At 57.7% G+C, this 461,373-nt stretch carries 321 protein-coding genes, 6 tRNA genes, 2 rRNA genes and 1 pseudogene (1 of these 330 cut by a window edge); 155 read left to right on the top strand and 175 right to left on the bottom strand.

From position 1 onward, the window contains the following. Positions 1 to 275: 275 nt before the first annotated feature. Positions 276 to 1,550 carry an alpha/beta hydrolase family protein gene (locus tag EC9_RS04840; protein WP_145342828.1) on the bottom strand — a complete coding sequence of 425 codons (1,275 nt, stop codon included), beginning with the start codon at positions 1,548 to 1,550 and terminating at the stop codon, positions 276 to 278. A 235-nt stretch (positions 1,551 to 1,785) separates the two neighbouring features. On the opposite strand from EC9_RS04840, the gene EC9_RS04835 reads away from it, so the two are divergent. From EC9_RS04835 to EC9_RS04820, 4 genes are all read left to right on the top strand, one after another. Then, positions 1,786 to 3,129 carry an ATPase, T2SS/T4P/T4SS family gene (locus tag EC9_RS04835; RefSeq protein WP_145342826.1) on the top strand — a complete coding sequence of 448 codons (1,344 nt, stop codon included), beginning with the start codon at positions 1,786 to 1,788 and terminating at the stop codon, positions 3,127 to 3,129. A gap of 311 nt (positions 3,130 to 3,440) precedes the next feature. Beyond that, on the top strand, positions 3,441 to 6,245 hold the full coding sequence (gene gyrA / locus EC9_RS04830; protein ID WP_391556712.1) for a DNA gyrase subunit A: 2,805 nt from the start codon (positions 3,441 to 3,443) through the stop codon (positions 6,243 to 6,245). Between the two features lie 12 nt (positions 6,246 to 6,257). Further along, positions 6,258 to 7,721 (top strand): protoporphyrinogen oxidase, encoded by a 1,464-nt coding sequence (gene hemG, locus EC9_RS04825; protein WP_145342824.1) that lies wholly within the window; start codon positions 6,258 to 6,260, stop codon positions 7,719 to 7,721. A gap of 331 nt (positions 7,722 to 8,052) precedes the next feature. After that, positions 8,053 to 11,073, top strand: a complete 3,021-nt coding sequence (locus EC9_RS04820; RefSeq protein WP_145342822.1) for a zinc-dependent metalloprotease — start codon at positions 8,053 to 8,055, stop codon at positions 11,071 to 11,073. Between the two features lie 434 nt (positions 11,074 to 11,507). On the opposite strand, the gene EC9_RS04815 is transcribed toward EC9_RS04820, so the two are convergent. The 4 genes from EC9_RS04815 to EC9_RS04800 form a co-directional block, all read right to left on the bottom strand. Next, positions 11,508 to 12,548: a transporter family protein gene (locus EC9_RS04815; protein ID WP_145342820.1), complete on the bottom strand. Its 1,041-nt coding sequence runs from the start codon at positions 12,546 to 12,548 to the stop codon at positions 11,508 to 11,510. Positions 12,549 to 12,778: 230 nt separating this feature from the next. Next, positions 12,779 to 14,212, bottom strand: a complete 1,434-nt coding sequence (locus EC9_RS04810) for a phytoene desaturase family protein (RefSeq protein WP_145342818.1) — start codon at positions 14,210 to 14,212, stop codon at positions 12,779 to 12,781. 20 nt (positions 14,213 to 14,232) lie between these two features. Further along, positions 14,233 to 14,949: a hypothetical protein gene (locus EC9_RS04805; protein WP_145342816.1), complete on the bottom strand. Its 717-nt coding sequence runs from the start codon at positions 14,947 to 14,949 to the stop codon at positions 14,233 to 14,235. Continuing rightward, complete coding sequence (locus tag EC9_RS04800; protein WP_145342814.1) at positions 14,946 to 16,259, bottom strand: hypothetical protein; 1,314 nt, start codon at positions 16,257 to 16,259, stop codon at positions 14,946 to 14,948. The genes EC9_RS04805 and EC9_RS04800 overlap by 4 nt, the downstream gene beginning before the upstream one ends. Before the next feature lie 39 nt (positions 16,260 to 16,298). Here EC9_RS04800 and EC9_RS04795 point away from each other — a divergent pair, with 39 nt between their 5' ends. Further along, the gene (locus EC9_RS04795) at positions 16,299 to 17,336 is read left to right on the top strand and encodes an extracellular solute-binding protein (RefSeq protein WP_145342812.1); all 1,038 of its coding nucleotides are present in this window, start codon (positions 16,299 to 16,301) and stop codon (positions 17,334 to 17,336) included. Positions 17,337 to 17,357: 21 nt separating this feature from the next. Here EC9_RS04795 and EC9_RS04790 read toward each other — a convergent pair whose 3' ends face one another. Then, positions 17,358 to 18,653, bottom strand: coding sequence for a peptidylprolyl isomerase (locus tag EC9_RS04790; RefSeq protein WP_218934586.1), 1,296 nt, complete (start codon positions 18,651 to 18,653; stop codon positions 17,358 to 17,360). Positions 18,654 to 18,807: 154 nt separating this feature from the next. On the opposite strand from EC9_RS04790, the gene EC9_RS04785 reads away from it, so the two are divergent. Continuing rightward, the gene (locus EC9_RS04785) at positions 18,808 to 19,455 is read left to right on the top strand and encodes an RsmD family RNA methyltransferase (protein WP_145342808.1); all 648 of its coding nucleotides are present in this window, start codon (positions 18,808 to 18,810) and stop codon (positions 19,453 to 19,455) included. Here EC9_RS04785 and EC9_RS04780 read toward each other — a convergent pair. The 4 genes from EC9_RS04780 to EC9_RS04765 form a co-directional block, all read right to left on the bottom strand. Continuing rightward, positions 19,433 to 21,019 carry a hypothetical protein gene (locus EC9_RS04780; RefSeq protein WP_145342806.1) on the bottom strand — a complete coding sequence of 529 codons (1,587 nt, stop codon included), beginning with the start codon at positions 21,017 to 21,019 and terminating at the stop codon, positions 19,433 to 19,435. The genes EC9_RS04785 and EC9_RS04780 overlap by 23 nt on opposite strands. Before the next feature lie 106 nt (positions 21,020 to 21,125). Beyond that, complete coding sequence (locus EC9_RS04775; RefSeq protein ID WP_145342804.1) at positions 21,126 to 21,890, bottom strand: HisA/HisF-related TIM barrel protein; 765 nt, start codon at positions 21,888 to 21,890, stop codon at positions 21,126 to 21,128. An 18-nt stretch (positions 21,891 to 21,908) separates the two neighbouring features. Beyond that, positions 21,909 to 23,879 (bottom strand): ATP-dependent helicase, encoded by a 1,971-nt coding sequence (locus EC9_RS04770; protein WP_145118426.1) that lies wholly within the window; start codon positions 23,877 to 23,879, stop codon positions 21,909 to 21,911. 308 nt (positions 23,880 to 24,187) lie between these two features. Continuing rightward, positions 24,188 to 26,614, bottom strand: a complete 2,427-nt coding sequence (locus tag EC9_RS04765; protein ID WP_145342802.1) for an ATP-binding protein — start codon at positions 26,612 to 26,614, stop codon at positions 24,188 to 24,190. A 371-nt stretch (positions 26,615 to 26,985) separates the two neighbouring features. Here EC9_RS04765 and EC9_RS04760 point away from each other — a divergent pair, with 371 nt between their 5' ends. After that, positions 26,986 to 27,825, top strand: a complete 840-nt coding sequence (locus EC9_RS04760; RefSeq protein ID WP_145342800.1) for a purine-nucleoside phosphorylase — start codon at positions 26,986 to 26,988, stop codon at positions 27,823 to 27,825. Between the two features lie 192 nt (positions 27,826 to 28,017). Further along, positions 28,018 to 28,881: a purine-nucleoside phosphorylase gene (locus EC9_RS04755; RefSeq protein ID WP_145342798.1), complete on the top strand. Its 864-nt coding sequence runs from the start codon at positions 28,018 to 28,020 to the stop codon at positions 28,879 to 28,881. Positions 28,882 to 29,001: 120 nt separating this feature from the next. Here EC9_RS04755 and EC9_RS04750 read toward each other — a convergent pair whose 3' ends face one another. Both EC9_RS04750 and EC9_RS04745 read right to left on the bottom strand, forming a co-directional pair. Continuing rightward, on the bottom strand, positions 29,002 to 29,313 hold the full coding sequence (locus tag EC9_RS04750) for a hypothetical protein (protein ID WP_145282889.1): 312 nt from the start codon (positions 29,311 to 29,313) through the stop codon (positions 29,002 to 29,004). 1,618 nt (positions 29,314 to 30,931) lie between these two features. Next, positions 30,932 to 33,406, bottom strand: a complete 2,475-nt coding sequence (locus EC9_RS04745; RefSeq protein ID WP_145342796.1) for a DEAD/DEAH box helicase — start codon at positions 33,404 to 33,406, stop codon at positions 30,932 to 30,934. Between the two features lie 96 nt (positions 33,407 to 33,502). On the opposite strand from EC9_RS04745, the gene EC9_RS04740 reads away from it, so the two are divergent. From EC9_RS04740 to EC9_RS04725, 4 genes are all read left to right on the top strand, one after another. After that, on the top strand, positions 33,503 to 33,724 hold the full coding sequence (locus tag EC9_RS04740; protein WP_145342794.1) for a hypothetical protein: 222 nt from the start codon (positions 33,503 to 33,505) through the stop codon (positions 33,722 to 33,724). An 825-nt stretch (positions 33,725 to 34,549) separates the two neighbouring features. Beyond that, entirely contained in the window at positions 34,550 to 36,139 is a 1,590-nt protein-coding gene (locus EC9_RS04735; RefSeq protein WP_246105959.1) for a sialidase family protein, read from the top strand. A 68-nt stretch (positions 36,140 to 36,207) separates the two neighbouring features. After that, positions 36,208 to 37,575: a tripartite tricarboxylate transporter substrate-binding protein gene (locus EC9_RS04730; protein WP_218934585.1), complete on the top strand. Its 1,368-nt coding sequence runs from the start codon at positions 36,208 to 36,210 to the stop codon at positions 37,573 to 37,575. After that, entirely contained in the window at positions 37,569 to 39,128 is a 1,560-nt protein-coding gene (locus tag EC9_RS04725) for a tripartite tricarboxylate transporter permease (protein ID WP_218934584.1), read from the top strand. The genes EC9_RS04730 and EC9_RS04725 overlap by 7 nt, the downstream gene beginning before the upstream one ends. A gap of 286 nt (positions 39,129 to 39,414) precedes the next feature. Here the strand turns inward: EC9_RS04725 and queC are convergent, their stop codons facing one another. The 3 genes from queC to hemB all read right to left on the bottom strand — a co-directional run bounded on the left by queC (position 39,415) and on the right by hemB (position 42,723). Next, positions 39,415 to 40,101 (bottom strand): 7-cyano-7-deazaguanine synthase QueC, encoded by a 687-nt coding sequence (gene queC, locus EC9_RS04720; protein WP_145342788.1) that lies wholly within the window; start codon positions 40,099 to 40,101, stop codon positions 39,415 to 39,417. A 33-nt stretch (positions 40,102 to 40,134) separates the two neighbouring features. Then, positions 40,135 to 41,616, bottom strand: a complete 1,482-nt coding sequence (locus tag EC9_RS04715; RefSeq protein ID WP_145342786.1) for a deoxyribodipyrimidine photolyase — start codon at positions 41,614 to 41,616, stop codon at positions 40,135 to 40,137. 108 nt (positions 41,617 to 41,724) lie between these two features. Continuing rightward, positions 41,725 to 42,723 carry a porphobilinogen synthase gene (gene hemB / locus EC9_RS04710; RefSeq protein WP_145342784.1) on the bottom strand — a complete coding sequence of 333 codons (999 nt, stop codon included), beginning with the start codon at positions 42,721 to 42,723 and terminating at the stop codon, positions 41,725 to 41,727. A 251-nt stretch (positions 42,724 to 42,974) separates the two neighbouring features. Between hemB and EC9_RS04705 the strand changes: the two genes are divergently transcribed. Continuing rightward, positions 42,975 to 43,715 carry a 3-keto-disaccharide hydrolase gene (locus tag EC9_RS04705; protein WP_145118308.1) on the top strand — a complete coding sequence of 247 codons (741 nt, stop codon included), beginning with the start codon at positions 42,975 to 42,977 and terminating at the stop codon, positions 43,713 to 43,715. A gap of 108 nt (positions 43,716 to 43,823) precedes the next feature. Here EC9_RS04705 and EC9_RS04700 read toward each other — a convergent pair whose 3' ends face one another. After that, on the bottom strand, positions 43,824 to 44,786 hold the full coding sequence (locus EC9_RS04700) for a DHH family phosphoesterase (RefSeq protein WP_145342782.1): 963 nt from the start codon (positions 44,784 to 44,786) through the stop codon (positions 43,824 to 43,826). A 509-nt stretch (positions 44,787 to 45,295) separates the two neighbouring features. Continuing rightward, a tRNA-Asp gene (locus tag EC9_RS04695) sits at positions 45,296 to 45,369 on the bottom strand. A gap of 337 nt (positions 45,370 to 45,706) precedes the next feature. Between EC9_RS04695 and EC9_RS26390 the strand changes: the two genes are divergently transcribed. From EC9_RS26390 to EC9_RS04660, 8 genes are all read left to right on the top strand, one after another. Then, positions 45,707 to 45,877, top strand: coding sequence for a hypothetical protein (locus tag EC9_RS26390; RefSeq protein WP_218934583.1), 171 nt, complete (start codon positions 45,707 to 45,709; stop codon positions 45,875 to 45,877). A 112-nt stretch (positions 45,878 to 45,989) separates the two neighbouring features. Continuing rightward, positions 45,990 to 46,976 (top strand): FtsH protease activity modulator HflK, encoded by a 987-nt coding sequence (gene hflK, locus EC9_RS04690; protein WP_145118290.1) that lies wholly within the window; start codon positions 45,990 to 45,992, stop codon positions 46,974 to 46,976. 57 nt (positions 46,977 to 47,033) lie between these two features. After that, positions 47,034 to 48,101, top strand: a complete 1,068-nt coding sequence (hflC, locus tag EC9_RS04685) for a protease modulator HflC (RefSeq protein ID WP_145090303.1) — start codon at positions 47,034 to 47,036, stop codon at positions 48,099 to 48,101. A gap of 87 nt (positions 48,102 to 48,188) precedes the next feature. Next, entirely contained in the window at positions 48,189 to 49,466 is a 1,278-nt protein-coding gene (locus EC9_RS04680) for a BaiN/RdsA family NAD(P)/FAD-dependent oxidoreductase (RefSeq protein WP_145342780.1), read from the top strand. 7 nt (positions 49,467 to 49,473) lie between these two features. Then, the gene (locus tag EC9_RS04675; RefSeq protein ID WP_145342778.1) at positions 49,474 to 51,252 is read left to right on the top strand and encodes an adenylate/guanylate cyclase domain-containing protein; all 1,779 of its coding nucleotides are present in this window, start codon (positions 49,474 to 49,476) and stop codon (positions 51,250 to 51,252) included. Between the two features lie 88 nt (positions 51,253 to 51,340). Continuing rightward, the gene (locus tag EC9_RS04670) at positions 51,341 to 51,871 is read left to right on the top strand and encodes a DinB family protein (protein WP_145118282.1); all 531 of its coding nucleotides are present in this window, start codon (positions 51,341 to 51,343) and stop codon (positions 51,869 to 51,871) included. Between the two features lie 22 nt (positions 51,872 to 51,893). Then, on the top strand, positions 51,894 to 52,676 hold the full coding sequence (locus tag EC9_RS04665) for a class I SAM-dependent methyltransferase (RefSeq protein ID WP_145118280.1): 783 nt from the start codon (positions 51,894 to 51,896) through the stop codon (positions 52,674 to 52,676). A gap of 133 nt (positions 52,677 to 52,809) precedes the next feature. Beyond that, complete coding sequence (locus EC9_RS04660; RefSeq protein ID WP_145342776.1) at positions 52,810 to 54,027, top strand: hypothetical protein; 1,218 nt, start codon at positions 52,810 to 52,812, stop codon at positions 54,025 to 54,027. Between the two features lie 17 nt (positions 54,028 to 54,044). Here EC9_RS04660 and EC9_RS04655 read toward each other — a convergent pair whose 3' ends face one another. Next, positions 54,045 to 54,569: a hypothetical protein gene (locus EC9_RS04655; RefSeq protein ID WP_145342775.1), complete on the bottom strand. Its 525-nt coding sequence runs from the start codon at positions 54,567 to 54,569 to the stop codon at positions 54,045 to 54,047. A 677-nt stretch (positions 54,570 to 55,246) separates the two neighbouring features. Here EC9_RS04655 and EC9_RS04650 point away from each other — a divergent pair. The 3 genes from EC9_RS04650 (at position 55,247) to EC9_RS04640 (ending at position 58,826) form a co-directional block, all read left to right on the top strand. After that, positions 55,247 to 56,803, top strand: a complete 1,557-nt coding sequence (locus EC9_RS04650) for a sigma-70 family RNA polymerase sigma factor (protein ID WP_145342773.1) — start codon at positions 55,247 to 55,249, stop codon at positions 56,801 to 56,803. A 164-nt stretch (positions 56,804 to 56,967) separates the two neighbouring features. Then, a complete protein-coding gene (locus EC9_RS04645; RefSeq protein WP_145342772.1) occupies positions 56,968 to 58,323 on the top strand; it encodes a tetratricopeptide repeat protein in 1,356 nt (451 codons plus the stop codon). Between the two features lie 95 nt (positions 58,324 to 58,418). Then, a complete protein-coding gene (locus EC9_RS04640) occupies positions 58,419 to 58,826 on the top strand; it encodes a P-II family nitrogen regulator (protein ID WP_145282775.1) in 408 nt (135 codons plus the stop codon). A 170-nt stretch (positions 58,827 to 58,996) separates the two neighbouring features. On the opposite strand, the gene EC9_RS04635 is transcribed toward EC9_RS04640, so the two are convergent. From EC9_RS04635 to EC9_RS04625, 3 genes are all read right to left on the bottom strand, one after another. Beyond that, positions 58,997 to 60,010 (bottom strand): hypothetical protein, encoded by a 1,014-nt coding sequence (locus tag EC9_RS04635; RefSeq protein WP_145342770.1) that lies wholly within the window; start codon positions 60,008 to 60,010, stop codon positions 58,997 to 58,999. Positions 60,011 to 60,070: 60 nt separating this feature from the next. Beyond that, positions 60,071 to 62,425 carry a glutamine amidotransferase gene (locus EC9_RS04630; protein ID WP_145342768.1) on the bottom strand — a complete coding sequence of 785 codons (2,355 nt, stop codon included), beginning with the start codon at positions 62,423 to 62,425 and terminating at the stop codon, positions 60,071 to 60,073. A gap of 80 nt (positions 62,426 to 62,505) precedes the next feature. Beyond that, positions 62,506 to 66,357 (bottom strand): hypothetical protein, encoded by a 3,852-nt coding sequence (locus EC9_RS04625; protein WP_145342765.1) that lies wholly within the window; start codon positions 66,355 to 66,357, stop codon positions 62,506 to 62,508. Between the two features lie 365 nt (positions 66,358 to 66,722). Here EC9_RS04625 and EC9_RS04620 point away from each other — a divergent pair, with 365 nt between their 5' ends. Then, positions 66,723 to 68,396, top strand: coding sequence for a sulfatase family protein (locus EC9_RS04620; RefSeq protein WP_218934798.1), 1,674 nt, complete (start codon positions 66,723 to 66,725; stop codon positions 68,394 to 68,396). A 149-nt stretch (positions 68,397 to 68,545) separates the two neighbouring features. On the opposite strand, the gene EC9_RS04615 is transcribed toward EC9_RS04620, so the two are convergent. Further along, positions 68,546 to 68,764, bottom strand: a complete 219-nt coding sequence (locus EC9_RS04615) for a BON domain-containing protein (protein WP_145118264.1) — start codon at positions 68,762 to 68,764, stop codon at positions 68,546 to 68,548. 614 nt (positions 68,765 to 69,378) lie between these two features. Between EC9_RS04615 and EC9_RS04610 the strand changes: the two genes are divergently transcribed. From EC9_RS04610 to EC9_RS04575, 8 genes are all read left to right on the top strand, one after another. After that, entirely contained in the window at positions 69,379 to 70,500 is a 1,122-nt protein-coding gene (locus tag EC9_RS04610) for a FliG C-terminal domain-containing protein (RefSeq protein WP_145342761.1), read from the top strand. 45 nt (positions 70,501 to 70,545) lie between these two features. Then, a complete protein-coding gene (locus EC9_RS04605) occupies positions 70,546 to 71,238 on the top strand; it encodes a FliH/SctL family protein (RefSeq protein ID WP_145342759.1) in 693 nt (230 codons plus the stop codon). Between the two features lie 64 nt (positions 71,239 to 71,302). After that, positions 71,303 to 72,631: a FliI/YscN family ATPase gene (locus EC9_RS04600; RefSeq protein ID WP_145342757.1), complete on the top strand. Its 1,329-nt coding sequence runs from the start codon at positions 71,303 to 71,305 to the stop codon at positions 72,629 to 72,631. An 86-nt stretch (positions 72,632 to 72,717) separates the two neighbouring features. Further along, a complete protein-coding gene (locus EC9_RS04595; protein WP_145342755.1) occupies positions 72,718 to 73,179 on the top strand; it encodes a flagellar export protein FliJ in 462 nt (153 codons plus the stop codon). Between the two features lie 3 nt (positions 73,180 to 73,182). Beyond that, positions 73,183 to 73,827 (top strand): hypothetical protein, encoded by a 645-nt coding sequence (locus EC9_RS04590; RefSeq protein ID WP_145342753.1) that lies wholly within the window; start codon positions 73,183 to 73,185, stop codon positions 73,825 to 73,827. Between the two features lie 65 nt (positions 73,828 to 73,892). Continuing rightward, complete coding sequence (locus EC9_RS04585) at positions 73,893 to 75,524, top strand: flagellar hook-length control protein FliK (protein ID WP_218934582.1); 1,632 nt, start codon at positions 73,893 to 73,895, stop codon at positions 75,522 to 75,524. A gap of 146 nt (positions 75,525 to 75,670) precedes the next feature. Then, the gene (locus tag EC9_RS04580; protein ID WP_145342749.1) at positions 75,671 to 76,108 is read left to right on the top strand and encodes a flagellar hook assembly protein FlgD; all 438 of its coding nucleotides are present in this window, start codon (positions 75,671 to 75,673) and stop codon (positions 76,106 to 76,108) included. A 50-nt stretch (positions 76,109 to 76,158) separates the two neighbouring features. Next, positions 76,159 to 78,594: a flagellar hook-basal body complex protein gene (locus EC9_RS04575; protein ID WP_145342747.1), complete on the top strand. Its 2,436-nt coding sequence runs from the start codon at positions 76,159 to 76,161 to the stop codon at positions 78,592 to 78,594. On the opposite strand, the gene EC9_RS04570 is transcribed toward EC9_RS04575, so the two are convergent. Next, on the bottom strand, positions 78,591 to 80,000 hold the full coding sequence (locus EC9_RS04570) for a sulfatase (RefSeq protein ID WP_145342745.1): 1,410 nt from the start codon (positions 79,998 to 80,000) through the stop codon (positions 78,591 to 78,593). The genes EC9_RS04575 and EC9_RS04570 overlap by 4 nt on opposite strands. Before the next feature lie 188 nt (positions 80,001 to 80,188). Further along, entirely contained in the window at positions 80,189 to 80,542 is a 354-nt protein-coding gene (locus tag EC9_RS04565; RefSeq protein ID WP_145342743.1) for a hypothetical protein, read from the bottom strand. Positions 80,543 to 80,952: 410 nt separating this feature from the next. Here EC9_RS04565 and EC9_RS04560 point away from each other — a divergent pair, with 410 nt between their 5' ends. After that, positions 80,953 to 81,699 carry a spermine/spermidine synthase domain-containing protein gene (locus EC9_RS04560; RefSeq protein WP_145342741.1) on the top strand — a complete coding sequence of 249 codons (747 nt, stop codon included), beginning with the start codon at positions 80,953 to 80,955 and terminating at the stop codon, positions 81,697 to 81,699. On the opposite strand, the gene EC9_RS04555 is transcribed toward EC9_RS04560, so the two are convergent. From EC9_RS04555 to EC9_RS04520, 8 genes are all read right to left on the bottom strand, one after another. Further along, positions 81,696 to 84,155 (bottom strand): glycogen/starch/alpha-glucan phosphorylase, encoded by a 2,460-nt coding sequence (locus EC9_RS04555; RefSeq protein ID WP_145118236.1) that lies wholly within the window; start codon positions 84,153 to 84,155, stop codon positions 81,696 to 81,698. The genes EC9_RS04560 and EC9_RS04555 overlap by 4 nt on opposite strands. A gap of 153 nt (positions 84,156 to 84,308) precedes the next feature. Further along, positions 84,309 to 85,196 carry a DUF58 domain-containing protein gene (locus EC9_RS04550; RefSeq protein ID WP_145342739.1) on the bottom strand — a complete coding sequence of 296 codons (888 nt, stop codon included), beginning with the start codon at positions 85,194 to 85,196 and terminating at the stop codon, positions 84,309 to 84,311. Positions 85,197 to 85,207: 11 nt separating this feature from the next. Beyond that, on the bottom strand, positions 85,208 to 86,257 hold the full coding sequence (locus EC9_RS04545; RefSeq protein ID WP_145090410.1) for an AAA family ATPase: 1,050 nt from the start codon (positions 86,255 to 86,257) through the stop codon (positions 85,208 to 85,210). Further along, positions 86,250 to 88,529: an outer membrane protein assembly factor BamB family protein gene (locus EC9_RS04540; RefSeq protein WP_145342737.1), complete on the bottom strand. Its 2,280-nt coding sequence runs from the start codon at positions 88,527 to 88,529 to the stop codon at positions 86,250 to 86,252. Before EC9_RS04540 ends, EC9_RS04545 begins: the two co-directional genes overlap by 8 nt. Positions 88,530 to 88,549: 20 nt before the next feature. Further along, on the bottom strand, positions 88,550 to 89,005 hold the full coding sequence (locus tag EC9_RS04535) for a DUF420 domain-containing protein (RefSeq protein ID WP_145118228.1): 456 nt from the start codon (positions 89,003 to 89,005) through the stop codon (positions 88,550 to 88,552). After that, complete coding sequence (locus EC9_RS04530) at positions 89,005 to 89,697, bottom strand: SCO family protein (protein WP_145118226.1); 693 nt, start codon at positions 89,695 to 89,697, stop codon at positions 89,005 to 89,007. Before EC9_RS04530 ends, EC9_RS04535 begins: the two co-directional genes overlap by 1 nt. A 192-nt stretch (positions 89,698 to 89,889) precedes the next feature. Continuing rightward, the gene (locus EC9_RS04525) at positions 89,890 to 90,678 is read right to left on the bottom strand and encodes a cupredoxin domain-containing protein (RefSeq protein ID WP_145342733.1); all 789 of its coding nucleotides are present in this window, start codon (positions 90,676 to 90,678) and stop codon (positions 89,890 to 89,892) included. 107 nt (positions 90,679 to 90,785) lie between these two features. Next, positions 90,786 to 91,556 (bottom strand): cupredoxin domain-containing protein, encoded by a 771-nt coding sequence (locus EC9_RS04520; RefSeq protein WP_145282743.1) that lies wholly within the window; start codon positions 91,554 to 91,556, stop codon positions 90,786 to 90,788. 500 nt (positions 91,557 to 92,056) lie between these two features. Between EC9_RS04520 and purD the strand changes: the two genes are divergently transcribed. Next, positions 92,057 to 93,343 (top strand): phosphoribosylamine--glycine ligase, encoded by a 1,287-nt coding sequence (purD, locus tag EC9_RS04515; protein ID WP_145282741.1) that lies wholly within the window; start codon positions 92,057 to 92,059, stop codon positions 93,341 to 93,343. A gap of 517 nt (positions 93,344 to 93,860) precedes the next feature. Here purD and EC9_RS04510 read toward each other — a convergent pair. Both EC9_RS04510 and EC9_RS04505 read right to left on the bottom strand, forming a co-directional pair. Next, positions 93,861 to 95,348 carry a sulfatase gene (locus EC9_RS04510; protein ID WP_145342731.1) on the bottom strand — a complete coding sequence of 496 codons (1,488 nt, stop codon included), beginning with the start codon at positions 95,346 to 95,348 and terminating at the stop codon, positions 93,861 to 93,863. A 70-nt stretch (positions 95,349 to 95,418) separates the two neighbouring features. After that, on the bottom strand, positions 95,419 to 96,966 hold the full coding sequence (locus tag EC9_RS04505; RefSeq protein WP_145342729.1) for a sulfatase family protein: 1,548 nt from the start codon (positions 96,964 to 96,966) through the stop codon (positions 95,419 to 95,421). A gap of 184 nt (positions 96,967 to 97,150) precedes the next feature. Between EC9_RS04505 and EC9_RS04500 the strand changes: the two genes are divergently transcribed. Next, a complete protein-coding gene (locus EC9_RS04500; protein ID WP_145342727.1) occupies positions 97,151 to 98,812 on the top strand; it encodes a CTP synthase in 1,662 nt (553 codons plus the stop codon). Between the two features lie 30 nt (positions 98,813 to 98,842). Then, positions 98,843 to 99,274: a DUF1844 domain-containing protein gene (locus EC9_RS04495; RefSeq protein WP_145342725.1), complete on the top strand. Its 432-nt coding sequence runs from the start codon at positions 98,843 to 98,845 to the stop codon at positions 99,272 to 99,274. Between the two features lie 49 nt (positions 99,275 to 99,323). Here the strand turns inward: EC9_RS04495 and EC9_RS04490 are convergent, their stop codons facing one another. From EC9_RS04490 to EC9_RS04460, 7 genes are all read right to left on the bottom strand, one after another. Further along, positions 99,324 to 100,583, bottom strand: a complete 1,260-nt coding sequence (locus EC9_RS04490; RefSeq protein ID WP_231746007.1) for a TCR/Tet family MFS transporter — start codon at positions 100,581 to 100,583, stop codon at positions 99,324 to 99,326. A 96-nt stretch (positions 100,584 to 100,679) separates the two neighbouring features. Beyond that, positions 100,680 to 103,901, bottom strand: coding sequence for a PAS domain S-box protein (locus EC9_RS04485; protein ID WP_145342723.1), 3,222 nt, complete (start codon positions 103,899 to 103,901; stop codon positions 100,680 to 100,682). Positions 103,902 to 104,113: 212 nt separating this feature from the next. Then, positions 104,114 to 105,229 carry an alkaline phosphatase family protein gene (locus EC9_RS04480; RefSeq protein WP_145342721.1) on the bottom strand — a complete coding sequence of 372 codons (1,116 nt, stop codon included), beginning with the start codon at positions 105,227 to 105,229 and terminating at the stop codon, positions 104,114 to 104,116. Positions 105,230 to 105,283: 54 nt separating this feature from the next. Further along, entirely contained in the window at positions 105,284 to 106,741 is a 1,458-nt protein-coding gene (locus EC9_RS04475; RefSeq protein WP_232530013.1) for a DUF1501 domain-containing protein, read from the bottom strand. Between the two features lie 92 nt (positions 106,742 to 106,833). Beyond that, positions 106,834 to 109,626, bottom strand: a complete 2,793-nt coding sequence (locus EC9_RS04470) for a DUF1553 domain-containing protein (protein ID WP_145342719.1) — start codon at positions 109,624 to 109,626, stop codon at positions 106,834 to 106,836. A gap of 104 nt (positions 109,627 to 109,730) precedes the next feature. After that, on the bottom strand, positions 109,731 to 110,456 hold the full coding sequence (locus EC9_RS04465; RefSeq protein ID WP_145342717.1) for a FadR/GntR family transcriptional regulator: 726 nt from the start codon (positions 110,454 to 110,456) through the stop codon (positions 109,731 to 109,733). A gap of 557 nt (positions 110,457 to 111,013) precedes the next feature. Continuing rightward, the gene (locus EC9_RS04460; protein ID WP_246105958.1) at positions 111,014 to 112,126 is read right to left on the bottom strand and encodes an EAL domain-containing protein; all 1,113 of its coding nucleotides are present in this window, start codon (positions 112,124 to 112,126) and stop codon (positions 111,014 to 111,016) included. Between the two features lie 232 nt (positions 112,127 to 112,358). Between EC9_RS04460 and EC9_RS04455 the strand changes: the two genes are divergently transcribed. The 3 genes from EC9_RS04455 to EC9_RS04445 all read left to right on the top strand — a co-directional run bounded on the left by EC9_RS04455 (position 112,359) and on the right by EC9_RS04445 (position 118,610). Continuing rightward, positions 112,359 to 113,681 (top strand): ATP-binding protein, encoded by a 1,323-nt coding sequence (locus EC9_RS04455; RefSeq protein ID WP_391556711.1) that lies wholly within the window; start codon positions 112,359 to 112,361, stop codon positions 113,679 to 113,681. A 12-nt stretch (positions 113,682 to 113,693) separates the two neighbouring features. After that, positions 113,694 to 116,888, top strand: coding sequence for a protein kinase domain-containing protein (locus EC9_RS04450; RefSeq protein ID WP_145342713.1), 3,195 nt, complete (start codon positions 113,694 to 113,696; stop codon positions 116,886 to 116,888). A 420-nt stretch (positions 116,889 to 117,308) separates the two neighbouring features. Continuing rightward, positions 117,309 to 118,610 (top strand): hypothetical protein, encoded by a 1,302-nt coding sequence (locus EC9_RS04445; protein ID WP_145342711.1) that lies wholly within the window; start codon positions 117,309 to 117,311, stop codon positions 118,608 to 118,610. 31 nt (positions 118,611 to 118,641) lie between these two features. Here EC9_RS04445 and EC9_RS04440 read toward each other — a convergent pair whose 3' ends face one another. The 3 genes from EC9_RS04440 to serC all read right to left on the bottom strand — a co-directional run bounded on the left by EC9_RS04440 (position 118,642) and on the right by serC (position 122,569). Next, a complete protein-coding gene (locus EC9_RS04440; RefSeq protein ID WP_145342709.1) occupies positions 118,642 to 119,250 on the bottom strand; it encodes an RNA polymerase sigma factor in 609 nt (202 codons plus the stop codon). 410 nt (positions 119,251 to 119,660) lie between these two features. Next, positions 119,661 to 121,289: a phosphoglycerate dehydrogenase gene (serA, locus tag EC9_RS04435; RefSeq protein WP_145342707.1), complete on the bottom strand. Its 1,629-nt coding sequence runs from the start codon at positions 121,287 to 121,289 to the stop codon at positions 119,661 to 119,663. Positions 121,290 to 121,456: 167 nt separating this feature from the next. Then, positions 121,457 to 122,569, bottom strand: a complete 1,113-nt coding sequence (gene serC, locus EC9_RS04430) for a 3-phosphoserine/phosphohydroxythreonine transaminase (RefSeq protein WP_145342705.1) — start codon at positions 122,567 to 122,569, stop codon at positions 121,457 to 121,459. A 421-nt stretch (positions 122,570 to 122,990) separates the two neighbouring features. Here serC and EC9_RS04425 point away from each other — a divergent pair, with 421 nt between their 5' ends. The 3 genes from EC9_RS04425 to EC9_RS04415 all read left to right on the top strand — a co-directional run bounded on the left by EC9_RS04425 (position 122,991) and on the right by EC9_RS04415 (position 125,248). After that, positions 122,991 to 123,578, top strand: coding sequence for a hypothetical protein (locus tag EC9_RS04425; protein WP_145342703.1), 588 nt, complete (start codon positions 122,991 to 122,993; stop codon positions 123,576 to 123,578). A 200-nt stretch (positions 123,579 to 123,778) separates the two neighbouring features. Further along, a complete protein-coding gene (rplU, locus tag EC9_RS04420; RefSeq protein WP_145342701.1) occupies positions 123,779 to 124,090 on the top strand; it encodes a 50S ribosomal protein L21 in 312 nt (103 codons plus the stop codon). Between the two features lie 114 nt (positions 124,091 to 124,204). Beyond that, on the top strand, positions 124,205 to 125,248 hold the full coding sequence (locus EC9_RS04415; protein WP_145342699.1) for a serine/threonine protein kinase: 1,044 nt from the start codon (positions 124,205 to 124,207) through the stop codon (positions 125,246 to 125,248). 37 nt (positions 125,249 to 125,285) lie between these two features. Here the strand turns inward: EC9_RS04415 and EC9_RS04410 are convergent, their stop codons facing one another. The 7 genes from EC9_RS04410 to EC9_RS04380 all read right to left on the bottom strand — a co-directional run bounded on the left by EC9_RS04410 (position 125,286) and on the right by EC9_RS04380 (position 133,864). After that, positions 125,286 to 126,062, bottom strand: a complete 777-nt coding sequence (locus EC9_RS04410) for an SDR family NAD(P)-dependent oxidoreductase (protein ID WP_145342698.1) — start codon at positions 126,060 to 126,062, stop codon at positions 125,286 to 125,288. Between the two features lie 71 nt (positions 126,063 to 126,133). Next, entirely contained in the window at positions 126,134 to 127,336 is a 1,203-nt protein-coding gene (locus tag EC9_RS04405) for an HD-GYP domain-containing protein (RefSeq protein WP_145342697.1), read from the bottom strand. 255 nt (positions 127,337 to 127,591) lie between these two features. After that, positions 127,592 to 128,080: an ExbD/TolR family protein gene (locus EC9_RS04400; RefSeq protein WP_145342695.1), complete on the bottom strand. Its 489-nt coding sequence runs from the start codon at positions 128,078 to 128,080 to the stop codon at positions 127,592 to 127,594. Then, entirely contained in the window at positions 128,080 to 128,514 is a 435-nt protein-coding gene (locus EC9_RS04395; RefSeq protein WP_145342693.1) for an ExbD/TolR family protein, read from the bottom strand. Before EC9_RS04395 ends, EC9_RS04400 begins: the two co-directional genes overlap by 1 nt. Positions 128,515 to 128,618: 104 nt before the next feature. Beyond that, complete coding sequence (locus EC9_RS04390; protein ID WP_145342691.1) at positions 128,619 to 129,500, bottom strand: MotA/TolQ/ExbB proton channel family protein; 882 nt, start codon at positions 129,498 to 129,500, stop codon at positions 128,619 to 128,621. Between the two features lie 182 nt (positions 129,501 to 129,682). Then, positions 129,683 to 130,717, bottom strand: coding sequence for a tetratricopeptide repeat protein (locus EC9_RS04385; protein ID WP_145342689.1), 1,035 nt, complete (start codon positions 130,715 to 130,717; stop codon positions 129,683 to 129,685). 96 nt (positions 130,718 to 130,813) lie between these two features. Continuing rightward, positions 130,814 to 133,864 carry a tetratricopeptide repeat protein gene (locus EC9_RS04380; RefSeq protein ID WP_145342687.1) on the bottom strand — a complete coding sequence of 1,017 codons (3,051 nt, stop codon included), beginning with the start codon at positions 133,862 to 133,864 and terminating at the stop codon, positions 130,814 to 130,816. Between the two features lie 280 nt (positions 133,865 to 134,144). Here EC9_RS04380 and EC9_RS04375 point away from each other — a divergent pair, with 280 nt between their 5' ends. From EC9_RS04375 to EC9_RS04320, 12 genes are all read left to right on the top strand, one after another. Then, positions 134,145 to 135,341 carry a hypothetical protein gene (locus EC9_RS04375; RefSeq protein ID WP_145342685.1) on the top strand — a complete coding sequence of 399 codons (1,197 nt, stop codon included), beginning with the start codon at positions 134,145 to 134,147 and terminating at the stop codon, positions 135,339 to 135,341. A gap of 6 nt (positions 135,342 to 135,347) precedes the next feature. Further along, entirely contained in the window at positions 135,348 to 136,715 is a 1,368-nt protein-coding gene (locus tag EC9_RS04370) for a hypothetical protein (RefSeq protein WP_145342683.1), read from the top strand. A 228-nt stretch (positions 136,716 to 136,943) separates the two neighbouring features. Further along, a complete protein-coding gene (mdh, locus tag EC9_RS04365) occupies positions 136,944 to 137,891 on the top strand; it encodes a malate dehydrogenase (RefSeq protein WP_145342681.1) in 948 nt (315 codons plus the stop codon). Between the two features lie 236 nt (positions 137,892 to 138,127). Further along, positions 138,128 to 138,907: an alpha/beta hydrolase gene (locus EC9_RS04360; RefSeq protein ID WP_145342679.1), complete on the top strand. Its 780-nt coding sequence runs from the start codon at positions 138,128 to 138,130 to the stop codon at positions 138,905 to 138,907. 25 nt (positions 138,908 to 138,932) lie between these two features. Further along, complete coding sequence (locus EC9_RS04355) at positions 138,933 to 141,437, top strand: tetratricopeptide repeat protein (protein WP_145342677.1); 2,505 nt, start codon at positions 138,933 to 138,935, stop codon at positions 141,435 to 141,437. 48 nt (positions 141,438 to 141,485) lie between these two features. After that, positions 141,486 to 141,944, top strand: a complete 459-nt coding sequence (gene flgN, locus EC9_RS04350; protein ID WP_145342675.1) for a flagellar export chaperone FlgN — start codon at positions 141,486 to 141,488, stop codon at positions 141,942 to 141,944. Positions 141,945 to 141,982: 38 nt separating this feature from the next. Then, positions 141,983 to 142,387 (top strand): ATP-binding protein, encoded by a 405-nt coding sequence (locus EC9_RS04345; protein ID WP_145342673.1) that lies wholly within the window; start codon positions 141,983 to 141,985, stop codon positions 142,385 to 142,387. 26 nt (positions 142,388 to 142,413) lie between these two features. Next, the gene (locus EC9_RS04340) at positions 142,414 to 142,818 is read left to right on the top strand and encodes a flagellar basal body rod protein FlgB (RefSeq protein WP_145282708.1); all 405 of its coding nucleotides are present in this window, start codon (positions 142,414 to 142,416) and stop codon (positions 142,816 to 142,818) included. Positions 142,819 to 142,839: 21 nt separating this feature from the next. Continuing rightward, a complete protein-coding gene (flgC, locus tag EC9_RS04335; RefSeq protein ID WP_145118160.1) occupies positions 142,840 to 143,262 on the top strand; it encodes a flagellar basal body rod protein FlgC in 423 nt (140 codons plus the stop codon). A gap of 76 nt (positions 143,263 to 143,338) precedes the next feature. Beyond that, a complete protein-coding gene (gene fliE, locus EC9_RS04330; RefSeq protein WP_145342671.1) occupies positions 143,339 to 143,644 on the top strand; it encodes a flagellar hook-basal body complex protein FliE in 306 nt (101 codons plus the stop codon). A 62-nt stretch (positions 143,645 to 143,706) separates the two neighbouring features. Further along, entirely contained in the window at positions 143,707 to 145,368 is a 1,662-nt protein-coding gene (locus EC9_RS04325) for a flagellar M-ring protein FliF C-terminal domain-containing protein (protein WP_145342669.1), read from the top strand. 120 nt (positions 145,369 to 145,488) lie between these two features. Then, positions 145,489 to 149,295: a HEAT repeat domain-containing protein gene (locus EC9_RS04320; RefSeq protein ID WP_246105957.1), complete on the top strand. Its 3,807-nt coding sequence runs from the start codon at positions 145,489 to 145,491 to the stop codon at positions 149,293 to 149,295. Between the two features lie 489 nt (positions 149,296 to 149,784). On the opposite strand, the gene ltrA is transcribed toward EC9_RS04320, so the two are convergent. Both ltrA and EC9_RS04310 read right to left on the bottom strand, forming a co-directional pair. Then, a complete protein-coding gene (gene ltrA / locus EC9_RS04315; protein WP_246105956.1) occupies positions 149,785 to 151,014 on the bottom strand; it encodes a group II intron reverse transcriptase/maturase in 1,230 nt (409 codons plus the stop codon). Positions 151,015 to 151,780: 766 nt separating this feature from the next. Next, positions 151,781 to 151,864 (bottom strand) — tRNA-Leu (locus EC9_RS04310). A 104-nt stretch (positions 151,865 to 151,968) separates the two neighbouring features. Here EC9_RS04310 and bioA point away from each other — a divergent pair. Continuing rightward, entirely contained in the window at positions 151,969 to 153,336 is a 1,368-nt protein-coding gene (bioA, locus tag EC9_RS04305) for an adenosylmethionine--8-amino-7-oxononanoate transaminase (protein WP_145342665.1), read from the top strand. Beyond that, positions 153,337 to 153,891: a sigma-70 family RNA polymerase sigma factor gene (locus EC9_RS04300; RefSeq protein ID WP_145342663.1), complete on the top strand. Its 555-nt coding sequence runs from the start codon at positions 153,337 to 153,339 to the stop codon at positions 153,889 to 153,891. Between the two features lie 149 nt (positions 153,892 to 154,040). On the opposite strand, the gene EC9_RS04295 is transcribed toward EC9_RS04300, so the two are convergent. Further along, the gene (locus tag EC9_RS04295) at positions 154,041 to 154,286 is read right to left on the bottom strand and encodes a hypothetical protein (RefSeq protein WP_145342661.1); all 246 of its coding nucleotides are present in this window, start codon (positions 154,284 to 154,286) and stop codon (positions 154,041 to 154,043) included. A 697-nt stretch (positions 154,287 to 154,983) separates the two neighbouring features. Between EC9_RS04295 and EC9_RS04285 the strand changes: the two genes are divergently transcribed. Together EC9_RS04285 and EC9_RS04280 are read left to right on the top strand one after the other, a co-directional pair. Further along, complete coding sequence (locus EC9_RS04285; RefSeq protein ID WP_246105955.1) at positions 154,984 to 156,381, top strand: c-type cytochrome; 1,398 nt, start codon at positions 154,984 to 154,986, stop codon at positions 156,379 to 156,381. A 339-nt stretch (positions 156,382 to 156,720) separates the two neighbouring features. Then, positions 156,721 to 157,932 carry a carbohydrate porin gene (locus EC9_RS04280; RefSeq protein ID WP_218934581.1) on the top strand — a complete coding sequence of 404 codons (1,212 nt, stop codon included), beginning with the start codon at positions 156,721 to 156,723 and terminating at the stop codon, positions 157,930 to 157,932. A gap of 168 nt (positions 157,933 to 158,100) precedes the next feature. On the opposite strand, the gene EC9_RS04275 is transcribed toward EC9_RS04280, so the two are convergent. Together EC9_RS04275 and EC9_RS04270 are read right to left on the bottom strand one after the other, a co-directional pair. Next, entirely contained in the window at positions 158,101 to 159,123 is a 1,023-nt protein-coding gene (locus EC9_RS04275) for a hypothetical protein (RefSeq protein ID WP_145342655.1), read from the bottom strand. Between the two features lie 47 nt (positions 159,124 to 159,170). Then, positions 159,171 to 160,175 carry a hypothetical protein gene (locus EC9_RS04270; protein WP_145342653.1) on the bottom strand — a complete coding sequence of 335 codons (1,005 nt, stop codon included), beginning with the start codon at positions 160,173 to 160,175 and terminating at the stop codon, positions 159,171 to 159,173. 534 nt (positions 160,176 to 160,709) lie between these two features. Here EC9_RS04270 and thiC point away from each other — a divergent pair. The 3 genes from thiC (at position 160,710) to EC9_RS04255 (ending at position 164,812) form a co-directional block, all read left to right on the top strand. Continuing rightward, complete coding sequence (gene thiC / locus EC9_RS04265) at positions 160,710 to 162,041, top strand: phosphomethylpyrimidine synthase ThiC (protein ID WP_145342652.1); 1,332 nt, start codon at positions 160,710 to 160,712, stop codon at positions 162,039 to 162,041. Positions 162,042 to 162,223: 182 nt separating this feature from the next. Further along, positions 162,224 to 163,576 (top strand): MFS transporter, encoded by a 1,353-nt coding sequence (locus EC9_RS04260; RefSeq protein WP_145342650.1) that lies wholly within the window; start codon positions 162,224 to 162,226, stop codon positions 163,574 to 163,576. A gap of 276 nt (positions 163,577 to 163,852) precedes the next feature. After that, complete coding sequence (locus EC9_RS04255) at positions 163,853 to 164,812, top strand: acyl-CoA desaturase (protein WP_145342648.1); 960 nt, start codon at positions 163,853 to 163,855, stop codon at positions 164,810 to 164,812. A gap of 159 nt (positions 164,813 to 164,971) precedes the next feature. Here the strand turns inward: EC9_RS04255 and EC9_RS04250 are convergent, their stop codons facing one another. From EC9_RS04250 to EC9_RS04240, 3 genes are all read right to left on the bottom strand, one after another. Further along, positions 164,972 to 166,105, bottom strand: coding sequence for a DUF1570 domain-containing protein (locus tag EC9_RS04250; protein ID WP_145342646.1), 1,134 nt, complete (start codon positions 166,103 to 166,105; stop codon positions 164,972 to 164,974). Between the two features lie 52 nt (positions 166,106 to 166,157). Further along, positions 166,158 to 167,735, bottom strand: a complete 1,578-nt coding sequence (locus EC9_RS04245; protein WP_145342644.1) for an ABC transporter permease — start codon at positions 167,733 to 167,735, stop codon at positions 166,158 to 166,160. Between the two features lie 77 nt (positions 167,736 to 167,812). Then, positions 167,813 to 169,150 carry a Gfo/Idh/MocA family protein gene (locus EC9_RS04240; RefSeq protein ID WP_145342642.1) on the bottom strand — a complete coding sequence of 446 codons (1,338 nt, stop codon included), beginning with the start codon at positions 169,148 to 169,150 and terminating at the stop codon, positions 167,813 to 167,815. A gap of 318 nt (positions 169,151 to 169,468) precedes the next feature. Here EC9_RS04240 and EC9_RS04235 point away from each other — a divergent pair, with 318 nt between their 5' ends. Continuing rightward, on the top strand, positions 169,469 to 169,723 hold the full coding sequence (locus EC9_RS04235) for a hypothetical protein (RefSeq protein ID WP_145118120.1): 255 nt from the start codon (positions 169,469 to 169,471) through the stop codon (positions 169,721 to 169,723). A 91-nt stretch (positions 169,724 to 169,814) separates the two neighbouring features. Here the strand turns inward: EC9_RS04235 and EC9_RS04230 are convergent, their stop codons facing one another. The 9 genes from EC9_RS04230 to pyk form a co-directional block, all read right to left on the bottom strand. Continuing rightward, a complete protein-coding gene (locus tag EC9_RS04230) occupies positions 169,815 to 171,410 on the bottom strand; it encodes a hypothetical protein (RefSeq protein ID WP_145342640.1) in 1,596 nt (531 codons plus the stop codon). A gap of 664 nt (positions 171,411 to 172,074) precedes the next feature. Beyond that, on the bottom strand, positions 172,075 to 172,440 hold the full coding sequence (locus EC9_RS04225; RefSeq protein WP_145342638.1) for a hypothetical protein: 366 nt from the start codon (positions 172,438 to 172,440) through the stop codon (positions 172,075 to 172,077). Between the two features lie 105 nt (positions 172,441 to 172,545). Further along, positions 172,546 to 173,235: a dioxygenase family protein gene (locus EC9_RS04220; protein WP_145348998.1), complete on the bottom strand. Its 690-nt coding sequence runs from the start codon at positions 173,233 to 173,235 to the stop codon at positions 172,546 to 172,548. 900 nt (positions 173,236 to 174,135) lie between these two features. Continuing rightward, positions 174,136 to 174,948 carry a 4-hydroxy-tetrahydrodipicolinate reductase gene (dapB, locus tag EC9_RS04215; RefSeq protein WP_145342636.1) on the bottom strand — a complete coding sequence of 271 codons (813 nt, stop codon included), beginning with the start codon at positions 174,946 to 174,948 and terminating at the stop codon, positions 174,136 to 174,138. A 218-nt stretch (positions 174,949 to 175,166) separates the two neighbouring features. Then, positions 175,167 to 175,520 carry a 50S ribosomal protein L19 gene (rplS, locus tag EC9_RS04210; protein WP_145342634.1) on the bottom strand — a complete coding sequence of 118 codons (354 nt, stop codon included), beginning with the start codon at positions 175,518 to 175,520 and terminating at the stop codon, positions 175,167 to 175,169. Positions 175,521 to 175,591: 71 nt separating this feature from the next. Next, positions 175,592 to 176,275 carry a tRNA (guanosine(37)-N1)-methyltransferase TrmD gene (gene trmD / locus EC9_RS04205; protein WP_145118110.1) on the bottom strand — a complete coding sequence of 228 codons (684 nt, stop codon included), beginning with the start codon at positions 176,273 to 176,275 and terminating at the stop codon, positions 175,592 to 175,594. Positions 176,276 to 176,279: 4 nt separating this feature from the next. After that, the gene (gene rpsP / locus EC9_RS04200) at positions 176,280 to 176,669 is read right to left on the bottom strand and encodes a 30S ribosomal protein S16 (protein ID WP_232529999.1); all 390 of its coding nucleotides are present in this window, start codon (positions 176,667 to 176,669) and stop codon (positions 176,280 to 176,282) included. 134 nt (positions 176,670 to 176,803) lie between these two features. After that, positions 176,804 to 178,276, bottom strand: a complete 1,473-nt coding sequence (gene ffh, locus EC9_RS04195; protein WP_145342632.1) for a signal recognition particle protein — start codon at positions 178,274 to 178,276, stop codon at positions 176,804 to 176,806. Between the two features lie 323 nt (positions 178,277 to 178,599). Beyond that, entirely contained in the window at positions 178,600 to 180,135 is a 1,536-nt protein-coding gene (pyk, locus tag EC9_RS04190; protein WP_246105954.1) for a pyruvate kinase, read from the bottom strand. A 408-nt stretch (positions 180,136 to 180,543) separates the two neighbouring features. Here pyk and EC9_RS04185 point away from each other — a divergent pair, with 408 nt between their 5' ends. The 3 genes from EC9_RS04185 (at position 180,544) to EC9_RS04175 (ending at position 185,386) form a co-directional block, all read left to right on the top strand. Next, positions 180,544 to 181,365 (top strand): SDR family NAD(P)-dependent oxidoreductase, encoded by an 822-nt coding sequence (locus tag EC9_RS04185; RefSeq protein ID WP_145342631.1) that lies wholly within the window; start codon positions 180,544 to 180,546, stop codon positions 181,363 to 181,365. Positions 181,366 to 181,688: 323 nt separating this feature from the next. Then, the gene (locus tag EC9_RS04180) at positions 181,689 to 182,360 is read left to right on the top strand and encodes a site-2 protease family protein (protein WP_218934580.1); all 672 of its coding nucleotides are present in this window, start codon (positions 181,689 to 181,691) and stop codon (positions 182,358 to 182,360) included. A gap of 83 nt (positions 182,361 to 182,443) precedes the next feature. Further along, positions 182,444 to 185,386, top strand: a complete 2,943-nt coding sequence (locus EC9_RS04175) for a PVC-type heme-binding CxxCH protein (RefSeq protein WP_218934579.1) — start codon at positions 182,444 to 182,446, stop codon at positions 185,384 to 185,386. A gap of 780 nt (positions 185,387 to 186,166) precedes the next feature. Here EC9_RS04175 and EC9_RS04170 read toward each other — a convergent pair. Continuing rightward, positions 186,167 to 187,072: a hypothetical protein gene (locus EC9_RS04170; protein WP_145342625.1), complete on the bottom strand. Its 906-nt coding sequence runs from the start codon at positions 187,070 to 187,072 to the stop codon at positions 186,167 to 186,169. A gap of 306 nt (positions 187,073 to 187,378) precedes the next feature. Here EC9_RS04170 and EC9_RS04165 point away from each other — a divergent pair, with 306 nt between their 5' ends. Continuing rightward, positions 187,379 to 188,659, top strand: coding sequence for an MFS transporter (locus EC9_RS04165; RefSeq protein ID WP_246105953.1), 1,281 nt, complete (start codon positions 187,379 to 187,381; stop codon positions 188,657 to 188,659). Positions 188,660 to 188,798: 139 nt separating this feature from the next. On the opposite strand, the gene ruvC is transcribed toward EC9_RS04165, so the two are convergent. The 3 genes from ruvC to ispF form a co-directional block, all read right to left on the bottom strand. Next, positions 188,799 to 189,338, bottom strand: a complete 540-nt coding sequence (gene ruvC, locus EC9_RS04160; RefSeq protein ID WP_246105952.1) for a crossover junction endodeoxyribonuclease RuvC — start codon at positions 189,336 to 189,338, stop codon at positions 188,799 to 188,801. Then, complete coding sequence (gene cysS, locus EC9_RS04155) at positions 189,320 to 190,948, bottom strand: cysteine--tRNA ligase (RefSeq protein WP_145342623.1); 1,629 nt, start codon at positions 190,946 to 190,948, stop codon at positions 189,320 to 189,322. Before cysS ends, ruvC begins: the two co-directional genes overlap by 19 nt. Positions 190,949 to 191,121: 173 nt before the next feature. Continuing rightward, on the bottom strand, positions 191,122 to 191,619 hold the full coding sequence (gene ispF / locus EC9_RS04150; RefSeq protein WP_145342621.1) for a 2-C-methyl-D-erythritol 2,4-cyclodiphosphate synthase: 498 nt from the start codon (positions 191,617 to 191,619) through the stop codon (positions 191,122 to 191,124). A 167-nt stretch (positions 191,620 to 191,786) separates the two neighbouring features. Between ispF and EC9_RS04145 the strand changes: the two genes are divergently transcribed. Together EC9_RS04145 and EC9_RS04140 are read left to right on the top strand one after the other, a co-directional pair. Continuing rightward, positions 191,787 to 192,809 (top strand): ABC transporter ATP-binding protein, encoded by a 1,023-nt coding sequence (locus EC9_RS04145; protein WP_145118089.1) that lies wholly within the window; start codon positions 191,787 to 191,789, stop codon positions 192,807 to 192,809. A 72-nt stretch (positions 192,810 to 192,881) separates the two neighbouring features. Beyond that, positions 192,882 to 193,742, top strand: a complete 861-nt coding sequence (locus EC9_RS04140) for an ABC transporter permease (RefSeq protein ID WP_145342619.1) — start codon at positions 192,882 to 192,884, stop codon at positions 193,740 to 193,742. Positions 193,743 to 193,780: 38 nt separating this feature from the next. On the opposite strand, the gene EC9_RS04135 is transcribed toward EC9_RS04140, so the two are convergent. The 4 genes from EC9_RS04135 to larB form a co-directional block, all read right to left on the bottom strand. Beyond that, the gene (locus EC9_RS04135) at positions 193,781 to 194,761 is read right to left on the bottom strand and encodes a DHH family phosphoesterase (RefSeq protein ID WP_145342617.1); all 981 of its coding nucleotides are present in this window, start codon (positions 194,759 to 194,761) and stop codon (positions 193,781 to 193,783) included. A 60-nt stretch (positions 194,762 to 194,821) separates the two neighbouring features. Further along, positions 194,822 to 195,745, bottom strand: coding sequence for a riboflavin biosynthesis protein RibF (gene ribF, locus EC9_RS04130; RefSeq protein ID WP_145342615.1), 924 nt, complete (start codon positions 195,743 to 195,745; stop codon positions 194,822 to 194,824). 124 nt (positions 195,746 to 195,869) lie between these two features. Continuing rightward, the gene (locus EC9_RS04125) at positions 195,870 to 196,733 is read right to left on the bottom strand and encodes an NAD(P)H-hydrate dehydratase (RefSeq protein WP_218934578.1); all 864 of its coding nucleotides are present in this window, start codon (positions 196,731 to 196,733) and stop codon (positions 195,870 to 195,872) included. 1 nt (position 196,734) lies between these two features. Then, positions 196,735 to 197,529, bottom strand: coding sequence for a nickel pincer cofactor biosynthesis protein LarB (gene larB, locus EC9_RS04120; RefSeq protein WP_145342611.1), 795 nt, complete (start codon positions 197,527 to 197,529; stop codon positions 196,735 to 196,737). 225 nt (positions 197,530 to 197,754) lie between these two features. Between larB and EC9_RS04115 the strand changes: the two genes are divergently transcribed. Further along, entirely contained in the window at positions 197,755 to 198,969 is a 1,215-nt protein-coding gene (locus tag EC9_RS04115) for an argininosuccinate synthase (protein ID WP_145342609.1), read from the top strand. 511 nt (positions 198,970 to 199,480) lie between these two features. Next, positions 199,481 to 201,256, top strand: a complete 1,776-nt coding sequence (locus EC9_RS04110; protein ID WP_145342607.1) for a methyl-accepting chemotaxis protein — start codon at positions 199,481 to 199,483, stop codon at positions 201,254 to 201,256. 58 nt (positions 201,257 to 201,314) lie between these two features. Here the strand turns inward: EC9_RS04110 and EC9_RS04105 are convergent. The 6 genes from EC9_RS04105 to EC9_RS04080 form a co-directional block, all read right to left on the bottom strand. Further along, positions 201,315 to 202,447, bottom strand: a protein-coding gene (locus EC9_RS04105; protein ID WP_145348994.1) for an IS630 family transposase whose coding sequence is annotated in 2 segments (ribosomal slippage) — positions 201,315 to 202,012 and positions 202,012 to 202,447 — 1,134 coding nt in all. Because the reading frame shifts where the segments join, the coding sequence is not laid out codon by codon here. A 161-nt stretch (positions 202,448 to 202,608) separates the two neighbouring features. Further along, a complete protein-coding gene (locus tag EC9_RS04100; RefSeq protein WP_145342605.1) occupies positions 202,609 to 203,040 on the bottom strand; it encodes a hypothetical protein in 432 nt (143 codons plus the stop codon). 153 nt (positions 203,041 to 203,193) lie between these two features. Beyond that, the gene (locus EC9_RS04095; RefSeq protein ID WP_246105951.1) at positions 203,194 to 206,559 is read right to left on the bottom strand and encodes a caspase family protein; all 3,366 of its coding nucleotides are present in this window, start codon (positions 206,557 to 206,559) and stop codon (positions 203,194 to 203,196) included. 131 nt (positions 206,560 to 206,690) lie between these two features. After that, on the bottom strand, positions 206,691 to 207,167 hold the full coding sequence (locus EC9_RS04090) for a hypothetical protein (protein ID WP_145342601.1): 477 nt from the start codon (positions 207,165 to 207,167) through the stop codon (positions 206,691 to 206,693). A 136-nt stretch (positions 207,168 to 207,303) separates the two neighbouring features. Next, complete coding sequence (locus EC9_RS04085; protein WP_145342599.1) at positions 207,304 to 208,515, bottom strand: hypothetical protein; 1,212 nt, start codon at positions 208,513 to 208,515, stop codon at positions 207,304 to 207,306. A 121-nt stretch (positions 208,516 to 208,636) separates the two neighbouring features. Beyond that, on the bottom strand, positions 208,637 to 210,367 hold the full coding sequence (locus tag EC9_RS04080) for a c-type cytochrome domain-containing protein (protein WP_246105950.1): 1,731 nt from the start codon (positions 210,365 to 210,367) through the stop codon (positions 208,637 to 208,639). Between the two features lie 412 nt (positions 210,368 to 210,779). Between EC9_RS04080 and EC9_RS04075 the strand changes: the two genes are divergently transcribed. After that, entirely contained in the window at positions 210,780 to 212,114 is a 1,335-nt protein-coding gene (locus EC9_RS04075; RefSeq protein ID WP_145342595.1) for a transporter family protein, read from the top strand. Positions 212,115 to 212,309: 195 nt separating this feature from the next. On the opposite strand, the gene EC9_RS04070 is transcribed toward EC9_RS04075, so the two are convergent. The 3 genes from EC9_RS04070 to EC9_RS04060 are packed head-to-tail and all read right to left on the bottom strand — an operon-like array spanning position 212,310 to position 216,282. Beyond that, entirely contained in the window at positions 212,310 to 213,269 is a 960-nt protein-coding gene (locus tag EC9_RS04070) for a CNNM domain-containing protein (RefSeq protein ID WP_145342593.1), read from the bottom strand. After that, the gene (locus EC9_RS04065; RefSeq protein WP_145342591.1) at positions 213,266 to 214,492 is read right to left on the bottom strand and encodes a CNNM domain-containing protein; all 1,227 of its coding nucleotides are present in this window, start codon (positions 214,490 to 214,492) and stop codon (positions 213,266 to 213,268) included. Before EC9_RS04065 ends, EC9_RS04070 begins: the two co-directional genes overlap by 4 nt. Positions 214,493 to 214,527: 35 nt before the next feature. After that, the gene (locus EC9_RS04060) at positions 214,528 to 216,282 is read right to left on the bottom strand and encodes a hypothetical protein (protein ID WP_145342588.1); all 1,755 of its coding nucleotides are present in this window, start codon (positions 216,280 to 216,282) and stop codon (positions 214,528 to 214,530) included. Between the two features lie 252 nt (positions 216,283 to 216,534). Here EC9_RS04060 and EC9_RS04055 point away from each other — a divergent pair, with 252 nt between their 5' ends. Next, positions 216,535 to 216,723, top strand: coding sequence for a Flp family type IVb pilin (locus tag EC9_RS04055; protein ID WP_246105949.1), 189 nt, complete (start codon positions 216,535 to 216,537; stop codon positions 216,721 to 216,723). A gap of 21 nt (positions 216,724 to 216,744) precedes the next feature. Here the strand turns inward: EC9_RS04055 and EC9_RS04050 are convergent, their stop codons facing one another. Together EC9_RS04050 and EC9_RS04045 are read right to left on the bottom strand one after the other, a co-directional pair. Beyond that, complete coding sequence (locus EC9_RS04050) at positions 216,745 to 217,911, bottom strand: 1-acyl-sn-glycerol-3-phosphate acyltransferase (RefSeq protein ID WP_218934576.1); 1,167 nt, start codon at positions 217,909 to 217,911, stop codon at positions 216,745 to 216,747. Between the two features lie 349 nt (positions 217,912 to 218,260). Continuing rightward, positions 218,261 to 219,955, bottom strand: a complete 1,695-nt coding sequence (locus EC9_RS04045) for a serine/threonine protein kinase (RefSeq protein WP_145342585.1) — start codon at positions 219,953 to 219,955, stop codon at positions 218,261 to 218,263. Positions 219,956 to 220,270: 315 nt separating this feature from the next. Between EC9_RS04045 and EC9_RS04040 the strand changes: the two genes are divergently transcribed. Together EC9_RS04040 and thiO are read left to right on the top strand one after the other, a co-directional pair. Then, positions 220,271 to 220,948, top strand: a complete 678-nt coding sequence (locus tag EC9_RS04040; RefSeq protein WP_145342583.1) for a TIGR04282 family arsenosugar biosynthesis glycosyltransferase — start codon at positions 220,271 to 220,273, stop codon at positions 220,946 to 220,948. Positions 220,949 to 220,952: 4 nt separating this feature from the next. Then, positions 220,953 to 222,074: a glycine oxidase ThiO gene (thiO, locus tag EC9_RS04035; RefSeq protein WP_145342581.1), complete on the top strand. Its 1,122-nt coding sequence runs from the start codon at positions 220,953 to 220,955 to the stop codon at positions 222,072 to 222,074. 53 nt (positions 222,075 to 222,127) lie between these two features. On the opposite strand, the gene EC9_RS04030 is transcribed toward thiO, so the two are convergent. After that, positions 222,128 to 222,619 (bottom strand): hypothetical protein, encoded by a 492-nt coding sequence (locus EC9_RS04030; protein ID WP_145118048.1) that lies wholly within the window; start codon positions 222,617 to 222,619, stop codon positions 222,128 to 222,130. A gap of 506 nt (positions 222,620 to 223,125) precedes the next feature. Here EC9_RS04030 and EC9_RS26385 point away from each other — a divergent pair. From EC9_RS26385 to EC9_RS03970, 12 genes are all read left to right on the top strand, one after another. Next, positions 223,126 to 223,977 (top strand): SGNH/GDSL hydrolase family protein, encoded by an 852-nt coding sequence (locus EC9_RS26385; RefSeq protein WP_218934575.1) that lies wholly within the window; start codon positions 223,126 to 223,128, stop codon positions 223,975 to 223,977. A gap of 141 nt (positions 223,978 to 224,118) precedes the next feature. Then, the gene (locus EC9_RS04020; protein ID WP_145342579.1) at positions 224,119 to 224,334 is read left to right on the top strand and encodes a type II toxin-antitoxin system Phd/YefM family antitoxin; all 216 of its coding nucleotides are present in this window, start codon (positions 224,119 to 224,121) and stop codon (positions 224,332 to 224,334) included. Next, complete coding sequence (locus tag EC9_RS04015; protein WP_145342577.1) at positions 224,331 to 224,717, top strand: type II toxin-antitoxin system VapC family toxin; 387 nt, start codon at positions 224,331 to 224,333, stop codon at positions 224,715 to 224,717. Before EC9_RS04020 ends, EC9_RS04015 begins: the two co-directional genes overlap by 4 nt. Before the next feature lie 292 nt (positions 224,718 to 225,009). Next, entirely contained in the window at positions 225,010 to 225,894 is an 885-nt protein-coding gene (locus tag EC9_RS04010; RefSeq protein WP_145342575.1) for a hypothetical protein, read from the top strand. Between the two features lie 15 nt (positions 225,895 to 225,909). Beyond that, a complete protein-coding gene (locus tag EC9_RS04005) occupies positions 225,910 to 227,634 on the top strand; it encodes an amidohydrolase (RefSeq protein WP_145342573.1) in 1,725 nt (574 codons plus the stop codon). A 186-nt stretch (positions 227,635 to 227,820) separates the two neighbouring features. Beyond that, complete coding sequence (locus EC9_RS04000; protein ID WP_145342571.1) at positions 227,821 to 228,171, top strand: ASCH domain-containing protein; 351 nt, start codon at positions 227,821 to 227,823, stop codon at positions 228,169 to 228,171. Positions 228,172 to 228,280: 109 nt separating this feature from the next. Continuing rightward, a complete protein-coding gene (locus EC9_RS03995) occupies positions 228,281 to 229,444 on the top strand; it encodes an efflux RND transporter periplasmic adaptor subunit (protein WP_218934574.1) in 1,164 nt (387 codons plus the stop codon). A gap of 53 nt (positions 229,445 to 229,497) precedes the next feature. Then, complete coding sequence (locus EC9_RS03990) at positions 229,498 to 232,788, top strand: efflux RND transporter permease subunit (protein WP_145342567.1); 3,291 nt, start codon at positions 229,498 to 229,500, stop codon at positions 232,786 to 232,788. 650 nt (positions 232,789 to 233,438) lie between these two features. Continuing rightward, on the top strand, positions 233,439 to 234,401 hold the full coding sequence (locus EC9_RS03985) for a glycosyltransferase family 2 protein (protein WP_145342565.1): 963 nt from the start codon (positions 233,439 to 233,441) through the stop codon (positions 234,399 to 234,401). A gap of 204 nt (positions 234,402 to 234,605) precedes the next feature. Continuing rightward, entirely contained in the window at positions 234,606 to 235,373 is a 768-nt protein-coding gene (locus EC9_RS03980; RefSeq protein ID WP_145342563.1) for a class I SAM-dependent methyltransferase, read from the top strand. 58 nt (positions 235,374 to 235,431) lie between these two features. After that, a complete protein-coding gene (locus EC9_RS03975; RefSeq protein WP_145342561.1) occupies positions 235,432 to 236,328 on the top strand; it encodes a class I SAM-dependent methyltransferase in 897 nt (298 codons plus the stop codon). Continuing rightward, positions 236,325 to 236,744: a GtrA family protein gene (locus tag EC9_RS03970; RefSeq protein ID WP_145342559.1), complete on the top strand. Its 420-nt coding sequence runs from the start codon at positions 236,325 to 236,327 to the stop codon at positions 236,742 to 236,744. Before EC9_RS03975 ends, EC9_RS03970 begins: the two co-directional genes overlap by 4 nt. A 350-nt stretch (positions 236,745 to 237,094) precedes the next feature. On the opposite strand, the gene EC9_RS03965 is transcribed toward EC9_RS03970, so the two are convergent. Continuing rightward, positions 237,095 to 238,171, bottom strand: coding sequence for a TAXI family TRAP transporter solute-binding subunit (locus tag EC9_RS03965; RefSeq protein ID WP_145342557.1), 1,077 nt, complete (start codon positions 238,169 to 238,171; stop codon positions 237,095 to 237,097). Positions 238,172 to 238,338: 167 nt separating this feature from the next. Between EC9_RS03965 and EC9_RS03960 the strand changes: the two genes are divergently transcribed. The 8 genes from EC9_RS03960 to moaA all read left to right on the top strand — a co-directional run bounded on the left by EC9_RS03960 (position 238,339) and on the right by moaA (position 250,880). After that, entirely contained in the window at positions 238,339 to 239,178 is an 840-nt protein-coding gene (locus tag EC9_RS03960; RefSeq protein WP_145342556.1) for a carbon-nitrogen hydrolase family protein, read from the top strand. Between the two features lie 182 nt (positions 239,179 to 239,360). After that, entirely contained in the window at positions 239,361 to 240,524 is a 1,164-nt protein-coding gene (locus EC9_RS03955; protein ID WP_246105948.1) for a formylglycine-generating enzyme family protein, read from the top strand. Between the two features lie 58 nt (positions 240,525 to 240,582). Next, complete coding sequence (locus tag EC9_RS03950) at positions 240,583 to 241,599, top strand: aspartate-semialdehyde dehydrogenase (RefSeq protein ID WP_145342552.1); 1,017 nt, start codon at positions 240,583 to 240,585, stop codon at positions 241,597 to 241,599. A 28-nt stretch (positions 241,600 to 241,627) separates the two neighbouring features. Next, positions 241,628 to 242,407 (top strand): tRNA pseudouridine(38-40) synthase TruA, encoded by a 780-nt coding sequence (truA, locus tag EC9_RS03945; protein WP_246105947.1) that lies wholly within the window; start codon positions 241,628 to 241,630, stop codon positions 242,405 to 242,407. Between the two features lie 514 nt (positions 242,408 to 242,921). Continuing rightward, complete coding sequence (locus tag EC9_RS03940; RefSeq protein ID WP_246105946.1) at positions 242,922 to 244,463, top strand: outer membrane protein assembly factor BamB family protein; 1,542 nt, start codon at positions 242,922 to 242,924, stop codon at positions 244,461 to 244,463. Positions 244,464 to 244,836: 373 nt separating this feature from the next. Beyond that, a complete protein-coding gene (locus tag EC9_RS03935) occupies positions 244,837 to 247,947 on the top strand; it encodes a PSD1 and planctomycete cytochrome C domain-containing protein (protein WP_246105945.1) in 3,111 nt (1,036 codons plus the stop codon). Between the two features lie 17 nt (positions 247,948 to 247,964). Continuing rightward, positions 247,965 to 249,359, top strand: coding sequence for a DUF1501 domain-containing protein (locus EC9_RS03930; protein WP_145342548.1), 1,395 nt, complete (start codon positions 247,965 to 247,967; stop codon positions 249,357 to 249,359). Positions 249,360 to 249,785: 426 nt separating this feature from the next. Beyond that, positions 249,786 to 250,880: a GTP 3',8-cyclase MoaA gene (gene moaA / locus EC9_RS03925; RefSeq protein WP_145342546.1), complete on the top strand. Its 1,095-nt coding sequence runs from the start codon at positions 249,786 to 249,788 to the stop codon at positions 250,878 to 250,880. Between the two features lie 37 nt (positions 250,881 to 250,917). Here moaA and EC9_RS03920 read toward each other — a convergent pair whose 3' ends face one another. From EC9_RS03920 to EC9_RS03910, 3 genes are all read right to left on the bottom strand, one after another. Continuing rightward, positions 250,918 to 251,745, bottom strand: a complete 828-nt coding sequence (locus EC9_RS03920; protein WP_246105944.1) for a DUF4159 domain-containing protein — start codon at positions 251,743 to 251,745, stop codon at positions 250,918 to 250,920. Further along, the gene (locus EC9_RS03915; protein WP_246105943.1) at positions 251,742 to 254,447 is read right to left on the bottom strand and encodes a tetratricopeptide repeat protein; all 2,706 of its coding nucleotides are present in this window, start codon (positions 254,445 to 254,447) and stop codon (positions 251,742 to 251,744) included. The genes EC9_RS03920 and EC9_RS03915 overlap by 4 nt, the downstream gene beginning before the upstream one ends. A gap of 73 nt (positions 254,448 to 254,520) precedes the next feature. Beyond that, complete coding sequence (locus EC9_RS03910; protein WP_197452986.1) at positions 254,521 to 255,168, bottom strand: glycine zipper domain-containing protein; 648 nt, start codon at positions 255,166 to 255,168, stop codon at positions 254,521 to 254,523. A gap of 389 nt (positions 255,169 to 255,557) precedes the next feature. Between EC9_RS03910 and EC9_RS03905 the strand changes: the two genes are divergently transcribed. Beyond that, positions 255,558 to 256,133, top strand: coding sequence for a hypothetical protein (locus EC9_RS03905; protein WP_145342544.1), 576 nt, complete (start codon positions 255,558 to 255,560; stop codon positions 256,131 to 256,133). On the opposite strand, the gene EC9_RS03900 is transcribed toward EC9_RS03905, so the two are convergent. The 8 genes from EC9_RS03900 to EC9_RS26870 all read right to left on the bottom strand — a co-directional run bounded on the left by EC9_RS03900 (position 256,100) and on the right by EC9_RS26870 (position 268,465). Next, on the bottom strand, positions 256,100 to 256,534 hold the full coding sequence (locus tag EC9_RS03900; RefSeq protein ID WP_145282257.1) for a VanZ family protein: 435 nt from the start codon (positions 256,532 to 256,534) through the stop codon (positions 256,100 to 256,102). The genes EC9_RS03905 and EC9_RS03900 overlap by 34 nt on opposite strands. A 140-nt stretch (positions 256,535 to 256,674) precedes the next feature. Then, entirely contained in the window at positions 256,675 to 260,658 is a 3,984-nt protein-coding gene (locus EC9_RS03895; protein WP_145342542.1) for a cell envelope integrity protein TolA, read from the bottom strand. Between the two features lie 192 nt (positions 260,659 to 260,850). Further along, positions 260,851 to 261,102 (bottom strand): hypothetical protein, encoded by a 252-nt coding sequence (locus tag EC9_RS03890; RefSeq protein ID WP_145342540.1) that lies wholly within the window; start codon positions 261,100 to 261,102, stop codon positions 260,851 to 260,853. Between the two features lie 132 nt (positions 261,103 to 261,234). Further along, entirely contained in the window at positions 261,235 to 262,593 is a 1,359-nt protein-coding gene (locus EC9_RS03885; protein WP_145342538.1) for a Gfo/Idh/MocA family protein, read from the bottom strand. 391 nt (positions 262,594 to 262,984) lie between these two features. Further along, entirely contained in the window at positions 262,985 to 264,538 is a 1,554-nt protein-coding gene (locus tag EC9_RS03880; RefSeq protein ID WP_218934573.1) for a hypothetical protein, read from the bottom strand. Between the two features lie 128 nt (positions 264,539 to 264,666). After that, positions 264,667 to 265,503 (bottom strand): alpha/beta hydrolase family protein, encoded by an 837-nt coding sequence (locus tag EC9_RS03875; protein ID WP_145342536.1) that lies wholly within the window; start codon positions 265,501 to 265,503, stop codon positions 264,667 to 264,669. A gap of 138 nt (positions 265,504 to 265,641) precedes the next feature. After that, positions 265,642 to 266,829, bottom strand: a complete 1,188-nt coding sequence (locus EC9_RS03870; RefSeq protein ID WP_246105942.1) for a sialidase family protein — start codon at positions 266,827 to 266,829, stop codon at positions 265,642 to 265,644. 13 nt (positions 266,830 to 266,842) lie between these two features. Then, positions 266,843 to 268,465, bottom strand: coding sequence for a family 16 glycoside hydrolase (locus EC9_RS26870; protein ID WP_145342534.1), 1,623 nt, complete (start codon positions 268,463 to 268,465; stop codon positions 266,843 to 266,845). Between the two features lie 439 nt (positions 268,466 to 268,904). Between EC9_RS26870 and EC9_RS03860 the strand changes: the two genes are divergently transcribed. Beyond that, positions 268,905 to 272,222, top strand: coding sequence for a LamG domain-containing protein (locus tag EC9_RS03860; RefSeq protein ID WP_145342532.1), 3,318 nt, complete (start codon positions 268,905 to 268,907; stop codon positions 272,220 to 272,222). Positions 272,223 to 272,358: 136 nt separating this feature from the next. Here the strand turns inward: EC9_RS03860 and EC9_RS03855 are convergent, their stop codons facing one another. Continuing rightward, on the bottom strand, positions 272,359 to 273,648 hold the full coding sequence (locus EC9_RS03855; protein WP_145342530.1) for a 3-keto-disaccharide hydrolase: 1,290 nt from the start codon (positions 273,646 to 273,648) through the stop codon (positions 272,359 to 272,361). A 291-nt stretch (positions 273,649 to 273,939) separates the two neighbouring features. Between EC9_RS03855 and EC9_RS03850 the strand changes: the two genes are divergently transcribed. After that, positions 273,940 to 274,161 carry a hypothetical protein gene (locus tag EC9_RS03850; protein ID WP_145342527.1) on the top strand — a complete coding sequence of 74 codons (222 nt, stop codon included), beginning with the start codon at positions 273,940 to 273,942 and terminating at the stop codon, positions 274,159 to 274,161. A gap of 188 nt (positions 274,162 to 274,349) precedes the next feature. Here EC9_RS03850 and tnpA read toward each other — a convergent pair whose 3' ends face one another. The 8 genes from tnpA to EC9_RS03810 form a co-directional block, all read right to left on the bottom strand. Then, positions 274,350 to 274,616: an IS200/IS605 family transposase gene (tnpA, locus tag EC9_RS26865; protein WP_246105941.1), complete on the bottom strand. Its 267-nt coding sequence runs from the start codon at positions 274,614 to 274,616 to the stop codon at positions 274,350 to 274,352. Between the two features lie 534 nt (positions 274,617 to 275,150). Continuing rightward, positions 275,151 to 276,242, bottom strand: a complete 1,092-nt coding sequence (locus EC9_RS03840; RefSeq protein WP_145342525.1) for a dihydrodipicolinate synthase family protein — start codon at positions 276,240 to 276,242, stop codon at positions 275,151 to 275,153. A 4-nt stretch (positions 276,243 to 276,246) separates the two neighbouring features. Beyond that, on the bottom strand, positions 276,247 to 277,272 hold the full coding sequence (locus EC9_RS03835) for an NAD-dependent epimerase/dehydratase family protein (protein WP_246105940.1): 1,026 nt from the start codon (positions 277,270 to 277,272) through the stop codon (positions 276,247 to 276,249). Between the two features lie 416 nt (positions 277,273 to 277,688). Continuing rightward, entirely contained in the window at positions 277,689 to 280,226 is a 2,538-nt protein-coding gene (locus EC9_RS03830) for a DUF7133 domain-containing protein (RefSeq protein WP_145342523.1), read from the bottom strand. A gap of 992 nt (positions 280,227 to 281,218) precedes the next feature. Beyond that, positions 281,219 to 282,277, bottom strand: a complete 1,059-nt coding sequence (locus EC9_RS03825) for a PA0069 family radical SAM protein (protein ID WP_145342521.1) — start codon at positions 282,275 to 282,277, stop codon at positions 281,219 to 281,221. Positions 282,278 to 282,613: 336 nt separating this feature from the next. Further along, complete coding sequence (locus EC9_RS03820) at positions 282,614 to 283,729, bottom strand: WD40 repeat domain-containing protein (RefSeq protein WP_218934572.1); 1,116 nt, start codon at positions 283,727 to 283,729, stop codon at positions 282,614 to 282,616. Between the two features lie 16 nt (positions 283,730 to 283,745). Further along, positions 283,746 to 285,023: a DUF1501 domain-containing protein gene (locus EC9_RS03815; protein WP_145342517.1), complete on the bottom strand. Its 1,278-nt coding sequence runs from the start codon at positions 285,021 to 285,023 to the stop codon at positions 283,746 to 283,748. Between the two features lie 126 nt (positions 285,024 to 285,149). Next, positions 285,150 to 286,727 (bottom strand): DUF1553 domain-containing protein, encoded by a 1,578-nt coding sequence (locus EC9_RS03810; RefSeq protein ID WP_145342515.1) that lies wholly within the window; start codon positions 286,725 to 286,727, stop codon positions 285,150 to 285,152. 481 nt (positions 286,728 to 287,208) lie between these two features. Here EC9_RS03810 and EC9_RS03805 point away from each other — a divergent pair, with 481 nt between their 5' ends. Beyond that, entirely contained in the window at positions 287,209 to 290,469 is a 3,261-nt protein-coding gene (locus tag EC9_RS03805) for a PSD1 and planctomycete cytochrome C domain-containing protein (protein ID WP_218934571.1), read from the top strand. 23 nt (positions 290,470 to 290,492) lie between these two features. Beyond that, the gene (locus EC9_RS03800; RefSeq protein ID WP_145342511.1) at positions 290,493 to 291,968 is read left to right on the top strand and encodes a DUF1501 domain-containing protein; all 1,476 of its coding nucleotides are present in this window, start codon (positions 290,493 to 290,495) and stop codon (positions 291,966 to 291,968) included. A gap of 449 nt (positions 291,969 to 292,417) precedes the next feature. Here the strand turns inward: EC9_RS03800 and EC9_RS27435 are convergent. Further along, positions 292,418 to 292,549 (bottom strand): annotated as a pseudogene (locus EC9_RS27435) (ISAzo13 family transposase); the annotation flags it as partial. Between the two features lie 168 nt (positions 292,550 to 292,717). Here EC9_RS27435 and EC9_RS03795 point away from each other — a divergent pair. The 6 genes from EC9_RS03795 (at position 292,718) to EC9_RS03770 (ending at position 299,618) form a co-directional block, all read left to right on the top strand. Beyond that, complete coding sequence (locus EC9_RS03795) at positions 292,718 to 293,563, top strand: IclR family transcriptional regulator (protein WP_145342509.1); 846 nt, start codon at positions 292,718 to 292,720, stop codon at positions 293,561 to 293,563. A gap of 71 nt (positions 293,564 to 293,634) precedes the next feature. After that, positions 293,635 to 294,648: a DUF1559 domain-containing protein gene (locus EC9_RS03790; RefSeq protein ID WP_145342507.1), complete on the top strand. Its 1,014-nt coding sequence runs from the start codon at positions 293,635 to 293,637 to the stop codon at positions 294,646 to 294,648. A gap of 27 nt (positions 294,649 to 294,675) precedes the next feature. Beyond that, a complete protein-coding gene (locus EC9_RS03785) occupies positions 294,676 to 295,059 on the top strand; it encodes a hypothetical protein (RefSeq protein ID WP_145342505.1) in 384 nt (127 codons plus the stop codon). A gap of 80 nt (positions 295,060 to 295,139) precedes the next feature. Then, a complete protein-coding gene (locus EC9_RS03780; protein ID WP_246105939.1) occupies positions 295,140 to 297,104 on the top strand; it encodes an FAD-dependent oxidoreductase in 1,965 nt (654 codons plus the stop codon). A 413-nt stretch (positions 297,105 to 297,517) separates the two neighbouring features. After that, positions 297,518 to 297,640 (top strand): hypothetical protein, encoded by a 123-nt coding sequence (locus EC9_RS27130; protein WP_261342920.1) that lies wholly within the window; start codon positions 297,518 to 297,520, stop codon positions 297,638 to 297,640. Between the two features lie 142 nt (positions 297,641 to 297,782). Next, on the top strand, positions 297,783 to 299,618 hold the full coding sequence (locus tag EC9_RS03770; RefSeq protein ID WP_145342502.1) for a glycerophosphodiester phosphodiesterase: 1,836 nt from the start codon (positions 297,783 to 297,785) through the stop codon (positions 299,616 to 299,618). A 334-nt stretch (positions 299,619 to 299,952) separates the two neighbouring features. Here the strand turns inward: EC9_RS03770 and EC9_RS03765 are convergent, their stop codons facing one another. Continuing rightward, complete coding sequence (locus EC9_RS03765; protein WP_231745991.1) at positions 299,953 to 302,601, bottom strand: M16 family metallopeptidase; 2,649 nt, start codon at positions 302,599 to 302,601, stop codon at positions 299,953 to 299,955. A 194-nt stretch (positions 302,602 to 302,795) separates the two neighbouring features. Next, on the bottom strand, positions 302,796 to 304,130 hold the full coding sequence (locus tag EC9_RS03760) for an MBL fold metallo-hydrolase RNA specificity domain-containing protein (protein ID WP_145342500.1): 1,335 nt from the start codon (positions 304,128 to 304,130) through the stop codon (positions 302,796 to 302,798). Between the two features lie 509 nt (positions 304,131 to 304,639). On the opposite strand from EC9_RS03760, the gene EC9_RS03755 reads away from it, so the two are divergent. From EC9_RS03755 to prmC, 5 genes are all read left to right on the top strand, one after another. After that, positions 304,640 to 307,423: a 2-oxoglutarate dehydrogenase E1 component gene (locus tag EC9_RS03755; protein ID WP_145342498.1), complete on the top strand. Its 2,784-nt coding sequence runs from the start codon at positions 304,640 to 304,642 to the stop codon at positions 307,421 to 307,423. 165 nt (positions 307,424 to 307,588) lie between these two features. Further along, a complete protein-coding gene (locus EC9_RS03750) occupies positions 307,589 to 309,253 on the top strand; it encodes an SHD1 domain-containing protein (protein WP_145342496.1) in 1,665 nt (554 codons plus the stop codon). Between the two features lie 457 nt (positions 309,254 to 309,710). Then, positions 309,711 to 309,947 carry a 50S ribosomal protein L31 gene (gene rpmE / locus EC9_RS03745; RefSeq protein ID WP_145342494.1) on the top strand — a complete coding sequence of 79 codons (237 nt, stop codon included), beginning with the start codon at positions 309,711 to 309,713 and terminating at the stop codon, positions 309,945 to 309,947. A 135-nt stretch (positions 309,948 to 310,082) separates the two neighbouring features. After that, positions 310,083 to 311,165 (top strand): peptide chain release factor 1, encoded by a 1,083-nt coding sequence (gene prfA, locus EC9_RS03740; RefSeq protein WP_145342492.1) that lies wholly within the window; start codon positions 310,083 to 310,085, stop codon positions 311,163 to 311,165. A 29-nt stretch (positions 311,166 to 311,194) separates the two neighbouring features. Continuing rightward, positions 311,195 to 312,085, top strand: coding sequence for a peptide chain release factor N(5)-glutamine methyltransferase (gene prmC, locus EC9_RS03735; RefSeq protein ID WP_145342490.1), 891 nt, complete (start codon positions 311,195 to 311,197; stop codon positions 312,083 to 312,085). 129 nt (positions 312,086 to 312,214) lie between these two features. On the opposite strand, the gene EC9_RS03730 is transcribed toward prmC, so the two are convergent. Beyond that, positions 312,215 to 312,838 carry a superoxide dismutase gene (locus EC9_RS03730; protein ID WP_145342488.1) on the bottom strand — a complete coding sequence of 208 codons (624 nt, stop codon included), beginning with the start codon at positions 312,836 to 312,838 and terminating at the stop codon, positions 312,215 to 312,217. Between the two features lie 181 nt (positions 312,839 to 313,019). Then, the gene (locus EC9_RS03725; protein WP_218934569.1) at positions 313,020 to 315,236 is read right to left on the bottom strand and encodes a bifunctional diguanylate cyclase/phosphohydrolase; all 2,217 of its coding nucleotides are present in this window, start codon (positions 315,234 to 315,236) and stop codon (positions 313,020 to 313,022) included. A 224-nt stretch (positions 315,237 to 315,460) separates the two neighbouring features. On the opposite strand from EC9_RS03725, the gene EC9_RS03720 reads away from it, so the two are divergent. Continuing rightward, positions 315,461 to 317,047, top strand: a complete 1,587-nt coding sequence (locus EC9_RS03720; RefSeq protein WP_218934568.1) for a hypothetical protein — start codon at positions 315,461 to 315,463, stop codon at positions 317,045 to 317,047. 173 nt (positions 317,048 to 317,220) lie between these two features. Here the strand turns inward: EC9_RS03720 and EC9_RS03715 are convergent, their stop codons facing one another. The 6 genes from EC9_RS03715 to EC9_RS03690 all read right to left on the bottom strand — a co-directional run bounded on the left by EC9_RS03715 (position 317,221) and on the right by EC9_RS03690 (position 323,409). After that, positions 317,221 to 318,006, bottom strand: coding sequence for a hypothetical protein (locus EC9_RS03715; protein WP_145342482.1), 786 nt, complete (start codon positions 318,004 to 318,006; stop codon positions 317,221 to 317,223). A 133-nt stretch (positions 318,007 to 318,139) separates the two neighbouring features. Further along, positions 318,140 to 319,867 carry an arylsulfatase gene (locus EC9_RS03710; RefSeq protein ID WP_145342480.1) on the bottom strand — a complete coding sequence of 576 codons (1,728 nt, stop codon included), beginning with the start codon at positions 319,865 to 319,867 and terminating at the stop codon, positions 318,140 to 318,142. Positions 319,868 to 320,335: 468 nt separating this feature from the next. Beyond that, positions 320,336 to 321,055 (bottom strand): class I SAM-dependent methyltransferase, encoded by a 720-nt coding sequence (locus EC9_RS03705; RefSeq protein WP_218934567.1) that lies wholly within the window; start codon positions 321,053 to 321,055, stop codon positions 320,336 to 320,338. A 66-nt stretch (positions 321,056 to 321,121) separates the two neighbouring features. Continuing rightward, on the bottom strand, positions 321,122 to 321,388 hold the full coding sequence (locus EC9_RS26375; RefSeq protein ID WP_218934566.1) for a hypothetical protein: 267 nt from the start codon (positions 321,386 to 321,388) through the stop codon (positions 321,122 to 321,124). Positions 321,389 to 321,906: 518 nt separating this feature from the next. Beyond that, the gene (locus EC9_RS03700; RefSeq protein ID WP_145342478.1) at positions 321,907 to 322,917 is read right to left on the bottom strand and encodes a right-handed parallel beta-helix repeat-containing protein; all 1,011 of its coding nucleotides are present in this window, start codon (positions 322,915 to 322,917) and stop codon (positions 321,907 to 321,909) included. 273 nt (positions 322,918 to 323,190) lie between these two features. Continuing rightward, positions 323,191 to 323,409 carry a hypothetical protein gene (locus tag EC9_RS03690; protein ID WP_145342474.1) on the bottom strand — a complete coding sequence of 73 codons (219 nt, stop codon included), beginning with the start codon at positions 323,407 to 323,409 and terminating at the stop codon, positions 323,191 to 323,193. 337 nt (positions 323,410 to 323,746) lie between these two features. Between EC9_RS03690 and EC9_RS03685 the strand changes: the two genes are divergently transcribed. Beyond that, the gene (locus tag EC9_RS03685) at positions 323,747 to 324,838 is read left to right on the top strand and encodes an ATP-binding protein (protein WP_145342472.1); all 1,092 of its coding nucleotides are present in this window, start codon (positions 323,747 to 323,749) and stop codon (positions 324,836 to 324,838) included. Between the two features lie 66 nt (positions 324,839 to 324,904). On the opposite strand, the gene EC9_RS03680 is transcribed toward EC9_RS03685, so the two are convergent. After that, positions 324,905 to 325,462 (bottom strand): hypothetical protein, encoded by a 558-nt coding sequence (locus EC9_RS03680; RefSeq protein ID WP_145342470.1) that lies wholly within the window; start codon positions 325,460 to 325,462, stop codon positions 324,905 to 324,907. Between the two features lie 352 nt (positions 325,463 to 325,814). On the opposite strand from EC9_RS03680, the gene EC9_RS03675 reads away from it, so the two are divergent. Next, positions 325,815 to 326,303, top strand: coding sequence for a DUF2062 domain-containing protein (locus tag EC9_RS03675; RefSeq protein WP_218934565.1), 489 nt, complete (start codon positions 325,815 to 325,817; stop codon positions 326,301 to 326,303). Here the strand turns inward: EC9_RS03675 and EC9_RS03670 are convergent. After that, positions 326,264 to 326,542 carry a hypothetical protein gene (locus tag EC9_RS03670; RefSeq protein WP_145342466.1) on the bottom strand — a complete coding sequence of 93 codons (279 nt, stop codon included), beginning with the start codon at positions 326,540 to 326,542 and terminating at the stop codon, positions 326,264 to 326,266. The two genes, EC9_RS03675 and EC9_RS03670, sit on opposite strands and share 40 nt — an antisense overlap. Before the next feature lie 163 nt (positions 326,543 to 326,705). Then, the gene (locus tag EC9_RS03665; RefSeq protein ID WP_145342464.1) at positions 326,706 to 327,314 is read right to left on the bottom strand and encodes a 5-formyltetrahydrofolate cyclo-ligase; all 609 of its coding nucleotides are present in this window, start codon (positions 327,312 to 327,314) and stop codon (positions 326,706 to 326,708) included. Positions 327,315 to 327,521: 207 nt separating this feature from the next. Here EC9_RS03665 and EC9_RS03660 point away from each other — a divergent pair, with 207 nt between their 5' ends. Together EC9_RS03660 and carA are read left to right on the top strand one after the other, a co-directional pair. Then, complete coding sequence (locus tag EC9_RS03660; protein ID WP_145342462.1) at positions 327,522 to 327,809, top strand: hypothetical protein; 288 nt, start codon at positions 327,522 to 327,524, stop codon at positions 327,807 to 327,809. Between the two features lie 94 nt (positions 327,810 to 327,903). Then, positions 327,904 to 329,034, top strand: coding sequence for a glutamine-hydrolyzing carbamoyl-phosphate synthase small subunit (gene carA, locus EC9_RS03655; RefSeq protein WP_145342460.1), 1,131 nt, complete (start codon positions 327,904 to 327,906; stop codon positions 329,032 to 329,034). Here the strand turns inward: carA and EC9_RS03650 are convergent. Further along, positions 329,016 to 329,708, bottom strand: a complete 693-nt coding sequence (locus EC9_RS03650) for a hypothetical protein (RefSeq protein WP_145342458.1) — start codon at positions 329,706 to 329,708, stop codon at positions 329,016 to 329,018. The genes carA and EC9_RS03650 overlap by 19 nt on opposite strands. Before the next feature lie 461 nt (positions 329,709 to 330,169). Between EC9_RS03650 and EC9_RS03645 the strand changes: the two genes are divergently transcribed. Then, positions 330,170 to 330,258 (top strand) — tRNA-Ser (locus EC9_RS03645). A gap of 273 nt (positions 330,259 to 330,531) precedes the next feature. Continuing rightward, positions 330,532 to 331,737: a thioredoxin family protein gene (locus tag EC9_RS03640; RefSeq protein ID WP_145342455.1), complete on the top strand. Its 1,206-nt coding sequence runs from the start codon at positions 330,532 to 330,534 to the stop codon at positions 331,735 to 331,737. A 103-nt stretch (positions 331,738 to 331,840) separates the two neighbouring features. On the opposite strand, the gene EC9_RS03635 is transcribed toward EC9_RS03640, so the two are convergent. Beyond that, the gene (locus tag EC9_RS03635; protein ID WP_145342453.1) at positions 331,841 to 332,119 is read right to left on the bottom strand and encodes a hypothetical protein; all 279 of its coding nucleotides are present in this window, start codon (positions 332,117 to 332,119) and stop codon (positions 331,841 to 331,843) included. Positions 332,120 to 332,712: 593 nt separating this feature from the next. On the opposite strand from EC9_RS03635, the gene EC9_RS03630 reads away from it, so the two are divergent. Further along, positions 332,713 to 343,554, top strand: a complete 10,842-nt coding sequence (locus EC9_RS03630; RefSeq protein WP_145342451.1) for a choice-of-anchor Q domain-containing protein — start codon at positions 332,713 to 332,715, stop codon at positions 343,552 to 343,554. A gap of 668 nt (positions 343,555 to 344,222) precedes the next feature. Here the strand turns inward: EC9_RS03630 and EC9_RS03625 are convergent. From EC9_RS03625 to EC9_RS03605, 5 genes are all read right to left on the bottom strand, one after another. Beyond that, on the bottom strand, positions 344,223 to 344,819 hold the full coding sequence (locus tag EC9_RS03625) for an IS3 family transposase (protein WP_145342449.1): 597 nt from the start codon (positions 344,817 to 344,819) through the stop codon (positions 344,223 to 344,225). Then, on the bottom strand, positions 344,816 to 345,106 hold the full coding sequence (locus EC9_RS27270; protein ID WP_145342447.1) for an IS3 family transposase: 291 nt from the start codon (positions 345,104 to 345,106) through the stop codon (positions 344,816 to 344,818). The genes EC9_RS03625 and EC9_RS27270 overlap by 4 nt, the downstream gene beginning before the upstream one ends. A gap of 5 nt (positions 345,107 to 345,111) precedes the next feature. Next, a complete protein-coding gene (locus tag EC9_RS03615) occupies positions 345,112 to 345,396 on the bottom strand; it encodes a transposase (protein ID WP_218934564.1) in 285 nt (94 codons plus the stop codon). Between the two features lie 277 nt (positions 345,397 to 345,673). Next, positions 345,674 to 345,745 (bottom strand) — tRNA-Gln (locus EC9_RS03610). A 137-nt stretch (positions 345,746 to 345,882) separates the two neighbouring features. Beyond that, a complete protein-coding gene (locus tag EC9_RS03605; protein ID WP_145342443.1) occupies positions 345,883 to 347,805 on the bottom strand; it encodes a TlpA disulfide reductase family protein in 1,923 nt (640 codons plus the stop codon). Positions 347,806 to 348,077: 272 nt separating this feature from the next. On the opposite strand from EC9_RS03605, the gene EC9_RS03600 reads away from it, so the two are divergent. From EC9_RS03600 to EC9_RS03575, 6 genes are all read left to right on the top strand, one after another. Then, a tRNA-Ile gene (locus EC9_RS03600) sits at positions 348,078 to 348,151 on the top strand. Between the two features lie 120 nt (positions 348,152 to 348,271). Then, positions 348,272 to 348,344, top strand: a tRNA-Ala gene (locus EC9_RS03595). A 526-nt stretch (positions 348,345 to 348,870) separates the two neighbouring features. Next, positions 348,871 to 351,722, top strand: a 23S ribosomal RNA gene (locus EC9_RS03590). Positions 351,723 to 351,840: 118 nt separating this feature from the next. Further along, a 5S ribosomal RNA gene (rrf, locus tag EC9_RS03585) occupies positions 351,841 to 351,949 on the top strand. A 438-nt stretch (positions 351,950 to 352,387) separates the two neighbouring features. Further along, positions 352,388 to 353,317, top strand: coding sequence for an SLBB domain-containing protein (locus EC9_RS03580; protein WP_218934563.1), 930 nt, complete (start codon positions 352,388 to 352,390; stop codon positions 353,315 to 353,317). Between the two features lie 4 nt (positions 353,318 to 353,321). Next, positions 353,322 to 354,599 carry a nucleotide pyrophosphatase/phosphodiesterase family protein gene (locus EC9_RS03575; RefSeq protein ID WP_145342439.1) on the top strand — a complete coding sequence of 426 codons (1,278 nt, stop codon included), beginning with the start codon at positions 353,322 to 353,324 and terminating at the stop codon, positions 354,597 to 354,599. A gap of 6 nt (positions 354,600 to 354,605) precedes the next feature. On the opposite strand, the gene EC9_RS03570 is transcribed toward EC9_RS03575, so the two are convergent. Next, the gene (locus EC9_RS03570; protein WP_145342437.1) at positions 354,606 to 355,280 is read right to left on the bottom strand and encodes a CPBP family intramembrane glutamic endopeptidase; all 675 of its coding nucleotides are present in this window, start codon (positions 355,278 to 355,280) and stop codon (positions 354,606 to 354,608) included. Between the two features lie 186 nt (positions 355,281 to 355,466). Between EC9_RS03570 and EC9_RS03565 the strand changes: the two genes are divergently transcribed. Then, positions 355,467 to 357,056 carry a GumC family protein gene (locus EC9_RS03565; RefSeq protein WP_145342435.1) on the top strand — a complete coding sequence of 530 codons (1,590 nt, stop codon included), beginning with the start codon at positions 355,467 to 355,469 and terminating at the stop codon, positions 357,054 to 357,056. A 67-nt stretch (positions 357,057 to 357,123) separates the two neighbouring features. On the opposite strand, the gene EC9_RS03560 is transcribed toward EC9_RS03565, so the two are convergent. From EC9_RS03560 to EC9_RS03535, 6 genes are all read right to left on the bottom strand, one after another. Beyond that, positions 357,124 to 357,561 carry a hypothetical protein gene (locus EC9_RS03560; RefSeq protein WP_145342433.1) on the bottom strand — a complete coding sequence of 146 codons (438 nt, stop codon included), beginning with the start codon at positions 357,559 to 357,561 and terminating at the stop codon, positions 357,124 to 357,126. A 174-nt stretch (positions 357,562 to 357,735) separates the two neighbouring features. Beyond that, entirely contained in the window at positions 357,736 to 358,014 is a 279-nt protein-coding gene (locus tag EC9_RS03555; protein WP_145342431.1) for a Sec-independent protein translocase subunit TatA/TatB, read from the bottom strand. A gap of 118 nt (positions 358,015 to 358,132) precedes the next feature. Then, positions 358,133 to 358,327, bottom strand: a complete 195-nt coding sequence (gene tatA, locus EC9_RS03550) for a twin-arginine translocase TatA/TatE family subunit (protein WP_246105938.1) — start codon at positions 358,325 to 358,327, stop codon at positions 358,133 to 358,135. A gap of 282 nt (positions 358,328 to 358,609) precedes the next feature. Next, positions 358,610 to 359,293 (bottom strand): hypothetical protein, encoded by a 684-nt coding sequence (locus EC9_RS03545; RefSeq protein ID WP_145342429.1) that lies wholly within the window; start codon positions 359,291 to 359,293, stop codon positions 358,610 to 358,612. Positions 359,294 to 359,408: 115 nt separating this feature from the next. Continuing rightward, positions 359,409 to 360,521, bottom strand: a complete 1,113-nt coding sequence (locus EC9_RS03540) for a DUF1559 domain-containing protein (RefSeq protein ID WP_145342427.1) — start codon at positions 360,519 to 360,521, stop codon at positions 359,409 to 359,411. Beyond that, the gene (locus tag EC9_RS03535) at positions 360,518 to 360,718 is read right to left on the bottom strand and encodes a hypothetical protein (RefSeq protein WP_145342425.1); all 201 of its coding nucleotides are present in this window, start codon (positions 360,716 to 360,718) and stop codon (positions 360,518 to 360,520) included. The genes EC9_RS03540 and EC9_RS03535 overlap by 4 nt, the downstream gene beginning before the upstream one ends. A gap of 181 nt (positions 360,719 to 360,899) precedes the next feature. Here EC9_RS03535 and EC9_RS03530 point away from each other — a divergent pair, with 181 nt between their 5' ends. Next, the gene (locus tag EC9_RS03530; RefSeq protein ID WP_145342423.1) at positions 360,900 to 362,048 is read left to right on the top strand and encodes a 6-phosphofructokinase; all 1,149 of its coding nucleotides are present in this window, start codon (positions 360,900 to 360,902) and stop codon (positions 362,046 to 362,048) included. Positions 362,049 to 362,061: 13 nt separating this feature from the next. Here the strand turns inward: EC9_RS03530 and nrdR are convergent, their stop codons facing one another. Further along, a complete protein-coding gene (gene nrdR, locus EC9_RS03525) occupies positions 362,062 to 362,529 on the bottom strand; it encodes a transcriptional regulator NrdR (protein WP_145342421.1) in 468 nt (155 codons plus the stop codon). Positions 362,530 to 362,768: 239 nt separating this feature from the next. Between nrdR and EC9_RS03520 the strand changes: the two genes are divergently transcribed. Next, entirely contained in the window at positions 362,769 to 363,179 is a 411-nt protein-coding gene (locus EC9_RS03520; protein ID WP_145342419.1) for a DUF4339 domain-containing protein, read from the top strand. 84 nt (positions 363,180 to 363,263) lie between these two features. Here EC9_RS03520 and EC9_RS03515 read toward each other — a convergent pair whose 3' ends face one another. The 4 genes from EC9_RS03515 to EC9_RS03500 all read right to left on the bottom strand — a co-directional run bounded on the left by EC9_RS03515 (position 363,264) and on the right by EC9_RS03500 (position 368,630). Beyond that, the gene (locus EC9_RS03515) at positions 363,264 to 364,565 is read right to left on the bottom strand and encodes a hypothetical protein (protein ID WP_145342417.1); all 1,302 of its coding nucleotides are present in this window, start codon (positions 364,563 to 364,565) and stop codon (positions 363,264 to 363,266) included. A gap of 69 nt (positions 364,566 to 364,634) precedes the next feature. Further along, positions 364,635 to 366,230, bottom strand: coding sequence for a pilus assembly protein N-terminal domain-containing protein (locus tag EC9_RS03510; RefSeq protein ID WP_145342415.1), 1,596 nt, complete (start codon positions 366,228 to 366,230; stop codon positions 364,635 to 364,637). Between the two features lie 268 nt (positions 366,231 to 366,498). After that, a complete protein-coding gene (locus tag EC9_RS03505) occupies positions 366,499 to 367,320 on the bottom strand; it encodes a TrmH family RNA methyltransferase (protein WP_145342413.1) in 822 nt (273 codons plus the stop codon). A gap of 284 nt (positions 367,321 to 367,604) precedes the next feature. Next, positions 367,605 to 368,630: an NAD-dependent epimerase/dehydratase family protein gene (locus tag EC9_RS03500; protein ID WP_145342411.1), complete on the bottom strand. Its 1,026-nt coding sequence runs from the start codon at positions 368,628 to 368,630 to the stop codon at positions 367,605 to 367,607. Positions 368,631 to 368,733: 103 nt separating this feature from the next. Between EC9_RS03500 and EC9_RS03495 the strand changes: the two genes are divergently transcribed. From EC9_RS03495 to EC9_RS03460, 8 genes are all read left to right on the top strand, one after another. After that, positions 368,734 to 369,873 (top strand): N-acetyltransferase, encoded by a 1,140-nt coding sequence (locus EC9_RS03495; protein ID WP_145342409.1) that lies wholly within the window; start codon positions 368,734 to 368,736, stop codon positions 369,871 to 369,873. A 106-nt stretch (positions 369,874 to 369,979) separates the two neighbouring features. After that, entirely contained in the window at positions 369,980 to 370,363 is a 384-nt protein-coding gene (gene xseB / locus EC9_RS03490; RefSeq protein ID WP_145342407.1) for an exodeoxyribonuclease VII small subunit, read from the top strand. 185 nt (positions 370,364 to 370,548) lie between these two features. Then, positions 370,549 to 371,448, top strand: coding sequence for a polyprenyl synthetase family protein (locus EC9_RS03485; RefSeq protein WP_145342405.1), 900 nt, complete (start codon positions 370,549 to 370,551; stop codon positions 371,446 to 371,448). A 2-nt stretch (positions 371,449 to 371,450) separates the two neighbouring features. Then, positions 371,451 to 373,334, top strand: a complete 1,884-nt coding sequence (dxs, locus tag EC9_RS03480) for a 1-deoxy-D-xylulose-5-phosphate synthase (protein ID WP_145342402.1) — start codon at positions 371,451 to 371,453, stop codon at positions 373,332 to 373,334. A gap of 804 nt (positions 373,335 to 374,138) precedes the next feature. After that, positions 374,139 to 375,098: a hypothetical protein gene (locus tag EC9_RS03475; protein ID WP_218934562.1), complete on the top strand. Its 960-nt coding sequence runs from the start codon at positions 374,139 to 374,141 to the stop codon at positions 375,096 to 375,098. A 148-nt stretch (positions 375,099 to 375,246) separates the two neighbouring features. After that, positions 375,247 to 375,612 carry a DUF2200 domain-containing protein gene (locus EC9_RS03470; RefSeq protein WP_145342398.1) on the top strand — a complete coding sequence of 122 codons (366 nt, stop codon included), beginning with the start codon at positions 375,247 to 375,249 and terminating at the stop codon, positions 375,610 to 375,612. A 94-nt stretch (positions 375,613 to 375,706) separates the two neighbouring features. After that, the gene (locus tag EC9_RS03465; protein WP_145342396.1) at positions 375,707 to 377,026 is read left to right on the top strand and encodes a right-handed parallel beta-helix repeat-containing protein; all 1,320 of its coding nucleotides are present in this window, start codon (positions 375,707 to 375,709) and stop codon (positions 377,024 to 377,026) included. A 171-nt stretch (positions 377,027 to 377,197) separates the two neighbouring features. After that, positions 377,198 to 378,169: an alpha/beta hydrolase family protein gene (locus tag EC9_RS03460; RefSeq protein WP_246105937.1), complete on the top strand. Its 972-nt coding sequence runs from the start codon at positions 377,198 to 377,200 to the stop codon at positions 378,167 to 378,169. Between the two features lie 72 nt (positions 378,170 to 378,241). Here the strand turns inward: EC9_RS03460 and EC9_RS03455 are convergent, their stop codons facing one another. The 4 genes from EC9_RS03455 to EC9_RS03440 form a co-directional block, all read right to left on the bottom strand. After that, positions 378,242 to 382,429: a c-type cytochrome gene (locus EC9_RS03455; protein WP_145342394.1), complete on the bottom strand. Its 4,188-nt coding sequence runs from the start codon at positions 382,427 to 382,429 to the stop codon at positions 378,242 to 378,244. A 135-nt stretch (positions 382,430 to 382,564) separates the two neighbouring features. Then, a complete protein-coding gene (locus tag EC9_RS03450; RefSeq protein WP_145342392.1) occupies positions 382,565 to 384,016 on the bottom strand; it encodes a RecQ family ATP-dependent DNA helicase in 1,452 nt (483 codons plus the stop codon). A 409-nt stretch (positions 384,017 to 384,425) separates the two neighbouring features. Then, a complete protein-coding gene (serS, locus tag EC9_RS03445) occupies positions 384,426 to 385,700 on the bottom strand; it encodes a serine--tRNA ligase (protein WP_145342390.1) in 1,275 nt (424 codons plus the stop codon). Between the two features lie 126 nt (positions 385,701 to 385,826). Further along, positions 385,827 to 387,197 (bottom strand): dipeptidase, encoded by a 1,371-nt coding sequence (locus EC9_RS03440; protein WP_145342388.1) that lies wholly within the window; start codon positions 387,195 to 387,197, stop codon positions 385,827 to 385,829. A gap of 166 nt (positions 387,198 to 387,363) precedes the next feature. Between EC9_RS03440 and EC9_RS03435 the strand changes: the two genes are divergently transcribed. Both EC9_RS03435 and mtaB read left to right on the top strand, forming a co-directional pair. Then, positions 387,364 to 387,708, top strand: a complete 345-nt coding sequence (locus EC9_RS03435; RefSeq protein WP_145091509.1) for an ATP-dependent Clp protease adaptor ClpS — start codon at positions 387,364 to 387,366, stop codon at positions 387,706 to 387,708. Positions 387,709 to 387,842: 134 nt separating this feature from the next. Next, positions 387,843 to 389,153 (top strand): tRNA (N(6)-L-threonylcarbamoyladenosine(37)-C(2))-methylthiotransferase MtaB, encoded by a 1,311-nt coding sequence (gene mtaB / locus EC9_RS03430; RefSeq protein WP_145342386.1) that lies wholly within the window; start codon positions 387,843 to 387,845, stop codon positions 389,151 to 389,153. A gap of 30 nt (positions 389,154 to 389,183) precedes the next feature. Here mtaB and EC9_RS03425 read toward each other — a convergent pair whose 3' ends face one another. Next, positions 389,184 to 390,101: a DUF1559 domain-containing protein gene (locus EC9_RS03425; protein WP_145348983.1), complete on the bottom strand. Its 918-nt coding sequence runs from the start codon at positions 390,099 to 390,101 to the stop codon at positions 389,184 to 389,186. Between the two features lie 353 nt (positions 390,102 to 390,454). Here EC9_RS03425 and EC9_RS03420 point away from each other — a divergent pair, with 353 nt between their 5' ends. The 4 genes from EC9_RS03420 to EC9_RS03405 all read left to right on the top strand — a co-directional run bounded on the left by EC9_RS03420 (position 390,455) and on the right by EC9_RS03405 (position 395,978). Then, a complete protein-coding gene (locus EC9_RS03420) occupies positions 390,455 to 392,035 on the top strand; it encodes an MraY family glycosyltransferase (protein WP_145342384.1) in 1,581 nt (526 codons plus the stop codon). Positions 392,036 to 392,161: 126 nt separating this feature from the next. Continuing rightward, positions 392,162 to 393,814, top strand: a complete 1,653-nt coding sequence (gene xrtU, locus EC9_RS03415) for an exosortase U (RefSeq protein WP_218934561.1) — start codon at positions 392,162 to 392,164, stop codon at positions 393,812 to 393,814. 5 nt (positions 393,815 to 393,819) lie between these two features. Then, on the top strand, positions 393,820 to 395,325 hold the full coding sequence (locus EC9_RS03410) for a tetratricopeptide repeat protein (protein ID WP_145342380.1): 1,506 nt from the start codon (positions 393,820 to 393,822) through the stop codon (positions 395,323 to 395,325). Between the two features lie 119 nt (positions 395,326 to 395,444). After that, positions 395,445 to 395,978: a peroxiredoxin gene (locus tag EC9_RS03405; protein WP_145342378.1), complete on the top strand. Its 534-nt coding sequence runs from the start codon at positions 395,445 to 395,447 to the stop codon at positions 395,976 to 395,978. A gap of 6 nt (positions 395,979 to 395,984) precedes the next feature. On the opposite strand, the gene EC9_RS03400 is transcribed toward EC9_RS03405, so the two are convergent. After that, positions 395,985 to 397,256: an O-antigen ligase family protein gene (locus tag EC9_RS03400; RefSeq protein ID WP_145342376.1), complete on the bottom strand. Its 1,272-nt coding sequence runs from the start codon at positions 397,254 to 397,256 to the stop codon at positions 395,985 to 395,987. A gap of 11 nt (positions 397,257 to 397,267) precedes the next feature. Continuing rightward, positions 397,268 to 398,953, bottom strand: coding sequence for a GumC family protein (locus EC9_RS03395; RefSeq protein WP_145342374.1), 1,686 nt, complete (start codon positions 398,951 to 398,953; stop codon positions 397,268 to 397,270). 495 nt (positions 398,954 to 399,448) lie between these two features. Here EC9_RS03395 and EC9_RS03390 point away from each other — a divergent pair, with 495 nt between their 5' ends. The 3 genes from EC9_RS03390 to fliM all read left to right on the top strand — a co-directional run bounded on the left by EC9_RS03390 (position 399,449) and on the right by fliM (position 403,078). Further along, positions 399,449 to 400,495 carry a DUF1207 domain-containing protein gene (locus EC9_RS03390; RefSeq protein ID WP_145342372.1) on the top strand — a complete coding sequence of 349 codons (1,047 nt, stop codon included), beginning with the start codon at positions 399,449 to 399,451 and terminating at the stop codon, positions 400,493 to 400,495. Between the two features lie 148 nt (positions 400,496 to 400,643). After that, positions 400,644 to 401,918 (top strand): glutamate-5-semialdehyde dehydrogenase, encoded by a 1,275-nt coding sequence (locus EC9_RS03385; RefSeq protein ID WP_145342370.1) that lies wholly within the window; start codon positions 400,644 to 400,646, stop codon positions 401,916 to 401,918. An 83-nt stretch (positions 401,919 to 402,001) separates the two neighbouring features. Next, on the top strand, positions 402,002 to 403,078 hold the full coding sequence (gene fliM, locus EC9_RS03380; protein WP_145342368.1) for a flagellar motor switch protein FliM: 1,077 nt from the start codon (positions 402,002 to 402,004) through the stop codon (positions 403,076 to 403,078). A 165-nt stretch (positions 403,079 to 403,243) separates the two neighbouring features. Here fliM and EC9_RS03375 read toward each other — a convergent pair whose 3' ends face one another. Beyond that, positions 403,244 to 403,552, bottom strand: coding sequence for an HU family DNA-binding protein (locus tag EC9_RS03375; RefSeq protein WP_145342366.1), 309 nt, complete (start codon positions 403,550 to 403,552; stop codon positions 403,244 to 403,246). A 294-nt stretch (positions 403,553 to 403,846) separates the two neighbouring features. Beyond that, positions 403,847 to 408,544 (bottom strand): Ig-like domain-containing protein, encoded by a 4,698-nt coding sequence (locus EC9_RS03370; protein ID WP_145342364.1) that lies wholly within the window; start codon positions 408,542 to 408,544, stop codon positions 403,847 to 403,849. A gap of 879 nt (positions 408,545 to 409,423) precedes the next feature. Between EC9_RS03370 and EC9_RS03365 the strand changes: the two genes are divergently transcribed. The 4 genes from EC9_RS03365 to EC9_RS03350 all read left to right on the top strand — a co-directional run bounded on the left by EC9_RS03365 (position 409,424) and on the right by EC9_RS03350 (position 416,768). After that, positions 409,424 to 411,457, top strand: a complete 2,034-nt coding sequence (locus EC9_RS03365; RefSeq protein WP_218934560.1) for a M13 family metallopeptidase — start codon at positions 409,424 to 409,426, stop codon at positions 411,455 to 411,457. Positions 411,458 to 411,624: 167 nt separating this feature from the next. After that, complete coding sequence (locus tag EC9_RS03360) at positions 411,625 to 413,817, top strand: DUF1549 domain-containing protein (RefSeq protein WP_145342360.1); 2,193 nt, start codon at positions 411,625 to 411,627, stop codon at positions 413,815 to 413,817. Positions 413,818 to 413,821: 4 nt separating this feature from the next. Beyond that, positions 413,822 to 415,141 carry a DUF1501 domain-containing protein gene (locus tag EC9_RS03355; protein ID WP_145342358.1) on the top strand — a complete coding sequence of 440 codons (1,320 nt, stop codon included), beginning with the start codon at positions 413,822 to 413,824 and terminating at the stop codon, positions 415,139 to 415,141. Between the two features lie 28 nt (positions 415,142 to 415,169). Beyond that, positions 415,170 to 416,768: a PPC domain-containing protein gene (locus EC9_RS03350; RefSeq protein WP_145342356.1), complete on the top strand. Its 1,599-nt coding sequence runs from the start codon at positions 415,170 to 415,172 to the stop codon at positions 416,766 to 416,768. Positions 416,769 to 416,796: 28 nt separating this feature from the next. Here the strand turns inward: EC9_RS03350 and EC9_RS03345 are convergent, their stop codons facing one another. Continuing rightward, positions 416,797 to 417,222 (bottom strand): transthyretin-like family protein, encoded by a 426-nt coding sequence (locus EC9_RS03345; protein ID WP_246105936.1) that lies wholly within the window; start codon positions 417,220 to 417,222, stop codon positions 416,797 to 416,799. 108 nt (positions 417,223 to 417,330) lie between these two features. Continuing rightward, a complete protein-coding gene (locus EC9_RS03340; RefSeq protein ID WP_145342354.1) occupies positions 417,331 to 418,353 on the bottom strand; it encodes a DUF1559 domain-containing protein in 1,023 nt (340 codons plus the stop codon). A gap of 290 nt (positions 418,354 to 418,643) precedes the next feature. Between EC9_RS03340 and EC9_RS03335 the strand changes: the two genes are divergently transcribed. After that, positions 418,644 to 419,177 carry a zinc ribbon domain-containing protein gene (locus tag EC9_RS03335; RefSeq protein WP_145342352.1) on the top strand — a complete coding sequence of 178 codons (534 nt, stop codon included), beginning with the start codon at positions 418,644 to 418,646 and terminating at the stop codon, positions 419,175 to 419,177. Between the two features lie 289 nt (positions 419,178 to 419,466). Here the strand turns inward: EC9_RS03335 and EC9_RS03330 are convergent, their stop codons facing one another. After that, positions 419,467 to 422,916, bottom strand: a complete 3,450-nt coding sequence (locus EC9_RS03330; protein WP_145342350.1) for a DUF4175 family protein — start codon at positions 422,914 to 422,916, stop codon at positions 419,467 to 419,469. Positions 422,917 to 423,183: 267 nt separating this feature from the next. Here EC9_RS03330 and EC9_RS03325 point away from each other — a divergent pair, with 267 nt between their 5' ends. After that, positions 423,184 to 424,245, top strand: coding sequence for a sulfotransferase family protein (locus EC9_RS03325; protein ID WP_145342348.1), 1,062 nt, complete (start codon positions 423,184 to 423,186; stop codon positions 424,243 to 424,245). Positions 424,246 to 425,325: 1,080 nt separating this feature from the next. Here EC9_RS03325 and EC9_RS03320 read toward each other — a convergent pair. Then, entirely contained in the window at positions 425,326 to 426,375 is a 1,050-nt protein-coding gene (locus tag EC9_RS03320; RefSeq protein ID WP_145342346.1) for a 3-deoxy-7-phosphoheptulonate synthase, read from the bottom strand. A 575-nt stretch (positions 426,376 to 426,950) separates the two neighbouring features. Here EC9_RS03320 and EC9_RS03315 point away from each other — a divergent pair. Continuing rightward, a complete protein-coding gene (locus EC9_RS03315; protein WP_145342344.1) occupies positions 426,951 to 428,204 on the top strand; it encodes a hypothetical protein in 1,254 nt (417 codons plus the stop codon). A 39-nt stretch (positions 428,205 to 428,243) separates the two neighbouring features. On the opposite strand, the gene EC9_RS03310 is transcribed toward EC9_RS03315, so the two are convergent. From EC9_RS03310 to EC9_RS03300, 3 genes are all read right to left on the bottom strand, one after another. Continuing rightward, a complete protein-coding gene (locus EC9_RS03310; RefSeq protein WP_145342342.1) occupies positions 428,244 to 429,941 on the bottom strand; it encodes a hypothetical protein in 1,698 nt (565 codons plus the stop codon). Beyond that, positions 429,938 to 430,684 carry an ABC transporter ATP-binding protein gene (locus tag EC9_RS03305; RefSeq protein WP_145342340.1) on the bottom strand — a complete coding sequence of 249 codons (747 nt, stop codon included), beginning with the start codon at positions 430,682 to 430,684 and terminating at the stop codon, positions 429,938 to 429,940. Before EC9_RS03305 ends, EC9_RS03310 begins: the two co-directional genes overlap by 4 nt. Before the next feature lie 291 nt (positions 430,685 to 430,975). Continuing rightward, complete coding sequence (locus EC9_RS03300; protein ID WP_145342338.1) at positions 430,976 to 432,259, bottom strand: Gfo/Idh/MocA family protein; 1,284 nt, start codon at positions 432,257 to 432,259, stop codon at positions 430,976 to 430,978. Between the two features lie 361 nt (positions 432,260 to 432,620). Between EC9_RS03300 and EC9_RS03295 the strand changes: the two genes are divergently transcribed. After that, positions 432,621 to 435,320, top strand: a complete 2,700-nt coding sequence (locus EC9_RS03295) for a SurA N-terminal domain-containing protein (protein ID WP_145342335.1) — start codon at positions 432,621 to 432,623, stop codon at positions 435,318 to 435,320. Positions 435,321 to 435,672: 352 nt separating this feature from the next. On the opposite strand, the gene EC9_RS03290 is transcribed toward EC9_RS03295, so the two are convergent. The 6 genes from EC9_RS03290 to EC9_RS03265 all read right to left on the bottom strand — a co-directional run bounded on the left by EC9_RS03290 (position 435,673) and on the right by EC9_RS03265 (position 443,850). Further along, a complete protein-coding gene (locus tag EC9_RS03290) occupies positions 435,673 to 437,196 on the bottom strand; it encodes a coiled-coil domain-containing protein (protein ID WP_145342333.1) in 1,524 nt (507 codons plus the stop codon). Positions 437,197 to 437,213: 17 nt separating this feature from the next. Beyond that, a complete protein-coding gene (locus tag EC9_RS03285; protein ID WP_145342331.1) occupies positions 437,214 to 438,221 on the bottom strand; it encodes a DUF6384 family protein in 1,008 nt (335 codons plus the stop codon). 18 nt (positions 438,222 to 438,239) lie between these two features. Further along, the gene (locus tag EC9_RS03280) at positions 438,240 to 440,105 is read right to left on the bottom strand and encodes a carbon starvation CstA family protein (protein WP_145117674.1); all 1,866 of its coding nucleotides are present in this window, start codon (positions 440,103 to 440,105) and stop codon (positions 438,240 to 438,242) included. 101 nt (positions 440,106 to 440,206) lie between these two features. Then, on the bottom strand, positions 440,207 to 441,742 hold the full coding sequence (locus tag EC9_RS03275; protein ID WP_145342329.1) for a hypothetical protein: 1,536 nt from the start codon (positions 441,740 to 441,742) through the stop codon (positions 440,207 to 440,209). Between the two features lie 198 nt (positions 441,743 to 441,940). Then, the gene (locus tag EC9_RS03270) at positions 441,941 to 442,885 is read right to left on the bottom strand and encodes a DUF502 domain-containing protein (RefSeq protein WP_246105935.1); all 945 of its coding nucleotides are present in this window, start codon (positions 442,883 to 442,885) and stop codon (positions 441,941 to 441,943) included. Between the two features lie 167 nt (positions 442,886 to 443,052). Continuing rightward, positions 443,053 to 443,850 carry a ComF family protein gene (locus EC9_RS03265; RefSeq protein WP_145342325.1) on the bottom strand — a complete coding sequence of 266 codons (798 nt, stop codon included), beginning with the start codon at positions 443,848 to 443,850 and terminating at the stop codon, positions 443,053 to 443,055. Positions 443,851 to 444,167: 317 nt separating this feature from the next. Between EC9_RS03265 and EC9_RS03260 the strand changes: the two genes are divergently transcribed. Continuing rightward, entirely contained in the window at positions 444,168 to 445,451 is a 1,284-nt protein-coding gene (locus EC9_RS03260; RefSeq protein WP_218934559.1) for an aminotransferase-like domain-containing protein, read from the top strand. A gap of 262 nt (positions 445,452 to 445,713) precedes the next feature. Here EC9_RS03260 and EC9_RS03255 read toward each other — a convergent pair whose 3' ends face one another. From EC9_RS03255 to EC9_RS03220, 8 genes are all read right to left on the bottom strand, one after another. Then, a complete protein-coding gene (locus EC9_RS03255) occupies positions 445,714 to 445,917 on the bottom strand; it encodes a type II toxin-antitoxin system VapC family toxin (RefSeq protein WP_145342321.1) in 204 nt (67 codons plus the stop codon). After that, positions 445,914 to 446,150, bottom strand: coding sequence for a type II toxin-antitoxin system Phd/YefM family antitoxin (locus EC9_RS03250; RefSeq protein ID WP_145342319.1), 237 nt, complete (start codon positions 446,148 to 446,150; stop codon positions 445,914 to 445,916). The genes EC9_RS03255 and EC9_RS03250 overlap by 4 nt, the downstream gene beginning before the upstream one ends. Positions 446,151 to 446,291: 141 nt before the next feature. Further along, entirely contained in the window at positions 446,292 to 447,410 is a 1,119-nt protein-coding gene (locus tag EC9_RS03245; protein ID WP_145342317.1) for a hypothetical protein, read from the bottom strand. 266 nt (positions 447,411 to 447,676) lie between these two features. Then, complete coding sequence (locus EC9_RS03240; protein ID WP_218934558.1) at positions 447,677 to 449,563, bottom strand: tetratricopeptide repeat protein; 1,887 nt, start codon at positions 449,561 to 449,563, stop codon at positions 447,677 to 447,679. 318 nt (positions 449,564 to 449,881) lie between these two features. Beyond that, positions 449,882 to 450,337, bottom strand: a complete 456-nt coding sequence (locus EC9_RS03235; protein ID WP_145342313.1) for a hypothetical protein — start codon at positions 450,335 to 450,337, stop codon at positions 449,882 to 449,884. 133 nt (positions 450,338 to 450,470) lie between these two features. Next, positions 450,471 to 451,487, bottom strand: a complete 1,017-nt coding sequence (locus tag EC9_RS03230; protein WP_145348981.1) for a DUF1559 domain-containing protein — start codon at positions 451,485 to 451,487, stop codon at positions 450,471 to 450,473. Between the two features lie 291 nt (positions 451,488 to 451,778). Beyond that, complete coding sequence (locus tag EC9_RS03225; RefSeq protein ID WP_145342311.1) at positions 451,779 to 454,136, bottom strand: midas domain-containing protein; 2,358 nt, start codon at positions 454,134 to 454,136, stop codon at positions 451,779 to 451,781. A gap of 284 nt (positions 454,137 to 454,420) precedes the next feature. Then, positions 454,421 to 454,876 (bottom strand): low molecular weight protein-tyrosine-phosphatase, encoded by a 456-nt coding sequence (locus tag EC9_RS03220; RefSeq protein WP_246105934.1) that lies wholly within the window; start codon positions 454,874 to 454,876, stop codon positions 454,421 to 454,423. Between the two features lie 406 nt (positions 454,877 to 455,282). Between EC9_RS03220 and EC9_RS03215 the strand changes: the two genes are divergently transcribed. Then, positions 455,283 to 456,239: an MBL fold metallo-hydrolase gene (locus tag EC9_RS03215; RefSeq protein WP_145342309.1), complete on the top strand. Its 957-nt coding sequence runs from the start codon at positions 455,283 to 455,285 to the stop codon at positions 456,237 to 456,239. On the opposite strand, the gene EC9_RS03210 is transcribed toward EC9_RS03215, so the two are convergent. From EC9_RS03210 to EC9_RS03195, 3 genes are all read right to left on the bottom strand, one after another. Further along, on the bottom strand, positions 456,202 to 457,629 hold the full coding sequence (locus EC9_RS03210) for a DUF6513 domain-containing protein (RefSeq protein ID WP_145342308.1): 1,428 nt from the start codon (positions 457,627 to 457,629) through the stop codon (positions 456,202 to 456,204). The genes EC9_RS03215 and EC9_RS03210 overlap by 38 nt on opposite strands. Positions 457,630 to 458,070: 441 nt before the next feature. Then, entirely contained in the window at positions 458,071 to 459,417 is a 1,347-nt protein-coding gene (locus tag EC9_RS03200) for a lipopolysaccharide biosynthesis protein (protein WP_145342306.1), read from the bottom strand. 20 nt (positions 459,418 to 459,437) lie between these two features. After that, positions 459,438 to 461,373 carry the 3' portion of a PVC-type heme-binding CxxCH protein gene (locus EC9_RS03195; protein ID WP_218934557.1) on the bottom strand. It continues 1,004 nt past the right edge of the window, so 1,936 of the gene's 2,940 nt are visible here — the last part of the coding sequence; its start codon lies beyond the right edge, outside the window; it ends in the stop codon at positions 459,438 to 459,440.

Here is a 461,373-nt window from a genome sequence, read left to right as displayed (position 1 = left end):
TTAACGGTTCAGGACAAGGGCGCTATCGGTCGCAGAAGGCGGAACATCGCGCCGACGGCTGGATGCTTATGCAGCGTTTGTCTGTTGGACCGGCCCAAGGAGCAGGTGAAAAGCACCTGGCGACAACGCAAACAGGCAAGCGTCCTCCCACGGCGAAGTGAATCAACACGTCGATGATTCCGGTCATCCACAATGGAGAATCGTAGCTAGCCAGTTGGAAAGGCAACAAACCCGCCGCGCCGCGGCGGGTGAAGCCGATTGAATTCCGCAGCGTTCTAATCTTCGAACTGCACGGCGGTCGTTACCATCGCGTCGCGGTTGTCGGTTAACGACAAGAACCATGTGTTCGCATCGGCGGGTGGTTTGGGAGCGGTGATCGTTGGGCCATCGATCTTGGCGACGACTGTCTGCCAGTCGCGTTTCGCTCGCGGGCCGCTGTCGGTGGTGTAATGCAGACTGGCTGATTTCAGTGGCACCTCGCTGGCGTATTGCAACGTGACGACATCGCCATCGATCTGCGGAGTTCCTGGCACGGGCAATGCCTTTCCGTCACGGCAATACGAATCGATGAACTGGCCGATCTCCCGAGGCTTCCAGCCGGCGGGATGGCTGTGTCCCATTTTCACTTCGATCCGCATCTGCTTGGTCCCAGGGACGACGTCGAAGCTTTTCTGGTAGCTGTCCAGTGGATAGTGGACATCGTTGGTGCCGTTGACGAACAGGATCGGGACGCGGCAATGACGCAACTGGCTGCCCGGATCATAGACCGCGACCCAGTCGTCGCGGCGGTCGCCCAAGCGGTCGATCGACGGCTTCTGCACCGACTCCCCTTCGTGCAAGAAGCCACAGCCGTAGACAGGGACTGCCGCCTTGAAGCGGTCGTCCAGCGAAGCGGCCAGACAGGTCGTGTACCCGCCCCAGCTGATCCCCGTCATTGCGATCCGCTCGGCATCGACGTCCTCGAACGAACGGATCAGCGAATGAGCTCGCAAGACCGAGGCCGCAGCGTGGAAGGGCCAGTCGTCGGAGACCTCGCCGCCGATCGAATCAAACTTTTCGACGTGTCCCTGGTTGGGGCCGCCGTTTTCCAGTCGAGTCCGCGTGTTGGCGGGGTAGCCCTGATTGGCAATCGGAACTCCTGTCTGAGGATTGAACTTGGGAGCGCTGGGGCGGCTGCCGCCAAGATCCATCGCGATCGCCGCGTAGCCTCGCTTGGCCCACAACCAAACCCATTCGGCAAACGCGGTCCCGCCGCCACCATGGATCAGCACCACGGCGGGGTACTTGGCATCGGCAGTCCCTTCGCCAAGGGTGGTTGGCGAGGCGTAGAAGGCGAAAACCTCGGTCGGCTTGCCGCGATAGTCTTCGCCCGCGTAGAGCAACGAGTGAACGGGGCCTGATTGGTCGACCCACCGCATCTCGGGCGTCTGCTTCGCCGAGGCGACCATCGCGGTCAGAGCTTGGGAAACGTCTTCGTCCTTCGCCTCTTGGGCGGTTAGTAGGACGGGGGGGAGCAGCAGAACCAGCATCAACGCGAAGGATCGTTTCATCTTGCCTGTCGGAGGTATAGGGGTAGGGGGAATCGTTGCCAGCGGGGGCGGAGCGGCTATTGTAGCACGGCGGATTTTGCCGATCCGATATTGCAGAGCCACCCCCGCAAGGGGAACTTGCTGTTTGGGCTGCTCTTGTTCGCAGGCTCGATTCGAGCGACAATAGGAATTGCAAGCTTTTCCGGGCTCTGAACCCCTTGAATCCCCCTCACATTCCCACTTTTCTTTGATCTCTATGGCCAAGCAACAAGAAGAACCCCAACTTTGGCAGACCGTAGCACCTTGCGAATTTAAAGGGATTCACGAGGATTCGGGGCTCGCCCAAGGCTTGCTGATCTCGGCGCGCCAGTCGCCAGGTTTTCCCGTTTTGGCGGGGCAATTGGGGCACGCGTTTGCCAATCGAGCGACCCATCTGATGCTCGATTACAACGCTCAAATGGTCAACATGCGTTATCAAATCGATGGCATGTGGGAGCAATTGCCGCCGCTGCCGCGCGACGCGGGGGACGCGATGCTTGTCGCCGCGAAAACGTTGTGCCGGATGAATCCCGCCGATCGCAAGAACGCTCAGCAAGGCAAAACGCTGGCGATCCTGGGGCGCGACAAATACAACGTCAAGATTCAGAGCCAGGGGGTTCCGACGGGCGAGCGGGTGATGCTGACCCTGGACAAGAAGGAAATCCCCTTCAAGACGCTCGACGATCTGGGGATGCGCGACAAGATGCAGGTCCAGCTGAAAGAAGCGCTCAACGATAAAGGGCACATGGTCGTGATCAGTGCTCCCAAGGGGGGCGGTCTGACGACGTCGTGGACGATCGCATTGGAAGCTGCCGATAAATTTGTCAGCGATTTCCAGGCGATCGAGCCGAAGGGGAGCGACGAACCGGACATCATCAACGTCAGCCCGAACTACTTTGGCCCCGACGCCAAAAACGACACAGCTCGCGATGCCGTGCGGGCGCTTTCGCTGCGTGAGCCCGACGTGTTTGTGATGCCAGAGCTGTACGACGAGGAAACGATCAAGCTGCTGCATGGGCAAACCAAGATCGAAAAACAGGTGATCTCGCGGATCGTGGCCAGCGATGCCGTGGAAGCTTGTGCCCGGTTGGTCCACAAATATCGCGGCACCGCCAAGGAGATCGTCGATATGCTGTCGCACGTCACCAACGTGCGACTGGCCCGTCGGTTGTGCGAAACCTGCCGCCAAGGCTTCACTCCGCCGCCGCAATTGCTGCAAAAGCTGGGAATTCCGCAGGGCCGCGTAGCGATGATGTACCAGCCGTTTGTGCCGCCGCCGATCGAACAACAGGTCGATGAGAAGGGGAATCCCGCTCCGCTTCCCCCTTGCCCAAAGTGTGCCAATCGCGGCTATTACGGCCGATTTGGGATTTATGAACTGCTGACCGTCGGCCCAAAACTGAAGGATGCGCTGCTGAAAACCGGCGACGTCAACAAGCTGCGGCAGGTGGCAAAAGCCGAAGGGCATCGCAATCTGCAAGACGAGGGGATCATGGCAGTGGCTCGCGGCACGACGAGCCTCGAGGAGATGCGGCGTATCTTTAGCAGCGGCAACAAATAGATCACGACGCAACTTCTTTATCGCGTAGCACTTACGACTCAACGCGGAAGCTCTTGGCCCGTTGTCAATCAGGCGGAAATCGGTTAGAATTTCCGCCTCGATAGTGTTGCTGATATACCTTGTCCCAACCGCCCGTTTTATGGCGGTAAGCCGAGGTCTTTCTTGGTCTGTTCCATGATCGCTCGCGCCGACGGTGATTCCACCGGATGCGAGAGTTTTGAATCGCCCGATCTGAAGTGCCACCCTAGGCGTTTACCCGGTGATCGGTGCGGACAGCGACAGTGGTGAAAGAGTAATCAAAGGACGCTTCATTGGCTGACGAAGAGAACGGAAACGGTAGCGGCGACGAAAACGAAAACGGCGGCAGTTCATCGATCCCCATCGGAGGTGACAGCGGTGGGCACGGTGCCCTGCGAATGGTCGACCTGCCGATCGAAGATGAGTTGCGGGAGAGCTATCTGACGTACGCGATGAGCGTGATCGTCAGCCGAGCGTTGCCCGACGTTCGCGACGGTTTGAAGCCGAGCCAACGCCGGATCTTGGTCGCGATGAACGATCTGAACCTGGGCCCCCAATCGCGGCGGGTCAAGTGTGCGAAGATCTCCGGTGATACGTCGGGTAACTACCACCCGCACGGTGAAAGCGTGATCTATCCGACTTTGGTTCGGATGGCGCAAGAATGGAACATGCGGCACCTGTTGATCGACAAACAGGGAAACTTCGGCTCGATCGCCGGTCTGCCCGCCGCGGCGATGCGGTATACCGAAGCTCGCTTGAGCGCCGTCGCCGCGATGATGCTGGACGATCTCAAGCTGGACACCGTCGATTACGTTCCGACGTACGATGAGGCTCGCACCGAACCGACGGTTTTGCCCGGCCGGTTCCCCAACCTGCTGGTCAACGGATCCAACGGTATCGCGGTCGGTATGGCGACCAGCATCCCGCCCCACAATCTGAGAGAGATCTGCACGGCGATCATTCAATTGGTCGAAAATCCCGACATTTCGATCGACGAATTGATGGACACCGTCCAGGGCCCCGACTTCCCGACCGGCGGAATCATCTGTGGCCGGGCAGGCATTCGTCGCGGGTATTACACCGGCCGCAGCACCGTGGTCGTTCGCGCTCGCTGCCGCATCGAAACGGAAAAGAAACGCAACCGGATCGTCGTCAACGAGATCCCGTTCCAACAGGCTCGCGACCGCGTGGTCGAAAAGATCGCCGCCCTGGTTACCGGAGATCGCATCAAGGGGATCGCGGGGATCCGCGACGAGAGCGATCTGAAAGAGCCGGTCCGATTGGTGATCGATCTCAAACGCGACGCCGATCCCGATGTTGTCCTGAACCAGCTGTATCAGTTCTCGCCGCTGCAGGACACTTTCTCGATCATCTTGTTGGCGCTGGTCGACGGCAAGCCGCGGGAATTGAACTTGCGGGAGATCCTGCAGGAATTCGTCCGCCATCGCGTGACCGTAATCCGCCGCCGGACTCAGTTCCTGTTGGCTCGAGCGCGTCGCCGCAAGCACTCGGTCGAAGGTCTGTTGTTGGCATTGGCCGACATCGATCAGATCATCCAAATCATTCGCGCCAGCCGCACGCAGCCCGAAGCGAAGATCGGACTGATGGGCGTCGAGTGCCCTGCGTCGCTGATGGCCCGCGCCTTGGGCGACTCCGGATTCAACCAGTTCCAGCAGGAGCGTGGTGTCTCCGATACGTACAGTTTGACAAGCGTTCAAGCTGACGAAATCCTGCGAATGCGGTTGGGCCAGTTGGTCAACCTGGAGCAGGAAAAGCTGGGCGAAGAGCACGCTCAATTGCTGATCGAGATCTCCGGCTACCTCGAGATCCTGGCCGATCAACAGCTGATCTACGACATGATCAAAGAGGATCTCGAAGAGATCATGCGTCGCTTCGGCGACAACCGCCGCACCGAGATCAGCGGCGAAGAGCTGGGCAATATCGACTTGGAAGACCTGATCCGCGAAGAGACGATGGTCGTCACGATCAGCCATCGCGGGTACATCAAACGCGTCGCTTCGAGCACCTACCGGGCGCAGCGTCGCGGCGGCAAGGGACTCAAGGGTGCGGCGACCGAAGAAGAGGATCCGATCGAACACTTGTTCGTCGCCAGCACGCACGCTTATCTGCTGTTCCTGACCACCAAAGGAAAGGTCTACTGGCAGAAGGTTTACGATCTGCCAAACCTCAGCCGCGAGAGCCGCGGGCGCGCGATCGTCAACTTGTTGCAGCTGGCTGAAGACGAAAAGATCGCCGCCTGCCTGCCGGTTCGCGACTTCAATCTGCCCGGGCACTTCGTGTTGATGGCGACTCAGGGCGGATTGGTCAAGAAGACGCCGCTGGAAAACTACAGTCGGCCCAAGCGAGGCGGGATCATCGCGATCAAGTTGCGTGAAGGGGACGAATTGGTCAAAGCTGTGATCATCAAACCCGAAGACGAAGTCGTGCTGTCGACGTCTAAGGGAATGGCGATCCGGTTCTCCGAATCGGACGCTCGCCCGATGGGCCGCAACACGTCGGGCGTGAAGGGAATCAGCCTGGGCAAAGACGATCATTTGGTCGGCTTGGTCGTGGCCGATCCAAACGCCACGCTGCTGACGATCTGCGAACGCGGATACGGAAAGCGAACGCCGTTTGGCCCCAACGGAGACACCGACCCGACCGAAGACGAAACATCGTCGTCGGCGAAGTACCGCGTCCAGAATCGCGGCGGCAAAGGCGTTCGCGACATCAAGACGACCGACCGAAACGGTCAGGTGATCGGCAGCTTGCGAGTCGATGGCGACGAGGAGATCTTGATGATGACCGCGCGGGGCAAGATCCAACGCGTGGCCGCTGAAGAGATCAACGTGATCGGCCGTAACACCCAAGGGGTGCGGATCATGAACCTTGGCGAAGGCGATTCGCTGGCGGCGATCGTTCGCGTTCCGAAGGAAGAGGTTTCCGAAGAGGAAGAGGCTGCCGCGGCAGCTCCCGTCACCGCAGCTGATGCCTCGGCACCGGCTAGCGATGGCGAGGCCGCTCCGGAAGCTGCATCCGACAGCGAAGCGACATCCGACGACACCGCGTCGCCCGATGACGAAAACGGCGCGGAGTAAGGCGAACCTCGATTGCCGGATCAAGCACCTCAACCGACACCTCCCCGCCATGCCCGCGTTGCGGTCATCGGCGGCGGGATCAGTGGCCTCGTCGCCGCTTTCGATCTGCGGCACCGGCATCCCGAATGGGATGTGGTGCTGTACGAAGCGAGCGATCGCGTCGGTGGTGTCATTCGCACGCTCCGGCAGGATGACTTTCTGCTGGAGTTTGGTGCCGATAGCTTTTCAGTCCAGCCTCCCGGTGCGATCCAGTTGTGCCGCGACTTGGGAATCGAAGATCGATTGGTCGATCCGCTGGAAGCCAACCGCCGGGCGTTTATCCTGCACGCCGGCAAGCTGGTTCCGGTCCCCGAGGGCTTTGCGCTGCTGAGGCCGACCGATCTGAAGAAGCTGCTGGCTTCGCCGCTGCTGACAATTCCCGGGCGATTGCGATTGGTTGCCGAGGCGTTCATTCGAGGCAAATCGGATGACTCCGACGAGAGTCTGCAGAGCTTTGCAATCCGACGCTTCGGCCGCGAAGCCTTCGACCGCTTGATCCAACCGCTGGTCGCGGGCATCTATACCGCCGACGCCAGCAAGTTGAGCATGCAGGCGACGATGCCGCAGTTTGTCGCTTTGGAAACCGAACATGGCGGGATGGTCCGCGCGACGCGGGCCCTGCAAAAACAGAGCAAAGACGATGCGGCGCGGTCGGCCAGCGGAGCTCGGTACGCACAGTTCCGCAGCTTGCCCGGTGGGATGGGAGAGCTGTTCGATACATTGGTCGATCGGATCGGCGAATCCAACATCCGCCGCGGGCAACGAATCGCTTCGCTGCAGCGAGAGGGCGACAGTTGGAACATCGAATCGGATCGAGGCGAAGCCACATCTTATGATGCAGTGATCGTCGCCCTGCCCGGCCCGGCTGCTTCGACGCTGCTGAGGCCGCTTGCCGAAGAGGCGGCTGACGAGCTTGCGGAGATTCCGTATGCAAGCTCGGCGCTGGTGCTGTTGGGCGTCGGCAAGGACCAGGTCGCCCATCCGCTGGACGGTTTCGGGATGGTTGTGCCAGCGATCGAGAAGCGGGAGATCATCGCCGCGAGTTTTCTAAATCGCAAGTTCGCCGACCGCGCCCCCGACGACATGCATCTGATTCGAGTCTTCATCGGCGGGGCGATGCAATCGCATCTGTTGGAACGCAGCGACGATGAGTTGATCGAAACCGCACGCCGCGAATTGGCAGCGATGATCGGTCTGCAAGGACCGGCGAAAATCCAGCGGGTCGCCCGCTGGAACAACGCGATGCCGCAATACCATGTCGGCCACTGCGATCGCCGCGATCGCGTCGAGCGGGCGACCGGCCAGTTGCCAGGATTGGAACTGGCTGGCAACGCACTACATGGCGTTGGGATCGCTCACTGCATCCGCACCGCCCGCGCGGCGGCTGACCGGATCGGCAAACATCTGGCGAGCCAACTCGGCGATTCGCCCCTCTAATTGCTTCCCGGCGGGGGGCCGTCTCCGCCTTCTAACGCTGCGGCGACGCGATCTGTCGCGGTCGGATTTTTCGGAAATTTCCGATCAAAGAAGATGCGAGAAAGACGCAAATAGGTTCAATTGGGAAGGATCTCCCGCCTGGATCGGTCGTCCCGCGAGTCGGCAAAGTCGCAATCGCTCGAAACGGGGCGTAGAATAAAAGAAAAGCTGCTTGCCTATCGGTCGGCTCGGAACGACCTGCGGTTATGACGTAAGGTTCCACGTCGCTCCGCAGCGCTTTGAAACCGACGCGCAAACAAGTTTACCCACCTTTGTACGAGGGATTGCATAGATGAAATTTCGGAATCTCCAGTTCGCGCTGCGCCGTAGTGCCAGCTTGGCCCTGTTGCTGTTAGTGCCTGGAGCGGCGTTTGCCGACCTGCCAGCATTCGACAAAGTCTCCGAAGGCTACAAGAAACTGACCTCCTCGGATCAGCAGAGCGATAAGACTCTATTTAATGTCTGGACTCGCGAGAAAGATGGCCAGATGTTGGCCGAATTGCCCAAGGCATTTGCTGGCAAACGCTACTTTATCGCCTTGACCGTCGGCAGCGGCGACCGCTACGCCGGCCTCCAATCGGGCGACATGGTCGTCCAATGGCGTCAGTACGACGAACGATTGGCACTGGTGCTGCCGAACTTGGAATTTACCGCCAAAGGAGAAGCCGAAGCGAGCGCATCGGTCAAGCGACTGTTCACCGATCGCGTCCTGTTGGATGTCCCCGTGCTGGCCAAAGGGCCTTCGGGCGGCCCCGTGATCGATATGGACAGCCTGCTGATCAACAACGCTTCGAACTTTTTTGGCAACCAAGTGCGGATCAGCAAGCCGAAAATTTTCAAGATCGAACAGGCCAAGGTCTTTCCAGAAAACGTCGAACTGGCGTACGAGATCGTCGGCAGCCGCGGACAACTGCAAACGATTCATTATTCGTTCAGCGAAGTCCCTGCGACCAGCAACGGTTTCAAACCGCGGAAGGCAGACGAACGGATTGGCTATTTCACCACCGCCTTCACCGATCTGAGCAAGTACACCGATGATGAGACGCGCGTGCGGTACATCAATCGTTGGCACTTGGAGAAGCGAGATCCCAAGCTGCAGCTGAGCCCACCCAAAAATCCGATCCGGTTTTATGTCGAACATACAGCACCAGTTCGCTACCGTCGTTGGATCAAGCAGGGCGTTGACTATTGGAACAAAGCGTTCGAGAAGGTTGGCATCGTCGATGCGATCGTGATCGAATACCAGGATGCGCAGAGCGGGGCTCATATGGAAAAAGACCCTGAAGACGTGCGATACAATTTCATCCGCTGGCTCAACAATAACGTCGGCACAGCGATTGGCCCCAGCCGCGTTCACCCTGAAACGGGACAGATTCTCGATGCCGACATCATCTTGACCGATGGTTGGATTCGTTATTTCAACTTCAACTATTACGACCTGATGCCTGAACTAGCGATGGAGGGAATGAGCCCCGAAACGCTGGCTTGGCTTGCCAACAACCCCAGCTGGGACCCTCGCGTTCGCTTGGCCCACCCTGCGGAACGATTGACAGTTCGCGAATCGGTCGCCCGTTCGTCCCGTTCGCCGATGGCTGGCCACAGCTTTGCCGCCGCCAATCCTCAATTGATGGGGGACGACGAATACGATGGCCTGTATGGCAACATCAGCCAGAAAAACGGATTGTGCATGGCAGCCAATGGTCGCCGCATGGACCTCGCACTGACTCGCATGAACTGGACCTTGGCATTGTTGGAAGAAGAAAAAGCGGACGCCAACAAGAAGAAAAAGGAAGAGGAAGCGAAAGCGGCTGCTGAGAAGAAAAAGGCGGAAGCTGCGAAAGCGAAAAAGGACGATGCCAAGGATGAAGATAAGAAGTCCGATGAAGCGAAGGACGACAAGAAGGATGATGCTAAGGATGAAGAAGCCGTAGCCAAAACGGACGACAAGAAGGAAGAGAAGAAGGACGACAAGCCGAAAGACCAGTTGCTCGACGGGATTCCGGAGTGGTTTGTTGGACCGTTGTTGGCCGACCTGGTGGCTCACGAAGTCGGCCACACACTGGGCCTTCGCCACAACTTCAAAGCCTCCAGCGTTCATTCCTTGGACGAGATCAATAGCGAAGCGGTCAAGGGGAAAAAGACCTTTACCGGTTCGGTGATGGATTACACGCCGATCAACTTCCGCTTGGAATCGGGAGACGTCCAAGGCGATTACGCGATGATCGAGATCGGTCCCTACGATTATTGGGCCGTCGAATATGGTTACACCTTCACCGACGCCGATCTACCGAAGATCCTGAAGCGTTGCCACGAACCGGAACTGCAGTTTGCAACCGACGAAGACACATCGGGTCCCGACCCGCTGGCGCGTCGATACGACTTCGGTCGCGATCCGTTGGATTACGCCAAGGAGCAGATGAAGCTGGTGCAGTTGTACCGCAGCCGGATCCTGGACAAATTCGTCAAAGACGGAGACAGCTGGGCCAAGGCGCGTCGCGGTTACGAATTGACGCTAAGCAAGCAGACCAGCGCGATCAGCATGATGGCCGGTTGGGTTGGCGGTGCGTTTGTGCATCGCGACAAGAAGGGTGATCCCGAGGATCGCAGCCCGATCGAAGTGGTTCCGGCAGAGCAACAGCGTGCTGCCCTCAACTTTGTCATCGAGACTTCGTTCAACGACGATTCTTATGGACTGACTCCCGAACTGTTGGCTCGAATGAGCGTCGACAAATGGCTCGACGAAGGCTTCAGCCGGGCGATGACCAACGAAGCGACCTGGCCGATCCACGACCGAATCCTCGGTCTGCAAGCCTCGGCGTTGACGATGATCATGAACCCGACGACGTTGCGACGCGTCTACGACAACGAATTCCGATTGCCTGCCGATCAGGACACGTTGACGCTGCCCGAACTGTTGGCCACGATTCGCACGGCCGTTTGGACTGAACTGGGCGAAAAGTGTCCCGCTGATTGCAACTCTCGCAATCCGATGATCTCCAGCTTGCGACGCAACTTGCAACGCGAGCATCTGGATCGTTTGATCGACCTGATGCTGAAGAAGACCGACACCAGTGCGGCCGCGAAACCTATCAGCAACCTGGCGATGATGCAGACGAAAGAGCTGAAGGATGAGATCGACAAATCGTTGGGCAAGTGTGGCGACGACATGGACGCTTACACCAAAGCCCACCTGTCGGAGTGCCAATCGCGGATCGAACAGGCGCTGAACGCTGGATACGTTTTCAACAGCGGCAACCAGCAACAGGGCCCGTTGATGTTCATCCTCTCGGGTGACGAACCATCGGCGGAGTGATCCCGATCGGGAGAATCCCAATCGATCTAGCTGCGGCGCGGTAAGCGTCGCAGCAAAAACAATACGATCGACGGAGTGAGCCTAGGCTCGCTTCGTCGATCGCTACGTTTGGGGGCGATGCAATCGCAGGTCCGCTGCCCTTCAGTCGCTCAAACGAGAACAGCCAAGCAACCGCTCGGTAGTCTTCTCATTTAACCGCAATGCCGTTCAACGAAGCGTAGTAGACGAGGTCACGAGTCCTTCTGCATCAGACCAAATCGCTGGGACTCGTAACCTCGTCCACTACGTCCCGCCGCTAATTCTTTCGACGGTCCAAGGTTCCTTCGTTTGACCGCGTGGACATTGCCCCGCGCTTCTCACTTCCTGCCCGGCTCAATAGCCGCTCGGTTTAACCGAGGGCTGTCTTGTCACGTGCTTAGAGAACTAGGTTATCCCTAAAAGCTCTTCGACCAACTGCTGACGATCGACCAATCGGTTTCCAGTTGGATGCCGTTCAGGTCTTGGTGCAGCATCGGCACAAATTCGACATTCAACAGATGGCCGCGGACCAATGCCGCCGCACCGAGTCCCAGGTTCAGCGTATATCCGCCGCGGAAGCTTTCGACGTTGGTGCTGATCATCGAGTCGGGGCTCATCGGATCGGCGCCGTCGTAGTTGGTCCGCCAGAGATTTTCGACGCGAATGCTGGTCGTGAAGTTATCGGTAATCAACTGGCTGTACCAGTTGTTCAGTCGGAATTCATCGCTGACCGAATATCCGCGATAGTTGCGGCCGATCGGCAGGTCGGTTTGAAACTGCGTACCAAACGAACCGAAATCGAAGTAGTGCTTCCAGGTGATGCCTGGGCGGGCATTAAAGGTTCCCGAACCGAGACGCATCGGATAGGGCATCGGTTGCTCCATCATTCCGCCCGAAGGAATGCTCGTGGTCCGGAAGATATCGCCGGTCGGCAGCGATCCGCCGAGATTCAAGATCACGTCGTCGTTGCTGTCGGTATACAAACCGATCAGTGCCCCGATCGTCGTGTCGCCAAATCCACTGTTATGCGTCGTGAACAGGCTGCCCGGGCCGCCACCGGCGGGATTCATCGGACCGCGGGTGTGGTCCATCGTAATGCTTGGCAGCATGACCATCGCGTAGAGCGTGATATCCTCGGTCATTCCACGCATGATGTGCACCATGTGCATCTCGTGCGTCATGTTATTGGGCGATGCCATGCGATTGGTGACGGGGTTGCTGGTCGCACCGAAATCGATCGCCTCGCTGTCGCTCAATCGCTGGGTGCCGGCGCGGTTGCCGTCCATGTACATGTTCATGTACTTGTATTCGACCATCCACTCGCCGGGAGCGTGCAGATGATCTCCCATCAAACCAGCCGGCGCATGCTTGTCGGCTCGCGACCGATATTCATCGTGCGCACTGGAAACATTTGCTGCCGCTAGCAGCATAAAGAACGTGACATTCAATCGCTTCATTTCAACATCCTTGCTCGCCTACATTTGCGGCCCGCCCCTCACCCTGTCGGAGATCGGAACGTCGGTTGCCGCATCATGAGCGAACGGATTGAAGAAACAAAGGCAAACGATCCAGCATCGGCATAACCGAATCAATCGTCCCAGTTTCCGATCGGCTTCACCATCGACCACGCTCGATCATCTCAAAAGGCGGAGATCGAGTCTTCACCGGTGGCCCATCTTCAGTGAAACTAAGCCGGCGCGGCTTCTTGTTTCATCAGGCGTTGGTCGACGTCGTTGGCAACGATCACGCCGTAGTTGATCGCTCCTAACCAGCCGCTCATGATGATCCCGACGCTGCCGGCGTGGTAGAGTCCGCCGATCTGTTCGGGCAGCTTGCGGCTGACCGCCAGTCCTTCAAACTTGGTGCCAAAGCTGGCGCCGAGTTGGTGTCGAGTGTAGTGGTTGAAAGTCCGCGGCGTGGCGGCTTCAACCCAATCGATCTTCTCGCGCACGTTGGGGACAAACTTGTCCAACGCGGCGACCGTCGTCTCGATCAACTCCTGCTTGCTCGCTTCGTATTGCGTCTCGCTCAGTCCCGACCAATCCTCCCAGCGGGCGTTGGTGCTGCTGACGACCGCATAGCGTCGCTTCCCTTCGGGGCGTGTTCGCGGGTAATAGAAGCTGAACGTGCGGCTGGTGATATCGCGGCTGAGCAACGCTTCGGTGCGGAACAGCGGGGCGGTGCTGGTGAACAACAGATCGCCGCACGATTCATCGATCTCCACACCCGGCTTCATCGCCATGTAGACCTGCGTGCTGCTGTTGTTCAAGCGAACCGCTTCGGCTTCTTCGACAAACGACGGATCAAAATGTTCGCTGCCGACCATGTTGAAGATCGTCGATCGCAGATTGGAATTACTGATCACCGACTTGGTGCGGATCGTTCGGTTGTGCACCTCGACCGATTCGACTTGCCCGTTTTTGACGTTGATCTTATCGACGGGGCAATTGATGCAGATGTCGACGTTGTTCTTTTTCAGCTCCTTCTGCATCCGGCCGATCAGGTCCTCGGTGCCTCCTTCGTAGATGAAGACTCCCTTGGACATGAAGTTCGAAAAGACGATCCCGTAGGTCAGCGCGGGATCTTCCAGCGTCGAACCGTTGGCGTAGGTGATCGGTTCCATCAGCAACCGGATCACATCCTCGCGGCCGGGGAAAAATCGATCGAACAATTGACGGGTGGTCGTCGTTTGATCGTCGTAGAAGTTCATGCTACGCGCGGTGTCGAAGAACCCTTCGACAGCGGACTGTTCGACGGCAAACTGTTCGGTCAGCAGTTTGGTGAAGTCCTTGCGATTGAAGGTCGTCGTCAGCGAGAACATCGGGTTCTCGAAGCGGACGTTTTTCAGTTGGACGATCCGATCGGAGATGTCGTCGTTCCAATACCGCTTGCAGCTCTTGATCATCCCAGCGGGAAAGCCGTGCAGCGAGATATCGAAGATATGCCCTCCGGGACGGCGGAACCAAGTCGCCAGACCGCCCAGTTTGTAATGCTGTTCCAACAGCAGCACGCGATGGCCATGGCGACCGAGGATGTTGGCGGTTGTCAGTCCCGCAAGTCCGCTGCCGATCACGATCACGTCGTATTCATCGGCCGCTTTGGCAAGAAAGTCTTTGGGCATTGGGCTTATAAAATAGGAGGTTAACGTCGATTCTCTTGGACATCAAATGGCAGGCCGGGCAGCGGTTGCAGTTCGGCAAAGAGACCGTCGATGTCGTCGTCGGGAGCCTCTTGGCCAAACAGCATCAGGCCCCCTTCGCCAGCGAACCACTTCTCTTCGATCACGCGCAGGGAACGCCCGGCGGCGACGACCGTCTCGGCTTGAATGCCGCCGCGGATCGTATCGTGCGATCCGCGAAACAGCGTCGCCTGGCGATCGGACAGGGCTGTCGCCATTCGCCACAGATTCCCCTGATTGCGTACCAGTGTAATGATTTTCCAGCGGTTGTCCCGTGGGTCACTGAACAACCGCAGCGTGACCAGCGATTCCCCCCCGGGCAACGGCTGCCCCGAGTACCACGTCGGTTCCGCCGATCCCGCGGCCCAGAGCGTGCTGTAGGCGATCTGGTACGTTTGCAACGCCGGCGTGCGGACCCGGATTTTCCAAGTCAGCGGTTCGTCGGTCGGCACCACCGCCACGACCAGCTTGGATCGATCGGTCTCGTTGAGGTAGCCGACTTCGCTGCGCAGCTGCTTCAGCTGGACCATCGCCTGCCTCAATTTCCAGCTCGTATAAAAATGCGAACCGACCATCGTGACGACCACAACCAACCCCAGCAGCCCGCGCAGACTGAACCGCCAGCCCGCACGCCGCGGCGGCGATGGAAGCTGTCCCGCGTCGTCCGCATGCCGACTCACGGCCGCTCCGCCGCGGCAACACTGACGGTGACCGACGCGCTGCCGCGGTTATCGGCCAGCGAGGCGGGATCGTCGCCGATCCGCAGCAACAACAGGCCATCGAACTCCGCGACAAACATCCCCTCGCGGCCGACGCCGACGATCTGAGGATTTGTCATCCGCGTCGCGTCGGCATCGCTTGTCGGAGCGACAGCCGCCAATAGCATCCCCAACGGATGGCCGCGGTGATACTGGATCGTCACTCCTTGAGGTTCGCATTCCCACGGGCGAGGATCGTCGGCCAAGGTGTAGCGTCCTTCGGCGGTGATCCGAATCGATTGGCCTGTAGCGACGCGAATCCCGCTCGATTGCCAGCCGCGATCGGCCGCGATCTCCAGCTGTTTGGTCTCGACCGACGATTCGGCGGCGGCGGGAAAGTTGGTCAGATCGATCCGGTTCCGCAGCGGATCAAAACCGTAGTCGAGCCCGTCGACAAGCATCCGCCAACGCAGCTGCAATTGAGGCCACTGGTCCTTGAGTTCGCTGTAAAAATTGCGAGTGAACTGCAGCGGAGGTTGGCCCGCCCGATCGGTCGCCGCGATCGCGGCGGTGCGATATTCGGGATACATGTTCAACAGCGTCAGCGCTCCCCAGCTCCAGGCATACGGTTCGACTTGCCGATGGGCTTTGTGGCTGTATCGCATCACCGCATCGATCGGCAACGCTTGGCTCTTGTCGCAAGCCGATTGAATGACTTTTAAACGGCCCCAAAACGGGAACGCCTCCCGCGACTCGGGGATCACCGGCAACGCGATCTCGCCGTCGCTCCAGCGATGCGTCGCCAGCAACTCCGCCATCCCCTCCATGTACCATGCCGGTCCGGCACCGCCGAACAACTGGAACATCAACGCATGCACTCCCTCGTGCAACAGCAGATGCCGGGTGTAGTAGTCCGACGGTTGATCGACAACCCAAACGGAGTTGCCGTATTGATAGCCGTGAGCGAAATCGGGGAGATGATCGGGCAACAGACCACGCTGCTTGAACGCGTCGCGGCTGGTCATCAGATAGGCAGTCACATGCCAGTCGGCGAGCCGATCGGGATCGACGCCAAAAAATTCGCACCACTGCGGGACCGCGGCATCGAAGGCGGCCGGCAATTGATCGAGCGCCGCCGAAGCGGGCAGATCGGTGTGGATCGTGACGTGTCGGCCGCTGAATTGCCGCGTCTGCGCAGCGGCAAAAGGGGCGACGAAAAGGCATAACGCCAGCGCGGCCCCGATTCGCGGCGGCGAGAAACCTGCAACAATGGTTGGATTGTCGAACAACAAAACGATGATTCTCCGTAGCCCTCCATCATAGCTGGATACATGCCCAACACGAAACGCCCTCTCGATTGCTGCCGTTTGATTGCTCCGTTGATTCTGTTGGTCGGCGGCTGTGTGCCGCGTCCCGAAAACGAAGTCGTCGTCTATTCGGCGCTCGACCAAGAGTTTGCCGCGCCGATGTTGAGCAGCTTCGACCGGCATGTCGACAGCAAGATCCAAGTCAACGCGCGGTTCGACATCGAATCGACCAAGACGATTGGGCTGGTCAACCGAATCCTCGGCGAACGCGATCGCCCGGTCTGCGATCTGTTCTGGAACAACGAGATCATCCACACGGTGCGGCTGCAGAAAGCTGGCTTACTGAAAGAGATCGACTGGCCTGTCGATACCGTTTGGCCCGCCGGCTGCATCGCGTCGGATGGCACTTGGTGCGGGTTTGCCGCCCGCGCTCGCGTGCTGATCGTCAACAAAAAACTATTGCCCGATCCGGATCAATGGCCGACAAGCGTCTTGGATCTAGCTGATCCAAAATGGAAAGGGCAGGGGGCGATCGCGCGGCCGCTGTTCGGCACCACGGCCACGCACGCGGCGGTGCTCGAGAATCAGTTAGGTCAGGAAAAGGCGGACGCTCTGTTTCGCGAGATCCAGCAAAACGCCGTCACGCTGTCGGGGAACAAGCAGGTCGCACAAGCGGTCTCGGCCGGGCAAGTCGCTTGGGGGCTGACCGATACCGACGACGCGGTGATCGAACGCGACCTGGGCTTTCCCGTCGCGATCGTCTACCCCGACCAGCAGCCCGATCAGATGGGAACGCTGCGAATTCCCAACACGTTGGCTGTCTTAAAGGACGCACCGCACCCAGTCGCGGCGGAGCAGTTGGCGTTGTTTTTGATGAGCCCCGAGACCGAGAAGCGGCTGGCGATGGGAAACAGTTCCCAGATCCCGTTGTTCCGCAGCGTCAAGGAACAGCCACGGGTGATGCCCGAAGAATCGGTCCGTTGGCTCGACGCCGACTTCGAAGTGGCGGCCGATCGCTGGGAACCGCTCGCCGAGCGGCTCAATGGAATCTTCGTCGATTAGATCGGCGACCGTCGAAGGGGATCAGTAGGGGAGCGTCTCGGGCTTGTACTCGTGGTCCCGCTTCCGAACAACTTCCGCTTCGATGATCGAATCGGGCAATACGACCGGCGCGTCTTTCTCCTTTTCGACCTTGGCGCGATTGAGCGTCGAGATCGCTCCCATCCCGCTTACCACGCGACCAAAGCAGCAGAGTTCTTTGTATTCGGGATTAAAGGGCAACAGAGTGATCAAAAACTGGCTGCTGCCCGTGTTGGGAATGGTGCCCGACGCATCGGGATCGCGTGCGGCATTGGGATTGGGGATCTTGGCCATCACCAACGATCCGCGAAAGATCCCCCGCTCGCCAATCGCTTCATCGGGCAGACGGTAGTCAGCGGTGCCCGATCCATCGCCGTCGCGATCGCCCGTCTGAGCAAACTCATGCTCGACCACTTGGTAGAACGGAACATTGTCGTAGAAGCCATCTTCGACCAACGAAATGAAACTAGCGACCGTGTTGGGAGCTTCGTTTTCAAACAGTTCCACCAACACTTCGCCTCGCGTCGTCTTCAGCAGAACGCGCGGCAGGTCGTCCGCTTTTGCCTCCGCCTCTCGCAACTTCTGTTCCTTCTCCCAACTCTCCTGCAACGGATCGAGAATAAATTTCATCCGTTGCCCAACCTCGGCAAGTCCTTCATCACCGTCGGGAACTTCTTTCAGATGCCCTCTGGCGACTTCAAAGTCTCCCGTCGCCGCCGCGGAGACACCGGCGATCACGTTCAACTGGATATCCTTGACGCCAGCTTCCAGCATCGCCAGCGCACCCTGTTTGAGCCCTTCGTACCAGTCGGTTTGCGCATGGTAGAGGATCGACTGCGCCAAAAATGTTCGCCCGTCGCGATTCTCGTGATCCTCGAAGACCAAGTTGGACGCTGCCAGAAAAGCAGCTTGCATCGCATCGCGAGCCGCCGATTCACGCTCGGCCCAGCGGATCTGTTCGCTGAACTTCACATCGCCGCGGGCGGTGTGAAATTCGTTGACCTCGGTCCACAACGCTTGAGTCGCTTTCCGCCACTCTTCAACCCGTTGGTCAAAGACCGCCTGCGCCTTCTTCGCCGCTTCGGTCTTCCCCCCCGCCGGCTTTTCCTCGCTCGCTGCAGCTTCCTCTACAGCCGGCTTGGGCTCATCGGGCGCCGGCTCTTCCACTGCCGGTTTCGCCTCTTCCGCTGCCGGTTGTTCCGCGGCCGGTTTGGCATCGGCCTCAGACTCTTGCGCATCGGCCACGGTGCCAAAGCAGATCGTCAGCAACAGCGGCGCGGCCAGGTTTCGTAATCCCATTTCAACTCTCATCTTCAAGATCGAATCCACAGCCCTATCCCAGGCTCCCATTGATGGCCACACCACGCGACGTCATGATAGACCGTAGAATCCAGGCTGTACGAACGCAATTGCCTGGGCGGTTCAGTGAAATCCTTGCGAAACGTGACAATTCTTGAAGAAATCAAAACCCTACCAGGCGTCCCAGGCGAAGCGCGGTCTGAAGTCCAAAGCGACCACGCTGCGAGTGATCGGGGGCGATATGCGGGGCCGCAAGGTCCGCTACAACGGCGACCGCAGCACGCGTCCAATGCGAGACTCGGTGCGTGAGAGCCTGTTTAATCTGATCGGCCAACGAATCAAAGGAGCGATCGTATTCGATCCCTTTGGCGGCACCGGCGTGCTAGCGATCGAATCGATCAGCCGCGGGGCCAGCCGCGCCGTGACGATGGAGCAAAACCGCCGAACGCTGGAACAGATCCGCCAAAACGTCGCCGATCTCGACCTCGCCGACCGCATCTCGTTGACCGCGGGAGACGCCTTTCGTGGCCTGGGAGCGTTGATGCACCAAGCGCACGCCGAAGAGCCCGAATCGCCGTGGGTGTTTTTGATGTGCCCGCCGTACGAAATGTTCCAGTCGCGGATCAAAGACCTGAACCGGATGATCTGCTTTGCCGCCGAAGCCCATCCGCACGGCGTACTGGTTGCCGAATGCGACAACTTTTTTGATACCGCCGAACTAACCGCAGCCGAATGGGACGTGCGGAAATACGGAATTACCCAGCTGGCGTTGACCGAACTTAGTTCTGTCCAGCTGCCTTAGTGCGCGAAGCGACGTTGGGTTCGCTGCGGTTGAGCGCCGGAGGAGCACTAGAAAACGGGCCATCGAAGAATGGGCTCGTATTTGTCCCCGGCTTCGCATCGGCCGCGGCGTCGGGATCGACGAAGGCCTGCAGCTTCTTTTCGAGCTCGCGAAGCTTCTCGGCATACTCGAGATTCTTCGAAATCATCGTGTCGTTGACCCCCGCCTTCACCTCATCGATGATCGAAACCAATCGAATCGCATCGGCTTTCTCCTTCTCATCGCTGAGACTGGCGACCAATCCTTTGGCCGCGCTGGCGGCGTCGGTCTTGGCTCGCGTGCCGGTCAATCCGAGATGGAACGATTCGATCGTATCGTTGAGCATCCGACGGGCGAGGATGATCTCGATGGTCTGTGGTTTTGCGGCACCTGGAGCGGTCATGCCCATTCCCATGCCCATCCCCATCTCCATGCCCATATCGGAATAGGCCTCACCGCCTCCCATCCCCATTTCCATGCCCATCCCCATACCAGCCATCGAGGCCTGGGGACGTGGCTTTTCGAGGTCTTCGATCCGCTTCGCCTCTCGTGCGATACTTTCGCTCACCTCCGCTGCCCAACGCTTCAAAACGGTATCCGCTTGTGGCTTGAACTCCTTGGGAATCTGGATATTGGGAGTCGCACGGGCGGCGTAAACGAGGGCCAACTGCGACGAATCCTCCTTGGTTGGAATCTCCATCACCAGCTTGGCCACTTGGTCGACGCGGCGCGGGTTTTTCAGACTGACCAACGTGTTGATCGCCAACATCTGCACCCAGCCGTGAGCGTCCAGATTGCGATCTTTCGGAGCGTCCTGTTGAGCGGTCGCGATCATCAGGTCAGCGACCTTGTCCTGCAATTCCGGCTTCCAACGCTCGGCGTTCAATGAAGCGTGGCGTTGAATACCCTGGATCGCCGCGACTCGCAAACCATCGTCGTACTTGGCGTCTTCGACGATCTCCAACAGCAACGGAAGCGCCGCTTGCATCGGGATCGGTGCCTGTTTTTCCAAGGAGTTCGGTTCACGGTCGTTGAGTTCGCCGATCATAAAGACAGCGTTGATCCGCGCCCCGGGGTAGTAGTTTCCTTGAGCGATCGCTTTGCATTGCTGGAACGACATGATCGACAGGCCGCGCGAGACCTGCGTGTTGCCGCGGCGAGCGGCGTTGTAAATGTCCTTCATCACCTCGGCCCGACGCGGTTGCAGATTCGAAAACTCCGCCGGGTCGGTCATCGATGCAAAGATGTTTTGGTAGATCTTGACGAAGAAGTCCTTCTGCTCGCTCAACTGTGCCGGATCGTTGACGATCTGGCCGCGAATCTGTTTGATCCGATTGACGATCGACTTTTCCGTAAACCAGTTCGGCTGGTACTTCATCACGTCGTATTGAGGCTTTCCAGCTGCCGCTTGGCCCCAAGCCGGCGCGGCGATCGCCCCAAACGCCACTGCAGCGATCAATCCAATAAACCATGCTGCCAACAACTGTCGGGCGCGATGGGAATGCTGGAGACTGGCGGCATGGGTAGCTTCGACGCGATGCGACATCGGAACCTCGAGGGCTGGAGCGATAGGGGCGGCAATCGCCAAGGGATAAGAAGGGATTCGGGACACAAATCCCTATAAACAGACTATCGCCGCAAACTGGCGTGTGTCAACAAGTTCCGCTGCCAAAGGACAACTTCTTTCGCCCACCATGGAGGGCCGTACCGACCAATACGTATCGACAGCCCCCCTCTTTTAGTATCTGGATGTCGGCGAGCGTCCGAATCCCGCCGCCGGAGGTCAATTCCACATGGGGGTGTTTCTCGGCGATAGCCTGGCAAATCGGCAACGTTAGGGTGCCAGAAGCGGCTCCAACAGCAGCCAGATCCAGGGCGATCAGGCGATCGAAACCGCTGTCGATCGCTTCGCTAGCGATCTCGACAGCCGTTTGACTTGCCAAAGCCGGCGATCCCCCCAAAACGACTCCCTCGCGCAGATCGATGCTCAAAACGATCCCATGCCGCCGAGCCGACCACCGCTCGCGCAGCGGCACCAGTTCTTCCAAAGAGGCTATCGATTCGGTCCCGACGACGCGGACGATCCGATCGGACGCGGGCAGTTGCAATTCGACGACGCCGGCGTCGATCCAAATCGGAGCTCCCAAATCAGCCAAGCGATTCAGAAGCTTGTCGTGAGGAGCCCCCGCCGTGATCGCGTCCAGATCGGCGACGTACAACCCGCCGACGCCGGAATCGAGATACATTTGAGCCAACGCGATCGGATCGCCATCATTTGTCGCGGCACAGCAAACCGGCCGATAGCTGTCGCGATTGCCGCGGACCGCATGGACAGCTTTGCCCCCCTTCAGATCAATGACTCCCAAGACCGACGCCAGCGGATCGTCGTCGGTCGATTCTGCGGTGGTGCTGAGCATGGCAAGGGAACCGACGAGCTACTTGCGGTAGCGGTTTGGATTATCGGCTTGGCCGGTAATCTCGTACAGGAACCGGCTGGGCGTCGTCGGCCGGGGCTTACCCCATTTACGACGCGTCAGCGCCAGCGAAAGAGTTAGCTTTTCCTGCGCCCGGGTGATCCCGACGTAGCACAGCCGCCGCTCTTCAGCGATCGCGTCGTCGTCCCCCTTGGTGCTGCGGTGGTGAGGCAGCAGGCCATCCTCCATGCCGACCATATAGACGACAGGGAATTCGAGCCCCTTGGCGGCGTGCATCGTCAGCAACCAGATCGCGTTCTGTTGGGCAGCGCGATCTTTTTCGTTCCCCATCTCGCGTCCCGAAAGAGCGATCTCCGAGAGGAAGTCGGTCAGGCTGGGTTTCTTGGCGCGATCGGCATACGCATCGACAGCGTTGACGACTTCGCCGATCGACGCGATTCTCGCTTCACACTCTTCGGGCTCGTTGTAACGCGTGCGAATCTCGTCCATATAACGCGTTCGCGCGATCAGCGTGTTAACCGCTTCGGTCAGTCCATCGTCGCGGATCCGATTCTGCACATCGACAAGGATGCCACGCAAGTCGTCGATTCCGCGGCGAGCCGCTGGCGGCAGCGTCGATGTGACCGTGTCGTCGCACATCACCTGCCAGATCGGCTGGCCTCGCTTCACCGCGGCGTCCATCAACAACTTGACAGTTCCCTGGCCCAGCCCGCGCGGCGGCGTGTTGGCGACGCGCATCAGCGAGACCTCATCGTCGGGCTGTTCGACCCACTTCAGATACGCCACGACATCGCGGACTTCGCGTCGATCGAAAAACGACTGGCTGCCCATCATCACGTAGGGCAGGGCGGCCTTCCGCAACTCCTGCTCGAACAACCGCGGCTGTTCCTTGGTCCGGAACAGGATCGCAATCTCGCCCGGTTGGTAGTGATTCAATTCGATCAACCGGCCGATCTCGCCGACGACGCGCTGCGATTCTTCGGTCTCGTCTTTGAACTGCGAGATCCGCGGCCGCTGTCCCGCCGGACGTGCCGGCTTCAGCGATTTGTCGTGCCGGACCGTGTTGTACTGGATCAACCGGTTGGCCATTTCGAGGATCGAACCGGTCGAGCGATAATTGTCCTCCAAGCGGACGACGGTCGCATCTTCCCAGTCTTTCTTGAAGTTCAAAATGTGGCGAACGTCGGCTCCACGCCAGCCATAAATCGATTGATCATCGTCCCCCACGACACACAGATTGCGGTGCGCATCGGCGAGCGCTTTGATGATCCGATACTGGCTGCCGTTGGTGTCCTGATACTCATCGACAAGGATGTGATCGAAGCGATCGGCCTCCGATTGGCGAACCTCTTCGTGTTCGGTAAACAGCACCTCGGTGTTCAGCAACAGATCGTCGAAGTCCATCGCGCCGCAGGCCTTCAGCGAATTCTGATACCGCCGATAACCAGCCGCCGCGAGGTGCTCTTTGTCGGTGCGCGCTTCGTTGACCGCCGCGTCGGGATGGATCGAGCCGTTTTTCCATTGGCCGATGATCGACAGCAGATCGCCCGGCTTCAGCGCCGCCGTCGGCAAACGCAATTCGCGAAGCACGCTCCGCGCGATGCTCTCTTGATCCGATCGATCGTAGATCGCGAACTTCTTCGGGTAGCCCAGATTGGTCGCATGTTGCCGCAAGATGCGAACGCATTGCGAGTGGAACGTGCCGATCACCGGCCGCGGCCGATCGTCTTTTTTAGACGGGCGTTTGGAGATCCCCAACAGCTCGGCGATCCGCTCCTGCATCTCGCCCGCCGCTTTGTTGGTGAACGTCACCGCAAGGATCCGATCGGCGGCGGTGCCGTTGCGGATCAGGTTGGCGATACGAAAGGTGACGACGCGCGTCTTCCCCGTACCCGCTCCGGCCAAGACCAGCAGCGGACCAGAGAGCGTATTAACGGCTTCGTGTTGAGCGGGGTTCAGACCATGTGACATAGCTGCCGAATCCTAACGAGCGTCCAAGTTGCAGCAAAGGGGCCGTCGCGCGACAACGGTCCTCTCGACCGCCGAGCGCTGCGGCATTTGGCACCGTAAAAAGCAGGTAACGTTGCACTCGCAGCAAGCCTGCGAATTTGCCCAAGGTCGCCTTTCGCTCCGCGAAAGTGCGGCCCCTGTATGCACCGGACGCGCCTTCCGCGGAGCGAAAGGCGACCATCAGCCGCCACGCGTTAGCAGCCGGTTCGCGAAGCGCTTATTCGGCATCCGCACTTTCGCGGAGCGAAAGGCGACCATCGCGGCGATCCCTAAAACAGCCGCTGGGCGATCCCCACCGAATCGACTTGCCACGGGGTCCACAGCAGCACGGGCGAATCGACTCGCAAATCCCCCTTGCGTGGATTGATCAGCGTCTCGTCCAGCTTCAGGTTATCGATATGAAAGCGTTCGGCCAGTTCATCGATCTCCCGCTTCAAATCCTCTTCCAGGTCAGCCATGTCGTCGTGCAACGCTTGCAACGCCGCTTCGGCACGGTGGACATCCTCCTTCTGCCGCGCGGCCCGATTCCATCCGTTGGCCGCTGTCGAAGCCCGACGGCTGATCTTGTTCCCCATAAATCCGTTTAACAGCGTCGAACCGATCTGGATCATCGATTGCCAAGTCGCCCCTTGCGCTTGCGACGCTTCGCGGGAAACGCGATCCTCGGCGGTCCGGATCTTCTTTTCCAACGATTGCATTTTCGAGGAGAACTTGTCGCGCAGGTTCTCCGTCTCGCGATCCCTCGCCTCGCGAGCCGCTTGTTTGAAGTGCAATCGCGCCTGCACCTCCGTCGACCCCGGCGGCGCCAGTTGATCGACTTCGTCGCATTCGTAGACCGCCAGCGTCTGGTGTCGGTAGAAGTAATCCTTCAGATCGTCCGCCCAGCGTTTGTACGATTTCTCATTCACCAATTCGGTCGGCAGATCGGCAAACGTATACCTTTCGTCCGGTCGATCGCTGAGCTGCAGATCCTGAGGAGCCGGCTTGCTGTCGATCCACAGCGGATCGGGGACGCCAGCGGCGCAAGAGACGATTCGCGACTGGTCCTGCCACAGATCGATCGACCCGCGGCTGCGGACGAAGTGCAGCGAGCCCTTTCCTAAAATCGCCGGCCGGTAGACCAGCGACGCCGATTCGGCCGGGCTTTTCGTCGGACAGACAAATCGCTCTTCGATCCCCGCGGGGACCATCGGCCGCGCACCTTGAGCACTTCCCGTGGCGATCGATTCGGCCGGTTCACCACTTTCGGCCAACTCCTTGGCCGCTTGCTCGCGGCGGTCCTTCATCAACCGAGAGATCTGATCGCGAGCCAACGGGCCCGACAGGAACGACAGCGCCCAACGCGACTGAAAGACGCGCGGCCCATCGTCGTGAACGTTGTTCATCAAGAAGACGCGGCTCCCCAACCCGGCCAGCGTCTGTTCCATCTCTTGGCGATCAAACGGCACGCCGGTCTGCGCCGCGGCTCCTTCGAGTCCCTCGAGCACACGCTGCTTATCGCGTTCAGTTTGCAGCCGCCCCAAGAACCAGGTGCCGATGTTCGATAGCCCTTTGTAGTCGAGGTCGACCGGGTTCTGAGTCGCTAGCGTGACGCCTAGACCAAACGCCCGAGCCTGCTTCAGCAGCGTCAGCATCGGCGCCTTCGATGGCGGTTTAGCGACGGGAGGGAAATAGCCAAAAACCTCATCCATGTAGAACATCGCCCGCAAGCTGCTGGTGCCGCTCTGGGTCCGCATCCAGGCGACCAATTCGTTCAACAGGATCGTGACGAAAAACATCCGCTCGGTATCCGACAGATGGGCGATCGACAGGATCGTCAACCGCGGCTTCCCCTCGTCGGTGTACATCAAACGCTGAATGTCCAACGCTTCGCCTTCCAACCAAGTCGAGAAGGCGGGAGAGGCCAACAGATTGTTCAACCGCATCGACAGCTTGGTTCGATCGGCTGGCGACATGAAGGCATCGAGATTGATCACGCCGACGCGATCAAACGGCGGCGAAGCGATCATGCCGATCAAATCGCCGATGGTTACGTTTTTCCCGGCACGCCAGTTGGTGTCTAAAATCTTCGACAGCAGGATGTGGTCTGGGGAGGAGAGCGGATCGGCATCGACGCCGACCAACGCCAACAGCCCCGACGCCGCGCCGGCGATCCGGTCGCTCATCGCTTCGCTGTCTTCTAGGATTTCGGGGGGCGGCGCGTTGAAGCTCTTTAAGATGGTCAGCGGCAGCCCGATGTTGCTGCCGGGCGTGTAGACGGCGATGTCGACCGAATCTTGAAAACGGCGGATGCGATCGCCATCCTGCCCCCACGACGCCAAACCATCCTGCCACAGCTTCGCCTTGCTGGCAGCCAATTCGTCCAGCGTGATCCCCTTCCGCGAGGCTTCTCCCTGTTCCAACCACGGTTTGTAATCGTCGGGATTGAAGTCGGGGAAGGTCAGCAGCAGGTTCGCCAGGTCTCCCTTGGGATCGACGCAAAGAGCCGGAATGCCGTCGATCGCGGCTTCTTCCAACAGCGACAGACAGAGCCCCGTCTTGCCGCTGCCGGTCATCCCGACGCAGAGGGCGTGGGTGCACAAATCCTTGGCATCGTACATCAGCAGATCGTCGCGATTACGACCGGCTTTCATATCGTACTCGCGGCCCAGATAGAAGGCTCCGAGCTTTTCAAACTGATCGACAGAAGGGATCATGCGAATTCGCTTCTACTTAACGTGCAACAAAAGGGATATTTAAAAGAACGATGGCCGCGAAGGGGTTCGATCTGCCCCAACCTTTTCGGCGTGGCGGTTTACCGCAATGTAGAGACAAGCTGAGTTTAACGGATTTTCGTGCAGTCGGTCGGTGCGGCGTGCCGATCCGCATCGGGTACCGGCGCAGAAAGAAAAGATCCGGTCGAAGTTCTTTTGAAACAGATATCTTCAATCCTATCAAGTCCGTTGCCACGTTGGGGGCGCAGGTTTTATGATGCGACATCACCTCAGCAGCAGCGATCTGTACAAACGATCGAAGCTCCCCCCGAAACCGCGAAGACCGTCGCATCCGCGAGATAAAAGGATTCCGCATGCTCGACCTCTATGACAAAATCGAAGAATCGACAGCAGCGATCAAAGCCGCTTGGGGGACCACTCCGCGGGCCGGGATCATCCTCGGGACAGGCCTGGGTGGACTCGTCGACGAGATCGAGATCGAGGCCTCGTTGGACTATTCGGAGATCCCCCACTTTCCGACTTCGACAGCCACCAGCCATCGCGGGCGGTTGGTCTGCGGGAAACTGCAAGGTGTCCCCGTCGTTGCAATGGAAGGCCGATTCCATATGTACGAGGGCTATCCGTTGAAACAGATCACGCTGCCGGTCCGCGTGATGAAGGCTTTGGGAGCCGAATTGTTGGTCGTTTCGAACGCTTGCGGCGGCCTGAACCCTTATTTCCAATCGGGGGACATCATGGTCATCGAAGACCAGATCAACCTGATGGGTGACAATCCATTGATCGGCATCAACGACGATCGACTCGGGCCACGCTTCCCCGACATGTGCGAACCCTACAGCCAACGGCTGGTCGATACGGCTTTGGAAATCGCCCGCCGCGAGAACATTCGCGCCCACAAAGGCGTCTTTGTCGCCGTCGCCGGACCAAACTTGGAAACCCGAGCCGAATACCGATTCCTGCGGACGATCGGTGCCGATGTCGTTGGCATGAGCACCGTGCCGGAGGTGATCGTGGCGGTCCACTGCGGGCTGAAGGTCGTCGGATTTTCGGTGATCACCGACATGTGCCTGCCCGACGCGCTGCAGCCAGCGGTTGTCGAGGAGATCATCGCGATCGCCAACGCCGCCGAACCGAACCTGCGAACCCTGGTCCGCCAGTCGGTCGCCGATTTCGCCAACGACCGCCTGGCGTAATCCCCACCGCAGATCGGTGTTTCAATTTGAGGTATCAGCCGGCACGCGTTAGCGTCCGGTTACCTTGGACAACGCCTCGCTATCGCGTGCCGGCTAATTTATATAAGCACAAACACTTAACAGCCCACCATGATTAGCCCGGGCTCGATCCCGCCGTTCTGATTTTCGCGGAGCCCTCCACCCAAGAATCGTATGACCAAGCATCCCAACCAACAGTGTCCGGCCGAGCGAGTTTTGCGGACTGCGGAATTCATCGCGTGCAAACTCGCCGAACTACCGCGGGTGGCGATCATCTTGGGCAGCGGGCTCGGAAACCTTGTCGACTACATCGAAGATGCGATCGCCATCGATTACGCCGACATCCCCAACTGGGGACAATCGCGGATCGCGGGGCACAGCGGCCAACTGATCTTCGGCTGGCTCGATTCCCAACCGGTGATCGCGATGTCCGGCCGCTTCCATCGCTACGAGGGTTGGACGACCGAACAGGTCTCGTTCCCGGTCCGCGTCTTGGCCGCGATCGGATCGCACACGCTGATCGTCTCCAATGCCGCCGGCGGGCTGAACCCCAAATATCGCATCGGCGACATCGTGGTGATCCGCGACCACATCGACATGCTGCACGGACACCCGGGGCAACGATTCGATTACGGAATCTATCCTCCGCAAACGCGCAGCGACGCCCCTTTGCGTGGCGCATCCCCCTACGATCAAGCGCTCAGCGAGAAGGCCTTGGAGACGGCGCGGCTGAACGGCTTTCCAGCTCATTCGGGAACCTACCTCGCCACGCTCGGCCCGACTTACGAAACTCGCGCCGAATACCGCTTCATGCGCAAGATCGGAGCCGATGTGGTTGGCATGAGCACCGTCCCGGAAGTCCTGCAGGCTCAGCGGATCGGGATGCGAGTATTGGGCATGTCGATGGTCAGCAACATCGCCCGTCCAGACGCTCCCCAACGCACCGACCACGCCGACGTCCTAGCCGCAGCCCAGATCGCCGAACCAAGAATGCGAGCGATCGTGCGAGAAGCAGTCCAGCGCAGCACCACCAGCTGAACTGGTGAGCTAAAAGCCGCGGATGCGGCGATCGCATAAAGCCTGCGGGCGCAAGCCGCAGGATCCGCCAAGCCAGGTGTCGCCTGCAACAGGTTTCGGCAGGCAACCGGACGTTGCGGGTTACGACCAACCGATCGATTGAAGATGCTGGCGGAACGCGTCTCGATTCATCGACGGGTAAAAGATGATCGGATTCGTCAGGCCTGGCTGGCTATGACGGAAACGGATACCGCGCTTAAAAATCCCAAGGATCGAGGTTTCTTCGAGCCCTTGAAAATTCTCGCGGTCGATTCGGAACGACCGCATGGAGGCACTTAGTGTAAGCGACGACGGCTCGACGGCCAGTTCAACAAACAGCTGAGCGGTGAAGGAACCCGCACGCATCGATCCACGAAATTTCAACGCTTCTGGAGATGGTTCTAAGTTTGTCATTGGGATCTCTGACGAAGGGATTGCAATGAACTCGAATAAAAACACCCCCGCAACGCAAAACCGCCAATTGCGGGGATCAGCATATTACCAAACGAGCGAGCAGTTTTCGACGTTCCAACAGACGAACCTCCGCAAACCAGACCGAGCCGATGAATTGGGGACAGGCACAATTCAAATCGAGCAACAACAAATCGCCGGACCGTTGGCTCTTCGTTCGCGTGTTGTTGGCACGGTCCCCAGGCCAGCACTCCGCTCGCAGGGCTCGCTGCGATTGGCCTGGGCTAGGCAAAGGATCGGAGCTTCACCCCTCGGGCAGGAAGGATGGCAGGTGTGTGCCACTGGCTTGCCAGTGCTCTTCTGACGGAGCCCCAATGTTTGAATAACCGCAAGACGTCGGGAATGCCGTCTGTTTGAACTGCGTTGATTTGCGGAAACGACGCCGCACCGGAAGCCGTTTGGGTAATGCACTCCCCCGGGGCTTCGTTCGAAATGCACTGGCAAGCCAGTGGCACCCGGTCTTCAACAGCCAAGCAAAGGACCGGAGCTTCGCCTCTCGTGCTAGTTGCAAGCCGCAGAGGCGGCGATTGCATAAAGCCTGTGGCGCGAGCCACAGGATCGGGCAAGACGCAATCAATGGAAAGCCCCGGAGGCGGCGACAGGTAACGCTCGCGCCGCAGGCTTTAAGCGGCCGCCGCTGCCGTGGCTACGGAGGTGGTTTGTTCATTGTGAACACGGTCCCCAGGCCAGCACTCCGCTCGCGGGACTCGCTCCGCCGGATCTGGGCTAGGCAAAGGATCGGAGCTTCGCCCCTCGGGCAGGAAGGATGGCAGGTGTGTGCCACTGGCTTGCCAGTGCTCTTCTGACGGAGCCCCAATGTTTGAATAACCGCAAGACGTCGGGAATGCCGTCTGTTTGAACTGCGTTGATTTGCGGAAACGACGCCGCACCGGAAGCCGTTTGGGTAATGCACTCCCCTGGGGCTTCGTTCGAAATGCACTGGCAAGCCAGTGGCACCCAGTCTTCAACAGCCAAGCAAAGGATCGGAGCTTCGTCCCTCGGGCAGGAGAGGCACCGGGTAGCTCGCTCGTGGAGAATGACTCTTATCCAACCAAATGCTCGTCAACGGTTTTCCATTCGCGTAAATTCGCGATATTCGCGGGCAAAAAATAGGCTGAGCCGAGTGCGCAATCCGCGGGTGGGTTAGCCGAGGAATTAGGGACAGGCACAATTCAAATCGAGCAACAACAAATCGCCGGGCCGTTGGCCCTTCCGTTACGTGTTGTTGGTACGGTCCCCAGGCCGACACTCCGCTCGCGGGGCTCGCTCCGCCGGACCTGGGCTAGGCAAAGGACCGAAGCTTCGCCCCTCAGGCAGGAAGGATGGCAGGTGTGTGCCACTGGCTTGCCAGTGCTCTTCTGACGGAGCCCCAATGTTTGAATAACCGCAAGACGTCGGGAATGCCATCTGTTTGAACTGCGTTGATTTGCGGAAACGAAGCCGCACCGGAAGCCGTTTGGGTAATGCACTCCCCTGGGGCTTCGTTCGAAATGCACTGGCAAGCCAGTGGCACCCGGCGTCACCTACGGCCATCACTGACGCAGCTTCCTGAGTTGTGGCTTTAGCCCTTTTCTTTGCGGCGGACGACCGGTGGCAGAAGGTCGTCGCCGGCGGTGGCGTTTTCGATCGCTTCATCGGTGCTCTCGGGATCGACGCGGCGGCAGATCTCGGTCAGTCGGTCGGCGATGTCGTCCAGGATGTCTTCCCAGGTTTCCGGCGTGCTGCCAAGTGGCGGGATCTCGGCCATCTCGTCGATCAACATGATCAAACGCAAGAGGTGTCGGAACAGGATCCCCTCCTGCTTCTGCAGCTTCTTGGCGAGGATGTATTTATTGAAGTCGCCATATTCGAGGACTTCGCCGGCGATCCAAACCGGGTTCACGCGAACATCGTGCACGCCCGGGACGTCGGAATGGAACATCCGGTACAGTTTGTCGCCGAGCGTTAATACGCGGACTGGTGGTTCGTCGTAATACTTCCGCCCACGCGGACCGGCGTCCTCCTCTTCATCATCCCCGCCAACTCCCAGTTCCTCCGCTGTCGCCAGTCCCAGCTTTAACAGTCGCGGATCGAGCACTTCGGTTGCTAGCGGTCCCGGCGGCAGCTCATCTTTGCCTGGCACGCGGACCGATCGAGCGACGTTGCCGGGGATATCCAACACGCTTTCCAACGCCAACAGCTTTTCGTTGGTGTCGGCCTTGAGCATGTGATCGGCCATGTAGACGCCGTACAGCGGATGAATACTCCGCAACCGGACCAACAACTCCAACGTCGGCGTCGGCGTGGCGGTCAGCGGTTTGTAGTTCTCGTAGTCGTAGCCTCGCGCGATCGCCGCTTCATCGGGAGCGTCGTCGTCGGTAGTGGCTGGTTTGGCATCGGGCTCCGGTTTTGGTTCGGATTCCATTTGCTGCAGGATCTCGCCGAACAGCCCCTGCGGTTTGGGAGCCTCCGGTTTTTCGCCCGACTGTTTGTCGCTGGCTTGTTTCTTTGGCGACGCATCGGCGCTTGCGTAAGCTGGCTTGGGATCCAGTTCGATATATTTGGCCGACCACAACACGACCAGCATCCGATTCAGTTGCGTCTGAGCATTCTTGAGCTCTTTGTCGTTCATCAACCGCCGGCCGACAAAATCTCGCAGCGGTTGAATGTCGGACGAATGGCCTAACAGATACGCCATCAGACGCCACGGCATCTGCCCGCGGCTGGCCAGTTTCGCGGGCGCCGCGTTCTGCAGCTGTTCGAACTGAGTGAGGTTCCAATAGGCTTCGTCCTGACGCCGCTTGGGCATCTTCTTCTTCAGCTGTTTCTTGGCTTTCATCAGCCCCGGATCTTTGGTGTCCTCGGGAATCTGATCGTACTTCTCTTTCCACCGCAAGATTTTGACATCGTCTTCGTGAGCCAAGGCGAAGACGTGCCCTTCGGTATCGAATTGCGGACGCCCCGCACGGCCAAAGATCTGGTGAGCCGAACTCGGTTCGACGACTTTCTTCTTCCCCTTGGGACCTTTTAACAGCGACGGCAACACGACCGATCGCGCGGGCAGGTTGATCCCGGCCGAAAGCGTTTCGGTGCAGACGCAAACGCTCAACAGCTTCTTTTGGAACAGCGACTCCACCAAGCGACGGTAGCGCGGCAGGATCCCCGCGTGGTGGATGCCGACGCCTCGCATCAAGATCTGCTTCATCTTCGGGCCGGCTCCCTCGGAGAGATCTTCGGCGTTGAGGATATTGGCCAGTTCGGTCTTCTGCGCCGCGTCGACCAAGCCCTTTCCCTTTAATTGTTCCGCGGTCAGCCAGCAGTGATCGCGATTGAAACAGAAGATCAGCGCTGGCGTCCGCCGCACCTCGGGCGATCCCTCGGTGATCTTCTCGGCAAATTCGCCGATCAATTGATCGTCGACCCACCAGTATTGCAGCGGGATCTTCCGCTCGGTCCCCTGCACCAATCGCAGCCGCCGGTTGTGCGATCGGTACAGCCACGAGACAAACTCGACCGAATTGCCGACGGTGGCACTCAACAGTAGCGTCCGGACATGTTCGGGCAACATCCCGAGAGTCAATTCCCAAACGATGCCGCGCTGCGAGTCGTTGAAGCTGTGGAATTCATCCATCACGACCGAGGTGACGTCGGCAAAATCGAACGCCTCGCGGTTCAGCAATCGGTTCAGCAGGATCTCGGCGACGACGACCAGGATCGGAGCGTCGGGGTTGACGCGGCGGTTGCCGGTGACCAGGCCAACCGATTCGGCGGGATAGCCCCAGCGGACGACCGTCTCCTGCAGCTCGACCAGCTTCTGATCGGTCAACGCGATCAGCGGCGTCGTATAATACATCTGCTTGCCCGTCTTCAGGGCTTCGTAGACGGCCGCCTCGGCGATCAGCGTCTTGCCGGTCCCGGTCGGTGCGGCGACGAGGACCCCCTGGGGCTCGGAGAACCACGCCAGCAAAGCCTCCTCTTGAACGGGGTAGGGTTCGTAGGGGAGCAGTTCCAAATATTCGACCGCTAATTGGTCGCGATCGATTGGTGATTCTTGCATCGTGGGTCTCGTGAGTTGATCTGGGGCACGCGACAGACGATACTGCCACGCATCGAATTTAACCAGTCGTGCGTCGCCGAGAACCGGACGGAACTAATGCAACAGGTCAAGATCTTCAAAAGCATCGAAAGCGAATTGGACCAATTGGAGGTCGAGATCAATCGGTGGATCGCTCGACTGCACAAAAAGGGGGGCAAGGTCGTCAAGCTCGAAGGGAATATCGCCCCCAAGAGCGGTGGTGGCGGCGCAGGACCGATGAGTTCCTTCTCCGCGTCGGACGTGATGGTGATCATTTTATTCGAGATCGATATCGCCTGATTCGACGACAAAATCGAGTCCAGCTGGCCACTTCAGAAGCTGGCTGTAGGAAATTGTTTTTGGGCGACCAATGTGGCATAAGTCTCGATTTTGCAACGCGTTGGGGATTTGATCATGCCAGCCGCTCAGGCGTCGATTCCAAATTCCACTTGCCTTTTTGAGCCCCCCCGCCAATCCTGAATATGTTGGGTCGCGATTTACGCGTCGCGACGATTAACTTCCGAGCAGATCAAGCGGTCCACTCTGGTTGGCCCCGGACCGCTGCTGCCAAACCAGGTTTATCTGAAGGGAGGTGTTCAAGTGGAATATTGCTGTACTTGCCAACGGGGTGGTAACCCGTAGCTCAGCCGGCGGGCTGCCAGCTCAGGCAGCCACCCCACTCGCGAATCACCTTTCGGCTAATAAGCTGATTGTGACTTCGGCAGACAACGGTGTTCGTTATTGAGAACACGAAGAGGTTGACTTCTGTCGAGTCGCATGGTCCTGAGCGAGATAAAACTCCCGCCCGTCAGGTTCACCTTGTGCCTGGCGGGCGGGTTTTCTTTTGCGCCCGCCTCTTCCAATCGATCCAGCCTGCGATCCGTTGGCTTCTGTGTCCGACGAGCCATCAAAAGCAGCTCCCGGCCGTCTAAGTGCTGCGGCGCAACGGCATCCTCTCCGGCGTAGCCACCCCACAGAGGATGCTCGGCTTCCATAGCGAGCCATGCAAGGTCTCGAAATCCCCGTCGGCAGTGGTTATCATCGTCCCTCGCCAGGTTGTATTGTCGAATGTTACCGCCCCTTCCTGCCTTGAATTGCAAAAGCTTCCCCCCGATGAATCATCCAATGACGTTACGCACGCAACGTATGCTCGTGCTCTCGATGCTATTGATGCTCCCCTGCTTCGACAGCCTCGCTTGGGCCGATGAAAGTTTCCTCAAAGCTCCCGCACACGTAGGAGCTCCGTTGCCCAAGGACCACGCGGTCACCAACCGCGCTTTTCAAGGCATTCCCAGTTTGGCCGTGGCGCCGGGCGGGCGGATGTGGGCGAACTGGTATGCCGGGATCACGCCGGGCGAGGACCACAACAACTACGTCGTCGTCAGCACCTCCGGCGATGGCGGAGCGACATGGAAAGAGGTGTTGATCGTCGATCCCGACGGCAGCGGTCCGGTTCGCGCTTACGATCCCGAGCTGTGGATGGCCCCGGACGGTCGGTTGTTTGTGTTCTGGGCGCAAGCGGTTGGCCACGGCGGCAGCATCGCCGGCGTTTGGTGTGTCTCGACCGATCAACCCGATTCCGAAAACCCGACCTGGAGCGAACCGCAGCGGTTGACCGACGGGATCATGATGTGCAAGCCGACGGTGTTGAGTTCGGGCGAGTGGGTGTTGCCGGCATCGACGTGGCGGGAGACCGATGAAAGTGCCCGGATGATCGTTTCGGAAGACCAGGGGAAAACGTGGTCGTTGCGCGGTGCCTGCAATGTGCCGGTGAAAGACCGCCAATTTGATGAGCACATGTTTGTCGAACGCAAAGACGGTTCGCTGTGGATGCTGGTCCGTACCAATTACGGAATCGGGCAATCGGTTTCCAAAGATCGCGGCAAGACCTGGCCCGAACTGACGCCTTCGACGATCCAGCACCCGAGCGCTCGCTTTTTTGTGCGTCGTTTGGCGTCGGGAAATCTGTTGTTAGTAAAACACGGTCCGGTCGACCGGCGGACAGGACGATCGCACTTGATGGCGTTTATCTCCAGCGACGATGGCGCCAGTTGGAGCGGAGGGTTGTTGTTGGATGAGCGCGGTGGCGTCTCGTATCCCGATGGCCAGCAGACCGCCGACGGGATGATCCATATCGTTTACGACTTCAGCCGCACCGATGCACGCCAGATCCTGACGGCTCATTTTCGCGAACAGGATGTCGCTGCCGGACGCGATGTCAGTGGCGACGTTCGCCTGCGGCAAGTCGTCAGCCAAGCCTCCGGCGGGAAAGAGAAACCTCCAGTATCGGTGCGAGCCAATCCCGATGGCGTGCCGTTGAGCAAAAGCAAGAAGGGCCAATTGACTGGTGGATCGTTCACCGCGCAACCGTTTGTTGGCGGCGTCGATCTGTTCACTGATCGCAGCTATACCGCGGCGGAATTGCCAGCCGGTTTGCCAGAGGTCTCTTTCCTGAAGGTGCCGCTGGATGGAGAGAAAACGGTAACTTGTGAGAGTGCGGGAACGGTTTGGTTCCTCACGCCAGCGCCGGATCGCAACAGGGATTCTCAGTCGAAGCGTTTGATCGAACAAGGATTTCGAGTTGTCGCCAATCCCGAAATCCGACTCTTCGATCCTAAATCGCCCGCCAATTTCTGCACGCTGTATCAAAAGGATTGCTCCAAAGGGGAGACGATCGAATTTGGCAAATGGGCGATACCGGTCTTCTATCGCTAGTGGAGACGATGGCGACCGACAGACCTTCCCATTGCAAACTTCCATTTGATTTGCTGTGTAAATCCTCCTTGAAGCATTTGTTTTCGGAACGTGAGACCTTTCGACACGCTCGCGTTTTGTACGCCGCGGTGGTTGCGGTTTCGTGTTTTGTTATAGGCTGTGGCAGCAATCAAGAATTTCCATCGCGACCGCTGACGTTGATCTGCCCTTGGTCGGCTGGAGGTGGCACCGACCGCATCGCGCGGCAGGTGGCGGTGCAGTTGGAAGAAGAGCTGGGTGTTCCGGTGAACGTTGTCAACGCAACCGGTGGTGGCGGCGTGACGGGGCATTCTCGCGGCGCGTTGGCCAGTCCCGATGGATACACGCTAACGCTTGCGACGGTCGAATTAAACATGCTGCATCATCGCGGCTTGAGCGCCATCGGCCCCGATGATTACCAACCGCTGGGATTGCTGAACCGCGATCCGGCGGCGCTGTTCGTTCACAAGCGTTCCGACTGGCACAGCTTGGCCGATGTGGAAGCCGCGTTGGCCGAGAGAGCTGAACCGATGAACGCTTCCGGCACCGCAGCGGGTGGAATTTGGCATGCCGCTCTGATCGGCTGGGTCGCCCAGTGTGGGTTGCCAAGCGAATCGGTGAACTGGATTTCGATCAACGGTGCGGCCCCGTCGCTGCAAGAACTGATGGCGGGCGGCATCGATCTCGTCTGCTGTTCGATCCCCGAAGCCCGCGCGATGCTCGATGCCGGCGAGATCCGCTGTCTCGGACTGATGGCCGACGAGCGATCTCCTGCGGCTCCCGACGTGCCGACGTTTCGCGAGCAGGGAGACGATTGGAGTCTATCCAGTTGGCGCGGCGTGTTGTGTCCACGCGGCGTGCCGCCAGAGCGGGTAGAGGTGCTGGAAGCTGCGGTCGACAGACTCTCTCGCAGTCCAAAATTCGCGGAGTTCATGGACTCTGGCGGGTTTCAGACGTCGATCGCCGACGCGTCGGAATTTACGGAGTTCTTGAGTCGATCGGATCGGCAATTTGCCGAGACGCTCGGCAGCCCCGCGTTTGTCCAATCGCAAACAGCGGTGGTCCGTCCCTATTTCTTTCCGATCTGCTTGGGGATTCTGGGGCTGATCTTTGTCGTTCCGGCTTGCCGCAGCCAAGCCGCGGTTGCAACCGAACCGTCGGTGGCGGAGGAGAGCGACGGCCGGTCGCGTTGGCTTCGCCCGGTCGTTGTGATCTTGGCGGTGATCGCTTTTGTCGCGACCTGTGAAACGATTGGTTATGTGTTGGCGACCGCCGCACTGCTGTGGCTGCTCGCGATCGTCTTTGGTGCGACGCGGCGACAGATCGTCGGAGTCACGCTGTTGGCCGCACCGCTGCTGTATCAATTGTTCGCTCGGACGTTGGGCGTTCCGTTGCCCTGGGGGTGGCTGGGGTGGTAGATATCGGAGCATTCACCGAAGCTGCGACGCAGGTCTTTGCCCGCGGCGATGTCTGGTTGATCGTGATCGCTGCTGCGTTGTACGGCGTGTTTGTCGGTGCAATTCCCGGGCTGACGGCAACGATGGCGGTGGCGTTGTTTGTGCCGATGGCCTATTGGTTGGATCCGATCGCGGCGATTGCGGCGATCATCACGATGGCCGCCTGCGCGATCTTCGCCGGCGATCTTCCGACGGTGCTATTGCGGATTCCCGGCACGCCCGCGTCGGCAGCTTATGTCGACGACGCTTACGCATTTACGCGTCGTGGCGAAGCGCAACGCGTCCTGCGTTTGGGCTTGGTCTGCAGCGTGATCGGCGGAATCTTTGGGGCGATCGCGATGATGATGCTTGGCGGCTGGCTCGCTCAAGCCGCGGGTTGGTTCTCCGTCACCGAGTACTTTTGGTTGTTCCTAATCGGACTGACGTGTGCAGTGATCGTCGCCGAGGGCCCTCGCAGCAAAGCGGTTTTGAGCCTGTTGCTGGGTTTGTTCTTTTCGACGATCGGGCTGAGTGCGGCGCATCAAGAACCTCGCTTCACGCTGGGGATCGCTTCGCTCTATTCCGGGATCTCCTTTATCCCCGCGATGATCGGACTGTTTGGAATGTCCGAAGTGTTGCTGAACCTTGTCGACGGTGCGGCGCCCGCCAAGCCACGTTCGCCGGTCGCGCCGGCGTTACAACGATCCACGCATTCGCTGGCGCTCACTTTGCAAGAAATCGGCGACCGTCTGCGGCGACGCAAAATGTCGACGCTGCGTTCTGGAGGGATTGGCGTTCTGATTGGGATGCTTCCCGGTGCCGGATGTGACATCGCGTCGTGGGTTGCGTTTGCTGCATCGAGGCGGATGCAGCAGAAAGCTCCAACGGTCACTGGCGACGAGGGCGAAGTCGAATCGCAGCGTCGCTCGCTCGATTCGATCGGCGATGCAACGACGGCTAACAACGCCTCGTTGGCGGGCAGCTGGATCCCGGCACTTGTCTTCGGCATCCCGGGTGATTCGATCACCGCGATCGTGATCGGCGTTCTGATGATGAAGAACCTGACTCCTGGGCCTCAAATTTTCGACGAACAATTGCCGCTGGTCTATTCGATCTACCTGCTGTTCATCCTCGCCAATCTGGTCCTGCTGCCTGTCGGTTTGTTGGCGATTCGTGTCAGCGGGACGATCGTGCAGATTCCCAAAGCGGTCCTGTTTCCATTGATCGTCGCCTTTTGTGTGACCGGTTCGTATGCCCTCAACGGCAGCCTGTTCGATGTGTTAACGATGCTGGCGATGGGCATCTTGGGCTTTGTCTTGGTCCGGTTGCAAATGCCAACGGCTCCGGTCGTGCTGGGGATCATCTTGGGCGGGCCGCTGGAAGAACGCTTGGTTCAATCGCTAACCGCAGCCAATGGGAACATCGCCGGCCTCGTCCAACGCCCCCTCTCGATCGCCCTAGCCACGCTGTTTGTCGTTTTAGTTGGCTCGATGCTCGTCGAATCCTTCCGCCGCCGCGATCGTCAAGCGACGTAGATTTTGATTTGCTTCGCTGGTTCACGCCCCCCTTTCAAACTTCGTTAGGAGAGTGAAGTGACAGGACTTCACCCGCCCGGCGAAGCAGGGAGGGTCGGGAAACAAGCGTTTAGCGAGTTTTTCGGGGAGGGCCTACCATGAGGTTGAACCGGCCCGCATTTGCCGTGCCGCCGCTCCCCGAACATCGCTTCGCTTGTTCGACCCTCCCCTGCCAAACTTCGTTTGGGGGAGGGTGAAGTCATCAGTGCTTCACGCGGCGAAGCTGAAGGGAGCGATGAGAGAGCGCTTAGCCAGCGAGGCTGGGGTCGGTGAGGTCGTTTTCGGCAAAACCTTTATTGCGCAGTAGGCAGGCGTCGCAGTGACCGCAGGGCTGGCCGTCGGCGGGATCGTAACAGCTGAGCGTCAGGCCGTAGTCGACGCCTAGCTTAAGTCCCTGGGCGATGATCTCTGCTTTGGTCAAATCGATCAGCGGCGCATGGATCTTGATCGCGTCGTCATCGGATTCGACGCCGACTTTGGTCGCCAAGTTGGCGAGCCGTTGGAACTGTTCGATAAACGCGGGGCGACAATCGGGATAGCCGCTGTAGTCCAATGCGTTAACGCCGATGTAGATGTCGCGGGCGTCGAGTGTTTCGGCCCAGGCAAGGGCCAGCGACAGGAAGACCGTATTGCGAGCGGGGACGTAGGTGACCGGGATCGCATCGTCGATTTGATCGATCGAATCATGTTTGGGGACCGCGATCTCGCTGGTCAGGGCCGATCCGCCGAACTGCCCCAAGTTGATATCGACGACGACATGCTTGGCGACGCCTAGATGATCCGCGACGCGGCGGGCGCAATCGAGTTCGTTTTCGTGACGCTGGCCGTAACGGAAACTGATCGCATGCGGATCGAAGCCATCGCGGCGAGCGATCGCCAGACAGGTGGCGGAATCGAGTCCACCGGACAAGAGGACAACGGCTGGTTTCGTCATTTGCACTGCTTTCTAAAACGCGTCGTGATTCGATCAGCGAGCGGTCGAGGCATCGGCGGCATATCGCTGCAGATACTTTTTCACTTTCAGTTTCCGCGCCGTGTTCTCGCTGCTCATAAAACGTATCTTGCCGAAAACATCCCGTTCTTGCCAGGCGCGGTCGTAACGCCCCAAGACCCAAAAGATGCCCGAATACGAATTCGGATCGCGACCATCGACAGCGTATTTGTTGTTCAATTCAAGCATCACCTGCAACGCGGCCTGCGGCGTGGGGGTCCATTCCAAAATCTTCTTGCCCCACAACATCCGCAGATAATTGTGCATCCGCCCCTCGCGAACCAATTGCCGCTGAGCCGCATTCCAGAGGTCGTCGTGCGTCTTTGCAGCTTCGAAATCTTCTAGCGAGTAGGTGAATTGACGCTCGTCGTCGGCGTGTTCTCCCAGCGTTTGTTGAGCCCAATCGGGGAGCGATTCGTAGCGATCGTAGTCGCGGCGGTGGACGCAAAAGTTGAAACCGACCTCGCGCCATGTGATCAATTCGTCCAGGAAGCTCTCCGCCTCTTCGCTCATTCCCCACCAACCCTCGCGCGATCCGCTCGCCTTCGCAGCCAATCGATCGGGCGACCATTGTTCTCGCTCGACGATGGCGGCAAAGACATCGTGCGTCGAGATCTGGCCAAAGTGCAGGTAGGGCGACAGGCCACTGGACGCGTCGGATTCGGGTTGGTTGCGACCCTCACCGTATCGCGGCAGGCGTTGCGAGATGAATGAATCGAGCGTCGCCGCGGCCGCGTCAGAACCTCCGTCGAACGCGGCCAGTCCGACGTCGTGGTCGATCGGCAGCGCGGACAACTGTTCCGGCGAAGCTTCCAGCAGCGCATCGGTCGCTTCGGGCCAACGCTCAAGAATCGCGTCGGGGATCGGTGGCGGTGGGGACAATCGGAAGCCTTGCAGCGGCGCCAGCTTGGGCATCTCGCTCAAATGCGGCTTCAGATTCTTTTGCAGGAAGCGACGGAAATCGTGCGCTCTGGCAAAGACTTTTTCCGTGGCGCGGATCGGCAGCAGGCCGTTGGAATCGACAGCTTGCATCGCCACCTTGACCTGCCGCGCGACCAACCGCAACATCGCGGGGATGAAGAAGCAGGGAAAGTCATCGGTCACGATCGCACAGGCGTCGCGGGCGAACTGTTGGATCAAACCTCGCCCATCGCCGACGCTTGGTTCGACGTAGGCGTAGTAGCGGAGATTGGAATCGGCCAGGGCCGCGCGGTTGTCGGCCATCCCTTGCAAGACGAAGCGGTGCAACCGGTCGCTGGCCCATGGATAATCGCAACGCAAGGCTTCGAGCACGATCAGCGGCCGGCCGAGTTCTTGAGCGAGAGACGCCGCGTATTGCAGCGAGAAGTTATAGCGAGTCCGCCGGTTGGCGATCATCCAATAGAGGACAAACTGTCCGTCGGGTCGGACTGATTTCGCGCTGAGGTCGCGGATGCGCAGTTCGGGGATGCGAGTCATTCAAGGCTTTCGGGACAAGAGTTAGTCGCCTTTCGCAGCGCGAAAGTGCGTTGGTCGTGCGCACTTTCGCGCTGCGAAAGGCGACCATCTGCTTGCCTCGCTAAACAATCACTGCATCAAGCGGGCGGCGTCGATGGCAAAGTAGGTCAGGATTCCGTCGGCCCCGGCTCGCTTGAAGGCGAGCAAACTTTCGAGGAGGACTTGTTCTCTAGCTAACCAACCGCACTGGATCGCCGCTGATAACATCGCATATTCGCCACTCACCTGATACGCAAACGTCGGGACCGAAAACGTATCCTTGACGCGGTGGACGACATCCAGATAAGGCATTCCCGGTTTGACCATCACCATGTCGGCTCCTTCAGCCAGATCCAACGCGACCTCATGGAGCGCTTCGTCGGTGTTAGCCGGATCCTGTTGGTAGGTCTTCTTATCGCCACCGGCCAGGTTCTTGCCCGAACCGACAGCTTCGCGGAACGGACCGTAAAACGCCGACGCGTATTTGGCGGCGTACGACATGATCTGAGTGTCGTGCAGGTTGGCTTGGTCGAGATGCTTGCGGATCGCGCCGATCCGGCCGTCCATCATGTCGCTCGGCGCGATCACGTCGCAACCGGCTTGAGCCTGCACGATCGCTTGCTGGCACAAGACTTCGATCGTTTCATCGTTGACGACGTAGCCATCTTTCAAAAGCCCATCGTGCCCGTGGCTGCTGTAGGGATCCAGTGCGACGTCGCAGATGATCCCCAACGCATCGCCAACTTTCGCTTTGACAGCGCGGACCGCGCGGCAGACAAGGTTCTCCGGATTGATCGCCTCTTCGGCTCCAGGCGTCTTCTTTTCCGACGGGGTGACGGGGAACAGAGCCATCGCGGGGATGCCCAGTTCGACCGCCTCGGCGGCACGCTGGACCAGCAGATCGATCGACAACCGCTCGACCCCCGGCATCGAAGCGATCGGTTGGCGGACGTTCTCTCCGTCGACAACAAAGACGGGCCAGATCAAATCGTTGGGGGTGAGTCCGTTTTCGCGGACCAATCGTCGCGACCAATCGAATCGGCGGACGCGTCGCATGCGCGTGGTCGGATATTCACCGCGTGGAGACATAATGGTTTCCTATGGCTGCAGTATCAAAGTAGAGTGTTATGGAGGGGGGGCCGATACCGGCCGGATTGCGGAGCGAGCAAAATGAAATCTCGATTTCCCCACTAGCTTGCCCAATCTCCATTGATTGAGTTTCGCGATTCCGCAAGATTGGAACAACGATTGTGTGGGCATCGCCCGCAGCGATCCTTTAAGATGACAGGACAAACTTAATTCGTCGACCGCTGAGTCGGCAACTTTGGAGCGGATCGTTTATGTTTGGCTGGCGATTACTTACGATTGCTGCGATCGCAATCACAAGCTGTCTGCTTCCGCGCCAGTTGAGCAGTGCGGGGACGGGCAGTCGGCCGGCTGAGAACCGGGGCAGCGATCTGCGGATCGCCGCGCCAGACATCAGCTCCGCCGGATGGAAACCGATGGTTGAACTTGTCGGTTTGCTCGGCTGGGTGCCGCGAAACGGAACCGCAACCTACCACAATGACGGTGGGCAGATCGTCGGCCGGTCGGTTGTTGGCAGCCCGACGTCGCTGCTGTGCACCGAAAAGGAATACGCCGATTTCGAACTGACGTTTGAGGTCCTGTTGGACGACAAATTGAACTCGGGCGTCCAGGTCCGTTCGTTCAGCAAGAAGGATGTTAACGGCGGACGCGTTTGCGGGCCGCAGATCGAGATCGAAGCGCTGTCGGACGACCCGAACAATGCTTGCGAATCGGGCTACATCTACAGCGAGGGGACTGGCCGTGGATGGTTGAGCGAAAATCGGATCGTCGACGACGTGATGATCAACGGCCAGTGGAATCGATTTGTAATCCGTGTCGTTGGACCGCGAATTCAGACTTGGGTCAACGGCCGCAAAGTCGAAGATCTGTTGGACGAGAACTCACCCGCAACCGGCTTCATCGGCTTGCAAGTCCACAGCGTTCCCAATGGCACTCCGCCGCTGGAAGTTCGCTGGCGCGACCTGCGAATCCGCGAACTTCCCACCGGCGGCTGATTTTGCGCAGGTGGACACTCGACTCCGCCGAACGCCTTTTTTCAATAGCTTCGTAGACCAACAAACGGTCCACGCCACCAAACCAGCAAGCAACAACTCAACTTCCTCCTAAACAACCGACGTCGTAATTCCCGCGTCTTCGTTGATCTGGCCGATCAATTCGTCCAGCACGCGGGCGGAGTCTTCGTGGGCGACCTGGCAGGTTCCGGCCGCGGTGTGCCCGCCGCCGTTGTACTTCAGGCACAGCTCGCCGACATCGGTGCTGCAGCTGCGGTCGAAGATCGATTTACCGATCGTAAAAACAGTATTCTGCTGCATCTTGCCCCACAGCACGTGCATCGAAATATTGCACTCGGGAAACAGCGAATAGATCGTAAAGCGGTTGGTCGCATAGATCGTCTTTTCATCGCGGAGATCCAAGACGACAAGATTCCCATAGACGGTCGAACATCGTCGGATCTGCTTCTTCGCCAGGTTCTCATGCGCGCGGTAGATCTCGACCCGCTCTTGAACATCGGGCAATTCCAAGATCTGTTCGATCGAATAGTTTTTGCAACAGTCGATCAAATCCATCATCAATTGGTAGTTCGCGATCCGGAAGTCATGAAATCGGCCCAGTCCAGTTCGGGCATCCATCAGGAACGACAGGAGTCCCCAACCACTCGGATTCAAAACCTCTTCGAGATCAAACTTGGCGGAGTCCGCTTTGTCGACCGCTTGCATCATGTCTTCGCCGATTCCGGGAAAGCGTTCCTTGCCGCCGTAATAATCGTAGACGACGCGGGCGGCCGAATCGGCCCCAGGAATCAAGATGTAGTCCTCGCCGTGAGGTTCGTTGTTTCGGATCGCTTCACTGGAGTGGTGATCGAAGCACAGATGGCAACCATTAACGTAGGGAAGGTTCGTCAAAATGTCGTTCTCGGTGACATCGACAACTCCGTCCTGCACGTCTTTGGGATGGACAAATTTAATGTCTCCCAGAATCCCCAACTCTTTGAGCAGGATGGCACATACCAACCCGTCGAAATCGCTGCGTGTCAATAATCGATACTGCTTGGTGCTAGTCGTCATAGTAGAGATGCCCTGTTGGAGTTTTGCTGCGACCGTAGATCTAAACGTCGGGCAACAAATCCGATCGGAGCGAACGGCTCTGCCACCAACAACTTATAGACCGCACGCACACCAAGGCTAACTACACATCGCGACACCGTAACAAGAAACGACGGCTGCTTGACGGTTTTTCCAACTGTGCCGAAAGATCCAAACAAGCGGAGACCACACAGCGGCCCGAAGCGAACAAGCTCCCCCGCCCGTGAAGCCGCGGCAGCGGCGGCTCGCACCTTGCATGAGGGGCGAAGCTCCGATCCATTGCATAGCCCAGGTCACGCGAAACGCGCGGGGCGTTGCCGCCGCGGTTAAACGATGCGATTGCACCACGTGATCGCGTGGACCTGGAGTGGGGCATGCGTTCCGACGGGCCATTCAAACGGAATCATCATCGTTTGGAATGGCCGGGGGAACTGAAACTGCCAGCTTTGGCAGTCGCAGAAGGTGCCGCAAAATCACAGCACGTGAAGAAGCGACGCGGACGGGACTCGAACCCGCAACCTCCGGATCGACAGTCCGGGGCTCTAACCAATTGAGCTACCGCGCCTTGTAAGGCGTTTGGTCCTTGCGTTGATTTAACTCATCGTCACTTGGACGGACGAAGTATAGCCTGCATTTCAAAAAACGAAAATAGTGGGTCGGCAATTTTTTTGGATCGTAGCCATCTTCTCTTACCAACAAAAGCTATGGTTCCTTGGACCACTGCATATACAGCTGGCGGTCCGGCCAGGCGAGAAGCGTTTTCGCCTGGAAAACCCAAGCTTTTGCTGACCGCCGCGGGATGGAATTCGACTCCGCCCCAACCCTGGTAGGCAGATCTTGCGGTTGCCGCAATGGAGAATCAGCCTCCCTTGCGATCCCTGTCGAATCGGAAAGGAACTGCTATGCTCGGTAAACTACTGATCGGATTTAGCTTCAATCAATGGTGGCGAGGTGCGTCGCGCGAACTCGCCGACTATTACAACCAGATGGATACCACGCAGTGGGGCATCATCGCGTCGTTGTTTGTCGTCGCCGGATTTTTGCTGCTGCGAACCTCGGCACTGAAACGCTAGCCGAAATCGCCAAAGTTTTCGCGCCCCGAATCGCTCGCGATTGGGCCTAGATGACGAATGACCGCTGCAAGCGGACATTCAATTGACCACTCGCAAACTGCTGGAATGAGTTGTGCCTCAGAATTTTGATCCCGATGAAATCCGCCAAGCCACCCGCCAAGTCCTCTCCACCGGCATTATCGCGATGGCGGCGATGCTGGTGATCTATGTCGTCTGGAGCGGCGTCTATACGGTTCGCGAATACGAGCGAGCTGTCGTGTTGCGTTTCGGCCGCTACCACAGCGAAGTCGGCCCCGGGCTGCACTTCAAATTGCCCTGGATCGACCGCCGCGTCCTGATCGACACCAGCGAGCGAAGTCTGCGACTCCCTTCGGGAACGCAAGACACCAGCACGCGCGGCCAACAGATGAAGATCAATAAGATGGAAGAGGAGCAATCCTTGATCCTGACCGGCGACCTGTTTGCCGCGGTGGTTGAATGGACCGTCATTTGGCGAGTCACCGACCCGCAAGAGTATGTCTTCAGCATCAACGAACGGCAGGTCGAAGATACGATCCTGGCGGTCGCTCGCAGCACGATGCACCGCGTCGTTGGCGATTATTCAGCCGACGAGATCCTGACCGGCAAGCGGAACGAGATCGCTGCGGCCGCATTGGAAGAGATGACCGAACAATTAGCGGTCTATCAATGTGGCGTTTCGGTTGTCGACCTTCAGCTGCAACGCGTGACGCCGCCCGAACGCGTTCGCCCCGCCTTCGACGACGTCAACGCGTCGATTCAACAGCGCGACCAATTGGTCAACGAGGCGAGGCGCGAGCGGAACAAGATGATTCCGACGGCGATGGCCAACAGCGATAAATTGATTCGCGAAGCGGAGGGTTATGCTGCCCGCCGCCGCGCCGAAGCGGCCGGTGAAATCGCCGCGCTGCTATCGAAATACGAGAGCTATAAAGAAGCTCCTGAAGTGACCCGGCAACGGATGTATCTGGAATCGATGGAACGGGTGCTTTCGACAAGCGGTCCCAAGACGATCCTCGACAGCGACTTAAAAGGTCTGCTGCCCATGCTGAACTTGAACCCCACGGCCACCGCCCCGTAACCCGCCGCGCGTGTCCGACCGGTTCTTAAGTTCTCCTACATAAAGCAGCTACCCACGATGAAACCTGAAACTGTGATCAATCTACTACGTGGACTCGCCGTCCTAGCAATCCTGCTCGTCCTCGCTCCCTTCTTCTGTTTCGTGATCGATGAGCGCGAGATGGGAGTCGTGATGCGATTCGGCAAACCGGCTCGCGAAAAAGTCGAACCGGGCGTCTATTACAAACTGCCGTTTGTCGAAACGGTTCGGCGACTGCCCAAGACGCGTCAGTTCTGGGGAGACAGCCGGCGATTCCTGCTGCCCGATCTGCCGACTCGCGACGACAAGAAGATCGAGTTGATCCCTTGGGCGATGTGGCAGATCGACGATGCCGAGACCGGTCCGACCACATTTGTGCAGCGATTGCGGACGATCGAAAACGCCGAGGAACGGGTGGCACAGATCTGCCGCAGTGCGATCCGCGACGTGATCACGCAATACGATCTGGCCGAACTCGTCCGCAGCACCAACCGCACGTTGACCCTTTCGGGCGATCAACAATTGCTGGACGACGAACTGGCTGAAGTTGGCGAGAGCCAAGCCGAACAGATGCTGGTCGAACTGGAAGAGAAGAGCGAATCGAATTCGAAGGAGATCCTCGCCGGTCGGAGCAAGATCCTCGACCAAATCAAAATCGAAGCCCAACGTCGACTTGCCAGCAAGGATGATCAAGAAGGGATCGGCCGTGGCATCCGCTTGATCGATATCGGGATCTCGCAGATCGCGTTTGTCGACAGCGTCCGAATCAAAACGTTCGACCGTTGGATCGCTGAGCGAGAATCGATCTCGGCGCGGAACGTCAACGAAGGGGAACGTTTGAAGGCAGCGATCATCAACGAAACCAACGCTGAGGTGCAGAGCATCGAGGGCAAGGGACAACAGAAGGCCAGCGAGACCAAAGGGCAGGCCGACGCCGACGTGATCAAAAGTTATGCTGAAGCGATGAACGAAGTGGGCGAATTTTATACGTTCGTCCGCACGCTGGAGGCTTACGAAAAGGCGATCACCAAGGACAGCAGCTTGATCCTGACGACCGACAGCGAGTTTTTCGGACTGCTGAAAAAGCTCGAGCCGCTGAAAAAGTAACTCGCCACGCATCGACAACAAAAACGAAAAAACCCGCATCGGGAACGTCCACGCGACGACCGAGCACGATGGAATGTGACGCCCCGAATGCAGAATGACTTTGACATCGTAGTAATTGGGGCCGGTGCGGCCGGGATGATGGCCGCCGCCGAAGCAGCTCGCCGAGGTCGCAGCGTCTGCGTCTTGGAGAAAGCGAACAAGGCGGGGGTCAAGATCTTGATGTCCGGCGGCACCCGCTGCAACGTGACTCACGATTGCGATGCGGCCGGGATTATGGAAGCCTTCGGCAAGAACGGTCGCTTCCTGCGGCAAGCGCTCGCCGAGCTCTCTCCCACCGACGTCGTTCAAATGTTCCGCGACTTAGGCGTCCCAACCAAAGTCGAGCCCGGCGGCAAGATCTTTCCCGAAAGCGACAGAGCGTTGGATGTCTGCCAAGCGTTGCAGCGCCGGATGACCGAAAGTGGCGCGACGCTGCGATTGGGAGCGGCGGTCCAAAACCTGACTCGCACCGAGACCGGATTCCAAGTCGATCTCGATGGCCAATCGCTGCACTGCCGATCGGTGATCGTGACCGTTGGCGGGATGTCGTATCCAGGCTGCGGCACCGTCGGCGATGGCTACAACTGGCTGCAAAAACTCGGGCACACAATCCTCACGCCCCGTCCTTCGCTGGTCCCGATCGTCGGCGGCAGCGCTTGGACATGGGAGCTGCAAGGGCTGACGCTTCCTGAGGCCCAAGTGACCGTTGGCAAACCGGGCGTTGCGAAGAAAAAGGGCGAACTGGCTCAGCGAACCGGCGGGCTGCTGTTCACTCACTTTGGATTCTCCGGCCCGACGGCGATGGATGTCAGCCGAGCGATCACCGCCGTCGAAGATCTGTCGACGATCGAGCTGCGGATCAACGCGTTGCCCGGCTGGAACGACGATCGGCTGAACAGCTGGTTCGATGCGAAACGGGCGAGCGAACCGAGCCGCCAGCTGGACAAAGCACTCTGCGAAATCCTGCCGCGACGACTGGCGAGCGCCTTGATCGAACAAGCTCAAATCGCGGGAGAGAAACCGCTGGCCGAATTAAGCGGAGCCAACCGGCGACTGCTGGTCGAGGGGATGCTGCGAAATCGGATGCCGATCCAAGGGACGCGGGGCTTCAAAAAGGCGGAGGTGACCGCCGGAGGTGTCTCGTTAAAGGAAGTCGATCCGCGGACGATGCACAGCCGAATCGTCGACGGTTTGTACATTGCCGGAGAAATCCTGGACCTCGACGGTTGGATCGGCGGATATAATTTCCAGTCGGCGTTTAGCACGGGAACGGTTGCCGGTCGCAGCGCCGCCGAGTCGCTTCACGACGCCGACGCGGGAGGTTAGCAAATCGATGTTGGATCTGGTTGTCCAAGGTTCGCGCAACGAAGACCGTTGGCGTCGACCGGTCTCCGACCTCGATGCCAGCCATCCGATCGTGTTGGGTCGCGACGCGGGGACGTGGTCGATTCCCTGGGACGATCGGATCTCGAGGCAACATGTGCGCATGACGCGCGAGGGGAAACAGCTGCGGATTCGCAGGATCGCCGCGGCTCGGAACCCGATCTTTTTTAAGGGCCAGCAGAGCGAAGAGTTCCTGATATCGGTCGGCGAACATTTTGTCGTCGGCGCCACAACGTTCACCCTGGTCGATCGCCCGCAGCTCGATTCGCCCGATCCCGAGGGCGAGCTAACTCAACACGCCTTCGACGCTCAACAATTGCGTCGCAATCCGTTTCGCGATGCTGGCCAACGGATCGAGGTCCTGCGGCGGCTGCCCGAACTGATCTCCGGCAGCAACAGCGATCAAGAGCTCTGGGTTCGCGTGGCGACGGTGCTGCTGCAGGGGATCCCCAGCGCATCGGCGGTCGCCGTCGTCGGGCTCAATCGCAGCGACACTCCAGAAATCAGCGTCCAGCATTTTGATAGCCGCGTGCCGACGTCGCAGGAACGCGCCCCCAGCGCCAGCTTGGTCCGCAAGTCGCTGGAATCGGGGGAGAGCATTTTGCATTTGTGGAACGGCGGCCGGGAGTCGCAGTTCACGCAGCTCGACGGAATCGACTGGGCCTTCTGCGTCCCCGTGATCTCGGGGACCGACGGGCTCGGTTTGTATGTCGCCGGAGCGATGGCGGGACTGTTCAACGGCCCCGCTGGAAACGCTGCGTCGCAAGCTGCCGACGTCTTGCAGGACGATTTAAAGTTCTCCGAATTGGTCGCGACCACGATCGGCAATCTCCGCGACATGCGTGCCCTGCAGCGCCGCCAGGCCGGCTTGCAACAGTTCTTCGCGCCGGTGGTGATGAACGCCTTGGGGAACAAAGAGACCGAAGACGCGCTGGCGCCGCGCGAGACCGAACTGTCGGCACTGTTCTGCGATCTTCGCGGGTTCTCGCGGCAGAGTGAAAAGGCGCAAGGTCGGTTGCTGGAATTGCTGGAACGGGTCAGCGAAGCCCTCGGCGTGATGACGCGGCACATCCTCGATTCGGGCGGCGTGATCGGCGACTTTCACGGCGACGCGGCGATGGGATTTTGGGGCTGGCCGATCGCTCAAGTCGATGCGCCCGGCCGCGCTTGCGCCGCCGCATTGGCGATCCTCGAAGAGTTCACATCAGCCGGCAGCGATGGTCGGCTGGCCGATTTCCGCTGCGGGATCGGGATCTCCAGCGGACGCGCCGTCGCGGGGCGGATCGGGACTGTCGACCAAGTGAAGGTGACAGCGTTTGGCCCGGTCGTGAACCTCTCCAGCCGCTTGGAAGGGATGACGAAACAGTTGTCGGCGGAGATCTTGGTCGACGAAATCACCGCTCGATATGTCCGCGACTTCGTCCCGCCAACGACCTGCCGGATCCGACGACTGGCCCGCGTCCGGCCGGCCGGAATCGAAACGCCACTGGTCGTCAGCCAGATCCTGCCTCCCGAAGGTCCGCTGTGTGGGCTGACCGATGCTGACATCGCTACTTATGAAGAGGCGCTCGACGCGCTGTTGGACAAGCGTTGGGGAGATGCCTTTGAACGCTTGCACGCGGTCCCGGCAGCGGACCGCGCCAAGGACTTCTTAACCGTCTATATCGCCCAACATGGCCGCGTCGCGCCGTCGGACTGGAACGGCGTGATCGACCTGCCGAAGTACTGATGGTGCTATCACTGGCAGGGATTGCCCGTTAGGATTCTGCTTCGCGTCGCGGTTGTTTTTGCGTTGCGTGAATAAGGAATTTTATCGCATGAGCGTTGAGCTAGATATCGAAACGGTCGAGAAGAGCCGAGCGGTGGCATTGGGGCAAATCGAATTTGCTCGCCAGTACACCCTCGAACTGCTCGACAACACGCCGCAAGAATTGTGGTTTCAAATGCCCGCCGGCCTGCCGACTCACGTCGCTTGGCAAGTCGGCCACCTCGCCTATTCGCAGTACGGCCTGCTGGTCTTCCGGCAGCGCGGCCGCGAGCCCGAGGACCTTGAATTGGTCCCCGGCACGTTCCGCAAGAAGTACGGCCGCGGAACGACGCCCGACGCCGATCCGGCTGGCCAGCCGACGCCCGACGAACTGCTGCAACGGCTCAGCACGATCCACCAACGGTCGATCGAGGTTGTGACCGAAAGCTCGCCGCAGCGACTGCTCGAACCGATCGACATGCCCTACGCGGTCTATCCGAACAAACTGGGGGCGATTCTGTTTTGCCCGCTGCACGAACATATCCATGCCGGACAAATCGGTCTGCTGCGGCGGATGCTCGGCCTGAATCCCGTCCGATAACGAAGCGAAAGAAGCAAGCACAGTGGATGTTGTCAACGAAAGTATCTACGACCACCCGAAGTACTACGACCTCGTCTTTGGCGCCGACTGCGCCGCCGAGATGGGCTTCATCCGCGATATCAACGACGTCTATCTGGGCGGCAAGGCGCGGCGGTTGTTCGAACCGGCCTGCGGCACCGGACGATTGCTGTACGGTCTTGCCAAACACGACTTCGAAGTCTCCGGGATCGACCTGAATCCCAAAGCTGTCGAGTTCTGCAACAAACGTTTCGAACGCAAAGGCATGAAACCGACGGCCTGGGTCGCTGACATGAGCGACTTCAAGCCGAAGCGAAAATGGGACCTCGCCTTTAATACGATCAACAGCTTCCGCCACCTGACGACCGCCCAAACCGCTCACGATCACATGCGTTGCATGGCGGCAGGGACGAAAAAGGGAGGCATCTACCTGGTGGGGATCCATCTGACGCCTACGGCGGCGGCCCCCAGCGAAGAGGAGTCGTGGGCGGCGCGGCGTGGACACCTGTCGATCGTGACGCAGATGTGGACCATCGAACGCGCTCCGCGAAAACGGATGGAACGCTTTGGGATCCGATTTGATATCTTCACCCCCAAGGGGCAGAAGCGGATTGCCGACGAATTGCGGCTGCGATCTTATACGCCCAAGCAATTCCAGTCGCTGATCGATACCGAGGGTAGCTGGGAGATCGCCGGGACCTACGACTTCGGCTACGACGTTTCGGAGCCGATCACGGTCGATGCCAGTTGCGAAGACGTCGTCTACGTGCTGCGGAAGCGCGGATGATCGATTCGCGGGCAGAACGATTGCACGTTTCGCTCTGGCGAGCCCCAAGATATTTATGTATCCAGCAATAGCTAGCCATGGTAGACTGGCAGGCTGGACATCCCATGAATTTACGCTTGGCATAGTTGGATAGATGGCGGATCCGACAGTTCTTAACGAATCGGGCCTCGACGCGGCGTCACGCGACTACGTTGCCTGGGTTGCCGACGCGCTGTCGCTGCAGATGCAGACCGATTCGGGTGGCGGCATCGCGCTGCTGCCGCTCGCACCGCCAGCCGACAACGAGCCTCCACCGGCTGCTCCAATCTCGTTTGACACAACCGGCGACCTAGCCAAACTGTGGGACCTTCAGCGACAGTTTGTTGGCGGAGCAACCGAGGCTCAAGCGTCGGGGGAACCGAGCCACGTTCCCGGAATCGCCGCCGTCGTCTTGGAACCTTACAAGATCCGCGACGGCCGCGTGCAATTGGCTGGCTGCACGCTGGAACCGAGACCCTTCCTGCGAATCAGCACCTTGGGTTCGGAGATCGAACATCACTGGTTCGGTCGCGATGGTATCAAGATCGACACCGATCTGTTGAACCGACTGAACCTGGACCGCCTCGATGCCATTCCACCGCGGCTGAAGCCCGGGGATCAATCGACGATGACAGCTTGGATCGATGCCGCCGCCAGCAGTCTAGGAACGACGCAGCGGATCGGCGTCACTGTCGCCTGGTCGCAATGGGTCGCTGGCAAGGTGCGGATCCAATTCGACCAAGGTGCTCAAACATCGCTCGCCTTCCAAGGCTGGGCGATCGAATGGGAGAAGGGACTGCTGCCCCCTCCGATGTTCAAGTGTCCGATCACCGATATCGAATCTTACGACCTCGTCTGCACCGAGGACGGAACGATCACCGCCCGCGAAGGGGTCGGCCGCTGCGAACTGACCCAAAAAGAAGTACTGCGTACGGAGCTGGGGCAATGTGCGATCTCTGGGAAAAATGTCCTCGTCGACATGTTGACCACGTGTCCGATATCTGATGAGCGATTCTTGACCGATCTGGCAAAAAAATGCGAGTGGTGCAAGCGGCTCGTCTCGCCACATGCGATGGATCAAAAGCGTTGCAAGCAATGCTCCGACCCAAAGCAAGACGATGCCTTGGAAACAATCGCCTCTGATTTACAAACGAAGCATCCCGAATTCAGCAAGCTGTCGCACTGGAAGGGATGGGTCTCTCCGGAGCTAGCACTGCTCGTCGGCCGCGGTTGGATTTCCGAGACGCTTGTACTGATCAGCCGCCCCGATCTACAGATCCTCCGCACCGGAACAAGACAGCGTTTTTCTAGGCATTGGCGACTGGACGATTAAACGTCCCCCCTCAGCGATCAAGTGCTCGAGGACTTCTTGCGGATGACAAGAACCAAGGCGACCAGACAGACGGCTGATGCAGCATAGCCGCCAAAGGCCCAATGCTTCCAACTGTCGCGATAAACCTGCACTTGCGCATATCCAGGCATGCGCCGCGTCCCCATTCCTGGCCGTCCATAGTTCAACCAGAACTCTTGCAATTGAGGCGCGGAGTGATTCGCAATCTCCTCGTGCCCGATGGCGATCATCTCATCGCGCGTCGGTGGCTTTTCGATCTGCAACCAGCGGTAGCTCGACCACGCCGACATACCTAGCGAAGCTAGCAAGCAAGCGAAGATGACCGAGAAGAGAAGGCCTTGCCCGCCGGACCACCCCCTGTCAGGAGACGCCTCTTCAGCGAGTTGTGCGGAAGGGAGTTGCTTCAGATCTCGCAGCTTCGGCAGCAGCACCGATTGATTGCAATGAGGACACGAGATCGACTGCCCCGCTTGCGCTGTGGAAATCGGAAAGCTATCGCCACAAGGGCAGGTGAATAAGTGCATAAGTCCGAATTTTCCTGCTAAATATCAAGCTTTGGCATCAAAATTTATCAAGCGAATCGAGTCGAACCTCAAAACGTTAACACTAGACTGTAGGGTGTTTGTGACTAGAATTCGAGTAACCGCTGTCGTGCTCAACAAATCAGAGCGAATCGGGTTGTATCCAATCATCCCGACGCTTCTATCAACGGGCTCGATCGTCCGTACACACTCGTCTGGGATTCGCGAGTATAGGTGCTACGACAGTGGGTGTTAGGGGGTTCTGTGCGTTTTCGGCGAATCGGAAGACTTCATGAAAGTTTGTCGATTTTCACGACGATGCACATCAGCCGCTTGCAAGATTTTTGCACTGTGACTGCGCGATCTTCTGTTCGGAATCATGGGATTACCGGCTTGGGGTCTAGTAAATAAATGGGATGCATCCGCAGCGCCATACAGAGAACCTAAACTTGAATGTTTCTGTTCCGCTTGGCACAGCTTACGCTGCCACATCAAACCGGAAGGTTTGTGCAATTACAAAGTTTTAACAAATGGTTTCGGGGAGCCGAGAACGCGCGTAAGGGTGGTAAAGTTACATGTCGCTGAATATGAATGAGCGACGTGGAGGCAGCTTTATGGAGGCGATGCTGCCCCGCCCGATCCGTGCCACAGCCAGATAATTAGCCCACAGGAGTAAGGACTTGTACGATTCGCTGTTGGACGATTTTGAAGATGATTCCCCACGCGACGACGCCGTGGAGGGGTTTCGTAAAATACCTATCGATGATGAAACCGATGATGATGCTGCATTAGATACCGAACAGGTCGCCGAGGGCGACGTCCAGCTGGAAAGCCCCGACGAACTGTTGGCCGAAGTCGAAAGTGATTCGTGGTCCGATGATCCCGTTCGCATGTACCTCACGCAAATGGGTGAAATCCCGTTGCTGACGCGCCGCGAAGAAATTCTGCTCGCCAAACGAATCGAAGAGACGCGCCGCCGCTTCCGCACCAAGCTGCTCGAATGCGATTACGTGATCCGCAACGCGTTTAAGACGCTACGTCGGGTGAACAACGGGGAACTTCCCTTCGACCGAACCGTGCAAGTCTCGGTAACCGATCGACTGGAAAAAGACCAAATCCTCGGCCGTTTGCCACACAACCTGAAAACACTCGAAGTTCTGCTGAAGCGGAATCAGCGAGATTACCGGACCGCGCTGAGCAAGTCGGAATCGAAGGAGCGCCGCGTCGTCGCTTGGCGTTCGCTCGCCCGTCGCCGTCGACGCGCCGTTCGCTTGGTCGAAGAACTCGGTCTGCGGACTCAGCGAATCGAAACGATGATCGGCACGCTGGAGAAATTCAGCCAACGATTGGACGATCTCAAAGCGGAGATCTCGAAACTCGGTCGCAAGAAAGAGGACCGCGAACTGAAGGATCGCTTGTTGCAAGAGTTCCGCACGATCATGGTCGCCACGCAAGAGACGCCCAAGAGCTTGCGAGAACGCGTCAACATGCTGAAGACCGTTTATTCGGAATACCAGCAGGCCAAGCGTGAACTCAGCGAAGGTAACTTGCGGTTGGTCGTTTCGATCGCCAAGAAGTATCGCAACCGTGGCCTCTCCTTCCTGGATCTGATCCAAGAGGGGAATGCCGGTTTGATGCGTGCTGTCGACAAGTTTGAATATCGCCGCGGTTTTAAGTTCTGCACCTACGCGACCTGGTGGATTCGCCAAGCGATCACCCGCGCCGTTGCCGATCAGAGCCGTACGATCCGAATTCCTGTGCACATGGTCGAAACGATGAGCCGCGTGCGGAACGTCGCTCGCCAATTGTTGCAGGAACTCGGTCGCGAACCAACGATCGAAGAGACAGCGCGTCGCGCCGAGACAACCGTCGAAGAAGCGCGTCGGGTGTTGGCGATGAGCCGCTATCCGATCAGCTTGGATCGTCCGGTTGGCAACAGCGAAGACAGTCAGTTTGGCGACCTGTTGCCCGACGGCACGGCCGAAAGCCCTGCGATCGGTGCAGCTCAAGAGATGCTTCGCGGCCGAATCAATTCGGTCCTGAAGAGCCTCAGCTATCGCGAACGCGAGATCATCAAACTGCGTTACGGCCTTGGCGACGGCTACAGTTACACGCTTGAAGAAGTGGGGCACATCTTCAAGGTAACGCGAGAGCGGATTCGTCAGATCGAAGCCAAAGCGGTTCGCAAGCTGCAGCAACCTAGCCGCAGCCAAGATCTCGTTGGCTTCCTCGACTAGTCCACTGGGTCGACGCCCCGTCCTCGCCATCGACGCGATGACGGCTGCCGACACCAACGACATCAAAATGCCCTCGGTCTCATCCACCGAGGGTTTTTTGTTGCCTTTTGCTTATCGTCATTTGTCTTCTTGAACAGCAAGCGACCACGGGGAAGATTGGGGCCATGCCAACCGTCCAAGAGGTTCTCAACCAAGGCTGGACAATCCAGCAGCAGGGGAACTACGCCGCCGCCGAAAAAGTCTACCGGCACGTCCTACAGCAAGCTCCCGGTTCGGCCGCCGGTTGGTGCTACCTGGGAATTGCGTTGTACGACCAACGCCGCTTCGAAGAATCCGAAGCGGCATACCGCAAGGCGCTGTCGCTACAAAACCACTTCCCGATCGCCTGGAACAATCTCGGCAACACGCTGCGGATGCTGGGGCAGGTCGAACAAGCCGACCAAGCATTCGAAACCTCGCTGCAGCAGGACCCAAAGTATCTCAGCCCGCTCAAGAACCGCGGCACGCTGTGGGTCTGGACCGGGCAGATCGATCGCGGCCTGGCGGCATTCGAAGCAAGCCTCGAGGTCGCTCCGAACGATCCCGAACTGCATCGCAATCTCGGCGTCATCCACCTGCTGAAGGGAGACTTCCGCCGCGGCTGGGACGAATACCGCTGGCGTTGGAAGATGCCCGGCTTCGTTCGCCCCAACGTCTCCCAACCAGTCTGGGATGGCAGCGCCCCGCAAGGCAAAACATTCCTGCTCTATTCGGAACAGGGACTCGGGGACGCGATCCATTTTGTGCGGATGGCGATCGCCCTCAAGGAGCGTGGGGCGCGAACGATCGTTCAGGCGGCTCCCAAGTTGATCCCGCTGCTGAGCACATGCCGCGGCATCGACCAACTGATTCCCGAGGGGATGCTGCCGGGGAACTTCGATTTCCATTGCTCCTTTATCGACGCCGCCGATCGGCTGGGGATCGATGCGGAGTCGATTCCCGATGTCGGCCCCTATCTCGGGCCGTCGGAAAACCTGCAAGCCTACTGGGCAAACTGGCTCGCCCAGATCCCCGGCAAGAAAAAGGTAGGGATCTGTTGGCAGGGGAATCCGCAGCACCAAGCCGACATCTTCCGATCGATTCCGCTGCAAGCCTTTGAACCATTGGCATCGATTCCCGACGTGCAACTCGTCTGCCTGCAGCACGGATTTGGGATCCAGCAGCTTGATCAAGTCGACTTTGCCGACCAAATCGTCCGATTGCCAGCGAACCTCGACCAGTCCAGCGGTGCCTTTATGGATACCGCAGCGATTATGAAAGGCTTAGACCTGGTCGTGACCAGCGACACTTCGGTCGCTCATCTCGCCGGAGCCCTGGGAGTACCAGTCTGGGTCGGACTGCCAAAGGTCCCCGATTGGCGGTGGTTGCTGCAGGGAGAATCGAGCCCCTGGTACCCCTCGATGCGGCTATCCCGACAGCCCGAGATGAAAAATTGGGCTGCCGTGATGGCAGAAATCAAGCTTCACCTAGAACGGTTTTAGCGCAACGACTCGCGAAGGACGCTGAGAATGCAAGCTTTCGCAGCAATACAGAACAAAAAAAGCACTTTCGTCGCAACTGGCACGCCAGTTGCTCAATGCGTCAGGCAAATAAACTCCAGCCCGACAAGCAGGTCGGCTTTAATAACCTTGATAGGAATCGGATGAAAAGAATAGAAGCAATCATCGACGCGGAACACCTCGAAGAGGTTAACGCCGCTTTGGAGGAAATTGGTGTCCACCGGATTCTGGTCACCGAGGTCCGCGGTTTCATCCGCAAGCAGATCCAAGCGTCGGGACTCGACCGCTCGGGAAGCTTCTTCTTTGTACCCAAGTGTAAACTCGACATTTCAGTTGTCGACGCGCATTTACGCCGCGCCGCGCATGCAATCTTTGCAGCATCAAACACGCGTGTGCTGGTCGATGGCAAGCTTTTCCTGGAAGACATGGAGTCTGAGTTCACACCCCAATGGGGCAGTGCTCAACTGAACGGCGTGGCTTCTTAAAGTCTCAGTGGCCTAGCAGGTGTGGCATCGACGCGAGCCCACCTGCTAGCAATTGCCATATCGGCAGGCAGCTGAGCCACCGCCGCCTCGGTCACTTCCTTTGCGGCGATCGTCCAATCTGTCCATAGCACTCGTTGGCCCGGCAACCTCTTTGCCCTCGGCGCTCCCGATCATTCGCGCTGCGATTCGTTCGAGTCCTCCGCTTCGGCGGCGGCGTACAGTTCCGCCAGCTGAAGCATCAAAGGTTCCAGTTGCGCGAAGTACTGATCGGTGGCGAGTTCCGATTTTCGCAGCTTCAATCGATCAATCTCCGCTTCGATCGCCGCCCGTGATTCCCGCTGCGCCGGGGTCAGCACAACCGCCTGGGCCGATTGAAAGATCACCCGCCGCGCGGCAACGCCACCGTCGCGAGCCGCCTTGGTCTGAGGAACCGCGACCGCCGTGGTCCCTTGAAACATCGTCGCCGGCGTTCCCAAGCGATCGCCACTGTCGTCGATCAACGCATGTTCGGTAGCGATTCGGTTCTCCGCTTCATAGAACTTGGCAACCTGATTCGACGCACTCAGGAAGGCCTCCAATAGCGAGACTTCATCGTCATGGTCCAGATCGGCGGCGATGTTCGAAATCGCTTGCGAGAGATAATCGCCGAAGCGAGCGAAGTTCTGCTCCTGCCCACTTTTGGTAGCCGTTACGATCGTCCGTCCCGCGGCCGACAATCGATTGATAAACGGACCGCTCGCCGACGCGCAATTCACCACAACCAAAGGACTCCGCATCGGCTCGATCCAGCCGCTCAACTCCTCCGCCGAAACATCGGGTCCGCGAAGATTAAACTTCGCCGCCTTGCCGTCGAACGTGCCGTGGCCGATCAACACGATCCAAACCGCTTCGGCTTTTAAATCGCTCAGTTCCGCTAATCGCTCGTTCAAGCGATCCTTGTCGCTCGAATCGCTCTGGCCCTCTTCGCGACCTATCTCATGATAGCTCGCCCCGTCCAGCAAACCAGCCGCCGATTTCCAGCGATCGGCCCAAGTCGCAAACGCTGTCTGATACTCTTCACTGCCGCCGGCTCCCACAACGACCAACACCTGCGGCGGAGCAGGGGGAGCGTCGTCGCTGCGGGCGACGCGAACCAACATCAACACCGCAATCAAGCAAGCCAGCGAAGGGATACGACGAATCATAGGTGTCTCTGTCTTGTCGAGTTTCGGGATTTGCGAACCATGCATCCAACGCGTTTTGCTTTAGGGCATCCCATGAAAACGGCGGACGCCCCATTCGCCACACAAACAGGCTAGGGCGAAGATCAAAACCCACGGACCGTGCCACAGCGGAGCGAGATGCCGCCGGGTCAGCGGAATCTTCTTGTTGTGCAAATTCGCAACAAACGAATCGAGGTCGTCCTGCGAAATCACTTCGCCTCCAGTTTGATCGGCGATCTGTTGCAACAAGTCCTTATTGACGGCAAGCCGCTGGAATTCGGCGGTCGCCGTTTCAGTAGTCCAACCGGCCTGCTGGCTGCCGATGTCGCTGCCATCGGGCCCCGTCGCGACAACTTTCACGCGATAGGCTCCATCTTTGCTGGGCCAATAGCTGGCGGTGTAGACTCCGGCGGCTTGGTCGCTGGGCTGCGTCGGCAATTGCATCTCTTCGCCGTCGGGCTGCACCACCGTCAGGGCGACCGAAGCGTTATCCAACGGCAGAAACTCCGGATTGCGAACCGTCACGGCGAGCTCGATCGGCTTGCTGCTGTCCTTGGATTCCTCGAGATCGATCTCGACGGCGCGCGGCACGTCGGCGATCATCCAACGAATCGTCTGCCGCCAGACCTGCTGCAAGTCTTCGTTTTCGCCAGGCTTCCGCCGCATCCCCCATCGCCACAAATCGCCGATCAACAGCGCCCCCGACCTTCCCTTGCCATAGCGCTGGACGACAAGTGCCGGTTGCTGGCGATCGCCCGTTTGGGCAGATGCCAACATCGACGCCCCCGGCTTCACATCGCCGACGCGGTTGAGCGTGCCGAACTCCGGCATCTCGGCCAAGCGTTTCTTTTCAGCGACTTCCGTCTCCCGCAACCTCAGCCACGGTTGCAGCCAACCCTCGCGCGACAGTTCCATCCGGGCGACCGTTCCGCCCGAAGACTCATTGCCGCGAGGCAGATAGACCGGCATCAGATCGGCCAACGGCGTGTGTTCGTAATCACCGCCAGCAAACGATTCCTGGCCGCCGAGCATCAGCAGGCCGCCGCCGCGAGTGCTGACGAATTGCCGCAACATCAGCATCTGATCCTGCGTAAAAAAATCGGCGTCGACGTCGTCCAAGATGATCGCGTGATATCCGAACAACTCCTCGGCTTGGCGCGGAAAACCTTTACTCAGTTGTTCCGCTTCATCGACGCCCAATCGCAACAGCACCGGTTCATCGTACTGCTCGGCACTCTCCTCTTCGTTTTCATCGAACCCCGAAAACAGCGGATTGGAAGAATTGACGCCGCGATCGCGGAAGCTGAACTTGGGCTCTTTGCGAGCGATTCGCAACAGTCCCACCAAGCGGATTTCATCATCCTCCTGCAGTGCCCGCCGCAGGAATTTGAATTCCCAGTTCGGTCGCCCCGCGACGTACAGCACACGATAGGGACCTTGGTCGCGATCGATCGCCAGCAATCGCGAATTGTTCGCGAGCGTCGCTTCCACCTTCGTTTCGCCCTGCGAATAGGCAACCCGTTGCGATTTGGGAAACGTATCGATCGAATAGAACTGCAGTCCCGATTTCTTCGGGCGGAAGCGGAACTCGACGTCGGCGGTCGGCTTCGCCTGCGTCAATTCCACCTCCTGTTCTTCCACCGCAACGCCCTCCGCATCGAGCAAGCGGACGACAACAGTCGACTCTTTTAAACCGGTGGCGGACAGCTTCGCAGTCACCGTCACCGGGGAGGCTTCAAAGTTGGTTTGGGCGGTGCTGACCTGATCGATCTTGAGGTCCGCGATCGCTTGATCGACCGAATCGGTGACCAGATAAAGAGGAAAGCCGAGCGAGGACCAATCGAATCCGGTGTCGGTCAGATCGGTTGCGTTCCCGTCGGTGAACAGCATCAGTCCGGCGACGGGACGATCGCGAAACCGCGCGGCCAACGTCGTTAGCGTGCCCGTCAGCGACGACGATGCGCCATCGAATTCCAGCGTCGATAGATCGTCGACGTTTTGCAAGCTGCGATCGAAAGCATAGCGTCGCACGTCATAATCTTGCGATAGCCGAACCTGCCAATCCGCATCCTGTTTTAAGACCGCGGCCAATCGTTCGCTGCGCGGCTGCGATTGACCGGGGCTGCGGATCTGCATGCTGCGGCTGTTATCGACGACCACGCCGATCAGGTTCGCATGCGGTCGCGGACGCTGACTTTCTAGCATCGGTTGCAAAAGGCATAACGCGAGAGCGGCGATCGCGATCCATTTCAGCAGCCCCGCAAAAATCAGCGGCCCGCGCCGTGACGATCCCCCACGACGCCAATAGGCCCACGCCACGACAATCAGCGACAACAGGCAGATTGCCACGGCGGGAGCTGTCCATTGCGGAGCGGCGATCAGAATCGAATCGAACATAAACAACTTATACTAGCTGGGACACGTCTCGCGACCACGGATTGGATGAACGAAGCAAGCAGGATGGAAATGATTAAAAACTACTTACCGCTGCCTAGCTTCTCGTAATATTTTTCGACCTGATCGGCAAATTCGACGGGGACCGGATCGCGATCGATCGGCACCAATGCGTTGCGATCAGCCGACCGCCGCAGCAGTTCTTCGGCGACGCGTTGCTTGAGTTCTTCCAGCGGACGAGCGATCATTTCGCGAACCAAGTTCCATTGCGGCGACTCGCTGTGCCGCTTCAAATTGATCCGGACCTCGCGAGCCGCTTCGCGAACCTGAGCAACTTGCGATCGCAACTCGGGATCTTCGACCAGCTCTTCAATCTCCCGCAACCGATCGCTCCACTCACGGAAACCTTCACCTGTCAGCGGTGCCGCACCACGTCCTTCCACTGCCTCCGCAAACCCTTCGATTCCACCACCACTTCCCCCACGCCCCGGCTGCGACTGTCCCGGCTGCGACTGTCCCGGCTGCGACTGTCCAGGTTGCGACTGCCCAGGTTGTGATTGACCAGGTTGTGATTGACCAGGTTGTGATTGACCAGGTTGTGACTGCCCAGGTTGTGACTGCCCAGGTTGTGACTGCCCAGGTTGTGACTGCCCAGGTTGTGATTGACCAGGTTGTGATTGACCAGGTTGCGACTGACCAGGTTGCGACTGACCAGGTTGTGATTGACCAGGTTGTGACTGACCAGGTTGTGATTGACCAGGTTGTGATTGACCAGGTTGTGATTGACCAGGTTGCGACTGACCAGGTTGCGACTGACCAGGTTGCGACTGACCAGGTTGCGACTGACCAGGTTGTGATTGACCAGGTTGTGACTGCCCCGGCTCCCCATCTCCCGGCTCCCCATCTCCCGGCTCCCCATCTCCCGGCTCCCCATCTCCCGGCTCCCCATCTCCCGGCCCCCCATCTCCCAACTCCGCTCCACGCGGATCGTTCTCCCGAATTTCATCGCTCAACTGATCCGAGACTTGCTCCAATTCGCCGAGCGCTCGCCGCAAGCTTTCGGTTGGGTCGCCGAGGACGCTTTGAGCGGCTTCGTCGATCTCTTCCCGCAACTCACCGATTCCGGCTTCGGCCGCCGCAGTCGCCTGACTCGCGTCGGGATCGAGTCCCCGTTCGAGCAGCTGGTTGGTCATATCCAACTGCTGATCGACGCGGCGTTGTTGTGTCTTGCGGAACGAGTCGTACAGTTTTTCCGCCAACAGCGGTTCAGAGGTCTCTGCATCGCTGACCGTTCGCTCCATGCGATCTAGCAAATCGGCAAGCTGCTGGCGTTGCTGACCGATCCGATCGCGAATCTGATCGCGATCCTGCGGGCTTCGCAGCGATCCGGGATTCGTCTCCTCCAGCTGTTCTATCTCCTGGCCGATCGCTTGCTGTTGCTCTTGCAACTGTTGAGCCTGTTGTTGCATCTGCTGCATCGATTCGGCGAAATCGCCCGCCGCCTGCTGCCGCACTTCATCCCGCATCTGCTTGAACTCGCGTTCCGCTCGCGTGCCCGCCGTCAACGCCTGCGAGACATCCTGCTGCGCCAACGCTTCGCTCGACTGGCGTACGTTCTCGCGTGTCTCAGCCAGCTGTTCCTGTTGCTCTGCCGTAGCCGGTTGATCCTGCGAGGCATTCATCCGATCAGCCAATTCGTCGGTGTCGCGCAACAGCTCCTGCTGCTCTTCGCGAAGCCGCTTCAATTGCCGTTGAATCTCCTCGCGTTCCTGTTCGGTCTGAGCAGCTTCGAGTGCCGACTGCAATTGCTTCAATTGCTTGTTGAGGTCCTCTTGCCGCTGAGCGAGTTCGCGCAATCGGTTCAACACCTGCCGCATCTCGGTCGCTTGTTGCTCCTCTTCGGAACGGGCCTGCTGTTCGGTTTCGTACCGGTTTTCGTCGTTCTTCAGTTCCAGTTGATCCAACTGTTGTTGGCGTTGCTGTTGCGACGAACTGCTCGATTTCGATTGCGATTGCTGTTGCCGAGAGACTTCGAATTCGCGAGCCCTCAGTTTCAGCAGCCCTTGATAAGCCGCTTGCTCCGATGCTAACGCGGGGGAGAGCAGGGGAGGGGAGTTTGCATCGGCGACCGCCGCCAATTGCGTGACAGCTTTCTGCATGAACGCTTCGGCCGCCTGCACATATTCTTTCGACTGCGGATCGGTCAGCTCCGCCGCCAGCTCCTGCAGTTGTTCGATCGCCGCCTGTTGCGATTCGTGCAGCAACGCGACGTCGTCCGCAAAAGCAGCCGACGGTTCCGCAGCGGTTTCGCGGCGGATCAGGTTCCAAGTTCCGGTGATGATCTGCTTTTGCAATTCCGCCAGTTCGTCGGCTTGTTGCGCGTTGGGACTCGAAGGAGGTGGCTCGCCGCCAGCGGGCGGTTCTCCTTCGCGGAAGATCTCTTCGAAGTGCCGGACTTCGGCGAAGTACATGTCGCTTTCGGATCGCCGCGGCTGACCTGCGGCATCAAAATCCTCGGCCCAAAAATGGTACGACAACAATTGATCGGGTTCGGCAGCGAGAGCTTCGAAGTCGATCATCGGCGACGCTTCACGCTCCTCTTTTCGCTGCGTCGTTTCCCCAAGCACGATCTCGTGCGGCTCCTCCCCCGCCATCGCATAGGCGAGCCCATATCGCAACAGACCGAAGTCGTCGCGAAACCGAGCCCCAACTTGCAGCTCTTCCAACGGCGAGACGCGGACGTCGCGGGCGGCGACCAATTTCATCACCGGCGGTTGATTGGGCTGAACGCGCGCTACCAGTTCGGGCGGATATTTGTTCTCGCGTCCCTCGGCGTCGACCAACTTCAACGTCCAACGGGTCGATTGCTGAAGCGTCACCGTTGCCCGATAGTGCAACGGGTTCTCCGCGTCGGCTGACAATGGCAAGACTTCGCCCTCATCATCGACCAACGTGCAACTAGCGACCGGTTTGTTCAGCTGGCAGATCCAGGTCAGCTGAGTCCCCTCGACGGCGCTGACACGCCGGGTGTCGTCGACTCGCTTTTCCTCGAGTCCCGTGTATTGCGGAAAGACCAGCCGCGCGTCGGATCGCTGCAACTGAGGGTAATCAAAGACGGTGACCCTATATGTCGGCGAAACCTGGCCGTCGTATTGCACTTCGTAAGTCGTCGACTCGACCACTTCGTTCAGGTAGCCACCGAAGACGGGATCACTCAGGTTCCGCGTCATCGCGGACTGCGTCTGCTGGTCACCACGGCGAGCGATCAACTGAACATCGCTGGGCAACATCCCCAGGTCATTGGCTCCGAACCGAGCGGTGACGACGAGGTTGCTGCCACGTTCAATTTCGACATCCCCCGGCTCGACGGTGAGCTGTGCCGACGGCTGCAGTTCCGAGAGCGAGGCCGGATCGGTACCGTGGTGCTTGGCGTTTGCCAGCTGAGAATTCAACCCGATCCCAACCAACAGCAGCAACCCAAACGCCAACGCGTTAACGGACCAGGCAAAACGCGTTGCTATTTGATTGACGGCCAATGTCCACCGATGCGTCGTGCCATGGTGCAGCGTCTCATCGATCACCGCCGTCTGCAGATAGTTCATCGGCGTGTTGATGTCGGCGGGGCGTTGATCGACAGCGGTCAACAAGCGTTGTCGCAGCGTGGGAAAGTGGGCTTCGATCCGTGCGGCAACAGCTTTGGAATCGCGGAACGAACAGAGACTCAAAGCACAGGCTGCGACCAACAGTCCGCCCAGCGTAGCCGCCGCCACGCCAAGAGCAACGTTCGCGGAAAGCTCTCCGCTGCGGACCTGCCACAGCAACGAGAGGGCAACGAAAGCTGTCGCCAGCCAGACCGCTGCTAACAGCCACAGCAACCGCTGACGGCGCAAGCGACTGGCAACCGATTCCAGTAGATCTTTGAGTCGAGCATCCAAATCGCGATCCCTCCATTCCAGCGTGTCACCACGTCAAACGCTCACCACACTCTCTGCGATTGTATCGCGCCGCCGAGCGCCGAACTACGTTGTCGCCCCAATGCGCGAGATGTCGCTGGTCGGGCTGCCGCCGCAGAAACCGCCGCTCTCCCAACGGCAAACGATATCGCCGCAGAGCGAAAGCGATCAGAACGCGCATCGCGGACGTTCCAATCCGAGCGTTTCCCCCCTTCGCAACGCGCACGGTTGCTTTATTTCCCCGCCAGAAGCCACTAGGTTGATTCCTCGCGCCGCCGAACGATTAGACTCGCTTTGGTCGGTTAGAGCTGACTTTGAACTGAATCTCTCCAGGAGTCGTTTTTATGATGCGGACGTTGCTGCTGCTTTTGCTCGTGTCTGTGCCATCGACCGCGATGACCGCGGATCGCCCCAACATCCTGTACATCATGTCGGACGACCACGCCGCGCCCGCGATCTCCGCTTACGGCAGCCGATTAGCCGAGGTTGCCCCGACGCCCAACATCGACCGATTGGCGAAAGAGGGGGCGTTGTTCACCAACGCCTTCTGCACCAATTCGATCTGTTCGCCATCGCGAGCGTGCGTGATGACGGGCCAATACAACCACACCAACGGCGCGTTTGATCTCAGCGGCCGCGTCGCTCCCGGCGAACAGATGCTGGCGATTCAGATGGGCAAGGCGGGTTACCAAACCGCGATGATCGGCAAGTGGCACCTGCACCATGAACCGGCCGACTTCGATTATTACTGCGTGCTGCCCGGCCAGGGGAAATACCACGACCCGGAATTCCTGGTTCGTGGCGACAAGCCGTGGGGAAAAAACAAACTGCAGTTTCCGGGCAAACATTCCAGCGATGCGATCACCGACCTGACGCTCGATTGGTTGAAAGATGGCTGGGATCAAGAGCAGCCATTCTTCTTGATGCATCATTATAAAGCGCCTCACGATTACTTCGAAAACGCCGAGCGTTACGAATCGTATCTGGCCGATGTCCAGATCCCCGAGCCCGACACGCTGTGGCATCGCGATCCCAAGTTTGGATCGCTGGCCACGCGAGGTGCCAACGACGAACTACTGCCTCATATCGGCACGTCGATCGGCGGACGCAACCTGCGGCGATCCTACCTTGGCGATCTACCGTCACTCTATCCGAACGAGTTCCCCAAGAACTTTGATCCCGCCAACTACAGCGACGAAGAAAATACGCGGTTCGCCTACCAGGCCTACCTGAAGAAGTATCTCCGCTGCGTCAAAGGGATCGACGACAATCTGGGCCGGTTACTCCAACATCTGGAACAAACGGGGCAGATCGACAACACGATCATCATCTACACCGGCGACCAGGGTTTTATGCTGGGCGAGCACGACTACCAGGACAAGCGTTGGATGTTCGAAGAATCGCAGCGGATGCCATTCCTGGTCCGCTATCCCAAAAGCATTCCGGCGGGGAAGCGGTACGACACGATCATCGAAAACGTCGACTACGCCCCGACGATGCTGGCGTTGGCCGGCGCCGAGATCCCCGCTTCGGTTCAGGGGCGTTCGTTTAAGTCGCTGCTGGAGACCGGCGACGAACCGGCCGACTGGAAGCAAGCGGCTTATTATCGCTATTGGATGCACATGGCTCACCACGACAATCCGGGGCATTTAGGCATTCGAACCAAGACGCACAAGCTGATCTACTTCTACGGCTGCAATTACGACGGCGGTTATCAAACGCCAGCGGGCTGGGAGCTTTACGATCTGGTAAACGATCCGCAGGAGACACGGAACCTCTACGACGATCCCGACCAAACGGAACGGGTGGCTGAACTGAAAGCCCAACTGGCTCGGCTGCGGCAAAGCGTGGGAGACGACGGCAGCCATCATCCGAAGTGCGAGGCGATCGTGCAGGAGTTCTGGGATTACGACGAAGCCGATCGCGCCAAGGCGAGGAAGATCTCCCACCAATACCTGCAGCGCCGCTTAGCCGAACTGAAGGCGGGCAAACTGAATACGCGAACGTGGCAGGGTGAGTAGACCGCGAGAGAGCGACCTACCGAAGAACCGCAACTCGCTGCAGTCCTGGGAGCCACGTCGTGGAGACGATCGAAGCGTGGCATCGATCCGAATTCGCTGACGATCGTTTCAACGACCGCAGCGACGGCAGGAGGTAGTGTTCGAAGAACCTAGTCGACGTCGACGCGGTTGACGACGGTCCAACCGGGAGCGGTTTGGCGAACGGTCTCTTGAGCGAGCTGCTTGTGATAGAACGAGCGAACGCGGCCGCTGATGCACAAGCATTCACCATCTTCGACGATCTCCAGATCGCGGAGCTCGGTGATTGGGCTTTCGTGCAGACGATTTCGAGCAACAACAGACGATTGCGGTTCGAGCGTGTCAATCATTAGATATCCTTATCGTGGGACGCATGGATAAAAAAGACGTTGGAGAGGAACGTCGTGCTGCAAATCTCATTGCATAACATGCTGTTTCTGCGGGACCATTGGCAAGCAACGATGGATGCAATGGCTGTCCTTGTAAGTTATTGCCGAGCATGTGCAAATGTCAAGTGAGCAGATTGGCAGCTCCCCCGTTTTATAAAGGTTTTGACTCACATGGGGCCCTTTTGTCTCCCCCCACCTTGCAACGCTTTCAGCTCGTCGCCGAGCTGGAATTCTCTGGAACATTTGCTAGCACGAGACCGCGACTCGGCCAGACGACACCAATTGTTATGCTAGCAAAAACTTTCGCATTTTTTTCGATTCGTCGGCCCGGCGCGAGTCAGTTGTGTGAGGGTTTGCCCGATGGCCCTAAATCGCACGGGCAGGGGGCTGGCAAACAGTTCTCCATTGCTCGCGACTGGACTCTGCGTTGATAAAGCTCCGGAGACTGCCCACCCCCAAACCATCCCCAAGCTCCCCAACACTCAAACCCTCCCCGCAACTTCTCTTCCGCCATCGAGCTCGGCTCGCTATAAGCTTTTCTGTGTTTGCTTGTCTATTCATCGGAGGGATTGGTTGTGGATCAGGGTTCGCTTCGTCGCGTCGCTGTCTTGCTGGACAGTCTCGATCAGGTCACGGCGTCCCAGTTGCTGGCCAAGATGCCCCCATCGCGAGCGGCTCAGGTTCGGTACGCAATCTCACAACTGTCCGGAATCGACCCGCTGGAACGGAAGATGGCGATCGCCGACTTCATGCAGAAGTCCCAGAACGCCACGGCTTCGCGGCCTACCCCCGTCGCCCCTGAGCCCACCGCCGCGGCAGTTCCCGCCACTACAACCTCTTCGCCAGCGGAGAACTCCGCCGAAGAAGAAGCCGAATCGCGTGACCCGCTGCACTTCCTGAACGAGATGCCGATCCGTGCGCTCGTCAGCGCCCTGTCGGACGAACACCCGCAAACCGTTGCGATCGTGCTGGCTTCGATGCAACCGTCGGTCGCCGCTCAACTGCTGGCCGACCTGCCGACATCGGTCTGTAAATCTGCGATCCAACGACTGGCCGCGATCACCGAGATCCCCAGCCAAGCGTTGCAGGAGATCAGCGAGCACCTGCAATCGTTGATGAAAAAGGTGACGCCAGCCGAACCGCAAGCGGGCAGCCGCTCGCTCGCCTCGATCCTGACGCACCTGGACCTCGACCAACGCAAACAGATTCTCTCCGAACTGCCCGATCTCGCTGCATCGTTGCCGCCAGAGCCCGTTGCTCCCGTGGATTCGGCGCCGCCAGAGCCACCGCAGCAGCTGGATGAATGGGATTCGGGAGCGATCGAATCGGCAGAGGTCGTCGATGAATTGCACCTAGATCTCGACAGCGAACCGACGCCCATCGATTTTGCCCCGATCGAACGCTTGCCCGCCGATGCGCTCCGCCGCGTGCTGTTGGAGGTCGAGGTCGACACCGCGATCCTGTCGTTGTGCGGGATGGACCCGCGCGTCGTCCAGCGGTTGCTGACGATCCTGCCTCGCAACCAACGCCGCGAGGTGCAAGATCTGATGCGGAAGATCGACAACGTCGAATTGCGTCAGATCGATGCCAGCCAACGCGAACTGTACGACGCGGCGATGCAATTACACGACGCCGGCAAGCTGCCCGAATTGCATCTGCCAGCGTCGGCTCCCTCGCGAATGAGTTTCGCCGCGTAAGCGAAGCGTTTGCCTCCTTTAACCCATTCCATCGAGTAACCGACCGTGTCGACCATTCTGAAATCCAAATCGGGCAAACAGGATCCTGGCTTCTCGGGCGTGGCTGGGTTTAATCTCGACGACTTTGCCAATCGCGCGTCGCAAGAAGTCGCACGGGCTCAACAAACCGCCGCGGCGATCATCAAGCAAGCGCATGCCGACGCCGAAGCGATCCAACAGCAAGCTCGCGAAGCCGGTCGCGAAGAGGGACTGAAAGAGGCCAACGAAGTGATCGACCAGCGGGTCAAAGTCGCTGTCGATTCGGCGGTCCACAGCCGCTTGGCAACGCTCGAATCGGCGATCGATCAGCTGTGGGAAACGGAAAACGATTGGTTGCAACAGTGGCAACAGAACACGCTGGAGATCGCATTTGAAGTCGCACAAAAGCTGACTCGCAATGCGATCAACCAAAACGACGAGATCCTGCTGGGATGGGCCAACGAAGCGCTCGATGCAGTCCGCGGAGCGAGGAAGATCACGCTGGCCGTCCACCCGGAAACGTTAAGCGTCTTGGGGCAACAACTCGATCGCGTCGTCCGCCGCCCCGGCCTGCCTCAGGAAACGCACATCGAACCGGACGAAGCAGTCGAACCGATGGGCGTCGTGGTCCGCCAAGAGGGCGGACACATCGATTTACAACTATCGACACAACTAGAAAAACTCGCCCAACACCTGGGCCTGCAAAGCGAAGAAGAATGAATCGGGCGGAAACCGTCCCCACGCAATCCCTTCCCGGGAAGCGACCGCAGCCAATGGAAAACGCATGAAGAACGCTCCCTTCCCCGAACTGGTGAAAGCCGACGATTACCGCCAGACGATCCGCAATTCGATCGACGGCCGCGTCGTCGGGTCGGTCCATGCGATCGTCGGTAATCGGGTCGAGGTCCGCGGGCTGAGCGTGCCCGTCGGTTCGATCTGCACGATCCACACCCGCAGCGGGCAAAAGGGCGCTGCCAAGGTGATCGGCTTCCGCGACGATTCGCCGATCCTGGCGGTGATGGATGAATTATCAGCTCTCTCGTCGGGCGATCCGGTCGAACTGCAGAGCCACAGCGTGAACCTGCGATTGGGCGAGGGGCTGATCGGCCGCGTCGTCGACGCACTGGGCCGCCCATTGGACGGACGCCCGCTGCCCGCTTCGCTGACGTCCACCTCGATCAACATGGAACCGCCCGCGTCGTTGGATCGACCGCCGATCGAGACCGTCTTCGAAACGGGGATCCGTTCGATCGATGGGCTGCTGACTTGCGGGCTCGGACAACGGCTGGGCATCTTTGCCGGAGCCGGTGGCGGCAAGAGTACCCTGATGGGCATGCTAGCCAAGAACTCCAAAGCCGATGCTGTCGTGATCGGATTGATCGGCGAGCGTGGACGCGAGGTCCGCGAGTTCATCGAGCACACGTTGGGCAAAAAGGGAATGGCTCGCAGCACGCTTGTCGTTTCGACCAACGATCAACCGGCAACGATGCGGATCCAAGCGGCTTGGACCGCGACGGCGATCGCGACAGCGCTTCGCGACCAAGGCAAAAACGTCGTCCTGTTGATGGATTCGATCACCCGTTTTGCAACCGCTCAGCGAGAGATCGGTCTGGCGGTCGGCGAACCTCCCACAACCCGCGGCTATCCGCCGTCGGTCTTCTCGACGCTGCCCAAGTTGGTCGAGCAATCGGGTCGCACCGAGCGTGGTTCGATCACCGCGTTTTACGCCGTCCTGGTCGACGGTGACGACAACAACGAACCGATCAGCGACAACCTGCGTGGATTACTCGACGGCCACTTTTTCCTCAGCCGCAAACTCGGATCCGAAGGGCACTGGCCGGCGATCGACGTCCTGGAGAGCCTCAGCCGTCTGCAGACCAAACTGATCCCGGCCAATTCGCTAGCCGCCGCGACTCAGCTGCGCAAATGGTTGGCCAATTACCGCACCAACGAAGACCTGATCAACATCGGAGCCTATCGCGCGGGGACCAATCCCGAGCTCGACAAGACGATCGAGATGCAGCCGATGTTGAAGCAATTCCTGACGCAAAAATCGAACGAGGTCTCGCCCTTGGCGATCACCATGAAGGCGATGCAAACGCTTGCGGGCTAAATCGCACAGCGTTTCCCAAACGATAACCACAGCTCGGCAACGGATTTGCCGATTCCCAAACCAACGCAAACAAGGATGACCTGGCGATGAAAGGATTCAAATTTCGACTCGCCTCGCTGTTGAACCTGCGTTGCAGCGAGCGCGATGCGGCGCGGCGAGGCGTCGCCGACGCGACTCAGGCGTTGGGAATCCTGGAAACGCAGATCGCCGACAAAAGCAGCGAACTGGAAAATCTGAAGACGCAGCGCGGCACCCATTTAAAGGGGAAGATCAGCGTCGACCAATTGTTGGCTCAGGGACGCCATGAAATTCTCGTCGAGCAAGAAAAAGCTACACTTCAGCAGCAGGTCGGCCAGGTCAACGTCGAATTGCGAAAACGAGAACTGATCCTGCAGACAGCCGATCAAGAAGTCAAACGGATCGAAAAGCTGCGCGATCGCGCGTTGCAGACGTATCGCGACACAGAACAAGCGAGGCTGCAGGCCGAAATGGACGAAGTCGCCGCCGTGCTGCACCAGTCGGCGGAACATAGCTTACGTGGGACTTAATCGATGTTAACCAAAGGAATCGCTGCGTTTTGCGTCGCCACCGTGCTGACTCAGCTGTTGGTCGTCGGGGTTCTTGCGGTCCGCGGCAACCTGAACGCCGCCAGCACCACCAAGATCGTGGGGCTGATGAACGGCATCGACATCTCGGGCGATCGGGTCGCCGATAGCATTCGCGCGGCCAAAACCGAACCGATCCCCAGCTTCGAAGAGGTCTTAGCCGAGCGGGCTCGCGATGGGCTGGAGATGGATCTGCGGCGCCGCGCCCAAGAGAACTATTACAACCAATTGCAGGTGGTTCAGGAGCGGCTGCGATCGAAAGAATCGCGTTTCGACACGCGAAAAGACGCTTTCTACCGCAAATTGGCCGAACTTTCCCAAGGCGTTCAGGACGAAGCGATGCAGTCGCTGCAGTCGACGCTGGAGTCGTTGCCACCGGCGACCAGCAAGGATCAATTGATCCGAATGTTAGATGGGGGTGACCTTAACGACGTCGTTGCAATCGTTAAAGCCATGCAGGCTGACAAACGAAAGAAGATCTTAAGGGAGTTTGTCTCGCCCGAAGAAGCGGACAAACTGCAACAGATCCTGAACCACATCGGTGCAGGCGAACCTGAAAAGACAGTCATCGATAAGGCTCGCGACGAGTAGCGATCTTCTGGCCGGACCCCATGTCCGCCCCGGGGCGAACTCGGGTCGAGTGGGGAGGTTACGCGATGGGCGACTCGATTTCGCTCAACTCGATCAACGCAATTCGCCGAGGCAATAATGCTTCGTTGCAATTGCAGTTGGATCCGACCGACCTGACCAGCGGCTTTGCCCAAATCTTTGAAGCCGCTCCGGCGACGCGCGAGCGGCCGCAGCCCAAGGCCGACGAACCGGCGGCCCCCAAAGCGACAAACAAGCCCGATTCGGAAGATCGCGACGACGATGAGTCGTACGATTCCGCGGCCGTTGGACAAACCGCCGCGACACCGATCGCACAAACATCCGAACCACTGGAAGCTTCGGTCGAAGAACCGATCGCCGCCGAAGCAGGCCTCGCCGATCCGGATCAGCAGCCGGCATCGGCCACGCCCAACGGCGAAGAGCTCGATGCGGAAGCCAACGAAAACGTAGCGGCTGTCGCGCCAACCGACAGCGCCGGCGAGAACGCTGCGGCAACGGAAGCTGATTTGGCCGTCGATGCAAATTCGTCGGACACCGCAGAATCGACGCCGTTGGACACCCCGATCGAGAACGTCGAAGCGACCGAGCAGCCCGAAGCATTCGAGGAATCGCTGGCCGAAACCGACACGACATCCGAACTTGTCGCGGAACCGGTTTCCGATGCGGCCGATCAGCAGGATAGCCAGGTGGTTGCTGTCGCCCCGGTTTCGGAATCCGATCCCAACGTAGAACCAGAGGATCCAGCGATCGCCAAAGCGGCGGCAGAAGAACTGGAACCAGCGATCGCCCGCAGCGACGTGGAGCCGGGATCACAGAAATCGAAACGGCGATTCAGCAAGGATTCAGGCGAAGAACGGATCGTCGGGCTGCCCAACGGAACCCAGCCGCCCGCCGATTCGGTGCAGCCGGCTTCGACTCAGCGACCGGCCGAAGGCACGTCGCCAGCGATCGTCGCGCCGGCCGAACTGGCCGTCGCCGAAGAGCTTCCGGTCGACCTGCCGTCGGTCGACGCAACCGCAGCGCTGTCGCAACCTGTGCCCGAAGCGGAACCGGCCAGCCAGTCGGCTGCCACATCGATTCCCATCGCCGCAGCAAAACAGACCGAAGCCGCCGCTCGGTCGAGCGCGACGCCATTGGCCGACGCCGCACCAACGATCGGTTCGGCAAAGATCGAAACGGCGGGGAATGCAACGACGGCGACAGCCGCCAAAGCCAAGTCGACCGATACGAATCCATTGGACCAAGTCGACCGAGCGAAGTTGCTGCAACGCGTCTCGCGCGCCTTTCAGCAACTGGGGACCGACGGCGGCAGCCTGAAGATCCGCCTGCACCCGCCGCGACTCGGATCGGTTGGGATCGACGTCAACGTCTCCGGACGGAAGATCAACGCGCGGATCGTGACCGAATCGGAAGCCGCCTCGCACGCGTTGCGAGAGAATCTACACGACCTCAAAAACCGGCTGGCCGAACAGGGATTTCAGATCGAATCGATCGAGATCGGCATGGAAAGCGAGATGGGGACGTCGCAAGGCGGCCAACAGGAACAGCGTGAAACGTTCCAAAACTTCGCCGCACCGCCGCGGCCACCGATGCCCGAACCGGTCGCCCCAACCGAACTGCCGCAGGAGATCGGCAGCTCGACAGGATCGTCGACCGAACAGCTGGATCTTGTCGCCTAACGATCTTCGGCTGCCGCGGCCGGAGATCATGCGGTAGCCATTGAGGGTGCGTTGGGGAAGAAACTGCAATGGTGGCCGAAGGGATCGACGGCGTATCATCGCCGGGAACAAATTTTTTATTCTCCAATCGCCCCCAGGAATGTCGGATGTCTCAAATTGCTGCAACAGGTGCTACCTCATCCGCTAGCAGTTCGGCGGACGCTGCCGAGAGTGGACTCAACGACCTGAATCTCGACGACTTCTTGACGCTGCTGATCACCGAAATGCAGAACCAAGATCCGTTGAATCCGATGGAAAACGCGGAAATGCTGCAACAGATCGGTCAGATTCGCGAGATCGGTGCGACCAACGATCTGACCGAAACGCTGGGCAATCTTTCGCTCAGCCAACAGCTGACAACCGCTAGCAACCTGATCGGCCGCGAGGTCTCCGGACTCAGCGACGACGCCGAAGAGATCAGTGGAAAGATCGATCGGGTCTCGGTAGAGACCGATAGTGAGGGCGGAGATTCCCGGAATGTCAAAGTTCACATTGGTGAAAAGACGATACAAGTAGGGAACATCCGGGAGATCGTCGAAGGCTAGCCAGCTAGCATACTCTCCCGCGACGATTTGATCGCAATTAGGGAATGAGCATGGGACTGGCATCTGCACTCAGCACGGCATTGACGGGCCTCAGCGCCGCTGAAACCCAGATCGATGTAATCGGCAACAACTTGGCCAATGCGCAGACGGTTGGGTTTAAAGCCTCGACCGCTGTCTTTGCGACGCAGTTCTTGCAGACCCAATCGCTAGGTGCTGCGCCGACCGCCGAAAACGGCGGTACCAACCCGCGCCAGGTTGGTTTGGGTGTGCAGGTCGCCGAGATCACCCCCGACTTCACCCAAGGGACGATCGAAATCAGCTCGACTCCATCGCACCTGGCCATCCAGGGCGAGGGCTTCTTTATCGTTGAGAGTTCTCAAGGCGAGAATCTGTACACGCGGAATGGAATCTTCAAGCTCAACAGCGAAAACCAGTTAACCACGTCGACGGGCCAGCGTTTGCTTGGGTTTGGTGCCGACGAATCGTTTCGTATTCAAGAGACACAGCTCGAACCGATCACGATTCCGCTGGGCAGTGAATCGGTCGCTCGGGCGACAAACGAAGTCACCTTCGAAGGAACGCTGACGCCCAAGGGGGAGGTCGCAACCGCTGCTGAAGTGATCCAAAGCGCGATCTTGGGGGATGCTGCGGTCCCACGTCCCGACGGCAGCGACATCAACATTGGTACATCACCGGTTCCATCGTCGAATAGTGTCACGACAACGGTCGCCGGAGGTGGCGCGCTAGCTGCGGGCAATTATCAGTATCGGTTCACCTACGTCGACAACGCTGGCCGTGAAACGGTCCCCAGCGCGCCGATCTCGGTCAACGCAGCAACCGGTCAACAGATCACCCTTGGCAGCCTGCCCGCCTCCCCCTCACCAGAATACACTTCGGTGAACATCTACCGTACCGAGGCGGGGGGGAGCGAGTTTTTCCAACTCGACACCGCCGCGACCGCTGGCAGCTACATCGACGACGGCTCCGTCGCCCTTTCGACGACTCCACTGGACACCGACACGCTTAGCGGCAACTACACCTACATGGTGACGTATCACAAAACGGGCTCAACCGAGAGCATTCCGAGCGTTCTGATCGGTCCTCAAAACGTCGTTGATGGCCGGATCACCATCGACAATTTCCCGATCCCACCAACTCCGCCAACCGGAGGTGGTTTCCCTGAATACGATGAAATCCGCATCTATCGCAACCTGGCGAACGACCAGAACAATTTCTATCTGGTCGACACCGTCTCCCCCTACGATACGTATACCGATAGCAAATCCGACGCGGAGATCGCCGATCTGGACATCACGGGGAACAAACTGTTGGATCTCGACGGGCCCACGATCAACAGCAACACGCTGTTGACCAACGTCCTTAAACGGGACGGGCTCAACTATTCACCCGTCTTCACCGTGGGAACAATGTCCTACCAGGGTGAAAAAGGGGATCGCTTGCTGGGAACGAAAGAACTGGAGATCACCGCGACCTCCACGGTGCAAGATCTGATCGATTTTGTCGAATCGGCGTCCGGTATCCAGATCCTGCAGGTCGATTCACAAAACCCGATCCCGGGGTCGGAGAACAATATCCCCGGTGAAACCGGAACCTTGATTCCAGGTGGCTACATCCAGGACGGTGCGATTCGGTTTGTCAGCAACAACGGCGAATTGAATGCTTTGGACATCGATCTAACAGCGTTCCGGATCGAAGACGATCTTGGAAACGTCACCGTTCCCAACCTCGCCTTTGGAACAATTCAAGAAGCGGTAGGAACCAGTGCGGTCGCCGACTTTGTCGTCTACGATTCGCTCGGTAATCCCTTGGACATGCGAGTAACGACTGCGCTGGAAGAACGGACCGACGAACAGACCGTTTATCGTTGGTACGCCGACAGTTCGGAAAACCAGTCGACCACCAGCAACGGGATCTCCGTCGGCACCGGCTTGATTCGATTCGACGGCAACGGCAACTTCATCTCCGCATCGAACACCGAAGTGAATATCAACCGCAGCGGATCGCCTAGTATTTCGCCGCTGCAATTCGAACTCGATTTCACTTCGGTATCCGGCTTGGCCACCGATACGGCCTCGCTCGCCGCGACTCGACAAGACGGTTCGGCTCCCGGTGTATTGACCAGCTACGTTGTCGGTGAAGACGGTATCGTGCGTGGCGTGTTCAGCAACGGTGTGACCCGCGACCTCGGACAGATCCAGCTCGCCCGTTTCGCCAACCCCGCCGGCCTCGACCAACGCGGCCAGAACCTTTACGCCCAAGGCATCAACACCGGCCTGCCGGTTCAAGGTGGTCCCGGCGAAAACGGTATCGGAGCGATCCGCGCCGGTGCGTTGGAATTGTCCAACACCGACATGGGTGCCGACCTGGTCGACCTCGTGCTCGCCGGAACGCAGTACCGGGGCAACACGCGGGTGATCACTTCGACTCAAGAACTGTTGGACGAATTGCTGAACCTGGCGCGTTAACCTTTGACCCGCTGACGCAACTGCTGCAGCATCGCTTCGACCAGCTCGGGATGTTTTTCGGCGATGTTTGTTGTCTCACCATCCTCGCCGCGATGATCGTACAGTTCGACGTAGCCATCGCGATGGAGGATCAAGCGGTGCGTGTCGGTACGAAGCGTTTGAGCCTTGGCGTACGAGACCGCTGGATGCCCGGCGGCATCTGCCGATTGGAGAATCGGCGTCAAGGAAACTCCGTCGACAAAATCGGGCTGCGGCAGACCGCTCAGACTGCACAGAGTCGGAAAGATGTCGACGCTTTCGACGATCGACCGCGTTGCTACGCCTGGATTGGGCAGACCGGGATGGCAGATCACCAACGGCGATCGCAACGACTCTTCAAACAACGCGTGCTTCCCCCAGATCCCGTGCTCTCCCAAATGCCAGCCGTGGTCGCCCCATAACACAATGATCGTGTTGTCCTGTTGTCCCAGCTGATTCAATCGCTCCAAGAGCTTGCCAACCTGAGCGTCGGCGTACGTGACACACGCTGCGTAATGCTTCCGCACGGCGGTCGCAAATTCGGCATCGTGATTCGGATCCTTGCCCCAACGGTTGTATCGCATGAACTCTCCCGATCGGTGCCACGTCGTCTTTCCCGACGGCTTCTCCGGATGAGAAATCGGCGGCAGGGTGAGATCGCGATAGGGCTGCATGTATTTTGCAGGAGCTCCAAACGGCAGATGCGGTCGGATGATACCAACGGCCAAAAAGAAAGGCTGCTCGCCGTCGTCGCCGCTCAATCGATCTAACTGACGCAGCGCTTCGTCGGTGATCAAGCCATCGGGATAGATCGAATCGTCCCCTTCGCTCGATTGAATCAGATCCATCTTGGAAGGGTCGTGACGGATCTCGCCGTGGGCCAAACCATGCATCGCGCCGCGTGGATGCTGCCACGGTCCGGCGGGCAACAGATGGCGATCCCACGAATGCGGCATCTCCAATTTATCCTCCTGGTCCCAATTGGAGCCGCCTCGTCCGCCGGGATGATGCGAGACCTTGCCAACCGAAACCGTCGTGTAGCCGTTTTGCCGAAACCAGGCAGGCATGCTGGCGGAGACCGAGTCGGCATTTTTCGCGATCTGAGCGGCTCGCTTAAACAGTGCCCCGTTGTCGCTGGGACCATAACGCCCGGTCAGCATCGCAAACCGCGACGCTCCGCACGTCGGGGCTTGAACATAATGGCGTTCGAAGATCCGACCGCGAGCCGCCAATGCGTCGATATTCGGCGAGCGAATGTACGACTTCCCAAAGCAGTTCAATTCGGGTCGTAGATCGTCGACACAGATCAATAAAACATTGGGACGCTCGGCAGCCGATGAGACCAACGGTGCCAAGACGAGACAAGCAAACAGGAGCATCAAACGCATCGAAGTGGAAACCTCAAAAGAGAAAACGGATCGCAACGACGATCCGCTATTCTAGTTCAGTCCCATCCCCCCTGCTTGCCGCACCGATTCGAGACTTCGCCGAAACTGCGATTCAACAGCCCATCGACTACCGGATCGCAGTAATCCGTCACGACTCGCAAGCGAAGATAAACGCAACGCATGGCGGTTTATTTGCCGACGCTGACAACCACCGCACCATCGGGCAGGACCATGCCGGGGTACAGATCGCCAAATCGATGTCCACTCGCGGGCGTTGCATTGGTGCTCAACACCCTCGCCGCGTTGACGCGATAGCCGAATGGTGAAGTATTGAGGGCCGGACTTCGCACTCCGACGTGACCGCGAGCGTGCCGGTGGTTGCTGTAATAGTCGCCGTAGGTGTAGTGTCCTGCCGCGCCGCGAGCTCCAGCTTCGGAATGATAGAACATACCATGACCATAGCCTTGCGCCGAAGCGTTCGATGCACCCAACGCAGCAACGCAGGCGAATGCCAAAACGACGACGGTGAGTTTAGTCTTCATCTTTGAATCCTTGGGATTGAGCTGAGCATGTCGCCAGAGCACTCGTCCGCACGAAAGCAACAGCGGGGAATTTTCGGAATGCAGAATCGATAATGCAAAGCGAATGCCAACGCGAGTTTGAGCACAATTTCGGCTGCAAACATCATCGCTTTACCGTTCCGCCGCATGCTCCTTGATCGCCCCGAGCAATCGCTGCTCACCTACCATCTGCAAACCGGTTCCAACCGCCAGCGACTGCCCGATCGCTCGGCAGCGATCCGCTCGCGATCGGCGCCGCTGTCTTCCAACGACGATGCTCGCTACAATCTGGCCATCGGTCCTCATCGAGGCAGCACAGCAGCCATGGGGACAATCTCTCATCGTTTGCATACGTGCTCCGGCCTCTGCCGACACCGACAAGGAATCCGATCGTGGAACGCCCCAACTTTGAAATCTTGGCCTACGAAGATTCGCCGCTGGGGCCGCTCTGCCTGCGTCGCCGCGAACTGCTCTCCCAACCCGGGACGATCGTCACCGAGGTGACGCTGAATCACGAGTTCCTGATGAGCAGTCTGAATACCGATTCGGAGCGTCAGATCTCCAACCGCGCCGTCGAGATCCATGGCGGCCCCAATTTGAAAACCTTGGTCGGCGGACTGGGGCTGGGCTACACAGCACAAGAACTGCTGAAGCATGAGAACGTCGCATCGGTCGACGTGATCGAATACCTTCCGCAAGTTGTCGATTGGCTGCGGCAGGGTTTGGTGCCGCTATCGAGCGAATTAAACGCAGCGGAACAGTTGAAGATCATCGCGGGGGATGTCTATCAGCGGCTGGCGGAATCGCCAACGGATCGATACGACCTGATCGTGATCGATGTCGACCATTCCCCCAGCGATCAACTGGGAGAAGAAGAGAACGGCTTCTACACTCGCGATGGGCTGTTAGCGGCCAAAGCACATCTGGCCGAACATGGCGTGCTGGCTGTCTGGTCGTATGCCCAGAGCAGCCAGTTTTCAGTAGCGCTGCGAGAAACCTTTGAAAGCGTGCATGTCGAACCGGTGAAGACTTTCAACGCTCTGGTTGACCATTGGCAAACCGATTGGCTGTTTTTCGCCACCGACCGACAGCTCGATCCGGCTGAGTTGCCTCAGCCGGAGCAGGATGCGGCAACCTAGCCCAACGGCTTGGCTTGCCAGATCTCGTCGGCGTATTGTTGGATCGTGCGATCGCTCGAGAACCAGCCGCTGTTGGCTGTGTTCAAGATGCTCATCCGGTTCCAACCCTCTTGATCTTGGTACGCCGCATCGACCTTGCGTTGCGTGTCGATGTAATCGCGAAGATCGGCGATCGTCAGCCACGGGTCGTAAGGATTGCGGAGCCCGGCGGTCAAGATGTTAAACGTTCCAGGATTCCCAGCGTCGAACCGACCACCTTCGATCATCGCCATGATCCGTTGGATCTCTTCGTCGCCGGCGATAATCTTGTTGGGATCGTAAGCCTTTTTGGTCTCTGCAACTTCTGCCGCATCGAGTCCGAACAGGAAGAAATTGTCATCGCCCGCCTGTTCGCGAATCTCGATATTCGCACCGTCGAGCGTTCCGATCGTCAGAGCACCGTTCATCATGAACTTCATGTTGCCGGTACCCGACGCCTCTTTACCCGCGGTCGAGATCTGTTCGGACAGTTCAGTCGCCGGGCAGATCACTTCCATCGCTGAAACGCGGTAGTTCGGCAGGAAGACCAGCTTCAACAGGTCGTTCGCTTTTTCATCGGCGTTGATCACGCTAGCGACGTTGTTGATCAAGTTGACGATCATCTTGGCAACGTGATATCCGGGAGCCGCTTTGCCACCGATCAACACGCAACGCGGAACCATCCCCGCGGTGTCGCCACGTTGGATCCGGTCGTACAGATTCAACACGTGCAGCAGATTCAACAGCTGACGCTTGTACTCGTGAATCCGTTTGACCTGCACGTCGAACAACGCAGCTTCTTGGAATTCGATCCCCGTTGTCTGGCGAACGTATTCGATCAAGCGACGCTTGTTTTGCAGTTTGACCTCTGCCCAACGCTTGCGAAACGCAGCGTCTTCGGCAAACGGACGCAGCCGTTCGATCTGGCTCAAATCGGTCTGCCAGCCCTCGCCAATCGTCTCGTTCAACAGATCGCGAAGCCCTGGATTGCAGTGCGCCAACCAACGACGTTGGGTCACGCCATTCGTCTTGTTATTGAACTTCTTCGGCCACAGTTCATAGAAGTCCTGGAACAGACCGCTCTTCAACAGTTCGGTGTGCAACCCAGCAACGCCGTTGACCGAGAAACTGCCGACGATCGCCAGATGTGCCATCCGGATGTGAGGATTCTCTCCTTCTTCGACCAACGACATGCGGCGTTGACGCGCCACATCGCCCGGCCATTTCTTGGAGACTTCAGCCAGGAAGCGATGGTTGATCTCATAGATGATGTCCAACAATCGCGGCAGCAAACGGCTGAACAGCGAGACCGACCAACGCTCCAACGCCTCGGGCAACAGCGTGTGGTTGGTGTATGCCATGCACTGCGTGGTGATTTCCCAAGCCTGCTGCCATTCCATCTGATACTGATCCAACAAGATCCGCATCAATTCGGCGACGGCACACGCGGGGTGCGTGTCGTTTAATTGGAAGCAATTCTTCTTGCCAAAGTCGGTGAAGTCATCGCCGTGCTTTTCGACCCAATCCTTGACGATATCTTGCAAGCTGGCCGAGACCAGGAAGTATTGCTGCTTCAGACGCAGTTCCTTCCCGTTTTCGCTAGCATCGTTGGGATACAGGACCATCGAAATCTGTTCGGCCATGTTTTTCGACGCGACAGCTTCGGGGTAACTGCCCGAATTGAACTCTTCCAGATCGAAAGCGTCGGTCGCCGCCGCTTTCCACAACCGCAGCGTGTTGACGGTCTTGTTGCGATAGCCCGGGATCGGCATGTCGTAAGGAACGGCAACGACGTCGTGGCTGCCGGCCCAACGACAACGAGGTGTTCCCTCGTCGTCGCGGTAGTGTTCGGTGTAGCCGTAGAAATGAACGTTCTGCGCTTCGTCGGGACGCTCCATCTCCCACGGATTGCCATCGCGCAACCAATGATCGGGATCTTCGATTTGGCGGCCGTTTTCGATGTGTTGGTGGAACATGCCGTATTCGTAACGGATGCCGTAACCAACGACCGGCAGTTTCAAGTTGGCGCAACTGTCGAGAAAACAAGCTGCCAAGCGGCCCAAACCACCGTTGCCAAGTCCCGCATCGTGCTCCTTTTCGGCGACCTCTTCCAGGCTCAAACCGTATTGGTGCAACGCCTCGCGAGCGGGACCATCGAGGTCGATGTTCTGGATCGCGTTGCTCAACGAACGCCCGATCAAGAACTCAAGCGATAGATAATAGACGCGGCGCTGATCGGTCTCACGAATCGCGTCGCGCGTCTGCTGCCAACTGCCCACCAATCGATCGCGAACCGCCAAAGCTGTCGCGCGACAGACGTAGCGAGGCGAAACATCCCGTTCGTGATACCCGAGGGTATAGTGCAGGTGCCGCCGAATTTCTTCGTCCAGGCCAGCGAGATCAATCGACGCGGGTTTGGTTAAAGTTGTTGCTGTCATCAATCCAAATCTTCGTTTATGGTCAATTCGAAATACGCGAATACGGCGAAGTATAGCGTACCGACAAGCATCGGCACGCCGAATGGCAGAACTCAAACCGATACGGAGATGAAACCCGATGCCTCCCGAATTGCCATAACGACACTGACGCGATCAATGGCGGAAGTGCGACGACAAGGCCGCCGCCAAGGGTAAATCGGTCAACACTGTCGAAAACTCAAATCCCAGCCCCCAACAGTTTTGGCGCTGCTTTTCTATAAAGTTATCCAGCTCCTCTAGATAAGCATTGCGTATCTGAGCGCCGTTAACATCGACCTCACCCGCAGATTCGAGACCCTCAAAATGGAGTTCGCCGTCGAAGCGAAACTCCCTCTCCTGCCGATCCATTACATGCAGCACAATTGCATCATGTCCTGCACCACGCAAAAGCGTCAGCGCTCCCTGCAGCCCCTGCTCGGGTCCCAACAGATCGCTGATCAAGACGACCAGCCCCGGTTGCCGAGCCTGATCGACAAATTGCGCCACACCACTAGGCAGGTCGGTCCCCCCGGCAGCTGGCGTTTTTTCAAAGACCTCGTCCCAGCGGGACAGTTGGCTGATGGCGCTCGACGGCGGCAGATAGTCGAACAAGCGATCGCTCAACATTCCCAGACCGATCCGGTCTTGTCCCGCTAGCGTGACGAAGGCCAACGCGACCGCCAACTTGCGTGCGTACTGCAGCTTGGAAATTTCCGAATCGGTGCCAGCAAACGACATGCTCTCGCTGTTATCGAGCAACACGTAACAGCACAAATCCGTTTCGTCTTCGCTCTGCTTCAGATAGTACTTGTCGGTCCGCCCGTAGATCTTCCAGTCGAGGTAACGCAGATCGTCCCCCGGCGCATACTGGCGATGCTGCGCGAACTCGATAGCTTGCCCCATCCGAAAACTGCGATGCTCTCCCGCCGCAGAACCGGCGAAGCGATGCCGCGACTTCAGACGCAAAGCATTCAGCGCCGTGTACGCGTCGTGATCCAAATACTTGGCAAACGTTTGATACATCGCAGCGACCGTTAGGAGGTCGGATTTCGAAACACCGCCGCAACGCCAGCCGGTTCGGCGCCATGGCGAGCGCGTTGGATCAGATCTTGGATGACCTGCGCCACGGTCAGCCCATCGGCTTCGGCGGCGAAGTTCAATCGAATCCGATGCCTCAGCACCGGCAGCGCCACCGCATCGACATCGTCTCGCTCGACCAAATGCCGCCCCTGCAGCGCCGCCCGAGCCTTTGCCGCCAGCACCAGGTACTGGCTGCCGCGTGGGCCACTTCCCCAACGCACATACTTCTTCACCTGGTCCGACGCTCGCGGATCCGACGGCCGACTGCCGCGAGCCAGCGTCATCGCATACCGCGCGACCGGCTCGGCGATCGGAATCCGACGAACCAAATGACGGAACTCCAGCAACTGCGCCCCGTCGACAACCGCGGTCAGCGATTCCTCTTTGTCGTCGGTGGTCTGCAGCACGACCTGCAATTCATCCGCTTCGTTGGGGTAATCGATCCGCACGTCGAACATGAACCGATCCAATTGAGCTTCGGGCAACGGGTAGGTGCCGTCTTGTTCGATCGGATTTTGCGTGGCCAGAACAAAAAACGGATTCGGCAATTCGTGTCGCGTTCCGCCCGCGGTCACCTGCCGCTCTTGCATCGCTTCCAACAACGCAGCCTGCGTTTTGGGCGGCGTCCGATTGATCTCGTCGGCCAAGATGATGTTGCCGAAGATCGGCCCCGGCAGAAATTTGAACTGCCGTTCCCCCGTCTCGCGATCCTGTTGGATTACCTCGGTTCCGGTGATATCGCTGGGCATCAGATCGGGAGTGAACTGGATCCGGCTGAAATCGAGCTTGAGCGTCGATGCCAAACTGTGCACCAACAACGTCTTGGCCAAACCGGGCACCCCGACCAACAGACAATGCCCGCCGGCGACCAACGCCGTGATCACCTGCTCGATCGTCTCTTCCTGGCCGATGATCGCTTTGGCCAATTCGGCTTTAATCGCTGCGTATTCGCTGGCCAACCGCTCGATCAACTCGCGGTCACCGATATTCTGGCTGTCATTCATGCTTCAAAGTTTCGCCGATTGGCGAGCCAGGGGCAATCGTGGCAACCTTGAATTCGCGGGAATCGAAAACGGCCAACCGATCGGGACTCGCCAAGATCAGATACCCGTCGCGGATCAACAGATTGCCGCCGCGTAGATCGCTGGGCAACAGATCGATCCGATCGACCATCCGCATTGCGTGCCTCGTATCCGTATCGGCAAGGACCGCATCGAAGACAAGGATCGCATCGTCGGTCGGCCAGTAGATTCGATTCCCCGCGATCGCGCCGCGTCCCGCCGTCCGCGGCTGCGACGATCCACCGGCAGCCAGTGAAGTCGAACCGCCAGCAAAAACGGCGTCGACGCGTCCGGTGAACTTATCGATCCAGTACAGTCGATCTCCCGAAGCGATCACGTGTGTTGCCGTCGTCCCCAACAGACACTCCACGTCTTCGGCTAGTTCGGGCCCGCTGGTCCACAGCGTCTGTCCCGTCGCCGAATCCAACGCAAACACTCGACCGCAATCGGCTGCCGCGACAATCGCCAGCTCCGCATCCAACAGCACCGGCGACAGATCGCGATCGTCGACAAACGGTTCGTCCCGAAAAGGGTTATCGTGTGCCGAACCGCGCTCGTAACGAACCAGCCAACGGATCTTGCCCGTCTGCGCATCGATCGCCGAAACGGTTCCCAAGTTGGCGTGATAGAACAGCATCCCCTCGCGATACGCGACCGTCGCATGCGAGACGCGGTTGGCGGGCGGTTGATTGGGCATCGGCCCGACCGCCAGTTCGGGACTGATCCACAACCGCTGCCCCGATCGCAGGTCGATGCACAGCACGCGACTTGTGTACAGCGAACCGGCACGCCGCGTGATCCCGCAGAAAATCCGATCGCCCACCAACAGCGGAGGTGCTTCGATTTCGTAGTCGCCCAGTTCTTCGGCGTCGAGCGATTTCGGATAGGCGTCCAACAAACGCCCCTCGCCGTCGAGATCGAACACCGCCACCGATGACGCACTTCCCGGAGGCTTCCGCATCACCGGCAACCAACCGGTCACCGCCGGTCCCAGCCGCGCGACCATCCGATCGCCAACCACGTTCAACGTGAATCGCGGCCAGCCCGATGCCGGTAGCGCCGCGGGAGGCAAGATTTCCTCGGACGGCTGCCCCGTGTCGAAGACTGCCGCATTGGAATCTTCGATCGGCCAACCGGCTCCCGTGCGGAGATCGAAGCCGACGATTCGATTCACGTCGTGAACGAAGACACGCCCGTTCCAAACCGCCGGAAAGTAGCTCGCTCGCCGGCTGCCGGCCGCCCCCGACGAACCGCTGACGGAATCGAGCGTCGGATCGCGATCGATCCGGTGCAGCGGAGTCGTCCAGATCGGAAACTCTGCGAATCGAACCGTCGCATCCGACGCGGTCGACTCTTCTTTCGCCGCGGCGATCGCCCGCCGCAACGTCTGCTCCGCAGGTGAATCGGCAAACGCTTCGAACATCGTTTGCACCAACGCCAGCTCGCGCTCGGCTCGTGGGATGTCTCCCTGCAGGACCGAACAATAAGGAAGCCGCGCCGCAAGCTCGGGCAAGGGGAGAGCGGTGCCGCGGTAGGATCCGAAACTCAAGCCACGGTCGTCGCGCGACACTTGCTCCGCAATCGCCGCCACACTCTCCGGGTACCTGACGAGCAATGGATTCCAAGCGACCGCGGGAACCATCGCCACGGGATTTTCCCCGACGCCGGTCGCTTGCAACCGCGAATCGATGCGGACCAGTGCGTCGCGGCCTCGCTGAGCCCAACCGCGATCGATCGCTAGGTCGGCTTGTAATCGGAGCGCCGCATCGCCGTGCGAACTGGCAAGGAACTCGCGAACCGCGCTGTCTGCTTGACTGAGATCCTTCTGCGTGGCGGCTGCCTCGACGGCCGCAGCCGCCAGCGAGTCGATCCGCTGGCGATAACGCGACAAGACTTCGGGAGCGGCGAGGCCCCACCGCACCAGCCGGTCGTTCAGATAATCGCGAACCGGAACCCAACGCTGCAGCGATTCAGTCGTGTTGGGATCGAGATCGATTTGGATCAATCGCTCCCCCGACGTGTCGGCAAGACGCAGGATTTCATCGACCGCGGCATCCCACGACTGGGCGCCAATCAATTGGTCGATCTGCTGCAGCGCGATCCGGCCCGAGGTTTCTAGCTCGGGAATATCGGCAGGCACCGCGCCGCGCTGAGCCCATCCGAGCCCAGGCGAGATCAGCAGCAAGAGCAACGCTTGGCAAACAAGGAACCGCATCAAATGGGCAGCCTTTTCAGCTAAGCGACAGGATAGGCCCAGTACAACATGTAGTAGACGACCACGCCGGTGATCGAAACGTACAGCCAGATCGGAAAGGCGAATCGGACGATCTTGCGATGCTTCTCCCGATTGTCTTTCAGGCCCTGCACGATCGCAGCAATCGCCAGCGGCGGCACCGTGATCGCAAGCAACAGATGCGTTCCGAGGATCGTAAAATAGACGGTCCGCGCGGCGCTGGAGACATCGGTTGGGAACCGCCGATTCGGCGAACCGGTTGTCTGGAACAAAGCGACCTTGTGCAACAGATACAACGCCAGGAACAGGCCGCTGACGGCAAAACATGTGATCATCACATTGCGATGGGCCTTCAAGTTCCCTCGCTTGACCATCACCAACCCGATCACCAACAGCACCGTCGCCAGACTGTTCAGCGACGCAGTCGCGTGCGGCAGATTACTCGCTAACCATTCCATCAGCTGGCATTTCCTTCATCCTTCGAGTCATCGATCTTCTCGCCGGCAAGCAGTTTGCCGATGTCCTTCTTCAGCCGATCGAACTGTTCCGGTTCGGGCCATTCATACAACGCGACGATCTCGCCATCGGCACCGACCAAAACAAAACGGTCGGTGTGGAAGCGTCGGTTGACCGGCAACCGGAACACCTCCGCCCCCACGCGTCGGATGTAATTCAGTTCGCCGGTCAGAAACAACCACTGATCCTTATCCGCCTCAAATCGCTTGGCGTATTCCGACAACACCTCGGGCGTATCGATCTCGGGATCGCAACTGATGCTCAAGAAGCGAACTCCCTTCCCATAAAACTCCTCCTGCAAAATCTTCAGCTTCTCATTTTGCATCGGGCAGGTGCTGGGGCAGGTCGTGAAGAAAAAGCTGACGACATAAGGTTGCCCCAACAATTCTTTACTGGACACCGTCTCGCCGCTGCGTTCGGTCAGCTCGAACTCACTCAACCAACCATCCCCTTCGACCACGACCGGCTCCTTGGCAGCAGACTGCTCCGCGACAGCGGCTTCGGCAACCTCGGCCTCCATCTGGACCTGAGCCGCTTCCGCCTGCTCGCGTTCGATCCGCCGCGAACGGGCGATCAATCCAATCACCATGCCGGTGATCAAGATCACCATCACATGCATTGCCGTGCGATTCATTATTTCTCTCTTGTGTCTTATTTATGGTCGCCTTTCGCTCTGCGAAAGTGCGTTTGCGGTTCGCACTTTCGCGGAGCGAAAGGCGACAATTTATTGTAACCGCTCGCCTGGAAAAACGCAGGCTGCAGCGCCGCCGAATCCAGCCAATCGGGAGCGTATTGGCGTGGCTGCGGCAGCCGTCGGCCAGCGTCATCAAAGCCCAAACCGCTCGGCGGAAATGGAGACCGTCCCCAGATCATTCTCTCCCGGCTGGATCTCCAGCTCAAAGATGCCGCGACGATTCACCTCGCTCCCCCCGATCTTCAGCCCGCGCAAACTGGCTCTTTCGTGGTAGACCCGAAACGCCAGCTTAACGCCCGCCGGCAAGCGGCCGATCGTCATCCGTCCATGCGCGTCGGAGATCCCCGCATAGCGATGATCCAACACCAACAACCGCGCTTTCATCCACGGATACAGCAGACTGCCGACGGGGATCGGCGCCGGCTCGGCTCGCTGGGGATTGAGCTCCGCTCGAGCGTTGGGGGGCAGCGAAAGGCTCTCCGCCCGATTTGCCATGAACCCCAGCATCGTGCTGTATCCGATCACGTCGGTGTTGACGACCGAAAGCGCATCGCCGGAGGTGATCGCCAGAACACGAGGGACATAGTTGCAGTTGACGTTAGCCAGTTCAAAGGCTTTGCCGCCGGCGACCGCATCGGGATGGACCGCTGGCAAAGCTCGGCCGCCAGGCCCTTCATACGCGTAGACGACCAGATCGCGGATCCCTTTATCGATCGTGTTGACGACCAAGCTTTCGTCGACCATCGCAATGTCGCCACAAAACCCTTCGCCCACGCGATCGGCGATCCGCCGGGGCTGAGGCGGGATGCCGTCATAGACAAACCGAATCGTCAGGTCGCCCCAGCGATCGGTTTCATCGGAGAACGCCGGGCCAGCAAAGCCGACCAAGAGCGTTAGGAAAGCGAGTCCCAGAGAGCGCAACGGCGGAATACGACCGCATAGGCGGGCGCAAGAAAAAACCGGCAGCCGCCGCGATCGCGGTGACTGCCGGTTGATAATTCGCAGAATGCGGAGATTCACGATCGGTCTTAGAACAGTTTGGCGTCGAGTTCGACGGTGCCCAGATCGTTTTCGCCTGGCTTGATTTCGACTTCAAAGACGTTGCGGCGATTGACTTCGCTGCCAGCAACTTCCAAGCCGCTCAAGCGACCCGCAGCTTCGTGGTACAGACGGAAAGCAAGCTTGCCAGTTGGCAGGTTCTTGATAACCAAGGTACCGCTTTCATCCGACTTGGCAGCGTAGGGGTGTTCCAAAACGACAACCTTCGCTTGCATCCAAGGGTGGATGTTGCAGGCGACGGGAATCGGAGCAGGTTCGGCGTTGTCCAACTTCACTTCCTTCGACTTCAGCGGCGGAATGGTGAAGTTTTGAGCGGCGTTGACCAAGAAGGCCAAGTTGCAGTTGTGACCGACGGGATCGGGATTGGTGACGTTCAACGTGTCGCCCGCTTTACAGATCACGATGTGCGGCTCGAAGCGGCAATCTTTGTTGGCCAGTTCGTGAGTGTTCGGCTTGCCTTCCAGATCGGGATGGATCGCAGGCAATTTGACTCCACCGCGTCCGTCGTATGCGTAGACGACAACGTTTTGAATTCCGCCATCTTTGCCAACGACCAACGACTCATCGACCAAGTCGTGCTTGCCGCAGAACTCTTTGTCGACAGTGACGGCGATCTTGTCGGCGTCGGGGGCGGCTCCCTTGAAGACAAACTTAACCTTCAGATCGCCCCATTGTTGGGCATCAGCGGTGGCCGAAAGGAACGTGGTGGCGACAAAGGCCGAGATTATCAAAAATCGCATGTTTCTCAGTTGCTCCGTAGATCGTGTTGCGGATTTTTTGGGGCCGACGCACAAGCGTCTGGCTTGAGGGTCAATTCTTCTCCGTCCGAACGGCAGCGCCAAGGGCAAGTATAAAGGCGTCGCCGCAGATGTGGATTATAACTGCGGCGACGCCTGAATAGAACGAGCAAATTAGAACTGCAGTTCCATCCGGGCAGGTGGGATATGGGACGGAAGATCATAGCAGTTGGTGGGCTGCACAGGATTGTACGCCTTTAACGCAAAAAGGAAAGACCTTACCCCTGCCGCTCCGGAAGAATAGCGACAATTCCGAGGTTCACGCAGCCCGATCATGCATCGACATTAGGAACATTGCATCTAGGTAGCCTGGTGCTATCACAGAATCGCTGCGGAACGTAGGATGATCGCAACAAAAGTGCGAATCCATCGGGAAATCGAGACGCGGATCCGCTGTGTTGGCTGAAGAATTTAGAATCCCAGATGGGAGCGGAGCGAAACTGATGAAAGTGTTGGTGGTTGGCAACGGTGGACGCGAACATGCGCTTGCCTGGAAGATTGGCATGAGCCCGCGTGTTTCACAGGTTTTTGTAGCCCCTGGAAACGCGGGAACCGGTGTCGATGCGACCAACGTCCCAATCAGTGCGGATGACACCGAGGGTTTGGTCAATTTCGCTCGCCGCGAATCGATCGACCTGACGGTCGTCGGCCCCGAAGTCCCTTTGGTCAACGGTCTGGTCGACGCCTTGGAAGCCGCGGGCCTTCGCGCGTTTGGCCCCTCTGCCGCCGCGGCGGAACTGGAAGGGAGCAAGGTCTTCTGCAAGAACCTGCTGAAAGCTGCCGACATCCCGACCGCCGACTACCAAACCTTCCGCACCGGCGACGATGCGGCGCGGTTCATTAAAGACCGCTACCCCGAAGAGAACTCCGCAGTCCCCGTGGTCGTCAAAGCCGACGGCTTGGCAGCGGGCAAAGGCGTGATCGTCTGTTCGACTCGCGAGGACGCCCTCGACGCGATCGACCGCATCACTCGGCAGCGTGAATTTGGCGAAGCTGGCAACGAACTGATCATCGAAGACCGTTTGATCGGTCAAGAAGCGAGCATCCTAGCGATCACCGACGGCAATGCGATCGTGATGCTCCCCGCCGCTCAAGATCACAAGCCAGCTTACGACGGCGACAAAGGTCCCAACACCGGCGGCATGGGAGCTTATTGCCCGACGCCGATCGTCGACGAGAAGATGATCGAGATGATCCAAGAGGACATCATCGTCCCGACGGTTCACGCGATGAAACGCAACCGCCGTCCGTTCAAAGGCGTTCTTTACGCTGGCTTGATGATCACCTCGACCGGCCCCAAGGTGCTCGAATACAACGTGCGATTCGGCGACCCCGAATGCCAACCGCTGCTGATGCGTCTGAAGAGCGACATCATGGACATCTTGGAAGCTGTCGCCGACGGTCGCTTGATCGATATCGATCCGCCGGAGTGGGACGAACGTCCAAGTATCTGCGTGGTGATGGCCAGCGAAGGTTATCCGGGCGATTACGTCAAAGGCCGCGAGATCTCCGGCCTTCACGACGCTGCCAAACTGAAAGATGTCAAAGTCTTCCACGCCGGCACCAAGCTGACCCAAGGTTCGGTGCAAACCGACGGCGGACGCGTGTTGGGTGTGACGGCGCTTGGCAACAGCATCAGCAACGCCAAACTGCAAGCCTACACCGCGGTGAAGCAGATCCGCTGGCCCGGCGCCTGGTGCCGCAAGGACATCAGCGACAAAGCCCTTTAATTTGCATCGCCGCTTTCGCAAAGGCTTCCAACGAGACACGGCATCCGCTGGCGTCGGTGTTCCCCTTCCAAACTGCGTTTGGGGGAAGGGTGAAGCGCTACGACTTCACTCGCCCAGCGAAGCTGGGAGGGTCGGAAAACGAGCGTTTAGCGACGTTTTCCGGGGAGGGTCTAACAACACATCGGACAGGAGCGAACGCCGCGCGACGCCCCTCCCCGAACTTCGCTTCGCTCGTTCGACCCTCCCCTTCCAAACTGCGTTTGAGGGAGGGTGAAACGCTACGATTTCACTCGCCCAGCGAAGCTCCCCTTTCAAACTGAGTTTGAGGAACGGTGAAGCGACACGACTTCACTCGCCCAGCGAAGCTGGTGAGGGTCGGGAAACGAGCGTTTAGCGACGTTTTCCGGGGAGGGCCTACCCGTCGGATCGATAGGCCCAGACGTTCTCCACGCATGACCACGGGACGCGCGAGAACACGATCCCCTCGCTCGATTGATCGCGCCCCAATCCGCTCAACCTACAGATCTTTTTCGGTCGGCGGAAAGCGTTTTCGGCTGTCGCTGTCGACAGGTTTTCCCGATCGCAAATTCCACCACTGATCAGCTCGCTGCGGATCGTAGTTGGGATTTGGGATTGGCATCCGTGCCGAGACCTCATGTCGCCAGGTCGCCAACTTGCGACGCAGATCGGCCGCGCGGCCGGCTTTCTCTTCGACAAGGTTCTTGCTTTCGCCGATGTCCGACGCAATGTGATAAAGCTCGACATCGCCGGTTCCATCGAGATATTCGATCAATTTCCATTCGCGCTCGCGGATACTGCTGGCAGGTCGATCGTGGTGGTAGTGCGGATAGTGCCAATGCAACGCGGAACGGGGTAGCGTCGCATCGGGCTTCTCCAACAATGGCAGCAACGAGACGCCATCGATCGTCTGATTCGCCGGCAAGCTGCCGCTGGCGAGTTCGACAAACGTCGGATAGAAATCGTAGCTGATCGTCGGTTCGGCACAGACGCCACCGGCGGCAACCTTGGCTGGATACTTGACGATCAACGGCACGCGGACACCTCCCTCGTGCAACGATCCCTTTTCGCCTTTCAGCGGTGCCAGCGAACTGACGTTGTCATCGGCGGCAGGGCGGTAATCGTAGCGTCGGTACAACCCGCCGTTGTCGGAGGTAAAGACGATCATCGTCTTTTCGGTCAGCCCTTGAGCCTCGACCGCGTCGACGATCCGGCCGACCATGTCATCGCAATGCTCGATCATCGCGGCGTAGATCGGATTGGGCAGCTCGCGCCCCGTCGCTTTTGCTTTGTCTTGATACTTCTGCACCTTTTCGGACATCGCTCCAAGCGGGATGTGAACCGCAAACGGAGAGAGCATCAAAAAGAAGGGTTTCGATTTGTTCTGTTCGATGAAGTCGACACACAGATCGGCTTCGAAGTCGGTCCGGTATTGCCCCGGCTTCGGTTTGATGTCCTTGCGTCCGGCGACACGAAACTTGCCCGGCAGATGCGGCCCGTTGATGACCGCCGAATATTCATAGCCTTGGCGATCGGGGAGGAAGCCGGGCGAATCTCCCAGGTGCCACTTGCCGATATATCCGGTCTTATATCCCGCCTGCTGCATCGATTCGCCCACCGTGACCGTATCCAACGGCAAGGCCATCGTCGTCTGCGGCGTGATCACCCGTTCAAACGGACGCCAGTGGCCGGGGATGTGAGCGGTGATCCCGATCCGAGCTTGATTCTGTCCCGATTGGAGCGCACATCGCGTCGGCGAACAGACAGCTCCCGCGGCATAAAAATCGGTGAACCGCATCCCTTCGGCGGCCAGCTGATCGATCCGCGGCGTGTCGACGAAATCGTTGCCGTAACAACCGATATCGCCCCAGCCCATGTCATCGATGAAGATCAGGATCACGTTGGGCTTATCCGCAGCAAACGCAGCCGACGTGAAACAAACGGCTATCGCAAACATCAGGCAACGAAGCGCACGAGCTATGGTCATCGAGAGTCTATGGGGTTTGGTGTTGTGGAAGGGGAGGGCGTTGACTCGATTTCAGTTGCAGCCGAGTAGGTTATTTCATCAACCGGATTTCGACTTCGTTCTCTTGATCAGCACCCGGCGTGCTGCGACCACGCTCGATATATTGAGCCATCAACTGGCTCAATTCTTGAACGACCTCGGGGTGGCTGTCGGCAACGTTTTTGGTTTCGCCGATGTCGGTCGCCAGATCGAACAACTGCAGCGGCGGCAGCTTTTGCTTTCTCGCTGCAGGCGGACGCGGCGTGCTCCATCCGCCCGATCCGGGGCAGAACATCAGCTTCCACGAGCCCTTACGAATCGCAAACGAACCGTTGACCGAATGATGGACCGTCGCTTCGCGAACCGTCGGCGTGTCGGCATCTTTCATCAACGGCAACATGCTGACCGAATCGACAGCCGCGTCGGCGGGCAGTTCCGCGCCGGTCGCTTCCGCCGCCGTCGCCAGCAGGTCGGTGTGGCAAATCGTTGCGTCCGAAGCGGTTCCGGCGGCGATCACGGCGGGCCAGCGAGCGATGAACGCCACGCGGTGGCCGCCTTCAAACGCGTCGGCTTTGTTGCCGCGGTAGACCGAACTCGGATTGTGCCCCTTGGCCTTCAGCTCCGCAAAATCAGCTTTCGGTGTCGCGCCGTTGTCGCTCGTAACGATGATCAACGTGTTGTCGGTGAGCCCCTGTTTTTCGATCGCCTGCATCACCGAACCGACAACCGAATCGACTTGCATCACAAAATCACCCCACTCGTTGAGGCCGCTCTTGTTCTGAAACGCTTCGGTCGGAATGATCGGCGTGTGGGGCGCAGGCAATGGGAAATAGAGGAAAAACGGTTTGTCGGCGGATTGTGTCTCGATGTAGTCGACGGCGCGGGAGGTCAAGCGATCCAAGACGCCGATGTGTTGGAAGTCATCGCCGACGGGCCCCTTGCGCCAAAACTTCTTCCCGCCCGACGCAGCCACTTCTTTGGTCGGGATGTCGGTCAAATGATCGTCTTCGATGTAGACATAAGGATGCATGTCCAGCGAAGCCGAGATGCCGAAGAAGGTGTCGAACCCAAGCTGCAGCGGGCCGGAGGTGATCGGTTTGGCAAAGTCGATGTTGTCCCAAGGCTCCCTCGGATCATCGCTCGGCTTCTTCGAAGGATCTTTCAGCCCCCACTCCAAGCCGAGATGCCACTTGCCGATGCAGGCGGTGTTGTAGCCCTGCGACTTCAGCATCGACGCGACGGTCATTCGCTGGGAATCGATCAACGGCAGCGAATAGCCCCAGGTGACTCCCGATTGCAACCGCGTCCGCCAGCTGTAGCGGCCGGTCAGAATTCCGTAACGCGTCGGCGAACAGACGGCCGAACCGGAATGAGCGTCGTTAAAACGCATCCCCTCGGCAGCCAACCTGTTCATCGCCGGCGTGGCGATCTTGCCTTCGGGGTTAAACGCCTGAACGTCTCCGATCCCCATATCGTCGGCCAAGATGTAGACGATGTTGGGCCGCGATGGTTCTGCGGCTTGCGCCTTGCCCTCCGTCGCGTCGCCGCCAACACCTAGGCAACTGATGAACAGGACGACCGATACAACGAGACAACGCATGAAAGGTTCTCAAGACGTGGGTTCGACAGGAACTAAAAACAAACACAGCCCCCCAAGACACGCATCACTGGCATCGGATCGCGCATCGGGGCTTCTGGGACTTTAACCGGGCCGCCCGCCAAACTCAAGACTTTGGCTTCGGTCCCTTCACGCGACCGGGGGCAACAGGCTAAGATATTTTCCCATGACAAAGCACATTTTCGTAACCGGCGGCGTGGTAAGTTCCCTTGGCAAAGGCTTGACCAGCGCATCGATTGGCATGCTGTTGGAACAACGTGGACTGCGCGTCCGCATGCAGAAGCTGGACCCGTACATCAACGTCGATCCGGGGACGATGAGCCCCTACCAGCACGGCGAGGTCTACGTCCTGGACGACGGCAGCGAGACCGACCTGGATCTGGGGCACTACGAACGCTTCACCAACGGCCCGCTTTCCCGCGATTCGAATTACACCACCGGTCAGATCTATCTGTCGGTGATCGAAAAGGAACGCCAGGGGCGATTCCTGGGCAAAACGGTCCAGGTGATCCCGCACATCACCGACGAGATCAAATCGGTCGTGCAAAAGCTGGGCGACGACGACGACGTCGACGTCGTGATCACCGAGATCGGTGGCACGGTTGGCGATATCGAAGGCTTGCCCTTCCTGGAAGCGATCCGCCAGTTTTCGCTGGATGTCGGCAAGGAAAACTGCCTGTACATTCACCTGACGCTGATCCCCTACCTGAAGGCCGCGGGCGAACTGAAAACAAAACCGACGCAGCACAGCGTTGGCCAATTGCGTGAGATCGGTATCCAACCGGACATCCTGATCTGCCGCACCGAACACAGCGTGACGCGCGAGGATCGCGAAAAGATCGCTCTGTTCTGCAACGTCCCCTTGGAAGCGGTGATCGAAGAGAAGGACAAGGACTTCTCGATCTATGAGGTCCCGCTGAGTCTGGTCGAGAACAAACTGGACAGCTTGATCATCAAGCGACTGGGGCTGAACGCTAAATCGCTAGACATCACCGGTTGGTCGGAGATGCTGCACTCGATGCGGAATCCGCAGCATGAGATCAGCATCGCCGTCGTCGGCAAATACGCCGAACACAAAGACGCCTACAAATCGATCTACGAATCGTTGGATCACGCGGGAATCGCCAACAAGGCTCAACTGCGGATCGGCCGCGTGCAAAGCGCCGATATCGAACGCGAAGGAGTCGAACGGATGCTGTCGGGATATCACGGCATCTTGGTCCCCGGCGGTTTTGGCGAGCGAGGCATCGAAGGCAAAGTGCAGGCGATTCAGTTCGCTCGCGAGCGGAACATTCCGTTTTTCGGAATCTGTCTGGGCATGCAATGTGCCGCGATCGAATTTGGTCGCAACGTGATCGGATTGACCGACGCCCATTCGACGGAGTTCGACCGCGATACGCAAACCCCAGTGATCTGCTTGTTGGATGAACAACGCAACATCACGCAGATGGGCGGCACGATGCGGTTGGGAGCTCAACAAGCGAAGCTCGACCGACACAGCAAATCGGCGGCGTGTTACGGCACCGACGAAGTGGTCGAACGCCACCGCCACCGGTACGAGTTCAACAACAGCTATCGCAGCCAATTCGAAGCCAACGGGATGCGGATCGCCGGGACGAGCCCCGACCACGAACTGGTCGAGATCATCGAGATCGCCGAGCATCCTTGGTTCGTCGCGGTTCAGTTCCATCCGGAATTCAAGAGCAAGCCGCTGTCGGCTCATCCATTGTTCTCGGGCTTCATCGAAGCCGCGATCCAACGCCGAATCAACAAGACCGAACACGATCGGGCCGCTTCACAGCCGGCTCCCGATTCGGCCTCCAGCTAGTTTTTTATCCCTTACAACTTTGCAAAAATCATGAGCGAAGAAAACGAAGAAAAAGAACCCAAGCTGATCATCGACGACGATTGGAAAACGCAGGTTCAAAAGGAAAAGGAAGCTCTGGCGGAGAAGCAAGCAGCTGCCGAGAGCACTCCGGATGACGCAACGCCCGCGGCGACTGAAGAGTCTCAAGCGGCGGACGATTCGCAGCCCGCTGGCGATATCGAACCACCTCCCGCATCGTTTGAGATGCTGGTGGCGATGCTCGGCTCTCAAGCCTTGATCTCGCTGGGCAAGGTTCCCAACCCGATGACGGGTGAAAGCGAACCAAACAAAGCGATCGCCAAGCACTACATCGACACGCTGGCGATGCTGCAAGAAAAGACCAAGCGAAACCTGACCGGTCAGGAACACGACAACTTAACGCAGACGCTGCACCAGTTGCGGATGTTGTTCGTATCGATGTAATCGCGTCGGGCAGAAATTGCCCGACGACAAACGACTGAAACCGCGAAGATCAAGTCGCCAAGCTGCCCGCTTCGACTTGTTCGGTCTCTGGAATCCGCCGAAAGACGCGGCGGATGATCAACAGCGCTGTAAAGATCAGCGCCGCACCGACGTAGAAAGGAATCCCCGGTAAGTGGATCGGGGCATCGTCGGAGATGAAGTAGCTGAACAATCCGGCGGTGAAAAACGTCGGTGCGATCACGTTGGTCAGACTGATCAACGACGTCAGCGCTCCCTGCACCTTCCCTTGCTCCGACGGGTCGATCGCCCCGGCGACAAGACTCTGCATCGCCGGCCCGCTGACTCCGCCAAAGCCGCCGAAGATGATGATGCAGGGAATCATCCAGCCCTGCGTCGCCGATCCGTATCCGAGAAATGCGATGAAGGAGATCGTCACGCCGATCAGAACGGTGCGACGTTCACCAAACCGCTTGATCGTCGGCCGCACCAGTCCTCCCTGCACCAACATCGCCATCAATCCGACCAGCCCCAAGGCGAGTCCATTGGTCTGTTGATTCCAATCGAATCGATATCCGGTGTACAGAACCCAGACGTTTTCCAAGCCGCGTTGGGCCAGCGAGGTGCAGACGATCGCAACGGCTAACCCCGCGACGATCGGATACTGACGCAGGCGTTGCAGCGACCCCAGCGGATTGGCTTTGGCGAGCGTGAAACTGCTGCGACGCTCTGGCGGCAGCGATTCGGGCAAAATGAAATAGCCGTACAACCAGTTCACCAGCGCCAGCCCTGCGGCGACAAAAAATGGTAACCGCAAATCGAAAGCACCCAGCAAACCGCCAAGCGCTGGTCCGATGATAAAGCCCATTCCAAAAGCGACTCCGACCAAGCCGAAGTTACGCGCCCGCGTATCGGCTGTCGAAACATCGGCGATATAAGCGTTGGCGGTCGAGATGCTGGCTCCCATCACGCCGGCAAAGATCCGTCCGGCAAACAACCAACCGATATTGGTCGCCAAGCCCTGGACGATGAAGTCGACGCCGAGGCCAAACAGCGAACAAAGGATCACCGGTCGGCGACCGAAGCGATCCGACAGTGCTCCGACGATTGGGGCGAAGATGAACTGCATCAACGCGTAGACCGAACCGATCACACCGACATACCAGCTAGCGTTGGCGGTGCTCCCCTCGACGAAGCTTTTCACCAATTCGGGCAGCACGGGAATGATGATCCCGATCCCCAAGATATCGATGAACAGGGTGATCAGGATGAAAGAGATAGCGGCTTGTCGCCGTTGCCCGGGCTTGTTCACTGTCGCTCCGCTGTGTTGAACAACGCGATCGACGCGTGATCCTTGATTCCGTTAAGCCGCCATTTTGTACGACGGCTGGCAAAAGGTAAAGCAGGATCAAGGATTCGCTTTGGCAATCGCGGCAATCAAGGTTTCGCGGCGGACCGGTTTGGAGACGTAGTCGTCCATCCCCGCCGCCAGACACAGCTCGCGATCGCCTTGGATCGCATGCGCCGTCATGGCGATGATGTATTGATGCCGATCGGTTCCCTGTTCGCGGCGGCGGATCGCGGCGGTCGCTTCGTAGCCATCCATCTCGGGCATCTGCACATCCATTAAGACGACATCAAACGCTCGCCGTTCCAGTTGCTCCAAGGCCTGCCGACCATTTTCCGCGATCTCGACCCGATGACCTTTTAAGATCGCAATCGCAACGGTTCGGTTCACCACGCTGTCCTCGACCAGCAGGATATCCAGCGGCGGCAGCACGATCTCTGGCGTGGCGGCAACGGGAACCGCGGTCACTCTCGGGCGGTCGCTTTGCAATACTTTGCACAGCACTTGAAACAGCTCCGATTGCTTGACCGGCTTAGTCAGCCACGCCGCAGCTCCCGCGGTGGCATCTCGTTGCCCTTCGACGATGCCCATCACAACGACACGAATCGGCAACCGAGTCTTTCCATCGCCGGCGGCTTGCAGCAACGACTGCGGATCGCCGACATGGTCGTCCAACAACGCGACCCGAATCGGATGAGGCGTCGCGGGGCTGCGGTCGATCACTTCCAACGCCTCCGGAATCGATGCGACAGCGATCGGCGACATCTGTTTGGCAACCAGCATCTGTTCCAAGATCGCCCGATTGGTTGGATTCGGTTCGACGACCAAAACGCCAACGCCAACCAACAGGTCGCCGTCGGGAAGCACTTGCGGCTCGCCGCTGGCGACACCAAACTCGACTTCAAAATGGAACTCGCTGCCGTGCTGCGAATCGCTTTCCGCCCAGATCTTTCCCTGCATCAATTTGACCAACTGGGCACAGATGCTGAGCCCTAAACCGGTGCCGCCGTATTGCCGCGTCGTCGACGAATCGGCTTGCTCAAAGGCTTCGAACAGTCGATCCATCTGGTCGGGCTGGATCCCGATTCCGCTGTCTTTGACGACAACATGCAGCCGCACGCGATCGTCACCGATCCTTTTGGCCACGCCGACGCGCACAAGGATCTCGCCCCGCTCGGTAAACTTGATCGCGTTGTTCAACAGGTTTGTCATCACTTGCCGCAACCGCAACGGATCGCCGACAAGCGTCACCGGGACGTCGGCATCGCAATCACACAACATTACGTTGCCACGGTGCTCGGCGCGAAGGGCGAGCGATTTGAGCGTATCGTCCAACAGATCGCGAAGATTAAAATCGGCGTGCTCCATCTGCAAATGGCCGGCTTCGATCTTGGAGAAGTCCAGGATATCGTTGATCACCGAAAGCAGCGATTCAGCGGAATCGACGACCGTGCTCAAATGATCGCGCTGCGATTCCGATAGCTCCGTCCGTAAGACCGCTTCGGTCAATCCGATCACGGCGTTAAGCGGCGTGCGAATCTCGTGGCTCATGTTGGCCAGGAATTCGCTTTTCGCGCGACTCGATCGCTCCGCTTGATCGCGAGCGCTGCGGAGTTCACGTTCCAGCGATTTCCGCCACGAGTTGTCGATCACGCTGGCTCGGATCATTCGCCGGTTGCGGTCGGGATGGCTGACCAGCCGGACCTCGCATTCGACTAGCCCGCCGTCGATGCGTTGGTGAACCCAATCGAAGACGGCAACTCCCTCTGCATAAGCTTGGCGGATGTATTCGTGTGCTTTCTCGTCAGACGTTTTCCCATCGGGTTGCAGCGGCGGGCTGAGATCGTTGGGGCGCGATCGCAGCAATTGCTCTCGCGTGATCCCAAAGATCTTCAGCGCACTGTCGTTGCCATCGACGAACAATTGCGACTCGAGATCGAGCATCAAGATCGCTTCGGGAGAATGATCGACCAGCCCGCGGTAGCGTTTCTCGCTGGTCAGCAGCTCTTCGTTGAGGTGTTCCAGCTGATGATTGATCCGCGAGATGCGTTCCTCCTGGTGCTTGCGTTCGGTGATGTCGCGTGCGATCCCACAGGTTCCGACCACGTTGCCCGTCTCATCCTTCAGCGGCATCTTGGTCACCAGCACCCATCGCTGTCGGCCATCGGGGCGGACCAACAACTCCTCTTTGTTGATCAACGGCTTGCCGCTGCGGATGATCGCTTGTTCGTCGACATCGGTCTGCTGTGCGAATTCCGTTGTCCAGATATCGGCATCGGTCTTGCCCAACATCGCTTCGGGACTCTCCAATCCGCAACTGGAAGCCATCGCCTGGTTGGCTCGAAAAAAGCGACCTTCGAGATCCTTGAAGAAGACGGGGTCGGGGATGTTTTCGACCAACGTGCTCAACAGATGCTGGTGCTTGGCCAGCTCGCGATGCGCCACATGCAGATCGGCTGTCGTCGATCGAACGCTTTCATCGAGCGTCTTGTTCGAAACAACTAACTGACGGTTCAACTGGATCAATTCGGTTTCGGTCCGAAAAAAGACCTGCATCGCGTAGGCCAGGGCGGCAGCATAGGCGAAGATCCGCAGCAGATGCCACCACCACCACGTGGCATCCCATAGCGTCGAGAGTCCGAATAAGATCGCTGCGGTTCCGAGCATCAGAGTGCAGGACAGGAACAGCCAGTCTTCGTAGCGTCCGGCCAGATAAAACCGACGGGTAAAGAAGCCGCAGGCGATCAGAAAGCCCAGCCCGCCGATCCCGTTCAGCAATCGTGGCGCCAGCGTAAACTGATCGGCCCAGATCATGGTCGGCAACGACGCCGCGAACAAACAACTCAGTGTCCCCAGGCTCACGCTGGCGGCCAATGCGATGCTGGGCATCCACCGCGCACCGTGCTTCTGCAACCAGGTGCGATACCAAACCAAGGCAAAGACGACACCGCCCAGACACGTCCCTACGCTGTGCAGCCAAATAAAGTTATCGCCGACCGCAACGCCGGCTTGGAACAGATCCAACACGCCCATCGAAATCAGCGCGGCGGCCATCACCGGGTAGTGCCGGTTGTTTTCGCGTCGCGCCCGTTCGACGATCAAGATGCTGGCGATCGCGATCGCGATCAAACCGCCCGTCGCTTCCAACAGCGAATGGAGCGGCAGATGTTGGAACCGCGCCTCGGGAAACATACGCTGCGCAAGCATCGCTCCGCACAACGGCACCGCCAACGCGAGGGTGCCCCCTGCGACAAGCGACATAAACCGTTTTCGGCTGCGCATCAATCGTCCCCTTTACCAACACGATGTTCCCCCCTCCCATCGTAACCCAATTCAGCGGCGGCGTTACAAATTTCGCCACCGTCGCGCCGGGCGAACCGGCGCCAATTTGAGAAATCAGCCGCCACGCGTTAGCGTCCGATTGTCCGAGGGAACCGGACGCTAACGCGTGACGGCTGATTTGGGCTCGCACCGTCGCAACGCTTGCTTCTCGGCTACGGAGAGACGTCAAACGCCTTGGTCAATGGCTTGGCGATTCGGTTGTCGCTGGTGGTAAAATCTTCGCCCAACGCCGCGGCAACGGTCGCCGCAACTTGCGCCTGCGTCAACTCCGCGGTCGATGGTTTCGACAACGGCGGCGTATCGGGGCCCAACACGGCGATCCAGATGAATTCCGATCCGGGGATCGACGCCCCGTGGCTCTTCCAACCGACGCGATCGTCGCCGCGGCCATGATCGGTGGTTATGATGAAGGTCGTCTTGTCGCGGTATTGGTCGATCTTCTGGCACGTGTTCCACAGTTGTTCGATCGCCCGATCCGATCGCAACGCAGCGTCGAGATATTGATCGTACCGACCATCGTGAGCCCAGTCGTCGGTTTCGCCCAAGGCGACGTAGAGCACTCGCGGCTGTTTGACTTTCAAGTATTCCAACGCGCCCCGTGCGGTGAAAGCATCGTATCGCACGCTGCTCCAATAGCGAGGCAGACTGTTCGACAACAGGTTCCACTGAGCCAGTTCCCTTTCGTTGCCAATGACATCCAAGTCCTGCCAGCCGGCATTGACATAGATCTCGCTGCGTTGCTGGTTCAAGATGAAGGGAAAGACATCCCAAGAACCAAACGCGGCGATGCGATCGCGATACGCGGGCTTGCCGTTGAGCCACTCGAGAACGCTGACGTTTTTGTTCGGCCGCTTGGCATTCGAATCGATCGTCTCGTCGCCAAAACCACACAACAGTTCGCTGTATCCGGGATATGAAAAGTAGCGACCGTTGGTGACGCGGACGACGCTTCCCGCGTTGACGTCGCCGTAGACCTGCCCCTGCTTGGCAATCACGCTCCAGAAGAAGGGCATCAAGCGAGCGCGACGCGCTTCGGGCGTACTGGCGTCAAACCGCTGGCGAAGCGGATCGAGTTCGCGGACGCCGCCGTCGTCGCGGTTCATCAATCGCGCGTCGGCTCCGGAAAAGAGATCCTGCCAACGCAGCCCATCGATCGAAATCAGGACCACGTTTTCGGTACGTCGATCAGCCGCGTTGGCCGGACGTGGGGAACAGGTGATGATGAGGCTGGCGATCAGCAGCAGCAAGAGGGTTTTCGTTTTGGTCATCTCAGTTCGAACACCGCGTTTGGAAGGGAATACAGACGCGGCGATCGAGCTGGCTCAGGAGAGCACTTCCTTGATGACGTGTCCGTGAACATCGGTCAAACGGCGTTCGATTCCATTGTGGTAGAAGGTCAGCCGCTCGTGATCGAGCCCTAGTATATGCAGGATCGTGGCGTGAAAGTCGTAGACGGTGGCAACTTTTTCGACCGCCTTGTGCCCAAACTCATCGGTCGCTCCGTAAGTGTACGGCGCCTTCACGCCCGCACCGGCCATCCACGCGGTGAAGCCATCGGGATTGTGATCGCGGCCGCTGGCACCGGCTTGAAACGTCGGCATCCGACCGAATTCGGTACACCACACGATCAGCGTGTCCTTCAACAGACCTCGTTGTTTCATATCGCGGACCAGCGCCGCGGTCGGCTGATCCAACACCGGACCATGTTTGCTGTACTGTTGTTCCAACGCCTTGTGCCCGTCCCAGTTGCTGACACCTTCGCCGCCGGTTTGATAAGCCCCGTTGAAGACCTGCACAAACCGCACGCCCTGTTCGACCAATCGCCGCGCCAAGATACAGTTGCGAGCATAGGCCGCCTTCAACGAATTCTGTGTATCGTCGGCACCGTACATTTTCAGCGTCGCCGCCGATTCGGTCGACAGATCGCTCACCTCGGGCACGCTCAACTGCATCCGCGCCGCCAGTTCATAGCTGGCAATCCGCGCAGCCAGTTCCGAATCGCCGGGATAGTCTTCCAAGTGGCGACGATTCATCGACTGCAGAAACGCCCGCGTCCGCCGATCGGTCTCCGCATCGATCCCAACCGGACGCTGTAGATTCCGCAGCGGCTTGGCCGCGTTGAAGTCGGTCCCTTGAAACGCAGCCGGCAGGAAACCGGGGCCCCAATTGTTGACGCTCGACTGCGGCGTGCCACGCGGATCGGGAATCGCAACGTAGGCGGGCAAGTCGGTGTTTTCGGTTCCCAACGCCCACGTCAGCCACGCTCCCATGCTGGGGAAACCGTCGAGCGTAAAGCCTGTCGACATGAAGTTTTCGCCCGGACCGTGCGTGTTCGTCTTGCCGGTCAGCGAATGGAAGAAACACATCTCATCGGCAAGCTCTCCCAACATCGGAACCAGATCCGAGACCATCTTGCCCGATTCGCCTCGCGGCCGGAACTTCCAAGGGCTCTTGGTGAGGTTGCCCTGGGCGCCTTGAAAGGTCAGCAGATTCTCAGCTCCCGGCAACGGTTGGCCATGCCGTTTGATCAGTTCCGGCTTGTAGTCAAACGTATCGATCTGGCTGCACGCGCCGCTGCAGAAGATCATCAACACGTTTTTCGCTCGCGGCGCAAAGTGACTGTCGCGACTGGCAAACGGTTGCGATGGATCGATCTGCGGTCGCAGTGGTGCATTGTTCGCAGCAAGCAAACCTTGCTGATGCAACATGCTGGCCACGGCGATCCCGCCGAGCCCTCCGGCGGCATTCAACAACAACTGTCGACGTGATGAAGTTTGCATGACAAATCAATCTCAGAGGGGAGCATTTTTTGGGGGATGCCTGCGGTCGGTCCAGCCGACCCGACGCGGGAGCTCTTGCGAGCGGTTCCGATCTAGGGGACGAAGACAAATTCGTTGGCGTTCAAGATCGCTCGAGCGAACTGTTGCCAATCGTTTTGCTGGACAAAGGCGAGCGCCGCAGTCGACTCTTCCGCATCGGGGAGCCGCGAGAAACAGAGCTGATAGGCCAGGGCGACTTTCGCCGCCGGATCGCTCGCCTCGCTCTCGAGTCGCTGGACCAGGAAGTCAGCCTGCTGCAAAACGAACCGGCTGTTCAAAAGATTCAGAGCCTGCAGCGGTGTCGTCGATCGATTGCGTTGTGGCACGACTTGATTGAAGTCGGGGCAATCGAAGACGCCAAAGACGGCATCGCGTTCCTGACGAACGCGCGTCATGTAGACCATCCGCCGCCAATCGGCTGGACCAAAGTCCTTTTTGGGGAAGTAGTGTCGCACGTTTTCGGGTTCGATTTCGAACGCGCTAAATCCGGGGCCACCTTGCTTCAGATCCAACTTGCCGGTGACCGACAAGATACTGTCGCGGATCGCTTCGGCCGACAGGCGTCGCGGCGGGAATCGCCACAGCAATCGGCTGCTCGCATCGACCGCCAGACCTTGGTCGCGAGGCAGGCTATCCTGCTGCCAAGCCTTGGAGGTCAAGATCAGGCGGTGGATGTGTTTGGTCGACCACCCGCTGTCGATCAATTCAGCAGCGAGCCAATCGAGCAGTTCGGGATGGGTTGGCGGAGTGCCGTTGCCGCCGAAGTCGCTGGGCGTGTCGACGATCCCGGTGCCGAAGTGGAACTGCCAAATCCGATTCACAAAGACGCGGGCGGTCAACGGATTGTCGGCCGATGCGATCCAGTTTGCGATCGCCACACGTCGCTGTTGTTCGGGCGTGTCGCTGGCGAGCGATAAATCGGTCAGCGAGCGGATCGCCGCGGGAGCGACCTGTTCGCGAGGCGATCCGATTTCGCCACGGTTGAGCCGGTGCGTCGGTGCGGGCTGGCTGAACGTTCCGGCGTAAACGGTCGGCGTCTTTAAGAGCGATTCACGCAGCGAATTGAGTTCTTCCAACCGCTGCAATTGCTGGCGGCCCATCTCGGCTTCGGCCTCGGTTGCGTGGGCGAAGTCGTAGCGGATCGGCGTCGCGCTGGAATCGCCATGCGGCAACCGATCCGCTCCGTTGGCAACTTCCGTCCAGGCATCGCCATCGATCGAGATCTCGATTCGATATTCGGTCGCCAAGCGGTCGCGATACCTTCCTTCCGAATCACGAGCCCATTGGATCCGGTCGATCGATTGGGTTTTGGGAAGTTCGATTTGCACCCAACCGCCGGACGCTTTGGCGGCGATCCAACTGCGGGCGTTGCCAAACCGTCCGTCGTTGATGTGCTCCAACTTATGAAGCGGATGGACAAAGTCGCCATTGGACGTCGCGATCGCGCCGCCACTGGCAAGGGCTACGTTTTGATCGCCGCTAAAGATTTCCAACTCATCAATGCAGGGCTGCGACTGGTTCGTTGCCAGAATCGTGAAGCGAACGAATCGCGCGTCGACCGGCTCCAACTGCTCCACGTTTCCCTTGGCGTCGACCGCTGGCCGTGATACATCCTTGGCGACGAAGGGAGACAAATGCTGGCGAGCGTCGGCGATCTGGCGATCGATTTCTTCCAGTTGCTTCCGCGCGTCGTCACGTAAAGGCAATGCCCGTTCGGCGTGGTTGACTCCCGAAAAGACCGCCTGCATCGCGTAATAATCGGTCTGAGAAACCGGATCGAACTTGTGGTTGTGGCATCGCGCACAACCTAGCGACAGCCCCAGGAAAGCGGTTCCCGTCGTGTTGACGATGTCAGCCAGTTCGTCCTGCCGCTGCGTCAGCCGCAACAACGGGTCGGCTCCTTTGACCAGATCATACGGACCGCCGACCAGAAACCCCGTCGCCACATCGGCGCCAAGGGCATCGCCCGCGATCTGCTGGCGAACGAAATCGTCGTAGGGCTGGTCGGCGTTAAACGCGTCGACCACCCAGTCTCGGTAGTACCAAGCGTTCGGGCGTTCGCGATTGGTTTCAAAGCCATGCGTCTCGCCGAACCGGACCAGGTCCAGCCACTGCGTCGCCATCGCCTCACCATATCGCGGACTGGCCAGTAGCTCTTCCACCAGCAATTCCCAGGCGTTGTCGCGAGTGTCGCCGACAAACGCATCGACTTGTTGCGGCGTTGGAGGCAGTCCGTGCAGCACTTGATAAGCGCGGCGAACCAGCCGTCGACGGGGCGCGGTGGGAGACTGCGACAGCCCCGCCGCTGAGAGCTTTGCATCGAGAGAGGCATCGACCGCATGAGCTTGCGAATCGGAGCCGTTGGGAACCGTTGGCCGTTGCAACGGCTGAAACGACCAATGATCGATCGTCTGTTTGGCCAGTTCCGCCTTTGCCGGCTGCCATAACTCGGCATCATCGATCCATGCCTTGAACAGCTCAACTTGTGCAGGCGGCAAGCGGTCGCCGTCGGGAGGCATTTGGTGGGCCGCGTCGTCGCTGGTCAGACGGTGGATCAGATCGCTGCGTTTGCTGTCTCCCGGCACGATCGCGGCTTCGCCCGAATCACCACCTCGCAGTGCGGTGAGCAAACTATCGAGCCGGAGATCCGATTCGGCAGCATCGGGACCATGGCAATCGATGCAATGTTCTTGCAAGATCGGCAGGATCTGGTTCTCAAAATCGACAGCTCGCACAGGCGATGCCGTTGCGACTAGCGACACCGCGACAAGCAAAAGGTTCTTCAGCGAGATGAACTTCGCAGGATAGAAACGAATGCTGTAAACCGACTCTTTCCCACGAATCATGATCCAGCCTCTTCATGTATCTTGGAGAACGCGCAGCGGTGGGAGAATCCTGGGGCAAGGGTTCTCCGTAGCGTTTCATCTGTGAAGTCGATCGCTCAAAACGATCAAGCTTCTTTTGGTTCCGTCTCGACGGCATCGACCATCGCTGTCAAACGTTGAAGGACAATTTCCATGTGCTGTCGCATCGCCAATTCGGCGGCATCGGGATCTCGAGCTTCGATTGCGTCGACGATCTCGATATGCAACTTGTGTCCCAATGCGTTGTCGGCAGGGGAAGGTGTCGTTTGTGCCATCTGTGTCAACACAAACTCATAGATCACTTCCATGATGTTCTGCATCAACACATTGTCCGCCGCTTGGAGGAGTCGACGATGGAAGCGGAAGTCCAATTCGAGCGACTTTTCGCATGGAAGATCGACGTTGACCAATCGCTCCAGGATGGCTCGAAGCTCCGCGACGTCCTCCGCCGTGCCACGTTGAGCGGCTTGACGGACGGCCTGGACCTCAATCGCCGTTCGCAGTTCGGTGTAGGAGAGCAGTTCGCGGGGCGAGATCGTGACGGCCGACCGCAACATCCGCACGCAACTGGTCAACGAATCGGTCTCGGCGACAAAAGTGCCGTTGCCACGTTGGATCTCGACTAGCCCCAGCCCTCGCAGGCGAGCCAGCGCTTCGCGGAGCACCGGTCGGCTAACTTCCAGTTGTTTGATCAGCTCCATTTCACCGGGCAACCGATCGCCCGACGTGAGCCCTTTGGACTCGATTTCATGTCGGATCCGCTCGACCACTTCATCGACGGAAGAACGCCGCGGCACGGGGGTCAATTGCACGATCGATTCCTTATACGAGACAAGTGATTAGGGTTCGAACGGCGCACTGCCGCTCGCAGACCTTTGAGGCGTGAATCCTAACACTTCGCAACTGGACGGGCTAGAAACCCTCCCGCCAAGCCAAAGACTTCAACGCACTGCTTGTCAGACATAATAGACGCCGAAACAGCCGAGGTAAACATGCGAGCCCCACCTTTTGGCTACTTACCTCTACCTTCAGTAGTTTGCGAGGGAATGGGCAGCGAGCGTCCTGCCGTTCATTTAACGGCATGAAACAGAGGGATTGGACTGAGCATCTCCGTGGATTGTCCGCGGCATGATGGCCCCGGCGGCACGGCGTCACAAGCTCGTTCCGGGTGGATCCCAAGCTGCAGAAAATGAATCTCGCTCGAAAAGCGAGATGGGCGGAAACCTTCAAGAAACCGCGTTTGGGCGTGGTTTCGCCGGAGATCGGACGCAAGATCTCAACGGGATTGCATGGTCAAGCGAGTTGCGAACCGAACTCATCCTTGGTCCGCAGCAAGCGACTTGGCCAGTGAACGATGAAGGTTCGGATCTCAGATGCGATCGGTTGCCGATTCGATAGGGACGGGACGGCCGAAGTAGTAGCCTTGTGCCAGATCAAATCCAATGCTTTGACAGAACTCCGCTTCGGCTTTGCTTTCAATCCCTTCCGCAAGTGCTTGGATGTCGAGTTCGCGAACCATCTTAACCAGGGCCTCCAGCATTCGTTGACGCTCGGGGCTAGCGGTATCGATGCCACGGATCAGGGACATATCGAATTTGACGAATTCCGGACGCGCCTGGACCAATTCGCTGAGCCGCGCTTGCCCGGCACCGAAGTCGTCGTAGGCGAGCCCTATCCCCAAGGACTGCAATTTTGTCTGCAGCAGGCTGAGCAGTTCGGGATTGGTGACCGCCGATTCATGGATTTCGAGGACCAATCGAGTGCTACCGGCCATGTCGCGAAGCTGTTCCAACGAAGCCTCCAACCCATCGTTTGCCAATTCCGCCGGGTGCGTGTTGACAAACAACACCGGACATTGGGGCAGACTGCGTCCAACGCGAACTCCTTCCCAACGCAACATCTGGCTGAGATCGACTTCCAAATTCAACTGGGAAGCCGCTTCAAACATCGCACCGACCGACTCGAGCCCGAAGACCCGGCCACGGCCCAGAATTTCGAACCCCAGCATTTCACTGTCAGCCATTTGCACGATCGGCTGAAAATGAGGAACAACCAACCGTTCGCTCATCAAACGATCGAACTGCACCAGCGCCAACGCCTGATCGCAAACATTCTGCGGGATCGTCCCCGACATCGATGCCCCCACGCTTTGGCGGCGGATGCGAAACAACGCTTCGGCGAAATGAACGAGATCCTCTTCTCCCAGTCGTACCGGTTGTGAGATCCGTTGACCATTAACAAATGTGCCATTGGTGCTCCCTAGGTCTTGCAACCACAACTGGCCCTCTTCGGTCCACAAACTGGCATGCGCACTGCTGACGGTGTTGTATCCCAAAGTCAGATTTACATTTGCCTTGCGTCCAACCACAAAGGGTTCTTCCTCGACCGGAATGTATCGAGAAACATCACCGGGCCGAGTCGGACCGCTGAGAAACCACACATCACTGCCGATCTCGCCGGACAGTTTATTGGGTGCGTTCATGTTTGGAGCCATTGTCATATTCAGTGCAATCCGCAAGAAGACGGTTTGTCCATTCCGGAACTCGTATGTTCTGTGAACTTCCGAAGTTTAGAACGCAAAACAGGGCACTGAACAGAACACACCATCTTTTTTGCTAGTTTGTCTGTTCTCACTTCCCTCGCTGAACTAGCGAGCTAGATTTCAGCGTAACGTCTGCAATCCAGCATCGCTCGACCCTCGCTTGGTGACCCTAGTGACTGTACTGAACCAAACGCTTAGCATCGATTCCGCGCTGTTGTCCGGCCTGTTAGGTGGTGATACCTTCTGGCCGACCGAACCGCGAAATCTCCACGAAACCGGTCTCTCGGAATCGTATATCGACGCGTTGATATTAAAGATCTTCCTATCGACTGGCACACTCAGCGGTCGCGCGATGGCCGAACGAACAGGGATTCCGTTTGGTGTCGTCGAACCACTGCTCGAAGCCCAACGTACGCGTCAACTGATCACCCACGTCCGCCCGGCAGCCTTCAACGACTACTATTATTCATTGTCCGAAAACGGACAAAAGCGGGCCCAGACGCACATGAGCCATTGTGCCTACACCGGGCCAGCTCCCGTTCCGTTGAGCGATTACGTTTTAAGCGTCGAGGCGCAAGCGGCGGGGCTCGACCCGATCGGTTACGACGACCTCCGTTCGGCACTTTCAAGCATCTCGCACAACAACGAACTGTTGGACCAACTGGGACCCGCGATCAACAGCAACAGCGGTCTGTTTCTGTTTGGACCACCGGGTAACGGGAAGACCACGATCGCGCGTTGCCTGACACAATGCCTGGGACAAGAGATCTGGATCCCTCATTCGATCCTCGATGATGGCAATTTGATCAAAGTCCAAGACGATGCTTTTCATCGGCCGATGCCGATCCCCGAATCGGGCGACGGAATCATCAAAGCCCAACAATGGGATCGTCGTTGGGTGCGGATCCAGCGTCCTACCGTCATCGTTGGCGGTGAATTAGTGATGGAGAATTTGGAGGTTCGCCACGACCCTCGATCGAACACCTGTGAAGCACCGCTGCAACTAAAAAGCAATTGCGGATGCCTGTTGATCGACGACTTTGGTCGCCAACGAATTCAGCCTGAAGAGCTGTTGAATCGTTGGATCATTCCGCTGGAAAACCGGATCGATTTCCTGACCCTCCCTTCGGGCAAGAAGATCGAAATTCCGTTTGAACAGTTGATCATCTTTTCGACAAACCTGAACCCCGACCAATTAGTCGACGAAGCGTTCCTGCGACGCGTGCCTTACAAGATCATGGTCGACGACCCCGACCCCAAGGAATTCACTCGAATCTTCAACCACAACGTCGAGAAGATGGGATTCCCGCAGGTCAAAGGGGCTGCCGAGCATCTGCTGCGGTTCTACGAACAGAGCGGCCGATCGCTGCGGCGATGCCAGCCGCGCGACATCCTGACCCAAGTGAACAATTTCTGTAAGTACAAGAAGATCCCACCTCAGCTGAGACCCGACTTCTTGGACCAAGCATGTAAGAGCTACTTCAGCGAACTATAGAGAGTGGGCAAAATGACAATTTCAGCATTAAAAATCGAGTCGGGCACGGAAACCATCGCTGGCTACAAAGTCTTGCGCAAACTGGGTGCTGGTGGCTACGGCGAAGTCTGGAGCGCCGAAGCGCCCGGCGGGATGGAAAAGGCGATCAAGTTCGTATTCGGTTCGCACGACAGCGAACGGGGCTCGCGAGAACTGCGCTCGTTGAATCGCATCAAAGGGGTCAACCATCCCTTCCTGTTGTCGCTGGAACGTTTCGAGATCGTAAACGGTCAATTGATCATCATCACCGAACTGGCTAGCGGCAGTCTGGAGGACATCTACAACAAACATCGTGAGCGTGGATCGTGTGGGATCCCCAAGTCCGACCTCCTGGGCTATCTGCACGACGCCGCCGACGGACTCGATTACCTGCACGATGAATTCCAGTTGCAACACCTGGACGTCAAACCGGGCAATTTGTTGATCGTTGGCGGGCACGTCAAGGTTGGCGACTTTGGCCTCTTAAAGGACCTCGGCGACGTCGAATGTTCGATGGTCGGTGGGCTGACGCCGATCTACGCCGCCCCGGAAGTCTTCGATGGTCGGCCACACCACAACAGCGATCAATACTCGCTGGCGGTCATGTACCAAGAACTGTTGACCGGGCACCGTCCCTTTGCAGGGCGAACGATCGCTCAACTGGCGACCCAACATGTCCACAGCGCACCGAACCTGGAATCGCTGCCGCCGGCCGACCGGCCCGTGATCGCACGCGCGTTGGAGAAGGATCCCAACCGGCGATTTGCCAGCTGTCAAGATTTGGTGAATCGCTTAAAGCAATCCAACGAACGCCCGGTCGCGATCCCAACCCAAGCCAACCCTATCGATGGGACAACGCAGCGATTCGGCGATCAGAGCGAATGTCTGCCGGCCAGCAACCGTCCTGCCGTCGACAACCTACCGCGGATCGATTCGAAGGAATTATCCGAAATCGCAACCAGCCAAGCGTTTGTCGTCGGGCTCGGTGGCGTCGGCCGCAGCGTGATGGAGCAATTGTGCTTGAAGCAATCGCAAACCAATGGCAGCGATTGCAATCTACAAGGATTGTTGATCGACACCGACGATGCGGAGTTGTACCGATTTCGCGAGTTCGAGATCTCCAACAACTTGATCTGCAACGTCCAACGCGCTTGTTTCCCTCTGAAAAGTCCGCACGACTATCGCGATTCACACGGCGAACGATTTACTTCGATCAGCCGTCGATGGATCTACAACGTTCCCAAAACACGACGCACCGAGGGTTTACGACCGCTGGGACGACTGGCGTTGATCGATCATGCGAGCCATCTGAAACGGATGCTCACCCAGGCGATCTCCGAACTGTCAGTCGATCCATCGGGCAAGCTGAAGCCGCGAATTTATGTCGCCGGATCGCTGTTGGGTGGCACGGCTAGCGGAATGTTCCTGGACGTCACGTTCATGATTCGCAGCCTGTTGGACGAACACAACCTTGCCGACGTTGAAGTCCGACCGCTGATGCTGGCGTCGGTCCCTGAAAACGTCGCCAACGCCGCCCCATTGTCGATCGCATCGACGCATGCGGCGCTCAGCGAAATGCATTACTTCCTGCAACCCAACAAAGGCTATCCCGAGGATCGCGCCAACACGTTGGCCTCCGTTCCCGCCGCGAGAACTCCTCTGCCAGCCGCCTATGTCGCCGCTCCATCGAAGGATCAAGATGGCATCCAATTGCTGTCGGATTATCTGTGGAACGATGCCTTTGTCGCCCCCGCGTTGATGGATCAAGCTCGCCAACGCCCAGAAGTCGACAACGCCAATCGCACCCAAGCGACGCTCCGCAGTTTTGGCGCAGCACCGTTGCAAGTCCGACCGTCGATCGACATCGAAGGCCTGACAAAGCGTTCGATCGATCAAGTCATCCGCGGCTGGATGGGCGACCCAAAGACTCAACACGCCAACCTGCGACACGACGTGACCGCCATCCTCGACCAGATCGGGGTCTCGCCAACACAGTGGGCAAACCAACAGATCGAAGAGATCTTGCACCAGCATCCCGATTGCTGGCGGCGAGAACTGGAACAATCGATCGCTACCGATTTGCAAACGCGACGCGATCCGTCGAGCCCGATCAGCAAAGATGCAGTGATCTTAGGACGCGTGAAAGCGCAACCGTTGTTGGCACTGGCGGCCGAAGCGACGGAATTGACTCAAGACCTACCGCAGCTCGGAAACGGGGCGATTGCATCGCTGATGCAACTGTTGCGAAAGAAACTGCGCGACCAGAAACTGGACCTGTTTCAAGCCGTTGGCCTTCTACGAGCCATCACCAAGCAGTGTTTTGCCTACGCCCAAGATAACGAACGCGAAATCATCGGCTTGATCGAACGGGCCAACGAAACGTTGCATCGCATGATGAGCGATCTAACGTCGACTCGAGTCAAACAAATCGATCTGTCGGAGATCTCCGGTGCCATGATCGATCTGATGCGAGCCGACCTGCAAAAGCCGAACGGCATCCTGTTCGAGAACATCGGCGACCAAGTCAAACGCATCGAGCAAGAACTGCTGGCACATGCCAACGAACTCGCCGATCTGCATCAATTGCTACTGGGGCTCGAATTGCCCAGCGGCGCGTCGTCGAACATGACCGAACGGAAGATCCAACCGATCGTTGCGACCGCGTTGCACGATCAGTTCGCCGACAAATTGCTGTACCGTTGCCTCACCCCAACGCCAGCAGCTCGCCCTGCAAAAATCGGCGACGTTCTCGACCAAATGTTGGCGACCGCCGCGGCAACATCCAACGAAATGTTGAACGATACCAGCGGATCGGGAATCGTATCGGCAGAGGAATTGAATACGCACATCGCCGCAGCCCTCAAACAAGCGTACCCCAAGCTGCTGCGGTTTGGTGGACGCCAACGCGTGCTGTTGGTCGGCGACGACAAACGGCAACTCAATTCGCTTAAGCCAGCGATCGAAGCGGCTGTCGGCGGCGAGATCACAACAGTGGTTGCCCCCAATGCCAAGACGATGATCCTGCACGAAGCTTCGGAGATTCCGGTCGCTTCGATCCTCGGAAACCTGGTCGGCAGCCTAGGGGCCGATCTCACGATCGCCGGTCGTCTGATGAGCCGCTGCGATATCCAGTGGTCCGAGCCAACGGAGAGCAATTCGACAGCCAAGTCGATGACCTTTGGCGGCTAAGACAACGCATGCCGCGAAGACGAATATCACCCTCGCCCCACGCGTGTTACCAACGGCGAAAAGTGGGCGAAAGTCGAACTTCGATTGCTAGCAAATCCACATGCGGCTTGCTGGCAACCGTCACCGACGGATGCACCAATCCGCGGTTTCCGATCGGAACCGCCGGACGCTAGCAAACCATTTCGACTGCGATCCGCTTGCTTGAACAAGCGATGCAATCGGAAATTGGTAAAGGGGATCGATCGGCGGCGCTGCCAGCAAACCGATTAGAAACCGATCCTTTTCGCGATTGCGCCAGCTCGTTCGCTCTACCATCATTCTCGATCAACCACTACGATTGCGCTCGCTGCGTTGCGAACGTGGAGCCCCAAATTTTGGGCGGTTCCATGGGCGGGGGTCAATCAACCGATCGGTGCAAGGATGCACGAAAGAACTCGACGACAGATCTGTCAATTGGTGTTTGTGGTCGCCTGTGCGCTCCCCACACTGCTGACGGTATCGACCGTGCTGGTTCGCAACACGCCCTGGTTCGACAACTGGCGTCGCGAGCGTCTGGAAACCGAACTCTGCGATCGCTTCGGCTTGCGTTTCGAGATCGGCCAGATGAAAGTACTGGCCCCCGGCGCGATGCAGTTGGAACGGGTGAACGTCACCGATCCGGAAACGGGAGCCGATATCGGCAGCATCCGCGTGGTTCAATTCACGACTCGCGACGGCCGCCTGGCGCTGCGTCTGGCCCAACCCGAAGTCCGCGCATCGCAACTGCCGCACGCCTGGCATCTGTTGCACGATCGCTTTCTGTGCCACCCCGAACTGACGACCCACCCGGTCCGAATCGCTGCGGACGACTTGAGCATCCTGAGCACCGGTGGCGGGATCACGTTGACCGATCTGCAAGCGTATGTTCAGCCGCACGATTATGCCAACGAGACGATCATGCAGTTCAAGATCGCGGGGCGCGAAATGCCATCCCCAGCAACGATCTCGATCACGCGCGACCGCAGCCGCCGGTTTCCCGAGACCGCTTGGAAAATGCACACCGGCGGAACTCCGCTCCCTTATTCACTCCTCTCGGACTATTTCCCTCAGCTGCCAAAACTTGGCAACTCATGTGAATTCAACGGGCCGATCAGTTGTCGTCTGAGCCGCGATGGCTGGAACGTCGACCTCGGCGGCTCATCGATCACAGGAATCGAAGTCAGTCGCGTGTTCGACAACTTGGCCCACAAATTAACCGGCACGGCCGACGTTTGGCTGGGGAAGTGCCGAATCGAAGAAGGGCTGTTGGTCGGCATCGCCGGCGGAATGACGGTCCGCAACGGGCAGATCGGCGACTCCCTGCTGCAATCGGCCAACGCCTTGTTGGGCGTGCAATCGTTGGTCGCCAACAATCGCCCGTCGCACCCGTTCGACCTGATGCAATTTCGGTTTGCGATGGACGACGCGGGCTGGCAATTCATCGGTGCCTGCGAAGCTCAAAACCGCAACCTACAACCTGGCATTTTGGCGCTCCAAGCGAATCATCCGATCGCCTTGCTGAGCACGCCGCAACCGTTGGGGATCAGCATCCCCAAACAACTTGTAGCTCCCGAATATTCCAAGCCGGTGTTTGCTGGCGAAACAAACAACTTGGTGCTCGACCTGCTTCCCTCGCCGCCAGCCCAACCGCCCTACATGAATTCACCGATGGTGCCGCGCGTCACGATGCGATCCCAAGACTAAAGCACGCCGCCGACTGCATAGCGCCGTTGCATCACGATGCCTGATGCAAACCGAACCGCGATTCCAGCATCGGTTTGACCTTTTGGTCGAAGAAGCGGCGGACGGTTCTCTCGGAACATTGCACCTGATCCGCGATCTCATCGATCGTCGCCCCCGCCAACCGCAGTTCGAACATCGTCTGTTGATTGGCGTCGAAAGAATCCATCAACAACCCGATCTCTTCGCTGAGCGCGACTTCGTCATCGGGGGTCGGTCCGCTGGCGATCGCGTCGACCAAAAACGAACAACTGGAATCTCCCAGCTGCAGCGGAACGCTCTGCTCGCGTTTTACCGAGCGTTTCGCCGCTTGGTTGCGTTGCAGTTGCCGATGCAGTTTGTGCATCGTGATCGCTGCCAACAAACGCCACAGATCGCCACTGTTTTGCAGCACAAAACGCTCGTTCTCAACGCCCGAAAAGAAGCTCCGATAGGCCGACTGAACCACGTCCTCGGCCTCGATGCGGCGAGCAAACTGGGGCGAGATTCGCTTGCGAACAAGCCCCAACAAACGGACGACATAATGATCGAAGAGTTCGAACTGGGCTTCGGTTTCCCCATCGCGAACACGAGCAAATAGATCGACCGAATCGTGATCGTCCATCGTCTGGCTCCTTACGCAGGCAAGTGATCCATTTCGCACTTCATGACAACATCCCAGGGCAATGCAGCGTTTGTGCTTAGGCGAGTTAACCGGCACGCGCTACCGCGGCGTTGACCAAGGAAACCGGACGCTAGCAGCTTGTCGGCTGATACCTCAAATCGAAACACTGCCAACATCCCCCCATCGCCTGCCCGCCAGCGTTGGAAGCAACGGGGGAACCGCCAACTACTTGCAATCGAGGATCCCGGCGCGAGCTACCGACTCACACCACGTTCAATATACAGCTGGCAGAGGGGACGCAACAACGAATTCATTCGAAGTTCATTGCCGCCCCGCGATCTCCGCCCCAGCCAAGCCGAGTCTTTCGATGGATCGCGGCGCGATGCCCAACAGCCTGCGTCGCGATCCGCTTACGCTTGCAGCCAAGCTGGCAATTGGTCCGCTGGTGGCAATTCGATCACGCAAACATGATCGATCGCTTCGATCGCTTGCACTTCGTCCAATGCCGCCTGCGATGGCACGCCATCGAGATTCAACACTCCCACAGCGCGTCCGCCCGGCTTACCGCCAGCACGCCCGACAGCCATCTGACCAATGTTGACGTTGTGCTGACCAAAGACGGTCCCCACGCGACCGATGATTCCAGGGACATCTGCATGCGTAAAGACCAGCAGCTTGCCATCGAGATAGCTTTCCAGACGATGATCGTCCAACATCACCAATCGCGGCATGTTATGACCCAACAGCGCTCCGGAAGCCTTGACGGTCCGCTCGGCTCCAGAAACTTCCACCGTCATCGACGATGCAAACGCTCCCATGTCATGGTGTTGCTGTGCGACCAGATCGATCCCACGATCGCGCAACAGAACCTCGGCGTTGATCACGTTGACCTCTTCTTCCAACGCATTCTCCAACAGACCGGCACAGAAAGCGCTGGTCAACAGTTGCGTGCTTTTCGAAGCGATCTCGCCGCGATAGTTCAGGCTGACCGAGGAGATTCCGCTGCCGTGCCACTGGGCCAACAACACGCCCAAGCGATGAGCGACATTCAAGAAGCCCTTCATTTCGGCCAACGTCTTGGGGTCTAACGCCGCAACGTTCACCGCGTGCCGGATCTCGCCGGTCTTCAAAAAGTTGATCAACAGATGAATGCCTTCGACAGCAACCTGCGTCTGAGCTTCTTCGGTGCTGGCGCCCAAGTGCGGTGTGCAGACCACGTTGGGGCGTCCAAACAGCGGGCTGTCGGTGCATGGTTCGCTGGGATAAACGTCCAACGCCACTCCGCCGATCTTGCCGCTGTCGAGTCCTTCGATCAACGCGTCCTCTTCATAAATTCCACCGCGAGCGGCGTTGACCAACCGCACGCCCGGCTTCAGTTTGTCCAGGTTCGCCTTGCTGACCAAGTTGGTCGTTTCGGGAGTCAGCGGAGTGTGAACGGTCAGGTAATCGATTTGCGGCAACAGATCGTCGACCGTCGCGGCATATTCGATCCCCAACTTTGCCGCTTGCTCTTCGGTCAAGAACGGGTCGTATCCGACGACACGCATCTCGAATGCTTTGGCTCGCGAAGCGACTTCGCGACCGATCCGCCCCATACCGACGATACCCAGCGTCTTGCCAGCCATCTGGTTACCCATGTACAGCTTCCGATCCCAGCGTCCTTCGACCAGGCTCTGGTTTGCCGGAGCGATGTTCCGCGACAACGCCATCATCAGGGCAAAAGCGTGCTCGGCCGTGCTGACCGTATTTCCGGTCGGCGTGTTCATCACGACAATCCCTTGCCGCGTCGCTGCCGGTTTATCGATGTTGTCGGTACCGACACCCGCCCGCACGATCGCCTTCAGACGCGTGTTGCCCGCGACCGATTCGGGCGTGATCTTCACTCCGCTGCGGAGGATCGCGCCATCGTATTCCGACAGGGCCTGGCGTAGTTCTTCGCCCTTGAGTCCGATGCGGACGTCATATTCGACGCCTGACTCGGCATCCAAAATATCCAGGCCTTCTTGAGCAATGTTGTCGAGAACGATGATTCGGTGCATGATTTAGGTCGTTTGTGAAAATGACTGCGATGGGGGGTGAAATAATCAACGATCGGGGAGCCCACGGAATCCCCGATTCAAACGATTCCCAAAGGATCACCGATCGCGATGCTCAGTGACCTGTGATCCTTGGAAGACGGCAGCCCGCGACGGGGCGGGCCGCTGCATCAACCGTTCTGGGCCACAAAATCTTTCATAAAATCGGCCAATGCCGCAACGCCCTCACGAGGCATCGCGTTGTAGATGCTGGCACGGATCCCGCCGACGCTGCGATGCCCTTTCAGGCTGCTCAAGTTGTGCTTTGCCGCTTGAGCCAAAAACGCCGACTGCAATTCGTCGCTAGGAAGCTTGTAGGTGACGTTCATCAACGAACGACAATCTGGAACCGAATGCCCGATGTAGAACTCGGGGTGCTGATCGATCACATCGTACAACAGCGCCGCCTTCTCGCGGTTCAGATCTTGCATCGCTTGCAGGCCGCCGATGTCGTCGCGCAACCAATTCAAGACTTTGCCGAGGACGTAGATTGCAAACGTTGGTGGCGTGTTCCATTCCGAATCGTTGTCGGCATGGTTCTTGTAATTCATGTACCCGGGCAGATCCGCTTGCCCTCGTTCCAACAGATCCTTGCGGATCACGGTCACGCTGACACCCGCAGGACCGGCGTTCTTTTGAGCACACGCGTACATGATGCCATATTTTTCGATGTCGACCGGACGACACAGAAAATCGCTCGACGAATCGCAGACCAACGGAACGCCAGCCGGAGCGATCGGTTCGTCTTGGAACTGAACTCCCTGGATCGTTTCGTTGCTGCAGTAATACAGATACGCTGCCGATGGATCGACCGAATAGTCACCAGACTTGGGGATGTCGTTGTAATTGCACGACTTGCCGTCCCAAATCACCTCGGTCGGACCTTCTTTGACAGCTTCCTCGAGCGCCTTTTTGCCCCAACTGCCGGTCACCAGATATTGAGCTTTGCCGCTGTGGCCACGCAACAGATTTGCCGCGATCATCGAAAATTGCAGCCGCGCCCCGCCTTGCAGGAACAGAACCGCATAGTCGTCCGAAACGTTCAGAAGCGAACGGATGCCATTCTCGGCAGCATGCAAGATATCGAGGAACGTCTTGTCACGGTGCGACATTTCCATGATGGAGCAACCAGCCCCCGGGAGGCAAAGCAGTTCCTCTTGTACCTCGCGCAATACCGACAGCGGCATCGTTGCTGGACCTGGGGAGAAATTATAGATTCGCTCCTGGACAGCCTGGGCAGTCATCGTGATGTTCCTTTTCTAATTTTCTTGAGTTGCCTGGTCGCACACCGGGCTAGGCGGGAATTTTACGCCCCCGGATGCTTCTGCGGAAGGTTGGCAAACCGCTCGCCTGCATAGGTTGACAGGGATATTCTCCCAAACCGACCAACGGCCGCGACTTCGCCTCTTTTGCACCAGCAAATTGAACCTCCAACAGCCAATCTGCGTAGTGCCTCAATGTTCGACAACCCCCGCGAAACCGCGGGGCGTGGGATCGCCAATCGCTAAATAAGAGTCGCAAGATATGGAATCCGGTTCGCCCAAAGTTATTTTTTCATCGGTCGAGATGGATCCGGAACAACTGGAAAGCCATCCGCTGCGGGTTTCCGGGATCATTTCGCTGCTGCTGGGACTGATCAGCGTCGTTGCGTTGGCTGGTCCGTACATGTGGATCGTGCCGATTCTGGCGATTGCTGCCGCTTTGATTGCCCTTCGCCCGTCGCGAATACCCTATGCGGGAAAAACGTTCGCCTGTGTGGGACTCGGCCTGGGACTGTTCTTTGGCAGCTGGGCCGTCGCCTCCCACGGCGCTGCCGAACAGGTCCACCTGAACTCGGCCAAGCGTTTCGCCACCGATTGGCTGAATTGTTTCAAATCGGGCGAGGCGGAATTCTGCTTCGAAATGACCCTTCCTGAGAAACAACGACGCTACAAAGCAGTCAATTTGGAAAGCTTTTACGCAAATCCCGCCGCGCCGGACGACGGTCAAGATGCCCCCCCCGGCGAACCGGTCTTCAGCGATTTTATTGAACAACCGCTCGTTAAGTCGCTGCTAAATGCCGACAAAAAGCCAGAGTGGGAGTTTGACGGGGCGATCAATACGTTCAAAACAGTGGGACTTCGCCGTTGGACCCTGCGGTTTCGCGATACCTCCGGCACAATCACCGACCCCATTTCGGTCACTTTGGAAGCACGTGAAACTCACGACGCCAAGAATAAATGGGTCATTAAGGACGTCGTGACGGCAGAATAAGGCTGACGAAGCGGGCTCAGCGGCCCGATAGTTAGGGAAATCTTAACATCACACGCAACGTATCCCGTTTAGCCCTTCAATAAATACGCCGCAGCGTCTATAGTCATCCAATCTCACGCAGCAAAAGTGCCCAGACTACGGCACGATTACGCATATATAAATCAGACACTTTCGAAATAAGACACAGGAATCAATCTACGATGTACGCAATTTTCGTGGATGGTGGCAAGCAATACCGCGCTGAGCCCGGCCAAGAAATCGATATCGATTACCGTGACGTTGGCCAAGGTGAAAGCCTCGACTTTCCCAAGGTCCTCGCTATCGGATCCGACGACGGCTTCAAGCTAGGTTCGCCAACGGTCAGCGGTGCCAGCGTCAAGGTTTCCGTCCTAGGCCCCAAGCAGGGTGAAAAGGTTTACGTCGAAAAGTTTCGTCGTCGCCAAAACTCGAAGCGCCGCACCGGCCATCGCCAACTGTACACACGCGTGCGGATTGAATCGATCGACGTCTAAGCGTCTTTTCCGCAAGGCGAAACATCGCGTTCCCTCGATGTGCGGAACAGGCCTCCTTCCCGGCCATCGGTCTGCAGTCCGACGGCCCGTTGCCTAGCGTGAAACGAGCCACCGATGAAAAAGATTCAGCTGGAAGATCTCCAGCTTGGAACGACGATCGGTGTCGGTACTGTCGGTACGATATGTGACGCAACCGACCCCGCCGATGGCGCCCGGTATGCTGTCAAAATCTTGCACCCCGCTGTCTCGCGGGACCCGCTGATCCGCGCTCGCTTCGAACGCGAGATGGAAATCTTGCAGCGGATGTCACACCGAAACATCATCGAATATTACGGTGGTGGCGAACACGACGACCAACTGTATTACGTGATGGAATTGGTCGACGGCGGCTCGGTTAAAGAGCTGTTTCACGGCGGCCAGTGCCTCACCTGGCAAGAGGTTGTCTCGCTGACGATCCAGATCTGCTCGGCTTTGCAATACGCCCACAACCACGGCGTGATCCATCGCGACATCAAACCAGCAAACATCTTCCTAACAAGCGACGGCACCGTAAAACTGGGCGACTTTGGAATCGCACGCGACCTCAATAACAGCGACTTGACCGGCGCGGGGATGACCGTCGGCACCCACGCCTACATGGCCCCCGAACAGATAACTGGTGAAACCACCATCACCGGAAAAGTCGACCTGTATGCGTTGGGCTGCTGTCTGTACGAGATGCTGACGGGCGAGAAGGCGTTCAGCGGCGACAATTTCATGCAACTGTTCGAAGCCCACCTTCACGGCACTCCGCCACGGGTCCGCGACCGCATCCCAGGATGTCCTGCAGCGTTTGATGAGATCATCGCCCAACTGCTGGAAAAAGATCCCGAAAAACGCCCCTTCAATGCCCGCCATGTGCAAGGCGTAATGCTAGAGATCGCGGCGGAACACAATGTCGAAGAATCAATCCTAGCCAATGCCAAATCCGAAGCAGGGCAACGAACGGACGTCGGTGCCGAAACCGCGCTGGGGATCGGACAAAATCGCCTGCGAGATCGGATTCGACGCAGCACCCACGGCCTAGAACGCCCCGAAGCGTCGTTGCCGGTGATGCTGGCGATCGTCGCCTTTGTGACGCTGATGGTCGGCGTGTTGCTATATTTCCAAAGCAACTGACACGGCTGGAACGCGTAACCGACGGCGCGACCACCGGCTACCGAGCCGTCCAGCCGCCATCGACCACCAACAGACTGCCAACCGTATAATTCGACGCCGCGCTAGCCAGATAGATCGCCGCCCCCTGGATCTCCTCCAACTGCCCCCAACGCTTCAGCGCGGTCGCACCGACGATAAACTGCTTCCCCTCTTCGGTATCGGCAATCGGCACGTTCATCGGCGTCAAGAACGGCCCCGGACAGATCGCGTTAACCTGAATCCCGTCGGTCGCCAACTCCAACGCCAACGCGCGAGTCAACTGAACCACGGCCCCTTTGCTGGTCGCATAAGGCGTGCGATTCGCGAGCCCGACCAACCCCAACGTGCTGGCCATATTAATGATCTTCCCCGCACCGGCCCGCTTCATGTGCGGCACCACCGCCTTGCAACACGACCACATCGCATCGGTGTTGATCGATTGCACCTGACGAAATTCGTCGAGCGTCAACGTTTCGATGCTACCGCGAATATTGATCCCCGCGTTGTTGATCAAGATATCGATCTTTCCAAAACGCTCGATCGCTTGATCGACCATCGATTGCACCTGGTCGGGGCACGACACATCGGCCGCGATCCCCATCGCCTGATGCCCGAACTGGACGGCGATCTCCGCCGCAGCATCGGCAGCCTGCTGAGCTGACCGGCTGACCAACATCACATCAGCACCAGCCGACGCCAAACCAGCCGCCATCGCTTGCCCGAGCCCCTTGGACCCGCCCGTCACGATCGCCGACTTACCTGATAGATCGAACAGTTTAATTCCGGGTAACGCCATCAGCCGGGGACTCCATAGATATCGAGACAGGGGAGGGCAGCGGGACGACCAACCGCCCCAACCGCATCGGACTATACATCGACCGCTTGCGGACGCACAAAACAATCCGAATGAAGATACTCTGGCAGGTCGCGATGATCCATCAAACGCCGAAATTCAGGCTTCAGCCGATATTCCGACGGATCGTGTCGCAGGATCGGCTTAAGCACATACAGTTCGTGCCTGGCGAGATCCAGGATTTCGGAACTCATCAGATCCTGAACGATCGGTCGCCCATACTGCTTGCCGTTGCCGCGAAGCACCTTAACCTGCCGCAAATCGCTCAACTGCAACAGACTGCCAATCGGAAACTGGGCCATCGATTGCAGAAATCCACGAACCACGCGGGGATCGAATCGCGCCTTCCCCAACTGGCCGACCAAATAGGCAACCGCATCGCAAGGAACGACCGCCGGCAGATCACCAAGCGGCGCAGTCAACGACAGATAAGTATCGGCGACGGCCAGGATCCGCCCGAACGGTTGGATCTGGTTGCCGCGCAAACCACTCGGAAAACCACTGCCATCGAGCCGCTCGTGCGCCTGCAGCACCGCCTGAGACACCGACTGGGGAACATTGGAAATCGCCCGCACCAGATCGTATCCGTAGAATGGATGCCGCGTGTATTGAATGCGCTGACGAAGCGTCATCGCCGGATGGATATAGCGCATCTCCGCTGGCTCGCCAAACAGCCCCCAGTCATGCACAACGCCGGCGGTTCCCAAATCCACCAAATCATCTTTGGACAGATCCATCTCTATCCCGATCGCAATACAGACCATCCCCATGCGAACACATCGGGCAGCCAAACGCTGATCCTCGGGAACCTCGCACAACGCCGACAACACCTGATCCATATCGCTCGACATATCGTCGACGTAATCGCCTGCCAGGTCCCGCAACTCTGTCGCTGCCCCTAGCTTCCGCTGGATGAATGCGTCAGCCAAATCGGCCACCGTCCCGGAGGCAGACACAAAACGATCCTGCAACCGCTGGACCTCCTGATCGTCATACGGCTTGCAACCATGTCGTGAGATGTCCGTGCCTGGCAGCGTCGCGGCGTAGGTGTCCAACGTCGCTGACGCCACAGCCCGCGAACTGCTGCGGCGGCGCAAGCGACGATAAACTTCTTCACTTATATAGGAACCACGGCGCAGCAGCAGCTTGCCAGAATCACTGAACAGCGACTCCTTGAGCACGGTGCCGACGTCGAGCTTCCCAAAATCCAGAGGCATTTGGACTTCCGAATCGCAAGGTGATCGAACGACCGAACTTGAGACAACAACATCAAGTACGTGTTAAGATCGAATTCGGAATTCCACCGCAGAAAGTTCCACCCTACCCGAAATAGGTACAAAGATACCGATTGCGACGCATCGCATGCAGCGACTGGGCCGGTCGGGCAAACCGTAACACCCACGAAAAAACCGCCATCGGAAGATGGCTCCCATGGCGGCAAAGTTGAATCGATCGACAGTCAGCCAAAAAAACTAGTTCGGCCGTCGCGTCGGTGCAAATTTGATCTTATCGATCAACTTGACAGTCTCCTTGCCACGCTTCTCACCGGTGACCATCGTGATCGCCTCGATCGTGTACTCGTACCGCAAATTGTAGTCGGCGTCGATCTCGACCTCCTGACCATCCTCGCCCTCGGTCGGTCCACCACCCGCACCGACCAACCCGACGACAGTTTTACGAAGCGCGGAGAAATCGGTCCCTAGATCGATCTCATTCAACCGCATCCGCAGCAGACCGCCGCTGGCATCGGATTCCATCCGGACCTTCAACGGAATGTTCATGTCATCGCTTTGCGATTGCTGGTTTTGCGAAGCCAGCGGCATCTTGATGTTAAAGTCGCCTTCTTGCTCGACGATCTTGAAGGTCATGATAAAGAAGACCAACAACAGAAACACGATGTCGATCATCGATGTCATCTGCAATTCGTTCTTGATCCCTTCGCTTCGGTTGCGAATTTTCATTACACCTTCTCCTTCGCCCGCAACAGGAAATTTTCAAAGCCGACCTCTTGGCAGACCGAGATAATCTCCTGCGCCTTGCCGGTCGCCGCATCCTTGTGGGCGCGGATGATGATGTTCGCATCTTCGGCGCCTTTGCCATCCGACTTCAAGACGCTGATCTCACGATTGAGAATAGGCCGCAACGTATCGACCGAAAACTCTTCACCACCAATGATCGCCGTTCCATCGGCGGCAACGTGGATGATGATCGGCGATTCGATTTCGCCCTCCGGCGGCCGAGCCAATTCGCTGCTGGGCAGCCGAACGCGCTCGTTCGCTTCGGTCTGCGAAAAATTGATCAACACCATAAAAAACGCGATCAACTGAAATGTCATATCGATCATCGGCGTCAAATCGCCTTCTTCGATCTCGGGTTTCTTTGACTTCACGCGCATGTTCGTGCTCGGCAGTTGTATGCCAACGGATTCATCCGCTGGCGAAACAGAAAAGGGAATTGCGATACCAGCCGTCATCGCTTCGAGCTGGCGGACCGGAAACGCTACTTAGCACCCGGCTTGATGTCTTCAAATCGACTCATCAGATCTTCGCTGGTTACGCCGACTTCCAACAACAATCGCGTCACGCGGTTCCGCAAAATGTTGTAAGCCGCGATCGCGGGGATCGCGATCGCCAAACCGACCAACGTCGTGAACAACGCCGTCGAAATACCACCCGCCAACTCGCTCGGCTTCGGCGTTGAACCGCTGGTCGCGATCACCTGGAACGAACGAATCATACCGTCGACCGTTCCAAACAGCCCGATCATCGGGCTGATGTTTCCGATCAACGCCATGTAGCTCAAACGATGTTCCAGCTTCATGCTCTCCTCTTCGCCAACTTCCTGCATCCCTTCGAGCGCCTTGTTGTAACCCTTGGACAACTTTGCCAACCCGGCCGACAACACGTGCCCCAGAACCGATTCGTCGGCGCGAGCCAAGTCGTAGGCCTGCTGAAAATCCTTGCTGTCGAGCTTCTCTTCAAAACTGTCGACCAGTTCTTGAGGGCACAACGTATCCCGCCGCGCGGTCAACAGATTCATCACCAACAACGAGACAAAGGTGAAGGAGAGAGCCAAGAAGACCAACAGGTAAGTGAGCCCCAACGATTGATAAACCCAACCCAACAAACTTTGATCGCTCGCATCCGCGGCGGCACCATCGGCTGCGGGGGCTGCCACCGGTGCGGCTTCGCCGGCGCCGGGATCGGCGGGAGCTGCCGCGGCCGGTTCGGCGGGTGCATCGGCAAATTCATCGGCCGCTTCGTCCTGTGCCGAGACGGGCGACAGAACAGCAAAAAGCGAGAAGGCCAGGGCGATAAAACACCACCCCAAAAGGCCTGCCGCAGGCCGCTTTGCATTGCTCAGTTTCGACAATCGGTTCATCAAAGTATCTCCAGCACAGTGTGATTGCATGGTTTTGTAGGTTGGTTCAAGAAGTGCTTATTGTAGACAGGAGTGGTGAATTATTGGCTAAGTTTTTTTACCAGCCAATCGGCAATTCAGTACCGCCCCAATTTTCATCGACTTTGGTGCCTCAACCGGCGACTTACCGGCATCCGCATGGATCAGTTTCGCCCCGGGTATCGGTTCTGCAAAATTGCGCGGGCCTCATTGGCTCGTTCGGGATGCCCGACCTGTGGCCATAACTGTACCAATTCCGCCAGCGCTTCGGCGTGCGAATCGGGGTCCGACGGGAACAAAAGATGTGTTTTCAAATATGCCAACACGGCCCCCTCGGGATCGCTCTTGGCAGCCAAGCAGGCCCCTTGAGCATTACACAGCCGGCCAAACAACTCCGCGTCCGCCGGATCGCTCTCTTCGATCAATTTGGTCAGACTCGCCAATCCCCGATCGGGCTCCCCTTTGGCCGCCGCGATCGCCGCTTGTCCCGCGAGCGACAATTTCTGATAGCGCACCTGTTCGGGTGAATTAACCTTCGCCGCAGCGACGGCCGCAAACGCCTTATCGGCTTCATCGAGCTTCTTCTGCTGCAGATACGACCACCCGACCAGATACCGCGACTGCAGCTGCAGGTTGGCGTCGCTGGATCGTGCCAAGGCACCGTAATATTTCACCGCGTTGTCATAGCTGCCGACGGCCAGCGCTAGATCGCCCAACGTCTTGGCCGCGGGATAAAAATGGAAGCTGTTTTTGCCCAGCGACGAGACATAGCTGAACATGTTTTTTACCGCGGTGTTCTTATCTCCCTGGCCTGCCAGGGCAACCTGAGCTTGGCAGAAGGCTAGATAAAACATCGCATCGGATTTGATCTCGGCTCGTTCGATTTCCGCCATGTTGATCTGCGACAACTGAGCCAACGCGGCCTCGTATTGCTCTTGCTGAACCAAGCTGCGGCCATCGGTCAACGGCCCCGGCTCGCGATTGAAGACGACCTTGTCGATCTTGTCGAGCGTAAACTTTCGCTCCGCTCCGCCAACCTGGATCACCACGCCGTCGGGCTGCGTCTGCGAGATCGTCCCGCTAACAACAGGCCCTTGCGTTGGGTAGACCCGATCCAATTGAGCAAACACAAGCGTGGCGGTTTGCGTACACAAAGCGAAAACGCCAAACAGGACCGTTTGTTTTAGAAGTCTATTCATCGATTTATCGGTTCCGGGATCGGATGGTTCTTTAAAAAGGCGGCTTGCCAACAATCGAGCGGCAATGCGGAGTTGAGGAGAGAGCGACGTGTTGTTTTATGGGAGCCCCGTCGGCGTTTTTGCTTGAGCCTGTTGGGCTTGGCGGATGAGTTTGTCATTGCGTTGAACATCCTCGGGACCACCTAGCTTTGGATACAATTGCAGCGTCCCCAAGATCACCTTCTCCGCTTTCTCAGCGTACTTCGCTTTGTCACTTGGCTCGGGCGATCGCTGCCCGGTCATGTACATGCATTCGGCAATCCGGTACCGCGCGTCGAAAAATGTCGCTTCAAACGCCGGCTTGCCTTGAGCCAATTTGGCCAGTTTCCCCCAGCCCCAGATCGTGTTCTTACGCTTCGCGTCGGGGCGTGCCCCCGACATCGCACTGTTCAACGCATTCTTGACGTATTTGGGATTAAACCCTGGGGAGAGCGCCCATTGTTGGTAGCTTAGCGCCGCTTGCACCTGAGCATCGATCATGCTGTTCTTTTCTTTCAGGATCTGTTCCAACTGATTGATCGCTCCCTTATAATCCCCCATCATCCGCGAGGTCGTCGCCAGTTCGAATCGGATCTGGCGGACCGCATCGGCATCTTCGGAGGGATCGTCGAGCAACGCTTTCAATTGTTTGGCCGCCGCTTCCAACAACTCCTTCGCCTGGCCAGTCGCTGGCGGAGGAACATCCCCCATCGCCGATTCACCCATCTCCATAAAGGTCTGAGCGACCCAGTGCTTGGTTGCCGGATCGGTCGATTGATCGCCAACGTTTCCTAAAAACAGCTTGACCGCCTCGATCAGTTTCACCTTTTCATTCGGCTTCGCGTTTTCGATCTGCAGGCGAATATCCTTTGCCAAGGAATAATAGATTCCGATCAGCTTCTTGCCAGAATCGGGTTCCGAACTCAAAGCCTCGCGAAGATCGCTCATCATCGACTTCGCCTTGGGCAACAATTCGCCGCCGTCGCCACCATCCTTCAATTGGCTGACCAACGCTTGCAGCGCGGTCCGATAGGTGTCGGGGACAAACCCTTGGCCTGGAGCCTTTAAAGCCCCATCGCCTTTGAGACGATTCAACGGACCATAGGTCTCGTTCTCAAGAATGCTCAGCGAGGCTTTCGCATCGTCGTTCTGCAGTTTGGCTTTGGACAACAACAGCGCCGACAACAGCGTCGTATTGTCGACGTCATTGCGCTGAACCAGTTTCAATCCGGCCTCCAATTGCTTCATACTTCGCTGCAACGTGCCGGCCGCTTTTTCGGTTTCGTCCGCTTTGATTTGCTGCTGGTACTCGTTCCACAAAAACTGTCCCAACAGATTCTGAAACTTGGCCCGAGCGGGAGAATCGGTGGGGATCTTCACCAGATACTTCTCGGCATCGTCCCAGCGTTTGTCCAACATCGAGATCTGCACCAACAGGTTTGCGGCCGACGCGGAATTGGGATCCTCGGGCCACTGATCCGACAAGAACATCGCCAGCGGTTCGATCTTCCGCATCAGCGCGGCTTGCCGGGTTTCATCTGCTGCCTGCAACATCGATTGATAAGCGTTCAACGCGACCAATCCGCTCTGCAACGCCAACGCGTCGGTGGGAAACCGCCGAGCGACGAATTCACCAATCACGGCAGCTTCCCAATAACGCTCGCGCTGCGATTCGATCCAGGCTAGAGAGAACCGCCCCTGATTGATCGCTTCCTGTGTGTCTTCGCGGCTCGTCAGCGCCAAGCCCTGCTGGATCATGCTCGACGCGACCTCGTATCGCTTGTCGACGTCGGCTTGCGCTTCGACCACTTGCTGCTTCAACTCATCAACGTTGTCGCCGCCACGCGCGATCTCATCCTTCAAGACTTGGATTGGCAGCGCCGCCATTTTGGCTGCGTCCATCATTTCCCGGCAGGCAGTCAAGGCTTCGGCGAACGACTTGGGTGCCTCCACGGGCGCGGCTTCTTCGTCGGTCACCTCGACGCCAATATTTCCCAACAACTCGCGGGCCTCACCGAGATGCGGCCCAGGAACCTTGGTCGCGGCAACCAACAAGGCGCGAGCAGTTCCCTTGGTTTTTCTAGCATCGGCCGGCTTTTGATCCGATGCCGATGCCAAATAAGCTTTGGCCAACGCGGTTCGCAAGACTTGCCATTCCGGCAGCGAACGCTCATTGGGACGCAAGCCGCCCATCCAGGAACCGGCCAACGCGATCGCTTCTTTCGTCTTCGGCGGGCTCTTGGACATCAAGATGTCGACCGCGCGGGCTGCCGCTTCGGTCTTGGCTGGTCGCAAGGCTTCGACGTCGGGCTGCCGAAGTGTATTTTGATAAGCGGTCAACGCCGCATCGACGTCTCCCTTCTTTTCTTGCACCCGGCCGATGAAGAAGGCCGCCTGAGCACCAGGCAACAGCGAACTGTACTTTTCAGCCAGCTCCTTGTATTTAGCTAGCGCCGCGTCGTAGCGTTTGACCCGCTCGGGAGAATCTTTCGGGAACGTGTCCCCCGCTCGTTCGCGGACATCTCCGCCCAACAGATTCGCTCCTAGAAACTCGCCGCGATATCGCTCCCGAAGAGCCAGCGCCGCCGAGTCGCTCGAATCGATCTTATTGCCCTGCATCGCTTTCAACTTGCCGCGCAGATCTTCGACGATCTGATCAAAGACTGTCGCCGCCGCGTCGAGCGAACCGCGAGCGTTTTTGCGTTGGGCGTCGTCGAGTTCCTTTCCCTCCAAAAGCACCACGGCCCGAGTCAGCAGCAATTTCCCCAACTGCATCCGCGCTTCGGCCACGCGCGGATGATCCTTCTGTTGATCGACAAACGATCGCAACGAAGCTTCCGCCTTGAGAAAGTTATCGTCCCGAACCGCGGGGACGCGCGTCGTGCCGGCGATCTCTAAATAGGTCTGCGCCCGCTCTAACCCAATCGCCGACCGAATCTCATCGGGAGCGGGGGCCCCTTTTTCGATCCGGTCCAAATAGATCAACGCCATGTCGAAATAACGATTGGCCCGCAGTTGTTTCAGATACATCTCTGCCGGTTCTTCGCCCAAAACGTGCAGCGGTGATGCAGAGAAAGCAAGTCCGATCGCGAGCAGCCCCGTCGGGACCATCTTGGTGAGGTGGATCATTCGAACCCTGAGTTCAATCAGCTGGGGAAGGCGTCTGGCATGAAATATGCCTGTGTCGGATAAGGAACGTTCGAGCTATTTTAGTTAGCGCGACCGGTTGGAGCCTGAGATGCGAATCCGCACCCTGACACCGAGGGGAAAAGTATACCCCCTTGCTGCCGTGGCACTGCGTCGCTTCCGTCTCTATTCAATATAAAGAGCCGATGGCGCGTTACAACAGCCAACCGCGGGGATACCGGAAAAGCTATAATCAATTGTATCTCATATACCGAACATCCTAATGAAAATCCGCAGTTCACTAACCGATCGCTCGCTGTACCGCCAGCGAAATGACAAAACGACGGCGGTCCGTTCCAACGGACGGCGGCTGACCACGCTGACACTCGCCCTGGTTCTCGTGCTGTTGTTGATGCAGCAAGCGGGTGATCCCGAAGTCTACCGCAAGATTTTTGCGCGGCTGGGCGTTCCGATCACAACCCCTGCAGGGATCGAGATCCAAAGCCAGCCGGTGTTTCTACCCGCGGCCCCACCGAAACCGCGTGCCGCGGCAGACTTTGCCAGCCTGGTCGGGCGTTTGAGTCCTGACATCCGCGATCAATTGACCCGCCGCTTGGCAGCGCTTCGCCATCCAACGACCGAGACGACTGCGGAAGACGATGAACAACTCAACAGCCTCAGTGCGACTGTCGCCAGCGCGGCGAGGGAGGCCGGTTTTGCGGATCCCACCGAATTTGAAACCGCACTGTCGGGCCAGCCCGATCGCGAACCGGCCGCCGATCGGCTGTTGACCGACCTGCAATCCGCTCTCGACGCGACCTACTTTGACACGGTCGAAGATGGCACGGTCTGGAATGGGGGCGACTTCAAAGCCTTTTATCGAACATTGGAACGGATCGCCAACGGCGACCGATTATCCGAAGATCCGGTTTATGTCGGCGTTGTGCCGCTGATCGAACAATCGGTGATCTACCGCGGACGCCATGTACGAATGTACGGTCAGGCCGTCCAAGCGACGCGGATCGATGCGAAACCGAACCCTTTTAATATCGATGACTACTGGATGGTTTGGCTGCGGCCGACCGATGGATCGGAACGGCCGATCGTTGTCTACAGCCCCAGCGTTCCTCCACAGATTGCCAGCCTGCCCGAGAGCGGTGTCGATGACAGCGGCCCGATGGTCGACATCGATGGCCTGTTTTTGAAACGCTACCTGTATCGATCGGTCGGCGGATACGATCAAGCTCCGCTGTTGGTCGCCAGAATCACACCCGCCCAAACCGCGCCGCGGACCGCTGCGGCGAGCGGCCCATCTCCCGCCCGTTCGACGATTGCGATGATCGTCGCAGCCGCGGCAATGATCGCTTTCGCGGTCACCGGCCTGTGGTACTGGAGCGTCCGCCGAAACGCGCGACACGACCAACTGTTGCGTCAAAAACGAACGCAGCCAGCCTTAAAGCTCTTCGACAATCTGGATTGAGAGAAGATGAAAACCTGCATCGCCGCGTTGTCCCTCGCATTTGCCTGGGGCTTCGGCCTGGCCAACCCAACCGCTGCACAGGCCGTTGACGAACCGATCCCCGGCGTTTCCGAAGCCGATCTGGAATCGGTTCGCCAGTGGTGGAAAGCTCAATCGACGACCAGCGCAGTACCGGCTGAAGCAGCCCGCGTGCTGTGGCGTGTCGCGCGGATCGGCGACCAACATCTGACCGACCTGCTGGCTCAACCGACCACGACCTCTCCCAATCTCCCTCACGCGATCGAGATCCAGGGCGAAGCGATCGGGCTGCAACGGATACCGATTCCCGAGCGACTCTCCGAATCGCTGGACTTCGATGCGATGTGGTTGATCAAGGTCGTGGTCGACGACGAAGAACTCGGGCTGTTGTGCAAGCAGGTTCCGCAACAATGGAAGCGTGCCAAAACACTGCAACAACCACTGCGAGGCCGCGGATTTTTGATCGCCAGCGCGTCGCCGACCGCTCCGCCGTTGATCGTTTGCGGCAACGTCCAATGGTTCCCAACGCAATCCGATCCCAGTCTGCCTCTCCCGGAGGGTTGGATTCTGTTGAGCAAAGCAGGCTTCGACGTGGGCCAATTTGGCTTGATCCAACGCCGCAACCGCTCGCCTCTGTCGTCGGCCGAATCGTCCGCGTTTTATGAATTCCTAAAAGCAGCCAACCAAGTTTCGTCCGACACCACCGCCACTCCGCGTGCGATTCGCCCACAGGTCTTATTAAACGCCGCCGAATCAGAGAAACTGATCGGCGAATTCATTCGCGTGCGACTGGAAACGGCCCGAATTCAACAGATCGTCGCGCCGTCGCTGCAAGATCAGATCGGACAAGATCACTATTGGGAGATCGACGCCTTTGGCGAACTGGACAACGCCCAGGTTCGCATCCCGACCAAGGATGGCGGCGAGCCGATCATATTTGGCAACCGCTATCCCGTGACGTTGGCGATGCTGAAACTGCCGCCGTTTCTCAACGATCTGGTCAGCCAGAACGGACGCGTCACCAAAGCGATGCTGATGCACAAAGCGATGATCGACGTCGACGGCTTCTTCTATCGGTTATGGACGTACGAAACCGATTTCGTCAGCAGCAAGGGGGGCGATCGCCAGATCGGACCGCTGATCGCCGGGACCGCGATCACGATCAAGCCAGCCGGATCTGCCCAAGCGAGCCTAGCCCGAATCGGCTGGATCATCGCGATCGTATTTATGGTGGGCCTGATCGGCACGATTGCCTACCTGACCAAGGCATCCCAAGCGGATCGCCAGATGCGGGCAAAGCGAAACAAGATGATGCCCGACGTGATTCCCAATCTGGACGACAATCCGCTTTCTTGACGCCAGCACGACGCCCCCGATCCCCCGCCCCGAACGGCTCGCCCGCCCGTCGCAACAAACCGCTGCGCGATCCAAACGCCCCACCGTTAATTTTCGCAACTTCATAAAGCGACTTGGGCTGCGGTGCCGTGCCATACATTCGCAACGCGCGGTATAATCGGCGACCGATGGACAACGGGCCCGCTGGGCTACTGAATTTGAACCCTCTCACCCTCCAGAAAGTCAGACATGAAAAGAGCCAAAATCACGATCATCGGAGCCGGAAACGTCGGCGCCACCTGTGCCCATTGGTGTGCTGCGGCCGAACTGGGCGATATCGTTTTGCTCGACATTCCCGCAACCGAAGACATGCCCAAGGGGAAGGCCTTGGATCTGATGCAAGCTTCGCCCATCGTGGGATTTGATAGCAACATTGTTGGCACCACCAGCTACGACGACTCCCGCGACAGCGATGTGATCGTCGTGACCGCCGGCATCCCACGGAAACCGGGAATGAGCCGCGACGATCTGTTGGCAACCAACGCCAAGATCGTCTCCAGCGTTGGCGAACAGATCAAAGCGACCAGTCCCAACGCCGTGGTAATCGTCGTCAGCAATCCGTTGGACGCGATGGTTCAACAGATGTTGAAGGTCACCGGTTTCGCCCCCAACAAGGTCGTTGGCCAAGCTGGCGTTTTGGACACCGCACGCTATCGCGCGTTCCTGGCGATGGAATTGGGTGTCAGCGTCGAAGACATCAGCGCGATGTTGATGGGTGGCCACGGCGACACGATGGTCCCAATCCCCAGCTGCACCAGCGTCGGCGGCATCCCCGTCACTCAATTGCTATCGCAACAACGGCTCGACGAAATCGTCGACCGCACTCGCAAGGGAGGCGCCGAAATCGTCTCGCTGTTGAAGACCGGCAGCGCCTACTACGCACCGGCGGCCGCTTGCACCCAGATGGTCGAAGCGATCGTCAAAGACAAGAAACGCCTGATCCCCTGCGCTGCCTATTGTGACACACAATACGGTGTTGGCGGGTTCTACGTTGGCGTGCCATGTATCTTAGGAAACGATGGCGTTGAAAAAATTGTCGAATTGGAATTAACCGCGGAAGAAAAAACGAACTTCCAAAAGAGCGTTGACGCGGTCAAGAGCTTGGTTGCTACAATGGACGGCTTGCTGTCGGCGTAAGCTGATTGCTGGCAAGCCAATGCCAATGCCAACGCCGCGATCGCGGCCCGGCAAAACGCGATGTTAAACACCCATTCTTGCGTCGTCTCCATCTTCAATGGGACGACCAAGAAGGGTGATTTGATATCTAATCTTAGTGTTGACAGATACACGAAGGAAACCTAAAACGTTTCGATTCTCGCGAGCAGAATGGCGGCCAACGCCTCTCCTTTCTCGGTCCCCAGGGCAAGTCGACTATGAACCGTCTTTGGTCAGAAAACGCTTCGGCGAGTGGCAACTTCTCAGGGGCCAAAAACTTGCAGTCGCATCCCTCGGCAACGCTCGAAACCTGCGGCCGGTCGTCGTTCTTCCTTCCCGTTCAATACGAATCCAACTACGAATATCCGCTGGTGATCTGGCTGCACAACGAAGGCAGCGACCAGTCGCAAATGCCCACCGTGCTTCCCTCGATCAGCATGCAGAACTACATCGGCGTCGGCGTCCGAGCACCGCGGGCCACCGATTCGATGGGGCACGGTTTCTCATGGCTGCAAAGCGAAGCGGGAATTGCGATCACCGAACAAACGCTGTTCGACGCGATCGATCTTGCCAGCACTCGCTACAGCATCAATCGTAACCGCGTCTGCGTGGTCGGTTACCGCGAAGGGGGCACGATGGCCCTGCGAACCGCACTGCGACACCCGACGGCGTTTGCAGGGGCGGTCTCTTTGGGCGGACGCTTCCCGACAGGTGCACGCCCACTGGCGAACCTAGCCGCGGCCCGCAATCTGCCGATGATGATCGCCTTGGGAGCCGATGAATCGGTCTATCCGACCAACGACCTATGCCGCGATTTGCGGAACTTGCACGCCGCCCGGATCGGATTGGATCTGCGGCAATACGACGTCCTCAACGAACTGCATCCGCAGATTTTGAGCGATGTCAACGAATGGATCATGGGACAGGTGACGGGCATCGACACGCTACGGACAGCGACGATCTGCGACACCGAACCGGTTGAGTTTTCCGCGAACTAAATCCGCTCTTTAGCCAGGCCTTTCATTGGACGAAACACCGGCCGAAAACGAAACGACCACTCCGCCGGCAAGCCCCTGGAAACTGGCCAGCATCGCCGTCCTGGCTGTGGTCGCGCTCGGCACTTTCGCAACGCTGTTTGCGACCTTCACCCAAAGGTCCTCGGTCAACGTCGACGCGACGTTAAAACTCGCGCAAGAAGAATTTAACGAAGGCCGCTGGGCAGTTGTTAGTTCGCTGACCAACTCGCTGACTGCCAGCCCCGACTGGACCGATGAACAACGGCAACTGCATGCTTTTCTCGATGCAGCCAGCGCCGTCCTCCAAGCTTTCGATGTACCGGAACTCGACGCTCGCCGAGTCCAATTGAGCCAGGTCGTCGAGCAATTGAAACACGCCGAACTAATTGGGTTCCCCAAAAGTTATGCTCGCGAGGGGACACTGCTGTTGGCCCATGCAAAATACAGCACAGGTGATTTCACCGGTGCGGCAAAGGCGTTTGAACAAGGCATCCAGAACCGCGTCGACGCCCAGCGTCAGTACCTGCAACTGTTCGCCGACGCACAACTGCGGTCCCCTGAATACTCGCCAGCGGCAGCCTTGGCGACGATCGACAAATATCTGACACTGCCGACAATCGACAGCGACGAACGGGCTGATGGGCAATTATTGCGAGCTCGAATCCTTCGCGAACGACACGACTGGGACGAGGCCCTGGCCGCGACCACGCAAGCCTCGACCGAACCGGGCTTGTCGGCCAAGGCACGGCTGGAATCGACCAAGATTCAACTTGGACGCGCCGAAGAAATGATCCGCGAACGCCAGCGGATCTCCCCCTCCAAACCACTCTCCCCCGAAGCCCGCCAGATTATCGAAGACGCGTTGGACGAATTGGTCGAAATCGCGCGGACCGCCGACGAACGCTTAGGTCTCGATGCGATGCTGGTTGCCGGACAAGCACAACGCTTGCTGGGAGAACACGAAAAAGCGCTGGGCTTGCTCGGTGCGGTCCGCCAGAACCACGTCGACCCGGCGGTTTCGCTGGCCGGCGCGATCGAGGAACTGGAGATCCTCGCCGACCACGGGACGGCTCAAGAATGCATTGGCACATCGACCTATCTGGCCCGCGACCTGGGCGATCCAACCGGCTTCGATCCGCGGTTGATCTCGTTGGATGAATTCCGTCGCCGACTTCGAATCGTCGTTGAAAGCCTGCGTCAACAGGAGCGATTTGAAACGGCGATCGATGTGACTCACGAACTGCGTCCGATCTTTGAACAGGCCGATTCACTGCGGATGGAAGGGGCCAGTTATGCTGCGTGGGGCGAGGCGTTGTTGGCCCAAAATCTCCGCCCCGACGCGACCGCCGATCGGGCAATGATCGAACGATCCAAGGAGCTTCACGCACTGGCCGGCAAGGCTTACGCCAAGGCGGCCGAATTATGGTTCACGTCGCCACAGTATCCCGACTTCCTTTGGGACGCGATTCAACAATACGACCTCGCTCATTTGTATGAACCCTGTCTCGATCTGCTGGAACCCTATCTGAAATATCAGCAGCGAGACCAATTGCCGCGGGGCCTGATCCTGCAGGCCAAAGCCCAGCTGGCGCTTCGTGAATTCGCGTCGGCCATGCGGACATGCGAGACGTGTATCGCCGAATTCCCTCGCGATAGCCTCGCTTACAAAGCCCGCATCCTAGCCGCCCAAGCGGCTCGCGAGCTGGGGGATGCCAGCACCGCACAAGCCTTTCTGGAAGCCAACCTGCACGATGGCCTGCTGGCCCCGGACAGCCGTGCCTGGCGCGACTCGCTGTTGGCGTTGGGCGAACTGTTGTATTCCGAAGCGGTCACCACGCACTATGCCCTGACCACGCCCAAGCCGAACCAAGCGACGCCACCGATCGCAGAACAAGCACCTCTGTTTCGCAAGAATCAAGACGTTTTCAATGCCGCGATCCGTCGTCTCGAAGAGGCCAACACACGCTACGCGGGAATGCGTGAAGCCCGACGGGCGGTTTATCTGGCAGCCCAAGCGCATCGCTATGCTGCCCATTGGCCCAAGCTGCGCGCCGAGATGGCCGACACGCTCGATTCGAGTCGACGCGAGCAAAACCTGATCCATTCCAACCATCTGGCCGCCGCGGCACAGACCTTTCGTCAGCTGCGCTCGGATCTCAACAGCGTCAACGACGATGGTGCGCTAACCGATATGGAACAAGCGATGTTGCGGAACTGCTATCTGGGCGAAGCCGATGCGCTGTTCGGGCTGCAGAAGTTCGAAGATGCGATCACGTCCTACAGTGCCACAATCAATCGTTTCATCAACGAACCGATCGCGCTCGAAGCGATGGTCCAGCAATCGCGTTGCTTCGACGCCTTGGATCGTCAATCCGATGTACAACGTATTCTCAAACAAGCGCAACAGATCCTCGATCGAATCCCGCCGGAATACGACGACCTTTTCGCCCAGACGACGCGTTACGACCGCGCCGGTTGGTCGCAATACTTGCAATGGATGCTGAACGGTTGATCGTCGCGTTTGGTTAGTCTCCCCTTCTCACAAAGCGAACCCGACCGCATGACCTCGCCTTCCTCTGCCGATGCCTCCGCTCGCCTCAGCCAGCTTGTCGACGACAAATTCCGCTTGCTCAGCTTGCTGCTGGAAAAGGGTGAACAGCAACGCCAGTTGATCGAAAGCGGGGATGCCACGGCGCTGCTGCATCTGCTGGGCGAAAAGCAAACGTTGATCAGCGACCTGCAACGCCTGCAGGATGGGATCGCCCAGATCCAATCGGGCGGCGAATTATCCTGGGCATCCCCCGCCGCCCGCCAGCGCTGCCAGACAACCGCCCAGCAGTGCAATGCGTTGGGGCAACAGGTACTGGAAATCGAGGCGCTCTGCGAACGCAATGCTTCGACGCAGCGGAACGCGGTAGCGAAACAAATTCAAGAGTTTTCGAATTTTAACTCAAGATCTTCCGATTCCTACTCACTTGACGACGAGACTCGCCTTGCTGAGTTCGACGAATCTTCGTAATCAAGCTTCTTGGATTCCCAATGCAAGGAGCAGAAGCGATGCCCAAGTTTCGAAAAGTGCCAGCGTGCTTGGCCGATGTCGTCCACCAAGTGATCAGTGATCTCGACCTGGAAGAACGCTTTCGCGTCGAGGTCGACATTCCCGACGATATCCCGATGCCGGCCCCGGCCCGACCACTTGCCGAAATCGTTTCCGCTTTGGCTGAACAAGCGACCGCGTCGATGGAAGCCGGCGGCGAAGTAGCCTTTATCGGTTGGGAATCGCCCGAAGCATGCGAACTGGAAATCGCCGACACACGATGCGGCGTTCTCGAGCGTCCCTGCAATCTGCCAGCGGCGATGCAGATGACCGGTGCCGAACTCAGCTGGCAGAACTGCCCGCAAGGGGGCGCTGCGGTCACGGTGCGATTTGCCAAACAGCAGATCAGTCGCCAAGCGGCTTAGCGTCTTGCGATGCGGAAGGGGTTCCGATGCTGAACATCTTTAATCAAACGGCGCTGCCCGCGCTGGAACAGAGTGCGATCTTCGCACAACGGCGGCACAACGTGCTGGCGGGCAACATGGCGAACATCGACACGCCCGGCTACCAAGCTCGCGACCTGTCGACCGATGAGTTCCAAACGGCGTTATCCGAAGCGATCGAAGCGACCCGCAATCCGTCTCCCGGATACAGTTCCGGAGACGCCGCGGATATCGATCCGATGGACGGCCCGCGACGCGCGATGGAGAACCTGTTGTACCACGATGGCAGCGAAATCAACCTGGAACGCCAGGTCACCGAAATTGCCAAAAACCAAAACCTCCACAACACGGCGATCGCGTTGATGAAGAACCAGTTCGAAACCTTGCGTGTTGCGATCAGCGAACGCGTTTAGAACCGAAAGAGAGGCAGTTAAATGATCTCCGCTTTAGACATCAGCACCAGCGCCCTGGTCGCACAACGCGTGCGGCTGAACACGATCTCGGGCAACATCGCCAACATGTCGTCGCTCAAAGACGAAAACGGCAACGCCACACCCTACAAAGGTCGCAGCGTCGTGTTCCAGACCGACGAATCGGTTTCAACCAACCCCGGCGTCTCGGGCGTGAAAGTCGATTCGATCGAAATCAGCGATGCCGAACCGATCTATCGCTATCAACCGCAACATCCGCTGGCGATCAAAGAAGGCAAATACCAAGGTTACGTCGCTTATCCGAACATCGACATGACCACACAAATGGTCGACGCGTTGGAAGCGACGCGATCGTACGAAGCGAATATCGGAGTGATGGAAATCACCAAAAACCTGGGACGCGAGAGCCTCTCGATCATCGCGTAACACGTAACACAACCGGTGCCACGCAGCGAGAGCCAGCGTCACGACAGCTGCAGTTTTTTGAAACTCGACCGAAACCATGAACCCTGTCTCTCTGCGAATTCCGCCAGTCCAAATGCCGCTCGCGCCGCCGGTTCCCGGCACGCAGCCAGTGGAACCGGGCTACAAGCAGTTTGCGGACCTTTTGGTCGACGGCTTTCAAGAGGTAAACGCCGCTCAAAATTCAGCCAATGCCTCGGTTCACGACATGCTGACGGGCAAAGATGTCGACCGCATCGAAGTCCTCACCTCGGTGCAAAAAGCGGACATGTCGTTCCGCTTGATGCAGCAGATCCGCAACAAACTGGTCGAAGCGTATCGAGAGATCAACCAAATGCAAATCTAACATCGCCGTAGCCGTCGCTCGCAACGCTGCCACACAACGACTTCATCTATCTCCACCGCACAATGAACACCTTCGGCAACTTCTGGAATCAGATCCGCGAAAACTTCACCGCCATGCCCATCCAATCGCGGATGATCGCAGGGATGTTGATCGCCGTGATCGTGATCGGCGTGGGACTGTTGCTGCAATCCGGTGGTTCCGAATCGACGCAGTATCTGTTTGGTGGCCGGTTGCTAAACGATGAAGATATTCGCAAAGCGGAGATCGCGTTTGGCAACGCCGAGCTCCGAGATTACGAATTTGTCGGCAGCCGGATTCGCGTTCCCAGCGAGACCCGCGACGTCTACCTGCGCGCCCTCAGCGATGGCAACGCGATCCCTTTGGAAGAAGCCGCCGCGACGCAAGACGCGCTCTACAACTCGAGCCCCTTTGCGTCGAACAACCTGCTGGAAAAGCGGATCATGAAGGGGAAGGAGATCGACCTTTCCGGCCGGATCATGCAGTTCCCCGAAGTCCGCAAAGCGTCGGTCTTCTACGATTCCCAACGACAGGGCTTTGCGACCAAACCCAAACAATCCGCATCGATCGTGATCGTTCCCCACGGTAACGAACCGCTGTCGCCGTACACCAAAAAAGAGATCGCCGATCTGGTTCGGGCGGCGTTTGCCGGTATGGAAGCATCCGACGTGACCGTCACCGACACCAATGCTCGGGCGGCAACCGAAGATCCTTGGATCGATGAAAACAACCCACACTACCGCACCAAACGACATTACGAACGGGCCTGGGAAACCAAGATTCGCCATGCCCTGGCCGGTTACGGAGCGCCGCGTGTCGTGGTCGACGTCGAACTCGATCCGACGATGGATTCCGAATCGACCGAACTGAAATACGATTCCAATCCGGCGACGCTTAAAGAGCAAAGCAGTATGCGATCGGTCGAATCGACTCGCCCACAAACCGGCGGCACTCCCGGCGTCGCTTCGAATGCCTATGGCAACCAAGCCGCTCGCGTCGAAGAACTAGCCAATCGCAGCAAAGAAACCGAATCCAGCGAACAGACCGAAAAAGTTGTCGGAACGACCCACACGCAAACCAAACTAGCCGGCTTGCGACCGATTCGCGCATCGGTCGTGATCAGTCTGCGAGGCAGCTACTACGACGAGCTCTGGAAGAGCAGCTGGCTGACCGAGAATCCCGACAAAAAGCCGGACGAGGTTCCACCACTCTCTCCAGCCGATCGCGAGCGGCTGCGAACGACGACCAAAGAGGAGATCACCAGCGCGGTGACAACGATCATTCCACGCTTGCGTGCCGGCGACGATCGATCGCCATTGGTCACCGTGATCGATTACCCCGATCTCCCCAGCCCCGACAATCTGACTCCTGAAACAACCAGCCGCGCGACCGCTTGGCTCGCCTCCTCCTGGCAATCGATCGCTCTCGTCGTCCTGGCGTTGGTCGCGTTGCTGGTCGCTCGCAGCGCACTCAAAGCACCGCCAGCCGCTCCTGTCGCCGATTTTGCCGACGGCTTTGGCTTGGAGATCCCTCAGCTGCCTGTCGATGAACTGGCGATTCAGGATGAAACCGGCAACGCCAGCTCGCCCCCTCCGACGCTGGAAGTGACGGGATCCAATCTCCGCGACGAACTCAACTCGATCGTCGAAAGCAATCCCGATGCCGCAGCCAACGTGCTCCGCAGCTGGTTGAGCGACGCCGCATAGACAAGACCAACCGCTCGCCGGGTCGCATAAATCAGTCTTGCCTTGTCCAGCCCGATTCCGCTAACGTCGAACAATAATTCACTCAAAAATCTCGAAGGACCTGAGAGAGAAGAGCCAGCCATGCACGGCAATCGCACCATCCGCAACCGCTTTTGCGTTCTTTTTACCTCGCTGATCCTATTTTCCGGAGGTGGCTTGACCGCCCAGGAAGCTGAATGGATCTGGGCCCCGGGATTCAAAAAAGATGGCATTCCCGAAGGCCGCGAATGCTATTTCCGCAAGAGCTTTAATGTTCGCGCCCAAGTTACCGGTCGGGTCACCATCGCCGCCGACGACGAATATGAATTGTTCGTCAACGGACGCAGCGTTGGAAAGGGGAGCAGTGCTCGCAAGCTCGACGAATTCAACATCACTCGCTTTCTCGCGATCGGTCGCAACGTCGTCGCGGTCAAAGTCGTTAACCAACGCGGATCGACCGCCGCACTGGCCGCTCGCGTCCAAATCCAAGCTGCCACCGGAGGCGAATGGTTTTCGTTCTCCAGCGATGAATCATGGGTTGTTTCCAATGCCGCCCAACCGATGTGGCAAACGGCACTGTACAACGACCGACGTTGGCTCAAAGCACAATCGTTTGGCCAACTGGGCAGCACCATCCCTTGGGATCGCCAAGCCGATGTGGTCGCCGCAAAGTCGCATCAAGACAGCGAACGCTTCATGATCCAACCCGGCTTCACCGTCCAACGCGTCTTCGACGATGAAGAGGTCGGTTCGGTCATCGCGATGGCGTTTAATGAGTTTGGTCATATCATCGCCTCGCAGGAAAACGGTCCACTGCTGCTGATCTTCGATCGCGACGGCGACTCGATTCCCGAAGAGGTCCGGACCTACTGCGATAAAGTCCACAGCTGCCAGGGCATCTTAGCCCTCAACGGCGAGGTCTTCGTCACCGGGTACGGCCCCGACGGTGCGGGCATGTACCGGCTGAGCGATCGCGACCGCAATGGCACCCTCGAAGAGGTCCGGTTAATCGTCAAGTTTGGCGGTGCCCCCGGCGAACACGGCGGCCACGGTTTGACCCTGGGCCCCGACGGAATGATCTATTGCGTCGTCGGAAACCATGTCCAGATCAAGGCGGACAAGGGACCGGGGACAACGCTGAAGACGAGCTACGAAGGGGACCTGGTTCCCAAATACGAAGATCCCGGCGGACATGCGTTGGGTGTGAAAGCTCCCGGCGGAATTGTCTTCCGCACCGACATCGAAGGCCGCAGCGTGCAACGTGTCGCTGGCGGACTGCGAAACGCTTACGACCTGGCGTTCCATCCCGACGGCGGCCTGTTCGTTCACGATAGCGACATGGAATCGGACGTTGGCGCGACCTGGTATCGGCCAACGCTGGTGTTCGAAGTTGCCGAAGGAGCTGAATTCGGCTGGCGCAGTGGTTGGTCCAAATGGCCCGAACACTACCTCGATCGCGTTCCTAGCGTGCTTGAGACCGGACGCGGATCGCCCACCGGCGCGGCAATCTATGAACACTTCGCCTTTCCAGCAAAATACCAGAACTCGCTGTTCCTGGCCGATTGGTCCGAGGGACGCATTCTGGCCGTCGATTTAAAGAAACAAGGGGCCGGGTACACCGCCGACAGCGAAGTCTTCTTGCAAGGCCAACCGTTGAACGTGACCGATCTGGCAGTCGGTCCGCAGGGAGCACTCTACTTCGCCACCGGTGGGCGAGGAACCGCCGGCGGAATCTATCGCGTTCTGTGGGACGGCGACATTCCCGATCGCGTCAAGAACCTGGGCAATGGCGTCGCTGCGGCGATCCGCCAACCACAACTCGATTCCGCTTATGCTCGCCAAAAGATCGCCGGCGTTCAAAAAGAACTGGGCGACGAATGGGGCGAATTGGTCGCCGGTGTTGCCTTCAGCGACGACAACCCGCCGCACTACCGAACCCGTGCGATGAACCTGATGCAGCTGTTTGGCCCGCTCCCCAGCGAGGAATTGATCCTGGAACTGAGCCATGCCAAGAGCGAAGCGGTGCGTCGCAAAGCCGCCGAAATGATGGGGCTGACCCCGGGGGAACAAACCACCCAACGCTTGACCGAAATGCTCGCCGACACCGACGCCGGTGTCGGCCGTTCCGCATGTGAAGCACTATTGCGTTCGGGTGAAACGGCTCCTGTCGAACAACTACTGCCACTGCTGGCCGATCACGATCGCCAACTCGCATTTGCCGCCCGACGCCTGTTGGAACAAACGCCGATGGACCAATGGCAAGACATCGTGCTGCAATCGGATCAACCGCGTGTCGCGATCGTCGGCGGATTGGCGCTGGTCACACGGTCGACCGACAAAGCGGTTGCGAAGGCAGTGCTTGCAAAGATGTCGCGTCTGATGGAAGACTTCCTCAGCGATGGCGACTTCATCGACCTGTTGCGTGTGACCGAAGTCGCACTGCATCGCGGTAAGATCCAACCCACCGAAGTTCCCGAATTGCGTGAACGGATCGCTGAGGAGTTCCCGACCGGCGAACCCCGGATGAATCGCGAGATCGTTCGTTTGTGTGCCTATCTGCAAGCGACATCGATCGTCGACCGCGCGATGGAGTACCTCCGCAGCGACGATGTCTCCGAAGAAGACCGCACGCACGTTGCGATGCATCTGCAGTTCATCGACTACGAGTGGACCCCCGAACAACGATTCGAATTGATTCGTTTTTACGAAGAAGCGGCACTTGCCGATTCGGGCAGCAGCTACCCGCTGTACATGATGAATGTCACCCGCGACTTTGGAAAACACCTGACCGAACAAGAAGCCCGGGTGATCTTGGAAGAAGGGGACAAATGGCCCAATGCGGCACTGGCGGCGATCTACAAATTGCCACGTCCAATCGACGTCGAGACGGCCGCGATGCTTCGCGACTTGGACATTTCGATCAGCACCGATCAACACAGCAGCGATGTCTATCGCCGCTTGCGAACCGGTATCGTTGCGATGCTGGCGATGGCGGGCGACGAAGACTCCCAATCGCACCTGCGCAAGATCTGGCGTGAAGAACCCGAGCGACGGACTCCCGTGGCGATGGGCTTAGCCCTCTACCCCGACGGTGAAAACTGGGACTACCTGGTCCGTTCGCTGAACATTCTCGAACCGGCCGCCGCAGTCGACGTATTGTCGCAATTGAGCTCCGTCGAAATTGCCACCGACGACCCCGAAGCGTTACGGCAGGTCATCCTGTTAGGGCTACGGGCAATCGAAAACGGCGGATCGCCAAAACAATCACTGGCACTGTTGGAACATTGGACCGGGTTCCAACCGACCACTGATTCCAAGGAACCGATGCGACCGTGGCAGGAATGGTACGCCCGCAGCTATCCCAACAAACCGACCGCCGAACTCCCCGGCGATGACGAATCCAAATGGGACATGGAGCAATTGCTCGATTACCTGCGAACCGATCAAGGACGACTGGGCGATCCCGCCAAGGGACGCGAGATGTTCACCGCGGCACAGTGCAGCAGTTGCCATCGATTTGGCAACCAAGGACAAAGCGTGGGCCCCGACCTGACACAGGTTGCCCGACGATTCACGAAACAAGAGGTCATCGAATCGATCCTCTTCCCTTCCCACGTCGTCAGCGATCAATACCAAACAAAACGTGTGATGACGCTCGATGGCAAAGTCTACAGCGGCTTGATGTCGGGCAGCGACAGCGACAAGGTGACGATTCGCGACGTCAAGAACCAAGTGATTACGATCCCCAAAGCGGACATCGATCAGATCCTACCGAGCAACACCAGCACGATGCCTGCCGGACTACTGGATACGTTGTCGCTGTCGGAGATCAGCAATCTATTGAGCTATCTGGGCGTCTTGCCTGCAACGCAAGTTGCCGAAACCAACGGATCGACGCGACAACGCTAAGATCGTCCGCTGAGTGAACGTCGCCGCCGAGATGCCGCGACATCTAAAAGAAAGCCACCGAAGTCGTTGGCGGTTGAGCCACACAGAAGGGCGTCGCGGCTAGTCCGCCCGCCCTGGCCAGGTGGTTAACTGATAAAGCGGCCAAGGCGAGCGAGCTAGCAGTGCGAACCGTGCCAAATCATTGGCGAAACTCGTTTCCTCAACCCTACCCAACCGATGGGGCATGGGCTAGCCAAACCGCCATTTCATATTGGCTTTTGCGGTAAATACTATCGCAATCTTCACCTTTCCCGACGCCGAGACAGCCCACCCTCTCCTTCTGGCGGTCGACAAACGCTCCGCAAGAGGAGCTCATCCGCCCCGGACGGAGTGTGTTCGCAAACACGACTCCGGAGGAGTCCACGCCGGATAGGGGTAGGGAAGTCCGGTTAAGCCGGCCTCCCCTCCCTCCGAACCGTGCGTGCGGTTCTCCCGCACACGGCTCTCCAGTCAGTAGGCCCCCGAAAGGGATTGCGCGAAACGGTTGTGGGCCTCTCGCAGACTATAGAGACCCGCGGCCGTAAAATATGCATTCGGCCAACGCTGAGTCCGTGGCAGACGAGCTGGGTTCTTGCGGTGACGCTGCAATAACAAACGCCGAAGCCGCCCGCGAATCTTCGCGTCCAAATCCTTGAAGATCGTCCACCGACAGTGGCGGAAGTAGGCGAACCATCCACGAAGCACGCGACTCAACTCCAACGCGATCCGCTGGATCGAGTCGGGCCGCTTACGCTGCGTCAGTTCGACTATCCGTGACTTCATTTTCGATAGGCTTTCCGCACGAGGATAGATCTTGTCCCCGCGAAATGAATAACCCAGAAAGACGAAGCTCTTCTCTCGACTATCGACGATCTTCGTTTTCCCGCTGTGCAGCGTTAAACCCGCTTTCTTGACCCACCTCTTGATCTCCTCGAGCGCCACTTCCGCCTCGAACTCGCTGCGACACAGCACGACGAAGTCGTCGGCATAGCGCACCATTTCAAAACCTTCACCGGCGATCGTGTGATCCAGGTCATTCAAGTACAAGTTCGACAACACCGGTGAAAGAACCGCACCTTGAGGCACGCCCGCGATCGGGTTGTGTAAGTGCAAGTCTTCCATGATGCCGCTGCCGAGAAACGCTTCGATCAATTCGATCACTTTGGAATCGGCAATGTGCTGCTTGAGCAACCGCATCAGCTTGCCCCGGGGGATCGAATCGAAGTAACCCTTCAGGTCCGCAGCGACTACATACACATAGCCTTCCTCGATCTTCTGCTCCACGATGCGAAGTGCATCGTGAGCTGAACGTCCGTGGCGAAAGCCGAAGCTTCGCTCGTGAAATTCGTTGTCCAGGATTGGCTCGATCACATGGACCAACGCCGTTTGCACGACGCGGTCACGGACCGTCGGAATGCCCAAAGGCCGTGTCTGGTTCGGCGTTCCCGGTTTGGGAATGTGAACCCGACGCACCGGCGAGGGCGTGTAGTGACCACCTGTGATTTGTCCGCCGAGCTTGCGTGTTTCCACGATCAAGCCCTCCTCGAACGCTTCACAGTCCTGGCCGTCGACGCCCGCTGCACCGTCTTTAGCCGTCACCTTGCGGGCGGCTTGAAACAGGTTCAGCTCCGAAGTGACTTTGTCGATCAGCGAATGCCATTTGCCGTGTTTCAATCGTCTTTCGACGAGTGTCGACAACATTCGATCAGTCCACACCGCACGGCTGGTCCACGAGCGGATATCGCGCGCGTCCAGATCCTCCCGAGGTTTAGCCGCAAAGGGCACTCGCTCGGGCAGAAGCTCCGTGTCTTTCTTCTTCGCTTCGCGACGAGCACGAAGTTTCCGACGTTGACTTTGACTCTTTCTCATGTGGTGTGACTTCTCGAATCTACTTTCCTGCCTTCCTTCGCTCGCGTCGGGTTTGGTTCCCGACGTTCTGGCACTACTACGAAGGCTCTGGTTCCAGAGCTGAGCGTTTCAAAGGTCTGTCGACGCTGCTCAGGCTTCCCTGCTTATCTCGATTGAACTTCCGAGCATTCCATCTCCAACCACCTTACTGCCATTTCGCTTGCCTCGGTTTATCACGTTACAGGTTCGTTCACCGTGCAAGCCGTCTCACCGACCGTCGGCTTGAAAACCGACTGACCTCGTGGTCATCATCGGGCCGTTGCGTGAGATCAGAGGTTCGCGAGTTGCTAGGACGCTCCCCGACAGGCTTGGCCGAAACGAGTTCATTTTGTTACGGACTGCTCATTCTCCTCCGGTTGCTCTCCACCTTTTCTGTCGAAAACGCAGTTACCTTCGGATACGGGGCGGTAACGACATCCCCGACCGGGACTTTCACCCGACAATTCAACCGCCTTCGCAGGCGCACTAGCTCGGGGCGGAAGCCCCGAGAGAGAACGGGTAGAAACGAAAAGACCCCGGTAAAAACCGGGGTCTCGATGTTGTCGATCGCAATGATAAATAGCCGGAGCGGGACTCGAACCCGCACGCCCTTAACGGGCAAGGGATTTTAAGTCCCCAGCGTCTGCCATTCCGCCACCCGGCCAAGCCGCCTCTTTTTATCCGATTTGCGGGCTGCGTGCGACCCGTTGCCTGCAAACATCGGGCCTACGCTTCTGTATCGCGGCCGATTCTGGCAAACTACCCGGCATGACTACAAAAAACACCTATTCCAATGCGGATATCGCCCACATCGATCGCACCGCCGTCTGGCACGGCTTTACCCAGATGGCTCACTATGAGCCGCTGGTGATCGAGCGAGGTGAGGGAAACTGGCTGTTCGATATCGAAGGCCGCCGGTTGCTGGACGGCGCCAGCAGTCTGTGGTGCAACTTGCACGGCCACAATCACCCCACGATCAACGCAGCGATCCGCGACCAATTGGGCAAGATTGCCCACGTCACTTCCCTGGGCATGATCGGCCGCACCGCCGTCGAACTCACCGGCCGCCTAGTCGACGTCACTCCCGAAGGGCTGAACCACGTCTTCTACAGTTCCGACGGTTCGTCGTCGGTCGAAGCCGCTCTGAAGATGGCGTTTCAATATTGGCAGCAGCGAGAAAATCCGCAGCCACAAAAAACGAAATACGTCGCCATGGGGGCGGCTTACCACGGCGATACGACCGGCGGCGTCAGCCTCGGCGGCGTCGAACACTTTCATTCGCTCTTCGGTCCGCTGTTGTTCGACGTCTTGCGCGGCCCCTGTCCGGACACCTATCGGTTGCCCGAAAACGTGACGCCCGAAACGGCTTGCGATCACTATTTTGAAACCTTCCGCGAGCTCGTGACCGGGCAGCATCAACAGATCGCCGCCGTCGTGATGGAACCGCTGGTCCAAGGCGCCGCCGGAATGATCATGCATCCCGAGGGGTTCCTCCGCCGCGTCCGCGACCTGACTCAAGAGCTCGACATCCTGCTGATCTGCGACGAAGTAGCGACCGGGTTTGGCCGCACCGGAAAAATGTTCGCCTGCCAGCACGAACAGGTTTCGCCCGATCTGATGTGCATCGCCAAAGGACTCACCGGCGGCTACCTGCCGATGGCTGCCACGCTGGCCAGCGACGCTATCTGGAACGCATTCCTGGGGGACCTCGATCAGAACAAACAGTTCTTCCACGGACACACGTATTCCGGCAATCCGATGGCGGCTGCGGCAGGGTTGGCGTCGCTGGACGTCTTTGAAGAGGAGCAGGTACTGGAAAACCTGCCCGCCAAGATCGATCATTTGCAGCGTTGCCTGCAACCGCTGGCTTCCCATCGCCACGTCGGCAGCATTCGCCAACGCGGTTTGATGGTCGGAATCGAACTGGTCGAAGAAAAAGCTTCGAAGCAGCCGTTTCCGGCTGGGCAGACGCGCGGCGCCCGAGTCTGCCGCTACGCGTTGGATCGTGGAGTTTGGATTCGGCCGCTGGGAGATGTTATCGTATTGATGCCGCCGTTGAGCATTCAAGCCGACGAGATTGAAACGCTTGTCGAAGCGGTGCGATATGGAATCAGCCAAGAATTCCCAGGCGAATAGATGAACCAATCCGAAGACGTCGATCGATTGCAGCAGTACGCGCCCTATCTGACAGCGTTGGCGCGAGCTCAGCTGAGTCCCCGTTACCGGGCCAAGGTTGGCGTTTCGGACATCGTGCAGCAATCGATGATCCAAGCCTACCAGGCGATCGACGACTTTCGCGGCACTACCGACGTCGAACTGCGAGCCTGGTTGCGGCAGATCCTTGCCCGCAACCTGATCCACGTCGATCGCGATCTGCATCGCGACAAGCGGAACATCGACCGCGAGCGTTCGCTGGAAGATCGGCTCGGCCAATCGTCGCTCTGCCTTGAAAAGCTGCTAGCGGGCAGCGATCCCACACCAAGTCAAAACATCGCCACCAGTGAACGCGTGGTGCAACTGGCCGCCGCTCTGGAAACGCTCCCCGAAGCACAACGTGAAGCGGTCCGGATGCACTACTTGGAAGGAAAGAAACTTTCGGAAGTCGCCGGCCTCTTGGATCGTTCCACCGGTGCCGTCGCCGGCCTCCTGCACCGCGGACTGAAAGCTCTCCGCGAAGGGATGCGAGAATAACGAAACTGCCAAACGAGAGGTTCGGGCGGCAACAGAGTTAACCAATTGCCCGCGCGAGAAGTTTCTACGGACGTTGGACGATCAAAGCTGCATCCATAGAAACGGCTGGCTGCGACGCAAGTTCGCGGCGTTCCTCGGGCTATGCGACATCAATTGAGAACAGCCAAAGATTCAACATCCAGCGTGACCGACGTCACATCGACTGCCAAACTTCGGAGCGCATCGACCGCTTCGCGAATCGCCTGTTCGAGCGTATCTGCCCGACGATCGAACGCGATCGCCAACTTGCCATTTTCCACCGACGCAGTTGCATCGTCGCACACGGAATAGATCGAATCGACGATCGATGGATCTGAATTACGATTCGTTTGAACGGTGAATGCATAGACCTGCATCAACTCAAGCTCCAATAGGGTTCGGGCATCTATCAACCTTGCGTCGAATTCGACGAGCGTGGTCTTCGGGATTGCGGGGAGTGCTATGGATAAAGATCAGACAATCGCTGTGCCCATGTCGACAATAAATCGTTCCATAAATGTGCGCCCGACCGCCAGCTTTCTCAAATCGCCACCCATGTAATTTCCCGTATTCGAGTGCTTCGCGGATGTGCTTGTTCGGGTGCGCCATGTCACGTCCACCAACGTACTCATTGTATCAGTTGTCTACGAGAACATGCGTTCCGTAGCCTGCAAGAGGATCGAAATGCTTCGAGACGCGTGGCGTTCTTGAATTGGTTTCCCCTGTTCTCTCCCGTTCGCAACGACACGATTCCGCCAAGTCGGCCCGCCGATTACAACGCGATCGTCGCGGACAGAAACCGCTCACAGTTAATCGGGCCCAGCAAAACAATTGCGAACTAGGCTGAAGCAATCAATGCAGGGACGGCAAAGCCAATAACATCGCTTTGCTCATGAAATCCGCCGAGACCGGCGGCAAGCAACCTGTGGCGGATGGTTTGCTATCTCGCGTGCCGAGGAATCGCGATGAGTATTTGATTTCACGCCTCCGCCGATCGCGTATAATCAACGGTTACGCGACGCTCTTCGCCGCGTGTCCTCAGCTTTACCGCTTGAACTTCCTCCAAGGTCAGTAATGCAAGTCAAACTGTTTTTCATCTTGATTGTCGCCGTCTCGATGACAGCTGCGCGTGCCGACGATCCAACGACTCGCGTCGCCGCAGCTGCGCCGAACGATGCAACTTTGGAAACCGCCGCGGCGGAGCGTGGGTACCGATTCCTGACGGAAAAAGCTTACCTGTCCCCCGATTTTCATCAGTCCGATTTCGATGCGTTGTGGGAGGTCTGGCCGCCCGAACTGCGAGCCCAAGCGGCCGACGCGACTGTCGAGCAACGGCGGCAGATGGCGTTTGAACGCTATGGTCTGACCAAGCGTCCCAACGACGATAGCGGCCGACCGCTGCAATACGTCGTCGATGACGCGGGCAACTGGACGATGAATTGCTTCTCATGTCACGGCGGAACGGTTTACGGCCAAGTCGTTCCCGGAGCACCTAACAACGCATTCGGCCTGCAGACACTCAGCGAAGAGATGCGGAAGGTGAAGTTTCGCAGGGGCAAACGACTTACGCGGATGGAATTGGGATCGGCGGTGCTGCCCCTGGGGACCACACACGGGACCAGCAACGCCGTCATCTTTGGAATCGCGTTGATGAACTATCGCGACAAAGATCTGAATCTTGTGTTGGATCGCCAACCACCGCCGATGTTGCATCACGATCTCGACGCGCCACCGTGGTGGAACTTACATAAAAAGGACTTTGTCTATATCGATGGTTTTGCGCGGCTGAGTCATCGTGGGCTGATGCAGTTCATGCTGAGCCGAGGGAATGGGCCGGAGCGGTTCAGGGAATGGGAATCGGATTTCAAGGATGTACTCACCTACGTGCAGGGCCTTCGTCCGCCGAAGTATCAAGGTTCGATCGACGACAAATTGGCTCAACAGGGCCATGTCGTTTTCAATCAAACCTGTGCAGAATGCCACGGAACGTACGGCGACGGAGGCGAATACCCGAACCGCCGGATTGCCCTGGACGACATTGGCACCGATCCGATTCGGCTGCTCGCCTTGCCAACGATAGCCAAAGAAAAGTACGTCGAGAGCTGGTTCAGCGATTACGGCCGCGATGGTTCGTATGCAGAATCGACCGGATACGTCGCGCCGCCGCTTGACGGCATCTGGGCGAGTGCCCCCTATCTGCACAACGGAAGCGTTCCGACGCTTTGGCATTTGCTGCATCCCGAGCAACGCCCCAAGATCTGGCGGCGAACGGCAACAGAGATCGACGCACAGCGCGTTGGTTTGCAGATCGAACAGGTCGATCGAGTTCCGCTGACGCAGACCGACTGGGCAATCCGCCGGACCTATTTTGATACGCAGCAGGTGGGTAAAAGTGCCTCCGGCCACGACTACCCCAGCAAACTCTCCGAAGCCGAGCGGACGGCAGTGCTGGAGTATCTCAAGACGCTGTAGACAGAGAATACCTATGGATAGGGGGGGGCCACCACACGCCCCATACCCAGGTCACCTGGGCCCCGCCAGCACCCCCCGTCCAACCATGCATCCCGCACTGCTCAGGCCGCACGATCTGTGCGGATTATGTCGACGCCCCCCCACAACTAAGGGTCGACTCATCCGAACTGTATGGAGAGATAGCATACGGTCGCCGATTGGATTCCCTAACGGGACCCCAAGGGGCTGTCTCCAACAGCGAGGCAATGTGGTTCCATCACACGAGTGGCGGAAGGGAATCTGATGAATCATTGTTTATCGCTTAGGATCACTTGGAAGGTATGTCTGGCATGTCTTCTTGTGACATCGACGGCCCAAGCTGGCGAATTGGCAGAAACCTATGAGGCGATGCAGGAGAACGGATACAGCTTCACCGGCAATGTGACTCAATTTGGTTTCGGCGTGGTCGGCGGTGGCAACGACAGCCTGCCCGACTCGCTTCTCTACAGCGGTCACGGCGACTATCTGTTGAACGTCGACGCCAGCAAATTTGGTCTGCAAGATGGGCTGTTTTTTCGGTTGCGCGCCGAGCATCGCTTTGGCGAACAACTCGATCCGGCTAACACCGGGTCGGTCATGCCGCCGACGATCGCCAGTCATCTGCCGGCGGAGACCGAGAACCTCTACATCACGAATCTCGTCGTGACCCAGGCGCTGTCGGAGAACTTTGCCCTCTTCATGGGTAAGTTCGATACGCTCGATGGCGATCGCAACGACTTCGCCCACGGCCGCGGGGTCTCTCAGTTTTCGAACCTCGCGTTGGTCACCAACCCCGCCGCGATCGTCGGATCACCTTACTCCAGTCTAGGAGCCGGGTTTGCCATCTTGCACGATTACGAGCCACTGTTCGTGTTCACGATCATGAACCCGACCGACACGACGCGAACCAGCGGTTTTGATGAACTGTTTAACAATGGCGCGCTGCTGACCGCGGGTCTTCGCGTGCCGACCAACTTCTTTGGAAAACGTGGCCACCAATCGTTCACAGCGCTCTATTCGACTCAGTACTTCAGCGAACTGGTCCCCGACCCACGCGCGACGATCTCTAAATCAGGAAAGCCCGTCACAGTCACGCTAACAAACAAGCAAGAGGGCACGTACGCCTTCTTATATAACTTTGACCAGTACCTTTACAGCGACCGCCAAGGACGCGGATTTGGTCTGTTCGGACGCGTGGGCGTTGGAGACCAATCGGTGAACCCACTGCGTCTGTTCTTGAGCGCTGGTATCGGCGGTCACAACATGCTCTCGCGCAGCCGCCGCAACGATTCCTTTGGCGCTGGCTATTACTACCTCGACGCGACCAAAGATGCATCCCTGTTGACCGATATCGCTACCGCCACAAGTGAAGGCCTCCGCGACGGCCAAGGACTTGAACTGTACTACAACTTCAACATCTGTTCGTTCATGGATCTGACGTTCGACTACCAACTGATCGGCTCGGCCTCCGACTCTTCATACTTCGAGGACCCGACATCGATCCTCGGTGCAAGGTTGAACATTCGGCTGTAGAGTCGAATCGAAAAAAGCGCCGCTGTCGCAGCACTGCGGCAGCATCGCCAACGCCCAAAATGCGTCCACGCGAGGCCCTGCATATTGCTCGGCATCGCGTGTTGCGTTTTCATTGTGCGCCACGGTGTAACGTGTTGCAGACGCCAAGCAACTACAGCGACCGTATCGCTATCGATCCACCAAACGGATCGCACCGTTGAGCTCAGGATCGACAAACGATTGGAGTTTTTTCTCGTCGGAGAGGAAGTCGACCGAGAAAGGTTGGTCGGGAAGCGGCTGGTTCAGCGAAAACCAGTGGCAATCGATCGTCGTTGGCGCATAGCTTGGCTCCACCTCACCTGTCAAATTACCAGGGCCAGGCGTTGGATAAATGCGATTTTCGACAAGGACCGTTCTGGGAACGTCGTGTTCGTCGATCCGTTGCCACTGAAACCGAGCCCGCGCCTGAATCGATGGATACAACTTGTCGCGCCAGAAGGTATGGTAAATTCGCTGGAACGAACGAACCGTTGTCGTTTTGGCATCAAAACGCCACTGCAATTGAGTAAATTGTTTGTCCGAATAGGGAGTAACTTCGGGCCTTGCCAATTCCACCTCCACCCGATCCTCCTTGGCAGACACGGATCCCGAATTCGCCGAGGCTAGCAACTTTAGCAAGATTTCATTTTCCGAGACCGATCCGCCGATCCCCAACTTGCGAAAATCGACATTGCCTTCTCCTGGGAACGAGGACGATTTATCCGACTCCCGCATCCTCTTGCTCACTTTGCCACCGTCCAACTCATAGCGTTGTCCATCCAAATACAAGATCGCTAGGTACCGAGTCGTCAGCGGAACATCGGCTGCTGGTTCCTTCGCCTCGTAGGCCCGCTTTAAGTTCTGACTCTTTCTCGCAATCCACAAATAGCGGTTCGCCTGCGCATCAAACATCACCCGCTCGACAGACCTGTCTTCTAACAAGCGGCCATCGGGAAGCAGCATCATCGTCTCGCGCCGCGCTGCAACATCATATCGGGCGATGGCTTCCGCTCGATCGTTGATGCTTTCGATATAGCTTCGCGCATCAGCTATTTGTTGCAGGTCGGCCTGTCCCCAGCCGATCGTCGCTGGCAATACCAGCCAACACAAGATCCGTTGCACACCGAACATCAGTCCTCCTGCGGTTCGCTTCCGACTTCTAAACATCGACATGGACGTGGCTCTCACACGAAAAGGGCGGATGCGAATCGCTGGCACTCTCAGCGAGGAAAACCGACGCGAGTATTTACGTAATAGACCTTCCCATCGGTTTTGACCTGCCACTGAATCGATTCGGCTTCCTCGACAAATCGCTCCGGCACAACGGCTTCAACACGGTAAACGCCAGCAGCCCCCAGTGGATGTGTCGTCACGTCCATTGGATGTTCGCCGAGATGCGCAGCGACGACCACGGGAGCTTGGGTGGCTGTTTTCGTTTCGGCAAACCGAGCGGCCGATTCTTCGGTCGGGTACAAGCGAACGAAAGCCGTCACGGCATACGACTTTTCGTCCGGGGCCGGCCTGGCGAACAGCAATCCGGGGCGGACCGTCACCGGGACGCGATACCTTACCAGACAGGTGATCATATCTTTGCGGTTCGAGACCGGATCCTCGATCGTTAAAGTCCCTGCCAGTTCCGATCGATTGGGATCTTCGCGATCGACTTCGAATTGCAACCAATCGCGATCCTGCCAATGGACGATCGCCCCGCGGGCGTTACGAAAGTCACCGGTCCCCGTGACGCTGACCTTTGCCGCATCGATCGGTTTGGTGATCGTAACAGGGATCCGTTCCACGCATTGGTTGTCGGAACTGTCGCACGAGAACTGCGCGGTCTTCGTATGGAACCGCAGCAGTTCGCTAACCTGGAAACGCAATCGCACCGTCTCGCGGGCCGTTCCCTTGCCAGCGGGAGCCAAGTAGATCGCAATGCTTTGATCGACTTCATGGCTGAAGTTGGGGATCGTCAAGTCAGCGTGAATCGTGAGTTCGCCGCCTGCGGGAAGCGAATCCCCCGTCGCCTCCGCCTGATTCAAGCTGCCGTTCAGCTTCAACCGGTCAAACTGCACCGCGCGGGACAATCGATTGACGACGCGGACCTCGACATCGACCTTCTCTCCCGCGGGCAACCAACCTAGATCGGCTTCGGCCGTCGAATAGCCGCCGATTCCTGGCAGCAGCTCGGCATCGACTCGGATCGGGTCGCTCCCATAAGCGATTCCCACGAGAGATATCAGCCCGAGAAGAAAACCACTGCAACGCAAACGCCGAACGGAGACCATTGCACCCTCCCGAGGCTAATGCGGGGCGACAACCACCCCAACAAGAGGCACTATATCATCCAGATTCCGCCGATGTCAAAGAGAAACGGAAACGGAAACGGACCAGCAAATAATGTCGGTTCACGGCAACGTCAAATCGCCAGCTTTGCCGAGCAGCTGGAGGCGTAGGTTGAGCGCGATGGATGCGAACAATGGCGAGAGTCTGCGTTCCGCGGCCGGGGACCGTTCGCAAAGCGACCATTCAGTCGAGTTTTATGGCTGCCGCACAGCGGGCTTTGTTCGCCGATGCGGCTGGCGCAGCAGCGTCGCTCCCCACGGTGGTCTCTCGACGGAAATCGCCCGCTGGGATACAACTTAACGTCGAGCATTCTGAGCTTGCTTGTATAGCGTTGACCCCAAAACTGAAAACGCTCACTTCCAACCTTGACACCCTTGCTCGCACTTCGAACCAAGGTCCTGTACTGGAGATATAGACGGATGAAAGAAACGCAAATTTTGGCGGCGCGCGCGGGCGAGACCACTCCCGAGATGGAGTTCGTTGCGAAGCGTGAAGATTTGGCGATCGATCTGGTACGCGACGAAGTGGCCGCCGGACGGATGGTGATCCCGGCCAACAAGGTGCACGTCGCCGGACGACTGGAACCGATGGCGATCGGGATCGCATCGAAGTGCAAGATCAACGCCAACATCGGCAACAGCGCGGTCACTAGCAACGAAGGCGAAGAGCTGGAGAAGCTGCACTACGCTGTGCATCATGGCGCCGACACGGTGATGGATCTGTCGACCGGCAAGAACATCGATCAAATCCGCAAATCGATCATCGACGCCTCGCCGGTTCCAATCGGAACCGTGCCGATCTACCAGATGCTCGAAGAACTCGGCGGCAACATCGAAGACATGCGTGCCCAGCACTTTCTGGACATGGTCGAACATCAAGCCAAGCAGGGCGTCGATTACATGACGATCCACTGTGGCGTGTTGTTGGAGCATCTGCACCTGACAGTCAACCGCGTGACCGGCATCGTCAGCCGCGGCGGTTCGCTGATCGCCAAGTGGATGATGGTTCACAACAAGCAAAATCCTTTGTATGACGCGTTCGACGATCTGTGCGACATCATGCGTCAATACGATGTGACGTGGTCGTTGGGCGACGGTCTTCGTCCCGGTTCGATCGCCGACGCGTCGGACGCGGCTCAGTTCGCCGAACTGGAAGTCCTCGGCGAATTGACCAAGCGAGGCCAAGATCGCGGCACTCAAGTGATGGTCGAAGGCCCAGGCCACATCCCGATGCACGAGATCGAGATGAACATGAAAAAGCAAGCTGAACTGTGCAACGGCGCTCCGTTCTACGTGCTTGGCCCGTTGGTCACCGACATCGCGCCCGGATACGACCACATCACCAGTGCGATCGGCGCGGCTTTGGCTGGCTGGCACGGCGCTGCCATGTTGTGCTACGTGACTCCCAAAGAGCACCTGGGTCTGCCGAACAAAGAGGACGTCAAGCAAGGTTGCGTGGCGTACAAGATCGCCGCTCACAGCGCCGACTTGGCTCGCGGACGCAAGGGCGTGCAAGATCGCGACGACGCGCTCAGCAAGGCTCGGTTCGAATTCGATTGGAAGGAACAGTTCCGTCTGTCGCTGGATCCCGAAACCGCGCAGCGTTACCACGACGAAACGCTTCCGCAAGAGACCTTCAAGAGCGCTCACTTCTGCAGCATGTGCGGACCGAAGTACTGCTCGATGAAGATCACCGAAGAGATCCGCGAGATGGCCAAGGAGAAGCAGTTGGTCGAACTGCCAACCAAGTAACCGCCGCTACTGGAACACCACGGCGAGAGCAGGGGAGAGCAACGGATCCCCTGCCAACCGTGGAAACCTTGCCGTTAACATTAATTTAATCGAGGCGAGGCGTTGATTTCGCGCAGCGCTTTGGGGTAAAGAGGTTCCATTGAGTAGCCGTGGGATATGGCGAACATATCCCAGCACTCCCTTTGCCTCCCCAATCGCAAGGCGATCCGTTGAAGAGCAACCTAATAAAACGCGGCTTCTTGAGCCTGCTGGCTGCCCAGTTCCTGGGGGCCATGAACGACAACGTCTTGAAGATGTTGTTGACGTTTATGGTCATCGACGGTGCCTGGGCGGGGATGCTTGGCGACGGCGGCCAAGGAATCGTCGGCATCTGCTTCACGATTCCCTTCATTCTTCTGTCGGGATACGGCGGCCAAATCGCCGATCGCTATTCGAAGCGTGAAGTCACGCTGTGGGTCAAGATCGCCGAGGTCCCGATCGCGCTGATCGCGATGGTCGGCTTCTATCTGGGCAACCTTTGGATCACGCTGCTGGCGTTGGTCGCGCTGACCTGCCAGAGTTCCTTTTTTGGGCCAGCCAAATATGGCATGATCCCCGAACTTGTCGACGATACCGACCTCAGCCGCGCCAACGGCACGATCAACATGATGACCAACGTCGCCGTGATCGTCGGCACGCTGCTAGGCGGCGTTGTGGCCGATCGCTACAGCCCACAAGATGCATCACTGACGCCGATCCAGTGGCTGCCCGGTGCTGCGCTGCTGGTGATCGCGATCTTGGGACTGATCTCTGCGGTCTTCATGCCGCGGTTGGAACCGGGGGACCGATCGATGAAGTTCGACTGGAACCCCTTCGCGACCTACCTAGGTTCGATCCAAGAGATGGCTCAGTCTCGCTTTCTGATGGTGATGATGGCCTGGGGCTACTTCTATCTGCTGGCCGGGCTGGCGCTTTTGATCCTGCCCGAATATACGGTTGTGCTGGGGATCGATCGGACTGAAGCGAGCGTCCTGCTGGGCGTGATGGGAGTTGCGATCGGCGTCGGATGCGCGGTTGCCGGATTGATCTCCGGACACCAGATCAATCCGAAACTCGTCCCGATCGGCGCCGCCGGTCTTGTCTTCTTCTTCCTCCTGCTGGCCTTCGTTCCGCCAACGCTTCCCGACCAGGGACCGATGGTCCGCGTTGCGCTCAGCAACACCGCGGGCTTTGTCTTTGGTGCCGGCTTCTTCGCCGGTTTCTACATCATCCCGCTGCAGTCCCTGTTGCAGAAGCTCTCCCCCGACAATGAGCGCGGCCGATTCCTGGGAACCGCCAACGCGCTGTCGTTCACTTTCCTGACGATCGCGTCGTTGATGTATTGGGCGATCCGGCCGATGTTCGACGACCAACCGCAGCGGATCTTTGCCCTCTGCGCCGCGATGATGGCTGCCGGCGCCGGCTTCTTTTTATGGCGACTGCGCGGCACCGGAATCCTGATCGGCAACCGGCCGACAACTGCAGAATCGCCCACCGCAGCGGAAGCTGCTGAATAATCCGGGCCTCTCTGGATCGGCAAAACGCTGGGCGAAGCCTCTTCGCGGCCCGTGATCCCGATGTGCAGTCAACCTCCGGCGCAGTCCCCAATTCAGTTACCAGTGGGGGCTGCCTGGGCGATGCAGCTCGCTCGGTGGCCCCTGGCGGCAAATTTCCTTGAGAGATGTTACAGAACCGTTACAGCGATGTCTCTTTGCGAAAACAGTCGCTTCTCGACAGATCTTTAAGATTTGGGCATCGGAAACGAGTTCAATTTCATTTAGGAAGCAAATCCCATGGCAACCGTAGTCGACGACGCCTTTGACCTAGCAGAACAGACCGGCATCGATGCTGGTGAAGTCGCAAAAAGCAAAAAGCAAAAGGCAGCGAACCTTTCGCGAGAAGAGCGAACGATCGTCAATACGTATTCGATTATCTGGCTTGTTGCGGCCCACGTCGGTGCGATCTTCGCGATCTGGACCTTCACCTGGCCTGCGTTGATCGCCATGGTTACCCTCCACTGGATCACCGGCGGCCTGGGAATCTGCCTCGGCTACCATCGCTACCTGACCCATACAGGTTTCCAATCGCACCGCTGGGTCAAATATATGTTTGCCGTGATTGGCAGCTTGGCTGGCGAAGGCTCGCCCCTGGACTGGGTCGCCGACCATCGCAAGCATCACGCCGAGAGCGATCAGCCGGGCGATCCCCACTCGCCCAACGACGGGGCGTGGTGGAGTCACATGTTCTGGCTGGCCTACAGCACTCACGACGGCGACCGCGAAGCCTACTTCAAGCGTTGGATTCCCGATTTGGCGGCCGATCGCGGGATGCGATTTATCGAAAAGATGTTCCTGCCACTGAACTTCGCCTTGGGCGTCGCTTTGGCTGTTGGCGGCTACCTTTACGGCGGCAGCGAGATGGCGATCTCGATGGTCGTCTGGGGCATGTTCCTGCGACTCGTCTTCGTCCTGCATTCGACTTGGCTCGTGAATTCAGCGAGTCACATGTGGGGCTATCGCAACTACGAAACGACCGACAAGAGCCGCAACAACTGGTGGGTCGCTTTGGTCACCTACGGCGAAGGCTGGCACAACAACCACCACGCTTATCCACGCATGGCGAAGCACGGCCACAAATGGTGGGAGATCGACCTGACCTTCATGGCGATCCGCGCGATGCAAAAAATCGGCCTGATCTGGAAAGTCGTCGATTACCGCAACGTCGCGGAAAAGAATGCGAAGTCGGCCAAATAACTGGTCCGACATAACGCACTGATAACAACTAGCCGCCGGTGGTTCGTTCAACGAACTATCGGTGGCTTTCTTTTTGCCTGCAGCTCTTCACAACCGAATCGTCGTCTCGACCGCCGCTGGCCAAAGCGTAGCAACAGAGCAGGGGCGATGGAAAACCTTCTATCGCCGCAGTACAAACCGCCGGGTGTAGGCGATGAATTGGCGGTCGAGCTTTTGCAGGTCGCCAAACGCATCTCGGAACATCTGCAACCGTTCGCGTGGCCCCAGCGATTCCAAGTACTCCCCTTCGCTCAGCTGCTTCAGATAGGCGACGTACTGCTTCGGTTTGGTCTTCAGCAAAAAGTAGGTCAACGCCCAGGCTTCGGCATAGGCAAACGAAGCGGTTGCCGAATTGGTCAACCGGCTGTCATCTTGCAGCAGCGTGACCAACGAATCGGCTGGCCGCTGAGGCAGATATTGGGCGAACCGCAAACGATTGACTTCGTTGATCCGGCCGATCTCGCGCCACCCATCGCCGCGCTTCAGGTCGGGCGACTCAAAGAAGACCGCCATCCCTTCGCTGACCCAATAAGGATTGTCGGCGTAACGTTTTTGCAGGCCGCAATTGTAAGCCAACTGATGCGTCGCTTCGTGGACCAATGTGGCGATGTTGCGGTCGACCAAGAAGCCGCCAGCTCGCACCCCGGCTCCCTCGCCGATGTCGTAGGTCGTCATCCGGTTGGTTTGTAAGTTGTAGTAACCGATGATCGATTCCGCGGCGTCCCCCGCTTCGGGACGAGCGTAGCGTTGAAAACTAGCTTTGTCCTCGAAGACCAACGCGACCAAAGGAAACCGCGGCTCGGGCAGATCCCAACCGTTGTTCTTCCAGAACGCATAAAAGCCTTTGTACAGCTTCTCGAACAACCCGGCACAGTATTCGACAAACGGAGCGTCGGCGTTGGAGACGACGACGTAGTGAGCGGTTTGCATGACGCGAAATTCGCTGCCAAGGGTCGCGACCAATTCGGCAACGGCCACCTCGGGGCTGGGGATCTCGACAGGCATCGAATCCTGCTTGCGGTCTTTAATCTCCTCGGGCTGAATCGTCCAAATCTGGCCATCGTTGGCCTGAAACAACAACCCGCCATCCTGAGCTTCCAACAACGCTTCGCCACAAACCTTAAACGTTTGTCCCCCTTGCACAAACGTCACGTGGTCCGCCGCAACAACCTTGCCCGCGAGCAGCGTCGTGAAGATCAACATCCATGTCACGCCAAGCAGCGTCCACACATTCAAATTTCGATTGCGAAGCATGAGGTTCCATCAGAGGGTTTGCGACCGGCCAACGTACGCATCTATCATACGCTTAACGACGGCCCATCGTAGAACGACAGACATGAAAAAATAGAACCGCTGCGATAACCAAGCTGCTAGCGATCAGGCAGAGCCCCGATTCTTGATAGCGAACGCCGCTGTGCAGCAAACCAAAAACCCGCCGAGCGACGGTGGAGACTCCCGGCGGCATCACCAATTCGGTTGCCGAGACCTCCCCCAATGCAACCACCGCTGTCACAAAACCACAGATCGCCAAGGGCCACGCGATGCGTGGCATTTCGATATATCGCAGCCGCTGCCACCAGCCGGCTCCATCGATGCGAGCCGCTTCGTCGACGCGGCGATCGGTAGCGTAAAAGCTGCCGATCAGGATCAGCGAGCACAACGGAACCGATCGATGCATTACGGCCAGACCTGCTGGAATCAAGCTGCGATCGTACAGTTCTCCCAGCCAAGCGATGCCGCTCTGAGAAAACAGCCGCATGATTCCCATGCTGATCACGGGCCCGGGAATGAACAGTAACACCAAGCAGCCGATCGCAACAAAACCCAACCGATATCGACCAAGCCACGACAACACGAGGGATACCGGCAGCGTCATCGCGATCGCCGTCGCCGCTAGCATCGCGGTCCAATAATATTCGGTGCGAAACATCGTCGCCGCCTGAGTCAGCGTGGCGGACGCTTGGGCCGCCGACCATCCCGAGTGCAGCTCTCCATCGACCGCCTGCACAGTCCAGCCGGCCTTGATCCCCAAACTGACTAGCGGCAATAGAATCATCAACGTCGCCAACCACGCCAGTCCGGCCAGTCCAAAGACCTCCGTCGCCAGGCCGTTGTCGACGACCGACGGCTGCGTCCGCCCAGTCGCGCCGCCGAGTGGCCTTAAAATCTGACGACGCCCCAAAAGCCACAACAACACGATCCCGATACACAACACGATCGGCAACAGCATTGCCAGCAAGATCGGAATCGGCTGTGGCGACAGCGCATACTGAAAGTAGACTTCGTCGGCGAGCGTTCGAAATCCGTACAGATCGACAACGGAGATTTCGGTCGCCGCGATCAATGCCACCCACAACCCACTGGCCAACGTCAACAGATAAGTTCCCGGCAGTGTCACTCGTAGTGCCGCTCGCAGCGGGCCGGCATCCAACCGCGCCGCCTCTTCACCAGGAAGCGGTCCGCGGCGTAAAAACGCACCGACGATCAACGCAACCCAGGCGGCCCCGGCGATCCCGTGGATCCAAGACGATGCGACCAGGCCGGCGAAGAAACTGCCTCGCGCCGTTACGCCCGACAATGGCAGCCAGCCGAATTTCCCCAGCGTCGCTTCCCACGCCGCTGCGTGAATGAACAACGGCAGCGAGATCGCAGCGATCGGAATCAGACGCCACAGCCAACGTCCGCGGCGGACCAAACGTTCGGATAGATAAGCGTATGCCCAACCGATCAAGAGAGCGATCGCGGTTGCCAGAACCATCAACGAGAGGGTGCGGAGAGTAGCCTGCACAGCGCGGGTGTCCGTTCGAACGACGTGTCGATTGAGTTCCGCGTCGGCACCGCGGATCAGGGTGCAAACAGACGCTTCGATACAAAAAAATGGCACGCCTGCGTCCCGCTAGGACGCAGCGTGCCATATCGTATCGCGTTGCCTCGAGAACCGCTCAGCGGTCCCCAAAGAAACTACATGGTGTAGCCGTTCTTCAAGTCGGGCTTGACCATCCAATCGTACTTGTCGGTCCCCAGAACCTTCATCTCTTTAGCGTTCCAGCTGATCTTTTCGCCTTGCTTCTCGTTTTCGTCAGCCGCGAAGACAGCCAGGTTTCCAAGCAGGATGGTTTCGGTCAAAGGACCGGCATAGTTTGGGAAGTTGCTCTTCGCTTCTTTGCCCGTCTTGATCGCCATCGCCAATTCGCGGAAGTGACCTGGCGAACGGTCGTAATCGACCTCCTTCTTCTCTGCTCCGCCGAGCATTTCGAAGGTGGCACCGTAATCGTTTGGCGAATACAGGCTGCCCTTGGATCCAACGACCAAGCAGCCGCTGCTGGACAAGCCCTTCTTGGCGAACGATTCCGATCCCGCGAACAGCGACTGAGCTGGCAACTTGCCACCGTCGTACCAGTACAGCTGAGTCGCGCCACGCCAATCGTTGGCAGGGAACTCAAATACGATCTGCGACCAGGACGGGTAAGTGATCTTGTTGTGACCACTGGTCGTCGCTTGCACGCTGGTTGGGTTTTGCAAATCGCAACCCATGTATGGCATGTTTAACGTGTGGCAAGCCATGTCGCCCAACGCACCGGTACCAAAGTCCCAGAAACCACGCCACTTAAACGGATGATAAGCGCTGCTGTAAGGACGCTTTTCAGCTGGGCCAATCCATTCATCCCAGTGGATGTAGCTTGGCACTTCTTCGGCCGCGGGTTGGCCGATGCCTTGTGGCCATACCGGACGGTTGGTCCAAACATGCACCTCTTTCACATCGCCGACGGCCCCCGCTTTGATCATCGCCGCAGCTTCGCGAACGCCGCTGTTGGCGGTTCCCTGGTTGCCCATCTGAGTCTGGCACTTGTTCTCCGCAGCCAGTTCGCCCAGACGACGCGATTCCCAGATCGTGCGAGTCAGTGGCTTTTGCGTGTAGCAGTGCTTGCCTAGCGCAAGCGCCGCGGCAGTTGCCACACCGTGGCAGTGGTCGGGTGTGCTGACGGTCACCGCGTCGATGTTCTTGTCCTTTTCTTCGAGCATCTTGCGGAAGTCATAATACTTCGATGCGTCGGTGAAACGTTCGCCCGCCTTGTTCAATCGCTCGTCGTCGATATCGCAGATCGCAACGACTTTGCCCGCTTTGCCCGCGTCAGCCGAATCGCTCGAGCCCTTGCCGCCGACACCGATACAAGCAAACCGGATCTCTTCGTTTGCGGCCAAGCTCTCCTTGGGTGCGATACCACCAGCAACCCAATAACCAGCACTGGCGACGGTGGTGGCTTTCAAGAAGGTTCGACGTGAATTGTTTTTTTTCATATACAGTCTCCAGTTCAAGGTGGGAATCGCACAGGATGGCCGGTCAAAACGGAATTGACACGTTATCGGTCTAATCTTTGCGCCGTCGTGGAATTGCCCATATTTTGGCGTTCCCCATTCTACGGTGGCCGTCTCTACCACACACGGCGCGAAATGGGGAAATTATTCCGGCTATAGGATAGCTGGGACTGGAGCGATCATCAAATAGATCAGTGCTAGCGATCTTACCGGCAGCCATCCCAAGACTCACGAGGCTCCTATCCATCAGCCGATATCAGAAGCAGTCGCTCAATTCTCTCACCCCCTGGAGCCATAACCGTGTGGCGTTCGCTATTTTTAGCGCTGGGCATCATGCTCACCGTCGTCGGTGCAGAGTGCCTGGTGATCGACAGTGCAGCCCTGCATGCCGCCAGCGAAAAACCTAGCGGTTCGTTCCTCGCGGCTGCTCCAACGGGCCCCTCAACTCGCAACTTCACCCCCTCGGAATGGTTTCCTTGGTCGATGATGGGTGCGGGAACGTTGACAATCCTCTACGCCCTCACGCTCCGCCGGTCGGCCCCAGCCGAGGGTTAGAGCTAGCAGACTTTTTTTCTCCACAATTTCCCAGCTAGCTATCCCCAAAGGGGCTGCAAGCCGGAAAAGCTCACCCGCCGCAGCACCGCCGCTATAAAAAGTTCTGCGGCAGCGTCTCGCCACGGCGATCGCGATCGGTCCACACGATCGGACTATCGGGCGGTGTCATCAACAGATACGCGTCGTCTTGGTAGCTCAAACGCCAATGCAACTGCGACTGCATCGCGTCGACGATCGGCGATCCCACCGGGACCACGACCGCGTCGCTGGGATAGCGATCCAGCATCTGTTCCCACCCCGGTTCACCGCGATAGAACGCGCGGTGCTCGTCGAGCAGTTCGGGCGGATAACCGACTTCATATCGTCCATCGATGCTGATCAAGACGTCGGGGTACATGTGCCACATCACGTAAGCACCGGCCCCAAAGGGCAACTGCAATCGCCCGCGGAAGTGATTCTCTTTTAAGTATTCGACGACTCCAACAGGCTGATTCCCCGTCCCCATCTCCGCCGACTGGACCGGCAACACGGTGTACCATCCGCCGACGTAGAAGAAGTACGCCAAACTACCGACTATCGCTGCGACAGCGCCCCGCTGGACAGCACCCTGGCGTTGGCAGATCCAAGCCTGGATCGCCGGCCCCATTTTGCAACGCGACAACAACGGCGGCGCATAACACATCCAAACCACGCCGTAGATCGAACCGTGGCGAATGTGACGCAGGGCGAGATAAGCGGTCACGATCAACGAGAGTGTTCCGATCGCGCGACGCCAGCCGAGTTGAACCACAGCAACGGTCGTCAGCACAATCGTCATCAGATAGCTGAGCAGCGTCAGCCCTGGGTTATACGTTGTCCACAGCGGTCCCCATTCGGCGATTTCGGGGCGAGGCAAGCGAACCGCATGCAATACGTACGGAGCGTACTGGGCGCCATAAGGCGTCAGCCCCAACGTGGCCGTCGCAGCGATCAACAGCCCAACGCGGTGCCAATAGCGATGGACCAAGCGTCGCATCAGCCAGCGTCGCTCTCCAAGACGTCCCTGTCGCCATTGGTTCACGAGATCGGCAGCAACGCGTTCGAACGTGTCGATCGCCAACAGTCCCGCGCCGACCAAAAAGCCAGCGTGAATATTGACCCACACGAACCACAACGGCAGCAACATCAAAACCCAACCGCGGCGCCCACGACGGTCTTCATCGACCAAGCGTAATTGCACGGCGGTGAACAGCAGCGTGACCAATTGTGCCCGCAGCGTCCCGAAGCCGACCCAAGCGATCGGCAGGATCAAGAGCGCCGCCAACGCGAAGACGATCGGACTGGCGCCGCGTCGTCGAGCGGTCATGTAGGTCGCTGAAACGATCCCCAGGATCAACATCCATCGCAGGATCGTCAGTCCCATCAGGCCCCAGCCTGTGGAAATGCAGAAGCCATACAACAGTAAGCCCATCGCCCATTCATGATGCACCGACGGGTAGACCGTCGGCGTGAAGGCAAAGGGATTGTCCAACGGCAACTCGCCTCGGAACATCGCTTCGCGAACGAGCGCCAATTCGTGATACATATCGTGCATCACAAAGTTCATCTGCGCAATCCAAGCGGCAAACAAACATCCCGCCGCCGCTAACAGCAACAACGCGAGACGCTTGGCGGTAGGATCGGGCAGAGAGCGCTGGGCGGTTTGCATAGCAGAGATCTTGCGAGGCGAAAAACACACCGCGAAATCCCGATGGACGCCGGTGTGATGAACCCTAGCACGAAGCTTGCCTGGGGCTTCGAGATGCCGATCGCAGACCGCTGCTTTTCCCTAGAATTTGCTCAGCGATCGGTCTCCCAGCGACGATCGCTCGCGATGTTCGGTCGCCGCGGAATTTGTTAAAGCCGACCGCGTCGACGACTTCGCGTGGCACAACCGCTGGAATCGATTTAATCCGCAGCCTTTAACACTGGCAGTTATACGATAAGTCATTGTGAGTTGTCGCGACCGAACGCTTGCCAGTCTAGTGAGAAGTCTTTCGTTCGTCGCAGGCCGTTCCACATCGCATTTATCCGAGTCCGGGCCGCAGGCTCGGCCATTTGCATAGCCCAGGCCATCGGCCTGGGTTCTAGTGGCGATGATTGACATGGTTGGGCTGTAGGCCCGGTCGATTGTCACCACCTACCCCGGGGCGTTGCCCCTTCGCCCATTGTGAAATGAAACCGGGCGACGTCGGCTGATACCCAGCCCTGCAGGCTGGGCTATGCAAATTGCTGGACCTTCGGCCCGCGCCAGGCCTGTGAGGAATGTTCCTGTCCCTTTCGCCGTTGTCTGCGACTTGCGCATAAGTGACAGCCTTTAACATCCGGCTCGCTCAGCGCCGATACTTCGCAATCGCCTCGGGCAGCGGATAGGAAGTGATGTCTCCCTCGGGTCCTTGAGCTTCGATCTCACGCAGTCGCTCGAACCCGCGACTGACCAAGGTCTCGCGCTGCTGAACGTACTCCGGATCGAGCTCTTGTTTGCTGAAAGCCCCTTCGCAAATCAGCGGCTCGAAATCGGGATGCACGATGAATTGGCCAACCGCTGGGTTGCAGCGGATGTGGCGTTCGGGCGTCGTGTGCAAACGCTCGGGATCCAGTTCGCCGATCACAAACCGCAGATAGAGATCGCTGTCGCTGATGTTCCCCACATCTTCGCCGCAAACTTCACACAAATACCCTTCGTCGCAGCGAGCCATTCGAAAAACAAAACCGATTGAGATGGAGGAACTAGAAAACGAGCATCGCCAACATGAACTGGCGATGCAACAGATAAACGTCGAAATGAGCCGAGACCGTGTCGGTTAACCGCGTTGATTTTCCGCGTCGTCGGGCGTCCGACCGAGCACGACGTCGAAGTGACAAGCAAATTCGCCGGTCTTCGATTCGGGCACCGGATTAAAATCGGCGACTAACAATTCGCGTTGCGCAGGATCGGTGATCCGCCGGAAGACGCCATCGCGAGCATTCCCGGCGTAGCCACGGATCATCAACTGAGTCGTCAGCACTTTGCGGTCGTTCTGTTTGACGATAATGTGAATGTGCGGGGCAGGGCGACCGGGATACTCGACCGGCTTGATCGTGCGAAAACGGTACTCGCCCATCGCTCCGGTTTCAAACCGACCAAAGCCTTGGAAGTTTGGATCCTGCTGTTTCTTCTTGCCGTTGCTGTCGCGCGAGTGCAGGTAGACGGCGTTGGCATCGCATTGCCAAATTTCGATCGTCGCATCGCGGACGGGCGAACCCGCCGGCGTCAAAACGCGTCCTGTTAGATGAGTGATCTGTCCCACCGCCGGCGTCGTGCTGTCGTTCATCAAGATCAGATCATTGTCTTGATCCAGCGGCAGTTTATCGGGATAGAAAGGCCCTTCGGTCAGCGGCGGCGTCGACTGCAATTGCTCAGCAAACAAACCGGGCGTTGCAAAAAAGGCCGCCCCGCCGACGGCGAGCAGCGAGCGACGGGATAACGGAAAACGCGTCGATGGATTGTGCATAGTCGGGCCCAGTTTGGCGGAAGCTGACGTCATATTAAGGTTCAACACCGCATGCAGCATACCAGATCGGCTCGATCGATAAATCAACAGTTTTCAGGCAATAACTGCAGTGGTTCGACGAATGTCTTACCAGTCGATCGGGGCACGGCCGACCATTCAATTCGGTGGCAATGCTGGCAATCGTTGCCTCCCCGTTTTGTAAGCGTTGGCAAAACCGACCGAAACATGCTCTCGAGCCCGGGGTTCAAAGCCGTCTGCAAGCCCTAAGCCCACCCTAACAAGAAGGTCATTTACGATGGAAACTTTTTTCGTTGCCTGCCCTTCCGGCCACCAGGTTCCGGTCTCTATCAACCACTCCGACGCACCGCTCCAATGTCCTCAGTGCGACGGAATGCTCGAATCAGGAATGCCGCGGACAAGTTTGTCCGATACCGGAGCGATGCGGATTTTGGAAGCGAGCGAACTAGCACCTCCGGCCCCAAAATCAGCCACCGCGTCGCGTCCCTGCCCAATCTGCCGGACTCCAGTCTCCGAGGCGTCCGCCGCATGCGCCCACTGCCAAACCTACCTAGCGAGCCCCCCCGACTTCCTCCGCGACCTAGCATAAGCCGGAACCACCAACCTCGCGCCGGGCGTTATGCATCAACGCGTCTCAATCGCTCATTGTTACACAACCGTCGTGTTGAATCACGAAACCGGCCACAGTAAACCAACACGTTAGAGCGCAAGCCATTGTCACAAGGCAATGGCCCTATCGGTCGTGACAAAACGGTGCAGGCCCGGAACAACCGGCTCGCAAAACACTCGCTTGCGCGTCGTGCTCGTATCTTGGCGTCGCGGAAGTCGTGAAGACTTTCGATCTGCGGCAAGTACCGCCTACGAAACTCTTGCCGCGTTTCGCTACGAGAGGCCGAGGACGTCGAACATCGAGTAGAGGGCTGGGGGACGGCCTTGGATCCAGCGGGCTGCGGCTAGGGCGCCCGATGCGTAGCAGTCGCGGTTGCTCGATGCGACGCGCAGCTCCATCGTCTCGCCTAACATGCCGTAGACGATCGTGTGTTCGCCGGTGTTGTCGCCGACGCGGACCGCGTGGTAACCGATCTCATTGAGGGAACGCTGCCCCGTCTCGCCCTCGCGGCCGTGGACGTGCTTGGTCTCGCCATCCAACTGGTCAGCGATCAGTTCACCAAACTTCAGCGCCGTGCCGCTGGGAGCGTCGACCTTGTAGCGATGGTGTCGCTCGATGATCTCGATATCGACGCCGCCGGGAACGTTCTTCAAAGCCGCCGCGGCTTGTTCGGCCAGCTTCATCGTCAGATTCACCGCCAGGCTCATGCTGGGTGCCCAGACGATCGGGATCTGCTTGACCGCTTCGGCGATCGCCGCTTGCGTTTCGTCGGACAACCCGGTCGTCGCGATCACCAGCGGCGTCTTCGATTCCAGACAGTTCGCAACAGCGCTGGCCACCGCATCGGGCAACGAGAAATCGATCGCCGCGTCGCATTCCGCTGGCCAATCGGCCGACAGCGGAACTTCGTTCAGATCGCAACCGGCCAGCCCGCCGGAATCCTGTCCGAGCAGCGGATGTTGCTGATGATCGATCGCAGCGATCACCTGAAATGCTTCGTCAGCGGTCGCCAACGCAACAACGCGGCGCCCCATGCGACCGGCGGCACCGTGAACTGCAAGCTTGATTGGTTGCGAACTGGTCATAGGACATCAATCAACGGGGCTGAGCGTGAGCACCCGTCGAAGCGCAAGTCGATGCAACGACCTGTCTGCCGCGTGGGCGACCAGCAAGGGGAGTGCAGGGCAGGGAAGCATCCGCCCAAGAAACAAGGCATCGAACCGAGATAGCCTCAGCCCAATGCCGCATCCAGAAAGCGGGCAACGCGTCGATCGCGTCGCCCCATCGATCGCCAACAAGCGAATTAGCTGCGGCGACGTTCTTTCAGACGAACGGCCTTGCCGACGCGATCGCGAAGGAAGTACAGCTTGGCACGACGAACGACGCTGCTGCGCTTGACTTCGACCTTTTCGACGCGTGGCGAGTGCAGTGGGAACTTACGCTCCACACCTTCGCCGGAGACCATGCGACGGACGGTGAACATCTCGCGAGTTCCCGAACCGCTGCGAGCGATTACAACGCCGGTGAAGACCTGGATGCGTTCTTTGGCACCTTCCAAAATCTTGGTGTGCACATCGACGGTATCGCCGATGTCGAACTGAGGAACGTCGGATTTAAGGCACGTCTTTTCGACGAGATCCATTACTTGTTGGCTCATAGGAATGACTCCGCTTGGCTGATGGTGATATTTTTGTTTGGTTGCTGGCTAGCAACAATTTTGGTTTGTCGTCAGAGCAGGTCGCTGCGACGTTCGGCTGTTCTCTTTTGAATCTGATCTGCACGCCAAGCGGCGATCTGTTGATGATTTCCACCCAACAAAACCTCGGGCACTTCGTGGCCCCGAAATTCTCTCGGTCGAGTGTACTGCGGGAACTCCAACATTCGATTCCCGCGTGAGAACGAATCGTCAAAGCTACTAAACTCATCTCCTAACACACCTGGCAACAATCGGACCACCGCGTCGATGACAACCATCGCAGCGACTTCGCCACCATTGAGCACAAAGTCACCAACGCTCAGTTCCTCGGGTTCCAGGATATCGATCACTCGTTGATCGAACCCTTCGTAGCGGCCGCACAGCAACATCAGCCGCGGTTCGGTCGCCAACTCTTCGGCCAACTGCTGATCAAAGCGACGGCCTTGAGGTGAAAGCAGAATTCGCCGGGCGGGGCGATCTTCTTTGCTTTCGATCTCTTCTACACAATCGACCACCGGAGGTGCCTGGATCAACATTCCAGGGCCGCCGCCAAAGGGACGATCGTCAATCTTATGGTGCTTCTCGTCGGTCGACCAATCGCGCAAGTTGTGGCAATGGATCTGGACCAGCTGATTTTCGATCGCCTTATTTAACAAGCTCTGTGTTAAATAGCCATCGAAGATCGCCGGGAACAAGGTCACGACATCAAAGCGCATTCTATTATTCGCTAGCTGCTTCCGCAGGTGCGGCTTCAGCGGCCGGAGCTTCAGCTTCCGCCTTTGGCTTGGCTGGCTTTGGCGCTGGAACCGGACGACCGGCTTGCATGCGTTGCAAAGCTTCGCGTTGCTTTTCCAGGTGAGTCCCTTCGGCGCCATACTTCTTGATCAAGATTTGGCACTTGTCGCTAGCTTGAGCGCCAACACCCAACCAATAGTTGATGCGTTCGCCCTTGAGGATCGCACGGGCGTCGGTTTCAGGAACGCTGGTGTCGTAATAGCCCAATTCTTCGATAACCTTGCCATCGCGAGGGTTACGTTGGTCGACGGCGCACAAGCGATAAAACGGTCGGTGGGCACGGCCCATCTTCTTCATTCGGATTCGAACTGCCACGTGGTTTTCTCCAGGTAGTGGTCTTTTAATCGTATCTATGTATCAAACGGCTGATTGGTCAGCGAGGATCACTCTGAATTTTCAAACGCATTTTTACGCGTAATCGATCCCGAGTGACAGCTTAATCATTGCAATCACTTCGATCGTCTCAATTTCCGCAGCTCTTTTTCACGCTGCTTCTTCTGTTTCGCCCGTTCGGCGGCCGACAACCGCTTCCCAGTCGACTTTTTCATCTTCAACGCCCCTGGATTGGACCCATCCAATGCACCGCTTGATTGCAGCTGACGCATCAATTGCATCCGATCCCCTACGCCGCCACCCGCCATTGCTTGCATGATCGGCTTCATCTGCTCGAACTGCTTAACCAATTGCGTGATCGCAGACGCCTGAACCCCAGCACCTTTGGCGATCCGGGTCCGACGCGAGATATCAATAATTTTTGGATTGCGACGCTCTTCCAGCGTCATACTGTTGATCGCACCGATCGTCTGTTTGATCCCGCCAGCGGCTTCTTCGCTGTTCATCAGGTCTTTCAGCTGGCCCATGCCAGGCATCAAACCCATCATCTTGCCCATCAGCCCCGGCTTGGCGACCTTCTCCATCAAGCCTTTAAAATCATCGAGCGTCATCTCGCCCGACTTCATCTTCTCTTCAAGTTCTTCGCGCTGACTTTCGTCAACGATCCGATGAGCCTCCCGCGCCGCGGCGACCATGTCGCCCATCTGCAGGATTCGGCCGGTCATCCCCTCGGGACGAAACGGCTCCAACGCGTCAAAATGCTCACCCGTACCAATGAACTTGATCGGCACGCCCGTGACATGCTTTACACTCAACAACGCGCCGCCGCGGGCGTCGCCATCGAGCTTCGTCATCACGACGCCATCCAGCTCCAGAGCTTCATTAAAAGCACCTGCACTGTTGACAGCATCCTGTCCGGTCATGCCGTCGACGACCAGATAAACCTGGTCCGGCTTGACGCGTTTGTCGATCCGCGCCAATTGATCCATTAACTCTTTGTCGATCGCCAACCGACCGGCCGTATCCAAGATGACGACTCGCGCGCCCTCCTGTTGAGCTTGCTTAACGCCCGCTTGGCAGACCTTAACCGGATCGCTGGCACCATCTTCGGCATAAACCGGCACGTCCAATTGACGCCCGATCACCCGCAATTGCTCGATCGCAGCGGGGCGTTGCAGGTCGGCCGCGACCAACAACGGCTTGATGTTCTCTTCTTTCAGCAGCTGTGACAACTTTCCGCAAGTCGTCGTTTTACCGCTACCCTGCAGGCCGCACATCATGATGACCGTGATGCCGTCGCTCTTGAGATGCAGCGAGGAATCGACAGGCCCCAGAATCTCGACCAGCTCGTCATAGACGATCTTGACCAGTTCTTCGCCCGGCCGCAGGCTCATCAGCACGCGACGACCGGTTGCCTTTTCGGTCACATGCTGCATGAACGACTGGACAACCGAATAGCTGACATCCGCTTCGAGCATCGACTGCTCGACCAGCTTCAGCCCATCGCGCATGTTCGCCTCGGTGAGCTTGCCTTTACCACGCAAGCTCTTGAAGGCGGATTGCAGTCCGTCGGACAGCGATTCAAACATGCAGAACGATCCCCAGTCAGGTGTACGAAGCCACGTATTCTATAAGAACCGCTTTAGGATCGTAAAGGCTCGACGTGTTGTCAATACGACGACATTCGCACGCTATTTCGCGCAGAATCGCCCCAAATGAGCCGACGAGGCGATCGCCGAGGGAAAAGAATTGCTAGCCAAGCGAAACACATCCAGCCCAAAACCGCATCCGCAGAGGTGCTCAGGACACCCCATACGCACAAGCCCGACCGAAAAATGAGCCTTCCGGTCGGGCAGTTTGAGATGCCAGAAATGCCGCGGCGGCGATGGCGTATTGGCCAGCCGGCCGATGGCTATTGAGCGGCTTTGTTATCGCAGGAGGTGACTTTGTGGACGACAACCAGGTTGTGGGCATTGTCCATTACCCCGGTTCCGGTCACGAAGACCAACCGGTCCCCAGCGACAAGATGCCCTTCCCGGCAGCCCCAGCGGCTGACTTCCGAAAACAGTTGTTCGGTATTGTCCAACTGGCTTACTCGCAGCGGTTTGATCCCCCAAAACAGGCTCATCCGTCGCAGCGTATCTTCGTTGTCGCTGACTCCCAGCGTCGGAATCAGACTCCGCAACTTACTTTTCACCCAAGCGGTACCGCCGGTGCGCGTGACCACGACCAGCATCTTGGCTTCGATCGATTCCGCGATCTGAGTCGCACCGTAAGCGACAGCCGACGTGATCGGATGAGCCCGATCGATCGTTTTGATCAGGGTTTTCGAAGCTCCAACCAACTCGCGTTCGGTATGCTGCTGAATCCGGAACATCATGTCGACAGCTTCGACCGGATATTCGCCGATCGCCGTCTCACCGCTCAACATGCAGGCATCAGCACCGTCGAGGATCGCGTTGGCGACGTCGCTCGCTTCGGCTCGCGTGGGGCGAGGCGAATGGTGCATCGATTCGAGCATCTGCGTCGCGACGATCACCGGCTTCAGTTTGTCGCGGCAGACGCGAATGATCCGTTTCTGTGCGACAGGCGTCTCGGCGACGTCGATCTCCACGCCCAGATCGCCACGAGCGACCATCACGCCGTCGGAAGCTTCGACGATCGCTTCGAGATCTTCCATCGCCTCGCGTTTTTCGATCTTGGCGATCACCATCGCCTTCGATTCGTAGGTGCTGATCAAGTTCTTCAGCGATTCGACGTCGCCAGCGGTGCGGACAAAACTGAGGCTGATGAAGTCGACGCCTTCTTGAGCGGCCCAGATCGCGTTGTCGACATCCTGGCGACGCATCGCCGAAATGCTCAACTTCACCCCCGGCAGATTGATTCCCTGGCGGCTGCGGATCGTTCCGCCCGCCAAGACATCGCAGACGACGCGATCGGCGGTGACCGACGCGACTTGCAGCGAGACATTGCCGTCGGCCAGCATCACGCTGTCGCCCGCCTGCAGTTCGTCGAGTAATTTGTCGTAGTTGCTGGTCAGTTCGCTATCGACAGTCGACTGTTCGCCGCGAATCAGCGTCACCTGCGAACCGGTCTCGCATTGATAGGGATCGCACGCCAAGGTGCCCAAGCGAATCTTAGGCCCGGCGAGATCGTACAGCACGCCGACGGGAAAGCCGACCTGCAGCGAGGCTTTCCGCACGTTGTCGAGCGTCTCCTGGTGCGAAGCCCGAGAGCCGTGGGCCGAATTGATCCGGAACACAGCGACGCCGTGCTGGATCAGATTGGCCAACTGGTCGACGCTCGAGCACGCTGGCCCAATCGTCGCCACAATTTTGGTACAAGGTTCATCCGGGGTCGGTCGGGACATGCGTCTGCCTTTCGAGCCGTGTTCGGGATCTTGATTGCCAAAGTATCCGATTTCGTTCACGTAGGTTTGCGGTTTCATCGGCTTGCCATTGGTATATGGTGTGATTTGGCTAAGGTATCCGATTTGGTTGCCAATTGCTTGATCTGATGACATGAGTCTGCTTGCGCTCGAGATGAAAATGGCCGCTTGCGGTTGTGCGGGTTACACTGCCTGATCGTTTTGGGGCACCCTGCTGCCATTAGTGGGGACCAGAAAAATGGTCGTGCGACGTGAAAATCGCTTAAATTTCCCCACGGTTGCTGAAACTCGCCCGTTTCGGCACCAGATGCCACTTGCAGTGTGCGTTATTTTTCGAGTCGTGGAGCCGACACAAGATAAGTTCTTCGCCCGGTGTCTTACATCTAGCATCCTTGCCCGCTTCTATCCGTTGTTAATATCACTCTAACCGCTCGGCAATGCTGGCCGGCCAATCCTCCCGATCCTTCCATGAACGCAGTCTCTTCGAATCGCCAAGTTGCCCTCGTCACCGGTGCTTCCACAGGCCTTGGCTTTGCTATCGCCCAACGCTTTGCCGACGCCGGTTTTGATGTGGTGATCGTCGGGCGAGATCGCGAGCGAACCGAATCGGCGGCGTCACAAATCACTGGCGATACGCGGATCGTGGCGATGGTCTGCGATGTGATTGATCGCCAGCAAGTCGATCGCCTGATCGACGATGTCCAGCAACAGTTCGGGCGATTGGATGTGTTAGTCAACAACGTCGGGCTCAGCGACCGGGGACTGATCCAGGCCCTCGACGCAGACCGGCTCAACGACTTGTTTAACGCCAACGTCTTCTCCGCGCTGAATTGTTCGCAAGCTGCCTTGCCCCTGCTGGCTCAATCGGGCGGACAGATCGTCAACATCGGATCGCTAGCCGCCAAAGTCGCGCCGCGATATCTCGGTGGCTACGCTGCGGCGAAGCACGCATTGGCGGCGATCACTCAGCAGTTGCGATTGGAATCGCGAACTCTGGGGGTGAACGTGATCCTCATCTCGCCCGGTCCAATCCGCCGCGACGACGCGGGGCATCGCTACAAGGACCGCGTCGGCGACGATCTGCCCGAGAGTGCGAATCGCCCCGCCGGCGGAGCGCGAGTCAAAGGACTCGATCCTATTTATGTGGCCGACCGGATCCTCAAAGCCTGCCGCAAACGATCGACCGATGTGCTGCTGCCCGGCTACCTGCGGCCGATCATCGCGATCGGCCATCTGCTGCCCACTCTGGGGGACCGTATCCTGCTCTGGTTCACTCGCAGCAAAGATTGAGCTCGGTTCTGTCGCGTTTGGCGCGATTTATGCATCTGCTGTGCATTCGTGGTTGAATGTGCCAGTTTTGTCGCGACCGACCTAAACTGACAAAGGGGTTGCCCAGGCAACGCCATGATCGACATTCAGCCAACGAATTAGCAATATGTCGCGGCGGATTAACGCTGCGGATTAGAAAATCCCCGAGTCGCAGGAGGCTCGTTACCGATATGTTCAACTGGAAACTTGGCACTGTTGCTGGCATCCCGATCAACGTCCACGGGACGTTTTGGTTGCTCCCATTATTTGTTCTTTTGACCGCGATGCCCGACGGATCGCTGGCGATGCGCCTCGCAATCCTCTTCTCGGTCTTTGGATGTGTCCTGTTGCACGAACTGGGGCACGCCATGATGGCGCGTCTGTTTGGCGTCGGCACTCGCGACATCACGCTCTATCCGATCGGCGGTGTCGCTCGACTGGACCGCATGCCGCGTAGCCCGTTGGCCGAAGGTGCGATCGCGCTGGCCGGACCTGCCGTGAATCTTGTCATCGCCGCTCTCCTGGTGCCGCTGCTGTTGTTGGCCAGCGGATCGATCGCCAGCACGTTCCTGATGAGCATGATCTACATCAACATCGCCCTGATCGTCTTCAACATGTTGCCGGTCTTCCCGATGGATGGTGGCCGCGTCTTCCGAGCCTTCTTGGGCGCGTTTGTCCCCTACGTTCGCGCGACGCAAATCGCGGCGTCCGTCGGGCAAGTGCTTGCGATCGGGATGGGCGTGGTCGGATTGTTCACCGACGGGATGCTGATCTTCATTGCGATCTTCGCCTATTTTGCCGCCCGCGCCGAACTGGCAATGGTGCAACGCGAAGCGATGGCCGGCGAACCGCAGACCGCCTACGACAGCTGGTCCGATCCGCAACCGCGGCCACAGGCGGCGAAGTCCTCCACGGGACCAGCTCGCCGATCGTACGTGCTGTTGGATCGTAACGGGCAAAAGATTGCAAGTTACTGACTTTCGCATATGCCGCAGTTACAATGGCCGACCTCCCCAACATCGGCCCCCGCCCGCTGCGGCACATTCGAAGGAACACCACGTTGACTCGGCTCCTACCCCTCGTATTCATCCTCAGTTTCCATGCGATCGCTGCGGGGCAAGAGACAGCCCCCGCGGCGATGCCCGCCCAACAAGCCGCTGCCGAAATGAAGCTGCCCGACGGCTTCGGCGCTACGGTTTTCGCAGCCGAACCGGACGTCGTGCAACCGATCGCAATGACGATCGACACGCGTGGGCGACTGTGGGTCGTCGAGTGCACCTCTTATCCCGATTGGCAGGACATCGGCGTCGACCAGGGCAAAGATCGTGTCCTGATTTTTGAAGACACCGATGGCGACGGACGCCACGATCGGCGAACCGTCTTCTTGGACAACGGTCGCAATCTTTCGGGGATCGAAGTCGGATTTGGCGGCGTTTATCTGTGCAGTTCGCCCGACCTGATCTTCATTCCCGATGCCGACGGCGACGACGTTCCCGATGGCCCCGCGGAAACTCTGCTGTCGGGCTTCTCGCTGAAGATGAAGCACAATGTTTTTAACGGCTTGCACTGGGGACCCGATGGCTGGCTGTACGGTATGCACGGCATCCTCGATGTCAGCCAAGTCACCAACTCCGCCAAACCGGACCAACCACCGGTACCGATGACCTGCGGCGTCTGGCGATTCCATCCGACTGAAAAAGCCTTCGAACCCTACAGCGCGGGGAGCACCAACCCGTGGGGCATCGACTGGAATTCAGTCGGCCAAGCCTTCTTCACCAACTGTGTGATCGAACACGTCTTCCATGCGATTCCCGGCGCGCGTTTCAAACGCATGTTTGGCAACGACCTGAATCCCTACACCTTCACGCTGATGGATTCCTGCGCCGACCACATCCACTGGGCCGGCGGTTATTGGAACGTTTCGATCGGCGGCAAACATGACGACGCCGGCGGCGGACACGCCCACTGCGGCGCGATGATCTACCAAGGCGACAACTGGCCGGAGAAGTATCGCGACAAACTGTACACGATCAACATCCACGGGCGGCGAATGAATTGCGATCGGTTGGTCGCATCGCCCGACGGATACGTCGCCAGCCACAACGCCGACTTCATGCAATCGGTCGATCCCTTCTTCCGCGGCGTCGAGATGAAATACGGCCCCGACGGAACCGTTTATGTACTCGACTGGAACGACACCGGCGAGTGCCACGACTTCGTCGACATCCACGTTGAGACCGGGCGGATCTTCAAGATCGCTTACGGCACGCCGCGGCAATGGTCGGGCGACCTGAACGCTCTGCCGGACGATCAATTGCTGGAACTGCAGAACCATGAAAACGCCTGGTTCATGCAGACCGCCCGGCGCGTGCTGCAACATCGTGTTGCCACGCAGCCCAACAACAAACAACTGGCATCGAAAATCGTCCAAGCCTATCGCGATCTGCCCCTTGAAAATTCGCGGCTCAAGCTGCGGATGCTGTGGCTGACCGCCGCCTGTGGTCTCGCCGATCCATCGATCCTGCAAGAGGCGGCTCGCGGCGACATCAACCTGCAAGCCTGGGCGACGCGACTGGCGAGCGAAGATGCTTCGATCGCCGCCGGGACGATCCAAACCGCCAACCAATCCGCCGGCTTGCTGCTGCAAGAACAAGTTGCCGCCGCGATCCGCCGCGACGATGTCTCGATCGAAAACATCACGCCCGAACTGGTTGCGAACATCGCGAACGAAAACCTCCGCAAGCGGTTGCTGCAGTTGATGTGGTATGCGATCGAACCGCGATTCAACGACGAAACGCTGCAACAAGATCCCGCGGCGATCCAGGCTCTGAGCCAACAATACGCGGCCTTTGAACCACCGATCTTGGCCCACTGCATCTCGCAAAAACTGGCAGCGATCGACGCGCACGATCTCGTTCTGACCGTCGCCGCATCGGCCCAGTGCCCACCGGCTTCCAGAGAATCGCTGATCTCGGGACTGCTGGAAGCGCTGCGAGGACGTTCGATCGACGCCCCGCAAGCTTGGTCCGAAGCGCGTGACAGCTTGCTGGATGGATCGATTCAAAGCAATCGACTGGGCTATGAACTGGCGCTCATCTTTGGCGACGCTTCGGCCCGCAAACAACTGGCAGCCGCGCTGACTGGCGAAGCGGACGACGCTCAAAACGCCTTCGACCTGCTGGTCCAGTATTCCGACGCCGACACCGCCTCGGTCGTCCAGCAGGGACTGAAACTGCAGTCGCTGCGCACGCAAGCCCTTCGCGCCCTGGGCAACGTCGAACTTCCCGACACCGCCGCGGAGCTGATCGCCGACTTTGGCAACCTGCCCGCCGACCAACAGACCGCATTGATCGATGCGATGGTCACGCGGAACAGCTACGCCAAACGACTGTTGAGTGCGATCGAAAACAAGCAGGTTCCCGAAACCGTCCTGACGACGTTCGCCGTTGGACAATTGAGTCGCTTGAAAGACAAAGCCGTCCAAGATCAGCTCCGCAAGATCTACGGCACAGTCACCGCAACCGACGCGACACGCAACCGCCAGATCGACCAGATGAAGCGGATGCTGACCGAAGACGCGATCGCGGGGGCGGACCTGCATGCAGGCAAGCAGGTCTTTGTGCAGAAGTGTGCGACCTGCCATAAGCTGTTAAACGAAGGAGGCACGATCGGTCCGGATCTTACCGGCGGTCAACGCAAGAGCGTCGAATACTTCTTGGAAAACGTGATCTCGCCGAACACATTGGTCCCGATGGCTTACAAGATGAGCACGATCGAAACGATCGACGGACGCGTGCTGGCCGGCGTGATCGAATCGCAGGATGACCAACGCGTGGTTCTGCAGACGCCAAAAGAAAAGATCACGCTCGCCAAAGACGATATCGAAGAGATCACGGCGACCGGAGTTTCGCTGATGCCCGAAGGACTGCTGGACGACTTAACGCACCAACAGATCATCGATCTGTCGGCCTACTTCCAGTCCGACTTCACTCCAGTGCAGTGATCGGAACACTTCCCCCTCCCCAAACGCAGTTTGCAGGGGAGGGTCGAACGAGCGAAGCAAAGTTCGGGGAGGGGAGTCCGAGAGGTAAATCCCGGCCGGTCGATCGGTGCCGGTACGCCCTCCCCAAAAAACTCGCTAAACGCTTGTTTTTTGACCCTCCCAGCTCCGCCGGGCGGGTGAAGCTGGACGTCGCCGGCAGCACTTCCCCCTCCCCCAAACGCAGTTTGCGGGGGAGGGTCGAACGAGCGAAGCAAAGTTCGGGGAGGGGAGTTCTTGAGTCAAATCCCGGCCGGTTGATCGGTGCTGGTAGGCCCTCCCCAAAAAACTCGCTAAACGCTAGTTTTTTGACCCTCCCAGCTTCGCCGGGCGGGTGCAGTTGGACGTCGCCGGCAGCACTGCACCCTTCCCCAAACGCAGTTTGCGGGGGAGGGTCGAACGAGCGGAGCGATGTTCGGGGGAGGGGAGTTCTTGAGTCAAATCCCGGCCGGTCGATGGTTGCTGGTAAGCCCTCCCCGAAAAACTCGCTAAACGCTTGTTTTTCGACCCTCCCAGCTTCGCCGGGCGGGTGAAGTTGGACGTCGCCGGCAGCACTTCACCCTCCCCAAACGCAGTTTGTAGGGGAGGGTCGAACGAGCGAAGCGATGTTCGGGGAGGGGAGTTCGAAAGGTAAAGCCGCGACGCTTGGTCATCAAAGTAAGCCCTCCCCGAAAAACTTCGCTAAACGCTTGTTTTTCGACCCTCCCAGCTTCGCCGGGCGGGTGCAGGCTGCGCCAGTCGCGATCAGGGCGACAGGTAGCGGAAGAAATTCCGAATCGGTTGGTTCGGAACGTAGACTGTCGGTTGGCCGATGATTCCTCGACCGACTTGAACGTTTGGATAAGGCGACCCCAAGGCGACAATGGGTCGGTATCCCGCGTTGTTCGGCGAGTAGGCGTTGGGAGCCATGTCCGGCGTGATGACCGGTGGCGTGTAGGTGTTCGGCGGCACGTAAACCTGTGGTGAGACGGCACTTGTCTGCGCGACGTTTCCGCAATCCCAAGCTCCGCCGGCGGTCCAAGTCGATGCTGGCGAAATGGCTGGGCTGGTCCCCATCGAAGCAAACGGCTGCCCCGAGACCTGTTGCTGTGGCAGCGGATATTGCTGCTGCGGTTGAGGATACAACGTCTGCGGGTAAGTCGGCTGCGTCTGACCGTACTGCGGCTGCGCTAAGGTTGGCGGCGGAGCGATACTTGGAGCGATCGGCTGCTGCGGATTTTGAAAGTTCTGCGGCGGTTGCCCCTGAACCGACAAATTCTGCTGATTCTGGAACGGGTTCGCGGGGCCTTGAGCCTGACCACCGGGGAGTGCCGGTTGCGCGAGCTGCTGTTGATCGCCAGGCACTTGATAAGCGGTCTGCTGGATCGGGCTCGGCTGCACAGGATACTGCTGCGCCGGGTATTGGCCCACCTGAGCACTGGCGACATTCACCGGCGGGGCAGGCTGCGGATTGGACTGAAAACCGCGCGGGCGATACCGATCGACGATGCTCGGCGCATCGATTGGACGAATCGCGCTGGACGGATTGGCTTGCGCGGCGGGAGCCACGTTGCGCGAACCCCATGCGTCTTGAGCGTATTGCCCGACCGCAACGCCTTGCAGCAGCAGCAGCGTGGTTGCGAGTAGTGTCAGTGGGTTTCGAGCAATCATCCTCATCCTCCAATCGGCATTCCTGTGCGAGCGAACATCGCTTGTAAATCGCATCGTTATCTTTCGGCAATGCCAATCGAAAGACAAGGCTAGCATATCTCGGCTCGATCGATCGCCCAACGCCAACGGCCGCGCGTACAATCCGAACCGCAAACGTGCTATCATGCCCTCTGTTTGCGAGAGTTTCGCCAGTCGGCGGTGACGTTCTTCAGCCATCCAGCACGCGGATGCTTGTCTCGCGATAGGGGCTCACCCCCGCAGGACAGTTTTTCAGTCCTTCAGTTTTTGTCTGAACCGGAACCGCGTGTGACCAAGCCCGACCAACCACCGTCCCCCATCGCCCGTGCGATCGCGATGTTCACGCTTATCGTGGCTGGGGAAGCTGTCTTCTTTTTGCCGTTTGTACTGCCTCGGGTCTTTAGGCCGACTCTGCTGGAAGTCTTTCAGCTGACGAACCTCGAACTGGGGATCGCGTTTTCGCTGTACGGCGTGGTGGCGATGATCGCCTATTTCCCCGGCGGCCCGCTGGCGGACATGTTCTCGGCACGCAAGCTGATGGCCGTGGCACTGCTAGCGACCGCCGCTGGCGGCTTGCTGCTAGCATCGATCCCTTCGCTCGGCGGGCTCAAACTGCTCTACGGTTTCTGGGGTGCCACCACGATCCTGCTGTTTTGGGCACCGTTGATTCGAGCGACACGAGCCTGGGGCGGCGCGATGCTCCCCGGCCGCGCCTTCGGATTCCTCGACGGAGGACGTGGCCTCGTCGCCGCCGCGATTGGCAGCGGAGCAGTGGCGTTGTTCGCGCTGTTGATGCCCGAAGATGTCCAAACGGCATCCGCGGCTCAACGAACCCACGCCTTCCAACAAGTCGTCTACCTGTTCACAGGGATCACGCTGGCCGCCGCGGTGCTGGTCTGGTTCGCATTGCCGCGGCAGGGAGAACCGTCGGATCCAATCGAACTCAAACGCCCGTTGGGTGCGGTCCGCCGCGTGCTAAAGATGCCGACGGTGTGGCTGCAAGCGATCGTTGTCGTCAGTGCCTACGTCGGCTACAAGGGCCTCGACAATATCTCGCTCTACGCGCACGAGGTGCTGGAGTTCGACGAAGTGCAAGCAGCTCAGGTCGGCACGCTTTCGATGTGGATGCGTCCTGTGGCAGCAGTCGCCGCGGGCCTGCTAGCCGATCGCTTTGGCGTCGCCCGACTGACGATCTTGAGCCTGCTGGGATTCGGAATCGGCAGCGGCATGTTGGCCGTCGGAGCTTTCCCGCCGGGCATGTCGATGTTCTTCTTCGCCACGATGATCAGCACCAGCGCCTGCGTTTTCGCACTGCGAGGACTCTACTTCGCCATGATGGAAGAAGGACGCGTGCCGTTTGGCGACACGGGCTGCGCGGTCGGCATCGTCTCAGTCATCGGCTTCACGCCCGACGTCTTCATGGGACCTTGGATGGGCATCCTGTTGGATCGCTGGCCGGGAGAACTTGGCCACCAATACTTCTTCGCATCCCTTGCGGTCGCCGCCACGATCGGGCTGATCGCATCGATCGCCTTCTGGCGAATCGTCCGCCGCTGGAACGAAGCCTAGCGCGAGCCCATCTGGTAAGCAGGTCGTATTGTATTTTTTCGTTTAACCGCGTGCCCATCGGGCCGTGCGGCCCTGAAAAACGCGGGGCGATTCCCACGCGGTTAAACTAGGAAATTACCTGCTTGCTGCTTAACGAGAACTAAAGCTGCACCTGCATGCTGCTCATCTGCTGCTGGCACAGCGCGATCGCAAGCGCGTCGGCGACGTCGGGCGGCTCGGGAACGGTCGCCAAATTCAACTGCAACTTCACCGCCATCTGCATCTGATCTTTGGGAGCGTGGCCGTTGCCGGTCATCATCCGCTTGACCCTGGTCGCTTCGAAGCTCTCGATCGCGATCCCCGCTTGCGCCGCCAGCAGACAGATCACACCGCGAGCATGCCCCATCAAGATCGCTGTCTGCGGACGCTTGTAGTGCGAATAGAGTTGTTCCAGCGCAAGCACGCTTGGTTTATGGGCGGCGATGACTTCGCCCAAACCTTCGTGCAGATCCAACAGACGCCGTTCCAACGACGCCTTGGCTTTGGTGCGGATGATCCCCGCTTCCAGCAGTTCGATCCCAGCGGCGGTCGAGCGGATCACGCCGTAGCCGGTGATGTTCAGTCCGGGATCGACCCCCAGGATCGCGCCGCCAGTCGACCCGCCGGCAGCGACCTTTCCCTTTACTTTTGCATTTCCCACGACGTACCTTCCTTGCCATCCAACAACGCCACGCCGATTGCGGCCAAACGGTCGCGGATCGCATCGGAGGTCGCGAAGTCTTTGTTGCTGCGTGCTTCCTTGCGGAGTTCGATCAACACGCCAACCAACTGGTCGGCCAAGCCGTTGTCGTCGTCGCCGCCAGCCGCCTTCGGTGGCCGCTTTCCAAACAATCCCAACAACCCGGTCAGTTCACGTAGCACCAAGACGCTCTTGATGAAGTCGGGGTTGGCGATCTTGGCCGAATCGAGCCACGCCAAAAACTCTTCGACTGTCGCATCCTCGGGAACCTGCTGCGCCGCCGCTTGCTCGGGCAACTTGATCGCGGTGGCTTGCTTGTTCAATGCCCGCACGATATCGAACAACTGGCTCGACGCCGCTCCGGTATTGAAGTCGTCGTCCATCGCTTCGCGGTATTTGTCGCGGCAGGCCAAGACAGCTTTCAGATCGGCGTCGTCCCCCGAAATTAGATCGCCTTGAGTTCGCGATCGGGCGGTTGGAAGATCGTAGAACGCGATTCCGGTTCCTTTCTCGAAGCGATCGAAGAAGCGATAGAAGCCTTCCAAGGCCGTCGCCGCTTCCTGCAATCCCTCTTCGCCGAAAATGATCGTCGACCGGTAGTGCGATCGCAACAAGAAGAACCGGATCCGTTCGCCGGTGTGGCGCCGGATCTGATCGGCCAAACCGCCGGCACCTTTGCTGCGCGAGATCTTCCCGGCAGCTTGCTCTTCGATCGATTCCGCCGTTTCGCCCGCCGCTTCCTTCTCACGTTCGCTGCGTCCGCCCAGCTTGCCCGCGTCGCCGCCAGCTCGCATCAGCCCATTGTGCATCCAATATTTAACCATCGGCGAACCGTGGCAACAGCTGCTTTGAGCTCGTTCGTTTTCGTGATGCGGGAACATCAGATCCAGCCCGCCGCCGTGGATGTCGAACGTTTCGCCCAGATAATAATGACTCATCGCCGAGCATTCGATGTGCCAGCCCGGACGGCCTTTTCCCCAAGGGCTGTCCCAACAGGGTTCGCCTTCGCGAGCCGACTTCCAGAGTGCAAAGTCCGCTGCGGAACGCTTCTTGGCCGCCGCTTCGCCGCCGGCTCCCTGTTGATCGTCGGGCGATCGATTCGACAGCTGGCCGTAACCGCTGTCGCGAGCCACGTCGAAGAAGACATCGCCATCGCTGGCATACGCGAAGCCCTTCGACTCCAGCGACTGGATGAAGCCGATGATGTCGTCCATGTGGTCGGTCGCGCGAGGCAGGTAATCGATCTGATTCACGCCCAGCTCTTTCAAGTTCGCCATGTAATCGGCAGTCATCTCGACGGCGATCTGGCTCATCGGCACCTCGCGTCGGCGCGATTCGGCGATCAATTTGTCGTCGACGTCGGTGATGTTCACGACCCACGTGACGTCAAAACCGCTGTAGGCGAGATAGCGTTTGATCGTATCGAAGATCACCGGGCCGACCATGTGGCCGATGTGAGCTTCCTTGTAGACAGTCGGCCCGCACAAATACATCCCGACCTTGGGAGGGTGAACCGGCGCAAAGGGTTCTTTGGTTTTCGACAGAGTGTTGTAAACGCGAATCTCAGCCATGGTAGTGTCGGAGCCCGAGTGGGAGCGGGAAGGCCAAACAGTCGATCAAACGGAAACCGCGATCGAGTGAAAACATCAATGATGCGGCGATTATAGAGAATCGCCCCCGATTGGGCAGCCCGGACTTTCGCCAGCCCCCATCGATGCGGTCGCGAGCCGCCGCGGCGGATTCTCTAGCTGCGATACAGCAACGCCACGCAGCGGGCTTCGATCGCTTCCTGGCGTCCGACCGGGCCGACGTGTTCGCCCGTCTTCCCCTTAATGCCGACGCTGTCGACCGAAATTGCAAGGATTTCCGCGATCCGAGCACAGATCGCTGCGGCGTGTGGCGAGATCTTGGGCTGCTGAGCTCGGACGACACAGTCGAGATTCACGATCTCCCAACCGGCGGCGCGAACGCGCCGCATCGCCTCCGCTAGCATTTCCCCACTGTCGCGATCCTTGTTCTCCGGATCGGTGTCGGGATACATCCGGCCGATATCGCCCAGCGACGCGGCTCCCAACAGCGCGTCGGTGATCGCATGCAGCAGCACGTCGGCGTCGCTGTGACCGATCAGCCCGCGGTCCCAGGGGATCTCGACACCTCCCAGCAGAAACGGCCGCGCGGGGCCAATCCGGTGGGTGTCGTATCCCAGACCAATCCGTAGGGCAGGGGGGGAAGCTTGATTCATGAGTTACTGGCAAAATGACAAGGAACAACAACCGGCGATTCGATCGGGCAGCGTGCCGGGCGGCGATCGCTCCGCCAACCGCCAATCGCGGCGGATCGGACTTCGGTTTAGAATACCGCAGCCGACCGGTCCCACGAATCACATCATCCGACAATCGACGACACCCAATGCCTATCATCGAGATCGAGCAGCTTACCAAGTCTTACCGTGTTTACAAGAAACAGGAAGGGCTGATGGCCAGCGTGCGCGGCCTGTTTCATCGCGAGTACCGCGAGGTGGAGGCGGTTCGATCGATCGACCTGACCGTTGACGAGGGGGAATTTGTCGCGTTCCTGGGCCCCAACGGTGCCGGCAAAACGACGACGCTGAAGCTGCTCTCGGGCGTGATCAACCCGACCTCGGGGACGGCTCGCGTGATGGGCTACACGCCCTGGCAACGAGAAAATGGCTACCGCCGCCGCTTCGCACTGGTCATGGGGCAGAAGAACCAACTGTGGTGGGACCTTCCCGCTCAAGAATCCTACCGCCTGCATCAACAGATCTATCGCATCGATCAAAACGCGTTTCAGCGAACGTTGGATGAATTGACCGACCTGTTGGACGTCCGACGCTTGCTGGGCCAACCGGTCCGTGAACTTTCGCTGGGCGAGCGGATGAAGATGGAATTGATCGCGGCGCTGCTGCACAACCCCGACGTGCTCTTCCTGGACGAACCAACGATCGGGCTGGACGTTGTCGCTCAACACAACATCCAACAATTTCTGCGGCACTATCAGCAGGAGAAGCGGACGACGGTGCTGTTGACCAGTCATTACATGAAGGACATCATCGCGCTCTGCCAACGCGTGGTGATCATCGCTTCGGGGCAGATCAAATACGACGGCTCGTTGACCGGGATCGTCGATGCGTTCAGTGGATCCAAGGTGGTCACGCTGCAGTTTGCCGAAGGACACCAACCGGGCGACCTAACGAACATCGGCGAAGTCCTGTCGATCGACCTGCCCAAAGCGAAGATCAAGATCGCGCGGACCGACATTCCCAAGCGACTGGCGGCGGCGCTCAACGAGCATCCGATCGACGATGTGGTCGTCGAAGACCCGCCGCTGGAGGATGCGATCGCCGACATGTTCAATCGCGTTCGCGACGAAGAGAAGCAAGCGATGGCAGCGACCGCCGCCGATTCCCAATAGCCTCATATCGCACCGCTGCAATCCGTCCGAACCCGATCGCACCGCTCGCCACCCTGCCAAAGAACCGCTAGCATGTCCACCGCAACACAATCGACCTCACCGCTCACCCAACGCCTGAAGACCTGGTGGATGATCGTGCGGATCTCGCTAGAGGAACGCCTGGTCTATCGAGGCGATTTTGCGCTCGGCACGCTGATGCGATTCCTGCCGATCATCACGCAGATCTTTTTGTGGTCGGCGGTCTTTGCATCGATGGCGAAACCGGGAGAAGAGACGACGTTTGGCGGTTTCCGCTTCCACGACATGGTCGCTTATTATTTGATCACCATGGTCGCTCGGGCGTTCAGCAGCATGCCGGGCTTATCGAGCGGGATCGCGAGGCAGATCCGCGACGGCGAGATCAAGAAGTTCATGATCCAACCGATCGATCTGTTGGGCTTCCTGCTGCTGGGCCGCGTCGCCCACAAAGTCGCCTACTATTCAGTCGCCACGCTGCCCTTTGTGCTCGTCTTCTTTTTATGCCGCAGCTATTTTGTCGACGGCTGGCCCGATCCGACGATCATCGCCGCCTTTGCCGCCACGCTCGTGATGGGCTTCTTGATCGGGTTCTTCTTAGAAGCGGCGATCGGCTTGATCGGGTTCTGGTTCCTCGAAGTCAGCTCGCTTCTGTTCATCTACATGCTGTTCAGCTTCTTCCTGTCGGGCCACATGTTCCCGATCACGCTACTGCCGGACGAAATCGAATGGTTCGTCCAGCTACTGCCGCTGAAATACCTCGCCTACTTCCCCGCCGCGGTCTTCTTAGGCAAGATCCCGCCCGATGAACTCGGGCAGGAATTACTGATCGAAGCCGGCTGGGTCGTCTTCCTAATCATCGTCTGCCGAGTCATGTACGCCCGCGGCGTCCGCCGCTACAGCGGCTTCGGCGGCTAAACCGACCGAACCCGCCAAACTGCACAGGTCGCGATGAATTACTTCATCATTTCCATCACGACGGGCAAGACCTTTTCTTTGACCGATTCGATGTTCCCTTCGATGAATGCGCCGGCTGCGGCTTTGTGACCGCCGCCGCCGAAGACGCGAGCGGCTTCGTTGCAGTTCATTTCGCAGCGACTGCGGAAGCTCAACTTGAAGCCTCCCTTCAGCTGTTCGATCATGATCACAGCGGCGTCGGTGCCGGCAATCGCAAGCGTTAGGTTGATCGCATCCTCGGTGTCGCTAGGCAACGCGCCGGTCTTCTCAAAGTCTTCAGCCAGAACCCAGGTGTAGACCAATCGGCCGCCGAGTTCCGCTGTGGTTCGCGACAAAATTCGGCCGCGCAATTTCACTCGGCCCAACGTGTCGCGTTCGTACAGATCGCCGTAGATCTCCGTCGGCGACGCGCCCGCGTCGACCAAGCGAGCGATGCAGCGGTAGGTGTCGGCGCTGGTCGAACTGAAGCGGAACCAACCGGTATCGGTTGCGATCGCTGCGTACAACGGCATCGCCATCTTCTTCGTCAACGGCACGCCCAAGGCGTCGGCAGCTTGAACGACCAAGTGACCGGTCGCTTCGGCGCTGGTGTCCTTGAACAACAACGCTCCCATATCGTCTTCACCCAGGTGATGATCGACGATCAATTTGTCGGCGCGGGTCTCTTCGACAACTTGAGCCATCGCCCCCAATTGAGCCCAGGCGCTGGTGTCCAAGACCATGATGCAGTCGGTCTGAATGTCTTCGGCTTCAACATGTCGACGCAGGACTTCGATGTTCCCCGCAGGATCTAAGAACTGCAGACCGGGAGGCGTATCGTGGGCGTTGATGATCCGCACCTTCTTGCCGACCGCTCGCAGCACCTCCGCCATTCCCAACTCGCTCCCCAACGCATCGCAATCGGGGCGGATGTGGCTGGTTAAAACAAAGTTCTCGTAGTGGGCGATGGTGTCTTTGAACTTCTTCCAATTGACGGGCATGCGAAGGTCCGATCGTGTACTTAGATTGAGATGGAAATGGATGACAGGGCAGCGAGGGAATCACGAGAGCGGTTCGTTCCGAACCGTCGCGATGTCGCGCCCCAGTTGATTGCGAAGGTCATCGACAGAGGCGAACTTGACGATGCCACGGACTCGCCGGTTGAATTGGACTTCCAGTCTTTCGCCGTACAAATCACCCGTGAAATCTAACAGATGGACCTCGACTTTGCATTGGCCCTCGTCAAATGTCAAGTTTGGACCGATGTGAATCGCCGCACGATACGGAGTTTCGTTCACCCAAGTCTGCCCGGCATAGACCCCCGCCGCTGGCGCAAGGACCTGCAAATCGGAGAGATTCGCCGTCGGAAAACCGAGCCCCGCTCCACGCTGTGACCCCACAGCGACTAGGCCCGAGATTCGATAGGGTGCGGTCAGCATCGCGTTGGCCGCTTCGATCTGTCCGTCGGCGATCGCCGCCCGAACCATCGTGCTGGAAACCATCTGACCTTGATTATCCAAGGGTTCGACGATCCGCAGCGGGATCGCGGCACCCTGGCACAATTGGCCCAGCATCGCGACGTCCCCTTGGCGATCTTTGCCGAAGTAGAAGTTCGGCCCTTCGGCCATCGCCTGGCAATCCAACCGATCGCGGATCACCAGCTGAAAAAAATCGGTCGCCGAAAGCCCCAGCAGTTCCGCGGTCGGACGGCAAGCGATCACGCGATCGACTCCCAGCCGATACAGCAGATCGGCGCGGCGCTCGATCCAGGTCAGCGGGACCGGTGCGCGGTCGGGTCGCAGCAGCGAAGCGGGATGCGGATCGAAGGTCAGCACCACCGCCGGGCCGCCTACTTCATCGGCCAACTGACGCAATTGTTTCAGCAGAACCGCATGCCCACGGTGAACGCCATCGAAATTGCCGATGCTGATGGCACCTCCTCGAGCAACTTGCGATGCCTGATCGAGATCACGAATCAATGTCACAGATTTATCAATGTCCGTCGGAGGCCAGAACAGGGGAGGGGAGGGCGGTTAAAAACGCCGATCGATTATGCACTGCGAAGCGGTCGATGCCCACCGCCCACCGTTTGATCGCGGAAATTGCAGCTTATTGATCCGACAGCGACATGAACGCCGCGGGCAAATGCAGCAACAGATCGCTGGCCGACAGACTGATCTGCCCCACCGCTTCGGCAGCCAAATCGCCCGCCCGGCCGTGGACGAAGACACCCAGATGAGCAGCTTCGAAAACCGCCAGGCCTTGAGCCAACAGGCCGCACAAAACGCCCGTCAGCACGTCGCCACTACCGCCGCTGGCCATCCCCGGATTGCCCGTCGAATTGTGAACCGATTTCTTGCCGTCGGTGACAAACGTCTTCGATCCCTTCAAGACGATCGTCGCACCGGTCGCCTTGCCCGTCTCGACCGCCGCGGCCTCCTGAGCCTTCCGATCGCTGGCCGCCACGCCACTCAACCGCTCCCATTCGCCCGGATGAGGCGTCAGGATCATCCGCGGGGCGAGCATCGATTTCCAGTCGTCGCACTGCGACAAACAATTCAGGGCATCGGCATCGAAGACCAACGGCTTGTCGCTCTCCTGCGAACACAACGTCTTCACGATCCCCTCAGCTCCAGCGCCCGTTCGCATCCCCGGACCGCAGCCGAAGACTGTCGCCGATTCGGAAAGCTGGGCGACTCGCGACGCGGCTAGCTCATAAAAACCCTTGAGGTCATCGGGAAGCGCGACCGTCATATAACAGCGGTCATATCCAGCGACGGTTTCCAGGCAGCGGCGCGGAACCGCCACCGTCACCAACCCGGCTCCCGATCGAATCGACGCGCTCGCCGACAGCGAAATCGAACCGGCCATTCCGGGCGAACCGCCGATCAGCAAGACTCTGCCGTAGTCGCCTTTATGGCTGTCGGCGTCGCGAGGTGCCAGTTGGGGCAGGGCAGGGGAGCGGGTTGTCATTTCATTCACCATCGGATTGCGGAGGGACTTGTTGACCGCAGGCGATCAGCCCGGCGACGTAGCCACCTTTGAAGCCGGCATCGATGTTCACCACCGAAACGTTCGACGCACAACTTGTTAACATAGACAACAACGCGGTGATACCGCCCAGCGACGCACCATATCCAACGCTGGTCGGGACCGCGATCACGGGATACGGAACGTGCCCGGCGACCACGCTCGGCAAAGCCCCTTCCATCCCCGCGACAACAACCGCCGCGGCGCAACCTTCCAGCGCCGGCAGACTGGCCAGCAACCGCTGCGGCCCGGCGACGCCGATGTCGGTCAGCACGCGAAACGGAACGCGCATCCAGGTCAACGTCTCGGCCACCTCTTCGGCAACCGCCGCATCGGTGCTGCCGGCGGTGACGACAGCGATCGGGCGAAGCGGCGACGACGATTCGTCGACAACCGCCAACGCCTCGGCCGTCCGAGCGATCCGCAGCGTCCGGGCCTGGGGGGAGTAATGCATCTGCCAGTGGGGAACCTGGATCTCGGCAAAAACTTCGGCGGCCAAGCGGGTGACCAGCACCGAGGGGCTCAGTTCGAGCAGCTTTTCGGCGACGCGGACGATCAAATCAGCCGGCTTCCCCTCGCCATAGATGACTTCGCCGAACCCGCAGCGGGCCTTGCGACCGCGATCGACCGTCGCTCCGTCGATCGCTTCGATCTCTCGCGACGCCAACGATTGCTCGGCCTGCTCGATGGAGATCTCTCCAGCGGCTAGGGATCGCAGTAATTCGGAAATTGGCTTCATGTTTTGAATAAGGTCCGCTTGTCAGGGCAGGGCAATGGGAAGCACAATGTGCTGGATAAACGCCGTAAATCGCAATCAATCGTGGCTGTGGCCGGGCAAACCGAAACCAAGGTGGTCCCGACACTGGCCCGAAGAACAATTAAAATCGCGATCGATCGCTGCGGACCCGGCTCTCGTTTATTTGGTCCGCCAACATCTGACGCCTCTTAGAAAGCATAACGAATCATGAAAAGCTGTGTATTGGCATACTCCGGCGGTCTCGATACATCGGTCATCTTAGGCTGGCTGCAAGATCAGGGATACGAAGTTCACGCGGTCTACGTCGACCTGGGTCAACCTTGCGAAGACCGCGCTGCGACGCTGAAGAAGGCTCAAGATGCGGGAGCCAAATCGGCTCGGATCGTCGACGTTCGCGAAGAATTGTGCCGCGACTTCGCTTTCCCCGTCCTGTCGTGGCAAGCTAAATACGAGAGTATCTATCTGCTGGGCACCTCGATCGCCCGACCGTTGATCAGCAAAGTCATGCTGGAAGTCGCTCGCGAAGTCGGCGCGACAGCTTACGCTCACGGCGCCACCGGCAAGGGAAACGACCAATGCCGCTTCCAATTGGCTGCCGAAGCCTTGGACCCATCGATCGAGATGATCGCCCCTTGGCGAATCAAAGAGTTCCGCGACCTGTTCCCAGGCCGCACCGAATTGATCGCCTACTGCGAAGAGAAGGGGATCCCGGTTAAAGCGTCGTCGGCGAAGCCGTACAGCAGTGACGAAAACGTACTGCACATCAGCTACGAAGCGGGCCAACTGGAAGACTTGACTGTCAACGGTGTCGAACTTGTCGACTTCGGCATGACCGTCAGCCCGCAAGCGGCACCCGACAACCCCGAAGAGGTCACGATCGACTTCGAAGCTGGCGTCCCGATCGCTCTAAACGGCAAGAAAGTCAGCGCCCTGGAGATGGTCGAATCGTTGAACGAGATCGGCGGACGCAACGGCATCGGGCGGATCGACATGATCGAAAATCGATTTGTCGGAATGAAGAGCCGCGGAGTCTATGAAGCTCCCGGCATGACGGTCCTGTACGACGCGTTGTTAAACATCGAACAACTGACCCTCGATCGCGATCTGGTTCGCTTGCGCGACAAACTGGCCGTCGAAGTCTCCGAAATGGTCTACTACGGCTTTTGGTACACACCGAAATTTGATGCCCTGTTGGCCTTCATCAACGAAGCGCGCAAGCCGGTCACCGGTAGCGTCACGCTGCAGTTGTACAAAGGGAACATCATCGTCAGCAGCCGCCAGAGCCCGAACAGCTTGTACGACGAAGAGATCGCAACCATGGAAGGTGGCGGATCGTACAACCAAGACGACGCCGAAGGCTTCCTGCGAATCCACGGCCTGCCCAGCCGAGTTCAAGGCCGCGTCTCGCCACGCCCGTATTAAGACATACCGCAGGCACTTCGCGCCCGCAATCGCGGGCGCTCCTACTGAGCTCGCCACAGAACCCCGAACGCCTGGACAGCCGTCCAAGGCGTTGCGCTGAATGGCGGAACATCAAAAGTCGCCACGCGACATCTAAATGCTCACCGTCGCACTCTACGGCCAACATCTGCCGAGAACGTGTGCGCCCCACACACGCTACAAACCGCCCGCACAGTCCAGGGTTCAGCCGGGATTGCCAATCTGCGGCAGCTCAAGTGAATCCACCGGCGCAACACATGCCCGCCCGACGACTCTCGCCACAGCAAATGTTCGCTCTACGCATGTTGTAGCGATTGCGATAGGCGTCCCGAGGGAAAAGTGCCCACCAATGATGTCGAACCCACCCCTTGGACACAAAGTTTACATTGGCATCCTATGTTTCACCTAGCTTAACTATCGCCATGCGAATTCGCTGCACCAAGGCGAAACATTCACAACCGAATCAAAATCTAGAAAACAAAGGGGCGGGACTATGAAGTGGTTTCAACGCATTGGAATACGGTCAAAATTGCTGGGCATCGTCGCAGTCATGCTACTAGGACTGGGAGCTGTCTTTTTGTGGATCTTCAATTCGCGAGTCAAATCGACGGCACACAACGAGATGCTATCGCAAGCGAGTCGAATCGTCGACACCGCAGAATCGGTCCGATTGGGCATGGAGGACAAATGGAAGTCGGAGGTTTTCACACAAGAAATCCTGGCTGACTTCGCTTCCAAAGGTGAAACCGAGAAGGTTCTGGCAACCGTTCCCATCGTCACCGCTTGGACCGCAGTGATGCGACGCGCCCAAGAAGGGGGCTACGAATTCAAAACCCCCAAGTTCAATCCACGCAATCCCGCCAACGAACCCGATGCGGTCGAAAGCGAAGCCCTGAAACTGTTTGCGGCGGAACCCGACCGAAAGTCATATTCGGTCGTCGATAAGGAGAAGAACGCCGTCCGCTACTTTCGCCCGATCCGCCTGACCAGCGAATGCATGCTCTGCCACGGCGACCCCAAAACAAGTAAAGAACTGTGGAACAACGACGACGGGCTCGACCCCACCGGTTACCACATGGAGAATCTTGCCGTCGGCGATCTCCATGGTGCCTACGAAGTAACCCAGTCGCTGGACGCATCCAACTCGGCCGCGAAGGCTGCGGTCTTTAACGGCGCATTGGTCATCGCCGGTGCACTGGCAGTATGTTGCGTGATCCTTGCGTGGCTGTTGAACTACTCTCTGATCAAACCACTGCTGAAATGCACCGATGCCTTCGCGCGACTGGTTTCCGGCGACCTGCGAACCAAGCTGGACGTGACCAGCGAAGACGAGGTCGGCCGATTGCAAGCGGGAGTTAATGCGCTGACCGATCGAATGCGAGGAATGATTCTCAAGATGCAGCACACTTCCCAAGAACTGAACCAGGTTTCCGGTGGACTCAGCGAAACCGCGGTCCGCGTGGAAGGAGCCGCATCGAACACCAGCTTGCGCAGCAACACCGTGGCGGCTGCCGCCGAACAAATGAACGTCGCGATGCAAAGCATGGGGCAATCGCTGCGACAGGTTGGAACCAGCGTGCAAAGCGTCACATCCGCAACCTCACGGATCAGCGCCAACGCCGAAAGCGTTGCCAAGAACTCGAGCGAGGCGGTGACGATTACGAAGCAGGCCTCATCGCTGGCGGCCGACGGCAGCGAACGAATTCGCGAACTGGGCATCGCCACCGCAGGCGTTGGAAAGATCGTCGACCTGATCGAAGACATCGCCGGCCAGACGAACCTGTTAGCCCTCAACGCGACGATCGAATCGAGTCGAGCGGGAGAAGCGGGGCGTGGGTTTGCTGTCGTCGCTACCGAAGTCCAACAACTGGCCCGCCGCACTTCCGATGCGACGACTGGCATCCGCGACGAGATCGAATCGATTCAACGAATTGCAGAACGCGTCGTCGCTTCGATCAAATCGATCGAAGAGGTCTCGCAACTGGTCACCAACAAAGCGGACGAGATTTCGATGTCGGCCGCTGAACAGGAGCAGGCGATTCAAACGGTTGTGGGACAATTGAGCGAAATCGCCAACAACACCGAAGCGGTTTCCGCGGGTGTTGAACAAAGCGTTTCCGCCGCCCAAGAAGTGGCCGAAAAGATCGCCGAGGTCAGCACGATTGCGACCGAAACCAGCCGTGAAGTGAACGCGACCAAACAAGCCGGTGGAGAGATCCAACGGGTTGGCGGCGAGTTCAATCAACTGCTGACCGAATTCTCGGTCTAAAGCAAACGGCAACGCCTAGGCATCGCCCCCGATTTCGGGGTCGGTGCCTAGTGCTTTGTCAGGCTTTGATTTTGGGGTAGAGGGATTTTAGTTTTGTTCTCGCATCTTTGACTTGGAATTGCCAGTCAACGCCACGCTGTCTTCTGTTTGAGTGTGAGGACCACGCCTGTGTTTCCTTTCTCAGCGGCGCAATCGTCGCGAATCGACGACCGTTGATACACTGCCGCGTCATTGAACTGAGTTCGTTCTCAGCCGCGTTGAGCCAACTTCCATGCTTGGGTGTGTAACGGAACTCGATACGACGAACCAAGGCACGGGCTTTTTCTGGCTTAAAGGCCTCGTAGAAGGCGCCTTTGGTGTGGGTATTGAGATTGTCACATACCAGGATGATCTTCTTCGCCTTTTTGTAGCGTGTCGTCAGCAGTGCCTCCATTTCGATGGCCCAATCGACCTTGGTTCGCTTTGGACGCACGGTGACTTCTCTCCATCCGGCCAGCGGCTCGGTGAACATGAACACGCTGGCGGTTCCGCACCGTTCATACTCGTAATCGACGCGTCGAGCATGATTGCGGGTCGCCGGGATCGGCGTTCGCGTCTCTTTGTGAAGCTGGACCGGCTGTTCGTCCATGCACACCACGGGATAGTCCGAATCATACGGTTCTTCGTAGGTATCTAGGACTTCTTCCATGCACGCTACAAATTCGGAGTCGGCGTCGGGTGGAATCACCCAATACTGGATCTTGCGATTGGTCATGCCGTTTTTTTAAGCGTTTGGCGAACGGTTTCGTAGCTGATCGAGTCCACGATCCCCAGTTCTACCACGTGGTCTGCCAACAGACGCAGCGACCAACTCGCGAACCCTTTGGGAGGTTTCCCCAACCGCAAGGCGATCACTTTCGCTTCTTGCTTTCCGTCAAGCGTCTTCTCTCGCGGGGCGCTCAAACGCGGTTTCCCGTGCAGCGCCGTATCGAACCCTTCGGTCACCAAACGTTTGCGAAGATTCTCCACGGTCTGAATCCGACACGCCAAAGCTTCCGCGATTTTGGCGTCGGTCCAGCCAGGTCCTTCCGTGTCAGCTTTGAGAAGGCTCAGCGCCCGCCGTACCTTCTGCGAGGAGCCTTTCAGCTTCTTTACAATCGCCTTCAGTTCTTCCCGTTCTGTATCCGAAAGCCGAACGATATACTTCTTAATCATCGAATCCTCCGTGACTCGTGGGGCAATCGACCTACAAACTCCCGGATTCTTCCAATTTAGGAAACCCCAATTCCTAAGGCTGACAAAGCACTAGATTGATTCGCGAACATCGCAAAAAGTGCATAAACAAAACCGGGGCATTATCACGGGTACAGCGATCAATTCCGGGCAACTGTAGCAACCCTGGCATCTGCTGACGTATGAACAACTTTCACGCGTTTGCGGTATTGGTTCAACACGCGTCCTTGGGAATTACGCACCGCAACCTTGAGGGTTACGATGGAATGCATCGCCAGCTCGCAAACCGTAAAGTCCCCTAGTAGTTGCAAATTCCCAGGTTCTTCGAGAACGACGATCGAGTTGGCAATGAGTTGTTCTTCGAATTGACGGTGAATATCGCGGCCCATTTCGGTTTCGAACTGTCGATCGAAACTTCCCAGAAAGACGGCATCGTATCCCTCATCATTCAGAAACGACACAAGTTGTTGTGTCATCTTTGAAATCTCGCCGCCGAGCGTTTGAGCGCAACCCAGCTTGGGAAAGATCGCAACAACGAAGATGACAACCAGCATTTTTACGGCGTGACCCATCGGATAAATCCTCAGTTTGCGTTCACTACAAACAGAGAATACGACTCTTGGATCAATAGTGGACAGCCGATTGGCAACTTTCGTTCAGCGCGTCGGGACGTACGAACTCACATCCGTTCAGCGAGATGGCACGTCTCAGGGCCGGACGCCAATTTATTCCACTCGGACCAACGGCAGAATTAGATCTTGCAATTCGGCTGGAGTCGCAACAGGGCGCTGCTGAGCTCCCGTGATCTCCATAACGGTTTGCTTCACATACCCGATCAATTCATCGACAAAAACCTCGCCGTCAGAACGGCTTGCGTCAAGTGCACCATCGGCTTTCCCATCGAGCCCTTGCAGCACGCAATAAGAAAAGACACCGTGCTTCAAGGCCGGATACTCAAACGCAGCCGCCCCTCCCGTAGCCGCAGCAAAGACAAGATTCCCCGTGCTCTTCGCGCTCCGCACACTGCTCTTGGCATCGACCACCGAGCCGCTGTGACAGGTGTCGATCAGCCAGATCACCCGTCCCTGAAACCGCGAGATTCGCTCCAATTCATCCCACGGCAACCCTCTGCTGCGGATGTCCTGCGAATCACCCGTTTTCACCTGAGTCGTGACGTAATAAAAGCGTCCATCCTCCGTTGTTCCGTGTCCAGCAAGATAGACAAGGACAACATCGTCTTGAGTTCGATTTTGTATCAAGCGATCGATCGCCTCACGAACCGATTGCCGTGTGATCTCGTCGTCCTCCAATTGAATCACGTCCCCCAAGGTAAAACGCCCAAGCTTCTGCCGCTGCTTCTCCTGAAGGGACTTCACGAACCCCGACACGTCGTCGATCGGAAACTCCAGCTTGGCAAAGCCCGATCGATTGCCATCGGTACTGCTTAGCGCATAGGCCTCTGACGCCAAAGCAAGAACATGCAAACGGTAGGGATCGGACTTCGCCGGCTGCCCTCGATACTGGCGAATATCTTCAGCAAACAAGCTCCGCAATGCGCCATTGCGTTCGCTGGCAAAGACGCGAATCCGATTCAAATCCTCACGTGGCGACACCAACCAAGTGTAGGTGTGCGTTGCACCAGCCCTGGAAACGCGAACGGGTGCCCCCATCGATTGGCCACTGATTTCGCCGCGCACGTCAAAACCGTCAGAAGCCCCCTTCGGAAAGTCGATTTCAGCGACAATCTGTGTTTTGCCTCCAGCTTTCAGTTCGCTTCCAACCGCGGGAGCAACAATCCGGACTTTCGGAATCTGACTGGCAGTCAACCCGATGGACGACTGAGCGTCGATGCCCGCCAGTGCTCCTTGAATCGACGCATTCTGCAGAATCCTCTGGAGCACTGTGGGACGCTCAAACTCCTTTTGAAACGAACTGCCTTTAAGGATTCGCGGCGTCTTGTCCTGCCCTTGGTTGATCTGCCAACCAAACAGATCGCCTCCGTCGGCGGCGGAGGCATTGAAAAATCCACGGGGTGTCCAAATCGCCCATTCATCGCGATAGTCGACGACCACACTCACCAACGGCTCCCAAGCAGGCACGATCACAAACGCCTTTTTGACACCGCGGACGCTGGTGGCTTGGATTAGGTTCTGTTTGAGAACCGACACGGCGTTTAGAGTCGCAAGTGTCTGTTCGGCTCCGACACGTGAAAACACCGCATCGATAATCCGCTGCGAATCGTTGGCATCGTAACCCTGAATCCGGTCGATCACGTCGCCCACCTCTAAACCACGCGCCGCAGCGACGCCGTCAGGATGCAATTCGGCAACCCTGACTTTACCAGCCTGAATCCCAAACACCGCCCCCCAGTGCGACGCATTGGGAAACTCCGCTGGGCTCCAATCCAACCGACGAAGACTCCACAATTTCAGCGTCTGATCGTCGGAGGCTGATACCAATAAGTCGCCGCTGGTCGTGGCCACCAGATCCACTACTGAATCAGCGTGGTCGCGGAGATATCTCAGCAACCGCGGCGAGCCGCCATCCCTTGGCAGCGAATAGACAAAAACGCCGTTGGAATTACTGGTGCCAAGCGCAACGGCGATTGGATTCCCTTGTGCATCGGGAACAAGGCAGGCAGATTGCGCAGGCCCCTGATCGGTCGGATGCAACCGGATAGTTCCAGCCACAACATTATTCAATTTCAATAGGACAAGGCAGCCATCGGTAGCGTCGATGATTGGTTGCCAACCATGACTTCCAACCTCAATCGATGCCATCGGTTTTGCCAATGTCTGAACAGTCCCCGTTTCAAATTCCAATAACAATCGCTGTGGATCATTCACACGATTAAAAGTAACCCCCGAACCATCGGCCGCAATGGAGAGTTTTTCGAGTTCTCGATGTCTTCCCGAAACACGTGCTGGCGTACCGCCACTGAGCGGTTTCGCGAGCAGGTTCCCATCGTCGTCTCGCAAGCGAAACACAAGCGTCTCACCGCTGTCCTCGCTGTGAGTCGCTAATCGTTGCCCATCGGGACTGATGGCAACGGCACGAACACGCGAAACATTCGAAATTGTCACTTGGTCCAAGGCCTGCTGACGCCCGGCATCCCAAAGTTCCAACATGCCGGCACCTTTTCCCTGTGAATTTTCACTGGAAACGATGGCAAGCAAATCGTGCGGTCCCCATGCCGCATCCAGCACGATCGGCAACCGCGTCCTAAACTGGAACTCAACCCGGTCGTCAACCGCTCGACGAATCCGTACGTTCCCGTTCCAATCCGCGTGCATCCAACGCGTGCGGTCGTTGCTTACCGCTAACGCTCCGACTTGGGTTGATTGCGAATCGGAAACGGTGTTCTGCGCCTTGGTCTGCACATCGACTCGTTGCACAATACGTTGATCGCCACGTGGCCGAACGACCAAGACTTCGTCTTCGCTTAGAAACCGGACGATCTGTTGACGCGCATCATCGCCTCCCTCTTCGGCGAACAATTGCCTTCGCGTCCAGTTTTGTCGATTGCCAGCGGACGTCCAAACAATAACTTCGCCAGCCAAGTCGGAGGATATTAAACGGTTGCCTGAAGGCGAAAAATCAAGTGAAAGGACCGGTCGAGTGTGTCCTGCCAAGGCGACATTCTGTGCGCGAGCCGCAGGTGTGGGGAGCGATGCGATCACGCTACCGTCTCCTTCACGCATCAGGATAATGTCGCCAGGTTGCGCGCGAGCGCTATAGCCTGCGATCGCAAGCTCATCCCCCTTGGGAGCAACCGCCAGACAACGAATCACGCCACGAATTCCGCGGGCGATCTCCCAACGCAACGATTTGACGAAGGCAATTTTGTCGGTCGCTTCGGGCGACGATTTCGCATTGGCCCCCACATCCCAGACATGCACCGACTTATCAAAACCGCAGGCAATCAAACGTTGGGAATCGTTGGAAAAAATGAGCTGTTCGACGTTTTGGCGAGGACCTTGCCGATCGACAAAAAAACGGGGTCGGTCTTGCCCCTCCGCCGATCGGACAGGGCACAGATGGATCGTGAAGACCGCGATGGCTACAGCGAAAGGGAGCGATCGTAAAAACATAAGCAACGAGCAAGGTTGGGCAACTCGTGTGACGCGATCCGCATCACGCTCTGGCAATTCACAAAAAAACGGGATGTGAACACATCCCGCTTTTAACAACTTAAAACGTGAGCAACCGAAAAATCAACTCACTACTTTGCGACGGGCAGATCTTTGGGTTCGTCGCCTGGCTTTTCCTTGATGGGTTCGATCGCGACCCCATCTTTGGAACCAGGAATCTCCGGCATCGCTGCGGGAGCGGGAAACGCGCTTTCAGGAATGTCTTCAAGATTTTCCTTGCGATCCTTTTCGGCTAGCAACGAATACTGTGCCCCTTCAGTACCTTCCAAGTCGTAGCGCCCCCAATACTGCCGAGAAACGGGGTTGTAGTAATAAACGTAACGAGGTTGCGAAGGATAGGAGATGCAGTAGTGGTAACTGTAAGAACTCGCCGTGGTGACAGGCTTGTAGTAGTAGCGAGTGTAGTGATACGAACGCGCCGGTTGATACGACCAACTGCTGTAGTACTGCCGACCACCATACCGTGCTTCCGCTTCATGGATTGCGAATTGCGAAAGCATTCCAATCGCCACAACGGTAAGAGCGACATTTTTCAGGTGAGATAACATAAGAGATTCTCCAAGTCAAAGTCTTGCCATTTCAACAAATATCAATTGAGCAAAGAACGCCTCCGCCCACGCCGCAAAGCTCCACGTATCATTTCGACGCATGGAGCAAATCGTGCAGCACGTTATGGAGCAACGGTTACAGACCGAGCCCCTCTGGAAGATCATCTGGATTCGAGTATCGAATACTAACCGAAGCAAGTAACGTCTTTCCGAAGTGACGCCGCACCTCACCACTCTGTTGATCAATGACCGCTCCTTGAGTCGTTTGCAATTGGCCGCGGTCGTTTTTGGCCAACAGTTCGACCTTCGGTACCGGCGTATTGTGAGCCCAAGCGTGAAAGAACTGAACGGTCACGGTTCCGAGATCAAGCGGATCAGGCAGCTTGGCATCTTTTTCATCACTCGTAATCAAGAACTCAGCCAATTCGTGTGCGTTGAGATACCAGCCCTTGATCACCCCCGATTGCCCTGCGGCAATCACCCACGAACCGTTCGCTTTAAATCCTGGGTTCCCGGAGAAATAAAAACTATTGACTCCGTCGATCGATACTTTCGCAGCGATATCGTGATCGGAGTTGTTCGTGACCACGACCTGATACCTGTCGCCATCTTCCAAAGGGGCAAACGCAAAGCCCCCCTCATCGAGCACATCAACAGGCGTAAAGACCGACGAATCTCTAGGGCAACGACGCAGTTGAACAACAAAATCGCTACTGTCGCTGGCTTTGACCTTCGATTTGTCGTTGCCGTGATAACTGAAACCTGGCGTTTTGATCGCGTTGGAAACCTTTTTGGTCACGGCTTTTGAAACGCTGGTCAATAAAGTCGCTGCATCGGAGTCTTTGTCTTTCTCAGATCCGCTTGTCGCGTCCGCCTCATCCGATTCGCCATTTTGTTCGGCCACCAGATCCGCTGTCAGTCCAAAGATTCGGCTGAGATCTTCCAGTGATGTCACTTCCGCCAACTTGACCCGCTCGCGATAACCCGACATTTCGCGACCGTTTTCATCGACCAGAGTCGAGCGGATCGTCGCGATCGAAAAGCTCGATTGCGAATCGAGTGAAAAGCTGCCGCGGATTTTCATCCTGGCACCCAACTTCTTGATCTCCAAGTTATTGGCCAGCAGATTCTCTTTTAACTTCTGCTGGATTGCGCGCCCTGCGGTGCTTCCATCAGGGCCATCAAATTCACCAATCGCCACACTCGTCTTTTCCCGCGATTCCAAAAACACTGCGATATCATCGGACATGTTCTTGATAGCATCATCAAGCGATTGAGCCCGAACCGTACCGTCTGGCAATGCGGTGCATAGAAGCAAACCGGCAGCAAGCAATTTGAGAGTATGCATGATTTTGGTCCTTGAGTTCCTGTTACTTGCGGCGTCGTTCGCTCGCTGATGGATAAATGCGTGTTAGCGGTCCCAACCGGACAGCGAATTCCTGCAAACTGGTGTCGAGTTTCAGGTTCATTTAATTGTTAAACGGGCTGCCGATTCGCAACTCCGATGCTGCCTGTTGAAAGACGGAAACGGTAGCCTCCCTCGATTCCCATTCGGCGCGTTTAACTGTCCCCCCTTCGATCGCCAAGGGACCTAGCCCGAGCGAGAACAGGCCGCCGCTGAAGACTTGATTTTTCAGATCGGTGATCGATTCATAACCCAATTCTCGTGCCGCTGCTTCCAGATCCAAATTGCGATCATAAAGTCGCGCCACACGGCTGATCGGTTCTTCGAATTCCTCAATCGGGCGGTCCTTGTTCTTCCCTACTTGTAGATAGGGCCCGATCGCCGCCTTCAGCTTGCCCAAATATGCGACCTTGGAATCGTTAAGTGCAGCCAGCAGGTCGGCGGGGGTTGCATAGAGTTCCTGGACCTTACGTCTTGCTTCCGCACTCTCCAAAGCATTCCCACTGCGGACAAAGTCGTCGATTGGAATCATGCCGTGCCGATGGCAACTGATACAAGAAATCCCATTGACGATTTCGGGCGTACCCGCCACGTTTTTCGAATCCCAAACGATGTCGATCGGGCCACGGTCGATCCGTTCCCCTTTGGCATCCACAAGCATGTAGGCATGCAGCCCGTTGGGGAGATTCCAAATAATTTCGCCCCCGGCGTGTTCAAAGGCCACCGAATCGAACGGGTTCCCTTCAAATTTAGGGCCAAGTGGAAAGCGAGCGAGATTGCTGCGGGGGCTATTGCGTTGAAAGTCGTAGCTGAGCCAAAAGGTTCCATTTTGCGACGAATGGTATTCAATCAATCGGTTTTGGGCAGACACTCCACTCTGGAACAATCCAGCGCGTCGCGATATGCCTAGCTTAAAACTCTGCTGAACGTCCACGTTAACGCGTTTCAACAACTCCTGTTCGGTAGCCGGAATATCTGCCAACTTGTGATACAGCGGTGGCCGTGTAGCATGCGTCACAAACCAATCGGCGCGAAAATGGGTTACCCCATCAAAGCCATCGGCACCGAATAGCTCTTCGATTTTTTCGTATTGCTCCAATCCATCGACGGTACCCGGCTTTAGACCGTAGGGATACAGCTCCAGCAGCTCATCCCACACCCCAAACTCTTGCCAACCGTAATCCCGCAGATCAATACAAAACACGGTATCCGAATCATTGATCGAGCGTGGCAACGCGATCGCGGATTGCCGACTCATACTATTTAATGCCTTGGATAAAGCAGCTTTGTAAATCTGCAAATCTTCGTCGGGAACCTTCCGGTTATTGTGGATATGGGTCAGCGAAAAATACCGCTGAAACTTACGTTCTTGACGGCGGACCTGAAACAAATCGCTCGAGATGGCTTGCAACACCTCGTATTCACTAACAAACGAACGCTCAGTCGATAGCGTCCATTCGGCTCCCGTTTCAATCCATTGTTTGATCGTCGCCTTGTCTTCGTCCGAGAGCGGTTCTTCGGGGGGCATATGATCATCGACAATCGCTCGCCATAACCGCGATGCGTCGGGAGCCCCAGGCGTGACGTAAGGATCCTCGTCGGGATCCGTCACAGGTTTCGCGACCAGGACATCGCGATCCAATACATTCAGGCGGTCATGCTTAAACTCTACACCATGGCAACGATGACAGTTTTCTTTAAGCAGCTTGTACGCTTGATCACCAGCATCACCACTAGAAACACTCTGCGACGCCAACAACACACAGAGCACATCTACACATATAAGCAAGTTCACTTTGTTCATTAAGGAGTCCCATCAGAAGCTTGAATGGAGTGTTTTTCTTGGTTGATGCCGAAGCCGGTACCACAAAGGACATCCAATGATTAAAGAAAAGCGATTTCGTTAGGAATGAAGCGAAAACGCTAAGCAACACTCCACGACGCCTCCAAGTCGCTCCCCCACCCTAATGTGATGATACCGCGACCAATCAGGTGTTCAAGTCGTTTGTAGGTGTTTTTGCGTAGAACACAGCTTTTGCACAACACACAAACACAGCAAAACTACACATATACAAACGCCCCTTTTAGCGTGTCGTCCTTACCGGTTAGCACTGTTGCGCCTCCTCGCCCCAGCAGCATTTCTTCGTTTTCCCTCAAAACGCGGAACACCCCCTCTTCCAGACATCACTGCCTACCGAATTACCCACTTGAACGACCCGAGATTGCGTGCTGATCTCAACGAACCCTGGATACCCACTGGCCTGGAGAAGGATTCCTCCAATATGAATACAAAACGAAAACATTTAGCGAGCCTGATCGCAACCCTTGCTATCGGAGCCGCAACCAATGCCACAGTTTTGGCACAGGACAACTGCCCATGTCCGCCAATCAACTGCCCCCCCAATACGATCATCTCAGACGGTATAACAACCCTACCGACGACACCGTTCCCGTCAGCGAATGACGAAGAAGGCTCTTCGGTGGTATCCCCACAACCCGACGTCGATTCCGCTCCACAATCGTTTGCCAACGACGTGGCGACGCCCAGCTCCCGTATCGCTTCGACCGGCTTCAGCGCCGCTCCTGCGGCATCCGCAGCGAGCGCGGGCGGCGGCGGGCTTGACACCCCCAACATGCTTGGCGACCTCTTTTTGTCAACGCACAGCTCCGGCGGTTCTCTCATCGCGAATCCATCACAGCGGGTTGCTGGTGGCGACGCGCGTTTTAAGGTAAGCGACGGTATCTCACCTGTCCCAACCGATCGTGTCTTCTTTAACTACCGACACTTCGAGAACGCCTTGGCGACAGAGGGCAACAAGGATATTTCGGTCGACCGTTTCCTGTTTGGCCTGGAAAAAACCTTTTTGGATAAACAAGCTTCGCTGGAGTTGCGAGTTCCGTTTGCCCACGGTCTCGACTCCAACAATCCGACAGGCAACCAAACAGGGACAGAATTTGGCAACATCACGTTGACATCGAAGTTCCTGCTTGCACAAAACGGTGGCGATGCGCTGACTGCTGGTCTCGCCATCGTGTTGCCGACTGGCAGCAACTACACCGAAGGCGATGACACTGCTTATAATACGGCGGTACATTTGCTACCGTACTTGGGAATCCGTAAATTCTTGACTGAGGATATCTTCACCCTCGGATACGCTGCCCTCGACTTTGATCTCAATGGTACTGAAGTCTACGATGCCGGTGATTACGCCGATACGGTTCAGGACCAAAACCTACTGTACCTAGACTGGCAACTTGGTGCGTTCTTGTACACAAACGACAGCGGAAATTTGCGTTCGGTCGCTTCGCTGTTCGAGCTTCACTACACCAAGACGATCACTGATGTAGATCCAGCAATGGGCTCGGCATTTGGCAATCACATCGATCTGTTGAACCTGACCGCTGGTCTGTCGTTTGGACTGTGCAACCATCTAACAACCAACGTCTTCGCGGGCGTTCCCTTGCGTCGCGAACAAACCTCCGACGGCCTTTCGGCGACCTTTGATACCGAAGTTGGCTTCCAGGTTATCCTGACCCCATAGACGGCTTCGATCCCCAACGAATCCGTCGACACCGCCTGCCCCGCAGGCGGTGTTTTCGTTATGTCACCACATCGACCCTACAGGTCTCCAGCAAAGCGACCCTGCCCCGCACGAAGTGGCCCAAAAAATCGCCATCGAAACGAGCCGTGCCGTGAACACCATCAAACACTCCGGCGAAAAAATCCCCACGAGGCCTCAATGACGGAGCAAGGGTTCTTGCAGTTGGCGGAGCGTTACCAGGGCAGTGACCTGACCGGCAGCATCGATCAGTTCGGCGATGTCGGAATGTTTGTCGTAAAGCTCGAACAAGACTTGCAGGTTGTTCGCCTCTTGCTTTACGCGGACCACCGGACGAATCCGGTTGACCAACGGCAGTTCTGCCGACGCCAGATCGGCATATCGCACGTATCCGGTCGTCCGACGTGTTTTGGGATCCTCGACAAGGATCAACGGATGTCCCTGTCGACGCGCCGCGGTGATCGCTTCGTCGGGCGTGGCGGTGCTTGGAATCCGTGCCAATCGATCCGGCGGCACGGCAAACGCCTTGGCCCGACGCTCCCCCACCTGCCACATATTCTGAGCCGTTCGCTGCTGACTGGGCTTTAGCAAACCGATGGTATGCCCATGCCGAAGCATCTGCTGCAACTCGCCGCGCGCCATGCTCTGCCGCGACTGGAACGGTGCCGGACCGCTGAAAGCGCTCAACAGATTATTCAACAGCACCAGCAGGCCGGTGATCGGCAGGAACAGGATCGTCGTCAAGACCAACAGCGGACCGCTGAAGCCCAACATCCGATAGGGCGCATTAAAGAACAGGTATTTTGGCAACAGTTCGCCAAACACGAACACAATCGGCGTCACCATCACCGTCCCAAACAACTCCGCAGCCGATTGGTTGTTGCTGATCACCAGCGAGATCGCCATCACGACGGCGAAACTGGTCAAATAGTTTGCGATGTTATTACCGACCAAAACCGTCGCGACGAAGACGGTCGGATGGTTGGCAAGCCACAGCAGCACCTTGGAGACAAGCCGGCCGGAAATCGCATCCAACACCAACCGCACCCGAGGAACTCGGTACAGACCGGTTTCGCTGCCACTGAAAAAGGCGCTCAGGCTGATACCGAAGGCGAACAACAACAGGAAGAATATCATGCGCCCGATTCCCCCGCTTTATTTTGTGTCACCTCGATCTCAACCTTCCCCTTTTCCGACTCCTCGACCACCTCTAACCGATGATCGTTCCAATCGCAGAGATCCCCCAGTCGCGGAATCCGCCGGGTGAGCGTTTGGATCAATCCAGCCACGGTTACGTTCCTTCCCGTCGGCGGCTCGACGTTCAACAAAATCGCCAACTCCCGTGCGCTCATCGATCCATCGATCCGCAGCGGAAATGCGACCTCGGGGGGACTGTCGGACGAACTGTCATCGGAACTGACGGGAAGATCGGGCTGCGTCACCATCGATTCCAAAACGTCATCGATCGAGATCACCCCGATGATTTCGCCATATTCGTTCACCACCGCGGCGATGTCGCGGTTTTCACGACACAATTCGTCGAAGACGTTGGCGACGTTGGTCGACCAAGGCACGATCAACGGCGCCTCCATCGCCCCCGCCAGATCGTCCATTTGGCTCGGTCGCAGCCAGCGGACCGCGATCGCGCCGCTGATCTCATCCTCGCTGCCATCGCCAATAAACAGGTAGCCCCCCTCGTCGATAGCCGTCTGCAAGGCTTCGCTGGAGAGTGGAAACTGATGGATTTGATATTCGCTGCGCGGCCGCATCCATTCATCGACGCGGACATCCGCCAACGATACCAAACGCCGCAACAACAATCGCTCGCGATCGGCAAACGCAGCATCCGGAGCGCTCAAGCGGATCGCGCGATCGATGTCTTCGATCTCCAACTCCCGCTCCGGCTGAAAAGCGGGCCAGATGATTCGCTGAGCTACTCGGTTGGCAAACTTCAGCAGCGGAAGGCCCGGGCTGACGATGCGGATGGAAATCGCCAAAGGACGGGCGACCCAAACCGCAAAAGTTGTCGGGTTCTTGACCGCCAGACTCTTGGGAAGCATCTCGCTGAAAAAGATGATCATCAGCAAGCTGAACAGCGTAAAACCGACGGCAAAGCTCGCTTCGCCAATCGATTCGAGACGCTTTCCGGCGATCGAAACGATCCCGAAATAGGCCATGTTGATGATCAAGTTCCAAAACAACACCGCCGAAAGCAGCCGCTCGGGATCCAGCAACAAGCTTTCGACCCGAGCGCCGGCAACCTTTTGCGACTTCAACCGACGACGGTCCTGCGGCTGCAATGAAAACAGCGCTGCTTCACTTCCGCTGAAAAATGCGGAAGACAGAATCAGCAGCAACATCGCCGGAAGCCAAGGAAGAATCTCTTCCGCCGCAGTCACTCACCCTCCTCCGTCGTCGAATGCGAACGTCCCATCGCGACATCAAAATCGCTGAGCGCGGGGATCAACATCGCAAGCGTCGCAAATCCATAACCGACGCTGACGGCAACTAACACCCATAATTGGCCGCGCTGCAACAGAAAGGTCGTGATCGCATAAAACGTTGCAAACGGCAAACCAAACGATGCCAACGAGATCGCGGGCGATGGATTGCGACGCCCCAGCGAGGCCAGCAGTCCCGCACCACCACCGAGAATGATCGCCAAGAAAGGAGCAAGCTGCAACTGAAACGCCCCACGAAAGCTGACCATGATGACCATGCAGATCGCGATCCCCAAACACAAAAAGAAGACCGTCCCCAGACTGGTCAACAAAGCGGTGCGGCTGTTCGCATAGTTCAGCCCACAGTGAATCCCCAACACGATCACAAACAGATACAACACCGCAGTGGCCAGCACGGTAAAGACCAGATTCTGCCCCGTCAGCCCGCCGGCGTACCATACGTACCCGATCAACAACAGCGGCAGAACCAGCATCTCTTTGGCGACAAATAAAACGCCAAGAATCTTGCCAAACAAAAATTCCTTGGGCTCTAAATCGGTCGCCAGCAACAAATCCAATGCCAACCCATCCCGCTCACTCGTGATCGCATTGACCGCCAGCGCGTTGACGATCGCTAAACTGATGACTCCGATCGCAGCCAATGGCAGCGTCGCCGGCGGCAACTCGCTGAAGGCTAATTCGCCCGCCAAGACCTGGGCAAGCGCCGCCGCGGCCAACCCGACCAACAACAGGTAGGCGAACCGGATGACGAGCACTTTGCGACCGTAAGCCCATGTGCAGACCTCGCGCCACAAAATCGGGTTGTTCCAGACCGCTCTGGCTTCGCGGACTTTCCAAGTGCTGGCCGACTGGGATTCTTTTTCGTCCACCCCATCTTCCGTCGCTTCATTGGCGTGCAGACGGACTTCTCGCGACGGGTTCCAGACGCGAATCTTCAGCACCCCCAACGAAGTGACCGCAGCGCTGATCGCCAACGTGAAAACGCCAAACCCAAGCGTCACCGGTATCGCTGTCGGCCGCAAACTGATCGGTGCAATCGCCGACTGCATCGCCTGCACCGGGCTGGCATACGCGGGCAACCAATCGGGCACGATCGGAAGAGTGCCCGACGCAGCGACTTCCCAAGCCGCCACCCAGAGGGCGATCGCAAGCAGCGTAACGGCAATCGTTTGAAAAGTTTTTTCTCGCCACAACGCAACGACGACGCCGATCGATGCCGCCAATAGCGCCGTCGCACAAGTGACTCCGTAAGCCCCGGCAAACTGCGACAGCGAAACGCCCCCTAAACAAACGAGCGCCAAAAACAGCGGAACTGCGGCAGCCAGCGACTGGACGACAGGAATCAAGCTGGCCGTTAATTTACCGACCACCAATTCGTAGCCGGTCAAACGGGACAACAGCAGCAGGATCAAAGTCCGCCGATCTTTCTCTTGGGCGATATTGCTGGCCGCCCCGATCGCGGCTTGAAAAGTCACGATAATCAACTGCAACGGGACCAGCAGCGCGAACATCCAACCGCCGAAACGGGCCGAATCGCCTGCGGTCTGCAAGGGACGATTCCCCGCTAAAACCAGGTATCCGGTCGAAAGCAGCAGAAAAAAACCGAGAACGTAAAGGCTGCGAGCCAGATACGTTTTCGTTCTCTTGGGAGCCAAGATGGCTTCACGATTGAAGACCGGACCAAACATTGACGACGTGTACCGAAGGAGGGTAACGAGCCAGCGAGCCCACGGATGAGGGATCTATAAGCCGCAAGTTATCAAATTCCCTACGATCGTCACAGTCCTTGGTTCACTCATATCCGAAGTGACGGTGAAGAAGTAAGCCGCGATTATTTCGCACAATCATAGTTATTCTGGGCCACCTCCGAAATCAAGCCTAGACTTTGTTTAGGAGACCTGTCCGCAGCCATCAGTCGCCTTCAGCTCACAGAATTTGCCATGAACAGAGCCAAAATGATCTCAAAAATTGTCGCCTTCCACAGGGACGAAGACGGCCCAACGACCGTGGAATACGCGATCATGCTGGCCATGATCCTGGGGGTCTGCATCCTTTCCGTGCAGGCGCTTTCGGACAAAACTCGCGACAGCTTCGACCAATCGGCCGCCGCGATCGACGCAGCGTTGTAATTTACCTTCTCACCGCTGACTTCAATCTTCGGCCGTCAGCAACCGCGGCTCCGTTGCCAATTGGTTCAACATCCCCTGCAGCCGCTGAGCCAGTTCGACCATCAACGGATCTTCCTGCTGGCGAGGTGCGCGTTCGGCAGGCACCTCGATCGCTTCCCCGACGTCGACGATCGCCTTCAACGGCCCCGGCCACGATGTTTCGCCGAAAACCGCTTCCTCCACGTTTTCAAGCGTCTCCAAAACGCGGGTTACAGTAACCGGGGCTTCATTTAAATACCCGACCGGAAACGAAGCCAATTGCTGCGCCAATTCGAGCGCCCGCAGGTCGTTGCGAATCTCCGCCTTGCGATCCTCCTCGGTCGCCGGATTGACCAACTGTGGAAACATCTGCAACCGCATCGCTTTGACACGGTTGAGCACCGAACCGAGATCGGTGGCTTCGACCGCCTGCGTCTTCCACTTGCTTTCGACCTGTTCCAACAGCGCTTGGGTCAAATGCTCCTGACGTTGGATCACATTCCCCGTTTGCGGGCTGCCCAAATACTGCACCTCTTTGAGTGCCAACAGCCCATCGGCAACGCGAGTGATCCGCTTCCGCAGCGGTTGGTCGCGATTGGGCTCCCAAGTCAGCCGCTGCTCGATCGCCGTTAACGAACGATCGGCCCATTCATAGATATCGCCTTGGAAGACGTACTTGATCGCAATCGGATGCACCACGACTCGCCCCTGACCATGCTTCTGGCGCCGTCGAGCGGCCGTGCGAGCGATCAACGAAGCGCCGTCGAGCAACGGCTGCAATAGATCGTTCGCCCGAAACGTGGCCCCTTCGGCAAACAGAACTAACGGCCGTTTGGCTTGCGTCAGTATCTCGATCGCGGTTTCAATCGACTGCTTGTCGAGCCCCTCGCGAAAGACACTAAAGGCTCCCATTTTCTGAATCGCAAACGCGTTGAATTTGCCCATGTTAAACAGATGCCAACTGGCCATCGCAAACACATGCCTGTTGGTCCGCTTGGCCAACCAGCCCAACACTAAGGGATCAGCGTAACGGGAGTGGTTCGGGGCCAGCATGATCCCGTCGCCGCGGCGCAGCGATTCCTCCAAGCGTTCGACATTCCGCAATTCATAATCGACGACGCCATCGGTGTTTCGCAGACGGCGTTCGTAAAGCTTGAATTTCTGAATCATCGACGGCCACCAGTCGCCTCGATGGGGCGGGACAAAACGATAGGGCTTTTCAACGATCACGGAAACCATGGAAAACTTTCTCGAAGACAAAGAGTGACGGCGGGCCCGATGCGGATCTTCATCGGGGCAAGCAAAGCGGCCGACAGACCGGTGGTGCTTTTAAAGATAGTTAAAATGACATCCAGCGGGAGAGCCCGCAAACCGGTTAAGTTTCGGATTCCTGCGATCGTTCGCCGAAGAATCTTGGAATTCCCCTTTTCCAGACAAGCGTTCCGATTGAACGCGGGATAGGGGAGCGGACCGATCTTCAACCATCCCACGATCGTGGGGATACCGCCGGGAATTGAATTCAGACGTGAAGCTCGATCGAACTCGGAAGCGCGCCGTTGCCACTGGGGGCGGGAGCCAGCAGGCGAGCGGCCAAAAAGCCGACAACGATTCCGCCAACGACCAACAACACGGCCAACACCTTGCGAATTCGATCTTTCTTTTGCCGGCTGCCGGCCAAGCCCGGATGCGATTCCCCCACGGAGTGCGCCATCGCGATGGAGGATGTTTTCGGAGCAGCTTTGGCCGCTGCAGTCCCCGGCTCGGGAACCGCTTTGCGTTTCTTGGGCTGGCTCGCCGCGACCGCAGCCGCTCTTGCCGATGGCGATGCTCCCGGACGCAAACTGGAACCATACCCCGACTCTCGCTGAAGATCGATCGAACTGCCCGCGATCGAACTGCCCGACGACCGCCCTCGCGATCCACGACTGCCCGTCGGTTTGATCAACCGGCCACTGTCCGATGGCGACAGGCCGCTAAAGCCAGCCCCCGATCCGCCAGCATGGGTGTCGCCTTGTTTGTTGCTGAGTGTGTCATCGGACGTTCCAATCCCGATGTCCGAACCGCGGGCAAAATCGGATCCCGCCAGATCGATGTCCGACCCCGAACCGATCCCCGAATCAAAACCGCCCCCGCCGGCGCGAGCCGCCGACAACTGTTTGGTACGCGTCAACCAAGCCTCCAAGACCTCGGCAACCGCCGCGGCATCCTTGTAGCGATACTTGGCTTCCTTCTGGATCATCTTGGTGCAGATGCCATCGAGTTCGCCGGGACAATCGGGGCGCGTCTTGCGGATCTCCTCGGGCATCTCGGTCTGGTGCTTGATGATCCGCTGCGCCAACGTGCCGTCATTAAATGGCGGGCGTCCGGTCAACAGAAAATAGAACGTACAACCAAGTCCATAGATATCGACCCGGTGGTCGACTTTGTGACTGTCCAAGGCCTGTTCGGGAGCCAGATAGTCGGCGGTTCCCAAAACGTTTTCGTTATTGGCGACCGTCAGCGAATGATCGTCTTCGGATTCCAGCAGCGCCAGGCCCATATCCAGCAGCTTGACGGTCCCCTCTTTATTGACAAGCAGGTTCGCCGGTTTGACGTCGCGGTGGATCAAACCGCGTTCATGCGCGTGCTGCAGGCCGCGGGCGGCTTGAGCGATGTAGTTGGCGGCTTTGACAAACGAAAGCGGTCCCTTCCGTTTGACCATCTGCTGCAGATCGTCCCCCGAAACGTATTCCATCACGATGTAGTGCAGATCGCCGTCGTTATCGATATCGTAAGCGCGAACGACATTTTCGTGATTCAGCGACGCGATCGCCTTGGCTTCCAATTGAAAGCGGGCCAGATACGAAGCATCGTCGACCCGTTTCTTCGGCAGCACCTTGATCGCCCGCAGATCGTTCATCCGCGTGTGCTCGGCCAGATAGACGCTGCTCATCCCACCGCTGCCGATGTGCCCCAACAGCTTGAACTTGCCGAGAAAGAATCCCTTGTATTTGCCGGTCAGCAGTTTTTCGATCTGCCAGGCCGTCAGCCGTCCCTCGACAAGAAACCTTTCGGCGATCACCATCGCGTCGTTGGGGATCTTACCGCCGGCAGCTTTTTGCACATGCCGCAGCGTCTGTTTGAACGCACCTTCCTCGACGAGCTGGCTCTTGCGAACGACCTCGATGAACGCTTGGGCGGTTATCGACTTTGAACCCTTGCCGCTGTCAGTCATGCGTGTTGCTTGCGTCCGAGCTGAAGCGATCCGTTCACCAATCCGTTGTGAACACGATCGCTAAATTCTGAAATGGCACGGTGTCAACGACTCGTCCTTGACATACAGTGTTTCTAAAAGTGGCAGAAACCCTGGCCTTCAAAAAACCATGTTATACCACGAACGGCATAAAGTCGCACGTTTCCGCTCCAAGTGCCAGCGATCCACCACCATTACCACCTAAATGGTGAGGATCCGCATTAAGACCGGACGGGCCCCGGGAAGTTTCCCAAAGCCACGCGCCCCTCTAAATTCCGACAAGCCAGTAGAATATCGATGCGCACCCTTGGAATGTTCACCAAATATTGGCAGCCTGGCCAAGTTAAAACACGTTTGGCACGCAATTTAGACGCCAGTCGGGCCGCTAGCATCTATCAAATTTGTGTTGAACATCTCGCCGAAAATTTGGCAGATTGCGGCGATCGGCGGACATTTATCGTCAGCCCCGACGACCGCGCGACAGATCCTTGCTTCGCGCGGTTCGCCAACTGGACCGCCAAACCACAGGGCAGCGGCGACTTGGGCGAGCGGATGATGCGCTACTTTGCCTCCGCCGATTCAGCCGATGATCGCATGCTGGTGATCGGTGGCGATTGCCCCACCGTCACGCCCGACCGCATCGTCCAAGCCTTTGACGCCTTGGAAAATTCTCGCGTCGCGATCGGTCCCTCCGGCGATGGCGGCTACTACTTGCTAGGCATCCGCGGACCGTGGCACAATTCCCTGCGAACGTTGTTCGACGAGATGCCCTGGGGAACCGAAGGGGTGATGGCGCGAACCCGATCGGCGCTGGACGCTCTTGAAATCGAGCCCTACCTGCTTCCACCAGATCGCGACGTCGACACCAAGACCGATCTCGACGACCTGCTTCGCCGCCTGCCCAGCGATCCAGCCAGCGACAACTTGCGAGCGGCGATCGAGCGTGTACTGAACACCCCAACCACAGAAAGTTGAATCGTTGCAAAAGCCAGATTGTATCGTTGTCGGCGGAGGCGTCATCGGGCTGAGCCTGGCCTGGGTCTTGGCCAAAGCAGGCCAACGGATCCAAGTTATCGACCGCCAACAGACCGGCCGCGGCACGTCGTGGGCCGGTGTCGGCATCTTGCCACCGGCCAATCCTCAAACCGCTTTGGACCCGATCGAACGTCTGCGCGCACTCAGCCACCAACTGCATCCGCAATGGGCTGCCGAACTGCTCGAACAGACAGGCATCGACAGCGGCTACCGTTTGTGTGGCGGAATCTATCTGGCGATGTCGCGAGGCGAACAAGCGGCGTTGCTCGGACAAGCCGACTACTGGAGCGAATACGAGATCGATGCGATCCCGCTGACTCCTGCGGCGCTCGTCGAACTCGAACCCGCCCTGGCAGACCTATCCCAATCCGATCGCCTTCAATCCGCCTGGTCTCTGCCCGGCGAAGCGGCCATCCGCAGCCCCGATCATTTGGCAGCACTCCGCGCCGCCTGCCTGCAACAGAATGTGACGATCACCGAATCGTGCGAACTAACTGGCTTCCGAACTCAAGCCGACCGCATCGAAGCCTTGCAGACCACGGCGGGTGAATTGACCGCCGGCCAATACTGCCTGACGACGGGAGCCTGGAGCCAGATGCTGCTGGAACAATTGTCGGTCCCCAGCGGTCTGCTGCCGGTCCGCGGCCAAGTCCTCTTATATAAGTTGCCGCATCAGATCCTCAACCGGATCGTGAACGAGGGGAATCGCTACCTTGTACCTCGCTTGGATGGGCACATCCTGGTCGGATCGAATGAAGAGGAGGTTGGTTTTGACCAGAGCACGACTCCCGAAGTGCTCGACTCGCTGCGAGAATGGGCCGAAGGGATGCTGCCGCTGTTGGCCCAGCAACCGATCGTGCGATCGTGGAGCGGATTGCGGCCGGGTTCGTTCGACGGATTCCCCTACATCGGCAAACTGCCCAACCTTTCCAACGCCTTTGTCGCCGCCGGCCATTATCGCTCGGGCCTGCATCTTTCGTGCGCCACCGCGACCGAACTAGCCAACCTGATGCTAGGCCGCCCGACACAAGTCGACCTCACCCCCTTCACCCCCGGCCGCGGCTAACCCCGCCCCGGGCGTTGAGGCTTTTGCCGCCTAAGCGGCATGTGGCACACCGATTACAACTCGCTGCGGATTCTTTCCAACATATCGCTCGTGCCGTGATCGTCAGTCCAACGCGAGATGTAACGCCAATCAAGCGTCTCACCTTGAATCGCCAACACGTCGCTCACATCCGACAAATCTTGCCGGCGCCCCCAACGTAGCTTCTGCACAACGACATCTTCCGCCGTCGGCAACCAAACTACTCCAGCCAGAAGTGATGACTGAACCGCAACACGTCTTTGAAACCGTGATTGATCGAAAGGATCTTGACTGAGTTGAAAAAGCTCAATCGTGAAATCACGCGGCAAATAGTACAGGACGCGACGGGTCGTCCCAGTAATCAATTCAAATTCAGTTTGCGAATCCAGTCGAAAGTCGCTACCGAGTTCCTGTTGCAGGGAGTCCATAGCATTGCCCCCAAACTCCAACACAAAATCGGCATCAGCAGTCGCACGCGGTATACCGTAGACGTTGCTGGAATACGAACCGACCAGCATGTAGGGCAATGCAATCCGATTCAGCAGAGCTACGACCAACGCAACGGCCCGATTCCCATCGTCCTGAGTCACGACCGTTCGTCCTGCATCTCGACACCGCCAGAACGATACAACCTCTTAGCATCTCGTTCGCGGACAACTTTCCAACGACGCTTCATTTCATCGCGAACCTGGTCGGTGGTCCAATCAGGGTGGAGCCCGGCAATCAAATCCGCCACGAGTTCACATTGTTGAGCGTACAGCTGAGCACCAGCAGCCAACCGCTCGTCCAAGGTCATTCGCCTGGCCCGTTCGATCTTTGTCTGTCGCACAGCGTGTTGCATTGCGTTTTGTGTCATGCCGCTATTGTCGCATTTCCCAACGGGCTTTCAAGCGGCGGTCCCGGCTCCGGGCGTCGAGGCTTTTGCCGCCGATCGCCGAATGCTCCGCGCTCGGCTACACTCACCCCCTAAAGCAGTGCGTCCCACTCACCGTACTACGGTTTGCAAATCGATCTCCTTGCCAGGTTCCCAATCATGTACCGCAGCTTGCTCTCGCTCGTCCTACTCGGTCTCGCCACTCCGTGCGTCTTTGCGCAACCCGCGGCAACGCACAAGACCGAACCGACCACTGCCGAGGAAGCGGCGGCGCAGAAAGCGAAAGAGCAAGCGGAACTGGAAGCGAAGTATCAAGCCTGGGTCGCCACGCTCTCGCCTGCCCACCAGGCGTGGGAACGGACGCTGCAGTCGGAACTGGGCGGCTTCTATCTGCCGATCCATCAACGCCAGAAGATCGCCGGTCAAGCCAACGCCTGGGACTTCGTCGAAGACGATCCGGCGCTGCCGCGGGTGCTGCTGATCGGCGACTCGGTTTCGCGAGCCTACACCGAAACGGTCCGCAAGGAACTTGCCGGGATCGCCAACGTCCATCGCGCTCCGGCCAACTGCGGTCCCACATCGACAGGTCTCAAAAAACTTGACATCTGGTTAGGCGATGGCAAGTGGGATCTGATCCATTTCAACTTTGGGATTCACGATCGCGCGACACCGCTGGCCGATTACAAGTCGCGTCTGGAACAACTTGTGCAGCGGATGCAGCAGACCGGCGCGACCATCGTCTGGGCCAGCAGCACACCGATCCCCGACGTCGCCGGCAAATACACTGCCGCTTCGATGGTCGATCGGAACGCCGCCGCTGCCGAAGTGATGAACGAACATTCGGTTGCGATCGACGACCTGTTCACAGCGATCACGCCACGCCTGGCCGAACTGCAGAACCCCAACGACGTTCACTTCACAGGCCCCGGCAACCGATTCCTCGGTCAACAAGTCGCCACCTTCCTCAAATCGCAACTAGCGAAGACCAACGACGCAAAACCTAATCCGTAACAACAATCGATGACAGCGGCGCGGCAGCACCACAATTTGCAGCGAGCCCAATTTTGCTGACGCAGGCTCTTGGCCCCTGTATAATCGATCCTGACGGCTTGAACATCTTATGTGGAGGCAATTGGTGTGGGCGAAATATCGATGACCGAAGCGACGCAGGAATTGCCCAAGTTGCTTGCGAATCTGCTTCCAGGCGAAGAAGTCGCGATCGTCCAGGACGGACAGCGCGTTGCAACGATCCGCAAGGAAGATGCTGCAACACCTGCTTGCGAAGCAGGTTCTGCCAAAGGAAAGATTCTCTACATGGCGGACGACTTCGATGCGCCGCTTGATGACTTCGCCGAGTACATGGAGTGAACATCCTACTCGACACGCACGCGTTGCTGTGGTTTGTCGGTGCCGACACGAAGCTCAGTGTTGTCGCCAAGTCTGAAATTGAGTCTCCCAACAATCGCAAATGGGTCAGTGTCGCGAGTTGCTGGGAAATCTCAATTAAAGTGGGACTTGGAAAACTGCGACTAGCAGACCCTGTGGACGATTTCTTGAAGAGTGAACTGGCAACCAACCACTTTTCATTGCTTCCAATCGAATTGCGGCACGTCACCTTTGTGTCAACGATGGCCCAACATCATCGCGATCCATTCGATCGCCTGCTTGTCGCTCAGTCGCTGCTCGAGAACCATGGTTTCGTAAGTGGCGATCAAAAAATGGACGCATACGGCGTGAATCGCATTTGGTAGGAAATTGCCGAACGTCCATAGAACCCAACCAAACAGACTCGCAGCCCTCAGACACCGGCGTTCAACCGGCACCACGAGATCCGCGCCGAGAAAAGGGCAGGGCGGTTCGGCAGGCGGCATCCCCTGACGGAGCGTTGCTGCAACAAATCCTCAAGCCATTCGAAGCGGAGTCCGGCTTCAAAGAACCATCCGCTTCGCTAACACAGCGACTGCTGGCTGCTTCTGCTAAACTCTTCCGGCATACCGCGAGTCGCTTGTCCGCCGCGATGGTTTTCCGAGCAGAGTATCCAAGATGCAGATGTTTTTCGATTGGTTGTCGACGTTGCAGTGGGAGCGTCTGTTTCCCGAATTGCTCGGCAAAGCGTTGGGGTTCCTGTCGGGGTTTGCCGCCAGTTGGTTCCTGTTGTTTCGCAAACGGCTCAATGCGCTGCAGCGGATGCAGGCGGGCGATTCGGACGATTTTATTTTTCAGATGCATCAATTGTCTCCCGTGGATGAGGCATCGCCGGCGACTGGCAGCTCAGACAACCATGTGCTGCTGTTTCGCAACGTCGCCCCTAAGACGACGCTCAACGATCTCTACGACAACATCGCCGTCCGCGACGAGATCAACAAACTGGCAGATCAAACGACACTCAGCAATCCGATCCTGAAGACCGACGGAACGCTTGGTTTCGAAATGCTCAACGATGCGTTGGGCCACATCGCGGGACTTCTGGCGACGACGCCGTTCGAACGTCAGACGTGGCTGTTCGCCATGACATGTGAAGACCGCCAGTTCGTCCGCAAAAAATGTGTTCGCTGTTTTCTGATCCGTCCCGCCGATCTGCAGCGGTTCGCCGACTGGAACTGGTGCCGCGATCATCTGTTAGTCGAAAAGCCGTGGCACTGGTTCCGTGTCGTCGCGCTGCACAGGATCGCATGTGTCTGGCAAGCAGAACAAAAACTAGCCGCCGAAGAAGCGAAGTCGTCGCGCGACAAAGACATGCCGCTGGTCGACCGCCAAGTCCGACACGACCGCGTGCGGATGCTGTCGGTTGGCCTGCACGACGGCGAACGCCCGATCGATGTTCCTTATAGAATCGACTGGAGCCAACACCTGCCCAGCCTCAAAAAGATGGGCCTGCCGCTCGCTCCCGCTGCGCCGCCAACCGATCCACCGTCCGACCCCACCTGACCCCAGAGCCCCGTCATGAGACCGACTGCCGTTTTTCTCAGCTGCCTTCTCGCCTCCGCCGGTGCGTTGGCTCAACCCGCAAACCTCGTGCTCCGCGGTGGCAAGATCGTTACTGTCGATGAGACCTTTCGTGTCGTCGATGCGATGGCGATTCGCGATGGACGGATCGTGGCGACCGGCGATGCATCGGACATCGAAGCAGAAATCGGGCCCGATACCCAAATCGTCGAATTGCAGGGGCGGATGGTTTTGCCAGGCCTTATCGATTCCCACGTCCACCCGAGTAGTGCGAGCACCTACGAAGCCGATCATGAAATCCCGCCGATGGATTCGATCGACGATGTCTTAAGTTACGTGCGCAGCCGCGCCAATGTCGTTCCCAAGGGAGAATGGATCCACCTCTCGCAGGTCTTTATTACACGGTTGCGCGAGCAACGTTACCCGACCCGCGATGAACTCGATTCGGCCGCCCCCGAACATCCCGTCTCCTTTCGAACAGGCCCCGATGGAAGCACCAACTCGCTGGGGCTGAAGGAAAACGGAATCGACAAGGAATTTGCTCGCCAACATCCTGAAAACGTGATGGTCGATCCGGCCACTGGGGAACCGACCGGCGTGTTGCGCAAAGCATCCGCGGTCTTTAAATCTCGCCCGAATCGATCCGCGAAAAAGCTGACCGAAGCCGAACGCGACGACCGCTTGGAAATGCTTTTCGACGATTACAACCGCTGGGGCATCACCGGTATCATCGATCGCAATTGCAACGACTCGGCACGAGCACAATACGCTCGACTGCTGAAATCGAATCGTTTGCAGATCCGCGTGCGAATGTCGCGCAGCCTGAATCCCAACGGCGACCTCGCGGCGATCGAAAAGAAATTGGACACTATCGCTGCCGATCCCTATTTCTCTGCCCCCGATCCCAGACTTGGTGTGATCGGCGTCAAAGTCTTTGAAGATGGCGGGATGCTGACCGGCAGCGCCTACTTCAATCAACCGTGGGGCATCAGCACGATCTACGGCATCGACGACCCGAACTACCGGGGCATGCAATATATCGATCAACAGCGGATCGAATCGCTTGTCCGCGCCTGTGTTCAACGCAACCTTGCCTTCACCGCGCACTGCCAGGGGGACGCCGCTGTCGATTCGCTGGTCGATGCGTTTGAGAAAGTGAACACCGAGATTCCCGTCGGGCCGACGCGATCGACGCTGACGCATTCGAGCTTCATGAGCAAACGATCGATCGACACCGCGGCAAAAATTGGGATTGGCGTCGATCTGCAACCGGCTTGGCTCTACTTAGACGCTCGCACCTTGGTCGCTCAGTTTGGTGAACCGCGACTGAAATACTTCATTCCGCTGCGCAGTCTTTTCGATGCAGGTGTGAGAGCGGGTGGCGGCAGCGACCACATGCAAAAGATCGGCTCGCTACGCAGCGTGAATCCTTACAACCCGTTTCTCGGCATGTGGGTCGCTGTCACACGTACAGCCCGTTGGCACGACAAGCCGATCCATGCAGAGCAAGCGATTTCGCGGCAGCAAATGATTCGCTTCTACACGATCAACAATGCTTGGATGATGCGGAACGAACAAGAGACAGGATCGCTGGAACCGGGCAAGCGAGCCGACTTCGTCATCGTCGATACCGATCTACTGACCTGCAGCGACGATCAGATCCGCAAGACTCAAGTCATCTCCACATGGCTCGACGGAAAATCGATCTACCAGTCGCGGTAGCTCTTTCCCCGTTTGACGACCGCCAAGCCCGCCACGACCGCGCTTCGACGCTGTCGATCGGCTTGTCGGAGCGCCAACCGCAACAGCGTCCGCCGGCTCCGCAACCGAGCAACACACCACACATCCAACCACTAAACTTACAACCACAGGAACCGCGACACACAAACAGTACGAAGGCACAGTTTAATGACGAGTCACCCAACACGAGCACTCAGCATTCGCCAGCCGCATGCCGAAGCGATCATGCGTGGAATCAAGCAGATCGAATACCGCGGCTCCGCGACCAAGATCCGAGAACGAATCTATATCTATGCGGGGCTGGGGCGGTACGATGCTAACGACGAAGCCGAATGGATGGACGATTACGGAATCACCGATGTCGCCTGCGACGATCTGCCGAGAGGTGTGATTGTGGGGACGGTGGAGCTGTACGATTCCGATGGCGGCCAATGGTATCTCCGCAGCCCCCAACGGGCCGCGACGCTACGCAAGCCGGAGAATCGCGCGAATCCGGTCTGGTTCAAACCATTTGGTTAGCACCGCCAACGGCGTGGTACGTCTTTCGCCTCGCGGCCGTGCCTGTTATGAATTCCATTCAACCGTCCGTCCGACGCCCGCTTCGCTGATCTCTGGGGAAAAGTCCATCATGCTTCCTAGCCACTCGTACCCAGCCCTTGGGGTTGCTCTGGTCTGCTGTCTCGCCGTCGGCTGCGGCGACTCGACCAGCCAATCATCCCCTTCGGAACGCCCGGTTCAGAAAGTTACCGTCGCGGTGGCTGAACAGACCTCCGTCACCGATTTTGTCGAATTGGTGGGGCGGTTGGCTGCTGATAAGAGCGTCAACATCCAGTCGCGGGTTTCGGGATTCCTGCTGTCGACTCATTTCGAGGACGGGCAGCGCGTCAAAGAAGGCGACTTGCTGTTCACGATCGAACCAGACGAATACATCGCGATCTACAACCAAGCGTTAGCTCAAATCGACGTCGCCCAAGCCCAGCTGGACTTGGCACAGAAGACGCTTGAGCGATCGAAGGAACTGTTGGATAACAACGCGGTCTCGCGCCAGGAATACGATCAAGATCAAGCCACAGTGGCCGAAGCTCAAGCGCAGCTGAAGTCGGCCAATGCCGACGTGGCTCGCGTCAAGCTGGACGTCGATTACACAAAAATCTTGTCGCCGGTCACCGGCCGCGTCGATCGCGCTCTGCTAGACGATGGCAACTACGTCACCGGCGGATTGGTGGGCGGCACGCATTTGACGACAGTCGTCAGCGATCAACCAATCAAAGCCGTCGTCAACATCGATGAAAACGTTCGCTTGCGCGTCATGCGACGCCAACGCGAAATGGGTGGCGAGGACTTCAAGGAGGCCAATACGTTGGCGGACTTGAAGATTCCGTGCTACTTGCAACTGCAAGACGAAAAGGACTTCCCGCACGAGGGTGTGTTGGATTACGTCGAAGTGAAGATCGACCAACAGACCGGCACCTCGCAACTGCGTGGACTGTTTCCCAACAAAGACGGCTTGCTGAAACCGGGGATGTTCGTCCGCGTGAAGGTTCCCGTCTCGGATCCTCACGAAGCGATCCTGGTTCGCGACACAGCGATTGGAACCGACCAAGCGACCAACTTTGTCTACGTCGTGAATTCGGAAAACAAGGTCGAGCACCGGACGGTGACACTGGGGGATCGCCGGGGAAACCAACGCGTCGTGCTATCGGGAATCAAGCCCAACGAATCGGTCGTGGTCGCGGGACTGCAATTGATCCAGCCCGGCATGACCGTCGATCCAACACCGCAGGCGAAATAACGTCCCGGCTGTTACGATCCGATCCCACCCAAACTCTGTACGGCTAGAACTCGATGTCGCAATTTTTTATCACGCGTCCCATCTTCGCCTGTGTCATCTCGGTCTTGATCGTTTTGGCCGGCAGCATCTTCGTCTGGACGCTGCCGATTGCGCAATACCCCGAGATCACGCCACCATCGGTTTTGGTGACGACAAAATACCCGGGGGCGAGCAGCGAGGTCGTGGCCGATACCGTCGCGGCGCCGATCGAACAGCAGGTGACCGGCGTCGAAAACATGCTGTATATGTCCAGCCAATCGACCAACGATGGCGGCTACTCGTTGACTGTCACGTTTGCCGTCGGCACCGATCTCGACATGGCTCAGGTCCTGGTCCAGAACCGCGTCAATCTAGCCACGCCGGTATTGCCAGCCGAAGTCAAAAGCAACGGCGTCTCGGTAGTGAAAAGCTCATCCAACGCGTTGCTTGCGGTGAACCTGTTTTCACCCGACCAGTCGCGCGACCAGTTGTACCTGAGCAACTACGCCACGATCCGCATCAAAGATGAACTGGCCCGAATCAACGGCGTTGGCAACATCACGATCATAGGACAACGCGATTACAGCATGCGAGTTTGGTTGGATCCCAGCCGCATGACGGTCTTAGATTTGACCGCCAGCGACGTGATCTCAGCCCTGAAGGAACAGAACGTCCAAGTTGCCGCGGGCTCCCTGGGCCGGCCGCCGGTCCCCAAAGGCTTGGACTTCCAATACACCTTAAAGACGCTCGGCCGGCTGACGTCGCCGGAGCAGTTTTCGGCGATCGTGATCAAGACGGGCGAAGACGGCCAGATCGTTCGGTTGAGCGATGTCGTGACGAAAGAGCGAACCGACGACAGCGGCAAGAAGTTCGGCGGAATCGACTTCGGCGCCGGCTTCGAAGACACGATGTGCAATCTCGATGGCGTGCCGGCATCGGGGCTGATGATCTACCAACTGCCAGGATCCAACGCGTTGGACACCGCCGATGCCGTCCGCGCCAAGATGGATGAATTGAGCCAGCGGTTTCCGGCAGGCATCGAATATTCGATCAGCTACGACACCACGCCGTTTATCTCCGAATCGATCTTCGAAGTCTTCAAATCGCTGCGCGACGCGATCCTGTTGGTCGCCGTTGTGGTGTTGGTCTTCCTGCAGTCGTGGCGAGCGGCGATCATCCCGTTGATTGCCGTTCCCGTGGCGATCATCGGAACCTTTGCCGTCATGGCCGGCATCGGTTTCAGCCTCAACAACCTCTCGCTGTTTGGATTGGTCCTGGCGATTGGAATTGTAGTCGACGATGCGATCGTGGTCGTCGAAGCGATCGAGCACAAACTTGAACATGGCGCGACGCCTGTCGAAGCGGCTCAACAAGCGATGCACGAGGTAACGACGCCGATCATCGCGATCTCGTTGGTCCTGATGTGCGTCTTTATCCCATGCCTTTTCATCACGGGAATCACCGGGCAATTCTTTCAGCAATTCGCTGCAACGATCGCTGTCTCCACCTTCTTCAGCGCCATCAACTCGCTGACCCTCAGCCCCGCGTTAAGCGCGTTGCTGCTGCGTCCCAAATCGGAACAGCGCGATCCGCTGACTCGCGTGCTCAACTTTCTCTTCGGATGGTTCTTTAACCTCTTCAATCGTTTTTTCGGCACCATGTCCGACGCATACGCTCGCACGGCCGGATGGTTGCTGCGACTATCGGTCGTGGTTTTGGTGATCTACGCCGGCCTGCTGTGGGGAACCTATAAAGGGATGACCACAGTTCCGACCGGATTTGTTCCGGCCCAGGACAAAGGCTACCTGCTGGTCGACGTGCAGTTGCCCGATTCGGCCTCGCTGGAACGAAGCGAAGAAGTCGTAAAGCAACTCAGCCACATCTTGCTCGGCCAGCGCAGCGGCAACAGCGAGCTACTGAGCCAACGCGTGCAAGCCGACAAGACCGGGAAAGACTCCCACGCCAAAGGGGAGGTTCCGGGCGAGGAGACCGAAGGCATCGCCGGGATCAACCATACGCTGGAAATCGTTGGCCAATCGATCGTGCAGAATGCCGTGGGATCGAACTTCGCGTCGATCTTCGTGCTGTTGGATCCGTTCCATGATCGCGAGGAAGCGTCGCTCTATTCCGAACAGATCGCAACTCGAGTCCGCAAGCTTGCCGCCAGCCAGATTCTCGACGCTCGCGTTTCGGTCTTTGGACCGCCGCCAGTCGATGGCCTGGGCAGTGGCAGCGGCTTCAAGATCATCGTCCGCGATATCGGCCAACTGGGGCTGACCGAACTGGAAAAAGCGACGACGCAACTGTCCATCAAAGGCTCCAGCGAGCCGACGATCCTGGGGATGCGGAGCGGCTTTCGGGCCAACACGCCGCAGATGTTCATCGACGTCGATCGCGAAAAGTGCAAATCGATGAACGTCGCACTCAACGAAGTCTTCACGACGCTGCAGACCTACCTGGGCGGATATTACGTCAACGACTTCAACGCCTTCGGCCGCACCTGGCAAGTCAACCTGCAAGCCGACCCGCTGTACCGTCTGACTCCCGATCAAGTCACGCAACTGTACGTTCGCAGCCAGACCGGGCAGATGGTGCCGCTGGGAACGCTGGCTCGCGTCGAAGATACGACCGGCCCCGCCGCGGTGATGCGGTACAACGGCTTCACCGCCACGGCGATCAACGGCGTCGCGATGCCAGGGGTCAGCTCCGGCGACACGATCAAGATCGTCGAGAAAGTGGTGGCCGAAACCCTACCGTTTGGCTTCGACACCGAGTGGACCGAACTCACCTTCCTGCAGATCCAAGCGGGCAACACCGCGCTGATCGTATTCGGCTTAGCCGTCGTCCTCGTCTTCCTGGTCCTCGCGGCGCAATACGAAAGTCTGAAGCTGCCGCTGGCGGTCGTGCTGGTCGTCCCGATGTGCTTGTTGTGTGCAGTGATCGGCATCGCGCTGACCGGCCGCGACATCAACATCTTCGTCCAGATTGGGTTTATCGTCTTGGTCGGGTTGGCGAGTAAAAACGCGATCTTGATCGTTGAATTTGCCAAGGAGCAGCAAGAAGCGGGACTCAGCAAATTCGACGCCACGATCAAAGCGTGCCGTCTGCGTTTGCGGCCGATCATCATGACCTCGCTCGCCTTTATCCTGGGCGTTGTCCCGTTGGCCCTGGCCAGCGGTGCGGGAGCGGAGATGCGATCGACCCTCGGTATCGCCGTCTTCTCCGGAATGCTAGGCGTGACCTTCTTCGGGATCTTCTTGACCCCGGTCTTCTACTACCTGTTGGCCAGCCCCACGCCAGAACCCTCATCGACCGACGAAGCGTAAGGGAATCGCACCCTGACAAGAACACTCGCTAGCGCGTCGTGCCATGGTCGCCTTTCGCTCCGCGAAAGTGCGGTTCGTATACCAGCACGAAGCGCAAGCGAGTGAGTTCTCAACACTCGCCTCTCAACACTCGCTAGCGCGTCGTGCCAGTATCGCCATGGTCGCCTTTCGCTCCCCGAAAGTGCGCCCCATACCAGCACGAAGCGCAAGCGAGTGAACCACACCCTCAACGTTCACTTCTAAACACTCGCTAGCGCGTCGTGCTAGTATCGCCATGGTCGCCTTTCGCTCTGCGAAAGTGCGTCCCATACCAGCACGAAGCGCAAGCGAGTGAACAAACCGTCAACGTTCACTTCTAAACACTCGCTGGCGCGTCGTGCTAGTATCGCCATGGTCGCCTTTCGCTCCGCGAAAGTGCGGTTCGCATGGCGCACTTTCGCGGAGCGAAAGGCGACCATCTGCAATCCGTGCCCGACGAGGCACGGGAGTTCCTTTGCTATCACCCCAGGATGAACTTGCATTCACCCATGCGGAAGTTGTATGGACAGACTAGGCCCTGCTTTTTTGCAGCGGCCACCGGCGCGGCACATCAAAAAAGCAATGCCGCTTGCCGCCAAACCGTCCGATGACTCCATTGGGTTGCCAACGCGATGCAAACCGAACCGACGTTCCCCGAATTCCTGACGACGCTGATCACGCAAGAAGTAGAGCAGGGGGGAGCGACCGAAGAATCTCTGCCTCCGCAGCGACCGCACTACTCGGTGATCGTCCCCTGCTACAACGAAGCGGGTGCGTTGCCCGACGCGATCGTCCAGTTGCGGCACATGCTGATCGGCCCGCAACGCGTCGAGATGATCGTCGTCGACGACGGATCGACTGACGGCACGGCGGAAAAGCTGCAACAGATCAAACAATCGCATCGCGACATCGTCGTGATCACGCACCCGGAAAACCGCGGCTACGGTGCGGCCCTAAAAACGGGGATCCGCCACGCGTCGGCTCCGCTGATCGTGATCACCGACGCCGACGGCACGTATCCGAACCAACGGATCGGCGAACTCGTGAAACTCGCCGAGAACTACGACATGGTCGTCGGCTCGCGAACCGGCAAAGATGTCCACTACTCCAAGATCCGCAGTATCCCCAAGTTCTTCCTGAAGGGATACGCGTCGTGGATCGCCAACCGCAAGATCCCCGACCTGAACTCGGGTTTGCGAGTCTTCAAAAAGGAGACGGCGGAGAAGTTCATCCACATGTACTCCGACGGCTTCAGCTTCACCACAACCAGCACGTTGGCCTTCATGACCAACGGGCACAGCGTTCATTACGAACCGATCAGTTACGCACATCGGATCGGCAAATCGAAGATCAAACCGATCCGCGACACGCTGCGATTCGTGCAATTGATCGCGCGGATGGGGATGTATTTTGCACCGCTGCGCGTGCTGGGACCATTCTGCGGGTTAATGCTGCTCGGATTCACCGTCTCGCTCGGTTATGACGTATTCTTCCTAGGCGATCTGACCGAGAAGACCTTGATGCTGTTGCTGTTCGGAATGAACACAACCTTTTTTGCACTTCTGGCCGATATGATCGACAAGCGGAGTCATTGACGAAGACTAGCCAACCGCCGCTAGAATCCCAATCTCCGCTGCAATCGCACCTCCGTGCAAATCGGTTGTTCACGCTGAACGCTCAGCCGCATCAGGCGCTTTCGAGCCGCCGCGTGCTAGTGTTCAACAGCTGATTTGCACTGGTGTTGCGTCCAGCGGGAACCCGCCCGGTTCCTCCTCCACTCAACCAATGGAACCGTTGCCATGTCGGCAGTTCACGAAATTGATGTCGCGACGATCGAATCGAAGCTGCCGCTCGAAGGCGAACACCTCGAAGCGTTGCAGCGGATGAAGACCCTCGACGCCTATTACGCTTGGTCGATCGACCTGCTGCGTCCATGGATCGGCAACCGCGTCTTGGACGCCGGCTGCGGGATCGGCAATGGCACCGCGCTGCTCGCCGAACAGGCCCAATACGTGCTGGCCGCCGACCTGAGTCCGCAAAACGTCCAGGAATTGCGCCGCCGTTTTGCCGACAAACCGTCGGTCGAACCGATCCAGCTGGACCTCGATTCCGACTTCACATCGATCACCGATCGTAAAATCGACACAATCGTCTGCCTGGATGTTCTCGAACACATCGAAGACGACGTGCAACTGCTTCGCCGATTCCACGGTATCGCCCAGCCCGAAGCGCACCTGTTGATCAAAGTCCCCGCCGTGAAGTGGCTTTATGGAAGCGTCGACACCGCGTCGGGACACTTCCGCCGCTACGCCCTGCAGGAACTTCGCGACAAAGCGAAACAAGCCGGCTGGGAACCGTTGAGCGTCCGCTGGATGAACAGCTTCGGCGTCCTTCCCTACTGGTTCAAGAGTCGCGTGCAAAAGCGTCAGTCGAACCTCTCGCGGACCTTCAGTCCCTGGCAATTGACAATGATTCGCAAGGCGATGCCTTGGATGCAACGCATCGATCGGATCGTTGGACCGCCGATCGGCCAGTCGGCTGTCCTGGTCGCGAAACGCGTCGACTGAACCAAGAACGGCAATCGACGCGTCCAACATCAAACGACAAAACGACAAAGCCCACGACATGTCAACGATCACCAACAACGATACCTTTGCCAACCCGTTGCCAATCGTTCCAGCCACAGCTGCGGAAAGCGATCGTTCGCGGGAAAGCGAGACGAGCCTGGAATCGCGCGACCGCGAGCTGTTCGACACGATTGCAGAAAAATACGCGGCTAAAGATCGCTCCCCCTCGGTTCGCCCCGCCCGCCGCCTACGACTGCTGCAGACCATGCGAGCTCTTCCGCAGTCCTCACTGCAAGGCAAACGCATCCTGGAAGTCGGCTGCGGTGCCGGATATTCGGTCGATTACCTACCCGCCGACTACGCCTGCTACCTGGGTATCGATTACTCCGAGATGCTGATCGACCTGGCCCGCAGCGAACGCCAAACCGATCGAGCGACCTTCGCCACAACAAACGCTCGCGATCTGAAGACCGACGAACCGTTTGACATCATCTTCATGATCGGTGTCCTGCATCACATGGATCAGATGGACGAAGTCGTCCAGAACCTCGTGTCGCTGCTGGCACCTGGTGGATGGTTGGTCGTCAACGAACCGCAACCGAGCAACCCGATCGTCGGACTCGCTCGCCGGTTGCGAAAACAGTGCGACGCCAGCTACTCCGACGAGCAACTGGAACTGACAGGCCAAGAGATGGAGAGCTGTTTCGCCTCCGCCGGGCTGACATCACTTCGCCTGCGGTCTCAAGGCCTGATGTCGACACCGTTTGCCGAAGTCCCAATGAAGCCATCGTGGCTGACCGCTCCCGCGTCGCGGATCGCCTGCGGCCTGGATCGCGGTATCGAAGCGGTCGCCGGACGTCTGTTAACACCTCTCACCTGGAATGTGATCGTGGCCGGTCAAAAGCCGTGCGACGCTCAATCGACGCTTCCGAATTCACAGACTCCTTCGGCATGAAGCGGCGAAGCGACCAAGCAGCCCCGGTAGGCCGCGCGATCCGTTTTATGCTGATCAGCGGCGTCAGCTTCGTCGGCAACCTCGCGATCACTCATGGACTGACTCAATACGCGGCATGGCCCGCCGAACTTGCGTTTGCCGCCGCGTTGGTGATCATTTTGTTCGTCAACTTCGCCTGCTGTCGCTGGTTCGTTTTCCAAGCCAGCGGCCAGCCGATCGCCACGCAACTCGCTTCCTTCCTGACCGCCACGATCTGCTTTCGCGGACTCGAATACGCGGCGTTTTTAGGACTGCACAGCCTCCTGGAAATCCACTACCTGATCGCCACCGCAACGGTCTTGATCGCAGGCTTTGCAGCGAAGTTCCTTTTCTACAACCGATTCGTCTTCGGCCGCCCAAGTACCGCCAGCCCGTAGAGGATCTTGTCAAAAGATCCTTTCGCACAAGCGGTTATTGAATCGTGCAATCGATCCGCGTCAGAAGTGTCGACCTCGCCGTAAGCGTTGCAGCAATTAGCCGGTGGTGGAGCGAACGCGAACACCACCGGTAAACGAGAAATTTCAATCAATCCCCCCCTGAAGGGGCTCGCAGCACGCCCGCATCAGATTTTGTGACCACCTTCGGCGGTCAACGACATGAATAACGCAAAAACCGCAGGTGGCGTTACGCTTACCTACGGCTAATTGCTTCGATCCCTGCGGGATAATTGAAAGTCCTCGAAGGATCTTTTAACAAGATCCACTACGAGAACATCTGACCTCGCCGATTACTCAGCCGCTGCGGCGGCTTCGGCTGGCGCGTCTGCTGCGGGCGCTTCTTCAGCGGCTGGCTTCTCCGCCGCTTCCAACACGCCTACCTCTTCGTAGAACTTGATGGCACCGGGGTGATATTCGATCCCGGTGTTACGAGCGACGTTCTTCTCGTTGATCGCTTTGCCCGCAGGGTGTTTTCCTGCGATCTCCGCACGGTTTTCCCAGATCGATTTGGTGACTTCATAGATCAATTCGTCGCTCTGCGATGCCGCGGTGATCAAGTGCATCGAACCGACGTTCAGTCCCAAGAAATCGTCGTCGAGTCCTTTGTAGGTCCCGCCGGGAATCGTCGCGGGGTGGAAGAAAGCGTACTTCTCGATCAGCTTTTGACGAACCGATTCGTCGAACGGAATGTAAGTCACGTCGAACGTGCTGGCAGCTTGAGTGATCGATCCGGTTGGAACCGCTCCGCCCAAGAAAGCAGCGTCGGCGGCGCCGTCGCCCAATTGATCGACAGCTCCACTTTGCGTCGCATTCAGCGAAGTGATCTCATCCCAAGCGACACCATGTTCGGCCAGGATCGGTTCGACAAACTGTTGGAATCCGGCACCGGCAGGCCCGGTGATCACGCGTTTGCCTTTGAGATCGGCGATCGATTGGATCCCCGAATCGGCTCGCGCGATGAACAGAGCCACGTTGGGTGCCAGCGTCGCGATCGCACGAATGTCGTAGACCTTGTCCCAGCCCGCTTCGCCACGCGCGGCGAAATAGGAAATCGCAGCGTTGGAAAGCGCTAGCTCCAATTCCTCTTGCTGCAGACGGCGGATGTTTTCTTGCGAGCCCTTGGTCCCTTTGGCTTGGACCTTCCAATCGACGGTCCCCTTGTGTTCGTTTAAGACCTCAGCGATCGCGCCGCCGACGACGGGAAAGGCACCGCCGACCGGAGCGGTACCCATGCTCAAGAACTGACGTCCACCGGTGGCACCGCCATCGCCGGTGCTGTCGCTCTTCTTACAGCCCAGCAGCAGGGCGGACAAAACCAGCGAAGCGACAAGCGCACGATGTTGCGAAATTTGGAGCATTAGAGCCATCGGGAATCGACCTTCAAGAGTGTTCGAGGGATGGAGAAATCCCAGTTGGGGCGGGAATTCATTTGAATCTCCTGTATATTAACACGCCCCCTTGGGCGAGGCTAGAAGCGGGGCCCGCCGGCCCGAATCGGGCGGGTCACCAAACTTTCAAACAGGTCCAACTTACGATGAACCAACAAACAAAACGCGTCGCAGCGGTTCAGATGGATGTCGCGTTTGCCGACATCGACCACAACGCCCAACAGATCCTCGCCAAGATCGCGACGGTCAAAGCCGATGGAGTCGATCTGGCCGTCTTCCCCGAGTGTGCACTGACCGGCTACTGCTTCGAAAGTCGCGAAGAAGCCTTGCCGCTGGGCCTGTCGATCGACGACCCGCTGTTCGATTCGTTTGCCGCCGCCTGTGGCGATTCCGACCTGCACGTGATCATCGGATTCCTGGAAATCGAAGGCGATAAGCTTTTCAATTCGCAAGCCATGATCAACCGCAGCGGTGTCGTCGGCAGTTACCGCAAGATTCACCTGCCGGGCGTTGGCGTCGATCGGTTCCTCGATCCGGGCGATCGCGAGTTCAGCATCCAATCGGCGGGAGAGATCCGTGTCGGAATGGCCATTTGTTACGACAGTTCGTTCCCCGAGACCGCGCGAGTCCTGGGACTGCACGGCGCCGACGTGATCGCGCTGTCGACCAACTGGCCCGTCGCCGCGCGGCGGACCGCCGAGATCGTGCCCCCGGCTCGCAGCATGGAGAACCACCTCTACTTCATCGCCGCCAATCGCGTGGGGACCGAGCGGACGTTCGAGTTCTGTGGGATGAGTTCGATCGCGGGTCCCGACGGCGTGATGGTCGCCGAAACCGACAGCGACAAAGAATTGATCCTGACCGCGGACATCGACCTTTCGATCGCTCGGAACAAGCAGATCGTCCGGACTCCCGGGAAACATGTGATCGACCGATTCGCCGACCGACAACCCGAACGGTACACCATCATCGGCGAAAAGAAGTAGCCGAGCGGTCACTCTGTGCAGAACACGCATTTTTTGTGGTCGCGGCGAGTGGCGAGGAGCCGGAATTGAGCTGGTAACAATCGCCAAATTGCCCCCCTTTGACTACAATGCAAAGCAACTCCGTGCTTCACGAATCTTCGTCCCGCAGAAACGACTTACATATGAACCTGTACGCTCGATCTTTGTCCCTGTGCTTGTTTGCGTTGACAAGCTGCGTCGCCATCGCAGCCGATGACAGTGCAAAAATCAAAGGCTTCTCGACAACCCAGCCCGACAAGGGGCCGTTTGTCGCAGTCGAAGGGGGCTTTATGGTCCCTTACACCGAGACGATCCCCGGCACCGAGATCAGCTTCGAAATGATCCCGGTCCCTGCGGGGAGCTACAAAATGGGCAGCCCAGCCAGCGAAGCAGGGCACAAAGAGGACGAAAGCCCGCAGATCATGGTCAATGTCGATCCGATGTGGGTCTGCAAGACCGAGGTCCGCTGGATGGAATACAAAGAGTTCATGGGAATGTACAAGACATTCAAGGAGTTTGTTTTCCGCGACATGCGGAAGGTCACTCCAGAAAACAAAGTCGACGCGGTCACCACGCCGACCGAACTGTACGAACCCAGCTACACGTTTGAATTTGGCGACGACGACGACCTGCCGGCTGTCACGATGACCCAATTCGCAGCCAAGCAATTCACCAAGTGGCTGTCGAAGATGACCGACACCCAGTACCGCATTCCGACCGAAGCGGAATGGGAATGGGCGGCTCGCGCCGGCAGCACCACCGCTTACAGCTGGGGCGAATCGGCTGACGAGATCGACCAATACGCTTGGTACGCCGACAATTCTCCCGATGGCCCGTCGAAGGTTGGACTGAAAAAGCCGAACGCTTTTGGCCTCAACGACATGCTGGGCAACGTGGCCGAATGGACGATCGACGCCTACCTGGAAGACGGCTACAAGGTTTTTGAAGGCAAAACCGTGAAGGCGTCCGAAGCGATCAAGTCGATCGAAACCGCCGACCCACGCGTGGTCCGCGGCGGCAGCTGGGAGATGGAGCCCGAAGACGTCCGCTGTGCTTCCCGTCTATACAGCGTCGACGAAGATTGGAAAATGGATGACCCGAACATTCCGCTGAGCCCATGGTGGTTCACCAGCGATCCATCGCGCGGCGTCGGCATGCGTTTGTTCCGATCGTGGAAACCGCTGTCCGACGAAGCGATGAACAAGTTCTGGGAGATCGATTCCGAAGACATCGAATTCGACGTGATGTCTCGTATCGAAGAAGGCCGCGGCGTGCTGGGACTGGCCGACCCCGATTTGGCCGAAGCAGCCAAAGCGGTTCGCGAATAGATCGTCCGAGAACCGATAGATTAAGAACTCAACAATCTGGAAAAAGTGAGACGCAAAAGTGATTGATACCTTGGCCGTCGTCGGCGCGACCGGCGCCGTGGGTCGGATCGTGCTAGACCAAATTTTGCAACGCAAGCTGCCACACGGACGCTTGCGATTGTTGGCATCGGCGCGATCGGCCGGCCAAGTCGTCACATTTGGCGATCAACAGATTACCGTTGAATTGATGGAACCGAGCGCGTTCGACGGCGTCGACGTCGTGATCGCCAGCACGCCCGACGAAGTATCGGCCGAGTTCGCGCCGTGGGCTGTCGAGCGTGGCGCGATCGTGGTCGACGAGAGCGGATATTGGCGGATGGACCCCAAGGTGCCGTTGATCATTCCCGAAGTCAACGCGTCGGCGATCGACAACCACCAAGGAATCATCGCTAGCCCCAACTGCTCGACCACGCAGATGGTCGTCGCCTTGGCTCCGCTGCACAACGCGGCACGCATCAAGCGCGTCGTCGTCAGCACCTACCAAGCGACCAGCGGTGCTGGATTGGCGGGCGAAGCGGAACTGCTGCACTCGACCCGCGGCTCTCTCGACGGCTCCGCTCCCGCAGCCAAGACGTTCCAATACCCGATCGCTTTTAACCTGATCCCTCAGATCGGATCGGAAAAGCACGAGGGTTACACCTCCGAAGAGATGAAGATGGTCTACGAGACCCGCAAGATCTTCGGCGACGATTCGATCGACGTCTGCCCGACCTGCGTTCGCGTTCCGGTTGCGATCGGCCACAGCGAATCGATCCTGGTCGAGACCGAAAAACCGCTGACCGTCGAACAAGCCCGCGAGCTGTTCGCCAATGCCGACGGCGTGACTTTGATCGACGATCTGGCCGGACGACAATACCCGATGCCTGTCGACAGCGCTGGCAAGGACGACGTTTTTGTCGGCCGTGTTCGCAAGGACCTCAGCAGCCCCAACGGGATCGCGTTCTGGTGCGTCAGCGACAATCTCCGCAAGGGAGCCGCGACCAACGCCGTTCAGATCGCCGAACTGTTGGCCAAGAAGATGGCTTCGGTCGCCTGATCATTTTGCGGAAGCCAGGCCTGACGTGTTGAGAACTTTTCGTTTGACCATCGGCTACGATGGCTTCCGCTACGCAGGCTGGCAGGTCCAAGCGGACCTGCCGACAATCCAAGGCGAACTGCAACGCGCGTTCGCCGAATTGACCGGTGAGCGCGTCTCGATCACCGGCAGCGGACGGACCGATTCGGGCGTCCACGCGATCGCTCAAGTCGCAAGTCTCACCACCGACGCCTGGCGATCCAGCGACGCCGCGTTGGGTCGCGCGATCAACACGAAGATCCCCGACGACATCACCGTCTATCGCTGCGAAGAGATGCCGGTCGACTTCCACGCCTTGCGCGATGCTGTCGGCAAACGCTACCGTTATCAAATGCAGATCGGTGGCGTCCGCGATGCCTTCGACTTCCGCTACTTCTGGCACCACCACGTCCAACTGGACGTCGAAGCGATGCGGCAAGCAGCCGCTTTGATCGTCGGCACCCAAGATTTCGCCTGCTTCCAAGCGACCGGCAGCGAGCGAAAAACGACGGTCCGCACGATCCACGACCTGGCGCTGACAACAGGGCAGGGGAGGGCAGGGCAGGGGCAATTGATCGTCGAAGTCGAAGCAAACGGGTTCCTCTACAACATGGTCCGGAACATCGTCGGCAGCCTTGTGGAAGTCGGCCGCGGCAAACATCCGCCCGCCTGGATCGAGGAACTGATCGCCGGCCGCGACCGCAACCAAGCCGGCCCCACCGCCCCGTCGCACGCCCTGTTCCTGCTGCGAGTCGACTACGACGTCCAACCCTTGGCAACGCGAACGTAGACGCATTGAAGTCGACAGGCCGTCACTGCATCGATTCGAAAACACATGTCGCAACAAGTTCAGCCCACACAGGTTCGAAGGGCAAGCTCACGGAACCACCTTGGAAAACAACTCGTCGATCGGGTCTGTATTCGCGCGGTGGACGTACGGCTAGTATCCGTTGGGTGCCCCCCTTACTTACCGCTCCAATTCGCAATCGTTTTGTGTCGCCCCTTCTTTGGATTTCCAGCACGCAGTGCCTGCTTTCGATGATACGCATACCGCCGGGCAGTGATAGACTTCCCGGCGATTGATCGATCGATATGATCCAGGCCTTTTCGCAGCCCCGCGGCGATCGGTCCGGGTTGCGCAACTGTTGCAGTAGCGGTGCTGTCGCCGGGTTCAGCCGTATGGCGTCGAACCTGCTTACCTTTGCATGCCCCTGCATGTTCGACTGCCCGGCAAGAATGAAAACTTTCGGCTGCGCACGCGGTTGGTGCTGTCAGATTGTCGCCAGTACAATCAGCAGCGTCGGTTGTCGAATTTGTTTGCACTTGGTGATCACCATAAAGCCTCGTTATTATCCAGGTTCATGCAGAGGGGCGTACCGGTCGTTGGTGACCTTGTAATAATAGGATTTGGGGACAGCCCAAGTTGGCAGCCCTGCACCCGCTGGAATATCATGGCGCACCCAACCACGTTCTCAGTCCACCCAAGGTATGACTCTATGTTCCGCCAAACCAGGCTCGATCTTTTTTTCCTCTCGATGGCGGCTCTGATCCTTTGCGGTTCCACGCGTCTGTCGGCCGAGGACTGGCCGCAGTTTCGTGGCCCCGAATCGCGAGGCGTCTCCGAAGCGATGGAGCTACCGGATCGATGGAGCGAAAGCGAAAATGTCGTTTGGAAAACGCCGATTGCCGGTCGCGGTTGGTCATCGCCAATCGTGGTTGGTGAGCGTCTGTTTTTGACCACAGTGACTCGAAACACAGGTAAGCCGGAGGATGCGAAACCGGGGCTCTACTTCGGCGGTAATCGCGAGAAGCCAGCTGACGTGCCGCATGCATGGAAGGCGATCTGTTTGGATCGGAAATCCGGAAAGCCATTATGGGAGAAAACGCTTCACCAGGGAAAACCCGCAACGTCGCGTCATATCAAGAACAGTTACGCATCGGAAACGCCAGTCAGTGATGGCGAACACCTCTACGTGTTATTTGGCGATGTTGGGCTGTACTGCCTGAGCGTCGACGGTGATTTGGTTTGGCAGAAGAAACTGCCACCGTGCAAAACTCGCTACGATTGGGGTACCGCCGCTTCTCCCGTGCTGCACGAAGGACGCCTGTATCTGATAAGCGATAATGAAGATGCGTCGTACTTGGCAGCGATCGACGCAAAGACGGGAGAGCAAGTGTGGCGAGTCGAACGCGACGAAAAGAGCAACTGGTCCACACCTTTCATCTGGAGGAACGAATTGCGGACTGAGATCATCACGCCTGGAACCGGCCGGATTCGATCGTATGACTTGGACGGCAAGTTGCTTTACGAGCTGAGTGGATGTTCGAGTATCACAATCGCGATGCCATACGCGGCGCATGGGCTACTGTATGTGTCGTCGGGTTACGTCAATGACGACATGCGGCCCATCTTTGCGATTCGTCCAGGCGCATCGGGCGATATTTCTCTTCGTGGCGAGGCAACGTCCAATGAGTTTATTGCGTGGTGTCAGCCCAAGGCGGCGCCGTACAACCCATCGACCATCGTCTACGGCGACCAGTTGTATGTTCTGCACGATCGGGGCCTGATGGCTTCTTATGATGCGCTCACGGGTGAAGTGATCTACGAAAAGAAACGGATTCCCGGCGGCAGATCATTTACATCATCGCCGTGGGCTTATCAGGGAAAGATCTTCTGTCTGAATGAGTTTGGCAAAACGCTGGCCATTGCCGCCGGCCCTGAATTCAAACTCTTGCAGACCAATGAACTCGACAGCACCGAACTTTGCATGACCACGCCCGCGATTGCCGACGGTCAGTTAATTCTGCGCACCGGAGACGCGGTCTATTGCATTGCGAAGCCTTAGTTCCCGCCGAGCTTGAGGCTCCATCGATGGCTTGTTGATACAACCTCCCCGGCCCCGTTTTGCAGCGAACTGACGCCAACTAGCAAGACATCGCTGCCGCGCGGCGACGCGATTCGTCGTGCCGTTGGTGGCGCAGCGTTTGATGAGCAGTTCAGTCAGGCGATCGGCACCCGCCAACGTATTTGCTTGAAACACCGATCCAGCACGGGTACCATTTGCCTACCCACTGGTTGTTTGGGAGCATCCAAACTGGCAGGTTCTGCATAAGCAAGCTAGTTGCCCGTCGATGCGTGCTAGGCAATCGGGTCTGCTTGGCACAGGCAGCGTGTCGAGTCGATCGAACTCGCGATCCAAACACTGCTGAAGAACAAACATGATCTGTGCATTCACCAAAGTGATCGAGCAGGCTCGGCAGCGTCTCGCCATGCGGCAATGGGGGATCGCTGCGTTGACGACCTGCTTGTTGGGCGTCGCGTCGGTGAGTCGCGCAGAGAGCGACGAGGACTTCTTCGAAACACACGTCCGGCCGCTGCTGGTCCAGCATTGCATCGAGTGCCACGGGACGAAAAAAGAGGAAGGCGGACTGCGGCTCGATTCACGCGACGGCTGGATGCGAGGCGGTGATCGCGGGGCAGCGATCGTTGCGGGGCAGCCTGATGACAGCCTGCTGATTCAGGCGGTGCGATGCACTGATCCCGATCTGGAAATGCCTCCCACCAAAAAGCTGACAGCGGAGGAGATCGCGGTTCTCGAAGCGTGGATAAAACGGGGCGCGTTTGATCCGCGACGTGAATCCGTTTCGCAAGCGACAGTGAAAATGGACCTGCAGTCGGCTCGCAAGTTCTGGTCGTTTCAGCCACTGACAAATCCCGAGCCACCGCAAGACAAGGCGGACAACTGGTCGCGAACTGAGATCGATGCGTTTGTCTTTGCTCGCATGAAAGAAAACGGGTTATCCCCCGTGCCCGACACCGATCGCCGGACCCTGATCCGCCGCGCGACGTTTGATCTAACTGGACTGCCACCGACACCAAGCGAGATCGACGCTTTCGTGCGCGATGAATCTCCCGATGCGTTCGATACGCTTGTAAACCGACTGCTTGAATCGCCGGCGTATGGGGAGCGTTGGGGACGCCACTGGCTCGACGTGGCTCGGTATGCCGATACCGCGGGGGATGGAGCCGACTATCCAGTCCGCGAGGCGGGCAAGTATCGCGATTGGGTAATCGATGCTTTTAACCATGACAAACCGTTTGATGAATTCATCCGCGAACAGGTCGCTGGCGACATCCTCGCACATCATGGTCCGGCGGATGAATACGCCAGTCGCGTGATCGCAACGGGATTTCTCGCGATCGGTAAACGTTACGGATACAAGGCGTCGCCCGACTATCAGTATCTCGACTTCGCCGATGTGATCGATTCGCTGGGCCGTTCTCTCCTGGGGCTCTCGGTGGGTTGCGCTCGCTGCCACGATCACAAGTACGACCCCATATCCGCCGCGGATTATTATGCCCTTTACGGAATTATGGAAAGCACGAAGTGGGCATTTCCTGGCGGCGAATCGCAGAAACGCCCCGCTCACTTTCCGGCGCTCGTTCTTCCCGATGAAGTCGCGAGACGGGAAATGGCGAAAGCGGAAACGCTGGCTCAACTGGACAGTGAAATCGCCGTATTGAAAGGCAAGAGAGCGGAGTTCGATCCGAACGTCAGAGCCGGTGGCGTCGACCTTGGTTTCGAGGCCCAGAAGCTTGGTAAGTCCCTTGGCAAACCCTGGGCCGGTGCGGGACCGATCGAACTGACCGCGGATGCGCAAAGTCCCTTCGAACATATTCATCCCAAAGGGACGTTGGGTGTGCGTCTTGGAAGCGGTAAGGTGTCGGATGGTTTGCGTTACGTTTTTGAAAGCGGCTTGCGGGCGACGCCTGGAAAGCAGCTGCACTTCACCATCGATTTCCGGCCCGTTGAATCGTCGCAAGAAAAAGGGGCGTTTCGATTCTTCCTCGGTCGCGGTGTTGCCCAGTCGCTGGCCGTCGACTGCAGCGCAACATCGACGGAATTTGCGATCCGCAACGGCTCGAAGTGGGAGACGATTCGAAAGCTCACGCCGGGGACCTGGTACACGCTGCGACTAACGATCGACCCCGACACAAAGACCTTCTCCGGAATCGTTGGCACGCCGGATGACCTAGCCGAATTCGATAACAAAGCGACAGGACCAAACTGGGACGGGATCCTCAATTGCTTCATCTGTGATGGCCACGGGCACGTTAAGGGAAGTGCATGTGCCCGAGATCTCGACAACCTCGGACTTCAGGAAACGGCATTCGCCGCCCCGGGAACGGGCCCCGTCGCCCCCGCGATTGTGGACAAGGCTTCGCAAGAACAGTTGGCGAAGGTTGATGCGGAACTCAAGACGCTGGCGGCTCGCCGATTGTCGATTTCGACTGAGGTTGGTTACCCCGTGGCGTACGCAGTTTCCGAAGGCTCGCCGGTTAACACGCGGTTGCAGTTGCGAGGAGAGCCGCATCGTCTGGGGGACGAAATCCCGCGTCGAAACTTGGAACTGCTGGGGGCCGACGAGGTTGCCGACGGAACCGGCAGCGGGCGGCTCGACCTAGCGAACTGGATCACTCGGCCCACGAACCCGTTGACGGCCCGCGTCTTCGTGAATCGTGTCTGGCAGTGGCATTTCGGTCAAGGGATCGTAGCGACGCCCAGTGACTTCGGATCGCGCGGCGAGCCACCGACGCATCCGGAATTGCTCGACTGGCTGGCATCGGAGTTCATCGCGTCGGGCTGGTCGGTGAAGTCGCTGCATCGATTGATCATGAAGTCGCGGACGTATCAGTTGGCGAGCGTCGATGACGATGCGAGCCTCGCAGCGGACCCGGGCAATCGCTGGCACTGGCGTTACGCACGGCGGTCGCTGGATGCCGAATCGGTCCGCGACGCGATGCTGGCCGCCAGCGGCAAGCTGGACCGAAACGTTCCGCAATCGCATCCGTTTCCACCGGTGAATACTTGGGCCTTCACCATCCACAGGCCGTTTCACGCCGTCTACGATTCGAATCATCGCAGCGTCTATTTGATGGTGCAGCGGAACCGACGCCATCCTTTCCTGGCTCTGTTTGATGCCGCCGATCCGAACCAGAGCGTTGCCCTGCGCCAACCGACAACGACGCCGACACAGGCACTGTTCCTCATGAATTCCCCCTTTGTGCATCAGCAGGCAAAAGGCTTTGCACAGCGAATCACGGCGGTTTCGTCGGACGATCGCGATAGGGCTTTGTGGGCATTTGAAACGGCGCATGGCCGAATTCCAGAACAAGCCATCGTCGACGATGCCGTCGCGTTTGTAGTCGCCTATCAGCAAAAGCTCGCGGGCAAAGACGCCGATGCAGACAGCGACAATCAGCTTGCGGCATGGTCCGCGCTCGCGCGTGTTCTGTTGACGAGCAATGCGTTTCTCTATGTCGATTAGTAAATGGTCTTGAAGCAATGAATCGATTCCCCACAACGCGTCGCGAGTTCCTGAGCCGTGCGTCGGGCGGCTTTGCAGCCACCGCGCTGGCCGGTCTGTGCGGCGATCTTCAAGCCGCGTCGGACGATCCACTGGCACCGCGCAGCGGTCACCACGCTGCCAAAGCCGAGCGGGTGATCTTCCTTTATTCGACTGGCGGCACCTCGCACGTCGACTCTTTCAACCATCGGCCACAGTTGATCGCGGATCATGGGAAATCGATCACCGCCTCGCGGTGGCTGAACAAATCGGGCGATTTCAAACGGTTCTTGATCAAGCCGCGTTACGCATTTAAGCAATATGGCGAAAGTGGAACGTGGGTCAGCGACCTGTTCCCGCATCTCGGTTCGGTCATCGATGACGTTTGTGTGCTCAACGCGATGCACTGCGAAAGCGACGGTCATGACAAAGCGACTCTTGCGGCCCACACCGGGTCGGCACAATTCGCTCGACCGAGCGCAGGTTCCTGGGTCAGTTACGGCCTAGGTACCGTGAATCAGAACCTGCCATCGTTTATGGTGCTCGCCCCCGCCGCGCCGTATGCCGGTGCGCAAACATGGGCCAGCGATTTTCTGCCCGCCTGTCATCAGGGAACTCACGTAATCCCTGGCAGCGAGCCGCTGCCCAATATCCGGCCGCAGGATACCGATGACGCACTGCAGCAGATGGAACTTGCCCTCCGCCGTAATCTGAATCAAACGCATCTTCAGCAGCGGGCCGCCGATCAAGCGCTCGACGCTCGCATCCGTTCGTTCGAGACGGCGTTTGGCATGCAACGCGAAGCCCCCGAGGCGTTTGACCTTTCCGATGAGACCCAGGCGACGCTGGAACTCTATGGAACAGAGCGTGACGCGACTGCAGGTTTCGGCTGGCAATGCCTTGTCGCTCGCCGGCTCGCCGAGCGAGGTGTACGGTTTCTGGAACTGATCGACGTCGGGTCCAACAGCAACTGGGACTCGCACGGCAACATGGGCGATCACCAACGGCTTGCCAAAGCGATCGACAAACCGATTGCCGGCCTGCTGACCGACCTCAAGCAACGAGGCATGTTGGAATCGACGCTTGTCGTTTGGACGACCGAATTCGGTCGCACTCCCTTCCACCAGAACGCAAACCATGCGGGACGCGAACACCACAATCTGTGCTTCTCATCCTGGATGGCGGGAGGTGGCGTGAAGGGAGGCATCGTTCACGGGCATTCGGATGAATACGGCATTCGAACCGCCGAAGACGCCGTTCACACGCACGACCTGCACGCCACGATGTTGCACTTGTTAGGACTTGACCACGAGCGACTGACGTATCGCCACGCCGGTCGCGACTACCGCCTGACCGACGTACACGGCCGCGTGGTCCACGAGATCCTCACGTAGCCGTGCCTGCTTTAATCGCATGTGAGCTTTGTGGATTAGCCATTTGGGCGTTAGCCCCGGTTCAAGCACTACTGAGCCGGGGCTAAACAGGTTGTGTGGTATTGTTTCGTTTAACCGCAATGCCGTTCAACGAAGGAGCCTCGGACCGTCGAAAGAATTAGCGACGGGATGTAGTGGACGAGGTTACGAGCCCAGCGATTTGGGCTGATGCAAAACGACTCGTAACCTCGTCCACTACCCCTTCGTTGAACGGTATTTCGTTTAACCGCGAGCCCATCGGGCCGCGCGGCCCTCAAAAACGCGGGGCGATGCCACGCGGTTAAACTGAAAAATCGTGCTCGGGTGTTTGGTTGGTGCGGGCGTTCTCTCGCGCGGTTGTCTGAGGGGTGGGTTGGTCGCGCGGGAATCAGCTAATATGGGAGGCTGATGTATGTGCTGTCTGTTCGGCTGCCGGGCTCCTTTTATCTGGATTACAAGAACGCTTTGACCTCCTTCGCTGACTCCGCTCCCTCTGTGCCGCGCGACGCTGCCGATCGTTTGATCGATCGGTTTGGCCGCGTCCATCGTTCGTTGCGGATCAGCGTGATCGATCGCTGCAATATCCGCTGCTTCTATTGCATGCCCGAGCATGTCGACAACTTTCTGCCCCGAGTTGATCTGCTCTCGTTCGATGAGATCGTTCGCGTCGTGGGGCTCTTGGCTTCCGCTGGCGTTTCTAAAATTCGGCTGACCGGCGGCGAACCGCTACTGCGACCGAACCTCGACGCGCTGATTGCCCGAATCGCGGCGGTCTCGGGAGTCGATGAGATCGCCCTGACGACCAATGGGATTCTGCTGCCTAAGTTTGCTACTTCGCTGAAGGCTGCCGGGCTGCAGCGTTTGAATATAAGTCTCGATACGTTAAACGAAGCGACGTTCCAACGGATCAGTCGACGCAGTGGAGTCGATCGCGTGATCGCGGGGATCGATCATGCGATCGATCTTGGGTTCGAACAGATTCGCTTGAACGCATTGGCGATTCGTGGGCTGACCGAAACGGAAATCATGCCGCTTGCCGACTTTGCCCGGCGACGACAGCTGACGCTTCGATTTATCGAATACATGCCGTTGGATGCCGATCGCGCCTGGCAGGATGGTGACGTGTTGAGCGGCGAAGCGATTCGCAAACGCATTGAAGCGGAGATGGGGCCGCTGCGGGAAACCGGTCGCGACGATCCCGCTCAACCTGCGATCGACTACAAGTTCGCCGATGGCAGCGGCCGCGTCGGCTTTATCAATCCGGTCTCCAGGCCATTTTGTAATGCCTGCGATCGGCTGCGGTTAACGGCTGAAGGAGGCCTGCGGAACTGCTTGTTCTCGGATCGCAACTGGGACCTCCGCCCTTTGTTGCGGTCGGCAGCAAGCGACGCCGATCTGATCAACCTGATCACCGAAAGCGTCGCTGCCAAGGAGGCCGGCCATCTGATCTCACGTCCGGGGTTTGAGCAGCCACAGCGGGCGATGTATCAGATCGGCGGATAGCCAGCGGCGATACGGCGATCTCGTCGGCGATGTGATTTCAGTGCGTCATCGCGTAGGTGACGATGTTGATCCCCAGTGGGTAGGCGTATTTGACCGACATCTCTTCGAAGTAGTCGGGGCTTTCAGCTTCCCGTTCCCAGCCGTCGCCGAGGTCGGTGTTGTGGCAGATGAAGACCATGATCCGCCCCGCGTCGTCGGTGATCGATCGATAGTTGGGCGTTTGCGTGTCGGGGCCGCGCTCCCAAGTTCGGCCCCCTCGCCCGCCCCAAGCCCCGATCGATGGCACTTGCGGCTTGATCTTCAACGGATAGACGCACTGGAAGATCTCGTGTGACAACGGCACATCCTCGGGCTCGCGATCGGGAAAGACTCGCTTCATTTGGAAGTAGAGGTTCTGCCATTCCTCATCGCCCCAGAAATCGTCGATCATCAGGAAGCCGCCATTTTCCAGGTACCGTCGCAGCGCGACGACCTCCGGCTGAGTGAACATCAGCCGTCCCGGTTCGATGATGTAGATCCAGGGATAATCGAACAGCTTGGGATCGGTCAGTTCTAAAACGATCGGTTCGGGATTCACGTTCAGCGATGTCAGCTGATGCAGCCGCAGCGAGAAGTTCAGATCGCTGTCGCGGTAGTCGGTATCCCAACCGCCCCCGCGGCCCCAGCCGGCCGATTGGTATTTGATCCGGACGAAGGTAAACATGTCGTTCGGGAAATCTGCGTTTGTCTCCCAATCGGGAACATCGCCGCGGCCTGCGCTTTGCCAGTCGCGATTGCGATCGCGACGCCAACGTTGAGCCATCGCCAGCGAAGCGACGGCCATCACCAACAACAGTCCAACAATGATCATTGGCTTGCGGTTCACGGGGCTTTCTCCTGTTGCGTGTCAGCATTCGCCTGAGCGTCCGCCGCGGCCGGCTCGTCGTTTTCCGACGGCTCATCGGGTTTGGCGGGCTCTTCGGGCTCCGATTGCTTTTCAGCTTCGGCTTCCGTTTCGGTTGGCTCGTCGGTTTTCAGTTCTTCTGCGGCGGGCGATGGTTCGCTCGCCGGCGGCTGGTTCAGCCGCAGCAGCAACCGATGGGCGTCGCGATATCGTGGCGCTTGTTCCAAGGCGATCAACAGCTGGCGGCGAGCGGCCGTCGTGTCGCCGACCTCTGCCAACGATTGGGCCAATCGAAATCGTAGGCCGGCGGGATCGATAGGTTCCATTTCGGTTAACGCCTGCAGCGCGCGAACGCTTCGCTGGTAAGTCCCCGTCTGCTCCGCTGCACGAGCGATCTGCTCTTGCACTTCGGCGGTCAGTGGATTGACGGCGGCCAGTTGATCGGCGTAGCGGGCGACAGCTTCCCAGTCCTGCTGCTGATTGGCCAGTTCGATCAGCCGGCGATAACTGGCAACCGAATCGGATGAACGCTTGGCGATCGACGTCCGCACCTCCCGTTCCCGATCGGTCGCCTCTTGCTGACGATAGAGCTCCGCTTCCAGCGACAGCAGCGCGATCGGAACATCGGGTTCGGCGAACAGGACGCGTGTCTCGGCGATCGTGTCGAGCGCTTCGGTCCATTTCTTGGCAGCCACTTCCGCTGTGGCTCGCTTCAACAGGATTTCAAATCGCGTCGGCGATGGCTCGTCGACTAGTCCTGAAAACGGATCGTCGGGATCGATCTCCGCAGCTTCCGGCGCTTCCCGCTTCCAGGCTTCGGGCTTGCCGTAATCGCTGGCCAATCCTTTGGCAAAGTCGGCAAACTGTTGATCGATCACCTCCAGCGACCCGATCGATCGGGTGAGCGCATCGTTGATCGACAAACCGATTGCCAGGTCGGACAAGATCTTTTTGAGCGTATCGAAACCGTGCTGTTCGACGATGTAGCGGACCGCCAGCGATGATTCGTAGTAGGCGAATTGCAGATGCATCGCCGACTTGGGCTGCATAAACGCACTGCTCAGATCGCTCAACGGCGTGAAGGCGTCGCCGAGGATCATCTCGCGATAGGTGGGCGTCATCGACTGACCCCAGCGCTGGTCGCGTTGCAATTCCTCGTAGACCGAGATCCCTTCGCTGAGCCAACGCGGCATCCGGTTCTTGGTCTTTTGGAGCGTGACCACATGGCAGTACTCATGCCACAGCACTGCCTGCCAATTCGCGGGCGTCTGCGTTTGCGAAGCCGGACTATTGGCGGTGATCAGTCGACCAAAACAGACACCTAAGAAGCCCGCACCGCCGGGGACGCCGAACGTCCGGATGGCGAAGTCCTTCTGCTGAGGAAAGATCTCGATGATCGTCGGTTCATCCAATTCGACCGCGTACTTTTCGGTGAGCGTCTGCCGGGCTTCGGCCAACAGATCGATCACGTCGTCGCCGTAGATCCGCGCCTCGCGGGCGTCCATCCGAATCTGGAAGCCGTCGGCTTCGAGCGTCGTGAATTCCCGCAGCACATCGTGTAGGTTGACCAAGTTGTGAGCGACGACGTTGTAGCCATCCTGTTGGAAAACCTCGTCGGCCATCTTCCAGCCCGCTTCGTCTTGGCCGATTCGCAACAGGTCTTGGGCCAGTTGGAACTTCGCTTCGACAAAGTCCGGCTTCTTCTTCAGCGACCGCTGCTGGTATTCGGCACCTTCGGCAAAACGGTAGTGCCGCGACAGCTTGTTGCCGATCAAATGATCGACCTCCGGATTTGATTCCCAGCGGCACAAAGCGGCTTTGCGAAGCAACCGTTCAGCTTCGAAGTGTCCTTGCAAATGAGCGATCACCGCATGATAGGCCCACGCCTGCGGTTGATAGGGATTGATTCGCAGGATCGTCTGCAGGATCTCTTCGGCCTGTTCAAACTGTTCCGCATCGATCGCGTCATCGGCCAGCGACAGCAGGCTGGGCAGATGGTTTGGGTTCAGCGAAAGGGCTCGGGCTCGCATCGCTTGAGCCCGCTGCGAATCGCTACTCTGCCAAGCTTCGAATTGCAGGAAGGCGATTTGCGGATCGTCCGGCTTCATCTTCGCCGCGCGATCGAGATCTTTGGCCGCCATCGCGTAGTCGTGTTTGTCGAGCGCCAGTTCACCGCTAGCGACATAGGCGTCGACAAAGTTTGCGTCGGTGTTGCGGACCCGATCGTAGAACAGTTCCAGCACCTTCTTGGCGTCTTCGCCGCGGTGCAGAAAGTAGCGGCCGATCGCGATCAGGTTCTCTTTATCGCTGTATCGCCAGGGGGATCGGCGGACGATCTCGAGGATCGCTTCGAGTTCCCGTTCGCCGCGAACCGGATCGTTGTTGAAGCGATAGACATCGCCGCCAAGTTGTCGCAGCGGGATGCTGCTGGAATAACGCTGGAGCGCGGCTTCGTAGGTCGCTCGAGCTTGAGGGTATTGCCCCAGCAGCAATTGGCACTGGATCAACAACCGCGGCCATCGCTCGTTCCAGACGCCGCGATCGACTTCTGCTTTGGCCGCAGCCAATGCTTGCCGGTACTCGCCTTGGCGGAACTGTTGTTCCGCGTCGCGGACATCGGCCGCCGCCAGCAGGCTGTTGCTGAACAGAACGACGACCAGCGATAGGTGGGAGATCCATTTCACGGCGTGCTGCAACCCATGGGAAGCGTGGTTTAGGAACGCTTCCAGGTTAGCAGCTTCGCAGCGGTCAATCTATCTAACGACCGACGGAGATTCCAAAACTGTAGCCCGGTCGGCCACGATGCCCGTGGTGGTGATGATGGCGAGGCGGGGCGTAATAGCGTGGACGATAGACGACCGGTGGCGGGGAGACGTAGTGGTACTCTTCCACAACCACGGGTGCGGGCGTTCGCACAACCGTCGTCGGGGCCATACTAGGCGATCCGACAGGAGCGTTCTGCATGGCGCTGATCACCGGTTCGGGGACACCTTGTTGGTGCATCCAAATGATGTCGTTCACCTCGGGACGCTTGATCACGCCATTCTGCTGGATGTGATTGATCACGACCTGCACGCCCAGACCACTGCGGGTCATTTGAGCGACGTCGTAAGTCGAGACCGCACCCTGCATTCGCTGCTGTTGTTGCTGCTGAGCGTAGGCTTGTTGCCGGGCGATATTGTTGTCTTTGGCTTGCCCAACGGTCGCTCCGGTGATCAGGCCAAGCGCACCGCCGATCAAGGCGCCGGCTAGCGGTTCGTCGTTGTTTTCGCCGATCGCTGCACCGATTGCGGCACCAGCGACGCCGCCGACAGCCGCGCCTGAAGTTCGATTGTATTGGGCGAAACTGGTCGTCACCGTGCTGATTGCGATCAGCGTCGACAGGGTGATTCGTTGGATGGACATGGATTCAGGTACCTCTCGCATAGTTTCCTCGGCATATAGCCGATCGGGATGCTCGATGTCTATGGCGTCTGCCATGGAATATCGGCGTCCGGGATGCGTGGCGATCAGCCAATCGGCCGGCGGCGAAAGAATCGCCCCGGCGGCCTAGGGAAAACGAGAAATCCGGAAAGGCAAGCCAATCCGAAAATTTTACCATTGCTAGCGTGTGGAACCGTGACGTTCGTAACGATTGTGGGACACCACTGGCCAGGATTCTCTACCAACCGGGCTGATTTCCTGGCTTCATTTGTTGAGAGCTCGCGGTCAGTTGATAGATTTGTACCCAGTGAACGCCCCGCATGTCGCGAGCGCGTCGTCTCGTTTTCGCCTCGATCACCCCCGATCCAAACATGTCATATTCCAATCGACCCACGATGGACGAGGTCGACCAACTGATGCTGAACGCGCAACTGCGCGACGAGCTGGAACCGTACATCGATGAATCGGTCTCCCGGATCGATGTTCGCCGCATGCCGCTGTCGCAGGAGAACGAGTTTCTCGCTTCGATGCTCGCTTGGGAACAAGCCCCTGCGATTCCGATCAGCCACTGGTTTGAGCCCGCATTGGCGCTCCCCCATCCCGATGAATTGGATCGCGACGAACTGCACGATTGTCTGTGGAACGCGATCGAACGCTTGCACAGCAAACGAATCATCCTGGAGTGCACCGATCATCTGACCGATCGCGAACTCTATAAGATCATCTTCCGCGATATCTTGCCCTGCCGCGAAAAGAAAGTCGATCTGCCTCGCAATTTCTTGCACTGGCGATGTTTCGACGATGGCGACAACGACACTTGGTTGCGGTTCTACGCCACGCCCAACGAACGCTGGCAATGGGAACAGGAAACGGGCCTCACCGCTCCGCTGGCAGAGAACCCACCCTACCCGCGTCACATGCCAACGCGTCCGCCACAGGACGGTTGATGCAGCTTCGGTGCGGGGGGCGTGATTAGGCTCCTCAGCACGCTGTAGACAAACAGGCCGGTAAGCAGTCCCCCGCAATCGGCCACAAAATCGAGGACTTCCGCACTCCGTCCACGCACCAACAACTGGGTCGATTCATCGAAGATCGCATACGCGACTCCAATCCCCAGTGCGATCAAAAGATGCCGCCGCGGATGCCGTCGGCTCTTGGGAAGCGCCCAAGCCAACAGGATTGCCAGCCCCGTAAACGCAGCAAAGTGATAAGCCTTGTCGGCGTTGCTGAACGAGGGCAGACGGACGCTAGGAATGTGCGTTCCGGTGAAAATCACGCTCCAGTAGGCGACCAGAGTTAGGCTAGCAAGCCGCATTCCTAAAACGGTCGTCGTAATAATCTGTCGCATCGTTTACTAACCGGATTCCATTGGCACGAGTCGGTTTGCCTGAGATTTCTGCACGTTGTGAGGCCGATCTTAGCCAAGCCCCCGTTTGCAACGATAGTCCGATTGTAGGTCTTGTTGCTCGCAAGGAAATCCAGTTTCCGCTAATTTTTGCCGACCGTCCGACTCTCCAGCCACGCTTGCATCGCCTCGGTGGGGGGCAGGTCAAAGACGCGGAACTTCTCCATCCGGCCGCTCGAATCGTCGTAAACCAGCATCGACGCGGGACTTAGCCGCCCCGCTTCGGGACTGTCGATCAGCTGAGACGAGTCGCTGATGCTCATCCGCCCCAGGATGTTGATTTCAAGATCGTGTTGCGTTTGCCGCGACAACCATCGGCCAACCGTCTCGACACTGCCACAGCTGACGATTGCATGCACCGCCGCCGCCGATCCATCCTTTAATATGTTCTGCAACGCCGATCCGCCACTCTGCTTGGGGGCAGCGTCGAGCGAAAAGCTGAACGAGTTCTCCTCCTGCCGCAGGTCGCGAAAGCGTTCTAGCGGATCGATCACCACCAAGACCGGCGGCTCTTCTTCGGGAGCATCCATTTGATTTCGAGCAGCGACCAGTTCGGCAAGCTCTAACAGCTTCGCCTCGGCATCGCGCGGCTTGATATGTTCCACTGGCACGCCGCTGGCGATCGCAAACTCCGCCGCCGAATGCGTGTCGTCGCCCGAGCGCCGCCCGTCGAGCATCACGACGCGCAGCGGTTTCCCTTGAGCCATCGCACCGCCATAGAGCGACGCGATCGAAATGCCCAAGACATCGCGCGACAGGTCGGCATCGCCGCAGACCATCAACACGTTGCGGCCGGGCTGGGCGGGCAATCGCAATCCGACCGGCGGGCCGATCGCCACCGCTTCGCCCAACAGGCCGCCAAAGCCATCGTGAACCGAAGCCGGTTTCTTTTCGTCCCCCACCAGCGCCGCCTCTGCGACGGCAGCGGACCAACGGGCCGGGCGATTGCCTTCGAAGATCACCGTCGGGCCGTAATCAGTTTCCGCTTCGGGATAACGTTCGGCGAGACCGTTCAAGAGATCGCGGTGGCGATTGTGGTCCAACCATCCGACTTGGAACGGTTGGTTCCCTTCGACCAAGCCCCCGGCGTCGTTGTAGATCGCTTCCCCCGGCCGGCTCAGTAAACGCGCGGCGTTGTTGTCTTCGGCTAGGATTACCAACGCGTCCGATTCGCTGCACTGCAGCGCCACGCGAACCGCCATCTGACCGAGCGTATTGCGAGGCAGCGAATACGCACCGGCCAGCGACTGGCTGCTCAAGATGACGTGCATGCCAAACGATCGTCCCTGCCGGACCAAGCGATCCAACAGCATCGTGCAATCTTGAGCGATCCGGTCGTCGCGGATGAATAGCTCTTGGAACTCGTCGACGACAAGCATGATCCGCGGCATCGCTTGGCCCGACGTGCGGCGGTATTCGCCAACCTCTTGCACGCCGCTGGCTCGGAACAATTCACCGCGACGCTGCAGTTCGCGGTCGAGTCGTTCCAATACACTTTGGCCAAACTCCCGTTCGCTTTCGATCCCGATCACCCGAGCATGCGGCAGTTTTGCGTCGGCGTACAGTTTGAACTCGACCCCTTTTTTGAAGTCCAACAGATAGACATGCAGTTCGTCGGGGCTGTACTTCAGCGCCCCGGCGGTGATGATCGTGTGCAGCAGCGTACTTTTACCCGACCCGGTTTTACCGGCGACCAGCATGTGTTGGCGGACGCCTTCGCCCAATTGCATCCGCAACCGACGTCCTGCCCCTTGTTGGCCCAACGGGATGTCCAGCCCGTCGGACGCGTCGCCGTCGTTATAGAGATCCGCCGGCATCACATCGTCGAACGGAATTTCAACGCGGCGGCCATCGATCGCCCCTCGACCGATCTTCTCGACAAGTTCCGCCGCCATTCCGTTGGGAGGCGGTTGGATTGGCGAAAACGGTAGCTCACCCAACAGCGGATCGGTGTGCCGGATCCGCCCCTGCGAATCAACTTGTAAATGGAGCAGTCGGTCGATCGGCAACGCGGCAAAATCGTGAGGCCAGGCCGCTTCGGAATCGCGGACCAGGACGGTGATGATTCCGCAGCGGCGGCCGTTCTCTAGCAGCACGCGCAGGTTCGCGTAGCCGGCGGGAGTCAGCCCGTTGGGGATGCCGATCGCCGCGACGACGCGGTACGGTTCGGCCATCGCACCGGCTTGAGCATTGTATTGGTCGATCGTTTCGTAGTTGTCGCGGAGATAGGTTTGCAGCACGTCTTCCATATGCTGCGTCAGTTCGGCCAAGCGGGCTTCGATCTGATTCGGCTGGGTCCAGGCGCGGTGTCCGACCAGCGTGGGATCGTGATCCGACAGCGCCATCAGCGAGGCAAAGGTCTGCCCGCGGCCGATCGGATCCAACAGCGTCAGCTTCAATTCTCCCGGCGGCAGCGCGGCCAACAGTCTCCACAGAACAGCCCGTACCAATTCGATCACCGCTTCGTTGCTGCCTCCCGGACAATCGATCAACAGCCCCGAATGTTCGGCCGCGGTCAACGCGACGGGCAAACGATTTGGCATCGGTTCGGGCAACGTGTCGGCGATCGAGAGCCCATGGCGGACGTAGTCCTTGCCAGCGATAGCGGCCGATCCGTTGTGGGCCAGGGCCGGCGGATCGTGTTCGCTTTTCGAAGCCGCAATCTCGACCGATCGCCGCAAATAATCGGCGACATCGAGATAGCCGACCGGTGCGAGGGAGAGCGAAGAGACCGTTCCCAGGTTTCCGTCGACAACCGATTCCCAATCGGGATGTTGCTGCTGCATCTGGGCGTTGGCGGTGTCGATGTGGCCGAGTCCGCGACGGAGTCCGTCGCGCAGCCGCTGAGCGACCGACTGGTCCTCCGCCTCTTGAGCGGCGGCCAGTTGTTCACGCTTGGCCAGGCGCTGCGTGTTGGCGTCGGCGAGCCGTTGTTTGTGAGCTCGGCTGAGATCGGAGAACTCGCTGCCGTGGCTGTTTTCGACCCCGGCAAACGAATCGTGATAGTTGTTCTCCAACGCGGCGATCCGGTCGCGCAGCGTCGACTCCCGCTGCTCGCGTTCTTGCTTCAGCTTCGCTTCCAATGCATCGGTCTGCTGCCGCTTCGTCTCGTCTGCCTGACGAAGGGCTTGCTGGTGTTGGTCTTTGATTTGTTGGGCGAGCGTCTGGGCCGCTTTGGTCGCGCATTCTTGGCCATCCTTGACGACGGCGACCGCATCGACGGCGGACTGTTCGATGCCTGGATACCATTGCCGCGTGATCCGTTTCAGCCGCGGAGTGAAGATCGCAAAACAGAGGATCCCTACGACGATCGGCACGCCAAGCCCGGCGGCCAACCACAGCGCCGGCGGTTGGGCTCCCATGAACAACACGCCCAACGACCAGACGATCAGCGACAACAGCATCACGATCGCGGGATAAACCGATTCGAGAAACCGAACCGAAAAGTCATCACCCAGCTGCGCCAGGTTCTCGTCGCAGTCGGCGGTCAATCGATCCAGCGTTTCGATCGCCTGATCGACCGAAGCTGGCGGTTGGTACGATTCGGAGGTCGTCGGCGGATCGTTCAATTGATGCAGCCGTTTCATCGCGATCTCGCGGCCCGTTTCCAGCCGTTGGTGGATCTCGTTCCAAGCGGCGGTCAAACGATTCGTGTCGCGCGTCTTCTGTTGCGCTGGCAGTCCCTTTTTCGATTCGAAGACCTGCGTCGCCTGCTGTTTCGATTCGTCCCACCGCTGACCAATCTCTTGAATCCCCTGGCGATGCCGGCGTTTGAATTCGACCTGCATCCGATTCAATTCGCTGCGTGCCTCGAGCACATTCTGCTCGTACGCCGACGTAACCATCTCATCGGCCTGGTCCCATCGCTTCAGCGACTCCCGCAGCACCGCCTCGGATTCGGCCTGCAGCTGCTGTTTTTCCTGCTGCTGCTGTTGCAGCAACGCCGCTAAACGCTCGGCGTGCTGCGTCCCCAATCGTTCCCATTGCTCGACTCCATTGGCGCAGCGATCGGCCAAACCGCGCAGCAGCAGTCCTTGACGCTTGGGGGTAAACAATCCTGTTGTCATCGATCGGTGCTCTTTGAGATAGCAAAACAGCGGGCGCAGCGTGGAGCCCGCTGTTAAAGTTTACGCTCTACATCAGTGTACCGGTTTGCACCGACGCTAGCCAAACAGGGCGGCAGCGTGTTTGTGTTCAGCCGAACCGGACGCTATCGCGTGGCGGCCGATACCGGCTGTTGAAACACTGCTTAGCCCCGGTTAGACGAAAAAATCGTTTTCCGATTCTTCGTCGCGTAATTCTTGAGAGACCCGGGAGGCGAAGTCGCGAAATTCAGCGATCGCTGCGGACGTTTGGCTCATCACACCTGGCAGCGGTTGCAGGTCTTCCTGTTCGAACTGCCGGCACTTCGCGTCGCGCCATTGGTCTTTCGTCTGTTGCCAGACTTCGACAAACGACGTCCAGTCCTTTCGCATCCGAGAATCGATATCGTTGAGAAAGGCAGGATTCATGGCGACGAGGACCCGATCGAATCGATTTTGATTAGAAAAGTATCGCTGGCATTTTTTCAGGCGGCCAGCGAAGACGCCGTCCGGAGAGCGAAACTCTCCGGACCTATATGTACCCGGGATGTCAGCGAACGCTTAACCCAACGACCAGCCTTCGCGCGGGTTCATCCGTCTCAGGAACCGCTCGCCATCCATGTTGGTGATCTTCATCGCTTCGCTGTCCCACAGGATCTTTTGTCCGGCGCGGAAGGCGACGTTCCCCAAGTGATTCGCTTCGGTCAGCGGGCCAGCGTAACTGAACGGGCTGCCGGTCTCGCCCTCACCCTTGCAGGCGTTGATCCATTCTTGGTGGTGCCCGGGCGAATCGGCGATAAATGGTTCGGGGCGCTTGAAGTCGGCAAAGTCGGCTTCGGGCAACAGCACATGTTTGCTGTAATCCGACAGCAGCATCCCTTTGTCGCCGATGAACAGCGTGCCGCTGCCCCACTGAGGAATCCCCTTGTCTTTCCAGATCTGCGGCTTGTGCGATCCCTGGTACCAGAAGTGTTTGGCTGCCGGCAGATCGCCGCGGGCTCCGTATTCGTAAACTGCCGACATCGACGCCGGTGCGATCTCCGGATGTGGTTCGTCGCCGAACGCTTCGATCGACGTCGGGGCATCGAACTTCATCGCCCAGTATGCGAGATCGTTCCAGTGGCTGCCAAGGTCGCTCATCGTACCGTTGCCAAAGTCCCACCAGCGATACCATTTGGGACCGGGGAAATAGACTTCGTGGAAGGGGCGATATTGAGCTGGCCCCAGCCACAGGTCCCAGTTCAGATATTCGGGCGGAGTCATCCCTTCGGTAGGCATTTCCTGCACCGAAACGATGTCGCGATTCGCTTTTGCATCTTCGGGGCTTTGCAATCCCCAAGCTCGGCCGACCCAGGTGTGGACTTCGCCGACGTTGCCGATCGCACCACTTTGGACCAATTCGACCACGCGGCGATAGTTCGACGTGGCGTGGATCTGCGTTCCCATCTGAGTGACCACGCCCGCATCGGCTGCGGCTTTGGTGATCGCTCGCGATTCGTAGACATTATGAGTCAGCGGCTTTTCACAATAGACGTGTTTGCCCAATCGCAGCGCCGGCATCGTCGCATACGCGTGAGTGTGCTCGCTGGTCGAAATGACAACCGCATCGATATCGTTGGCATCGTCGTACAGCTTGCGGAAATCTTCAAAGGTCCGCGCCTTGGGATGTTGCGAAGCTGCCTTTTCCAGGTTGCGGCGATTGACGTCGCACAGCGCCACCACGTTCACCGAAGGATCCTTGGCGACCGAATTCAAATTCCCGCCGCCGCGCCCACCAACCCCGATAAAGGCGATGTTCATTTGATCGTTGGCAGCGGCCCGCAACTTGATCGGCGAACTGGCGGCGATCGCTGTAACGGCAGCGGCCTGAGTTAAAAAGCGACGGCGCGATGGATTGGGTTGCGAGGCGGGGAGATGCATATTTGGGATTCCAAGGAAAGGCGGGAGTTGGGGAAAACCGAAGTGAGAGAACCGCTATTGTCGCCCAGTCAGAATCGGATTTCCAGTAGCAACCCAAGATCGCCAGCGGTTTCCCCGATGTGGCAATGCAAAAGCCGCGGACGCGGCGATCGCATAAAGCCTGCGGCGCGAGCCGCAGGAAAACAAGCCGCAAGCAATGATCAAAGCCCCGGGCAGGGGCGACAGCAGGGATCAGTCGCCCCTACCCGAGGCTCGCGAGGATTCGTCTTCATCCCGGACCTGCGGTTTGCGCCGCAGGCTTTATGCGGCCGCCGCTTCCGCGGCTTCGCTCTGGGGTGGAGGGCCGGGCGTGTTGCCCAGGCTGGATGCCGAGACAAAGCTCGACTCCAGCTTATGAAAACTTAAAACTAAAGACGTCTGCGTCTTGGAGTTCGAATCGCAATCGGATCGGTTTGCCCGCCAGGGACGACACGTCTTGCGTCTTGTTCCAGGTGACGGTTCTGGCGATGGTGTCGCCGAAGATTTCTGGGCAATCCTCGAGCGTGAAGCCATCGATGGGCTTCCCCGCTTCGTCTTGAATCTCGACTCGAACCGTCCCCGCAGCGGAGGTTGCGAAATTGAGCTCCAGTCGGGCACCTTCAAACGTAAAAGGCTTGGTCAACAGCGAGCCACCTTTCCAGCCAGCTCGCGCCGATACAAATCCGTCTTGCCGTAATGTGTACCGGCGGACGGAAGTCGAGTTACCTTGCCAATAGCCTTCGGTCGCGTAGAGCGAGATGTCGTCGGGGGCGCCGTCGAGATCCGATTTCGTTTGCAGCATGCCCCAGAAGATGAAGTTGTCGCCGTAGACCCAAGAGTCTTTTGTGGAGGGACCAGGCCGGATGAAGGCTTCGCCCCACCGGGAGAAGCTCTCGCCGTCTCGGCTGGTCATAAACGCCGCATCGGTCACCGTCGTGCCGTAGCGAGGATGTCCCTTGGCACGATACTCACGCTCTTCAAGCCCCGGCAACTGTTTCATCGACGGCGACCAACCGCGGTCGACATAGCGCATCGGGAAGCCCATGAAGACATGGGGCGCTCGGTAATAGGGCTGGATCTGATTTGTATACAACGCCTGTTCGGGGGCGTCGGGGTATTCGAGCCATTGCGGTTCGGGGAAATGACTCGGATCGGTCGAGGTCGCCGTCATGATGCCCCGCACGCCCTCGTCGAATTGACGGTGGTACTCGCGATAAACCTTCCCCACCGAATCCCAAAACATGAGGTTCTGGGAATCGAAGGCACCAACGGTGGTAAAGGGTTTCTTGCTCTTTAAACGAAAACGGACACCATCGGCAGAGACCATCAGATACAGCCCCCTAGGTTTCGTTCCAAAGATCACGATCTTATATCGTTCCTCCTCGGGGCAATCGGGATTTGTGTCTTTGAAAGTTGCTGTATGCGCGGGGCTTCCGCCGATCTCACCAACCATCTTGGCGTCGAGGATCAAGTTGTTCTTCGTCGATCCTTCAAACTCGACGATACCCAGCTCGGGACGCGTCCAGTGGATCCCATCGCGACTCTCGGCCACACACAACGTCTCCCACGAGTTCTTCTGTTTCTCGTAGGCTTTCGACGCTGTATGGTGACCGCCGCGATAGTACATGAGAAAACGGTCACCGTCACGGAAGACGCTCTGGTAGGCACTTCCGTTTCCCTCCCACGGCGCGTCGGTGCGAAAGACGATCTCGCGTCGCTGTGGGCGATGCAACTCGAGCCGGACGCCGTCGAACCGCTCGATCAGATAATCATCGACGAACAGTTCACGTCGCGAACCAATATCGATCGGATTCGATTTAACGTTCCCCGGCTGGTCAGCGCCCGCCGTCGGTCCCACTCCTGCGTGACCGGTCGCTGCGATGCCCAATACTGCCGCCGTCTTCATCCAATCGCGTCGCGTATGCATTTTGGTCTTTTCCATTCAAAGGGTGCGGAAGTCGATGTGAACTAAGTTCGTCCGGGCGTCGATCGCTCGATTATACAAGTCTCGGGAGTGAATAAGTGACTTGCATCTTCTGTCGGCGTCACTGCCATCTAAAGGTTTTGCAGAGCCTTAAACACAAACTCAAGAGCCTGCTTCGTATCGTCGTAGGTGGTGCTGTGGCCTCCTTCGGGACGATGAAGGCTGAGGACGCGGCGATTCGTGTCTCGAACTTTTTCAACCAATCGCAGCACGCTGTCAGCCGGCACGATCTCGTCGCCGCCGCCCGTTGTTACCGCCAGCGGCATCGTGAATCGGTCGGGAGCAAACTCGGCGCTACGCCGACGGTATTCGTCGGGAATCTGCTGTTTTGTGCCGCCATAAGATTCCGCGATCGCATCGAGGAACCGCTCGTATTCGACGAGGTTTGCTGTTCCGTTCAGGGAGACAACGGCATCGATCAGGTCGGGATGTAAAGCCGTAAACGTTAACGCTCCCGTTCCTCCCATCGAACCACCGCACAGGATCACACGCCCGATACGAAATTCACCTTTCATCAATTTGATGATCTGCACCACATCCGCTTCGGCCTTCGGTCCCATCCAAGAAGTCTTGGCTCGATAGTCGGGCGAGACTAGCAACGCACCGGTGCTCGCCGCCACGTCGCGGACCGCTCGGCACTCGCCGCGATCCTGCCGAACGAACTGCCAGCGATCGGAACCGTGACCATGCAAAGCGATGATTAAGTCGACACGTTGATCGGAGCTGAACGCGTCGGGCGTGACGAGGACGTATCGCTGTTCGGAGCCATCACATGTGGCGATGAACGTGTGGTCTTCAACCGTCGCCGCGCGGAGGTTGCCCAACGCCAGAATGGAGATAAACGCTGTGCAACACCCAACGATCGCCACTCGCAACACCTGCCCGTTTAATGGAAATCGTGTCAGCATAATGGGATCGCATGGCATGGGGCGGGAAGCAAACTACACTTCCAAGAAATGTGTAGTCCGAATCGTTTCCTGGTGCTACGGCTGTCTTAGACGAGAGGCTTTGATAGAGAATCAAAGCCTCTCGCTCGGACTGCAACGCTACTTCGAAGATTCAGTTGTTTCGTACAACCAGGTCACTGGGAAACGAGTGATCTGGAACGAATTCAACTTGGGGAATTCGCAGTGCCCAAGCACCACCTGATCCCCCACAAATTCCATGGCTGTATAGCAGTACCATCCGTCGGGATCGGTGCCGATATTCTTGACGTTCTTCCATGTCGCACCGTCGTCGCTGGAGATCGCTGCGGTGAATGGTCGACGACCAATCGGTTTGATTTTTGCCAGCGGATCGTCTCCGTTGTTCCAAACCAGCAACAGGTCGCCTGTCGAAGGAATGCGTTCGATGGTTGCAGGAGACGTCGATGGTTGCGGGATATTGGATTTTTCCAATGGAGTCCATGTTTCGCCGCCATCGGACGAATAGGTCACTAGTTGGCAATCTCGGCTGCGGCAGAACATCATGATTCGGCCATCTTTGAGTTCGACGACTCCAGGTTCCTGAGCCAGCAGTTTGGATTCCAATGTGCTTTTAGATGTCCGCCAGGTCTTCCCCAGATCGTCCGACAGATAACAATGAATCTGTGCGGAGTTTCGCCATCCGGTCCAGCCCGTTTGATAGTGCGTTGCGACAGGAACCACCAGGCGGCCGCTTTCCAGCTGGATCACGCGATCGTTGTTCAGCACGCGGTAGGCGGGTTCATCGGTTGGTGTAATTTGAACGGGCTCCGACCACGTTTTTGTCTCGTCATCACTCGTCTGCATCAAGATCGTATCCAGAAAGGGATACTTCGCGTTCGCTGGGCTCTTGTACTTTCGTACATAGAACAACGCGATCCGGCCATCCTGCAACCTGAGCAGCGACACCGACATCAAGTTGGCATCGCCTTCGCCGCGTGCGATGGCGGATTCATCATTTTGGGTCCATGTCTTTCCCTCATCGTCCGAATATCGGGCAACCAGTTCGGCTTCCGCGTGGTCACTGCGACCGACGAACTTTGTGTAGATCAACATCAGCCTGCCGTCCTTCAGGCGGATGAAGTCTCCTTCGCTATTTCGATCGTTGCCCGGACGGGGAGAAATTCGCATCGGTTTCTCAACCCCCGCAGCAACTCCCTGCGGCACGGGTGCGTCCGCTTGGGCCAGTAAAGATTCACAGCAGGTAAGCGAGATTGCACTCCAGGCGAACATCGCTACCGACTTCTTGAACAGAACTTGTATTACTCGCATCTCGGTTTTCCAGTTATGAGTTGGGACGTTTTAGTTTCCAAATTAGATAGTCCGTCGTCGTCGGATGTTGAACATCCGCAGCGCCGGGATAGACCAGTTCGCAATCGACGCCCGCTTGTTCGCAGTGCTCTTGCAATTTCACGCCAAAGTTGGCGGTGTGTGTAGGATCTTTTTGCTTCTTGCCCAGTGCTGGGGCAGAGGAGTAGCTGAGATAGACCGGGGGATCATCGGAACTGACCAATGCATAGGGCGAATACTCAGCAATCCACGGCAAGATCGTGTCGCGTTTCGCTAGGAACTCATCGAACGCGGACAACTTCTTTTCCGAGTCACCGCGGAAACCAAACGCATGCCCGCCATAGCGACTGTTGGGAGTCCATTCTTTCATCTGTTTCGGATCCAACGTGGTTTGAGCGCCGGTGACGGCGGCACACCACAAACGTGTCGATTCGCGTGCCACGGGATCCTCGCTGTCGGGATCCGCCATCTCGGGGTGGAATGCTAACCATAGACTCGAACACGCACCCGCGGATCCACCCGATGCACCGATCCGCTGTTTGTCGAGATTCCAATCGGCAGCCTTGCTGCGGACGAATTGCAACGCGCGAGCGACGTCATCAAGCGGTCCTTTTACCGGTGGCACCACGCCATCGGCAGTCGCTTCTCCGACAAATCGATACTCCACCGAGACAACCGAAATGCCTTCTTTCAGGATGGTTGGCAACATCCCCGACAATCCGCTTAAGCGTCCACCGTTGCTCCATCCGCCGCCATGGATGAAAAACAAAACGGGGGTCGGTTTGTCCGACTCGGCTTGCCAGAAATGGAGCACCTGTTTTAGATGCGGTCCGTAGGAAACGTCGTACTGGGTCGGTTGAGGCAGAGGGCGGTAGGCTGCCAGGATCTTTTCACTCTGTTGATCGTTGATCTCGCGAACGAAAATATTTCGCCAACGAATCTCGCCGCCGTGCGTTTGCAACATGATCGGCCCCTTGGCGGGCAATGGCTGCGAGCGATCCCAGAAGTTCTCCATCACCGCCCCTTCGACCACGGCTCGCGAGTTGAGCCAGACCCAAGTTCGGTCGCCGACTTGGCGAATCCGCAGTTGGTTCCATTGGCCAAACGGTTTATCGGCACGCATGATCGGATCGCGTCCCAGAGTTCCGGGGGTGTTGTTGAACAATCCGCCCGAACCTTGATGGGGTTTTCGGTCCGGTCGCTTCAAGTTGTAGGGCTGGTTCCAATCCCAAATCTGAACTTGCGGCGTGCCTCGCAAATAGATGCCGCTATCGGCTTTCGGGACTGTTTTGTATTCGAGCTGCAAATCGATGTTGCCAAACTCCTCTTCGGTCGTTGCGTAAGGACCGTGACCATCGTTCACCAATTCGCCGTTTTCAACGGTCCAATGTTCGGAGAACTCTGCTCGCTGCTTGCGTAGATTTTCGGCTTTCTTTTCGCCGGTCAACTTCGCCGATGCGTGTGGATTCCACCCGTACCATCCCGATAGATTTTCCCCGTTAAGGATCGCTCGATAGCCCTTGGGTGGTTTGGGTTCCACGGCATCGCACGATTGTGCAAACGACAGACATACGAGGGCAACCAACGAAGGTGCCGAGTTTTTTAAAACATGCAGCATAATACGCTTCCAAGGTGGGATAGGATTCGAGTTCGTAGCCGGAGTTGCAGAGCTGATCAGTTTTTTAAACGAGGTACCGATCGGTACGCGTTAGCATCAGGCTAACTGGAGAACCAGACGCTAATGCGTGCCGGCTGATTTGCGCTGACACAAAAACTGACTAGCCCTGGCGGGAGTTGGCATTCTCCAAGCGCAAGGCGGGGCCCATCAATATAGTCCCTCGCCCGCTTAGGTGACACAACTCGTTTCGGGCATTGCTATTTTCAGTCATTGCAGGGGGCCAGGAAACACTGGATGTTTGAATCCCGAGGGTTGTTGAAAGCTTTCACGACCGACACAATCGTGGTTGTCGCTGCGACTGATTCCAACGAAAGTAAAGGCGACGCTCCCCCTCCTCCTGCTCCTCCCGCCAATCCGTCACATCTGACGAGGACAATCGATGACTTCATTGCCCCACCGACTCGTATTCCGAATTCTGTTTACCCTTGTTGCGACGGGCTGCCTGAACGCATCGGCGTTGCTTGCACAGGAATCGGCAGTTCGCTGGTGGGAACCGTATACCGATGCCAGCGGCCCGGAAGTCCTTGGGCTTTGGAAGTTTGATGGGGACGAGGCTTCGTTCACAAGCGACTCGTCGTCTCACAAACACGCGGCGACTCTGCGAGGCGCGAAGCAGAGTTCCGATGGCCGCTTTGATGGCTGCCTGGAAACGTCAGCCGGCTACCCGGTCGAAGATAAAAGTCACAGCCTGCATGTTGCGAAGTCGCCAGTGTTGTCGCCCAGCGGAGCGTTCACCGTAGAGATGTGGTTGCGAGCGAAAGAGGGTGAAGAGTTTCCCGCAAAATACGCTGCCGTTCTGCTAGACATGAAATATGTGCCGGACAATCACACGGGGTTCATGTTTTCGTTGTCGCCGGGCCGCGCGATCGGAACACGATTGCTGCATCTGGAAATCGGCGGCGGCCTGGATTCGACGCATTGGTATTCCTTGCCGTTTCCGATGGAAGCGGGAGACTGGCGGCATGTTGCGTTCACGTACGATGGTATTGGGACCGCGGAGTTTTTTGTCGATGGCTCAACCGTCGGGCGATCAACAATTGCAACCGCCGGGCCAATGGCCGCCGCGATTCGTCCGTTGTCGATTGGCGACCGGATCGGTTCGCTGTATCGCGGCTTCCCCGGCTTCATCGACGAAGTGCGGATCACGTCGGGCGTGCGGGAGTTTCAGCCAGTCGGTTTTGTTCCCGAGTCCGAACGGTTTGTGTTCCAACGCATGTCGGAGAACGCGTTCCTGACGGCGCAGTTGACCAACCGGACTGGCGAATCGTTGTCCGGTGCGATTGTCACGGCGCTGCTGCCCGACGGTTCGACACAGCGGTTGAACGTGCCGGAGCTTGGCGACGGAGCGTCTCATCAGTTGAAGCTGAAGATCGACACGGCCTTGAAGCCGGGCGAGTATTTTGTGGAACTTTCGGCGACGGTGCCGAACTGGGGTGGTACGGATGCCGGCTATCAATCGACATCGCGAATTCCCGTCGTGATCGTGAAACGACCGCTGCCGGATCGGATGCCGGTCGTGATGTGGGGTGTTGGCGGAACGGATGGAGTTATCAAAGAGATACCACGTTTGAAGCAGATCGGATTCACGCATTGCCTGGGGTTGCGATCGGAGTTCCAGCGGATCTGGGACGGCGGTGCCGACGCGCTCCCCGACTCTGCCGAAGATATTCGCGAGGGTCGCAACATGCTCAACGCAGCCCTCGAAAACGATCTGCAAATCGTGGCGTCGCTTTCGCCAGGTCGATGGCTGAGGACTGCGGCCGTGGGTAAATCGTTTCGTCGCATCGATCGCAACGGAGACAACTACGACCGTCAGGACATTAGCGGATTGTTTCCGGCGGTGCAGGGTTTTGCGTTCAACAGCGGAGCTGCGATGGGGCGTGCTTACGGCGATCATCCGGCGTTCAGTTCTGCTCTGCTGCACACCGAGGTGCGAGGTGAAACGCAGGTTTCGTTTCTACCGATAGAAATCGAAGCGTACCGAAAAGCAACGGGCAAAGAGATTCCCGCGGAAGTTACGATCAAAAATGGCGTTCAGTGGCAGAAGCTCGCCGACTTTCCAAAGAATCGAGTGATCGCCGATGATAACCCGATCCTTCAGTATCTGACTTGGTTTTGGAAAACGGGCGATGGCTGGAATGAACTGAACACGCAACTGCATGAAGGACTGAAGCAGCACACCCACGACGGGTTCTGGAGTTTCTATGATCCGGCAGTTCGTGCGCCAAGCATCGGCGGCAGTGGCGGCCGAGCCAATGTGCTGTCGCACTGGACGTACAGTTATCCCGATCCGATCCGCATCGGTTTGTGTACCGATGAGTTGTTTGAACTGGCTCGCGCCAACGGCCACGATCAGGATGTGATGAAGATGACCCAGTTGATCTGGTATCGGTCACAGACTGCCCCGAAGAAAAAGGCAACCGATGTCGCCGCGTCGCCGTGGGTTGATCAGGATCCCGATGCGGATTACATCAGCATCGCGCCGATGCATCTGCGAGAAGCCTTCTGGTGGAAACTTTCGCGACCGATTACGGGAATCATGTATCACGGTTGGCAATCGCTTGTTGAAACCGAATCGCCCGGCGCGTACCGCTACACGAATCCGAACACGCAGCACGAACTTCAACGATTGATTCATGATGTCGTGCAGCCTTTAGGACCGACGTTGATGCAGGTACCGGATCCACCGTCGGACGTGGTCTTTCTGGAGAGCTTCACCTCGCAAATGTTTGCTCGCCGCGGAACCTACGGCTGGAATCGTTCATGGGCCGGCGATATGTATCACATCCTGATGTACGCTCAATTGCAGCCGCGCGTCCTCTACGAAGAATCGCTTCGATCGGGCGGACTCAAGGGAGCGAAAGTCCTGGTCATGGCCGATTGCGATGTGTTGACCGAATCGGTCGTTCGGCTGATTCAGGAATTTCAAAGCAATGGTGGATTGGTTGTCGGCGATGCTGAAGTCTGTCCAGCGATTAAGCCCGATCTGGTGATTCCTCGATTTGCACGAACCAAGCAGGCCGATAACGATCGCAACGCATTGCAAGAAGCGGCCAAACAATTGCGGACATGGCTCGATCCGCAGTATGCGCGTGTTGTCGATTCGTCGAATCTCGACGTTGTCACTCGGCGTCGTGTTTTCGGCTCGACCGACTACATCTTTGCAGTCAACGATCATCGGGAATTCGGGACCTACGTCGGCGGCTATGGAATGGTCATGGAAGACGGGCTCCCTTCCGAAACGACGCTCCACATCGATCGCAAAGCCGGACACGTGTACGATCTCATCGCGGGACGGGAGATCGATGCGGATAGCGTCAATGGTTCGATCGAAGTTCCGCTGCAACTTGGTCCATGTCAGGGACGTGTGCTGATGGTGACTCAGCGGCCGATCCGCGAGCTGACGGTTGCGGCGCCAAAAGAGTCGGCTCCTTCACAATCGATAACGATCGATGTCGCCGTCACCGACGGGAGCCAGCCGGTCAACGCCGTGGTACCTGTAGAGGTTGAGATCATCTCGCCCGAAGGACGCCGTGCAGAATTCAGCGGTCATTATGCTGCCAAAGCTGGCAAATTGACGATTCGTTTCGACTTCGCTGCCAACGACCGGCTCGGCGTTTGGGAAGTGCAAGCGAAAGAATTGGCATCCGGAAAATCCGCGACCGCATACGTGCGATTGACTGAATCGGACAAATGATAGAGAGCTGTCCTGATGCAGTTTCGTTTAACCGCGTGCCCCACGGGCCGCGCGTTTTACAGACCGACGCGCGGGGCGTTGCCACCGCGGTTAAACGATTTGTGCAGGCGGAGCTGCTATCGGCAGAGACCGCGACTTACTTGCGTTCGATCAGCTTCTTCATGTCGTCGGTGATCGGCATGACTTCGAAGTCCTTGAAGTACATTTCGCAATCGGTGCCACCGTGCATCTGCAGACCCAACTTACCAGTCTTCTCGGACGCTTCGTCGATGAAATCCGAAGTACAGAATCCGTTCAGCGTCTGGACCAAGCGGTCGCCAAACGCAGCGGTGCAGGTCGTGTTCCACTGGTCGTCTTTGTTGCGAACCTTTTCGATGAACTCATCGTTCGTAGCGACCCAGCCGCGCCCCGGAATCATCTTGCCGTCGACGATGCCCGCGGTGTGCCAGAGAGCGGAGTCTTTGCTGTTGTTGGCAATTTCATTTTGGAATCCGCGTAGGACCCACGGGGCGCTCGTTTCCTCGGCGCGGAAATAGAGGGCGCTGTTGCCGCCGTGCATCCGGTAGGTGACGCGAGCAATGAAGTTGTCGTAGTTCTTGTTGGAGATCACGAGCCCATCCTTGCCTTGGCTCTTGGCGTGGACGCCGTGCAAAACACCCTCTTCGGTGAACGACCATTCTTCGGGAAGAACGAACTTGGCGTCCGCAAGCTGATATTTGCCGTCGTCGGTTTTGACGAAAAACGGTTCCCACTGGCTCTGTCCCAGATCCTTGACGCGGATATTTTTCCAAGCGACCGAGCCGGCCTTGCCGGAGTGAATCTGCAGCCCGAAAAATCCCTTCATCGAAAAACTGTCGAACATGTCGACGACCAACTTGCCGTTCAACCAAGTCTTGATCGATGGTCCAACGCACTGAATTTCCAGATCGTTCCATTCATCTTTTTTGTAGCTCGCTTGAGCTGCGGCGAGACGATCTTCGGGCGTGTAGGCATCGAGCCAGATGATGCCGTGCTTGTGGCCGCGCCGTCCTTCGTCATAGATGCGCCCCGTCGTGTTACCACCGGTGCTGATTTCATACTGATATCCGAAGACACGCTCGCGATCCCCTTCCTCGCGTGCGGCGGAGCGGAACTGGACCCCGGAATTTCCGGCTTCGATGACTTTGTAATGCAGCTTCAAAATGAAGTTGCCAAATTCCTTTTCCGAGCACAGAAACGTATTGCCCGGCGTATTGGGAACACATTTCCCGACGATCGCTCCGTTCTCGACGTGGTATTCAGCCGACCCGCCACGCTTGACCCAGCCGGTCATGTCGGTGCCGTTGAAGAGCGAGGTGTAGCCCTCCTCGACATCCGCCGCCGACACGGTCATACCGCAGGGCATCAACAGCCCGATCGCCATCGCGGCTACAAAAAAACTTCTCATCGTCGTCTCTCCTAGATGTGGTATCAGTGAATGGTGGGCGGATTTCCAGCCCATCCGATTGTTCGACTCGCGAAAGAACGGGTCAAGCGTCGCTGACAATATATCTCGTTCGACTGAGGTTTGCCTGTATACAGTGATCTGCGGACTCACGCTTCGCGGCCAAATGCATTGGCGTGCGCATGATCTGCGGGCTCACGCCCGCAGCTAAATGCTGACGCCTGCTTCGCGGCTGGAGTCTCGGAATCGCGAAGCGATGCCAGCGTTTAGCCGTGAGCGTCAGCTCACGGATCGATGAGCCCCCCAAAAAACACCTTCAGCCGCGAAGCGGCGGTAGCGATCCGGGTGCTGTCGCCGCTTCGCGGCTGGAGTCTCGGAATCGCGAAGCGATGCCAGCGTTTAGTCGTGAGCGTCAGCTCACGGAACGATGAGCCCCCCAAAAAACATCTTCAGCCGCGAAGCGATCGCAGCTTGGAGAACCCGCAAATCCATCCGTCGCCAAGCGTTCACCCGTGATGCTCGTCTTCAAACAGATGTTCAAGTCGGAATTCAATTCCGTGACGTTCCAAAAAAGCCACGTATTCTTCCTGGAACGTCGCAGTCTTGTGATGTTCTTCCTGCTTTTGAATGTACTGGCGGACGCTCGCTATTCGCGAATAGCTAACGGTGAAAGCACCATAGCCTTTCTGCCATTCAAAGGGACGTCAAATTTCGGATTGGTCGTTCATCCAATGCGATGAATTGGCCTTGATATCTCGAACGACGTCAGACACTGCAAGTGTTGGCGAAAGATTGGCTAAGATGTGAACGTGATCTGCGATACCGCCGATTTCGACAAGGGCTCCTTTCTTTGCACGGATTGTGCCACCGATGTATTCATAAAGCCGTTCGCGAATGTCAGGAACTATCGAAGGGTGACGGTATTTTGTGGCGTAAATGATGTGATAGTTCAGTTGCGTGAAGCTGCCCATCCAATCCACCTTCTGTTCGCGGTTTTTCGTCGGTTCAACGACACCAAATTGTAGAAGACATGATCCGGACAGCCGTGAGCCGGTAGAGGGTATCGTTGATGAATTGCGAAGCGATGCCAGCGTTTAGTTGTGAGCGTCAGCCCACGGATCGATAGCCCTTCAATAAACATTAGCCGCGAAGGGGCGATCGCGATCGATTGCTGTCGCCGCTTCGCGGCTGCGTGCATTGGTGTACGCGTAATCTGCGGGCTTACGCCCGCAGCTAGATGCTGCCGCCTGCTTCGCGGCTAACGTCTCGGAATCGCGAAGCGATGCCAGCGTTTAGCCGTGAGCGTCAGCTCACGGATCGATGAGCCCACCCAATAAACATTAGCCGCGAAGCGGCGGTAGCGATCGGTTGCTGTCGCCGCTTCGCGGCTGCGTGTATCGCGGTGCGCATGATCTGCGGGCTGACGCCCGCAGCTAGATGCTGACGCCGCTTCGCGGCTGGTGTCCCTTAATCGCGGAGCGATGGCAGCGTTTAGCCATCGGGCGTCAGCCCATGGAACGATGCTGCAACCATCGGCTCAGGTGTTCACGCACAAAATCATCGTCGTTGAGATGTGGGTAAGCGGCGAGCACGCGGTCGATCTCCTCCGACTGGCCTGGCGAAAGGACTTCGTTGGGATCCAAGCACCAGGTTCCCGGCAATAATCCTTGACGACGCAGTACCTCATGGATTCCAGGGATGCAGCCGGCAAAGTTGTTCGCCGCATCGAAGAAGGCTGCGTTGCAATCGGTGACTTCGATGTTGCGGCTCAACCATTCCGTCGGGATGTCGTCATCGCCGCGGTCGATCATCCGATGGATTTCGTCGAGCAGGCTGGTGGCCACGCGAGTCCATACGCACCAATGTCCAAGCAATCCGCCACGGATCCGAACCGACTTCACGCCTCGCTCGGTGACCATCCGGTACGGTGTGATCAGGTCGGCGATGATGTTGTCGTCGTTGCCGGTGTAGAGTGTGATCGCATCCTCGCGACCGGCATCGCAAACCGCCCGAACGACATCGAGGGTTTGGTAGCGGTTGAAGGGAGCCAGTTTGATCGCGATGACGTTTTCGATCTCGGCAAACTGACGCCAGAAGCGATACGGCAACACGCGGCCACCGACGGCGGGCTGTAAATAAAAGCCGATCACCGGCATGATTTCGGCGACTTCTCGGCAATGATCTAACAAGTCGTCGATGCTGCTCTCGGCAAGTGCCGCCAAGCTCAACAGACAAGCGTGATACCGCTGCGATACGGCGAACTGGGCTTCGGCGACTGCTTGCGGCGTCTCCCCGCAAACTCCCGCGACTTTAAACAGTTCGCGTCCCTGATCGCCCGCGTATTGGTCGATGACCTCCGACGCCAGACTCAGCACCGGTTTGAATAATCCAATCGACGGATCGCGGATTGCAAACTGTGTCGAATGAACGCCAACGGCGATGCCGCCGGCCCCCGCGTCGATGTAGTACCGCGTTAGAGCGGTTTGGTAGCGAGGAGCGAATTTTCGCTGAGCGTCCAGTGCCAACGGCTGAGCCGGGATGACGGTTCCTCGGCGTACGTTCTCGCGGACGGCGGCGGGTAGGTCTTGGATCTTCATCGAATCAATACGCTCCGTCGCTGATTTCAAAGTGTGTTGGTTTGCCCAGCGAGCGGCCGCCGGCCTTGATCCAATGTGCCTGCCAACGGATCAGTTGATCGGCGGTGACCGACGGTGAGCCAAACAACTTCGTCGCCTGGGAACTATCGCTCAGATAACAACCATCGCCCGGAGTCGATGTGAACTGCACAGGTTTCTCGAGCAGCTCGCCAAACTGCCTCGCAACCGCTTCGGTCTCAAGCGTTTCGGGGCCGGTGACATTCAGAATGTTGGCTGGCGACGAACAGTGCCCCAGGCAGAGCAACGCTTGCCGATTCGCATCCCCCTGCCAAATCACATTAAATGCTTCCGCCGAGTTATCGACTGGTTGCCCGTGCCAGATCTTCGTAGCGATGTCGTGCAACACTCCGTAGCGAAGGTCGATCGAGTAATTCAGCCGATACAGGCAAACCGGCGTTCCCCAGCGATTGCTGCCGTATTCGAACATCCGTTCGCGGCCCAGACACGACTGAGCGTATTCGCCGATAGGATCGGGGGGCATCGTCTCGTCGGGTTGGCTGTCGACGCGAGCCAGCGGGTAAACGCAGCCAGTCGAAAAGGCGACGATCCTGGATTCGCGAAAATGATCGGCGACGTTTGCTGGGACCAACGTGTTCATCGCCCAAGTCAGCGGTTCCTCGCCGCCGGTTCCAAACTTGCGGCCTGCCATGAATAGGACGTTAGGTGATTGAGGCAGCTTTGCCACAGCGGTGCGGTCGAGTAAATCGCACTGGATCGTCCGAACCCCGGCGGCTTCCAAGCGAGCGCGGGCGTCGGCATCGGAAAACCTCGCGACCCCGTAGACGTTCTTTTCAACGCCCGCCTTCTCGATCGCCGCGACAGCCAACTGCCCGAGACTAACTCCCATCTTCCCGGCGATCCCCAGGATGATCAGGTCCCCTTCCAGTTGACGCATGAAATCGATCAACCGATCGTCGGGCAGAGCGAGCATCGCGTCGAGTTGTGCTTCGGATTCGATGAGGTCAGGCAAGGTGAGAGCCTCTCTGTAATTGAATAATCAAACGCTCGCGGGGGAAGGGAGCGATCGACGGGAAGGGACCAGCGGCCGGTTTGCGAGCAAGCAAGTTGTCCAACATTTTAACGGTCTTCGATCGGGTCCGTTAGTGGAAGCCAGAGGCCGGAGCCCGACATAAGATCTGCCGGCGGCGTAAGCCGATGGAATACCGCCCAGCCGCGAAGCGGCAGCAGCATTTAGCTGCGGGCGTCAGCCCGTAGCCCCATCAAGTTTGTCCGGCATCAGCCGCGAAGCGGCGACAGCAACCGAGCGCTACCGCCGCTTCGCGGCTGATAGTTTTTGGGGGAACGCACGGTTCCGTGGGCTGATGCCCAACGGCTAAATGCTGGCATCGCTTCGCGATTAAAACGCCCAGCCGCGACAAGCCAACTCTATTGAAAAGCCTCCGCTTGCGGATCGCCGCTGGATCTTAGGTAGGCGATGAGGTCGAGTATCTCGTCGAGCGTTAGCACGTTCATCAGCCCCGACGGCATCGGCGACAGACCGCTTGGCGTTGTCTGTTCGATCTCCGCGCGTTTTAGCGGTACCGTTTCATCACGCATCGAATCGGTCTGGACGGTGATCACCGTGGCGGAGACGCCGATCGGTCGCCCCGTGACAAGATTGCCGCTGTCCATCAAATAGCTGCTCAGGCGATACTTCTCGTCGATCACTTTCGACGGCTGAACGATCGATTCCAGCAACGCCCGTTCGTCGAAGCGGCGTCCGACGTGAGTTAGATCGGGGCCGGTGGGACTTCCCTGTTCGCTCACGCGATGACACTTCACGCACTGTGCTTTGGCCAACGCGGCGCGGCCCTGTTCCCATGACCGCCCCTGACGTGTCCGTGGCAACTCGGCTTCCAATTCCTCCCACGTCCATTGTTTAACAAACGAGGCGGAAGCTGCCTCGTCTTCGCTCGGTCCATCAGTCGCGGTTGCCAACATATCTAGTCGTGGTTTCAGATGTTCCTTCTCCGCTTCGGTTAATGTGCCAATCGCATCTTCATGGATTTGTTGCAGCGAGACGCTCAACAATTTACCTCCTTGAAAGCGACGAGCCGCCAACAGCGAATCAAAAAAGGCCTCCCGCGTTTCGTTTGTCCAGCCTTCGGAGACGCGAGCTAGCCGTTGCGAATAATAGAGCATGTCTTCCTGACTGATTGCAGCCCGGATCAATTCAACCGTCCGCGGTACCACGTCGGGTGCTTGCAGGTAGATCAGCAAACTGCACAACTCACGATTCACGTAACCGCTTGTCTGTGGATACAATGGGCTGAGTTGCGACAGCACTTTTGCGCGGTCTGATTCCGAAGGCTCTCCCTGGCGAATGAAGCTCAATTGCCAAACCCGCAGCGCATCCAGCAGATCTTCACGGCCCAACGACGCCAGCGGCACTCGCCCCAGCGCCGTCAATAGCTGGGACTGATCCTCCGCACGCCCTCGGTGTGCCAACGCCAACAGCGCGGCAATCGACGCTTTCGGTTGCGATTCGTTCAACGCTCGCTCGCGCCACAACTCCAAGTCCTGACGTTCAATGGCGAGCCGTGCCGCAAATCGCAGCCAGCGATCGTCGCTGTTCAGGTGAGGCCAGATGAAGTCGATCGCCTTGGCGTCTGCATCGCTCCGCTTGTGCCATTGTTCTAACTGGTGTCGCACCTTCCGGGCTGCAGCCGATGCCTGTGCCTGATCGGTTTGTTCGGCGTCGAGCGATGGTGCCGCGACTTCCGGGCCTTCGTAGGTCACTCGATACAGTCCCGATTGCGAACCGCGTCCACCGGTGATGAAGTACATCGCTCCATCGGGACCGAACGTCAGATCGCAGACGTTTAATGCGCCACCTTCAAGGAACACTTTGTATTGTCCGCCGTAGCTGGCACCGCGAGGTGTCAATTCGACTTGAAAGATGCGGCCGTGCTGCCAGTCGCCCATAAACAGCGACTCACGATATGCCGGCGGAAACTGAGACCGCGTGCCGAACTCAAGCCCCGTGGGCGACCCCAGTCCGGTATCGAGCGTAGTGGGCAGGCTGTCGGCGAAGTAGTCCGGCCATTTGCCCGTTCCCCATCGCCAACCGTATTCGCCGCCGGAGACGACGTGATTCAACCGGGTCGGGCGGTACCATGGCAGGCCGACATCCCATTCCATATCCGCGTCGTAGGTGAACATTTCGCCGTCGGCGTTGAAGGCGACATCGAACTGGTTGCGGAAACCTCCGGCAACGATCTCCCTGTTCTTGCCTTCGGGATCGGTCTTCGCAACGTACCCCACGCGAATGTCTTCCACTGTGTCGCGGGGTTCGGGCAACAGGTGGTCGTCCTCAGGATCTCGGTAAGGCGAGTCGGCGGCAAAGCCCTCCGGGAACGCCACGTCGTTGCCGTTGACAACATACAGCATGTTGTCGGGGCCCAGCACAATTTGATTGGGCCCGTGCCCGTAACGACTCTGGTAATCGAACGGCATCAGCTCCTGGACCGAATCAAACTGGTCATCCCCGTTGGTGTCGCGCAGCCGGTAGAACCCGCTGTTGTTTGTCGCACACACATACAGGCTGTCGTGTGCCCAGAGGATCCCACGGCAATGCTTGAGTGTGTTTTCGATCACTTCGAATTGGTCGACTTGCCCACGATCGTCGCTAAACGTCAACCTGACCACGCCTCGTTTGTCGCGTCCCAGAATCACTCGGCCTCGATCGTCGAACGTCATGCTGACCCACGACCCTTCCCCTTTTTCCGCTGACCGCAGCAATTGAGCGCGGAACCCGGCGGGCAACGCGATCGAATCGACCGGAGTCGCCTGACCACCGCCGGGAAGATCGTCATCGCCATACGCGGACGCGCCGATGCAGCTGATCATCAGCAACAGACACGTCGCTCGCGCAACGCCATGGATTCGTGAAAGGTGTTCAAAAACTAGGCGTCGAGTTTTCAAAGGAACGTTCCCTGATGAAAGTGGTTAACGGCGAGAATCAAACGCAACACGGCGTCTGACGGGGGCAGCTTCCGTCGCGGGCAATGGTCTTCGACAGCATTGTGAATTGCCAATCGACTTGGGAAATCCGGCGACGGTGTACTGGGGGGGAGCCACAATCCTAACCCCGGTAATTCCTCACTTCAAAGCCTTTGGGCGGAAGCAGTCGAAACAAAACCGAGATCGTCGAAACTGATCCGAATTGCCGCCGTCCGCCTCGAGGTTTGTGCGTTGACAGGTTGCAACGCTGTTGAAAGTCGGAGGCAGGAGGCTGGCAGGGGGACTTGAACATGCAGCAGCGTGGAGATCTAAGCCGCGGATGCGGCGATCGCATAAAGCCTGCAGCGCCAGCCGCAGGATCGCAATTCGCAAAACAACACAAAGCCCCGGTAAGGGGCGACAGCATCTGTAATCTGTCGCCCCTACCCGGGGCTCGCACGCGGCCATTTTCGTCCCGGACATGCGGCTCGCGCCGCAGGCTTTATGCGGTCGCCGCTACCGCGGCTTCGTTCCGGTTTGATCGCCGCGAGCACTCGGCCCAGGCCGGCACACGACATTCCGGCGTCACGCGTCGCCGGAATGCATCTCGCTGCGAGAAGGACACCGTTTGAAGGGCGGCACAGTGGGCGAGTATGTCGCCCTCCGGGCTTTGTTGGGATTCGCGATCTCGGATTCCGGTGGCTTATGCCACCGGCAGATCATGTATCGCCCTCCGGGCTTTTTGTTGGTCCGATCACCAAGGGTCAAAACTATCCCAACAAGAGCAGGCCGGAGGCCGACACAAGACTTGCCGGCGGTGTAAGCCGCCGGAATTCTAAGCCAGGACTACACACCAAGTTCGTAGGGCCACACGCGATTCAACGCGAGGTCTCCGCAGTGGCAATTGCGATGCCATCCGCGGGCTTGCTTTTGGACGCTGCCAACAGCTTTGACTTTTTGGAATCGGTGCTCTACTAAAACAGATCCATCTGTTGAGGGCCGGCGTTGGGATTCTTGAACCGAGTGCTATCGACTGGAGGTAGTGGTTTGTCTAAGCCATGCTTTTTTGCGAACAGCTGAAACATTTGTTTGATCTGTTCAGCGATTGGTCCCGAGCCACGCATGCGTTGATTCCACTGCGAATCGTACATCGAACCGTCGCGTGTCTGGCGGACGCGGGCTTCGATCAATTCCTGCTTCTCGGGCTGCGTTCGTTGCAACCATTCGCGAAACACGGGCTCGACCGTCAGCGGCAGTCGCAGCAGTATAAAGTTTGCCGTCGCGGCTCCCGCCTGTCGCGCTTGATCGAGGATCGCGGGGATCTCCGAATCGTTCAGGCCAGGGATTACCGGAGCGACCATCACGCCAACCGGCACGCCCGCTTCGGCGAGCATTCGGACTGCACGCAGCCGCGCCGTGGGGATGCTGGTCCGCGGTTCCATCGCCCGGGCCAGTTCGGGCTGCAGCGTTGTGATCGACAGATAAACGTGGACCAAATTCTGAGCGGCCAATAACTGCAGCAGATCCAGGTCGCGGACGACCAACGCATTTTTGCTCACGATCCCAACGGGTTGCTGGTATCGCAAGGCAACCTCCAGGCATTGACGCGTCAACCGGAACTGTCGCTCCGCCGGCTGATAACAATCGGTCACGCCGGAAAAACTGATGGTCTCCGGCTGGTACGACTTGCGATTCAGGAACGTTTCCAGCAACTGCGGCGCTTTGTGCTTGACCATGATCTTGGTCTCAAAGTCGAGCCCCGCGTTGAAGCCAAGAAACTCGTGCGTGTTCCGGGCGTAACAATAAGAGCAACCGTGAGCACAGCCGCGATAGGGATTCACGCTGTAGCGGAACGGGATGTCGGGCGATTTGTTTTCCGACACGATCGACTTCGAATCGTCGGGCAGATACTCGATCTCCCGCCGTTCGTGAGCGGCCAGATGCTCTTGGTCCCACTCCATCTGTCCAAGATCCAGCTCGCGACGAATCGATTCGAAGCGATTGGGCGGGTCGAGCTCGGATCCGTGGCGCATCGGAAGCAACGTAGAGGAGAAGAGGGCGATTGGTTGACTGCAAATTGCAGTCTATCAGCCCAAGGCAAACGTCGCGATCCGAAGTGCCGAGGCGATCGCTGGCAGGAATGCACAGCGGCAGGCAAAAACGAATGCAAACAGCCCTGCGTGTCGTTTCTCTATTCGTTTGCGAACGGCAGGGAAGGGGGCGAGGTCATTTTCCGAATGACAAGACAACACCAAGGCGATTCCGTACGCAACTCCAGATTCGTATCGCCCAGCGGAAGCGGGACGAGCGGTGTTCGGCCAAGATCGGTCATCAGCGAGGGCCGATCGTAGGTAACGTCCCAACTCGCATCAACGATCGTTCGCCTCCTGGGGCGTTATTTGCATCAAGTGGATCCGAGAACTGCCCCCCGGGTACTCTCCTCCTTTTAAACCGCGGCCATTGCCGTTGGGAGCGTTGCAAATCAACAACGCAACGCGTTTGCCATCGGGATGTGGACTTAGCGAGAATCCATTGCTCAGCTTCTTGTCGATCAACGCGGCTTCTTCCTCCTCAGGGTGCCAAAGCCAAAGGGGGCCCTTTCGCGGGAACGCCGACGAACATGCAATAAGATGTCCCGACCGATGGAAGATCGCATCGTAGGCAAATCCGTCGTTTCTGTCGCCGACAGGCATTTCTCGTTCGACAGTCCCCGTTTCCCAATCGAAGACCATCACACATGGAATGCCAGTGGCAAAACCGCCGCGAGGTTCCTTTTGACCGATTGCCGCCAAGCGATCCCCGCGAGGGCTGAAGACCAGCCGACGTACGCCCCCGCATTCTTGATTGTTGTGTTTTTGGTAGAGCGGAGCAGCACTTATCTCACGGACGACTTCGCCCCTCTCCAGGTCCCATTGTCGGATCACGCCAAACAGATCGCCTGAAACGAGGCTCTTGCCGTCGGGAGCAAACGCCAAGCTCATCACCTTCGATCCATGCGTCCATTCGGACACTTTCGCTCCATCGCCGGTCGACCACAATCGAACGACGCCATCGTTTCCGGAAGTCGCGATCTGCGCTCCCGAGTTATGGATCGCAATCGCACGGATCCATCCGTCGTGGGCGGCCGGGAGTTTCCAAAGCGGTTCGCTGGCAGTGGCTTGCGCGTACGGATAACAGGCCAACTGGCCCCACGAATCGACTGTAAATAGATGCTCCAGCGTTGGATGGAACACCATTCCGGTGAGCCAGCCGTTGTGTCCAGTCAGCGATTCGGCAGCCGTGAGACCTGTAGGATTTTCGTCGGTCGAATCGCCCACCGTCCATCGCACGATCTTTGCATCTTGGCCAACGCCAACGAGCCATCGCCCCTGGGGAGAAAAGCGAGCCTCCCACAGAACGCGGTCGTAGAAGATCGGGTCGCCAATCGGTTGCAGCGTCAACGGCGGCGAATCGGCGGTTGATTGTTTTTGTTGACTGTCAGCCATCAGAGTAAACATCCCATTAAGAGAGCAATTCGGTAACCGCGCCAAAGTCGTCATGGGCAACGGGCAACGGTTGCCCCTGGTTGATGTATTCCATGTGATCTTGGGGAATGCCGAGCGCCTGGAACCAGGTGTGGAACAGGTGACCGATATCGTGCTCCGGACCTTCGACAAACGTCCCCAGATCGTTGGTCGCCCCAACGACAGCTCCCTTCTGCAATCCGCAGCCAGCCATCGCCACCGACCATGCTTCGGGCCAGTGGTCGCGGCCGCAGTGGGAGTTGATGCGTGGGGTACGTCCAAATTCACTCAACACGATGACCAATACATTGTCCAATAAACTTCGGTCGGCGAGATCTTCAATCAGGGCGGCGAAGGGTTGATCGAATTGCCGATGCAGACAATCGCTGGCATTAAAGTGATCACCGTGGCTGTCCCAATGGTACGAATTCACTTTGACAAAGCGTACGCCCGCTTCGATTAATCGGCGCCCCATCAACATATGACGCCCTAATTCATGACTGCCGTAACGCTCGACATCTTTCGCCGAGACTTTCGACTCATCAAACAGATCCATTCGCCGCATCAAGGTTTGCGCGATCTCATAAACACTGGTATCGGCCGCCACCTCATTGTTGAACCGTTGTTGGCCGAAACGTTCGTTGAATCGCGTGCGAAGCTCCTGCCTCAGTTGGTATTCTTCGGCAGTCAACGAAGGATGGGGCAGCAGATTGGCGGGCGGCTTGGCGTCTCCCAGCGCAAGTGCGCCGTATGCTGGGCCGAGGAAGCCGGCATCGGCGGTTTTGAATCCGCCGCTGCCCGGTTTGACCCAGACATACGGTGGCAGGCCGGTTCGCGTTGGTCCCATCAGCTTGGCGACTGCCGATCCTAAATACGGATAGACGACGCCGCGATTCTTGGGATCGCCACGATTAATCCGCGCCACACCCGCCGAATGACTATTGTCCTGCGTGTGAACGCTGCGGAGGATCGCCAAGTGATGCATTTGCAACGCCGTTTTCGGAAACAGTTCCGAGATGTGAATCCCAGGTACCGACGTCGGGATCGCTCGGAAAGGTCCTCCAAATTGCGTGTTCGGTTTCGGATCCCAACTCTCCAATTGACTCATCCCTCCGTCGAGCCAAATGCACAAAACTTGCCGGTCTTTGTCGCGGAGGTCCTCGGCGACAACAGGCCGCAACATGCTGCCCAGGCCTAGCGTCGCGGCACCGGCGCCCAATAAGCGACGACGCGACAGTCGATGTTCGTGCGTACGGCAAAGAGGTGATTTAGACATAGTGTTTTTCGTTCGAGATCCGAGAGTAACAGTGGTTCCTATTCGGTGCGATCCTTTAGACTTTAACGCATCTCATTCATCGGAGCCTTTCTTTGAGTTTCTCGTAGAATCCGGGTTTGCGATCTTTCAGTGATTCACATTGAATTCCGTGGATGCCAACAACGCCCATATCCAGTGCCGCAGATGGGCTTCGCGTTGATCCGCGGGAACGGTTAGGAAAGCCGCAAGTTCTGTTCGCTCTTCGTCGCTGGGAAAACGACTAACAACCGACAAATACAATTCGTCCGCCAAAGCGGTTTCCTCTTCGATCGCCATTAATCGGTCGATCAAGTTGCCTGGCTGACGCTCTATCGCCGCAAGCACCTCCTTGTCATTAGCAAAAAACAGAGCACTCCGCACCGAGGGATGACGGTGGTCTTCATGCTCGCGAGCCGGGTTGGCCAAGGCGGCAACAAACAGCGGTTTCAGTCGTGAGATGAATTCCGATCGTTCGTCTTCATCCCTCCCCGCTCCAATCGCCTCCGCAAAACTGGTAACCGCTTGTTCCGCGGAAAGACGCTTGGGAATCGCCACTTGATATTGATCTGGCTGGATTTCTTGGATGTCCGTGTTGGCATCCACGATGCGACTGCTGCGTTGGTAGGTATCGCTGAGTGCAATCTCCCGGAACAGCCATTTCAGATCAAACTGATGCGCCGCCAATTCCGCCGCCAACAACTCTAGCAGCTCCGGATGCGATGGGAGATTGTCGGCGTGATGCGAATCCAACGGTTCGACAAGCCCGCGACCGAGCATTAAATGCCAGATGCGGTTGGCAATGTTTCGAGAAAACGGAGGGTTCGTTGCGGTGGGCAATTCGTTGGCGACCAGCCCCAATGGGCTGTAGTCGCGATCCTCGGGCAATTCGCTGGGTATTTCAAACTCCTTGCCAAACGGAATACGTGGTCCCGTTGCCACGGAGGACGATTCGAATACCGACACAAACTCCAACTTCTCGGTCAGCGGCTTTTCAGCAACCAACGGGATCGGACCACCCTTCGCGGGTTTGAGCGTTTGTGTGACGGCCAGCAACCCTTGGAAATCCAGCTGCTTGTATTCGTCTACAAGGAGATGGTCATGGCACTGGGCACATTGCAGATCGACTCCTAGGAACAATCGACCGATGTCGCTCGTCAGTCCGGGATGATCGATTGGATTCTGTCCATACTTTTCCAGCCTCTTCGTCAAGAAGAACGAAGCGCCTTGATGGCTTTCGTGCGAAGGCTGCGGTTCTAACATCGCCCGCACCATGCTGTCCCATGACTTGTTTTCTTTAAACGCAAGCTCCAAGAACTTCTGCCACGACTCGTGATCGCCCCGGCGTTCCATCAACATCACATGAAACGCCTGCTGCATGCGGGTCACATAGGTTGGCGCTGCCAACAGTTGGTCGATTGCGCGACTGCGTTTGTCTGTAGAAGGATCGGCTAAAAATTTGCGTGTCGCTTCCGCGGGAGGGATCGTCCCTGCGAGATCGAGCCAAACGCGACGAAAGAATTCCGCGTCGTCGGCGATTGCCGCTGCAGGTTCATCACCCAACGAATCCCCAATGATTTCATCCACCCGCTCGTGCAACGCCGCCTCATCACCGCCCCAAGCCGGAATTCCTAGAATCAGCAAATAGAGTAGGGTGAAGCCGCGGAAACGTGAGCAAATTCTTCGCATGGGAAGGCTCGTCTGCAGGTGGGGAATAAAGGTGGGTAGCGACGGTCGGCTTCATCGTGGCCTACGCTTCGATTGCCGCGTAACGCAGATTTAGCCGCCGCCAACGTGACGTTAAGTGCATCCATTCCGACGTCGATATTCGAGGCAGGCTCTTAACGTAGGCTTCTCGCCATTGTCATGCAACAAAATTCTTGTTTCTCATCGTTTTGTATCTGTCAGCGAGAGGTGACGAGGATTTGCCCTGACAGTGCGACGTGGGCAAATACGCGTTCCCATGCGAGACTTCAGCTGACACTTGCTAGTGGCTTGTCGGTTGAATCAACCGTTTGGGCGATAGCCTCGGTTCCGGCACCAGACATCCATTGGGCATTCCTGATACAATCAGCGGTCCCCACCGAGGCGGCGGATTGCATGCGAAACTATGACTTTTATTCCTAACAACAGGAATGGCAGTCAGTCACAACAAAGGTGCGCCCTCCCGATGTCGACTCTATCGACGCGATTCTTATTGTGCTGCATCGTCCCGTTTGCGGTTTCGTTTAGCGAACGCTCGGCCTGCGCTGTCGACTATCTATCCGACATCAAACCGCTGTTGGAAGAGAAGTGTTACGCCTGCCACGGGCCGCTGAAAGCACAAGGCGATCTGCGACTGGACACCGCCGTGGCGCTGATCGCTGGCGGCGGATCGGGAGCGGCAATCCAGCCGGGCGATCCGGGTAAGAGTTTTTTGATCGATGTGCTTACCGGCGAAGCGGGCTATCAAATGCCGCCGGAAAACGAAGGGGCGGTGATGACGCCCGCGCAAATCGATCTGTTTCGCGAGTGGATCGCCGACGGCGCTCCTTCACCTGCCGACGAAGAACCGGCTGCCGATCCCAAGACCTGGTGGTCCTATCAGCCAATCATGCGTCCCCCTTTGCCAGCGGTCGACGCCCCCAATTGGCCGCGCGGTCCGATAGATTATTTTGTTGCGGCGCGGCGGCAAGCTAACGGGCTGCCTCACGCGGCGCCTGCCGACCGATCGACTTGGTTGCGACGAGTCTACCTGGATCTGATCGGCCTGCCGCCGACCGTCGAACAGCAGCAGGCGTTCTTGAACGACGACAGCCCGATGGCGTTTGAAGCGGTTGTCGACGAACTGCTGTCGCGTCCCGAATACGGCCAGCGTTGGGGGCGGCACTGGATGGACGTGTGGCGATATAGCGATTGGTATGGCAGTCGCGGGAGCAATGAGATCCGCTACAGCCAGCGACACATCTGGCGTTGGCGCGATTGGATCGTCGATTCGCTGAACGACAACAAAGGTTATGCGGCGATGGTCCGCGAGATGTTATCGGCGGACGAAAGGATCGATCCGGATGATCCCTCATCGTTGGTAGCGACAGGATATCTTGGGCGCAGTTGGTACAAGTTCGATCGCGATGTCTGGTTGTTCGAAACCGTCGAACGGACGGGCGAAGCGTTTTTAGGTTTGACGCTCCGCTGCTGCCGCTGCCACGATCATAAATTTGATCCGGTATCGCACGAGGAGTACTTTCGTTTTCGCAGCTTCTTCGAACCGCACGACGTCCGCACCGATCCGATTTCGGTGCGGACTGAAATGCAAAAGGATGCGTCCCAAGGGATGGTCCCGACCGATGGCATACCATTGGTCTACGATAAAACCGCCGACGCGCCGACCTATCGCTTTGAACGCGGCGACAGTCGTTTTCCAGACACATCGAAACCGCTGGAGCCGGGCGTGCCGCAGTCCTTGGGCGGATCGGTCGACCTGCAACCGATCGACTTGCCGGCGCTGGCGTGGTATCCGATGCTCCGCCCCGGAGTCCGCGAAACCTTGATTGAAAAAGCGACATCCGAAGCGGAAACCGCAGCCGTGGCGTTGGCTGATGCTCAGGCGGCGCTGCGTGAAATGCAACACAAGCCGGCGGCGGAATCGCTCGCTGAGAAAGCCGATGACGCCGGCGACTTGGTGCTGCTGCACGACAACTTCGACGCTCCCAATCCCAAGCTGTGGCTTAGACAAAGCGGCAATTGGAAGGTTGAAGAGGGGAGTTTGTGGCAGACCGATGTCGGCAGCTTTGCCACAATCGTTGCCGACCGCGTATTGCCGTTGGATTTCAAGTTCCGCTTGCGTTATCGAACGCTTGCCGCGGGATCGTTTCGATCGGTTGGGTTGAGTTTCGACTATCAAGACGCTGGCAATTCGCAAGACGTTTACACGAGCGTGAACGATTCGAAGCCCAGCGTGCAAGCCTTCCATCGCGAGGGCGGACAGCAGGCCTATCCGGCTGAAGGAATCGTCTACACGCCGTTGAAGGTGGGCGAAGAGATCGTGTTGGATGTGACGGTTGCCGGATCGCAATTGACGATCGATATGAACGGGACGCGGAAGTTAGACTACCAGATGCCGATCGCGCGGCGCAGTGGCAAGTTGGCGTTATGGGTGCATCAGGGAACGGCTGAGTTCTTGGAACTGGAGGTGACTCGATTGCCGCCATCGGCCGAGACCACGGCGCTACAACAACGCGAGGCCAAGCACGCTGTCGATTTGGCGCGGCTGAAGCATCAAGCGGCACAGGCTCACGTCGAATCGACTCGCTTGCGAATCGCGGCGGAAGTAAAGCGGTATCTCGATCCGCAATCGGCCGAGGAACCGGAGGATCTCGATCGCTGGTTGACGGCGGCAGCGGAGGCTGAGGCGTGGTTGAGGGTCTGCGAGGCGGAGATCGAATTTTTTGAAGCCGCTCCGTCGGCTGAAAAGCTGGAGGCGGCGAAATCGAAGCTGGCGGCGGCTGAAGCAAAATTGAACGATCCGGCCAATCGGGACTACGAACCGCTCGGTCCGCAGTTTCCGCGAACTAGTACCGGGCGGCGGAGTGCGTTGGCCGATTGGATCGTCGATCCGCAGAATCCGCGAACCGCACGCGTTGCCGCAAATCATCTGTGGGGGCGGCACTTCGGCCAGCCCTTGGTGGCGACGACCGAAAACTTTGGTCTCAACGGGCGAAAGCCTTCGCATCCGCAACTACTCGATTGGTTGGCCGACGAGCTGATCCGGAACGACTGGAAGATGAAACCGCTGCATCGGCAGATCGTCTTGTCGGCGACTTATCGCATGTCCAGCGATCCGCTGCCCGATGGAAACGCTGCGGCGTTGGAGATCGATCCGGAGAACCGACTGTTGTGGCGGATGAACCCACGGCGGATGGAAGCGGAGTTGGTTCGCGATAGTACGTTGTTCCTGGCCTCACAAATCGACTTGTCCTTCGGCGGCCCCGAAATTCCAATCGAAGAAGGGGATAAAAGTCTCCGACGCAGTCTGTATCTCCGCAACACACCCAACGAGAAGATGCCGATGTTGGAGGTGTTTGACGTCGCCGACCCGAACGCCTGCTACCGGCGGCAGGAGAGCATCGTGCCGCACCAGTCTCTGGCGATGATGAACAGCGGGCTGGCGATCGACGCGGCGCGAACGATCGCTCGGCGGTTAGCGGATGCCAGTGATTTTGTCGACGTTGCGTTTGAAACGATCCTCGCTCGGCGACCGACTGCGGCCGAAGCAGACCGTTGCAACGCGTTCCTGCAATCGCATGCGGAGTTGTTGCAGCAAGCGTCGGGAGAAAAGTTTCCCGGTGCCGACACGGCGACGACGCCGCGAGCTGCCGATCCGTTGCAAGCCGCTCGCGAGAACCTGATCCATGTGCTGATGTTGCATAACGATTTTGTCACGATCCGATAGTGGAAGGCTTTACAGGCTCAGCGATGACTTTGACCAAAACAACCGCAGCGTGTGGCCGGACCGAACGTCGGCAATTCCTTTCCGACTTTGGACTCGGTTTCACCGGACTGGCACTCGGCGCGATGATGCATCGCGATGCCCAGGGATCGACGGCCGCCGACGCGTTGCAGGGCTTGCCGCATTTCGCGCCGCGAGCCAAAAGCGTGATTTGGTTCTTCATGAATGGTGGCACCAGCCACTTGGAATCGTTTGATCCGAAGCCGGCTCTGAATCAACATGCGGGGAAGACGATCGATGAATCGCCGCTTGGGCAGGCGATCGTCGATTCGCCTTTCTATCGAAAGAACGTCGTCGATTTTGGCGGCAAGCCGCGGGCGATGATGTCGCAGATCTATCCGATGCAGGTTGGGTATGGGCCGCGTGGGGAGAGTGGGATCGAGGTAAGCGATTGGTGGCCGCACGTGGGCGATTGCATCGACGACATCGCGCTAGTGCGTTCGATGTGGACGACCGACAACGATCACGCGGCTCAGCTGCAATTCCACACCGGCCGACATATCTTTGACGGCTTTTTTCCGTCGATCGGTTCGTGGGTCCATTATGGGCTGGGAAGCTTGAACGATAACCTGCCGCAGTTTGTGGTCATGGGCCAACCGCCCGGAGATTGTTGTGGCGGCGTGGGAGCTCACGATGGCAGCTATCTGGGGCCGCAGCACGCTGGCGTTCAGATGGCTAGCGATCCCAAGCGGCCGCTGGCTTTTGGGACACCCGGTGCCGGGACGCGAATCGATCAACAACGCGATCAACTGAACCTATTGGACGATTTGCACCGGATGACCGCCGCCGCACGCCCCGACGATGAAGCGTTGCAGGCCCGCATCAAGGCGTACGAGTTGGCGTTTCGGATGCAGATGTCGGTCCCGGAGATCGTCGATCTGAATCGCGAAACCAAGCAGACTCAGGCGATGTACGGACTGGACCAAAGCAACACCGAAGCCGTTGGGCGGCATGCGTTGACGGCTCGCCGATTGGTCGAACAGGGAGTCCGATTTGTGCAGATCTACGATGGTGGCGGTGGAGGAGGCGGTTGGGATGCGCATACGAAATTGAAAGAGAACCACGCCAGAAACTCCGCTCGCGTCGATAAACCGATCGCGGGGCTGTTGAAAGATTTGAAGCAGCGCGGGTTGTTGGAAGAGACGCTCGTCGTCTGGGCCACTGAATTTGGTCGGACTCCGGGAGCCGAGAAATCGGACGGCCGTGACCATCATCCCTACGGATTTTCGGTTTGGATGGCGGGGGGCGGATTGAAGGGAGGCATCGCGCATGGAGCGACCGACGAACTCGGCTTCCACGCAGTGGAGGATCGCCACTACGTGACCGATATCCACGCCACCGTCTTACATCAACTAGGCCTCGACCCGCGAAAACTATCGCTCCCCTCGCAGAAGCGGCTGGAGATCGATTACGGAAACCCGATCGATGCGATCATCGTGTGAACAAATCTCATTGATATCCTTTCGACGGGGATTGGCGGACGCGTTGTTTTGGCCGTATTTGAAGGTGTTGGCTCCATGCGGTTTGCAGAGCTAACGTTAGCTCACGTCGAATAGCAGCGCCGTCGCAACAGGGCACGTCACTGTTTGAGGTTCCGCAGTAGTGGTACCCCCCCGCCTAAGCAAGGGCCGTGTGAATTCTCTACTTACGCGTTGGGTTGCCATTTCCTCAGACGCTCCCATTTGGGAAGTCACCCAGCCTGGTCATCGCCAGAACCGCACCGTCTCAAGTGGTGTCGGTCCTGCCCAAAACCCCGTTGAAAAGAGGACAACTTATTCACACTGCAAATGCAAGAAATGGTTCTTACCGGTGACAAGCTTTTCCGATCGGATGCTTTCCAATGTGCTTCATTCGATGCCGGTTGCAAAAGTTGCCTATCCCTAATTTTCCCTGCAACAATGCCACAGCGACCAATCGCAATGGCTTCTGTAGCTGCCCAGCCCAGCCTGCCGCGCTCATCGAAATCATCGACGAGCGCGTTGTACTTCGATCGGAGGCCGTCGACCAATGTTGCATCCGGCATACAAGGGGCATGTAAACATCAACAGGCTCAACAGACGCCTGTTAGGTAGTTTATTCCCGAACGAAAGATTAGCAGCAAATTTGCCGCCTTTTGCTTGACGTTTGCCATATGGAACCATAGCCTATATATCAAACCGCTTTGTTACAGCAGAGGCCGCGGCAGGATCCAATGAACGCTCCAAAGCAACCCAACTACTCAAGCGACGAGTCGCGGTATCACGTTCCCAGCTTGGTGAGAGCTTTGAAAATCATGGAGATGCTATCGACTGAGTCGCGGGCGTTAGGCCTTTCAGAGATCGCGGACAAAATGGCGATCCCCAAGAACAGCGCATTTCGGATCCTGACGACGCTCTCGGATTACGAGTATGTCATTCGGGATTCGGATCAGAAGCTGTACCGTCTGAGCAAGAAACTGATTTCGCTGGGCTACGAAGCGATCGACGAAGCGAACTTGTTAGAAAAGTCGCTAGCCCCCATGAAACAGCTGCGCCGCCTTACTGGAGAAACCGTTTTGCTGGGAACGTTGTCCAGCGGAAAAGGGGTCGTCTTGGACATAGTTCCTAGTCCACATCCAATTAAGGTTGTTGTGGAAGTTGGGCACCAGTTCCCCTTGCATTCTGCCGCCCCGGGAAAGGTGTTGCTGGCGTTCTTAGATCGGGACGAGTGTGAACAAATAATCGATCAGCTGGAGTTCACAAAATTCACCGAGAGCACGATCACTTCGAAATCAGCGTTCCGTTTGGAATTGGCACGGATTCGCGAAAATGGCTATGCATTGGATCGCGGCGAGGAAGTCGAAGAGATTCATTGTGTGGCAGCCCCCATTCGCAATCATCGCGGCAATGCGATCGCGGCAATTTGGGTTACCGGACCTAAGACGCGTCTTCAGAAACACCTACTTGACAAGTACCGTCGTCAAGTGATGGCTCAATCAGATGTTGTTTCTGAGCAGCTGGGCTATGGAAAAACAACACACCGGCATCCTCTTAATAGTTCAGCTGCATCAACTGATTAGCACACTTGTTTTTTGATTGTTCATCGCAAGACGTGTGTTTCCTTTGCTTCTCGTCCCAACGGAGAATGGCTATGTCGACGCGACCTTTACGAAACCGCCCAACCGCAGCGGGTTTTACGTTAGTTGAATTGCTGGTGGTGATCGCCATCATCGGCGTATTGGTCGGATTGCTGCTGCCAGCGGTACAGCAGGCAAGAGAAGCGGCACGCCGCTTGCAATGCCAGAACAAGCTCAAGCAGATAGGGCTGGCCTTGCACAATTACCACGACACCCATCGATCTTTTGCTTCGGGAACGGTCGTGGGAAGCAAATCTCCGGCCAGCAATTGGTGCAGCTTTCCAAACGACGGCAGCGGTGGCAAAAACGGAGCTCCCTGGACGGTCCTGATCTTGCCGTTTATCGAACAGAACAACCTGTACGATCAGTTTGATTTTGACGAAAAATTTACGGGGTTTGCCGAACATGATCCAGGTGGAACCCAGCCGCACGGATCCGCGAACAATCATGCCTTGTTCTTGTTGGAAAACGAAAACTATCTATGCCCCAGCGATCCCAATGCTACAGGGAATCACTGTAACTACTTTGGCGTTATGGGAGGTGCTTCAGACAATCCTTCGGGGCCTAACTGCAACAATGGTGGAGATCGCTATTTCTTTACTCAAGGACTTCTGTTTGTTGATTCAAAAATGCGATTCCGGGATATCACCGATGGGTCTTCCAATGTCTATATGGTCGCCGAATCGAAGTACCTGCTGCGTCCGGGCGGGCGTGGGACGGCAACCCCCAACGCTCACTGGGGTTGGGCATCGAGCATAACAAGCGTAGAGGCGGGAGGAGAAGTGCCAGGCGTTCTGATCGCTGCGCGTTGGCAAATCAATTTCTTCGATGGAGATGGTTCCCGGGACGACACCTTGTATGCCAATAGGAATCCGATGCACGGCTCGTTTAGCAGTCGCCATCCGGGTGGGTGCCAAGTGGTCATGGGGGATGCGTCGGTACACTTTCTAAGTGAAACCATCGACCTGACAACGCATCGCAATCTAGGTGATCGTGGCAACGGTTCGCCCGTTGGATTGAGTTTCTAAATAGTCAGCCATGTGGAGGAATTAGTGATGCGGCTAACAAATGCAATCGGTCGATGCTTGCTGGTGTTGCTGGCAGGATGTGGTGGTTCAGACAATGGCACCTACGATATCTCAGGAACCGTCTCCTATGATGGCAAGCCCGTTTCCTTAGGCTACATATCCTTTGAACCCGACGCCGCAGCCAGCAACTCCGGGCCCGGTTCGATGGTCAAGATCCAAGACGGGCGGTACCAGTCGAAGTCCGGTAAGGGGCTGGTCGGAGGTGCCTATGTCATCCGAGTTACCGGGCTCGATGGTAAACCTGGCCCGGATGGCCTGGGAGAAGGGGAGCCGCTGTTCAAAGAATACGTGATGAAACAAGAATTTGTCCGTGAATCAACGGTATTGGAAATCGATGTGCCTGTGGAATAAAAACTTCGTTTCTCACAAACGTTATCACAACGTCTCCAAGTGGTGATGAGTCGTCGTCAACTTTTGCAAAAAGGTTCATAATGATTGTTCGGTCCGTGATTTGTTTCGCAGCGTTGTTGTGCGCGTTGTCATCGGCTAGTTATCATACCGCTACGGCCTGCCAGCCTATTGGAAACCAGCAACTTGCCGAAGAAATCACGGCGGACTTGCTGGTCGTTGGTGGTACTGAATCTGGATGTGCTGCGGCAGTTCAGGCGGCGAGGATGGGGGTTGAAAAGATTGTCTTAGTCAATGATATCGATTGGCTGGGGGGACAGTTCAGCGCCGAAGCCCTGGGAGCGATCGATGAGAATCGTGGCCACGGATATAACGGCACGGTTCCGATTCCACGCTCGGGGATATTTCGCGATGTTATCGATGCGATCGAGACCAAGAACGCTCAGTTATATGGCGGTGTCAAGCGACCAGGAAATACTCGGGTGATTACAACCAGTCGCCCGGTCGTATCCGAACAGGTATTTCGTGAACTACTAGCACCTTTTGAGCAGGCCGGGCAGCTCATCCGCCGTTCCAACTACTATGTGGATACCGTGCTTACCGAGGGCGATCGCGTTGTTGGTGTTCAGTTCAAGTCAACCGATGCGGCAGGCGAAGCAATTGTCGTCAGAGCAAAGCTAACAATCGACGCCAGTGATTGGGGAGATGTAATTAAGGGGGCCGGGGCAAGGTGGGATGCAGGGATGGATGCCCAGGGTGAGTTCAATGAACCCAGCGCGCCCGCGTCGGGAAACCCGGCTACCGACTTGAACCCGATTACCTGGTGCATGATTTTGGAACAGCAGAAGCAGCCCAATCTGCTGGCCAAGCCGGACAGCTATGATCCAGCCTTCTTTACTGGTAACTGGGGATGGATCAAAGAGGAGTTTGCTTATACGACCAGACGGCTAGTCGATGGTCAGGGTTTCAAGCAGATCGACCATCCAGACGTTCTGCTGATCAATAATCCAAATATTGACTATCCGTTGGATACTTATCCTAAATCCGTTGTGGATGCTTTGGAGGTTATCGAGCCAGGCGCTTCAAAGAAGAATCTCGTCGCGATGACTCGCCAACAACGTGAAGTCGTCTTTGCAGACGCACGACAGCATACGCTCAGGTACTACTACCATCTTCAACAGAACTTTCCCAAATTCCAGTACCTGGCGCGGAGCGATGAATTTGGCACCCCTGATCGATTGCCTCCCAAGCCCTATGTGCGCGAAAGCCTGCGTTTGGTGGCCAAGCATATCATCAAGGAACAGGAGGTATTAGGATTCGGGGCGCGTTCGAATTACTCCACCGTCATGTTTCCCGATGCGGTATTCTGTTGGCAGTTCGAACTTGATTTTCACCCCACCCACCGCAGCTGGACAACCAGTAAAGGCGAATCGGGGCCGTGGCAAGCTTCGTTTCGCGGCAAGCGAAAGTTTGGCAGAGGTGGAACCGGGCGAGCTGTTTTCCCGCTACGCTCACTGCTTCCAGAATCGGTCCAAGGACTTATCGGAGCGCAAAAAAATCTGGGCTACTCAAGCATTGTTAGCTCGTCCTGCCGCTTGCACGATCAGTCGATTCACGCTGGACAAGCTGCGGGCGCCGTGGCGGCAGTTAGCCTGAAGCTGGGACAACAACCAGGAACCACTGCTCACTTGCCAGCCATTTGGTCGGGCTTGCTAAGTTCAGCACATGGCGCACCGATGGCGATTTGGCCGTTCGTTGACGTCGATCCCTTTGATCCCGATTTCGCAGTCTTCCAACAATTGGCACTCCGGCGGGTGTTGGGGTTACGTGCATCAGATACGAAATTTGAACCGGACCTACCGGCTGATGAGGATTGGGTGTCTCGAGTGATTGCGAGTGTCAAGCGACGAGGCTATCAGTATTCGCAGCCTAGCAAGCCGCCAGCAACACGCCGTCAGCTAGCGAAGATTCTGTGGGAGGAGTTGAAAGACCAACCCGTCCCCGATTCACACTTCAGCGAGCCGCTGGCTTGGGAACCGGAGAGCTGAGCTGGTGACGCAATGCCCCCGAAGGGGAGGATGTTTTGGGGACAGCCTAACTTTGGGCTGGTGCAAGCATTCCGTGGATGTCCCTTGCTGCCCCTGTCGAACGAAGAAGAGTTGCCCGCGACACTGGCGTGAATACACGCCAACGAAAACAAATTTGATTTACCTAATTCTTGTTCGTGTTGATTCGCGACACTGGCGGGCCAAACATTCGGCAAAGTAGGTATCGAAGCTTGCAAGGCGTTTTAAAACTGGGGCCAGCGGTGCTGGAACGACTGTCCGGCCCGACGGACACATCGCTCGATGCGGGTGCACGATCTGCACCTGGTCTGGATCGATCACTTCACCCTCGCCTCTGCAAAGGCAATCATTTTGTGGATGCCTCCTTCTGCCTCTCCTGATCGAAGTTGTGCGACGTGATTGTGGAATCCATGATTGCGGTTCCTGTGATTGCGGTTCCTGTGATTGCGGTTCCTGTGATTGCGGTTCCTGTGATTGCGGTTCCTGTGATTGCGGTTCCTGTGATTGCGGTGGTGTGAGGCTTTTGAGGGGCGCTGGCGCTTGGGGGCGTTTGCTGTGCGATCGATGGCGGCTTGTTCGGTTGGCTGGCAAAATCTTGGGTGGCTCGATAAGCTGCGGCGGTGAATTTTTCCAATCCGCCGCCTGTTTCCGGGGACACCGATGTTTCAAACGGTCTGTCGCAATCTCTATTCCTGCTTCCGGACGCTGTTGGCCGTCGATCTGATCTTTAAGCTGGCGGCGTTTATGCTGCTGACTCCTGCGGTTAGTTTGCTGTTTCGGCTGTTCTTGAGTCTTTCCGGGCGGAGCGTTTTGGCCGATGCCGATATCGCTCGGTTCCTGTTGCACCCGACCGGATGGCTGGCGGTGGTGATCGTCGGCGGCGGGGTGTTGGCGGTGTTGGCAATAGAGCAGGCTGTGTTGATGACGGTTTGCCTGGGGGCGGACCAGTCGTTGAAGATTCGGCCGAGCCGAGTCGCGATCTTTGTGGCGGAGCGGACGCGGCAGGTGTTGTGGCTGACAACCCGCGTCGTCGCTCGCGTGGCGCTGACCGCGCTGCCGTTCCTGGCGGTCGGCGGCGGGCTGTTCCTGTTCCTGCTGACCGATCACGACATCAACTTCTATTTATCCGCCAAGCCGCCTAAGTTTTGGCTGGCCGTTGGTTTGATCGGAACCGTGTTGGTCGCGATGGCGGTGGCGTTGTTGTACCGCGTCAGCGCGTGGGCCTTTGCGTTGCCGTTGCTGTTGTACCGTGGACTCTCGCCAACCGAAGCGTTGGCAGAGAGCAAACGTTTAGCTAGCCCTCATCGCTGGCGGATCGTTGGGTCGCTGGCCGCCTGGGCGATCAGCAATCTTGCCTTTGGATTCTGTCTCTCCTTCCTGACGACATCGCTGGGTGAATTGGTGTTGCCGTCGGCGACCCGAACCATCTGGACTCTGATCGCTGCGGTCGGGATGTTGTTAGTCGTTCTGACCATCGCAAATTTCATCGCCAGCCTGATCGCCAACGCTTCGTGCGCGTCGCTGTTGGGGATGCTGTACTTGCGGCACGTCGATGAGCCCGGCCAGCGGTTGGTAGAGATGCCGACGTGGGGCCAGTGGAACGGCATCCGATTGACAGGCGGACGGATCGTTTCGGCAGTTGTGATAGGCGGCCTGGTCGCTGCGGTGTTGGGCGTGCTGACGCTCGAATCGATTTCGATCGAGGATCGAGTGCAGATCACCGCGCATCGCGGCGGCGCGACGCATTCACCCGAAAACACGATGGCTGCGTTTCGCCGAGCGATCGACGATGGTGCCGATTGGGTCGAGATCGATGTGCAGGAATCGAGCGACGGAGTCGTCGTCGTGGCGCACGATTCGGATCTGAAAAAGGTGGCGGGCAATCCGGTCAAGATCTGGAACGCGACAGCGGAAGAGCTGCGTAGCATCGACATCGGCGGCTACTTCTCCGCCGACTACACGTCCGAGCGGATGCCGACCCTGGAGGAGGTGCTGGCGTTGTGCAAGGACAAGGTTGGCGTGAACATCGAACTAAAGTATTACGGCCACACCGATCGACTGGAGCAGCGAGTCGTCGATTTGGTTGAGCGGTTCGAGATGGAAGATCAGATCGTGATCATGTCGCTGGATGCCAAAGGGATCGCCAAACTGAAGAAGCTACGTCCGGATTGGATCTGCGGACTGTTGACCGCGGTGGCTGTCAGCGATCTGACTCGCGCCAACGTCGACTTCTTGGCCGTCAACACGTCGCTGGCGACGCAGTCGTTCATCAACGTGGCTCATCGCGCGGGGAAGACGGTTTCCGTGTGGACCGTCAACGATGGCAAGACGATGTCGGCGATGATCAGCCGCGGCGTCGATAACTTGATCACCGACGATCCCGCGCTGGCTCGGAAAGTGCTCGCCGAGCGGGAGACGATGAATCCGGTCGAACGCCTGATGTTAGAGCTGGCGTTTCAGTTGGGCCTGCCGATGCCAGCGGGGGCACCACAGTGAGCCGTTTTCCGGGACGAGGGCCGCAAGGATCACGCGAGATTCGTTGTGGAATTCCCCAGCCGTGAAACGGCGGTAGCGTTTAGCTGCGGGCGTGAGCCCGCAGATTTCAGTGTGCATCGATACGTTCAGCGGCGAAGCGGCGATAGCAATCGAACGCTGCCGCCGCTTCGCGGCTGATGCGCGTTCTTGAACGCTCTCGATTCGTGGGCTGATGCCCACGACTAGATGCTGCCGCCGGCTTCGCGGCTAATGCACACTATGGAACGCTCCAACGTGGGCTTTCGCCCACGCTGGATGTTGCGTCGTTTCGCGGGATTGCGGTTTGAGTTTGCTGCTACTCTTTCGCCTTGAAATCGCCGGCGACCGAGATGATCAAACGTTCCGGATCGATGTACTTCTTCAAGGCGGCGTTGACCTGGTCCTTCGTGACCGCAGCGATCTTCTTCTCCTGCTGGTCGGTGAAGGCCATCGTCCGATCGGTGAACATATTTAAGACCAGTTGCGACGCGATGTAGCTGTCGTCGCTGCGACGGACCGATTCGCGTTGCAGATACCCTTCTTTGGCTTTCGCCAATTCTTCGTCGGTGATTCCGTCGGCAAGGATCTTGTCGATCTCTTCGCGGATCACCGTCATCAACTTGTCCTTGTTGTTGGGGTTCGTGATCGCAAAGATCGTGAACTCGCCGCGGTCATCTTTGGTGCTCACGCTGAAACCCGATCGGATGCCGTAACTGAGTCCTTCCTGTTGCCGTACGCGATCGCCCAAGCGGCTCGACAACGCACCGGCACCGAGGACGTAGTTGCCCATCACCATCGCGGCGTAATCGGGATCGGTGTCGCTCATCACATACTGCTGACCCGCGTAATAGACCGCGTTGGCCTTGTCGGGCGTGTTGATCGTTTTGACTTCGCCCGGCAGATCGGGGTGGGCAGGTCGGTCGATGCGGACATACGGATGATCCGACTTCCAGCCTTCCAACGCCGGCTTCAGTTTCGATTTGATCAGCTCGGGATCAAAGTCGCCGACAACCGCCAGTTCGGTCGATTGGCTGCTGACAAAATCGTTGTACAGTTCGCGCACCTGATCGATCTTCAGGTCCTTGTACATCGCGATCTCTTCTTCGATCGTCGGACGGTAGCGGACATCGGTCTTCGGATACGGCGACAGCGCCCGACGCGTGGAGATCGGCGCCAAGGCTTGCGGTTCGCTCAACTGGCTCTCCAATCCGGTGATCGTTTGACGTTTGAGCACGTCCAATTCTTCGGCATCCAGTCGCGGTTTGCGGATCACTTCGGTCAACAGCTCCAGAACCTCGGGCAATTGCTCGCGGTTCGTCTTGACGCTCACCTGCAGCAGACCGGTGGTGCCGCTGAGGCTGATCTGAGCCCGCAGTTTGCCGACCTTGTCTTGGTACTGTTGGTAGTCCAACGATTCGGTTCCACGAGCCATCAATTGCGGCAACACGTCGGCGGCGATCACGCGTGGCTGCAGGCTTTCTGGAGTGCCATAACGCAGGGTCAGCATCAGATTGACCGATGCACCACGCGTCTTCTTCGGCAGGAACGAGTACTCGACCGTGTCAGTCAATTGGCCGCGCTCGGTCCGTTGGTCAATCGCCAGCGGCGAGGTGTCGAAGGCTTCGCCCGCTTGGATCGATTCGCGGCCTTTGTAATCGGCCAGCAAAGCGTTCAAATCGGGAGCTTCGGGGATCGTGATCCGTTGAGCTTCGTCGGTTGGAATGAACAGCCCGGTGGTGCGGTTGTTGCGAGTCAGGTACTTCTCGGCCACGGCTTGGACATCCGCTGCGGTCAGCGCTTCCAAACGATCACGGAACAGGAAGTACAATCGCCAGTCGCCCTGAGCGGCCCAGTTAGAGAGCGAAACGGCCAAGCGATCCGAATCGGCAGCTTCCAATTCGCGACTCTTCAGCAATTGTTGACGCGCCCGTTCGACCTCTTCTTCGGTCACTGGTTTCTCTTCAAAACCGTGCTCCATCGTCAACAGCAACTGTTGGCGAGCGACTTCGATGTCTTTGTCTTTGGGAACTTCGGCCAACGCCAACGTCAGGCCTGGATCGTGGAAACCGAAACCAAACGCATAGACGTTACTCGCCTTTTCGGTTTCGACAAGCGATTTGTAAAGCCTTCCGCTCGGTTCATCTCCCAAGACGTACGACAGGACTTTAGCCGCTGCGTATTCTTCGTGGCTGCCGGCCGGGATGTGATAAGCGGCACCGACCCATTGGACATCGCCGACGCGGCGCAGGACAACGGTTCGCTCACCATCTTGTGGCGGTTCGACGGTGTAGGTGCGATCGATTGGAGTGTCGGGTGTTTCGAGCGAACCGAAGTACTTTTGCAGGTACTCGAGCGCCTTTTCGGGATCAAATTGTCCGGCGACGGTGACCAGGACGTTGTCGGGACGGTAATACTTCTTGTAGAAGCGGCGAAGGTTGACAACTGGCACACGTTCGATATCGCTGCGGTTACCGATCGTGCTCTTGCCGTAGTTGTGCCATTCGTAGGCGGCGGATTGCATGCGTTGCATCAGAATCCGGCTGGGATCGTTCTCACCACTCTCGAACTCGCTGCGGACGACCGACATCTCGCTGGCCAGATCCTCTCCCTTGATCGTGCTGTTGACCAAGCGATCGGCTTCCAAGCGGAGCGCGAACTCGAGGTTCTCGTCGCTGGCGGGGAGCGTTTCGTAGTAATTTGTGCGATCGGTCCAGGTGGTGCCGTTGAAGCGGGCGCCGTGGTCTTGCAGCAGTTTGGGGATCTCGGGATGCGACGGCGTTCCTTTAAACAGCATATGTTCCAACAGGTGAGCCATCCCGGCTTCACCGTAGCCTTCGTGCCGCGAACCGACGAAGATCGTCACGTTCACCGTTACGACAGGTTTCGACGGATCGGGAAACAAGAGGATCTTGCATCCATTGTCGAGTTCATATTCGCTGATTCCTTCGATTTCCGTAACTTTCATGGGGCCCTCGCCAAACGTGTGGGGCGCACAAATGGCCGTCAGGGCGACAAGACCCATCAACAAAAGAGTTGTGCGATTCACAGTGGTATCCTTATTTCGAATCGTAGATTTGCGGAACGCGCTTGCGCAGCAGCGTTTCTGATTGTATCGCGGCAGCACTTTGCTTCCTATCTAACTGACGCTGCTGGCACGCGTTAATCAACATGATAACCGCGCTGGTCCAATTCGGCTTCCAGCGCTTTGCGAACGTGATACTCCCCGTGGACCAGACGGATCCGGTACGGTTTTTCGGTGAAGCCAGCGACGAACCGCAGCAGGTCGCGTTGGTCGGCGTGGGCCGAGTAGCCGCTCAGTTGATGCACATCCGCACGGATCTGGTATTTGCGACCGTCCAGCCGCACCCAGTCGCTGCCGCGTTGAATGTAGCTGCCCGGAGTGCCACGCGCCTGGTAGCCGCAGAAGACGATGTCGGTGGTCGGTTCGCCGATCAATCGCCGCAGATAATTCATCACCCGGCCGCCGGTGCACATCCCGCTGCCCGCGACGACGACCGCGGGCAGTTTGTGTTTGACCAGTTGGTCGAGCGTCGCGAGGTGTTCTTGATGATCGCCGACGGTGGTCAGGTTTTCGAAGACCAGCGGTTGGTCGTCGGTCTTGAGCACGCCTTGAGCCTCCGCCGACCAGAACTCCTGCAAGTCGTCGTAGATCTGCGTGAACCGGCTGGCCAGCGGCGAGTCGACGATCACATCGACCTGCTTCATTAGACTGCGGCCCTGTTGTTTCTGGATCGCTTCAAAGATCCCGTTCATTTCGAACAGGATGTCCTGCGTTCGGCCGAGGCTGAAGGCCGGGATGATTGTGACTCCTTTGTCGTCGAGCGTTTTCCGCAAGACGGCCTCCAGCCGCGACTGTCGGTCGGCCCTTCCCTCGTGGATGCGGTTGCCGTAGGTGCTCTCCATGACCAGCAGGTCGGCCCGCTCGGGCGAGGAAAACTCCGTCAATAGCGGCGCGTGCCGCGGACCCAGGTCGCCGGAAAAGACCGCCATCTGGCCGTTGGGCAATTCGACTTCGAAGATCGTCGAACCCAGGACGTGCCCGGCGGGGCGGAGCCGCAGCTTGCAGCCGCCTTGGATCGGATGCCACTGGTGATAGGGAAGCGGTTGCAGCAGCTTGGCGATCTTGTCGTTGAATTTATCGATCAGCCGCTGGTTCCGCGTGAAGCCGATCTTCAGCGCGTCCTGCATCACCAACGGCAGCAGCCGCGCCGTCGGCCCGCTGCAATAGATCGGTTGTTCGAACCCGGCGGCGATCAGATGCGGTATCCGCCCACAGTGGTCGATGTGGACGTGGGTCAGCAGCAGCGACTCGATCCCACGCAGCGAGAACTTGATCTCTGGGTTGGGATGATCGCGTGCGTCGTCGCCTTGAAAGGTGCCGCAATCGACCAGCAGACTATGCTCGTCGTCGGTCCACAATTGGTGACACGACCCCGTAACCCCTAAGTGACCACCGTGATGGATCAGTTTCATGACCTGCCTCGCACGCGGAATTTTCAAATGATATCGATCCCTTCAGTGTATCAATCTATGGAGTCCCACGGAGATCGTTAGTTGGCTGTCGGGCGAGTTGGAAATTTCGCTCAAGGAGCGTGCAAAATGCCATAGCCAGCTTGCCCCAAGTTGCTATGATTGAGTTCTCAACGCAGATCGAAGGATGGATCTGCAACATCATGCAGATTGAAGGACGAATCTGCAGAATCCTGCCTGAAACTTCGTGCGGCTAAACCAGTGGCACCTTTTCGCATTGAATAACGCAATGTTGTCATTCTCCACCACGCGAAGTAACCACCGTCGTATCGGTGTTCCCGATGCGGTTAGAGCACCCTTGGAACGCGATCTTCTTTGTGGTGTCGGCATGCCATCCCTCGACTCTTGCTGCTGGCGGGTGCGCGATCCTGCGAACACCTATCTGGCCAGTGACCTTTCTTACTTGCATCCAGATGCCTCGCTGGCAGTAACACAAGCGGCAACGAACAACGATGAACACATATAGCCTGGGCTACATCGACGACCTATACGTTCAATATGTCAAGGACCCCGAAAGCGTGTCGCCCGGTTGGCGACAGTATTTCGAGCAGTTCCTCGTGGCGACCGATGAGACAACGGCCAAGTTGAGCGAAGCGGCGGCCGCGGCGGTCCAAGGGAACGGCAGCCCCGATGGGCAAGCGTTAGGCAACGTGACCGAGCACGCGCTGTGGTTGGCGCGGATGCAGGACCAAGTCGACCAACTGGTCCGCGAATACCGGGTCCGCGGTCACTTGGTCGCTCAAGTCGACCCTCTGGGGATGGCCCAAAAGGGATGCCCCGAACTGAATGTCGAATCCTACGGGCTGACCGAAGACGATCTGTCGCGGCCCTTCGATTCGAGCGCTCTGGAGAATGTCCAGGGGCGGACGCTCAACGACGTGCTGCAACAACTGCGGAACACCTACTGCCGCAACATCGGCGCCCAGTTCATGCACATCGACAATCGCAACATCCGCGATTGGTTGCAGCGTCGCATGGAAGTCGGCGAGAATCGGATGCCGCTGTCGCACGAGGTCCAACGCCGGATCTACTCGCGATTGGCCGACGCGACGATTTTCGAAGAGTTCGTTCGCCGCAAGTTCGTCGGCGCCAAGACCTTCTCGTTGGAAGGAGCCGAGAGCTTGATCCCGTTGTTGGATCTCGCCTTGGAAAAATGTGGCCAGCACAACGTGAAAGAAGTGGTCATGGCGATGGCTCACCGCGGACGGTTGAACGTCCTGGCGAACATCTTCAAGAAACGAGCGCTCAATATTTTCTGGTCGTTCGACGATCCCGATCCGCAATTGCATCGCGGCGGCGGCGACGTGCGGTACCACCTGGGATACAGCAGCGATTGGAAGACCGCTTCGGGCGACAAGATGCACATCTCGTTGTGCTTCAACCCGAGCCATCTGGAATACGTGAATCCGGTCGCACTGGGACGGACGCGTTGCAAGCAGGATCGCTATGGCGATTCGAAGCGACAGGACGTGGTCACGATCTTGATCCACGGCGACGCGGCGTTCGCGGGCGAAGGTGTCGTGCAAGAGACGCTGAACCTGAGCCAGTTGAAGGCCTACCACACCGGCGGTACGCTGCACGTAGTGATCAACAATCAGGTCGGTTTCACGACCGAACCGCGCGAAGGACGCAGCACGACCTACGCGACCGACATCGCCAAGATGCTGCAAATCCCGATCTTCCACGTCAATGGCGAAGATCCCGAAGCGGTAGCTCAAGTCGTCAACTTGGCGATGGATTTCCGTCGCGAATTCCACAGCGACGTCGTGATCGATATGTACGCCTACCGTCGTTGGGGGCACAACGAAGGCGATGAGCCACGGTTCACGCAGCCGGAGATGTATCGCGAGATCGATGCGCGGCAGAGTGTTCGCAAGAGCTACCGCAAGCGATTGCTGAAGCTGGGCCAGATGACCGACGAAGAGGCGAAGGAACTGCATCGCAAGCGGCAGGACAAACTGGAGCGTGAATTCGAAGCGACCCGGACCGTTCCGTTTGTTCCCGATGTGCAATCGCTCGGCGGATCGTGGTCGGAATACGTCGGCGGCCCCGAACCCGAAAACGATACCGTGGTCACCGGCGTCGACAAAAAGCGGCTCTCGGAGCTGCTGGAAACGCTGACCACGATCCCGCAAGAATTTAATCTCCATCGCAAACTGAAGCGGCCGTACGAACAGCGTCGCGAGATGGCTGCCGGTAAGCTGCCGGTCGACTGGGCCACCGGCGAAGCGTTGGCTTTCGCAACGCTATTGACCGAAGGGCGTCGCATTCGTTTGACCGGCCAGGACAGCGAACGCGGGACGTTCAGCCAGCGGCACGCGGTGCTGCACGATGAAGAGAGCGGTTCGATTTACACTCCGCTGGAACATCTGGCTCCCGACCAAGCGAAGTTCGAGATCGCCAACAGCCCGCTGTCCGAAGCTGGCGTTCTAGGTTTTGAGTACGGTTACAGCCTCGACTGTCCCGAGGGCCTGTGTGCTTGGGAAGCTCAGTTTGGCGACTTCTGGAACTGTGCCCAAGTGATCGTCGACCAGTTCATCGCCAGCGCCGAAGACAAGTGGAATCGCTTGAGCGGATTGGTGATGTTATTGCCACACGGCTTTGAAGGGCAAGGGCCCGAGCACTGTTCGTCGCGCGTCGAACGCTTCCTGGCGATGGCGGCAGAGCACAACATCCAGATCTGCCAGCCGACCACTCCGGCACAGTACTTCCACTTGTTGCGACGCCAGGTCCTGCGTCGTTGGCGGAAACCGCTGATCTGTCTGACGCCGAAGAGCTTGCTGCGGCATCCGTTGGTTGTCTCCGATTTGAAAGACCTGGAAGCTCGACAGTTCCGCAAGATCTTGCCCGACACGCAGGTCTCCCCCGACAACGCCCGGCGGATCCTGTTGTGCACCGGCAAGGTCTACTACGACCTCTTGGAAGCTCGCAAGCAACGTGGCCTCGAGGATGTTGCGATCTTGCGGATCGAGCAACTGTACCCACTGAAGACGCATGAACTGATGAGCGCCTTTGGCGGCTACGCGGCCGGGAACGACATCTTCTGGGTTCAAGAAGAGCCGAAAAACATGGGTGCTTGGCCATATTTGAAGCTGAACTATGGCGATCAATTAGCCGAACGCTTCAACCTGCATTGCGTCAGCCGCGTCGAATCGGCCAGCCCTTCGACAGGATCGATGCGAACGCACAAACTGGAGCAGGAAGAACTGATCGAAGCCGCCTTTGCTTCGCTGTAACAGAGCCACCAGTCGCTCAAATGCCTGCCACGACGAAGACGAGCGTCGTCGTGGCGGCAGATGGTGGTAAAGTGAATTCGTAGAGAACTTTGCTTGCGTCGCGAACCTCCACCCTGGAGAATTCATGTCTTTCATGGATTTGTCCGACCAGGCGGAGGTTGTTCGATGTTGCTGAAGATTTCGATTGCGTTGGTGGGCTGTGCTACGATCGCAGCGGCCACTCCTGAAAATCTCTCGGCCGAACCACTACGGTATGCTCCCGAGCCGGGTTCGCGTTTTGCCTATCGCTTCGAAATCGTCGTCGATGGCGACGATGAAACGATCACCTACAAGGGCGTGACGAAATATACAGTCAACGCAGCGAAGGATGACCAGCTTCGGTTGACCTACCATGGCGGGCTGTCGGAATCGAAGAAATTCAAAGGACGCCAGGTTCCCTTTGGCCGCCGGCTTGGACCGCCATCAATTCCTCGCCCTTTCTCCCGCCCAACCTTTGCTGGCAAGGTGACGACCACAAACCAGATCACGCTTTCGTCACGCGGCGAGGTCTTGGCGATGACCGGCGATTCCCAACTGCCCTACCTGCTGGGGAACGTATCGCTGATGCCATTCGAGACGCTCCCCGAAGAGGAGACGCAGGCGTGGACGAACGACTCGGGCGTGTCGATCACCAAAAACGAACCGAGTGGTCGAATGGGAGGACGCTTCGGGCCGTTGGATCCTTTTGGCCGCGGCGACAGCGGTCCCAAGGACGTGCGTGCAGCGGGGGAGGTCACAAAATATGCAATCACTGGCCAGCAGGATGGGCGAGTGCAGATCAGCAAGTCGTATCAGTTGACGATGCCCGTCAACGACAAGAAACAGACCTATGAAATGACCGGCTCCGGCTCCTGGACGTTCGACCGAAGCACGGCTCTGCCCGATGCCATCGACATCCAGTACACGTTGACCGTCAACGACGGCAACACGACCGTGACCGTTCCGATCCATGTGAAATATGATCGCATCTCCAGCGAAGCGCTCGATCGCATGGAGGCGGAAGCCAAGCGAATCGCCGAAGAGCGGGCGATGGCGGCGAAGCAAGCCAAGGAAGAGGCGGAGCGACCGCTGACCGAAGAGGAGTTGGCGGCAGCGATCGCCGATCTCCGGTCGGGAGATGATAAAAGAATCCAGGCTCAGCTAGAAGCGTTGGCGAAGAAGAGCGTGGCGGATCCCAGCCCGAAGGTCGCCGCGGCGATCGAGGCTCACATCGAGCACGAGGACAAAAAACTGCGCTCCGCAGCTCAGAGCGCCTTGATGCGATGGGCGCCCGATTACAAGGTGGTCCAAGATCTGAAGAAGGCCTACCGCGGATTTGGGACGGTGAAGTCGACCGACCGCGAAGTCGATGCGTTGACGCCGTTGTATGTCGGCCAGATCGTCCAGTTCCAAGAGCACGGATCCTTCTGGTTCCCCGGAGAGATCGTCTCGTTGAACGCTGACAAAAGCGTGGTCGTTCGCCGGCGTGCCGGCAGCTCGCGGAAGGTCACTGTCAAACGCCGCAACATCCAACTGGCTCCCGAGCAATTACCGCAACCAAACGAACCCGCTTCGGCACCCGACGCACCGATGACAGCCGAGGGGACCAGTCCCGTTCGAACGTGGTCCGACGCCACGGGGCGATTCAAGATCGAAGCCAATCTGTTGCGAGTCGAAAATGGTGGCGCGGTGTTGAAGCGAACCGACGGGCGAGAAGTGACCGTTCCGGTGAAAAAGCTCAGCTCCGCCGACCAGGCCTATCTAAATGATTGGGAAGCCGCCCTCCACGCCGAAAACCCCTTCGAACCGTAACCGATGCGGCGACTGCCACTCGGCATCCCCCCCTCAAATCGCTAAGCGATGCGCCCGCGCGGTGACGCCAGCACCGGGCGAATTCCAAAAGTTGCGGGGATCACGGGAGGATTGGGATGCTGGGACGGCAAGACGCCCGGCAAAGCTGCCGAATTCCCGATTGCGGCTGAAGCCGAAGTGGTAAAACCAACGAAGAAATCATCGGAGACCGGCTGCCACAGCAAAGAATCACCCCACTTGCGGGGGAGACCGCCGCAAAAAATCGCGTCTTAAATCGCAGCTCGCGATAACCTGTGAAACGATCAGGGCTTGCCCAAACACCCAGGTATCGCATACGATTCGTGATTCGGACATCCAGCAAACTGTGCGGCACCTGCCAACAGATCCAATTTTAAATCAAAGCCCGATCCGAGATTGTACAAAGCCAATCTCTGTCGCCGATACCGGAGCCAAAACGATGAAAGAGGGAATCCACCCTAATTACCAAGCCACCGAAGTCACTTGTGGTTGCGGTAACACGTTTACAACACGCAGCGTTCAGCCCGAACTGAAGATCGACATTTGCAACATGTGTCACCCTTTCTACACGGGCAAGCTGAAATTTGTTGATACCGCGGGTCGGATCGATAAGTTCCAGAAGAAGTTCGCTGCCGGCAGCTACGCCAGCCTGGCCAAGGCCAAGAAGAAGAAATAGCTACCGAATCGGAACGACCAACATCCAGCCGTCGCGTGTTAACGCGATGGCTGTTTTTATGCTTATAAGGCGCGCAGCCGGCGCGTCTTACAGAAGTTCATCGGCACGCCGGCTGCGTGCCCAGCGACCAATACCATGACTTCCATTCGCGACACGCTAGACGAAAAGCTGAAACGGTTCCTCGACCTCGAACGCCAGATGTCCGACCCGGCGGTTCAGTCCGACGGGACGCTGATGTCGGCCGTCGCTCGCGAACATGGCGGACTGGCCAAGATGGCCAACAAGTTCCGCACGTTCAAGAAGCTGACCGATGAGATCCGCGGCTGCAAAGAGATCATCGAAGAGACCGACGATCCCGACGAACGGGAGATGGCCGAAGAGGAAGCCGACAGCCTGCGCAAGAAACGGGAATCGCTGTGGGATGAATTGTTGACGATGACCGTCGGCGGTGAAGACAGCCACCGGACACGCTGCGTGATGGAAATCCGATCGGGGACCGGCGGCGACGAAGCGGCGCTGTTCGCTCGCGATCTGTTCGAGATGTACCGCAAACACGCCGAACGCGTCGGTTGGAAAACCGAGATCCTCGATTCGAGCGCGACTGAGCTGGGCGGGTTCAAAGAGATCACGTTGGCTTTCGAAGGCGAAAGCGTCTTCCGCGACTTGCAATACGAATCGGGAGGGCACCGCGTGCAACGCGTCCCCGAGACCGAAACTCAAGGCCGCGTCCACACCTCCGCCGCCACCGTCGCGGTGATGCCCGAGCCCGAGGATGTCGAAGTCACTCTGAAATCCGAAGACTACCGAATCGACAAGTTCTGCGCATCGGGCCCCGGTGGCCAGCACGTCAACAAGACCGAATCAGCGATCCGACTGACGCACCACGACACCGGAATCGTCGTTCAGTGCCAGGACGAAAAGAGCCAGCACAAGAACTTGGCCAAGGCGCTGCGCGTATTGAAGACGCGGATCTACGAACAGAAGCGAGAAGAGGAACTGGCCAGGCGAGCCGACACGCGGAAGAGCCTGATCGGATCGGGAGACCGCAGCCAGCGGATCCGAACCTACAACTTCCCCCAAAACCGACTCAGCGACCACCGCATCAACCTGACCCTGTACAAGCTGGATCAGATCATCGCGGGCGACCTGCAACCGGTCACCGATGCGATGATCGAATACGATCGCGACCAGCTGCGGGGCGACATGGGCGAGGTCTAAATCGCCGAATCAAACGAGGAACCAGGAACATGAGTGCCGAACAAGCCGAGAAGTGGACCATCCTGAAACTGCTGGAATGGACGACGGAGTACTTCGGCAAATCGGGCTCGGATTCGCCCCGCCTGGATGCCGAACTTCTGCTTGCCGAAGCCCGCGGTTGCCAACGGATCGAACTCTACACCGCCTTTAACGAGGAACCCGATGAGGCGGTGCGGACCGCGTTTCGCGAACTGGTCCGCCGCCGCGGCGAAGGGACGCCCGTTTCGCAACTGCTAGGACGCAAAGAGTTCTATTCGCTGTCGTTCCGCGTGAGCGAAGATACGCTGATCCCTCGCCCCGAGACCGAACACCTGGTGATCGAGGCGTTGGACGAATTCAAACGACTTGGCCAGACCAACGACAAACTGCAGATCGCCGATATCGGCACCGGCAGCGGAATCATCGCGATCTGCCTGGCCAAGAACCTGCCCAACGCTCACGTGTCGGCGATCGATATCTCGCCGGCAGCGCTGCGGATTGCCGAACTGAACGCAGCCGATCACAAGGTCCAAGACCGGATCGATTTTATCGAAAGCGATCTGTTGGCAAAGCTTCCCGCCACACAACCGCTGGACATGATCTGCAGCAACCCGCCTTATGTCAGCGAAGCCGAATACGCCGAGCTGGACAAATCGGTCCGCGATTTTGAGCCGCGACAGGCATTGGTCGGCGGCCCCGACGGGACCGAAACGATCGTCCGCCTGATCGACGAAGCGTTGCCTCGACTGAAGCCCGGCGGCCGATTGATCTTCGAACTCAGCCCAATGATCGCCGACAGCGTGACCGAACATCTGGCCCACGTCGACGCGGCTGAAGACGTCCGCGTGATCAAAGATCTGTCCGGTCACAAGCGGATCATCAGCGTCGCTCGCGGCAAATAGACCAACCGCCCAACCAGCGCACAAAAAAAGCCGGACGCAAACGCGAGCCGGCTTTTGTCGTTTATCGATCATGCCCCAAGCGAAACTTCGCTCGGGGAGTCGATCTGTATCCCAGCGATCCGAAGCAGCTTATTTGGCAGCTGCAAAACGATCGGCAACAGCGCTCCAGTTAACAACTTCCCAGAAGGCGTTGATGTAGTCGGGGCGACGGTTTTGGTAGTTCAGGTAGTAGGCGTGTTCCCAAACGTCCAAGCCGAGAAGCGGCGTGCCACCGATACCGGCAACGGCTTCGCCCATCAAAGGATTGTCTTGGTTGGCGGTGCTGCCAACTTTCAGCTTTCCTTCGCTGACGTACAACCAAGCCCAACCGCTACCAAAGCGAGTCGCTCCGGCGTTGGCAAACGCTGCCTTGAATGCTTCCAATCCGCCCAGGTCGCTGTCGATCGCAGCCGCCAGGTCGCCGCTGGGAGCACCGCCACATCCAGGGCCCATCACGGTCCAGAACAACGAGTGATTCGCGTGTCCACCGCCGTTGTTGCGAACCGCACCCAGCTTGTCGGCGGGAACTGCCGAGAGATCGGAGATCAGATCTTCGATCGACTTGCTTTCCAGATCGGTACCGGCGATCGCGTCGTTGACTTTGGTGATGTAAGCCTGATGGTGTTTCCCGTGGTGGATTTCCATCGTGCGCGCATCGATGTGTGGTTCCAATGCGTCGTGAGCATAAGGAAGTGCAGGCAATTCGTAAGCCATGATGTCTCTCCGTTTATCAAGTGCCAGGGTTTGCGTGGGGTCGCGGGGCTGCTGTCGCAGCACCCTATTTAGGCACGATAAGAGTAGCCGTCGGCCGCGACAAGGGGCCTGCAAGCGTTCGGAACCACAGGGGGCCGGAGCCCCGCCGCCAGCGGCATCGCTGGCCCCACAACCGCCAAGCTTACGGTTGTTTGACGTAATCGGCCATCAGATAACTTTTCAGGCTGGCAATCACATTGCGACAGGCCCCTTTGACCTCGCGATTGCGGCGATCCCGACTGCGCCAAGGGCTCACGCTGGCATCGATCACGGTCTCCATCAACGACGAGTGTTCGCCATGCAGCCCTGTTTCGACATTCCGCTCATCGAGATCGATCAACAGATGGAACGCGGAGACGCCATCGGCACTGCGCCGACCATGAATCGATGAACGGACATCCAGCCGCAATTCCAACCGCTTGTCCTGAACCTTGAGAATTTCCGCGTTGTGATCGGCGATAAAGCCACGCAACTTTTCAATCACCATCTCGACCGGTGCACGCGTCACCAATTCGGCCACCACTTGATTCGATTTCGATGGGGTCAGCAGCCAGTGGAACCAGCCCTTCGAACTGTCCGACATCGTATCGACCGGTTCACGCAGTCCCGAACCGAGCTGAACGACACGATTGCGGCCGTTCTCTTTCGCCTTGTACAACGCCCGATCGGCCCGCGCGACGACCGTCGATTCGGTGTCGCCCGATTGATATTCGGTAACACCAAAACTAGCAGTGATACATTTGTTGTTTAACGCGGGTTGAGAAATGCGTTCTAGATCGCTACGGATTGTTTCGGCACGCTTGGCCGCCGTCGCGTTGTCGCAACCCGGACACAGCAGCACAAATTCTTCGCCACCATAGCGGGCGACCAAATCGCCATCGCGACTGTGGCGAGCCAAAACTTCGGCAAAGCTAATCAGCGCCTCGTCGCCAGCCTGATGGCCGAAGGTATCGTTGACCGATTTGAATCGATCGATGTCACACAGAATCAAACTCGCCGGCCCCTTGCCCTCGGCGGCAAATTCGACCACGTCGCCGAGCGCGCGATCAAACTCAGCTCGATTCGCCACACCGGTCAGCCCATCGCGAGTCGCTTTGACGTGCAGCGACTGGACCTTCTGTTCCAGCGATTCCTCTTGAGAGATATCGTTGACGATCGCCAACGCTCCCTGCACGCGATTCTCGGCGGCAAGGATCGGAATAAAATTCACTTTGACGGGCGTCTCTTTTCCTTCGGGCAAGACCATCCGCATCCGACGCCGCGACTGGGCACCACTTCTCAGACAACTACTCAAACCCACCGAGTCGCCCGACGGCGCGCGAGTGTCCTCCCAACCAACCAAGGAATCGGACCAAGCCTGGCCAATCATCGCGTCGGCGGCGATATTGGTCATCCGCTCAAATGCATAGTTCCAATGAGTGATCACGCCTTCGCCGTCGATCGCAACGACTCCATCGCACATCGTATCGAGCAGATGCTGGTGGAACAGCAATTGTCCGGTTTGGCGTTCACCCGTCGTTCCGCTGGAGCTCGATGGCGACGACGACCAAAAACGGTTGGAGAATTCACCCTGCAGTTCTTGCAACCAACGTCGCGCCGCGGTGGCGTACATCAATTCCGGGCGATTCTCTAACAGAACGGCATAATCGCGGACGAGATCGGGATCGAACTGAGTCCCCGCACACTGAAACAGCTCGGCGACGGCTCGCTCTTGACTGAAGGCACGCCGATAAACCTGATCGGTCGTCATCGAATCAAACGACTCCACGATCGCCAACATTCGCGCCCCCAACGGCAAATCATCGCCCTGGATTTGATCGCTATCGTTTCCCGCTTTGTACCAATTCCGGCTGTATCGCAAGATGTTCAACAAACTGTCGTCATTGCAACAACCTCGCAAGATCTCACAGGCCACGTCGGGTGCCTGATCCATGATCAATCGCTCATCGGCGGTCAGATGCCCCGGCTTTTTGAGCACGCGATCGGGCGTGGCGATGTTGCCGATGTCGTGCAACAACGCGGCCACTTCCAGCCGATCCCGCAGCTCCGTCGGCAATTGCAGCCGATCGGCCCAGACCGAACATCCCAAAGCGACCCGCAAACTGTGGTCGGCGGTTTGGCGATGCTTGCAACGCAATGAGTAGAACAACGAAGTCGCGACACCCAAGCGAACCGATAGCAATTGGTTCTCGTGCGATCCGTCGGCGTCGTATTCGCTGCGGTTGGCGACAGTCCCCGAAGGTAATCGATTCAGATCCCCCAGCAGCGTTGATATTCTTTCAAACCCTTCCACAGCGTCAACTTGGCGCGGTTCTGCGGTGGATTGCCCGGTGGGAGAGGTCGGGGTTGTATCGATCATGAGGGAATACGGGGCTCGATAGCGTGTGACAGGCGGCGGAACGGGGACTAACCAAGCGTAGGTTTTGTTCGTCGTTTGGCAAAACAGGATTTTCCAAAACGGGAACGTTTCAGGGTGATGTTGGCTCCGACCTGCCGTTTTCGCTACTCTCGCGGGTCGGGACATCGGCCGGGGCTCCATCCTGCCCCTGCCAGTGTCTACCCAACCCCACTCCCAGCGGGCCCATGAGTCACGATCGCCGAACCCTCCAGAGCCGCCGACGCCGGCTGATTTCAGCGCAGATCCTTTCGATGGATCCCGCAGCCGAATCAACCCGCGGGCAAACGAAAGCTCGACGCGACGCATCGCGCCCGGCCCCGGCAGCTTATGGCGCCCGGGTCCAACGCCGATTGCGTGCGCGGTGGTTCGAACTGGTCCCCGTCCGACGGCGGTCGCTGTTAGCTGTCCAATCGTTCGCACTGCTGGCGGCGTGCCTGCTGATCGCCGGCCATTACCTGAGCATGAACTGGGCACCGCTGTACCAGTACCCCGAACTCTCCCGGCCGCTGCGACTGGACAATCCGGCCAGCTTCGGCGGCTGGTTTGGTTCGATTTCGCTCGCCCTTTCGGCTGGCGTCGGTTTCCTGATCTACCAACTGCGCCGCCATCGGGCCGACGATTACCGCGGGCACTATCGAATCTGGCGTCCCGTGATGGCGATGCTTGTCCTATTAAGTGTCGATTCGATCGCAGGCACCCTCGATTGGTGCGGTGCGATCCTCGATACGCTGCTGGCAGGGCGGGCTCCGATGGCTGGCGGCGATTGGTTGCGGCTGCTGTTGTGCGTCGCCGGATTTGCGATGACCGCGCGGCTGTTGATCGAGATGCGGCACAGCCCCGCCGCCGCTTTCTGGCTGGTCACCGGCTCGGTCGCCGTCGCCTCGCGACTGCCGATCCGCTGGAACTTCATCGAGACCGGACCGCTGGCGACGGCGATGATCGTCGGTGCCGGACCATTGATCGGTCGGGTCGCCGTCTTCCTGTCGCTGATCACCTACCTGCGGTCGATCTACCGCGACGTGCGCGGATTGAACCAGACCGATGGCCAAAACGGACGCCTGCGATTGCCGCGGTTCGGCCGCAAACACCTCGACCGCGAAGCGCTCGACGAACCAGCTGAAGCCCCCAAACCAACGCGATCGCGTAAAAAAGCCGCCGCCGCAGAACCGGAGCCGGACCCCGAAGAAGAACAGCCCGCCAAGCGAGGCTGGTTCCGTCGTAAACCAAAGCCAGCCGCCGACGAGACCGACGAACCAATCGACGACGAAGAGCGTGAAGTCGCCCGCGAAGCTGACGACGACGAAGCACATCCCAAACGCAAGGGTTGGTTCGGTCGCAAGTCAAAGCCCGCCGCAGAGGACGAGGCAGGGGACTCCGATGACGAACCGGCCGACGACAACGAAGCACCCGCCAAACGCAAGGGTTGGTTCGGTCGCAAGGCAAAGCCTGCAGCGACCGATGAAGAATCGAGCGACGACGAAACCGATGAGACTCAAGAGGACGTAGCACCAGCCAAGAGCAAGGGCTGGTTCAGCCGCAAGGCCAAGCCGGCGGCCGAAGAAGATTCAAGCGACGATGAGACTTACGAGGACGAGACTCAAGACGACAACTGGCAGCACGACGACTACGAACAAGACGACCACACCGAATCACATCATGCCGCGGAAGACGAATCGGTCGACGTCGACAACATCGACTGGTCCTCGATGAGCAAAGCGGAGCGGAAGCGAATGAAACGCCTGATCCGCCAACAAGGCAAAGACGCCGCGTAGCGTTGCGCAGCATCAAAACGGTAAAGTTGCGATAACGTTTTCATGCATCCGGATGGCGACGTCACGCGCTGATGTCAGATTCGACTGGCTCCGCCTACAAGAGTCCCCACACCTTAGCATCCTAACGCTGCATTGCGACGGAGCCGCGAGATGCAGCATTCAATCCACTTCGGCTAATCTCGGACGCGAAGCGACTGAATAATTGCCGCCGCTGCCTCAAGCCACTGGTCCTCCAGTTGCTTGGTGACGTTGAAAGATACAAGTAACAGCCGTCCCTTCACCGATGTCCCGACCATGATGTTACGTATTTCAGTGTCGCTCGCGGGGGTGCGCAAATCTAGTTTTATCCAGTTGCGCCCGTCGATGTCGACGACACCGCTATGGAACCATGTTGCCGTCGGATGGAATTTGCGGTACGTGCCTTCCATCTGTTTATGGAACGCGCCGATCTCACTCCGTCGCATCCGCTTCGTCGTGTAATTAATGGCGACGTTGATTGCCGCTGATTCGTTGGTGAACACAAGCGTTGGTCGCAGCTCGTTCGGATATTTGAGCTTCAGCCTCTCCTCATCCATCTCCGAGAAATCCTCAGGAAGAAGCAGCGAGAGCTTCCCATCGATGACCACATTTGGCTTGAGCACAACCCCACCAACGATTGTTTCCGAAAGCTGAAGTCCGTTGGCAGAATGCCCCTCGGTCCCCACAACCTCGTCAACCCGCTGCACCTGTGGAGTTGCCGCTGTCGGCGCATCTGGCTGCTCACGACATCCGGCGACGAAGACAAAAAGAATGATAGTGAATCGTTGCATGACGATCCCTTTCGTGCTGAGTCTCTTCACTGCCGGCGCAATCAATGGTGCCAAGACTCTCTGAGAAACCGGCCCGCCTAAAAAGAGTGCTGAAACCTTCGTTACTTCCTGCCAAAGCACCTGGCGGCGGCCAAGTGACGTTGTTTGCAAGAGCCCCCGTATCACCGCCCGGGGCCACGGACTCGTTAGGTTCCAACGCAGTCCGATGTTTGATTCCCGAGACCAAAAATCGCGGGTCGCTCACGAAAAGCGACCCGCGTGACAAATGATCAATCGGTAATGATCAGTCCGAGCGGGAGCCACTTTGGCTTTTCAACGACTCCAAGATCTGGTCGAGGTTGTAGCTGGCTGCCATCTGCAGAGGCGGGAACTTTTTATATGACATCAGCTCCTTCTCCCACAGAAGTTGGCCGATCGGCAACAGGTTCCAGTCGTAGACGTACGCAGTGCTAGGTGCTGCGAGTGCTCCGGCGTAACTCATCAGCGACTTCGTATCGGCACCGACGCTGATCTCGAACGGATCGCGTTTGATATTGGCAAGCTGAGTCCAGTGGTAGGTTTGAGCCCCCATCAGTCCATCCATCGCACCGGCACCGACCATTGTGTAGTAGAACTTCCAGTTCTTGTATCGCACGGCCGAGGGCTGTGCGCCGGTGTAGTAGAAGAACGTGTCGCGAGCCGATTCTTTCGACTCACCCGTCAGGTATTCGGTCTGATTGAACCCATCGAGCTTGGTCTTCACGATGCCGGGATATTTGCCCGACATGATTTGCTCATTGAGTTCGTTATCCTTGGCACCGCCCGCGATTTCGACGAGCGTGGGCAGCCAGTCTTGGGAGGCGAAGATTTCTTTGAAGATAGTGCCCGGCTTAATCTTTCCGGGCCAGCGGACGACGCAGGGGGCACGCATGCCGCCCTCCCAAGTGGTCAGCTTGCCGCCTTTGAATGGAGTGGTGCCTCCATCAGGGAAGGTGATGACTTCCGCGCCGTTGTCGGTCGTGAAGACGATGATGGTATTGTCAAGTTCACCCATGTCCTCGAGCTTTTTGAGGACGACACCGATGTTGTCGTCGAGCTGCTTCATGCCGACTTCGTTGATTCCCCAATCCTTGCCCCCCTTCACGCCGAGCATGGCTTCATACTTGGGCGACAACATCGTGGTGATGTGCATACGGGCCGGGTTGTACCAGCAGAAGAAGGGCTTGTCCGTCTTCTCGGGATCTTGGCGATCGAGCCAGTCCACGACCTTGGCGGAAATTTCCTCATCGATAGTCTTCGAGCGTTCGAGGGTCAGCGGGCCTTCGTCCTTGCCGCTCTGATTCTTCGCGGTACCATCGGACGATTTCATCCACAAAATTGGCCGCGGGGCGGCCATGCAAACGCCTTCCTCGGGAGTGATGGCGCCGGGCGTTTCAGGAATACCGGGGATCGGCACCATCTTCATCGGTGGCACGACGGCTTGCTCGGTCGGACTCTTGTTGATGTCGGGGAAGCTGACCCCTTGCATCGCATCCAGGTGGTAGAGGTAACCCCAGAATTCCTGGAATCCATGCGCGGTCGGCAGGGAATCGGGATGATCGCCGAGGTGGTTCTTGCCGAACTCACCGGTGCTGTAGCCCTGATCTAAAAGGAACTTTGCCAGGCTTGGCGTGCCGGGGCGCAGGTACGAAATCGCACCTGGCAACTGGGGCATCAGCATTCCAGCCCGCATGGGATTCATGCCGGTGAAAAACGCTGTCCGCCCGGCCGTGCAGCTTTGCTGGGCATAGTAGTGCATGAAGAGGCCGCCCTCGCTGGCAAGCCGGTCGATATTGGGGGTTTCCCCGACCATCAAGCCTCGATGATAACAACCCGGCTGCATCCATCCGATGTCATCCGCCATGATGAACATGATGTTCGGCTTTTTCTCCTCCGCTTGAGCGGTGGCGCCAACAGACATCAGGCAGGCTGCCAACAGTGCCGTGACCGGGAGGGCCGGCATCCAGCGGTGGATGCGTAGCTGCGTTTTCATAGTATCTTTCGTTCGTTGAGTTGCCCCGCCATAAATTTGAACGCATACGCTGGCGGGCAGGGCGTGCGATTGCGTTCGTTGGCACATCATAGGGGAGGCCACTTCACGTCAGCTCATCTTTATCAAAATTTAATCGGTTCTCTCGACGCACATCCCGCGTAACCGGGCGAAAGCTAACGCTCTCATTTCAAACTCCGACGCATTCGCTTATCCGGTTCACGCATTGTCAGGGAAATCGAATTGCCCAATAACGGTACACATCACCGAAATCGCGTGGTTAACATTCCATTAATAAATGCCCGATCGCGATCTTCGCTGCATGGGGCGAATTCAAAGGTGCCAGGACTCTTTGCTATCCGTCTAAACGTGTCCTGCCACGTTAGAGCCCGACAGAAAACCAAGGTTTTAAACTGCGGTGCCACGCGGACCAGAGGTTTTCAGTCCGCTTCTTAGTTTCTCCAAGCCCTGTTACGGCTTTGCCTCAAGAACGAGATTAAAAGGAGTTTCGGTGGCACGTCGAAATTGACTGAAGCCTGCTTCTGCAGCGACTTCGCTCAGTCGTTTCTCACCAGCCTGAGCGCCTAGCGCAAGCCCAACTTCCTGACTAATGGACGCAGGAGTACAGACCATTGTCGAAAAACTGTAGAACATTCGTCCGATCGGATTGAGATTGTCTTTCAGTTCGTCATGTGCAAACGGCTCCACAAGCATCATCGTTCCGTCGGGCCTTAATGCCTCAAGAGTATGCGCGGCCACTCCAACCGGGTCGCCCATGTCGTGCAAGCAATCAAAAAAGGCGATAAGGTCATAGTCTGTTCCCGGAAAATTCTTTGCTGCTGCTACATCAAAACGGACGTTCGCCAGCCCCGAGTCAGAGGCAAGTTCATTGGCGCGATTTACCGAAGGCTCGTGAAAGTCAAATCCGATGAAACTCGATTTCGGAAAAGCCTTGGCCATCACCAGCGTGGAGGCCCCGTGGCCACAGCCCACATCGGCAACCTTCGCTCCCGCCTCCAATTTATCAATCACGCCGTCCAGTGACGGTAGCCACTCGCTTACAAGGCTTGCCTGGTACCCTGGCCGAAAGAACTTTTCGGTTCCACAGAAAAGGCAAGCGCTATGGTCACCCCATGAAACGCCTTCGCCTGTTTGAAATGCATGTGTAATTTTCGGTTCATCGACATACATTGAACCGATTGCATAAAATCCTCCCGTCATGCAAAAAGGACTGTCCGGGTCCGCAAATACAGCTTGTTATTCAGGGCTCATGCTAAACTTGTCTGTATCTGCTTCATATTCAATGTAGCCGGAACCGGCTTGGGCGGCACACCATTCGCGCACGTAGCGTTCGGTGGTCCCTGTCTTTTCCGCCAGCATGCCGGCCGACAGAGGGCCGTCCTTCGCGAGAGCGCGATACAGCCCAAGCTTATCACCCAAACTCACCAAAGAACCTACCGCAGCGGCTCCCATTTCAGAAACCATTTTGCCAAGTAAATCGTGCATTCGGTTTTCATTAATCATCTTTTCGCTTCCGGGTTTGGTTTGCACAGAACGGTAGCGACATGCGGGCGGCGGCAGTCGACTTGCATGGGGGTGCCCTTTGTTCCCGCAGATGACGCGTCCGCTCCCAGAACACACTGAACACATGACCACTCACCTGAGACACCAATTCTTACGGATCAGACCAGGCTGTGCAAGAATTTTCCTCTCGGTGCTCCCCCCAAAAATTGCGGATATGCTTAGCTCTTTCAAAGCACCGACGCAGATTAAGAGTGCGGCCGAGCCCTGCCTGTTTGATGCGCCAGACTAAGCCTGGCGCATCAGAGGCCATGGAGCAGCGAATCAAGGGTTTCCCCGATGAGCAGCAGCGGACGAAACGTCTGCTCCGCCAACAAGCCAAGGAGGCCACGCAGCGTTGGATGGCAAAACAACAGCACATCCTAACAACAACACTTAACGGAACCGGGTAGTTACGTCACCTTGCCCATTCCACTTCACCCGAATTCGACACGACGGTTCACGCTGTTGTTACACCATTGCTATTCGTGTCTGTTGCCACTGGTTTCCAATCTCTTTGCACCCGGCGACGGCGGCGGACACAGGGAATCAACATCGTCTTGAGCAAAAGCCCACGCGGGCAGTCGTTCCCCGTTGTAGGTTTCCAACAGTCGATTGTTTCGGAACTGGTTGTTCCACGAAGGACATTCCGGCGTGGGCTTCGAACAATCATTGCGTGGGTTGTCGTCGTCGTTGCGACGGTGGTCACAGTACCACTGAGAATACGCTGCAGCGATCCCCGCGCGGATGAACGTGTTTTCATTGACAATGTTGTTGTTTGATGCATCGCGAACGCGAACCGGATCACCGCAGCAATCCTGGAATCGGTTGCGAAGAATTTGATTCCCCGACGAATGGTGCGCGATATAGATTGCGTGCAGCAGCCCGTACCGGCTCGACCTCGTGATGTTCACGAAATGATTGTTGACGATCGAGTTGTCTTTGGAATTGACGAGTCGCACTGCGGCGGTCGAGCCCTCACCAACATCTGTGAACATACATCCGTATATCGAGTTGCCGCGATTACACGTTCCCACCGCATTCCGGTTCCCGTTCAGCGAGATCGCTGTCGCGTAACCCGTGACGTGGATGTACTGGAAGTTCAGCCCCGTCTGCTGCCCCAAAGAGTGGTCGAGGTGGAACCAAGTTCCGCGATTCTCAACACCATCGAAAACCGGCCGCACCTTGTCGCCAGAGCGGGGCATGAAAGTGATCGAGTGCTCCGGCATCGTGAATGTCCAGCGAATGCTCTGCCTGCGGTAGGTGCCGGGACCAATCCGAACCTCCGCGTCTCGGTTATTGTCGGCAAGCGTCGACTTCAAGATCTGCTGCACCCGCTGGAGCGTCAAGACAGGCGTGTCAACAGTCAAACCGTCGTTGGCATCCGATCCCGCAGGATCCATCAGCACAATAAACGGCGACTGAGCGTATCCCAGACGCGCGAACCCAAGGATCAGAACGGAAGCGACAAGCAATAAGCGTAGATACATCATGTTGTTGTTTTAACTTTTTGGCATAACCGAAATTGATGCTCGACTTAAAAAGGCTCGATCGGCGGCTCCGCGTTCACGCCATCGTTCTGAGGCATTAAATGTGCCGGACGGCTATTTTGCTAGCGAAATCAAAGGTGTCAGCAATTCGCTTGAATCGCAAGCCGGGGTGGGATGGATCAGCCAGGAATTGCCGGTAGGCATCGCGAGTTTGCTTTTGGAGGTGCTGAGGTAGGGAAGCGAAGCAATCGCGAAAACGTCGGGGCGTTAACGATTTCAAAGTTCATCTGGAACGAGTGGTTGAGCGTCGCCACCGTCCTTCTCCTGCAGCGTCTCCGAAGCAAGTGATGCCAGCAAAGCAGGTGATTTTGCAAAAGTAGCGTCCCATGCGTTGTCTGCCGCGATTTCGCCGAGCAGCCATTTCGCAAGTGCGTCTTGCTGTTGAGGAGGCAGTTTTGATGCGTGCTCAAACGCTTTTTCAAGCAAATCAGTCATGATTTGGTTCTCCAGTCAGCATCTTAGCTCGTCACAGCTCGTGCGGCAAAACTGGCTCTCGTCATCCGCAGGGCTAAGCACGGTTTCAAACTGGAGCGTCTCAGGAAATGGTAACCCGACGCGTAAGCGAGGAATTCAGACCGTGCCTCGCTGACGCGTCGGGTTACCAAGCGTACCTAAACACAAACAGTGATTTGCCCTGCCACCGACAATCCCCGGACGTGCAAGCGGGTGCGGTTTGGCTTAAACTAGCCGATCGGCGACTCGGCCTTTTTCTGCAGTGCCGCGTCGACCGTCGAACCATTTTCCCGCCCGAATTCTGTTGTGTAAGAATCGAATGTCCAATCCGTTGACCGTTGTTATCTCGCAGGGGCAGAGTCGCAATCCACAGAAACGTGGACTCGAACAGACAGTTGCCCAACAGGCTGCGGAGATCGACGGGGTCAGCGTGCTGTTAATTCCGCATCTGTACGATCTCGCCGCGACCGGAGAAAGCCTGGCGACGCTGCGTTCGATCCCGGGGGACATCGTCGTTTTGTCATGGGTATATGAACGGGCAGCCCATTGGATCTTGGATCGCAATGGGGTCCGTGGCCAAGTTGGCGAGGTGATGTTAGTCCGCGAGGAGGATGACGATCAGGCGAGCGAAGAGGAAGATCCCCAGGAGAACGAAAAGGAACGTGTCGCCGAACTTGTGCCGCGCCCCGCTCGAATGATCTACGGACTCGACTTCCGCGTTACCGAATCGGCCGATCTAATCGTCACCGAACTGCAGCGGATCGCCTCGCTCCCTCGAACCACCGAGAAATCGGCCGCCGCGAGATTTGCTCAACCGACCAACACGACCTCGCTGCGATTGGCTGGCGATGCCGATTCGGACGACAACATGCTCGCTGCAGCCCCAAAAACCAACGGGCACACGGCCGAACCGGCGTTGTTTGGGATCGGTGCGGTGACCAAGATCGACGAATCGCCCAGCCGTCGCTGGTATCCGGTAATCGATTTCAGCCGCTGCACCAACTGCATGGAGTGCATCGATTTCTGCTTGTTTGGCGTTTACGGCGTCGATACTGTCGAAACGATCCTTGTCGAACAGCCCGATAACTGTCGCAAGGGCTGCCCGGCCTGCAGCCGCGTCTGTCCCGAGAATGCGATTATCTTCCCGCAGCACAAATCGCCTGGGATCGCCGGGGCGCCGGTCGAAGCGGGGGGCTTGAAGATCGATCTATCGAAGCTGTTCGGCGCGCCCGATGCCGATGAAGATCCGATCGCGACGGCAGCTCGCGAACGGGATGAACAGCTGCTGTTGGCTGGTCGAGCCACCGTCGGATTGGAGGTGGGCATTCCAAAACGCCAAACCGATTCGGCCGACAAACCGAAAGACGACCTGGACAACCTGTTGGATGAACTGGACGGGCTGGACCTGTAGCAGGCCGGCTCCAACAAAAAAGCCCCAGACGAACTGGGGCTTATTGTACTTCGACAGGCGGAATGCCTAATTCGTGCCGGTGTTATCCGACTGCAGCTTCGGTGCGACCATCTGCTCGCGACGCTTGCGACTCAGCTGAGCATTCCACTCACCCGATGCCATCGTAGGAACTTTTGCGGTGACATACACCTGAGGCGGCACGCCGACGGTGGCTAGCCCAGCCAACGCTTCTTCGACCGACGCCACGCGCCGCTGCGTATCTTCCGGCGTAGCCGCCTGCAGCACATAGATATGACGATGATTCGCAGGCGTCTGAGTGGCGATCCATTGAACGCGGTTGCGGCCGACGGCGGTCAGAATCGAATCGTCGGGGCGGAAAACCTCGTGGCTGAGCGTATTGTGCAACCGCCAGCCGTTGTTGGCCATCGTCTCGAAGGGACCTCGCACCTTGTAGGCGTCGTGCTCTAAGAACGGTTGCGGCCAGGATTGATTGCGCAAATAGTCGATCTTGCAGTTGTGCATCGCAACTTTCTTGTGATGCCAAAAGGAATCCCAATCAGCCGTTGCGGTGGTGGCCATTCCAACGATGATGGAGGCCAGCAGAAGTTTTCGCGAAGCTTGCATGATGGGAAGGCTCCTTGCCTAGAGACTTTCGAATTCTAAAGGCTCGTAATTACGTTGGATCGGCCACGGGATCGAAAGATCCCACACACCTGGATTCCGAGTTCACATCCCCCAGGCCAGACTTAGGTTGGCGTGGTATCGATGCGGTATTCTCAGGTATCGGCCGATGGAAGCCCGCAGCTTTGCCGTCGCGTTTGTTCGCGACATTCGCTGCCTGATACGCACAACCGCTACTATTTGCCGGGTCGACATCGTGTCATCGCTATATCAAACTATCGAAGCTCCCACCGCCCCCTCCGCCGCTGCTTGGTACCTTCGCATGCATCGTTACGCGAAACGACAAACCTTTCGAATGTGGATTCGCATTCGTCGCTTTGTCATGCACAACATCCTGCATGCCGACGACCCGCCCCATCCGCTGGCACTCGGGGTTGCGATCGGATTATTCGTCACCTTTACCCCGACGATCGGGCTGCAGATGCTGCTGGTGATGTTCCTCGCCTGGGCCTTGCGGGCCAACAAATTGGTCGGTCTTCCGATCGTTTGGCTCAGCAATCCCGCGACGTTTGTGCCGATCTATCTCCCCTGTTACCAGGTCGGACGGCTGCTGTTGGGCAGCGAACCTAAAGGCCGCGATTGGTGGCATGGCTTGCAACATCCCCCCACAGGATTCTTGAACAAGACCGAATTCTATTGGACCAGAATCTGGGAGATTATCGGCCCCCTGACGGTCGGCTGCTTGGTCGTCGCCAGTATTGTCGCGGTGCTCGGATACTGCCTCGCTTATTCGGTGATCTACACCTATCGAATGAAACGCTTTGGGGCGATCACCCCGCCGTAATCGTTAGATGCAGGGAAGTCGAAACCAATCCTCCCAGCAGCGGAAGCCTCCAACGGACGCATTGGGCCGAACAATTCGTGCAGATGCGCGAAGCTCTTCCCCAGCCGCCCGTCATAATTCCCGGCGGCGATTCGGATCAATTCGGGCGTCTCGGCACTCCCCGCTTCACAATCGCACATGATCGTGATGCAGGAGGTGTCCCGCGACTGCGTTAACACAATGCCGCAACCATTTTTCATCGTGAGCGGTGATCCATACGCGCCATAGTTCCCGCGAAAGCCCTCGGCGTACGTATCCCCAACAATCGACTTCCGGTCCGGCATGGAATGCATCTCGGGAAACAGAGGGGGCAAAAAGGGAGCCCAAACGCCGGACGAGCCTTTCGTAGCAGGCGTCGCGACGTTATTCGGCGCGGCCGCGACCGGGATAGACCGCATCTTCGGTGACGACAAAATCCATCGAGATATCGTGGCCGGCGACAGGGATTTCGGGGAACATTTGGCATTCGAAGGCCAGCGAAATCAGCGGCGTATCGGCGCGAGCGTGTTCGAGCAATTTGTCGTAATACCCTTTGCCATGCCCGGTTCGCCCCCCGCTGCGATCAAAAGCGACGCCCGGCACGATCACCAGATCCAGTTCGGCAACCTCGCCCCGCTTGCTGGCTAGTTCCCGCAAATCGGTTCGCGGTTCGAGGATCTTGTACATCCCGACTTCCAGTTCGTCCATCGATTCGAGATGGAACAGCTTTAGATCGCCATCGACGCAAAACGGCACGACGATCTTTTTGCCCGACGCCAGCGCGTCGGGCAATGCGTGTCGCGTGCGAACTTCGTCGCGAACGTCGACGTAATACATCACCACCGCGGCGCTTTGGTACTGCGGCATCCGATGCAACCGATCGGTGATCCGCTGACTGACCACTTCCTTGGCCGCTTGCTCCTTGCGATTGGCGTGAGCTTGCTTGCGAATCGCGTCCTTGCGTTGGGCGATCTCGTTTTCAGGCAACGTCATGCCTCTCCACTCCTGTGGTTTGCTTGCGTCGATATCTCCTACCACTGTAGGGCTTTACGCCCATCTAACCAGGAGTTCGATGCGGGGGCGAGGGAGAGTGTTTCCAACCGCGGAGCAAAAAATTGCAGCTCCATTGGCTTTGGACTACGATAAAGCGACCCCGTGGTTTCTGATTGACACAATCTTCGAAGTAATGGCGATTTAGCGATGATTTGGTTTTACGGTTGGTGTGCTCTGATCGCTTCGATTGTTCTTGCGGTACCGATCGCGGCTCTGTTGGAAAAACGAGCTGAAGCGGGACCGTCGACGCGAGGCAGCAAAAAATCGGCAGAGGAAGAGGGCGAACTGATCGAAGAGGCCGAGCCGATCGATGAAGCGGAGGAAGCCGAATTCGTCGACGACGCGGAAGTCGCTGAGGAGGCGGAGTTTGTTGGCGAGGCCGAAGAGGTGGTCGAATTTGGCGATCCCGCCGACGATTTCGAACAGCTTCGCTGATCGGCAACCTGTTTCACCACCTTGTCGCAGTGGGGAAAAGGCTATACGTTTCAATGAGAACGCAGCCGCAAAACATCACCCCCAAGCAAGCTTTATGAACACGCGAGCCCCTGCAAAACTGGCACTGGAAGATGGCACTGTCTACACCGGCATTTCGGTCGGTGCGGCGGGCGAAGTCGATGGCGAAGTCGTCTTCAACACCGCAATGACCGGGTATCAAGAAATCTTGACCGACCCAAGCTACCGCGGCCAGATCGTCACGATGACCAGTCCCGAGATCGGCAATTACGGGATCAACGATGACGACCGCGAACATCAGGAGCCTCGGTTGTCGGGATTTGTGATCCGCGAATCGAGCCGCGTCTACAGCAACTATCGCGCTCAAGGCGGCCTAACCGAATATCTGCAAAAACATGGCGTCGTCGCGATCGCCGAGATCGACACCCGGGCTTTGGTCCGCCGCATCCGAGATCTCGGAGCGATGAAGGGAATTCTGTCGACGACCGATCTGGACGATGCCAGCTTGGTTGCCAAGGCGAAGGCTTCTCCTGGACTGGTCGGCCGCGACCTGGTCTGCGAAGTGATGCCGAAATCGGTCGAAACCTGGTCGGTTCGCTTGGACGAATGGACCGACGCTTCGACCCCCGATTCGGGTGCCCATATCGTCTGCCTCGACTTTGGCATGAAATGGAACATCCCGCGACACTTGCATTCCCGCGGCAATCGCGTGACCATCGTCCCCGGTTCGACCACCGCCGACGAAATTTTGGGCATGGAACCCGACGGAATCTTTTTGTCCAACGGCCCTGGCGATCCCGAACCGCTCGAGTACGCGCAACAAACGATTCGCCAGCTGATCGGCAAGAAACCGATCTTCGGAATCTGCCTGGGACACCAATTGCTGTCGCTGGCATGTGGCGCGAAAGCGTTCAAGTTGAAGTTTGGGCATCGTGGAGTCAATCAACCGGTCTTGGATCTAACCACCGGGAAGATCGAAATCACCACGCAGAACCATGGCTTTGCGATCGAGCAATCGTCGCTGCCCGACTGCTTGGAAGTGACCCACATGAATCTGAACGACGATACCGTTGCGGGCGTTCGGCACCGCCAACACGATGCGTTTAGCGTCCAATACCACCCCGAGGCTTCGTCGGGTCCCCACGACAGCCACTATCTATTCGATCGCTTCCAAGAATCGATCTCTTCTCAACCCGCCGGCTCATAAACGAAGAACCGTTTGCGAGCCCGCGGCTGCGGCGGCGGGGAAGCTTGGTAATTCGGCGTCGGTTCGACCGACGCTCCGCTGCCGGCCGCTGCCGCCGCTTCACCGAACTGTCGCGAACCCGCTTGATGGATTCGCATCCCGGTTGCCGCGGGGCCGTTGCCGTTTGGCGTGGGCGAACCATTCCATGACAGCGACCCGCGGGTCGCTTCGGCTGGCGTTGCCAACGGCTGCCTGGCAATCTCTTCGACCTGCAATCCGGTCTGCGGCTGCACGTACTTCAACGGCAGATCGATGTTCCAATCCTTCGAGCGGTTGGCGATGTCCATCGGATCGGGACTTGCGTTCCGAGTGGCATCGGGGATCAACGCCGTCGGTTGCACCAACGCTTCGGCAAACGGGCGTCGGGACTGAGGAAGTTCCGGAAACGCTGCGGTTTCGCTGCCGGAATCCGTTCGCGGCGTGAGTCCGTCGGCGGCATAAGCCACCTCGGAAAGGTTCAACCCCGACAGATCGCCGGCATCGACATCAATCTCCTCAAGCGGCGAAATCAACGACGCGACCTGAGACCGCTCTAACGGTGGTGGCTCAAGCTCTTCGTGGCTTGTTTTGCGAAATGGAAGTGCCGCCAGGATGCCTAGCGACAAGACAAACAGTGAAGCCAATAAAGATCGCACAGAATTTCCAGGGATTAAAAGCAACGCCTGTTCAAGACAGACTCGGTTTTGCCATTTCATCCATGAAACGTTGGGGGCTTCCCGCGATAAGAACAGATCGAACAGCAGGTAGACGATCCTGCAACCGATCATCAAAAAAGTTCAGCAATCCTCCGCCAGCACCGCCGCTTATCGGGGTTGGGTAAATTCGGGGGTTCCACCGCGCCGGCGCGCGACAACTTTTCAGCACCAAACGACAGCTCGCTGCAGCGCCGACGCGGGGCCATTGCGCCGAACCGATCGCCCCCATTTCGACTCGCATTCCCGCCGCGAACGTGCGTGAAGATGTGCCGAAAAACGAATTGCGAATTTGCGAACCAAGATCGGCCACAGATGGGTTGCATAAAGTGGACAGATTCGCAAGAATTACGCGACTGATGAAACGGCGATCATCCGATACAAAGTTTCAGCATTGGTTAGTAGGAGCGGTGGCTGAGTGGTCGAAAGCGCCGGTTTGCTAAATCGGTGATCCGGGCAACTGGATCCGCAGGTTCGAATCCTGTCCGCTCCGCTTCTAACCACTTCTTATCGATCTCAACGCCCCAATTCATCTCGAGATTGGTGTGGCGGCACATTCGGCATAATTGATACTTTTCGTTCAAGAAGTTCAATCGGCACCGCCGAATACCCATCATGGCGTCGGAATATCCACAACGAGTCGTTGTGTTGTGCTTCGCCGAACCACACCCAATGTCACCTCGCGTGAACGATCGATTGTTCCGGCAATCTCTCATTCAGGACTGTTCCTGAATCACAAGAAGGTGACGAAAAGCGAGGGATCGCGATGCGTATCGCATTGTTGTTAACTGCTCTGTTTGTATTCGCCGCCACTGTCCGAGCGGAGATTCCTTGGAACGCCGACCTCAAGGTCGCCCACCAGCAAGCGCAAGCCGAGGGGAAGCTATTGCTTGTCCACTTCGAAAGCGACAACTGCGTCTGGTGCGACCGCCTGGAAGCGGGGGCGTTCCAAAGCCCCGACGTTGCCGCCGTGATCCAACAGGCCTACGTGCCCGTGAAGATCAACGCCAGCAAAAACAAGAAGCTTGCCGAATACTTTAAGGTCAATCGATTCCCGACCGATGTCGTCGTCGACGCCTCCGGCGCAGTCCACTCCCACAGCGTCAGCCCCCAAGCTCCGCTGCAGTACATCACCATGCTGCAAGAAGCCGCGACCAAGGGGGGCCACCCGATCGGAGCTCCTGCCGCGAACATCGCACAGCAACAACAAGCCCCGGCACAAGCGGCGCTGCAATCGCCCGCGATCGCAGCCCAAATGCCTGCGACACCGCCGACGGCAGCCGCCCCGGCGGGCCAACCGCAACAAGCCGTTGCAGGCAACGCCCCACCAGCCGGTGGCGGATATGCATTGCCCCCATCGGCAGCCGGAAACGTCGCCGCCAACGCGCCGTCGAACCAGTTCCAACTGCCCAGCCATTCACCACTGCAAGCGCCGCCAGTGACTCCGGTCTCCGCCGCGATCTCGATGCCGCCGTCGAAACCGATTCACCAGAATGATGGTGGGGCCGCATCGATCGCAGCTAACGAATTTGCCACCAACCCAACTCCAGAACCTGCGAGCCAAGCGGCTGCAACGACACCAAGCCCGTCGGCGGCACCTCCGCTGGCAATGGACGGCTATTGCCCCGTCGCAATCTTGGAGGAAACTCGCTGGGTCAGCGGCGACAAGCAATTCGGTGCGATCCACCTTGGCAAACTGTACCTGTTCAGCAGCGATCAGGCTCAAACCAAATTCCTCGCCGACCCGGAGAAATACACTCCGGCCCTGGGAGGCATGGACGTCGTACGGTTCTTTGAAAACCAAGAACAACTCGAAGGCAACCGTGAATTCGGCCTGCACCACCAAGGCCAGCTGTACTTCTTCACCAGCGAGGACTCACTGAAGCGGTTCTTCCAATCGCCCGAATCCTACAGCGTGAAAGCTCAAGACGTGATGCACCAAGCGATGAGCCAAGTGCGACAACTTCACTAAACAGCTTCCTCAGGACAGGGCTGCTCTATCAGCCGTCCGCACATTGCTATCGATGTGCACTAGAGCGAATGCCAATGCCGCGACCGATAATGGTCGCGGCGTCTCAGGGCGATGAAGCACCGTCGGCCGACAGTTCGTTGCGATCCGAATCGGGAACAGCAAACGACGGCCGCGCGTCGCGAAGGATCGCTACCGCAAGGGCCAGCAGCAAAACCGTCGCCCCCCAATAAAAAAGGCGCACTCCACGAGCGCCATAGCGTCGGTGAACCTTGCTCGCCACGCCCAGCTTGTCCGCACCAGGCAAATACCCCAACGCAGCGAGCAACGTGGCGATGGAAAGCAGGATTGTCACCGATCCTACAAAGATCTGATCGCCCGACATAAATGCACCTCGCTTGCGCCTTGGCTCGGCCAACAAATACCCCTTGCCGGACTCATCTCTCCAAGCATTCGAGCCAAGATACTACGTCGCTAGCGACCGCAACAGACCGCGACGCCCGATGCGCAGGGTTAGCAAGTGTTTGTGAACCGGCGAAGTAGCCGTGCCACGCCATCACGTGCTGGCTGACACCTCAAATTGAAACACTGCTTCACCCTACAGTTGCAAGATCTTCACGCTGAAATGCCGTCCCCACACCTCGATGCACATGTGCACAAATCGCACGCCCAACTATTCGATATGTGAACAAATGCCGATCTATCCCGAAAGAGTTTGGGTAGTTCTTCAGGGTTAGTCCAAGTTCACACGTAGGTTGCGCCCCCCCACACAGTAATATCTATGCACTGTGCGGTCGGGAATGAAGCAATTGCATTTTGATGAAGCGTGCCAAGCCTTTCTGGCCGCGTTAAGCATAGCCCCGCCCCCCTGTGGTATTTCCCACCTGCCGCCCAATGCAAAGGCGAGGCGTCCCATCGATCTGTTCCTCTTGCAATCGATTCTTGGCGAACACTGAACAATAAAGAAAGAACCATTCGATGCGTCCTCGAAATTTCCTGTTCCGCAAGACTTCCGAAAAGCGAATCCGATCCAACCTTGCAAGCCGTCGTCGTCGACTGTTGGTCGAAGCATTTGAACCGCGTCGATTGCTGACCGCTTACACCGTAACCACGCTGGAAGACATTGTTGCCGAGGATGGATTGATAAGTCTGCGTGAAGCGATTACTGCGGCAAACGACGACGCGGCGGTGGGCGATGCCGAGGCGGGAAGCGGCGCCGATTCGATTGTTTTTTCGGCTGACGTGTTTCCGTTTACCCAGCTTGGGATCTCGATCTTCGAGACGCTGCGGCTGCCGGGCGGCGAGATTTCCATCACAGACGACTTGAGCATACGTGGGCCAGGTCGAGATGCGATACATGTTTCCGGAGACAATTCGACCTCCTTTTTCAATATCGCAGGCGGTGTGAACGTTTCGATTTCCGACCTGACGTTCACCAATGGACGCTCCGATTCCGGCGGTGCCTTTACGGTTGCTGGCACCTTGAATCTTGATGATGTGGCGATCATCAACAGCAGCGCCAATGCTGGTGGTGCGATCGACGTGTTGGCAGCCGGCACGTTGAAGGTTGAAAACAGCCTGTTCAGAAACAACAGTGCCGACGCGGGAGATGGTGGTGCGATCCGCAGCTTGGGTTCGGTCACTGTCGAGTCGACGCGAATGGAGGATAACCTCGCACGGGTGGGCGATGGTGGCGCGATTTTTGCGCAGGGCATCCTGAGTGTTAAGCAAGGTGTGTTTTATACCAACGAAGCGGAAGATGGCGGAGCGATCTGGCACACCGGCGGGCTTGCGTCGGTGGCGACGTCGGAGTTTCGATCCAATGAATCTCGCAACGATGGTGCCGGGATCTATTCCAACGCGGCCGCCGATACGAATCTGGAGCTTGCGAACTCGACACTGATCCTCAATACCGCGGGACGCACCGGCGGCGGTCTGTTTGTCGGCACCGGTGCGACGACGACTGTCACGTCATCAAAATTTCAACTCAACACAGCGACTGCGGGCAGCGGTGGTGGAATGGCGGTGTTCGGTCAAGCCGACGTAATCGATTCATCCATTTTGCTTAACAATGCACGAGCCAATGGCGGTGGATTGATTCTTAGTGGTGCTTCGGCCAAAGCGAAGTTTGTTGATTCGGCGATCAGCGAGAACGCCAGCGACAACTCCGGGGGTGGTGCGTATGTCTTTGCTGGACTGTTGGACGTTCAAGATTCGCAAATCATGTCCAACACAGGCCACACCGGCGCAGGCGGTCTGTTCATTGACAGGGCCGACCTGAAGATGCAAACAACCACGGTTGGAGCCAACATTGCATCGCAGTCGTCACTTGCCAACATCGAAAATTTTGGTGGTGGTATCGCCATCCGTCCTGGCGTCAACACGCGGACTCGCGTCGAATCTTCGGCAATCGTCGACAATACGGCAGACGATGGTGGAGGCATCTTCATTTTGTCGCCTCTGAATTCGACCGATGGCTCCGAATTGGCGCTGGTGACAATCGGCAACACGACGGTTTCGGGGAATCACGCGAGGAGCGACATTGGTGGAATCGTGATCGATCCGGCAACGAAACAGCAGCTCTATGTCGAGATTGTTCATTCGTCGATTGTTGGCAACACAGCCGCAGACGTCCAGGGAGGCTTGTTTTCGTCAACAGGCGCGTTTCGATTGGATCGATCGATTTTGGTCGACAACGCCGACGTTTCGATTCTTCCTGGTTTCGATCTGACGATCGGTGCGATGGATTATCGACCAGTTTCCAATCTGATCGAATCGCACAACGACCTCAGTTCGCTTCCTGTGGACCAACAGACCTGGTTTGATTCCGCGCCAGGGGCCCCCGATCCCGCGACCGAACCATTGATCAATCGAGTGACCGGTAGCAGCGATCACGGCGTCTTGGCGCGAGCCTTCAATGGTGGGGCAACCGTGTCGCATGGACTGGCACCCACAAGTCCGGCACTCAACAATGCATCGGTGCGGGGAACCGATCCCAACGACGCGCGTGCGGCCACAAGATACCTGACCGATCAACGGGGCGAAAAACGAACCGGTACGGGGACTGGATCGGCGGCGGACATCGGTGCGTTTGAAGCGAACGTCATACTCAGTTCGACCGATTTCAAATGGTCCGACCAAAGCAGCCAGTTCTCCAGTGCAGATGCTTTCATCTTTGGAGCCGGCTTTAACCTGTCTCCTCAGTCTGCCCAGGAACAAGCCAGTGGCGGCCGACTGTCGGAACCCGAGTTCCTTGGATTTGAATTCGATACCGGCCAACGTTCGTTCGGTAAAGACTTCGGAATTGTGAGTGCCGAGGTAACGTATGGCGTGAGCGGACGTTTTGGTATCGAGTACGGATACTATGTCAATGCTGGCTCGGTCGATCTCAGCTACGACGGAAACGTCGACTACAGTATCGTCCGAGATCAGGCGACCGGAGGCTACATTGTTGGCACCGAACTGAACATCGACGACGGCCTGCTATACACGATTTCGCCAACATTTGGTGCGTACGCCGATCTGATCATGGAGATGGATTTAAATTTCGAAGGCAAAGGATGCATCTCCGTCATCAGAGAGAGCTGTTTCGAGAGCGCACTGCCCCCGATAAATATAGACCAATCGGTTCCTCTGTTCTCGGTCAATAAACCCGTCGTTGACGATGACGGTTATGTTGTCTTCAAAGAGGTTGGCGAAGGGAACTTCGTACCCGAATTGGACGGCAACATTGCATACATCGGCACAAGCATCAAAGACAATTTCAATATCGCCGACGATCTTGTCAATGAAATCAAGGGGCATCAGAACGACGCGACCAAGGCAGAGATCGACAAGAAGAAAGCAGAGACTGATCTCAAGAATGCCAAGACTTCTGCGGAACGCAACGCGGCAAAGGGACGAATTGTAGCCGCCGATACCGCCGCAGCCACTGCAAAAGCTGCTGCTGACGATAGTTCAAAAACGACTTCGTCCAAGAGTAAAATCAGCGCCAAGTCGCTGATCGGCGTTGATTTCGGACAAACCGACGGACAGCTCGGGGGCGAGGTTACGTTAACCGTTAACGAACCGGCCGGCATTTTGGGGAAACGCGTTGGATCCATGGCGCTGACACTGCCCGACATTCGGTTGGTCGATGACAAACCAGAATCGGCAGAGAACAGTTTTGAGTTGTCGGCAACAACCGACGACTTTCTGGCAGGATCCGACGCCGAGGCGGATCGACAGCTTGCCAAGCTGAGTGTCGATATCGCCGGCGTGATCGGACCGATGGTGGGGATTCCCGCAGGTGAATTCAACATCGGCTTGGGAAGTTTCCTATCGGCCTCGTTAACAACGATCTCCTACAACATCGAACCCAAACTGAAGATCAACCAAGATATTTCGGCAAAACCGATCTGGCGCGACACAGCATCTTTTGCGTTCAATCAAGATGTGCTTGTTGAGGTGAACGGGCAACGCGCAACCTCGCCTAGTGGTGATGGAATCTTCACGACGACGGAGGTTTTCTCATTCACGCCGGGCGACACGATCAAGATCCTGCCAGTTTCAGGCGGCGAGTTCGCAGAGGATTTGGAAGTCACCCCCGCGCTTCAACTCGGGGCGAGTATTTCCAATGACATTGGACTTGATATCGACGTCGATGGAGTACTTGAAGCGCTGAAGCTAGGCTTCACGTTGTTTGGCAATAGCTTGCCAACAATCGGCCCATTGATTCGGCACGAGCACGACATCGTCGATGTCGAACTCGGTTCGATCTTCGACACAACGTTCACTCGCGACGCGAAGTCGGTTGAGTTCCAGTTGCCTGCTGGCCAAGGGAGCGTTCCCAAGTTGATGCTTGAAAAATTTACGGCTGCCGCTGGGGAGGCCGGTTCCGGGCAATCGATCGACACGCCGTTGTTCCTGAGCGACACAGCAACCACCGTCCTGGCTCAGGACATTTCGCCTGATGGCCTCGTCTACGTCGCCGTTCCACTGGAACGCTTGAACGAATTTGTGACGGAACTGCAGATCCGTGTCACGGAAAACCAGATCAATTCGATCGGGGTATTCCAGAATGGCTTGCTGGGCGATGCCGATGGAACTGCGTTGGAACTGGAGTCGGGGCGTTTGGAATCTTTCGCCCCGGCAACCTCCATCGGTTTGTCGAACATCGGTAAAGCCGACTTGATCAACGATGGCAAATTCGCGTTGGTTGTCTTGCAAGTGCAAAACCCATCGTCATCGGTAACGCTGTCGGCGACACCGATCGATTCGATTGCGATCTCAAATCCTAACGCGCTGGCAGAGTTCTTGAGAACCGAAGGATTTAACGACGCAGCGATCGAGCAATCGAACCTCGAGTTCATTGCCAACGACGGGGCGATCGATATCGATGGCAATGGGGTCGTACTGGCTAGCAGCGATGGGCAACTGATCGTTCGATACTTGCAGGGCTTGCGTGGCGATGCGTTGATCGAAAATGTGATTGGAAAAGACGCAACGCGTACCGACGCAGCAACGATCGAAGCGTACTTTGTAACGTTGCTCGGTGAACCGGCCGCTGCACTGATAGGGCCGCTAACCCGATTGCAGGCCGAAGGCGAATTGACAGCGGCACAATCCCGATTGGATGTGGATGGCAATGGGTTCTTGGAAGCCGAGTTTGATGGAGTCTTGATTCAGCGTTCGATGGGCGGATTTCAAGGCAACGCGTTGATCGCAGGTGCGCTGGGTGTTGGAGCCACAAGAACCGATCCCGTGGAAATCATGAACTTCATCGATGGGTTCCGCGATACTTTGGGTGACGTCGATTTCGATTCGGTTGAGCAGTACTTGGGTGAAGAGGCTGGATTCCTCGGCTTCGAGGGTGCTTTCAAGGTTCAACCCGGCGCTGTCGACGGATCATCGCCATTCAACCCGATTCGATTTAATACCGTCGGCAATTCTGGATTTCGCCTGACGCCCGCAACGTTTGGTGAAACGGTCAGCTATGAAACCGCTTATTTGATCGATGCAGCGGATCCAGATATTCGCTATGAACTGTCGAAGTCCGCCGATCTAACACCAACGCGTGCCGGAACCTCGCTGGTCAGTGGCGATATTCCCGCTGGCCAACTGCGAGATCTTACGGGCCCCAACAACAGCGGACGCGACCGCGTTGCCTTGGAGACCACCCAAGGACAATTGGGGGTCGATGAATCAATCTGGCTGGAGCTGCCAGATCGGTTGGGATATCAGTTCGAAGCGTCCGCAGGTCACACCTTCACGGAACTTGAATTCGACACGAACGCTGGCGATGGCGAGCTGTTTTTCCATGAAGATCCGGGCATCGTGGGTGTCGACGAAAACTGTCTGGGATGCGATCAGTTCGATGAATTCGCAGACTATGACGTGTTTGTCCCCGCAACGAATCAGTGGTTTGCGTTTTCGATGGACGCCGGGTTTGTCTTCCCACAACCGGTGACTCAATTCCTGCTGTACGCGCGCGATTTGGTCGATCCTTCGATCAGTTCCACCTTATTGAATAACGCCCAAGCGATCACCCAACGGATCGGATTCCGATTCGCCGGTCCCGACTCATCCGCTCCTACCATCGATGGCTTGTCGATAGGGGATCGCTTAACGAGTGTGGTGCCGGATCAGATCTTTGCCAGCGAAACCGCCACGGCACCAACAACATTCAAGATTGTTCGAAATGGAACTGATCCGGTCGTGACATCGACCATCGGCAACGCCGCTCCACAAACCGAACGATTACGTTCGCAGCGGGCTGAAGATGTATTGGGGCTTGTTCCGTCGGGCGACTCCTTTCCGCTAGCCAGTTTACGCAGTGCGACGTTCTCAGGATCAGAGGACTTTGGCGACACACTGGTTGTCGACCATCGAGCGGGCGCTGTCTTTCCAACCATCGGATTCGCAGGCGATTTTGATCCCAATGGTGAAACGGGAACTGGCGATGTTTTGAAGATCATTGGCGATGGCGTGTTTGTCGATATCACGGACTTTGAAGCGTATCAAATCCTCGATGTCGAGGTCGTTGATATTCGCGAAGGGGGATCGAACACGCTGTTCTTGGACGGTGGTTCGATCCATGACAATAGTGCCCGTGATGCGGAAGGAAACACAGCATTGATCGTCATGGCGGATGCCGATGACTTAGTCGACAAGGGTCCCGGTTGGGTCCAGCTTGCCGATCAACAACTGACGGTCCAAGGGAATTCATTCACGTTCAACGTCTACTCACAATTTGGTGTCTTGCTCAAGATCTCGAACATTAATGGGCCGCCACAGGCCGCCGCACCGGCAATCGCGCCGCCGATCTTTCAGAACCTAGCCGGCACGAATGCCGAAGGCGAACTGATCGTCGCGACGTCGGAAGAATTCACCCCCACGCAAGCGGTCACCGTCACGCCCCAAGTGACGCAAGTGGAGGCATTGGACACGATCAGCCTTGATGTGTCCTATGCTGTCCTGGACCCGTCCGAAGCGCTGCCCAATTCGTTGCACCTATTGATTCATTATGACAGTTCACGATTGTCCTTTACGGGGCAACGCGATCTGCTAGCCGACGGGCTGCTGGTCGTTGGTGATATGTTCGAAACGAATCCTGACGACAATGGTGCCACCGATCGCATGATCAATGTCATCTGGACCAAGGATCAAGGTGTTTGGCCGACCAATGGAGCAACGCTAGCCGATTTGTTGAAATTGGATTTCGATGTGCTCGGCGAGGTCGGTGAAACAACCGTCACGGTGACTGGATTCGCATCGGCAGATTACGAATTTTCCGGCAACGAAATCGTGATCGATGTCCTACCCAAGAACTTTGTGGTCGATCTTGCGACGGACGAGGACGATGGCAATGTTACCGCGGGAGACGTCAGCCTTCGCGAGGCGTTGCAACTGGCAGGCAACGCAGGCGTGGCATCGATCGTCACGTTCGATCCTGCACTTGCAGGCGTTGAACTGATCTTGACCGAAGGACCGTTGGTGCCTGCTGGTGAAGTCACGCTCGCAGGTCTCGGCGCCGACAAGACAATCATCAGCGGCAACAATGTCCAGCAGATCATGACGATCGCTGAAGATGTTTCCGTTACATTGCAAGACCTTGCTCTGATCAACGGAGCAACCGCTCCAAATTCATTCATGGGCGGTGCTGCGATTGATAACAATGGTGCTTTGCGAATTGAACGAACCTGGTTGAACAACAATAACGCGGATGGTAATGGCGGCGCTATCGCAAATGGCTCACAATCCGACGTCTACATTATTGACTCGACGATCAGTAATAATTCCGCCACATCCTTTGGCGGTGCGATTCAACACTTCGGCACAAGGATGTTCATCTCGGGATCAACGATCTCGGGGAACCGCACCCGAGCTGTTGGATTAGGTTCTGGCGGAGCGATCGCAGTTCTGGGTGGAGCACTTGCGATCGATCGATCCACGATCACCGGTAATTCGTTGCCAGGCGGTGGAGTCGGTGCTGGTATTGCCAACGGATTTGCAGCCCGCGGCGCAAATGAAATTTTGCTGACGAACAGTGTCGTTGCTGGCAACTTCATCTCCGACAACCCAAACTCGCTAGAATTCGATGAATCGCTATTCGAAGATATTGGTGGTGTCTTCAGCCCCGCAAGCTTGAACAATTTCATCGGTTCGGACGCCTTGTTCGATACGATGATCGACGACGGTATCAACGGCAATCGCGTGGGGACTGCCGAAGCGCCACTAGATCCGATGCTCGGCTCGCTGCAAATCAATGGCGGCAGTCTGCCAACGCACCTTCCGCTGGCGGGAAGTCCACTGATCGATGCGGCTTCACGCATTACAATTTGGGAAGATTCGGTCAACGCCAGCGAACCACAACACTGGTGGCGTCTGGCCGAACAACTTGGTGAACAGACGGCTATCGCAACCGTTGGTGGCCTCGATGGCTTGTACATCGGTCAGGACGCGAACTTCGAAGACTTTTCGAAAGGAGTCCCCGCTGGCGTGGTAGGTCGAAGTTTCGATACGGCAATTGAATTCGGTGCTGGCAGCATCAACGAGACTTCAGCCGGATTCATCGAAGTGACGCCCAGTGGCGATCCGGCCGCAGACGTCTTGCCCGCCGAAGCGTTCAGCATCGAAGCGTGGATATTCAATGCCCGCGCCTTTGACGATGGCGGATCGATCATTTCCGCCGGTATCGATGACCTTGGTTCCGAAGCGGGATGGGCGCTGTCACAATTCCAAAACGGCATCGAATTCCGAGTGACAACGACCGATGGAACGGTACGCGTTGTTGCCGACAACACGAACTCCGTGTTTGAGAATGACATCTGGACGCACGTGACGGCGACTTACGACGGCGCCAATGCAAAACTGTACATCGCTTCCCACGAAGCCGTCTCCGTGCCGTTGACCGGGCCCATCGATTATCCCGCGGTTGGAACGGGTGGTGGAGTTGTGATCGGTGCCAAACGGGACGCCAACACCTTCATTCAATACGATGGTGTCATCGACGAAGTGATCATTTACGATCATGCGTTAAGTCAACAAGAGATCACGCGACACGCATCGAGCCAGTTTGGTGCTGCGGTTGGCATACCGTCTAGCGACCAACGCGGCTTCAGCCGCAAAGCGGGCGACGCGACAGATATCGGTTCGGTAGAAGTTGGTCCCGAGCCTGGTTTCCGCGTTTTGGAAGGTCCTTCGTCATCGGTCACCGAAGGGGGCGCAAGTGCTTCGTTTGGCGTAGTCCTTGACGCACCACCGGCCAAATCGGTAACGATCCGTGTCGAGCGAAGCGCGATCAATTCGGCAAGCGATAAAAACGGTGCCAGTGGCGAAGCGGGAGCTCCTTTGGCTCGCAGCGAGTTCGAAGCCGAAGCCATCTTCCAGGAATTTATCTTCACTCCCTTCAACTGGAATCAACCGCAAACGGTGCGCATCGATCCGGTCGATGATGCGCGCGTCGATGGCACGCGTGAGGTTTCGTTTGGCGTGTCGATCGATCAACAGAAATCGGATGTCGCGTTCAGTAATCTCGCGAAACAGTTTGTCACAATTGAAGCGATCGACAACGAGGTGGCTGGCTTTACCGTCGTCGAATCCGACGGGTTCTCGCGCACAACCGAAGCAGGCGGGCGCGATACACTGACGATCACATTAAACGGGCAGCCCAGTGGATCGGTTATTATTGACATTGCATCCGCCAATCCCCGCGAGGTTGCCGTCGAAACGCAATCGGTGACGTTCACGCCGACGAATTGGAACATTCCGAAAACCGTGACCGTTGTCGGTGTCGACGACGATCAAAACGATGGCGACCAATCGGTGGACGTTTCATTCAGCGTCAATGCAGGGCAATCGCATGCTGCCTTTGCCAACGTGCCGGTGCAAACGATTGCGGTCATCAATGCCAATGTCGCTGAGCTCGACTTCGGCGATGCACCCACAGCCGCTCAATCGGGCTTCGCCGCGGATTATCCAGTGACACTAGCACAAAACGGCGCACGGCACTCGGTCGGGTTGTTGTTCCTTGGCAGCGGTGTCGATGCGGAAGCCAACGGATTGCCCAGCCTGAATTCCGATGGAGACGACAACAACGGTTCAGCGGACGAGGATGGGGTCTTTGTCGTTGCTGATATGGTTGCCGTCACAGGGTCTTCCACGACCAGCAGCTTCAGCGTGACAGCATCCGCCGTTGGCAAGCTGGATGCCTGGATCGACTTCAATCAAGATGGAGACTGGAACGATTCGGGGGAGCAGATCTTCATCGCTCGCAATGTTGTCGCCGGTCAAAACTTGTTCAGCTTCACGGTTCCGGCTGGCGTATCGGCAGGTGATACAGGTGCTCGTTTTCGGCTCAGTTCTACAGGCGGGCTGGCACCTACCGGCGCGGCCTCCGATGGTGAAGTCGAAGATTATATCGCGACGATCCTCGATGGCGATGCAGCCGGCGGTGCCGATATTTCCATCGAGCCTCCAACGGCAGGCACCATCGATATTACCAACGAAGGTTCTGACATCGTATTCCGCCGTGGTGCGATCGACCTGTTCAAAGCGCCGGGCAACAAGGTTCGCACCGCAAACATCGTCGGCACCGATGGGGACGATACGATCAACCTGTCGAATGTCGATGCGATCTTTGCAGGCACGATCCGCAGTGATGGTGCCGATGGAAATGACCGCCTGAATCTGACAGGTGAGAACCAAGACATCGACCTAACGCTGCTAGCCAACGATGCCATTGGCGGCTTCGAAACAATCGATATTCGTGGCGAGGGAGCGAATCGGTTGTCGCTCAGTCGATCCAATGTGCTAAGCATGGCAATCGCCGACGATGAGTTGACGATTTTAATGGATCCAGACGATCGCCTGGATACCAACAACGATGGGTTCTCGGTGACGGCAACGGAAGTTGTCGATGGGGTCTTCGGCACAATCGCCACCAGCGGATCGGCGACACTAAAGATTCATGGTGCTGGCTGGACGAATCCCTTAAATCGAAATGACGTCAACGCTTCGGGAACGGTTACGCCTCTGGATGCACTGGTGATCCTGAACGAACTGGCCCGCCGATCCGTTCTGGTTGCGCAAAGCTCCGTCTTAATCGACCCATCGACAGTCAATCCTCATCCGTTGAAGTTCTACGATACGACAGGCGACGGCTTGCTTGCGCCACTCGACGCATTGCGTGTCTTGAATTTCTTGAATCGTGGATCGGCCGTGGGCGAAGCCCCCTTTGCCATCCTTCCACCACCGACAGTTACCGAAAGCAAGGACGACAACGACGAAGAACAATGGCTTCTCATTGAACCCGAGACGCTGACTGGTGATCAGGACTGACACAAATTGGCTTCAACTACCTCTTTGTGGGCGTTTCGATTCGAGTGAAGGCAACGGTTCGAGAATGAAGCACTCTGCGACGAGCATTGGTGTCTGGCGAATATCCAGCGGGCAAGGCAGTCCGTTGTTCGATTTATTTCACGCACCAATGCGGCTCATCGAGGTTTGCGAAAAGCAGCGTCGCCGCCCTCGCGTCCAGAATGCGTCATGACCACTCCGATTTGCCAGATCCACGTAAGTCTATCGACCACCGCCTCGACACGTCGTCTGCCACAGCGACTTTAACTAGCACTTGCTCGGGTCAGCTGGAAATAGTGACCTCATTGTCGATCCGAATCGCGTGCTGGAGATGGCAAGAAGGAAGCACTCGCGTTTCAATCCACGCGTCCGCGAAGGACAAAACGGTATCGCCACCGAAAAGGAACGTTTCAAATAATTGATTCCGGCTCCCAGGGACAGCCTGGCACCAGGGCGTTGAGCGAAGCAACGTCACCGACCTTTTGTGCCCCAGCATCCAACGACCGCAACAACGATTATTGCTCGCACCAATCTTAATTTGAACGACGCAAACCAGTTGTGCCCCTTAAGAGGAAGCAAACGTTTCCCGGAGAAGAATCCCTACCGGTGGAATGCCCCCAATTTCTGATCCAGTGTTATGAGAGTAGGGGTTAAGTAATAGAACTCGCAGTGGGCTGCTTCCGCGAAGGGAGCGCAGCGACCGAAGCGGAAGCAGCCCACTGCGAGGCAAACTCCGCTGGTGTGAGGCCATCAAGCCCGCTGTGCGGACGTCGATGGTTGTAAGTCTGACGCCAAGCCTTAATGATCGTGCGGGCCTCTAAGAGATTGCCGAACAGCTCACTGGCCAAGCACTCATCTCGAAGCCGGCTGTGGAAGCTTTCGACATATCCGTTTTGCCACGGGCTACCTGGCTCGATGTACGAAGTTCCCACCTCGATGAAGTCTAAGAATGATCGCACCGACTTGTTGATAAACTCAGGGCCGTTGTCGCTGCGAATGAATGATGGCACGCCACGGATCACAAACAACTCGCTGAGCAATTGCACCAAGTCGTCGCCGGTACACTTGCGGCCAACCTCCAAGGCAATGCATTCCCGAGTGAACTCATCAATCAGTGAGAGAATCTTCAGTGAGAGACCATTCTCAGTTCGATCAAAAATGAAGTCGATCGACCAAACGTGATTGGGACGCTCCGCCACGCGGCGAATGATGCCACCCTCCGAACTGCCCAAACGTCGTTTTTTCACTTTTTTTTTACGGGCACTTTAAGTCCTTCCTGTTTCCAGAGCCGGTGAATGCGTTTGAAATTCACACGCCAGCCTTCCTGTCGAAGAATGCGTGTGATTCGTCGATAGCCGTAGCGGGGAGATTCACCAACGAGCTCGAGTATCCGACCAATTAGCCGTGGTTCCTCTTCGTTGGCCTTTGCTTCGTACCGCTGGCTGCTGCGTGGTTGGTCAAGCGTCCTGCAAGCCCGACGCTCCGAGACGCCAAAGCAGTCCTGCAACTTGCACGCTGCTTCGCGCCGGCGCATCGGGCTTAGAAGTTCCCCTCTGCGATCATCTTCAGCATCTTCTTGTCGAGTTCCGCTTCGGCCAGCAACTCCTTAAGCCTCTGGTTTTCAACTTCAAGTTCGCGCAGCCGCTTGGCCTCATCCGACTTCATGCCACCAAACTGTTTCTTCCATCGCATCCAAGTCGATTCGACATCGCCAAGTTTCTGATACACCTCAGCAGCGGAATTACCGGCTGCCAGCATGGCTTCGCCTTCGGCAAGTGCCTTCACAATCTGTTCCGGCCTACGCCGTTTTCGTGCGTTCGTCATTTCAAGAGTCTCTCCTGGGCCACCATTGGCCGGTACACTCTCATAACTCATGGAACAGTTTCTGGGGAGCACACCACGAGCTGGGGATCGTTTCCCCTGGCAACCAAGCAAGCCGACCGCTTGAGCTCCCAAATGCTTCGCCGGAAACTGCGACAAACAAGTTGCCAATCCGCCATCGACGCTGCTTACGGAGCGGCTTGAAGGAATCCGATCCGCGGCAAGACAGCGAAAACCCCATAAAAAAAGCCTCCCGAATTGCTTCGGAAGGCTTAGAAAGTTGCCCGACTAGGACTTGAACCTAGAATGATGGAACCAGAATCCACTGTGTTGCCAATTACACCATCGGGCAGTTGATCGAGCTGCAGCAAATCTGCCGCAGCTCAAACTTATTCGCAAAGGACGTCGCTTGGTGTCGATCGCGTCCACACCAAGCACTCCTTCGGTCGACTAAGCTAGAAAACTTGGGGCTACTGGTCAAGTATCCGATTACCGAACGATACTCTTGATTTCGTCTTCCAATTCGGTCGCGATCACATTTGTTTTGGCAATTTTGCCCTGCTTGTCGATCACGATGGTCGTTGGCAACGTTTGGACTCCCAAGATGTTCGCCAACGGGCTCGATTCGAGCCCCCCTTCGTCGAACAACTGCGGCCAGTTCACGACCGATGCGTTTTCGCGAAGGTAGTCCTGAGCCGAAGTTTTGACGGTATCGACATTGATCCCGATAAACTCCACGTTCTCGCTGGCATATTGCGCCTGCAACTTGCGATACAGCTTCATGTCCTGTTTGCAAGTCTCGCACCACGTGGCCCAATAATGGATCACGACAGGACGACCACGATAACGACTCAAATCAAAAGCACGGCCATCGATCGTCGTCCCTTTCAGCGGCAGCGTGTTGCCGATCGCATCGAGTCGACGAATCGCACCCTGCGCCTTCTGAGCCTCGGGGGACGAAGCAAAATTGGCAATCACTTTGCCATACCAAGCGAGAGCGGCTTTGTCTTCGTTTTCGAACTCCTTGCTGAGCGCCAGATCCATCATCGCCTTGGCCGATTCGTCCGCGGTTGGATACTCGGCGACGAAATCGGTCAACGCCTTGATCTTCTCCTCTTGGATCTTGGCGAAATCGGCTTCGGGCTTCTGCAGCTTCAAACCATAGTCGGCGTTGATGTACTCAAAGGTGACAAACGCGGCCAGATCCTTGTTCGAAACGGGGATCGAGCGTCGCAGGCGATCGAGCCGCCCCAAACCTTCGGCGTATTCGCCGCCATGGATCGCCGCACTGATCGTTTCGGTCATCTGCCGAACCCACATCGCGGACTCATTGGCATCCCGGGCGCTGGAGATCAACGATTCCAGAACCTTTGCCTGCTCCTCATGCAGACCTGCTTTGGCTGCGGCCGAGGTCGCGCCACGCAACTTCTCCTCGATCGATTCCATTTGAGCAACCAATTTCTGCATGCTCTCGTTGGCGGGCGAATTCTCCGCCGGCAGACTTGGAACCGTACCAGGTGCCGAGAAAAAGAAGCCAGCCCCGTGGGCAACACCTTCGTTATTGTCCAGCAACTGGGGCACATCGATCACGCGCCAAGCGTTCCCCACACGGACCAAGGTCCCTACATATAACTGTCCACCTTTGCCCGCGGCCCCGGCTTCGTACATCGCAACGACGTTTTCATAGACCAGGAGATCCTGATCGGCGTCATTGCTGACCACGCTGGTGACCGCGCCGGGCTGGGAGGCAATAAAGTGCTGCCACTTTGCCTCCGAGCCGATCGAAGTCTGTTTCTTGGCAAAAGCCTGGAAGCCCGACTTTGCATCGCCAAGCTTTCTTCCCAACCGGCCGCTCAATTCCTTGGGCAACTCCAACTGCGAAAGCTCTGCCGAACTCAGCAACAGCCGTTCAAACCGCTGGGAATCTTTCGCCGCGATCGCTCGCACCAATTCCTGCGTCGCTTCTTCAGCCGAAATTGCCTTCCAAGAATCGACCGAACCGTCTTCGTCCGCATCGATTCCCCAACGCGAACCGGCTGTTCCGAGCCAGCGATACTGGTCTGCTTTGCCATTAAAGTCCGAGTCGATGTCGCGATAGACCTCGACGCCACCGAGATAGTAGCACCACAGATCGATCTGCTTGTCATTGTTGGTATCAGCGAACCGCCGCAATTTGTCGCCGGCGGGACTGAGCACGTACCACCCCGCCCAGCCGGGCTCTTTGGTGCTTTGCACCCGACAATCGGCGATCTCGTCCGCCTTGACCCGCGAATAATCCACATCCTTCTGAACGGGAGAGATCGCATCACTTAAAGCGTCCTTCGCACTGGGGTCAGCAGCGACCGAGCTCCCGGCAAAAAAACATAAGCCGATCAGCGACGCTGCCGTCCTTTCAACACATCTCTTAAACATGGCGATTCCTTCTATTGGTCGCACGGTACATGGGTGAGCTCTATCCCAAGAATTTACAGAGAATTACGACTTCAGGGGAATGTCGATTCAAGTTCAGCCCACCGACCACCCGATACTTACAGCATCGAGTTTGAAAGACGAACACGAAGCAACTTGTGTTCCATTTTTCAAATTTGAGGCGAAGCCCGTTTGACAGCGGCCTCTGACTGCGTAAACTTTGGATCGTTGAAGCGACTGTGACCGGCCAACCTTGGCCGCTCACACGGCTTCGAGGGTGTATAGCTCAGTTGGTTAGAGCGCATCGCTGATAACGATGAGGTCCCAAGTTCGAATCTTGGTACACCCACTGAATTGTTAAAGCTTTCACCACTCGAATGCCGAAACAACTTCAGCGAGACGAAAAAATTTGAATCAGGCCTTGCACTAAACCGCGACATCGATTCTAATTCCGCCTCGCAAAGATCCAGGGGGTGTAGCTCAGTTGGGAGAGCACCTGCTTTGCACGCAGGGGGTCATCGGTTCAAGTCCGTTCACCTCCACTGGAAACTTCAAACGACTGTTGCTAAAACACCAGCCGACTGATAACCTTTTCAACAACTTGTTGCCAAAACAACAAACGTTGAAAAAACAAAACTTGTTGAAAACTTAAAACAGCTGTTGACGACAAACGCCACCAACTGTAAACTTTCGACTCACCTGACACGCCAAACGAAACACCTGACAACTGTCAGCTCCGAATGGCAATCAGAAACAATTAAACGCACTTGCTAGACTTAAGTGCGTCCGATCTTTGACATTTTGGTTGATTGGTAGAAGGCATCTAATAGAACACCACAGTTCTATGCTGCTGACTTAAATCCTTTTTAAGTTAGTTAACATAGTCACTGAAAATGTTTTTCTGAAGCGTTGATACCACTGCAAGTAACGAACCTCACGTTAGAGCTCGTTGCAAGCATGGTATCACAAGAGCAGCAAATATTTATCGTTGGTAGATACCCTGAAGCCTTGTGTTTGCGAAAACAATACTCTTTCGAGAGTGCTGTTTAGCGAGTTCGAGATTTCGGTGGTCAAGCTACTAAGGGCACATGGGGGATGTCTTGGCGTTAAGAGAATGGGCGTGGAAGTCTGCGAAAAGCCTGGGGAAGTTGACAAACAAACTATGATCCCGGGATACCCTACCCAACCTGGTGAACTGAAACATCTAAGTAACCAGAGGAAGAGAAAGAAAAATCGATTCCGTCAGTAGCGGCGAGCGAAATCGGAATAGCCCAAACCGCAAGGGTTTCCCTCGCGGGGTTGTAGGACTTCAACATCTGATTGAGACGTGTTAGTGGAACGGCTTGGAAAGACCGACCATAGAGGGTGACAGTCCCGTACACAAAAATATTGTCTCACGGTAGAAGCACCTGAGTAGGCCGGGTCACGTGAAACCCCGGTTGAATCGACGAGGACCATCTCGTAAGGCTAAATACTCCTTAACGACCGATAGTGAATCAGTAGGGTGACTGAATGATGAGAAGAACCCCTTCTAGGGGAGGAAAGTGAACCTGAAACCATGTGCTTACAAGCGGTCGGAGCCCTATGGCCTAGCCACGGGTGACGGCGTGCCTTTTGCATAATGATCCGGCGAGTTGTGGTATACGGCAGGTTAAGTCTTTACGGGACGTAGCCAGAGGGAAACCAAGTCTTAATAGGGCGTTAGTCGTGTGCTGCAGACGCGAAAGCTGTGTGATCTACCCATGAGCAGGTTGAAGCGCGGGTTAAACTGCGTGGAGGACCGAACCCACTTGGGTTGAAAACCGAGGGGATGACTTGTGGGGAGGACTGAAAGTGTAATCAAACCAGCAGATAGCTCGTTCTCTCCGAAATATCTTGAGGGATAGCGTCGAGCCACTATTTACCGGGGGTAGAGATACTGAATCGGATGGGGGCCCTTCCCGGGGTACCTCACTGAACCAAACTCCGAATACCGGTAAAACTATCTCGGCAGTCAGTCCGCGGGGGATAAGCTCCGCGGTCGAGAGGGAAACAACCCAGATCGTCTGCTAAGGTCCCTAAATAATACTAAGTCACTAAGGAAGTTGAAGTGCCGTGACAGCCGGGATGTTGGCTTAGAAGCAGCCACCATTTAAAAAGTGCGTAACAGCTTACCGGTCGAGCATTTCTGCGCCGATAATGAACGGGAGTAAGTATTATACCGAAGCAACGGGTTTTAATCTTCGGATTAAAGCGGTAGGAGAGCGCCGATGATCAGATACAAGCCGTACGGTAACGAGCGGTGTTGGGGTCATCGGGTGATTATGCCGGAATGAGTAACGATAAAGCAGGTGAGAATCCTGCTCGCCGAAAGCCTAAGGTTTCCTGGGGAAGGCAAATCCGCCCAGGGTTAGCCGGCACCTTAGTCGAGGCCGAAAGGCGTAGACGATGGAGAATAGGTCAATATTCCTATGCCATGTCGTGGAGCGATGGAGGGACGGCGTCCGGAATGAGAGCGGTACGACTAGAAATGTCCGTGGAGGCAACTGAGACGATGGGGATTAAATCACCCGTCACCAGTCAAGGTTGTCGACCGAGAGCGTTTAAGTTCTCGAAGTCTCTGGAAGGACGTCCAAGAAAAGCTCCTAGCTTTGAAGCGACGTGACCGTACTAAAACTGACACAGGTAGGCGAGACGAGTAGTCTAAGGCGCTCGGGAGAACGGTGGTTAAGGAACTCTGCAAAATGGCCCCGTAAGTTCGCAATAAGGGGCGCCTACGCAAGTAGGCCACAGAAAATCGGCTCTAACGACTGTTTATCAAAAACACAGGTCTCTGCTAACACGCAAGTGGATGTATAGAGACTGACGCCTGCCCGGTGCTGGTAGGTTAAGGAAGACGGTTATCCCTTCGGGGAGAAGCTGGCGACCGAAGCCCCAGTAAACGGCGGCCCTAACTATGAGGGTCCTAAGGTAGCGAAGTTCCTTGTCGGGTAAGTTCCGACCTGCATGAAAGGCGTAACGATTTGAGCACTGTCTCAACCACCGACCCGGTGAAATTGTAGTTGTGGTGAAGATGCCACATACCCGCGGTTAGACGGAAAGACCCCGTGAACCTTTACTGCAGGCTGATATTGGGCTGAGGTATAATTTGTGTAGGATAGGTGGGAGGCTATGAGACCGGCACGCTAGTGTCGGAGGAGCCGTCCTTGAAATACCACCCTGGTTATGCTTTAGTTCTAACCTCGACTCTTGAATCAGAGCGAGGGACAATGTCAGTTGGGCAGTTTGACTGGGGCGGTCTCCTCCCAAAGAGTAACGGAGGAGTGCAATGGTACGCTCAGCCTGGACGGCAATCAGGCGAAGAGAGTAAAGTTAGAAGCGTGCTTGACTGCGAGACCCATAAGTCGAGCAGGTACGAAAGTAGGTCTTAGTGATCCTGTAATCCCGTATGGAAGGGTTATAGCTCAACAGATAAAAGGTACTCCGGGGATAACAGGCTTATCGCATCCGAGCGTCCATAGCGGCGATGCGGTTTGGCACCTCGATGTCGGCTCATCACATCCTGGGGGTGAAGAAGCTCCCAAGGGTTTGGCTGTTCGCCAATGAAAGTGGTACGTGAGCTGGGTTCAGACCGTCGTGAGACAGGTCGGTCCCTATCTGCCGTGGGCGTTCGAAACTTGAGGGTGTTCAACTTTAGTACGAGAGGATTTGGTTGGACGAAGCTCTGGTGTACCAGTTGTCGCGCTAGCGGCACGGCTGGATAGCTAACTTCGGAACGGATAAACGCTGAAAGCATCTAAGCGTGAAGCCCGACCCAAGATTAGGTTTCGTATGTCACTTGTGACGAGAGTCCCCTGGAAGACTACCAGGTTGATAGGCTGGATGTGTAAGCATGGTAACGTGTTTAGCTAACCAGTACTAACGGACGAAGGCTTGACCATCGATATCTTGCACTCGCAACAACGTTTTAGGATCCTGTCAACGACACGGATCTAGATGATCTTCTACCAATTACCAGAATTCAGGTTTGCTGTGGTGAAATACCTGCAGCAAATCTTTTCCGGCGACCATATCGAAAAGGTCACACCTGTTCCCATCCCGAACACAGTAGTTAAGCTTTTCGAGCCGATGATAGTGTATACCAACGTGAAAGTAGGTATCGCCGGGTTATTTAAAAAGCCTGCTGAGCATTGATTTGCTCAGCAGGCTTTTTTTCGTTTGATGACGTCACGTCTGCGGCACCGTGGCGGCCCCTCGGCTCTATCGCCTTGCCCCGCACGCCAGGGATACGCTTCGGCACCGAAGTGCTATTGCTTTTTTTCGAATCCGTAGAGAAATCTGCGGTTGGTTGTTCGATCGGGGTTTCGCTCGACGGTTAATTCACCCTATATACGGGGATTCACATCGCGGCGAGCGCGTTGGTTTGCGGAAGCAGCATGCATTCAATGGAACGGACTCCATTTTTATGAAATCAGTGGCTCTCTTTCTGTCGTCCTCGATTGTTTTGTTCAGCCTGCAAGGTTGCAGTTCGACCGCGAATTACCAAGCGGCGAGTCTCCCGCAGCAGCTGGCGGCCCCACGTACAGTGAATGCCAATAAGATCAATATGACGGCACTCGCTGGGTCGATCCAACCTGCCGACCGGCTCACCCCCGGTGACGCGGTGATTGTGACGATTGCAACGGGTATCGAAACTGAAAAGGCCCCCGAATGGACCATTCGGGTGGCGGAGGACGGTTCGCTGAATGTCCCGCTAGTCGGTCCAGTTTCCGTTGCCGGGATGCGGCTGACCGATGCCGAAAAACTCCTTGCGTTCGAATCGGTTCGGCGAGGCGTTTACGTTTCACCCAACGTCACGCTTCGCATGGAACAGCGTCGCGCAAATCAAGTGACAGTGTTGGGCGCGGTCAACAAACCACAAACCTACGAATTGCCGGTCGGTGCGAGCGATTTGATGACAGCGATCAGCATGGCCGAGGGTTTCTCGGAGAATGCGAATACCGTCGCTCAGATTCGTCATCCACCTGGAACCGGTGCCCGCTTGGCTGCTTTGGCGCAAACTCGCCAAGTCTCCTATCCCGGCGAAGCGGTTCCGCCCCCCGTTCCCGATCAATTTGAAATGGATCTGATGCGGTTGAACGAAGTTCCCCAAAGCCATCTTCAATTGGTCGATGGAAGCGTGGTGATGATTTCCGAAAAACCAGAGCGGTTCGTAAACGTTACCGGTCTGGTTCGGCAATCCGATATGATTCTCATGCCCAAAGATGGCGACATGCGTCTGCTCGACGCGATCAGTCAGGCGGGTGGGTTGAGCGAATCGCTGGCGAACAAGGTAAAGATCATCCGGAAACGCCCCGATGATTCCGAAGTTGTGATCGAGGCGTCGATCCGGGACGCGAAAAAGGGAGGCGCAGCGAACCTGCGGCTTGCCCCCAACGATTTGGTGAGTGTTGAGGAGACTCCGCTGACCTATACTTTAGGGACGATCAAAACCTTCATTCGGTTTGGTTTCAGCTCCGCAGTCCCAGGTATCTAGCAAATTGAATCGCGTTTGTATTCTTAATGTCGTTGGCCTGACCCCACGACTGGCGGCTCACGCGCCGCGAATTTCCCGGCTCGGATCCGCCCTCCCTTGGCGCAGCCCCCTTCCCGCGGTCACCTGCACATCGCAAGCGACGATGTTGACTGGAACAATGCCGCGCGAGCACGGTATCGTTGGCAATGGATGGTATTTCCGCGAAACGGCCGAAATTCGTTTCTGGCAACAACACAACGGAATTATCCAAGGCGAGAAACTCTACGAGGGCTTTGAAACGGCAAAGATGTTTTGGTGGTTCAACCAATCCGCGCCGGTTCGTTGGAGCTGCACCCCCAAACCGCACTATGGCTGTGATGGTTCCAAGGCATTCGACGTTTTGGACTTCACCGATTGCGATCTGACAAAACACTTGGGGCCGTTTCCATTTTTCGCTTTCTGGGGTCCGGGATCGGGAATCGCTTCCTCACAATGGATCGCCCAAGCGACAGCTCTGGTAATGCGAAAGCAAAAACCGCAGCTTTCGATGGTCTACCTGCCCCATCTCGATTACGACTACCAAAAATATCCGCAACACGATCCACAACGCGTGGCAGAAGTGGACGCATGTGCGGGCAAGGTGATCGACGCAGCCGAGGATATCGGAGCCCAGGTTGTGGTCGTTTCCGAATACGGTTTGGTTCCCGTAACCAAAGCGGTAATGATCAATCAACATTTGCGGCGGGCCGGGATGTTGAGCGTCCGGAAAGGACCGTTCGGCGAGATGTTGATGCCGGGAGAATCGCGAGCTTTTGCGGTGGCCGATCACCAACTGGCTCACATTTATGTCAACGATCCAACAGTCGTCGATGAAGTCCGCAAGTTACTGGAATCGATCGATGGGATTGCCAGCGTTGTCGAACCTGGCGATTTACAGTTGGACCATCCTCGCAGCGGTGAATTGATCGCGTTGTCGGATGCCGACGCATGGTTTGCCTATTATTATTGGCTGGATGATTCACTGGCCCCCGATTTCGCTCGGTGCGTCGACATTCATCGCAAACCAGGATACGACCCTTGCGAATTATTCATGACATCAAAACCGCGGGCCGCTTGGCGATTAGCCCAGAAAAAACTGGGAATGCGCTACAAGATGGACGTCATTCCGCTAAATCCGTCGCTCGTTCGTGGCAGCCATGGGCTTCATCCCGCCGATCAAGATGGACCGATGATTTTGGGACCTGAGTCCCCCCCAAATCAAATGGACGGGTTTAAGGACTACATTCGCCGGTTACTGACATAGCACCTATTATTTTCCCACCGGCGATTCGGCTTCGTCCGCCTCCTTTTTGGATTCGCCAACGGCCAGCCGCAACTGAATAAAGTCGAACATCGCGTGTGCGGCGATTGGAACCAGCAAGTTTCCCGTCGCCACCAACATGATCCCAAACAAAATCCCCATCGCGAAGACAACGGCGACATAAAGTTTGGTGATCGCGTGAGCCAATCCAAAGGCAAGCGAGGCCACGGATATCCCCACCAGTATTGAAATGGGATTCCATTGGGATTCGGTCCCCGTCAGCAGGGTTTGCAGCCAGCCGCGAAACAACATTTCTTCGCCGACGCCAGCACAGATCGACAGAATCGCAAGCTCGGACGTCGTCAATTCTTTCACCAGTGGTAGCATTCGATCGCGGCCCATGCGATTGATCTCTTCTACCTGCGAAAATTTCAATTTCTGCAGCCCCTGAACCAAGGCCACCATCGGCAGAGCCAGTAGCGCCCCCAACCCCGTTCCCCAAAGAATGCTCCAAGCATCGGTCAGCGGAGGCACAAAACCATTGGCCACCGGACCAAAATACTTGCCGACGATCACCGCCACGATCCCGAGGGCAATTTCAAACCCAACGGCGGCGAGAAAGAAGCGCTCCGGAGAACCAAGGCTCTCCGATCCGGAGTCGTCATCGAATTCGGGATCATCCATCGTGCAAAGCGGTCCGAGGCAAAAGAGTTCGAATAATTCGCACAACGGTCACGATAAGAACCACGATGGCGAGCTCCATTTTTATAGATCGAATCCCCCCAATTTGTAACCTAGGATTACGTGTGAAGTTGAATTGCGATGCACTCGCTTTGAATATCCATCGGTTGAACGTAAGAGCTTAGAATCATGTCAGGCAGCGCAGCCCCCATCGCGTGGCGTCATCTATTCCACACCATTCGCGCATACCTCCCGCTATGGGCCGGTGCAACGATTCTGTTTGCTGGCCTGGGGTATGCTTATACCCGCGTTCGAGTCGACACTTATTCTGCGAGTCAATCTTTGGTGATTCGCAATGAAGCCCATGGCGAACAGGACCTTTTGGGCCGGTTTGCCAGCCAAACCGATCTCAAAGCGGCGCAAGAAACGGTCTTGGAACTTGCCAACAACCGAAATGTCATCTTCGAAGCGATGAGCCGACTGGATCCCAGCTTGGCGGAACTCGAAAACGGCCCGTCACAAAAGTTCATCAACGACGCAAAGAGCCGGATCATCGTTCGTCCTCCCAAAGGATCCGAATTCGGCGCGACCGAGGTGATCTATCTCGAGACTCGGGAATCGAGTCAGGAGCGCGCCGAAAAGTTGTGCAATTATGTCCGCGAGGCGCTGACCGATGCGATGCGTGATATTCGCGCCGAACGTTTCTCGGGCGTCATCCAAGAATTGACTCACTCGCGCGACCTCGCTGCGCAACATCGCCAAGAAGCCAACAAAAAATTGCAAGCGTTGGAAACCAGTGTCGGTAGCGATCTAGGCGAACTTCGTTCGCTGACTGAAAACTTTGCCGGTAGCGGTAACTCTCAGCGGGTGCTCACCGATCTTCAAAAAGAGTCGCAGCAAGCCGAACTGGAACTGGAAAAGCTTCGAGAACTGGAAGCGTTGCTCAAAAGGGGGCAAGCCGACCCAGATCAATTACTGGTCTCCGGCGGAGAATTGTTGGCAAGCCAACCGACGCTGAAACGCTTGAAGGACGGGTATACCGACGCGCAACTGGCTGCCTCCTCGTTGAGCAGTCTTTACACTGCGAACCACCCCAAGATGCGGGCTGCCGAAACCGCACAGCGCGAGATCCTGGACAAGATCCTCCAGGAGATCCAAGCTTCGATCGAATCGATGGAACCGCAGATTCGCATCGCCTCGGACCGAGTTGCCAAACTGCAGAAGAAGCAGGATGAACTCAGCAATCGCTTGAACGAACTGGCGGAAATGCGAACCACGTACAGCAATCTGTTATCCGACTTTGGCCACCGTACCAACCTACTCGAACGCGCCGAAGCGTCGCTGAACGAAGCCGAAGCGTCGCGTCAAGCTGCGTTGTCGATCAATTTGATCTCGCCGCTGGGTCCGGTACAAAGCGGCGATAGTCCGGTTGGCCCCAACGACACGATGCTGTTGATGGGATCGATCACAGCCGGCCTATTGTTTGGTGCCGGCATGGTCTTCTTAGTCGCCCCGGGGGCGGGAAAAGACAATTTCGGCCGTCGCTGGTCCGACTATTCCGGCAGCAAATTCAATGCGGCTCCCGTCGCACCGGCCGCACCGGCCGCACCGGCCGCACCACAGGGAACGGAAGTTGTCGCCGCCCAAGCGGTCCAACCCCAAACCGTTCCCGAGAATTATGCAGCCGACGCCTGGCAGAATCTGCAACGACTGGCGGCGCAATCGAGCCAAACGCAAGCGGGTGAACAACGTGTGGAACGCCGTAGCAACCCTCGTTAATCCGCATCCTGTCTGTCGGTAACGTTGCCACATCGACGGCTCGTGCCGGCGCTGCTTTATCCAACCGTTAGCCGCGAAACATCTCCGCCTGTTCCAACGGAGGCCAGTGAACAAAATACGATTCGCTGGGGGTGGACTGCCTTTGGGCGTACTGCCGAATTTCAGCGACGAGTGCATCGTCGCGGAGAATTGCATCTTCGATTCCTAAACGCTCGGCGTGATCGGCCTGAATCCGCAGCTCGCCATCGACTTGAACTTCGATCTGAAACGGCGTCTGCTCAGATAATCCCAAACGCTGCAGATGATCGGCCAGCGCTGCATGAATTCGATTGAGCTGATCGGCAGAAGAATCCGAAGGCGTTGCGGTCGATTCCGACGCCACATCTGAAGCGTGTGGAGTGACCAAATCGGCAAAATTCCCGACCGCGCCACGGGCCAGGCTGCCAACCTGCGACGCGAGATCAACCGCAGATGTGATTGCCAGCAATTGTAGTCCCGGCCCCATCCGCTCGATTTCTATCTGGTGGCTACCGGAGCGGTCCAATTCGACGAAAACCGGAGACTCACGACGCAAAACTTCCCAATCGGAAACGCTTACATTATCGGTACAACCGGTGGAAAACTTGAGCTTAGCTTGGGGAGAAGCCACAGCAACGCTGTTGCCAGCAATTCAAATCGGCTACTCCTCGCCCGTCGCTTTGGCGGGAGGGGGCGTAAATTTCGGTGCCACCGGCTTGCTGTATTCCGGCTCGTCGTAATCCTCCAACTTGGTTGTCGTGGAAGGAGTTGGATTGGTGAATTCGCTGATCTTGAATTGCCCCTGCAAATCGGACAAGCCACGGCGAAATTGGTTGTAACTTTGCCCAAGCGACCGGGCGACCTCGGGCAATTTGCTGCCAAACAGCAAAATAGCGACAATGCCAAACAGGATTAATTCAAACGGACTCAGACCAAACATGCGTCTTCCGATCACTTCAAGGATTTGCGCGGACCAACGATCGGCAGCGGGAATCCGCCACCGATAAGAAACGCTTGCAACAAGAGCGTGCTAAATACGCTCAAGCAACGGCAAAAACCTACTCTTTCGGCTTGTCCGCATCGGAATCTTCCGAAACTGGATCGTTGAGGCCATGCTTGAATTCGTTGGCGCTGCGGCCGAGGTTCCGCATCAGGGTAGGAAGTTTGGCGCCACCGAAAAGAACCAACAGGATCACCAAAATGATCATCATTTCGGGCAATCCAGGCATACCGATACCAAGTAACTGTGTCATTCGTTCGCTCTCGCGTTATTAGATGGGTACAAGTACCCCTCCAACAACCGGCGAAAGCGGATAGCCAACCGCATATAGAATGGGGCTATCAGGACCGGTCTGTCGGGGTTGAAAGTCAACCGGAGGCAGAAATACGAGCAGTCGAACGATGGTTCGCCACTGGCTCGGTGTTTCCTCCACAGCTTCTATTCTATTGCGACACCACGGCATGTCAAATACCCATGGATGATTCAATCGTCTTGGGGCGCTGCATCGATGCTGCAGGTCAACGCGATTTGAGCGTTACGAAACAAGTGGCAGCGGTTCTCGCGACAAGGCCTCCAATTCCTGGTCGGCTTGCAATTCCTGTTCGCTCAGCGGCGAAAGGATTATCCGCAGCCGACACTTGCGAATCACGCCCCGTTCCATAAAGTCGCCGTAAAAATTGACCCGGCTGGTCTTCCCGTCGTCGATCAAATTCGCCTGGGCGACGTCGCAAGCCTGCATCACCACGGCAACATGAAACGAACCGATATGCGATCGATTGATCGTTGCCAGCTCGGTTTGTTGCAGCTTAGGGACCGCGATCTGTAGCGCCGGATGGGTCTCGAATGCCCGGGTTTGAACCGCATAGGTCGCCTGCAATACGAGTCGCGCTGGCGAAACGGTCAACAATTGATAGCGAACGTCGAGACTGATTCCTGGTTCGAGCGCTTGTCGATAATGGACGACCAGATCCTCCAAGGGCGAATCGGCTTCTTGGAAAACCGGCATCGGGACGGAGCTGCCGATCGCCAACAATTGGTCTACCTCGCCAGCATCTCCACAATCGATCCGCCAGCCCTGGTCCGGGGCAGCCAACGGCGAACGGAGCGTCCAAATGCCAGCAGTTTTTTCAACGATATCGTCGGTCAGCATCCAAGTCATGTTGGGAACACTCAGTTGGCAGGGGTTCGGAACCGAAGGCGGAACTTCGGAATCAATCATCCGCCCCCCAGAGCGGGAGAACCCACCAGGCGATCGAACGATCTCGCTTCGGTCTTACCTAATAGATACCCCGAAACGCTGCGTTTATGAACCCGGCTAGAGCCAACGAAAAGAGTCAGTATTTCCCAAGCACTTGGCCATCATCGCGGGCGATCAACCTTTCATAGACGTCGTCGGGGGGACCGTTCCCCTCGTTATTGTTCACCAGGTAGTGGAGGTTGGTTGGATCGGACATCGGTTTGACGGTGAATTCGATGCTCTGAGCGACGAAATGGACGCTGCCGTCGACATAGACAAACATCGCACCGCCGGGATGTAGACTGGAAAATCCAGTCTTCTTGCGTCGTGCTCCCGTGGCACCGCTCTTCGCGCCGTCGTAATTCATCCTGACGATTCCCAACCCGATCACCGCGCTTGCCTCGGCTGACAGACTGCCATTGGTTTCACGCCCATAGACCAAGGCGGCTGCAGCGACCTGAATCGAACGATCATGCGCGTCGTTGTATTGCCAGCGACGTTCCCCAAACATGAACACGCTCGAGGTCCCATCGCGGACGTCACGAAACTTGATCCCTTTGTCTTCGACAAACATTCCATGCTTGCCAGGCCCACCATCCCCGGCCGATCCGCTGTCGCTCGCTTCGGCCCAGCCAATATTGTTGGATCCGACGTAATTGGAAACCGCCGTCGACGCTCCCGCCGGCTTACGGTCTCCATCGCTCGATTCGACGGGACCGATATCGCTGGGACACCGAAAGACTTCCTGTTTCATCCGCATGACGCGCAGCTTTTCAGCATCGTTGAGCGCTGTATTGAAGGGGACACGGACCGCATCGACTGCGTCCGCGGCGGCACCTCCCTCGACAAAGGGAAGGATCAACGCTCCCCAACCGTAGCAATCGCGATCGGCATCCCAGGGTTTGGGATTGATCCACCCCGAAGGAAAGGAGCGATGCGTATCGTGATAATTGTGCGCCGCCAGCCCCAGTTGTTTCAAATTGTTGGAACATTGCATCCGCCGCGCCGCCTCGCGGACCGACTGAACCGCCGGCAACAGCAGCCCGACCAGGACACCGATCACCGCGATCACAACTAACAATTCGACAAGAGTGAACGCTGCCGAAGGAACACCTCTGAAGTGTCGTCGCGTCCGCGTTATCCCAAAGTGGACCGAGCCCCGTCCCGATTTCCACCAGATCATTCGATCGCCTTCGGCTGGGGGACTCATCTGGCCACCTCGATTCCCATATTTCGCAACTCGCTGGCCGACACGCCTTCGGCCTTCAGGTCTTCGATTTCGTTAGGGGAATAAGCCGTCTTGCGCGGCCGATCGGGATCTCCCGGCGCCGTGCCGGCCCCACATCCCAAGCTCCCTCCCCCAATGGCTGCCATCGTCAACAAGACTGTCGAGAGATGCTGTTTCATGGTATTTTCCCCAGCTGCGATGATGCGTCGTGCCGGAACTCGGTGTGTAATCCGATTATAACAAGAGGTTCTGCATTTCAACCGCGAAAATCGCCGAGACCGATCGGAGTCGAAGGGGCGATTATGTTCAGATACAATTGCACCATCGTTCCAAACGAACTGGACACCCAGGATTTGCAACATGCCCGCTCCCAGCGACACAACAAACGATTCTACCCGCCCTCGCATCGGCATCTTAACTTCGGGGGGTGACTGTCCCGGCTTAAACGCTGTCATCCGCGGGGTCGTGAAGTCGGCCTACCGGCTGGGATTCGAAACGCTCGGTTTTGTGGGAGGCTTTGAAGGGCTAGTCGATCCGGTTCGGTATCGCGTGCTGACGCCGCAAAATACCTCGGGGATCCTGGTCCAAGGGGGAACCATTCTCGGTTCGACCAACCGAGGTCGATTTGGCGTGACCGTTGGCAAAGATACCAAGCTCTCCTTGCCAGAGCCGCTGATCGAAGCGGTTCGCCAGACATTTGAAGAAACGAAGCTGCAGGGGCTGATCTGCGTCGGCGGCGACGGTTCCCTCTCGATCGCCCTGGAACTGCACCGCGCCGGGCTGCCCGTGGTGGGGGTTCCCAAGACAATCGATAACGACCTGTCGTGCACGGCGTTTACCTTTGGATTCGACAGCGCTGTCAACTGTGCCACCGATGCGTTGGACCGGCTGCACACCACAGCTTCGAGTCACGATCGGGTGATGGTTTTGGAAGTGATGGGACGACACGCCGGCTGGATCGCGCTGCACGCCGGAATCGCAGGGGGTGGGGATGTGATTCTGATCCCCGAGATTCCTTGGACGTTGGAGGGTATCATCGCCAAGATCGACGACCGCCGGCGGATGGGTAAGGAGTTCACCTTGATCGTCGTTGCCGAGGGAGCGGAATTGCCCGGCGGCGGAACGGTCAACCGAGAAGCAGAACAAACCGGCCGCCAAACGCGACTGGGGGGAATCGGGGTCGAACTGACCGAACAACTTGCCCAGCGGATCGACCAGGACATCCGTTGTGTCGTGCTGGGACATTTGCAGCGGGGGGGCGGCCCCACCAACTTCGACCGCGTGCTCGCCACGCAACTCGGAGCCCACGCGGTGCGATTGGTGATGCAAAAGCGGTTTGGCGAGATGGTCTGTTACCAACCGCCCCAGATCGACAGCGTGCCGATCGCCCAAGCGGTGGGAGAATTGCGTCGCGTGCCGCACGACAGTTCAGCCGTCGCGGCGGCTCGTGCGATGGGAATCAGCTTCGGCGATTCAATGGACTACGTAAACCCGTTTTTACCCGACTGAGATGGTCGATTGATCAGGGGCCAACGTCGCTTGGCCGCTGGCGAAGCGAAAGGACTTTGACAAAGTCGTTCAGATTATCGAACTCGTGATAGACGCTGGCAAATCGCACAAACGCCACCTCGTCCAAGGGAGCCAGGTGTTTCATCACGATCTCGCCGACCTGCTTGCTGGTCACTTCGTCTTCGAATTGGCCGTGAATCTCCGCGACGATCCCTTCGACCACCGAATCGATCCGTTCCCGCGACGGCGGGCGTTTCCAACAGGCGGTTTCAATCCCCGCGCGGATCTTCTCGCGGTTCAAGGGTTCGCGAACCAGATCCTTCTTGATCACGCGAATCCCTATCTCTTCCACGCGTTCGTAGGTCGTGAACCGCCGCCGACAATTGTTGCAACAACGGCGACGCCGCACCGAAAAGCCATCTTCGCTGGCCCGAGTGTCCAGCACTCGATCGTTGTCGTGTTGACAGAAAGGACATCGCATAGGAATCAGAGCTCACGGAATCGATCGACGCAGGGCAAAATCTGGGACGTTTGAACCGCCTCTACCCGATGCTAATTTACACTTTATGCACAACATCGCCCAGCGTTCGATTTAATTCGCCGATGGCCTAAGATATTCTACAGGTGCCGGCAAGCGAGTTGGCGCGGCGGATATTTCATGACAAGTGCAGCGGTGGTTGTAAGCCAAACCGCTTGTCGGACAAAGGGGTTGTTTTCAGCATGAGCCAGTGGTTCGTTCAACAAGACGATGAATCGGAGATCGGTCCGTTGCGTCCCAGCGAATTGTTGGATCTGGTGCGCCAAGGCGTCGTCACCCCGCAAACCCTGTGTCGCAAAGCAAACTCCCCGTGGTGCCATGCCCAAGATGTGGGGGGCTTGTTTCGCGCCGCCGACAGCCAAGTCGCTGGCTATCGATGTCCCCATTGCCAAAAATTGGTCAGCCAACCGCCGACCTATTGCCGGGGCTGCAGCAAATATATCGACGAAGCGATCGAGGTGATGCGCGACGCCAACAGCAGCAAGCCTCAGGGGCGGACGCAGGCCTCCGCCCCCTCCAAGAATCGACTGACCTCGTGGTCTCATTGGGTCGCGAAATTTAAATCGCAGCGGAGCAAAGGCAACAGCGACTAAACGCAAACACGCTTGCAAGGGCAGAGAGCTTGCAAGCGTGCGCGTCGTTTTGATTCGATGCTGCGGTTGGCACCGCAGCGTCGATTAAAATAGGGCTTCGATCGAAGCTGTCGCACCGTGAAAACCGAGATCGTCGGTTTCGCCAGTGACATATGCCGATGGAAAATTCGCAGCGACCGTGTTTACATGCATCATGTACCAGAACTCGTAACCGATCTTGGCCGACAGATAGCGAGTGAAGTGGTAATCGGCCGAGATGCCGTATTCAAATAAACCTGCATAGTCGGTGTCGTCGAATGAATCCCGCATGACTTGCTGTGGATTCGTGCTTTCGGATACGGACGTGTCTCCATCCACGAAGTTCGCATAGAGACCTCCACGAATGCGGCTGCCCACCATCAATCGTTTCATCACCGGATACATCAGGTCCAGTCCTAGCTGAGCACCAACCATCACGTTGTCGATGTCTTGGCTGAAATGCCCCGAGTCTCCCGTTGTATTGTTTGAGTTGAAGTCGAACTGCTCTTCGTAGCTGATCACACGCACACCGGCAACAGTCGAGATCACATCCCATCCCCATTGACGATGGTTAAATTCGGCACTGTTGTATCTCGCTTTGAAACGCTGGGTTTGAAGCGATGTATCGTATAGCCCAGGCAAATCCGCTTCCGTCAATGCCCCTGGCGGAACCGGCCGGAAGTTCAATTGACTCGTAGGGTCGCTGCGAAAACCACCGTATTCCCATTCCAACAAACCGGTAAAGGTCGCTTCGAATCCATCGGAGCAGTTGAGCATTCGCCCCAGCGTAACTCGAATTCCAGGCTCGTAGTCATCGCCAACCAATCCAAACAAATTGCGGCTGTAATTTACCGCATCCATATTACCTTGCTTAAAGTACAAACCCTCAAAGCTGCCGTAACACGCGGGAGCACACCCTTCGGGGCAGCCCCAACTGCAATCGTAGCAGTCGCTAGGTCCGAAGCGAGTCTTGCCTCGCGGGCGGCGATTGGCTCCGTGGCCGGATTGGTTCAGCGGCAGGTAGGGGATGCCATGGGTTGCTCCGCTCGAGACGCCGCCGCCCGGTTGTCGAATGATCCCCGATTGTCGCAAGATCGGATCGCCACCAACAACGGTCTCGCCGGGACCAAGGTCCAACGATTCAGCCGACATGATCACGCCGTTGCCGCTGTGATCGGGTTGGCCGACGGCTGATTGATTCGCCGTTTGCAAGATTCCAAAGCCAACCGGCTCAGGTGCATCGGTAAAGGGCCAGCCTTGAGCGGATACAGGTCCCGCAAGCAGCATCGCCACGATAAACGTTGCGTTGCACGCTGCCCCAGGGTGCAATCGGAGAGTTCTCTGTTGTGTCATTTCGCACTTCTTCATTTCTCTGCCTCGAAGGTTTACTTCCGTGAGAGATCAGGACTCTCGAAACCTTAAATTTCAAACCCAAGACTAACGTACAACCAGTTCATCTCGCACTCGACGCAAACACGCCGAACGGACGACTTGCATGATCTTCCTTGCTTGTGTTTCCGTTTCTGCTGCCCCAGAAACCACAAACCCATCCTCGACAGCATGGACCTTCACTTGGGCACCAGAAAACATCGACGCCACCGACACGGTCATCTTGCCAGCTAGCTGTTGATCTTCGGTTTCCCCTTGCTCGCCATCCACTTCGACGACATACAAATCGGGTTCCAAGTTCGCTGTACTGTCGGTCCAAATTGCAACGCGAGTGCGTCCCAATTTTCGGCCCACCACCATCACGCACTCTTTCCCGGTGGTCACAGCATTGCACACATCAGGATGTTCAACGGACACTCGCACGATCCGATTGCCAGCAAACAACACTCGGCTCTCTGCAACGCTTACGGTGAACTGCGACCGCGTGACTAAACTGGCTGCGGGATCGATCGTCGATTTGATCGCAACGACGGCTCGATCCGCCGCCTGGTTCGGCTTGGGCCTTGCAGCTGGTTTTGGCACATCGCGGACAACCTTTGATTCTTTCACGATCTCCGGACGTGGAGTCGCCTTCAACGAGACAGCCTTCGGCGACTCGGCCAATTCCGACTTCCGCTTCGGCTCTCCGGCCAAGAGACCATCAACAGGAGCATGACCACCCTGTTTTGCTGACGGCAACGGAACGCTCGCCCCTGCCTTCTGGCTTGCCTGCTGTTTGTTCCCGACCTTACCGAGCACAATCGGTTGCGATCGGGGCAGATTCTCGGCATCACGCCCCGCAGTATTGTCGGCATGCTTGCCGTCTTCCAACGGTCGCACGTTGGGCAATTTCCAGATAGGACGATTCGCAACCGGGACCTTCGCCGAAGGTCGGGCATCGCTGCTGTCGACGATCATTCCCTGAGGCTCTTCCACCAGGCTCTGCGTCCGCAGGGGAACCATGGTTGGCGCCTCCACAACATCGACGACATTCGCTCCGCCGGGGCGAACCAGATCGACCGGCGTTGCTTCCGGCGGCCGCGACGGGATCGTCAGCGAATCATCTGAAATACTGAAAGAGACCCCGCTGTCGGATTCGCCCGCCGGCTTGCTGCTTTGCGGTACGAGCGACAGAACGCTTCGAGATTTGCGAGCCGACGGTTGTTCCAACGGGGACACTTTGGTCCCACGCAAGTCCAGCGTCGATGGCGAATCGACGATCATTGCCGGAACGTCCGCGGCTCGGCTTGGCATGCGGAATTTCAGCGGCTGGGCCGATTCGGATTTCGCTTCCGGACCAGCGGTTTGAACGATCGCCAGTGGATTGTGGTGCACTCGGCTCTCGATCAGCTGAACGGTGCGAGCTGTCAAAGCATCTTCGGCGACCTGATCGGCTGCGGTAAAGGCGATGATTCGCGGCTGGGTGACCTGCCCCTTGTCGGAGCCGGTAATTGTGGGCGCAGCGTAATGGTTCTGCTGCACCGGAGCGTGTTTGGCTTGCGGCTGATCGGCGATGCTCAAACCGTTGCTGCTCGCTGTGATTAGCGACACAAGGGCGGCACGCCGCAGATGCCTGGCAAGGCATCGTCGTTTAGGCCAACGCATGATTGACTGTCCAATGAGGTCGTGAATTCGACATCGACCACCCCCCTGGCAGCCGCCTCGAAATCGATCATCACAAGCGGGTTGGGATGATCGTCACGATTGGTATCGGGAGTTGCATTGTCCCGAATTCAGTAATCTTGCAAGCTGTAACGAATGTATCGCTTGTTTTGCTGATTATCCGAGTGCTAGCAACGCCGGTTCAGCCGGTAAACTTTCACAGGTTTACCTAGAACACAGGGGGGCCGCAATTCGAGCCCCCAGAACGGTGTCAAGCGTTGCTCAGCCGCTGCCGCTTCGCTTCAAAGAGGACAACCGCCGCACTCACCGACACGTTTAGACTGTCGGCGATCCCCGCCATCGGGATCCGAAACGCCTCGTGCGGCGCCCGCTCCCACTGTGTCCCCAAACCCTCAGCCTCGTTGCCAAAGACGATCGCTATCGCTTCGGTCAGCGGAAGATCCCAATAGGAACACTCGCCATCGACGCGAGCCAACGCGACTTTGATCTTTCGATCCGCCAACCAACTCGCAACCGCATCGTGATCGCCAATCGCGGTCGGCATCGCAAACACGGTCCCCGCGCTCGACCGGATCGCGTTGGGATTAAATCGATCGGTCGTGGTGCCGGTCAACAGCACCGCGTCGGCTCCAACCGCATCGGCTGTCCGGTAGATCGCTCCCACGTTCCCCGGCTTCTCGATCCCATCGAGAATCACAATCAGTGGCGTCTGCGGAACCGAAAGCGTCTCCAGAGGGGCCGAACTGGCCGCCGATGCGACCGCGACGACATGCGAATCGCGTTGGCCATAGCAGACCGCGGGGAACAGAGCGGAGGCGACCAGGGTCAGCGCGTCGTTAGCCTGAGCCCACGCAATCACTTGCCCCAGCTCCGATTCGGCAGCAACAGCATCCAGATCGCAGTCGGCCGAACACAGGATCTCGCGCGGCAAAATCCCCGACTGGATCGCGCGAAGCGAATCGCGCGGCCCGTCGATCAAAAACTCACCGCTCCGCTTCCTCGCCCGCCGCGATCGCAATTGGACCCATCCGCGGTAACGAGGATTCGAACGGCTGGTGATGGTCAGTGGCATTTTCAGATGCAATCGAGAGGACGACGGGGCGTAATCCTAGGGCCAATCACTGTTTCAAATTGAGGTATCAGCCGGCACGCGTTAGCAGCTTTTCGGTTTAATCAGCCGATTGGGCGTTAGCCCCAGTTCCGCTGCCACTAAACCGGGGCTAACGCCCAAACGGCTAATGCAAGGAAGCTCGTTGTGACTAAACCGACAAGCCGTTAGCGTTCGGTTCCCTTGAAGAACGCCGCGCTAATTCGCCTAAGCACAAACACTTAACAGCCCTGGGGGTTATCCGCACATCATAGCCAATGGTTGTCGAAGTACCATTGGATCGTTTCGCGGAATCGTTCGTCGATCGATCGCCGCGGCCGCCAATTCAGCTCGGCAAACTCGCGTTTGACCTCGCAGGTCCAAGCGTCCTGAGCCCCTTCGCGCAACTTGTCCAAATTAAAAACGATCCGTTGGTCCTTCAATTGAGCGACCACCTGAGTCATCAACGCAAATGGTCGGACTGCGGTGACGGGCAACGGTATCGTCCAAGCATGAGGACGATGCAACATGCCACGGACCTTCAAGCCCAGTTCGCGAAACGACAACGGCTTCGGATCGGAGGCAAAGTAGACACCGTCGTCGACCGAATACGAATTCATCGGTCCGGCCAAGGATTGCAAACAGGTTCCCTGCATCTCCGCTTCGACCAACAGCTTCACCAGATCGGCTACGTGCACCATCCCAACGGGCGGGTCGTGACTACCAAGCAAAACATTGCACCGGAGCGATCGAATCAACCGAAACAGCCGAGCGAACTCGCTGTCGCGAGGGCCAAAGACAGCTCCGGGGCGAACGATCGTGATCGGCAACCGATCGGCGAACTCCAGCGCCACCTGCTCGCCAGCCAACTTGCTGTGGCCGTACTGAGAGACCGGCTGGCACGGATCGGTGGCGCGGCGCGGACGCTGCCGCGTCGAAGGGCCTGCGGCAGCCAACGAGCTGACATGAACCACTCGCACCGGATTCGGCATTTTTGCACAGCCCTGCAACAAACCTCGGGTACACGTTACATTAGCGTGCTGGAGTTGCTGGCGTGTGCCTGCAACCGCCCCGGCGAGATGATAGACGGTGCCAACGTTTTCCAAAGCTTTTGTAACCTGGGCTTCGTCGGCCAAATCGGCTTCGACCATTTCGACTTCCAAGCCATCCAACCACTTTCGATTCGACGTCTTCCGGACGAGACACCGAACGGGTCGGCCTTGCTTCACCAGATCTGCGACGAGATGCGATCCGATAAAACCAGCCGCCCCAGTCACCAATACAGATTCGTTCATGCCCTTCAACAACCAGTATGTTGCCACTGATCGATAGGGAACAACCTGCCACTCTCCACGTGGCACCCCCTAACGTTTGCCTGTAAACATACATCGCAAAATAATGACTGAAACATTGAAAATCTGGCCGGTTCAATCGAGCAAAGACCAAAAGCAATTCCTATCTCTCCCTTGGCAAATCTATAGAGGTGATGAGAATTGGATCCCGCCGATCCGCTCGCACCAACGCGAGATGGTGAATTTCAAGCCACATCCATTCTACCAAGATGCGGAGATTCAAACCTTTCTGGCCGCTCGCGGTGACAAGGTCGTCGGCCGCATCGCAGCGTTGGTAAATCACGCCCACAATCGTCAATTCGACGAGCAGCGCGGATTCTTCGGATTCTTCGAATGCGAAGACGATCAAGAGGCGGCGACCGGCCTGTTCGAAGCCGCCGCGAAATGGTTGGCCGATAAGGGAATGGACGCGATGCGCGGCCCGGTGAACCCCTCGTTAAACTACGAATGTGGATTGCTGATCGATGGCTTCGATTGCCCTCCTACATTTATGATGACCTACAACCGGCCCTATTATCCGGCGATGGTTGAATCGTTTGGGCTCGCCAAAGTAGAGGATCTCTATGCTTACGATGTCGAGCTTTCGATGCTCGACAACATCGACCCCAAACTAAAATTTGTTGTCGAAGAGGTCGCGCGTCGATTCGAAGTCGAAACGCGTCCGCTGAGCCGCAAGAACTTCATGAGCGATGTCCGCTTGTTCTTGGATATCTACAATAAATCGCTCGTCAACACCTGGGGTTACGTCCCGTTGTCCGAAGCGGAGATCGACCACCAGAGCAAGCAGCTGCGGATGCTGGTGACGCCCGAGATGACCAGCATCGCATCGATCAAAGGCAAACCGATCGGAGCCTGCTTTGGCCTGCTCGATTACAACCCGCTGATTAAAAAGATCGATGGCAAACTGTTCCCCTTCGGCTGGCTGCGGCTGCTGTTGGGGCGACGCCACCTGAAACGCGCCCGCTTGCTCAGCACCAACGTCTTGCCCGAATACCAACGCTGGGGACTTGGCGTTGTCACGATCTACCGGATCTTGCCCGACGCCTTAAAATTTGGGCTGACCGAAGGCGAACTCTCTTGGGTGCTCGAGAGCAATCAACTGTCGCGTGCCTCGATCGAACGGGGCGGAGCTCAGATCACCAAGACCTATCGTCTGTACGATCGCGACCTCGCCGACTTTAAATAATCGGTCGGTGTAAAACGAAACGACTCTCCCCAATAGTCACGACGGCAACAGGAAACCGCATCCTTGCCCGCCGGACCTCCAAGCGAAGCCTACCCAACGCAGCGTCATGAAGAAAAAGTCGGCTCGAACCAAGACCAGCGAAACCGCCTCCGATAACAACAACGACGACACACCGCCGCTGCAATTCGAAGAGGGGCTGTCGAAGACCCAACAGATCGTCCGCGATTTGGAGAGCGGCAGCCTGACGCTCGAAGAATCGCTGCAAGCCTACGAAGTCGGCGTCCGAACGATCCGACATTGCCAAGAACTGCTGAACAGCTTTGAACGGCGGATCGAGCGATTGACCGGCTTCGATAAAGAGGGCAACCCGATCACCGAACCGTTCCACGAATCGGACATGACGCTCGAAGAGAAGCAACAAGGGCGCGGCCGTCGACGCGGCGCCGCAGCAACCAAGAAATCAACCGACGACAATGCCAACCTTTTTTAGCACCGAGGTTTTGAACGATTAGGTTTGTCGCCTTTCGCTCCGCGAAAGTGCGATCAGCAAACGCACTTTCGCGGAGCGAAAGGCGACCATTGTTCAAAGCCCATCGTCAAACATTCGAACCTACTGATTGAGATACCAGCAAGCCGAAGTCGCCTCGCCGAACCAACCATTGTTTTGATCCCAACATGTCGAATCCCGCATCGCCCGCAAAAAATCCGCTAGCCGACTTGGTCCCCGAAATCGATGCGGCGCTCGACGCAGCCCTAGCTCCCCAAGAGGGCTGCCCTCCCGAGCTAAACGAAGCGATGCGTTACAGCCTGATGAGCCCCGGTAAGCGGTTGCGACCAGCCCTGGTCCTGATGGCAGCTGAGGCGTGTGGCGGAGAGCGCAGCGAAGCGATCGCCGCTGCGGTGGCGATCGAGATGGTCCACGCTTATTCCTTGATCCACGACGACCTGCCGGCGATGGACGACGACGATCTGCGTCGTGGGCGGCCTACCTGCCATAAGCAATTCGACGAAGCGACCGCGATCCTGGCCGGCGACGCGTTGCTAACGGCAGCCTTTGAGACGCTAGCGACTGGGATCCCTCAGCCGGAGCGAGCGGTCCGCGCCTGCGAAGTGCTCGCAAAATCAGCGGGCCGATCGGGGATGGTCGGCGGGCAAACCGACGATCTGCTTGCGGAAAACCGAAACGAGCGGCATAACCTCGCCTGGCTCGAAGCGATTCACCGCAGAAAGACGGGAGCCCTCTTCACATGTTCACTACAATTGGGTGCAATTAGTGTAGGGGCTCAAAAATCGCAAATCGCGTCGTTGACGGACTATGCTAGAGACTTGGGCCTGGCGTTCCAGATTGTTGACGACCTCCTCGACTGGGAAGGCGACGGCGACGAAATGGGCAAACAGAGCGGCAAAGATGCCGCTCGTGGCAAATTGACATTCCCAGGATTTATCGGCGTTGACGCCAGCCGAAGCAAAGCCAGCGAACTGGTCACTGCGGCCAAACAGCACGCGGAGTTATTCCGCGGCACCGGCCAACGGTTATCCCAGCTAGCTGACTATGTATTGCAAAGGAGCCGCTAACGATGCACGAACTACTCGCACAGCTTGATTCCGCCGAACCGCTCAAAGACTACTCGGTCAAACAACTCGACCAATTGGCCGATGAGATCCGCGATGTCTTGTGCAATCTGCTGGCCACTCGCACCGCTCACTTCGCATCGAACCTGGGCGTCGTCGAACTCTGCATCGCTCTGCACAGCGTGTTTGATTTCCGCAGCGATCGCTTGATCTGGGATACCGGCCATCAAATCTACCCGCACAAATTGATCACCGGACGGTACAGCGAATTCAAGACGATTCGCACCAAAGGTGGCCTGATGGGTTACCCCAACCCGCACGAGAGCCCCTACGATCTGTTCATGACCGGGCACGCCGGGTGTAGCGTCAGCACGGCCCTTGGCCTAGCCAGCGGCGACGACCTGGCGGGGCAATCGCATCGCAAGAGCGTTGCCGTGATCGGCGACGGCGCGTTCCCCAGCGGCATCGTTTTCGAAGCGATGAACAACGCGGGCGAACTGAACAAGGATCTGTTGATGATCCTCAACGACAACGAGATGTCGATCTGCCCGCGCGTCGGCGGCGTCGCCCGCTACCTCGATCGACTCCGCGGCAATCCCTTCTACACCGGCCTCAAGCAAGAGGTGGCGCGGGTCCTGAACCACGTCCCCGTTTTCGGTGATCCGACCGAACGCCTGCTGGCTCAGATGAAGGAAGGTGTCAAAGCGGGCGTGCTCGGCGGCATGATGTTCGAAGAGCTCGGCTTCCGCTACGTCGGTCCAATCGATGGTCACGACATCGGCCTGCTGAAAAAATACCTGGCGATGGTCAAGGATCTCAGCGGCCCCGTGCTGTTGCACGTCGTGACCGAAAAGGGACGCGGTTATGTCCCCGCCGAACAGGATCCCGTCTACTTCCACACCCCTCCGAAGTTTGTCGACGAAGGGGGCAAGCCGGTCCCGGCTAGCGGTTCCAGCCAACCGGCCTACACCAATTTTGCTCGCGATGCGATCCGCGATGCGATGCAGCGTGACGAGCGCGTGACGGTGATGACCGCGGCGATGTGCCAAGGCAACAAATTGGAACCAGTTCGCGAGCAGTTCCCCGATCGCTTTTTCGATGTCGGAATCTGCGAATCGCATGCGGTCGCCTTCGCCGCCGGACAATGCAAAGCGGGCATGCGACCGATCGTCGACATCTACAGCACCTTCCTTCAACGCAGCTACGACCAGATCTTCCAGGAAGCCTGCCTGCAAAAGCTGCCGGTCGTATTCATGCTGGACCGCGCGGGGCTGACCGGTCCCGACGGCCCAACACACCACGGCCTGTTCGATATTGGATACATGCGCGTCTTCCCGAACCTGACCGTCATGGCGCCAGGCTACTCGGAAGAACTTGCCCCAATGCTCGACTACGCGCTCCAGTCGGATGTCGCGACATCGATCCGCTATCCAAAGTGCTCGGCACTGCACATGCAGCGCAAACCCGACCCGATCGAAACCGGCAAAGCGGAATATATCCAACGCGGCACCGACGTGGCGATCGTCTCCTTCGGAGCGCTCTTGGATCAAGCCTTAGAAGCGGCCAAGCAATTGGAATCGGAAATGAGTGTGACCGTGGTCAACGCCCGATTCGCCAAGCCGATCGATCGCGAGATGGTCGCCGAGGTGATCGAGAGCTGCGGACATGTGATCACGCTCGAAGAGGGTGCGTTGCAAGGCGGCTTCGGTTCGGCCTTCTTGGAAGCGGCTAACGACATGCACCTGGACACCCGAGGCATCACGCGACTGGGAATCCCTGACATGTTCGTCGAGCACGGCGAACGGGAGGAACTGCTGCACGATCTCTCGCTGGACGCCGACGCGATCAAAAAAGCCTGCCGCGGAATCCAAAGCACCGTCGCGGTCTAATCGGCCTCAGGTTCCTGGCGGGCGACGAGCCCTCGCCTTTCCCTACCAAACGGTTACCCCGACACAAGCAGCCGAGACGAACACCGCAGCTCGCGGTCACCCCGACGATATTGCCTGCTCCCGTTTCGACGGAGACGCAGACGGTTCCCATCTGTTCCAACGCGGTCAGTCACGCTTTCTGGAATCGCGGTTCCCCAAACGCACTGCCGTGCAAACGATGCAGAACGGTATGGCAATTCCGGCGAAACCAACCGCCGCGATAATGATGATTTCCAAGACGACAATTCCAAACATCGGTAGCACTCCGGCTTGAGGGAAGATACTTTTCTACAAAGAATTCGTCGCAGCCTCAACAAACTTGGAAACATTTCGTTTTGCACAGCAGATCCAGGGCAGGGCTCCCACCAGCAACAGCCCAACTCTCGGCCGATACCCAGTATGTGAAGGCTGCGTTTAACTGGTTTACACTAACCTTCATCATCCCCAGCACAGAAAACGGGCGCATCCCTGATGTATGGCAGAGTACCGCCTAGTCCCTATGCTGTCGCCACGCCAGCAATCGCCGTCCACTTCAACATTATCTCTTTGGAGCAACGTCTAGTTTCATCCAACTCAACCAGACGGCCTCAAGGCGAAACACATGCGTCTCGGCACCCAAGTTCGGCAAACTGCTTGCACCCCACTCGTTGATGGCTGAGAATCAGCCATCCCTCTAATTTTAAAAGCCACAACCATACCGTCTCACACGATCGCACTGGCATCAGAAACGCAGGCCCCCTGCTTACACGCAGCCCCCGAGCCAACGTGAACACACAAGACTTTTGGAAAAACTTTAAGCTTTGCGAAGAATTAAACATCTCTGGGCGATTTATTTACAACGGCCTTCGATGTTTTCACGAAATGCAAACCTTGTACCATTTTGACGAAATTTTCGACACGCTCTACAACCTATCTGTTGGCATCGAACGATTACTCAAAATCGCCATCATAATGTCAGAGCATGATGACCAAGTAAGCCAAACAGAATTCGAAAAAGGTCTAATCACTCATAGCCACCAGGCACTTGCGACACGGCTTACAAAAACCCGCGATATTAAATTCAAACCAGCCCAAAATGACATACTCGCCTTATTGGGAACGTTTTACAAAACGTATCGATACGATCGGTATGTTCTAGCAACGACTACGGATTCAACTAAAGAGAAAGCAGCACTGTGCCGTTTTTTCGAAAAACACCTTAGTTTGCAACTAACGGATGAATCCGATTTTTCTGTCCAAAGAAACACCGCTCAGCTGAAACGCTTCCTCGGAAGAACGGTAGGTAATCTGTGCGAGCAGCTATACACGGTAATTCACGAAGAAGCCAGCCGACACAACATTTTCACTTATGAAATCCGGAATGACTCACGGGCTTCCAAAATCTTCATCCACCGACAGTACGACTTCACCGAGGAAGAGGCACTTTGGCGTGAGCTAATTGTATACCTCGTGAATACATCCGACGAAAACAGCACGCTAAACTACTTGCGCAAAATCCCCCCCCTGGATTTTGACCCCGGACTTATACAAGACTATTTCGAATGCTTCATGTCTCCTGACAGAATGTTGAACTGTATTGACGAGCTCAAGGAACTCTATGCTAACCTTGACTCGTTCAAACAGAGACACGATGAAATAAGCCTGCTCGGCACGCCCTACGCATTCAATGATGGCGAAGACGACGAAGAGGGGGATACCGATTTGGAAGAGGCATTCAATGCTTAGCCTTTCAGATGCATCTTCTCGGCGTGGACGGGCAATTCCAGCAATTTGGTGCCTCCTGCAGCAGACAGGATTGATACAGCAAGAGATGCCTGCCAGCAAATCGGTTGAGGGAATCTAGCAACGCCACGATTTGGAAGAGTGTCCCAGAATGAGCACCACCAGCGACCATGACAATCGGATGGCGAAGCTGACCTTTGCGTCGGTCTACCCGCACTATCTTACGAAGGTGGAGAAGAAGGGACGCAGTCGCGAGGAATTACATCAAGTGATCCGCTGGCTGACCGGATTCGATGACAAGGCGTTGCAGAAACAGATCGACGACAACACGACATTCGAACAGTTCTTCCAGCGGGCCAAACTGAATCCTAATGCGCACCTGATTACCGGAGTCATCTGCGGGTATCGCATCGAAGAGATCGAGAACACACTGACGCAGAAAGTCCGTTACATGGACAAATTGGTCGACGAACTCGCCAAAGGCCGGAAGATGGAAAAGATCCTGCGAAGCGAATAAACTCGCACTCAACGATCCATTTGCTCTTCGACGCACCACGCCATGTTCCGCAGTGACGATTGCTGGCGTTCCCGTACCCCCAACGGAAATTGAAATGAAGCGGACCACCAAATTCTCGACGACCCTCTACGCGACCTGGATCCTGATCGCAAGCCATTGCCTGCCGTGTCTCGTCGATGCCGCCGATTTCCACCTCACTGTGCAAGGAGCCGGACGCAAGGATGGCTCCACCTGGGAACACGCCCTGGACCAGCAGGCCCTCTCGGACGTCGTCAACAAAACGATGATGCCGGGCGATCGGTTGCTTTTGGGAGGCGGCGTCTACAAGGACGCTCGACTGACGATCACTCAAGGAGGCGCCGAGGGATCACCCAAGACGATCGCGGGCGTCGATCGTGGAGCGGGCCTGCCGGTCTTTGCATCGACATGGTCGGAGGATAAACCCGACAAGGGAGCCACAGCGGTGCAGATCAAACCAGGAGCCGGGTATCTGGTTCTCGAGGGGCTGCGGATCGAGAACTACAAAAACTGCATCTTGGTCTCTGCCGGGAAGGAGGGAGCGAACTGTCCGCACCTGGTCTTCAACGATGTCGACATGCGGCGGTTTCGGCACGGCTTCTACCTCTCCGATTGCGACGACCTGCGACTGCAAGGCTGCGACCTTCGCCGCTACACCAAACATGGGTTCCGATTTGAACAAGGTTGCAACCGCGTGACCCTACGTCATTGCACGGCCGATTGCTCCGAAGGGGACGCCGACTGGGAGACGAAGACGGAGCTGTTTCCATTTGGCTTTATCGTCAACAACGGCGGCGCCCCCAACTCACAGTTTGTGTTTGAAGACTGCCTGGCGCAGAACAACCTGATGCCGCTGCAGAAGAAGCGTTACAAAAATGGTGACGGCTTTGTGGTCGAAGGGAATACGTCGGACGTCCGCTTCACGCGCTGCCGAGCCATCCGCAACCAGGACGGCGGGTTCGACCTGAAGGTCGATGGCGTCCAGCTTGTCGATTGCGTGGCTCTTCGCAACTCGCGCAACATCCGGATCTGGAAGTCCGGCACGCTGAAAAATTGCTTTTCCGGCTGGGCAACGTGTGGCCTCTGGTGCAACGGCGGTCCGATCTCGGTCGACCGTTCGACTTTCCATGCCATGCGAACCGCCGCCGTGCAGACCGACGACAAGGCGAACCAACCGATCACGCTCCGCAATTGCCTAATCACGTCATGCCCGCAGGTCCATCGCAAGACGGCACGCGGCAAAGTAGAGACCGATGCAACGGTGGTGGCCGAAGAGGCTGACGCGGCATACATGCAGCCCAGCCCTGAATGGGATGGTCTGGGAACCGCGTTAAACAGCCGAACCTATCCGGACAACGGATACCATCAACCGCTCTCAGCCAACGCCACCAACTGAACGCAAAGCTATTTCTCCCCAACCAATCCCAACGGAACAATCGCTTGCAGCTTCGCATACGTGCAAGCCTGAGCTAGCGACATCGGATCGGCTGCACAGAAAATGCAGGACCTGCAACGCCCGGGTACCACCAACCGTTTGAACGACGACTATACTCGATTGGAACGAATCATGATGAAACCGATGATCCCCTCGGTCTTTCGAACCACTTTACTCGCCACCTTGTTTGCAACCGCTGGATTTGCCGTCGCTCAAGAAGCGGTCATCGACCTGCCGAGGAATTTTGATGAAACCCGCCAACGCAATGTCCCGTTGGCGATTCATCTGCCGAAGAGCCGCGAGGCTCAGCCGCTGGTACTGGTTTCCCACGGCGGGGCGGGCAGTCGTCATGGTTTGTACGCCTTGGCCGCCGAAATGGCGAAACAAGACTATGTTGTGATCTGCCTGGAGCACGTCACCAGCAACACCGACGACATCCGCCGTCGTATGCGAACCCTAAAGCTTGGCTTCAAAGAAGCTCTTTTGGAATGCGGCGATGACATGACGGCGAGAAAGAATCGACCGCTCGACGTACGGTTCGCGATCGATCTCGCCGAGCGACTCAACAGTTCGGACGCCAGAATCCGAGATCGCATCGACTTATCGAAGATCGCGATCCTAGGACATTCTTACGGTGCCTACACCGCGATGGTCAGCTGTGGAGTCAAACCGGTTGGCATCGACGAGGACCTTTCCGAACCTCGCATCGGACTGGGGATCGCCATGAGTCCGCAGAGTTCCAACGGAAACTTCTTCGACCGAAACAGCTTCGCCGAAGTCGAGGTTCCGTTTGTTGGGATCTCCGGAACACGCGACATTCAAGGGAACGGGCACCGTGACTTTTTTAAGCTGATGCCTTCAAAGGACAAACATCTGATCTGGTTCTACGATGCGACTCACTTCAGCTTTTCCGATCCCACCGGCGGCCCCCGCAAGCTGATGCGGACCGACACCGACGTCACCCGTGCGTTGCAAATCATTGTCCCGCGAATTCTGGACACCTACCTCCGCGGCGCTCCCAAGCTCGACCAAACCGCCCGCGACGCCCTGGTGAAGAAGAGCCTCGGCGGCAAGGTTCGCCGAATCGAATGGCAAACAAACTGATCGAAAGGTCTCGGGGCTGACGCCCCGAGCTACCGACGGGAACTCCTCCGGAGTCAAAACATGCGACCGATCCTATTTCGGAACGGTTCGCAGCGTGTAGAACGCGCGGTCGGGGAAGAAGGCCGCTGAGTCTGACTTTGCCATCGACTTCAGATTGAATTCGTAGACGTAATCGGGACGCAGCGGATTGGCCAGTTCGATGACTGCGGTTCGCTTGTCCGGATCGTAAACGACCGAGGCCACGGTTTCGGAGCGGTTGTTTTTGTCGTCGCCACCGTACGCGGGCGTCGATTCTCGCGTGTAGGATTGGACTGCGTAGTTGTCCGAATCGGCTGCCGCATTCGCAGCGACCTCCCCGGTAAACTCGACGATAAACCCTGTTGGTGTCGCTCGCACTTCTCGGATCCCCGCGGGCAGTTCCGATTCGACGAGCTCCATCCGCACGACGCTTCCCGTGTTCTGACCCGCTCCCCAACCGCTGTCGCGGATATTGCCGATCACCAACGCTCCGTCGGGCGAGACCGCTGCGGAAATGGGACCCAACATCGCCGGGCCGGTCGGCGGTTGATCGTAGCTGAACGGATAAGCCGCTCCCTGAATCGTATCGCCCACCTTCTCAAGGCTCATGCGAACCAGCCGCCGCGTATCGTATTCGCATCCAACCAGATGCCCTTCGAAGGGCCCAAACGCATCGCTGCCCAACTCCTCAGGCGACTCAAGGAAACAGATCCCGTTGACGCTGCGAGTCCAAGGATGTGGGATGTCGATCGCCGGTGCGGTCAGCGGCGGATTAAATCCGTCCTTGCGTTCCAGCCGGTTGATGAATCCGTAACGATGCCCCTTCATTACATGATTGAGTTCATTAAACGGGTTGTAGTTGCCCTGGTTGTCGGTCACAAACAGATCGCCTCCACGGTTCCGGGCGATTCCGATCGGGAAGCGATGCCCGCCGCTGAGCACTTCGATATCGAAATGCTGCGGATTGGCGGCACTCGGCCGCCGTGGATTCAACCGCAACACAGTCCCTCGCAGATAAGCAGCCGGCTGAGTCCGCGTATCCTGCTGACATGCCAGAGCGACGTAATAACTGCCGTCGGCATCTTGAGGCAACCCGGTGGCCCAATCGTGATAGTCGGCGGTGTGTCCCCATCCGCTTACCAGATTCTCCACGCGGCCGTCGTCGAACAGACGCAGCAACGCATATTTCGTGATCACATCGACGTAGTCTTCGCCAGCGTTAATGCCAAACGGCGCGGCCAGTTCGTCGCTGTACTGCGTCACGCGATCGGGGATCTGATCGCCATCGGTATCCTCGCCGCGGAAGACACGTCCCTTGAGATCGGCGATGAACATTGTTTGCGGATCGCGCCACGCCATCGCCACAGGCATGATCTCGTGCGACAGCGGCAACTGGACCGACTTAAATCCTGGCACCACATCCAGCGCGATCGATTGCAGATCGTCATCCGTCGCGTCGAACTTCGGCAAGCGATCGACTGGCAGTTCTGCGAGGTAGTTCAATTGAACCGGCTGGTTCGACTGCAGCAACAACTTGCCTGTCGGATCAAATTTTGTCGCTTCATTCCCCGCAGCAACGTACAGCTTGGTTTTGTCTTTCGCTCGCAAATTCCCATCGCCGGCGAGCTGAAACTCGTCGCCTGCGGCGCGGAACCGTAGCGTCCAGTCCGCGGGGACCTCGCCGGAAACCACTCGTCGGCTCCAGCCCGAAGCTCCGTTTTCTCCAGCGACTACCGAATACAACTCTTCGACCGGGACCACGATCTCGACATCGTCGGAAGCTTGAAACTTTAAGCGGTACTCGAATTGCAATCCATCAGCGGTCTGACGCCACACGTCGGGCTCGGTGATAAATTGCCGCTCGCGAATCGGCATCAGCACCTCGCCCGAGGTCTTGGAGACCAGAGCAAAATCGGCATCGGATGTTGGAGCGTCGATCAAGTTCACGCCCCCCGCTTCCCAGTGCCACGCTTTGCCTTCGGTATATTGCGATGCGGTATCGCCCATCCACCAACCGGTCAGCCGAGCTTCCGCCAGGTCAAACAAGATGTTGTGTCGATTGGGTAACCCAATCAGAAACGGTTTGATGTATTGTGTCTCGTCGACTCGCAACACGTCGGTCAAAACGTGGGTGTCGTCGCTGAGATCGTTTCCACTGTGGCGGACCACTCGAACCGCGTCGGGACGCGGCGGGCGAAAGCCTTCGAGATTCAAGACCTGCCAAACGGCACCGATCTGTTGATCCAAGTTGTCGTGCAGCACGCCGTCGACCGGCACCTTGATCGCCGGCATTTCGACGCGTGGAACCACGCGTAACGGATCGGCAACCCAGCGGTCGAACCACTCCTTGCGAACATCTTTGCCCAGCCCCGCCAGATTCGGACCACGCGAATTGACAGGCGCCTTGGCCGGGGAAACATCGCCGATACTGTGACAACTGACACATCCGAAACCGTTGCTGGTAACCAGACGCGGCCCGACGGCGAGCAGTGCCGATTCGCTCAGCTGCGCCGGTTGCTCGGCTTGGCCATGAGCAGGGATTCGGTCTTGAGCGATGAACCAATCGGCCAATCGATCGGCTTCGTCCGCGTTAAACCGGAACTTCGGCATCCGCACCTGCAACCACGGGCGTCGCTTGGGAGCTTCGCCGCGAACGGCTTGCTGCAGCGAAGCGTCTTTCAATTTGTCGCCGATGCTGTTCAGCGACGGCGGCGTCAGCACGGCGGCATGTTCGAAGGCGTCCGAGTTTTCAGAGGCGATCGCAAAGGCGAGCTTCGCATTTCCTGTGGCCAGGTTGCGAGGATGACAAGCCAAACAATTGCTGCGTCGCAACACATCGGCTCCACTGAAATGGACTTCCGCATCCGGCAAGACCGCGTCGACAGCAGCTTTGATCGCCTGTTGGTCGTCGTCGTCCAAGGCGTAGTGCGGGCGATCGGCTCCGGTCGAACCGACGCACGCCTGCGACCAATCGCTTTGCGAAGTCAAAGCGATCTTGGCCAATGACGGAGCGGGACGCAGCGATTCTTCGATCTCATGGCACGACGCGCAACGATTCTGCTTAACCAACTGGCGTCCCATTTCGATCAGCGCCGGATCGCCAAGCCACTTCGGCTGGACAGCGTCATCGCTTTTTGCGGCGTCCTGCTGCAGATAGGTCGCCAAATCCGAAGCTTCCAATGCGGACAGCTCAAATCGCGGCATGCGATGATGAGCGTTGATCGCTGCGGGGTTGAGCAGCCAACGGGCAAAGTAGTCTTGAGGTCGCTTCTCGGAGACCTTTTCAAGCGATCCGCCCCCCAGCAAATCCTGTATCCCCAGGCCTCCCTTTTCGTGGCAGGCCAGACAGCCCATGCCGACAAAAAGGTCGTGCCCACGCTCGACCGGTTTCTTCAGCTTTTGGCCTCGCTTCGGCTTGGGCTGCTTCACCGCTGCCAGCTTCTTCGGCGACTGGCCCTTAGACAATCCAAACAGATAAGCCGCAACCGCTTGGCTCTGCTTTTCAGTCATTGCGAAGTGAGGCATCTTGGTCGACGCATCGGCGTCGGAGGTCGACTGCATCAGCCGATCGACGACCCACGACGGGTGCAGATTGCCGGTCAAGCGATCGAGCGACGGAGCGTCCAACGGCGGTGAAGCACCACCGATCTCATGGCACGCGGCGCAGCGGAACGCTTCGGCCAACGCGTTCCCACGAGCAAAGCCATCTTCGGGTTCGTCTTCGATCTCATGCAGCGTGTTGGCCGGATTGATCGGCTCCCACGAAAACGAATCGCTCGACCAAAACAGACGCATCGCCGCGGCATCCGACGTTTTTTGAAAGCGGATCGTCAAGTCGTGCATCCCGGCTCGCAACGGGAACGCTTCACCGGCGATCCAATCGCGCTGCGGCGACTGACAGTCCAACAGCACCTCGTCGTCGACTTCGAACTTTACTTGGCCGATCGAATCGGAGGCGAAGCGATAGGTGCCGGCGGTGCGAACCAAGAGCTGCCCCTGCCAGACCACTGAAAATTTGTTGGCATCGATCCGCGGATCGGGAGCGGCATCGGCCCAATCGAAGGTGAGGCCCGAATCGACGCGAACCGCGGTGTGCCCATCGGCATCGCGATAGGTTCCGATCAGTCCCGGCTTGGGGAAGTCGTCGAACAGGTCGTCGTCTTGAGCGATCGCGGGGTGAGCAACCAACAAGCTGATCGCGCAAAGGAAAACACGGGCCTTAGAGGTCAAAGGATGATGCATCGGAAGAAGCTGTCGGATGGGAGGCGGGAGGATATCTGCGGCAGCCGCGCAACGGATATTGCCGCGTGCTGCCGAGGTTTCATGATAATCGGAAATCAGCGAAGGTCGCGCTGTCGCCTGCGATTGTAGCCGAATTCAGGCACCCGTTTGGGATTCCGCGACGCCAAAGTACTCGTTCAAGAAATCTTTGCGGTCCCCTTCGTGCTTCACGTATTGGACCAACGCGTACAGTTTTTGCTGGTCGCGACGCAATTTTTCGTCCAGTTGATCCTGGTCGGACAATTGCGGCGGCATCGGTCCGGTCACGCGGGCTTTTAGCGGCCGCAGCGATCCCTCGATCGCTCCCCACCGGTGCAACATCGACAGCGCGGTATCGAGCCGATGGTCGTGCTTGTCTTTCCGCGTCAGTTGATCGCGGAGCCATTCGATGCCGTAAGCCTGGATCTGCTCGGCGTCGTGCTTCAGGAAATCGTAAACGCGGCGGTAGTACTCCGCCGACGGATTGCTCCAGCCGATGAATTCCATCTGCGTTGCCAGATCCGCTTCCTCGTACAGGAGCGTACACTGCGACGGAAGACCATCACGACCTGCCCGTCCGATCTCTTGGTAATACGACTCCATCGATCCAGGCACATCGGCGTGGACCACATACCGAATGTCCTCTTTGTCGATGCCCATCCCAAACGCATTGGTCGCCAAGACCATCCAATCGGGCTGCAACATGAATTCGTCTTGCACGCGGCGACGCTCGTGACGCGGAAGATCACCGTGATAGACAAGATGCGGAACGCCGCGCGACAACAGGCGGTCGCTGAACTGTTCCAGCGTCTTGATCAACGTGAAGTAGACGATCCCGCTGCCCTCGGCTTCCTTGCGGATCCGCAGCATCTGTTGCAGCTTCTCGTCTTCGCCCCAGACATCGAGCACCTTCAACGAAAGGTTGGGGCGATCGATTCCCTCGTGGAACGTCCGCGATTCGTGCGGTTGCAACCCAAGCTGGGCAACGATATCAGCCTGCACTTGCGGAGTCGCCGTGGCGGTCAAAGCGATCGTTGTGGGATTACCGAGCGTCTGGCGGATCTCTTCCAACCGCGTGTAGTCGGGCCGGAAGTCGTGTCCCCACTGGCTGATGCAATGCGCTTCGTCGACGGCCAGCAACGGGATCTCTCGACGCGACAACTGCTCTAGAAAATCGGCTTTACGAAATCGCTCGGGCGTCACGTACAGAAGATCGTATTTCCCCTCGCCGATCTCCTTGTAACGCTTGTTCCGCTCCTTGCGATCCAACGACGAATTGACAAACGTCGCCGAGATATCCCGTCGAACCAACGTGTCGACTTGATCTTTCATCAGCGCGATCAAGGGGGACATCACCAGTGTCAGCGGCCGCCGCTTGGACTTTGCATCCCTTGATTCGGCGGCCAGCATGAGCGCCGGGATCTGGAAGCAGAGCGATTTGCCCATGCCGGTCGGCATGATCACCAACGCATGCTGACCGGACAGCACGTGGTCGACAATCTGAGCCTGCTTGGCGCGAAACTCCGAATAACCAAAAAACTTCTTCAGAACGGAAACTGGAGTATTCAAGAGCGTCAGCAGAGAAAAAAGAGGAAGGAGAATGTAGCGGGTGCTTCCAGTTGTTATGCATGCACCAATCCACCGGCACAGGCAGTGGTTCAACCGTGTGCCCAACGGGCCGCGCGCGGGGCGTTGCCCACGCGGTTAAACGATATCGAGGGCGGCGAGCGAGACGACGCCCACGCGGTTAAACGAAATCGAGGGCGACGAGAAAAACGATGCCCACGTGGTTAAACGCAATACCGTTCAATGAAGCGTAGTGGACGAGGTTACGAGTCCTTTTGCATCAGGCCAAATCGCTGGGACTCGTAACCTCGTCCACTACATCCCGCCGCCAATTCTTTCGACGGTCCGAGGCTCCTTCGTTGAACGGCATTGCCGTTAAGCGATCTCTTTCATGCGTGGGGCGATCGATCGGCTAGCCGATCTTTTCTTTGCCGACCCAAGGCTGCAGGGCTTTGGGAACCGCGATCGATCCGTCGGCCTGTTGGTTGTTTTCGATGATCGCAATCATCGCCCGGCCCGTTGCAAACGCTGTCCCGTTGAGCGTGTGAACGAAGTTCGTTCCCTTTTCGCCTTTGGTTTTGTAACGCACGTTCAAGCGGCGGGCTTGATAGTCGGTACAGTTACTTGTGCTTGTGACTTCGCCCCATTCACCCGCTTCGCCGCGACCGGGCATCCAGGCTTCGAGATCGTATTTGCGGTAAGCCGGTCCACCGAGATCGCCACTGGCGGTGTCGACAATGCGGTAGGGAACCTCCAACGCGTCGAAGAGCTCACATTCGGTCTGACGCAGTTCCTCGTGCATCGCATCGCTCTGCTCGGGGCTGGTGAACGCAAACATCTCGACTTTGGTGAACTGATGGACGCGATACAGCCCTCGCGACGCACGCCCCGCGGCTCCCGCTTCGGTGCGGAAACAGTGACTCAGCCCACACAGCTTGATCGGCAATTCTTCGAGATCGACCGTCTGGTCGGCGTACATCCCGCCCAGCGTGATCTCGGCGGTGCCAACCAGGTGCAGATCCGAATTTTCGATGCTGTAGATCTGCGTCTCGGGACCACGCGGCGTGAAGCCGATTCCCTGCAGAACCGAGGTGGTCGCAAGGTCGGGGGTGGTGACCGGGATGAAGCCCTTGGCCATCAGATGGCGAATGGCAAATTGCTGCAACGCCAGATCCAACAGGACCGCATCGTTTTTGAGGAAGTAGAATCCCGAACCGGTCACGCGTGCGCCCGCTTCGAAATCGACAAGGTCCAGCGGTTGGGCGAGTTCCAGGTGATCCTTGACGGCAAAGTCGAACGTGCGGACCGCCGTCTTGCCAAAGCCGACTTCCTTCGCATCCTCTTCGCCACCGCTGGGAACATCGGGGTGAGTCATGTTCGGAATCGCCGAGATCAGCGCGAGGACTTCGGCATCGATCTCGTCGTGCTGCTTCTGCGCCGCGTCCTTCTTCTGACGCAAGTCACGCCCCTCGGCGATGAACTGCTGACGCTCGTCGTTGTCCTTCGCCGATTTGATCTTCTTGCTCACTTCATTCGCCAAGCGATTGAACTCTTGCGAATCGGTCAGCAACGTCTTGCGTTGAGCTTCCAGCGATACGATCCGCTGAACCTCGCAACTGACGCCGCGGCGCTCGCAATTGGCTTGAACCTGATCGGCGTGTTCGACAATAAATTTGCGGTCTAGCATCTGTCGTATTCGGGTAGATGGAATGAAGTGTGATCGTGGAAGAGGGGGCCGCGGCATCGCGGCCGCTCTCAATTGAAGCCTGCTGGCGGCGGCAAATCCGCGGCTATCGGCCGGGAATTTATTGGGTTACGACTTCGCAGCCAGTTCTTCCCAGAGGTACGCACTGGCGCGGATACCGCGATGAAAATCGGCTAAACAAAACTTTTCGTTCGGGCTATGTGCGTTGTCATCGTCCAATCCCCAGCCCAACAATAGGCATTCAGCCCCCAACTGCTCTTGGAATTCGGCGACGATCGGAATCGAACCCCCTTCGCGAATCAAAAACGGCGTCACGCCAAAGGATCGTTCGATCGCCTGTTGAGCTGCCGCCATATAAGGACTGTCGATGCTGGCCAGCATGCCGCCGCCACCGTGTCCGATTTCCAAGCGGTGCCGCACGCCGGAAGGACAGATCGCGGCGATCCGTTCTTTGACGACCTCTGCGATCTTGTCGGGGTTTTGGTCGGGGACCAAGCGGCAGGTGAATTTGACCGACGCTGTCGAAGGGACGATCGTCTTGCCACCTTCGCCTTGATGCCCGGAGGTCAAACCGTTGATGTCGAGAGTCGGCCGAGCCCAACGCCGCTCGTTCGTCGTGAAGCCGGGCTCGCCCACCAGGGCGTCGACGCCGACTTGTTTGGCAAACCGGGTCTCGTCAAACGGCAGCTTCGCCAATTGGGCTCGCTCAGCATCGGACAGTTCGCGGACGTCATCGTAAAAGCCGGGGATCTGAATCTTTCCTTCGGCATCGATCAATTCGGACATCATCCGGCACAGAACATTGGCCGGGTTGGCTAACGCGCCGCCGAAGGATCCCGAATGCAGGTCTCTGGCAGGACCATCGACGTGCAATTCGAAAGCGATGATCCCGCGAAGGCCGTAGGTGATCGCAGGCTTGCCGTCGCCGAGCTGGCTGTTATCGCTGATCACAACGACGTCGCAAGCCAAACGTTCCGATTCAGTCTTGAGGAATTGTTGCAGGTTCTCGCTGCCAACTTCCTCTTCGCCTTCGATCAGATATTTGATCTGCAGCGGCAGCGGCTGGCCGGTTTCACGCCAGGCGGCCAGGCTTTGAATATGCGTCAGCACCTGCCCCTTGTCATCGGTAGCCCCCCGAGCGTAGATGTTGCCGTCGCGAACATCGGGTTCAAACGGGCCGGTCACCCACTTGTCCAGCGGCTCCACCGGCTGAACATCATAATGTCCGTAGACCAGGACGACGGGAGCGCCCGGCACCGGCGGCGTCTGGGCGTAGACCAACGGATGCCCCTGGGTCGGGATCAACTCGACCTCGAGATCCAGCGAGCGGAACTTCTCGACAACCCAGTCGGCTGCGGCGTGGACATCTTGGGTATGCCGCGAATCGGAGCTGATACTGGGAATTTTCAACCAATCGATCAAATCGGATTGAAAATCGGCTTCGCGAGAGTGCAAAATAGTGTCTAGGTCTTTAGCCATTGCAGGGGCTGTCCGTTTTGTGCGCTCGCCGAGCGTGCGGCGAAAGCGACACGATGGCGAAATTATGGTGTTGGGCGACTTCTCAATCGCTACAATATATCGATGTTTCCGAGACCCGAAACGCCGGGTCTTGTTTTACAGGCTCACGCAGGAGCAATGACGAGCCATGACAAGCAAAAGCGCCGCAGCGGCGATACCTGAAGTAGAACAACAGGGAACGCGACCCAAGCCAAAACGGCAGCCGCGTTACAACGTCATCCTATGGAATGACGACGATCATTCGTATGAATACGTAATGATGATGATGAAAGAGCTGTTTCGCTATCCGATCGAAAAAGGCTTTCAAGTCGCCAAAGAGGTCGATCGCAGCGGGCGAGCGATCTGTTTGACGACGACCCGCGAACACGCCGAACTGAAACGCGATCAGATCCACGCGTTTGGCAAGGATTCGCTGATCGCTCGCTGCCAAGGGAGCATGTCGGCGACGATCGAACCGGTTCCCGGCGAATAATCGCCCCTCTCTTCGTCCTCCGGACTGCTTCGGAGGCTCTCTTGTTTCGCGATTGGGCGATCCCCTCTTTTCAAAGACTCTCGATCGCGGCGGTGCATCTTTACGAGCCGCGACGACCGTGGCACACTGGCACCATGTCTGCAAAGCTCAAAACCCATACGCTCGGCTGTAAAGTCAACCAATACGAAACCGAACTCGTGCGGCAGGGGCTGCAACGCGCCGGTTATCGCGATGCGGACAAAGACGAAGCGGCCGACGTGTGCGTGGTAAACACCTGCACGGTCACCGCCGAAGGGGACACGAAGAGCCGGCAGATCATTCGTCGGATGGCGCGGCAGAATCCCGACGCTCGAATCGTCGTGATGGGATGTTACGCCACGCGGGCTCCCGAAGAGGTCCTCGCACTGCCGGGAGTGTCTGAAGTCGTTACCGACAAGCGAGAGCTGCCCGATCTGCTGACGCGGTTTGGCGTGATCGATCTGCCGACCGGACTGGATGGCCACAGCGGCCGCAAGCGAGCGTATGTCAAAGTGCAAGACGGTTGCCTGTTGCGATGCAGTTATTGCATCATCCCCCAGGTCCGGCCCGAACTGACGAGCCGCCCGATGGAGCATATCGTCGAGGAAGTGGAGCGTCTGGTCGCCGGCGGATTCCGCGAAGTCGTGCTGACTGGAATCCACTTGGGCCACTACGGCGTCGACTGGAATCGCCAGCAACCGAAAGAGAAATGGATTCGCCTGGCTCACTTGGTCCAGCGATTGGCCGAATTGCCGGGCGAGTTCCGGATCCGGTTGAGTAGTATCGAGGCGACCGAGGTGACGCGCGAGCTGATCGAGATCATGCAGAGCTACCCGACGCGGATCGCACCCCATCTGCATCTGTGCCTTCAGAGTGGCAGCGACACGATCCTGCGAGCGATGCGACGCCGCTGGAGCACGCGGATGTTCTTGGACCGCTGCCAGATGTTGCGCGACGCACTGGACCACCCCGCGCTGACGACCGACGTGATCGTCGGCTTCCCGGGCGAAACCGAAGAGCATTTCCAGCAGACGTGCCAGACCAGCCGCGAGGCAGGCTTTTCGAAGATCCACGTCTTCCCCTACAGCCCGCGACGGGGAACTCCCGCGGCTGAATACGCCGACCAAATCGACAAACAGGTCAAACAGGAGCGGGTCGATCGGCTGTTGGCTCTGGAGGCGGAACTGCGAGCCGATTATTACCGCAGCCTCGTTGGGCGCGAGCTCGACGTGCTGGTCGAGGGATCGCAACCGATCGTCGATCTAGCGGCGGGGACGCCTCATTACGTTCATCGCGGCACATCGTGCCGGTACGCACCGGTCGAATTCCACAGCGCCGATGCGAACCTGGAAAAGCAGCTGATCAAAGTCCAGGTGGCCGAAGCGAAAGATGATCGCGTGACAGGCCAGCGTCGCAATGACGCCTGATCTCGGCTCACCTTCCTTCGAGCTAAAGCATCACAGTGAATCGGGGATCACTTCGCCGTTATTGCGGGTCCCAAGCGCCGACCAGATCTGCGGGTCGATCGTTTCGGCGAAGAACTTCACATGTCCATCGACCAACACCGCCTGGACGCCGCCGCGATGACGACTGGAAAAGCAGAGTTCACGTTCATCGATAGACCGTTCGGTCGTTCGATCTAACGAGACGTTGATTGGAACCCCCGTCGATCCCATCACCTCAGAGACCTCATTCGAACCAAACGATGGAGAACCGATCGGCCAGTGGTCGACTGAGGAGCCGAGGCCCCAGTAATCGACATCGTGGATTTCGGGCAGGTTGACCGCTTCACTGACCGCGATCGTTTGGGTTGTGCCATCTTTCATATCGCGGATCCGCGTCCGACTCTGATCGAAGATAAAACCGTCGATATCTTGATGGTACATCAATTTTTGTGGGCCGGGATCGGGACCTGCTTCACGCGTTATAAGCCCCGATCCACAGGCGATGTAGTTCGATGGCACACGATCGACAAGGAAGTCGTCGTTCCCCTGTCGGTTGCTTGCGGAAGGGCATTGAAACAAGTCGAACCGTGTTTGTAACGCGATTGCGTTGGGATTCCCGATCATTCTCCAACTGGCAGGCAAGTTGAAATCGAGCGTCTGATAGACGTTGTTTTGTTCGACATACGGCAGGATTGCAGCGGACCAGAATGCGTGATTCGATCGAAGATAGGCCGAAGGAAATTGATTGTGGGTATCGTGGTAGGAATGGAGTGCGAGGCCAAATTGCTTGAGATTGTTTTGACACTTCATTCGCCGCGCCGATTCACGTACCGCTTGGACGGCAGGCAACAGCAGACCGACAAGAATCCCGACGATCGCAATCACCACCAGCAACTCGATCAACGTAAACCCACGCACACGGTGTTTCATCTACCAGCCCATCCCCCGCGACGTTACATTATCTGCCATAAACAACAGCCCCCACTATACCATCCCAACAGCAAATCCGCCGCCACCAAAAGTCGGATTTCGAGGAAATTCATTGGCGGTTCATTGCGAGCGCCCGAGGGCTCCGATAGGATCACGGCTCGTTTGCTTTGGCGGAGAACGCGACATTGCCGGTACTGAGGATTATGTCGACAGTATGCATTTTCGAACCCGCGGAATCTCGGTTTGCCGCGAGTTTCCTGTTCGTTCCGTGACTCGCCTAACTGTTTCGATTAGCCTAAGCAGTAAGGGGCAACCATCCACTCCATTCTCACTTCCATGGACGCTTGCAATTCATGTTAACTCTCGCTTCCCTTTGCGGAACGATCGCATTGATTGCCGGTCTGTTGCTGGTCCCCGTCGTACGCTCGCTTGCCCGTCGCATAGGGGTAGTCGATCGCCCCGACCCAACACGCAAATTACACTCCGGTGCAATCGCGTTGGGTGGAGGCTTGGCGGTTTTCGCCGCATCGCTGATCGCAATTTTCGTAACCCTGTTCGTCCTTGTGCCAGCGGTTACCAACCGCACCGTTGAGATCGACACCGGTTGGTCGACCCTGCTGCTGTGTACGATGATGATCGTGGTGTTGGGCCTGATCGATGATTGGTTGACGCTTCGCGGTCGCCAAAAGCTGCTCGGCCAAATCATGATCGTGGCGATGCTTGTGGGGGGCGGTCTGGTTGGCGAAGGAACGGTTGTCAGCCGAGCCGATCTGTTTGGCATTCCGATCGAACTTGGCATCTTCGCGCTGCCACTGACAATGCTCTGGCTGCTGGGAGCGATCAATGCATTGAATCTTGTCGATGGTGCCGATGGGGTCGCATCGACGATGGGAGCGATTATTTGCGGTGGCCTTGCAATCATCGCCTTCTCCCGTGGCGAATTGATCGAGGGGACCGTTTCGATTGCATTGGCAGGGGGCTTGCTGGCATTCCTGGCCTTTAACCGGCCCCCCGCGACGATCTTTCTTGGCGATTCGGGAAGCATGATGATCGGATTGGTCGTCGGTACGCTGGCGACCTGGACAAGCACAAAAGAATCGACAGCGATCGCAGTCATTATTCCGATTGCGGTCTTGTCGGTGCCATTGTTCGATTCGTCGATCGCTATCTTGCGGCGTGTTTTGACCGGACGCAGCATTTATGCAGCCGATCGCGCCCACATGCACCACGTGCTGAAAGCCTACCTGGATTCCAAGGGCTACGGGCAAGGTTGGATGCTGTTGATCGTTGCGATATTGACCCTGATCCCAGTCGGCGGTGCAACCGCCAGCGTTCTCTGGAACGAACCGGCGTATGCGTTGCTGGCGACAGCATTTGTGCTCGGCGGAATGGTGCTCACCAAATCGTTCGGGCACGCTGAACTCTCGTTGTTGGCCCGCCGATCGGCTAGCTTTGGAACCTCATTGCTCACTCGCAGCCACCAAGCTGAAGGAGTTGTGCGGCACACATCGATCCGCTTACAAGGCTCTCGAAACTGGGACGTCGCGTGGGCCACATTGGTCGATTACGCCGAACAGCACGAATTGTGGCGGATCAAATTGGATCTGAACGTCTCCTGGTTGCACGAAGGCTTTCACGGTGAATGGCAACGCTCGCGATTGCCCGACCGCGCAGAACAATGGACGATGCGGTTCCCCGTCGAGGTCGATGGACGACAGGTTGGTTGCATGGAAATTGTCGGTCGCGGCGGCGGAATGGCGACCTATCAATTGATGGACACTTTATTGGAGTTGATCGTCGACCTGCAGCCCCATTTTGAATCGATCGTCAACGATGATCCGAGAGCTAAGACCACCACTGCTCCAAGCCGAAAACTGCGGCTTGAGAATCAGTCTGCGACAAGCGAGATTGGTCAGGCGGCGGCGCAAACCTAACCCCAACGCGTCGCCCTGCCAGCCAACGGCTCTCGCTTGCAAACGACCAACAGGGGTCTCGCGCGATTGGATCCAACGGCCAGCATCCCAATCACCAATGCCCTCTTCTGAATGGTACGCGCTCCGATGAACCAGGATGCCGAACTTGCCGCTCTGTCGTCGCAGGCATCGAAGTTTTTTAAGTCGTATCGCTTCGAAACGATAATCCTTCTCTGCTTTGCGCCGTTGGTCTATCTGCATTTCCGCAATTTATGGCGGTACGATCACTACCAATATTTCCCGCTGATCTTACTCGCGTTTCCCTATTTGGTCTGGAACTGTCGCGGCACCGGACCAATGCGTTGGACGTCGCCCCTTTGGGAGCGAGGATTTGCGGTGACCAGCCTCGTGCTGTTGGCGATCGCAACCTTCTTCTGGTCACCCAATCTGGCAATGCTGGGAGCCGTATTTGCTGTCGGCAGCTTGCTGCTGACGCTACGGCGGGGCGGCAAGATCTCCCAGTTCCTGCCCCTGTGGTTTGTTCTCTGGTTTCTCGTGCGACTGCCGGGCAACCTCGATATCACACTGATCTTTTCGCTGCAGGCCTGGACGTCGCAAGCCGCCAGCCTGTTGCTCGACGCCCTGCGAATCGATCACGCGTTGTTGGGCAATGTGATTTGGGCTGGCCCGCAGAGCTACTTCGTCGAGGAAGCTTGCAGCGGAATCAATTCGCTTTTCTCCCTAACGGCTTTAACCGCCGTCGCCTTGATCCTGAATCGACGACCGCCAATCCATGCAATATTGCTGCTGGTGGCCGCCGTCTTCTGGGCCTGCGTAGTCAATATCATTCGCGTCGCGACGCTGGTGCTGTTTAACGAACGATGGCACATCGACCTGCTCGAGGGAACACCACACACGCTGTTTGGTTTGATCTTGTTCCTGCTGGCCGTTGCGATGCTGATCTGCACCGACCAATTTTTGATGATGTTTCATGAATCGGAACACGTCGTGGAACTGGGCAGGCCGCAGCATCCCTCCACCCCAGCGAACTCGCCTCACAACAATATCGCTGCGGACACCAACGATTCCGAATCCTCCTCACCCCCAAGACTTCGAGAGCATCGTTTTGCTGCGATCCTAAGTCCGATCTTCGCCCTGCTGCTGCTTTCCCAACTCTATTCATGCATTGCGGGAACGGGACGCATCGCAAGCCGAAATCTCCAGCCATCGGAGATCGCTTTCGCAGCAACCGATCTACCGACGGATCTTGACGGTTGGACGCAAACTGCGTTTGAGGTTCAAACGCGCGACGTCGTGAATTACTTGGGCGAACGCAGTGCAGTTTGGACCTACCAACGCGACGGAAACGAAGTATATGTGTCGGTCGATTACCCTTTTTGGCATTGGCACGAACTGATTCAATGTTATCAAGCACAAGGCCAGACGCTGGCATCCCGCGAGGTTCTCGCTAGCGATGACGAACTGCCAGCGGTTGTGCTGGCGGAACTGACCAACATCTCGGGGCAATCGAGTCTCTTGGCCTTCAGTCTGTTTCGGCAATCGGGAATCGCGATGCAGCCTCCCCCGGAAGCCTCTGGTTTTACCGCATACGCCTTCACCCGCATCGACAACAACTTGGATACCTTCTTCAATCGCAACGAACCGACCTACCAAGTTCAGGTGCTGGCACCGATCTCCAATCCCACAAACGCCATCGCCGAAGATGCAATCCTCGCTCTGCACCGCGAGGTGACCCAAAGGATTCGATCCCTGGTCCCAATCAAAGCAGGAGGGGACTGAACACAATGGAACCGATCAACACGAAACGAAAACGGAAGCGTGGCCCCGGCTTTCAGCCTGGCGCCTGGTTCGCGTCTCGACGCTGGGACAAGGCGTTGACCGCAGCACCAGCCGTCGTCGTGGCGACGGCAATCGGTGCGACCTGCGGCTGGACTTTGACGAGAACCGAAGCATTGCAGCAGCGTTACCTGCAGTCGCTCAGCAGGGCGGTGGAGGAGGATCAAACGGAAGTCGCCGAGCGGTATGCCAACAAGCTGACGACACTTGGCGTGGCGGAACGTCCCGAAGTACAGTGGATCCGGACCGTGATCGATCTCCGGCAGGGGAGACTGGAAACCGCCCAAGCGATGCTCGCCAAGCTTGCCCCGCACGATGCTGTCGGCTACCCCCAAGCTCACCTGTTTATCGCCCAGCAACTGGCTCGACAAAACGGACCCGACAAGCAAGCTGCGACGCTGTTGAAGCATCATTTGATGGCTGCCTCATCGATCTCGGCTCAACAGGAATGGACTGCCGAAACGCTGGCGAAGATCTATCTGGCGGAAAACGATCTCAAATCGGCAACTGACCAACTCGAGACGATCGCCCCCGAAAAGCCGGAGACCTGGCTAGTGATCGCGAAAATCAAGCAGCAGCAAGGGGATGAAGCGGGCCAACGCGAAGCGTTCCAGGCGGCGACCGCGGCCTTAACGAAACAGATCACCGACCAGCCGGACGATACGGCACGGCGACTGTTGCTGGCTCAAGCGACTTTGAAATCCGAAGGCTTTCGCGCGACCGAAGCGATCTTGCTGGCCGGTTTAAAACGGAACTCCGAAGCTGCGGAACTGCGAGACGCATTGGCAACGCTGTACGTTCAACATTCCGACAAAATTCGCTCGACCGCCGTTTCGGGGAGCGGGGAAATTGTCGACGCCTTTCAGTTGATCAAACGGGCCATAAAATTAGCCCCCAATCACTCGCAGGCCCTGCAACGTCTGGTCTCATTTCTCGACGAACCCGGGCTCGCCGAAGAACATGCCCAGCAGATGGTGAGCGACCTGTTAGCCAGTGGCAAAGCAACCGCAAACGTCCATCTGTTGCTGGCAACACGAGCGATGATGGCAGGCGATGACGCCACGGCGCAAATCCACATGGATCAGGGTTTCGAGAAAGATCCCAACCTACCGACGCTGCTGAACAACATGGCTTGGCTGGTTGCGCGCCAAGATCCACCCGACCTGGAGACCGCGTTGGGCTATGCCAACAAAGCGATTGGTCTGGTTGGAAACAACCGCGAGATTGCGATGAGAGTCCGCGACACCCGCGGCCACATCTTGGTGAAAATGGAACGCTGGCAAGCAGCGATCGACGATCTGGAAACAGCATTACCACAACTGAGCGACCGGGCAAAAATCAACACGCACAAGGCGCTGACCAAAGCCTATCGCGTCCTTGGCCAAAACGATGCCGCCACCGCGCATCAAAGGCAAGCCGAGGCGGTTGGGCTGGAAGCGAAGCCGGCCGATTGAACGTCTTCCATCATCCGTTTTAAATAGCCTGACCGGGTGGGCGTTGCTAGAATAGGGTCGCTGAAGAAAGCACCGGTGTACGGTGCGTCAGCGTAACCTTCACGAAAGGCATCGACCGCATGAAGACTGCATTTGTATTGGGAGCGATGCTGCTGGCATCGCTGGTTCTGACAACTCGCCCCGCACACGCGGAACTGAAAGCCGGAGATGACGTTCCGGAATTCAAGTTGGTTGGCAGCGATGGCAAAACCTACACCAGCGAACAATTCAAAGGCAACCAAGCCGTTGTGATCGCGTGGTTCCCCAAAGCGTTTACCGGCGGATGCACCAAAGAGTGCAAATCGATGCGAGAGCAGGGGGAAGCGATCCGAAAGTTCGACGTCGCCTACTTCACCGCCAGCTGTGACGACGTCAAAAAGAACATGGATTTTGCCGCCAGCTTGGATCTCGACTATCCGATCTTAAGCGATCCAGACAAATCGTTTGCCAAAGCGTTGGGATGCTTAAGCCCGCGCGGTGTCTCCAGCCGTTGGACCTACTACATCGGCAAGGATGGCAAGATCTTGCACATCGACAAATCGGTCAAGACAAGCTCGCATGGCGCCGACATCGCGGCCAAACTGGAATCGCTCGGGATTGCGAAAAAGAACTGATCGCCATCACAAAGACTCCGGCTGTGGCGGATCGAATTGCATATCCAGTTGCCGCCACAGCAGTGCCGAAAACCAGATCAAGATCGATGCCGATGGCACCGCGGCGAACAACATCCCATCGATCAGCCCGCCGGCGAGGATGACCGCCACCAAACCGTCAATTTCGTAGCGCGGATCGTGATAGATCGCGTACACGAAATAGACCGCCATCGCCAACAAGCCCATGCCGCCGATCACCCCGGTGTTCAAGCACATGTTGAGCACGATGTTGTGGCAGTGGTAGCTGTACTTTTCCATCACAAAACGGGCGGTCATGTACCCGTAACCGTGCAGTGGTTGTTCGGCAATCCGGCCGATCGCATACGCCCAGATCTCGGTTCGACCGGTCGCGGTCGTCAATTCGTCAGCACTTCCCGACTTGGACAGCTTTTCCAGGGAGTCTCCGATGACCCAGTCGAAGCCCCCGGTCCCAGCGACAACAAAGACCGGCGGAATCACCAAAATCGCCAGCATCAGCGCGGCAAGAACCGTCTGTTGTGTGAACAGTTCCTTGCGATAGACAACCAACAGCCCGACAACCGTAATGCCCATCGACGTGCGGCTGAAGCAGGCGACCAGCGTCACCAAGCCCAACAGCATCGCGGGGATCACGATCAACCAACTCAAACGTCGACCGTAGCCCAACACGGCGAAAAGAACGGTCGTGAACGCGCTATACAGCCCCAGTTCGTTGGGATGTCCCAGCCCGCCCATTCGCTCGAGCACTTCGGTTCGCGTGATCTGCTCCTTAAAAACACCGATCTCTGGAAAGACCAAATACGCAATCCACGAACCGACGAGAAAGGTCATCAACCCGGCAGCGACGACCAACAGATAGCGATATCCGCCCAGAATCTGCATCGCGGCGGGGATCAGCATCGTCACCGCCCCCAACGAGATATACGCGGCCATTGAATAGCTGCGGTCGACAGAAAACGGCAACGTCACGCCGATCCAAGCGATCAACAGGGTGATCAAAAAACCGGGGAAGGTTAAAAACGCTCGGTACGATTTGGAGATCAGCAAGATTCCCATACCGCCGCAAACCGCACAGATCAGCAAGCGGAAATAGATCTGCCAGTGAACGCTAAACTCCTCTCCGGTATCGCCGCGAAAATCGGCAGCGTTCATGAACACGATCGCATAGACCAGCGATCCCACCAACGAAGTGACCAGCAAACCGGAATCGCTGGCTGCGGCTGGACGTTCTTCAAACCGGGAATGTGCAACAGTTGCCATGGAGCGGTGGGTCAGTTGTTGTTGGTCGAATCTTGATGGTTGTCGTGATCGACCGCTGGCTGGTCATCATCGGCATCCTGATCGACGGCGCGGGAGTCGTGATCCCCTTGGTCGACATCCGCCTCCTGTTCCAACGTCCGCCGCGATGCCGCTTTGGATTCGATCTGGGCCAGACGTTGATCGAGTTCGGCATAGTCGTCGTCGACACCGGGAAAGCGATCGCTGGCCACCGCCACAAAGACGCCACACAACATCGAAAGCAGGAGTCCGAGGGCTCCCAACAGACTCCGTTTAGGGCTGATATGTTTCATCACAAACGAAGGTTGCTGGACGATCGAAACGTTCGAGATCGCTTCCTGATCGAGCGCGTTGTTGATTCGCGATTCTTCCAGTTTTTGAGCATAGATGCGGTGGTTGTTGTCGGCGATGTTGATCCGTCGACGAAGTTCGGACGAAGTGAGTTCGAACGAGTTGACCTTTTGCAGTTCTTCATTGAGTTCTTGTTCCACGGCCCGCAACGCGTCGACTTTTGCTTCGAGTCCGGCGATTCGTGATTTTGCGGTCAGCAGCGATTTATGGACATCCTGTCGAACCGGATTGACCGCCATCACGTTGTGTTCCCGCTCCTTCTCCTGAGAGGCAAGAATCATCTTGGAGGCGTTGAGTTGTTGACGCAGGGTGACGAGTTTCGGATGGACCGATTTATATTTCGATGCCAGATCCTTTTCGCGGATCTCCAGTTCGTACAACCGATCGCGCATCTTATCGTTCGCTTCGTTGGCGATTCCCCGCGTCGTTTCGGTTGCCATCTCCTCGGGCAAGCGTTCCATATCGGCCATGAAATCCAACAGACTCGCCCGCGCCGAAAACAGCTCGGTGTTGGTATTGATGATCTCTTTTTCGACGCTGGTGATCTGTTCCTGCAGCGATTGCTGCTTGCCTTCGATCGTGAGCACGACCATATCGTTTTTGGCCTCGCGCATCGCGTCTTCGTAATCGCTGACCATCTTTTCGTGTTCGGCAAAATTTTCCTCGAAGAACTTGTACGAGCCGGGCGACTTGTACGCGTTGAGGTGCATCTTGTTGTGGCTCTCTAGAAACTTGGTCGTCAGGTCTTGCGCCAACTTGGGCGACCGGGCCCGGCAAACAACCGTGATCGTCGTCGACTTTTTGGGTGAATTGATTTTCGTGTTCTTGATCACGTAACGGACCGCCAACTCAAATCGCTCCTGTTGCTCGACTTGCTCGGGCGTCATCTCCCCCATATCGCCCCCCTCGACGGAGGATTCGGGCATTTGGGGCAGCATGCCCATCCAATGATCGATTGTCTTTTCGATCCAAGAATGCTTTTCGAGGATTCGATCGGCACCGATGGCGGTCACCACATCCTCGGCCAACTGACGACTCTGCAGCATATCGGTAATCGAATTGATCTCCGATTCGCGGGATTCTTGAATCGAGATCGTTTGGCCGGTCGTCGCGGTCGTATCCATCGTCACGCTTCCCCGCCCCAACCGCACGAACATCTTCGCTTCGGATTCGAACTTTTTGGGAAACAGCACCACTGCGACCAACGACAATCCCATCACCAACAAGAATGTAAACGCAGCTCGCCAACGATATTCGATGACTGCAGCCAAGATATCAAACAATGTCAGCGGACTGTCAGCAGAAGTGTTGCGGCGTCTTCGTGCCATCGGAAAGCGTCCTCACCCCACCCTTTCAGGAGGGTCACATAGAAACGATTCGGAGAATCAAAGTAATTTGATCGATTGTCTAGAATAAACACGCGAATGCTTCGTGCCTCGCTGATCGACAAAGATCATCCCAACTTCCTGATGGCCGGTTCCAGTTTGATAGATCGATCCGATTAATTCAACGGTCGAAATCGCCTTCCCCCCCTAAAAACATTAGGCATTCTGGCTCCTCAAGCTGCCGCAATCGATGGCTATGAGGGGCCAGAATTGTCGCTGTGGAGGGGGGCTTCGAATCGATGCTAGCAAGCTTCGACGGCGAAGCGGGCCTCGATAGCAAGAGGATCTCGCTGCGACTCGTCTGGCCTTGCGTCGCCTAAATCTCTAAATATTGAATTTTGGCTGGCGCGGCGTCCACATTTTGCCGAGCCCCGACAGCCGGTGACCGCCACGAAGTGAAGGCGGCGATCGGGCCGTAGCGATTTTGCACAATCATCGATGGATGGAATCATTGTCAGCATGAACGGAAGCCGACATCGTTTCGCGATAACGTTTTGGATCGCTCTGCTGTGCAGCGGTTCGGCGGTTGCGCAGCGAGTTGCGTCGCTGGCCCCCGATACCTACCAATCGCAACCAACGCCCGGAGCAATCACTGCGGCGCTCAACCAATCGCAAGCGCTCGCGTTTGATCCCTACCAGACCTCAGCGGCTCAGGTCACGGGGCTCCCACCGCTGCCGTTTGCTCCTCAGACGCTACAACCGCTGGGAATGACCGCCCAATCCGCGGTCTGGCAGTGGCAACTGTTGCCGAAGGATTCGATCTATCCGGTCTATTTAGCCGACGAAAAGGCCTCGCGACTGGCAGGCCGGTTCACGCGTCCCGAGGGAGACAATCTGCTGCTCGATGGGACGTTGGGAGGCCGCTTTGGCCTGTTTCGCTTCGGCGATCGTTCCAGCGGTCCGTTCCGCCACGGGATGCAGTTGGATATCGAAGGTTCGGCGCAGGTGCGGCTGGACATGGAGGAGGAGGCCGACGTCCGTTCGGTCGACTTTCGCGCTGGCGTTCCGTTGTCCTTCGGCTTTGGACGCTGGCAAACTCGCGTTGGATATTACCACTTGAGCTCGCACACAGGCGATGAGTTCCTACTGAAAAACCCCGACCACGATCGATTGAACTTTTCCCGCGACGTGCTGTTCGCCGGAGCTGCTTTTTGGATCACCGAGCGGTTGCGGACCTACGGCGAGGTCGGCTGGGCGTTTTATTCGGACGTCAGCGAGCAGTGGGAGTTCATGTTTGGTATCGAATACATGCCAACCGCCCCCACCGGTTGGCGAGGTGCTCCCTTTGCCGCTGCTCACGCCCATCTCCGAGAAGAACTCGACTACGGCGGCAGCCTGACGCTACAGGCGGGCTGGGCGTGGCGGGGCCGCGACGGGGCGTTGCTGCGGTTGGGCGCCGATTTCTACGAAGGCAAGAGCCAGCAATGGTCGTTCTTCGACAAATACGAACCGTTGATTGGATTTGGAATGTGGTACGACTATTGATCGGTCGGGCCGATCGCGTTGACCAATCCCGAGGACTGACAGATACTGACGACAAGGGATTCGATGCGGCACGTCCTGCCGCGGACCTGATCGGATCCCAACACGAACACTTCGAACCGCCTTTGATTGCTGGAGCATCCCGCGTCTGATGACCACTGCCGAAACACCTTCCCTGGAATCCTACTGCCTGGATGTTGCCCAGCGCGCCCATCGTGCGTCGCGCCAGCTGTCGACGTTGAGCACCGAAATCAAAAACCGCTGGCTGCTGCAATCGGCCGACGCGCTGCTGCAACACGAAGCGGAGCTCCAAAAGACAAACACTCTCGATTTGCAAGCTGCCCCAGGGTTTGGCCTGACCGACGCGGAAGTCGATCGGCTGCGATTGACCAGCGACCGAATCGCGGCGATCGCCAAGGGGCTGCGCGAAATCGCTGCGTTGCCCGATCCGATCGGCCAGGTGATCGAAGGCTTTCGCCGCCCCAACGGCCTGCAAATCATCAAGCGCCGGGTACCGTTGGGCGTTGTCTTTTTCATCTATGAAAGTCGCCCCAACGTGACCGCCGATGCTGCCGCGATCTGCGTCAAAAGCGGCAATGCGGTGATCTTGCGAGGGGGCAAAGAGGCGGCACATTCGAGCGCTGCGATCGTGGAGATCCTCAACAAAACCGCGGCCGAAGTCGGGCTGCCAACCGACGCGGTGCAGTTAGTCAGCACCGCCGATCGCGACGCGGTCGGCCACTTCCTCGGGATGCACGAACTGATCGACGTCACGATCCCCCGCGGCGGCGAGAGTTTGATTCGTCGCGTTGCGAGCGAAGCGACGATGCCCGTGATCAAACACTACGACGGCAACTGTCACGTCTACGTCGACCGCGACGCGAACCTCGATCAAGCTGTCGAGATCACCGTCAATTCGAAGTGCCACCGCATGGGCGTCTGCAACGCCTGTGAATCACTGCTGGTCCACCGCGACGTTGCAGAGGCCTTTCTGCCGCAGATCGCTGCAGCGTTGGCTCAGCACGACGTGGAGATCGTCGGCGACCCGCAGACATGCAAGTGCGTCCCCACGGCGTCGGCGGCAACCGAAGCCGACTGGAGCACCGAATATCTGGGCCCCAAGATCAGCGTCCGCGTGGTCGACGACCTGGAATCGGCGATCGAACACATCAACCGCTATGGTTCGCATCACACCGACGCGATCGTGACCAAGGACCTCGCCGCGTCGGAGCGGTTTACCGACGCGATCGACAGCGCCGCGGTGATGGTCAACGCGAGCACTCGATTCAACGATGGCGGCGAATTTGGTCTCGGCGCCGAGATCGGCATCTCGACCGACAAATTCCACGCCCGTGGACCGTGTGGATTGACCGAACTAACCAGCTACAAATATGTGGTTAACGGTCAGGGACAAGTCCGCAGTTGACTCCTAAAGGGTAGGGCCCGATCGAGGCGGGACCTGAGTTAGCGGGGATCAACGGAACAGTTTATCAGCCAAGGAAGGCGACGATGTCCGACGAAATACTGAGCCAAAATCAAGTCGAAGATCTAATCCGCGCGATGGAATCCGAAGGAAGCGGTCAGCCGAAAGCGGCTGCACCGTCCTCCCCCGCGGCAAACGTTGCCCCGCGATCGACGTTGTCGGCATCGCGTTTCAACGATCCGAAATTGCGGCCGATGAATTACGACTTCAAACGCCCCGAACGCGTCGGCAAGGAGTTGATGGGGGCGATGCGGTCGCTGCACGAAGGACTCGGGCGCGCGTTTAACGCCAAGCTGTCCGGGTTGTTGCGCAGTATTACCGAAGTCAAATTGGTCAGCGCCGACCAACTGACCTACAGCGAGTTTGTCTACAGCCTCGACACACCGACCTGCTTCTGCGTGCTAGACGTCAAACCGCTCGAAGGGAACTGGATCCTCGACATCGCCCCCACACTCTCGTTTGCCGTTGTCGATCGGATGCTCGGCGGAGACCCACAACCCAACGATTTGCCAAATCGCGCGTTGACCGAGATCGAACATCGCTTGATGGCTCGGGTCACCAAGCTGTTTCTCGACGGCATGCAAACGACGTGGCAAAGCGTCGCGGAAATGGAGCCGACGCTGCGATCGATCGAAAGCAATCCACAGTTGGTCCAAATCGTGCCCCCCAACGAAGTGATCGTCTTGATCTGCTTTGAAGTCACGATGGGAAAAAATCGTGGGATGATGAACCTGTGCATCCCCTACAACTCCATCGAACGCTTCAGCAGCCAATTGTCGAGCAAAGGCTGGGGCGGCTACTCCAGCAATCCAGCGACGCCCGAGTCGAAGCAGGCTCTGGAAACCCAGCTCGATTCGGCTCTCGTCGAACTAACCGTGACTCTCGCGCGATCCAAGATCAAGACCGGCGATCTGTTGAGTATGGATGTCGGCGACGTGATTACGACCGAACATCAGATCGATAATCCATTGGAAGTTGCGATTCAAAGCGTCCCCAAATTCAAAGCGACGGTCGGAGCGCTGAAGGGGAAAAAGGCTGTCCGAATCCGCGACCACATCGACCTGCGTCCCAAGCCACCCGCGGCCGAAGCGGCGAAGTCGTAGCGAGCTCTTCCCCGAAGGCCCTGGGCAGGTGGAGTCGGCGGCGGCCGAGAGCGGCCCGTGACGGAGTCGCGGGGCCACCTTAATGCAGGAATCGCGGCGCCACGGTATACAAAAAAAGCCAACACCGCGGGGCGATGTTGGCTTTTTGTTCGAGCGAAGGAACGATCAAGCTTCGATCATTTCCTTCAACGCCTTCAACGGGCGAATGGTGACCTTCTTCGATGCTGGCTTAGGTTGCAACCAGATCTCTTCGCCGGTCGCTGGGTTGCGTCCCTTGCGCTTTGGTTTGGCAGGAGTTTCGCGAACGGTTACTTTGCAAAGACCGGGAATGGTGAACTGGCCAGGCCCCTGGACTGCAGTAGCAACTTCGGCGCTCAGGGCGTCGAATACCGCAGCGATGTCTTTCTTCGTCAACTGAGTCGACTCGGCGATTGCGTTGAAGATCTCAGTCTTGGTTGGAGCTTTTCCTATCATGAATGGTCCTTTCTATCGATAGAAGGTGTTTAAATACGTTTCGTAATGTTTGCTACCTTTACGGGAATTGGCAAAGATTACGTCGGGAAGTCCTGTTTCCGCAAGTCGCTGCGTCACGGAAACCCTGCATTTTCCAGCTTTTTAGCATTCCGAGCATCGATTTACGCGGAGATCGACGCCACTGCGAGAAAGACCCCACCCGACAGAGGGGAATTCCGCGTCAAACCGCCGCTGAGCCTGGATTCTGCAGTATTTCGATCCCGCAGTGCCACAGCTACCGCAAAGACTCTCGGCTCAGCTCAAATCGCCCATCTGAGCAAACACGAGGTCGTTGACGACGGTTTCGTCATCGTCCTCCTCGTCGTCGCCAGAGAGATCGTCGGAGGGCTGCGAATTGGGGGCCTGTTGTCCCCAGATATCGGCCGACCCGAGCGGCAAGACCATCGCCGAACTGCTCGCCTCGCCCTCGGCAAAGACGGCCGCCGCAGTGCCGCTGGCCGCCGAAGAACTGCTGACAGGTGTGAATTCGGTCGCATCGGGCGTATTAACTCGGAGCAGCATAAAGTCGCCCTGCTGGCCACGCATGTCGACAGCTTCCGAATCGACGTCGAGCGCCGAAGAGGCCAACGCGTTGGAAACGGTAGCCGTGACGATCACCTGAGACCCATCGTCGCTCAACACGACCGCCGGATCGGTCAGCCCCGTGGCCAACTTGGAGACCTGCAGATTAAAGCCTGGAGCATCACCATCTTGGACAACCGCCAAGACGACGCTCTCCCGCGATGTGCTGCCGAACCAATCGCGGATCGCGATATACGATGGATGCATCGCGCCGATCTCGATCGTCGGTGCGGTGTAATCGCCATCGTCCATATCCGATTCGATCGTGAAGACTTGGTCTTGTTCGGCACCAATCAAAAATGGAATCGCTGGAACCGTCAACGTGTAGCTGCCCGGTGCCTGATCGGCAAAGGTGAACGTGCCGGCGGCATCGACGGTCACCGTCGAATTGACTGCGTTGCCAAAGTCGTCGGTACCGGTCAGGGTCACGTTGAAACCAAACGCGTTCAAGAACGTGCTCTCGACGGTAAAGTTGAAGTCGCGTGGCACATAATCGAGCACATTGAGCGTCACCGTAGCTGTCGCTTCGCCGCCGTTGTTGTCGGAGATCGTATAGGTGAAGGTCTCGGTCCCGGTGAACGTTCCGTTGGGTGTGTAGACCAACGATTGATTGTCGGAACTGATCGTCAAAGTGCCAGTCAGGTTTCCTGCGTTGACCGAAGTGATCGTCAGCGTTTCGTTGGCATCGACCCCGATCGTGTCGTTGTCCAATACGGCCAACGTCGTCGCCCCCGCTGATTTGCCAACCTGGAATGTGTCTGCGACAGCCACGGGCGGATCGTTGACGGCAGTCACGGTAAACGTGATCGTTCCGGTTCCGGTGTCGCCGTCATCGCTGCGAATGGTGTAGGTGACCGTTTCGGTACCGAAGAAGTTGGCAGCCGGAGTGTATTGGACCATGCCATCGCTGGTGATCAGCGCGGTGCCACCGTTGGAGGTCGAAACGATCGATTGCAGCGAGATATTGGTTTCATCGGGATTGGCGGCCCGGTCGCCCGTCAGCACGTCAAACGACGCCGCTGCGGCATCTTCGACAACGGTAAAGGCATGCGTTCCAGTGCTTAACGCGGAAACGTTGACCGTCACCGTGGCGGTGCTTGTCAGCCCACCGGTCGTCCGATCGCTGATCGTATAAGTGAAGGTCTCAGTTCCGGAGAAGTTGGCTGCCGGAGTGTACTGAATATGATTGCCGCCAGAACCGATGGTGACCGTTCCACCAGCGCTTGTGGTTCCCACCGAAACGACTCGCAAAGTCTCGTTCTCATCTGGCGTGATCGTGTCGTTTTCCAGCACTTCCAACACATTCCCGGTGCTGCCGCGATTGATGTTGTCGATCGTATCGTCGACCGCAGTCGGAGGATCGTTGACCGGTTGCAACCCGACCGAAACCGTCACGGTTTGGCTGGCACCATTCTGATCTTCCACCGTATAGGTGAACTCGTCGGCTCCGTTGATGTTCGCCGCGGGAGTGTACGACAACGAATCTCCATTTCCGACGATCGTCACCGTGCCGCCATTGACCGGCGTGCTGGTGCTGACGATCGTCAGCGTCGTCCCGGATGTCAGCAATTGATCGTTGCTCAATACATCCATCGCGTTGTTCGAGCTATCTTCGTCGAAGTTGAAGATGTCGTCCGCGGCGACAAAAGTCGAAACGATTTCGATCGATGCGCTACCAAAGTTTACCTTCGACGGCTCGAGTTCATCGTCGCTGCCGTGGACCAGTACGTCGGTGCCGTTGCCGTCGGCCGGATCCCCGGTGAAGACCAACGTCCCCGCATTCGAGGCGCGGAAGTGGACCGAAACCAAACCAGCCACCAGGCCGGGAGGGCTGGTGGAAAACGCACCAAGTTCATCGATCAAGCCTGGGGTCGCTGCTGAGCCAAGCCGAGCGTCGTTGAAGGAAGAGGTAAACGTGAAGGGGGATTCGGCGATATCTTCCGGCGTGTCGGTCGGATCGATCGTCAGTTTCGTCCCCACCGGTTCGGCCAGGTTCTGGTTGTAAAGGATATCCAAATAGGCTGTCGCCACACCCTTGAGCGATTCGAACGTCCGTTCGTCGATCGCGGTGATGTTCAACAGGAATTCATCCCCGCGCTGCAATTGAGTGATCGGATTGCCCGCCAGATCGGTGAACGACATCTCCAACGTGACCGTCGTCTCACTTCCCACGTTGACACTATATGAATTGTCGCGACTGTTTCCCGCTTGGTCGGACGTCGTGATCGAGAACGTCTGATCGCCCAGTTGCGACGTTGTTGGAGTCCAAGAAACCACGCCGGACTGCGCGTCGACCGTCATCCCCGCAGGCCCATTGGCCAAGGAGTAGATCAGCCCGGTCCCTTCCTCGACCTGCGCCAAATCGATCGTGTACAGCGAACCAACAGTCGCCTGAGTCGCGATCTGCGTCGTGATCGCGGCAGGAGCCGAGGAGTCGTAGACGACGGTGATCGGTGTGGTCGCCGCGCTGGTCGTCCCGCCGCTGGTCTGCCGCGCCGAGATCGAATAAGTGCCGTTCCCGTTGGCTGCCAATTGAGTCGTCGTGATCTGAGTCGTCGTGCCGGTGGCGACTGCCGATCCGATCACCGTGCTGCCCGACAACAACTCGACTGTTGAACCAGCTGTGGTGCCGGTGATCGTGAACGTTGGATTGGTGCTGCTGGTGATCCCGTCGCTGTTGCTGACGCCGGTGTCGCTTGCCGCATCCAGGCTGACACCTTGCAGCGCCGATGCCTGCACCGTCACGCTTAGGGTCTGCAGATCGAAGGCAGTCGAATCGGCTTGAGTCACCGTGCTGCTGGCCGCTTTGACACCAACCATCACGTCGAACGTACCGACAAAACCGGCCGGCGGCGTCACGGTAACTTCGCCCGTCGATTGGTTGACCGACGTGGTGTAGCCAACGGTGCCGACGTTAAACGCAGCGTAGGTGACCGCATCCCCTTCGACATCGCTGCTGGACAATTGGATCGTGGCGGCTTGTCCCGCGGTCGTGGCAATGTCGCTCAGATCACCCAGGAACGGCTTGCCGTTGGAGTTCAGTTGATTGTCGGCGGTCACGTTCACCGTGATCACTTCCGACGTCTGGTTCCCGTCGCTGTCGGTGACAGTGATCGTGACGCTCACCGGGCCGGTCCCGTTGCCGGTCGGATTCAGCATGACAACTGAGTTTTCGTTGTCGGTGAAGATCGACGCTTCTTCGATCGTGATCTGCCCGAAAGCGTTTGCGAATGCGGTGGTCAGCCGGCCGCTGCTGTCGGTCGGAACCTCGCTGATCGCTTCGCGGACCGCTTCCCCTTCGACCAATTGCCCGAAGATCGAGTGATTGAAATCGAGGTGGCGCGAGTCCCCTTCGGTGATAAAGAACTGCGAATCGTTGGTGTCGTCGGTGGTCTTGGCGTACGACAGGATGCCCGTCGCGTTGTGCTGCAGATCCTCGTGGAATTGATCGTCGAAGTCGGGCAGGTCCGAACCGCCAGACCCCAGCGCTAAGGGATCGCCAGCCTGCAGGACAAAATCGTCTAAGATGCGATGGAACGTGATCCCGTCGTAAAATCCGTCCTCGGTCAATTCGATGATCCGCGACGTCGGCCGCTCGGCCCGCTGTTCGTACAACTCGAAGACCATCTCGCCGTAATCGGCGATCTTCAGTCGCCAGCTGCGATTGCCGCTGACCACCGAAGCCTCCAACAGATTCGGATCCGAACTGGTGACAGTTACCGTCAACGGTTGCCCATCGGGATCGTAAGCGTCGATTGGGACATGCAGCGGAGATCCGATGCCGACGCTCTGATTGCCGACGGGGACAAAGCTGGGAGTTTCTCCCTGCGGGATTGCGATGCCACTGCGTTGCGAGATATCGGCCAGCGACAGAACCCCTTCGACCTCGGTGCCATCCTGGAATCGCCAAGTTGGGAAACTGGAGATCCCTTCGGCGGTGCCGGTCGCATTGAGGCTGTGATCGGGGTTGGTCACTTCGACAAACGGTAGATAGTTCTGACCGTCTTCGAACAACTCCTTCTGCTCGGTGCAGTTCGGGCACCACGCCGCTCCGAAGAAGACAACTCCGCCATCGGAGAGCGCTTTGGCAAAAGCGACAAGATCGGGGGCCGCTTCGCCTTCGGGAGTTGCTTCCCCTTCGGCGGCGGTCGTCGACATCATCGCGTATTGAACCGTTTCGTCGCTTGCCGGTGCGATCGGTGGCAGCAGATCGACGTCGCCTGCCATCAACTGCCGATGCTCCAACGGTTCCAGCCGCAAATAACGAGAACCGCTGCTTCGCGCGTCGGATTGCCCGATAATGGAATGAATCCAACGGCGCAGACGAGACTTGCTTTGTGGCTTGCGAGATTCGGACGATCGTTTTGTCATAGCAATCAGCAGTTCAATCAGGAAAAAATCCACCAGGGACGAGCGAATTCAGGTCGTCAGTGCCGTCCTCCAAGCTTAATACAGGACGGAAATACCGAACCGCGCAACTCACCCAATCTCACTCAATCGGGAATTTTCTTGCGACAGGACCAAAGGGATCCTCTCAATCCCTATTCATTGCGTAGTTTGCGCAATCGGAACTGCACGATTTAGTCAGCACATTCCGACCTGTCATGCCGCAAAAGAGATGTATTTCTGACGGGATTGGGCGCAAAAAGTTCCCAAATCACGCCGGCGACAAGGCCTTCTCAACGGCCAGCACGCCACGTCGCGTCCTCATTCTGACGACATCTCCGATCAGCAAAGGAGCCCGTGCAGTGGCGACGCACGGCAGGTAGAAGCCAGGGACGCAACTCCCTGGAAAATAAGATGATGTAGCACGCCCAAGCCCAGTCGCGAAGCGACGACAGGTGAACGAATCGCATCTGATGCCGTCGCTTCGCGACTACGGTGGCACGCTGTTTCTGTGAGAACCAGGGACTTGCGTCCCCGGCTATTACATGTCGTCGCTTCGCGACTACTGCAGTTCCGAACTTCACCCGCTCGGAAGAGGCGGGAGGGTCGAGTCACGAGCCTTCAGCGAATTTTTTTCGGTGAGGGCGGACGGCGCCGCTTCCACGACGCAGTACTACAATTAAGAGCGTCCCCTCGCCGAACGACGCTTCGCTCGTTCACTCCTCTCCAACAACCGATGCTTTCGGGCGATGCAAGCAATTGCGGCTGCATGTTGGCCGATCCCTCCAATGGCCGTAGAATCTACAAGTTCGCGGCAACCGCCGAACTTCGAAAACGTAAAACTTTCCAACACGGATGAGGATCATGACTCGCACGCTCTGCCTGTTCCTAACGCTCGCTCTTGCGACCGTATCGACCACGCGTTCGGTCTCCGCCCAGACCAAACTGCTGTCGGGGATCGACACAACCAATTTCAGCGACACCGTCACTGCGGGGGCTGACTTCTACGAGTACATCAACGAGGGTTGGTTAAAGAAACATCCGCTGCCCGGAGACGAATCGAACTACGGCGTCTTCACGATGCTCAACGATCAGACCCAAGAAGCGGTCCGCACGATGATCCAGGAAGCTGCCGAGGCGACCGATCGCCCCGCCGGATCGGACGCTCAAAAGGTGGGCGACTTCTACACGTCGTATATCGATATCGAAACGCGTAACAAGCGAGGCGCCAAACCGCTGGCGCCGCTGTTGAAACAAATCGAGCAAGCCGACACCAAAGCCAAGCTGGCCGTGCTGATGGCTCAATTGTCGCGGCAAGGGATCTCCCAACCTGTCGGTTATTATGTCTCGCCCGACGCCCGCGATTCGGCTAACTACACCGTTTACTTCTCGCAGCACGGGACCACGTTGCCCGACCGCGATTATTACTTGGAAGACGATACGATGTACGTGCGGGTTCGCGAAGCGTTCCCCGATTACATCGTCAAACTGTTGACCGCTGTCGGTTACCCCGATCCCGAAGCCGCCGCGCCGCAGATCGTCGCTCTGGAAACCAAGCTGGCGGAAGCTCAGTGGACCAAGGTTGCCAACCGCGATCCGATCAAGACCTATAACAAGGTCTCCAGCGGCGACTTGGCCAAGACGCTGAAGCATCTGCAATTCGAGAAGTTCGCCGAAGTCACCGACGTCGACCGGATCGAAAACTATGTCGTGCGGCAGCCGAGCTTTCTCGAAGCTGTCAACGAACTGTTCGACCAAGAATCGCTGCAAGTATGGCAAGCGTACATGGCGTTTCATGTCGCCGATTCGCTGGCGCCAGTCCTGAGTTCTGATATCGAAAAGATCCACTTCGATTTCCACGACACCGTGATCAGCGGCGTGGGAGAACAACAACCGATGTGGAAGCGAGGGGTCGAAGCGACCGGCGGCACGTTGAGCGAACTGGTCGGCAAACTGTACGTCGACAAGCACTTCACGCCCCAAGCCAAGCAACGGATGACCGAACTGGTCGAGAATCTGAAAGCTGCGTTTGCCAAGCGGATCGATCAACTAGAATGGATGACTCCGCCAACCAAGCTGCAAGCTCACGAGAAGCTGTCGAAGTTCAGAACCAAAATTGGTTACCCCGACCAATGGAAAGACTACAGCAAGTTGGAGATCAAGCCGGACGAACTGTTTGAGAACGTGATGCGAGCCGCCGAAGTCGAACATGCTCGCGAGGTCGACAAGCTGGGTGGACCGATCGATCCGCACGAATGGCACATGTCGCCGCAGACGATCAACGCCTATTACAACCCCGTCATGAACGAGATCGTTTTTCCGGCGGCGATCCTGCAACCACCATTCTTTAATCTGGAAGCCGACGACGCTGTCAATTACGGCGGCATCGGATCGGTGATCGGCCATGAACTTAGCCACGGCTTCGACGACAAGGGAAGCAAGTACGACGGCGATGGTAACCTTCGCAACTGGTGGAACGAAAGCGACCGCAGCGAGTTCGAAAAACGGAGCCAAGGGCTAGTCGAACAGTTCAGCCAATACAAACCGTTCCCCGACATGTCGGTCAACGGCGAACTGACGCTGGGCGAAAACATCGGCGATCTCGGCGGCCTGAACGTCGCCTACACCGCCTACCAAATGTCGCTCGAAGGCAAGCCGGCTCCCGTCATCGATGGACTCACCGGCGATCAACGCCTGTTCATCGGTTGGGCCCAGGTATGGCCACGGCACTACCGAGAACCGGAATTACGCCGGCGTTTAGTGGTCGACCCGCACTCGCCCAGCCGATACCGAGTTAATGGAATCGTCAGCAACATGGATGCGTTTTACAAAGCGTTTGACATTAAACCAGGCGACAAGATGTTCATTCCGGCCGATCGCCGCGTGAAAATCTGGTAGTCCTCGGGCTACGATCCCAGCCCGTGCCCGCTGTTTCGACTGCAAGCAGCGGTGCACATGCGCCACCCCACCTGAAGCGACAAGCGAGTCGAAGTGACCGATTCTGCTTGCTTGTCGCCGTCGGGAGCGACTATAATCAGACGTTCCCTCCTACCCCCATCCCGCCCATGCCTACCTACGCACTTCCGCTTTGGATGCTCCTTGCCTTATGGCTGACGGTGCAGAATGTTGCTGCACAACCTGTCAGCTTTGAGCTAGAGGTCCAGCCGATTCTCGCTGCTCGCGGTTGCAGCACCGGTCCTTGCCACGGCAAACAGAACGGCCAAAACGGTTTCCAGTTGTCGTTGCTCGGCTTCGATTCCAATTTCGATTACAACGCGATCGCTCGGGATGCCCGCGGCCGCCGCGTCTTTCCGACCTCGCCGCGCGAGAGCCTACTGTTGCTCAAAGCCACCGGCGAACTGCCGCATGGCGGCGGTAGAAAGATGGACGAAAATAGCGACGAATACCGAACGCTGCTGCGTTGGATCGAATCGGGCATGCCGCGGAATCTGCCCGAAGAACCGAACCTGGACCAGGTGACGGTCTCGCCGACGCAGAAGTTCCTGAAGCCAGGCGAATCGCTGCCGTTGGTTGTCACCGCTCACTACAGCAACGGCACGCAGCAAGACGTCACCGCGATGGCGATGTACCAATCGAATGAAAGCGCAACCGTAGCGGTTGGCGACGACGGCGTCGTGCGAGCTGGTTCGCTGCCAGGCGAAGCGGCGATCATGGTCCGATACATGAACGTGATCGCGACCTGCAACGTCGCGATCCCGTTGGCTGGCGATGTCCCCGACGAACTTTATGCCGACCTGCCACGCAATAACTTCATCGACGATCACGTCTGGAACAAACTGCAGTCGCTGGGGATCACTCCCTCGGCACCGGTCGACGATGCCAAGTTCATGCGTCGCGTTTACACCGACATCATCGGCCGCTTGCCGACCGCCGACGAAGCGACAGCGTTTTTGGACGACCCCTCGTCGACCAAGCGTTTGAATCTGATCGACGATCTGCTGCAGCGTCCCGAATATGCAGAGCACTGGGCGAACAAGTGGGCCGATCTGCTGCGGCCCAATCCGTACCGCGTCGGAATCAAGGCGGTGCTGAATTACGACCTCTGGATCCGCGAGCGTTTCCGCAACAACATGCCGTGGGATCAGTTCGTTCGGGAACTGCTGACCGCCCAAGGAAGCACGTTCCACAACGGTGCGGTGACGCTGTTCCGCGATCGTCGATCGCCCGACGAATTAACAACGATCACGACTCAGTTGTTCCTGGGCATCCGACTGGAATGCGCCAAGTGCCACCATCATCCGTTTGAGAAGTGGAGCCAACACGACTTCTACAGCTTCGCCTCCTACTTCGCCGGCTTAGGCCGCAAGGGCAGGGGAGTGTCGCCGCCGATTTCCGGAAGCGAAGAGATCGTCTACGCCGCCAAGAAGGGAACCGTCAAACATCCGACGACCGGCGAATCGCTGGAGCCAGCTCCATTGTTCGGGACAGCTGACGTTGGTGCCGACGACAAAGACACCCGCGTCGCGATGGCAGCTTGGATTACCAGCCCCGAAAACGACTACTTCGCTCAAACGATGGCGAATCGTGTTTGGGCTGACATGATGGGCCGCGGAATCGTCGAACCTGTCGACGATTTGCGAGCGACCAACCCGCCATCCAACGGACCGCTGTTGGAAGCGTTGGCCGATCATTTCCGCGAATCGGGCTTCGACATCCAAGAGCTGATCCGAGCGATCGCCGCTTCGGCTGTCTATTCGTTGGACAGCGTGCCGAACGAGCGAAACGTCGGTGACACCCGCAATTTCTCGCGTCGTTATCGCCAACGATTGCGAGCCGAAGTGTTGATGGATTCGGTCGCCGAAGTGACAGGTGTCGAAGACAGCTTCACCGGCATGCCAGCCGGCAGCAGCGCCAAAGAGATCTGGACCCACCGGATCAGCTCGCAGTTCTTAGACGCCTTTGGCCGCCCCGATCCAAACCAAGATCCACCCAGCGAAAGACAGGAACAGACGACGGTGACGCAGACCTTGCATCTGATGAATTCCAAAACGATGCAGGCCAAGATCACTTCCGATTCGGGCCGTGCGGCCGAACTGGCCAAGAGCGATCTGACGCCAGAACAGGTCGTCCGTCAACTGTATTTGTCGACCTACAGCCGCTTGCCCGACGAAGTCGAAACCAAGTTTGGCGTCTCGCTGTTTGCAGGTGGTGAAACCGATCCGGCAGCTCGCCGCGATGCGATTCAAGATTTGATGTGGGCTTTGCTCAACACCCCCGAGTTCATGTTCAAGGATTAGACCAATGACGCGCTATCAAAATTGTTCCGGTGTGACGCGACGCGATTGTCTGCAGGTTGGCCTGGGCGGATTCTTTTCGCTTGGCCTCTCAGGTGCGTTGCGCGCCGCGGACGCATCGCGGTTGATCAAGCAACATCAAGCCGATGCCTGCATCCTGGTCTGGCAAGACGGTGGCCCATCGCACTACGAAACCTTCGACCCCAAGCCCGACGCGCCGGTCGAGATTCGCGGCGAATTCGGCACGATCCCAACGGCGATCCCTGGGGTTCGATTCTCGCAGCACATGAAAGCGACCGCCAAGATTGCCGACCGTTTGTCGATCGTGCGATCGATCCGACACGACCAAGGAAATCACGGCGCGGGGAATCACTACATGATGACCGGCTCGCCGCCGCGAATCCCTGTCGGCTGTGGCGCGTTCGTCAGCTTCCATCCCAGCATGGGATCGGTGGTCTCCGCCGAGGTGGGAGCTCCTGCCGGGATGCCCGCCTATTTCTCGATGCCCAGCATGTCGCGCAGTGGTGGCCCGAATTTCCTCGGTGCGAAGTACGCTCCGTTTGTAGTTCCGGACAATCCGAATTCGGACAACTTCCAAGTCCGCGACGTCGCCTTGCCCAAGGGCCTCTCCGAAGCCAAGTTCTCCAATCGCCAATCGATCCGCAGGCAGATCGATGCACTCAAGCGGTTCCGCGACGAAGCAGCTGCCGATCCGTTGGTCGCAGTCGATGAGTTCTACGATCAAGGTCAGCAGTTGATGACTTCGCCGCAGGCTCAAAAAGCGTTCGATATCCACAGCGAACCCGAAGAGACACGCGCGAAATACGGCCGCAATTCGTTTGGCCAACGGGCGCTGTTGGCGCGTCGTTTGGTCGAAGCCGGCGTCCCCTTCATCACGCTGTACGAAGGTGGCTGGGATCACCACCGTCAACTGTTCAGTGCGTTCGACAAGAAGCTGCCACCACACGAACAAACGATCGCCGCGTTGATCCAGGATCTGGAAGAGCGCGGTATGTTGGAGCGAACGTTGGTGATCGTGTTGGGCGAGTTTGGCCGCACGCCGAAGATCAACAAAGATGGCGGACGCGATCACTGGTCCAATGCGATGAGTGTGATGTTCGCCGGTGGCGGCACGCCCGGTGGCCAAGTGATCGGAGCGACCGATCGGCAGGGGCATTCCGCCGTCGACCGCGTCCTCGCCCCCGAGAACTTCGTTTCGACGGTCTATCGTAAATTGGGAATCGATCCCGACAAGATCGTCCACACTCCCGAGGGTCGGCCGATGACGTACGTCACCAATCCCGAACCGATCTCCGAATTGATGTAGCCCGACCGACGCCGAAAGTCCCTCCAGCATGCGAACTCTTGCCCTGATCCTGGCTGCCAGCCAATCCCTTTCCGCGCTCGCGGCCCCGCCGAAAATGGACAGCCTGTTCCCGGCGGGCGCCGGTCGCGACGCGGCCCGAACCGTCACCGCCGCCGGCTCGTTTTCGACCTGGCCGCCGCAGGTCTGGATCGATCGCGAAGGGCTGACGGTGACGCCCGCCAAGGACAAGGGGAAGCTGGAGATTGCCGCCGCCTCCGATGCCGCAGGCGTCTATTTCATTCGACTGTTCGACGCCGAAGGGGCTTCGGTCGTGCGACCGTTCCTCGTCGATTCGCTGCCGGCGGTCGATGAAGTCGAGCCGAACAACACGCCCGAACAAGCTCAACCGATCGATGGCAATGCCGTCGTCGATGGCGTGCTGCACAAATCGGGCGAAGTCGATCGATTTGCGATCCCCATGAAAAAGGGGCAAACGCTTGTCGCATCGCTGCAGGCCCATAACCGTCTGGGGTCGCCGATGGATGCGGTGCTGCAAGTCGCCGATCCGCGTGGATTTGTCGTCGCCCAAAACGATGACAACGTCGGCAACGATCCACAGATCGTGTTCGAAGCTCCCGCCGACGGAACCTACAGCGTCGGCCTGTTCGCCTTTCCCGCGACTCCCAACAGCACGATCAATTTCTCGGGCAGCAAATCCTATATCTATCGACTGACCCTAACGACCGCCGGTTTCGTCGACCACTGCAGCCCGATGGCGATCGACACGGAAACCGACAGCGCGATCCAACTGCACGGCTGGAACATCCCCGAAACCGCCGCGAGCGTGACGCCATCGGCGATCCCCGGCGAGCGCCAGTTTATAGCCCATCCCGAACTCGCCTCGTTTGTCGAAGTCGTCCGATCGAGCATCCCGGTCTTCGATCCGGCAACTCACACCGAAGGCGCACCGATCGCCTGGCCCGTGGTCATCTCGGATCAAATCTCCGCGGTGGGTGAAGTCGACAAGTTCGCCTTCGACGCGAAGAAGGGGCAGACGTTGCGATGCCGCGTCGAATCCGATTCGCTGGGTTACCTGCTGGATCCGGTCGTTACGCTCTTTGATGAAAAAGGCAAACAGCTGGCGGAGGTCGACGATTCGAGCGGCCGCCGCGATTCGGAACTGCGGCACACGATTCCTGCCGACGGACGCTACGAACTGACCGTCCGCGATCTCTATGGCAATGGCGGGCCGCGGTTCGCATACCGAATGACGATCGACGATTCACCCCCCAGCTTCGCCCTGACCGTCGCCGCAGATTCGTTTGTGGTCAAAGGGAAAGAGAAACTGACCCTCCCGATCACCGTCGCTCGCGAGCGGGGTTGTAGCGACGAGATCGCGGTCTCGATCGAAGGGCTGCCCGAAACGTTGACCGCCACGACGGCAACGTCCGCTGCTAAAGGAGCGACGGCAAAAGAAGTGAAGCTGGAAATCAGCGTCAGCGGAGAAGAGAGTCTTGCGTTCTCTGGCCCGATCCGAGTCGTCGGCCGAATCGCTGGCGATAAGCCACGGGAAATAGCGGCGACCTTCACGGTCGCCGGAACCGAGCAAACGCTCGACCAGATCTGGCTGACCGCGGTCAAGCCATAGATCCGATCGCACGAAACGGGACGCGTCGCTACTTGCCTTCGAGATCAAAATCGAAGGTGTTGTCTCCGGCGACCACGTCGACCGTCAGCTCGCTCGCCTCGTTGTATTTGGCTGGCAACCTCTCCGGGCGCGCTTCGATCGATGGCCCATCTCCTTCGGAAATGACACCCTGCCGCGCGGTGGTAATGCGGACCGTGTGTTCGCCTACCAATGCGCCGTCGGCATCGTAGGTGAACATCATGTTGTAGTTTCCATCAGCATCGGTCTCACCAACCGAAGGGCGTCCATTTTCGGGAGTGAATTCGATGCTGGCACCTTCGACAGGTTGCCCGTCGATCGTGACGGTGCCATGAACGGTTCCCAAGGGAGGCAGCCCCGAAGGGCCGCAGCCGAATGTCGCAAGAGTCAACATTGCCAACAGTCCGGTCGCCACGATTTTTTTACAGTTCTTCATCGTTCAAATCTTTCAGTCAATCCAAGTATCTAAAGAAAAAAGTGCCCGCCCTGCGATAACGCCACAAGACGGGCACTTCAGTATTTCAAAGCGATCCAATGCCGGAGGTTACAGCGACGTTGGGACGCCGTCCTGCATACCGATCAGCGCTTCCATCACGCTGTCGACAGTCCATCCGCCGCCGTTGTTGCCGTTGCTCAATTCGACCGTGTCAGAAATGAACTTGACCGAACCATCGGCCGCCGCAAACTGGGCTCCTCCTGGATGCAAGCTACTGAAAGCCATCTTCTTCGTCGAACTGGCGTTTTCGCTTGGTGTCATCACCACATTGATCGGATAGCGAGCACTACCCGCAAGTGACATAACGCCTTGATTCGTTGCCGTATTGTCTGGGTTGTCACGAGCCGTGGGGCCGCGCGAGAGATTGTCACGCGCAACTAACATCATTCCTCCCGACATCCGAATTCCTCCTGCGCGGCTGTGAAAACGTTCTCCAATCATCAGCGTGTTGGAGGTACCGTCGAGGATGTCCCGGAGGCCCGCTGTCGGTTCTCCCTTAATACCGCGGGAGAAGATCCCAATCGCTCCGGTCAGTCCATCGATCATGTTCGAGGCCCGTTTCATACGCAGATCCGCGATATTCGAAGCGACGACATAATTCGTGACCGCCACTCCGGTATTCGTATCGTTGATATCATCGATGCAGTATCCCGCGTCGACTCCCGGTTCATGAACGGCTGGTCCAGTCGACGATGGGCAGCGATAGCCGTCGATCGGATTTTGAAACAGCTCCGGATTCGTGGTGATCTTTGCCCGCGCCTTGGCGGTTCCAACTTCCAATGCGTCATAGCGTGGTTGTTGCTCGATAAACGGCAGCAGGAACGCGGACCACGCCCAGTGTCCACCATCGTCGGTGACCGCGGTGTCGTGGATGTACATCGGCGGTAACACCTTGTACGTGTCGTGGTAGTTGTGCATCGCCAAAGCTTGCTGCTTCAGATTGTTGCTGCACTGCATCCGGCGAGCCGCTTCGCGTGCCGCCTGAACGGCCGGCAACAGCAATCCCACCAAGATTCCAATGATGGCAATCACCACCAATAACTCAACTAATGTGAACCCTTTGCGTTTCATAGATCCAAATACCAATGAAAGGAGAGAAGCGTAGAATCGCGGGAAAGAATGATGTCAGACATAAATTAGCCACCCGCGAGCAGGGCAATACGCTACCATTACAACCACTCAAGGGCAAGATAAACCCCACAAACAGTCATTACGACTAAAAAAACGCAACCACAAAGGTGGATCAATTCCCCTCACGCCATCGTGTGATATTCCCCCCAAGGCTTACCCTGTAATCGAGAAAGTGGCCAAGATTCGGGCGTTACCAGCGAACACGCAATACACACCCACCGGAGAAAACCATGTCGGACGAAGAGCGAATCAATCCTGATCACCTGAAAACGCGGCAGCTGTTACGGAAGATCGGCCCTCTCATCTTTGGCGTCGGCGTGTTGTTCACGATCGTCGGGATGGGCAGCTTCTTCATGTCGTTTGGTAGCTTTGGATCACCACGCTATTTCTGGTGCTGCTTTGTCGGCATGCCGCTGATGTTCGTCGGCAGCACGATGAGCGGGTATGGATTTATGGGCGCGATCACGCGATACCAAGCGGGCGAGATCGCGCCGGTCGGCAAAGACACATTCAACTACATGGCCGAAGAAACCCGCGGTGGCGTGCAAGCTGTCGCATCGGCGATTGGCGCTGGCCTGAACCAATCGGCCCGTCAGTCGTCCGTGGCGTGTCCCAGCTGCGGAACCGCAAACGACAGCGATGCCAAGTTCTGCGATTCCTGTGGGACCGCGATGTTGTCGACCTGCGGATCGTGTGGCGCCGTCAACGACAGCGACGCCAAATTCTGCGACCGCTGCGGAACTCAACTCTCTCAAAACCGCTAAGACGAAGACCGCCCCTCCATACCAGCACGAAGCGCAAGCGAGTGATTCCCCCCCGCCATGCCAGCACGACGCGCAAGCGAGTGAACGGTTGTCACACACGGGCGATCATCCCACCGCCGTGTTTCGCTCCGCAAAAGGTCGTGCGTCAAATGAGACGTCGTGGCGGTTGTTGGTTGCGTTTGCAATCACGAGTTGACTCGATTGGGTCGTTTTTTTCACTCGCTTGCGCTTCGTGCTAGTATGGATTTTCGCTCGCTTGCGCTTCGTGCTGGTATGGTCAGTGGCGAGCTTAGATCCCGTCCCCCTCATTGTCGGCCGCGGGTGCGGGAGCTTGTTTCAATAGCGATTGAAACTGATCGCGGAGCTTTTGCTGCCGCTGAGCCAATTGGCGGATCGCCTGCTGCTTGTAATCTCGCTGCGCCTCGTCGCCCGGCTCGATCGCTTCGACCGCCGCGGTTCGATCCAACAACCATTGCTGCAGCCCCAACAACAGACGCAAGCTGGCCATCGAAGGCTGCCCATTTTCATTGTCGTCCGGTCCATCCTGCTGCTGTTGCGGATCTTGCTGCGACGAATCGGTCGGTTCGTTCCCAGGCGGCTGACGCATCTGCTGTATCACCGCTTCGAGCACCTGTTCCAACCGCGCAAGCGCTGCCCCAGCGGCGTCGATCACAGCCGGTGATTTATCGTCCCGCGCAAGCATGGCAGCGACGCGGTTCATGTCGTCGGCGGCACCGGACATGACAAAGTCGAACCCGGCCAATTCGGCTACCATCGGCGAGATCGCTTGCACGCGTTGGGCCAGTTGTTTTTCAGTGGCAGCCAGCTCGCCGAGCGCTCCCGATTCCGCAGCTTCGATCCGGGCGATCAACGTCCGCTGGTTGGCCAAGATCTCTTCTAACTGCTCGATAAACGCCCACATTTTTTTCCGCTGTTGATCGGCGTCGACTTGTTTCTGCATCTGAGCCAGCTGATCACGAGCTTCGTCCAACTGCTGCTGAGCGGTCTGCGACGATCGCTGGGCCGATTCCCGATCACCCGCTTGCAACTGCTGTTGGCCTTGTGATTGAGCTTCCACCGCTTGGTCGATCCGATCCGCCGCTTGCTCAGCTCCCAAACGCTCTACCTGCTCACGCAACCGCTGAGTCTGATCGGCCAGCTGTTTCCAATCATCAGCCAACTCGGAAGGTTCCTCCTGCGGATCCTCCACGCGGCGACCGATCTGCTGCTGCTGATCGGCTGCGTTTTCCAGTCCCTCGGCCGCTGCCTGGATCGCGTCGGACAACGATTCTTCGCGGCTGCGATCGCTTCCCTCCAGCGCCGCGCGGGTCGACTGCAACGCCTGCTCGATCTGCGATTGTTTTTCCATCGACTGCCCCAGCCGTCCCGACTTCAAATCCTCGGCGCTCGACCGCATCTGACCGACCACTTGATCCTCGTTCAAACGATCCGCAGCGCGTTGCAATCGATCGGCAAACGGAGCCTGTTCGTCGGGTAGATCCGATGCAGTTTCGGCGATCTCCGCCGCCAAGCGTGCGGCTCGCCGCGACAGTTCTTGTTGCGAATTGCCAAGCGTCTGCTGGCGCGAGTCCTTTGCCGAATCGTCCGCTGCGTCGAGATCAGCAGTTTCGTTTTGCAACCGCTGCTGATCCGACAACAAATCGTCCAACTGACGCGACAGGTCGCGAACCGCATCGCGTTTCACAAGCTCTCCAGCCAACGACTCCAACCGATCGACGACCTCCTGTTGCTGTTGGCCGATCCGATCTAATTGCTGCTTCAGTTTCGAAGTCGCTGCCGCGTCGCGTACCTCGTCTTCCATCGCGTCGGCGGCGTTGGCGATCGCATCGACGATCTCGCTGGAATTTTCGTCGGCCAGTTCCGTTAGCGCCGCCAACAAATCGCCAAGCCGCTGAGAATCGGCGTCAACGAGCCCGTTGTTCTCGAGCAGTTCGACGGCTTGTCTGGCGAGATCGATCGCGCCGCCGGACTCTTGCAGCGTGCGACGCGATTGCTGTTGCGTGGTCGCTGCAAAGTCGACACGCTCGGCTGCCGCGGCGCGGTCCTGATCGGGCTTCAGTTCCGCCGCGGCGGCGAGAACTTGATCGCGAGCGGCCCGTTGTTCGACGGTGGCGTCGCGCATCTTTTCCACGATCGTGTTTTCATTTTCGGCGACCTGTTGGCGAATCACCGCTTCGGAAACGATCGCCAACGATAGCGTCGGGCTGACGCCTCGCTGTCCCTGCTGGTCGGTTGCCCACGCTGTCAGCTCGATCGTTTCGCCCGCTTGCAGCTTCCAATCCGACGGCTTGAACAACGCCGTGCCGTCGGCCGTTCGTGCGATTTCCGCAATCGATCGCGTTGCAAAATCGGAAGCTTCCGCCGCGTCCTCCGCAGCGGATCGGCCGGGTCGATTCCATCGGCCCCCGGTTTCGGTCATCCCAAAGTCATCCTCCGCGGTCCAGTTCAACGCAAGCTCTCCGCCGGGAGTGACCATCGAAACGCGGGTCGATTCGGACCAAGCGACTTGCGGCGGCGAATCGGCAACGACACGAATCGTCCACTGCTGGGCAAAGCTTCCCGGCAGCCCGTCGCCATCGGTCCATTCGACCTGAAACTGGCAATCCTCGGTCAGTTCCAGCAGTTCGAAGTTGACGGTCAGTCCATCGGCGGCCAGGTTTCCTTCGCCTGCGACACTCGAATCGGGCGAGTTGCTGGCCGACTGCCGCAGCGTCGCTTCGGTGATCGGTTTGGAGAGGCTCAGTTCCAATACAGCCCGCGTTCCACCAACGACATCGAACCGCAGAGCTTCGATCGTCTGCTGTGGTTTGCCTGCATATCCGGGAGGCGTAAGCGTCCACTGATTGCGCGTGATTTCAGGCGACTGGATAACATCAACCGTTTGCCAGTCGAGCGTGTCGTCGTCCCCTCCGGTCGCGCGGATCTCCAATCGGGACTGCACGTTCTCGATCCGAGCGACTCCGCTGTGCCCGGCCTGCTGCAGCGCAAGCCTCTGCGTCCCGGCGGGCGTTCGCACCAACACCACCGCATCGGATGGAAGATCAGCTTGCGGATCGCGGACGACAACTTCCAAGCTGTCTCCTCGATGGACCACTTGGGGCAACGGATCGATCTGCAAATGATGGCGTCGCGGCCAATCGAGTTGTCGCCAGGGCTGAGCCAGCCGAGCAGCGGCGTGCGAGACGGTGGCAGAATCCTGGAACCACAGGCCGCTCAAAACGGCAGCGATCGCCGCGGCGGCGGCCAACGCCGCGAGGGTTGGCCGGAGGTTGAGTGCCGTTGCAAACGATAAACCTTGCACATCCTGAGTCGTGCGATCGATGACGGCGGCTTCGAGGTGGCTTTTCGAAGGACGCGGCGACTCGAGAAAGTCGATGCTACTGCTGAGCCGATCGCCCAGTGTGGGAAAGACAGCTTCGATCTGCCGGGCGACATCGGTCCCTCGCAGTCGCAGCCGGATCGCGGGGATCAGCCAACGCCAGGCGAGCCCGACCGCAGCGGCGACCAGCAAGCCAGTCGAGAGCCAACGCCACCCCAAGCTACGGGAGCGGACTAGCCAATCGATTGTGCCAAGCCCGATCGCCAACAGGATCAACGACGCCGCGACGATCGCGATCGCACGAATCAATAGTAAACCGTGGGCCTGCCAGGAGAGCCCTCGGACGCGACGCAGCAGCGGATGGGCGGTGGATGGGTGATGCGATGGAGTGGTCGACATCCAACGGGCCTCGAGGGTTGGGAGTTCACGTTTTCAGTATACTGCAAGTCGCCCGGAGCCCGATCCCCGGGGGAAGTGAAAACCAAGCTCGCCTAGCAAATCCGCTGGGCGACAACTACGATCAGATTTTGGCCCGCCGTCTCCCCCTGCAACCCGCATTCAACCATTTTGAGCGAACACGCACCCGCTGCTGCAAAATCGTCCGCGTCGCCGAAGCCCGACGATTTTCACCCGTACCCGTTCTACACTCCCAGGTTCTGGCATGGGATGCGAACCGCTCCCTACTGGAAACTGCTCCGCGACGGGCACTTCAAAATCCAGCCATCTCGGCTGGCGATGGCGGCGATCATTTCGGGGATCGCGCCGATCAACGACCTGATGGCGGCGGGGCATCGGTTGGTCCACGGCCGACGAATCGACAACACCGAACTGGCCGGACCGCCGGTCTTTATCGTCGGTCATTGGCGCAGCGGCACCACGCTGCTGCATGAGTTGATGGTCCTGGACGATCAATGGACATTTCCGACGTCGTTCCAGTGCTTCGCGCCGCACCATTTCCTGTTCACCGAATGGCAGTTCAACATGTTTGGCAGCTGGTTGCTGCCGAGCAAACGCCCGATGGACAACATGTCAGCCGGCTGGCGTTTGCCGCAAGAAGACGAATTCGCGCTGCTGGTCCTCGGCCTGCCATCGCCCTACCGGCGGATGGCTTTCCCCGGTCAAGCTCCGCCCGACATGAACTATCTCGATTGGACAAACATCTCGCCCGAGGAACATCGTACGTGGGTGAACGGACTGCGTGGGTTCCTCAAAGCGTTGACCTACAAGACTCCGAAGCCATTGGTTTTGAAAAGCCCCACCCACACCGGGCGGATCGCAGTCTTGGCGGAGGCTTTTCCCGACGCCAAGTTCATCCACATCACGCGCGACCCACGCAACATCTTCCCGTCGACGTGTCGCCTATGGAAATCGTTAGACGTCTCACAATGTTTCCAACGGCCCAACTACGACCACTTGGAAGAATATGTCCTCGAGTGTCACGAGCGGATGTATCGCGCCTTCCACGCCGGGCGGTCGGCGGTCGCCGAGGATCAGATCATCGACATCCGATATGAAGACCTCGTCGCCGATCCCGTCGCTCAATTAGGCCACGTCTACGAAAAGCTGAACCTCGGCGATTTCGACGGCAAGCTGAAGCCACAGCTGCAGGACTGGGTTGAAAGCCAACACCGCAGCTACCGCACCAACAAACACTCCCTGCCGGCGGAGCAAGAGGCGGTGCTCAAGGAACGTTGGAGCGAATATTTCGAGCGGTATGGATACCTGTAAATCACTCCGTCGGAAGTTTTCCCGGGGCGTTGCCCTGGGCTGACGTGGGACCGGCCCGTTGGGCCTGTGGACCGGGTTGGTTGGCCTTGTTTTCCCGGGGCGTTGCCCCGGGCTGACGTGGAGCCGGCCCGTTGGGCCTGTGGACCGGGTTTGTTGGACTCGTTCTCCCAGGGCGTTGCCCTGGGCTGACGTGGGGCCGGCCCGTTGGGCCTGCGGATCGGGTTGGTTGGCCTTGTTTTCCCGGGGCGTTGCCCCGGGCTGACGTGGGACCGGCCCAGTTGGGCCTGTGGAAATGTGGCGTGATTCGATTGCCACGTGCGCAGTGACGAAACGCGGGAAATACGCCCGTTGGATGCAGCCGAAATCGGTGGTTTGACGCCCCAACGGGGGCATCGTTATGTCAGCCCAGGGCAACGCCCTGGGTTTGGAAACGGCCCATCGCCCGCAAAGCCCCAACGGGGCGGTCCTACGACACGCCGTGCCGGTTGGATGTAGGGCCGCCCCGTTGGGGCTTTGCATCGTTTTGTTGGCCTCGTTTTCCCAGGGCGTTGCCCTGGGCTGACGTGGGGCCGGCCCGTTGGGCCTGCGGACCGGGTTGTTTGGCCTTGTTTTCCCGGGGCGTTGCCCCGGGCTGGCGTGGGACCGGCCCAGTTGGGCCTGTGGAAATGTGGCGTGATTCGATTGCCACGTGCGCGGTGACGAAACGTGGGAGATACGCCCGTTGGATTCGCCGAAATCCGTGGTTCGACGCCCCAACGGGGGCATCGTTATGTCAGCCCAGGGCAACGCCCTGGGTTTGGAAACGGCCCATCGCCGGCAAAACCCCAACGGGTCGTCCCTACGACACATTGGGCCGATTGGATGTAGGGCCGCCCCGTTGGGGCTTTGCATCGTTTTGTTGGCCTCGTTTTCCCGGGGCGTTGCCCCGGGCTGACGTGGAGCCGGCCCGTTGGGCCTGCGGACCGGGTTGGTTGGCCTTGTTTTCCCGGGGCGTTGCCCCGGGCTGGCGTGGGGCCGGCCCGTTGGGCCTGTAGACCACCAGGGCGCGAAGATCCGCCCCTGGGTCTCAACGCAAACCTGCTATTTCGCGGCGCGACGTTCTTTGGCTGCGGTGGCTAAGCGGTCCAGCAGGGTAACGGTGTCGTCCCAGCCGATGCAGGCGTCGGTGATGCTTTGGCCGCGTTGTTCCGGCTTGCTCTGTTTGCCTTCGACCAGATTGCTCTCAATCATCACGCCGATGATCCGCCGATCCCCTTCGCTGACCTGATGGCAGATGTCGCGGCAGACGTAAGCTTGGCGTTCGTGGCGTTTCCGCGAGTTGGCGTGGCTGCAATCGATCATGATCCGTGGATCGAGACCGGCTTTCTCCAACAACGCCGCGGCATCATCGACGCTGGCGGCGTCGTAATTTGTGTGCGTGTTGCCACCGCGCAAGATCAGGTGGCAGTCTTCGTTGCCGGTGGTCTGGAAAATTGTCGAGCGGCCATCTTTGGCGACCGAGAGGAAATGGTGCGAGTTGCGAGCGGCACCGATCGCGTCGACGGCGATCTGCACGCTGCCAGCGGTTCCATTTTTGAAACCGACAGGGCAGGAGAGTCCCGAGGCGAGTTCGCGGTGCCCCTGGCTCTCGGTCGTCCGCGCCCCGATCGCTCCCCAACCGACGAGATCGGCGATGTACTGAGGGCTGATCAGATCGAGGTATTCGACGCCGGCGGGAACGCCAACTTCATTGATGTCCAGCAACAACTTCCGGGCGGTCTGCAGCCCCTGATTGATCTCGAAACTGCCGTCGATACGAGGGTCGTTGATCAGCCCCTTCCAGCCGACGGTGGTCCGTGGTTTTTCGAAGTAGACCCGCATGATGACCAACAGATCGTCGCTCAACCGTTGCTGGGCCTTTTGCAACTTGGCAGCGTATTCGATCGCCGCGTCGGGATCGTGGATCGAACAGGGGCCGACGACGACAGCGATCCGATCGTCGGTCCCCTCCAACGCCTGATGAAATTGCTGCCGGGCTTGATAGACCGTGTTGGCAGCGGTTTCGCTGACAGGAATTTCTGCGATCAGGTCGGCGGGGGAGCGGAGCGATTTTTGGTCGCGGATTCGGAGGTCGTCGGTCGTCTGGGTCATCGGGATTTTTGCATTCGTTTATCAAGCAACCAAAAAAACGATCTGCACCAAACAGCAGGCAGACCGGGGGAGGGGGGGGAGCCGAGCGTCACTCTAAACTCCCCTGCAGTGTTGGTTTAAGTGTAATTGGGGCCTTTGGTCAATGGCGGGCTGTCGACCAAGAGCTATCTTTCATCAGAAGGACACAAACCAGGCGGGTTTGGTTAGCGGGGAGAAAAATATCTTGAATCTATCTTGAAAGAAACCGCCAGATTTCGATACGCTCCCCCGATGCCCCATCTCCGGGGCCTCCTACCAATCCATCAACGCACGAGGCAAGGATGCACGGCGTTACGCTCCGAATGACACTCTGTTCGGTAACATTATATACCCTGATTAGCTCGACCGGTTGCCGAACCGCCGTCCCTGATCGTTCGTTGCAGGCGGAGGTTCAGCCAGCGACGGCCCCCTCCGACGGGCTGCTGTCCTCGCTCGCGCAACGATTCCAGGCTCCGCCGAATCAACAGTCGCAGCCTTCGGGCACAACGGCTGCCAGTGCGCAACAGCGAAAACCGGCCGCTCCATCCAGCGCCAGCATGACCGCCGCTGACGCGACGCTTGCCGACAACGAATCGGATGAGTTGATCGAAGCGTTCAGCAATGCGACGCCGGAAGTCCAGGCTGCCGCCCGTCAACAACTCGCCGCAGTGCGGAACATGCAACGCAACCAAGCGGCCAAGCCGGAAGCCGAAAGCGCTGCGGGCCAAGTTACAGCCGGGCAAGTTCCCCCCGGACACGTTGCCAGCTCTGCCAACCCGACGCCCGCCAAGGAGATGAGTCTCCCGAAACCGGGGCAAAGCAAGCCGATCGCACAAGCCGTCGGTACGGTTTCCGCCCCACCGACCGCTGCGACCGCTCCTGTCCAACAAGCGACTGCAACAGCGTCGGATCAGGAAGCGCAAGCGTCTGTCGCTTTTGCGTCGCCACCGCCGGCCGAATCGCCAGCGGATTCCACCGCTCCCGTCGAAAAGGTCGCTGCGGCAACGCCCGCCGCCGCATCCGCGGAACCGGAAACCAAAACGATCCAATTGGAAGCCGAAGTTCCCGCGGCTCCCGTCGCTGCGAGCACGAACCCCAAAGAACATCTCGAAGCGCTGATCAAACATTACGAAGAGCAAGAGATCTCGCTCGACACGCCCGGCGGTCTGACTCAACTGGCCAAACTGCGGATGCTGTATTTGTTGGCCGACAAGCCGGATCAGGCGATGGAAAAGGTCGACCAGCTGAACGCTGCCGAACAGGACTATCTGCGTTACCAGATGATGACGATGTGGAGCATGGTCGATCCCGATGGATCGCCCTCGCGAACCCGCCGTTGGGAGAAAGCTCTCGAGAACCTGCGGCTCGCATCGGGTCATCTGGCCGCCGCGACCGAGTCACTGGACGTCAGCAGCATCGCTTTCTGCACCGAAGTCGAAAGCTACGGCCGGATCACGCCTTTCAAGGATTACAAACTGCAGCCTGGCCAACAGGTGATCCTCTATTGCGAGATCGACAACTTCGCCTCCGAACGACTCAGCGACGGCTACGAGACCCATTTCCAAGGCAGCTACGACCTGTTTAACGCCGATGGCGTGCGGGTTGCCGAACAGGTGTTGCCGGCCGACAAACAGAGCTGCAACAACTACCGCCGCGATTATTTCATCGCCTATCGCTTGTACCTGCCCAAACAATTGGCTCCCGGTCCGCATCGCATTCAATTGACGATCGAGGACCTCAAGGGGAAGAAGTTTGGCCAATCGACGCTCGACTTTGAGATCGTCGCCAAAGCGGAAGCCCCAGCGAAATAGCAACGCTGGCGGCAGCAAGACGTCGACGCCCGGCGAGGCTTACGCCGCGGGTGTGTCGACCGACAGATCGAACCGGCGAAGCGCAATCGCGGTGATCCAAACCGACGCGGCGGCGCTGGCCCACAAAATCGCCAGCCCTCCGACTCGATAGACGATCGATTGGTAGTCCTCGCCGACAAATTGGCGGATCCCCATCGTCCAAGCCAACAGCACCGCGACGCCCAAGACGAACAGCACGCCTTTCAACGTGAAGACGAGCGTCGTGCGGATCAGCACCTCGATCCCCTCCTGACCAATCCGCTGCGGGAAGGCCAGGAAGATCGCATTCTCCAAGGCGAAGATAAAAACAGTCGCCGGGATCAGGACTAGCATCGACAGCATCAGCTTGGTCGGCTCGGGAGTTCGCGTGACCGCGGTCACCGCCAGCACAACCAACTGAAACGCCAGACAAGCGGCGATCGGCAACGCCAGCTGACCGATCGTGATTCGAAATTCGGAGATCGGCAACTGTCGCAGCGATAGGATCCGGTCGAGGTCGCGGCGGAAATCGATCTTCAATGCCGGCGGGCCCAACAGCAGCGTGTAAAAGATCAGCGATCCGACCACGTGCAATAGAACCGGTTGATCGGCGGGAAGCACCCAAATCGGGAACGTCGAAAAAGCAGCCGGAACAAACAAGGTCGCCAAAACTGTTAACCAATAGCCACGCATGGTGACGGCATGCCGCGCCGCCAAGGCTCCGGTCCCGCCCAACGACGCGCACGCTGGCAGACGCCGGCGTCTAACAAACGCTTCGATGTGTTGTTCTGCTTGCGGGACTTCAACAGGTTGCTTCGACTGGATCTCCGCATAACTCTCGCGATGCTGACGCAATTGGGCTGCGGTCATCGTCCGCTGCAGCCAGATGACAATCGCAGCCAAACCGGCGATTTCTAACAGCCCGACCGAGATCCCCACCAGAACCGTCAGGTTCCAGCGACTGGCGATCGCGATGTCGGCGAGGTAGCGCAGCGGATAACCGATCGCCCGAGCAACGGGCCCTTGGCTGAGGTCGACCAGGCCGCCGAGCATCAGGTTGGGCAACTGGACCGCTGGCATGCCGAAATCGGGATCCCAGTTCGACCAGACGCTAACGCCAACCGTCGCAGCGATCGCGACGGCAACGGAGGTGACGCCGATGCGAAACCGGAACAACGCTCCCTTGGACAATCCCGAACATCCGATCTCGATGATCATCCGCGTCAGTTCCAGGATTCCCAGAGCCATCAACAGCCCCAGAAATGTCAGTTCGATCCGCGAGGAATCGGGCAGCAACACGACGGTCAGCAGCGTCGCTTTGAGGACGGAGGGTCCGATGCCGCCGGCCAAGCGGTAGCCGATCAATTGCGTTGGCGACAGCGGAGCGGTCAAGAGCAGTTCGCGCTCGGGACGCGACCACACGATCCCGGCCAACTCGCTGCTCCAAACCGCGCGCAACAGATGCCAATAGGCATACAGGACCAAGCCACTGGTGATCCATAACTGCAATCGCTGGGGATCGGCGGCGGGGCGCATCAAGATTCCCAACAACGCCTGCCCGGCCCACAGCGTTCCCAACAGAACAGCCAGCACTGTCAACAGGATTCGCCGGGGCGCAAGGATCCGGCGTTTCAAGCGGTTCAATTTGGCAACCGTTCGCATCTGCAGCAACTGTCGCAGACTGCGCGGGAAGCAAGCTTCTAAGGTCAACGCGTTCATCCGCTTGCTCCCACCGGCAGCTCGCAAGCCGTCGCGGCGAAGAACGCTTGTTCCAACGACGCCGGCGTTCCGGCCGATTCGAAGCGAGCTTTAAACGCATCGATCGATCCACAGAACTTGGCGCGGCCCCGTTCCAACACCAGCACATCGGTGCAGACCGATTCGATCATCGCCAACAGATGCGAACTGATCATGATCGCTGCACCATCGGCCGCTCGCTGGCGAACCGATTCCAACAGATTGCGAATCCCCGGCGGGTCCAACCCCGTCATCGGTTCATCCAACAGAATCGCTGCTGGCGAATAGAGGTACGCGCAACAGACGGCAAGTTTTTGTCGCATCCCGCGGCTGAGGGCGCTCGCTCGCTGGTCGACCTTCTCGATCAAATCGAAGGTCTGTAACAAACCTTGTGTTTTGGTTTCGGCATCGGCGACGCGGTAGACCGATGCGAAGAAGTCCATGTGTTGGCCGACGGTCAGGTCGTCGAACAATTGTGGATCGTCGGGGACATACGCCGTCTGCTGCTTGACCGCGATCGGATGCTGTTCGACATCCAGTCCAGCGACTTCCAATCGTCCGCGGGTCGCCGGTATCAGTCCGCTCAACGCTCGCAGCGTCGTCGTCTTCCCGGCGCCGTTGGGCCCGACGAGTCCAAGGACTTGGCCGGGCAAGACTTCAAAGGAGAGACCTGCCACCGCGATGGTGTCATCGTAGGCTTTGTGAAAATCAAGTGCGCGGATCATAGGTATCGCTGGGCTTTTTGAGCGGAGGCATCGACGGCTTCGAATGGACCCGCTGCGGCCATTGGCTCGCCTGATGCAACGTCGCCTCGTGCGAGCGAACAAGACCGCCGCGTTGTCCAACGAAGATCTACCTTGCAAACCCGCCAGCGAAAGAGAGAACCGATTCAGAACCGTGGCAGTCCCCCGCGTGGGGACTGCCTTCGGGTCGGTTTGCGACACCTGTAACGATGTTGGCGACAACAAGAGATGCCGCAGAGCGGAAGTGTTACAGGTGGAAGAGGTGAGGAAGAATTAGATCTTCGTTACGTCAGCTTCCCAAGCTGGGTTGTACTCGCGTCCCCACATAGCCGTCTGTTCCTGCGGCCCTTGAACGTGGCCGTTGGTCGGATCGGAGATGACAGGTTGGCCGGTGCGATACGCGATCACGCCCAAGTGGCACATCATCGTGCTGCAGTGCCCACCGGCGATTGGTTGATTCAGGGTGGAAGCATCGCCGCTGCGAACCGCATCGACGAAGTTGGTCAGGTGAGCCAGCTGGCCGTTGTTCTTCCCCTTCACCTCTTCGACCATCTTGTTGGCTCGATTGAACAACTTGTAGCCACCGTTGCTGTCGACTTCCATCGAACCCTCGGTTCCGTAGAACGAGACAAATGGGTTGACGTTGTGCTTGTTGCACGAAGTGCCTTGCCAGGTGATCTGGCTGCCATCGCCAAATTCAAACGCGACAACTTGCGTGTCGGGAGTGATTTGATCGTCGTCGTAGCAGTAGCGGCCGCCGGAGATCGTGGTGCGAGTCGGATAATCGACTCCCATTCCCCAACGACAGATGTCCAACGTGTGGACGCCGTTGTTGGCCAATTCGCCACCGCCCCAGTGCCAGTTCCAGTGCCAGTTGTAAGGAACGACGTTCGATTTGTATTCGCGGTGCGGGGCAGGGCCTTCCCAAAGCGCGTAATCGAGGTTTTCTGGCGGTGCACTCGGTTCTACCTTTCCGATCGAACCGCGTTGGTTGACATAATAGCCGCGCGACAGGAAGACCTTGCCGATCGCTCCGGATTGCAGCTTTTCCATCGCTTGGATCATTTCGGGAGCACTGCGGCGCTGCGTGCCCACCTGGACGACGCGGTTGTATTTTTCAGCCGCCTCGATCATCCATTCCCCTTCTTGGGCGTTATGGCTGGCTGGCTTTTCAACGTAAACGTGCTTGCCCGCTTTGCAGGCCATGATCGTCGCCGGGCCGTGCCAATGGTTGGGAGCGGCGCAGATCAACGCGTCGACTTCTTTGTCGTCCAAGATCTTGCGGAAATCGGTGATCGCCTCGGGAGACGTGCCGGCGATCTTGCCCAGCTTTTCAGCGCCCGAAGCGAGCCGAGTGCTGTCGACGTCGCAGATGTATTTGATTTCGACACCGTCCATCTTGGCCAGGTCGGTGGCAAGCGACATACCGCGTGAAAGGCCCATCACGCCGACCTTGACTGGCTTGTCGGCGTCGGCGGCAGAGGCTTGCGATTGCGCCGCGGTGGCGGCAACAGTGGTCGCAACGGAAGAGGCAATAAATTGACGGCGATCGAACATGCGGGATTTCCTTCGCAAGAGGGAGGAGATTTGGTGGGATTAAAAGGCGGGTAGAGTAGATAACTCTGTTCTAAGATAACGGATCGACAAGGGGTTTGCTGGCGTTTTTTCAGAAACATAGACAAGGTTTCCCCACGTGACTCCGGCCTTGACCCTTTGATTCGGTGCGGTGTACTTTGACAGCTCTTGAAAATGTTGGGATTGCTGCGCAAATACGGCTTTATTTGCTAGCGGCAGGCCGGTTTGGCGACTGCCGCCGCCCCCACATATGATGTAGGTTTCGCTTCGCCTTGAACGGTGGCATCGATTGCTCACCCGAAAGGTTCCCTTTAAAAGCTCCAGTCACGAAAGTAGCACCACTATGACAGGCCCACTGTCGATTTTTCGTCGTAATCAAAAGGCAATGGTCGCGGCCTTGGCCGGTTTGGCCATGGTGGCATTTGTCGTCCTTCCAGCACTCCAGGTTTATCTGGATTCGACCCGCGGCGGCGTTGGTGGAAGCGAAGCGGTCGCCACGATTGGTGGTGAAGAAATCGACATGGCGAAAATGAATCGCTATGTACGCAACCATCAGATGACCACCCGCTTCCTGGCCGATCTGGCCCAGCAAGTGATGGAAAAAGGGGGCCGCCCTCAAGTTCCCGGGTTTGTCGTCGATCAACAAGGGAACGTGCAACGCGTCGGCATCTCCAACCAATTGTCGTTGGACAACGCCCTGCGAACCTACCTGCTGTCGCGTAAAGCGAAAGAGATGGGATTCGATCTGGATGACGGTGCAATCGATCAATGGCTGCGTCTGTATGCCAACGACAAAGTCAACGAAAACGACATGTACGCGCTTTTGTCGCAATCGTCGGACAACCAAATCGGCCGCTACCAATTGGCAAGCGTCCTCAAAACCGAACTGCTAGCCAATGCGGTCGAACGCGTCGGCCAAACCGGCATCGCTGCGGGAGCTCAACCGCTGACATCCCCCGGCGAAAGCTGGGAGCTGTTCAAACAGATGAACCAACAAGCGACGATCGATGCCTATCCCATCCTGGTTGCTGACTTCACCGACAAAGTTTCCGACGACCAACTGCCCGAATCGGAAGTCAAAGCGTTGTACGAAGAATACAAAGACACTTTGCCCAACCCCGATTCCGCCACTCCTGGATTCCGTCGCAACTATTCGGCCAACGTCGAATACCTGACCGCTTCGTTCGACAACTTCTTGGAAGCGGAAAAGAAGAAAATCAGCGACGATGTGATGCGTGCCGAATACGACCGCTTGGTCGCTCAAGGCCGATTCAAAGTGACCGTCACCGAAGAAACACCTGCAGAAGAAACGAAGACCGAGAAGCCAGCTGACGCACCGAAGGCCGAAGCACCTGCGGAAGAGCCAAAGCAGGAAGCAGCGGACAAGGCCGAAGCGACCGACAAGAAAGAAGAAGCCTCCGAGGATCAATCTTCGGCAACCCGCCGTTCAATGTTCCGTTTAGCAGCATTCCGCCCGCAAGACGACGACAAGGAAGAGGCGGAAGAAGAAAAGCCTGCTGAAGAAAAGCCGGCCGACAAACCAAAGGCGGAAGAAGACAAACCGGCTGCTGACGCAAAGGAAGAAAAGGCCAAGCCAGCCGAAGAGAAGAAAGCCGAACCAGCCAAGAGCGAAGAAGCACCAAAAGCTGACAAGCCGGCCGAAGAAAAGCCAGCAGATGCCAAGCCGGAGATGAAGGCGGAAGAAGCCAAGCCAGCTGAAGAGAAGAAAGCTGAACCGGCCAAGAGCGAAGAAGCACCAAAAGCTGACAAGCCGGCCGAAGAAAAGCCAGCAGATGCCAAGCCGGAGATGAAGGCGGAAGAAGCCAAGCCAGCTGAAGAGAAGAAAGCCGAACCGGCCAAGAGCGAAGAAGAGCCGAAGGCGGACAAGCCTGCTGAAGAAAAGCCGGCCGACGCCAAGCCCGAGATGAAGGCTGAAGAAGCCAAACCGGCTGAAGAAAAGAAAGCCGAACCGGCCAAGAGCGAAGAAAAGCCGAAAGCAGAAAAGCCTGCTGAGGAAAAGCCGGCCGACGCCAAGCCCGAGATGAAGGCTGAAGAAGCCAAGCCAGCTGAAGAATCGCCTGCGGCTGAGCTGACACCACCGGAACCAGCGAAGACTCGCGTCCAAACGTTTGAAGAAGTGAAGGATCAAGTTGCCAGCGAACTGGCGCTGCCGGCGGCACGCGCCGCGATGCAGAAAGCGATGGCGCAAGCCGAAAGCGAAATGAAACGTTACTTTGGCGCACGCATGCTGTGGCAGGGAGACAAGGACCAAGGAAAGAAAGTTGGCGAACCACCTGCCTTCAGCCTGAAGGAACTGGGCGAGGCATTGGGGCTGCAATACGGCGTGACCGGAATGCAGGATCCGATCTCGGTCGCCGATCAACCGATCGCCAACTCACAAACCCAAGGGATGGGATTCGGCGGTGGCGATTCGTTTGCCAGCCTGATCTACAACAACCAATTCCCGAACTACACCCCCAAGCGAACCGACAGCAACCCGCCGGGATCGGCTTTCGTCTTCTGGAAGACCGAACAGCGCGAGCCGTTCACTCCCGAATTCGATGAGATCGAACCGGAAGTCAAAGATGCGCTGCGATTGCAGAAGGGACGCGAATTGGCAAAAACCGAAGCGGAAGCGTTGGCGAAAAAGTTGAACAACGCCAATGCGGAATCGATTACGACCGAAATCCCTGAAGCCAAACAGACCTTGGTGATCAGCGACGCCGGACCGTTCACGGCGATGCAAGGCTTTGGATTGAGCGTTCCAGATCTGGACCGCGTCGGCCCCGACTTCATGAAAGCTGTCTTCTCGACCTCCGAGAAAGCGTTTGGTAGCGCGGCGAATCAACCGGAGAACACGTTCTACGTCTTCCAGGTGAAATCGACGTCGCCCGACATCGAAAAGCTCCGCGATGACTTCATGGAACCAGCTCAACGGATGCGACTGCGACAGTTCGCCAACTTCCAAGCGGGCCAGCTGTTCCGCGATTGGTACGCTTCGCTGGAATCCGAGATGGGCGTGACTTGGGAAAACCAAGAGTAAGCCGCGCCACCTCAGTCGCGAAGCGACAATAAGCAACAGCCTGGGACGCAAGTCTCCCAGGCATTCCGGCCCCGGTCGCCCCACCTCAGTCGCAAAGCGACGACATGCAACAACCTGGGACGCAAGTCCCAGGAATTCCGTCCCCGGTCGAGCCGTCTCAGTCGCGAAGCGACGGCATGCAACAGCCTGGGACGCAAGTCCCAGGAATCCCGGCCCCGGTCGCCCCACCTCAGTCGCGAAGCGACGACATGCGAGCTAATGCCCTCGCTTCGCGACGGCTAAACGCGTGGATGCTCCGGCACCTGGGACTCGCGTCCCAGGCTATCGGATGCCGTGGCTTCGCCACTGCTTTCTAAAACCCTTTGCGGGTGCTAAAACCGGAGCGTTTGGGAGTTGGCATTCTCGGCCGGCTTGTCGTTCGACTGGACGATCGCGTCGACGACGTAGGGTAGCTCATCCTTCGCGATCCGGCCCGGCGTGCGCTTTCGCGGAGCGCTGCTCCCGCGGCGTGAGCCATCGTCTGCAACAGGATCTGCCCCATCGGTGAATTCGCTGCATTGACGACTCGACGCGAGTTTTCCTCGTACCAGTTCGGCGCGGTGTGCTGGTGGCGACGGATGTGTTGCCACAACAGATCGGGGCGCTCGCGGCCATCGGCTAAACGGCTGAGCGATTCGCGGATGTTCAGCTTGTCGTCGAAATAGCTCCGCGAATCATCGAACCGCGCCCGCTGGAACTGCTGGACCAGATAGTCGATCGATTCGGCGAAGTCCTCAGCTTCTTTCAACTGCCGGCGGCGAGCGTCGGCAGCCTTCTGGAACTGCTGGATCTCTTCGTCGAGATGTTTTAAACGCGCGACCAATTGGTCGTCGATCGGATCGGGAGACTGCGCCGCCCGCTGCTCCAAAGTCAGCGTATGGGTCTGTTCCAACAGCCGTCGATATTTATCGATCGCCTCGGCGTAATACGGCCCTTCGCTGTCCAACAGCTTGTCGATCTCGGCGCCGTTTGCGTTGGTCTGCACAACCGTCTGTTCCAGTTGCTCCAACAGATCGTCGCGTTGGTCTTCGCGCGATTCGATTTGATCCAAGACCTTGTCCAGGCCAAGTTCGGCGGCGACCTTCTGCTGCGATCGCTCCAATCGATCCAACAACTGGTTGAGCGCATCGCGTCGCTCGGCGATCAATTCCCGCATCTTGCCGGGCACTTCGCTCAAGAACTCATAACTCTTCCGCGCCTTGGGATAATCGATCAGCCGGCCAACCCAACGATCCATCCGCCGACGCCAGCCACGGGCTGTGTATTGCGGCGTTCCCATCTTTCGCTTGTGCAGATACTGAAACAACCGACTCCGCTGATACGCGGGCAGCTTGGCGATCACATCGTGTTCGACCTCAGCCAAACTCGATTCGGCTCGCTGCAGATTGATTTCCGCGATCGCCGCTTTGTCGGTCAGTTGTTGGAAGGCGGGATCGCCCGACAGCTGTTCACTGAGCTGTTTGCTGAGCGAATCACGCTCGCCATAAATAGCGTCCAACTTGCCGTTGAGCGTCTGCAGTTCGCCGCGCAGCTGCGTTTGGACCGCCTCCAACCGCTGGTGCTCGGCGACCAATTCACGATGCCGAGCCTCTTTCCGCAGCAACACATCCTGAATCGCCGGGCGGATCTCATTCCAGACCTGCCGCACCGTCGTCTGACTCAGCTCGGGAAGATAGCTCTCCGCCAATTCGACCAACGTCTGCCCGCGCTGACCGACCAGGTCGTCGGTCTGCTGCAGGATCTCGCGATGCTGCGATTGCAACGCGTCGCGCTGACTCTTGGCATTTTGGATCGCGCGAGTCATCTCGCGAAGCACTTCGGAACCGGAGGTTGGCATAGATATCCTGCGAGTGGCTACCAGTTGGTAATCTGAGCTTTCCGCTGCAGCTTTTCGCCGCTACGCGTTGGGATCTGAACCCGTTCCTCGATCTCGCCGCGACGCTTGACCGCAAACAAGGTTTCGTTCAGCACGCCATCGGACACTTTGTCGTCCCGCAATCGCTCGTAGACATCTTTGGAAACCCGTTCGGCCCAACGAGCGACCAACTGCTCTTCACCCGTTTCGGCGTTGCGGATCGATTGTCGCAGCACGCGTCCCTCGGGCGAACGCGTTTCGACGACCACGTAATATCCGGCCAACCGCGTCCCTTGATCATCGGTAAAGTCGCGTTCGAAAGCCGACATCTCGCTGGCACCCGAAACGATGTGAACCTCGTACTGCTTTTGCATCTGCCCCCACAACTTGTTCAACCGCTCGTGAGCCGCCGTGGCAGCAGCAGGGTTCGCCGCACCAGCCGCTTGCACCTCAGCCATCAATCGCGACGCTTCGGCGGTGGCATCGGGATCCAACGAAGCCGATTCGATCTGCTGCAACAAGACCTGCGATTGTTCGACTTGCAACGCCGCAGCACGCTCCGCCCGAACCGTGGGGCTCAGTGGTGCCCAGGGTGACAGGAATGCATACCAGGTGACCGCAAGAGCGACCGTCACCGCAGCAGCCCCGGCGGCGACGCGTCGCCGCATCACATAGACGTGAGCCAACAGCGATTCGAACCCAAACTTAGGCTCTTTCAACACGTGCATCGTCTCGAAGTATTGTTCGATCGCGGCATCCACCTCCGCGTCGCTGACCTCTTCGCCGGTGACCTTCGCCGATTCGATCAACTTGCGGCGGATCTGGGTCCGAACCTCGTCGCGGCGCAGCGCGACTTCGGCCGTCTGGCGGTCTTCGCGCATCTGCCGCGCGACTTCCAGCACGCGAAGCATCTCGGGCAACGAAAGCGAAGCGGCGTCGTCGGCCGGCGAAGGATCGTCGGTCGCCGCTTGTGCAGCGTTGGCGGAGGCGTTTTGTGATGCATTCATGGCTGTGATTATCGTAGCCTAAGACGACGGCTTGGCAACGGCCGCCTCTTCGACAATCCCGCGGACGCTGGGCCACAAAATGATCGCCTCGACGACCATCCAGGCTTCCAACAATAAAGTCGCACAACCGATCACGATCACGACCCAGTTAGGCGATTGGCCCTCGGGAGGATTCAACCAACCGGGCAGCTCGATCATCATCGCCCAAGCTGGCATGATCAGCATCATGATCATCGGGATCACAACAAACCAAACCGGGATCCGGCGACGCCACAGGAAGAACGAGATCACCAAAAACGCCAAGCCGGCCAACAATTGATTGGTCGCACCAAACAGTGGCCACAAAATCAAACCGCCTTTGCCCGCATTGGCCAACGTCATCTCGGCTCCCGGAGCCGGTAGCGCCGCGATCGCCAGAGCCAATGTGATCGCAAAGATCGTCGCGCCGTGTTTATTGGTCAGCCAGGTCATCGGGTTGGCCGAGACCGCAACCTCTTCGCTTCCCGATCCGCGAACAAACGTCGCCGCCAGTTCTTGCACCACGTACCGCTGCAACCGGCAGGCGGTGTCCAATGTCGTGCCAGCAAACGAAGCGACCAAGACGCCCATCAACGCGACTGCGATCCCCGCGGGAATCGACAGGGCTTTTAGAAAGTTCGCCGATCCATCGACAAACGCGCCCACTTTGGCTCCCAGCCCTTGAGCCGATTGCCACGACTGGTAGCGGGCTTCATAAGCCGCCGTGCCGGTCACAACCGCTCCGCTGCCAAGCTTCTCCGTCACGCCCAAACCAATCCCAGCCACACAGGCCAAGATCACCAGCGTTGCCAAAAAGCCTTCGGTCAACATCGAACCGTAACCGACGAACTGAGCGTCGCTCTCGCACTTGATCTGTTTGCTGGAAGTTCCCGAGGAGACCAAGCAATGGAAACCGCTGCAGGCACCGCAAGCGATCGTGATGAACAGGAAAGGGATCACCGCCGGCGCTCCCTCGGGGTTAGCTCGCACCATCGGCGCGGAGATCTCAAGCGGCACGCGAGCGGCTCCCTCGGACAACGGTGCTCCGCCGATCAACCCAGCCACGACCAATCCGACCACGATCAAACCAAGAGCGGTAATCAACTGCAGCGAATTGATGTAATCGCGCGGCTGCAACAACATCCAGACCGGCAGCACCGACGCGACATACGAATAGACCAACAGGATCAGGACCCATGAGATCACCGACCACTCGGCCATCGCTTGGTTCAACGTCCCCAGGACGCCCGAGTTTCCGTAGATCAGGGTCGCGTACATCGTGGTCAACGCGATCAACGACGGCAGCAACAAATGCACGTTCTTGCGATGCAACCAAACGCCGATCGCCATCGCGATCGGGATCTGCACCAAGCAGGGAATGATTGATGCCGGATATTGCTTGAAGACCGCAGCGATCACCAAACCAAAGATCGCCAACACGATCGTCAGCGCCATGAACAGAATCAACAGGAACAACAACCGCACGCGGCGATTGAGTACCCGACCGGCGACGTCGCCAACGGTCTGCCCCTTGCTGCGGATCGAGACGACCAATGCTCCAAAATCGTGCACCGCACCGACAAGGATCGATCCAAACAGAACCCAGACCAACGCTGGCAACCAACCCCACATCACCGCGATCGCGGGCCCCACGATCGGACCGGTCCCGGCGATCGAAGTAAAGTGATGGCCGAACAGGACCGAACGATCGGTCGGCACAAAATCGCGATCGTCGTTCAATTCCACGCTGGGGACGACAGCATTGTCGTCCAACTGAAAAATCTTCCGCGCCAACCAACGCCCGTAGGTGTTGTACGCGATCAGGTAGGCCACCATCGTGCCCAACGCTATCAATAGAGTCGTCATTCTTGGTCCGTAGTTTCAAATACTCGTTGCAACAAGGGGTGTATTATTCACCAAGTCGCGGAGTGATGAAACTGGTCGACCTGGAACCGACAGCGGAGCGGCTAAAATTCAGCGCTGTACTTGCTGGTCATCACCTGGCGAATCTCAGCGGTCGCCCCATCGATATCCTGCCAGATCTGCTGGACCGAACCCGCACCACGCGTTCGCTCTTGGCCTCGAATCACTGCATCGGTGCGTCCCTTTTCGCGAACCGCCGCTTGGGCGCCGCCCACGCTGACCGAATAGCCTTGCGTTCCATAGCCATAGCCGTCGTATCCCATCCCGGCGCGGTATCCGCCCCACCCCGAAGTGTACCCGTACGACGTGGGATCGTTCATTCCCGTCCGTACCGACGATCGCATCCCAACACCTTTCATCGACATCTCGGCGCTTCGCAACATGCCCGAGATATCGCGGCCATATTTGAGCAGTGCCGGGTCGACATTCAACAGCGGCAAACCGTCGATCTTCCGCGCGTATTTGTCGTACCAGATTGCCGCCTGACCAAACGTTTTGACGTGGTCGGTTTTGGGTTTGTCGCGGAGATCGTCCAACAGCATCGAGACGCTCTTGAAGTACTGCTGCGACGCGATGCGAGCGGCAGATTCTTCGGAATCAGATCCCGACGCAGCGGCATCGTTGACCGCATCCCCCAGCGTGCGCGGCAGTTCCAGCACGCTCATCACCCGACGTGTGCCAATGGCCGACAGCTTGCCGCGCAGAAAAAACGTGTTGCCGCTAACCGAAGGGGTCCAATCGCGAACGTCGTCAAGCATCGCCCCTTGGCTGCTGAAGATTTCGATCATCAGCGGCTTGCCCACCTTGGCCAAGATTTCCGGCGAAGCTTCGAAGTCGACCCGGATCGCTCCGATCGTCTGGTCTTCCAAAGTGATTCCGAGCGTAATCCCCTGAACACCGCTGATCAATTTAGCAACCGCGCCGACCGAAAGCCCCGAATCTTCGAAGGACTTCAACGTTGGCAGCGTGCGAGCCACAGTCGCCTCGGATACCAAACCGCTCAGATCCATCGCCATCACGATCGGCGTCCCCACTTTGGCAGCGTAAGCGAAGGCCTGCTTCAGATAGGGCGTCATCGTCTCCCCCGCGTTGAGATCGGTCGACTTCAGCCAACGGTTAACATCCTGGCGGTTTGCAGGCATGTAGGCCCCCAACAGATTGGATTGGAGCTGGACGACATAGTGATCGTCGGGCAAACGGGCTGCGCTGCGGCCGGCGATGTTATCGATGCTGCCACCAAATCGCGTCGCCACGGTCGCGACGTTCCGCTCTCCGCTGAGTTTCATCAGCGCCAGCTCCCAGACCGATTTGCCAAATTCCAGATCCGAACGCCCCGCCAAGATGACTTCGGTCGCGTCCGACGGCAGCGCCGAAACGCCCGCGTCGTAGGCAGCTTTGCGCCGCGCCGCCCAGCGCTCGCGATCCGAGACCGGGGACCCAAACGCTTTTTCCGCATTGATCAAGATCAACGTGTTAGCATCCGCGGGAATCCGATATTTCATCCCTTCGAATTGAGCGTCGGACTTCGAAACCGCCAACAGCGAGAGAACCAGAGACAACAAGAGAAGCGAGCGATTCATGAGGTATATGCCCAGTCAATCCGATCGATGCAAGTAGAAATGGCTCGCGACAAACTTTGGAGTGGATACGAAATCCCTCGATGCGGCCAGCACAGGACCCGGATTATAGTTGCTGAGCGATTGGGCGTGTTCGATGAAATCAGAGTTCTTCATCGTTGACGACGGAGCACAAGCGAGTGCGGAAGTCGCGATTCGCGGTCAATCGGCCAGCGAAGAGGAGTCGGGCGAACTGCCATCGCTGGACAACATCGCTGCCGCTTTGTCGCTGCCAGGCAGTTCCAACTGCAAACGATTGACCACCTGCTGCTGCTTTGCGGGAACAACCACGCCACAGCTGACGATAAACTGGATCGCTTGATCGATCGTCAGGTCCAAATCGACAGCCTCGCTCTTGCGGACGGTGACAGTAAACCCGGTCACCGGCATCGGCGAGGTCGGCATCAAAACGCTCAACACCGGCTCGTTCGCCGCAGCGCTGATATCCGCCATGCTCTGACCGGTCACAAACCCAATCGACCAAATTCCCTTGCGTGGATATTCGATCGCGACGACGCGGTTAAATTCGATATCCCGTTCGCTGAAGACAAAATCGGTGACCTGTTTGACCGAAGAATAGACGTTGCTGACCACCGGCACGCGGCCGATGAATCGATCCATCGCGCGGACAAAAAATCGTCCGATCCCGTTGGCAAACATCCGCCCCAGGAAGTACAGCAGGACCAGGAACATCAACAAGAAAAACGGGACGACCACCGTGCGCGGCAGGTAGACCAATTGAACGTAACGATGCCAATACGCGATCGCAGTCCCTGGCACCGACTCAAACGGGCCCAAACGATGGAGATTCTGATCGACGTACGAAACGACATATTGAGGAAGAAACTTCTTCCCCGTCGGATCGGCGACAAAATTCCTATCGACTGGTTTGACGTCTTCGATCTCCTGCAGATTCCAAACCAAAACGTTGCGAATCCCCGCTTCCAGCGGCGACAGCACGTAGTTTTCAGTCGTGGTCCAGGCCCATACGAACAGCAAAATCGTCAGCAACGGCGGCATGACGATCCCCAGACCGTGCAGGATTGCACGGCGAAAAGTTGTCGCTGTGCTTGGCGACACCGCTGGCGATAGCTCGTCAGTGTTCATTGGGTTCATGCGAAATTGCTGGATTTTTTGCGTCAATATGAGGAATGCTGGCGTCCGCCGCTCGCGATCTCCGATCGCATCACGGCAGTCTTATGTCATAGCTTAGGTTTTAATAGGTGACCGATATGACAAAAGTTCATTGCGTCAGCGGGCAAACTCAAGATAGCTTAGTTTTTTCCGACGCCGCGCGCAGTAGCCGCAACGCAAACTCGCGTCGCTCCGGCCGCTAACAACACCCGCGTCACCTCGCACATCGTCGATCCAGTCGTCATGACGTCGTCGATCAACAGATAGCTGTGGCCGTTGGGGTGATATCGACGCCGCAACGCAAAAGCATTCAAAATATTGGCCGCTCGCTGATCCGCCACCAACTTTCCCTGCTTGGTCGTCCCCCGCACACAGCGAGTCGCCGCATGCACCGGGCGGCCCAACACGCGGCCAACCTGTTTCGCCAGCGTTGCAGCAGGCACCGTACCACGCCCCAACCTGCGTCGCCAATGGGATGGAACGAAGGTCACAATCTCGGGGATCGAATCCATCCGGCTAGCAATCTGTTCCCCTAACAATCCTCCCAACGCCATCATCAACGGTTCGTGAATGAACTTCTTCCCCGCGATCACAGCCTCCCGCATCGCTCCCTCATAACGCCCCAAGACAACGACTTCGGCAAACGGCAGCTTCTGCTTGAGACATCGATTGCAAGTCGGTTCGCCCAACCGCATCGGTTCCATCGGCATCCCACAGCGGCGGCACCAGTGTCGACATTTTCCGCGGACCGCGTCGATGCAAGCATCACACATTTCGATCGCCCCCGGATCGACCAACGCCCCACCACACAACGTGCAGGTCGGCGGATAGACCATTTCGAGAAACGCCCTGGCGATCGACAGCGGCACGTGCGACCAAGCGCTATCGCGCCGCAGGCCGCCCGCCAGTGCAGCCCGTGGTGATCTATCGCCCGCCATAAATGGAAACTTCCGCTGGACCGCCACGCGTTTCTCCCGCTTTGCGGATCAATCGATCACGCCCCCCCGGCGTGCATCTGAATAGAACGCGAGAAGCCCGCCGCGGATCGAACCCGCGACGAGAACTTTTAGGATTGCCAGTTCGGCTGCGTCGCGATTTCCACGACGTCGCAACGGGGGGCGGCCGAACCCGCAATGAAAACTTTTGTCATTACCACAGCGAAGCGACAAATCTGGGGAATCCTCTTCCCGACAGATTCGTTAACATGAATTCCTTCCACTTCACTCGATCCGAAATCAAACGAGTTTTTCAGCGAATGAACCTCCACAACTCCACGCACGAGCAACTTCTCAGTCCCCGCGGCACCCGGGCTTCGGAACAACCGATCAGCCAGTTGATGTCTGCCGCATTGGCCAACCCAGGAATCATTTCCTTGGCCGCGGGATTTGTCGACAATGCCACGCTGCCGTTGGAGTTTGTTTCCGAAGCCGCTCAAAACGTACTCGGCGACACCGCGACGGGGCGGTTGGCGCTGCAATACGGCACCAACAACGGGCCGCAGGAACTTCGCCAAGCGATCGCGCGGCGGAACTTCAGCAACAACGCCGACGATCTGGCCGATCGGATGATCCTGACCGCCGGCAGCAACCAATTGCTGCACCTGGTCGCCGAATGTGTCTTCGACGAAGGGGACATCGTGCTCTGCGCGGCTCCCACCTATTTCGTCTTCTTGGGGCTGTTGAAGGATATGGGCGTCCGCGCCTTTGGCATCGAAGCGGATGACCAGGGGATGATCCCCGAATCGTTGGACCAAGGCTTGCAGCAGTTGGCGGACAACAACGAGCTACACCGGGTCAAATCGGTCTACCTGATTCCGTATTGCGACAACCCGGGCGGCTCGACAGTCCCCGAAGCTCGGCGGCAAGAACTGATCGCCGTGATGAAAAAATGGCAGCAGCAATCGCCGATCCTGCTGTTGGTCGACAACGCCTATCGCGACTTGCGTTATTCGGGCGAAGACATCCCGACGCTAACCGACCTTGGTGCCGACCCTGAATTGACCGTCGAAAGCGGGACCTTCTCGAAAAATTTCGGCCCCGGAATCCGCGTCGGTTGGGGCGTGATGCCGCGTTGGCTGTTCGATTCGGCCCGTCGCTTCAAATCGGTGATCGATTTTGGTTCGGCTCACCTAAACCAACAACTGATGCTGAACATCTTGAAATCGGGTCGCTTCGACGAACAGGTCCAGCGACTGCAGACCGCTTATGCGGGCAAGTTGCAAGTCATGTTAGAGGCTTGCGATACGCACTTGGCAGGAATCCCAGGCGTCGAATATCGCCGACCGATCGGTGGCCTATACGTCTGGCTGGAACTGCCGCCGGGCGTCGATGCCGGCTCCGATTCGCCACTCTGGAAACAATGTATCGAGCGCGGCGTGTTGTATGTTCCGGGCGAGTTCTGTTACCCAAGCGAAGGGGCCGCGGTGCGGAAGAACACGATCCGACTCAGCTTCGGCGTCCAGCCCGAATCGCAAATCCGCGACGGCATCAAACTGCTCAGCGAAGCGATCACCGCCATCATGAACCCCGCCAACGTCTAAGCCGACGTGGACCAAAGCCGCTCGCATTGAATAGAGAGTTCGTCGCGAACGCAACTCTCTTCAATCGAAGCATTGCCTGTCACCAGATTCGCGTCACGCCGTAGCCATCGAACATGGTGTCGCTGCTGACGAGCGAAAGATGATCAGCCAATGATTGTGCAACCATCAGGCGGTCGAACGGATCGCCGTGATGTTTTGGCAGCCTCGACTGGATATCTGAATAATCGACGGTGATCGGCAGTGTCGTCGCTCGTAAATCGGTTCACGCTTGGTTCATCCAGGTGCGATAGGGGAGCGAGAGCCGCAGTTTGCCAAGCCCCACTTTGATACCGATTTCCCAAACTGTCGCCGCACTGACAAACAATTCATTGCTCGGATCGGCAACTGCTGCGAGCGCATTTGGGCTGAGCAAGCGATGCTGATCGACCCACCAAATCACCGCGTGGGAATCGAGCAACACTCTCACGGCATGTAGTCCCTCAACTCATCCAATGGCGCATCGAAATCATCCGCCATGTAGGTCACCGTGCCAGCAAGCGTCCCCGGCTTGCGCGGGGTCGGTGGCGGCGGTGCATCTGTTGCCGTCAGACAAGCAACGGGCTGGCTTCCGTCGGTAATGATCAATGCCTCCCCGGGTGCCATGCTGTGAATCAATTCGGCAAGTTTGGATTGAGCGTCTTCGATCGATACAGTAGCCATCGGCGGTACCTCACTTTTTCTGGCTTGCATATGCATTCTAGAGCAGACGGCCACAGCGATCGAGATTTTCCCAGCCAAACGCTTAAGCAACCGAGAGTTTTCGGCTGCGATTCAAGTGGCAAACTTAACAGGAAGGTTCACTTACCCTTGTTGAGACTCTTCCGCTGGCGGCGTCTTGTTTTTGTCGGCCCCTCGCCACCAGCCGATCAAACCGCTCCAAGCCTTACCGATCAGGGTGCCGTTGAGTAGATCTTGGGTGAGCGTCGATTTGGTATCGTCGAAGTTGTTCCAGATCGCTTCCAGATAAGGCTGGCTCGATTCGGCCAACGTCGTCCACAAACCGCGGACCTGGATCTCGGTCAACGCGTCGGCGTAATGCCCGACGATGTGTTGATCGATCAGATTGCCCGCGACCACGACTGACGAGAGCGCCCCCTGAGAGACCAACGACAGGCGGTTCATGCTGAACATCGTCATCGTCGTGGCGACATCGAAGACCGACGTCTCCGCCTTGGTCGCCGCCGTCTCCATCTCCTGCCAGATCCTTTTGATCTCAGCTTGCGGAATCGTGGTCGTCGGATCGATCCGGTTCAGCGCCGCGCGAGTCCTATCGATCGTCTGCTGCAAGCCTTCCAGATTGATCGGCGGCGCGTTCAGCGCATCGGCACCTTGGACGCTGGTTTCCTGCAGCGCGTCGATCAGATCGGTGACGTGATCGATCGTCGATTCCTGATCGATCAATCCCTTGCGTTTCAGTTCTTCACTCAACTGACGCATGTAGGTGCTCGACCCGTACGCGACGTCGCTGATGATCGCCAACACCGTCATCGGCGACATGTGCAGCGTCGCCACGCCGGCAAAATCGAGCATCCCGCCGACGGTTTGCCGAGCGACCAGCCCTTCGGCTTGCGCCTCTTCGGAGGCGGGTTTGTGCGAGACGACTCCGCCGACATCGTGGATCACAAAATCCAACGACTGCTGGACAAAGACGCGGTAGCTCTTGGACGATCGGAACGCGGTGGGGATCAACCGCGCGGCCGATTCGCTGGCCAATCCGCCGACCAATGCGGAAACCGTCCGCGCCGAACGCTCCGGCAGCGACAGACCAAACAGCAGCGTATCGATCAGGCTGCCCGAGGGTGCAGACTCGCTACCCTCCGCCGCCTGCCCCTCTGTTTCGTGCAATACGCTCGAGTCGTTGACCACATCGTGCCGTTTGTTGCCATCGGCATCCAAAGAGGAGAGTGGATCGGTTGGCACGGCATCGGCTCCTTAAAAACATGAATCGTTGGCAGCGAGAGGGCAGGGGCGAGCCAACAGGCCGTTGCAATGCATCTCGTCTCCGCCGCAAACCGAACGGTCCTACATCCCAGATGATCCGTCCAAAGGACACGTCCCACCGGTTTGATAGGATCAACGACGAAGTCGGAATGAGCATCTCCGAAATCATAACACGTCGATTCGATGACCGCAGCCAAGCCGTCGCCGAAGAGACGCGACAAGGCTTTGCCGCACACGAGCCGTGGCTAATTTCGGATTGCTTGCAGAACGCTTTTCGCCCCCGCATGTTGCGGGTCGATCAACAGCACTTTCGACAGCCAGATTTCCGCCTGTTCACGCATGCCGCTTTGTGCCTGGGCGAGCCCCATGCCGAAAATCGCGGAGAGATTATTCGGATCGATCGCCAACGCAGCTTGGAATTCAGTTTTAGCCCGTGCCAGTTGCCCCGCATCGATCAAAATGTACCCCAGATCGGCGTGACGCTGCGGCACCCGTGGCTCTAAATCCGCAGCGTTTTCGAAATGCGATACCGCCTCGTCGATCGCACCTTGCCCAGCTAACAAGAGCCCCAAATTTTTATGACTGTCGGCGTGCTCGGGAGTAATCGCCAAGGCTGCATGATATTCCGCAGCGGCCGCGTCGATTTGGCCCAGATCGCGGAAGGTATTTCCAAGATTGAAATGAGCAGGCGAATGCTGCGGTTCGATCGCAATCGCCTTCTGAAACAACTCGAGCGCCTGCTCCAATTCCCCTCGGCGATACATCACGTCCGCCAGTGCGCTTAACGCCCGGACATTATTGGGTTCTTGCTGAAGCGCAAACTCGAAACTCCGCTGCGCAGCGTCAAGATCGTTCTGCCGAAGCTTTGCGACGCCTGACATGACTTGCGATTCGGCATCATCCCCCAAGATTTCACCCGCTTGTTGAGCAAGCCGATCCGCCTCTTCGACCTTCCCCGCCCAACTGAATACCTTTGCCAAGTTTTTCAGCGACACCGCATGTTTCTGTGGATCGATCTGCTGTTTGCGGAGACCTGCAATCGATGCGAACTCACTGGCATCCCAGCCGGTGTGTGGAGCGACGATTCCCGCGTCGGCAAGTCGATCGACGATGTTCTCCGCCAGGAAGGCGTGTCCATCAATCGTTGGGTGAACATGGTCAAGAAACCAATCGGCCCCTGGAATTTCAAATTCCGATCTCGATTCCAGCAGCGACGGGAAATCGATCGTCGCAACCTGATTTTCGTTGCCCACCTCTCGAACGATCTGTTGGATCTCTGCTATCGCACGAAGCGGGCAGACATCTTCCTGCCTGGCGCGCAAGAACGCCTCACGTGCCGCCGCGACCTGGTCGACTCCTAAATAGGCATGACCAAGGTAATAGTAGGCAGCGGCATAAGAGGGGTCCATCTTGGTCGCGCGTTCCAATAACTCGACCGCAACATCTGGCTCCCCATTGTCCAGAGCCGCACGCCCGCGGTCGAACAACTGCATAAATTCGCGTTGTTGCGACGCAGTGATTTCGGCCGAATGCTCGCTCTTAAATGGCGAACAGTCTCGCAGATTGTCGGCGGGGACAACAAGCAAAACACGGACACCAGCCTCTTCCGCCTTGGCTAGAATACGTTCGAGCGTCGAACGGAAATTTGCAAGCACCTCGGCCCGCCACGGGGGATCGCGATGATAGGCTGCGGGACCGATCGAGCGATCCAAAATCGCATCGACCTCACCGGACAGGCTCTGCTGATTCTCGTCCAGCGAGGCGGGCTGGACCAATTTTTCCATCGCGGCCACGGTCCGCAATCGCCGCGCATATTCAGCGAATCGTCGCACGGATTTGGGAACCGACAGCAGACGTTGGTAGGTCCGATCTTCTAGAAATTCATTATGGCCCGTATAGATGACGAGCATATCGGGCTGGTACTGAATCAGCTCATCCAGCAGCACCTCCACGCGATAACTGGCATAGCTGATTCCTCCCGCATTGATAACTTCCCAATCTTTGGAGCGATCGATGGCGGGAAGATACTCTCTCAAAAAACCAACAAATGACGTTTCGTCATCGTAGGGTCGGCCATAGGTTGTCGACCCGCCCAAGCAAAAAATGCGGTAGGTATCGGGGCTTTTCTCCAACGCAAAGGATTGAGGGTTGAAGAGATCTAAGCGACTCTTGTCTATCGCCAGTCGTGTCGCTCCGTCGGAATCAACCGACGCGACAAAAAGAGAGGAACCCGACGTAAACCCCAGCCTAGATGAGCTGGGAGCCACACCAAAGGCCATTAGAATAAGCTCAAGAAACGCAAAGAAGCTTATAAAAACACCAACCCCAAAAACCAGTTTGCGAGAACGGGATATTCGCATACATGGTTTTCGGGGTTGATTCATCGTGGCCCTGGGCACAGACGGTAAAGTTTTCCTGCCGCCTATTTTAGCTAACGGTGGCGATTCGCGTTAGTTCTCAACAACATCCGCAGATGTCACTTCAACCACAACGCCATCTCCGCCACCCTCGGGAACCACCAGCGTCTTCTGAAGCGTGATGTAGGTTTCGTTCGATTCAGTTACGCCGGCAGGTACCTCGCCGACACTCTCTCTCTCCTTCCCAGGGACCGTGACGGTCACTTCAAAATTATATGAACCAGGCACAGGCCCTCTCTCCGCAGGAAACGCAAACTTTCCATTTTCAATGACGGCCGTGACGTTCGGTGATCCCGTACCGGCTGTCGCACTTGAACCGCGCATCCACCCATTGCGGTTTACACCCCCGTCGACCGAAACCGTTCCCGAAAACGGCACGCGGTCAAACCCATCCCCACCACAGCCTACCGAAAGGCTGAAAAATGGCAGAAGCACAAGCAGCACGAAAAGCCCACAACGGCCATCCAATCGATTAAAAATATTCTTCACGCTTGAAGATTCCATCTAGTGAGAAACAGAAAACACGATTCATCAATCGATACGAAATGCTGACACACATCAATGCATGCCAACATATTACAGTTCGTGCAAAGAACTCAACCAACAAGCACAAACGGCCAAACTACGGCAATTGCACTGGGTTCCCATCCTCTTTATTTGCCAATCGGCGATACGTTGTTAGGTCCAATGTCTCAGACAGAAAGTGAACCGAACCATCGACCAATACAAACTGGGCTCCACCGGGATGAAGAGAAGTGAAGGGAACCTTCACGTTGTACATATCAGCGCAATTTGGTGCATCGACATTGATCCCCGCGCCGGCAACTCCTAGTGCTGAGGATGCCCCTCGGTTTGAATGCGCAAGCAAGCTCTGAGCTGATGAGACGTAGAGTGTCGCTGCCCCTGTGATCTGTTTTTTACCACAGAGACCATTATACGTCTCATCCGCTCTTTCTCCCACGAGAAGCACGTTGCTGGTTCCGTCGGTAACATCGCGGAACCTATCATCGCTATCGTTATAGAGCACACCTTTGCAACCACGTGCATCCATGCTCAAATTCAACCCACCACCACCGCCGTCGTCATCCGCAACTCCAGCGTAGTTGGAGGTCGCCACGTCATACGTTGTCCCGTTCAATGCTTTTACTCGATATATACCATGAACGTTGACATCTTCACCGGTATCCGATGGGCAACGGAATCCAGCCACGGGGGTTGCAACTACAGCGCGCGCTGTTGCGATGTCCATCGCTTCCGCAGCGTATCGACCATTCACGTCAATCGCATCAAAGGCATTCTGCAACTCAACAAACGGTGCGATGTAGGCACTCCAGTTGTATTGCGCCATATTTGATTGAAACGGCGTGCCACTGGGGAGCTTGTGGCCATACTGCTGACCTCGCATGTCGAGTGCGTGCCCATAATCATTCTTTAGTCCCATGGGAAGCTTCTTGAACGTATCGTGATAGTTGTGCATCGCGATGCCGATTTGCTTCAGATTGTTGCTGCACTGCATACGGCGTGCGGCTTCGCGAGCCGCCTGAACCGCGGGCAGAAGCAGCCCCACTAAAATGCCGATGATGGCGATCACCACAAGCAACTCAACCAGCGTGAAACCGTGTTTCTTCTTCGCAGCCATAAATCAGCTCCTCAACATCAACCGAACATGAACGAGAATAATGGGAGGGGGGGACCACCGACGCTTCTTACCTAAAAGACAACGCCAAAGACGCCACCACCTCCGACGGAAGAACAACCGCCACTGCAGTTGTACTAAGGTGTGATGAAGCTGTCAATAAATCACCCCCCCCAATCGCGAATCAGAAGAACCGTCCATCGGGACGGAAGGGCGGCGTGCGGCTCCCCGAAGAGAGAGGGGGAGGGTGCGGTCAGAGGACCGCACCTTGCAGGTGGCTGCGGTGGCGTCGCTTTACAACGGCTGGATGGCCGACAGTTTCAAGAGGCTGCCGGCGCCGGTGATATCGCTTGCATTATTCTCAATCACCGCCAGTATCATAACGTTTTGGTCTTGGTAGGGCATCAGATCATCCAACAGCCCGAAGACAGTGATCGGTTCGGCACCAGCCGCTTCGCCGATATATCGAGCCAGTTGAATGGAATGGTATCCAGGACGCGATTGAGCTTTTGTCTTGCTGCCCAATTTGGCGACCAGAAAAACGCCATCGCTGCCGCGCTGCGAAGACGCCAACCAATGGGGTGCCAGGCCGGCCAACGACATCATCAGCTCGCGTTGTCCTCCCAACTCTTCCAGCAATTGCGCCGCCTCTTTTTTCGGCTGTTTGGAAAACGGGTTGTCGGCAACCGCCGCAGCCAGTTCTGCCAAACCGCGATAGAGCGAGTTCCGGTTCACATTAAAATCGGCACTCTCCTTTTCGGTTTCGATCGCCACAGCCAACGCTTCACGAGCGGTTTGCAGTCGCCGTTCGCCCAACGACGGTGCCGGCTCCGGTTCAATCGTTTCGGGCGCCGATGCGGTCTCGTCCTCCGTCACGGTATCTTCGGCGACACCCTCTGCGGCGGGCAGCTCGATCGATTCCAGCAGCTCGCTGTTTTCGTTGTCGACCACAAACTCGGTTCCACCGAAATCATTATTCTGTTCCGCGCCGAGGGGGACAAAATCGCTGTTGCTACCCACACCCGACGTGCTGCGACTGCTTGGCGGCTGGAACGGCAAGAACTTCGGAAACTTCTCGGGGAAGCCGAAGTAGAGAATCGCCAGTGCGCCGCCGATTCCCAACACGCCGCCACCAAACCACTGAACCAACATCTTGATGATCGAAGGCTTTTTGCGACGTCGGGCCCGCGGTTGCAGCCCATGCGCCGACATGTCGAAACCGGCCGCATCGGTCATCGGCGAATCGTCATACCCCGCGTACGCCTCCGACTCGTATCCCTCGGGCTCGACCACAGCCGCGGCATTCGCGTTTTCATCACTCCATGCGTTTTCGGCGACGATCCGCTCGCTCGGTCGATCCACCGCGCCGACGCTGCCCGACGACGGTGAAACCAGTTGGAGCGGCGGAGCCAATTGCTCGGCAAAAACACTTAATGGATTGGTCTGCCCGCACCAAGGACAACTCACTTCCGCGTCGCTGGCCGCGGGCGATTCAGGCATTCGGACGGGATCGTTGCACTCAGGGCAAACAATCTGCACCAACAGACTCGCAACCCGCGAACGCTTTGGAGCCGCGGGAACGTCCGTCGACGCAGCCTCGCTCACCTGCAAATCGTCGTCCGCTTCGCCGTCGTCGACGTTCTCGGCCACTGGCTCGCGACCAAACTCCGTGAAACCGAGCGACGTTCCAGCGTTGTCTAGTTCGACGTCAACCGGTTCGTCGCTGTCGGCCAATTCTTGTTCGTCAGCATCCAAGGTTTCGTCCAGCTCTGCAGCCGCTTCCCCCTCCACCTCGGTCGCCGCAATACTCGATGCTTCGTCGGCTTCGATCGAACCGAACTCCACGCTCGGCAATACGATCTCTTCCTGATCTTCGTCGCTGGCTTCGGCAACGCTTGACGGCTCGATCACAAGTTCCGGTTCGGACTTGAAGTCCATCGGTTCGGCTTCGATTGACAGTGCGTCGCTATCGTTGTCCCCCGATTCCAACTCCATCATCGGCAGCGATTCATCGGCCACATCTTCATCGGCGACCGGCGCAGTTTCGGTCTCGGGCTTCGCTTCCATTTCGATCGGTTCGACTTCGAAGCTGGGCAGTTCTTCACTGCCATCGTCGTCCAATTCCAGCTCCATCGTCGGCAGCTCTTCATCGTCAGCGTCGGCCGATGCGGCTTCGGTCTCGGACGTTGATTCCATTTCGATCGATTCGGCTTCGAAGCTTGGCAATTCTTCGCTGCCATCGTCGTCCGATTTCAGATCGATCATCGGCAACTCCTCATCGTCCGCGTCGACTGGGGCAGCTTCGAAGCTCGGCAACTCTTCGCTGCCGTCGTCGTCCGATTCCAATTCGATCATCGGCAGCTCTTCGATATCGTCATCGAAACTGAGCAAGCCGAGCTCTTGCTCTTCCTCCACCGCGGCATCCGCTGGAGTATCAGCGATGGTTTCCCCCTGCGAAAATTCCTCCTGGGCATGTTCGTTAAACGCCACTTCGGGTTCGACAGCTTCCAGCACCGCATCGGGCCCAGCCGGCAAAAATTGATCGACTTGGTGAACCGCGCCGCAGTGAGGACACTGCAGCGTCATGTCCGGACTGGCGTTTTCGGGCAATTGAAGCGATTGGGCGCAGCCGGGGCAGTGAACGACATTCATGTTTTTCGACGCAGTCTGCAGGATTTCGGAATAGAACGGTTCTTCACAAGGCTTGCCTCGCCCCCATGACGACCTAGGCCGCGGGAGAGCTGATTCAAGCTGCAAAGTGGTTAATCGGAGTATGCTTACGGAAAGGGGCATTGTCAGCCCTTTGCTTGCTCAGCCGAAAGCAAATTGGCTGATCTGCCTACGAAAGATGCAACCATCGCATCAATCGTAACGATTCGCCGATCTATCGTGGCCCATCGAAACCGCCCTTTTCGCAACTTTTACGGGCCGCCCCCTCAATCGGCATCGGATGTCAACGACTCCAGGATCTTGGGACAGGCTTGCTCCAGCATGTTCAAGACAAACTCAAAACCTTCCTCGCCACCATAGTAGGGATCGGGAACATCGCTCGGCCAAGAATCGTCCAGATAGCTACTGAGCATTTCGATCCTAGCATCCGAACCGCCATCGAGCGCGTTCAGGTCGCGAGCGTTATCGGCATCCATGGCGACGACGAGATCGAAGGCTTGCAGATCCGCAGCCGTCACCTGCCGCGCTCGACTCGTCAATTCGAGCCCCCGCTGTTGAGCGGCGGCTCGCATCCGACGATCCGCCGCCTTCCCGGTGTGGAAGCCGATCGTGCCGGCCGAATCGATAGTGATCTTATCGTCCAAACCCTCCGCTTCGACCAACCGCCGCATCACTCCTTCGGCCGCGGGTGAACGGCAGATATTGCCCATACATACAAACAAGATGCTGCAAGGTTTCAAAACGATCGCTCCGTTGGCTGCCCCGCATCGCAGGGCAAGAATTCGGTTTCGGGAAAGGGAGAGGCGACGACGGGCCTCTGCGTGAACAGACATCCCGAACGTGCCGACGCGATGAACGACAAGTTTACGCCCGCCGGCGTTCAGCACCTAGAGTGCCCCAACAAGCTAGTGGTTTGTCAAACTTTGATTTTCGGACTGATGGTAGTGGACGAGGTCACGAGTCCCCATAATCTCTGCCGCGAAAGGACTCGTGACCTCGTCCACTACCCTAAATTTTAGTGTTAACGCTGCGTTAGCAGACCGGCGACGATTTGATGACACAGCCGGCGCGTCGGTTGGGGCTCCCGACCAGGTATCCACACGCCGCGCGACCGTTATACTGGCGGCCATGGAAGTCATCACGTTGCAATCGGGAAGCAGTGGCAATTGCGTGTACGTCGAAACCGACGGAGTGCGGTTGCTGTTCGATGCAGGGATCAGCGGTCGCCAAGCTCAAGAGCGACTGGCTCAACACGGCAAAGACATCCACGACGTCGATGCCTTGATCATCTCCCACGATCACAGCGACCACACAAGTTGCATGGGCGTCTACCACCGCAAATTTGGCCTGCCGATCTATTGCACGCCTGCGACGCACACGATCGTCGATCGCCGCAAACGCTTGGGGCGTGTCTCCGACGTCCGCCATTTCGATGCGGGACAGACGCTGTGGTTCGGCCAGGTCTCGGTCGAAACACTCTCGACGCCACACGACGGTGTCGACGGCGTCGTCTTCATCATCGATAACTCGCGTCGCCGATTCGGGATCTTGACCGATCTGGGACACGTCTTCGATGGGCTCGAAGCCGCAGTCGCCTCGCTGGACGCGGTCCTGATCGAAAGCAATTACGATCCCGACATGCTCGCCCAGGGTCCCTACCCGCCGGCGCTGCAGGAACGGATCAGCGGCTCCGGCGGACACATTTCGAATCTCGAAGCGGCTAGGCTGCTGCAACGCGCCGACAGCTCGCGATTGCAGTGGGCCTGCCTGGCGCATCTGTCGGACGAAAACAACGCGCCCGACGTCGCATTGCAAACCCATCGCGATCTGTTGGGCAGCGAGTTCCCCGTCTCGTGCGCCGATCGCTATCTGGCGACCGATCCGATGAAAGTCGAAGATCCTTGCGAAGGGATAGTTGCGGCCAGCGATGCCGATGACGACTTATCGACAACCGATCGATCGCTCGATTCCATTTCGCAGCCGAGTGCGCCCGAAAACGCACAGTCGAGCAAGCGCAAGTCGTCCCGCAAACGGATCGCAGCGGGATTCAGTCAGCTGACTTTTTTTGACGACGCTTGCCACTGAGTCGGTGATGCTTTTCGTCGCGCGTCAGATGTCCCCAACGCAGCGACTCATCCTGCTCGTAACGTTTCCCCAGCGTGATCGCCGTCAGCGCCTTGCACATCTCAAAGCCAAGGTAGAAGGCATGCGAAGCGTCGACCTTTTCACCCTGCTCGGTTGCCAACAGAGCTTCAAAGATTTCAAACGGATCGTCGCCGACCAGGTGCAGATCGCGAGAGACCAGCCTGATCTCGTCCGTCTGAGCGAACAACCGGAAGTTGTTGTCTTTGATCTGATCGGCCAATTGCTCGGTATGTCCGGCGGGCAGTTCGTTTAAACGCGGATCGCGCAACATTACCAACGCATCGCTAAGGTTCTTTGGCGGAATCCGCTCTTTGCACGCCGCATAGACCATCCGCCGAGCCAGATCACATTCGGCAACGCTGCTGCGAGCCCAATTTATCACCTGAGTCGTCAACACGCTTTGAATGCCCAGTTCCTGACAGATCCCCAGCAGCAGAAAGTTAACGCCGGCGGAGTCGACGTCGGTCAGTTCGCTTAGATTTCCGATCCCCATCATCATCGCCGCGTCGGGATGCCGCCGCCGTGTTTCGATATAGCGATTCAGACTTGCGGCAAACCCAAATCCGATCGGTTCCAAGATCGGATCCAACCGGATCGGCACGTTCCGCTGCGTCAGATATTCAGCCGTTTCGTCCATCGTTTCGATCGCATCGGGAGTGTCGGGAATCACGACCACCTCGGTTCCCCAATCGACTGCCATCTCGCGGTTACTGCGATTGACCGAAAGGACCAATTCGGCACCGGCGGCGCACGCATCGGCCGCTTCGATCGGATCGAGCGTATCGATCGAGACGCGCAAGCCGAGATCGCGCAACATCGGCACGACTCGTTTGATTCCATCCCATCGCTGTTCGGGATTGCATCCCAAGTCGATGATGTCGGCGCCGCATGCGGCATAGCCACTTGCGAGCGCCAAAAGCTCGTCGATTTGACGACTTGGAGCGTGATTAATTTCCGCCACAATTTCGATATCGAAGTCGTTTAGCGATCTTTTTTTATTAGAAAGCGAAAAAAAATTTGGCAGATCGCTGAGGTCTTTTGGCCCGCATTGGACGGGCACATCCAACATCGCATCGATCTCCGCCAGCCCACGAACGCAATAGCCGGGCAGGATCACCGCGGTCGCTTGCGCCGGTACATCCAAATGTCGAGCAAGCCATTTTGGCGTAATCAGTGCAGCCACAGTGATCGGCATCACACCGATCGAATATTCGAATCCAACGCGAGCCGCAACAGATTCAACAACCTGTCTCAACGAGTGTTCGGCAAGGCGGCCGGTAATGAAGTGGTAATGGCAGCCCAAACCATCGTTTTTACTTGCGTTTTCCATTTACCTATCGTGCGCAGCAGGGCCTAAAAATGGCAAGCGCGATCGCAAAAAGATCGCCACAATTCGTGAAGATTCTCTCTCGAATCGGGCACGCCAAGAGTGATTGTTGGCAAGTCGAAGCGAGCGACCGCAAGAGGCCGCAGCGCGACACTGGCATCAACACCGAATCGCGGTTCTCGAGCGACGCGCCACAACCGCCGCACGTTGCGGCGGAACAAACAATCACAACCACCCTGCAGTCGCAACAGCGAAAGGGTTGCGATCGCGCGAGTCGAACGCGCAGCGGCGGCAGTAAATTTTTTCGCGATCACTATTGACCAAATTTTAAACGAGCATAAAAAAGCGTTCAGGAGAGACTCAATAAATGGCAAGCGCCGCGTGCGGCGAAAGTCATTTGTGGCCGGGGTCTCTCTTTTTTTATGCGCCGATGGAACGATTGGCTCAACACTTCCGAAGCTTCAGATAACCCCAGGTTTGCAGCGGAAGTAAAACCAACCAGAACGAAGCCGCGTAGGCACAAGCGATGCCCCACGTCGAATAGAAGTAACCCGCCAGCCAAATCGATGAAGCCGCAATGATCATTGCCGGGATCATGATCATCAATGGCGGAAAGCGACGCGACAAGATGTAAAACGATTGAATCGCTGACAGATGGTTTGCCAGGCACCCCAGCCCTAAGATCGCGACGATCTCAGGCGACACAAAGCGGTTCTCGAAACGGGGATCTAACCAGGGCAGCAGCATGACCAATAGGGTCAACGCGATGAAAGCCAACACCAGCAAGGCGGAGGAACTGATCGCAATCTGCTGCCACATCGTCCCCGCTTGCTCCCGTTTGCCAGCCCCGTGCAAACTTGCGGCAACCGGGTACTTGGCTTGCACCCAGGCCATCGCAAGCATCTGGATTGCTGCGGTCGCGGTTAACGTCATCCCCAATCGTCCCGCTTCAGCGCTGTCCTTGCTGAACCACAGGATGATCAGCACAAAACATTGAGTGGTGACGTAATAAAGCACGCCATTGACGGCGACCTTCCACTGAAAGGGAACAACGTCTTTCCGCCACGAAAACTCGGCAGATTGGCCCACCTGAGCCAAGATCGGCCGGAATACCGGTCGTCCATACACGGCAACCAAGTACCCCGTCCACAGGGTTTGCGTTGCCGTTGCGGCGACAACACTCCAAATCCCCAGCCCCATCGTCAAGCAGCCCCAGACGACCAAACTGCCCGAGAACGCCTGCAGCAAGCGGATCCGATAGACCGTTTCGCGCAGCCCGATCCCTTCCAGGATTGCGACATTGGGGGACCAAACGACCGTCAACGCGGCACAGGGGAGCACCAGCAACAAGGGCCACTGCCAGGCGACCGGATTGGTGAACTCCAAATCGCTCAACACACGCCACCCCATCACCAGCGCCACGACGCCATAGACCACACCGGCTGCGGCAAACCACCGTCGCGATGACCGCAACAGTTCCGCCATCCGCATTGCCGCGCGTTGCCAAGCTTCGCTTTCAAAGGCGGGAGGAGCATGAACGTTCAGCGACGTGGCCTCGTGTCCAGCAAACGTAATCAGCACGCTCAACAGGCCAAGTTCGAAGAATGCCTGAATCGTCAGAAAACTGAAGATTCCGTAATAGACGCCCTGTTCGTCGAGCGACATATAAATCCCGATCAAACAAATCGTCAGCGGCCCCGATACAACCTGCCAGATGCGGGCCGCGAGGACCCACAGCAAAGACCGATCGAGCTGGAAGCGATTCGCCCAGGCTGCCAATCGGCGATTCATTTTTAAAGAAGGGACGGGACTCATTCGGGCGGCTGAGCTTTCGTGGGTGAAGCCATCAAGTACTCGGCCAGATCAATTAGCTGTTCGCGAGTGAGTTTCAGATGCAAGTTGGCGGGCATGATCGATTGAGGTTGCTTTTGCAGTTCATCCACCTCGTCGCGACGGATCGTCCGATCGATCCCTTGTGCCGTTCGAATGGTGACAGCATCCTCGGTTTGGCTGATCAGCACCCCCGACACAATCTGGCCGTCGGACGACAACAACGTGTGCGTCTCAAAGCCGTGACTGATTGCCGCGTTAGGCGTCAGGATAGCGGAGTAGAGTGCCGAAGGGGAAAGTCGCTTTCCAATGTCGGTCAAATCGGGACCAATTTCTTTTCCCATTCCGTTGTGCCGATGACAGCTGGCGCAGTTTCCAGCATCACGAAAGACGATAGCGCCCGCAGCCGCGTCCCCTCGTTCGTTAATCAGTTGATCCACCAAAGGCATCGCCACCGCTTCAACGGACTCCGGCGATGCCAACCTTTCCGCAGCAGCGTCTGCGATCGATTTCACCGGAGACGCCAACAACCCATCGCGGATTGAAACTTGGATCGGGGCCGGCAGTTCATTCGACTGAAGGTGTTTTAACAAAGCCGCTTGTCCGTCGGTGCGCGCCGCCAAGCCGTCCGCTGCCGCAATGCGTAGCTCCATTGGCAAAGTGGCCTGCAACGCGAGCGGCATCAGGAGCGAGACCGCTTGCTTGCCAGCAGTCAAGCTGACCAAATGGATCGCTTTGGCGGCACGTTCCGGTTCGGACGATTCCATCGCATCAACCAGCGGCTGTGCCGCGTTCAATTTGAAAAGCACCTCGGCCGCACGGACACTTAAGGTGCCGCTTGCATCGTCCAGCAGACGCGTTGCAAGTTCATCCGCGACATCGATGATTGCGTACCGTTCAATCAGATCGAGCGATTGGGATGTGTAAACGTTGGATCGCACAAAAAGCAGCAAAGCGTCCGTCGCCACGGCGGAAGTGGAAGCGTCGCGGGCATTGAGCCTGGCAAAGACCTCTTCTGGATGGACGTCGTAGCCCTGATCCACCAGACTTCGCAGCGCGAGTTGTTTCGCAATTCCAGAATGAAAGTCGAACGCACGCAGAAAGCGAGCATGTTCCGAGCGCGGAAGCTGTGGCGAATTCAAGATTTCAGCCAGCAGGCTACAGGCCTTGCGGGCTCGCGAACGCCAAACAATGTTTCGCCCCGACTGGTTGTTCCAGTCCGTCCCCACCGCGGCCAACCACGCTTCGAAGCAAGCGTCCGCCTTTGGATCCGATCCAATTCCCAACGCTTCCAGATACCAACGATCCTCTCCATCATATTGCTGGGCCAGCTCGGCCCAACGGGTTGCCGCAGCGGAGGATTCGCTTTCACGCAAGGCGATCGCGAGCTCGCGACGCACTTGCGGCGAAGGGTCGCGGAACAACGACGGCAACGCATCACAAACGTCTCGATGCAACTGACGCGCTAGCCGGATGCTTACGATGCGAATTCTGGGGTCGGGGTCCTGTGCCGCGTGAGCCAGAACCTTATCGGCCTGGTCGGGCAGATTCCCCAGATACCAAATGGCCCGGGCACGATGGATGGGATTATCGGATTGGGCGAGTTCCCAAAGGGGCTCCACAGCGGAAGCCCCAAAGCTTTGCAACGCTTTCCAGGCCCGATAGCGAGTCGCGGCATTGGGATTCGTCAGGGCGACCACCGCTGCGGGAACATCGTCTAGCTGCAATGAAGGGATACGATAGCTTCCATCGTGGTCGGCGGGCGTGATCCGAAACAAACGCCCCCGTTGGGTGTCAGCCATCATGTGACCGCCGACTCCTGGATCGTACCAATCGGCGACCAAAATCGATCCGTCGGGAGCCACCTTGGCATCGGTGGGGCGAAACCATGGGTCTCGCGCCCCCAACAACAAGTCT

This window comes from Rosistilla ulvae, from assembly GCF_007741475.1.
GTDB classification, from domain to species: Bacteria; Planctomycetota; Planctomycetia; order Pirellulales; family Pirellulaceae; genus Rosistilla; species Rosistilla ulvae.
The sequence above is the reverse complement of the archived record's forward strand: the minus strand, read 5'-3'. Positions and strand labels throughout refer to the sequence as shown.

Coding starts and splice junctions, on each gene's coding strand:
- EC9_RS04840 (WP_145342828.1), bottom strand. CDS start 1,550: ATGAAACGATCCTTCGCGTTGATGCTGGTTCTGCTGCTCCCCCCCGTC.
- EC9_RS04835 (WP_145342826.1), top strand. CDS start 1,786: ATGGCCAAGCAACAAGAAGAACCCCAACTTTGGCAGACCGTAGCACCT.
- EC9_RS04820 (WP_145342822.1), top strand. CDS start 8,053: ATGAAATTTCGGAATCTCCAGTTCGCGCTGCGCCGTAGTGCCAGCTTG.
- EC9_RS04815 (WP_145342820.1), bottom strand. CDS start 12,548: ATGAAGCGATTGAATGTCACGTTCTTTATGCTGCTAGCGGCAGCAAAT.
- EC9_RS04810 (WP_145342818.1), bottom strand. CDS start 14,212: ATGCCCAAAGACTTTCTTGCCAAAGCGGCCGATGAATACGACGTGATC.
- EC9_RS04795 (WP_145342812.1), top strand. CDS start 16,299: ATGCCCAACACGAAACGCCCTCTCGATTGCTGCCGTTTGATTGCTCCG.
- EC9_RS04790 (WP_218934586.1), bottom strand. CDS start 18,653: ATGGGATTACGAAACCTGGCCGCGCCGCTGTTGCTGACGATCTGCTTT.
- EC9_RS04780 (WP_145342806.1), bottom strand. CDS start 21,019: ATGTCGCATCGCGTCGAAGCTACCCATGCCGCCAGTCTCCAGCATTCC.
- EC9_RS04775 (WP_145342804.1), bottom strand. CDS start 21,890: ATGCTCAGCACCACCGCAGAATCGACCGACGACGATCCGCTGGCGTCG.
- EC9_RS04770 (WP_145118426.1), bottom strand. CDS start 23,879: ATGTCACATGGTCTGAACCCCGCTCAACACGAAGCCGTTAATACGCTC.
- EC9_RS04765 (WP_145342802.1), bottom strand. CDS start 26,614: ATGATCCCTTCTGTCGATCAGTTTGAAAAGCTCGGAGCCTTCTATCTG.
- EC9_RS04760 (WP_145342800.1), top strand. CDS start 26,986: ATGCTCGACCTCTATGACAAAATCGAAGAATCGACAGCAGCGATCAAA.
- EC9_RS04755 (WP_145342798.1), top strand. CDS start 28,018: ATGACCAAGCATCCCAACCAACAGTGTCCGGCCGAGCGAGTTTTGCGG.
- EC9_RS04750 (WP_145282889.1), bottom strand. CDS start 29,313: ATGACAAACTTAGAACCATCTCCAGAAGCGTTGAAATTTCGTGGATCG.
- EC9_RS04745 (WP_145342796.1), bottom strand. CDS start 33,406: ATGCAAGAATCACCAATCGATCGCGACCAATTAGCGGTCGAATATTTG.
- EC9_RS04740 (WP_145342794.1), top strand. CDS start 33,503: ATGCAACAGGTCAAGATCTTCAAAAGCATCGAAAGCGAATTGGACCAA.
- EC9_RS04735 (WP_246105959.1), top strand. CDS start 34,550: ATGACGTTACGCACGCAACGTATGCTCGTGCTCTCGATGCTATTGATG.
- queC (WP_145342788.1), bottom strand. CDS start 40,101: ATGACGAAACCAGCCGTTGTCCTCTTGTCCGGTGGACTCGATTCCGCC.
- EC9_RS04715 (WP_145342786.1), bottom strand. CDS start 41,616: ATGACTCGCATCCCCGAACTGCGCATCCGCGACCTCAGCGCGAAATCA.
- hemB (WP_145342784.1), bottom strand. CDS start 42,723: ATGTCTCCACGCGGTGAATATCCGACCACGCGCATGCGACGCGTCCGC.
- EC9_RS04705 (WP_145118308.1), top strand. CDS start 42,975: ATGTTTGGCTGGCGATTACTTACGATTGCTGCGATCGCAATCACAAGC.
- EC9_RS04700 (WP_145342782.1), bottom strand. CDS start 44,786: ATGACGACTAGCACCAAGCAGTATCGATTATTGACACGCAGCGATTTC.
- EC9_RS26390 (WP_218934583.1), top strand. CDS start 45,707: ATGCTCGGTAAACTACTGATCGGATTTAGCTTCAATCAATGGTGGCGA.
- hflC (WP_145090303.1), top strand. CDS start 47,034: ATGAAACCTGAAACTGTGATCAATCTACTACGTGGACTCGCCGTCCTA.
- EC9_RS04680 (WP_145342780.1), top strand. CDS start 48,189: ATGCAGAATGACTTTGACATCGTAGTAATTGGGGCCGGTGCGGCCGGG.
- EC9_RS04675 (WP_145342778.1), top strand. CDS start 49,474: ATGTTGGATCTGGTTGTCCAAGGTTCGCGCAACGAAGACCGTTGGCGT.
- EC9_RS04670 (WP_145118282.1), top strand. CDS start 51,341: ATGAGCGTTGAGCTAGATATCGAAACGGTCGAGAAGAGCCGAGCGGTG.
- EC9_RS04660 (WP_145342776.1), top strand. CDS start 52,810: ATGGCGGATCCGACAGTTCTTAACGAATCGGGCCTCGACGCGGCGTCA.
- EC9_RS04655 (WP_145342775.1), bottom strand. CDS start 54,569: ATGCACTTATTCACCTGCCCTTGTGGCGATAGCTTTCCGATTTCCACA.
- EC9_RS04645 (WP_145342772.1), top strand. CDS start 56,968: ATGCCAACCGTCCAAGAGGTTCTCAACCAAGGCTGGACAATCCAGCAG.
- EC9_RS04640 (WP_145282775.1), top strand. CDS start 58,419: ATGCGTCAGGCAAATAAACTCCAGCCCGACAAGCAGGTCGGCTTTAAT.
- EC9_RS04635 (WP_145342770.1), bottom strand. CDS start 60,010: ATGATTCGTCGTATCCCTTCGCTGGCTTGCTTGATTGCGGTGTTGATG.
- EC9_RS04630 (WP_145342768.1), bottom strand. CDS start 62,425: ATGTTCGATTCGATTCTGATCGCCGCTCCGCAATGGACAGCTCCCGCC.
- EC9_RS04620 (WP_218934798.1), top strand. CDS start 66,723: ATGCGGACGTTGCTGCTGCTTTTGCTCGTGTCTGTGCCATCGACCGCG.
- EC9_RS04615 (WP_145118264.1), bottom strand. CDS start 68,764: ATGATTGACACGCTCGAACCGCAATCGTCTGTTGTTGCTCGAAATCGT.
- EC9_RS04600 (WP_145342757.1), top strand. CDS start 71,303: ATGAAGAACGCTCCCTTCCCCGAACTGGTGAAAGCCGACGATTACCGC.
- EC9_RS04595 (WP_145342755.1), top strand. CDS start 72,718: ATGAAAGGATTCAAATTTCGACTCGCCTCGCTGTTGAACCTGCGTTGC.
- EC9_RS04590 (WP_145342753.1), top strand. CDS start 73,183: ATGTTAACCAAAGGAATCGCTGCGTTTTGCGTCGCCACCGTGCTGACT.
- EC9_RS04585 (WP_218934582.1), top strand. CDS start 73,893: ATGGGCGACTCGATTTCGCTCAACTCGATCAACGCAATTCGCCGAGGC.
- EC9_RS04580 (WP_145342749.1), top strand. CDS start 75,671: ATGTCTCAAATTGCTGCAACAGGTGCTACCTCATCCGCTAGCAGTTCG.
- EC9_RS04575 (WP_145342747.1), top strand. CDS start 76,159: ATGGGACTGGCATCTGCACTCAGCACGGCATTGACGGGCCTCAGCGCC.
- EC9_RS04570 (WP_145342745.1), bottom strand. CDS start 80,000: ATGCGTTTGATGCTCCTGTTTGCTTGTCTCGTCTTGGCACCGTTGGTC.
- EC9_RS04565 (WP_145342743.1), bottom strand. CDS start 80,542: ATGAAGACTAAACTCACCGTCGTCGTTTTGGCATTCGCCTGCGTTGCT.
- EC9_RS04555 (WP_145118236.1), bottom strand. CDS start 84,155: ATGACAGCAACAACTTTAACCAAACCCGCGTCGATTGATCTCGCTGGC.
- EC9_RS04550 (WP_145342739.1), bottom strand. CDS start 85,196: ATGTATCAAACGTTTGCCAAGTATTTGGATCACGACGCGTACACGGCG.
- EC9_RS04545 (WP_145090410.1), bottom strand. CDS start 86,257: ATGAATGACAGCCAGAATATCGGTGACCGCGAGTTGATCGAGCGGTTG.
- EC9_RS04540 (WP_145342737.1), bottom strand. CDS start 88,529: ATGCGGTTCCTTGTTTGCCAAGCGTTGCTCTTGCTGCTGATCTCGCCT.
- EC9_RS04535 (WP_145118228.1), bottom strand. CDS start 89,005: ATGGAATGGTTAGCGAGTAATCTGCCGCACGCGACTGCGTCGCTGAAC.
- EC9_RS04530 (WP_145118226.1), bottom strand. CDS start 89,697: ATGAATCGCACGGCAATGCATGTGATGGTGATCTTGATCACCGGCATG.
- EC9_RS04520 (WP_145282743.1), bottom strand. CDS start 91,556: ATGCGATTTTTGATAATCTCGGCCTTTGTCGCCACCACGTTCCTTTCG.
- purD (WP_145282741.1), top strand. CDS start 92,057: ATGAAAGTGTTGGTGGTTGGCAACGGTGGACGCGAACATGCGCTTGCC.
- EC9_RS04510 (WP_145342731.1), bottom strand. CDS start 95,348: ATGACCATAGCTCGTGCGCTTCGTTGCCTGATGTTTGCGATAGCCGTT.
- EC9_RS04505 (WP_145342729.1), bottom strand. CDS start 96,966: ATGCGTTGTCTCGTTGTATCGGTCGTCCTGTTCATCAGTTGCCTAGGT.
- EC9_RS04500 (WP_145342727.1), top strand. CDS start 97,151: ATGACAAAGCACATTTTCGTAACCGGCGGCGTGGTAAGTTCCCTTGGC.
- EC9_RS04495 (WP_145342725.1), top strand. CDS start 98,843: ATGAGCGAAGAAAACGAAGAAAAAGAACCCAAGCTGATCATCGACGAC.
- EC9_RS04485 (WP_145342723.1), bottom strand. CDS start 103,901: ATGCGCAGCCGAAAACGGTTTATGTCGCTTGTCGCAGGGGGCACCCTC.
- EC9_RS04480 (WP_145342721.1), bottom strand. CDS start 105,229: ATGACCAAAACGAAAACCCTCTTGCTGCTGCTGATCGCCAGCCTCATC.
- EC9_RS04475 (WP_232530013.1), bottom strand. CDS start 106,741: ATGCAAACTTCATCACGTCGACAGTTGTTGTTGAATGCCGCCGGAGGG.
- EC9_RS04470 (WP_145342719.1), bottom strand. CDS start 109,626: ATGATTCGTGGGAAAGAGTCGGTTTACAGCATTCGTTTCTATCCTGCG.
- EC9_RS04460 (WP_246105958.1), bottom strand. CDS start 112,126: ATGAACGCACCCAATAAACTGTCCGGCGAGATCGGCAGTGATGTGTGG.
- EC9_RS04450 (WP_145342713.1), top strand. CDS start 113,694: ATGACAATTTCAGCATTAAAAATCGAGTCGGGCACGGAAACCATCGCT.
- EC9_RS04445 (WP_145342711.1), top strand. CDS start 117,309: ATGCACGAAAGAACTCGACGACAGATCTGTCAATTGGTGTTTGTGGTC.
- EC9_RS04440 (WP_145342709.1), bottom strand. CDS start 119,250: ATGGACGATCACGATTCGGTCGATCTATTTGCTCGTGTTCGCGATGGG.
- serA (WP_145342707.1), bottom strand. CDS start 121,289: ATGCACCGAATCATCGTTCTCGACAACATTGCTCAAGAAGGCCTGGAT.
- serC (WP_145342705.1), bottom strand. CDS start 122,569: ATGACTGCCCAGGCTGTCCAGGAGCGAATCTATAATTTCTCCCCAGGT.
- EC9_RS04425 (WP_145342703.1), top strand. CDS start 122,991: ATGTGGATCGTGCCGATTCTGGCGATTGCTGCCGCTTTGATTGCCCTT.
- rplU (WP_145342701.1), top strand. CDS start 123,779: ATGTACGCAATTTTCGTGGATGGTGGCAAGCAATACCGCGCTGAGCCC.
- EC9_RS04415 (WP_145342699.1), top strand. CDS start 124,205: ATGAAAAAGATTCAGCTGGAAGATCTCCAGCTTGGAACGACGATCGGT.
- EC9_RS04410 (WP_145342698.1), bottom strand. CDS start 126,062: ATGGCGTTACCCGGAATTAAACTGTTCGATCTATCAGGTAAGTCGGCG.
- EC9_RS04405 (WP_145342697.1), bottom strand. CDS start 127,336: ATGCCTCTGGATTTTGGGAAGCTCGACGTCGGCACCGTGCTCAAGGAG.
- EC9_RS04400 (WP_145342695.1), bottom strand. CDS start 128,080: ATGAAAATTCGCAACCGAAGCGAAGGGATCAAGAACGAATTGCAGATG.
- EC9_RS04395 (WP_145342693.1), bottom strand. CDS start 128,514: ATGCGCGTGAAGTCAAAGAAACCCGAGATCGAAGAAGGCGATTTGACG.
- EC9_RS04390 (WP_145342691.1), bottom strand. CDS start 129,500: ATGAACCGATTGTCGAAACTGAGCAATGCAAAGCGGCCTGCGGCAGGC.
- EC9_RS04385 (WP_145342689.1), bottom strand. CDS start 130,717: ATGAATAGACTTCTAAAACAAACGGTCCTGTTTGGCGTTTTCGCTTTG.
- EC9_RS04380 (WP_145342687.1), bottom strand. CDS start 133,864: ATGATCCACCTCACCAAGATGGTCCCGACGGGGCTGCTCGCGATCGGA.
- EC9_RS04375 (WP_145342685.1), top strand. CDS start 134,145: ATGAAAATCCGCAGTTCACTAACCGATCGCTCGCTGTACCGCCAGCGA.
- EC9_RS04370 (WP_145342683.1), top strand. CDS start 135,348: ATGAAAACCTGCATCGCCGCGTTGTCCCTCGCATTTGCCTGGGGCTTC.
- mdh (WP_145342681.1), top strand. CDS start 136,944: ATGAAAAGAGCCAAAATCACGATCATCGGAGCCGGAAACGTCGGCGCC.
- EC9_RS04360 (WP_145342679.1), top strand. CDS start 138,128: ATGAACCGTCTTTGGTCAGAAAACGCTTCGGCGAGTGGCAACTTCTCA.
- flgN (WP_145342675.1), top strand. CDS start 141,486: ATGACCTCGCCTTCCTCTGCCGATGCCTCCGCTCGCCTCAGCCAGCTT.
- EC9_RS04345 (WP_145342673.1), top strand. CDS start 141,983: ATGCCCAAGTTTCGAAAAGTGCCAGCGTGCTTGGCCGATGTCGTCCAC.
- EC9_RS04340 (WP_145282708.1), top strand. CDS start 142,414: ATGCTGAACATCTTTAATCAAACGGCGCTGCCCGCGCTGGAACAGAGT.
- flgC (WP_145118160.1), top strand. CDS start 142,840: ATGATCTCCGCTTTAGACATCAGCACCAGCGCCCTGGTCGCACAACGC.
- fliE (WP_145342671.1), top strand. CDS start 143,339: ATGAACCCTGTCTCTCTGCGAATTCCGCCAGTCCAAATGCCGCTCGCG.
- EC9_RS04325 (WP_145342669.1), top strand. CDS start 143,707: ATGAACACCTTCGGCAACTTCTGGAATCAGATCCGCGAAAACTTCACC.
- EC9_RS04320 (WP_246105957.1), top strand. CDS start 145,489: ATGCACGGCAATCGCACCATCCGCAACCGCTTTTGCGTTCTTTTTACC.
- ltrA (WP_246105956.1), bottom strand. CDS start 151,014: ATGTTGTCGACACTCGTCGAAAGACGATTGAAACACGGCAAATGGCAT.
- bioA (WP_145342665.1), top strand. CDS start 151,969: ATGACTACAAAAAACACCTATTCCAATGCGGATATCGCCCACATCGAT.
- EC9_RS04300 (WP_145342663.1), top strand. CDS start 153,337: ATGAACCAATCCGAAGACGTCGATCGATTGCAGCAGTACGCGCCCTAT.
- EC9_RS04295 (WP_145342661.1), bottom strand. CDS start 154,286: ATGCAGGTCTATGCATTCACCGTTCAAACGAATCGTAATTCAGATCCA.
- EC9_RS04285 (WP_246105955.1), top strand. CDS start 154,984: ATGCAAGTCAAACTGTTTTTCATCTTGATTGTCGCCGTCTCGATGACA.
- EC9_RS04275 (WP_145342655.1), bottom strand. CDS start 159,123: ATGTCGATGTTTAGAAGTCGGAAGCGAACCGCAGGAGGACTGATGTTC.
- thiC (WP_145342652.1), top strand. CDS start 160,710: ATGAAAGAAACGCAAATTTTGGCGGCGCGCGCGGGCGAGACCACTCCC.
- EC9_RS04255 (WP_145342648.1), top strand. CDS start 163,853: ATGGCAACCGTAGTCGACGACGCCTTTGACCTAGCAGAACAGACCGGC.
- EC9_RS04250 (WP_145342646.1), bottom strand. CDS start 166,105: ATGCTTCGCAATCGAAATTTGAATGTGTGGACGCTGCTTGGCGTGACA.
- EC9_RS04240 (WP_145342642.1), bottom strand. CDS start 169,150: ATGAAAAAAAACAATTCACGTCGAACCTTCTTGAAAGCCACCACCGTC.
- EC9_RS04230 (WP_145342640.1), bottom strand. CDS start 171,410: ATGCAAACCGCCCAGCGCTCTCTGCCCGATCCTACCGCCAAGCGTCTC.
- EC9_RS04225 (WP_145342638.1), bottom strand. CDS start 172,440: ATGGCTCGCTGCGACGAAGGGTATTTGTGTGAAGTTTGCGGCGAAGAT.
- EC9_RS04220 (WP_145348998.1), bottom strand. CDS start 173,235: ATGCACAATCCATCGACGCGTTTTCCGTTATCCCGTCGCTCGCTGCTC.
- dapB (WP_145342636.1), bottom strand. CDS start 174,948: ATGACCAGTTCGCAACCAATCAAGCTTGCAGTTCACGGTGCCGCCGGT.
- rplS (WP_145342634.1), bottom strand. CDS start 175,520: ATGAGCCAACAAGTAATGGATCTCGTCGAAAAGACGTGCCTTAAATCC.
- trmD (WP_145118110.1), bottom strand. CDS start 176,275: ATGCGCTTTGATGTCGTGACCTTGTTCCCGGCGATCTTCGATGGCTAT.
- ffh (WP_145342632.1), bottom strand. CDS start 178,276: ATGTTTGAATCGCTGTCCGACGGACTGCAATCCGCCTTCAAGAGCTTG.
- pyk (WP_246105954.1), bottom strand. CDS start 180,135: ATGAAACCGCAAACCTACGTGAACGAAATCGGATACTTTGGCAATCAA.
- EC9_RS04185 (WP_145342631.1), top strand. CDS start 180,544: ATGAACGCAGTCTCTTCGAATCGCCAAGTTGCCCTCGTCACCGGTGCT.
- EC9_RS04180 (WP_218934580.1), top strand. CDS start 181,689: ATGCGCCTCGCAATCCTCTTCTCGGTCTTTGGATGTGTCCTGTTGCAC.
- EC9_RS04170 (WP_145342625.1), bottom strand. CDS start 187,072: ATGATTGCTCGAAACCCACTGACACTACTCGCAACCACGCTGCTGCTG.
- cysS (WP_145342623.1), bottom strand. CDS start 190,948: ATGGCTGAGATTCGCGTTTACAACACTCTGTCGAAAACCAAAGAACCC.
- ispF (WP_145342621.1), bottom strand. CDS start 191,619: ATGAATCAAGCTTCCCCCCCTGCCCTACGGATTGGTCTGGGATACGAC.
- EC9_RS04145 (WP_145118089.1), top strand. CDS start 191,787: ATGCCTATCATCGAGATCGAGCAGCTTACCAAGTCTTACCGTGTTTAC.
- EC9_RS04140 (WP_145342619.1), top strand. CDS start 192,882: ATGTCCACCGCAACACAATCGACCTCACCGCTCACCCAACGCCTGAAG.
- EC9_RS04135 (WP_145342617.1), bottom strand. CDS start 194,761: ATGCCCGTCAATTGGAAGAAGTTCAAAGACACCATCGCCCACTACGAG.
- EC9_RS04125 (WP_218934578.1), bottom strand. CDS start 196,733: ATGACAACCCGCTCCCCTGCCCTGCCCCAACTGGCACCTCGCGACGCC.
- larB (WP_145342611.1), bottom strand. CDS start 197,529: ATGAAGCCAATTTCCGAATTACTGCGATCCCTAGCCGCTGGAGAGATC.
- EC9_RS04115 (WP_145342609.1), top strand. CDS start 197,755: ATGAAAAGCTGTGTATTGGCATACTCCGGCGGTCTCGATACATCGGTC.
- EC9_RS04110 (WP_145342607.1), top strand. CDS start 199,481: ATGAAGTGGTTTCAACGCATTGGAATACGGTCAAAATTGCTGGGCATC.
- EC9_RS04100 (WP_145342605.1), bottom strand. CDS start 203,040: ATGGGTCACGCCGTAAAAATGCTGGTTGTCATCTTCGTTGTTGCGATC.
- EC9_RS04095 (WP_246105951.1), bottom strand. CDS start 206,559: ATGTTTTTACGATCGCTCCCTTTCGCTGTAGCCATCGCGGTCTTCACG.
- EC9_RS04090 (WP_145342601.1), bottom strand. CDS start 207,167: ATGTTATCTCACCTGAAAAATGTCGCTCTTACCGTTGTGGCGATTGGA.
- EC9_RS04085 (WP_145342599.1), bottom strand. CDS start 208,515: ATGCATACTCTCAAATTGCTTGCTGCCGGTTTGCTTCTATGCACCGCA.
- EC9_RS04070 (WP_145342593.1), bottom strand. CDS start 213,269: ATGATATTCTTCCTGTTGTTGTTCGCCTTCGGTATCAGCCTGAGCGCC.
- EC9_RS04065 (WP_145342591.1), bottom strand. CDS start 214,492: ATGTTGCTGCTGATTCTGTCTTCCGCATTTTTCAGCGGAAGTGAAGCA.
- EC9_RS04060 (WP_145342588.1), bottom strand. CDS start 216,282: ATGTTTGGTCCGGTCTTCAATCGTGAAGCCATCTTGGCTCCCAAGAGA.
- EC9_RS04055 (WP_246105949.1), top strand. CDS start 216,535: ATGAACAGAGCCAAAATGATCTCAAAAATTGTCGCCTTCCACAGGGAC.
- EC9_RS04050 (WP_218934576.1), bottom strand. CDS start 217,911: ATGATTCAGAAATTCAAGCTTTACGAACGCCGTCTGCGAAACACCGAT.
- EC9_RS04045 (WP_145342585.1), bottom strand. CDS start 219,955: ATGACTGACAGCGGCAAGGGTTCAAAGTCGATAACCGCCCAAGCGTTC.
- EC9_RS04040 (WP_145342583.1), top strand. CDS start 220,271: ATGCGCACCCTTGGAATGTTCACCAAATATTGGCAGCCTGGCCAAGTT.
- EC9_RS26385 (WP_218934575.1), top strand. CDS start 223,126: ATGTACCGCAGCTTGCTCTCGCTCGTCCTACTCGGTCTCGCCACTCCG.
- EC9_RS04020 (WP_145342579.1), top strand. CDS start 224,119: ATGACCGAAGCGACGCAGGAATTGCCCAAGTTGCTTGCGAATCTGCTT.
- EC9_RS04010 (WP_145342575.1), top strand. CDS start 225,010: ATGCAGATGTTTTTCGATTGGTTGTCGACGTTGCAGTGGGAGCGTCTG.
- EC9_RS04005 (WP_145342573.1), top strand. CDS start 225,910: ATGAGACCGACTGCCGTTTTTCTCAGCTGCCTTCTCGCCTCCGCCGGT.
- EC9_RS04000 (WP_145342571.1), top strand. CDS start 227,821: ATGACGAGTCACCCAACACGAGCACTCAGCATTCGCCAGCCGCATGCC.
- EC9_RS03995 (WP_218934574.1), top strand. CDS start 228,281: ATGCTTCCTAGCCACTCGTACCCAGCCCTTGGGGTTGCTCTGGTCTGC.
- EC9_RS03990 (WP_145342567.1), top strand. CDS start 229,498: ATGTCGCAATTTTTTATCACGCGTCCCATCTTCGCCTGTGTCATCTCG.
- EC9_RS03985 (WP_145342565.1), top strand. CDS start 233,439: ATGCAAACCGAACCGACGTTCCCCGAATTCCTGACGACGCTGATCACG.
- EC9_RS03980 (WP_145342563.1), top strand. CDS start 234,606: ATGTCGGCAGTTCACGAAATTGATGTCGCGACGATCGAATCGAAGCTG.
- EC9_RS03975 (WP_145342561.1), top strand. CDS start 235,432: ATGTCAACGATCACCAACAACGATACCTTTGCCAACCCGTTGCCAATC.
- EC9_RS03970 (WP_145342559.1), top strand. CDS start 236,325: ATGAAGCGGCGAAGCGACCAAGCAGCCCCGGTAGGCCGCGCGATCCGT.
- EC9_RS03965 (WP_145342557.1), bottom strand. CDS start 238,171: ATGGCTCTAATGCTCCAAATTTCGCAACATCGTGCGCTTGTCGCTTCG.
- EC9_RS03960 (WP_145342556.1), top strand. CDS start 238,339: ATGAACCAACAAACAAAACGCGTCGCAGCGGTTCAGATGGATGTCGCG.
- EC9_RS03935 (WP_246105945.1), top strand. CDS start 244,837: ATGATCTGTGCATTCACCAAAGTGATCGAGCAGGCTCGGCAGCGTCTC.
- EC9_RS03930 (WP_145342548.1), top strand. CDS start 247,965: ATGAATCGATTCCCCACAACGCGTCGCGAGTTCCTGAGCCGTGCGTCG.
- moaA (WP_145342546.1), top strand. CDS start 249,786: ATGTATGTGCTGTCTGTTCGGCTGCCGGGCTCCTTTTATCTGGATTAC.
- EC9_RS03910 (WP_197452986.1), bottom strand. CDS start 255,168: ATGTCCATCCAACGAATCACCCTGTCGACGCTGATCGCAATCAGCACG.
- EC9_RS03905 (WP_145342544.1), top strand. CDS start 255,558: ATGTCATATTCCAATCGACCCACGATGGACGAGGTCGACCAACTGATG.
- EC9_RS03900 (WP_145282257.1), bottom strand. CDS start 256,534: ATGCGACAGATTATTACGACGACCGTTTTAGGAATGCGGCTTGCTAGC.
- EC9_RS03895 (WP_145342542.1), bottom strand. CDS start 260,658: ATGACAACAGGATTGTTTACCCCCAAGCGTCAAGGACTGCTGCTGCGC.
- EC9_RS03890 (WP_145342540.1), bottom strand. CDS start 261,102: ATGAATCCTGCCTTTCTCAACGATATCGATTCTCGGATGCGAAAGGAC.
- EC9_RS03885 (WP_145342538.1), bottom strand. CDS start 262,593: ATGCATCTCCCCGCCTCGCAACCCAATCCATCGCGCCGTCGCTTTTTA.
- EC9_RS03880 (WP_218934573.1), bottom strand. CDS start 264,538: ATGCATACGCGACGCGATTGGATGAAGACGGCGGCAGTATTGGGCATC.
- EC9_RS03875 (WP_145342536.1), bottom strand. CDS start 265,503: ATGCTGACACGATTTCCATTAAACGGGCAGGTGTTGCGAGTGGCGATC.
- EC9_RS03870 (WP_246105942.1), bottom strand. CDS start 266,829: ATGCGAGTAATACAAGTTCTGTTCAAGAAGTCGGTAGCGATGTTCGCC.
- EC9_RS26870 (WP_145342534.1), bottom strand. CDS start 268,465: ATGCTGCATGTTTTAAAAAACTCGGCACCTTCGTTGGTTGCCCTCGTA.
- EC9_RS03860 (WP_145342532.1), top strand. CDS start 268,905: ATGACTTCATTGCCCCACCGACTCGTATTCCGAATTCTGTTTACCCTT.
- EC9_RS03855 (WP_145342530.1), bottom strand. CDS start 273,648: ATGAGAAGTTTTTTTGTAGCCGCGATGGCGATCGGGCTGTTGATGCCC.
- EC9_RS03850 (WP_145342527.1), top strand. CDS start 273,940: ATGAGCCCCCCAAAAAACACCTTCAGCCGCGAAGCGGCGGTAGCGATC.
- tnpA (WP_246105941.1), bottom strand. CDS start 274,616: ATGGGCAGCTTCACGCAACTGAACTATCACATCATTTACGCCACAAAA.
- EC9_RS03840 (WP_145342525.1), bottom strand. CDS start 276,242: ATGAAGATCCAAGACCTACCCGCCGCCGTCCGCGAGAACGTACGCCGA.
- EC9_RS03825 (WP_145342521.1), bottom strand. CDS start 282,277: ATGCGCCACGGATCCGAGCTCGACCCGCCCAATCGCTTCGAATCGATT.
- EC9_RS03820 (WP_218934572.1), bottom strand. CDS start 283,729: ATGGCTGACAGTCAACAAAAACAATCAACCGCCGATTCGCCGCCGTTG.
- EC9_RS03815 (WP_145342517.1), bottom strand. CDS start 285,023: ATGTCTAAATCACCTCTTTGCCGTACGCACGAACATCGACTGTCGCGT.
- EC9_RS03810 (WP_145342515.1), bottom strand. CDS start 286,727: ATGCGAAGAATTTGCTCACGTTTCCGCGGCTTCACCCTACTCTATTTG.
- EC9_RS03805 (WP_218934571.1), top strand. CDS start 287,209: ATGTCGACTCTATCGACGCGATTCTTATTGTGCTGCATCGTCCCGTTT.
- EC9_RS03800 (WP_145342511.1), top strand. CDS start 290,493: ATGACTTTGACCAAAACAACCGCAGCGTGTGGCCGGACCGAACGTCGG.
- EC9_RS03795 (WP_145342509.1), top strand. CDS start 292,718: ATGAACGCTCCAAAGCAACCCAACTACTCAAGCGACGAGTCGCGGTAT.
- EC9_RS03790 (WP_145342507.1), top strand. CDS start 293,635: ATGTCGACGCGACCTTTACGAAACCGCCCAACCGCAGCGGGTTTTACG.
- EC9_RS03785 (WP_145342505.1), top strand. CDS start 294,676: ATGCGGCTAACAAATGCAATCGGTCGATGCTTGCTGGTGTTGCTGGCA.
- EC9_RS03780 (WP_246105939.1), top strand. CDS start 295,140: ATGATTGTTCGGTCCGTGATTTGTTTCGCAGCGTTGTTGTGCGCGTTG.
- EC9_RS03770 (WP_145342502.1), top strand. CDS start 297,783: ATGTTTCAAACGGTCTGTCGCAATCTCTATTCCTGCTTCCGGACGCTG.
- EC9_RS03765 (WP_231745991.1), bottom strand. CDS start 302,601: ATGAAAGTTACGGAAATCGAAGGAATCAGCGAATATGAACTCGACAAT.
- EC9_RS03760 (WP_145342500.1), bottom strand. CDS start 304,130: ATGAAACTGATCCATCACGGTGGTCACTTAGGGGTTACGGGGTCGTGT.
- EC9_RS03755 (WP_145342498.1), top strand. CDS start 304,640: ATGAACACATATAGCCTGGGCTACATCGACGACCTATACGTTCAATAT.
- EC9_RS03750 (WP_145342496.1), top strand. CDS start 307,589: ATGTTGCTGAAGATTTCGATTGCGTTGGTGGGCTGTGCTACGATCGCA.
- rpmE (WP_145342494.1), top strand. CDS start 309,711: ATGAAAGAGGGAATCCACCCTAATTACCAAGCCACCGAAGTCACTTGT.
- prfA (WP_145342492.1), top strand. CDS start 310,083: ATGACTTCCATTCGCGACACGCTAGACGAAAAGCTGAAACGGTTCCTC.
- prmC (WP_145342490.1), top strand. CDS start 311,195: ATGAGTGCCGAACAAGCCGAGAAGTGGACCATCCTGAAACTGCTGGAA.
- EC9_RS03730 (WP_145342488.1), bottom strand. CDS start 312,838: ATGGCTTACGAATTGCCTGCACTTCCTTATGCTCACGACGCATTGGAA.
- EC9_RS03725 (WP_218934569.1), bottom strand. CDS start 315,236: ATGATCGATACAACCCCGACCTCTCCCACCGGGCAATCCACCGCAGAA.
- EC9_RS03720 (WP_218934568.1), top strand. CDS start 315,461: ATGAGTCACGATCGCCGAACCCTCCAGAGCCGCCGACGCCGGCTGATT.
- EC9_RS03710 (WP_145342480.1), bottom strand. CDS start 319,867: ATGAAAACGCAGCTACGCATCCACCGCTGGATGCCGGCCCTCCCGGTC.
- EC9_RS03705 (WP_218934567.1), bottom strand. CDS start 321,055: ATGTATGTCGATGAACCGAAAATTACACATGCATTTCAAACAGGCGAA.
- EC9_RS26375 (WP_218934566.1), bottom strand. CDS start 321,388: ATGATTAATGAAAACCGAATGCACGATTTACTTGGCAAAATGGTTTCT.
- EC9_RS03700 (WP_145342478.1), bottom strand. CDS start 322,917: ATGATGTATCTACGCTTATTGCTTGTCGCTTCCGTTCTGATCCTTGGG.
- EC9_RS03690 (WP_145342474.1), bottom strand. CDS start 323,409: ATGACTGATTTGCTTGAAAAAGCGTTTGAGCACGCATCAAAACTGCCT.
- EC9_RS03685 (WP_145342472.1), top strand. CDS start 323,747: ATGTCCAATCCGTTGACCGTTGTTATCTCGCAGGGGCAGAGTCGCAAT.
- EC9_RS03680 (WP_145342470.1), bottom strand. CDS start 325,462: ATGCAAGCTTCGCGAAAACTTCTGCTGGCCTCCATCATCGTTGGAATG.
- EC9_RS03675 (WP_218934565.1), top strand. CDS start 325,815: ATGTGGATTCGCATTCGTCGCTTTGTCATGCACAACATCCTGCATGCC.
- EC9_RS03670 (WP_145342466.1), bottom strand. CDS start 326,542: ATGAAAAATGGTTGCGGCATTGTGTTAACGCAGTCGCGGGACACCTCC.
- EC9_RS03665 (WP_145342464.1), bottom strand. CDS start 327,314: ATGACGTTGCCTGAAAACGAGATCGCCCAACGCAAGGACGCGATTCGC.
- EC9_RS03660 (WP_145342462.1), top strand. CDS start 327,522: ATGATTTGGTTTTACGGTTGGTGTGCTCTGATCGCTTCGATTGTTCTT.
- carA (WP_145342460.1), top strand. CDS start 327,904: ATGAACACGCGAGCCCCTGCAAAACTGGCACTGGAAGATGGCACTGTC.
- EC9_RS03640 (WP_145342455.1), top strand. CDS start 330,532: ATGCGTATCGCATTGTTGTTAACTGCTCTGTTTGTATTCGCCGCCACT.
- EC9_RS03635 (WP_145342453.1), bottom strand. CDS start 332,119: ATGTCGGGCGATCAGATCTTTGTAGGATCGGTGACAATCCTGCTTTCC.
- EC9_RS03630 (WP_145342451.1), top strand. CDS start 332,713: ATGCGTCCTCGAAATTTCCTGTTCCGCAAGACTTCCGAAAAGCGAATC.
- EC9_RS27270 (WP_145342447.1), bottom strand. CDS start 345,106: ATGCGCCGGCGCGAAGCAGCGTGCAAGTTGCAGGACTGCTTTGGCGTC.
- EC9_RS03615 (WP_218934564.1), bottom strand. CDS start 345,396: ATGACGAACGCACGAAAACGGCGTAGGCCGGAACAGATTGTGAAGGCA.
- EC9_RS03605 (WP_145342443.1), bottom strand. CDS start 347,805: ATGTTTAAGAGATGTGTTGAAAGGACGGCAGCGTCGCTGATCGGCTTA.
- EC9_RS03580 (WP_218934563.1), top strand. CDS start 352,388: ATGACGGCACTCGCTGGGTCGATCCAACCTGCCGACCGGCTCACCCCC.
- EC9_RS03570 (WP_145342437.1), bottom strand. CDS start 355,280: ATGGATGATCCCGAATTCGATGACGACTCCGGATCGGAGAGCCTTGGT.
- EC9_RS03565 (WP_145342435.1), top strand. CDS start 355,467: ATGTCAGGCAGCGCAGCCCCCATCGCGTGGCGTCATCTATTCCACACC.
- EC9_RS03560 (WP_145342433.1), bottom strand. CDS start 357,561: ATGGGGCCGGGACTACAATTGCTGGCAATCACATCTGCGGTTGATCTC.
- EC9_RS03555 (WP_145342431.1), bottom strand. CDS start 358,014: ATGTTTGGTCTGAGTCCGTTTGAATTAATCCTGTTTGGCATTGTCGCT.
- tatA (WP_246105938.1), bottom strand. CDS start 358,327: ATGACACAGTTACTTGGTATCGGTATGCCTGGATTGCCCGAAATGATG.
- EC9_RS03545 (WP_145342429.1), bottom strand. CDS start 359,293: ATGATTGATTCCGAAGTTCCGCCTTCGGTTCCGAACCCCTGCCAACTG.
- EC9_RS03540 (WP_145342427.1), bottom strand. CDS start 360,521: ATGAGTCCCCCAGCCGAAGGCGATCGAATGATCTGGTGGAAATCGGGA.
- EC9_RS03535 (WP_145342425.1), bottom strand. CDS start 360,718: ATGAAACAGCATCTCTCGACAGTCTTGTTGACGATGGCAGCCATTGGG.
- EC9_RS03530 (WP_145342423.1), top strand. CDS start 360,900: ATGCCCGCTCCCAGCGACACAACAAACGATTCTACCCGCCCTCGCATC.
- nrdR (WP_145342421.1), bottom strand. CDS start 362,529: ATGCGATGTCCTTTCTGTCAACACGACAACGATCGAGTGCTGGACACT.
- EC9_RS03520 (WP_145342419.1), top strand. CDS start 362,769: ATGAGCCAGTGGTTCGTTCAACAAGACGATGAATCGGAGATCGGTCCG.
- EC9_RS03515 (WP_145342417.1), bottom strand. CDS start 364,565: ATGAAGAAGTGCGAAATGACACAACAGAGAACTCTCCGATTGCACCCT.
- EC9_RS03510 (WP_145342415.1), bottom strand. CDS start 366,230: ATGCGTTGGCCTAAACGACGATGCCTTGCCAGGCATCTGCGGCGTGCC.
- EC9_RS03505 (WP_145342413.1), bottom strand. CDS start 367,320: ATGCCACTGACCATCACCAGCCGTTCGAATCCTCGTTACCGCGGATGG.
- EC9_RS03500 (WP_145342411.1), bottom strand. CDS start 368,630: ATGAACGAATCTGTATTGGTGACTGGGGCGGCTGGTTTTATCGGATCG.
- EC9_RS03495 (WP_145342409.1), top strand. CDS start 368,734: ATGACTGAAACATTGAAAATCTGGCCGGTTCAATCGAGCAAAGACCAA.
- xseB (WP_145342407.1), top strand. CDS start 369,980: ATGAAGAAAAAGTCGGCTCGAACCAAGACCAGCGAAACCGCCTCCGAT.
- EC9_RS03485 (WP_145342405.1), top strand. CDS start 370,549: ATGTCGAATCCCGCATCGCCCGCAAAAAATCCGCTAGCCGACTTGGTC.
- dxs (WP_145342402.1), top strand. CDS start 371,451: ATGCACGAACTACTCGCACAGCTTGATTCCGCCGAACCGCTCAAAGAC.
- EC9_RS03470 (WP_145342398.1), top strand. CDS start 375,247: ATGAGCACCACCAGCGACCATGACAATCGGATGGCGAAGCTGACCTTT.
- EC9_RS03465 (WP_145342396.1), top strand. CDS start 375,707: ATGAAGCGGACCACCAAATTCTCGACGACCCTCTACGCGACCTGGATC.
- EC9_RS03460 (WP_246105937.1), top strand. CDS start 377,198: ATGATGAAACCGATGATCCCCTCGGTCTTTCGAACCACTTTACTCGCC.
- EC9_RS03455 (WP_145342394.1), bottom strand. CDS start 382,429: ATGCATCATCCTTTGACCTCTAAGGCCCGTGTTTTCCTTTGCGCGATC.
- serS (WP_145342390.1), bottom strand. CDS start 385,700: ATGCTAGACCGCAAATTTATTGTCGAACACGCCGATCAGGTTCAAGCC.
- EC9_RS03440 (WP_145342388.1), bottom strand. CDS start 387,197: ATGGCTAAAGACCTAGACACTATTTTGCACTCTCGCGAAGCCGATTTT.
- EC9_RS03435 (WP_145091509.1), top strand. CDS start 387,364: ATGACAAGCAAAAGCGCCGCAGCGGCGATACCTGAAGTAGAACAACAG.
- mtaB (WP_145342386.1), top strand. CDS start 387,843: ATGTCTGCAAAGCTCAAAACCCATACGCTCGGCTGTAAAGTCAACCAA.
- EC9_RS03425 (WP_145348983.1), bottom strand. CDS start 390,101: ATGAAACACCGTGTGCGTGGGTTTACGTTGATCGAGTTGCTGGTGGTG.
- EC9_RS03420 (WP_145342384.1), top strand. CDS start 390,455: ATGTTAACTCTCGCTTCCCTTTGCGGAACGATCGCATTGATTGCCGGT.
- xrtU (WP_218934561.1), top strand. CDS start 392,162: ATGAACCAGGATGCCGAACTTGCCGCTCTGTCGTCGCAGGCATCGAAG.
- EC9_RS03410 (WP_145342380.1), top strand. CDS start 393,820: ATGGAACCGATCAACACGAAACGAAAACGGAAGCGTGGCCCCGGCTTT.
- EC9_RS03405 (WP_145342378.1), top strand. CDS start 395,445: ATGAAGACTGCATTTGTATTGGGAGCGATGCTGCTGGCATCGCTGGTT.
- EC9_RS03400 (WP_145342376.1), bottom strand. CDS start 397,256: ATGGCAACTGTTGCACATTCCCGGTTTGAAGAACGTCCAGCCGCAGCC.
- EC9_RS03395 (WP_145342374.1), bottom strand. CDS start 398,953: ATGGCACGAAGACGCCGCAACACTTCTGCTGACAGTCCGCTGACATTG.
- EC9_RS03390 (WP_145342372.1), top strand. CDS start 399,449: ATGGATGGAATCATTGTCAGCATGAACGGAAGCCGACATCGTTTCGCG.
- EC9_RS03385 (WP_145342370.1), top strand. CDS start 400,644: ATGACCACTGCCGAAACACCTTCCCTGGAATCCTACTGCCTGGATGTT.
- fliM (WP_145342368.1), top strand. CDS start 402,002: ATGTCCGACGAAATACTGAGCCAAAATCAAGTCGAAGATCTAATCCGC.
- EC9_RS03375 (WP_145342366.1), bottom strand. CDS start 403,552: ATGATAGGAAAAGCTCCAACCAAGACTGAGATCTTCAACGCAATCGCC.
- EC9_RS03370 (WP_145342364.1), bottom strand. CDS start 408,544: ATGACAAAACGATCGTCCGAATCTCGCAAGCCACAAAGCAAGTCTCGT.
- EC9_RS03365 (WP_218934560.1), top strand. CDS start 409,424: ATGACTCGCACGCTCTGCCTGTTCCTAACGCTCGCTCTTGCGACCGTA.
- EC9_RS03360 (WP_145342360.1), top strand. CDS start 411,625: ATGCCTACCTACGCACTTCCGCTTTGGATGCTCCTTGCCTTATGGCTG.
- EC9_RS03355 (WP_145342358.1), top strand. CDS start 413,822: ATGACGCGCTATCAAAATTGTTCCGGTGTGACGCGACGCGATTGTCTG.
- EC9_RS03350 (WP_145342356.1), top strand. CDS start 415,170: ATGCGAACTCTTGCCCTGATCCTGGCTGCCAGCCAATCCCTTTCCGCG.
- EC9_RS03345 (WP_246105936.1), bottom strand. CDS start 417,222: ATGAAGAACTGTAAAAAAATCGTGGCGACCGGACTGTTGGCAATGTTG.
- EC9_RS03340 (WP_145342354.1), bottom strand. CDS start 418,353: ATGAAACGCAAAGGGTTCACATTAGTTGAGTTATTGGTGGTGATTGCC.
- EC9_RS03335 (WP_145342352.1), top strand. CDS start 418,644: ATGTCGGACGAAGAGCGAATCAATCCTGATCACCTGAAAACGCGGCAG.
- EC9_RS03330 (WP_145342350.1), bottom strand. CDS start 422,916: ATGTCGACCACTCCATCGCATCACCCATCCACCGCCCATCCGCTGCTG.
- EC9_RS03325 (WP_145342348.1), top strand. CDS start 423,184: ATGCGAACCGCTCCCTACTGGAAACTGCTCCGCGACGGGCACTTCAAA.
- EC9_RS03320 (WP_145342346.1), bottom strand. CDS start 426,375: ATGACCCAGACGACCGACGACCTCCGAATCCGCGACCAAAAATCGCTC.
- EC9_RS03315 (WP_145342344.1), top strand. CDS start 426,951: ATGACCGCCGCTGACGCGACGCTTGCCGACAACGAATCGGATGAGTTG.
- EC9_RS03310 (WP_145342342.1), bottom strand. CDS start 429,941: ATGAACGCGTTGACCTTAGAAGCTTGCTTCCCGCGCAGTCTGCGACAG.
- EC9_RS03305 (WP_145342340.1), bottom strand. CDS start 430,684: ATGATCCGCGCACTTGATTTTCACAAAGCCTACGATGACACCATCGCG.
- EC9_RS03300 (WP_145342338.1), bottom strand. CDS start 432,259: ATGTTCGATCGCCGTCAATTTATTGCCTCTTCCGTTGCGACCACTGTT.
- EC9_RS03295 (WP_145342335.1), top strand. CDS start 432,621: ATGACAGGCCCACTGTCGATTTTTCGTCGTAATCAAAAGGCAATGGTC.
- EC9_RS03290 (WP_145342333.1), bottom strand. CDS start 437,196: ATGCCAACCTCCGGTTCCGAAGTGCTTCGCGAGATGACTCGCGCGATC.
- EC9_RS03285 (WP_145342331.1), bottom strand. CDS start 438,221: ATGAATGCATCACAAAACGCCTCCGCCAACGCTGCACAAGCGGCGACC.
- EC9_RS03280 (WP_145117674.1), bottom strand. CDS start 440,105: ATGACGACTCTATTGATAGCGTTGGGCACGATGGTGGCCTACCTGATC.
- EC9_RS03275 (WP_145342329.1), bottom strand. CDS start 441,742: ATGAATCGCTCGCTTCTCTTGTTGTCTCTGGTTCTCTCGCTGTTGGCG.
- EC9_RS03270 (WP_246105935.1), bottom strand. CDS start 442,885: ATGAACACTGACGAGCTATCGCCAGCGGTGTCGCCAAGCACAGCGACA.
- EC9_RS03265 (WP_145342325.1), bottom strand. CDS start 443,850: ATGGCGGGCGATAGATCACCACGGGCTGCACTGGCGGGCGGCCTGCGG.
- EC9_RS03260 (WP_218934559.1), top strand. CDS start 444,168: ATGAACCTCCACAACTCCACGCACGAGCAACTTCTCAGTCCCCGCGGC.
- EC9_RS03250 (WP_145342319.1), bottom strand. CDS start 446,150: ATGGCTACTGTATCGATCGAAGACGCTCAATCCAAACTTGCCGAATTG.
- EC9_RS03230 (WP_145348981.1), bottom strand. CDS start 451,487: ATGGCTGCGAAGAAGAAACACGGTTTCACGCTGGTTGAGTTGCTTGTG.
- EC9_RS03225 (WP_145342311.1), bottom strand. CDS start 454,136: ATGAATGTCGTTCACTGCCCCGGCTGCGCCCAATCGCTTCAATTGCCC.
- EC9_RS03215 (WP_145342309.1), top strand. CDS start 455,283: ATGGAAGTCATCACGTTGCAATCGGGAAGCAGTGGCAATTGCGTGTAC.
- EC9_RS03210 (WP_145342308.1), bottom strand. CDS start 457,629: ATGGAAAACGCAAGTAAAAACGATGGTTTGGGCTGCCATTACCACTTC.
- EC9_RS03200 (WP_145342306.1), bottom strand. CDS start 459,417: ATGAATCGCCGATTGGCAGCCTGGGCGAATCGCTTCCAGCTCGATCGG.